The sequence below is a fragment of the Pseudomonas sp. Emmai genome (assembly GCF_055179735.1).
Window position 1 is genome coordinate 1,135,001 of record NZ_CM143685.1, and the last position, 461,373, is coordinate 1,596,373.

Annotated in this window: 399 protein-coding genes, 3 tRNA genes, 2 rRNA genes, 1 other RNA gene and 5 pseudogenes (1 of these 410 running past the window's edge); 239 read left to right on the forward strand and 171 right to left on the reverse strand. The window is 60.1% G+C overall.

The genetic code is table 11. The features are described from left to right. From ACY4LX_RS04980 to ACY4LX_RS05015, 8 genes are all read left to right on the forward strand, one after another. Positions 1 to 2,070 (forward strand): 23S ribosomal RNA (locus ACY4LX_RS04980); it begins 822 nt to the left of the window's first position. Between the two features lie 153 nt (positions 2,071 to 2,223). Next, positions 2,224 to 2,339: ribosomal RNA gene (gene rrf, locus ACY4LX_RS04985) — 5S ribosomal RNA — on the forward strand. A gap of 157 nt (positions 2,340 to 2,496) precedes the next feature. Next, positions 2,497 to 5,949, forward strand: coding sequence for an exodeoxyribonuclease V subunit gamma (recC, locus tag ACY4LX_RS04990; protein ID WP_463259332.1), 3,453 nt, complete (start codon positions 2,497 to 2,499; stop codon positions 5,947 to 5,949). Beyond that, on the forward strand, positions 5,946 to 9,635 hold the full coding sequence (gene recB, locus ACY4LX_RS04995; RefSeq protein WP_463259333.1) for an exodeoxyribonuclease V subunit beta: 3,690 nt from the start codon (positions 5,946 to 5,948) through the stop codon (positions 9,633 to 9,635). Before recC ends, recB begins: the two co-directional genes overlap by 4 nt. After that, complete coding sequence (recD, locus tag ACY4LX_RS05000) at positions 9,632 to 11,740, forward strand: exodeoxyribonuclease V subunit alpha (protein ID WP_463259334.1); 2,109 nt, start codon at positions 9,632 to 9,634, stop codon at positions 11,738 to 11,740. Before recB ends, recD begins: the two co-directional genes overlap by 4 nt. A gap of 120 nt (positions 11,741 to 11,860) precedes the next feature. After that, positions 11,861 to 12,436 (forward strand): regulatory sequestration protein YfiR, encoded by a 576-nt coding sequence (locus ACY4LX_RS05005; protein WP_149657719.1) that lies wholly within the window; start codon positions 11,861 to 11,863, stop codon positions 12,434 to 12,436. After that, entirely contained in the window at positions 12,433 to 13,701 is a 1,269-nt protein-coding gene (locus ACY4LX_RS05010) for a diguanylate cyclase domain-containing protein (protein ID WP_463259335.1), read from the forward strand. Before ACY4LX_RS05005 ends, ACY4LX_RS05010 begins: the two co-directional genes overlap by 4 nt. Before the next feature lie 56 nt (positions 13,702 to 13,757). Further along, a complete protein-coding gene (locus tag ACY4LX_RS05015) occupies positions 13,758 to 14,210 on the forward strand; it encodes an OmpA family protein (protein WP_463260564.1) in 453 nt (150 codons plus the stop codon). Here ACY4LX_RS05015 and ACY4LX_RS05020 read toward each other — a convergent pair. Next, positions 14,207 to 15,154, reverse strand: a complete 948-nt coding sequence (locus ACY4LX_RS05020) for a LysR family transcriptional regulator (RefSeq protein WP_133838422.1) — start codon at positions 15,152 to 15,154, stop codon at positions 14,207 to 14,209. The genes ACY4LX_RS05015 and ACY4LX_RS05020 overlap by 4 nt on opposite strands. A 149-nt stretch (positions 15,155 to 15,303) precedes the next feature. Here ACY4LX_RS05020 and ACY4LX_RS05025 point away from each other — a divergent pair, with 149 nt between their 5' ends. Then, on the forward strand, positions 15,304 to 16,830 hold the full coding sequence (locus tag ACY4LX_RS05025; RefSeq protein ID WP_149657716.1) for a CoA-acylating methylmalonate-semialdehyde dehydrogenase: 1,527 nt from the start codon (positions 15,304 to 15,306) through the stop codon (positions 16,828 to 16,830). A 10-nt stretch (positions 16,831 to 16,840) separates the two neighbouring features. Then, complete coding sequence (gene mmsB / locus ACY4LX_RS05030; protein WP_463259336.1) at positions 16,841 to 17,728, forward strand: 3-hydroxyisobutyrate dehydrogenase; 888 nt, start codon at positions 16,841 to 16,843, stop codon at positions 17,726 to 17,728. A gap of 140 nt (positions 17,729 to 17,868) precedes the next feature. Here mmsB and ACY4LX_RS05035 read toward each other — a convergent pair whose 3' ends face one another. After that, entirely contained in the window at positions 17,869 to 18,213 is a 345-nt protein-coding gene (locus ACY4LX_RS05035) for a cupin domain-containing protein (RefSeq protein WP_008024653.1), read from the reverse strand. 568 nt (positions 18,214 to 18,781) lie between these two features. Here ACY4LX_RS05035 and ACY4LX_RS05040 point away from each other — a divergent pair. The 5 genes from ACY4LX_RS05040 to rfbA are packed head-to-tail and all read left to right on the forward strand — an operon-like array spanning position 18,782 to position 25,295. Continuing rightward, positions 18,782 to 19,753, forward strand: coding sequence for an acyltransferase (locus tag ACY4LX_RS05040; RefSeq protein ID WP_463259337.1), 972 nt, complete (start codon positions 18,782 to 18,784; stop codon positions 19,751 to 19,753). Continuing rightward, positions 19,750 to 20,997, forward strand: a complete 1,248-nt coding sequence (locus ACY4LX_RS05045; protein ID WP_463259338.1) for a glycosyltransferase family protein — start codon at positions 19,750 to 19,752, stop codon at positions 20,995 to 20,997. The genes ACY4LX_RS05040 and ACY4LX_RS05045 overlap by 4 nt, the downstream gene beginning before the upstream one ends. 22 nt (positions 20,998 to 21,019) lie before the next feature. Then, a complete protein-coding gene (locus tag ACY4LX_RS05050) occupies positions 21,020 to 23,197 on the forward strand; it encodes a prenyltransferase/squalene oxidase repeat-containing protein (RefSeq protein ID WP_463259339.1) in 2,178 nt (725 codons plus the stop codon). 49 nt (positions 23,198 to 23,246) lie between these two features. After that, complete coding sequence (gene rfbB / locus ACY4LX_RS05055) at positions 23,247 to 24,329, forward strand: dTDP-glucose 4,6-dehydratase (protein ID WP_463259340.1); 1,083 nt, start codon at positions 23,247 to 23,249, stop codon at positions 24,327 to 24,329. A 42-nt stretch (positions 24,330 to 24,371) separates the two neighbouring features. Continuing rightward, entirely contained in the window at positions 24,372 to 25,295 is a 924-nt protein-coding gene (rfbA, locus tag ACY4LX_RS05060; protein ID WP_463259341.1) for a glucose-1-phosphate thymidylyltransferase RfbA, read from the forward strand. 47 nt (positions 25,296 to 25,342) lie between these two features. On the opposite strand, the gene ACY4LX_RS05065 is transcribed toward rfbA, so the two are convergent. Then, positions 25,343 to 26,488: an LLM class flavin-dependent oxidoreductase gene (locus ACY4LX_RS05065; protein WP_463259342.1), complete on the reverse strand. Its 1,146-nt coding sequence runs from the start codon at positions 26,486 to 26,488 to the stop codon at positions 25,343 to 25,345. Between the two features lie 157 nt (positions 26,489 to 26,645). On the opposite strand from ACY4LX_RS05065, the gene ACY4LX_RS05070 reads away from it, so the two are divergent. The 7 genes from ACY4LX_RS05070 (at position 26,646) to ACY4LX_RS05100 (ending at position 35,771) form a co-directional block, all read left to right on the forward strand. Continuing rightward, positions 26,646 to 27,521 carry an NAD(P)-dependent oxidoreductase gene (locus ACY4LX_RS05070; RefSeq protein WP_463259343.1) on the forward strand — a complete coding sequence of 292 codons (876 nt, stop codon included), beginning with the start codon at positions 26,646 to 26,648 and terminating at the stop codon, positions 27,519 to 27,521. A gap of 230 nt (positions 27,522 to 27,751) precedes the next feature. Continuing rightward, the gene (locus ACY4LX_RS05075) at positions 27,752 to 28,897 is read left to right on the forward strand and encodes an acyl-CoA dehydrogenase family protein (RefSeq protein ID WP_463260565.1); all 1,146 of its coding nucleotides are present in this window, start codon (positions 27,752 to 27,754) and stop codon (positions 28,895 to 28,897) included. 133 nt (positions 28,898 to 29,030) lie between these two features. Then, positions 29,031 to 30,134: an efflux RND transporter periplasmic adaptor subunit gene (locus ACY4LX_RS05080; RefSeq protein ID WP_149657706.1), complete on the forward strand. Its 1,104-nt coding sequence runs from the start codon at positions 29,031 to 29,033 to the stop codon at positions 30,132 to 30,134. After that, on the forward strand, positions 30,131 to 33,205 hold the full coding sequence (locus ACY4LX_RS05085) for a MexW/MexI family multidrug efflux RND transporter permease subunit (RefSeq protein WP_149657705.1): 3,075 nt from the start codon (positions 30,131 to 30,133) through the stop codon (positions 33,203 to 33,205). The genes ACY4LX_RS05080 and ACY4LX_RS05085 overlap by 4 nt, the downstream gene beginning before the upstream one ends. Before the next feature lie 9 nt (positions 33,206 to 33,214). Continuing rightward, a complete protein-coding gene (locus tag ACY4LX_RS05090) occupies positions 33,215 to 34,666 on the forward strand; it encodes an efflux transporter outer membrane subunit (RefSeq protein ID WP_463259344.1) in 1,452 nt (483 codons plus the stop codon). 129 nt (positions 34,667 to 34,795) lie between these two features. Then, positions 34,796 to 35,158: an ArsR/SmtB family transcription factor gene (locus ACY4LX_RS05095; RefSeq protein ID WP_133838436.1), complete on the forward strand. Its 363-nt coding sequence runs from the start codon at positions 34,796 to 34,798 to the stop codon at positions 35,156 to 35,158. 82 nt (positions 35,159 to 35,240) lie between these two features. Beyond that, entirely contained in the window at positions 35,241 to 35,771 is a 531-nt protein-coding gene (locus tag ACY4LX_RS05100) for a chorismate--pyruvate lyase family protein (protein ID WP_149657703.1), read from the forward strand. Between the two features lie 136 nt (positions 35,772 to 35,907). Here the strand turns inward: ACY4LX_RS05100 and ACY4LX_RS05105 are convergent, their stop codons facing one another. The 5 genes from ACY4LX_RS05105 to ACY4LX_RS05125 form a co-directional block, all read right to left on the reverse strand. Beyond that, positions 35,908 to 36,183, reverse strand: a complete 276-nt coding sequence (locus ACY4LX_RS05105) for a helix-turn-helix domain-containing protein (RefSeq protein ID WP_149657702.1) — start codon at positions 36,181 to 36,183, stop codon at positions 35,908 to 35,910. A gap of 82 nt (positions 36,184 to 36,265) precedes the next feature. Then, the gene (locus ACY4LX_RS05110; RefSeq protein ID WP_149657701.1) at positions 36,266 to 36,772 is read right to left on the reverse strand and encodes a flavin reductase; all 507 of its coding nucleotides are present in this window, start codon (positions 36,770 to 36,772) and stop codon (positions 36,266 to 36,268) included. Positions 36,773 to 36,953: 181 nt separating this feature from the next. Next, positions 36,954 to 37,325 carry a MerR family transcriptional regulator gene (locus ACY4LX_RS05115; RefSeq protein ID WP_463259345.1) on the reverse strand — a complete coding sequence of 124 codons (372 nt, stop codon included), beginning with the start codon at positions 37,323 to 37,325 and terminating at the stop codon, positions 36,954 to 36,956. A gap of 48 nt (positions 37,326 to 37,373) precedes the next feature. Then, the gene (locus tag ACY4LX_RS05120; RefSeq protein WP_149657699.1) at positions 37,374 to 37,949 is read right to left on the reverse strand and encodes an NAD(P)H-dependent oxidoreductase; all 576 of its coding nucleotides are present in this window, start codon (positions 37,947 to 37,949) and stop codon (positions 37,374 to 37,376) included. A gap of 45 nt (positions 37,950 to 37,994) precedes the next feature. Then, complete coding sequence (locus ACY4LX_RS05125; RefSeq protein WP_463259346.1) at positions 37,995 to 38,879, reverse strand: LysR substrate-binding domain-containing protein; 885 nt, start codon at positions 38,877 to 38,879, stop codon at positions 37,995 to 37,997. Positions 38,880 to 39,079: 200 nt separating this feature from the next. Here ACY4LX_RS05125 and ACY4LX_RS05130 point away from each other — a divergent pair, with 200 nt between their 5' ends. After that, positions 39,080 to 39,844, forward strand: coding sequence for a sulfite exporter TauE/SafE family protein (locus ACY4LX_RS05130; protein WP_463259347.1), 765 nt, complete (start codon positions 39,080 to 39,082; stop codon positions 39,842 to 39,844). On the opposite strand, the gene ACY4LX_RS05135 is transcribed toward ACY4LX_RS05130, so the two are convergent. Then, complete coding sequence (locus ACY4LX_RS05135) at positions 39,834 to 40,145, reverse strand: putative quinol monooxygenase (RefSeq protein WP_149657697.1); 312 nt, start codon at positions 40,143 to 40,145, stop codon at positions 39,834 to 39,836. The two genes, ACY4LX_RS05130 and ACY4LX_RS05135, sit on opposite strands and share 11 nt — an antisense overlap. A 163-nt stretch (positions 40,146 to 40,308) precedes the next feature. On the opposite strand from ACY4LX_RS05135, the gene mdaB reads away from it, so the two are divergent. The 9 genes from mdaB to ACY4LX_RS05180 all read left to right on the forward strand — a co-directional run bounded on the left by mdaB (position 40,309) and on the right by ACY4LX_RS05180 (position 49,654). Next, a complete protein-coding gene (mdaB, locus tag ACY4LX_RS05140) occupies positions 40,309 to 40,899 on the forward strand; it encodes an NADPH:quinone oxidoreductase MdaB (RefSeq protein ID WP_149657696.1) in 591 nt (196 codons plus the stop codon). A 98-nt stretch (positions 40,900 to 40,997) separates the two neighbouring features. Next, on the forward strand, positions 40,998 to 41,909 hold the full coding sequence (locus tag ACY4LX_RS05145) for a LysR substrate-binding domain-containing protein (RefSeq protein ID WP_463259348.1): 912 nt from the start codon (positions 40,998 to 41,000) through the stop codon (positions 41,907 to 41,909). Between the two features lie 103 nt (positions 41,910 to 42,012). After that, positions 42,013 to 42,906 (forward strand): NAD-dependent epimerase/dehydratase family protein, encoded by an 894-nt coding sequence (locus tag ACY4LX_RS05150; protein WP_463259349.1) that lies wholly within the window; start codon positions 42,013 to 42,015, stop codon positions 42,904 to 42,906. A gap of 519 nt (positions 42,907 to 43,425) precedes the next feature. Next, on the forward strand, positions 43,426 to 45,147 hold the full coding sequence (locus ACY4LX_RS05155) for a carbamoyltransferase family protein (RefSeq protein ID WP_463259350.1): 1,722 nt from the start codon (positions 43,426 to 43,428) through the stop codon (positions 45,145 to 45,147). A 61-nt stretch (positions 45,148 to 45,208) separates the two neighbouring features. Then, positions 45,209 to 46,384, forward strand: a complete 1,176-nt coding sequence (locus tag ACY4LX_RS05160) for an MFS transporter (protein ID WP_463259351.1) — start codon at positions 45,209 to 45,211, stop codon at positions 46,382 to 46,384. 1 nt (position 46,385) lies between these two features. Further along, on the forward strand, positions 46,386 to 47,060 hold the full coding sequence (locus tag ACY4LX_RS05165) for an HAD family hydrolase (RefSeq protein ID WP_463259352.1): 675 nt from the start codon (positions 46,386 to 46,388) through the stop codon (positions 47,058 to 47,060). Next, the gene (locus ACY4LX_RS05170) at positions 47,057 to 47,695 is read left to right on the forward strand and encodes a YdcF family protein (RefSeq protein ID WP_463259353.1); all 639 of its coding nucleotides are present in this window, start codon (positions 47,057 to 47,059) and stop codon (positions 47,693 to 47,695) included. Before ACY4LX_RS05165 ends, ACY4LX_RS05170 begins: the two co-directional genes overlap by 4 nt. Positions 47,696 to 47,710: 15 nt before the next feature. Further along, on the forward strand, positions 47,711 to 49,168 hold the full coding sequence (locus ACY4LX_RS05175; protein ID WP_463259354.1) for a D-aminoacylase: 1,458 nt from the start codon (positions 47,711 to 47,713) through the stop codon (positions 49,166 to 49,168). Between the two features lie 117 nt (positions 49,169 to 49,285). Further along, positions 49,286 to 49,654 carry a glyoxalase superfamily protein gene (locus ACY4LX_RS05180; protein WP_149657688.1) on the forward strand — a complete coding sequence of 123 codons (369 nt, stop codon included), beginning with the start codon at positions 49,286 to 49,288 and terminating at the stop codon, positions 49,652 to 49,654. A 3-nt stretch (positions 49,655 to 49,657) separates the two neighbouring features. Here the strand turns inward: ACY4LX_RS05180 and gliR are convergent, their stop codons facing one another. Further along, the gene (gliR, locus tag ACY4LX_RS05185; protein ID WP_463259355.1) at positions 49,658 to 50,686 is read right to left on the reverse strand and encodes an AraC family transcriptional regulator GliR; all 1,029 of its coding nucleotides are present in this window, start codon (positions 50,684 to 50,686) and stop codon (positions 49,658 to 49,660) included. Positions 50,687 to 50,895: 209 nt separating this feature from the next. Between gliR and ACY4LX_RS05190 the strand changes: the two genes are divergently transcribed. From ACY4LX_RS05190 to ACY4LX_RS05215, 6 genes are all read left to right on the forward strand, one after another. Then, entirely contained in the window at positions 50,896 to 52,491 is a 1,596-nt protein-coding gene (locus tag ACY4LX_RS05190; protein ID WP_149657686.1) for an FAD-binding oxidoreductase, read from the forward strand. 5 nt (positions 52,492 to 52,496) lie between these two features. Then, positions 52,497 to 54,101 carry a glycerol-3-phosphate dehydrogenase/oxidase gene (locus ACY4LX_RS05195; protein ID WP_463259356.1) on the forward strand — a complete coding sequence of 535 codons (1,605 nt, stop codon included), beginning with the start codon at positions 52,497 to 52,499 and terminating at the stop codon, positions 54,099 to 54,101. 10 nt (positions 54,102 to 54,111) lie between these two features. Continuing rightward, positions 54,112 to 55,680 (forward strand): FGGY-family carbohydrate kinase, encoded by a 1,569-nt coding sequence (locus ACY4LX_RS05200; protein ID WP_463259357.1) that lies wholly within the window; start codon positions 54,112 to 54,114, stop codon positions 55,678 to 55,680. A 138-nt stretch (positions 55,681 to 55,818) separates the two neighbouring features. Beyond that, positions 55,819 to 57,108 carry a phospholipase gene (locus tag ACY4LX_RS05205; protein WP_463259358.1) on the forward strand — a complete coding sequence of 430 codons (1,290 nt, stop codon included), beginning with the start codon at positions 55,819 to 55,821 and terminating at the stop codon, positions 57,106 to 57,108. Between the two features lie 59 nt (positions 57,109 to 57,167). Then, positions 57,168 to 59,123, forward strand: a complete 1,956-nt coding sequence (locus ACY4LX_RS05210; protein ID WP_463259359.1) for a DUF1302 domain-containing protein — start codon at positions 57,168 to 57,170, stop codon at positions 59,121 to 59,123. Positions 59,124 to 59,158: 35 nt separating this feature from the next. Then, positions 59,159 to 60,529 carry a DUF1329 domain-containing protein gene (locus tag ACY4LX_RS05215; protein ID WP_149657682.1) on the forward strand — a complete coding sequence of 457 codons (1,371 nt, stop codon included), beginning with the start codon at positions 59,159 to 59,161 and terminating at the stop codon, positions 60,527 to 60,529. Between the two features lie 22 nt (positions 60,530 to 60,551). Here ACY4LX_RS05215 and ACY4LX_RS05220 read toward each other — a convergent pair whose 3' ends face one another. From ACY4LX_RS05220 to ACY4LX_RS05230, 3 genes and pseudogenes are all read right to left on the reverse strand, one after another. Beyond that, the gene (locus ACY4LX_RS05220) at positions 60,552 to 60,980 is read right to left on the reverse strand and encodes a hypothetical protein (RefSeq protein WP_463259360.1); all 429 of its coding nucleotides are present in this window, start codon (positions 60,978 to 60,980) and stop codon (positions 60,552 to 60,554) included. 433 nt (positions 60,981 to 61,413) lie between these two features. Further along, entirely contained in the window at positions 61,414 to 62,277 is an 864-nt protein-coding gene (locus tag ACY4LX_RS05225) for a methyl-accepting chemotaxis protein (RefSeq protein ID WP_463260566.1), read from the reverse strand. A gap of 42 nt (positions 62,278 to 62,319) precedes the next feature. Then, positions 62,320 to 63,333, reverse strand: a pseudogene (locus tag ACY4LX_RS05230) (methyl-accepting chemotaxis protein); the annotation flags it as partial. A 262-nt stretch (positions 63,334 to 63,595) separates the two neighbouring features. Here ACY4LX_RS05230 and pmrG point away from each other — a divergent pair. Together pmrG and ACY4LX_RS05240 are read left to right on the forward strand one after the other, a co-directional pair. Continuing rightward, positions 63,596 to 64,267 (forward strand): lipopolysaccharide core heptose(II)-phosphate phosphatase PmrG, encoded by a 672-nt coding sequence (gene pmrG, locus ACY4LX_RS05235; RefSeq protein WP_149657679.1) that lies wholly within the window; start codon positions 63,596 to 63,598, stop codon positions 64,265 to 64,267. A 22-nt stretch (positions 64,268 to 64,289) separates the two neighbouring features. Next, on the forward strand, positions 64,290 to 65,123 hold the full coding sequence (locus ACY4LX_RS05240; RefSeq protein ID WP_149657678.1) for a phosphatase PAP2 family protein: 834 nt from the start codon (positions 64,290 to 64,292) through the stop codon (positions 65,121 to 65,123). Positions 65,124 to 65,339: 216 nt separating this feature from the next. On the opposite strand, the gene ACY4LX_RS05245 is transcribed toward ACY4LX_RS05240, so the two are convergent. After that, positions 65,340 to 66,779, reverse strand: a complete 1,440-nt coding sequence (locus ACY4LX_RS05245) for an ArnT family glycosyltransferase (protein ID WP_463259361.1) — start codon at positions 66,777 to 66,779, stop codon at positions 65,340 to 65,342. 241 nt (positions 66,780 to 67,020) lie between these two features. Between ACY4LX_RS05245 and ACY4LX_RS05250 the strand changes: the two genes are divergently transcribed. Further along, positions 67,021 to 67,995, forward strand: a complete 975-nt coding sequence (locus ACY4LX_RS05250; RefSeq protein ID WP_463259362.1) for a metallophosphoesterase — start codon at positions 67,021 to 67,023, stop codon at positions 67,993 to 67,995. A 12-nt stretch (positions 67,996 to 68,007) separates the two neighbouring features. On the opposite strand, the gene rimJ is transcribed toward ACY4LX_RS05250, so the two are convergent. From rimJ to ACY4LX_RS05275, 5 genes are all read right to left on the reverse strand, one after another. Further along, positions 68,008 to 68,574, reverse strand: a complete 567-nt coding sequence (rimJ, locus tag ACY4LX_RS05255; protein WP_149657676.1) for a ribosomal protein S5-alanine N-acetyltransferase — start codon at positions 68,572 to 68,574, stop codon at positions 68,008 to 68,010. A 57-nt stretch (positions 68,575 to 68,631) separates the two neighbouring features. Next, on the reverse strand, positions 68,632 to 69,654 hold the full coding sequence (locus ACY4LX_RS05260; RefSeq protein WP_463259363.1) for a sensor histidine kinase: 1,023 nt from the start codon (positions 69,652 to 69,654) through the stop codon (positions 68,632 to 68,634). Positions 69,655 to 69,663: 9 nt separating this feature from the next. Continuing rightward, positions 69,664 to 71,124: an ATPase domain-containing protein gene (locus tag ACY4LX_RS05265; protein WP_149657674.1), complete on the reverse strand. Its 1,461-nt coding sequence runs from the start codon at positions 71,122 to 71,124 to the stop codon at positions 69,664 to 69,666. Continuing rightward, a complete protein-coding gene (locus ACY4LX_RS05270; protein WP_463259364.1) occupies positions 71,121 to 71,555 on the reverse strand; it encodes a hypothetical protein in 435 nt (144 codons plus the stop codon). Before ACY4LX_RS05270 ends, ACY4LX_RS05265 begins: the two co-directional genes overlap by 4 nt. A 248-nt stretch (positions 71,556 to 71,803) precedes the next feature. After that, positions 71,804 to 73,210: a DUF2252 domain-containing protein gene (locus ACY4LX_RS05275; RefSeq protein ID WP_463259365.1), complete on the reverse strand. Its 1,407-nt coding sequence runs from the start codon at positions 73,208 to 73,210 to the stop codon at positions 71,804 to 71,806. Between the two features lie 32 nt (positions 73,211 to 73,242). Here ACY4LX_RS05275 and ACY4LX_RS05280 point away from each other — a divergent pair. After that, positions 73,243 to 74,346, forward strand: a pseudogene (locus ACY4LX_RS05280) (type II toxin-antitoxin system HipA family toxin); the annotation flags it as partial. Positions 74,347 to 74,415: 69 nt separating this feature from the next. Here the strand turns inward: ACY4LX_RS05280 and ACY4LX_RS05285 are convergent. Continuing rightward, positions 74,416 to 74,784 (reverse strand): DUF6124 family protein, encoded by a 369-nt coding sequence (locus ACY4LX_RS05285; RefSeq protein ID WP_463259366.1) that lies wholly within the window; start codon positions 74,782 to 74,784, stop codon positions 74,416 to 74,418. Positions 74,785 to 75,302: 518 nt separating this feature from the next. Here ACY4LX_RS05285 and ACY4LX_RS05290 point away from each other — a divergent pair. After that, positions 75,303 to 76,001, forward strand: a complete 699-nt coding sequence (locus tag ACY4LX_RS05290; protein WP_463259367.1) for an NYN domain-containing protein — start codon at positions 75,303 to 75,305, stop codon at positions 75,999 to 76,001. A 53-nt stretch (positions 76,002 to 76,054) separates the two neighbouring features. Here the strand turns inward: ACY4LX_RS05290 and ACY4LX_RS05295 are convergent, their stop codons facing one another. The 8 genes from ACY4LX_RS05295 to ACY4LX_RS05330 all read right to left on the reverse strand — a co-directional run bounded on the left by ACY4LX_RS05295 (position 76,055) and on the right by ACY4LX_RS05330 (position 85,180). Beyond that, positions 76,055 to 76,516: an isochorismatase family protein gene (locus ACY4LX_RS05295; RefSeq protein WP_463259368.1), complete on the reverse strand. Its 462-nt coding sequence runs from the start codon at positions 76,514 to 76,516 to the stop codon at positions 76,055 to 76,057. An 84-nt stretch (positions 76,517 to 76,600) separates the two neighbouring features. Further along, positions 76,601 to 76,998, reverse strand: a transfer-messenger RNA (tmRNA) gene (gene ssrA, locus ACY4LX_RS05300). 95 nt (positions 76,999 to 77,093) lie between these two features. Then, the gene (locus tag ACY4LX_RS05305; protein WP_133838462.1) at positions 77,094 to 77,372 is read right to left on the reverse strand and encodes a hypothetical protein; all 279 of its coding nucleotides are present in this window, start codon (positions 77,370 to 77,372) and stop codon (positions 77,094 to 77,096) included. Between the two features lie 212 nt (positions 77,373 to 77,584). Then, positions 77,585 to 80,395 carry an FAD-binding and (Fe-S)-binding domain-containing protein gene (locus ACY4LX_RS05310; protein ID WP_463259369.1) on the reverse strand — a complete coding sequence of 937 codons (2,811 nt, stop codon included), beginning with the start codon at positions 80,393 to 80,395 and terminating at the stop codon, positions 77,585 to 77,587. Beyond that, positions 80,392 to 81,063: a LutC/YkgG family protein gene (locus ACY4LX_RS05315; RefSeq protein WP_149657655.1), complete on the reverse strand. Its 672-nt coding sequence runs from the start codon at positions 81,061 to 81,063 to the stop codon at positions 80,392 to 80,394. The genes ACY4LX_RS05310 and ACY4LX_RS05315 overlap by 4 nt, the downstream gene beginning before the upstream one ends. Beyond that, a complete protein-coding gene (locus ACY4LX_RS05320) occupies positions 81,063 to 82,517 on the reverse strand; it encodes a LutB/LldF family L-lactate oxidation iron-sulfur protein (protein ID WP_149657654.1) in 1,455 nt (484 codons plus the stop codon). The genes ACY4LX_RS05315 and ACY4LX_RS05320 overlap by 1 nt, the downstream gene beginning before the upstream one ends. Continuing rightward, positions 82,514 to 83,338, reverse strand: coding sequence for a (Fe-S)-binding protein (locus ACY4LX_RS05325; RefSeq protein WP_463259370.1), 825 nt, complete (start codon positions 83,336 to 83,338; stop codon positions 82,514 to 82,516). The genes ACY4LX_RS05320 and ACY4LX_RS05325 overlap by 4 nt, the downstream gene beginning before the upstream one ends. A 147-nt stretch (positions 83,339 to 83,485) precedes the next feature. Next, on the reverse strand, positions 83,486 to 85,180 hold the full coding sequence (locus ACY4LX_RS05330; RefSeq protein ID WP_463259371.1) for a lactate permease LctP family transporter: 1,695 nt from the start codon (positions 85,178 to 85,180) through the stop codon (positions 83,486 to 83,488). Between the two features lie 261 nt (positions 85,181 to 85,441). On the opposite strand from ACY4LX_RS05330, the gene ACY4LX_RS05335 reads away from it, so the two are divergent. Then, positions 85,442 to 86,209: an FCD domain-containing protein gene (locus tag ACY4LX_RS05335; RefSeq protein ID WP_149657651.1), complete on the forward strand. Its 768-nt coding sequence runs from the start codon at positions 85,442 to 85,444 to the stop codon at positions 86,207 to 86,209. Positions 86,210 to 86,344: 135 nt separating this feature from the next. Here the strand turns inward: ACY4LX_RS05335 and smpB are convergent, their stop codons facing one another. Beyond that, positions 86,345 to 86,827, reverse strand: a complete 483-nt coding sequence (gene smpB, locus ACY4LX_RS05340; protein WP_008149046.1) for an SsrA-binding protein SmpB — start codon at positions 86,825 to 86,827, stop codon at positions 86,345 to 86,347. A 118-nt stretch (positions 86,828 to 86,945) separates the two neighbouring features. Between smpB and ACY4LX_RS05345 the strand changes: the two genes are divergently transcribed. The 3 genes from ACY4LX_RS05345 to ACY4LX_RS05355 are packed head-to-tail and all read left to right on the forward strand — an operon-like array spanning position 86,946 to position 89,098. Further along, positions 86,946 to 88,349: a sodium-dependent transporter gene (locus ACY4LX_RS05345; protein ID WP_463259372.1), complete on the forward strand. Its 1,404-nt coding sequence runs from the start codon at positions 86,946 to 86,948 to the stop codon at positions 88,347 to 88,349. A 7-nt stretch (positions 88,350 to 88,356) separates the two neighbouring features. After that, positions 88,357 to 88,791, forward strand: a complete 435-nt coding sequence (locus ACY4LX_RS05350; RefSeq protein WP_054050071.1) for a type II toxin-antitoxin system RatA family toxin — start codon at positions 88,357 to 88,359, stop codon at positions 88,789 to 88,791. After that, positions 88,784 to 89,098 (forward strand): RnfH family protein, encoded by a 315-nt coding sequence (locus ACY4LX_RS05355; RefSeq protein WP_463259373.1) that lies wholly within the window; start codon positions 88,784 to 88,786, stop codon positions 89,096 to 89,098. The genes ACY4LX_RS05350 and ACY4LX_RS05355 overlap by 8 nt, the downstream gene beginning before the upstream one ends. Before the next feature lie 60 nt (positions 89,099 to 89,158). Here the strand turns inward: ACY4LX_RS05355 and ACY4LX_RS05360 are convergent, their stop codons facing one another. After that, a complete protein-coding gene (locus ACY4LX_RS05360; protein ID WP_054050068.1) occupies positions 89,159 to 89,686 on the reverse strand; it encodes an outer membrane protein assembly factor BamE in 528 nt (175 codons plus the stop codon). Between the two features lie 97 nt (positions 89,687 to 89,783). On the opposite strand from ACY4LX_RS05360, the gene fur reads away from it, so the two are divergent. Further along, positions 89,784 to 90,188 carry a ferric iron uptake transcriptional regulator gene (gene fur / locus ACY4LX_RS05365; protein WP_045060056.1) on the forward strand — a complete coding sequence of 135 codons (405 nt, stop codon included), beginning with the start codon at positions 89,784 to 89,786 and terminating at the stop codon, positions 90,186 to 90,188. Between the two features lie 75 nt (positions 90,189 to 90,263). On the opposite strand, the gene recN is transcribed toward fur, so the two are convergent. Next, positions 90,264 to 91,937 (reverse strand): DNA repair protein RecN, encoded by a 1,674-nt coding sequence (gene recN / locus ACY4LX_RS05370; protein ID WP_149657648.1) that lies wholly within the window; start codon positions 91,935 to 91,937, stop codon positions 90,264 to 90,266. Positions 91,938 to 92,178: 241 nt separating this feature from the next. Here recN and grpE point away from each other — a divergent pair, with 241 nt between their 5' ends. The 8 genes from grpE (at position 92,179) to ACY4LX_RS05410 (ending at position 102,643) form a co-directional block, all read left to right on the forward strand. After that, a complete protein-coding gene (gene grpE / locus ACY4LX_RS05375) occupies positions 92,179 to 92,745 on the forward strand; it encodes a nucleotide exchange factor GrpE (protein ID WP_149657647.1) in 567 nt (188 codons plus the stop codon). Between the two features lie 102 nt (positions 92,746 to 92,847). Continuing rightward, entirely contained in the window at positions 92,848 to 94,764 is a 1,917-nt protein-coding gene (dnaK, locus tag ACY4LX_RS05380) for a molecular chaperone DnaK (protein ID WP_054050062.1), read from the forward strand. A 296-nt stretch (positions 94,765 to 95,060) separates the two neighbouring features. After that, a complete protein-coding gene (gene dnaJ / locus ACY4LX_RS05385; RefSeq protein WP_095055180.1) occupies positions 95,061 to 96,185 on the forward strand; it encodes a molecular chaperone DnaJ in 1,125 nt (374 codons plus the stop codon). Between the two features lie 9 nt (positions 96,186 to 96,194). Further along, entirely contained in the window at positions 96,195 to 97,001 is an 807-nt protein-coding gene (gene dapB / locus ACY4LX_RS05390; RefSeq protein ID WP_133838474.1) for a 4-hydroxy-tetrahydrodipicolinate reductase, read from the forward strand. A gap of 259 nt (positions 97,002 to 97,260) precedes the next feature. Next, a complete protein-coding gene (carA, locus tag ACY4LX_RS05395; RefSeq protein WP_463259374.1) occupies positions 97,261 to 98,397 on the forward strand; it encodes a glutamine-hydrolyzing carbamoyl-phosphate synthase small subunit in 1,137 nt (378 codons plus the stop codon). A gap of 118 nt (positions 98,398 to 98,515) precedes the next feature. After that, positions 98,516 to 101,737, forward strand: coding sequence for a carbamoyl-phosphate synthase large subunit (gene carB / locus ACY4LX_RS05400; protein WP_123516477.1), 3,222 nt, complete (start codon positions 98,516 to 98,518; stop codon positions 101,735 to 101,737). After that, positions 101,734 to 102,210: a transcription elongation factor GreA gene (greA, locus tag ACY4LX_RS05405; RefSeq protein WP_054050053.1), complete on the forward strand. Its 477-nt coding sequence runs from the start codon at positions 101,734 to 101,736 to the stop codon at positions 102,208 to 102,210. Before carB ends, greA begins: the two co-directional genes overlap by 4 nt. Before the next feature lie 28 nt (positions 102,211 to 102,238). After that, entirely contained in the window at positions 102,239 to 102,643 is a 405-nt protein-coding gene (locus tag ACY4LX_RS05410) for an MFS transporter (protein ID WP_463259375.1), read from the forward strand. 9 nt (positions 102,644 to 102,652) lie between these two features. On the opposite strand, the gene ACY4LX_RS05415 is transcribed toward ACY4LX_RS05410, so the two are convergent. Beyond that, entirely contained in the window at positions 102,653 to 102,961 is a 309-nt protein-coding gene (locus tag ACY4LX_RS05415; RefSeq protein ID WP_008005472.1) for a YhbY family RNA-binding protein, read from the reverse strand. Positions 102,962 to 103,066: 105 nt separating this feature from the next. Here ACY4LX_RS05415 and rlmE point away from each other — a divergent pair, with 105 nt between their 5' ends. The 16 genes from rlmE to ACY4LX_RS05495 all read left to right on the forward strand — a co-directional run bounded on the left by rlmE (position 103,067) and on the right by ACY4LX_RS05495 (position 118,620). Beyond that, entirely contained in the window at positions 103,067 to 103,696 is a 630-nt protein-coding gene (gene rlmE, locus ACY4LX_RS05420; protein WP_020299918.1) for a 23S rRNA (uridine(2552)-2'-O)-methyltransferase RlmE, read from the forward strand. 202 nt (positions 103,697 to 103,898) lie between these two features. Further along, a complete protein-coding gene (gene ftsH / locus ACY4LX_RS05425) occupies positions 103,899 to 105,812 on the forward strand; it encodes an ATP-dependent zinc metalloprotease FtsH (RefSeq protein ID WP_149657643.1) in 1,914 nt (637 codons plus the stop codon). 8 nt (positions 105,813 to 105,820) lie between these two features. After that, entirely contained in the window at positions 105,821 to 106,672 is an 852-nt protein-coding gene (gene folP / locus ACY4LX_RS05430; protein WP_463259376.1) for a dihydropteroate synthase, read from the forward strand. A gap of 16 nt (positions 106,673 to 106,688) precedes the next feature. Further along, a complete protein-coding gene (gene glmM, locus ACY4LX_RS05435; protein WP_149657641.1) occupies positions 106,689 to 108,026 on the forward strand; it encodes a phosphoglucosamine mutase in 1,338 nt (445 codons plus the stop codon). Between the two features lie 66 nt (positions 108,027 to 108,092). Continuing rightward, entirely contained in the window at positions 108,093 to 108,848 is a 756-nt protein-coding gene (tpiA, locus tag ACY4LX_RS05440; RefSeq protein ID WP_149657640.1) for a triose-phosphate isomerase, read from the forward strand. Between the two features lie 4 nt (positions 108,849 to 108,852). Continuing rightward, positions 108,853 to 109,236: a preprotein translocase subunit SecG gene (gene secG / locus ACY4LX_RS05445; protein WP_017336473.1), complete on the forward strand. Its 384-nt coding sequence runs from the start codon at positions 108,853 to 108,855 to the stop codon at positions 109,234 to 109,236. Between the two features lie 22 nt (positions 109,237 to 109,258). Then, positions 109,259 to 109,344, forward strand: a tRNA-Leu gene (locus ACY4LX_RS05450). Between the two features lie 96 nt (positions 109,345 to 109,440). Beyond that, a tRNA-Met gene (locus ACY4LX_RS05455) sits at positions 109,441 to 109,517 on the forward strand. Positions 109,518 to 109,655: 138 nt separating this feature from the next. Further along, a complete protein-coding gene (gene rimP / locus ACY4LX_RS05460; protein WP_149657639.1) occupies positions 109,656 to 110,114 on the forward strand; it encodes a ribosome maturation factor RimP in 459 nt (152 codons plus the stop codon). 47 nt (positions 110,115 to 110,161) lie between these two features. Then, positions 110,162 to 111,643: a transcription termination factor NusA gene (nusA, locus tag ACY4LX_RS05465; RefSeq protein WP_008024459.1), complete on the forward strand. Its 1,482-nt coding sequence runs from the start codon at positions 110,162 to 110,164 to the stop codon at positions 111,641 to 111,643. 27 nt (positions 111,644 to 111,670) lie between these two features. Beyond that, on the forward strand, positions 111,671 to 114,196 hold the full coding sequence (gene infB / locus ACY4LX_RS05470; RefSeq protein WP_463259377.1) for a translation initiation factor IF-2: 2,526 nt from the start codon (positions 111,671 to 111,673) through the stop codon (positions 114,194 to 114,196). A gap of 159 nt (positions 114,197 to 114,355) precedes the next feature. Further along, the gene (gene rbfA, locus ACY4LX_RS05475; protein ID WP_008149016.1) at positions 114,356 to 114,757 is read left to right on the forward strand and encodes a 30S ribosome-binding factor RbfA; all 402 of its coding nucleotides are present in this window, start codon (positions 114,356 to 114,358) and stop codon (positions 114,755 to 114,757) included. A gap of 3 nt (positions 114,758 to 114,760) precedes the next feature. Then, the gene (gene truB / locus ACY4LX_RS05480) at positions 114,761 to 115,678 is read left to right on the forward strand and encodes a tRNA pseudouridine(55) synthase TruB (RefSeq protein ID WP_123405159.1); all 918 of its coding nucleotides are present in this window, start codon (positions 114,761 to 114,763) and stop codon (positions 115,676 to 115,678) included. 161 nt (positions 115,679 to 115,839) lie between these two features. Next, entirely contained in the window at positions 115,840 to 116,109 is a 270-nt protein-coding gene (rpsO, locus tag ACY4LX_RS05485) for a 30S ribosomal protein S15 (protein ID WP_003176135.1), read from the forward strand. Positions 116,110 to 116,303: 194 nt separating this feature from the next. Then, entirely contained in the window at positions 116,304 to 118,409 is a 2,106-nt protein-coding gene (gene pnp, locus ACY4LX_RS05490; RefSeq protein WP_046045794.1) for a polyribonucleotide nucleotidyltransferase, read from the forward strand. Positions 118,410 to 118,544: 135 nt separating this feature from the next. Then, positions 118,545 to 118,620, forward strand: a tRNA-Thr gene (locus ACY4LX_RS05495). A 9-nt stretch (positions 118,621 to 118,629) separates the two neighbouring features. Here ACY4LX_RS05495 and ACY4LX_RS05500 read toward each other — a convergent pair. Then, a complete protein-coding gene (locus tag ACY4LX_RS05500; protein ID WP_463259378.1) occupies positions 118,630 to 119,472 on the reverse strand; it encodes a hypothetical protein in 843 nt (280 codons plus the stop codon). A 138-nt stretch (positions 119,473 to 119,610) separates the two neighbouring features. On the opposite strand from ACY4LX_RS05500, the gene ACY4LX_RS05505 reads away from it, so the two are divergent. Continuing rightward, positions 119,611 to 119,916, forward strand: a complete 306-nt coding sequence (locus tag ACY4LX_RS05505; RefSeq protein ID WP_463259379.1) for a DUF6388 family protein — start codon at positions 119,611 to 119,613, stop codon at positions 119,914 to 119,916. An 80-nt stretch (positions 119,917 to 119,996) separates the two neighbouring features. On the opposite strand, the gene nadC is transcribed toward ACY4LX_RS05505, so the two are convergent. Continuing rightward, on the reverse strand, positions 119,997 to 120,845 hold the full coding sequence (nadC, locus tag ACY4LX_RS05510; RefSeq protein WP_149657637.1) for a carboxylating nicotinate-nucleotide diphosphorylase: 849 nt from the start codon (positions 120,843 to 120,845) through the stop codon (positions 119,997 to 119,999). A 360-nt stretch (positions 120,846 to 121,205) separates the two neighbouring features. Between nadC and ACY4LX_RS05515 the strand changes: the two genes are divergently transcribed. The 5 genes from ACY4LX_RS05515 to ACY4LX_RS05535 all read left to right on the forward strand — a co-directional run bounded on the left by ACY4LX_RS05515 (position 121,206) and on the right by ACY4LX_RS05535 (position 127,840). After that, positions 121,206 to 123,416: a DUF1631 domain-containing protein gene (locus tag ACY4LX_RS05515; protein WP_463259380.1), complete on the forward strand. Its 2,211-nt coding sequence runs from the start codon at positions 121,206 to 121,208 to the stop codon at positions 123,414 to 123,416. A 64-nt stretch (positions 123,417 to 123,480) separates the two neighbouring features. Next, positions 123,481 to 124,041: a 1,6-anhydro-N-acetylmuramyl-L-alanine amidase AmpD gene (gene ampD / locus ACY4LX_RS05520; RefSeq protein ID WP_463259381.1), complete on the forward strand. Its 561-nt coding sequence runs from the start codon at positions 123,481 to 123,483 to the stop codon at positions 124,039 to 124,041. Beyond that, a complete protein-coding gene (gene ampE / locus ACY4LX_RS05525; protein ID WP_149657634.1) occupies positions 124,038 to 124,874 on the forward strand; it encodes a regulatory signaling modulator protein AmpE in 837 nt (278 codons plus the stop codon). The genes ampD and ampE overlap by 4 nt, the downstream gene beginning before the upstream one ends. 296 nt (positions 124,875 to 125,170) lie before the next feature. After that, a complete protein-coding gene (locus tag ACY4LX_RS05530) occupies positions 125,171 to 127,201 on the forward strand; it encodes a methyl-accepting chemotaxis protein (RefSeq protein ID WP_463259382.1) in 2,031 nt (676 codons plus the stop codon). A 249-nt stretch (positions 127,202 to 127,450) separates the two neighbouring features. Next, positions 127,451 to 127,840 (forward strand): hypothetical protein, encoded by a 390-nt coding sequence (locus ACY4LX_RS05535; protein ID WP_463259383.1) that lies wholly within the window; start codon positions 127,451 to 127,453, stop codon positions 127,838 to 127,840. Here the strand turns inward: ACY4LX_RS05535 and ACY4LX_RS05540 are convergent, their stop codons facing one another. Both ACY4LX_RS05540 and cra read right to left on the reverse strand, forming a co-directional pair. After that, positions 127,841 to 128,617, reverse strand: a complete 777-nt coding sequence (locus ACY4LX_RS05540; RefSeq protein ID WP_463259384.1) for a TatD family hydrolase — start codon at positions 128,615 to 128,617, stop codon at positions 127,841 to 127,843. 3 nt (positions 128,618 to 128,620) lie between these two features. Then, a complete protein-coding gene (gene cra, locus ACY4LX_RS05545; protein ID WP_149657630.1) occupies positions 128,621 to 129,616 on the reverse strand; it encodes a catabolite repressor/activator in 996 nt (331 codons plus the stop codon). Between the two features lie 290 nt (positions 129,617 to 129,906). On the opposite strand from cra, the gene ptsP (ACY4LX_RS05550) reads away from it, so the two are divergent. The 4 genes from ptsP (ACY4LX_RS05550) (at position 129,907) to ACY4LX_RS05565 (ending at position 137,191) form a co-directional block, all read left to right on the forward strand. Continuing rightward, entirely contained in the window at positions 129,907 to 132,768 is a 2,862-nt protein-coding gene (ptsP, locus tag ACY4LX_RS05550) for a phosphoenolpyruvate--protein phosphotransferase (RefSeq protein ID WP_149657629.1), read from the forward strand. Then, positions 132,768 to 133,709: a 1-phosphofructokinase gene (pfkB, locus tag ACY4LX_RS05555; RefSeq protein WP_463259385.1), complete on the forward strand. Its 942-nt coding sequence runs from the start codon at positions 132,768 to 132,770 to the stop codon at positions 133,707 to 133,709. Before ptsP (ACY4LX_RS05550) ends, pfkB begins: the two co-directional genes overlap by 1 nt. A gap of 11 nt (positions 133,710 to 133,720) precedes the next feature. Continuing rightward, on the forward strand, positions 133,721 to 135,460 hold the full coding sequence (locus tag ACY4LX_RS05560; RefSeq protein ID WP_463259386.1) for a PTS fructose-like transporter subunit IIB: 1,740 nt from the start codon (positions 133,721 to 133,723) through the stop codon (positions 135,458 to 135,460). 189 nt (positions 135,461 to 135,649) lie between these two features. Then, positions 135,650 to 137,191 carry an alkaline phosphatase D family protein gene (locus ACY4LX_RS05565; protein WP_463259387.1) on the forward strand — a complete coding sequence of 514 codons (1,542 nt, stop codon included), beginning with the start codon at positions 135,650 to 135,652 and terminating at the stop codon, positions 137,189 to 137,191. 134 nt (positions 137,192 to 137,325) lie between these two features. Here the strand turns inward: ACY4LX_RS05565 and ACY4LX_RS05570 are convergent, their stop codons facing one another. Both ACY4LX_RS05570 and ACY4LX_RS05575 read right to left on the reverse strand, forming a co-directional pair. Next, positions 137,326 to 139,851, reverse strand: coding sequence for a PepSY domain-containing protein (locus ACY4LX_RS05570; RefSeq protein ID WP_463259388.1), 2,526 nt, complete (start codon positions 139,849 to 139,851; stop codon positions 137,326 to 137,328). A gap of 293 nt (positions 139,852 to 140,144) precedes the next feature. After that, positions 140,145 to 142,403: a TonB-dependent receptor gene (locus ACY4LX_RS05575; RefSeq protein ID WP_463259389.1), complete on the reverse strand. Its 2,259-nt coding sequence runs from the start codon at positions 142,401 to 142,403 to the stop codon at positions 140,145 to 140,147. A 207-nt stretch (positions 142,404 to 142,610) separates the two neighbouring features. Between ACY4LX_RS05575 and ACY4LX_RS05580 the strand changes: the two genes are divergently transcribed. Together ACY4LX_RS05580 and ACY4LX_RS05585 are read left to right on the forward strand one after the other, a co-directional pair. After that, positions 142,611 to 143,291, forward strand: a complete 681-nt coding sequence (locus tag ACY4LX_RS05580) for a Fe2+-dependent dioxygenase (RefSeq protein ID WP_463259390.1) — start codon at positions 142,611 to 142,613, stop codon at positions 143,289 to 143,291. After that, a complete protein-coding gene (locus tag ACY4LX_RS05585) occupies positions 143,288 to 144,043 on the forward strand; it encodes a tetratricopeptide repeat protein (protein WP_463259391.1) in 756 nt (251 codons plus the stop codon). The genes ACY4LX_RS05580 and ACY4LX_RS05585 overlap by 4 nt, the downstream gene beginning before the upstream one ends. A 101-nt stretch (positions 144,044 to 144,144) precedes the next feature. Here the strand turns inward: ACY4LX_RS05585 and ACY4LX_RS05590 are convergent, their stop codons facing one another. The 5 genes from ACY4LX_RS05590 to ACY4LX_RS05610 all read right to left on the reverse strand — a co-directional run bounded on the left by ACY4LX_RS05590 (position 144,145) and on the right by ACY4LX_RS05610 (position 149,327). Next, positions 144,145 to 145,308: a type III PLP-dependent enzyme gene (locus ACY4LX_RS05590; RefSeq protein ID WP_123405201.1), complete on the reverse strand. Its 1,164-nt coding sequence runs from the start codon at positions 145,306 to 145,308 to the stop codon at positions 144,145 to 144,147. A gap of 568 nt (positions 145,309 to 145,876) precedes the next feature. Then, on the reverse strand, positions 145,877 to 147,034 hold the full coding sequence (locus ACY4LX_RS05595; protein ID WP_149657621.1) for an osmoprotectant ABC transporter ATP-binding protein OsmV: 1,158 nt from the start codon (positions 147,032 to 147,034) through the stop codon (positions 145,877 to 145,879). Then, positions 147,031 to 147,684 carry an ABC transporter permease gene (locus ACY4LX_RS05600; protein ID WP_149657620.1) on the reverse strand — a complete coding sequence of 218 codons (654 nt, stop codon included), beginning with the start codon at positions 147,682 to 147,684 and terminating at the stop codon, positions 147,031 to 147,033. The genes ACY4LX_RS05595 and ACY4LX_RS05600 overlap by 4 nt, the downstream gene beginning before the upstream one ends. Positions 147,685 to 147,696: 12 nt before the next feature. Then, complete coding sequence (locus ACY4LX_RS05605) at positions 147,697 to 148,590, reverse strand: glycine betaine ABC transporter substrate-binding protein (RefSeq protein ID WP_463259392.1); 894 nt, start codon at positions 148,588 to 148,590, stop codon at positions 147,697 to 147,699. Positions 148,591 to 148,610: 20 nt separating this feature from the next. Further along, positions 148,611 to 149,327, reverse strand: coding sequence for an ABC transporter permease (locus ACY4LX_RS05610; RefSeq protein WP_463259393.1), 717 nt, complete (start codon positions 149,325 to 149,327; stop codon positions 148,611 to 148,613). 366 nt (positions 149,328 to 149,693) lie between these two features. Between ACY4LX_RS05610 and ACY4LX_RS05615 the strand changes: the two genes are divergently transcribed. Together ACY4LX_RS05615 and ACY4LX_RS05620 are read left to right on the forward strand one after the other, a co-directional pair. Continuing rightward, positions 149,694 to 151,277: a peptide chain release factor 3 gene (locus tag ACY4LX_RS05615; RefSeq protein ID WP_149657618.1), complete on the forward strand. Its 1,584-nt coding sequence runs from the start codon at positions 149,694 to 149,696 to the stop codon at positions 151,275 to 151,277. A gap of 514 nt (positions 151,278 to 151,791) precedes the next feature. Continuing rightward, entirely contained in the window at positions 151,792 to 152,049 is a 258-nt protein-coding gene (locus ACY4LX_RS05620) for a hypothetical protein (protein WP_149657617.1), read from the forward strand. 106 nt (positions 152,050 to 152,155) lie between these two features. On the opposite strand, the gene ACY4LX_RS05625 is transcribed toward ACY4LX_RS05620, so the two are convergent. The 10 genes from ACY4LX_RS05625 to ACY4LX_RS05670 all read right to left on the reverse strand — a co-directional run bounded on the left by ACY4LX_RS05625 (position 152,156) and on the right by ACY4LX_RS05670 (position 165,839). After that, positions 152,156 to 153,136, reverse strand: coding sequence for a peptide ABC transporter ATP-binding protein (locus ACY4LX_RS05625; RefSeq protein WP_149657616.1), 981 nt, complete (start codon positions 153,134 to 153,136; stop codon positions 152,156 to 152,158). Next, positions 153,136 to 154,104: an ABC transporter ATP-binding protein gene (locus ACY4LX_RS05630; protein WP_123598728.1), complete on the reverse strand. Its 969-nt coding sequence runs from the start codon at positions 154,102 to 154,104 to the stop codon at positions 153,136 to 153,138. Before ACY4LX_RS05630 ends, ACY4LX_RS05625 begins: the two co-directional genes overlap by 1 nt. 10 nt (positions 154,105 to 154,114) lie before the next feature. Beyond that, entirely contained in the window at positions 154,115 to 155,026 is a 912-nt protein-coding gene (locus tag ACY4LX_RS05635) for an ABC transporter permease subunit (RefSeq protein WP_149657744.1), read from the reverse strand. Between the two features lie 13 nt (positions 155,027 to 155,039). Further along, positions 155,040 to 156,050 carry an ABC transporter permease subunit gene (locus tag ACY4LX_RS05640; protein WP_288110469.1) on the reverse strand — a complete coding sequence of 337 codons (1,011 nt, stop codon included), beginning with the start codon at positions 156,048 to 156,050 and terminating at the stop codon, positions 155,040 to 155,042. A 74-nt stretch (positions 156,051 to 156,124) separates the two neighbouring features. Continuing rightward, positions 156,125 to 157,720 (reverse strand): ABC transporter substrate-binding protein, encoded by a 1,596-nt coding sequence (locus ACY4LX_RS05645; RefSeq protein ID WP_463259394.1) that lies wholly within the window; start codon positions 157,718 to 157,720, stop codon positions 156,125 to 156,127. 78 nt (positions 157,721 to 157,798) lie between these two features. After that, on the reverse strand, positions 157,799 to 159,217 hold the full coding sequence (locus tag ACY4LX_RS05650; protein WP_149657614.1) for an OprD family porin: 1,419 nt from the start codon (positions 159,215 to 159,217) through the stop codon (positions 157,799 to 157,801). Between the two features lie 171 nt (positions 159,218 to 159,388). Continuing rightward, positions 159,389 to 160,990, reverse strand: a complete 1,602-nt coding sequence (locus ACY4LX_RS05655; protein WP_149657613.1) for an ABC transporter substrate-binding protein — start codon at positions 160,988 to 160,990, stop codon at positions 159,389 to 159,391. A 297-nt stretch (positions 160,991 to 161,287) separates the two neighbouring features. Then, positions 161,288 to 162,913: an ABC transporter substrate-binding protein gene (locus tag ACY4LX_RS05660; protein ID WP_149657612.1), complete on the reverse strand. Its 1,626-nt coding sequence runs from the start codon at positions 162,911 to 162,913 to the stop codon at positions 161,288 to 161,290. A 259-nt stretch (positions 162,914 to 163,172) separates the two neighbouring features. Continuing rightward, positions 163,173 to 164,774 carry an ABC transporter substrate-binding protein gene (locus tag ACY4LX_RS05665; protein ID WP_463259395.1) on the reverse strand — a complete coding sequence of 534 codons (1,602 nt, stop codon included), beginning with the start codon at positions 164,772 to 164,774 and terminating at the stop codon, positions 163,173 to 163,175. A 345-nt stretch (positions 164,775 to 165,119) separates the two neighbouring features. Next, complete coding sequence (locus ACY4LX_RS05670; protein WP_463259396.1) at positions 165,120 to 165,839, reverse strand: SIMPL domain-containing protein; 720 nt, start codon at positions 165,837 to 165,839, stop codon at positions 165,120 to 165,122. A 231-nt stretch (positions 165,840 to 166,070) separates the two neighbouring features. Between ACY4LX_RS05670 and ACY4LX_RS05675 the strand changes: the two genes are divergently transcribed. From ACY4LX_RS05675 to ACY4LX_RS05690, 4 genes are all read left to right on the forward strand, one after another. Further along, complete coding sequence (locus tag ACY4LX_RS05675; protein ID WP_149657610.1) at positions 166,071 to 167,333, forward strand: ATP-binding protein; 1,263 nt, start codon at positions 166,071 to 166,073, stop codon at positions 167,331 to 167,333. Continuing rightward, positions 167,326 to 167,886 carry a response regulator transcription factor gene (locus ACY4LX_RS05680; RefSeq protein ID WP_007942792.1) on the forward strand — a complete coding sequence of 187 codons (561 nt, stop codon included), beginning with the start codon at positions 167,326 to 167,328 and terminating at the stop codon, positions 167,884 to 167,886. The genes ACY4LX_RS05675 and ACY4LX_RS05680 overlap by 8 nt, the downstream gene beginning before the upstream one ends. Positions 167,887 to 167,983: 97 nt before the next feature. Beyond that, on the forward strand, positions 167,984 to 169,711 hold the full coding sequence (locus ACY4LX_RS05685) for an ABC transporter ATP-binding protein/permease (RefSeq protein WP_463259397.1): 1,728 nt from the start codon (positions 167,984 to 167,986) through the stop codon (positions 169,709 to 169,711). A 238-nt stretch (positions 169,712 to 169,949) separates the two neighbouring features. Then, a complete protein-coding gene (locus ACY4LX_RS05690) occupies positions 169,950 to 170,699 on the forward strand; it encodes a FadR/GntR family transcriptional regulator (RefSeq protein WP_054616145.1) in 750 nt (249 codons plus the stop codon). A gap of 666 nt (positions 170,700 to 171,365) precedes the next feature. On the opposite strand, the gene ACY4LX_RS05695 is transcribed toward ACY4LX_RS05690, so the two are convergent. Together ACY4LX_RS05695 and ACY4LX_RS05700 are read right to left on the reverse strand one after the other, a co-directional pair. Beyond that, complete coding sequence (locus ACY4LX_RS05695; RefSeq protein WP_149657607.1) at positions 171,366 to 171,554, reverse strand: hypothetical protein; 189 nt, start codon at positions 171,552 to 171,554, stop codon at positions 171,366 to 171,368. A 15-nt stretch (positions 171,555 to 171,569) separates the two neighbouring features. After that, positions 171,570 to 172,868, reverse strand: a complete 1,299-nt coding sequence (locus ACY4LX_RS05700; RefSeq protein WP_463259398.1) for a phospholipase — start codon at positions 172,866 to 172,868, stop codon at positions 171,570 to 171,572. Positions 172,869 to 173,105: 237 nt separating this feature from the next. Between ACY4LX_RS05700 and kdgD the strand changes: the two genes are divergently transcribed. The 5 genes from kdgD to ACY4LX_RS05725 all read left to right on the forward strand — a co-directional run bounded on the left by kdgD (position 173,106) and on the right by ACY4LX_RS05725 (position 179,665). Next, entirely contained in the window at positions 173,106 to 174,017 is a 912-nt protein-coding gene (kdgD, locus tag ACY4LX_RS05705) for a 5-dehydro-4-deoxyglucarate dehydratase (RefSeq protein ID WP_149657605.1), read from the forward strand. A gap of 61 nt (positions 174,018 to 174,078) precedes the next feature. Next, positions 174,079 to 175,524 (forward strand): aldehyde dehydrogenase family protein, encoded by a 1,446-nt coding sequence (locus ACY4LX_RS05710; protein ID WP_463259399.1) that lies wholly within the window; start codon positions 174,079 to 174,081, stop codon positions 175,522 to 175,524. Between the two features lie 99 nt (positions 175,525 to 175,623). Next, positions 175,624 to 176,988, forward strand: a complete 1,365-nt coding sequence (locus tag ACY4LX_RS05715; protein WP_123516374.1) for an MFS transporter — start codon at positions 175,624 to 175,626, stop codon at positions 176,986 to 176,988. 11 nt (positions 176,989 to 176,999) lie between these two features. Continuing rightward, positions 177,000 to 178,553 (forward strand): galactarate dehydratase, encoded by a 1,554-nt coding sequence (gene garD, locus ACY4LX_RS05720; RefSeq protein WP_149657602.1) that lies wholly within the window; start codon positions 177,000 to 177,002, stop codon positions 178,551 to 178,553. A gap of 170 nt (positions 178,554 to 178,723) precedes the next feature. Continuing rightward, a complete protein-coding gene (locus ACY4LX_RS05725; RefSeq protein WP_133838521.1) occupies positions 178,724 to 179,665 on the forward strand; it encodes an AEC family transporter in 942 nt (313 codons plus the stop codon). Here the strand turns inward: ACY4LX_RS05725 and ACY4LX_RS05730 are convergent. The 7 genes from ACY4LX_RS05730 to gatC all read right to left on the reverse strand — a co-directional run bounded on the left by ACY4LX_RS05730 (position 179,662) and on the right by gatC (position 186,657). Continuing rightward, positions 179,662 to 181,251, reverse strand: a complete 1,590-nt coding sequence (locus ACY4LX_RS05730; protein WP_463259400.1) for a S8 family serine peptidase — start codon at positions 181,249 to 181,251, stop codon at positions 179,662 to 179,664. The genes ACY4LX_RS05725 and ACY4LX_RS05730 overlap by 4 nt on opposite strands. A gap of 188 nt (positions 181,252 to 181,439) precedes the next feature. After that, positions 181,440 to 181,820 carry a carboxymuconolactone decarboxylase family protein gene (locus tag ACY4LX_RS05735; RefSeq protein WP_149657600.1) on the reverse strand — a complete coding sequence of 127 codons (381 nt, stop codon included), beginning with the start codon at positions 181,818 to 181,820 and terminating at the stop codon, positions 181,440 to 181,442. Next, positions 181,817 to 182,878, reverse strand: coding sequence for a calcium/sodium antiporter (locus ACY4LX_RS05740; protein ID WP_463260567.1), 1,062 nt, complete (start codon positions 182,876 to 182,878; stop codon positions 181,817 to 181,819). Before ACY4LX_RS05740 ends, ACY4LX_RS05735 begins: the two co-directional genes overlap by 4 nt. Before the next feature lie 46 nt (positions 182,879 to 182,924). Beyond that, positions 182,925 to 183,299: a septal ring lytic transglycosylase RlpA family protein gene (locus tag ACY4LX_RS05745; protein ID WP_149657598.1), complete on the reverse strand. Its 375-nt coding sequence runs from the start codon at positions 183,297 to 183,299 to the stop codon at positions 182,925 to 182,927. 146 nt (positions 183,300 to 183,445) lie between these two features. Continuing rightward, a complete protein-coding gene (gene gatB / locus ACY4LX_RS05750; RefSeq protein ID WP_463259401.1) occupies positions 183,446 to 184,891 on the reverse strand; it encodes an Asp-tRNA(Asn)/Glu-tRNA(Gln) amidotransferase subunit GatB in 1,446 nt (481 codons plus the stop codon). Between the two features lie 10 nt (positions 184,892 to 184,901). After that, on the reverse strand, positions 184,902 to 186,353 hold the full coding sequence (gatA, locus tag ACY4LX_RS05755) for an Asp-tRNA(Asn)/Glu-tRNA(Gln) amidotransferase subunit GatA (RefSeq protein ID WP_123516360.1): 1,452 nt from the start codon (positions 186,351 to 186,353) through the stop codon (positions 184,902 to 184,904). A gap of 16 nt (positions 186,354 to 186,369) precedes the next feature. After that, on the reverse strand, positions 186,370 to 186,657 hold the full coding sequence (gene gatC / locus ACY4LX_RS05760) for an Asp-tRNA(Asn)/Glu-tRNA(Gln) amidotransferase subunit GatC (RefSeq protein ID WP_007901429.1): 288 nt from the start codon (positions 186,655 to 186,657) through the stop codon (positions 186,370 to 186,372). A 211-nt stretch (positions 186,658 to 186,868) separates the two neighbouring features. Here gatC and mreB point away from each other — a divergent pair, with 211 nt between their 5' ends. From mreB to tldD, 8 genes are all read left to right on the forward strand, one after another. After that, a complete protein-coding gene (gene mreB, locus ACY4LX_RS05765; protein ID WP_002555108.1) occupies positions 186,869 to 187,906 on the forward strand; it encodes a rod shape-determining protein MreB in 1,038 nt (345 codons plus the stop codon). A 189-nt stretch (positions 187,907 to 188,095) separates the two neighbouring features. Further along, positions 188,096 to 189,160, forward strand: a complete 1,065-nt coding sequence (gene mreC / locus ACY4LX_RS05770; RefSeq protein WP_463260568.1) for a rod shape-determining protein MreC — start codon at positions 188,096 to 188,098, stop codon at positions 189,158 to 189,160. Then, entirely contained in the window at positions 189,160 to 189,651 is a 492-nt protein-coding gene (gene mreD / locus ACY4LX_RS05775) for a rod shape-determining protein MreD (RefSeq protein WP_133838528.1), read from the forward strand. Before mreC ends, mreD begins: the two co-directional genes overlap by 1 nt. A gap of 44 nt (positions 189,652 to 189,695) precedes the next feature. Continuing rightward, complete coding sequence (locus ACY4LX_RS05780; RefSeq protein WP_463259402.1) at positions 189,696 to 190,292, forward strand: Maf family protein; 597 nt, start codon at positions 189,696 to 189,698, stop codon at positions 190,290 to 190,292. Positions 190,293 to 190,349: 57 nt separating this feature from the next. Beyond that, positions 190,350 to 191,807 (forward strand): ribonuclease G, encoded by a 1,458-nt coding sequence (rng, locus tag ACY4LX_RS05785; RefSeq protein WP_149657594.1) that lies wholly within the window; start codon positions 190,350 to 190,352, stop codon positions 191,805 to 191,807. A gap of 75 nt (positions 191,808 to 191,882) precedes the next feature. Then, on the forward strand, positions 191,883 to 195,686 hold the full coding sequence (locus ACY4LX_RS05790) for a YhdP family protein (protein WP_463259403.1): 3,804 nt from the start codon (positions 191,883 to 191,885) through the stop codon (positions 195,684 to 195,686). Between the two features lie 169 nt (positions 195,687 to 195,855). Then, positions 195,856 to 196,704 carry a carbon-nitrogen hydrolase family protein gene (locus ACY4LX_RS05795; RefSeq protein ID WP_463259404.1) on the forward strand — a complete coding sequence of 283 codons (849 nt, stop codon included), beginning with the start codon at positions 195,856 to 195,858 and terminating at the stop codon, positions 196,702 to 196,704. Positions 196,705 to 196,722: 18 nt separating this feature from the next. Then, the gene (gene tldD, locus ACY4LX_RS05800; protein ID WP_123405271.1) at positions 196,723 to 198,165 is read left to right on the forward strand and encodes a metalloprotease TldD; all 1,443 of its coding nucleotides are present in this window, start codon (positions 196,723 to 196,725) and stop codon (positions 198,163 to 198,165) included. Between the two features lie 48 nt (positions 198,166 to 198,213). Here the strand turns inward: tldD and yjgA are convergent, their stop codons facing one another. Then, a complete protein-coding gene (yjgA, locus tag ACY4LX_RS05805) occupies positions 198,214 to 198,738 on the reverse strand; it encodes a ribosome biogenesis factor YjgA (protein WP_149657591.1) in 525 nt (174 codons plus the stop codon). A gap of 107 nt (positions 198,739 to 198,845) precedes the next feature. On the opposite strand from yjgA, the gene pmbA reads away from it, so the two are divergent. Beyond that, a complete protein-coding gene (gene pmbA / locus ACY4LX_RS05810; protein WP_463259405.1) occupies positions 198,846 to 200,192 on the forward strand; it encodes a metalloprotease PmbA in 1,347 nt (448 codons plus the stop codon). A 114-nt stretch (positions 200,193 to 200,306) separates the two neighbouring features. On the opposite strand, the gene ACY4LX_RS05815 is transcribed toward pmbA, so the two are convergent. Then, entirely contained in the window at positions 200,307 to 200,558 is a 252-nt protein-coding gene (locus ACY4LX_RS05815; protein WP_463259406.1) for a hypothetical protein, read from the reverse strand. 296 nt (positions 200,559 to 200,854) lie between these two features. Here ACY4LX_RS05815 and ACY4LX_RS05820 point away from each other — a divergent pair, with 296 nt between their 5' ends. From ACY4LX_RS05820 to ACY4LX_RS05840, 5 genes are read left to right on the forward strand one after another with little or no spacing between them, the layout of a single operon-like run. After that, positions 200,855 to 201,250, forward strand: a complete 396-nt coding sequence (locus ACY4LX_RS05820; RefSeq protein ID WP_463259407.1) for a FagA protein — start codon at positions 200,855 to 200,857, stop codon at positions 201,248 to 201,250. Beyond that, positions 201,243 to 202,619 (forward strand): class II fumarate hydratase, encoded by a 1,377-nt coding sequence (locus ACY4LX_RS05825; RefSeq protein ID WP_463259408.1) that lies wholly within the window; start codon positions 201,243 to 201,245, stop codon positions 202,617 to 202,619. The genes ACY4LX_RS05820 and ACY4LX_RS05825 overlap by 8 nt, the downstream gene beginning before the upstream one ends. A 27-nt stretch (positions 202,620 to 202,646) precedes the next feature. Then, positions 202,647 to 203,087, forward strand: coding sequence for a hypothetical protein (locus tag ACY4LX_RS05830; protein WP_463259409.1), 441 nt, complete (start codon positions 202,647 to 202,649; stop codon positions 203,085 to 203,087). 1 nt (position 203,088) lies between these two features. Continuing rightward, positions 203,089 to 203,700, forward strand: coding sequence for a superoxide dismutase (locus ACY4LX_RS05835; protein WP_463259410.1), 612 nt, complete (start codon positions 203,089 to 203,091; stop codon positions 203,698 to 203,700). A 30-nt stretch (positions 203,701 to 203,730) separates the two neighbouring features. Next, entirely contained in the window at positions 203,731 to 204,624 is an 894-nt protein-coding gene (locus ACY4LX_RS05840) for a ZIP family metal transporter (RefSeq protein ID WP_463259411.1), read from the forward strand. Positions 204,625 to 204,692: 68 nt separating this feature from the next. Here ACY4LX_RS05840 and ACY4LX_RS05845 read toward each other — a convergent pair whose 3' ends face one another. The 10 genes from ACY4LX_RS05845 to ACY4LX_RS05890 all read right to left on the reverse strand — a co-directional run bounded on the left by ACY4LX_RS05845 (position 204,693) and on the right by ACY4LX_RS05890 (position 211,725). After that, positions 204,693 to 204,968, reverse strand: coding sequence for an HPr family phosphocarrier protein (locus ACY4LX_RS05845; protein ID WP_149657584.1), 276 nt, complete (start codon positions 204,966 to 204,968; stop codon positions 204,693 to 204,695). Between the two features lie 15 nt (positions 204,969 to 204,983). Further along, complete coding sequence (rapZ, locus tag ACY4LX_RS05850) at positions 204,984 to 205,841, reverse strand: RNase adapter RapZ (RefSeq protein ID WP_149657583.1); 858 nt, start codon at positions 205,839 to 205,841, stop codon at positions 204,984 to 204,986. A 2-nt stretch (positions 205,842 to 205,843) separates the two neighbouring features. After that, complete coding sequence (ptsN, locus tag ACY4LX_RS05855) at positions 205,844 to 206,308, reverse strand: PTS IIA-like nitrogen regulatory protein PtsN (RefSeq protein ID WP_149657582.1); 465 nt, start codon at positions 206,306 to 206,308, stop codon at positions 205,844 to 205,846. Positions 206,309 to 206,320: 12 nt separating this feature from the next. After that, on the reverse strand, positions 206,321 to 206,629 hold the full coding sequence (gene hpf, locus ACY4LX_RS05860) for a ribosome hibernation-promoting factor, HPF/YfiA family (protein ID WP_149657581.1): 309 nt from the start codon (positions 206,627 to 206,629) through the stop codon (positions 206,321 to 206,323). Positions 206,630 to 206,702: 73 nt separating this feature from the next. Next, on the reverse strand, positions 206,703 to 208,196 hold the full coding sequence (locus ACY4LX_RS05865) for an RNA polymerase factor sigma-54 (RefSeq protein WP_149657580.1): 1,494 nt from the start codon (positions 208,194 to 208,196) through the stop codon (positions 206,703 to 206,705). A gap of 184 nt (positions 208,197 to 208,380) precedes the next feature. Beyond that, positions 208,381 to 209,106 carry an LPS export ABC transporter ATP-binding protein gene (gene lptB / locus ACY4LX_RS05870; RefSeq protein ID WP_054049904.1) on the reverse strand — a complete coding sequence of 242 codons (726 nt, stop codon included), beginning with the start codon at positions 209,104 to 209,106 and terminating at the stop codon, positions 208,381 to 208,383. Beyond that, positions 209,106 to 209,654: a lipopolysaccharide transport periplasmic protein LptA gene (gene lptA / locus ACY4LX_RS05875; protein ID WP_463259412.1), complete on the reverse strand. Its 549-nt coding sequence runs from the start codon at positions 209,652 to 209,654 to the stop codon at positions 209,106 to 209,108. Before lptA ends, lptB begins: the two co-directional genes overlap by 1 nt. Beyond that, positions 209,641 to 210,213 (reverse strand): LPS export ABC transporter periplasmic protein LptC, encoded by a 573-nt coding sequence (lptC, locus tag ACY4LX_RS05880; protein ID WP_149657742.1) that lies wholly within the window; start codon positions 210,211 to 210,213, stop codon positions 209,641 to 209,643. Before lptC ends, lptA begins: the two co-directional genes overlap by 14 nt. Positions 210,214 to 210,226: 13 nt before the next feature. After that, on the reverse strand, positions 210,227 to 210,751 hold the full coding sequence (locus ACY4LX_RS05885) for a KdsC family phosphatase (protein WP_149657578.1): 525 nt from the start codon (positions 210,749 to 210,751) through the stop codon (positions 210,227 to 210,229). Beyond that, positions 210,751 to 211,725: a KpsF/GutQ family sugar-phosphate isomerase gene (locus tag ACY4LX_RS05890; RefSeq protein WP_149657577.1), complete on the reverse strand. Its 975-nt coding sequence runs from the start codon at positions 211,723 to 211,725 to the stop codon at positions 210,751 to 210,753. The genes ACY4LX_RS05885 and ACY4LX_RS05890 overlap by 1 nt, the downstream gene beginning before the upstream one ends. A 275-nt stretch (positions 211,726 to 212,000) precedes the next feature. On the opposite strand from ACY4LX_RS05890, the gene ACY4LX_RS05895 reads away from it, so the two are divergent. The 10 genes from ACY4LX_RS05895 (at position 212,001) to hisC (ending at position 220,025) form a co-directional block, all read left to right on the forward strand. Next, entirely contained in the window at positions 212,001 to 212,810 is an 810-nt protein-coding gene (locus ACY4LX_RS05895) for an ATP-binding cassette domain-containing protein (protein WP_054049897.1), read from the forward strand. Beyond that, on the forward strand, positions 212,810 to 213,607 hold the full coding sequence (gene mlaE / locus ACY4LX_RS05900; RefSeq protein WP_133838548.1) for a lipid asymmetry maintenance ABC transporter permease subunit MlaE: 798 nt from the start codon (positions 212,810 to 212,812) through the stop codon (positions 213,605 to 213,607). Before ACY4LX_RS05895 ends, mlaE begins: the two co-directional genes overlap by 1 nt. Next, a complete protein-coding gene (gene mlaD / locus ACY4LX_RS05905; RefSeq protein ID WP_463259413.1) occupies positions 213,607 to 214,074 on the forward strand; it encodes an outer membrane lipid asymmetry maintenance protein MlaD in 468 nt (155 codons plus the stop codon). The genes mlaE and mlaD overlap by 1 nt, the downstream gene beginning before the upstream one ends. 11 nt (positions 214,075 to 214,085) lie before the next feature. Continuing rightward, the gene (locus ACY4LX_RS05910) at positions 214,086 to 214,727 is read left to right on the forward strand and encodes an MlaC/ttg2D family ABC transporter substrate-binding protein (RefSeq protein ID WP_149657576.1); all 642 of its coding nucleotides are present in this window, start codon (positions 214,086 to 214,088) and stop codon (positions 214,725 to 214,727) included. Next, the gene (locus ACY4LX_RS05915; protein WP_149657575.1) at positions 214,724 to 215,029 is read left to right on the forward strand and encodes an STAS domain-containing protein; all 306 of its coding nucleotides are present in this window, start codon (positions 214,724 to 214,726) and stop codon (positions 215,027 to 215,029) included. The genes ACY4LX_RS05910 and ACY4LX_RS05915 overlap by 4 nt, the downstream gene beginning before the upstream one ends. Before the next feature lie 115 nt (positions 215,030 to 215,144). After that, positions 215,145 to 215,384, forward strand: coding sequence for a BolA family protein (locus ACY4LX_RS05920; RefSeq protein WP_007912386.1), 240 nt, complete (start codon positions 215,145 to 215,147; stop codon positions 215,382 to 215,384). Between the two features lie 22 nt (positions 215,385 to 215,406). Next, complete coding sequence (gene murA / locus ACY4LX_RS05925) at positions 215,407 to 216,672, forward strand: UDP-N-acetylglucosamine 1-carboxyvinyltransferase (RefSeq protein ID WP_133838552.1); 1,266 nt, start codon at positions 215,407 to 215,409, stop codon at positions 216,670 to 216,672. A 211-nt stretch (positions 216,673 to 216,883) separates the two neighbouring features. Then, the gene (gene hisG, locus ACY4LX_RS05930) at positions 216,884 to 217,519 is read left to right on the forward strand and encodes an ATP phosphoribosyltransferase (RefSeq protein ID WP_092273233.1); all 636 of its coding nucleotides are present in this window, start codon (positions 216,884 to 216,886) and stop codon (positions 217,517 to 217,519) included. 125 nt (positions 217,520 to 217,644) lie between these two features. Next, on the forward strand, positions 217,645 to 218,970 hold the full coding sequence (gene hisD / locus ACY4LX_RS05935; protein ID WP_463259414.1) for a histidinol dehydrogenase: 1,326 nt from the start codon (positions 217,645 to 217,647) through the stop codon (positions 218,968 to 218,970). Between the two features lie 2 nt (positions 218,971 to 218,972). Beyond that, a complete protein-coding gene (hisC, locus tag ACY4LX_RS05940) occupies positions 218,973 to 220,025 on the forward strand; it encodes a histidinol-phosphate transaminase (protein WP_149657573.1) in 1,053 nt (350 codons plus the stop codon). A 158-nt stretch (positions 220,026 to 220,183) separates the two neighbouring features. Here hisC and algW read toward each other — a convergent pair whose 3' ends face one another. Continuing rightward, a complete protein-coding gene (algW, locus tag ACY4LX_RS05945) occupies positions 220,184 to 221,338 on the reverse strand; it encodes a Do family serine endopeptidase AlgW (RefSeq protein ID WP_149657572.1) in 1,155 nt (384 codons plus the stop codon). A gap of 102 nt (positions 221,339 to 221,440) precedes the next feature. Between algW and ACY4LX_RS05950 the strand changes: the two genes are divergently transcribed. The 4 genes from ACY4LX_RS05950 (at position 221,441) to cysN (ending at position 225,761) form a co-directional block, all read left to right on the forward strand. Further along, positions 221,441 to 222,199, forward strand: a complete 759-nt coding sequence (locus ACY4LX_RS05950; protein ID WP_149657571.1) for a Nif3-like dinuclear metal center hexameric protein — start codon at positions 221,441 to 221,443, stop codon at positions 222,197 to 222,199. A gap of 246 nt (positions 222,200 to 222,445) precedes the next feature. Further along, a complete protein-coding gene (cysD, locus tag ACY4LX_RS05955) occupies positions 222,446 to 223,363 on the forward strand; it encodes a sulfate adenylyltransferase subunit CysD (RefSeq protein ID WP_090175435.1) in 918 nt (305 codons plus the stop codon). Positions 223,364 to 223,467: 104 nt separating this feature from the next. Further along, positions 223,468 to 223,809, forward strand: coding sequence for a four helix bundle protein (locus ACY4LX_RS05960; protein ID WP_463259415.1), 342 nt, complete (start codon positions 223,468 to 223,470; stop codon positions 223,807 to 223,809). 53 nt (positions 223,810 to 223,862) lie between these two features. Then, entirely contained in the window at positions 223,863 to 225,761 is a 1,899-nt protein-coding gene (gene cysN / locus ACY4LX_RS05965; protein ID WP_463259416.1) for a sulfate adenylyltransferase subunit CysN, read from the forward strand. A 203-nt stretch (positions 225,762 to 225,964) separates the two neighbouring features. Here cysN and ACY4LX_RS05970 read toward each other — a convergent pair whose 3' ends face one another. The 3 genes from ACY4LX_RS05970 to ACY4LX_RS05980 are packed head-to-tail and all read right to left on the reverse strand — an operon-like array spanning position 225,965 to position 229,369. Next, positions 225,965 to 226,870, reverse strand: coding sequence for an acyltransferase (locus tag ACY4LX_RS05970; RefSeq protein ID WP_463259417.1), 906 nt, complete (start codon positions 226,868 to 226,870; stop codon positions 225,965 to 225,967). Continuing rightward, complete coding sequence (gene pta / locus ACY4LX_RS05975) at positions 226,871 to 228,970, reverse strand: phosphate acetyltransferase (RefSeq protein WP_149657566.1); 2,100 nt, start codon at positions 228,968 to 228,970, stop codon at positions 226,871 to 226,873. A gap of 60 nt (positions 228,971 to 229,030) precedes the next feature. Next, the gene (locus ACY4LX_RS05980; protein WP_123406318.1) at positions 229,031 to 229,369 is read right to left on the reverse strand and encodes a DUF3565 domain-containing protein; all 339 of its coding nucleotides are present in this window, start codon (positions 229,367 to 229,369) and stop codon (positions 229,031 to 229,033) included. On the opposite strand from ACY4LX_RS05980, the gene ACY4LX_RS05985 reads away from it, so the two are divergent. The 3 genes from ACY4LX_RS05985 to ACY4LX_RS05995 all read left to right on the forward strand — a co-directional run bounded on the left by ACY4LX_RS05985 (position 229,338) and on the right by ACY4LX_RS05995 (position 231,748). Beyond that, positions 229,338 to 229,823 (forward strand): FKBP-type peptidyl-prolyl cis-trans isomerase, encoded by a 486-nt coding sequence (locus ACY4LX_RS05985; RefSeq protein WP_008150718.1) that lies wholly within the window; start codon positions 229,338 to 229,340, stop codon positions 229,821 to 229,823. The two genes, ACY4LX_RS05980 and ACY4LX_RS05985, sit on opposite strands and share 32 nt — an antisense overlap. Before the next feature lie 123 nt (positions 229,824 to 229,946). Then, complete coding sequence (locus ACY4LX_RS05990) at positions 229,947 to 230,429, forward strand: glutathione peroxidase (RefSeq protein ID WP_463259418.1); 483 nt, start codon at positions 229,947 to 229,949, stop codon at positions 230,427 to 230,429. Positions 230,430 to 230,644: 215 nt separating this feature from the next. Beyond that, positions 230,645 to 231,748 carry an NADH:flavin oxidoreductase gene (locus tag ACY4LX_RS05995; protein WP_149657564.1) on the forward strand — a complete coding sequence of 368 codons (1,104 nt, stop codon included), beginning with the start codon at positions 230,645 to 230,647 and terminating at the stop codon, positions 231,746 to 231,748. 91 nt (positions 231,749 to 231,839) lie between these two features. Here the strand turns inward: ACY4LX_RS05995 and ACY4LX_RS06000 are convergent, their stop codons facing one another. Beyond that, positions 231,840 to 233,039 carry a glycosyltransferase family 4 protein gene (locus ACY4LX_RS06000; RefSeq protein WP_463259419.1) on the reverse strand — a complete coding sequence of 400 codons (1,200 nt, stop codon included), beginning with the start codon at positions 233,037 to 233,039 and terminating at the stop codon, positions 231,840 to 231,842. A 29-nt stretch (positions 233,040 to 233,068) separates the two neighbouring features. Then, positions 233,069 to 233,830 (reverse strand): sulfate transporter CysZ, encoded by a 762-nt coding sequence (gene cysZ, locus ACY4LX_RS06005; RefSeq protein ID WP_149657562.1) that lies wholly within the window; start codon positions 233,828 to 233,830, stop codon positions 233,069 to 233,071. Between the two features lie 316 nt (positions 233,831 to 234,146). Between cysZ and trxB the strand changes: the two genes are divergently transcribed. Beyond that, a complete protein-coding gene (gene trxB, locus ACY4LX_RS06010; protein ID WP_149657561.1) occupies positions 234,147 to 235,109 on the forward strand; it encodes a thioredoxin-disulfide reductase in 963 nt (320 codons plus the stop codon). Between the two features lie 58 nt (positions 235,110 to 235,167). Here trxB and ACY4LX_RS06015 read toward each other — a convergent pair whose 3' ends face one another. From ACY4LX_RS06015 to ACY4LX_RS06065, 11 genes are all read right to left on the reverse strand, one after another. Further along, the gene (locus ACY4LX_RS06015; RefSeq protein WP_463259420.1) at positions 235,168 to 236,451 is read right to left on the reverse strand and encodes an NAD(P)/FAD-dependent oxidoreductase; all 1,284 of its coding nucleotides are present in this window, start codon (positions 236,449 to 236,451) and stop codon (positions 235,168 to 235,170) included. A 64-nt stretch (positions 236,452 to 236,515) separates the two neighbouring features. Then, on the reverse strand, positions 236,516 to 237,349 hold the full coding sequence (locus ACY4LX_RS06020) for a transporter substrate-binding domain-containing protein (RefSeq protein ID WP_149657559.1): 834 nt from the start codon (positions 237,347 to 237,349) through the stop codon (positions 236,516 to 236,518). Between the two features lie 45 nt (positions 237,350 to 237,394). Then, positions 237,395 to 238,123: an amino acid ABC transporter ATP-binding protein gene (locus ACY4LX_RS06025; RefSeq protein WP_463260569.1), complete on the reverse strand. Its 729-nt coding sequence runs from the start codon at positions 238,121 to 238,123 to the stop codon at positions 237,395 to 237,397. Positions 238,124 to 238,183: 60 nt separating this feature from the next. Continuing rightward, entirely contained in the window at positions 238,184 to 239,158 is a 975-nt protein-coding gene (locus ACY4LX_RS06030) for an amino acid ABC transporter permease (protein WP_463259421.1), read from the reverse strand. Positions 239,159 to 239,368: 210 nt separating this feature from the next. Further along, positions 239,369 to 240,619 (reverse strand): 2-aminoadipate transaminase, encoded by a 1,251-nt coding sequence (locus tag ACY4LX_RS06035; RefSeq protein WP_463259422.1) that lies wholly within the window; start codon positions 240,617 to 240,619, stop codon positions 239,369 to 239,371. A 204-nt stretch (positions 240,620 to 240,823) separates the two neighbouring features. After that, a complete protein-coding gene (locus ACY4LX_RS06040; RefSeq protein WP_008037347.1) occupies positions 240,824 to 241,162 on the reverse strand; it encodes a HopJ type III effector protein in 339 nt (112 codons plus the stop codon). Next, entirely contained in the window at positions 241,155 to 241,451 is a 297-nt protein-coding gene (locus ACY4LX_RS06045; RefSeq protein ID WP_149657557.1) for a DUF1244 domain-containing protein, read from the reverse strand. Before ACY4LX_RS06045 ends, ACY4LX_RS06040 begins: the two co-directional genes overlap by 8 nt. Positions 241,452 to 241,548: 97 nt before the next feature. Beyond that, positions 241,549 to 241,920 carry a dihydroneopterin triphosphate 2'-epimerase gene (gene folX / locus ACY4LX_RS06050; RefSeq protein ID WP_149657556.1) on the reverse strand — a complete coding sequence of 124 codons (372 nt, stop codon included), beginning with the start codon at positions 241,918 to 241,920 and terminating at the stop codon, positions 241,549 to 241,551. 2 nt (positions 241,921 to 241,922) lie between these two features. Then, positions 241,923 to 242,498, reverse strand: coding sequence for a GTP cyclohydrolase I FolE (gene folE / locus ACY4LX_RS06055; RefSeq protein WP_149657555.1), 576 nt, complete (start codon positions 242,496 to 242,498; stop codon positions 241,923 to 241,925). Between the two features lie 21 nt (positions 242,499 to 242,519). After that, positions 242,520 to 243,230 carry a dihydromonapterin reductase gene (folM, locus tag ACY4LX_RS06060; RefSeq protein ID WP_149657554.1) on the reverse strand — a complete coding sequence of 237 codons (711 nt, stop codon included), beginning with the start codon at positions 243,228 to 243,230 and terminating at the stop codon, positions 242,520 to 242,522. A 157-nt stretch (positions 243,231 to 243,387) separates the two neighbouring features. Next, positions 243,388 to 243,957: an antibiotic biosynthesis monooxygenase gene (locus ACY4LX_RS06065; RefSeq protein ID WP_463259423.1), complete on the reverse strand. Its 570-nt coding sequence runs from the start codon at positions 243,955 to 243,957 to the stop codon at positions 243,388 to 243,390. A gap of 211 nt (positions 243,958 to 244,168) precedes the next feature. On the opposite strand from ACY4LX_RS06065, the gene ACY4LX_RS06070 reads away from it, so the two are divergent. Further along, entirely contained in the window at positions 244,169 to 245,128 is a 960-nt protein-coding gene (locus ACY4LX_RS06070; RefSeq protein ID WP_463259424.1) for a MerR family transcriptional regulator, read from the forward strand. Positions 245,129 to 245,131: 3 nt separating this feature from the next. Here ACY4LX_RS06070 and ACY4LX_RS06075 read toward each other — a convergent pair whose 3' ends face one another. After that, positions 245,132 to 245,737, reverse strand: a complete 606-nt coding sequence (locus ACY4LX_RS06075; RefSeq protein WP_054616118.1) for a hypothetical protein — start codon at positions 245,735 to 245,737, stop codon at positions 245,132 to 245,134. A 54-nt stretch (positions 245,738 to 245,791) separates the two neighbouring features. Beyond that, entirely contained in the window at positions 245,792 to 246,268 is a 477-nt protein-coding gene (locus tag ACY4LX_RS06080; RefSeq protein WP_463259425.1) for a PAS domain-containing protein, read from the reverse strand. A 150-nt stretch (positions 246,269 to 246,418) separates the two neighbouring features. Here ACY4LX_RS06080 and ACY4LX_RS06085 point away from each other — a divergent pair, with 150 nt between their 5' ends. After that, a complete protein-coding gene (locus ACY4LX_RS06085) occupies positions 246,419 to 246,874 on the forward strand; it encodes a flavodoxin (protein ID WP_463259426.1) in 456 nt (151 codons plus the stop codon). Here the strand turns inward: ACY4LX_RS06085 and ACY4LX_RS06090 are convergent. After that, entirely contained in the window at positions 246,855 to 247,751 is an 897-nt protein-coding gene (locus tag ACY4LX_RS06090) for a LysR family transcriptional regulator (RefSeq protein ID WP_149657549.1), read from the reverse strand. The two genes, ACY4LX_RS06085 and ACY4LX_RS06090, sit on opposite strands and share 20 nt — an antisense overlap. 96 nt (positions 247,752 to 247,847) lie before the next feature. On the opposite strand from ACY4LX_RS06090, the gene ACY4LX_RS06095 reads away from it, so the two are divergent. The 9 genes from ACY4LX_RS06095 (at position 247,848) to ACY4LX_RS06135 (ending at position 261,336) form a co-directional block, all read left to right on the forward strand. Next, positions 247,848 to 248,234: a CidA/LrgA family protein gene (locus tag ACY4LX_RS06095; RefSeq protein ID WP_463259427.1), complete on the forward strand. Its 387-nt coding sequence runs from the start codon at positions 247,848 to 247,850 to the stop codon at positions 248,232 to 248,234. Further along, on the forward strand, positions 248,224 to 248,910 hold the full coding sequence (locus tag ACY4LX_RS06100) for an LrgB family protein (protein ID WP_463259428.1): 687 nt from the start codon (positions 248,224 to 248,226) through the stop codon (positions 248,908 to 248,910). Before ACY4LX_RS06095 ends, ACY4LX_RS06100 begins: the two co-directional genes overlap by 11 nt. A gap of 133 nt (positions 248,911 to 249,043) precedes the next feature. Further along, complete coding sequence (locus ACY4LX_RS06105; protein WP_463259429.1) at positions 249,044 to 249,826, forward strand: class II aldolase/adducin family protein; 783 nt, start codon at positions 249,044 to 249,046, stop codon at positions 249,824 to 249,826. After that, entirely contained in the window at positions 249,826 to 250,728 is a 903-nt protein-coding gene (locus tag ACY4LX_RS06110) for an alpha/beta fold hydrolase (RefSeq protein ID WP_149657545.1), read from the forward strand. The genes ACY4LX_RS06105 and ACY4LX_RS06110 overlap by 1 nt, the downstream gene beginning before the upstream one ends. A gap of 233 nt (positions 250,729 to 250,961) precedes the next feature. Then, a complete protein-coding gene (locus ACY4LX_RS06115; RefSeq protein ID WP_149657544.1) occupies positions 250,962 to 251,873 on the forward strand; it encodes an SDR family oxidoreductase in 912 nt (303 codons plus the stop codon). A 528-nt stretch (positions 251,874 to 252,401) separates the two neighbouring features. Beyond that, positions 252,402 to 254,195 carry a DUF1302 domain-containing protein gene (locus ACY4LX_RS06120; RefSeq protein ID WP_149657542.1) on the forward strand — a complete coding sequence of 598 codons (1,794 nt, stop codon included), beginning with the start codon at positions 252,402 to 252,404 and terminating at the stop codon, positions 254,193 to 254,195. A 23-nt stretch (positions 254,196 to 254,218) separates the two neighbouring features. Beyond that, entirely contained in the window at positions 254,219 to 255,586 is a 1,368-nt protein-coding gene (locus tag ACY4LX_RS06125; RefSeq protein WP_149657541.1) for a DUF1329 domain-containing protein, read from the forward strand. Between the two features lie 596 nt (positions 255,587 to 256,182). Next, positions 256,183 to 258,732 (forward strand): helix-turn-helix transcriptional regulator, encoded by a 2,550-nt coding sequence (locus tag ACY4LX_RS06130; RefSeq protein WP_149657540.1) that lies wholly within the window; start codon positions 256,183 to 256,185, stop codon positions 258,730 to 258,732. A 198-nt stretch (positions 258,733 to 258,930) separates the two neighbouring features. Beyond that, positions 258,931 to 261,336 carry a dermonecrotic toxin domain-containing protein gene (locus ACY4LX_RS06135; RefSeq protein WP_463259430.1) on the forward strand — a complete coding sequence of 802 codons (2,406 nt, stop codon included), beginning with the start codon at positions 258,931 to 258,933 and terminating at the stop codon, positions 261,334 to 261,336. 3 nt (positions 261,337 to 261,339) lie between these two features. Here ACY4LX_RS06135 and ACY4LX_RS06140 read toward each other — a convergent pair whose 3' ends face one another. Beyond that, positions 261,340 to 262,119: an IclR family transcriptional regulator gene (locus ACY4LX_RS06140; protein WP_463259431.1), complete on the reverse strand. Its 780-nt coding sequence runs from the start codon at positions 262,117 to 262,119 to the stop codon at positions 261,340 to 261,342. Between the two features lie 166 nt (positions 262,120 to 262,285). Between ACY4LX_RS06140 and hmgA the strand changes: the two genes are divergently transcribed. From hmgA to ACY4LX_RS06160, 4 genes are all read left to right on the forward strand, one after another. Then, a complete protein-coding gene (hmgA, locus tag ACY4LX_RS06145; protein ID WP_463259432.1) occupies positions 262,286 to 263,590 on the forward strand; it encodes a homogentisate 1,2-dioxygenase in 1,305 nt (434 codons plus the stop codon). A gap of 3 nt (positions 263,591 to 263,593) precedes the next feature. Then, complete coding sequence (fahA, locus tag ACY4LX_RS06150) at positions 263,594 to 264,898, forward strand: fumarylacetoacetase (protein WP_463259433.1); 1,305 nt, start codon at positions 263,594 to 263,596, stop codon at positions 264,896 to 264,898. A 12-nt stretch (positions 264,899 to 264,910) separates the two neighbouring features. Beyond that, entirely contained in the window at positions 264,911 to 265,549 is a 639-nt protein-coding gene (gene maiA, locus ACY4LX_RS06155) for a maleylacetoacetate isomerase (RefSeq protein ID WP_149657535.1), read from the forward strand. Between the two features lie 142 nt (positions 265,550 to 265,691). Then, the gene (locus tag ACY4LX_RS06160) at positions 265,692 to 267,077 is read left to right on the forward strand and encodes an MFS transporter (protein ID WP_463259434.1); all 1,386 of its coding nucleotides are present in this window, start codon (positions 265,692 to 265,694) and stop codon (positions 267,075 to 267,077) included. 39 nt (positions 267,078 to 267,116) lie between these two features. Here the strand turns inward: ACY4LX_RS06160 and ACY4LX_RS06165 are convergent, their stop codons facing one another. Continuing rightward, a complete protein-coding gene (locus tag ACY4LX_RS06165) occupies positions 267,117 to 267,920 on the reverse strand; it encodes a SirB1 family protein (RefSeq protein WP_149657740.1) in 804 nt (267 codons plus the stop codon). A gap of 183 nt (positions 267,921 to 268,103) precedes the next feature. Between ACY4LX_RS06165 and ACY4LX_RS06170 the strand changes: the two genes are divergently transcribed. After that, the gene (locus ACY4LX_RS06170; protein ID WP_133838598.1) at positions 268,104 to 269,123 is read left to right on the forward strand and encodes a Glu/Leu/Phe/Val dehydrogenase family protein; all 1,020 of its coding nucleotides are present in this window, start codon (positions 268,104 to 268,106) and stop codon (positions 269,121 to 269,123) included. Positions 269,124 to 269,301: 178 nt separating this feature from the next. Here the strand turns inward: ACY4LX_RS06170 and ACY4LX_RS06175 are convergent. Continuing rightward, positions 269,302 to 269,556 (reverse strand): annotated as a pseudogene (locus ACY4LX_RS06175) (YebG family protein); the annotation flags it as partial. A gap of 285 nt (positions 269,557 to 269,841) precedes the next feature. Here ACY4LX_RS06175 and ACY4LX_RS06180 point away from each other — a divergent pair. The 5 genes and pseudogenes from ACY4LX_RS06180 to ACY4LX_RS06200 form a co-directional block, all read left to right on the forward strand. Next, a pseudogene (locus tag ACY4LX_RS06180) lies at positions 269,842 to 270,087 on the forward strand (phosphate-starvation-inducible PsiE family protein); the annotation flags it as partial. Positions 270,088 to 270,208: 121 nt separating this feature from the next. Continuing rightward, positions 270,209 to 270,658, forward strand: a complete 450-nt coding sequence (locus tag ACY4LX_RS06185; protein ID WP_463259435.1) for a phosphate-starvation-inducible protein PsiE — start codon at positions 270,209 to 270,211, stop codon at positions 270,656 to 270,658. A 124-nt stretch (positions 270,659 to 270,782) separates the two neighbouring features. Then, complete coding sequence (locus ACY4LX_RS06190) at positions 270,783 to 272,372, forward strand: hypothetical protein (RefSeq protein WP_463259436.1); 1,590 nt, start codon at positions 270,783 to 270,785, stop codon at positions 272,370 to 272,372. 131 nt (positions 272,373 to 272,503) lie between these two features. Beyond that, the gene (locus tag ACY4LX_RS06195) at positions 272,504 to 273,634 is read left to right on the forward strand and encodes a GTPase (protein WP_463259437.1); all 1,131 of its coding nucleotides are present in this window, start codon (positions 272,504 to 272,506) and stop codon (positions 273,632 to 273,634) included. A 110-nt stretch (positions 273,635 to 273,744) separates the two neighbouring features. Further along, positions 273,745 to 274,026, forward strand: a pseudogene (locus ACY4LX_RS06200) (phosphate-starvation-inducible PsiE family protein); the annotation flags it as partial. On the opposite strand, the gene ACY4LX_RS06205 reads toward ACY4LX_RS06200, so the two are convergent. After that, on the reverse strand, positions 274,023 to 274,340 hold the full coding sequence (locus tag ACY4LX_RS06205) for a DUF3509 domain-containing protein (RefSeq protein WP_149657531.1): 318 nt from the start codon (positions 274,338 to 274,340) through the stop codon (positions 274,023 to 274,025). The pseudogene ACY4LX_RS06200 and the gene ACY4LX_RS06205 overlap by 4 nt on opposite strands. A 267-nt stretch (positions 274,341 to 274,607) precedes the next feature. Next, the gene (locus ACY4LX_RS06210) at positions 274,608 to 275,984 is read right to left on the reverse strand and encodes an L-serine ammonia-lyase (protein WP_463259438.1); all 1,377 of its coding nucleotides are present in this window, start codon (positions 275,982 to 275,984) and stop codon (positions 274,608 to 274,610) included. Positions 275,985 to 276,119: 135 nt separating this feature from the next. Here ACY4LX_RS06210 and ACY4LX_RS06215 point away from each other — a divergent pair, with 135 nt between their 5' ends. From ACY4LX_RS06215 to ACY4LX_RS06250, 8 genes are all read left to right on the forward strand, one after another. Beyond that, a complete protein-coding gene (locus ACY4LX_RS06215) occupies positions 276,120 to 277,067 on the forward strand; it encodes a LysR substrate-binding domain-containing protein (RefSeq protein WP_149657529.1) in 948 nt (315 codons plus the stop codon). Between the two features lie 213 nt (positions 277,068 to 277,280). Continuing rightward, on the forward strand, positions 277,281 to 277,688 hold the full coding sequence (locus tag ACY4LX_RS06220; RefSeq protein ID WP_149657528.1) for an HPF/RaiA family ribosome-associated protein: 408 nt from the start codon (positions 277,281 to 277,283) through the stop codon (positions 277,686 to 277,688). A gap of 201 nt (positions 277,689 to 277,889) precedes the next feature. Continuing rightward, positions 277,890 to 278,195: a DUF3649 domain-containing protein gene (locus ACY4LX_RS06225; protein WP_463259439.1), complete on the forward strand. Its 306-nt coding sequence runs from the start codon at positions 277,890 to 277,892 to the stop codon at positions 278,193 to 278,195. Beyond that, a complete protein-coding gene (locus ACY4LX_RS06230; protein WP_463259440.1) occupies positions 278,192 to 279,763 on the forward strand; it encodes a PepSY-associated TM helix domain-containing protein in 1,572 nt (523 codons plus the stop codon). Before ACY4LX_RS06225 ends, ACY4LX_RS06230 begins: the two co-directional genes overlap by 4 nt. After that, positions 279,764 to 280,087, forward strand: a complete 324-nt coding sequence (locus tag ACY4LX_RS06235) for a DUF3325 domain-containing protein (RefSeq protein ID WP_463259441.1) — start codon at positions 279,764 to 279,766, stop codon at positions 280,085 to 280,087. Further along, positions 280,087 to 280,650 carry an RNA polymerase sigma factor gene (locus tag ACY4LX_RS06240; RefSeq protein WP_149657524.1) on the forward strand — a complete coding sequence of 188 codons (564 nt, stop codon included), beginning with the start codon at positions 280,087 to 280,089 and terminating at the stop codon, positions 280,648 to 280,650. The genes ACY4LX_RS06235 and ACY4LX_RS06240 overlap by 1 nt, the downstream gene beginning before the upstream one ends. After that, positions 280,647 to 281,636, forward strand: a complete 990-nt coding sequence (locus ACY4LX_RS06245) for a FecR family protein (RefSeq protein WP_463259442.1) — start codon at positions 280,647 to 280,649, stop codon at positions 281,634 to 281,636. The genes ACY4LX_RS06240 and ACY4LX_RS06245 overlap by 4 nt, the downstream gene beginning before the upstream one ends. Before the next feature lie 241 nt (positions 281,637 to 281,877). Next, positions 281,878 to 284,307, forward strand: a complete 2,430-nt coding sequence (locus ACY4LX_RS06250; RefSeq protein WP_463259443.1) for a TonB-dependent siderophore receptor — start codon at positions 281,878 to 281,880, stop codon at positions 284,305 to 284,307. A 137-nt stretch (positions 284,308 to 284,444) separates the two neighbouring features. On the opposite strand, the gene ACY4LX_RS06255 is transcribed toward ACY4LX_RS06250, so the two are convergent. Beyond that, a complete protein-coding gene (locus ACY4LX_RS06255; protein ID WP_463259444.1) occupies positions 284,445 to 285,320 on the reverse strand; it encodes a helix-turn-helix transcriptional regulator in 876 nt (291 codons plus the stop codon). Between the two features lie 120 nt (positions 285,321 to 285,440). Beyond that, positions 285,441 to 285,659: a hypothetical protein gene (locus ACY4LX_RS06260; protein WP_463259445.1), complete on the reverse strand. Its 219-nt coding sequence runs from the start codon at positions 285,657 to 285,659 to the stop codon at positions 285,441 to 285,443. Here ACY4LX_RS06260 and ACY4LX_RS06265 point away from each other — a divergent pair. Beyond that, positions 285,658 to 286,575 carry a DMT family transporter gene (locus ACY4LX_RS06265; RefSeq protein ID WP_463259446.1) on the forward strand — a complete coding sequence of 306 codons (918 nt, stop codon included), beginning with the start codon at positions 285,658 to 285,660 and terminating at the stop codon, positions 286,573 to 286,575. The genes ACY4LX_RS06260 and ACY4LX_RS06265 overlap by 2 nt on opposite strands. Here ACY4LX_RS06265 and ACY4LX_RS06270 read toward each other — a convergent pair. The 3 genes from ACY4LX_RS06270 to ACY4LX_RS06280 all read right to left on the reverse strand — a co-directional run bounded on the left by ACY4LX_RS06270 (position 286,529) and on the right by ACY4LX_RS06280 (position 289,362). Further along, on the reverse strand, positions 286,529 to 287,038 hold the full coding sequence (locus tag ACY4LX_RS06270; RefSeq protein WP_149657518.1) for a DUF2165 domain-containing protein: 510 nt from the start codon (positions 287,036 to 287,038) through the stop codon (positions 286,529 to 286,531). The genes ACY4LX_RS06265 and ACY4LX_RS06270 overlap by 47 nt on opposite strands. A gap of 156 nt (positions 287,039 to 287,194) precedes the next feature. Continuing rightward, positions 287,195 to 288,169: a 2-hydroxyacid dehydrogenase gene (locus ACY4LX_RS06275; RefSeq protein ID WP_149657517.1), complete on the reverse strand. Its 975-nt coding sequence runs from the start codon at positions 288,167 to 288,169 to the stop codon at positions 287,195 to 287,197. A 224-nt stretch (positions 288,170 to 288,393) separates the two neighbouring features. Further along, on the reverse strand, positions 288,394 to 289,362 hold the full coding sequence (locus ACY4LX_RS06280; RefSeq protein WP_149657516.1) for a LysR family transcriptional regulator: 969 nt from the start codon (positions 289,360 to 289,362) through the stop codon (positions 288,394 to 288,396). Between the two features lie 272 nt (positions 289,363 to 289,634). Between ACY4LX_RS06280 and ACY4LX_RS06285 the strand changes: the two genes are divergently transcribed. From ACY4LX_RS06285 to ACY4LX_RS06300, 4 genes are all read left to right on the forward strand, one after another. Continuing rightward, positions 289,635 to 291,146 carry an efflux transporter outer membrane subunit gene (locus ACY4LX_RS06285; protein WP_463259447.1) on the forward strand — a complete coding sequence of 504 codons (1,512 nt, stop codon included), beginning with the start codon at positions 289,635 to 289,637 and terminating at the stop codon, positions 291,144 to 291,146. 207 nt (positions 291,147 to 291,353) lie between these two features. Beyond that, positions 291,354 to 293,549 (forward strand): FUSC family protein, encoded by a 2,196-nt coding sequence (locus tag ACY4LX_RS06290; protein ID WP_149657513.1) that lies wholly within the window; start codon positions 291,354 to 291,356, stop codon positions 293,547 to 293,549. Then, complete coding sequence (locus ACY4LX_RS06295) at positions 293,539 to 293,739, forward strand: DUF1656 domain-containing protein (RefSeq protein WP_007896379.1); 201 nt, start codon at positions 293,539 to 293,541, stop codon at positions 293,737 to 293,739. The genes ACY4LX_RS06290 and ACY4LX_RS06295 overlap by 11 nt, the downstream gene beginning before the upstream one ends. A 10-nt stretch (positions 293,740 to 293,749) precedes the next feature. Further along, entirely contained in the window at positions 293,750 to 294,616 is an 867-nt protein-coding gene (locus ACY4LX_RS06300; protein WP_463259448.1) for an efflux RND transporter periplasmic adaptor subunit, read from the forward strand. A gap of 115 nt (positions 294,617 to 294,731) precedes the next feature. On the opposite strand, the gene ACY4LX_RS06305 is transcribed toward ACY4LX_RS06300, so the two are convergent. Further along, the gene (locus ACY4LX_RS06305) at positions 294,732 to 295,133 is read right to left on the reverse strand and encodes a DUF4440 domain-containing protein (RefSeq protein WP_463259449.1); all 402 of its coding nucleotides are present in this window, start codon (positions 295,131 to 295,133) and stop codon (positions 294,732 to 294,734) included. Continuing rightward, positions 295,130 to 296,500, reverse strand: coding sequence for an MFS transporter (locus tag ACY4LX_RS06310; protein ID WP_463259450.1), 1,371 nt, complete (start codon positions 296,498 to 296,500; stop codon positions 295,130 to 295,132). Before ACY4LX_RS06310 ends, ACY4LX_RS06305 begins: the two co-directional genes overlap by 4 nt. 110 nt (positions 296,501 to 296,610) lie before the next feature. Between ACY4LX_RS06310 and ACY4LX_RS06315 the strand changes: the two genes are divergently transcribed. Then, the gene (locus ACY4LX_RS06315; RefSeq protein ID WP_463259451.1) at positions 296,611 to 297,492 is read left to right on the forward strand and encodes a LysR family transcriptional regulator; all 882 of its coding nucleotides are present in this window, start codon (positions 296,611 to 296,613) and stop codon (positions 297,490 to 297,492) included. Positions 297,493 to 297,627: 135 nt separating this feature from the next. Here the strand turns inward: ACY4LX_RS06315 and ACY4LX_RS06320 are convergent, their stop codons facing one another. The 15 genes from ACY4LX_RS06320 to yaaA all read right to left on the reverse strand — a co-directional run bounded on the left by ACY4LX_RS06320 (position 297,628) and on the right by yaaA (position 317,318). Continuing rightward, on the reverse strand, positions 297,628 to 298,452 hold the full coding sequence (locus tag ACY4LX_RS06320) for an SDR family oxidoreductase (protein WP_463259452.1): 825 nt from the start codon (positions 298,450 to 298,452) through the stop codon (positions 297,628 to 297,630). Positions 298,453 to 298,483: 31 nt separating this feature from the next. Then, positions 298,484 to 298,948, reverse strand: coding sequence for a multidrug transporter (locus ACY4LX_RS06325; RefSeq protein WP_149657507.1), 465 nt, complete (start codon positions 298,946 to 298,948; stop codon positions 298,484 to 298,486). Positions 298,949 to 299,229: 281 nt separating this feature from the next. Beyond that, positions 299,230 to 300,681 carry a mannose-1-phosphate guanylyltransferase/mannose-6-phosphate isomerase gene (locus tag ACY4LX_RS06330; RefSeq protein WP_123596984.1) on the reverse strand — a complete coding sequence of 484 codons (1,452 nt, stop codon included), beginning with the start codon at positions 300,679 to 300,681 and terminating at the stop codon, positions 299,230 to 299,232. A 190-nt stretch (positions 300,682 to 300,871) separates the two neighbouring features. After that, positions 300,872 to 301,525, reverse strand: a complete 654-nt coding sequence (locus ACY4LX_RS06335; RefSeq protein ID WP_149657506.1) for an alginate O-acetyltransferase AlgF — start codon at positions 301,523 to 301,525, stop codon at positions 300,872 to 300,874. A 17-nt stretch (positions 301,526 to 301,542) separates the two neighbouring features. Further along, complete coding sequence (locus ACY4LX_RS06340; RefSeq protein ID WP_149657505.1) at positions 301,543 to 302,718, reverse strand: alginate O-acetyltransferase; 1,176 nt, start codon at positions 302,716 to 302,718, stop codon at positions 301,543 to 301,545. Positions 302,719 to 302,729: 11 nt separating this feature from the next. After that, a complete protein-coding gene (locus ACY4LX_RS06345) occupies positions 302,730 to 304,295 on the reverse strand; it encodes an MBOAT family O-acyltransferase (protein WP_149657504.1) in 1,566 nt (521 codons plus the stop codon). 212 nt (positions 304,296 to 304,507) lie between these two features. Beyond that, positions 304,508 to 305,641: a mannuronate-specific alginate lyase gene (locus tag ACY4LX_RS06350; RefSeq protein ID WP_463259453.1), complete on the reverse strand. Its 1,134-nt coding sequence runs from the start codon at positions 305,639 to 305,641 to the stop codon at positions 304,508 to 304,510. 11 nt (positions 305,642 to 305,652) lie between these two features. Next, the gene (locus tag ACY4LX_RS06355) at positions 305,653 to 307,113 is read right to left on the reverse strand and encodes an alginate O-acetyltransferase (RefSeq protein ID WP_463259454.1); all 1,461 of its coding nucleotides are present in this window, start codon (positions 307,111 to 307,113) and stop codon (positions 305,653 to 305,655) included. 10 nt (positions 307,114 to 307,123) lie between these two features. Beyond that, positions 307,124 to 308,710: a mannuronan 5-epimerase AlgG gene (gene algG, locus ACY4LX_RS06360; protein WP_463259455.1), complete on the reverse strand. Its 1,587-nt coding sequence runs from the start codon at positions 308,708 to 308,710 to the stop codon at positions 307,124 to 307,126. 26 nt (positions 308,711 to 308,736) lie between these two features. Further along, positions 308,737 to 310,221, reverse strand: coding sequence for an alginate export family protein (locus ACY4LX_RS06365; RefSeq protein ID WP_149657500.1), 1,485 nt, complete (start codon positions 310,219 to 310,221; stop codon positions 308,737 to 308,739). After that, positions 310,218 to 311,624, reverse strand: a complete 1,407-nt coding sequence (algK, locus tag ACY4LX_RS06370) for an alginate biosynthesis TPR repeat lipoprotein AlgK (protein ID WP_149657499.1) — start codon at positions 311,622 to 311,624, stop codon at positions 310,218 to 310,220. Before algK ends, ACY4LX_RS06365 begins: the two co-directional genes overlap by 4 nt. Positions 311,625 to 311,633: 9 nt before the next feature. Further along, positions 311,634 to 312,803, reverse strand: coding sequence for an alginate biosynthesis protein Alg44 (locus ACY4LX_RS06375; RefSeq protein WP_149657498.1), 1,170 nt, complete (start codon positions 312,801 to 312,803; stop codon positions 311,634 to 311,636). 36 nt (positions 312,804 to 312,839) lie between these two features. After that, on the reverse strand, positions 312,840 to 314,321 hold the full coding sequence (alg8, locus tag ACY4LX_RS06380; protein WP_149657497.1) for a mannuronan synthase: 1,482 nt from the start codon (positions 314,319 to 314,321) through the stop codon (positions 312,840 to 312,842). 95 nt (positions 314,322 to 314,416) lie between these two features. Then, positions 314,417 to 315,733, reverse strand: coding sequence for a nucleotide sugar dehydrogenase (locus ACY4LX_RS06385; RefSeq protein WP_149657496.1), 1,317 nt, complete (start codon positions 315,731 to 315,733; stop codon positions 314,417 to 314,419). An 805-nt stretch (positions 315,734 to 316,538) separates the two neighbouring features. Next, positions 316,539 to 317,318, reverse strand: a complete 780-nt coding sequence (yaaA, locus tag ACY4LX_RS06390; protein ID WP_149657495.1) for a peroxide stress protein YaaA — start codon at positions 317,316 to 317,318, stop codon at positions 316,539 to 316,541. 311 nt (positions 317,319 to 317,629) lie between these two features. Here yaaA and ACY4LX_RS06395 point away from each other — a divergent pair, with 311 nt between their 5' ends. From ACY4LX_RS06395 to ACY4LX_RS06420, 6 genes are all read left to right on the forward strand, one after another. Further along, entirely contained in the window at positions 317,630 to 318,772 is a 1,143-nt protein-coding gene (locus tag ACY4LX_RS06395) for a polysaccharide deacetylase family protein (protein ID WP_463259456.1), read from the forward strand. Positions 318,773 to 319,118: 346 nt separating this feature from the next. Continuing rightward, positions 319,119 to 320,513, forward strand: a complete 1,395-nt coding sequence (locus ACY4LX_RS06400) for a PhoH family protein (RefSeq protein WP_054049712.1) — start codon at positions 319,119 to 319,121, stop codon at positions 320,511 to 320,513. A 173-nt stretch (positions 320,514 to 320,686) separates the two neighbouring features. After that, positions 320,687 to 321,160 (forward strand): cyclic pyranopterin monophosphate synthase MoaC, encoded by a 474-nt coding sequence (moaC, locus tag ACY4LX_RS06405; protein ID WP_149657492.1) that lies wholly within the window; start codon positions 320,687 to 320,689, stop codon positions 321,158 to 321,160. Further along, on the forward strand, positions 321,157 to 321,399 hold the full coding sequence (locus tag ACY4LX_RS06410; RefSeq protein WP_149657491.1) for a MoaD/ThiS family protein: 243 nt from the start codon (positions 321,157 to 321,159) through the stop codon (positions 321,397 to 321,399). The genes moaC and ACY4LX_RS06410 overlap by 4 nt, the downstream gene beginning before the upstream one ends. A gap of 2 nt (positions 321,400 to 321,401) precedes the next feature. After that, positions 321,402 to 321,854 carry a molybdopterin synthase catalytic subunit MoaE gene (moaE, locus tag ACY4LX_RS06415; protein ID WP_149657490.1) on the forward strand — a complete coding sequence of 151 codons (453 nt, stop codon included), beginning with the start codon at positions 321,402 to 321,404 and terminating at the stop codon, positions 321,852 to 321,854. A 298-nt stretch (positions 321,855 to 322,152) separates the two neighbouring features. Beyond that, complete coding sequence (locus ACY4LX_RS06420; protein ID WP_149657489.1) at positions 322,153 to 322,929, forward strand: ABC transporter substrate-binding protein; 777 nt, start codon at positions 322,153 to 322,155, stop codon at positions 322,927 to 322,929. A 108-nt stretch (positions 322,930 to 323,037) separates the two neighbouring features. Here the strand turns inward: ACY4LX_RS06420 and ACY4LX_RS06425 are convergent, their stop codons facing one another. The 5 genes from ACY4LX_RS06425 to ACY4LX_RS06445 form a co-directional block, all read right to left on the reverse strand. Beyond that, positions 323,038 to 323,664 (reverse strand): helix-turn-helix transcriptional regulator, encoded by a 627-nt coding sequence (locus tag ACY4LX_RS06425; RefSeq protein WP_149657488.1) that lies wholly within the window; start codon positions 323,662 to 323,664, stop codon positions 323,038 to 323,040. 86 nt (positions 323,665 to 323,750) lie between these two features. After that, positions 323,751 to 324,878, reverse strand: a complete 1,128-nt coding sequence (locus ACY4LX_RS06430) for an NAD(P)/FAD-dependent oxidoreductase (protein WP_149657487.1) — start codon at positions 324,876 to 324,878, stop codon at positions 323,751 to 323,753. 136 nt (positions 324,879 to 325,014) lie between these two features. After that, a complete protein-coding gene (locus ACY4LX_RS06435) occupies positions 325,015 to 325,962 on the reverse strand; it encodes an ornithine cyclodeaminase family protein (RefSeq protein ID WP_463259457.1) in 948 nt (315 codons plus the stop codon). A 138-nt stretch (positions 325,963 to 326,100) separates the two neighbouring features. Then, positions 326,101 to 327,588: an ATP-dependent RNA helicase RhlB gene (rhlB, locus tag ACY4LX_RS06440; RefSeq protein WP_463259458.1), complete on the reverse strand. Its 1,488-nt coding sequence runs from the start codon at positions 327,586 to 327,588 to the stop codon at positions 326,101 to 326,103. A 108-nt stretch (positions 327,589 to 327,696) separates the two neighbouring features. Further along, positions 327,697 to 328,353, reverse strand: coding sequence for an alpha/beta hydrolase (locus ACY4LX_RS06445; protein ID WP_463259459.1), 657 nt, complete (start codon positions 328,351 to 328,353; stop codon positions 327,697 to 327,699). 468 nt (positions 328,354 to 328,821) lie between these two features. On the opposite strand from ACY4LX_RS06445, the gene ACY4LX_RS06450 reads away from it, so the two are divergent. The 4 genes from ACY4LX_RS06450 (at position 328,822) to ACY4LX_RS06465 (ending at position 332,983) form a co-directional block, all read left to right on the forward strand. Then, positions 328,822 to 329,853, forward strand: a complete 1,032-nt coding sequence (locus tag ACY4LX_RS06450) for an amino acid ABC transporter substrate-binding protein (protein WP_463259460.1) — start codon at positions 328,822 to 328,824, stop codon at positions 329,851 to 329,853. Between the two features lie 65 nt (positions 329,854 to 329,918). Then, the gene (locus ACY4LX_RS06455) at positions 329,919 to 331,100 is read left to right on the forward strand and encodes an amino acid ABC transporter permease (protein ID WP_463259461.1); all 1,182 of its coding nucleotides are present in this window, start codon (positions 329,919 to 329,921) and stop codon (positions 331,098 to 331,100) included. A 10-nt stretch (positions 331,101 to 331,110) separates the two neighbouring features. Then, entirely contained in the window at positions 331,111 to 332,208 is a 1,098-nt protein-coding gene (locus ACY4LX_RS06460) for an amino acid ABC transporter permease (RefSeq protein WP_149657481.1), read from the forward strand. A 10-nt stretch (positions 332,209 to 332,218) separates the two neighbouring features. Beyond that, entirely contained in the window at positions 332,219 to 332,983 is a 765-nt protein-coding gene (locus ACY4LX_RS06465; RefSeq protein WP_003171943.1) for an amino acid ABC transporter ATP-binding protein, read from the forward strand. A gap of 64 nt (positions 332,984 to 333,047) precedes the next feature. On the opposite strand, the gene ACY4LX_RS06470 is transcribed toward ACY4LX_RS06465, so the two are convergent. Both ACY4LX_RS06470 and ACY4LX_RS06475 read right to left on the reverse strand, forming a co-directional pair. After that, on the reverse strand, positions 333,048 to 333,530 hold the full coding sequence (locus tag ACY4LX_RS06470) for a type II toxin-antitoxin system MqsA family antitoxin (RefSeq protein ID WP_463259462.1): 483 nt from the start codon (positions 333,528 to 333,530) through the stop codon (positions 333,048 to 333,050). Beyond that, on the reverse strand, positions 333,527 to 333,838 hold the full coding sequence (locus tag ACY4LX_RS06475) for a type II toxin-antitoxin system MqsR family toxin (RefSeq protein WP_463259463.1): 312 nt from the start codon (positions 333,836 to 333,838) through the stop codon (positions 333,527 to 333,529). The genes ACY4LX_RS06470 and ACY4LX_RS06475 overlap by 4 nt, the downstream gene beginning before the upstream one ends. 167 nt (positions 333,839 to 334,005) lie before the next feature. Between ACY4LX_RS06475 and ACY4LX_RS06480 the strand changes: the two genes are divergently transcribed. From ACY4LX_RS06480 to ACY4LX_RS06500, 5 genes are all read left to right on the forward strand, one after another. Beyond that, on the forward strand, positions 334,006 to 334,665 hold the full coding sequence (locus ACY4LX_RS06480) for a FadR/GntR family transcriptional regulator (RefSeq protein ID WP_463259464.1): 660 nt from the start codon (positions 334,006 to 334,008) through the stop codon (positions 334,663 to 334,665). Next, positions 334,655 to 335,962, forward strand: coding sequence for a CynX/NimT family MFS transporter (locus ACY4LX_RS06485; protein ID WP_463259465.1), 1,308 nt, complete (start codon positions 334,655 to 334,657; stop codon positions 335,960 to 335,962). The genes ACY4LX_RS06480 and ACY4LX_RS06485 overlap by 11 nt, the downstream gene beginning before the upstream one ends. 99 nt (positions 335,963 to 336,061) lie before the next feature. Further along, positions 336,062 to 336,532, forward strand: a complete 471-nt coding sequence (locus ACY4LX_RS06490; RefSeq protein WP_133837139.1) for a nuclear transport factor 2 family protein — start codon at positions 336,062 to 336,064, stop codon at positions 336,530 to 336,532. 40 nt (positions 336,533 to 336,572) lie between these two features. Beyond that, on the forward strand, positions 336,573 to 336,881 hold the full coding sequence (locus ACY4LX_RS06495; protein WP_463259466.1) for a GIY-YIG nuclease family protein: 309 nt from the start codon (positions 336,573 to 336,575) through the stop codon (positions 336,879 to 336,881). Positions 336,882 to 336,965: 84 nt separating this feature from the next. Next, positions 336,966 to 337,901 (forward strand): glutathione S-transferase family protein, encoded by a 936-nt coding sequence (locus ACY4LX_RS06500; protein ID WP_463259467.1) that lies wholly within the window; start codon positions 336,966 to 336,968, stop codon positions 337,899 to 337,901. A gap of 108 nt (positions 337,902 to 338,009) precedes the next feature. On the opposite strand, the gene ACY4LX_RS06505 is transcribed toward ACY4LX_RS06500, so the two are convergent. Together ACY4LX_RS06505 and yejK are read right to left on the reverse strand one after the other, a co-directional pair. Continuing rightward, positions 338,010 to 338,360, reverse strand: a complete 351-nt coding sequence (locus ACY4LX_RS06505) for a glutaredoxin family protein (protein WP_463259468.1) — start codon at positions 338,358 to 338,360, stop codon at positions 338,010 to 338,012. After that, a complete protein-coding gene (yejK, locus tag ACY4LX_RS06510) occupies positions 338,360 to 339,364 on the reverse strand; it encodes a nucleoid-associated protein YejK (protein WP_149657473.1) in 1,005 nt (334 codons plus the stop codon). The genes ACY4LX_RS06505 and yejK overlap by 1 nt, the downstream gene beginning before the upstream one ends. 395 nt (positions 339,365 to 339,759) lie before the next feature. Here yejK and ACY4LX_RS06515 point away from each other — a divergent pair, with 395 nt between their 5' ends. After that, positions 339,760 to 340,041, forward strand: coding sequence for an HU family DNA-binding protein (locus ACY4LX_RS06515; RefSeq protein WP_007905514.1), 282 nt, complete (start codon positions 339,760 to 339,762; stop codon positions 340,039 to 340,041). A 99-nt stretch (positions 340,042 to 340,140) separates the two neighbouring features. Here the strand turns inward: ACY4LX_RS06515 and rlmF are convergent, their stop codons facing one another. The 5 genes from rlmF to ACY4LX_RS06540 all read right to left on the reverse strand — a co-directional run bounded on the left by rlmF (position 340,141) and on the right by ACY4LX_RS06540 (position 346,815). Next, positions 340,141 to 341,160 carry a 23S rRNA (adenine(1618)-N(6))-methyltransferase RlmF gene (gene rlmF / locus ACY4LX_RS06520; protein WP_149657472.1) on the reverse strand — a complete coding sequence of 340 codons (1,020 nt, stop codon included), beginning with the start codon at positions 341,158 to 341,160 and terminating at the stop codon, positions 340,141 to 340,143. A 300-nt stretch (positions 341,161 to 341,460) separates the two neighbouring features. Then, a complete protein-coding gene (locus tag ACY4LX_RS06525; RefSeq protein ID WP_149657471.1) occupies positions 341,461 to 344,307 on the reverse strand; it encodes a valine--tRNA ligase in 2,847 nt (948 codons plus the stop codon). Between the two features lie 127 nt (positions 344,308 to 344,434). Further along, on the reverse strand, positions 344,435 to 344,827 hold the full coding sequence (locus ACY4LX_RS06530) for a DNA polymerase III subunit chi (RefSeq protein ID WP_463259469.1): 393 nt from the start codon (positions 344,825 to 344,827) through the stop codon (positions 344,435 to 344,437). Between the two features lie 8 nt (positions 344,828 to 344,835). After that, positions 344,836 to 345,264, reverse strand: a complete 429-nt coding sequence (locus ACY4LX_RS06535) for a DNA polymerase III subunit chi (RefSeq protein ID WP_463259470.1) — start codon at positions 345,262 to 345,264, stop codon at positions 344,836 to 344,838. Positions 345,265 to 345,324: 60 nt separating this feature from the next. Beyond that, the gene (locus ACY4LX_RS06540) at positions 345,325 to 346,815 is read right to left on the reverse strand and encodes a leucyl aminopeptidase (protein ID WP_149657468.1); all 1,491 of its coding nucleotides are present in this window, start codon (positions 346,813 to 346,815) and stop codon (positions 345,325 to 345,327) included. Between the two features lie 308 nt (positions 346,816 to 347,123). Here ACY4LX_RS06540 and lptF point away from each other — a divergent pair, with 308 nt between their 5' ends. From lptF to pdxJ, 8 genes are all read left to right on the forward strand, one after another. Continuing rightward, positions 347,124 to 348,242, forward strand: coding sequence for an LPS export ABC transporter permease LptF (gene lptF, locus ACY4LX_RS06545; RefSeq protein ID WP_463259471.1), 1,119 nt, complete (start codon positions 347,124 to 347,126; stop codon positions 348,240 to 348,242). Beyond that, a complete protein-coding gene (lptG, locus tag ACY4LX_RS06550; protein WP_149657466.1) occupies positions 348,235 to 349,296 on the forward strand; it encodes an LPS export ABC transporter permease LptG in 1,062 nt (353 codons plus the stop codon). Before lptF ends, lptG begins: the two co-directional genes overlap by 8 nt. A gap of 171 nt (positions 349,297 to 349,467) precedes the next feature. Beyond that, the gene (gene lepA, locus ACY4LX_RS06555; RefSeq protein WP_059403403.1) at positions 349,468 to 351,267 is read left to right on the forward strand and encodes a translation elongation factor 4; all 1,800 of its coding nucleotides are present in this window, start codon (positions 349,468 to 349,470) and stop codon (positions 351,265 to 351,267) included. A 5-nt stretch (positions 351,268 to 351,272) separates the two neighbouring features. Further along, complete coding sequence (gene lepB / locus ACY4LX_RS06560) at positions 351,273 to 352,127, forward strand: signal peptidase I (protein ID WP_149657465.1); 855 nt, start codon at positions 351,273 to 351,275, stop codon at positions 352,125 to 352,127. Between the two features lie 184 nt (positions 352,128 to 352,311). Continuing rightward, positions 352,312 to 353,001, forward strand: coding sequence for a ribonuclease III (rnc, locus tag ACY4LX_RS06565; protein ID WP_054054779.1), 690 nt, complete (start codon positions 352,312 to 352,314; stop codon positions 352,999 to 353,001). Continuing rightward, positions 352,994 to 353,896 (forward strand): GTPase Era, encoded by a 903-nt coding sequence (gene era, locus ACY4LX_RS06570; RefSeq protein WP_054054777.1) that lies wholly within the window; start codon positions 352,994 to 352,996, stop codon positions 353,894 to 353,896. Before rnc ends, era begins: the two co-directional genes overlap by 8 nt. A 104-nt stretch (positions 353,897 to 354,000) precedes the next feature. Continuing rightward, a complete protein-coding gene (gene recO / locus ACY4LX_RS06575) occupies positions 354,001 to 354,690 on the forward strand; it encodes a DNA repair protein RecO (protein WP_463259472.1) in 690 nt (229 codons plus the stop codon). Positions 354,691 to 354,737: 47 nt separating this feature from the next. Then, positions 354,738 to 355,484: a pyridoxine 5'-phosphate synthase gene (gene pdxJ, locus ACY4LX_RS06580; protein ID WP_463259473.1), complete on the forward strand. Its 747-nt coding sequence runs from the start codon at positions 354,738 to 354,740 to the stop codon at positions 355,482 to 355,484. A gap of 194 nt (positions 355,485 to 355,678) precedes the next feature. On the opposite strand, the gene mltF is transcribed toward pdxJ, so the two are convergent. Beyond that, the gene (gene mltF / locus ACY4LX_RS06585) at positions 355,679 to 357,139 is read right to left on the reverse strand and encodes a membrane-bound lytic murein transglycosylase MltF (RefSeq protein WP_463259474.1); all 1,461 of its coding nucleotides are present in this window, start codon (positions 357,137 to 357,139) and stop codon (positions 355,679 to 355,681) included. A 274-nt stretch (positions 357,140 to 357,413) separates the two neighbouring features. Here mltF and purL point away from each other — a divergent pair, with 274 nt between their 5' ends. Together purL and ACY4LX_RS06595 are read left to right on the forward strand one after the other, a co-directional pair. Next, positions 357,414 to 361,310, forward strand: a complete 3,897-nt coding sequence (gene purL, locus ACY4LX_RS06590) for a phosphoribosylformylglycinamidine synthase (protein WP_463259475.1) — start codon at positions 357,414 to 357,416, stop codon at positions 361,308 to 361,310. A 20-nt stretch (positions 361,311 to 361,330) separates the two neighbouring features. Continuing rightward, a complete protein-coding gene (locus tag ACY4LX_RS06595) occupies positions 361,331 to 361,642 on the forward strand; it encodes an NGG1p interacting factor NIF3 (RefSeq protein ID WP_463259476.1) in 312 nt (103 codons plus the stop codon). Between the two features lie 86 nt (positions 361,643 to 361,728). Here the strand turns inward: ACY4LX_RS06595 and ACY4LX_RS06600 are convergent, their stop codons facing one another. After that, on the reverse strand, positions 361,729 to 367,476 hold the full coding sequence (locus tag ACY4LX_RS06600) for a membrane-targeted effector domain-containing toxin (protein WP_463259477.1): 5,748 nt from the start codon (positions 367,474 to 367,476) through the stop codon (positions 361,729 to 361,731). Positions 367,477 to 367,937: 461 nt separating this feature from the next. Between ACY4LX_RS06600 and ACY4LX_RS06605 the strand changes: the two genes are divergently transcribed. After that, positions 367,938 to 368,267 carry a DUF6124 family protein gene (locus tag ACY4LX_RS06605; RefSeq protein WP_463259478.1) on the forward strand — a complete coding sequence of 110 codons (330 nt, stop codon included), beginning with the start codon at positions 367,938 to 367,940 and terminating at the stop codon, positions 368,265 to 368,267. 101 nt (positions 368,268 to 368,368) lie between these two features. Here the strand turns inward: ACY4LX_RS06605 and nagE are convergent, their stop codons facing one another. From nagE to ACY4LX_RS06640, 7 genes are all read right to left on the reverse strand, one after another. Continuing rightward, positions 368,369 to 370,078, reverse strand: a complete 1,710-nt coding sequence (gene nagE, locus ACY4LX_RS06610; RefSeq protein ID WP_149657457.1) for an N-acetylglucosamine-specific PTS transporter subunit IIBC — start codon at positions 370,076 to 370,078, stop codon at positions 368,369 to 368,371. A gap of 32 nt (positions 370,079 to 370,110) precedes the next feature. Beyond that, positions 370,111 to 372,627, reverse strand: a complete 2,517-nt coding sequence (gene ptsP, locus ACY4LX_RS06615; RefSeq protein ID WP_463259479.1) for a phosphoenolpyruvate--protein phosphotransferase — start codon at positions 372,625 to 372,627, stop codon at positions 370,111 to 370,113. Between the two features lie 53 nt (positions 372,628 to 372,680). Then, positions 372,681 to 373,703, reverse strand: a complete 1,023-nt coding sequence (locus ACY4LX_RS06620; RefSeq protein WP_149657455.1) for an SIS domain-containing protein — start codon at positions 373,701 to 373,703, stop codon at positions 372,681 to 372,683. Continuing rightward, positions 373,684 to 374,790: an N-acetylglucosamine-6-phosphate deacetylase gene (gene nagA, locus ACY4LX_RS06625; protein ID WP_463259480.1), complete on the reverse strand. Its 1,107-nt coding sequence runs from the start codon at positions 374,788 to 374,790 to the stop codon at positions 373,684 to 373,686. Before nagA ends, ACY4LX_RS06620 begins: the two co-directional genes overlap by 20 nt. A 33-nt stretch (positions 374,791 to 374,823) precedes the next feature. Then, positions 374,824 to 375,555 carry a GntR family transcriptional regulator gene (locus ACY4LX_RS06630; RefSeq protein WP_123597016.1) on the reverse strand — a complete coding sequence of 244 codons (732 nt, stop codon included), beginning with the start codon at positions 375,553 to 375,555 and terminating at the stop codon, positions 374,824 to 374,826. 434 nt (positions 375,556 to 375,989) lie between these two features. After that, on the reverse strand, positions 375,990 to 376,493 hold the full coding sequence (locus ACY4LX_RS06635) for a L,D-transpeptidase family protein (RefSeq protein ID WP_133837164.1): 504 nt from the start codon (positions 376,491 to 376,493) through the stop codon (positions 375,990 to 375,992). A gap of 57 nt (positions 376,494 to 376,550) precedes the next feature. Then, positions 376,551 to 377,102 carry an NUDIX hydrolase gene (locus tag ACY4LX_RS06640; protein ID WP_149657453.1) on the reverse strand — a complete coding sequence of 184 codons (552 nt, stop codon included), beginning with the start codon at positions 377,100 to 377,102 and terminating at the stop codon, positions 376,551 to 376,553. Positions 377,103 to 377,248: 146 nt separating this feature from the next. On the opposite strand from ACY4LX_RS06640, the gene ACY4LX_RS06645 reads away from it, so the two are divergent. From ACY4LX_RS06645 to purT, 5 genes are all read left to right on the forward strand, one after another. Continuing rightward, positions 377,249 to 377,848 (forward strand): CoA pyrophosphatase, encoded by a 600-nt coding sequence (locus tag ACY4LX_RS06645; protein WP_149657452.1) that lies wholly within the window; start codon positions 377,249 to 377,251, stop codon positions 377,846 to 377,848. A gap of 39 nt (positions 377,849 to 377,887) precedes the next feature. Beyond that, positions 377,888 to 378,412, forward strand: a complete 525-nt coding sequence (locus tag ACY4LX_RS06650) for a gamma carbonic anhydrase family protein (protein WP_027924900.1) — start codon at positions 377,888 to 377,890, stop codon at positions 378,410 to 378,412. Continuing rightward, positions 378,409 to 378,624 carry a DUF1289 domain-containing protein gene (locus tag ACY4LX_RS06655; protein WP_149657451.1) on the forward strand — a complete coding sequence of 72 codons (216 nt, stop codon included), beginning with the start codon at positions 378,409 to 378,411 and terminating at the stop codon, positions 378,622 to 378,624. Before ACY4LX_RS06650 ends, ACY4LX_RS06655 begins: the two co-directional genes overlap by 4 nt. 182 nt (positions 378,625 to 378,806) lie before the next feature. After that, a complete protein-coding gene (locus ACY4LX_RS06660; protein WP_133837168.1) occupies positions 378,807 to 379,274 on the forward strand; it encodes a 7-cyano-7-deazaguanine/7-aminomethyl-7-deazaguanine transporter in 468 nt (155 codons plus the stop codon). Between the two features lie 101 nt (positions 379,275 to 379,375). Next, entirely contained in the window at positions 379,376 to 380,557 is a 1,182-nt protein-coding gene (gene purT, locus ACY4LX_RS06665) for a formate-dependent phosphoribosylglycinamide formyltransferase (protein ID WP_149657450.1), read from the forward strand. Positions 380,558 to 380,675: 118 nt separating this feature from the next. On the opposite strand, the gene ACY4LX_RS06670 is transcribed toward purT, so the two are convergent. The 3 genes from ACY4LX_RS06670 to ACY4LX_RS06680 form a co-directional block, all read right to left on the reverse strand. Then, positions 380,676 to 381,992, reverse strand: coding sequence for an MFS transporter (locus ACY4LX_RS06670; RefSeq protein WP_429528691.1), 1,317 nt, complete (start codon positions 381,990 to 381,992; stop codon positions 380,676 to 380,678). A gap of 337 nt (positions 381,993 to 382,329) precedes the next feature. After that, a complete protein-coding gene (locus ACY4LX_RS06675) occupies positions 382,330 to 383,571 on the reverse strand; it encodes an HlyC/CorC family transporter (protein WP_149657448.1) in 1,242 nt (413 codons plus the stop codon). Positions 383,572 to 383,583: 12 nt separating this feature from the next. After that, the gene (locus ACY4LX_RS06680) at positions 383,584 to 384,396 is read right to left on the reverse strand and encodes a cytochrome C assembly family protein (RefSeq protein WP_133837172.1); all 813 of its coding nucleotides are present in this window, start codon (positions 384,394 to 384,396) and stop codon (positions 383,584 to 383,586) included. Positions 384,397 to 384,591: 195 nt separating this feature from the next. Here ACY4LX_RS06680 and ffh point away from each other — a divergent pair, with 195 nt between their 5' ends. The 12 genes from ffh (at position 384,592) to ACY4LX_RS06740 (ending at position 395,686) form a co-directional block, all read left to right on the forward strand. After that, positions 384,592 to 385,968: a signal recognition particle protein gene (gene ffh / locus ACY4LX_RS06685; RefSeq protein ID WP_149657447.1), complete on the forward strand. Its 1,377-nt coding sequence runs from the start codon at positions 384,592 to 384,594 to the stop codon at positions 385,966 to 385,968. 250 nt (positions 385,969 to 386,218) lie between these two features. Beyond that, a complete protein-coding gene (rpsP, locus tag ACY4LX_RS06690; RefSeq protein ID WP_007944872.1) occupies positions 386,219 to 386,470 on the forward strand; it encodes a 30S ribosomal protein S16 in 252 nt (83 codons plus the stop codon). A gap of 5 nt (positions 386,471 to 386,475) precedes the next feature. Continuing rightward, on the forward strand, positions 386,476 to 387,012 hold the full coding sequence (gene rimM, locus ACY4LX_RS06695) for a ribosome maturation factor RimM (RefSeq protein WP_149657446.1): 537 nt from the start codon (positions 386,476 to 386,478) through the stop codon (positions 387,010 to 387,012). Beyond that, the gene (gene trmD, locus ACY4LX_RS06700; protein WP_154503229.1) at positions 386,994 to 387,767 is read left to right on the forward strand and encodes a tRNA (guanosine(37)-N1)-methyltransferase TrmD; all 774 of its coding nucleotides are present in this window, start codon (positions 386,994 to 386,996) and stop codon (positions 387,765 to 387,767) included. The genes rimM and trmD overlap by 19 nt, the downstream gene beginning before the upstream one ends. 45 nt (positions 387,768 to 387,812) lie before the next feature. After that, a complete protein-coding gene (gene rplS / locus ACY4LX_RS06705) occupies positions 387,813 to 388,163 on the forward strand; it encodes a 50S ribosomal protein L19 (RefSeq protein WP_063322826.1) in 351 nt (116 codons plus the stop codon). A 266-nt stretch (positions 388,164 to 388,429) separates the two neighbouring features. After that, positions 388,430 to 389,326 (forward strand): site-specific tyrosine recombinase XerD, encoded by an 897-nt coding sequence (gene xerD / locus ACY4LX_RS06710; protein ID WP_123405600.1) that lies wholly within the window; start codon positions 388,430 to 388,432, stop codon positions 389,324 to 389,326. Between the two features lie 195 nt (positions 389,327 to 389,521). Then, positions 389,522 to 390,253: a bifunctional protein-disulfide isomerase/oxidoreductase DsbC gene (dsbC, locus tag ACY4LX_RS06715; RefSeq protein WP_133837175.1), complete on the forward strand. Its 732-nt coding sequence runs from the start codon at positions 389,522 to 389,524 to the stop codon at positions 390,251 to 390,253. A gap of 133 nt (positions 390,254 to 390,386) precedes the next feature. Next, positions 390,387 to 391,691 (forward strand): homoserine dehydrogenase, encoded by a 1,305-nt coding sequence (locus ACY4LX_RS06720; protein WP_463259481.1) that lies wholly within the window; start codon positions 390,387 to 390,389, stop codon positions 391,689 to 391,691. A 109-nt stretch (positions 391,692 to 391,800) separates the two neighbouring features. Further along, entirely contained in the window at positions 391,801 to 393,210 is a 1,410-nt protein-coding gene (gene thrC, locus ACY4LX_RS06725) for a threonine synthase (RefSeq protein WP_123405607.1), read from the forward strand. A gap of 119 nt (positions 393,211 to 393,329) precedes the next feature. After that, complete coding sequence (locus ACY4LX_RS06730) at positions 393,330 to 394,709, forward strand: transporter substrate-binding domain-containing protein (protein ID WP_463259482.1); 1,380 nt, start codon at positions 393,330 to 393,332, stop codon at positions 394,707 to 394,709. Positions 394,710 to 394,820: 111 nt separating this feature from the next. Then, positions 394,821 to 395,228: a response regulator gene (locus ACY4LX_RS06735; protein WP_149657443.1), complete on the forward strand. Its 408-nt coding sequence runs from the start codon at positions 394,821 to 394,823 to the stop codon at positions 395,226 to 395,228. Between the two features lie 170 nt (positions 395,229 to 395,398). Further along, positions 395,399 to 395,686 carry a DUF3509 domain-containing protein gene (locus ACY4LX_RS06740; protein ID WP_149657442.1) on the forward strand — a complete coding sequence of 96 codons (288 nt, stop codon included), beginning with the start codon at positions 395,399 to 395,401 and terminating at the stop codon, positions 395,684 to 395,686. A gap of 170 nt (positions 395,687 to 395,856) precedes the next feature. Here ACY4LX_RS06740 and ACY4LX_RS06745 read toward each other — a convergent pair whose 3' ends face one another. Both ACY4LX_RS06745 and ACY4LX_RS06750 read right to left on the reverse strand, forming a co-directional pair. Then, complete coding sequence (locus ACY4LX_RS06745) at positions 395,857 to 396,774, reverse strand: TIGR02285 family protein (RefSeq protein WP_463259483.1); 918 nt, start codon at positions 396,772 to 396,774, stop codon at positions 395,857 to 395,859. Beyond that, positions 396,755 to 397,954, reverse strand: a complete 1,200-nt coding sequence (locus ACY4LX_RS06750; RefSeq protein ID WP_149657440.1) for a CaiB/BaiF CoA transferase family protein — start codon at positions 397,952 to 397,954, stop codon at positions 396,755 to 396,757. The genes ACY4LX_RS06745 and ACY4LX_RS06750 overlap by 20 nt, the downstream gene beginning before the upstream one ends. Before the next feature lie 146 nt (positions 397,955 to 398,100). On the opposite strand from ACY4LX_RS06750, the gene ACY4LX_RS06755 reads away from it, so the two are divergent. From ACY4LX_RS06755 to ACY4LX_RS06765, 3 genes are all read left to right on the forward strand, one after another. Next, positions 398,101 to 398,643 carry a YaeQ family protein gene (locus tag ACY4LX_RS06755; protein WP_010462971.1) on the forward strand — a complete coding sequence of 181 codons (543 nt, stop codon included), beginning with the start codon at positions 398,101 to 398,103 and terminating at the stop codon, positions 398,641 to 398,643. Between the two features lie 66 nt (positions 398,644 to 398,709). Beyond that, complete coding sequence (gene recJ, locus ACY4LX_RS06760; protein ID WP_463259484.1) at positions 398,710 to 400,419, forward strand: single-stranded-DNA-specific exonuclease RecJ; 1,710 nt, start codon at positions 398,710 to 398,712, stop codon at positions 400,417 to 400,419. A 290-nt stretch (positions 400,420 to 400,709) separates the two neighbouring features. Then, positions 400,710 to 401,816, forward strand: coding sequence for an NADH:flavin oxidoreductase/NADH oxidase (locus tag ACY4LX_RS06765; protein ID WP_149657438.1), 1,107 nt, complete (start codon positions 400,710 to 400,712; stop codon positions 401,814 to 401,816). 205 nt (positions 401,817 to 402,021) lie between these two features. Here the strand turns inward: ACY4LX_RS06765 and ACY4LX_RS06770 are convergent, their stop codons facing one another. Then, positions 402,022 to 403,647, reverse strand: a complete 1,626-nt coding sequence (locus ACY4LX_RS06770) for a glucan biosynthesis protein D (RefSeq protein ID WP_149657437.1) — start codon at positions 403,645 to 403,647, stop codon at positions 402,022 to 402,024. A 417-nt stretch (positions 403,648 to 404,064) separates the two neighbouring features. Here ACY4LX_RS06770 and ACY4LX_RS06775 point away from each other — a divergent pair, with 417 nt between their 5' ends. The 3 genes from ACY4LX_RS06775 to ACY4LX_RS06785 all read left to right on the forward strand — a co-directional run bounded on the left by ACY4LX_RS06775 (position 404,065) and on the right by ACY4LX_RS06785 (position 405,037). Next, positions 404,065 to 404,250 (forward strand): hypothetical protein, encoded by a 186-nt coding sequence (locus ACY4LX_RS06775; protein ID WP_213939850.1) that lies wholly within the window; start codon positions 404,065 to 404,067, stop codon positions 404,248 to 404,250. Positions 404,251 to 404,390: 140 nt separating this feature from the next. Next, entirely contained in the window at positions 404,391 to 404,636 is a 246-nt protein-coding gene (locus ACY4LX_RS06780) for an AbrB/MazE/SpoVT family DNA-binding domain-containing protein (protein WP_463259485.1), read from the forward strand. After that, positions 404,636 to 405,037 carry a type II toxin-antitoxin system VapC family toxin gene (locus ACY4LX_RS06785; protein WP_463259486.1) on the forward strand — a complete coding sequence of 134 codons (402 nt, stop codon included), beginning with the start codon at positions 404,636 to 404,638 and terminating at the stop codon, positions 405,035 to 405,037. Before ACY4LX_RS06780 ends, ACY4LX_RS06785 begins: the two co-directional genes overlap by 1 nt. Positions 405,038 to 405,156: 119 nt before the next feature. Here ACY4LX_RS06785 and ACY4LX_RS06790 read toward each other — a convergent pair whose 3' ends face one another. After that, positions 405,157 to 405,657 carry a BRO-N domain-containing protein gene (locus ACY4LX_RS06790; RefSeq protein WP_463259487.1) on the reverse strand — a complete coding sequence of 167 codons (501 nt, stop codon included), beginning with the start codon at positions 405,655 to 405,657 and terminating at the stop codon, positions 405,157 to 405,159. Positions 405,658 to 406,120: 463 nt separating this feature from the next. Between ACY4LX_RS06790 and ACY4LX_RS06795 the strand changes: the two genes are divergently transcribed. Both ACY4LX_RS06795 and ACY4LX_RS06800 read left to right on the forward strand, forming a co-directional pair. After that, positions 406,121 to 406,714, forward strand: a complete 594-nt coding sequence (locus tag ACY4LX_RS06795; RefSeq protein ID WP_463259488.1) for a ComF family protein — start codon at positions 406,121 to 406,123, stop codon at positions 406,712 to 406,714. A 5-nt stretch (positions 406,715 to 406,719) separates the two neighbouring features. After that, entirely contained in the window at positions 406,720 to 407,277 is a 558-nt protein-coding gene (locus ACY4LX_RS06800) for a hypothetical protein (protein WP_463259489.1), read from the forward strand. A 108-nt stretch (positions 407,278 to 407,385) separates the two neighbouring features. Here the strand turns inward: ACY4LX_RS06800 and ACY4LX_RS06805 are convergent, their stop codons facing one another. From ACY4LX_RS06805 to ACY4LX_RS06840, 8 genes are all read right to left on the reverse strand, one after another. Next, a complete protein-coding gene (locus tag ACY4LX_RS06805) occupies positions 407,386 to 408,870 on the reverse strand; it encodes an APC family permease (protein ID WP_149657434.1) in 1,485 nt (494 codons plus the stop codon). Positions 408,871 to 409,123: 253 nt separating this feature from the next. Then, the gene (locus ACY4LX_RS06810; protein ID WP_463259490.1) at positions 409,124 to 410,548 is read right to left on the reverse strand and encodes a gamma-aminobutyraldehyde dehydrogenase; all 1,425 of its coding nucleotides are present in this window, start codon (positions 410,546 to 410,548) and stop codon (positions 409,124 to 409,126) included. 162 nt (positions 410,549 to 410,710) lie between these two features. Then, positions 410,711 to 411,520 carry an ABC transporter permease gene (locus tag ACY4LX_RS06815; protein WP_133837191.1) on the reverse strand — a complete coding sequence of 270 codons (810 nt, stop codon included), beginning with the start codon at positions 411,518 to 411,520 and terminating at the stop codon, positions 410,711 to 410,713. Further along, on the reverse strand, positions 411,510 to 412,457 hold the full coding sequence (locus ACY4LX_RS06820; protein WP_133837192.1) for an ABC transporter permease: 948 nt from the start codon (positions 412,455 to 412,457) through the stop codon (positions 411,510 to 411,512). The genes ACY4LX_RS06815 and ACY4LX_RS06820 overlap by 11 nt, the downstream gene beginning before the upstream one ends. A 1-nt stretch (position 412,458) precedes the next feature. Beyond that, complete coding sequence (locus tag ACY4LX_RS06825) at positions 412,459 to 413,496, reverse strand: ABC transporter ATP-binding protein (protein ID WP_463259491.1); 1,038 nt, start codon at positions 413,494 to 413,496, stop codon at positions 412,459 to 412,461. Between the two features lie 190 nt (positions 413,497 to 413,686). Further along, positions 413,687 to 414,838 (reverse strand): putative ABC transporter substrate-binding protein YdcS, encoded by a 1,152-nt coding sequence (ydcS, locus tag ACY4LX_RS06830; RefSeq protein ID WP_463259492.1) that lies wholly within the window; start codon positions 414,836 to 414,838, stop codon positions 413,687 to 413,689. A gap of 110 nt (positions 414,839 to 414,948) precedes the next feature. Further along, a complete protein-coding gene (locus ACY4LX_RS06835; RefSeq protein WP_149657429.1) occupies positions 414,949 to 416,436 on the reverse strand; it encodes a gamma-aminobutyraldehyde dehydrogenase in 1,488 nt (495 codons plus the stop codon). 102 nt (positions 416,437 to 416,538) lie between these two features. Further along, positions 416,539 to 417,453, reverse strand: a complete 915-nt coding sequence (locus ACY4LX_RS06840; protein ID WP_149657428.1) for a LysR family transcriptional regulator — start codon at positions 417,451 to 417,453, stop codon at positions 416,539 to 416,541. A gap of 208 nt (positions 417,454 to 417,661) precedes the next feature. On the opposite strand from ACY4LX_RS06840, the gene ACY4LX_RS06845 reads away from it, so the two are divergent. The 8 genes from ACY4LX_RS06845 (at position 417,662) to ACY4LX_RS06880 (ending at position 427,195) form a co-directional block, all read left to right on the forward strand. Then, positions 417,662 to 418,384 (forward strand): tellurite resistance TerB family protein, encoded by a 723-nt coding sequence (locus ACY4LX_RS06845; RefSeq protein ID WP_463259493.1) that lies wholly within the window; start codon positions 417,662 to 417,664, stop codon positions 418,382 to 418,384. Between the two features lie 356 nt (positions 418,385 to 418,740). Continuing rightward, a complete protein-coding gene (locus ACY4LX_RS06850; RefSeq protein ID WP_463259494.1) occupies positions 418,741 to 420,363 on the forward strand; it encodes a methyl-accepting chemotaxis protein in 1,623 nt (540 codons plus the stop codon). Then, entirely contained in the window at positions 420,363 to 420,899 is a 537-nt protein-coding gene (locus tag ACY4LX_RS06855) for a chemotaxis protein CheW (protein ID WP_463259495.1), read from the forward strand. Before ACY4LX_RS06850 ends, ACY4LX_RS06855 begins: the two co-directional genes overlap by 1 nt. Next, entirely contained in the window at positions 420,896 to 422,170 is a 1,275-nt protein-coding gene (locus ACY4LX_RS06860) for a CheR family methyltransferase (RefSeq protein ID WP_463259496.1), read from the forward strand. The genes ACY4LX_RS06855 and ACY4LX_RS06860 overlap by 4 nt, the downstream gene beginning before the upstream one ends. Further along, the gene (locus ACY4LX_RS06865) at positions 422,167 to 422,850 is read left to right on the forward strand and encodes a chemotaxis protein CheW (protein WP_463259497.1); all 684 of its coding nucleotides are present in this window, start codon (positions 422,167 to 422,169) and stop codon (positions 422,848 to 422,850) included. The genes ACY4LX_RS06860 and ACY4LX_RS06865 overlap by 4 nt, the downstream gene beginning before the upstream one ends. After that, a complete protein-coding gene (locus ACY4LX_RS06870) occupies positions 422,847 to 425,138 on the forward strand; it encodes a response regulator (RefSeq protein ID WP_463259498.1) in 2,292 nt (763 codons plus the stop codon). The genes ACY4LX_RS06865 and ACY4LX_RS06870 overlap by 4 nt, the downstream gene beginning before the upstream one ends. Beyond that, a complete protein-coding gene (gene cheB, locus ACY4LX_RS06875; protein ID WP_149657421.1) occupies positions 425,135 to 426,145 on the forward strand; it encodes a chemotaxis response regulator protein-glutamate methylesterase in 1,011 nt (336 codons plus the stop codon). Before ACY4LX_RS06870 ends, cheB begins: the two co-directional genes overlap by 4 nt. Positions 426,146 to 426,193: 48 nt before the next feature. Further along, positions 426,194 to 427,195, forward strand: a complete 1,002-nt coding sequence (locus ACY4LX_RS06880) for a diguanylate cyclase domain-containing protein (RefSeq protein WP_463259499.1) — start codon at positions 426,194 to 426,196, stop codon at positions 427,193 to 427,195. Positions 427,196 to 427,376: 181 nt separating this feature from the next. Here the strand turns inward: ACY4LX_RS06880 and ACY4LX_RS06885 are convergent, their stop codons facing one another. From ACY4LX_RS06885 to ACY4LX_RS06915, 7 genes are all read right to left on the reverse strand, one after another. Next, entirely contained in the window at positions 427,377 to 427,943 is a 567-nt protein-coding gene (locus ACY4LX_RS06885) for an AP2/ERF family transcription factor (protein WP_463259500.1), read from the reverse strand. Then, complete coding sequence (locus tag ACY4LX_RS06890; RefSeq protein WP_463259501.1) at positions 427,933 to 428,994, reverse strand: hypothetical protein; 1,062 nt, start codon at positions 428,992 to 428,994, stop codon at positions 427,933 to 427,935. Before ACY4LX_RS06890 ends, ACY4LX_RS06885 begins: the two co-directional genes overlap by 11 nt. A gap of 126 nt (positions 428,995 to 429,120) precedes the next feature. Further along, positions 429,121 to 430,185, reverse strand: coding sequence for a hypothetical protein (locus tag ACY4LX_RS06895; RefSeq protein WP_463259502.1), 1,065 nt, complete (start codon positions 430,183 to 430,185; stop codon positions 429,121 to 429,123). Positions 430,186 to 430,311: 126 nt separating this feature from the next. Then, positions 430,312 to 431,376 (reverse strand): hypothetical protein, encoded by a 1,065-nt coding sequence (locus ACY4LX_RS06900; RefSeq protein ID WP_463259503.1) that lies wholly within the window; start codon positions 431,374 to 431,376, stop codon positions 430,312 to 430,314. Continuing rightward, on the reverse strand, positions 431,376 to 435,083 hold the full coding sequence (locus ACY4LX_RS06905; protein ID WP_463259504.1) for a toxin VasX: 3,708 nt from the start codon (positions 435,081 to 435,083) through the stop codon (positions 431,376 to 431,378). Before ACY4LX_RS06905 ends, ACY4LX_RS06900 begins: the two co-directional genes overlap by 1 nt. A 14-nt stretch (positions 435,084 to 435,097) precedes the next feature. Then, complete coding sequence (locus ACY4LX_RS06910) at positions 435,098 to 435,793, reverse strand: DUF4123 domain-containing protein (protein WP_463259505.1); 696 nt, start codon at positions 435,791 to 435,793, stop codon at positions 435,098 to 435,100. Beyond that, positions 435,790 to 437,856, reverse strand: a complete 2,067-nt coding sequence (locus ACY4LX_RS06915; protein WP_463259506.1) for a type VI secretion system Vgr family protein — start codon at positions 437,854 to 437,856, stop codon at positions 435,790 to 435,792. Before ACY4LX_RS06915 ends, ACY4LX_RS06910 begins: the two co-directional genes overlap by 4 nt. Positions 437,857 to 438,108: 252 nt before the next feature. On the opposite strand from ACY4LX_RS06915, the gene prfB reads away from it, so the two are divergent. The 7 genes from prfB to ACY4LX_RS06950 all read left to right on the forward strand — a co-directional run bounded on the left by prfB (position 438,109) and on the right by ACY4LX_RS06950 (position 445,028). After that, a protein-coding gene (gene prfB / locus ACY4LX_RS06920; protein ID WP_149657415.1) for a peptide chain release factor 2 occupies positions 438,109 to 439,204 on the forward strand; the annotation gives its coding sequence in 2 pieces (ribosomal slippage) (positions 438,109 to 438,180 and positions 438,182 to 439,204; 1,095 coding nt in all). A gap of 94 nt (positions 439,205 to 439,298) precedes the next feature. Beyond that, positions 439,299 to 440,801 (forward strand): lysine--tRNA ligase, encoded by a 1,503-nt coding sequence (lysS, locus tag ACY4LX_RS06925; protein WP_149657414.1) that lies wholly within the window; start codon positions 439,299 to 439,301, stop codon positions 440,799 to 440,801. A gap of 102 nt (positions 440,802 to 440,903) precedes the next feature. Beyond that, a complete protein-coding gene (locus tag ACY4LX_RS06930; protein ID WP_178128995.1) occupies positions 440,904 to 441,620 on the forward strand; it encodes a TetR/AcrR family transcriptional regulator in 717 nt (238 codons plus the stop codon). 144 nt (positions 441,621 to 441,764) lie between these two features. Continuing rightward, positions 441,765 to 442,325, forward strand: coding sequence for a hypothetical protein (locus tag ACY4LX_RS06935; protein WP_149657413.1), 561 nt, complete (start codon positions 441,765 to 441,767; stop codon positions 442,323 to 442,325). Positions 442,326 to 442,361: 36 nt separating this feature from the next. Next, positions 442,362 to 443,639: a flavohemoglobin expression-modulating QEGLA motif protein gene (locus ACY4LX_RS06940; protein ID WP_149657412.1), complete on the forward strand. Its 1,278-nt coding sequence runs from the start codon at positions 442,362 to 442,364 to the stop codon at positions 443,637 to 443,639. Positions 443,640 to 443,787: 148 nt separating this feature from the next. Further along, positions 443,788 to 444,702, forward strand: a complete 915-nt coding sequence (locus ACY4LX_RS06945; protein ID WP_463259507.1) for an alpha/beta hydrolase — start codon at positions 443,788 to 443,790, stop codon at positions 444,700 to 444,702. Next, positions 444,699 to 445,028 (forward strand): hypothetical protein, encoded by a 330-nt coding sequence (locus ACY4LX_RS06950; protein ID WP_123405677.1) that lies wholly within the window; start codon positions 444,699 to 444,701, stop codon positions 445,026 to 445,028. Before ACY4LX_RS06945 ends, ACY4LX_RS06950 begins: the two co-directional genes overlap by 4 nt. 162 nt (positions 445,029 to 445,190) lie before the next feature. Here the strand turns inward: ACY4LX_RS06950 and ACY4LX_RS06955 are convergent, their stop codons facing one another. The 3 genes from ACY4LX_RS06955 to ACY4LX_RS06965 form a co-directional block, all read right to left on the reverse strand. Continuing rightward, the gene (locus ACY4LX_RS06955) at positions 445,191 to 445,979 is read right to left on the reverse strand and encodes a lipotoxin F family OmpA-related protein LptF (protein WP_149657410.1); all 789 of its coding nucleotides are present in this window, start codon (positions 445,977 to 445,979) and stop codon (positions 445,191 to 445,193) included. 55 nt (positions 445,980 to 446,034) lie between these two features. Next, complete coding sequence (locus ACY4LX_RS06960) at positions 446,035 to 446,448, reverse strand: DUF4398 domain-containing protein (RefSeq protein ID WP_149657409.1); 414 nt, start codon at positions 446,446 to 446,448, stop codon at positions 446,035 to 446,037. 390 nt (positions 446,449 to 446,838) lie between these two features. Beyond that, complete coding sequence (locus ACY4LX_RS06965) at positions 446,839 to 447,183, reverse strand: pilin assembly protein (RefSeq protein WP_149657408.1); 345 nt, start codon at positions 447,181 to 447,183, stop codon at positions 446,839 to 446,841. Positions 447,184 to 447,386: 203 nt separating this feature from the next. On the opposite strand from ACY4LX_RS06965, the gene ppc reads away from it, so the two are divergent. The 7 genes from ppc to ACY4LX_RS07000 all read left to right on the forward strand — a co-directional run bounded on the left by ppc (position 447,387) and on the right by ACY4LX_RS07000 (position 454,678). Next, positions 447,387 to 450,017 carry a phosphoenolpyruvate carboxylase gene (gene ppc, locus ACY4LX_RS06970; protein ID WP_149657407.1) on the forward strand — a complete coding sequence of 877 codons (2,631 nt, stop codon included), beginning with the start codon at positions 447,387 to 447,389 and terminating at the stop codon, positions 450,015 to 450,017. Between the two features lie 288 nt (positions 450,018 to 450,305). Continuing rightward, complete coding sequence (gene adk / locus ACY4LX_RS06975) at positions 450,306 to 450,953, forward strand: adenylate kinase (protein ID WP_149657406.1); 648 nt, start codon at positions 450,306 to 450,308, stop codon at positions 450,951 to 450,953. Between the two features lie 93 nt (positions 450,954 to 451,046). Beyond that, positions 451,047 to 451,721: a tRNA (adenosine(37)-N6)-threonylcarbamoyltransferase complex dimerization subunit type 1 TsaB gene (gene tsaB, locus ACY4LX_RS06980; protein ID WP_149657405.1), complete on the forward strand. Its 675-nt coding sequence runs from the start codon at positions 451,047 to 451,049 to the stop codon at positions 451,719 to 451,721. 235 nt (positions 451,722 to 451,956) lie between these two features. Further along, entirely contained in the window at positions 451,957 to 452,265 is a 309-nt protein-coding gene (locus ACY4LX_RS06985) for a hypothetical protein (RefSeq protein WP_149657404.1), read from the forward strand. Then, positions 452,265 to 453,125 carry a DUF72 domain-containing protein gene (locus ACY4LX_RS06990; RefSeq protein ID WP_463259508.1) on the forward strand — a complete coding sequence of 287 codons (861 nt, stop codon included), beginning with the start codon at positions 452,265 to 452,267 and terminating at the stop codon, positions 453,123 to 453,125. Before ACY4LX_RS06985 ends, ACY4LX_RS06990 begins: the two co-directional genes overlap by 1 nt. Positions 453,126 to 453,158: 33 nt before the next feature. Then, entirely contained in the window at positions 453,159 to 453,980 is an 822-nt protein-coding gene (locus ACY4LX_RS06995; RefSeq protein WP_463259509.1) for an isocitrate lyase/PEP mutase family protein, read from the forward strand. A gap of 2 nt (positions 453,981 to 453,982) precedes the next feature. Next, on the forward strand, positions 453,983 to 454,678 hold the full coding sequence (locus tag ACY4LX_RS07000; RefSeq protein ID WP_463259510.1) for an extensin-like domain-containing protein: 696 nt from the start codon (positions 453,983 to 453,985) through the stop codon (positions 454,676 to 454,678). A 15-nt stretch (positions 454,679 to 454,693) separates the two neighbouring features. Here the strand turns inward: ACY4LX_RS07000 and ACY4LX_RS07005 are convergent, their stop codons facing one another. After that, positions 454,694 to 455,314, reverse strand: a complete 621-nt coding sequence (locus tag ACY4LX_RS07005; protein WP_427630256.1) for an energy transducer TonB — start codon at positions 455,312 to 455,314, stop codon at positions 454,694 to 454,696. A gap of 94 nt (positions 455,315 to 455,408) precedes the next feature. Between ACY4LX_RS07005 and ACY4LX_RS07010 the strand changes: the two genes are divergently transcribed. Further along, entirely contained in the window at positions 455,409 to 456,191 is a 783-nt protein-coding gene (locus ACY4LX_RS07010; RefSeq protein ID WP_431978613.1) for a class I SAM-dependent methyltransferase, read from the forward strand. Between the two features lie 90 nt (positions 456,192 to 456,281). On the opposite strand, the gene ACY4LX_RS07015 is transcribed toward ACY4LX_RS07010, so the two are convergent. After that, positions 456,282 to 456,932: a TetR/AcrR family transcriptional regulator gene (locus ACY4LX_RS07015; protein WP_149657399.1), complete on the reverse strand. Its 651-nt coding sequence runs from the start codon at positions 456,930 to 456,932 to the stop codon at positions 456,282 to 456,284. A gap of 94 nt (positions 456,933 to 457,026) precedes the next feature. Here ACY4LX_RS07015 and ACY4LX_RS07020 point away from each other — a divergent pair, with 94 nt between their 5' ends. After that, entirely contained in the window at positions 457,027 to 458,127 is a 1,101-nt protein-coding gene (locus tag ACY4LX_RS07020; RefSeq protein WP_149657398.1) for an efflux RND transporter periplasmic adaptor subunit, read from the forward strand. A 6-nt stretch (positions 458,128 to 458,133) separates the two neighbouring features. Next, positions 458,134 to 461,205, forward strand: coding sequence for an efflux RND transporter permease subunit (locus tag ACY4LX_RS07025; protein WP_463259511.1), 3,072 nt, complete (start codon positions 458,134 to 458,136; stop codon positions 461,203 to 461,205). Positions 461,206 to 461,373: the final 168 nt, after the last annotated feature.

A 461,373-nucleotide genomic window follows, 5' to 3' on the forward strand; every position in this document is an offset into this window, starting at 1 on the left:
TAGCGCCTCATGTATCACTGTAGGGGGTAGAGCACTGTTTCGGCTAGGGGGTCATCCCGACTTACCAAACCGATGCAAACTCCGAATACCTACAAGTGCCGAGCATGGGAGACACACGGCGGGTGCTAACGTCCGTCGTGAAAAGGGAAACAACCCAGACCGTCAGCTAAGGTCCCAAAGTTATGGTTAAGTGGGAAACGATGTGGGAAGGCTTAGACAGCTAGGAGGTTGGCTTAGAAGCAGCCACCCTTTAAAGAAAGCGTAATAGCTCACTAGTCGAGTCGGCCTGCGCGGAAGATGTAACGGGGCTCAAACCATACACCGAAGCTACGGGTATCACTTAGGTGATGCGGTAGAGGAGCGTTCTGTAAGCCTGTGAAGGTGAGTTGAGAAGCTTGCTGGAGGTATCAGAAGTGCGAATGCTGACATGAGTAACGACAATGGGTGTGAAAAACACCCACGCCGAAAGACCAAGGTTTCCTGCGCAACGTTAATCGACGCAGGGTTAGTCGGTCCCTAAGGCGAGGCTGAAAAGCGTAGTCGATGGAAAACAGGTTAATATTCCTGTACTTCTGGTTATTGCGATGGAGGGACGGAGAAGGCTAGGCCAGCTTGGCGTTGGTTGTCCAAGTTTAAGGTGGTAGGCTGGAATCTTAGGTAAATCCGGGATTCTAAGGCCGAGAGCTGATGACGAGTGTTCTTTTAGAACACGAAGTGGTTGATGCCATGCTTCCAAGAAAAGCTTCTAAGCTTCAGGTAACCAGGAACCGTACCCCAAACCGACACAGGTGGTTGGGTAGAGAATACCAAGGCGCTTGAGAGAACTCGGGTGAAGGAACTAGGCAAAATGGCACCGTAACTTCGGGAGAAGGTGCGCCGGTGAGGGTGAAGCATTTACTGCGTAAGCCCATGCCGGTCGAAGATACCAGGCCGCTGCGACTGTTTATTAAAAACACAGCACTCTGCAAACACGAAAGTGGACGTATAGGGTGTGACGCCTGCCCGGTGCCGGAAGGTTAATTGATGGGGTTAGCTAACGCGAAGCTCTTGATCGAAGCCCCGGTAAACGGCGGCCGTAACTATAACGGTCCTAAGGTAGCGAAATTCCTTGTCGGGTAAGTTCCGACCTGCACGAATGGCGTAACGATGGCGGCGCTGTCTCCACCCGAGACTCAGTGAAATTGAAATCGCTGTGAAGATGCAGTGTATCCGCGGCTAGACGGAAAGACCCCGTGAACCTTTACTATAGCTTTGCACTGGACTTTGAATTTGCTTGTGTAGGATAGGTGGGAGGCTTTGAAGCGTGGACGCCAGTTCGCGTGGAGCCAACCTTGAAATACCACCCTGGCAACTTTGAGGTTCTAACTCAGGTCCGTTATCCGGATCGAGGACAGTGTATGGTGGGTAGTTTGACTGGGGCGGTCTCCTCCTAAAGAGTAACGGAGGAGTACGAAGGTGCGCTCAGACCGGTCGGAAATCGGTCGTAGAGTATAAAGGCAAAAGCGCGCTTGACTGCGAGACAGACACGTCGAGCAGGTACGAAAGTAGGTCTTAGTGATCCGGTGGTTCTGTATGGAAGGGCCATCGCTCAACGGATAAAAGGTACTCCGGGGATAACAGGCTGATACCGCCCAAGAGTTCATATCGACGGCGGTGTTTGGCACCTCGATGTCGGCTCATCACATCCTGGGGCTGAAGCCGGTCCCAAGGGTATGGCTGTTCGCCATTTAAAGTGGTACGCGAGCTGGGTTTAGAACGTCGTGAGACAGTTCGGTCCCTATCTGCCGTGGACGTTTGAGATTTGAGAGGGGCTGCTCCTAGTACGAGAGGACCGGAGTGGACGAACCTCTGGTGTTCCGGTTGTCACGCCAGTGGCATTGCCGGGTAGCTATGTTCGGAATAGATAACCGCTGAAAGCATCTAAGCGGGAAACTAGCCTCAAGATGAGATCTCACTGGGACCTTGAGTCCCCTGAAGGGCCGTCGAAGACTACGACGTTGATAGGTTGGGTGTGTAAGCGCTGTGAGGCGTTGAGCTAACCAATACTAATTGCCCGTGAGGCTTGACCATATAACACCCAAGCAATTTGCGTCGAAAGAGCAGATTGCGGTGTGTGAAGACGAAACGAACCGAAAGTTCGAAACACTCACAAAACACCGAAAGCTATCACATACCCAATTTGCTGAAGCGAGGCCAGCTGGCCGCGACTCAGTACCCGAATTTCTTGACGACCATAGAGCATTGGAACCACCTGATCCCATCCCGAACTCAGCAGTGAAACGATGCATCGCCGATGGTAGTGTGGGGTTTCCCCATGTGAGAGTAGGTCATCGTCAAGATTAAATTCCGAAACCCCTATCTGCGTATGCAGGTAGGGGTTTTGTTTTTGCCTGCGAGAAAGTTCGTACAGCATTCTCGGACAGCTCCCGGCTGTCACAGTGTCTCGACAGTGCTAAGGTTCGGCCCTAGCTTTTCTATTTTTCCAAGGAAGCCTTTATGTCGGACGCCGCGTCCCTCAATGCCGGTTTTATGGTGGTTCAAAGCAACAGTCTGGATGAACTGCGTAGCCTGGTGATCAGCGTCATGCGGCACTACCCGCTGGCTCCCCTGGAAAATGAAATAGCCTTGGTACAGAGCAACGGCATTGCTCAATGGCTGAAACTTGCACTGGCCGAAGACCCTGAAGACGACGATATGGGTGGCTGCGGCATCGCGGCTGCTATCGATGTTCAACTGCCGGGTAGCTTCATGTGGCAGCTCTATCGGATGGTCCTGGGGCGTGATGAAATTCCGGTCAAATCCCTGCTCGATAAGGCGCCGTTGACCTGGCGTCTGATGCGCCTGCTGCCGCAGTTAATCGACCAACCCCATTTCGAACCTTTGCAACGCTTCCTGACCCACGACGCCGATTTGCGCAAACGCTATCAATTGTCTGAGCGTCTGGCGGATCTGTTCGACCAATACCAGGTGTACCGCGCCGATTGGCTTGAGGACTGGGCTGAAGGTCGACATCAACTACGCAATGGTCGAGGCGAAGCCAAGGCCCTGACCCCGGCCAATTGCTGGCAGGCAGAACTATGGCGTGCGCTGCTACTGGATGTTGGGGAGCAAGGCATGGCGCAAAGTCGTGCCGGTGTTCACCAACGGTTTATCGAACGCATCAACAGTCTCGACGTGGCACCTGCCGGATTACCTTCCCGAGTGATCGTTTTCGGGATTTCTTCACTGCCCGCTCAAGCACTGGAAGCGCTCGCCGGTCTGGCTCGATTCAGCCAGGTGCTGCTTTGTGTTCACAACCCGTGTCGTCACCATTGGGCGGACATCGTCGCCGATAAAGACCTTCTACGGCATCAATACAAGCGCCAAGCCCGCAAAAGCGGTATGCCGGTTGTCCTCGATCCGCAAACCCTTCACCAGCATGCACATCCCCTGTTGGCTGCATGGGGCAAGCAGGGACGGGACTACATCAACCTGCTCGACAGCTACGACGATCCCGGCAGCTATCGCTCGGCATTTCGCGACGGTCGCATCGACCTGTTCAGCGATAGCCAGCCACAAAATATGCTTAATCAGTTGCAGGACGACATCCTGGAGCTACGTCCCCTAAGCGAGACCCGTGAGCATTGGCCTGCCGTCGATCTGCAGAACGACAAGTCGATCCGTTTTCACATCGCCCACAGCGCCCAGCGGGAAGTGGAAATCCTTCACGACCAACTGCTCGAACGCTTCAGCGCCAGTCCGGATCTGAGGCCTCGCGACGTGATCGTGATGGTCCCGGATATTGACAGTTACGCTCCGCATATCCGCGCGGTATTTGGTCAACTGGAACGCAACGACCCGCGCTTTATTCCTTTCACCCTCGCGGATCAGGGCCAGCGCGGTCGTGACCCGCTGCTGATCGCTGTCGAACACCTGCTCAAACTGCCGGACAGTCGCTTCCCGGTCAGCGAGATCCTCGATCTGCTGGACGTACCCGCACTGCGTGCCCGCTTCGGTGTGGAAGAGCCCGACCTGCCAACCTTGCACCGCTGGATTGAAGGCGCCGGCATCCGCTGGGGAATGAATGCCGAACAACGAGCCGCCCTCGGTCTGCCGCAAGAGCTGGAGCAAAACAGTTGGCGTTTCGGCCTGCGTCGGATGCTGCTCGGTTATGCAGTCGGCAGCGCCAGTGCCTGCGAAGGCATCGAACCCTATGATGAGATCGGCGGGTTGGATGCCGCGCTCATCGGTCCTTTGGTTGCGCTGCTGGACGCGCTGGAGATCGCGCATCAGGAACTCACACAGCCGGCTCCGCCGAAACAGTGGGGAGTGCGCTTGCAAGGGCTGGTCCAGCTGTTTTTCAAGGCCAGCAACGAACATGACGACTATTTGCTGGCTCAACTCGAAGAGCTGCGCGAAACCTGGCTCGATACCTGCGAGTCAGTGGGGCTACAGGACGAGTTGCCATTGACGGTCGTCCGCGAGGCGTGGCTGGCCGGTCTTGATCAGGGGCGTTTGTCCCAGCGTTTTCTGGCCGGCGCAGTCAACTTCTGCACCTTGATGCCGATGCGGGCGATCCCGTTCAAACTGGTTTGCCTGCTTGGGATGAATGACGGGGATTACCCTCGTGCACAACCGCCGCTGGATTTTGACCTGATGGGCAGTGACTACCGCCCCGGTGATCGGTCTCGGCGTGAAGATGATCGTTATCTGCTGCTGGAAGCGCTGCTGTCCGCCCGCAATCAACTCTATATCAGCTGGGTAGGCCGTAGCATTCGGGATAACAGCGAGCGACCGGCGTCGGTATTGATCGGGCAGTTACGCGATCACCTCGCCAGCGGTTGGCGAATCGATGAAGAACACGAACACCTGCTCGAAGAAATGACCCAGGAACACCCCCTGCAACCGTTCAGTGCCCGCTATTTCCACGAAGGCGATGCATTGTTCAGCTACGCCAGCGAATGGCAGGTGCTTCATCAAGCCAACAAGCAAACCGCTGATATCGAGATTCTGGAACCCTACATTCAGGATGAACCACTGGGACTGGGACAATTGCAGGACTTCCTGCGCAATCCCGTACGACATTTCTTCAGCCAGCGACTCAAGGTGTTCTTTGAAGCGGCCGAAGTCCCTTTGGCTGATGAAGAACCTTTCGTGCTCGACGCACTGCAACGCTACAGCCTCAGCGACAGTTTGCTTGAGGCGGCACTGAGTCAACTGGATCACTCTGATCAGGCGTTGGAAGCTCACGCCATACGCCTGCAAAACAGCGGCCTGCTGCCCATGGCCGGTTTTGGTGAATGTCTGCAGCGAGAGTTGATCGAGCCGCTGCCGGATTTGCTGCAACGTTATCAACAGCTCCTGGCGCTGTGGCCGACGCCCCTGACCAGTGCTTTGCCGGTGAGTCTGGAATTACACGACTTGCGCCTTGAAGGTTGGCTCAGTGGCCTGCATCAACGCGCCGATGGGGGAATGTTGTCGGTCACCACAATTCCCAACAGTATCGGCTCGATCAAGACCCGCAAGTGGCATCGACTGACGCGGCCCTGGGTCAATCACCTGGTGGCGTGCGCCAGCGGTCTGGCGATGACCACAGCGCTGGTAGCCAGTGATGACAGTCTGCTGCTGGAGCCTCTGGAGAAAGGGGTCGCGTTACAGATCCTTAGTAACCTGCTGCTGGCCTGGCAAACGGGCATGCGCCAACCACTGCCGATCGCAGTGAAAACCGCGTTCGCCTGGCTCGGTCAAACCGACCCGGTCAAAGCCGAAGCCGCTGCGCGAAAAGCCTATGAAGGCGATGGCCAGACCACCGATGGCGAGCGACGCGAAAGTCCGGCACTGGCCCGGCAATTCGCCGACTACGACAGCCTGGTTACCGATGAAACCTTCCCCGGTTGGTGCGACGCTTTGTACCGGCCATTGCTTGAAGCGCCTTGGCGTTCACTGACCAGCGAAGGCGCACGCTCATGACTACCAAAACACCGCTGGCCCTGGCCTTTCCTCTGCGCGGCAGCCAACTGATCGAAGCCAGCGCCGGGACCGGCAAGACCTTTACCATCTCTGCACTTTATTTGCGTCTGGTGCTTGGGCACGGTGGCGAGTCGACGGGGTTTGGCCGTGAGTTGTTGCCGCCGCAAATCCTCGTCGTGACCTTTACCGATGCCGCCACCAAAGAACTGCGCGAACGTATTCGCACACGCCTGGCCGAAGCGGCAAGGTTCTTCCGGGATGAGATTCCGGCGCCCGATGGCCTGATAGCCGAGTTGCGGGACGAGTTCCTTCCCGAGCAATGGTCCGGCTGCGCAAACCGTCTGGACATCGCCGCTCAATGGATGGACGAAGCGGCAGTCTCAACCATCCACAGTTGGTGCCAGCGCATGTTGCGTGAGCACGCGTTCGACAGTGGCAGCCTGTTTACCCAGACCCTGGAAACCGATCACAGCGATCTGCTGGGCGAAGTCCTGCGCGATTATTGGCGGCTGTTCTGTTACCCGATGCAAGGCGACGCGCTGAACTGGGTGCGTGGTAATTGGGGCGGTCCCGCCGCGTTGCTGCCGCGAGTGCGAGGGTTGTTCGCCAGCGAGCGCGACAGTGTCGAGGGAAAAGAGCCTGCTGAGCTGATTGCCGAGTGTCTGCTCGAACGACGCACAGCGCTGCTCGAACTCAAGATGCCCTGGCGCCAATGGGCGGACGAATTACTGGCGATCTGTCACCAGGGCGTGGCGAGCAAAAGCGTCGACGGGCGCAAGATGCAGGCACGCTACTTCGAACCATGGTTTGAAAAGATCAAAGCCTGGGCTGAAGACGAGGCCCTTGAACAACTGGACATCGGCACCGGCTTCACCCGCCTGACTCCCGATGGCATGGCTGAAGCCTGGAAGGGTGAAGCACCGCGTCATCCCGGTTTGGAGGCGATGCCTGGCCTCAAAGTCAGTCTCGATGGTTTGCCGACCCCGGATGCTGCGGTGCTGCAACACGCGGCCCAGTGGGTCGGCGCACGGTTCGAAGAGGAAAAGCGTCGCCGCGCGGAAATGGGCTTCGATGACATGTTGCTGCGCCTCGATGCAGCCTTGCAGTCCGACGGCGGCGAACGCCTGGCTACCCTGATCCGCGAACAGTTCCCGGTGGCGTTGATCGACGAATTCCAGGACACCGACCCGGTGCAATACCGCATCTTCGAAAGCATTTATCGCATCGAAGACAACAACCCCGAATGCGGGTTGTTCCTGATCGGCGACCCGAAGCAAGCGATCTATGCCTTTCGCGGCGCCGACATTTACACCTACCTGCGTGCCCGTCAGGCCACCAGCGGCCGCTTGCATACGCTGGGCACCAACTTCCGTTCCAGCCACGGCATGGTCGATGCGGTGAACCATGTTTTCGCGCGTGCCGAGTCGCGGGAAGCCGGGCGCGGTGCATTCCTCTTTCGCGAGAGCAACGGCGACAATCCGGTACCGTTCCTGCCCGTCGAATCCCAAGGTCGTAAAGAGGTTCTGCAGGCTGAAGGCCAGAGTGTGCCGGCGCTGAACATCTGGCACCTGTCCGCGGATCAGCCGCTGTCCGGTGTGGTGTACCGACAACAACTGGCCGCTGCTTGCGCCAGTGAAATCACGGCGTTGCTCAACGGTGGGCAACAAGGTCGCGCTGGGTTTATACAAGACGGCAAAGATTTCCGGGGGCTGCTGCCGGCCGACATCGCGATCCTGGTGCGCGACGGCAAAGAAGCCCAGGCCGTGCGCGGTGAACTCTCTACACGCGGTGTGCGCAGCGTTTATCTGTCGGACAAGGACTCGGTGTTCGCCGCCCAGGAAGCCCACGACCTGCTGACCTGGCTCAAGGCATGCGCCGAGCCGGACGTCGAGCGTCCACTGCGCGCCGCCCTGGCTTGCATCACGCTGAACCTCTCATTGACTGAACTCGAGCAACTGAACCAGGACGAACTGGCCTGGGAAGCGCGGGTCATGCAGTTCCGTCGTTATCGCGAGATCTGGCGCAAACAGGGCGTGCTGCCGATGCTCCGGCGTTTGCTGCATGACTTCCAGTTGCCCCAGGCATTGATCACCCGTAGCGACGGCGAGCGTGTATTGACCAACCTGCTGCACCTGTCCGAGCTGCTGCAACAAGCCGCCGCCGAACTCGACGGCGAACAAGCCCTGATCCGGCATTTATCCGAGCACCTGGCGTTGTCCGGGCAGGCGGGTGAAGAACAGATCCTGCGTCTGGAAAGTGACGAGCAACTGGTCAAAGTTGTGACCATCCACAAGTCCAAGGGCCTGGAATATCCCCTGGTGTTTCTGCCTTTCATCTGCTCGGCGAAACCGGTGGATGGCAGTCGCTTACCGCTTCACTACCACGACGCCTCGGGCAAGGCGCAGGTGACTTTGAGGCCGACGCCCGAGTTGATCGCCCAGGCCGACGACGAGCGGCTGGCCGAGGATCTGCGCTTGCTCTATGTTGCGCTGACTCGCGCGCAACATGCTTGCTGGCTCGGGGTGACCGACCTCAAGCGCGGCAATAACAACAGCTCGGTGCTGCACTTGTCGGCCTTGGGCTATCTGTTGGGCGGCGGTGCGATATTGCCCGAGTCCGCCGGTCTGAAGCGTTGGCTGGAAGACCTGCAACAGGATTGTCCTGCGCTGAGCTACGCAGAGATGCCCGAAGCGACTACCGAGCATTACCATCCGCCGCGTAACGAAGCGACGTTGCTCGCACCGTTGGTGCCCAAGCGCAAGGCCAGTGAAAACTGGTGGATTGCCTCCTATAGCGCTCTGCGCATTGGCGACAGCATGAGCGTGGGTACTGACGAGGCGCCGGAAAGCCCGCAAGCGCAAAAGCTCTTCGACGATGAACGTCTCGACCCCGAAGCCCCGCGGGAAGTAATGACCGGCGGCGCGGATATTCACCGATTCCCTCGCGGTCCGAACCCCGGCACCTTTCTCCATGGTTTGTTGGAATGGGCCGGTGACGAAGGCTTCAGTGCAACGCCAAAAGCGGTGGAAGACGCCGTCGCCCGTCGCTGCAATCGTCGTGGCTGGGAGGGCTGGATCGTCACGCTGAGCGACTGGCTGCAGCACCTGCTCAAATCCCCGTTGCACATTGGCGGCGGTCAGCCACCGGTCGTGTTCGAGCAACTGGTCCAATACCGGGTCGAGATGGAATTCTGGTTCGCCAGCCATAAAGTCGATGTGCTCAAACTCGATGAACTGGTGCGCCAATACACCCACAACGGTGTTGCCCGAGTGGCCGCCGAGCCGGTGATGCTCAATGGCATGTTCAAGGGTTTTATCGACTTGACCTTCGAACACGATGGTCGCTATTACGTCGCCGACTATAAATCCAACTGGCTTGGCATCGACGACGCGGCCTACACCGAGCAAGCCATGGAGCAGTCGATTCTCGACAATCGCTACGACCTGCAATACGTGTTGTACCTGCTGGCATTGCATCGTCAGCTCAAGGCGCGACTGCCTGACTACGATTACGACCGGCATATCGGTGGCGCCCTTTACCTGTTCCTGCGCGGTACGCGAGCGGCCAGCCAGGGCGTGTATTTTGCCCGTCCGCCACGGGAGTTGATCGAGCGTCTGGATCGACTGTTCCAGGGCAAGCCGGAACCCAAGGCCGAACCCGCCTGGGAACAGGGAGTACTGCTATGAGCCGCACCTTTGCCGATTTGCTGCCCACGCCACTGGCGGATGAAAGCCTGACGGACCTGGCGCCGCTGACCCGCGCTGATGATCTTTTGCTGCTACTCACCCGGTGGGTCGAACGGGGTTGGCTGCGTGCCCTGGACAAGGCCTTCGTCGCCTTTCTCCACGAACTCGCCCCCGATGATGATCCGCTGGTCTTGCTGGCGGCGGCGTTGACCAGTCACCAGCTCGGCCACGGTCATGTGTGTCTGGATCTGTTCGAGACACTCAAGGCGCCGGACTTTGCCCTGTCACTGCCGCCAGAAGGTGATGTGCAAGGTGGCGCGATGTTGCTGCCGTCGCAGTTGCTTGAAGCGCTGGACGGCGCTCACTGGTGCAAAGTGCTGGCCTCCAGCAGTCTGGTGGCGTTGGCGGTCGATGGTCGTGAGGCCGCGCGGCATCGGCCACTGGTGTTGTCCGGAAAGCGCCTGTATCTGCGCCGCTATTGGGCTTACGAGCGCCGCATCGATAATGCGTTGCGCCAACGCCTGTCGGAGCACGAGGCAACACCCGGCGATTTGTTCCAGCGCCTGACCGGTTTGTTCGGCCCTGCCAGGCCTGGCGAGGTGATCGACTGGCAAAAACTCGCCTGTGCCCTGGCCACCCGCGGTGCGTTCAGCATCGTGACTGGCGGGCCGGGGACCGGCAAGACCACCACGGTCGTGCGCTTGCTGGCACTGCTTCAGGCGCCAGCCGTGGAGGCGGGAAAACCGCTACGTATTCGCCTGGCCGCGCCCACCGGCAAGGCCGCGGCAAGGCTGACGGAGTCCATCAGCCAGCAAGTCCAGACCTTGACCGTTGCCGAAGCGGTGCGGGCAAAAATTCCGTCCGACGTCACCACCGTGCACCGTCTGCTGGGCAGCCGCCCCGGCACCCGACATTTCCGTCACCACGCCGGTAACCGCTTGCCGCTGGATGTGTTGGTGGTCGACGAAGCCTCGATGATCGACCTGGAGATGATGGCCAATCTGCTCGACGCATTGCCCGCGCATGCGCGGTTGGTGCTGCTCGGTGACAAGGACCAGTTGGCCTCCGTGGAAGCGGGGGCCGTGCTGGGGGATTTGTGTCGCGACGCCGAGGCCGGTTGGTACAGTCCGCAGACTCGCCAGTGGCTGGAGGCCGTCAGCGGCGAAAGCCTTGAAGCCAGCGGTTTGCACGAGGATACCGAGGGCACTCATCCGTTGGCCCAACAAGTGGTGATGCTGCGTCACTCGCGTCGATTCGGCGAAGGCAGCGGCATTGGCCAGTTGGCCCGATGGGTCAATCAACAACACCCCGAAGAAGCGCGCAAGCTGCTGGCCGAACGCAGCTTTAAGGACGTATTTTCCTTGTCCCTCAAAGGTGAGCAGGACAAAGCGCTGGAGCGTTTACTGCTCGACGGTCACGACGACGGCCCACAAGGTTATCGACATTACCTGAGCCTGCTGCGCACGCAGCGACCACCCCTCGGCAGCAGCCTCGATGAGCCTTGCTGGACCGAGTGGGCACGGCAGGTGCTGAATGCTTTCGATACCTTCCAGTTATTGTGCGCCGTACGCAAAGGGCCTTGGGGCGTCGAGGGTTTGAATCAGCGCGTGACCGAGGCCTTGCTCAAGGCCCGGTTGATCGACAGCGATCAGCAGTGGTACGAAGGCCGGCCGGTGTTGATGACCCGCAACGATTACGGCCTGGGCTTGATGAACGGCGACATCGGTATTGCGCTCAAGCTACCGGAGCGCGACGGGCCCGAGGCTGGCAAGCCGGTGCTGCGTGTCGCCTTCCCGCGTAACGACGGTCAGGGCGGCGTGCGATTTGTGCTGCCGAGTCGCCTCAATGATGTCGAGACGGTCTACGCGATGACCGTACATAAGTCCCAGGGCTCGGAATTTGCCCACACGGCGTTGATCCTGCCGGACGCCCTGAATCCGGTCCTGACCAAGGAATTGATCTACACCGGAATCACCCGGGCCAAGGACTGGTTCACCCTGATCGAACCCCGTGCCGGGGTGTTTGAAGAGGCGGTGCAACGCAAGGTGAAACGCCTGAGCGGGTTGATGCTGGAGCTGGAGGAGGGCATTGAGTTTAGCCCTTAATATGCCAATCGGTTGACGGCGTAAATCTGTCCGAAGCGCCGTGTTCTGCGGCCTCGCGGGCATTTCGGTGCTGTGCTATCGTTGCGGCATCATTTCGTTGTAATCGAAGAGAATCCCTGCATGAAGTTGGCTGTCCGGGCGACAGAGAGCGTTACTGGCTGCAAGCGATTTTTGCTTGTTGGCCTGCTCTGTTTGCTGACCGGCATTGCGTTCGCACAACCTGAAGCCGCCGTCAGCATGGCCGATCAACGGGCTAAAGCGGTGACCCAGGTGGTGCTCGGGATCCTCAGTTATGCGCGCTGGCCGGTGGAACCTGCGCAGTTGCGCCTGTGCGTGGTCGGCCCGACCGAATACACCGACAATCTGGTCAAGGGCTCGACCCAGGCCACCGGGCGTCCGGTCACCGTACGACGCCTGCTGGCCGACAACCCGGCGATTGTCAGTGAGTGCGATGCGGTGTACATCGGCAAGTTGACCGCCGATGAGCGCAGCCGTCTGTTCGCCTCGTTGATTGGCCAACCGGTGTTGAGCATCAGCGAAAGCAGCGATCAGTGCACCGTCGGCAGCCTGTTCTGCCTGCGGGTCAGCGACGATCAAGTGTCGTTCGAGGTCAATCTCGACTCCGTCGCCCGCAGTGGCGTGCGCATTCACCCCAGCGTGCTGCAACTGTCGCGCCGTAAGCCGGCGGCGCCATGAGCCTCTTCAAATCGAAAAGTCGTCTTACGTTACGTTCGGTCATCGGTCGCGGCCACCTGATCGTCGCATTGGTGGGCGTGACCATGGCCAGCGTGTCCCTGACCCTGCTCGGGGTCCTGGCGTTGCGGGTCTATGCCGACCATAACCTGCACCTGATCGCACGCTCGATCAACTACACCGTGGAAGCTGCGGTGGTGTTCAACGACAAGTCTGCGGCCACCGAAGCGCTGGCGTTGATCGCCTCCACCGAAGAAGTCGCGGATGCCCAGGTGCTCAACGCCCGGGGCGTGTTGCTCGCTCGTTGGCAGCGACCGGAAACCGGATTGTTTTCCGATCTGGAAGCGCAGATCGCCAAGGCCTTTCTCGAAAAACCCATCAACATGCCTATCGTCCACCAGGGCCTGGAAATCGGCAGCATCCAGCTCACCGGACATGGTGGCAGCCTGATGCGGTTTTTGCTCAGCGGTCTGATGGGCATTGTGTTGTGTACCGCCATCAGTGCCTGGGTTGCGCTGTATCTGGCGCGCCGCCAGCTTCGCGGAATCACCGGGCCACTGCGCAGTCTGGCCGCCGTAGCCCACGCCGCGCGCAGAGACCGAGCCTTCGACCAGCGCGTGCCGCCCGCCGACATCGCCGAACTGGACGACTTCGGCAATGACTTCAATGCCCTGCTTGATGAACTGGAGTCCTGGCAAACCCACCTGCAAAGCGAGAACGAAACCCTGGCCCACCTAGCCAGCCATGACAGCCTCACCGGGCTGCCGAACCGGGCGTTTTTCGAAGGTCGACTGATTCGTGCGCTGCGCAATGCCCACAAGCTCAACGAGCGGGTGGCGGTGCTGTTCCTCGACAGCGACCGGTTCAAGGAAATCAACGACAGCTTCGGCCATGCCGCCGGCGATGCGGTGCTGGTCGCGGTGGCCACGCGGGTACGTGCGCAATTGCGCGAAGAGGATCTGGTGGCGCGTTTGGGCGGCGATGAGTTTGCCGTGCTGCTGACGCCGCTGCACAAGACCGAAGACGCCGAGCGGATCGCCGACAAAATCATTGCCAGCATGGAAGTGCCGATCACCTTGCCGGGCAACACCACGGTGTTGACCTCCCTCAGCATCGGCATCGCCGTCTATCCCGATCACGGCGCTACGCCCGGCGCTCTGCTCAACGCTGCCGACGCGGCGATGTACCAGGCCAAACGCTTGTCCCGAGGCGCACAGCATACGGCCGGGTCGGAGCTCCCGGTCGCCCACATTCAAACCAGGAGCTAATTTCTGTGTTCTCAATTCCCCAGCGTTACCTGCGATTGTTCTCCATCACCCTGTTCATGGCTTTATTGGCTTTGACCGGATGCCAAACCACGCCGCAAAAAGGCCTGACCCCGGCGCAAATCTCTGTGCTCAAGCAACAAGGCTTCGAACTGACCGACGAGGGCTGGGCGTTTGGCCTGTCCGGCAAAGTGTTGTTTGGCAGCGATGTCGAAAACCTGAATGCGCAAAGCACCGAGATCGTCCAACGCATCGGCAAGGCCCTGCTGGGCGTCGGGATTGAGCGGGTGCGGGTCGATGGTCACACCGACGCTTCGGGTAAAGAAACCTACAACCAGCAACTGTCCCTGCGGCGGGCGAAAAGTGTCGGCAAAGTCCTGAGCGAGGTCGGGATGAAAGAGCAGGACATCAAGTTGCAGGGGCTCGGCAGCAAAGAGCCGGTGGCGTCCAACGACACACCGGCTGGCCGTACCGAAAATCGTCGAGTCTCGATTGTGGTGAGCGCCGACTAATCGGCAAACACCATCTCCCGGCTGTCCCCCATCAACAGACGCTGATTCTGCTCAGTCACTTCCCTGATGTAATCCCACAACAGGGTGATCCGCTTGAGCTTGCGCAGATCCTCCCGGCAGTACATCCAGAACTGTCGGGTGATGTTGATCTCAGCCGGCAATACCGGCAGCAACCTCGGATCCTGCGCCGCCAGAAAGCACGGCAGAATCGCCAGCGACCGCCCTTGCTGCGCCGCCACGAACTGCGCGATCACGCTGGTGCTGCGCAGGTTGGCGCTGGCGCCGGGCAGTACGTTCGCCAGGTACAGCAGCTCCGAGCTGAACGCCAGGTCATCGACATAACTAATGAATGAATGTTTGGCCAAGTCGGCCGGGCGGCGGATCGGTGGGTGTTTGTCCAGATAGTCCTGGGTCGCGTAGAGCTGCAGTTTGTAGTCGCAGAGTTTGCAGCAGACGTACGGCCCGTGTTCCGGGCGTTCCAGGGCGATGACGATGTCCGCTTCGCGTTTGGACAGGCTGATGAAGTGCGGCAGCGGCAGGATGTCTACCGAGATGGCCGGGTAGGCGTCGACGAAGTGGCTCAGCTGCGGGGTGATGAAAAAACTGCCGAAACCTTCGGTGCAGCCCATGCGCACATGCCCGGACAGCGCCACGCCGGAGCCGGAAACCTGTTCGCAAGCCATGTGCAGCGTGCTTTCAATCGACTCCGCGTACCCCAGCAGGCGCTGGCCTTCGGCGGTCAGCACGAAACCGCTGGTCCGGGACTTTTCGAACAGCAATGTGCCCAATGCCGCTTCCAGCGAACTGATGCGCCTAGACACGGTGGTGTAATCCACAGACAGGCGCTTGGCCGCGGTGCTGGCCTTGCGGGTGCGGGCGACTTCGAGGAAAAACTTGAGGTCATCCCAGTTCAGCGAACCTAAAGACGTGATGTTTTTTTGCATGTTGGACCGGCTTTTATGTGCGTTCTTATTAGAAGTTTGCACATCTATACTCCAAAAACAGTCCGACAACCAATTCGCGACACACGCCTCATCTCAAGGCGACTTACCCGCCTTGGCTCCCTGCATAACAATAAGTATTGGAGACCAGCATGAACGCATCGCTCACGCCCAACGAAACCACCGTCCAGACCGTCAAGCTGTTGATCAACGGCGAGTGGGTCGAGTCCCAGACCACCGAGTGGCACGACATCGTCAACCCGGCGACCCAGCAAGTGCTGGCCAAGGTTCCCTTCGCTACCGCGCAAGAAGTCGACGCCGCCATCAGCGCTGCCCATCGCGCCTTCCAGACCTGGAAGCTGACGCCGATCGGCGCGCGGATGCGCATCATGCTCAAGCTCCAGGCGTTGATCCGCGAGCATTCCAAACGCATCGCCGTGGTCCTGAGCGCCGAGCAGGGCAAAACCATCGCCGACGCTGAAGGCGATATTTTCCGTGGCCTGGAAGTGGTCGAGCACGCGTGCTCCATCGGCACGCTGCAGATGGGTGAGTTCGCCGAGAACGTCGCCGGCGGCGTTGACACTTACACCCTGCGCCAGCCCATCGGCGTCTGCGCCGGCATCACCCCGTTCAACTTCCCGGCGATGATTCCGTTGTGGATGTTCCCGATGGCCATCGCCTGCGGTAACACCTTCGTGCTCAAGCCCTCCGAACAGGATCCGCTGTCGACCATGCTGCTGGTGGAACTGGCGATCGAGGCCGGCGTTCCGGCGGGCGTGCTCAACGTCGTTCACGGTGGCAAGGACGTGGTGGACGCACTGTGCACCCACAAAGACATCAAGGCTGTTTCCTTCGTCGGTTCGACCGCCGTCGGCACCCACGTCTACGATCTGGCTGGCAAACACGGCAAGCGCGTGCAATCGATGATGGGCGCCAAGAACCACGCTGTGGTGCTGCCGGATGCCAATCGCGAACAAACCCTCAATGCGCTGGTTGGCGCCGGTTTCGGTGCGGCCGGTCAGCGTTGCATGGCCACTTCCGTGGTGGTGCTGGTGGGCGCGGCCAAGCAATGGCTGCCGGACCTGAAAGCGCTGGCGCAGAAGCTCAAGGTGAACGCGGGCAGCGAGGCGGGCACTGACGTTGGACCGGTGATTTCGAAAAAGGCCAAGGCGCGGATTCTTGATCTGATCGAAAGCGGCATCAAGGAAGGCGCCAAGCTCGAACTGGATGGTCGCGAGATCAGTGTGCCGGGCTTCGAGAAAGGCAACTTTGTCGGCCCGACCCTGTTCTCCGGCGTAACCACCGAGATGCAGATCTACACCCAGGAAATCTTCGGCCCGGTGCTGGTGGTGCTGGAAGTCGACACCCTCGATCAGGCGATTGCCCTGGTCAACGCCAACCCGTTCGGCAACGGCACTGGCCTGTTCACCCAGAGCGGTGCGGCGGCGCGCAAGTTCCAGAGCGAAATCGATGTCGGCCAGGTCGGCATCAACATCCCGATCCCGGTGCCGGTCCCGTTCTTCAGCTTCACCGGTTCCCGTGGTTCGAAACTCGGCGACCTCGGTCCGTATGGCAAGCAAGTGGTGCAGTTCTACACTCAGACCAAGACGGTCACCAGCCGCTGGTTCGATGACGACAGCGTCAATGACGGTGTGAACACCACCATCAACTTGCGTTAAGGAGCCAGGCATGAAAATCGCTTTTATCGGTCTCGGCAACATGGGCGCGCCGATGGCGCGCAACCTGATCAAGGCTGGCCATGCGCTGAGCCTGGTCGATCTGAACAAAACCGTACTGGCGGAGCTGGAGCAACTGGGCGGCAGCATCAGCGCTACGGCGCGGGAAGCGGCGCAGGGTGCAGAACTGGTGATCACGATGCTCCCAGCCGCTGTGCATGTGCGCAGCGTCTGGCTCGGTGAGGACGGCGTGCTCGCCGGTATCGGCAAGGGTGTGCCGGCGGTGGATTGCAGCACCATTGATCCGCAGACGGCCCGCGATGTGGCGGCCGCTGCTGCCAAACAAGGCGTGGCCATGGCCGATGCGCCGGTGTCCGGTGGCACTGGCGGTGCAGCGGCGGGGACGTTGACCTTTATGGTCGGCGCCACCCCTGAGTTGTTCGCCACCCTGCAACCCGTGCTGGCGCAAATGGGCCGCAACATCGTCCATTGCGGCGAAGTCGGCACCGGGCAAATCGCCAAGATCTGCAACAACCTGTTGTTGGCGATCTCGATGGTCGGCGTCAGTGAAGCCATGGCGTTGGGCGATGCGTTGGGGATCGACACCGGTGTGTTGGCCGGGATCATCAACAGCTCGACCGGGCGTTGCTGGAGTTCGGAAATGTACAACCCGTGGCCGGGCATCGTCGAAACGGCGCCGGCCTCGCGCGGTTATACCGGCGGTTTCGGTGCCGAACTGATGCTCAAGGATCTGGGGCTGGCCACGGAAGCGGCCCGTCAGGCGCACCAACCGGTGGTGCTTGGCGCGGTGGCCCAGCAGTTGTATCAGGCGATGAGCCAGCGCGGGGAGGGTGGCAAGGACTTCTCGGCGATCATCAATAGCTATCGCAAACCTCAATAAGAGGTTTTTCCGGGGGCTGCGTCGGGCAGATCCCCGGCTTTTTATTCAGGGGAAAAGAAAAGATCGCAGCCTTCGGCAGCTACTACGGGATGTTCACATTCCCATGTAGGCGCTGCCGAAGGCTGCGATCTTTTGCTTTGTCAGGCAAACACAAAATACTTACGTACTGTCTCCACCACTTCCCACGTGCCTTTCATCCCTGGCTCGATGACGAAGATATCCCCGGCGCGCAGGTGGATCGGCTCTTTGCCCTCGGGGGTGATGATGCAGTAGCCCTCGCGGAAATCGCAGTATTCCCACTTCACGTATTCCACATACCACTTGCCCGGCGTGCAGATCCAGGTACCCATGATCTTGCTGCCGTCTTCGCTGGTGTAGGCGTTAAGGTTGACGGTGTGCGGGTCGCCTTCGAGCTTTTCCCATTTGCAGGCGTCGAGGACGGGCAACGGGTGGGTATCGCGAAGGACGGTGATAGGTGCGGACATGACAGCTCCAGGCGAATGACAGGTTTGAACAGCCACCCTATCGTTCGGCGGCAGTGGCCGGATGTCTGGCTTCGACATCCAGTTACCTGTTAGCGCTGGGGACATTCACTGCGCAGGAATAACGAGTTGCACCGATTTTGTGCAGATATGACGGAACTACTACAGTAATGCACCATAAAAGTTCAGTATTTTTTTAGACTTAAACGAGATAACCAGCCGGACACCTATTGCAAAACAAAATTGTCTGTACTATAACATTCGTACTAAAGGACATTCCCCTCAATGGAGTTACATCGTAGTCACGGACGGACTTAATTCAGCAAGCTCTCTCGTTAATATCTGACTTGGCCCCGGCACAAGCGTGGACATTTATCTGTCATTTATGGAAGGCGATCAGATAATGGAACAGTCAGTTAATTAAGTGGCGCAGACGCAACGTCAGGCGTGCTTAGAGAAGTTTGGTTTATCACTAATTAGTTAACAGTTGCGCATCGGCTGACTCAGTCAGCGAAGTTTTGTGCGCGCTGAATTTATTATGTTCCCGGCATCAATGGAATGAGGCTTTATTGTGGACGATATTAATCTGATCGAAGTTTTAACGACGATTGATTCCGCCAGCGACCTGGGTCGACATGTCTGGATTCGGGCGGCCTGTCGCCTGGAAAGTGCGGAATTGGGCGATGACATTTTTGTCGGCTTCAAGTCGGATTTGCGCCATGTCAGCCTCGGCAAGTCGAGCATGCTGGCGACCGGTGTGCAGTGCCTGGGCACCCCGGAGGCACCGATTCGGGTCGGCGAAAATGCCTGGCTCGGCGCCAAAGTCACGGTGCGTGCCGGTGTCACCATCGGTGCCGGGGCCGTGATTGCGGCGGGTGCCCTGGTGACCTCGGATATTGCGCCGGACGCCATTGCCGTGGGCCGCCCGGCTCGGGTGATCAGTTATCGCAAAGTGATCGAGGATGGTACGCCGAGCCCGGCTCATGTGTTGGCCAAAGTGCGGGACAGAGCCCGCCAGGGCTTGCCTTCGCTGATCGACAAAGCGTCGCTGTCCGTGGCCCGGCTCAAGAAGTTGAACCCCGACACCATCACCTGGGACATCAGCGAAGACGCGTTGATTGATGCCGAATTGCGTGGCGGTGCGTCGGTGGAAATCGCCCGGGACTGCATCCTGATCGGGCGCAGTCAGCGCCAGGGTGGCCTGTCCCAGCAAGGCGGCATTGAACTGGGCACCGGCGCCACGCTGGGTGAAGGCGTGGTGATCGAGGCCGCCGGTGGTGTCGCGATCGGCGACTTCACCGAGGTCGGCGCCGGGGTCACGATTGTGGCTTCAACTCATGATTATTCGTTTCGTTCACTGCCTTGGGAGGAAGCTCCGATAAGGATCGGAAGTCGTTGCGTTATTGGCGAAGGTGCCATCTTGGTAGGTCCACTGAATATTGGTGAAGGTGCCGTTATAAAGCCCTATTCCGTGGTTATAAGGGATGTATTGGAAAACACTGTGGTTCATGGCGTTGTTCAACTAATGGAGATTCAAGAATGATTTTATTTGCCCCTAATCCAACCGGTTCCGGTCATAACATGCGCGCGCTGTCCATCGCCCAGGCGATTAAAAAGCAAACGCCGGACATGCCGCTGACTGTCGCGCTGGCGTCCTTGCAACCCACGTTTACACCGTTGTTTGAAAAGGCCGGTGTCGAGGTCGTGGATATTGCCGGGCGGTTGGTCGACTACTCGAAAAAGAGCAACTTGTCGAAAGAACTGGACTGGGCCAATTACATTGGCGGTTATATCGCCAATACGTTCTTGTCCGGCGAGCGAATTCTGTCTTACCTGGCGCTGATCACCGAGTACAAACCTTCGGTGCTGGTCTCGGACTACAACATGGCCGCTTGCCTGGCCGCCATTTTCAGTGGCACGCCGCTGGTGTTTGTCACCGAACGCTATGACTTCACCCTCTGCCAACTGGAAGACCATGACCTGGCCGACGGTGGCTTCGAGGTCAATGCACTGGAAATGGCCCGTGCTCGAGCGGCATTGCACAGCCAGTTCAGCTGGATGATCAACCAGAGCCAATTGGTCTTGACCGATAAGCCGTTTGTGGCAGCGCTTGATCAGGGCACGCCGGTCGCCGAAGCCCTGAGCAACGGCAAGGCGCACTTTGTCGGGCCGATGATTCGCGAATACGTGCAAAGCGGTCTGGATGTGCGCGCCGAACTGAACATCGGCGATTCGCCGTTTATCGTCGCGTCCATCAGCGGCACCACGATGTTCTCGCAAAACAAGGATGCGCTGCTCGCCGCCTACCTGGACAGTTTCAAGACCCTGCGCGAACGCAATCCCGACCTGAAAATGGTGTTGCTGGGACGTCAGGACATCGCGGCCCAGGACGGCGTGATCTGCGTGCCGTACTACCCGGACTGGATGGGCTTGCTGCATGAAGCCAGCCTGCTGATTTCCGCGCCGGGCTGGATCACCGTGACAGAAATTGCCGCGTTGAAGATCCCGACCTTGTTCGTGTTGCCGTCCAAATCGGAATACCACGAACTGGAAGCCTTGCGTCGCCTGGAACTGCTCGGTTTTGCAACGCACCTGGGCCACGACCAGCACCGCATCGTTGAATTGGTCCAGGCCGAACTCGACAAAGACACCCAGGCCCTGAACTATTTTGCGCCGCATCAACAGGTCGCCTCCCCGGACGGCGACGGTGCCGCCCGCGCCGCCACCCGCATCATCGAGTTGTGCCAGGGCGTCGTGATGCCGCTGGCTGAAAGCCAGGCCGCTTAACCTCAAGGAAGAGGGATTCACCATGTCGCTTCATCCGCAGTTCTTTTTTGATCAAGGCCTCGCCGACCCCGAGCACGGTGGCTATTTTGCAATCACCGATGCCAGTGGGCAGGTCGCCATTTCCAGTGACAAGCAGTTGCAGGATCAGGTTGAGGCGACGCTCTACCAGGCCGAGCATGGCGAAGAAGCGCAATTGCGCTTCGCCCATGACGGGTTGATGGGTTTGTACGATGCCCAGAACGCGGGGTTCCATGAACTGGCCGATCAGTTCTGGACGCCCCACGGTTCGGGGCGCTGCCGGACCCTGGCGCTGCAACTGGATGCGCTGAATGCCTTGATGGCCTATCAGCGCCGGGTGCCACAGAGCGCGGCGAACCGCGAGATCATCAGCGCGATGCTGGAAAAGATCGAAGCGCTCTACGCCCGGTCCACCGTCGCCGGCGTCTACAGCAGCGATTGGTCGACGCCCCTGGAAGTGGCGACGTCCATTGAGCTGGATATCAGCGCGGCCAACCTGCTCACCCGGATCGGCAACGATCCGCTGGGCCAGGGACTGGTCGGGCACCTGCAGGTACATACCGAAAACCTGATCGCACGCATCGCCGGCGGTGACAGTGACTCGTGCGTCGACGTGGACTTGAGCCGCTGCGCCGTGCGCGCCCACATCAGCCTTGCACTGGCGCGACTGGCGAATGTTCGCGACGACAATGCACTGTCGAATCTGGCGCGCTCGTTTCTGCTGCAAACCCTGGCGCTGTTTCGCGATCCGGCCTATGGCGGGTATTGGGACCGGGTGTGCATCAACGGCAAAGTGCGGGTCGACTGGCACACCTCGTACAAAAAACACGAGTCGCCGTTCCCGATCAAAACCGCCTACGACGTCGCGTTACTGTTGCAGGCGATGCGGGCATTCCCGGGCGGTTTCGAAGGGCCGGATCGCACGTCGGTGACTGCTGCGTTGCTGGAGTTTCATGACCGCTGCAACGGCGGGCTGTTCCTGGGCAAGGGCTACTTCTGGTCCACCCCCGACGACCCGACCGTGCCGTTTATCCGGCAGTTTTGGGCGCCGCCGCGTCAGCCGGGGATCTTCAGCATCGGCAACCTGACTTACTTGCCGCTGCACTTGAAGAGCCTGAAAACCCAGTTGGCCGCCGCCCACGCCCTGCAAAACCTGGCGCCACCGGCCACCGTGCATCATCACGACGATGCGGCGTTGGTGGCGCAGGAACTGATCGCGATCGATGGCAGCTGCGATGTGCAAGACATCCATCCTGCGGCCGTGCCCGCCATCAACGTGGATCTGAAACGCTACCTGGCCTGGCTGTCCAAGGCCCGCGCCTCCAGCGATACGCCGTACGGGCTGACCGCCGAAACCGCGCCGCTGGGCTTTCGGGCGGACAAGACCTGGCAGGTGTTTTCCGGCTTGCACGTGATCTCGGACCTGCACGCGCTGGGCATCCAGATTGAAAACAAGGCGAGCCTGATCGATTGCATCAAGTCTTCGCAAAACATCGATGGCGGTTTCGCCGAGCAGCCGGGGCACCTGAGCGATGTGTTCGCCAGTTACTGCGCGGTGTTGTCGTTGCGGGTGCTGGGCGCTCTGCCGAACGATATCGACGGTTGCGTGCGTTACTTGCAGGCAAGCCAGAACCCGGACGGTGGTTTCGGCGATGTGCCGGGTTTTGCCTCCGATATCTGGCACACCAACCTGGCGGTGCTATCGCTGCATGCGCTGGGCGCCAAGGCCTCGGACGAGCAAGCGGTCCTCGCGTTCGCGTTGCGCTGCCGCACCGCAGACGGCGGGTTTGCCAACAAACCGGGTTATCCGCCGGACGCGTTTTCGGTGTACCGCGTGGTGTCGACGCTGTTCATTCTCAACAAGCGCATCGTCGACGCCGGGCACACCGTGGCCTGGCTGCAAAAACTGCAATTGGCCAATGGTTCGTTCCATTACCGGCCGGGCAAAGCCGTGAGCCTAGTGGGCACTTACATGGCCATTGCGGCGATGTACTTGCTTGATGCCCAACCGGTTTATCTGCAGGAATCGAAGGACTGGATTGCCGCGCATCAAAAACAGGACGGCGGATTCGGCCCGCTCAACTCGACGTCGGCCACCACCGATGAAAGCTTTGTCTGCATCCAGACGCTGCTGATTCTGGAGCAGGGCTTGAGCCAGTACTGGGTGGCTTTGCTCAACTGAGCGAACGTTCAAGGATTGTTCAATCATCAATTGGCCAAGGGAGGCGCTGATGAAAATTTTAGTGACTGGGGGCGCGGGTTTTATCGGCTCGGCCGTCGTGCGGTATCTGATCAATGAAACCGACTGCGAAGTCATCAACGTGGACAAGTTGACCTACGCCGGCAACCTGGATTCGTTGGCCGACGTCGCCGACTCACCGCGCTACTCGTTTTACCAGGTGGATATCCGCAGCAAGAATGCGCTGGACGAGATCTTCGCTGCCCAGCAACCCGATGCTGTGATGCACCTGGCCGCCGAGTCCCACGTGGACCGCTCGATCGAAGGCCCGCAGGCGTTCATCGAAACCAATATCGTCGGCACCTACACCTTGCTCGAAGCGGCGCGCAGCTACTGGAACCGACTGGATGCGCCGCGCCAGGCCGCGTTTCGCTTCCACCACATTTCCACCGATGAAGTGTATGGCGACCTTGAACCCCAGGACCCGGCCTTCACCGAAACCACGGCTTACGCGCCGAGTTCGCCGTATTCCGCGAGCAAGGCCAGTTCCGATCACTTGGTGCGTTCCTGGCACCGCACCTTCGGTTTGCCGGTGGTGCTGAGCAATTGTTCGAACAATTACGGGCCGTTCCATTTCCCGGAAAAACTGATTCCCCACGTCATTCTCAATGCGCTGCAAGGCCAGCCGTTGCCGGTGTACGGCGATGGCGCGCAGATCCGCGACTGGCTGTTTGTCGAGGATCACGCCCGGGCCCTGTATGCCGTGGTCAGTCGTGGCGAGGTCGGGCAGACCTACAACATCGGCGGTCACAACGAGAAGACCAACCTGCAAGTGGTGCACACCTTGTGCGATTTGCTGGAGGAGCGCGGCGCGCTCAAACCGGAAGGCGTCGCGCACTTTCGCGACCTGATCACCTTCGTCAAGGATCGCCCGGGCCACGACAAACGCTACGCGGTCGACGCCGGGAAAATCCACGCCCACCTGGGCTGGACGCCGCAGGAAACCTTCGAGACCGGCATGCGTAAAACCGTCGACTGGTACCTGGAAAACAGCCCTTGGTGGGCGCGGGTCCTGTCGGGCGACTACGCCCTGGAACGCCTCGGCGAACACGCCACCGAATCGGTTGAAGCCTGAACATTACCCCCTTCAAACCTCTCTGCTTAAAAGGAAAAAAGCATGGCCAAGTACAAAGGAATTCTGTTGGCGGGCGGCGCCGGTTCGCGTCTGCACCCGATCACCCTGGGCGTGTCCAAACAGTCGCTGCCGGTGTATGACAAACCGATGATCTACTACCCGCTGTCGGTGTTGATGCTGGCGGACATTCGCGAAATCCTGATCATTTCGACCCCGGAAGATTTGCCCGGTTTCCAGCGCATGCTCGGCGACGGCAGCCAGTTGGGTTTGAACCTGAGCTATGCCGTGCAGCCAAGCCCGGATGGCCTGGCGCAGGCCTTCATCATCGGCCGCGAATTTGTTGGCGAAGACAATGTGTGCCTGGTGCTGGGCGACAACATTTTCTACGGCGCCGGCTTCGGCGAAACCCTGCTGCAAGCGGCCAGCCGCGACGAAGGCGCGACGGTGTTTGGCTACTACGTGGCCGACCCCGAGCGCTTTGGCGTGGTCGAGTTCGATGCCACCGGCAAGGCCTTGAGCATCTGCGAAAAACCGACCGATCCGAAATCCAATTTCGCCGTCACCGGTCTGTATTTCTACGACAACGAAGTGCTGCAGATCGCGGCGGATATCAAGCCGTCGCCTCGGGGCGAGCTGGAGATTACCGACGTCAACAACGTCTACCTGCAACGGGGCAAATTGAATGTCTCAGTGATGGGGCGCGGCATGGCCTGGCTCGACACCGGCACCCATGATGCGTTGCTGGAAGCAGGCAATTTCGTGCACGCCATCGAGAAGCGCCAGGGCTTGAAAATCGCCTGCCTGGAAGAGATTGCCTACAACAAGGGCTGGATCGACGACGCGCAGTTGCTGGTGCTGGCCGGCGCCATGAGCAAGACCGGTTACGGTCAATACCTCGCCCGGCTGATTACCGATGATGTGTTGACGGTGATGGGCGCGCATCCGCCATTGCGGGGCGCGGCCTGATCCTCAGCAAGGGCCCTCGATGGATCGAGGGCGCTTGCCGGGTGGTTTTATCGACCGGTGACGGTGTCGTGAGACGTGGTTTTCAAACCGGTTCGCGGGTCGATTTCAAGCCTCTGTGTGGAATGCAAATGGGCCAGGCGATTGGCGTGGGTGGGGGCTTCGGCCGCCAGCGGCGAACGGCGTTTGCGGGTTTCTTCGCGCAGCACCGGCAGCACTTCGGCGCCGAACATGTCCAGTTGTTCCAGCACGGTTTTCAACGGAATGCCGCCATGGTCGAACAGGAACAATTGGCGCTGGTAGTCGCCGAAATGCTCACGAAAGGTCAGGGTCTTGTCGATGATTTCCTGGGGACTGCCCACCGACAACGGGGTCATCTCCATGAACTCTTCGAGTGACGGTCCATGGCCGTACACCGGGGCATTGTCGAAGTAGGGACGAAACTCGCGTCGCGCATCCTGGGAGTTGCGGCGCATGAAGATATGCCCACCCAGGCCGACGATGGCTTGCTCACGCGTGCCATGGCCGTAGTAGGCAAAGCGTTCCCGGTAAAACTCGACCAGGGCAATGAAGTGTTCGCGGGGCCAGAGGATATGGCTGGCGAAAAAACCGTCGCCGTAATACGCCGCTTGTTCGGCGATTTCCGGGGTGCGGATCGAACCGTGCCAGACGAAGGGCGGCAAGTCGTCCAGGGGCCGGGGAATCGAGGTGAAGTTCTGCAACGGGGTGCGAAAACGACCGCTCCAGTTGAGGTCTTCTTCGCGCCACAACTGGTGCAGCAGCCGATAGTTTTCCATCGCCAACGGCAGGCCATCGGTGATGTTTTTGCCGAACCAGGGGTAGACCGGCGCGGTGTTGCCGCGACCCAGCATCAGGTCCATGCGCCCGCCACAGAGGTTTTGCAGCAGCGAGTACTCTTCGGCCAGGCGCACCGGATCGTTGGTGCTGATGAGGGTCGTGGAGGTCGAGAGGATGATGCGTTGGGTCTTCGCCGCGATGTAGGCCAGCAGGGTGGTCGGGGAAGAGGTAATGAACGGCGGATTGTGGTGCTCGCCGGTCGCGAACACATCAAGACCGATGTCCTCGGCTTTTTGCGCGATTTGCAGGGTGGCCTGAATGCGCTGAGATTCACTTGGGGTACTGGCGTTGGTCGGGTCTTGCGTGACGTCGCCAACGGTGTAGATCCCGAATTGCATAAAGCCTCCTTGCCTTGCGTATAGGTATGTTTGAAACCGGTGCTCCGAAGGTTAAATAATCGAGGCACTTGAAATGTACGCCTGTACACGTACAATCGCAATTCTGATTCGCCGTGCAACGGACATTCCGGGCACCTGACACCGACAGGAGCAAGACATGGAACTGGGTTTTATTGGTTTGGGCACGATGGGCGCGCCGATGGTGCTGAACCTGCTGAAGGCCGGTCATCAGGTCCGCGTGTGGAATCGCTCGCCGGCGCCGCTGGAAGCATTGGTGCAGGCCGGCGCTCAAGCGGTCGACCGTCCGGCCCTGGCGGCGAACGCCGAAGTGTTGATCTCGATGCTGGGCGACGATGCCGCGATCCGCTCCGTGTTCATCGACGCCAAGGCGCTGGACGGCCTGGCGCCGGGCAGCGTGCATGTGAACATGTCCACGGTGTCGGTGGCGCTGGCTAAGGAAATGGCGGCGCTGCACGCCGAGCGCGGGGTGGCTTATGTGTCGGCACCGGTGCTGGGGCGGGTGGATGTCGCGGCGGCCGGCAATCTGAATATTCTGGTGTCCGGACCTGCCGATGCGTTGGCGCGGGTCCAGCCATTGTTCGATGTGCTGGGTCGCAAGACCTGGCCGTTCGGCGAGTGTGCAGAACTGGCGTGCGTCGCCAAGCTGTCGGCCAACCTGATGATTGCCGCGGCGATCGAATCAACGGCCGAGGCCTCGACCCTGGCCAGCGGCTACGGCATCAGCCGTGCAGCCTTCATCGAGATGATCACCTCGACGCTGTTTGCGGTGCCGGTCTATCAGGGCTACGGAAAACTGATGGTCGACAAGCAGTTCGAGCCGGCGGGGTTCAAATTATCCCTGGGCTTAAAAGACATTCGCCTGGCGCTGGAGGCGGGTGAAGCGGCGCAGGTGCCGTTGCCGTTTGCCAGTGTCTTGAAGGACAACCTGCTGGATGGCATGGCCCACGGCCAAGGCGATCAGGATTGGGCATCGCTGTCGGAGGTGAGCGCACGACGCGCCGGCGCACGTTAATTCCTTAGTGTTTAAACGCCGTAACTTCGTTGCAAGTTCGGATGTTTCTTTTCGCCTTTAATTATTATCAGTGCCTTCTAAAAAATAGGTATTGCTCCTGATAATAACGCTTGCCAATGTACGACTGTAGACGTACATTTTTCACGGGGTTTAATAACAATAAAACGTTGTCTGTTTTTCGTCTGCTGAACGTTAATAAATAATAGCTAGGAGCCGTTATGAAAAATCTAATGCAATGGAATAACCTTCCCACCGAATCCAATGAATGGCTTGAGAAGGTACGTGCACTGAATCCTTTGATCCTTAAACACCGGGATTACAGCGAGCAGACGAATGCGACTCACAAGGATGTGATGTCTGAGCTTTTCAAGGAAGGCTTTGCCCGGACCTCCGTGTCCAGGGCGTTTGGCGGTTCCCAGGTCGATATCCAGACCACCTCCGCCATGCTGCTGGAATTCGCCCGGCATGACGCTTCCGTCTCCTGGCAATTGGCCGTACAAGTGGCGATGGGGCGCCTCTCCGACTATTTGCCGGAGCACACTTCCGAAGCGATCTACAGCACCTGCAACGGTTTCGTGATCGGGGCGATCCACTCCGGCGGCGAAGCGTTGCCCGTGGGCGACGACTACCTGTTGAGCGGCAAATGGGCCTTCGCCAGCGGCTCGGCCCACGCCGACTGGCTGGTGTGCACCGCCACCGTCAAAGGCCCGGCCAACGGCTCGGCGCCTGAGGTGCGGATGTTTTTCGTCCCGGCCAGCCAGTGCAAGATCAACCATACCTGGGACACCCTGGGCATGCGCGGCACCGGCAGCAACCACTTTGAATGTTCACAGGTGCTGGTCAACAAGGCGTTCTCCCTGGACGTCGAAACCCTGAAAAAATCCCCGGAAATTCGCAGCTCCCGCGCTTATGCCACGGGGTACTACGAGTTCGGCACGCTGGCGGCGATGTCCACCGTACTGGGCGTGGCCCGGGCCGCGGTCGATCACTTTCGCAATGACCGCGCGGTGAATACCGATCCGGGGCTGGAAGGGGTGATTTTCGAGAAGACCGGCCGCGCCATTTCTTCGGTGCACACCGCGCAATTGTTGCTCGAAGACGCCATCTGCCAAGTGATCAACCGCGGTGAAACCATCGGTGAACCGGTGAGCGCACGGGTCGGCCTGGCCGCTTCGGTCCTCACGGAAAACTCGGTGAATGCGGTCAATCAGATCTATGCACTGGCCGGTTCCAAGGCGGTTTACAAAACCAGCTTCCTGGAACGTTGCTTCCGCGATATTCATACCGGTTCAAAGCACTTCACCTTGTCGCCTTTGAACTTGCACGGTATTGGCAAACTGTATTTGGATAAAACCAACGTACTGATTGCGGCGTAATACGCTAATAAACAAGTTCGGCGAGTTATGAGTGATTGATCACAGGGATTAGTAACTCGCCGGGTTTGTGTCGCCTCTTTTTTCTTAATTCTTAAACTTTTGTGCTCGCAGTAAAGAGTCAAGGGAGTGCCACATGCTTGCTCGAAATATAGTTAAAACACTGGTCTTTATTATCTTCGTCGTGATCATTTCCAGCGCATTGGGCTGGCGTTTCTGGTCACCGGCCCCGGCGGCTGCCGAACAACGAATCCCCAGCACCCGGGTCGGTCTGGCCCAGGTCAAGAAGCAACCGTACACCTACTACCTCGAAGCGATCGGCAAGCTCGAAGCGCAGCGTCAGGTCTTGGTCTCGGCTGAAGTCAGCGGCAAGGTGGTTGATATCGATTTCGAGTCCGGCGATGAAGTGAAGGCCGGGCAAGTGCTGCTGACCCTTAACGATGCGCCCGAACAGGGTGAGTTGGTACGCCTCAAGGGCGAGTTCGAATCCGCCAGGGCGCAATTCGCTCGGGTGCAGGAACTGGCCAAGACCGGTGCCGAAAGCCGCCGTGCCTTCGACAGTGCCCGCGCTCAACTGGATGCCGCCAAAGGTGATATGGAGCGCATGCAGGCGCAGATTGCCCAGCGGCATATCCGTGCACCGTTCGCCGGCACCCTGGGCATTCGCCAGGCGCATCTGGGCCAATACCTCGAAGCCGGCGGCGCTGTCGCGACGCTGACCGATCCGGGTGTGCTGCGGGTCAACTTCACTCTGGCCGAGCGCGATGGTTCCCGCGTGGAACTGGGCCAGACCGTGCAGGCCAAGGTCGATGCCTGGGCCGATGTGAAGTTTCTGGGAAAGATCGTGGCGGTCGATCCACAGATCAACCAGTCCCACACCATTAACGTCCAGGCGGTGATTACCGATACCAAAAAACTGCTGCGCCCAGGCATGTATGCGCGGGTTTCGGTGACGCTGCCGCAAACCGCGGAACTGCTCATCCCGGAAACCGCCATCACCTACAACGCTTATGGCGAAAGCGTGTTCTCGGTGTACCTCGACGAGGCCGGCGTGACCAAAGTCAAACGTGAAAGCATCAAGGTCGGTGAGCGTCGCGATGGCTGGGCGGTGGTCAACAAAGGCCTGACCGAAGGCGTGCAAGTGGTGACTTCCGGGCAGTTGAAACTCCATGACGGCGTGGCGGTGGAAGGTGTTCCGGACACGATTGGTCTTAACCTCGCAACCGGGTCGAAACAATGAAATTTACCGACATCTTTCTCCGCCGCCCCGTGCTGGCAGTGGTGGTCAGTACGCTGATCCTGCTGTTCGGTGTGCGTGCGTTGCTGAACTTGCCGATCCGCCAGTACCCGATGCTGGAGACGTCGACCATCACGGTCACCACCCAGTACCCCGGAGCCTCGTCGGAACTGATGCAAGGCTTTGTCACCCAGCCGATCAGCCAGGCCGTGGCCTCGGTCGAGGGCATTGACTACCTGTCGTCGTCATCGACCCAGGGCCGCAGCCTGGTCACGATCCGCATGGCCCTCAACAGTGACTCGATCTCGGCGTTGACCGAGGTGATGGCCAAGGTCAACCAGATCAAGTATCGCTTGCCCAAGGATGCCTATGACCCGGTGGTGGAACGCACCTCGGGCGGCTTCACCAGCGTGGCCTACGTGGCGTTTGCCAGTTCCAACCTGACCATCCCGGAGATGTCCGATTACATCTCCCGCGTCGTCGAGCCGATGTTCGCCGGGATCGAAGGTGTGGCGAAAATCAACATCATGGGCGAGCAGAAACTCTCCATGCGCCTGTGGCTGGACCCGCAACGCCTGGCCGGTTACGGCATGACCGGGCAAGACGTGTCGAAAGCCATCGAAGGCAATAACTTCCAGGCCGCACCGGGTCAGGTCAAAGGCCTGTACGTGGTCAGCAACCTGCGGGTCAACACCGACCTCAACAGCGTCGAAGACTTCCGCGACATGGTGCTGCGCAACGACAACGGTCGGATCATTCGAGTGCGCGACGTGGGCACGGTCGAGCTGAATGCGGCCGCGACCGACACCAGTGGTTCGATGAGCGATGTCCCGGCGCTGTTCCTCGGCCTCGATGCCGCGCCGACCGGCAACCCACTGGTGATCGTCAAGCGTGTGCGGGAACTGATCCCGCAGATCCAGGAAACCCTGCCGCCGGGTGTGACCGTACAAATCCCGTTCGAAGTGGCGCACTTCATTCAGTCCTCGATTGACGAAGTGTCGTACACGCTGCTCGAAGCGCTGGTGATTGTGGTGCTGGTGATTTACCTGTGCCTGGGCACCTTCCGCACCGTGCTGATTCCGTTGGTGACCATTCCGCTGTCGATGCTCGGCGCGGCGATGTTGATGCAGATGTTCGGCTTCAGCCTCAACCTGCTGACCTTGCTGGCGATGGTGTTGGCCATCGGATTGGTGGTGGACGATGCGATCGTGGTGGTGGAGAACGTCCACCGGCACATCGAGGAGGGCAAGACGCCGTTCGATGCGGCGTTGATCGGTGCCCGTGAAGTGGCGGGGCCGGTGGTGGCGATGACGTTTACCCTGGCGGCGGTGTACGCGCCGATCGGCTTGATGGGCGGCCTCACTGGTACGCTGTTCAAGGAATTTGCGCTGACCCTGGCCGGTGCGGTGGTGATTTCCGGGATCGTCGCGCTGACGTTGTCGCCGATCATGAGTACCCGCCTGCTGGATGCCAAAAGCAGCGAAGGCTTCATGGCGGTCAAGGCCGACCGCTTCTTCCAGTACCTGGCCCGGCGCTACGGCGCATTGCTCGGCGGTTCGCTGGCTCGACGCTGGATCAGCCTGAGCGTGGCCCTGGTGATCTTTTTCAGCCTGCCGTTCCTGTACCGCTCGGCCCAGACCGAACTGGCGCCGCTGGAAGACCAGAACATCCTGCTGACCGCCATCAAGGCACCGCAGCATGCCAACCTCAACTACCTGGAAGCCTACGCCCACAAGCTCTACGAAACGTTCAACGAGATTCCCGAGGGTTACAGCAACTGGGTGGCCAACGGTTCCGACGGGCTGTCCAACAGCGTCGGCGGGATCAACCTGGTGGACTGGGAAAAACGCGGGCGCGACGCCAACACCATCCAGCCCGACTTGCAGGCGAAGGTGAACCAGATCGAAGGCACCAGCATCTTTGTGTTCCAGATGCCGCCATTGCCGGGCTCGACCGGCGGGTTGCCGGTGCAAATGGTGATTCGCAGCGATCAGGAATACCTGGCGTTGTTCAACGTGATGGACCAACTCAAGCAGGCGGCCCAGGCCAGTGGTTTGTTTGCGGTGGTGGACAGCGACCTGGACTTCAACAACCCGGTGGTCGAAATCCAGATCGACCGCGCCAAGGCCAACGCCCTGGGCATTCGCATGCAGGACATCGGCGAGACCCTCAACAGCCTGATCGGCGAGAAGTACGTCAACCGGTTCTCCTTCCACGGGCGTTCCTATGACGTGATTCCGCAGTCGATTTCCGCCGACCGCCTGACCCCGGAAACCCTCAAGCTGTATTACGTGAAAGACCAGAAGGGCAACCCGGTGCCGCTGTCGACGCTGGCCACCCTGAGCATGAAGGTCGAGCCTAACCGCATGACCCAGTTCAACCAGCAGAACTCCGCCACGTTCCAGGCCATTCCGGCCCCGGGCGTGACCCTGGGCGATGCCGTGGGCTTCCTGCAAAAACAATCGGAAAACTTCCCGGCCGGCTTCAGTTTTGACTGGCAGTCCGATGCGCGTCAGTACGTGCAGGAAGGCAACAGCCTGGTGTTCACCTTCGGCCTGGCCCTGGTGATCATTTACCTGGTGCTGAGCGTGCAATACGAGAGCTTCCGCGACCCGTTCATCATTCTGATCAGCGTACCGCTGTCGATCTGCGGTGCCCTGGTGCCGCTGGCGCTGGGCATGACGTCGTTGAACATCTACACCCAGATCGGCCTGATTACCTTGATCGGATTGATCAGTAAGCACGGGATCCTGATGGTCGCGTTCGCCAATGAACTGCAACGCAAGCAAGGCATGGACCGCGTGCAAGCGATTCAACATGCCGCGCAAGTGCGTCTGCGGCCGATTCTGATGACCACCGCCGCGATGGTGGTGGGCCTGGCGCCGCTGTTGTTCGCCAGCGGCGCGGGTGCCAACAGCCGCTTCGGGCTGGGGCTGGTGATTGTGGTGGGGATGCTGATCGGCACGCTGTTCACGCTGTTCATCCTGCCGTCGGTCTACACCTTGCTGAGCTCGATCAAGCAGCCGGCTCGCGCCGCTGAAACTCACTCGGTCAGTGCGCCGCAACCCATCTGAGGAAGTTGTATGTATCGGATTACACGCTTCATGCTGGCGCCGCTGGCCGCTTCGATCCTGTTGACGGCCGGCTGTGTGAACTACGCCGGGATCGATCATCAGGGCCAATTGCTGAGCATTGACCAGGCGTCCTCGAACAGCCTGAAAGACACGCTGCCACCGGCCAATTGGCCCCGTGCCGATTGGTGGTCGTCCCTCGGCGATCCACGCCTGGGGGCCTTGATCGAAGAGGCTTACGCGAGCAACCCGGACTTGCAGGAAGTCTCGGCGCGGGTCGCCAAGGCCAATGCGTTCCTGGACTTGCGCGATGCCGAGCGTTACCCGGAAATGGACGCCTCGGCGGGGGTCAGCCGTGGGCGTCTGTCGAAGTTCGAGGACTACAGTGGCGAAGGCCACAAGTACTTCACGGCGCGTAACCTGGCGGTCAATTTCAACTACACCTTTGACCTGTGGGGCGGCCAGCGCGCGGCCTGGGAATCGGCGCTCAACAGCGCCATGGCGGCGGAAGTCGACCTGCAATCGTCAAAGCTGATTCTCACGGTCAACGTGGTCAAGGCTTACAACCAATTGGCGTATGCCTGGCAGGTCTCGGAACTCAATCGCCGGGATCTGGAGCGCTTGAGCAAACTGGTGGAATTGTCGGACTCGCGCTACAACTCGGGGCTGGACAACCTGTCGCAGTTGAAGCAGGTGCAAAGCCTCAAGGCCCGCTCGGAATCGACCCTGATCGGTGCGCTGGACGACATCGAAATTGCGCGGCTGCAATTGTCCGTCCTGGTGGGCAAGGGCGTTGATCGGGCGCAGGGCATCGAGCGGCCTTCGACCTTGCAAGCCAGCGCGGTGGCGCTGCCCGCACAACTGCCGGCGCAGCTGCTCGGGCGCCGGCCGGACATCGTCGCGGCGCGTTGGCGGGTGGAGGCCGAGAACAGGAATGTCGACGCGGTCAAAACCACGTTTTATCCCAACATCAACCTGGTCGCTGCGGCGGGCACGCATGCCTTGTCCGGTGACGCGATTTTCGCCAGCGTCAGCAAGTTCTGGAACATCGCGCCGACCATTTCCTTGCCGATTTTCGATGCCGGGCGCTTGCGCTCCGACCTCAAGGCCGGGAATGCCGAGCTGGATGTTTCCATTGCGCACTACAACCAGGTGCTGACGTCGGCGCTGCACGAAGTCGCGATCTCGGTGACGCAGCTGCGTTCCTTCGAACAGCAGATCGTGGTGCAACAGGATGCGTGTGCGATTGCCCAGTCGTCCTATGAGCTTTCGCAGTCGCGCTACAAGGCCGGGGAAGATACGTTCCTCGACGCGCTAAACATCGAGCAACAATTGATTCAGGACGAGATGCGCCTGGCTTACCTCAACAGCAAGCACGTCGACAGTTCGATTTCATTGATGGCGGCGTTGGGCGGCGGCTTCCAGGAGCCTGAATCGCCGTTAGCGAAGAACACCGAACAGTAGCGTTCAGCGGGCAGTAGCGCCCGGGGCGTTGATCGCGGGAAAAGGGATCTTTGTGTATAGTCTTACTGTTCTCGTATAGACGAATTCACGCATGACTTTTCCCGCCTATATCCTCAAAGGTACCTACCTATGAACGTCCCGAATCACCCCAACCAGGATCAGATCTTGTTAGAGAATGTTCTGTCCGCGCTGGGGAGCCCGTTGCGCCTGACCGTGTTGAAGGTGTTGGCCGATGGCCAGGAACACCCCTGTGGCCGGATTCTCAAGGGCGCATCGAAGTCGACCATGACCCATCACTGGCGGGTTTTGCGCGACAGCGGCCTGATTTGGCAACGGCCGTACGGTCGGGAAAACCTCTTGTCCTTGCGCCGCGAGGACATGGACCTGCGGTTTCCCGGGCTGCTCGATTCGCTGCTCACCGCGGTCAAGTTCGATGAACAGACTGTTGATGTCATCAGCAAGCATGAAGTCACCGAAGACGCCGACGCTTGAATGCAGTTGTTCCACCGCAGGTGAAGGGCAGTGCCCTTCACGGCAACCAACCGATTCACGATCACCAGGGAGGTGTGTGAGCATGGGAACGAATCATTATTGGTCATCCGGGCCGTTGTCGGAGTTGACCGCTCCCGAGCACCATTGGCTGTTTTTGCCCGGCGCGTTGACCCCGCGCCTCAAAGCCATGGGCGACTATTCCATCGAAGTCATCGAGCAGTCGCATACGCTGCTCAATCATGACGAAGCCGAAGCGCTTGATGTCCCGCCGGCATCCACCGGCTGGGTGCGCGAAGTGGTGATGAAGATCGACGGCGAGGCCTGCGTCACGGCGCGCAGCCTGACCAGTGTGCCGGCCCTGAGCGCCGATTGGGCCGAGTTGAACGGGTACGGTGGCCGGCCGCTGGCGGAGATTCTCTACCGCTCGGAACAGACCCTGCGCGAACCGTTCCAGTGTGCCTTGCTGAGCCCCGGCGCGCCGTTGGCGGCGCTGTCCTATCGTTACGCGCCACACGCCAAACGGCTGCTGGCCCGGCGCTCGCGCTTTACGCGCAACGGCTCGGCCTTGTTGGTCAGCGAGTGCTTTCTACCGGCGTTCTGGGCGCGGGTCTAGTTCGACATCAGGCTCGGCAATCGAGCTTGAAAAAACACCCAGACATCATCCCCCAAAGATCATTTCCCCAGCCGCTATTATCGGGCGGCGAACCCTTGGCCGTTGGCCGGCCAAAGGGCTGTCTGTCTGATGCGTCTCAGAGGTTGATCACGGCTTCAATCTGGCTGATGGCCGGGGTGAGGGCCAGGGCCAGTTTTTCCGCTTTCGACGTCGGGCGCATCGTGTTGCACGAGCGCAGGAACAGCGGGTCATCAAACTTCTTGCGCAAGCGCGCCAACGAACCACTGATTGCCGGCTGTTTGACGTGCAGGCGTTCGGCCGTGCGCGAAACACTTCGCTCGCGAAACAACACCAGGAAAATGATGATCAGGTTCAGGTCCAGATCCGCGAAGTTGTCTTCATTGAATAACATGGTTTCATCCCTGTCATGACCCGTTGCGCACGAGCTGCCGGTCAGCAAAAACCGGCGGCGGTCACGCAGTTCGGGGCATCGATTACTGATCGGGGGCCAAGCGCATTTCGTCATTGAGACGGTAGTAATTGCGATTGAAATAGACCAGGCCTTCCTTGGCTTCGCTGTGTTTGAGCTCAAGGATTTCACAGTAAAAAATGCTGTGGGTACCGACCTCGTCAATCTTGCTGACACGGCAGTCGAGATTGACCAGCGCTTCTTCGATGGCCGGCGAGCCGGTCACCAGGGTCTGGCAGTTAACGCTGGAGAAGCGTTCCTGCATGGTCAACTGACGATTGGCGAAGGCGCCGGAGGTGGATTGGTGGCCCCCGGTCAGCACGTTCACACAGAGCACGCCGTTGGTTTTGAAATGCTCGTGGTTGGCCGAGGCGCGATTGACGCACACCAGCAGCGTCGGCGGCGAATCCGTCACGCTGCACACGGCAGAAGCGGTGAAGCCGAAACGGCCTGCGGGGCCATCCGTTGTGACGATGGTGACGGCGCTGCCCAGCATCGCCATTGCGTTACGAAACTCCGATGAATCAACCATAGCGTCCCCTTCATTCCTTGTAGGTTATTGGAGCTGATCCGTTCTTCCTTGACCGCTGTCGCTGTGCGAAAACGGCTCTCGGACAACACGTTCGCTCCGGAGCTATAGTACGTATGTAGCCGTACCTTGCAAGTTATTCCTTGGGCTTATTTTGCGTTGATTAACGTACGGACAATGGCGTTCAAGTTCGCTCTAAAGGGCAGTGTTTCCAGGCGTTTTGCAGGCTGTCTTCAAACTCGACCAATTGCGCGTGCCGTTGGGTCAGCGCAGCGATCTGGTCGTGGACCTCGCGCTTCTTGTCCGTGATCGCCTGCTGCGCGTCGCTCCATGCCAGTGGCTGGCCGGTGTGGCCGGCGAAAATCGCCTGCAACTCCTTGAGCTTGAAACCCAGTTGCTGGGCGCACTTGATGATGCTCAGCAGATCGACGCTCTGTTGGTCATAAACCCGGTAGTTGCCCTGGCGCCTGGCGGGTGGCAACAGGCCGATGGCCTCGTAGTGACGGATGCTCTTGACTGTGGTTCCTGAACGCTGCGCAGCCTGGCCGATGTACATGGAAAGTCCTTTTTTGCCGTGGGTAAACCGGGCCCATTATCGGCAGACTTATCGGCCGGCGATAGCCTGGGCTCGCAGCAGCCAGGCTTCGCGCTGACCCGCGCTGGAGCCCAGGATCGGGCCGAAGGTGAGGGTGCGCCGGGGTTCTATGCCACAAAACGCCAGGGTGGTTTTGCGGATCTGGTGCAGCCCCGGCATGCGATAGACCCAGCGGTAGTACCAGGGCGGTGTGTCCATGGTCACCAGCAAATGCGCGGTGCGACCATGCAGGAGTTTGTCGGGAAACGCCTTGCCTTCGCGGTACTTGAAGGCAAATCCGGGCAGGAACACCCGGTCGAAAAAGCCCTTGAGCAACGCCGGAATCCCGCCCCACCAGATCGGATAAACCAGTGTCAGATGCTCGGCCCACAGAACGTCGGCCTGAGCCTGGCGCAGATCGGCTTCCAGCGGTTGGATCTGTTGATAGCCTTCACGCAGCACCGGGTCGAAATCCAGCTGGCCGAGAAACAACTGCCGCACTTCGTGCCCGGCGCGTAACGCCGATTGCGCATACCGCTCGGCCAGCGCGCCGCAAAAACTGTTGCTGGAAGGATGACCGAGAATCACCAGAATTTTCTTGCCCATCGTCTGCGTCCTTGATGATGAAACCTCAAGGGTAAAGTCTGCCCCTCAGGGGAGAGTCAAGGCGGGCAGCAAGGCGTTGGCGTAACCGGGCAGTGCGGCGAAGTCCCGGGCGCACAGCAGCAGTTTGCGTCGGGCCCAGGGCTCTTGCAGGGCGCGGCTCTGGAAAGGCTTTTCGCCTGGCCAGCGTTCGACGGCGGCCAAGGGCACGATCGCCAGCCCGGCGCCCCGGGCGACCATGCGCATCACGCCATCGAAGCCGTCGGCGCGGATGCGGATTTGCATCCTCGAACCGATATGCAGGGCTTGTTCTTCCAGGTACACCGCCAGTGCGCTGTCGGCACTCAGTCCTACGTAGTCATGGTGCAAGGTGTCGCTGAAACTGACGTCGCCGGCGTCGGCCAACGGGTGATCGCGGGGCAGGATCAAGACCAGCGGGTCGTCGCGGAAAGGCCGGGTTTGCAGGTCGTCGGTGTCGATAGCGTCGGAAACGATACCCAGGTCCGCCGCCCCTTGGCGCAGGGCATGGGTGATGCGCGCGCTGGGCAGTTCTTGCAGGTCGATGTCGAGGTTGGGATGCTCGCGCAGGAAGTCCGCAAGTAGCTCCGGCAGGTATTCCGTGATCGCCGTGGTGTTGCACAGCAACCGCACCTGGCCTTTGACCCCTTTGGCGTAGTCGGCGAGATCCTGCTGCATGCGCTCGGCCTGTTGCAGCAGCACCCGGGCGTGTTGCGCCAGCGCCTTGCCGGCGGGCGTGGGCGTGACGCCGCGGCGATTCCTTTGTAGAAACTCGATACCCAGCGACGCCTCCATGGCGCGGATGCGTGCACTGGCGGCGGCCAGGGACAGATGCGTGCGGCCGGCGCCGGCGGTGATGTTGCCGGTGTCGAGGATGTTCAGATAGAGGCGCAGGTCGGTGAGGTCGAAGTGCATAAGTTTCCACAGGATCGTTCCCACGCTCTGCGTGGGAATGCCTCATTGGACGCTCCGCATCCGCTTCGGCAAGTGACGCTGAGCGTCACGGGCTGCATTCCCACGCAGAGCGTGGGAACGATCGTGCCTCTGTCATATCAAGAGGCACCCTCAGTATATGACAGATTTTCAACCCGGCCGCCGGGGCGCAGGATAGCCCCATGAATACACTCGCCGCGTTCTACCAAAACCTCGGTCTGGCCCTGTCTGTATTGGTCATCGCCACCTTCCTGCTGGCCGGCATGATCAAGGGCGTGATCGGCCTCGGCCTGCCCACCATCGCCATGGGCCTGCTCGGCCTGGCTATGGCGCCGTCGCAGGCTGCCGCGTTGTTGATCATCCCGGCGACCCTGACCAACGTCTGGCAACTGGCCTTCGGCGGGCATCTGCAAGGGCTGATCAAACGCTTGTGGCGGATGCTGCTGGCGATCTTCATCGGCACCGGCGCCGGTACGCTGTGGATCGGCATGGCCGGCGGGCATTGGGTGGTGCGGGGATTGGGGGCGGCGTTATTGGTGTACGCCTTGAGCGGATTGTTTCTGCCAGCGTTGCGAGTCGGCAGTCGCACCGAGCGTTGGCTCGGCCCGATCTGCGGTGTGCTAACCGGCGTTATCACTTCAGCCACCGGCGTGTTCGTGATTCCGGCAGTGCCTTATCTGCAAGCACTGGGCTTGAACAAGGATGACCTGGTGCAGGCGCTGGGGTTGTCCTTCACCGTCTCGACCCTGGCCCTGGCCGCCGGCCTGTTCTGGCGCGGTGCCTTGGGCGGTGGCGAGTTGAGCGCCTCGCTGTTGGCGCTGATCCCGGCGGTGCTCGGCATGTTGCTCGGGCAGTGGTTGCGTCAGCGGATCAGCGCCGTGCTGTTCAAGCGGGTGTTCTTCATCGGCCTTGGTGTACTCGGCGGCCACTTGCTGATCAGCGGCTAGACGACGGGCTGAGCATCTCGATGGCGCGAATGTCGAAATCCCGCTCAAGGAAGTTCATGCGCTGCTCGCGGAACTGCTTCATGTGCGGCAGGTTCGAGTGCACATCCAGATGCGCCTGGGATTCCCAGATCTCGTAAAAGATAAACAGCGTCGGGTCCTGCTGGTCGCGCAGCATGTGGTACTCGATGCAACCGGGTTCGGCGCGGCTTGGCGCGACATAGGCGCGAAACAGCGCTTCAAAGGCCTCGGCTTTTTCCGGGCGGGTCTTGGCGTGCAGGATGAAGCCTTGTACATCACTCATCGAAAAAATCCCTCGAAAATAAGAATCGGCGAAAGTCTATGGCAACAATCGCCTATCGATTCGTGCGTTTTGGTCAAATGAATTTTGTGAATTCGTGGCTTATTCCGCGCGAGGCGCATCGCTACTCTGCCGCCATCGAATTCCCAACCTTCTGAGATCCTTCATGAAAAAAGTCCTCTTGCTCAACGGCGGCAAAAAGTTCGCCCACTCCGATGGCCGCTACAACACCACCCTGCATGACACCGCGCTCAGCGTGCTGGATCGTGGGGGCCTGGACGTGAAGACCACGTTCATCGACGAGGGCTATGACCTCGCCGAAGAAGTCGCCAAGTTTGTCTGGGCCGACGTGATCATTTACCAGATGCCAGGCTGGTGGATGGGCGCGCCGTGGACCGTGAAGAAGTACATCGACGAAGTCTTCACCGAAGGTCACGGCAGCCTCTACGCCAGCGACGGCCGCACCCGTTCCGATGCGTCGCAAAAGTACGGCAGTGGTGGTTTGTTGCAGGGCAAGCAATACATGTTGTCCCTGACCTGGAACGCGCCGCAGCAAGCCTTTGACGATCCGACCGACTTCTTCGAAGCCAAAGGCGTGGACGCGGTGTACTTCCCGTTCCACAAGGCCAACACCTTCCTCGGCATGACCGGTTTGCCGACTTTCCTGTGCGTGGACGTGATGAAACGCCCGGACATTGAAGGTGATGTGAAGCGCTATGAGCAGCATTTGACTGAGGTGTTTGGGCTCAAGGCCTGACAGTCAGCTACTATCGACAGTCGGAATCTGTGACCAGAGCCACAGTGAACCCTTCATCTCCAGGGATTTGCCGCAGCAATATCGATAAGAGGAATTCAGTGAAAGCCAGATCCGATGAATTGCAGATTTTCGTCTGCGTGATTGAATGCGGGTCGATTTCCGCTGCGGCCGAGCAAGTCGGGCAAACGCCGTCGGCGGTCAGCCGCACGTTGTCGCGCCTGGAAGCCAAGCTCGATACCACGCTGATCAACCGCACCACCCGGCGCATGGACCTGACCGAGGAAGGCAAGTATTTCTTCGAACACGCCAAGCGGATCCTCGATCAGATGGACGAACTCGAAGAACGCCTCAACTCCCGCCAGCAAACCCCGTCCGGACGCCTTCGCATCAATGCCGCATCACCGTTCATGCTGCACGCCATCGTGCCGTACATCGATGAGTTCCGCGGTCTCTACCCTGACATCCAGCTCGAACTCAACAGCAACGACCTGATCATTGACCTGCTGGAACAAAGCACCGACATCGCCATCCGTATCGGCACCCTGGCCGACTCGACCTTGCATGCGCGCTCCCTGGGTTGCAGCCCGCTGCACATCGTCGCCAGCCCGGCTTACCTTGAGCAACACGGCACACCCACTGCCGTCGCCGACCTCAACGATCACACGCTGATCGGCTTCACCCAGAACGAAGGCCTCAACCAATGGCCGTTGCGTCATGTGCACGGTGATCGCTGGCCGATCAACGCGGCGATCAACGCTTCCAGCGGCGAGACGGTGCGGCACTTGGCGCTGGAAAACCAGGGCATCGCCTGCCTGTCGGATTTCATGACCCACGACGACATCCGCGCCGGACGCCTGAAAGAGGTGTTGTCGGCATTCAACAGCGGTTATCGCCAACCGATCAACGCGGTGTACTACCGCAACTCGCAACTGGCCCTGCGCATCCAGTGCTTCCTGGACTTCATCCAGGGCAAATTGGCGGTGTACGCGAATTCCGATTTCAAAGGCTGATTCGTGATCCCTGCGCAAGAGTGAATTGGGCCACCGGGGATTTTTCGACAGGGATCGGTCGTTGATACTCGTTGCATCACTTATTCACGCAGGGAGTTTCTCCATGAACGTATTCGTTACCGGCGCTGCCGGTTTTATCGGCGGTTCCATCGCCACGGGTCTGGTCCAGGCCGGCCATCACGTCACCGGTCTGGTGCGCAGCGCCGAACAAGCCAATGAACTGACCGCTCTGGGCATCACGCCGGTGATCGGCACCCTCGATGACAGCGCATTGCTGGCCGAGCAGGCCCGCGCCGCCGACGCCGTGATCAACGCCGCCAGCAGCGACCATCGCGCCGCTGTAGAAGCCTTGCTCGATGCGTTGCGCGGTTCCAACAAAGTGTTCCTGCACACCAGCGGTTCGAGCATCGTCGGCGATGCGTCGGGCGGTAAATCCAGCGACGTCATCTACTACGAAGACAACCTGCCGGCACCCACCGTCGACAAAGCTGCCCGAGTGGCCATCGACGACCTGATCCTCGCCGCCGCGAAGGACGGGGTGAACTCGGCCGTCATCTGCAACACCCTGATCTACGGCCACAGCCTGGGCGTCAAGCGCGACAGCGTGCAGTTGCCGCGCCTGCTCAAACAGGCCCGTAAAAGCGGTGTGGTGCGCCACGTCGGCACTGGCCAGAACATCTGGTCCAACGTGCACATCGAAGACGTCGTCGCCCTGTACCTGCTGGCGCTGACCAAAAACGTCCCGGGCACGTTCTACTTTGTCGAAAGCGGCGAGTCGTCGTTTATCGACATGACCACCGCCATGGCCAAGGCCCTGAACCTCGGCGCGCCGCAAGACTGGCCGCTAAAAGACGCCGAAGCCGAGTGGGGTTATGAAATGGCCAACTATGGCCTGGGTTCGAACAGCCGGGTGCGCGGCAAACATGCCCGTGAACAGCTGGGCTGGGCGCCGAAACGAACGTCGGTGACCGAGTGGATCCTGCACGAAATGGTCTGAGGCAAATGCCGACTGATCCTGTCTGAAGTTACAAGCAATGGCCTGCCGACGAGCAAAATGCTCTTCGGCGGGCCTTTTTTATGCCGGGTGAATCTAACTGTTTATTTTGCCCGCTGAAGTCCCCGGAAACAGGGGAGGTCAGTGTGGTATTTAATTTTTAGTGGAGGGTGCAAGAGATTCTTCGCAAGTTTGCTACTAGGCTGTTGCCTGCACCGACATAGCCAACTCTGATGGCAAGAATAAGAAGTATCGACATCCACTTGTTACCCCGGCATGAAGCCGGGCACACAGGTAAATGCCCGTGGACTTTTTTTGCAAAAGGACTTTGCGATGGCAATACACACTCTTGATGTCTTCCCGTAAGGCATATCTCAGGCGAGCCGTTTGACTCCGCCACTTCACCTTTTATGACGTTCGGCGATAGACGCCGCAAATTCGCTCATAAACCCAGGCTAGAGCGCTGCGCTTATCAAGCGTAGGCACAGTCATCACTGGAATTGGCAAGAACAAGGAGCAGTTATGATCATTTTAGGCATTACTAATAATGATTTGTCGGGTGCCTGCCTGGTACGTGATGGTCAGATTCTTTCAGCGGTCAGCGAAGAGCGCTTTACTCGTATAAAAGATCACAAGATCTGGCCGGAACAGTCCATTGAGTTTGTACTGAGCCAAGCGGGGTTATCACTCGAAGATGTCAATTATGTTGCGTATGGATGGAATGCCGGTTTCAGTGCCGATAAACACCTTGAGTTGTACTTTGATCGCATCGTTGAAGAAGTCCGGAATAATCCGCAAGGGCTGACACAATTCCGACAACGTATAACGGATGAAGTCAAAAACGATAAAGAGAAACGAACCGAGTTTGAAGCATTCATTACGGCCAATGAGTTGACCGGCAAGGCTTATTACATTGACCACCATGAATGCCATGCCCTCGGCGCCTATGTCTGCTCACCGTTTGACGAGGCATTGACCCTGACCTGCGACGGCCGCGGTGATTTCCAGTCCTTGACCGTGACCTGGTACAGCCCCACCGAAACCACGGTGTTGCAGCGCGAAACCAGCGTCGACAGCTTGGGTTATTTCTACGGTCGGATCACCCACTTGCTCGGTTACAAACCCAATCGACATGAAGGCAAAGTCACTGGCCTGGCCGCGTTTGGCGATCCACAAAAGCTGCTCGGGGTGATGCAGCAAATGATCCGTTTCGAAGACGGGCGCATCAAGGCCTGCTGCGGTGATCTGTTCCTGCCGTCCTACCACCACTACAGCGAACCGCTGGAAACCCTCTTCGCCCGGCAAACCCCCGAAGACATCGCCGCTGCCGTGCAACGCCACACCGAAGACCTGCTGGTGGCGACGGTCACGCATCACCTGGCGCAACGGGGCAGCACCAACCTGTGCCTGGCTGGCGGCGTGTTTGGCAACGTAAAACTCAATCAGCGCCTGCGCGAGATTCCAGGGGTGAAAAACGTCTACGTGTTGCCGTGCATGGGCGATGGTGGCCTGGCCTTGGCGGCGGCGGTCGGGGCGGCGTACCTGGAAAACGGCACCCGTTTCAAGAACCCGGCGATGGCCCTCGGGCCGCAAGCGCGCAGCGTGTCGCAGAACATCAACCTGATCACACGTGACTACCCCGAACTCGGTTACCACACGCCGTCGAACATCATCGACGTCCTGACCGAGGCGCTGCTGGAGAATCAGGTGCTGGGCATGTTCAAGGGCAAGATGGAATTCGGCCCGCGTTCGCTGTGCAACCGCAGCATCGTCTATCACGCCCAGGATGCCGAGGTGAACGACTGGCTCAACAAGCGCATGCACCGCACCGAGTTCATGCCGTTCGGCCCGGTCACGGCCATTGAGCAGGCCGCCGCGTGCTACGTCGGCTGGGATGAGGATCAGGTCGCGGCAGACACCATGACCATGACCTACGATTGTCACCCGCAGTTTCGCGAGGCCAGCCCGGCGGTGGTGCACATCGACGGCACCGCGCGGCCGCAGGTCATCCGCCCGCAAGGCGACCCATTCATGCATCGCCTGTTGAACGCCTGGCACGACAAGACCGGCCAGGCAGCGTTGATCAACACCTCGTTCAACCGGCATGAAGAGCCGATCGTCTGTTCGTCCCAGGACGCGCTGGATGCGTTGAAAGAAGGCATGGTCGATCTGGTGGTGATGGGTGAATCGCTGATCGTCTGGCGCAAGGGCAAGAACAGCTTCACCCAACAACGCTTCGAATAAGGGATCGTTTTCAGGGCTCCCGTGGAGCCCTGCTTTGGAGCATTGAGCGTATGGTTGACGAATGTATTTGATCTTTTTCGGGTTCTTTGCGGCCGAGGGGATTATTTATCCGTTCTGGCCGACCTGGCTGGATTCGCTGGGGTTCAGCGCCAGCCAGATCGGCCTGCTGATAGCAGCGGCTTATTGGCCCCAGGTGTTTACCGGGGTGTTTATCACGTACGTGGCCGACTGGCGCGTGGACCAACTGCGTCTCGCCGCTTTTCTCGGGTTCTCGGCGTCATTCTGTACGTTGCTGTTCTACTTCATGCCGGCGCACCTGTGGATCTTCGTGTGCCTGAGCGTGCTGTTTGGCGGACTGTGGATGGTGGTGTTGCCATTGTCCGAGTCCTATCTGCTCAAGCGTGACAAACAGGCGTTGCAGAACTACGGCTGGGTGCGGGCGGTGGGCTCGTCGGCGTTTATCCTGACCTCGACCCTCGGCGGTTTGTTGTTCGCGCACTCCAGCCAATCCTGGGTGCCGATCGTGATTGCGGCGAGCATGTTGTTCACCGCGCTGGCCTGTCTGCGCTTGAAGCGCCAAGTGTCCCGGGCACATTTGCAGCCGGTCAGCCGCACGATTAAACGACCGGACTGGAAGGCGCTGTTTGCGCACAAAAGTCTGTTGATCGCGATTGCCGCCGCCAGTTTTATTCAGCTGAGCCACACCCTGTACTTTTCCACGGCGTCGATTGGCTGGGGCGTGAAGGGCTACTCTTCGGCCTATATCGGCGCGTTCTGGTCGGTGGCGGTGTTGGCGGAAATCACTTACTTCGCGCTCTCCAATAAGGTCCTGTCGTTCTGTTCGCCCTTGTCCATCGTGATCTTTTCCAGCGTCTGTGCAGCGTTGCGCTGGGCGGTGTTTTCCAACAGTGATGCGGTGTCGGTGATTCTGCTGGGGCAGTGCCTGCATGCCCTGAGTTTTGCCGCGTACCACTCGGCGATCATGCGGTTTATTCGCGACCATGCGCCGCAAGACATTCAGGTCTTTACTCAGGGCGTCTATTACTCCCTGGCGGTGGCGCTGCCCATGGGCCTGGCCACGCCTTTTGCCGGGTACTTGTACGAAACGCAGCCGCAGTGGTCCTACTACGTAATGGCGCTGTTTGCCCTGATCGGCACAGTGCTGGCGTTTATTGCTCATCAGAAGATGCGAAGTTCAACCCATGACACAACGAACGTTTACAGCCGTCTGCTTTGATATGGATGGCGTGCTAATCCAGTCCCGCGACGTCATCGAATTCGCCTGGACCAGCGTCGCCCGGCGCTACGGCGTGGCCGTGGATCAGGCCTTTATCACCGAGCACATTCACGGCCGCCCGGGCGGTCATACGATGCAGGCGCTGTTCGGTCAGTTTGACGAGCCGCAGCGCGTGGCGATCAAGCAGCAAGTCGATGCGGTCGAGCAGGTCTCGACTTGTGCGCTGGTGCCGGGGGTGGCCGCGTTTATCGCGCAACTCAAGGCGAGCGCGGTGCCCATGGCGCTGGTCACCAGCAGTTGGCGAGCGCGGGTCGAACATGTCCTGCAGCAACATAATCTGACATCGGTGTTCGACAGCATCATTTGCCGCGACGACGTGCGCAGTGGCAAACCGGCGCCGGATGCCTATCGACTGGCGGCGGCGCAACTGGAGCGCCAGAGCGATGAATGCCTGGTGTTCGAAGACTCGGTCAGCGGCGTGCAGTCGGCGATCAGCAGCGGCGCGCTGTGTGTCGGCATCGGCGAAGACCTGACGTTGACCGATCACGGCGCGGCGCGGGTGTATGCGGATTTCACCGCGCTGCCGGTCTCGCTGACCGATCTGGGGCCTCACGTCTTTGGCAATAGCGGTCTGTTCATCAGTGGGCGGGTTGCCCAGAGGTTCGCCCGCTCATGACGCCGACCCTGCAACACGCCACCGTCCTGTGGGACTTCCTCGGGGCAGGGCGCCAGCACCAGGCTTGCGAGCTGATCGTCGTCTGTGGCTCCTACGATTTGCGGGTCTGCGATTACGCCTGCGAACTGCTGAAAAACGGCGTCGCCCCGCACCTGCTGTTCACCGGCAATACCGGTAACTGGACGAAGCATTTGTGGGAACGCACCGAAGCCGATATTTTTGCGCAACGAGCCCTGGCGCTGGGGGTGACGGCGGATCAATTCACCCTGGAACCGCGCGCCACCAACTTTGCCGAGAACATCGCGTTTGCCAAGGCGCTGTTCCCACAGGTGCATCGAGCGACGTTCCTGACCAAACCGAACTCCATCCGCCGTGTGGCCTTGACCTTGCCCGTGCAGTGGCCCGAACTGGAGGCGTGTGTGGATGCGCCGTCGTTCGCTTTTCCGGGAGGGATCAGCAACCTGATCGGGGTCCTGGGATTGATCGACGAGATGGTCGGGGATGTGCACCGCATCATGGTTTACCCTGCGCAGGGCTTCCAGGCGGAACAGGTGATTCCCGACGAGGTTCAGGTCGCCTGGCGCTACCTGGTGGAGCAAGGGTTCGATCACCATTTGATCAAGGGCAGGCGCTGAGGCCTGGAGACTGACATGTTGTACGACACACTGATTCGCAACGCCCTGGTCATCGACGGCAGCAACGCGCCCGGTTATTCCGCTGACGTGGCCATTTTGAACGGCCGCATCGCGTTTATCGGCGACCTGCACGACGCTCGCGCCACGGATGAAATTGACGCCGCCGGCCGGGTGCTCGCGCCGGGTTTTATCGACGTGCACACCCACGATGACACCGTGGTCATCCGCCAACCGCAAATGCTGCCCAAACTCAGCCAGGGTGTAACCACCGTGATTGTCGGCAACTGCGGGATCAGTGCCTCGCCGGTCAGTCTGCGCGGCGATCCACCGGACCCGATGAACCTGCTCGGCACCCGTGCGGCGTTTGTGTATCCGAGGTTCAGCGATTACCGCGCCGCCGTCGAAGCGGCGAACACCACGTTGAATGTGGCGGCGCTGGTCGGCCATACCGCGTTGCGCAGCAATCACCTCGACGATCTGTTTCGCACGGCCACCGCCGACGAAATCGCCGCAATGCGCGAGCAACTGCGCACAAGTCTGGAGGCCGGCGCGCTCGGGTTATCCACAGGGCTGGCCTATGCCAGTGCGTTCTCGGCGTCCACTGATGAAGTGATGCAACTGACCGAAGAGCTGAGCGCTTTCGGCGCGGTCTACACCACCCATTTGCGCAGCGAATTCGAACCGGTGCTGGAGGCCATGGACGAAGCCTTCCAGATCGGCCGTCATGCCAACGCCCCGGTGATCGTTTCCCACCTCAAGTGTGCCGGCGTCGGCAACTGGGGCCGCAGTCCGCAGTTGTTGGCGTCCCTTGAACACGCGGCGAAAACCCACCCGGTGGGCTGTGATTGTTATCCCTATGCGGCGAGTTCCTCGACCCTGGACCTCAAGCAAGTCACCGATGCCCATCGCATCACCATCACGTGGTCCACGCCCCATCCTGAAGTGAGTGGCCGCGACTTGATCGACATCGCTGCCGAATGGAGCATGCCGCTGCTCGACGCCGCCCGGCGCCTGCAACCGGCCGGTGCGGTGTATTACGGGATGGACGAGGCGGACGTGCGGCGGATCCTCGCGCATCCGTTGTCGATGGTCGGCTCCGACGGGTTGCCGGAAGACCCGTTTCCCCATCCGCGTTTGTGGGGCGCGTTCCCGCGGGTGCTCGGGCATTTCAGTCGTGATGTCGGGCTGTTTGCGCTGCACACCGCCGTGCACAAGATGACCGGGTTGTCGGCGGCGCGCTTTGGCTTGAAAGAGCGCGGTGAAATTCGTGAAGGGCATTGGGCGGATCTGGTGTTGTTTGATCCGTTGACCGTTCGCGACGTGGCGGATTTCCATGACCCGCAGCGGGCGGCGGAAGGGATTGATGGGGTGTGGGTCAATGGTGTGTTGAGTTACATCGATGGCCAGGCGAACGGCAAAAGGGAGGGGCGGTTTCTGGCGCGGGAAGGGGATTTGCGCGACGGGTTCCGGTAAACATTCCGAGAGCTGCATCACAGTGGTGGCACTCTGCAATTAAAGAAAGCCATCGCCAAGCCGAAGCGCTGACATCCAGCCCAGCTACACTGGGCCTTTCCAACCAGGGAGCAACCCATGAGCTTCGGCAAAACCACCCCGATCCTGCGGATTTTCGATGAAGCCAAGGCAGTGGCGTTCTACGTCGACTTCCTGGGCTTCAACATCGATTGGCAGCATCGCTTCGAAGCCAATTTCCCGTTGTACCTGCAAGTCTCCCGGGGCGAATGCGTGCTGCACCTGTCCGAACACCATGGCGACGCCACGCCGGGTTCGGCATTGCGCATCGAGACCGATGAACTGGAAGCCTTCCAGCAACAACTGAGCGCCAAGGATTACACCTACGCCAAACCGCAGATCCAGGCCACGCCATGGGGCAGTCAGGACCTGACCGTGATCGACCCGTTCGGCAATCGGTTGGTGTTTACCAATGCGATTTGTGTCTGAGTTTCAGCCTTCGTCCGGCGCGCGGTGGGTCTGGCGAAACTCGCCGGGCGGCATCCCGCGCCGGCTCTTGAACGTACGGTGAAACGAGCGCGGTTCGGTGAAACCCAGGTACTGGGCGATGTCCTGGATCGGCAAGGTGCTGTTGAGCAAATAATGCTCGGCCAGCTCCTGGCGCAGGTCATCGAGAATCTGCTGGTACGACGTGCCCGCCTGATGCAACTGGCGTTGCAGGGTGCGCACCGACACGGCGCATTGCTCGGCCACCTGCTCTTTGCGCGGCAGCCCTTCCTTGAGCAACTGGCGCAGGATGCTTTTGACCCGCTGCTCCAGTGACGCGTCCTCCAGCGTGGCCATGAGTCCCAGGGCATGTTCTTCCAGGGTGCGCAGCAATTGTGGATCGGCCTGGCGCAACGGCAACTGCAAATACGGCAACGGCACAATCAGGGCCGAATAGGGCTGGTCGAACAACACCGGGCAGTCGAAGAACTGTTCGTACTGCGCTTGCGTCGTGTCGGCCGGTCGTGGATGTTCGAGCCAGACGGCGGCCGGTGACAGTTGGGTATCGGCGATCCAGCGCGCGTATTGCAGCCAGGAACCGAGCACGTTTTCCACCAGATGCCGGCGGATGCGCGGCCGTTGATGACGGCAGGTCCAGATCAAGTGCACATGACTGTCCCGCACCTCGGCGCGGCTGACCCCCATGTCCCCCACCAGCTTCTCGAACGGCATGATGCGGCTCATGGCATCGCCCAGGGTCGCGCAGTTCATGGTGATGTAACCCAGCACGCTCCAGGAGTTGGGCAACACAAAACGCGCGGCGTTGAGGCCGAACAACGGATCGCCCGAATGTTCGCAGAAATAATCGAGCAACCGTTCATGCACTTCGCCCGGCAAGCGCAGGCTGTTGTCGCTCAACTGCTGCGCCTGCAACCCGGCCGCCGCCAACGCCGGCTCGATGGCCACGCCCAGTTGTTCGGCATGGCGCACGTATTTGAGCAGCGGAGGGACCGAAGTGAAGCCCAGGGATTGCATGATCGTAGTCCTTTGATCAAAGCCCGCGTGCGCGGATCAATGCGCTGAAAGGTAAGTTGAAACCACAGCTAAAGTAAATGGCTGAGGTTTACGCGACGTTTGACTCAATTGGCTACTCGAACTGGCCGGATGCGACCGTGACACTTTTCGGCAGCTGACTAGTATGGGCTCCTGAAATATCACTATCAGAACCGCAAAAGGACACACGCATGCGACGCTGGAACGGCTGGGGAGATGCAACCACGGTGGTCGAACTGCCGGCCCAGGGCGCGGGATTTCTCAATGAGCGGCTCGGTGTCGGTCGAACGTTGCCCGATGCAACGCTCGAGACGGCATTGGCCCGCGTGCCGGCCTCACGGTTGGCGGAACATCCCTTGTACAGCGTGACGGCGCAGGATCGTCTGCTGCATGCGCGGGGTCAGAGCCTGCCGGACTGGCTGGCGCTGCGCGAAGGAGCGCCGGGGCTTTATCCCGACGCCGTGGCCTTCCCCGAAAGCGCCGAGCAGATTCGTCAATTACTGGCGCTGGCCCAGGCGCAGGACCTGTGCCTGATTCCCTATGGCGGCGGCACCTCGGTGGCAGGGCACATCAATCCGCCGCGTTCCACACGGCCGGTGGTGACGGTGTCCCTGGCGCGGATGAATCGCCTGACGGACCTCGACGAACAGAGCCTGCTGGCAACCTTCGGCCCCGGCGCGACGGGGCCGCAAGTGGAAAGTCAGTTGCGCGCCCGGGGTTACACGTTGGGACATTTCCCGCAGTCGTGGGAACTGTCGACCCTGGGCGGTTGGGTCGCCAGCCGCTCCAGTGGCCAGCAATCATTGCGCTATGGGCGCATCGAGCAGTTGTTCGCCGGCGGCACCCTGGAAACCTTTGCCGGTCCTCTGGAAATTGCCACGTTCCCGGCCTCGGCCGCCGGTCCCGATCTGCGCGAAGTGGTACTGGGCAGTGAAGGCCGTTTCGGGATCATTTCCGAGGTCAAGGTGCGGGTCAGTGCGCTGCCGGCCGATGAGCGTTTCTATGGGGTGTTCCTGCCCGACTGGCCGCAGGCGTTGCGAGCCATCCGTCAGTTGGCCCAGGCCCGCGTGCCGCTGTCGATGCTGCGCTTGTCCAACGCGGTGGAAACCGAAACCCAGTTGGCGCTGGCCGGTCATCCACAGCAGATCGCCTGGCTGGAAAAGTACCTGGCCCTGCGCGGCGCCGGTGCGGGCAAGTGCCTGCTGACGTTCGGCGTGACCGGCAATCGCCGGCAAAATGCGCTGTCCCTGAGCCAGGCCCGGCAGCACCTGAAAGCCTTCGGCGGCGTGTTCACCGGCACCTTGCTTGGCAAGAAATGGTCGCAGAACCGTTTCCGTTTTCCCTACCTGCGCGAGAACCTGTGGAACGCCGGTTACGTGGTCGACACCCTGGAAACCGCCACCGACTGGAGCAACGTCGACAACCTGCTCGGCCGGGTCGAAAACAGCCTGCGCGACGCCTTGGCCGCTGAAGGCGAGCAGGTGCATGTGTTCACGCACCTGTCCCATGTCTATGGCGAAGGGTCGAGCATCTACACCACTTACGTGTTCCGTCCGGCAGCGGACTACGCCGCCACCCTGGCGCGCTGGCAGGCGCTCAAGCAGGCCGCGAGCCAGACCATCGTCGACCACCACGGCACCATCAGTCACCAGCATGGCGTGGGCAAGGACCATGCGCCGTACCTGCTGCGGGAGAAGGGCGCACTGGCGATGGACACCTTGCAGGCGCTGAGTCGGCATTTCGATCCGGCCGGGCGCCTGAACCCCGGCACGCTGTTGCAGGAGTGACGGCCATGAGCCTCGACTGGAACGCGGCGTGGCGCCAACAGGTGCTGTCAACGCTGGCGGATGAAACCTGGGACCTGATCGTCATCGGCGGCGGTATCAGCGGCGCCGGCATCCTGCGCGAAGCCGCACGGCGTGGCTGGCGTTGCCTGTTGCTGGAGCAGCGGGATTTCGCCTGGGGCACGTCCAGCCGTTCCTCGAAAATGGTCCATGGTGGTTTGCGTTACATCGCCAAGGGCCAGTGGCGCCTGACCCGCGATTCGGTCCGCGAACGCCAGCGCCTGCTCGACGAAGCGCCGGGGCTGGTGGAACCGATGAGTTTCCTGATGCCGCATTACCGTGGCGGCTTTCCCGGCCCACGGGTATTGGGCGGTTTGTTGAGTGTTTATGACGCACTGGCCGGGCGGCGCAGTCATCACTTCCATGATCCGCAGCAGCTGGGTTATCTCGCGCCAGGCGTGAAGCAAAAAGACCTGCTGGGCGGCACCTGTTTTGTCGATGCCCTGACCGATGACGCGCGCCTGGTGATGCGGGTTTTGGGCGAGGCCCGGGCCGACGGCGCCGTGGTCATCAACGGCATGCGCGTGCAGCAATTGCTGCGTGAAGAGGGGCGGGTGTGCGGGGTTGAGGTCGAGGACGGCGAGGGCGGTGCATCGCTGCGATTGCGCTGTGCGGTGTTGGCCGTGGCCACCGGCGCCTGGGCTGAACGCTTGCGGCCATCCGACGCTCCGCGTCAGTTGCGCCCGTTGCGCGGCAGTCATGTGTTGCTGCCGGGCTGGCGCCTGCCCGTGGCGCAGGCCTTCACCTTCCTGCATGAGCGCGACCGTCGACCGGTGTTTGTTTTCCCTTGGGAAGGCGCCACGGTGGTCGGCACCACGGACCTCGATCATCAGGACGATCTGGACCAGAGCGCGAGCATCAGCGCCGAGGAACTCGACTATCTGCTGGCCGCCTGCGCTCAACAGTTTCCCGATGCCGGCGTGGTCGCCGCCGATGTGTTGTCGACCTGGTCGGGCGTGCGCCCGGTGGTCGGCAGTGCGGCGGGTGAGCACCAGGGCAAACCGTCGAGTGAAACCCGCGAGCATGTGCTGTGGCTGGAGCCCGGCTGCGTGACCCTGGCCGGTGGCAAGCTGACGACCTTTCGCCCGCAGGCCATCGAAGTGCTCAAGGCCTGCGCGACGATGCTCGGGCGCGCCTTCAGTGATGACAGCGGCCCGGTGTTTGCCGCCGTGCCGCCGCTGCCGATTGCCGGGCTCAGTGGCAGTCAATGGCGGCGCCTGGCCGGACGCCATGGCCGTGACCTGCCGAGGCTGGCGCACCTGATCGCCGAACTGGGCCATGCCTGCGTCGGCGCCACGGACACCTTGTGGGCGGAACTGGCCTTTGCCTGCGACACGGAAATGGTCCTGCACCTGGATGACCTGTTGCTGCGGCGCACCCGTCTGGGGTTGTTACTGCCAAGTGGCGGCGAGGATTACTTTGCCGCCATTCGCCGACTCTGCCAGCCGCGACTGGGCTGGGACGATGAACATTGGCAGCAGGAACAACAGCGTTACCAAGCGTTGTGGCAACGTCATCATGGTTTGCCGGATGCCTCGCAAAATGCCCATTGAAGAGAGCTCCATGGATAACCACCCGAACAAGCGTTACCTGCTGGCGATCGACAATGGCACCCAGAGCGTGCGCGCGCTGCTCTTCGACTTGCAGGGCAATCTGCTGGGCAAAGGCAAGGTCGAGTTGCAGGCCTATTACTCGACACAACCTGGCTGGGCCGAGCAGGACCCGGACTATTACTGGGCAAAACTGGGGGAGGCCTGCCAGCAGTTATGGCAGCAAACCGGCATCGACCGCGCGCAGATTGCCGGCGTGTCCCTGACCACCCAGCGCGGCACCGTGATCAACGTCGATGCCCAGGGCAAAGCGCTACGCCCGGCGATCCTGTGGCTCGATCAACGTCAGGCCGAAGTCGAAGGCCGGCTGAAGGGACCGTGGGGCTGGCTGTTCAAACTGGTCGGCGCGCAAGCCACCGTGGATTATTTTCGTGCGCAAGCCGAGGCTAATTGGATCGCGCGCCATCAGCCTGACGTGTGGGCGGCGACCGACAAGTTTTTGCTGCTGTCGGGGTTTCTCACTCATCGCTTGTGCGGGCGTTTTGTCGACTCGGTGGGTTGTTGCGTCGGCTACCTGCCGTTCGACTTCAAGCGTCTGCGCTGGGCCGCTCCCCGCGACTGGAAATGGCAGGCGCTGGCGGTGCGTCCCGAGCAACTGCCCACGCTGCACAAACCCGGTGAAACCCTGGGCCACATCAGCGCCGAAGCCAGCCGCCACACCGGTATACCCGAGGGCTTGCCGCTGATTGCCGCCGGTGCCGACAAGGCCTGCGAAGTGGTGGGTTCCGGCGTGGTCGATGCGGACACGGTGTGCCTGTCCTACGGCACCACGGCGACGATCACCAGCACCCGCTCGCGCTACCTGGAAATTGTCCCGTTGATCCCGCCTTACCCGTCGGCGGTGCCGGATCAGTACAACTGCGAGGTGATGATTTATCGCGGCTATTGGATGGTCAGCTGGTTCAAGAACGAGTTCGGCCTGCGAGAAATGCAGCAGGCCAAAGCGCAAGGCATTGAGCCCGAGCAATTGTTCGACGCGCTGGTCAACGCCGTACCGCCGGGCTCCATGGGCCTGATGCTGCAACCCTACTGGTCGCCCGGCATTCGCGAACCGGGGGTGGAAGCCAAAGGCGCGATGATCGGCTTCGGCGACGTGCATACCCGCGCGCATATTTACCGGGCGATCCTCGAAGGTCTGGCGTATGCCCTGCGCCAGGGTTTGCAGAGCATCGAACAACGTTCGAAGGTCTCGATCAAGCGCTTGCGCGTCGCCGGCGGTGGTTCCCAGAGCGATGCCGCGATGCAGCTCACGGCGGACATTTTCGGCCTGCCGGCCGAGCGTCCGCACGTGTACGAAGCGTCCGGTCTGGGCGCGGCCATTTGCTGCGCGGTGGGGCTTGGCTTGTACGCGGATTTCCCCACGGCGATGGCGGCCATGACCCGGGTCGGCGCGGTCTTCATGCCGCAACCCGAGGCGCAGCAGGTCTATGAACGACTGTACAAGGAGGTCTACCTGCACATGTACCGCCAGCTCAAGCCGCTGTACCAAAGCATTCGCAACATCACCGGGTACCCGGCCTGACGTGTGTTTTGCACCCGGCGTAGACCGTGGGTGAACGTGGCGCTATCGGAGAACTTTTCTGGTGAGATTGGACAGTGTCAGCGGCGGGGTCGGTTGTTAGGCTCACCCCCACTGCATATCCAATAAGAACTAAAAGCAATGAAGCTGACATTCCTCCTGCTGCTGTTGTGTGGAACGGTCCCGACAGCCTGGGGCTGGTCCAACCATACGGTGGGCAGCTACCTGGCCTTGCAGGATCTGCCGGTTTTGCGCGACGCCTCCCTGGTCGACGTCGAACCGCTGGAGCCGTTCCTCGCGCAGCAATACGACGCCGTGCGCGCCTTGCTGGATGAGCAGGAAACCTACGCCCGTCAGCACTTCGCCCAGTACCCGCCGCGCCCCGACAACCTGCAACTGCCCGCCCTGCCGGGGGACAATCTGCGCCACGATTTCCTCACCGCGTTACGCATCAATCCCCTGATTCATCTGGCCATGGTCATCCAGCCGCTACCGGGCAAGGATTTGCCCGAGCGTGAACACCTCAAGGCCGAGCAGGTGATGGTCGAACAAACCCTCTCGCCGTGGAATCGCCAGCGCTTTATCCGTGTGGTCGATGGCGAACAAGTCGCGCCCCTGGCCGTGCTCGCCAGCGCCGCCGATGAACCCGATTACGGCCACGACATCAACCTGTTCAGCGACAACCCAGGCGAGGTCGGCGCGGTGTACGGCTTCGGTCCGCAGCCGTTCGGCGATGCGCGGTTTCAGTACAGCTCCCAGGCGCCGTTCCACATGGGCTTCTTCCATGAAAGCGCGGTGGTGTATGCCGCGGCCGGGTTTCTCCAGCGCAGTTGGCCGGACTGGCGCGCTTACCAGTACATGGGCCTGGCGCGACTGGCGTTTGCCAGTGGTCATCCTTACTGGGGCTATCGTTTTCTCGGCTGGGGCCTGCACCACATCCAGGACCTGACCCAGCCTTATCACGCCAAACCGCTGCCCGGCGTCGAGCTGTCGAGCCTGCTGCTGCTCGAAGGCAAGGCACTGGCCGGGTATGAGGCCGACAAACACGCGGCCATCGAACGGGTCGCCACCCGGCACATGGAAGTGGAGAAATATCAGTCGACCTGGCTGCGTCGCCTGCTGCGCGCCGGCCAGCCACATCCGATGCTCCAGGCGTACGCCGACTTTGCCCAAGACGCCCGTTACCCGCCGTACTCGGTGGATGACCTGCGCGACGTTGTAAGTGTCGAATCCGCCGACGCATCCGCCGCCTTCGATGAAGCGATCGGCCGATGGCTGGAGACGGCGCCGATCACCAGCGATTTCAGCGCCGGCAATCAGGTGCAGCACGAAGACTACGACCATCCGGCGTTGAACCAGCAGCTGTTCAAGTTGCTGGGGCATTTCGGCGCGCACAGCCGGATTTATGTCAGTGCGGGCCTGGCGCCCTAGCCATTGCGACAACGTTGACCGGACACAAAAACAAAAAAACAGACAAGGAGGAACAGACCATGAGGATTCGATTGCGCCTGTCTGGCGCGGCGCTACCCGGCGTCGGCCTGGCCGGGCTGCTGCAACTGTGCGTGGTCGACGGGGTGCAGGCCGTGGAGTTCAGCGTGCTGGACAAACAGGTCACCGGCTCGTTCGACAGTACCTTGTCCTATGGCCGCTTGTGGCGGGTTCAGGGCCGGGACAAGAGCAATGATGACGTCAACACCAACGACGGCAATCGCAACTTCGACACCGGGCTGGTTTCCGAGGTGTACAAAATCACCTCGGAGCTTGAAGCCAACTATCAGAACTACGGGCTGTTCATGCGCGGCACCGCGTTCTATGACACCCAGTTGATGGACAAACGCAACGATTACTACCGCAACAACAGCCCGTCGCAACCGAGCCAGAGTTACCCGCAGGACGACCGTTTTACCGACCAGACCCGCGACATCGCCGGCAGCCGGATCGAGATGCTCGACGCCTATGTCCACGGGAGCTGGGACGTGGCCCAGATGCCGGTCACGGCCCGCCTCGGGCGTCAGGTGTTCAACTGGGGCGAGGGGATTTTCTACCGTGGCGGGATCAACACCACCAACCCGGTGGACGCCGCCAAGTACCGTTTGCCCGGCGCCGAGGTCAAGGAAGTACTGGTGCCGGTGGAAGCGCTCAGCTTCAACATCGGCCTGACCGACACGTTGACCATGGAAAGTTTCTACCAGACGAACTGGAAGGAAACCCGCATCGATCCGGTCGGCACGTTCTACTCGCAAACCGACCTGTTCGCCGACGGGGGCAACACCGCCTACAACGACTTCACCGGCACCGCGCTGGACACCCCGGTGCCCGGCTTCGGCAACGTGATCGATCTGTACAGCGCGCTGGGCAACAACCCGCTGCTCAAACAGGCCCTCGGCAGCACCGGCCTGTACGCCAACGGCGTGACCCCGGCCTTCGGCAACACCCTCAAAGTGGCCTCGGTCGGCAAGGATTACAACGCGCGCAACGACGGCCAGTTCGGCTTCGCCTTTCGATACATTGCCGAAGCACTCAACAGCACCGAGTTCGGGCTGTACATGGTCAATTACCACGCCAAGGAGCCGACCGTTTCCGCCGATCTCGGGGGTTACAAGGGCATCGACATGAACGCCCTGACCAACCTGTTGGCTGGTGTCGCCGGCAGCCAGGCGGGGCAACTGGCCAATGGTTTGGCGACCGCGGATGTGCTGGGTAATATTCAGGCGCACCGGCGCTACGCCGAAGACATCCGCATGTACGGCTTCAGCTTCAACACCACCCTGGGCCAGGCGTCGGTGTTCGGTGAAGTCGCCTATCGGCCGAACCTGCCCATCGGCGTCGCCGCCACCAACGACTTGATCGGCGACCTGGCCAACGGCGCTGCCGCTGCGGCGGCCGGCAAGACCATCAACATCGGCGGGCAGAGCGTCACCCTCGACAGCCAGATCAACAACGGCGAGCGGGTGGAAGCGTTCAACACGTCCCTGGGCAGCATCTACAACTTTGGCCCGAGCCTGTCGTTCGACTCGATGTTCGGCGTGTTCGAACTGGCGTCCGAGCACCTGCGCGGCAGCAGCCTGCATTACACCGCGTATGACGGCAGCACCCGTTATTACGCCGGCACCGGTAACTATTCCTATGTGTCCGGCGGCGAACGCAGCGACCAGGTCGACCGCAATTCCTACAGCTACACCGCGATGTTCAATGGCACCTGGAACGACGTGTATGCCGGGGTCAACGTCTCGCCCTACGTCGTCTACAAGGACGACTTCAAGGGCAACAGCTACCAGGCCGGCAACACCATCGAGGGGCGCAAGGCCTACACCCTGGGGGTCAAGGCCAATTACCAGAACAAGCTGGAGGCCGAGCTGCAATACACCAATTTCTACGGCGGCGGGCAGGACAACGGCCTTCGCGATCGGGACAACGTCGGCTTCAACCTCAAGTACTTCTTGTGAGTGCCCCTAACCGCGAGTTATTTCGGAGAACCTCCATGTTCACACCTCGACTGACCAAGACCACGCTGGCGCTGGTCCTGAGCCTGGCGGCCGGCAGCGCCCTGGCCGCCATCACGCCCCAGCAAGCCCAGCAACTGAAAACCACACTGACGCCGCTGGGCGCCGAACGCGCCGGTAACGCGGCCGGCACCATTCCGGCGTGGGACGGCGGCATCACCCAGGCTCCGGCGGGCTACAAGCCAGGTCAGCATCACCCGGACCCGTACGCGGCGGACAAGCCGCAGTTCACCATCACCAAGGCCAACCTTGAACAGTACAAGGCCCACCTCAGCCCGGGCCAGATGGCGCTGTTCAACAGCTATCCCGACACGTTCCAGATGCCGGTCTATCCGTCTCGCCGCTCGGGCTCGGCGCCGCAATGGCTGTATGACAACACCTTCAAAAACGCGACCTCGGCCAAGCTGCTCGACGGCGGCACCGGGTTTGCCGATGCCTATGGCGGCGTGCCATTCCCGGTGCCCAAGGACGGGATCGAGGCGCTGTGGAACCACATCACCCGTTATCGCGGCACCTACGTGGTTCGTCGTGCTTCCGAAGCACCGGTGCAGCGCAACGGCAGCTTCGCGCTGGTGACTTCGCAGCAGGAAGGGCTCTTCAACTATTACCGGCCGGGCGGGCAGTTCGCCGACCTGAAAAACATCCTGTTCTACTACTTGGCCTTCGTGAAAAGCCCGGCCCGGCTGGCCGGCGGTGCAGCGTTGATCCACGAGACCCTCGACCAGCTCAAGGACCCGCGCCAGGCCTGGGTCTACGACGCCGGCCAACGCCGGGTGCGTCGCGCGCCGAACCTGGCGTATGACACGCCCATCGCCTCGTCCGACGGCCTGCGCACGGCGGACGATACCGACCTGTTCAACGGCTCGCCGGACCGCTACGACTGGAAGCTCAAGGGCAAGCAGGAAATTTACATTCCTTACAACAGCTACAAAGTCGGCAGCCCCGACGTGAAGTACGCGCAATTACTCACACCCGGCCACCTCAACCCGCAATACACCCGTTATGAGCTGCATCGGGTCTGGGTAGTCGAAGGCACGCTCAAACCCGGTTCGCGGCATATCTATTCCAAGCGCGTGCTGTTTCTGGACGAGGACAGCTGGGGCGCCGCACTGGTCGATCAATACGATGGGCGAGGGGAGTTGTGGCGGGTGTCGATGGCCTACCTGAAAAACTTCTACGACCTGCCCACCACCTGGAGCGCGCTGGACGTCTTCCACGACTTGCAGGCGCGCCGCTACTACGTGCAAAACCTGGACAACGAAGAACCCGCCACCGTGGACTTCACCCAACCGGTGCCGGAGGACGCGTACTTCATGCCGTCGGCATTGCGTCAGCGCGGGACGCGGTGAATGGGGGGGAGCGTAAGCTGAGTTACTCCGGCATCGAGCGGAGGATGTCCGCCAAATCGTCCCGGGTGATTTGATTGGCCTTTATGGCGGCGGCGACATCTTCCTTGGACAGGGGGAAGCGTTTGAACAGGTCCTTCAGCGTATCGGCGTCGATGTTCGATAGCCAAAGCGGATCAATCAAAGCGCCGCCGTATTTCGGCTGCATCGGCACTTCTTCGTGGGCGATGACGCCTTTGTGGTTCAAGTAAACCCAATAACGATCGAATCCTTCGGGGTAGCTTTTATCGTAATAAAGCGTGGTTCCGAGGGGCAGCACGTAGTCATGTTCATCGCCGTTGCGCCCTTCGATCAGAAGAGGTTCTGTGGTTTTGATCATGTGCCGGCCATAGGCGCTTGAGACGTTGCTCAGCACGACGGCTGCCAGCACGGCGATATTCACCAGCACCAACACGGCCAGGCCTAGGTAGATTCGCTTCTTGGTAGACATTGTCATGACACGCCTTGGGATTTCTTCGAGCTTAGCGGGTGCCGGGCTGGGGAGGGTAGTCGTCGGGTTTGATGTTGGCTATCAGGGCCTCTTCGCGGGCAAGCCTCGCTCCTACAGGATTTACGTCGACCACGTTGATCGTTCCCACGCTCCGCGTGGGAATGCAGCCCGTGACGCTCTGCGTCACATGCCGAAGCGGACGCGGAGCGTCCATTGAGGCATTCCCACGCGGGAGCGTGGGAACGATCAGACAGGATTTGCGTCGACCACATTGATCGTTCCCACGCTCTGCGTAGGAATGCAGCCCGTGACGCTCTGCGTCACATGCCGAAGCGGACGCGGAGCGTCCATTGAGGCATTCCCACGCGGGAGCGTGGGAACGATCAGACGGTGAATGTCAGACCCGGAAGTGGCTGACCATCTGCTGCAACTGACCACCCAGGCGTGCCAGTTCAACACTGGACGCGGCGGTTTCGTCGCTGGCGGCGGCGGTTTGTTCGGAGACGTCGCGCACGTTGATGATGCTGCGGCTGATCTCTTCGGCCACGGCGCTTTGCTGTTCGGCAGCGGCGGCGATCTGCTGGTTCATCGACTGGATGTTGGACACCGTGCGGGTGATGTTTTCCAGGGACACGCCAGCCTTGCGAGTCAGGGCGACGCTGCTGTCGGTCAGGGCGCGGCTGTTGTTCATCACCGCCGACACTTGTTGCGTGCCGTTCTGCAAACCGGCCACCAGGCCTTCGATTTCTTCGGTGGATTTCTGCGTACGTTGGGCCAGGCCACGGACTTCGTCGGCCACCACGGCAAAACCACGACCGGCTTCACCGGCACGGGCCGCTTCAATCGCCGCGTTAAGCGCCAGCAGGTTGGTCTGTTCGGCCACAGCCTTGATCACGTCCATGACGCTGCCGATCTTGTCGCTTTCCTGTTGCAGCACGCTCATGGCTTCGGTGGAACGCGCCACTTCAGTGGCCAGGCGTTCGATCTGGGCGATGGCTTCGTTGACCACTTTGTCGCCGGCGCGGGCTTCGCCGTCAGCGGCGGCGGCCGCCTGGGAGGCTTCTTCGGCGTTACGCGCGACTTCCTGCACCGTGGCCGTCATCTCGTGCATCGCGGTGGCCACCTGATCGGTCTCGATCTTCTGGCTGTTGACCCCGGCGCTGGTTTGTTCGGTCACGGCGGACAACTCTTCGGCGGCGCTGGCGATCTGGGTGACGCCGTCGCGGATGCCGCTGATCAAGTCGCGCAGGGTCACGCCCATGCGGCCGATGCCTTGTTGCAACACGCCGAGTTCGTCGCGGCGGGTGACTTTGACGTCCTGGGACAGGTCGCCGCTGGCGATGCGGTCGACCACGGTCATGGTTTCACGCAGCGGGCCGGTGATCTGACGGGTGATGACCACGGCGGCAATCACGCCCACCAGCAACGCCAGCAAGGTGCTGATCAGTTGCAGGGTGCGGGCCTGGGCGCTTTCGATGTCACGACGGTCGATCTGGAATTGATAGAGCTTGTCGCTCAGGTCGACGATGGCGGTGCCCTGGTCGGTCATGTCCTTGCGCACGCGCACGGCGTCGGCAGTGGCGGTTTTGAACGCCAGCAAGGCGCTGCGGTAATTGGTCAGCGCGGTGTCCAACTGACGCAAGGCGTCTTGCTGGGTGTCGGCGAAATGCACGTTCAGGGGCTTGAGGCTGGCGATGGCCGCGTCCAGTTGACCGACGGCTTTTTGCTCGGTCTCGGCGTTGGTGGTGGCGGTGTAGCCGCGCACTTCGTAGCGGGCCAGCATGAACGCTTCCTTGGCTGCCGTAACGGCCTGGAACTGTTCGAAACGCTGATCGCTCAGGGGCATTTCCTGGACCCGCTTGCCGATCGTATTGATCAGCGTGTTGGCGGCTTCGGCATTCGCGCCCATGGCGTCGCGGGCGCTGTTACCGGTGCGGTAAGCGCTGCGCATTTCCTTGAGCGAGGCCTGATAAGCGGCGATGACGCCGGCCTGCTCCTTGAGCATTTTCAGGTTGTCGACATTTTTGAAACTGCCCAGCAGCGCGGTTTGTTGCGCGGCAAAACTGTCGAGCGTGGTTTGTACGTTCTGTGCGGCGGTTTCGTCGCCGTTGGTCAGCATGTATTGCAGGCGCACCACACGCAGCTTGGTCAGGCCGGCATTGAGCTGGGTGATGTCGCTCATCCAGTTGCTGCGGTCGATCAACCCGCCCAGGCTCGTCCAGCCGGTGAGGGCCAGGACGCAGGTCAGGGCCAGGACCAGGCCGAATCCCAGGCCCAGTTTCATATTCACGCTGATGTTGCCGAACCAGCTATTCATCACAATTCCTCCAGGAACGTTGCATTTCTCTATCGTCAGTTGGCTGGAAGATTGTTGTTTTTAGGTGCCAGCAAGGTGTGTCGCAGACCTGTATCGGCAGCATTGCCGAGAGCTGAAAGGATTTTGTCGGACAGAACCTGTAACAAGGTATTGGGTCGGTTTTCAGCTTTTTTTCACATGGGTTTCACTTGCCGGGGACGCTTGCCTCTCTACCCTCGCGGCATTTAGTGACAGGTGCGACATGTCGGCGAGGCGGCTTGATGTGGAAGTGAGACTGAGTCTGTTCGGGATAAAACGCTCGATTGATCTGAGCCGTTTGGCCCGTTATCGCAACACCTTGGTGGTGCTCGCCTCGGCGCTGTTGGTCATTCCGTTGACCTTCTGGCTGCTGGCGCCCGCCGCTGTGCCGGACCTGGCCCATGGCAACGTGGCCGGGGCCAAGGCGTTGATGTCCGGCTGGGCCAAGGGCGACATGATTGTGCTGGTACGCCACGTCGAGCGCTGCGATCACTCCACGGCGGCATGCCTGAGCGGCAACGATGGCATCACCGATCGCTCCCGTGGCGTCGCCGTGGAGGTGGGCTCGCATTTCGAACGCCTGGGCCTGGCCAAAGCTGATATTTATAACAGCCCGATGGTGCGCACGGCGCAGACCGCCGGCTACATGTTCAACTCGGTCAGTGCCGGTGAAGACTGGTTGATCAGTTGCAAGGGCACCATGCTGCGTGACGCCCTGGCGCATAAAGTGCCGGGCCGCAACCTGATTCTGGTGACCCACAGCGAGTGCATGACGGCGCTGGAAAAAAGCATGAACGTGTCGACGTCTACCTTGGGTTACGGCGCCTCGCTGTTCGTGTCGACCGAAACACCGCAAGCGCCCACCATTCTCGGTTACATCGAGGCCTCTGACTGGCGCTCGGTGACGACCCGATAATTTCCCTGACTCAGGATTTCCGATGCAGACGGCTTCTTCTAAGCGCTTTTATTGGGTGAACTTCGGCATTCCACTGGCCTGCGCGGCGGTGGTGTTCCTGATGTTCGATATGACCAACATCGACATTGCCTTCAGCAATCTGCTGTTTGACCCGGTCGCCCAGATCTTCCCGCTCGACAAGGTTCACTTCTTCGAGAAGCTGACCCACAAATGGGCGCGGATCATTCCGAACTGGACCGGTGAAGTTGCCGTGATCGGCGCGATCCTGTCGTTTGTCTGGCCACTGATCAATCCGCAGAAACACCCGCGACTCGGCGGTTTTCTGCAGCGCACTAAAGCGTTACCGGTGCTGCGCTTTGCCCGTGATCATCGGCGGGATTTTCTGTTCGTGGTGGTCGCGTTTGCCATTTGCACGGGCGTGATCCATTTCCTCAAGGCCCACACCAGTGTGTATTGCCCGATTGAGACGACCCTCTACGGCGGCAAACTCGCCCACGTGGAGTGGTACAACAACTTCCAGCTGTTCAAGGAGGCGGGCGAGGGGCGCTGCTGGCCAGGCGGGCACGCTTCGGGTGGCTTCACCATGCTCGCGCTGTACTTCGTGGCGCGCCGCTACCGCTGGCGCTATTCGAAAGCCGTGATGTGGGGCTCGTTATTGCTCGGGTTCATCTACGGCACCGCCCGGGTCCTGCAGGGCTGGCACTACATGTCCCACACCTTCTGGGCCGGGATCTTTGTGTGGCTGGCGTGTTTGCTGACGGCGCTGGCGTTTTATGGCCGGGCGCGGCTGGAGGTGCCGGTGTTGCAGCGACATGAGCGGGTGGGGCAGATGGCTGAGGCGCAGACTGTCGGCTGAACACGGTCCTGAATGACAAAAACCCGCCAGCCTCTGATCGAGGGTGGCGGGTTTTTTGTTGTCTGGATTGGGGGATGGTGGTGGCAGGGAGATTGCTTTCGCGGGCAAGCCTCGCTCCTACAGGGTTTGTGTCGCACACAACTTTTGTGATCGACCTCTCCCCTGTAGGAGCAAGGCTTGCCCGCGAAGAACGATAACGCGGCCTACCTGAAGGAATCACTCCCCGACAAAATAATACGGCTGCCGTCCTACCATCATGACCTTCAGCACCTTCAATGGCGCGACGGGCTCGCTTTCGCCAGACATCACCGCGACGTTGGTCGGCGATGCTTTCAGAAACTCATGCAACTGAGCCTCGGTGTCCAAGCCCTTGAGCACTTTCCGGGTGTAGAACACGGTCGCGCCGCCGACCCGTTCATTGGCCTGGAACAGGGCGACTTGTTGCCCATTGGCCTGTAGCGTTTGAATCTGCTCGGTCAGCGGCAGGAAGGACAGCGCGACATCGGCCCGTGGCATTGCCCATTGTGCGGCAGCCAGGTAGCTGGCGATCACCACGGTGAGCAAGCCGGCGGCCAAGCCCTGCCGGTGCCGGGCGATACGACCGATCAGGGTCGAGGCACCTTCGCGGGCCTTCAGCCTTTCAAACAGGACACGGGCATATTCCGCTGCAATCACCGCCGCGGCAGGCGTCATTGACATCAGGTACACCGTGCGTTTGCTCGACGCCAACGACAGCATGACGAACTGTGCCAGGATCCACAGGGTGAAAAACAGCAAGTAACGATTGGCCATCAGGCTTCTGCGAAAGTGCCACAACCCCAGGTACACCAGGATATTCCAGGGCAGGAAGGCTTCCGGCAGTTTGGCGAGGTAGTAGTAGAACGGTTCGTAATGCCCGGCTTCTACAAAGGAGCCGCTGAAACGGCCGACGCTGTTGGTCAGCAACACTTCGCTCACTGCATGTGTACCGCCGCGCTGATAGAGCACGGCGAGCCAGATCAGCAGGGGGATCAGCCCCACTAGCGTCAACAGGCCGGGGCGCAGCCAGTCAGTGATTTTCAGGCGTTTATCCATCAGGCTCTCGGCCAGCAGGAACGCGAAGATCACCACACCTGGCATCGCCAGGCCCAGCACGCCTTTGCTCAGGGTCGCAATGGCAATCCCGAGAGCGAACAGCAAGGCATTGCCGACCGTGGCATGTCGCTGTCCCTGGAAAAACGCCAACAGCGCCATGGTCACACCGAGGGCGAGCAAGGCGTCTTCACCGACACCCCGCACGTTGCTCCAGTAACTGGCCATGGTCGCCAGCAGGATCCCGGCGGTCCAGGCAATGGCTTTCGGCCGGCCGAACCGACGCAGCATCGCGTACAACAGCATCACGCTGAACAACCCGGCAAACGCCGATGCCAGTCGAACCGCCCACGGTGTGCCGCCGAATGCACGAATTGCCCCGGCGTCGAGCCACAGGCTCAGGGGCGGTTTCTCCAGAAAGGGTTCACCGAACAGGCGCGGCGTCACCCAGTCGTCATCCAGGTGCATTTCCATAGCGATTCCGGCAACCCGGGCTTCGGTGGAGCCTTGTAGCTGATGATTGCCAAGTGCGAAGAAAAACAGCAGACAGCCAAGCAGAAACAGCAACGGGGCAGGACGCGACATAAGGTTCTGGCTACCGGAGAAAAGGGGCCGAAAAGAACGGGCTGAAAAAAGTATACGGGGTGAATTCTTAACAAAGTGTGAACAAACGATGTGATCTATTACTGGCAGACGCCGAACCTGTTTTTCCCTTATGCCTGACTGGCCCTGCCAAGTGAGCTCTTGATTGAAACACACCCCAACTCCATTGCCGGCTGCAAGACGTGCCGCTCTTGGAAAAGCTGTTCGCAGGTCCGGTATTGCCTTGATCATCCTGCTGATCGCCGCAGCGATTGTGGGTTACTGGATGTTCACACCACCGGCGCCGTACGTGCCGTTGATTGACCTGGACCCTGCAGTCGTGTCGATGATTGCCTTGGGCGACCAGGGCAGCGGCGATCTGCAACAGTGGCGAGTGGGGCAGGCCATGGAGCGTGTCGCGGCCAGGGACGGGCGGCTGGACATGGTCGTGTTGTTGGGCGACAACTTTTATGGCAAATCGCTGACCGGCATTCACGACCTGAGCTGGCAGATGAAATTCGAGCGCGTTTATTGGGGCAAATGGCTCAGCCACGTGCCGTTCTACGCCGTGCTGGGCAATCACGATTACCCGGTGTCGCAAAAGGTCGAAGTCGAGTACGGTCGGCGGCACGAGGGCTCGGGCCGCTGGCAGATGCCGAGCACGTTCTACGTCAAGGATTTCGGCAACGTCGATGGACGCCCATTGGTGCGCATGGTGTTCCTCGACACGGCGGCGCCACGGGAATCCTTCCAGCAGCAGATCGATTTGCTTGACCAGGCCTTCCAACAACCGGGACCAGCGCCTGTATGGCGCATCGCGGCAGCCCATCACCCGGTGCGCAATCATGGCGAGCACGGTGAGGACGGCGAACTGGTCACCCTGTTGTTGCCCGCCCTGGAGCGCAACAAGGTCGACGTGTTCCTGGCCGGGCACGATCACAATCAGCAACTGTTGTTACGCGCCGCTGAGCCCGCCTGGGTGGTGTCCGGGGCTGGCGGCCAAAAACTCTACGCCGTTGGCGCCACTGCGCTGGACACCTCGTTTGCCAATGCGCACGCAGGTTTTGCCAAACTTGACTTCAATGCGAGCCAACTACGGCTGAACTACTACGACGACCGAGGCAATCTTGAAACCGGTTTTCTTTGGGCCAGGGATTGTCAGTGGATGGCCAAAGGGTGCTTGTTGCCCGATGTCGCGCAACAGATCGTCGCGCAATAACACGCTCAGTGTTTAACGGAATTGGGCATGTGGTGCCGAGTTGATCAACGCCGTCAGTACATGATCCTGCCAGCGCCCGGCGATGCTCAGGTACGCCTTGGCGTAGCCCTCACGCTCAAATCCCAGGCGCTCCAACAGCCGCGCACTGCGTTCATTGCCCGGGATGTAATTGGCCATGATCCGGTGCAGTTGCTGTTCTTCGAACATGTAGCGGATCCCCGCCTCCAGCGCTTCCTGCATCAAGCCGCGGCCCTGATGGGCTTCGTCGATGTGGTAGCCGAGATAGCAGGCCTGGAATGCGCCGCGCGTGATGCCGCTGAAATTGCAGGCGCCGATCATCTGGCCGTTGTCCGGGTCGAGCAGCGCGAAGTGCACCGCCAGGCCGGCGGCAAAAGCGCTGGCCTGCACTTCAAGGCGCGGGCGGGTGCGTTCAGGGCTGTGGTAATCGGCGGGACGAATCGGTGACCAGCGGGCGAGGTGTCTTTGATTGCGCCGGTAGAAGTCGCTTTCCAGCGACGCCTGTTCAGGGTCGAGCACCGCCAGCGTCAGGCGTTTGCAGGGCAGGGACAACAGCGGCATACAGCGCTCCGGTACGCGGGGATCGTCGCGCAAGCATTACGCGGTCAGCGGAAAAACTCAAACCACCAGCGGCAATGTCACGATAAAAGTACTGCCCTGGCCATCGCCGTCGCTCATGCCGACCACCTTGCCGCCGTGGGCTTCCACCAGCTCGCGCACCACCGTCAGGCCGATGCCCAGGCCGGCGCCATTGAAGCCGATGGCATGCACGTCTTGCACAAACGGCTCGAAGATAAACGGCAAGGCCTGGGCGGAAATACCAATGCCGTCATCGCAAATGCTCATTTCCAGCACGTCATCCTTGGCGGTGACGGACAGCGTGACATTGCCCCCGGCCGGTGTGTACTTGGCCGCGTTACCCAGCAGGTTGCCGAGGATTTGCGTGAGGCGTACCGGGTCGCCGTCCACCGACAGCGCGCACGCGGGCAGTTGGGCGTTGAAGTGCAAGTGACGGGTGTTCATCACCGGGCTGCACACTTCGATGGCGCCCTGGATGATTTCCACCATGTCGACGATCTGGCGATCAAGGCGCAGCTTGCCGGTGCTGGCGCGGGACACGTCGAGCAAGTCGTCCACCAGCCGCGACATGTGCTGCACCTGGCCTTCGATCAGCGCCTGCATGCGCGGCAGTTCTTCGGCGGGCACTCGTACCAGGCGACCGGCGATCATGCTGATGGGCGTCAGCGGGTTGCGCAGTTCATGGGCCACCAGGGTCAGGATGTTGCGTTGCTGCGCCAGCGTGTGTTCGGCCGAGGCTTGCAGGTTTTGCGCGCTGAGGGCGGCGATCACCAATTGTGCATTGGCCTCGCGCATCTCCAGGAACAGCCGTTGCTCTTCTTTCGAGCGCTGGGGTTTTTCCGCATCGGTTTGCGCCAACAGCACCGCCAGCACCAATTGCTGATTGGCTTCGACCAGGTGCTCGATTTGCTGGGCATCCACCAGTCGATTGTTGGTGTCGTTCAGTTCTTTTTGCAGCGCCGTCAGCACCGCACGTGCTTCCACGGTTTTCTGGCCGAGCAGGAACAACTCAAGCGCGGCGGTCGCCATCGCTTGTGCGTTCGTGCCAGTGGCCTCAGTCATGGTCCTTGTTTACACCTTGTCCTGGAGGGTGGGCCGACGGGTTGGCCGGCCACCGAGCAAACCTTCCTGATCCGGCAGCATCTCGCCGATCTGCAAGCCGTCATCGTCGATGCGGTACAGGCGCAGCTCATCGGAGTGCGCGCTGGCGCGGACCTTGACCACGGCCATGATGCGCAGCAAGCGGCTCTGCACTTCGATGTAGCGCTGGACGATGATCGCGTCGGTGAGGAACGCCGTGCCGTAAGGGCTGAAACGCAGGTCGGTGTAACGGTCTTCCAGCTCCGAGGTCATCAATACGCTGACCCCGGCACTGGTCAGCGCGGTGACCATGCGCGACAGCGACTCGCGAAAGTCCTCGCGGAAGGTCGGCGCCAGCGCCAGTTCGAAGCCCGACAGCGAATCGATCACCACGCGGGTGGCTTTGAGTCGGTCAATCTCGCTGAGCAGCAACTGGACGATTTCATCGATGGACAGGTCCGGCGCGCGGCTGTCGACTAAACCGACCTGGCCGCTCTGGATCAACCCGGCCAGCGTAGCGTTTTGCGAGTGATTGGGCCGTTGCTCGAACACCGCGATTACACCGGTTTCGCCGTTACGCGCGCCTTCGGCGAGGAAGGTCGCGGCCAGAATGCTTTTGCCCGAACCCGACGGCCCGGCCACCAGCAACGAATAACCCCGGGGCAAACCGCCGCCGAGCATGTCATCGAGCTGCGGCACGCCCATTTTCAGGCGTTTGATCGGGAACTCCAGCGGCGCTTCAACCGGGTTGAGCGGGGCGGGGGCGAAGACCTTGATACCCGACGAGTCAATGCGGAAGGTGTGCAGCCCCGGCAAGGTCGGCTGGCCGCGCATCTTCATGATTTCCATCTTGCGCACCATCGAGTTGCGCTGAACGCTCTGGCGCAGCCAGATCAGGCCATCGGCCACGGTGAAAATCGGGTTGGTGTCGGTTTCGGTGAAATATTCGCCAATCAGGAAGGTCGTCGCCTGCCAGGTGGTCATCAACATGCCCAGTTGCTGAACGAACTGCGGCAGGTTGTTATTGGGGTTGTCCTGGGTCTGGCTGGCCAGCACCACGGAGCGGAACGAGTCGACAAACACCAGTGACGGAGAGTGGGCCTCGACCTCACTGACGATGCGCCGCAGCACCTCGTCCAGATTCCCGGCCAGGGTATCGTCGGCCAGGTTGATGTAGCGGATCGACTGGTTGATCGCTTCGGCATCGAAAAAGTCGAATTGCTGCTGGTAGCGCAGCATCTTCAGCGGCGGCTCGCCGAGTACGGTAAAGAACAACGCCGGGCGTTCAGGCGTTGCCAGGGCAAACATCATCTGATGCGCCAGGGTGGTTTTGCCACAGCCTGGAGGACCCGCAATCATGTTGAACGAAAATTCCGGCAAACCTCCGCCCAGCACCTCGTCCAGGCCTGGCACGCCGGTGGCCAGACGGTTGATAGTTACTTTGGTGCTCATGGCGAATTTTCCTGCGAAGGGGTGTCGCTCAAAGAAGGTTTCCACACGCCACGAAGCAAACGTGCGGTGAGCGAGGGCCCGATCAGCGTGGTCAGCAATTCATAGAACGTGGTCAGCAGCACTTCACCGAAAAACAGTGCATCGACTTCGCTTTGCTCGACAAGTACGGAGTTGAGGGCAATCAGATCCAGCGCGGCCTGCACACTGTCATAGGTGCCGGCCAGACGCGGATGAGTGGAGGCGCAGAGGTGGAGGCTGCGACGATAGAGCGCGACAACCCCTTGCTGGCCGATGATGGGCGTGAGGGCTGCGTTCATATCCTGCAAGGTGGAAATGATCGCCTGGGCGATGCTTGCAGTGTCAGCGTTGGGACCAACACGGTGCGCCAGAGAAGCTACGATCTGGCGGCTCTCTTCGCTTAGCGTGGACATGGCTAACTGATATCTGATTGACAGGTGCCGATGGTACACCGAATACGGGGGTTGGAAGTGATTTGCATCAACGATATTAAGCGCCCGGAAACAGGGCGTTTCGTGGCTTGCCAGTCAATTGCCAGGCAAAAAAAAGCCCGCGGGAGGGCGGGCAAACCGTAGTTTCTTGAATGAGCGAGGGCACTGTACCGGTTGGTGCGGGGCGAATGGGTGAAGAAAAATTCATCTGCGTGGGCCCATCGCAAGGATTAGGGCAAATGGTCTGCCGCAAAATCCGCCTCCGAACGCGCCTGCAAGCGGCCCTTGCGACAGGCCTTCTGAAACAGCTCGAAGTCCTGCTCGTTCTGCCTGGCATAGCCTTTGGCGTACTTGAACAGCGCATCGGCCAGCGCTTCGCTTTTGCCGATGTAACCGCTGACCTGCGCGGCGTGGCCTGACGATTTGGCGTGGGCCCGGGCCAGGGCGCGGCCACAGGTCCTGGCGTAGGCGGCGAAGGTTGGTGCATCAAACGTCTCGATTTCCGCCGAGACTTTCATGTCCCGCAGCTGACGCACATAAAAGTACCGGCCACTAGGCCCGGTGGTCCAGCCGAGAAACAGATCGCTGGCCGATTGCATCAAGCGCTGGCCATTCACCACGCGCTGTCCCTCGTGCTGCACTCGCGGCTTGGTCTTGACGTAACCGGCGAGCACCGAGCGTCGCGCTTCCTTGAATTGCAGGAACAGCGGGTTCTCCTGTTCGTCGGTCAGCAGCGCCACCAGGCAACGCGTGCCGACACTGCCCACGCCCACCACTTTGAACGCCATGTCGTGGGCATGAAAACGCGACAACAGTTCACGTCGATCCGCTTGCAGCGTTGCCCGATAGTCGCCCATGAACGTCTCGTAAAGCGGCTTCCAGTCCGACAGACGCAGCCAGTCATCATCGGCATCCAGCAGCGTGGTGTTTTTATGCAGGTGGAAGATTTCCGGCAAGTCATCGCGAATCGTCAGACGGCCATTGGCGTCACGTTCGCAGATTTTCGGCAGCAACTCCGCGTGGGAGCGTCGTTCGGCTTTCTCGATGGCCCGCTCCACGTGTTCCAGGGTGGCTTTGCTGGCTTGCTCCAGCAAGTCGTCATAGCTGATGGACTCGTACCAGGTTTCCATCGCGCTCTGTTCGGCGCACTCGACCATGGTTTTCTGATAGGCCGCGACCACCTCGCGGCACACCGCTTCCTCAACCGTTTCGCCGTGCCGCAGGTCCTTCGCGGCGATCAGGAAACTCGCCACCAACCGTTTAAGGTCCCACTCCCAAGGCCCGGGGTGCGCTTCGTCGAAGTCATTGAGGCTGAACAGCAGATTGCGCTCGGGCGTGGCGAAACCGCCGAAGTTCATCAAGTGACTGTCACCGCAGATCGGCGAGATCAGCCCCATGCTGGAGGTGCCCGCCAGGTCATGGGCCTGGAGCAGGGCGTTGCCGCGATAGAAGGTGAACGGGGAGACCAACATGCGGCCGTAGCGCAACTCGACCAGCGATTTGATGCGGCCCTCGCTTGACGCCTTGATCAGCGGCAGCGGATCGCGATCGACGTGGCCGAGGGACGACTGGGTGTTGCGGGGGCAGGTTCTACGCGCGTCCTTGCCTTGCTTGAGGCGGTCTTTGAGGGTGGTCATGGGGGCTCGGTCGGTGAGTTTTTGGAGGAAGCGCATCTCCCAACATGGCCATCAGCCTGTCGATGCCCGTTCGAGCTGACGAGTTTCGTCGCCGAGACCTGCACCCGATCTTTCAGATGAATCTGCCGGAAGGGTATGTGCTGGAACAATTGCGTAATCGTCTGGCTAAAACCGTAAACGTCGATCCGATGTTGCTGCTGGCTCTTTCCGGTAGCAGTTCGCCTATTGGCAGGGTTCAGGTGCGTTCCGAAGCGGTCGATGTTTTGCTTGGCGGACAGCAATTTCCAGGTGAAAAACTCGAAGAGATCCTGAGCTGGGATGGGACGGAAGATATCTTCGCCGGCCTTCTTGATCGCTACATCCTGCGGGCTGGTATTTCGGGTGTTCAGCCCAAGGTGCTGGTGCCGGAGCAGCAGCAAACCGAGTTGCCAAGGGTGACCTCGAAAACCTCGGACTTGATCATCAAAAGTGGTCGGGACGAGTTTCCCGGACTGGCGATCAATGAATTCCTGTGCATGTCCATCGCCAAGGACGCCGGCATTCCCGTGCCAGAGTTTTACCTCTCTGATAACGCCAGGCTGTTTGTCATGCGCCGCTTTGACCGAGACGAGCAGCTCAATCCAATTGGCTTTGAAGACATGGCGGCGCTGATGGGGCTTTCGGCTGATCAGAAGTACAGCAAAAGTTATGCGGCAATTGCTAAAGCAATCCGGTTGTTTTGTCCGGCGCAGCATCATCGATCCTCGCTTGATCAACTCTTCGATAGCGTGGCCTTAAGTTGCATCGTTGGAAACGGTGACGCTCACTTGAAGAATTTCGGCTTGCTCTACTCAGACCCTACGCAACGCGATGCGCGGCTGGCGCCGGCATACGACATCGTCAACACAACCGCTTACATCCCCGAGGATGTTTTGGCGCTGGATCTTATAGGTAACAAGTCAATGTTGGCCTCGCGGCAAGGACTGCTGGAGTTCGCGCAGAATTGTGAGATTGAACGCCCCAAAGAACGTATTCAGCGGTTGCTTGCTTCTGTTGAACGCGTGCTTGAGCGTTATCCTCAGCATAAGGAAAAGGCGCCCCACGTGGTGAGCGCCATCCAACAGTCTGCGGCGCCCTTTTCTTTGACCTTTGGGTAGTGTTGATCTCAAAAGCGACGGAGGCGTCAGCATTAAAAGGGCGACTTCAATGAAGTCGCCTACTCAGTATCAGACCGGTTCAATCCTGGACTCGCGCGAGCGGATGTTTTCCAGCGCCTGCTTGACCAACAGCTCAACCAAGGCAGTCAGCCGCTGAATCGTAAGTAACACGTTGCGATCGGGCCTTTCGGACTGGGCTGCCAATTTGGCGGACATGAACGTCAACACGGCGAGGTTCTGACTGGCGTGAGTGAGCAGGGTATGCGTGTCGATGTCCGGGTTGACGGCGAAAATATTCTGCGCCGGAACAGATCGTGTCGGGTTGCTCTGGCGAGCGCTGACGCGGCGCTGGATTTCTTCGGATATTTGGGTCAGGTCGAGCGCATTGGATTCTGGAAAGTTCGGATTTTTAATCAAGGTCAGGCGGGGCTTTTTCATGGAAGAACTCCGGAAGGTTGGGGATCCCACGCTTTACGGCTTTGCAAAACCGTTCGCCGGGTTACAACACGAATGGGAAGTTATCTTCTCGGGCCTCCGCTCGATACTTCATGGAGTTCGACAGACCTTGAGGGAAATGTCCTAGGACGTGGTGAGTGGGTCCTTGTTAATACGGGAAATTGCTTCGCCAGCAGTTAATTGAGTGAAATGAAAAAAGGTGCATGCCCTTTTTCGCGAGTTTCGCCAAGCGTGGTGTTTCAGATGTGGATTTGTAGACCCTAACTACAGGCATTGGGCCTGATTCCTACAGGGTTTGTCGGTTGACGGAGAAGAGGCGCACGACCTAAAGTTCTCCCAACAGCTCAGCACAGCGTGCAGTCAATTGTTAGATCTGCCCAGCAGTCCTGGGCTTTTTTTCGCCCGTAGAAATCTGTGAAACGAACAGCAATCCTTATAGATGGGGATTTTTCTTTCAGAGAGTGATGTTTTTTACTCGGAAATATTTTGATCGGAGTCTGATGCTGACTGCTGAGCAGGTCGTTCAGATCATCAAAAAAATGGTGAATTATCACCTCGAAGATGATCAATCGGCTGGCAGGGAGCTTTATAGAATCTACTTTTACGATTGCCCTCCTCCTTCAAATCAGGTCCGTCTACCGATTATTCCCCAGGGGCATAAAACATCGGGTTACATGAATTTCAATATCCATGCCCCGTATCAGCTTCGACGTCAGCTGCATGCTCAACTCCGAATCAATCGTAAGACTGCGCTTCGGTTAGGGGAGTTAGCCAAAAATGGGGAATGGCAACTCAACACGCACTCGCTGAAAGCACTGCTTAATGGCGAAAGAGCTTGGAAAAATCTTACGAATGCTGATTTCCACTACAGGATCGAACAGAAGACTGTAGATACCAAGCTAGGAATGGATATCACCACTCTGGCGTTGGATAAGTTGGTCGATGTGATTGTCTTGGTGGCGGGCGATTCAGACTTCGTTCCCGCCGCCAAGCTTGCCAGGATGAAAGGCATCGATTTCGTGCTTGACCCCATATGGGCTAATACCACCGCAAGCCTCAGTGAGCACGTAGACGGTATCCGCTCCTTCGATTTGGTGCGGATTATTCAGCACGTGGTCAATACCGCGCCGGTCCATCAGCCACAGTGGTGGAACAGCAGCCAGATGTCGGCTAGGCCATCAGCGCCTTCAGATTCATAACTGCGTTTTTTATAGATAGTGTTGAGCGCTGGATCATTCGAGCGCAACGTCAATTAGAACTCACTCACCCTCACCGTGTGCCCAAAATGATGCTCCCAAAGCCGCACCCCCAACCCACCCGTCCGATCCAGCGATGAACCCACCGTCAAATCCGTAATCAACGTCGGCCGCAATCCCGCATCGAACAACGCAAACCCCGCCGCCAGGCAACAAGTCTCGGTCTGTAGCCCGCAGACCAGCACCCGATCCACCTTCAGGCTTTTCAAATACTCGATGGTTTCCGGTGACGGCGCATAACCGTGCTTGATGAAGATGCGATCAGCCTGGATCAGGCTGTCGTCGTCCGGCGCAGGGTGCCAGCCGAGTTGCTTCTGGAACGGGGTTTTGGATTCGTCGTGGCGTTCGACGGTGGCGACGCTGGGCAAGGTGCCGATGAGCGCCTGAATGCCGTCGATGAGCCATTGCGGTGGGGCGAAGCTGGGTTGGACGTCGATGATGAGGAGGGCTTGGCGCATTGGCTTCTCCAGGGAGGCGGCGATGGTTTGTCATACCCCAGATGCAACAAAACCCGCACTTGGCGGGTTTTGTTTTGCTTCGTTTGGTGGAGCCGGGGGGATTTGAACCCCCGTCCGCCAGTACTCCGCTGTCGGTACTACATGCGTAGCCGTATCTATTAAGTTAACCCTCAGCGACCCGAAGGGCAGGGTGCTTTGGGCGAGTTGTGTAAGTTTTAGCCGCTTCGTCCACAACGTACTGCACGGCGATTCTGTTCTATATGACAATCACTTTGGGTTTACAGACATCCCCTGGTGATTGCTGGACCCGAAGGTACCAGAAGCTCAGGATCTAAAGCTGCTTACGCAGCGAGAGAGAATTCCTGGCCGTAGGTTTCGTCATTGGCAACTATAAGAAGTTGCAACAGTGGATTTACGAGTTCTGTTACCAACTCGGCATGCACCTAAAGTTTCGCGACCGGCGTCGAATCCTAAACGGCCCCGTGCCTGTTGCTCGGTGAATCTTATTGAGCAACAGACGTGCGCAGTGTACGCCAACGCAGCTCAGAAGGCCAACCCGAAGGTTGGCCTCGACTGATTATGGGTTCGGTTCGTTGGACAGTTTGTCCGCACGGGACAGCGCCTGGGTGGCTTCGGTGACGCATTTCTTGTCATCGCCGGCGGCTTTTGATGCCTGGGCGCTGGCGAGCAATCGGTTGAGTTCCATCTTGGTGTTTTCGGACGTTGCCGGCAGTGACGTCACTTTGTCTTTGAGCTCTTGCACCTTGACGGTACAGAGGTCGTTGTCCGCAGCGAATACGGGAGAGGCCAACATTGCAGCGGAAATGAACAGACCAGCGAGTGCGGTACGTTTCATGGGTATCTCCTGAACGTTTGGTCTCGATGCTGAGGCGCTTAATGGCCGCCACGTCGAGTCAGTGATAAGCCTTGTTCTACCGGGCTTATACAAATGACTACGGAGACGTACAGGAATTCGGTTTTTTTAAAAAAGGCTATGAAAAACCGGTCATTCGGAGAAAAGAGCACTAAAAAGGGGCGCAATTGCCCCTTCTGCTTAGTGAAAATGCTTCACGCTGACTTGGCCTGGGTCACCCGATCCACCAGATAGACCAGCCCGTGGTAGTCAATGCCGCCGTGTTGCGTCAGCCCGATCTCACACGTCCGACTGGTGGAAATCCCCTCGCTGCAGTGCTGGACCGCGTCCTTGAGCGAGCGCAGCGAATGCGCGTTCAGCTCCGGCGTGGTAAAGCCCTTGTCACCGGCAAACCCACAACAATGAATGCCTTCGGGAATGACCACATTGTTGCTGCATTTACGTGCCAGATCGATCAGCGCCTGGCTCTCCCCAAGATGCTGGGTGCTGCACGTGAGGTGCACCGCGATGGGCGCATCCTGCGGGGTGAAGTCCAGTCGATCCATCAAATGCGTACGGATGAAGCGCACCGGGTCGTACAGATCCAGACGCACTTCGCCGAGGTCCTGAACCAGGCGCAAGGTGCAGGGGCTGGTGTCGCAGTAGATCGGATCGAGCCCGCCGCGGCTGGCGTGCAGCAGCGCGCCGATCAGTTCCTGGCGTTTGTGCTCGGCCTGTTCGGCGTAACCTTTGGAGGCAAATGGCTGGCCGCAGCAAAGGTTGTCCTGATTGTCTGGAAAGACCACTTGGTAACCGGCCTTTTCCAGCAGCCCACGGGTTTTGTCGTACAGCGACATCTGCTCTTTATCTCCCGCCGCCGGGCCCATTGCCCGTGAGACGCAAGCCGCCAGGTACACCACCCGCGGGCGTTCGTCCGACACGATCGGGCTGAAGCGAATGGCTTTTTCCGGTTGCGGCATCGCGTTGGTCCATTGTGGGACCTGGCCTTTGGATAACCGTGTCAATGTCGCCGACAGCTTGGCCAGCCGTGGCGCCCCCAACAGCATCCGCGCGCCATTGGCCACGTGCAGGGTGAAGCGCGCGCCTTGCAGTGCGGTGGCGAAATTTCCTTCCAGCCAATTGGCGGTTTTCGTGTGCGTCGCCTTACGGCTGCGCAGCTTTTTCACCAGGTCGCCGGTGTTGATTCCTACAGGACAACGTTGCGCACACAACCCGGTCGCGGCGCAGGTGTCGATGCCTTGGTATTCGTAAGCGGCTTCAAGTTCGCGGGTGTCGACACCGGCACGTTTCTTCGCCTGAATGTCACGCCAGATAACGATGCGCTGACGCGGGCTCAGGGTCAGTCCTTTCGACGGACAGACCGGCTCGCAAAACCCGCACTCGATGCACTTATCCACAATCTCGTCAGCGGCGGGCAGCGGCTTCAGGTGTTTGAGGTGGATTTGCGGGTCGTCGCTGAGCACCACGTCCGGGTTGAGAATGCCGTTGGGGTCGAGCAATCGCTTGAGTTGCCACATCAACTGATAGGCATCGCTGCCCCATTCCAGCTCAACGAAGGGTGCCATGTTACGACCGGTGCCGTGCTCAGCCTTCAGCGAACCACCGAACTCCACGGCCACCAGTTGCGCCACGTCATCCATGAACGCCTGATAGCGTGCGACTTCTTCCGGGTTGTTGAAGCCTTGGGTGAAGACGAAGTGCAGATTGCCTTCCAGGGCGTGTCCGAAAAGGATCGCTTCGTCGTAGTGATGTTTGTCGAACAACTCGATCAAGCGGTTCACGCCGATCGCCAGTTGTTCCACCGGGAAGGTCACGTCTTCGATGATCACCGTGGTCCCGGTTTTGCGCACCGCGCCGACTGCCGGGAAGGTGTCCTTGCGGATCGCCCAGAGCCGGGCGTTTTCCAGCGGGTCTTCGGTGAAGTCGACTTGTTTTTCCACCGGGAACGAAGCCACGGACGCCATGATCTGCGCCAGTTGTTCGCGCAACAACGTGGACGAGGCAGCGCGGGATTCAATCAGCAGGGCGCAGGCATTGTTCGACAGCTGCTGTACGAAAGCGGGCATGCCGGGTTTGTCCTGCACCGAGCGCAGGCTGCGGCGGTCCAGCAACTCCACGGCCGACACCGGTTGGCTTTTCAGCACGGTGACGGCGTTGCAGCAGGTTTCCACGTCCGGGAACACGATCAGCGCCGAGGCTTTGTTCGGGTGGTCGATCACTGTGTCGTACGTCACCGCGCTGATGAAGCCGAGCGTGCCTTCGGAGCCCACCAGCAAATGGCTCAAGATATCCACAGGCTCGTCGAAATCCACCAGGGCGTTGAGTGACAGGCCGGTGGTATTTTTCAGACGGTATTTGTGGCGGATTCTGGCAGCCAGTTCGGCATTGGCGCGGGTCTCGCGGCCCAACGTCGCCAGACGCTCCAGCAGTTCGGCATGGCTCTGGCGAAACGCCTCGACACTGTCGGCATCTTCGGTATCGAGTCGGCTGCCATCGGCCAGCACCAGACGAATGCCGGCCAGGGTGTGATAGGTATTTTGCGCCGTACCGCAGCACATGCCACTGGCATTGTTGGCGACGATACCGCCGATCTTGCAGGCGTTGATCGAGGCCGGGTCCGGGCCGATCTTGCGCCCGAACGGCGCCAACCACGCATTGGCCTGGGCGCCGATCACGCCGGGTTGCAGGCGGATTTGCGTGCCTTGGCCACGGATCTCGCGACCGTTCCAGTTATCTCCCAGCACGATCAATACCGAATCGCTGATGGCCTGCCCGGACAGGCTGGTGCCCGCCGCGCGAAAGGTCACCGGGACCTGATCCCGTTGCGCCAGTTTCAGCAGCGCGACCACTTCGTCTTCGGACTCGACACGAATCACCAGTTGCGGAATCAGCCGATAGAAACTGGCGTCGGTGCCGAATGCCAGCGTCGATAGCGGGTCGTCGAAACGTCGGTCCTGGGGTATCAGTTGCTGCGCATCACGCAGAAAAGTCGAGGGTAACGTCATTGATCCTCCAGGATCAGCACCACCAGGTCCTTTGGACCGTGGGCGCCGTAAGCCAGGACTTGCTCGATGTCGGCAGTCTTCGACGGACCAGACACCAGCAAGGCGTTGGTCGGCATGCCCTGGGCCCATTCGAATTCCTGCTGCACTTGATAGAAGTTGTCGCGGATTTCACTGGCCTTGAGCAGGGCGAAATGCACCGGCGGCACCAGGCTCATCAAACGCGGTTCTTCCCGCGTCGGCCAAAGAATCAGGCTACCCGTCGCGGCGATTGCGCCGAGTGTAGTCGTGAGGCTGGCCGGGGTGTCGTTAAACAGTTCGGCTTTCCAGTCTTCTATCGGGCGGTCGTAGGATTTGAGCGTCGGCAGGCCGGGATTGTTCGACCAGTGTTGAGTGACACGTTGCCCATGCGCTGTCGTCGGCGCGATCAACAGGCTCGGCAACTGACGATCTCGCAACAGTTGGGCTAACAACTCAGGCCAATCTTCGCCCGAGGTCAGATGGATTTCGGTGTGCACCGCTTCCATCAGTTTGCGCAATTGCGGGATGCGTTGTTCGGGCGTGTAGGTGTAAGGGGCGGTCAGTAGTTCGACGTCGAACTCGTCAGGCACCGGTGTCGTGCCGGTCAGACTTTTCCGCAATTTGCCGAGGATATTTTGCTTGGCGCTCATCAACGATCTCCCTGTTTGGCCAAGTGCTCGCGGGCCAGGTCATGCAGCGAGCGGGCAGCGGGTTTTGGTGCGCTGTGGTTTTGCGTCCACGGGCCGACATTGCTCGGTGCAAGCGCACGCAGGCGCGTGGCGAAGAAGCCGAACAAACGATAGAGCGTCGGCGAGCTGTTGAGTCGCGCCCAGGCGTTCCAGATAAAGCGTTCCTTGCGTGAATACTTGCTGCCCTGGCCGCGCATGACTTGATGCGGGCTGTCCGGGGCCTTGACGTTTTCTTCCCGCAGGCGCCGCAGCAGTGCCGGAATCGGAATTTTTACCGGGCAGACTTCACCGCAGGCGCCGCACAACGACGATGCACTCGGGTGATCCGGGACTTTCGCCAGGCCAACCATGTGCGGGGTGATGATTTTTCCGATAGGCCCAGGGTAAACCTCCCCATAGGCGTGGCCGCCGATTCGGGTGTAGACCGGGCAATGATTCATACAGGCGCCGCAGCGGATGCAGTTCAGGGTCTGGCGCAATTCGCTGTCGGCGAAGGCCTGGCTGCGACCGTTGTCGAGCAATACCAGGTGCACTTCTTGCGGGCCGTCAAGTTCATGCGCCTTGCGCGGGCCGGAGATCATGTTGACGTAGGTGGTGATGGGTTGGCCGAGGGCCGAACGAGTCAGCAGCGATAGCAGCGGGACGACGTCGCGCAGGTTTTCAACGACTTTTTCGATGCCGGTGACGGCTATGTGCACCGGCGGGACCGTGGTGGTCATGCGCCCGTTGCCTTCGTTTTCCACCAGCAGCAGGGTGCCGGTTTCCGCCACGGCGAAGTTGACACCGGAGACGCCGATGTCTGCTTCGAAGAATTTCTGTCGCAAGACTTTGCGACCGATCTGAATGAGTTGGTCAACGTCCTTGGTGTATTCCACGCCAAGTTTGTCGTGGAACAAGGACGCGACCTGACCGGCGTTCTTGTGGATCGCCGGCATAATGATGTGTGAAGGCTTCTCGTGGTCGAGCTGGACGATGTACTCGCCCATGTCCGATTCCAGGCATTCAATGCCTTGATCAGCGAGGAAATGATTCATCTCCATCTCTTCGCTGACCATCGATTTGCCCTTGATCACTTGCCGCCCCTCGTGAGCGCGGATGATCGATAAGACGATGCCGTTGGCCTCGTCCACCGTTTCCGCCCAGTGCACTGTCACACCGTTGCGGATCAGGTTTTGTTCAAGCAGCTCGAGCAGGTCGGGCAACTTGGATAACGCACGGGCGCGGACAGCATTGCCCAGCACTCGCAAATGTTCTCTTTCATGGGCATCGCTGAAAGACGCGGCCCGTTTTGTCATCAGTGAATCCATCGCGCTGCGAAAGTTATTTCGCAGTTGCGTGTCAGCCAAAGCCTCATGAGCCCGGCCGCGAAAATCTTCTTCCACGGCAACCGTAGGAATAATCGCGGAAGCGTTCATCGAACACCCCCGGTGCGTTGCCAAAGGAAACTGGCCAGATGTTGGCCGCGCAACGCTTCCTTTTGTTTCTCCAGAGAGCCGTTGATGTTCATCAGGCAACCGCAATCGGCACTGAGTACCTGATGCGCGCCGGATTCCTTCAGCGACCGGGTCTTGTCCGCCACCATAGCGCCGGAAATGTCTGGCATACGGACGCTGAAAGTCCCGCCAAAGCCACAGCATTCACTTTCGTGGCTGTGATCGACCCGCTCCACGTTGCCCAGTTGCGCCAGCAACTCGCGACCGTGCAGGTGAGTGTTCATCTCCCGGCGGGCTGAACACGAGGTGTGCAGCGCCACTTTTACCGGTGCGCCGCTGTCCTTGAGCTGCACCTTGCAGACAAACAGCAAGAACTCCGCCAATTCATAAGTCCGGGCTGCAAGCGCCTGAACCTGTTTCAACGTGTCCGGCTCGTCCTTGAACAAGTCGGCATAGTGCTCGCGCAACATGCCCGCGCAAGAACCCGACGGCACCACCACCGGGTAATCCCCGGCAAACAGCGCCAGTTGCGAGCGCGCCACGGTCCGGGCCTGTTCGGTGTAACCCGAGGTGTAGGCCGGTTGCCCGCAGCAGCTTTGCCCTTGCGGATACTCGACACGAATGCCTTCGCGCTCCAGCAGGTGAATCGCGTCCATCCCGGCTTCGGGGTAGAACAAATCCACCACGCAGGTCCCGAACAGGTACACCCGTGACGGTTTTTCGCCAGGGTATTGCCGAGGCTTGGGCAGTGGCGGGGCGACGCGGGTCGCGTTTGGCACCGCGTTGTAAAAAAGCTCGCTCATCAGGCGTGTCTCCGGGTGGTCCCGGTTATCCGTCTGAGGCTGCTGAATATAGAGAGAGAAGCTTTCAGCAGCCTTACAGACCGGGTTGTGAATAGCTGACGCCGGAATCGTGGTCCGGCGTCGGTTTTTTCCGAGTTACTTGTAGGCTTAGTGCACCAGCATGCCGGTGAGCCAATAGGCCTGGATGTAGGTGATCACGCCCACGATTGTTGCGAAGAACAGGCTGTGCTTGAGGGTGAAGCGGAACAGGTCCGACTCCTTGCCCACCAGCCCGGTCGCGGCGCAGGCCACGGCAATGGATTGTGGCGAAATCATCTTGCCGGTCACGCCGCCGCTGGTGTTCGCCGCCACCAGCAACACATCGCTGACGCCGATCTGGTGTGCGGTGGTGGCTTGCAACGAACTGAACAGCGCATTGGACGAAGTATCGGAACCGGTCAGGAACACGCCCAGCCAACCAAGGAACGGCGAGAAGAACGGGAATGCCGCGCCGGTTGCGGCCAGGACCAGGGCCATGGTCGACGACATGCCCGAGTAGTTGGTAACGAAGGCAAACGCCAACACCATGCCGATGGACAGAATCGGCCAGCGCAGTTCGTAGAAGGTCTCTTTCAAAGTGGTAAGACCAATTTTGAAATTGATCTTCAGCACCAGCATCGAGATCAGCGCCGAAAAGAAAATCGCCGTGCCGGTCGCGGAAATCGGGTCAAGTTTGAATACGGCTGGAAGGGCGGTCGGAGCCGTCACGATCGGCGCGACCTTGATCACCATTTGGTCCAGGTGCGGGATGGCGAAGTTGAACACCCAGCTGTACATCGAACCGCCCGCGGCAAACATGGCCTTGAACGGTTTCAGGGTCCAGATCGTGACCAGCACGGTGAGGATCAGGAACGGCGACCAGGCCTTGAAAATTTCCAGCAGGCTGTAGGGCGAAGCCACGGTGGTGCGCTTCTGGCCGAATCCTCCGACGCTGGCGGTGACCACGGACGCCGAGACGGCGCCGGCGACGTGTTGGCCGGCGGCGCGTTTCGGCTGCCAGACTTTCAGGAACAGGGTCAGCGACACCAGGCTGACCAGCGCCGAGGTGATGTCCGGCAGCTCCGGGCCGATGAAGTTCGACGTGAAGTATTGGGTCACGGCAAAGCTCAAACCCGCCACCAGTGCGGCCGGCCAGGTTTCGCGAACGCCGCGCAGGCCATCCATCATGAACACCAGCCAGAACGGCACGAACAGCGACAGCAGCGGCAGTTGGCGACCGGCCATGGCGCCGATCTTGAACGCGTCGATGCCGGTGACTTGCCCGGCGACGATGATCGGAATCCCCAGGGCGCCGAACGCGACGGGCGCGGTGTTGGCAATCAGGCACAGGCCGGCGGCGTACAGCGGGTTAAAACCCAGTCCTACCAGCAGCGCGGCGGTAATCGCTACCGGCGCACCGAAACCGGCGGCACCTTCCAGGAACGCGCCGAAGCAGAAGCCGATCAGCAGAACCTGCAAGCGCTGGTCGTCGGTGATCGACAGCACTGAGCTGCGGATCACTTCGAACTGCCCGCTCTTGACCGTCAGTTTGTAAAGGAACACCGCCGCGACGATGATCCAGGCAATCGGCCACAAGCCGTAGGCGAAGCCATACCCGGCGGCGGCGAAGGCCATATCGACCGGCATCTGGAAGGCGAAGATCGCCACCGCAATCGATAACGCCAGGGTGATGCTGCCGGCCACATGGCCTTTGAGGCGAAACACGGCCAAGGCCAGGAAGAAAAATACGATGGGGATGACGGCCGCGAGCGCGGACACGCCGAGACTGCCGAGCGGGCTGTAGAGCTGTTGCCAGGTTTGCATATGGGGTGGCCCCTAATTGTTGTTGGTCAGGCACTGTCAGCGTTCTTGGTTAATTGGTAATACCAATTTACAATCGCTGTTGGCTAGGGTAAAAGCCTTGAAGGCGGTGTGTCAATTTGTCGCCCTAAAACTTTTGTCGAATAAGCGGTGCAGAACGCATCTGAGCTGTTCGCTCAGGCGTCGTCTGGTAGGTGCTGCCGCAGCGCTGATAGGCCAGAATAGAGAGCCCGGCGAGCTGCCGGGATCGTGGAGAATTGAGTTATGGGGTTTGATCAGATTCGTCAGCGCCGTTTGTCTGACGATATTGTCGAGCGGCTCGAGGGGATGATTCTCGAGGGCACGCTGAAGTCCGGCGAGCGCTTGCCGGCCGAACGCGCGTTGGCCGAGCAGTTCGGCGTATCACGCCCTTCGTTGCGCGAAGCGATTCAGAAACTGGCGGCCAAGGGCTTGCTGGTCAGTCGCCAGGGCGGTGGCAATTATGTGGTGGATTCCCTGGGCTCGACGTTCAGCGATCCGCTGCTGCATCTGCTGGAAAGTAACCCCGAGGCCCAGCGCGACCTGCTGGAGTTTCGTCATACGCTGGAAGCGTCCTGCGCTTATTACGCGGCGTTGCGTGCTACGGATGTTGATCGCGAACGGCTGACGGCGGCGTTCGACGAATTGCAGGATTGCTACACCCGTCACGATGAGGTGAGCCGGATAGAAGAGGGCGCGGCGGATGCAAAATTCCACCTGGCCATCGCCGAAGCCAGCCACAACGCCGTGTTGTTGCACACCATTCGCGGGCTGTTCGACCTGCTCAAGCGCAACGTGGTGACCAACATTGGCGGCATGTACAAACAACGCACCGAGACGCGGGACATGCTGATCAGTCAGCACCGCGAGTTGTACCTGGCGATTATCGAAGGGCGGGCGGAGCAGGCGCGGGAAGTCTCCAGCCGTCACATTTTGTATGTGCAGGAAGTGCTGGAAGAAGTGCGTCAGGAAGTGCAGCGCATGGCTCGGGCGGAGCGGCGCAAGGGGATGTGATTTGGTCGATGGGTTTCAATGTGGCGAGGGAGCTTGCTCCCGCTGGGGTGCGAAGCTGCCCTCGCTTGGGCGACGGCTTCGCAGCCGAACGGGAGCAAGCTCCCTCGCCACAGGAGCCGGGATCAGGCCAGAAGACTAATCTTCCTTGCCCTTGTTCCGCACCGCACGCTGCAACTCGCGACCGGCGTCGCGTTCGCGCTCGGTATCACGCTTGTCGTATTCCTTCTTGCCCTTGCCCAGAGCGATCTCGCACTTGACCATGTGCTTGCTCCAGTACCAGGACAGGCATACGCAGGCGTAACCTTTTTGCTGCACGGCCGTGGCGAGCTTTTCCAGCTCGCGGCGGTTGAGCAGCAATTTGCGGGTGCGGGTCGGATCTGCGATGACGTGGGTGCTGGCCGTCATCAGCGGCGTAATGTGGCTGCCGAGCAGCCAGGCTTCGCCATCCTTGAGCAGGACATAACTGTCAACCAGTTGCAGCTTGCTTGCCCGCAGACTTTTTACTTCCCAGCCGGCCAGGACCAGACCAGCCTCGAACTTATGCTCGATGAAGTAATCGTGTCGCGCCTTTTTATTTTGCGCGATGGTCCCTGTTGGGTGTTTCTTCTGTTTAGCCATAGGGGCGGCATTATAGGGAGTTGCACGCAAGTCGGCTACGGTATCGCTACGTGCTTGAGCAGGTTGATTGAATCCCGGACAATGCGGCCTCTTTTTTGAACGCTTGGGCGTGATAACGATGTCGACAGACAAGGTTTCTGTCCACGGCAGTTGGGCTAGCCGCTGGGTCTTCATACTCGCCGCGACCGGTTCGGCCGTGGGCCTGGGTAGCATCTGGAAATTCCCGTACATGGTCGGCGTCTACGGCGGCGGTGCGTTCGTGCTCATGTTTCTGGCCTGCATCGCGTTGATCGGTGTGCCGGTCATGCTGGCCGAAACCCTGATTGGCCGCCGCGCCCGGCAAAGTCCGGCCAACGCCTTGAAGGTATTGGCGCTGGAGGCGGGGCATTCCGGGAGATGGTCCTGGGGCGCGTTCGCGGGGATGATCACGGCGTTGCTGATCCTGTCTTTCTATAGTGTGGTCGGCGGCTGGTCGCTGGATTACATCATCGACATGGGCCGTGGCGACTTTCAGGGCGTGACGGCGGATCAGGTTGGCGCGTATTTCGGCAATGTGATCGCCGATCCATGGCGCCTGACACTTTGGCACACGATTTTCATGCTGCTGTCCGCCGTGGTGATCGCCAAAGGCGTGGTCGCCGGGCTTGAGCGCAGCCTGCGCATCATGATGCCGCTGCTGTTCGTGATGGTGATTGTGCTGCTGGGTTACAGCATGACCACCGGCCACTTCATGGAAGGCGTGCATTTCATGTTCGACTTCCACCCGGAAAAAGTCCTCGACGGCTTGTTGCCCGCCATGGGGCACGCGTTCTTCTCCCTGAGCGTGGGCGTTGGTTCGATCATGATCTACGGCGCTTATATGCCGAAGAACTCGTCGATTTCCGGCACAGTGGTTGGCGTGGCGCTGCTCGATACCTTTGTATCGCTGGTGGCCGGTCTGGCATTGTTTCCGATTGTGTTCGCAGCGGGCCTGAACCCGAGCGAAGGCCCTGGCTTGATGTTCGTCAGCCTGCCATTTGCCTTTGGTAACGTAGCGTTCGGTCAGTTGATGGGCGTAGTGTTCTTCGTACTGGTGGCGGTTGCGGCCTGGAGTTCGGCGATTTCATTGCTCGAACCGATGGTGGCGTATCTGGTTGAGCGCACCAAAATCAGCCGTGCCTGGGTGACTTTCTGGCTGGCATTCATCTGCTGGTTCGTCGGTCTGGGCACGGTGTTTTCCTTCAATATCTGGAAGGAAGCCAAATTTTTCGTGAACGAAGGCGGGATGTTCCATCTCTACCAATGGGGAGCTGCTGGCGGTCTGGACTTCTTTGGTGTGATCGATTTCTTCACCTCACGGATCATGTTGCCACTCGGTGGTTTGTGTTTCGTGGTGTTTGCAGGCTGGATCATGGGGCGTGAAGCGGTGCGCGACGAGTTGTCGATCCGCAGCCCGGTTCTGTTTGCCCTGTCTTTGTTCTTGATGCGCTATGTGGCGCCCATCGGCATTCTCGTAGTGTTTGCCGCCCAGCTGTGGAAGTGACGCTGACATGACGACACATATTCAACGTTCGGCCCTGTTGCCGTACCCGGCGCAAGCCCTCTATGACCTGGTCAACGACGTGGCGCGTTATCCGGAATTCCTGCCGTGGTGCTCCGCGGCGGAGGTTCTGGAGAGCTCCCCTGAACACATGCGTGCCAGTGTCGGCGTGGCCAAGGGTGGGCTGAGCCAGCATTTCGTGACGCGCAACACCCTGGTGCCCGGGCATTCGATCGAGATGAACCTCGAGGAAGGCCCGTTCAACCAGTTGCATGGCGTCTGGGTGTTCAAGCCTTTGGGTGAGAAGGCCTGCAAGATCAGCCTGGACCTGTCGTTCGACTACGCCGGGCCAATCGTGCGGGCGACGCTGGGGCCGCTATTCAATCAGGCCGCCAATACGCTGGTGGACGCGTTCTGTCAGCGCGCCAAGCAGATGCATGGTTGAGTCGGTGATTGAGGTTGAAGTGGTGTATGCCGCCGTCGATCGTCAGGTGTTGCTGAGCGTGACGGTGCCGGCGGGTGCGACGGTTCGGGATGCGTTACGCAAATCCGGCGTAGGTGCCGAGTTTCCTGAACTGGACTTGGCCAGTTGTCCGGTCGGGATCTTCGGCAAGGCGATTGCGGATCCTGACGCTCGCGTGGTTCTGGCGGGCGAGCGCATCGAGATTTACCGCCCGTTGCTCGCCGATCCAAAAGAAGTTCGCCGCTCGCGCGCTGCCAAGGCCGCCGAGGCCAAAGCGCGAAATCAGTGATCCACTAATCGCCAGACAATAAAAAACCCGGACATGCCGGGTTTTTTATTGCGTCGCAAATTATTGCGGCGTGGTGTCCAGCGGTTCCGGACTTGGGACGGGAACGGTTTCTACGCCGTCGACGTCCTTCTGGATCTGGTCCAGCAGCGAACCTGGCTTCACCGGTTTTTCCGGTTTTGGCTTCTCGGTGTTTTCTGCAGGAGCGGTCACGGTAGTGCCGGGTTCCTTGCCGAGAATGGCTTCGTCGCGGCTCACGCCAGGCATGAAGTCGCCTGACAGGCTGACGAGCTGGTCATTAGGGTTGAAGATAACGCTTATGCGTTCCTGTTGGCGTTCACCACCACCCGGTTGCAGGCTATACAGGTAATCCCAGCGATCGGCATGGAACGTGTCGGTCAGCAGAGGGTTGCCCATGATAAACCGTACTTGCCGACGGGTCATTCCCGGGCGTAACTGGTCTATCATGTCCTGCGTGACGACATTGCCCTGCTGGATGTCGATTTTGTAAACCCCGGGGAATGAACAACCGGCGAGTGCGAGCAGTCCCACGAAGGTGAAACTGGTTAGCAAGAGCTTGGTGTTTTGCATCGGTGGGCGACTTCCACTATCTTGGCTGGGACAACGTAAACGCCGATCATACCCGCATTAAGAGAAGCTGCGAAGCAGCATCGCGAGAAAGCTGACCATGGTTGAAAATAGCGAACTACGAAAAGCCGGCCTCAAAGTGACCCTGCCACGGGTCAAAATTCTGCAAATGCTCGATTCCGCCGAGCAACGCCACATGAGTGCCGAGGATGTCTACAAGGCCCTGATGGAGGCTGGTGAGGACGTCGGTCTGGCCACGGTTTACCGTGTACTGACTCAGTTCGAGGCAGCTGGCCTTGTGGTGCGACACAACTTCGACGGCGGTCACGCGGTCTTCGAACTGGACGACGGCAAGCATCACGACCATATGGTCGACGTCGAAACCAGTGAAGTGATCGAATTCTTCGACGAAGAAATCGAGCGTCTTCAGAAGGCGATCGTCGATAAGTACGGTTTCGAGATGGTGGATCACAATCTCGTGCTGTACGTACGCAAGAAAAAGTAAGTATGTCGCGCGAACAGGATGTTCGCGAAACGAGCGAAGGCGACCCCAGGGTCGCCTTCGTGCTTTCTGCCGCGCTTAAATTTTCGCGGTGATGACCATTTTCTTCGCGTGAGCCAGGGATTCCTTCGTGAGATCGATGCCCCCGAGCATGCGCGCGACTTCTTCGACACGATGGGTTTTGCTCAACTTGGACACCGCCGTGTGGGTGGCATCTTCGCCGCGCACTTTGTGCACGAATAAATGCTGGTGACCTTGCGCCGCCACTTGCGGCAGGTGAGTGACCGTTAATACCTGCCCGCGCTCCCCGAGTCGTCTCAGCAACTGGCCGACGATCTCGGCAGTCGGCCCGCCGATGCCCACGTCCACTTCGTCGAACACCAGAGTTGGAACCCGGGAGGTCTGTGCGGTGATGACCTGGATCGCAAGGCTGATTCGGGACAGTTCGCCGCCCGACGCCACTTTCGCCAAGGCTTTCATCGGTTGTCCGGGGTTGGCGCTGACCAACAGTTCTACCTGTTCAAGTCCATTGGGCAGCAATTCGTTGCTGGTATTGGGGCGTAACTCGATGGTGAAGCGCCCGCCGGGCATGCCCAGACGCTGGATTTCCTGTTCCACCGCGCTGGCCAGACTGCCTGAGGCTTGATGGCGCAGGTCGCTCAGGTCGCGCGCCTTCGCTTGATAATGACGGGCATAGGACGCCAGTTCATCGCTCAGGCGTTCGATGGATTCGTCGTTGGCATTGAGAGTTTCGATTTCATCCAGCAGCTTTTGCTGCATCTCGGCGACTTCGGTTGGCTGGATGCGGTGTTTGCGCGCCAGGGTGTAGATCGCGTCGAGACGTTCTTCCAGGTATTGCAGGCGTGCCGGGTCGGCGTCGAAGTTATCGAGGAAGCGGTTCAGTTCGCCGACGGCTTCTTCAACCTGGATCTGCGCACTGGTCAGCAGGCTGCTGGCCTCCCCCAGGGCGCTGATCGAGTTGTTCACGCTCGACAGCCGGTTGAGGCTGGCGGTCAGTGCGTTGAGTACATTGCCGGAATCACTTTCGCTGCATTGCTCGACCACTTGTCGGCAGATGCCTAGCAGCGTTTCCGCATTGGTCAGGTTCTTGTGTTCCTGTTCCAGTTGCTCCAGTTCGTTTTCGCCGAGGCCGAGGTTTTCCAGCTCTTCAAGTTGATAGCTCAGCAATTGGTGGCGAGCACGCTGCTCGTCGCCGGAGTTGGAGAGGCGTTCCAGCTCCTGACGAGTCTGGCGCCAGCGCTGGGCCGCCAGCTGAACCTGGCGGGCAAGGTCCGTGGCGCCGGCGTACTCGTCGAGCAAGCGGCGGTGGGTATCGGTCTTGAGCAGGGATTGGTGTTCGTGCTGGCTGTGGATATCGATCAGCAATTCGCCCAGAGCCTTGAGATCGCCAAGCGGGCAGGGCGTGCCGTTGATATAGCCGCGTGAACGGCCTTCAGCGGTGATCACCCGGCGCAGGATGCACGGGCCGTCGCTTTCCAGGTCGCGTTCGGCCAGCCAGGCACTGGCTTCCGGGATATCGATCAGGTCAAAGGTCGCCAGGATATCGGCCTTGTCGGCGCCGGGGCGAACCACGCCGCTGTCGGCGCGATCGCCCAGGGTCAGGCCCAGGGCATCGAGCATGATCGACTTGCCGGCGCCGGTTTCCCCTGTGATCACGCTCATCCCGCGATCGAGTTCGAGATCGAGATGTTCAACGATGGCGTAGTTGTGTACGGACAGGTGCACCAGCATAAAGGCCGCTCCCAGGCTTTAGGTCTGGTTATTTATACAGTGTTTTATTTGTGGCTGACAATGCCCTCGCTTAGCTCGTTTTGCTTGATCCGACGAAATCGTTAGCGCATCAGGGAATGACAATGCAGTGCTTTTTGTAGGGTTAATCACCGCAAACCCCTTGAAGCTGAATTTTGCGACCCCATATAGCTGGGCAGAAGCGCGAGTTGAGCTCGCGGACGTTATTGAAAGGAGAAATTCTATGGCTGACGAACAGACAGTGGATACGCAAAATCTCGACGCCGATCAGGCCGCCCAGGTTTCGGGTGATGAACTGGCGGCGCGTGTACAAGTGCTCGAAGAGCAACTGGCGGGTGCTCATGATCAGGCTTTGCGTGTAGCGGCTGATCTGCAGAACGTCCGCCGTCGCGCCGAGCAGGATGTCGAAAAGGCTCACAAATTCGCGCTGGAAAAATTCGCCGGCGACCTGCTGCCGATCATCGACAGCCTGGAGCGTGGCCTGGAGTTGTCCAATCCGGATGACGAAAGCATCCGCCCAATGCGCGAAGGCATCGAGCTGACCCTGAAAATGTTCCAGGACACCCTGAAGCGTTATCAGTTGGAAGCAATCGATCCGCATGGCGAACCGTTCAACGCCGTTCATCATCAGGCAATGGCCATGCAAGAAAGCGCCGATGTCGAGCCGAACAGCGTGCTCAAGGTGTTTCAGAAGGGCTATCAGCTTAACGGTCGTTTGCTGCGCCCGGCCATGGTTGTGGTCAGCAAGGCACCTGCGCCGGTTTCGCCTTCGATTGATGAGCAGGCTTGAAATCAGCCGCAAGGCCCCCATTTATAAGTCAAGCGTTTAAGTGCTACCGCAGTTAGCCACCACTGCTGCGGCAACCAAATCCAAAGTTTCGGGAGAGTTAACATGGGCAAAATTATCGGTATCGACCTGGGGACCACCAACTCCTGCGTCTCCGTGCTGGAAAACGGCGTAGCCAAAGTCATTGAAAACGCTGAAGGCGCGCGTACCACGCCGTCGATCATCGCTTACGCCAACGATGGTGAGATCCTCGTTGGTCAATCGGCCAAGCGTCAGGCTGTGACCAATCCGCACAACACCCTGTATGCGGTGAAGCGTCTGATCGGTCGTAAGTTCGACGAAGAAGTCGTACAGAAAGACATCAAGATGGTCCCGTACAAAATCGCCAAGGCTGACAACGGCGACGCATGGGTTGAAGTGAACGGCCAGAAAATGTCGCCGCCACAGATCTCGGCTGAAATCCTGAAGAAAATGAAGAAGACCGCCGAAGACTACCTCGGCGAGCCAGTGACCGAAGCGGTGATCACCGTTCCGGCCTACTTCAACGACAGCCAGCGTCAGGCCACCAAAGACGCCGGCCGCATCGCGGGCCTGGACGTTAAACGTATCATCAACGAACCCACCGCAGCCGCTCTGGCTTACGGTATGGACAAGGCGAAGGGCGATCACACCGTGATCGTTTACGACTTGGGCGGCGGTACTTTCGACGTTTCCGTAATCGAAATCGCTGAAGTCGATGGCGAGCATCAGTTCGAAGTGTTGGCCACCAACGGTGACACGTTCCTGGGTGGTGAAGACTTTGACATCCGTCTGATCGACTACCTCGTCGACGAATTCAAGAAAGAAAGCGGCATGAACCTCAAAGGTGACCCGCTGGCCATGCAGCGCCTGAAAGAAGCCGCTGAAAAAGCCAAGATCGAACTGTCTTCGAGCAATTCGACCGACGTGAACCTGCCGTACATCACTGCAGACGCCACCGGTCCTAAGCACTTGAACGTGAAAATCTCCCGCGCCAAGCTTGAAGCGCTGGTGGAAGACCTGGTTCAACGCACCATCGAACCTTGCCGCATCGCTCTGAAAGACTCCGGTATCGACGTTGGCGCAATCAACGACGTGATCCTGGTCGGCGGTCAGACCCGTATGCCACTGGTTCAGAAGCTGGTGACCGAGTTCTTCGGTAAAGAAGCGCGTAAAGACGTGAACCCGGACGAAGCCGTTGCCATGGGTGCTGCTATCCAGGGCGCGGTATTGGCCGGCGACGTGAAAGACGTTCTGCTGCTGGACGTCAGCCCACTGACCCTGGGTATCGAAACCATGGGCGGCGTGATGACCGCGCTGATCGAGAAAAACACCACGATTCCTACCAAGAAATCGCAAGTGTTCTCGACTGCCGACGACAACCAGGGCGCTGTGACTATTCACGTGCTGCAAGGTGAGCGTAAGCAAGCGGCTCAGAACAAGTCCCTGGGCAAGTTCGACCTGGCCGAGATTCCACCAGCGCCACGTGGCGTGCCACAAATTGAAGTGACCTTCGACATCGACGCCAACGGCATCCTGCACGTAGGCGCCAAAGACAAGGCCACCGGCAAGACTCAGTCGATCGTGATCAAGGCTAACTCGGGTCTGTCCGAGGAAGAAATTCAGCAGATGATTCGCGATGCTGAAGCCAACGTCGACGCCGATCGTCAGTTCGAAGAGCTGGCCGCTGCCCGTAACCAGGGCGATGCACTGGTTCACTCGACGCGCAAAATGGTCGCTGACGCTGGCGACAAAGTAAGCGCTGAAGAGAAGACTGCAATCGAAGCAGCCGTTGTTGCCCTGGAAGCCGCCGTCAAAGGCGACGACAAGGCTGCAATCGACGCCAAGGTTGAAGAACTGTCGAAAGTCTCCGCGCCAGTGGCTCAGAAAATGTACGCCGAACAGGCCCAGCCTGCTGAAGGCGCTGCACCGCAAGGCGAATCGGCTGAGAAGGCTGACGACGTCGTCGACGCTGAGTTCGAAGAAGTCAAAGACCACAAGTAAGTTGTTGGTCGGCCGGTTGACTGCCTTTGGGCGGTGACTGGTAGGATGTCGCCGCGCGGGAGCTTGCTCCCGCGTTGGCGTGTCTGGAGTTAGCGATTTTTTACAGCATGCGACAACGCTCGGGTGCTGGCGGTATGGCCGGGAATGCTCCTGCTTTTCGCGCCGAAAGTACCGCAATGAACAAAGACCAGGATCGTTGAATTGACGTGAGTTGGGTCCGGGCCTGTATTGGGGCTCAACGAGTTTGGCGAAGCTCAGGAGGGGTTTGCCGAACGTCCTTAAGAGTGCAAAGACTTATGGCAAAGCGTGACTATTACGAAGTATTGGGTGTTGAGCGCGGCTCAAGCGAAGCAGACCTGAAAAAGGCCTACCGTCGCCTGGCGATGAAGCATCACCCGGACCGTAATCCCGATGACAAAGCATCGGAAGACATGTTCAAGGAGGCCAACGAGGCCTACGAAGTGCTGTCCGATTCCAGCAAGCGCGCGGCTTACGACCAGTACGGTCATGCCGGTGTCGACCCGAGCATGGGTGGCGGCGGTGCCGGTTTTGGCGGTCAGAACTTCTCCGATATCTTTGGCGATGTCTTCAGTGACTTCTTCGGTGGTGGTCGCGGTGGTTCTCGTGGCGGCGCTCAGCGCGGCAGCGACCTGCGTTACACCCTGGAGCTGAACCTGGAAGAAGCGGTGCGTGGCACGACCGTGAATATCCGCGTTCCGACACTGGTCAACTGCAAGCCTTGCGACGGTTCGGGGGCCAAGAAAGGCTCCTCGCCGATCACCTGCCCGACGTGCGGCGGTATCGGTCAGGTCCGTATGCAACAAGGCTTCTTCTCGGTGCAGCAGACCTGCCCGCGCTGCCATGGCCAGGGCAAGATCATTTCCGATCCGTGCGACTCCTGCCACGGCGAAGGTCGCGTCGAAGAGTACAAAACCCTTTCCGTCAAAGTGCCGGCCGGTGTTGATACCGGTGACCGCATTCGCCTGTCTGGCGAAGGCGAGGCGGGCGCCCAGGGTGGTCCAACTGGCGACCTGTACGTGGTGATCAACGTGCGCGAGCACGCGATCTTCCAGCGCGACGGCAAGCATCTGTTCTGCGAAGTGCCGATCAGTTTCGTCGACGCGGCATTGGGCGGCGAGCTGGAGATTCCGACCCTCGATGGTCGGGTCAAACTGAAAATCCCGGAAGGGACCCAGACCGGCAAACAGTTCCGTGTTCGCGGCAAAGGCGTTGCGCCGGTGCGTGGCGGCGGTGCGGGTGACTTGATGTGTCGCGTGGCGGTGGAAACCCCGGTCAACCTGGGTCGTCGTCAGCGTGAATTGCTCGAAGAGTTCCGCAGCTCCCTGGCGGACGACAACAGCCATTCGCCGAAAACCACCGGTTGGTTCGAAGGCGTGAAGCGCTTCTTCGGCGATTTGTAAGGAGTGAACATGCGACGTATTGCGGTGATGGGCGCTGCCGGGCGCATGGGCAAAATCCTGGTCGAAGCGGTGCAGCAACGCGCACCGTTGACCGGCCTGACGGCGGCCATCGTGCGTCCTGGCAGTACGCTGATTGGCGTGGATGCCGGGGAGCTGGCTTCCTTGGGGCGTATTGGTGTGCCGTTGTCCGGGCATGTAGAAGCGGTGGCTGAAGAGTTCGATGTGTTGATCGACTTCACGTTGCCGGAAGTCATGCTGAAAAACCTGGCGTTCTGCCGCAAGGCGGGCAAAGCCATGGTGATTGGTACGACCGGGCTGGACGCGGCGCAGAAGCAGCTGCTGGCCGAGGCGGGCAAGGATATTCCGATCGTGTTCGCGGCTAACTTCAGTGTGGGTGTGAACCTGTCATTGAAGCTGCTCGACATGGCGGCTCGTGTGCTGGGCGATGAGGCGGATATCGAAATCATCGAAGCGCATCATCGGCACAAGATCGATGCACCTTCCGGCACGGCGCTGCGCATGGGTGAAGTCATCGCCAGCGCGCTGGATCGTGATCTGCAGAAGGTTGCGGTTTATGGTCGTGAAGGCCATACCGGCGCTCGCGAGCGCGAAACCATCGGCTTTGCCACGGTTCGCGGTGGTGATGTGGTGGGGGATCATACGGTGCTGTTCGCCTGCGAGGGTGAGCGCCTTGAGATCACGCACAAGGCATCAAGCCGCATGACCTTCGCCAAGGGCGCGGTGCGTGCTGCATTGTGGCTGGACGGGCGTGAGCCTGGCCTCTACGACATGCAAGACGTACTCGACCTGCGTTAAGATGCGCCCGAAATCGGGTTCAAACCTTGCGTTTGAGCCCGGTTTTACACTGCCAAGCGACGTCCTGTCGCATTCCCCGGCCTTTAAGGCTCATTGGCGGTAGACCAAAAAAGCCTTTTTCTGTAAGCTACAGCTTTAGTGTGTCCACTAAAAGCGCGCAGAATTATTCGGTGAAGAAGCGGGGTGACGTGTCCATACGTCACTCCGCTTTTTTACAACCTGCGATCGCCCTTTCAGGCTTTATTTACGGGAGGTCTTCTTGACTAAGCCAGCCATACTCGCCCTTGCTGATGGCAGCATTTTTCGCGGCGAAGCCATTGGAGCCGACGGTCAGACCGTTGGAGAGGTGGTGTTCAACACCGCCATGACCGGCTATCAGGAAATCCTTACCGATCCTTCCTACGCCCAACAGATCGTTACCCTGACTTACCCGCACATCGGCAACACCGGTACTACACCGGAAGACGCCGAGTCCGACCGCGTCTGGTCCGCTGGTCTGGTCATCCGTGACTTGCCACTGGTTGCGAGCAACTGGCGTAACACGATGTCCTTGTCCGATTACCTGAAAGCCAACAACGTTGTGGCTATCGCTGGTATCGACACCCGCCGCCTGACACGCATCCTGCGTGAGAAAGGCGCGCAGAATGGCTGCATCATGGCCGGCGACAACATCTCCGAAGAAGCCGCCATCGCCGCTGCCCAGGGCTTCCCTGGCCTCAAGGGCATGGACCTGGCGAAAGTCGTCAGCACCAAAGAGAAGTACGAGTGGCGCTCGACTGTCTGGGACTTGAAAACCGACAGCCACGCGACCATCGACGCCTCCGAGCTGCCTTACCACGTGGTGGCCTACGACTACGGCGTCAAGCTGAACATCCTGCGCATGCTGGTCGCGCGCGGTTGCCGTGTGACCGTGGTGCCAGCCCAGACTCCTGCTGCTGACGTTCTGGCGCTGAAGCCGGACGGCGTGTTCCTGTCCAACGGCCCTGGTGACCCGGAGCCTTGCGACTACGCAATCCAGGCGATCAAGGACGTGCTCGAAACCGAGATTCCGGTGTTCGGCATCTGCCTCGGTCACCAACTGCTGGCCCTGGCCTCCGGCGCCAAGACCCTGAAAATGGGCCACGGCCACCACGGCGCCAACCACCCGGTCCAGGACCTGGACACCGGCGTTGTGATGATCACCAGCCAGAACCACGGTTTTGCGGTAGACGATGCGACCCTGCCAGCCAACGTCCGGGCGATCCACAAATCGCTGTTCGACGGCACCCTGCAAGGCATCGAGCGTACCGACAAGAGCGCCTTCAGCTTCCAGGGTCACCCTGAAGCCAGCCCTGGCCCGAACGACGTAGCGCCTCTGTTTGATCGCTTCATCAACGAAATGGCCAAGCGACGCTAATCGCTGGCACTGATGCAGCAAAGCTTGAGGGAGGTCCTGACACCAGCGACCCCCTCAAGGCTTAACAGATTGAACAAGACGGCTTGCCGACTGACCTGCGGATTTGAGTGACAAACCCATGCCAAAACGTACAGACATAAAAAGCATCCTGATTCTCGGCGCTGGCCCGATCGTTATCGGCCAGGCTTGCGAATTCGACTACTCCGGCGCCCAGGCCTGCAAAGCCCTGCGCGAGGAGGGTTACCGCGTCATCCTGGTGAACTCCAACCCAGCGACCATCATGACCGACCCGGACATGGCCGACGCCACGTACATTGAGCCGATCAAGTGGCAGACCGTTGCCAAGATCATCGAGAAAGAGCGTCCGGACGCGCTGCTGCCGACCATGGGTGGCCAGACTGCCCTGAACTGCGCACTGGACCTGGAGCGCGAAGGCGTTCTGGAGAAGTTCGGCGTAGAGATGATCGGCGCCAACGCTGACACCATCGACAAGGCTGAAGATCGCTCGCGCTTCGACAAGGCGATGAAATCCATCGGCCTGGACTGCCCGCGCTCGGGTATCGCCCACAGCATGGAAGAGGCCAACGCAGTGCTCGAGAAGCTTGGCTTCCCGTGCATCATCCGTCCGTCCTTCACCATGGGCGGCACCGGCGGCGGCATCGCTTACAACCGCGAAGAGTTCGAAGAAATCTGCGCCCGTGGTCTGGACCTGTCGCCGACCAAAGAGCTGCTGATCGACGAATCCCTGATCGGCTGGAAAGAGTACGAGATGGAGGTTGTCCGCGATAAGAAGGACAACTGCATCATCGTCTGCTCCATCGAAAACTTCGACCCGATGGGCGTGCACACCGGTGACTCGATCACTGTTGCGCCAGCACAGACCCTGACGGACAAGGAATACCAGATCATGCGTAACGCCTCGTTGGCGGTACTGCGTGAAATCGGCGTGGAAACCGGCGGTTCCAACGTCCAGTTCGGCATATGCCCGGACACTGGTCGTATGGTCGTGATCGAGATGAACCCGCGTGTATCCCGCTCTTCGGCGCTGGCCTCGAAAGCCACTGGTTTCCCGATCGCGCGTATCGCTGCCAAGCTGGCGATCGGCTACACCCTGGACGAGTTGCAGAACGAAATCACCGGCGGCGCTACGCCTGCGTCCTTCGAGCCGTCGATCGACTACGTCGTCACCAAGCTGCCGCGCTTCGCCTTCGAAAAATTCCCGAAAGCCGACGCACGCCTGACCACTCAAATGAAGTCGGTCGGTGAGGTCATGGCCATCGGCCGGACTTTCCAGGAATCCCTGCAGAAAGCCCTTCGCGGTCTGGAAGTGGGCGTTTGCGGCCTGGACGAGAAGCTCGACCTGAGCAACCCGGAAAGCATGAGCGTGCTCAAGCGCGAACTGACCGTGCCAGGCGCCGAGCGTATCTGGTACGTGGCTGACGCCTTCCGCGCCGGCCTGTCGGTCGAAGACATCTTCGGCATGAACATGATCGATCCATGGTTCCTGGTGCAGATCGAAGATCTGATCAAGGAAGAAGAGAAGGTCAAGACCCTGGGTCTGGCCAGCATCGACCGCGACATGATGTTCAAGCTCAAGCGCAAGGGCTTCTCCGACATGCGTCTGGCCAAGCTGCTGGGTGTGACCGAGAAAAACCTGCGTCGCCATCGTCACAAGCTCGAAGTGTTCCCGGTCTACAAGCGCGTTGACACCTGCGCGGCCGAGTTCGCCACCGACACTGCCTACATGTACTCGACCTACGAGGAAGAGTGCGAAGCCGCGCCGACGGGCCGCGACAAGATCATGATCCTCGGCGGCGGTCCTAACCGTATCGGCCAAGGCATCGAGTTCGACTACTGCTGCGTACACGCGGCACTGGCCCTGCGCGCCGACGGTTACGAGACCATCATGGTCAACTGCAACCCGGAAACCGTATCCACTGATTACGACACCTCCGATCGCCTGTACTTCGAGCCAGTGACCCTGGAAGACGTGCTGGAAATCTGCCGCGTCGAGAAGCCAAAAGGCGTGATCGTCCAGTACGGCGGCCAGACCCCGCTAAAACTGGCGCGAGCCCTTGAAGAAGCCGGTGTACCGATCATCGGCACCAGCCCTGACGCCATCGATCGCGCCGAAGACCGCGAGCGCTTCCAGCAAATGGTTGAGCGCCTGAACCTGCGTCAGCCGCCAAACGCCACCGTGCGCAGCGAAGACGAAGCGATTCGTGCCGCTGCCAAGATCGGTTACCCGCTGGTGGTTCGTCCGTCCTACGTACTGGGCGGCCGCGCGATGGAAATCGTCTACGAAGAAGAAGAGCTCAAGCGCTACCTGCGTGACGCGGTGAAAGTGTCCAACGACAGCCCGGTGCTGCTCGACCACTTCCTCAATTGCGCCATCGAAATGGACGTGGATGCAGTTTGCGACGGCACCGATGTGGTGATCGGCGCGATCATGCAACACATCGAGCAGGCGGGCGTTCACTCCGGTGACTCTGCGTGCTCCCTGCCACCGTACTCGCTGCCTGGCCACATCCAGGACGAGATGCGCGAACAGGTCAAGAAAATGGCTCTGGAGTTGGGCGTTGTCGGCCTGATGAACGTGCAATTGGCGCTGCAAGGCGAAGACATCTACGTCATCGAAGTCAACCCGCGCGCTTCTCGTACCGTACCGTTCGTGTCCAAGTGCATCGGTGTTTCCCTGGCCATGATCGCGGCTCGCGTGATGGCTGGTAAAACCTTGAAAGAAATTGGCTTCACCAAGGAAATCATTCCGAACTTCTACAGCGTGAAAGAGGCGGTGTTCCCATTCGCCAAATTCCCTGGTGTGGACCCGATCCTGGGCCCAGAGATGAAATCCACCGGTGAAGTGATGGGCGTGGGCGACACCTTCGGCGAAGCGTTCGCCAAGGCCCAGATGGGTGCCAGCGAAGTGCTGCCGACCGGCGGTACCGCGTTCATCAGCGTGCGTGACGACGACAAGCCACTGGTTGCAGGCGTGGCGCGTGATCTGATCAACTTGGGTTTCGAAGTGGTTGCCACTGCCGGCACTGCCAAGCTGATCGAAGCCGCAGGTCTGAAAGTGCGTCGTGTGAACAAGGTGACCGAAGGTCGTCCGCACGTGGTCGACATGATCAAGAATGACGAAGTCACCCTGATCATCAACACCACTGAAGGTCGTCAGTCGATCGCTGATTCCTACTCCATTCGTCGTAATGCCTTGCAGCACAAGATCTACTGCACCACCACCATTGCTGCTGGCGAAGCTATCTGCGAAGCGTTGAAGTTCGGTCCCGAGAAGACCGTGCGCCGCTTGCAGGACCTACACGCAGGATTGAAGGCATGATCAAATACCCAATGACCGTCCAGGGCGCCAAAGCCCTGGAAGAAGAACACGCTCACCTGACCAAGGTCGTCCGTCCGAAGCTCAGCCAGGACATCGGCACCGCTCGCGAGTTGGGCGACCTGAAGGAAAACGCCGAATACCACGCTGCTCGCGAGCAGCAGGGTATGGTTGAGGCGCGGATCCGTGACATCGAAGGCCGCATGCAGAACGCGGTGATCATCGATGTCACGACCATTCCTCACACCGGTAAAGTGATTTTCGGCACCACCGTTGAAATCGCCAATGTCGAGACCGACGAAACCGTTACTTACCACATCGTGGGTGAGGACGAGGCTGACTTCAAACTGGGCAAGATCTCGGTGGGTTCGCCTCTGGCTCGCGCCTTGATCGCCAAGGAAGAGGGTGACGTGGTTGCCGTGAAAACGCCGAGCGGCGTTATCGAGTACGAGATTGTCGAAGTCCGCCACATCTGAAAGAAGGCGCCCGCTGCGTGCGGGCGTCATGCTTTGGCAGTTGGCTCAGATGCTGTGGGTCGGCGGCTTGTGGTTGTTGCACATCGGTTTGCTGCCGGTGCTGGGGAAAATTGGCCTGGCACCGCTGCTGATCGACGAAATTACAGGCATGCTGGATGCGCTGATGGTCGGTTTCGCCACAGCGTGTGTGATTTTTCAGGCTTTGGTGCTGATTCAGGCCGAGGGCCTTGTCAGTCTATGGCGGGATATTCGCGGGCAACTGCTGTTGATGGCGTTGTATGCGTGCGGGATGTTTTTCATCGTGCGCATGGGCTGGCCGGAGGCGGTGCGCTGGGAAACGTTCAGCTATCTTGTTCTGGGGTTTTCCGGGCTGGTGCTGGTGTTGCAACCGGTGCCTGGATGGAGTGGCAGGGTGCGCGAAGCACACCCTTGACCCTTGCCATCACTTGAAGCGATGGACGTTCGACAGCTGCTTGTTGACGCTGAAGTTCTTGCGGTAAATCAGTGCCATCTTGCCGATGACCTGAACCAGGTCCGCTTTGCCGACCTTGCACAGTTCTGCAATGTTGGCCAAGCGCGATTCGCGATCGAGGATGTTGAGCTTGATTTTAATCAGCTCGTGATCCGCCAACGCGCGTTCAAGTTCGGCTAACACACCTTCAGTCAAACCGTTATCAGCCACAGTCAAAACTGGTTTCAGATGGTGGCCAATGGATTTGTACTGTTTCTTCTGCTCTTGAGTGAGCGGCATAATCTGACCCCTGCGTCTGATCTTGTAAAAAGCGGCGGCCAGTTTACCCGAGCGAGTCCGGGACCGCCCAGTTAATCACGACCCGTTTTATTTTCGAGGTGGCCCGTGGCCCGTTCCAAGACAAGCCTTAAGTGGCTGCAAAGACATGTCAATGATCCCTATGTGAAGCAGGCGCAGAAGGATGGTTACCGTTCGCGTGCGAGTTACAAGCTTCTGGAGGTCCAGGAGAAATACAAACTGATCCGTCCAGGTATGAGTGTTGTCGACCTGGGAGCGGCGCCCGGCGGCTGGTCGCAGGTCACTAGTCGGCTGATCGGTGGTCAGGGGCGTCTGATCGCCTCGGACATCCTGGAGATGGACAGCATTCCGGACGTGACTTTCATCCAGGGTGACTTCACCCGGGACGACGTGCTCGCTCAGATCCTTGAAGCCGTTGGTAATTCGCAGGTGGACCTTGTGATTTCCGATATGGCCCCCAATATGAGTGGTACGCCTGAAGTGGACATGCCGAAAGCCATGTTTCTCTGTGAGCTGGCTCTTGATCTGGCGGCTCGGATACTCAAACCGGGTGGTAATTTCGTGATCAAGGTGTTTCAGGGCGAAGGGTTTGATGCTTACGTGAAGGACGCTCGTCAGAAATTCGACAAGGTCCAGATGATCAAGCCGGACTCTTCCCGTGGCAGTTCCCGCGAGCAATACATGCTGGCTTGGGGCTACCGCGGCCGTAGTGAGTAAATCGAGGTTTTTTCGCGGGTCGATAGGATTTTCGTATTTCGCCCCGTGAGCATTAGCGAATATTGTGTAGAAAGTGTTTCACAAAGGGTTACAGACGGCGCCTGCCAGAGTCGTAGGTAATGTAGTAAGTTAGGCCGGTGAATATCATGCGAAGCGCGCGCCAGTAGCGGAGCTTGCTTCAGAGGGTAGTTAATTGAACGATATGGCAAAGAATCTGATCCTGTGGTTGATCATCGCGGCTGTCCTGGTGACGGTGATGAACAACTTCTCCAGCCCTAACGAGCCGCAGACCCTTAACTATTCCGACTTCATCCAGCAGGTCAAGGATGGCAAGGTCGAGCGCGTAGCCGTGGATGGCTATGTGATTACCGGCAAGCGCAACGATGGCGACAGCTTCAAGACCATTCGTCCGGCAATCCAGGATAATGGCCTGATCGGCGATCTTGTGGACAACCACGTTGTGGTCGAAGGCAAGCAGCCTGAGCAGCAAAGCATCTGGACTCAACTCCTGGTCGCAAGCTTCCCGATCCTGGTGATCATCGCCGTGTTCATGTTTTTCATGCGGCAGATGCAGGGCGGTGCCGGTGGCAAGGGCGGGCCGATGAGCTTCGGCAAGAGCAAGGCGCGTCTGCTTTCCGAAGATCAGGTAAAAACCACCCTGGGTGACGTTGCCGGTTGCGACGAAGCCAAGGAAGAAGTCGGCGAGTTGGTCGAGTTCCTGCGCGATCCGGGCAAGTTCCAGCGCCTCGGCGGCCGCATTCCTCGCGGCGTGCTGATGGTCGGTCCTCCGGGTACCGGTAAGACCTTGCTCGCCAAGGCAATTGCCGGCGAAGCCAAGGTGCCGTTCTTCACCATTTCCGGTTCCGATTTTGTTGAAATGTTTGTGGGTGTCGGCGCAAGCCGTGTTCGCGACATGTTCGAACAAGCCAAGAAACACGCGCCGTGCATCATCTTCATCGATGAAATCGACGCCGTCGGTCGCCACCGTGGTGCCGGCATGGGCGGCGGTCACGATGAGCGTGAGCAGACGCTCAACCAGTTGCTGGTTGAGATGGACGGCTTCGAAATGAATGACGGCATCATCGTCATTGCCGCCACCAACCGTCCGGATGTCCTCGACCCTGCATTGCTGCGTCCCGGCCGTTTCGACCGTCAGGTTGTGGTCGGCCTGCCGGACATTCGTGGTCGTGAGCAGATTCTCAAGGTCCACATGCGCAAAGTGCCAATGGGTGACGACGTCGCTCCAGCCGTGATCGCTCGTGGCACTCCTGGCTTCTCCGGTGCTGACTTGGCCAACCTGGTGAACGAAGCGTCGTTGTTCGCAGCCCGTACCGGCAAGCGCATCGTCGAGATGAAAGAGTTCGAACTGGCCAAAGACAAGATCATGATGGGCGCCGAGCGCAAATCGATGGTCATGTCCGAGAAAGAGAAGCAGAACACCGCTTACCACGAAGCTGGCCACGCAATCGTCGGTCGCGTCGTGCCTGAGCATGATCCGGTCTACAAGGTGTCGATCATTCCGCGCGGTCGTGCGCTGGGTGTGACCATGTTCCTGCCGGAAGAAGATCGCTACAGCCTGTCCAAGCGTGCACTGATCAGTCAGATCTGCTCGTTGTACGGTGGCCGTATCGCCGAAGAGATGACCCTGGGCTTTGACGGCGTTACAACGGGTGCTTCCAACGACATCATGCGTGCCAGCCAGATTGCACGGAACATGGTGACCAAGTGGGGTCTATCGGAAAAACTCGGTCCGTTGATGTACGCCGAAGAAGAGGGCGAAGTGTTCCTCGGTCGTGGCGGTGGCGGTCAGAGCGCAAGCTTCTCCGGTGAGACAGCCAAGCTGATTGACTCCGAAGTGCGCAGCATCATTGATCAGTGCTACGGCACGGCCAAGCAGATTCTCACGGATAACCGTGACAAGCTCGATGCTATGGCTGATGCCTTGATGAAGTACGAGACGATCGATGCTGACCAGATCGACGACATCATGGCCGGCCGTACGCCTCGCGAGCCACGCGATTGGTCGGGTGGTGGGGCAGGTTCCTCCGGAACACCTCCGGTGGCGCAGGATCCTCGTCCGGAAACACCGATCGGCGGTCCGGCTGCTGACGTTTAAGGTTTGAAATGACTTCTGTTCAGTCCCTGACCCGGTTGCCTTGCGGCAACCGGGTTCTTGATTTGGCCCATACGCATGTCATGGGCATTCTCAATGTCACTCCCGATTCCTTTTCCGACGGCGGCCGATACAGCCAGCTCGATGCGGCGCTGCGCCACGCTGAAGCGATGGTGGCGGCTGGCGCGACGCTGATTGATGTAGGTGGCGAATCGACTCGACCGGGCGCCAGGGCGGTATCGCCGCTTGAAGAGCTCGAACGTGTTGCGCCGATTGTCGAGCGCATCAATCGCGAGCTGGATGTGATTATCTCGGTCGATACTTCCACGCCGGCAGTCATGCGCGAAACCGCGCGACTGGGGGCAGGGTTGATCAATGACGTGCGCGCCTTGCGGCGTGATGGCGCCCTGGACGCAGCGGCGGCCACCGGTCTCCCGGTGTGTCTGATGCACATGCTCGGCGAGCCGGGCGATATGCAGGACAACCCGCAGTATCAGGACGTGACCAGAGAGGTTGGCGAGTTTCTCGTCGAGCGCATGGCGCAATGTGCGTCAGTGGGGATTCCGGCCGAGCGGATCATTCTTGATCCGGGTTTCGGTTTCGCAAAAAACCTGCAGCACAATCTAAGCTTGTTTAAACATATGGAGGCTCTCCATGCCTTGGGGCGGCCCCTGTTGGTCGGGGTTTCGCGAAAGAGCATGATTGGTCTGGCGTTGAATCGTCCGGTCGGAGAGCGCCTTTTTGGTGGTCTGGCGCTCGCAGCGCTGGCTTCGGTCAAGGGCGCGCGTATATTGCGCGTCCATGATGTGGCCGAAACAGTCGATGTGGTGCGAATGATCGCCGCAGTAGAATCAGCCGAATAAGAATGATGGGGCACTTATGACTAGGAAATACTTTGGTACCGACGGCATTCGTGGTCGGGTCGGGCAATATCCGATTACTCCAGACTTCATGCTCAAGCTCGGCTGGGCGGCTGGCATGGCGTTTCGCAAAATGGGCGCCTGCAAGGTGCTGGTAGGCAAGGACACGCGTATCTCCGGATACATGTTCGAGTCGGCGCTGGAAGCAGGGCTTACCTCCGCAGGCGCTGACGTAATGCTGCTGGGACCGATGCCGACGCCGGCCATCGCCTATCTGACGCGCACGTTCCATGCCGAAGCAGGCATCGTGATCAGTGCTTCGCACAATCCTCACGATGACAATGGCATCAAGTTTTTCTCCGGGAAAGGCACCAAGCTTCCGGACGAAGTCGAATTGATGATCGAGGAATTGCTCGACACCCCAATGACCGTGGTCGAGTCGAGCAAGATCGGCAAAGTGTCGCGCATCAACGACGCTTCGGGTCGTTACATTGAATTCTGCAAAAGCAGCGTCCCGACCGGCACCAGCTTCGCGGGCCTGAAGATCGTGATCGACTGCGCCCATGGCGCGGTCTACAAAGTGGCGCCTAGTGTGTTTCGTGAGCTGGGTGCCGATGTTGTCGTGCTGTCTGCCCAGCCAAACGGGCTGAACATCAACGACAATTGTGGTTCGACCCATATGGGACAGCTCCAGGCCGCCGTACTGGCCGAGCATGCCGATCTGGGTATCGCCTTCGACGGTGATGGCGATCGGGTCCTGATGGTCGATCACACGGGCGCTATCGTCGATGGTGACGAGTTGCTGTTCATCATTGCCCGCGATCTGCATGAGCGTGGCAAGTTGCAGGGCGGTGTGGTCGGCACATTGATGAGTAACCTGGGGCTGGAACTGGCCCTGGCGGATCTGGCGATTCCTTTCGTGCGTGCCAACGTTGGCGACCGTTACGTGATTGCAGACCTGCTTGAGCGCAATTGGTTGGTCGGTGGCGAAAACTCCGGGCACATCGTCTGCTTCAACCACACCACGACCGGTGACGCGATCATCGCTGCGTTGCAGGTGTTGATGGCGCTGAGAACGCGTTCCGAAGGGCTGGCTCAGGCGCGCCAGGCGTTGCGCAAGTGCCCGCAGGTGCTGATCAACGTCCGTTTCGGTGGTGGTGCGAGCCCTCTCGATCATCCGTCGGTCAAGGAGGCCAGTGAGCGTGTTACGCAAGCCATGGCGGGTCGCGGGCGCGTGCTGTTGCGCAAGTCAGGGACAGAGCCTCTGGTGCGGGTCATGGTCGAAGGCGAGGACGAAACACTGGTTCGTGGTTATGCCGAAGAGCTGGCAAAACTGGTTACTGAAGTTTCTGCCTGAATTCGGCTTGCCAGCCATGATTGTGTTGGGTAACATCTGCGCCCACTTTGACCGACGAGGTACAGCATGCGTCGCCCTATGGTAGCTGGTAACTGGAAGATGCACGGTACCCGCGCCAGCGTCGCTGAGCTGATCAAGGATCTGGGTAACCTGACCTTGCCGAGCGGTGTTGATGTAGCGGTATTCCCGTCTTTCTTGCATATCAATCAAGTGATTGATGGTCTGGAAGGCAAGTCGATCAAGGTCGGCGCGCAGAACGCTGCGGTGGAGCCCAAACAAGGTGCGTTGACCGGTGAAGTTGCGCCGAGTCAGCTGGCTGAAGAAGGTTGCTCACTGGTGCTAGTGGGCCACTCCGAACGTCGCCAGATTGTCGGCGAGAATGATGAAACACTCATTCGCAAGTTCGCAGCAGCGCAGGCATGCGGCTTGATTCCGGTGTTGTGCATAGGGGAAACCCTTGAGCAGCGCGAAGCCGGTAAAACTCTTGAGGTTGTCGGGCATCAGCTGGGCAGCGTCATCGAGAAGCTGGGTGTCGAAGTTTTTGCAAAGGCAGTAATCGCTTACGAGCCGGTCTGGGCCATTGGGACCGGGCTGACTGCTTCGCCGCAACAGGCGCAGGATGTGCATGCAGCCATTCGCGCTCAGTTGGCGGCAAAGAATTCTGAGGTCGCACAAGGTGTGCGGCTTCTATACGGCGGCAGCGTGAAGGCGGCCAATGCGGTCGAACTGTTCGGCATGCCGGATATCGATGGGGGGCTCATTGGTGGAGCTTCCCTGAATGCAGATGAGTTCGGTGCGATCTGTCGCGCCGCGGGAAACTGAAAAAATGCTGGAAACAGTCGTAGTCGTTTTTCATCTGCTGGGTGCATTGGGCGTAGTTGCTCTCGTATTGCTGCAGCAGGGTAAAGGTGCGGATGCTGGCGCGTCTTTCGGTGCAGGTGCTTCAAATACTGTGTTCGGAAGCCAAGGTTCCTCTACCTTTCTTAGTAAGTTTACTGCTATACTTGCCGCAGGTTTCTTCATAACCAGCTTAGGGTTAGGTTACTTTGCTAAAGAGAAAGCTCACCAGCTGACTCAAGTAGGTTTGCCAAACCCAGCAGTGTTGGAAGTTCCAAAGCAACAACCGGCTTCTGATGATGTCCCGGTGCTTCAAGAGCAAAAGTCGGCTACTCCAGCGACTGACGTGCCTCCAGCTCAAGAGCAAAAGTAAGAAGGGTTTCAAACGTAGTATTGCCGAGGTGGTGGAATTGGTAGACACGCAACCTTGAGGTGGTTGTGCCCATAGGGTGTAGGGGTTCGAGTCCCCTTCTCGGTACCAATTATCAGGAGAGCCCGCTGTTGCGGGCTTTCTTGTAGGTGGAAGGTTACATTGACCCTGTCAAGGATCGGTCGTATACTTCCGCCCCAGCTTTGTCGCGGGGTGGAGCAGTCTGGTAGCTCGTCGGGCTCATAACCCGAAGGTCGTCGGTTCAAATCCGGCCCCCGCAACCAGTTTAAGGAGCCCCTTTTAAGGGGCTTTTTGTTAGCTGGACACTTTCAACGCCGCTGTTCGACGGCGTTTCAAGGATGGGCGTTTCGCCCATTTTTTTATTTTGCATAGCATGCACATACATGCACGAGGGGGTTCAGGTGTCGAGCAAGCTAGAAGAGTTGCAGGCCTTGCTGGCCCCGGTGGTCGTGGCCCTAGGCTATGAATGCTGGGGTATTGAGTTTTCGGCTCAAGGTCGCCACTCAATGTTGCGCGTTTATATCGATAAAGAAGGCGGCGTGCTGGTGGACGACTGTGCCATCGTCAGCCGCCAAATCAGCGGTGTCCTGGATGTTGAAGATCCGATCGCCGTTGAGTACACCCTTGAAGTTTCCTCGCCTGGCATGGAACGCCCACTGTTCACTCTTGAGCAGTTTGCAAAATTTGCCGGTGAACAAGTGAAGATCAAGCTGCGCTCGCCTTTCGAAGGCCGACGCAACTTTCAGGGCCTTCTGCGCGGTGTAGAAGAGCAGGACGTCGTGGTGCAGGTGGAAGACCATGAGTTTCTGTTGCCGATCGATATGGTCGACAAGGCCAACATTATTCCCAGTTTTGACTGAGACGCGGATCCCGCGGATCCAATGGCTTGCGAAAGGCGAGGCGTACGATGAGCAAAGAAGTACTGCTGGTTGTTGAGTCGGTATCCAATGAAAAGGGCGTACCGGCAAACGTAATTTTTGAAGCGCTGGAGCTGGCTCTGGCCACTGCTACCAAGAAACGTTTCGAGGACGAAGTCGATCTGCGTGTGGAAATCAATCGCCACACCGGTGCTTACGAGACATTCCGTCGCTGGACGGTCGTCGAAGAAGCTGACCTGGATGATCCGGCCATCGAAACCTGGCCAAGCAAGGTTGCAGAAACGCATCCGGGTGCCCAGGTTGGTGATGTAGTCGAAGAAAAGATCGAATCCATCGAGTTCGGCCGTATCGCTGCACAGACTGCCAAGCAAGTCATCGTGCAGAAAGTTCGTGAAGCCGAGCGCGCACAGGTTGTTGACGCATATCGCGAGCGCCTGGGTGAAATCATCTCCGGCACCGTGAAGAAAGTGACCCGCGACAACGTGATCGTCGATCTGGGAAACAACGCTGAAGCGTTGCTGGCCCGTGAAGACATCATTTCTCGCGAAACCTTCCGGGTTGGCGTGCGTTTGCGTGCGCTGCTCAAGGAAATCCGTACCGAGAATCGCGGCCCGCAACTGATCCTGTCGCGTACCGCACCGGAAATGCTGATCGAGTTGTTCCGCATCGAAGTGCCGGAAATCGCTGAAGGCCTGATCGAAGTAATGGCTGCGTCCCGCGACCCGGGTTCGCGCGCCAAGATCGCGGTCCGCTCCAAGGACAAACGTATTGATCCGCAAGGCGCTTGCATCGGTATGCGCGGTTCGCGCGTCCAGGCAGTGTCGGGCGAGTTGGGCGGCGAGCGTGTGGACATCGTCCTGTGGGACGATAACCCGGCGCAGTTCGTGATCAATGCAATGTCGCCAGCTGAAGTGGCGGCAATTATCGTTGACGAAGATGCCCATGCAATGGACATCGCCGTTGGCGCAGACAATCTGGCTCAGGCCATCGGTCGCGGTGGTCAGAACGTACGTTTGGCTAGCCAGTTGACTGGCTGGACCCTGAACGTGATGACCGAATCGGACATCCAGGCTAAGCAGCAAGCAGAAACCGGCGACATCCTGCGCAACTTCATCGACGAGCTGGAAGTCGACGAAGACCTGGCGCAAGTGCTGGTAGATGAAGGCTTCACCAGCCTGGAAGAGATTGCCTACGTACCGTTGGAAGAAATGCTCAACATCGACGGCTTTGACGAAGAAACCGTCAACGAGCTTCGCGCTCGCGCCAAGGATCGTTTGTTGACCAAAGCCATCGCTACTGAGGAAAAGCTGGCAGACGCCCATCCGGCCGAAGACCTGCTCTCGCTTGAGGGTATGGACAAGGATTTGGCGATGGAACTGGCGGTGCGCGGCGTAATTACCCGCGAAGACCTGGCCGAGCAGTCTATTGACGACCTGCTCGACATCGACGGCATTGACGATGATCGTGCCGGCAAGTTGATCATGGCCGCCCGAGCCCACTGGTTCGAGTAATTAGGCGCGGCCTGAGGAGAGAAGTGCATGACGCAAGTCACGGTGAAACAACTGGCCGATGAGGTCAAAACACCGGTAGAGCGCCTGTTGCAGCAGATGCGTGAGGCAGGTCTGCCGCACACCGCCGCCGAAGAACATGTGACTGACAGTGAGAAGCAATCTTTGCTGACTCACTTGAAAAGCAGCCACAAGGCGAAAGTGGAAGAACCACGCAAGATCACGCTGCAGCGTAAAACCACCAGCACCCTGCGTGTTGCTGGCAGCAAAAGCATCAGCGTTGAAGTCCGTAAAAAGAAAGTTTTCGTACAGCGCAGCCCGGAAGAAATCGAAGCCGAGCGCAAACGCGAACTGGATGAACGTCGCGCAGTAGAAAATGCTGCCCGTCAGAAGGCTGAAGAAGAAGCCAAGCGTCGCGCCGAAGAAGAAGCACGCCGCCAGCCTGCTACCGCGCAAAACGCTACTAACGATGCTGTCGGAGCGCCTGCTGCGGTTGCCGAGCCAGTTCGCGAAAGCGCACCGGTTGTGGCGGCTGCACCGGCTCCTTCGGCCGATCGCAAGCCGAACGATCAGCGTCGTCCGGACAAACCACGTGCCGACGATAACAATCGTCGTAGCGGCGGTGGCGATGGCGAGCGCAAAAACGCTCCGCATCGTGCTTCGGTCAAAGAGAAAGCGCCTGCTCCACGTGTTGCGCCACGTACTACCGACGAAGAAAGCGATGGCTTCCGTCGTGGTGGTCGCGGTAAGGCCAAGCTGAAGAAACGCAACGCCCACGGTTTCCAGAGCCCAACCGGCCCTGTCGTGCGTGATGTGCAAATCGGCGAGACCATCACTGTTGGCGATCTCGCGAATCAGATGTCGGTCAAGGCTGCTGAAATCATCAAGTTCATGTTCAAACTGGGTACTCCAGCGACGATCAACCAGGTACTGGATCAGGAAACTGCCCAACTGGTTGCCGAAGAGCTGGGCCACAAAGTGACCCTGGTCAGCGACACCGCCCTGGAAGATTCCCTGGCCGAGTCCCTGAAGTTTGAAGGTGAGACGTTCTCCCGTGCACCGGTTGTGACCGTAATGGGCCACGTCGACCACGGTAAGACCTCGCTGCTCGACTACATCCGTCGTGCCAAGGTAGCTGCTGGCGAAGCCGGCGGTATCACCCAGCACATCGGTGCGTACCACGTTGAAACTGATCGCGGCATGGTCACTTTCCTCGATACCCCGGGTCACGCTGCGTTTACCGCAATGCGTGCTCGTGGTGCCAAGGCGACTGACATCGTGATCCTGGTCGTTGCAGCGGACGACGGCGTAATGCCGCAGACCATTGAAGCGGTCCAGCACGCCAAGGCTGCCGGTGTTCCTCTGGTAGTGGCTGTGAACAAAATCGACAAGCCGGGCGCCGATCTCGATCGCATCCGTAGCGAACTGTCGGTTCACGGCGTGACTTCGGAAGAGTGGGGCGGCGACACCCCGTTCGTATCGGTTTCGGCGAAAGTCGGTACTGGCGTGGACGAGTTGCTCGAAGCTGTTCTGCTGCAAGCCGAAGTTCTGGAACTGAAGGCAACACCTTCGGCTCCTGGCCGTGGTGTTGTGGTTGAATCGCGTCTCGACAAGGGCCGTGGCCCGGTGGCTACCGTGCTGGTTCAAGACGGTACCCTGCGCCAAGGCGACATGGTCCTGGTCGGTTCGAACTACGGCCGTGTACGTGCCATGCTCGACGAGAACGGCAAGCCAATCAAAGAAGCCGGTCCTTCCATCCCTGTCGAGATCCTCGGCCTGGACGGTACCCCGGACGCTGGCGACGAGATGAGCGTGCTGTCGGACGAGAAGAAAGCCCGTGAAGTGGCTCTGTTCCGTCAAGGCAAGTTCCGCGAAGTCAAACTGGCTCGTGCTCACGCTGGCAAGCTGGAAAACATCTTCGAAAACATGGGCCAGGCAGAGAAGAAGACGCTTAACATCGTCCTCAAATCTGACGTTCGTGGTTCGCTGGAAGCGTTGAACGGTGCCTTGAACGGCCTGGGTAACGACGAAGTGCAAGTGCGTGTTGTGGGTGGCGGCGTCGGTGGTATCACCGAGTCCGACGCTAACCTGGCACTGGCCTCCAACGCTGTACTGTTCGGCTTCAACGTGCGTGCCGATGCTGGCGCTCGCAAGATCGTCGAGCAGGAAGGCCTGGATATGCGTTACTACAACGTGATCTACGACATCATCGAAGACGTCAAGAAAGCCCTCACCGGTATGCTGGGCAGCGATGTTCGCGAGAACATCCTGGGTACCGCTGAAGTGCGTGACGTGTTCCGTTCGCCGAAGTTTGGCGCGATCGCCGGTTGCATGGTTATCGAAGGTGTTGTTCACCGTAACCGTCCAATCCGTGTACTGCGTGAAGACATCGTTATCTTCGAAGGCGAGCTGGAATCCCTGCGCCGCTTCAAGGATGACGCTTCCGAAGTACGTGCCGGCATGGAATGCGGTATTGGCGTCAAGAGCTACAACGACGTCAAAGCTGGCGACAAGATCGAAGTTTACGAGAAGGTTCAGGTTGCTCGCAGCCTCTAACTCGCGCACTTCAAGGGCCACGGCGAGCCGCCGCATGCAAGTGCGCGGCACGGCGTCAGGACTCTAAACGCAACGCCCGGTCTGGCTTTTGTCAGGCCGGGCGTTTGCCGCTTTCAGACCCCACGGGTTTCACCGTGTGGCAGTAACAGGTAACAAGACATGGCAAAAGAATACAGCCGTACCCAACGTATCGGCGATCAGATGCAGCGTGAGCTGGCACAGCTGATCCGTCGTGAAGTCAAAGACCCGCGCGTCGGCCTGGTCACCATTACCGCTGTTGAAGTCAGCCGTGACGTCGGTCACGCCAAGATCTTCATCACCGTGATGGGCCAGGACAACGCCGAAGACATCGCACAAAGCATCAAAGTGCTCAACTCCGCCGCCGGCTTCCTGCGCATGCAGTTGGCTCGCGAAATGAAGTTGCGCAGCGTTCCGCAGTTGCACTTCCACTACGACGAAAGCGTCGTGCGTGGCGCGCACCTGTCGGCCCTGATCGAACGTGCGGTGGCTGAAGACAATCAGCACCCGGTTGCGGCTGAAGCCGAAGACACCAAGGAGTAATCGGTGGCTCAGGTCAAACGTATCCGTCGTAACGTCAGCGGCATCATCCTGCTCGACAAGCCGCTGGGGTTTACCTCCAACGCGGCGTTGCAGAAGGTTCGCTGGTTGCTGAACGCCGAGAAAGCCGGGCACACCGGCAGTCTCGATCCGCTGGCCACCGGCGTGTTGCCGTTGTGCTTCGGTGAAGCCACCAAGTTCTCGCAGTATCTGCTCGATTCCGACAAGGCTTATGAAACCCTGGCGCAACTGGGCAAGACCACCACCACGGCGGATGCCGAGGGTGAGGTTTTGCAGGAGCGCCCGGTGACCGTTGGTCGCGCCGATGTCGAAGCTGTTTTACCCGGTTTTCGCGGGCAAATCAGTCAGATACCGCCGATGTACTCGGCGCTCAAGCGTGATGGCCAGCCGCTGTACAAGCTGGCCCGTGCAGGCGAAGTAGTGGAGCGCGAACCGCGTTCTGTTACTATTGCGCGCTTGGAATTGCTGGCCTTTGAGGGTGATACTGCGCGCCTTGCAGTGGATTGCAGCAAAGGCACCTATATCCGCACCCTGGTGGAGGATATCGGTGAGCAACTCGGTTGTGGCGCTTACGTTGCTGAATTGCGACGTACCCAGGCCGGGCCTTTCACGCTGGCGCAGACGGTCACGCTTGAAGAGTTGGAAGCGGTACATGCCGAAGGCGGCAACGAAGCGGTCGACCGTTTCCTGATGCCATCGGACAGCGGCTTGCTGGATTGGCCGCTGTTGCAGTTCTCGGAGCACAGCTCGTTCTACTGGCTCAACGGCCAACCGGTACGAGCCCCGGATGCACCGAAATTCGGCATGGTACGGGTACAGGATCACAACGGTCGCTTCATCGGTATCGGTGAAGTGAGCGAAGACGGGCGCATCGCGCCGCGTCGACTGATTCGGTCAGAATGACCGGAACCAGTTTGGTGTAAAAGCGCAGTAGCTTTTGCACAAACTGGGACGAGGGTGGCTGTTAGCAGGCACGGTCACTACTCATTTTTAGATACAGGGATTTGTCCCTGGCCTGTTGAAGCTGTTTCTCTGAAACAGTTTCCTGATAAAAGGATTGCCTCATGGCTCTCGACGTTCAAGAAAAAGCTCAAATCGTAGCTGACTACCAGCAAGCTGTTGGTGACACTGGTTCGCCAGAAGTGCAAGTTGCACTGCTGACCCACAACATCAACAAGCTGCAAGGTCACTTCAAGGCCAACGGTAAAGATCACCACTCCCGTCGTGGTCTGATCCGCATGGTAAACCAGCGTCGTAAGCTGCTGGACTACCTGAAAGGCAAGGATCTGGGTCGTTATCAGGCTCTGATCGGTCGCCTGGGTCTGCGTCGCTAATAAGCGATTGCGCTAGAGGTTGGTTGTCTGCCGTGTGCCAGTGGGTTTCCCGCGGGTGCATGGCAGGCTCCCAGCCTCAAGTTTTATCTGGATACACGTTTTACCCTGGACAGGCGTTGGGCCGATTCCCGACATTGCCCAAGAATTTCGCAAGAAGACAAGTTCCCCAAGAGCCACAAAGAAGGTAGGACACCGTGAACCCGGTAATCAAAAAATTCCAGTTCGGTCAGTCGACCGTTACCCTCGAGACTGGCCGTATCGCCCGTCAGGCCTCCGGCGCAGTATTGGTCACCGTTGACGACGACGTCAGCGTGTTGGTGACTGTCGTTGGTGCCAAGCAAGCCGATCCAGGCAAGGGCTTCTTCCCTCTGTCCGTTCACTACCAGGAAAAGACTTACGCTGCCGGTAAGATCCCTGGCGGTTTCTTCAAGCGCGAAGGCCGTCCTTCCGAGAAAGAAACCCTGACTTCCCGACTGATCGACCGTCCGATCCGTCCGCTGTTCCCAGAAGGCTTCATGAACGAAGTGCAGGTTGTCTGCACCGTCGTTTCCACCAGCAAGAAGACCGATCCGGACATCGCTGCGATGATCGGTACCTCGGCTGCCCTGGCGATCTCCGGCATTCCTTTCGATGGCCCGATCGGCTGTGCACGCGTTGCGTTCCACGAAAGCACTGGCTACCTGCTGAACCCGACTTACGAACAACAGAAAGCTTCGAGCCTGGACATGGTCGTTGCCGGTACGTCGGAAGCCGTGTTGATGGTTGAATCGGAAGCCAAAGAGCTGACCGAAGACCAGATGCTGGGCGCGGTACTGTTTGCTCACGACGAGTTCCAGGTTGTGATCAACGCCGTTAAAGAACTGGCCGCTGAAGCTGCCAAGCCAACCTGGACCTGGACTCCACAGCCTGAAGCCACCGCTCTGCTGGGCGCGATCCGTGCCGAGTTCGGCGACGCGATCTCCCAGGCTTACACCATCACCATCAAGGCCGACCGTTACGCTCGCCTGGGTGAGCTGAAAGACCAGGTCGTTGCCAAGCTGTCCGGTGAAGAAGGCCAGCCTTCTTCCAGCGAAGTGAAAGCAGCGTTTGGCGAAATCGAATACCGCACCGTTCGCGAAAACATCGTCAACGGCAAGCCACGTATCGACGGCCGCGACACCAAGACCGTACGTCCTCTGAACATCGAAGTCGGTGTTCTGCCCAAGACCCACGGTTCGGCGCTGTTCACCCGTGGCGAAACCCAGGCTCTGGTCGTTGCAACACTGGGCACCGCCCGTGACGCGCAACTGCTGGACACCCTGGAAGGCGAGAAAAAAGACCCGTTCATGCTGCACTACAACTTCCCTCCGTTCTCGGTAGGTGAGTGTGGCCGCATGGGTGGCGCTGGTCGTCGCGAAATCGGTCACGGCCGTCTGGCCCGTCGTTCGATTGCAGCCATGCTGCCTGCTGCCGACGTGTTCCCATACACCATTCGTGTTGTGTCGGAAATCACCGAGTCCAACGGTTCGAGCTCCATGGCTTCGGTCTGCGGCGCTTCCCTGGCCCTGATGGACGCTGGTGTTCCGATGAAGGCACCGGTTGCCGGTATCGCCATGGGTCTGGTTAAAGAAGGCGAGAAGTTCGCCATCCTGACCGACATCCTGGGTGACGAAGACCACCTCGGCGACATGGACTTCAAAGTAGCGGGTACTGCCAAAGGTGTTACCGCGCTGCAGATGGACATCAAGATCAAAGGCATCACCGAAGAGATCATGGAAATCGCTCTGGGCCAAGCCCTGGAAGCGCGCCTGAACATCCTCGGTCAGATGAACCAGATCATTGGTCAGTCCCGCACCGAGCTGTCGGAAAATGCTCCGACCATGATCGCGATGAAAATCGACACCGACAAAATCCGTGATGTCATCGGTAAAGGCGGCGCGACCATTCGTGCGATCTGTGAAGAGACCAAGGCTTCGATCGACATCGAAGACGACGGCTCGATCAAGATCTTCGGCGAAACCAAGGAAGCGGCTGAAGCAGCACGTCAGCGCGTTCTGGGCATCACCGCAGAAGCTGAAATCGGCAAGATCTACGTCGGTAAGGTTGAGCGCATCGTCGACTTCGGCGCATTCGTCAACATCCTGCCGGGCAAGGACGGTCTGGTTCACATCTCCATGTTGAGCGACGCTCGCGTTGAGAAAGTGACCGACATCCTGAAAGAAGGCCAGGAAGTGGAAGTACTGGTACTGGACGTGGACAACCGCGGCCGTATCAAGCTGTCCATCAAAGACGTAGCAGCAGCCAAGGCGTCGGGCGTTTAATCACCCCCGCCTGACCGCTTCAACGTTATAAAAAAGGCCCCGCAGTGAAAACTGCGGGGCCTTTTTTTGTCTGCGATAAACCGAGGTGGAGCTTGCGGTTGCGACTCGCGAAAGCTGTGCTAGGTTTAGCTCACCGCCCGTGTAGCTCAGCCGGTAGAGCAGCGCACTCGTAACGCGAAGGTCGCAGGTTCGATTCCTGTCTCGGGCACCATTGCCGCTGTTATTTCACTTTTCGGCTCAGGTCTTCGACCGTGCGTTTGAGCTGATCCAGTTGATTGTCCTGATCGCTGACTTCCCGCTTCAGGTTGGACAGGTCGCTGGAGCTTGAGCTGGAACTCGAGCCGGCGCTGCGCTTGAGGTCTTCCACCTGGCTGGCGAGCTTCTTCAGGTCGTTGTCCTGATCGCTGACAGTGCGCTTGAGGTTGGACACCTCGCTTGAGCTGGAACTGGAGCTTGAACCGGTGTTGCGCTTGAACTCCTCCATCTGACTGGCGAGTTTCTTCAGGTCTTTATCCTGTTCCTCGACAGTGCGCTTGAGGTTGGATATTTCATTGCTGCTCGAGCCGGTGCTGGTGCCGGTGTTGCGTCTGAGTTCTTCGATGAGGCGCGCTTGTTCGCTGACGGTGGTCTTCAGTTTGTCGATTTCAGCCGTATTGGTTTTAACTGTGCCTTGTAACTTTTCCACCTCGCTGATTTCCAGATTGGTTTTGACCAGTACGGTCTTGCCATAGGAAGTGTGGGTGGCAGTGAGCGTGTCGTTAAACGATGGGTTGTCGGAGCTGAGCTCGATAGCTTGAGCCGTACTGGCCAGTGCCAGGTTGCCGAGCAGCAGGGCAGCCATGCCGGTTGCAAACAGGGTAGACGAAAGCTTTGGGAAATTGCGCATCACCTGAGTTCCTTGTGAAGTGCCTATATGGCACATCGCTATGACTTCGATTTTCGAAACATGTTCCTGAGGGGGCGCAAAAATGACGTGGCCGGGGAGGGCATCCGGTTTTTTGTAGATTTGATGTAAACATGCATATAAATCGTCAGCCAAAGGTCCTATATTCGGAACTTGCATGAGCACCACCGAGCTGTTTTCAGATGATCCCGAATGGTTCTGAAGGCCAGACAAACCGGGCTTTACGCGGTTTTTTGCGTCAGAGAGATCCTTGATGATCCAGATCCATCTTCCATTCCTAAGATCAGCGAGAACCCCATGACCGTTAAAGAATTGACCCAAGAAGCCAGACACGAAGAAGCGCTGAAGAAGTACTTGCTGGAATCGCCCCAGCTCGCCCAAGAGATCAAGGACTTGCCCGCCGACGATCAGAAAGACCAGATCCAGTGGGCGTTCGAGGATGAAGCGGAATCCCAGGGCTTGCAGCCGTGGGAACTGACGCTCAAGTACACCTCGAGCCCGGAAGAATTCGAGGCGGCGCGCCTGGTGCTGCACAAGGAGGCGGCCGAAGTGTTGGGCGTCGAATGGGAAGAGTACTGCGAGATGAATAATCTGGTGGTTTAAAGGCAGCTTCAAGTTTCAAGCGGCGAGCTACAAGTAAAAGCAGAACTGCTTGAAGCTTGTAACTTGCCGCTTGGAGCTGCTCAGAGGCTGAGCCGCATCGACAGGTCGACAGCCTTCACATCCTTGGTCATCGCACCAATCGAAATGTAATCCACACCGGTTTCGGCAATCGGTAGCAAGGTGCTTTCGTTGATCCCGCCGCTGGCCTCCAGTTTGGCCTGGCCGTTGTTCAGGCGTACTGCTTCACGCATGTCATCCAGGCTCAGTTCGTCGAGCATGATGATGTCGGCACCGGCCGCCAGGGCCTCTTTGAGCTCATCCAGGCTTTCCACTTCGATTTCCACGGGCTTGCCCGGGGCAATCTTGTGCGCGGCCTTGATGGCTTCAGCGACACCGCCGCAGGCTGCGATATGGTTTTCCTTGATCAGGAACGCGTCATACAGGCCGATGCGGTGGTTATGGCAGCCGCCGCAGGTCACGGCGTACTTCTGCGCCAGGCGCAGCCCCGGCAGGGTTTTGCGGGTGTCGAGCAGCTTCACCTGAGTTTCGGCGACGAAATCCGCCAGAAACTGCGCGCGAGTCGCCACGCCGGACAGCAGTTGCAGGAAGTTCAGCGCGCAGCGCTCGCCCGTCAGCAGCGAGCGCGCCGGGCCTTCGAGGTGGAACAGCGCCTGATTGGGTTTCACCCGTTCGCCATCGCGCACTTGCCAGTGCACCGCCACCCGCGGGTCCAATTGCCGAAAGACGGCATCCACCCACGCGGTGCCGGCAATGACGGCCGCGTCGCGGGTGATGATGGTGGCTTTGGCCAGGCGTTCGGCCGGGATCAGTTGCGCGGTGATGTCGCCGCTGCCGATGTCTTCGAGCAGCGCGCGACGCACGTTGGCTTCGATTTCGGCGGTCAAATCGGCGAGGCGTAGATTCGGCATAACGGGCTCCACAAACAAAGTGGCCCGATTATAGGGCCATGGCGCAGGCCAACCCAAGGCATGCCGAGTGCCCGGATCGCTCTGAAACCTGCATTTGGTCGATTCGCGTGAGCATAGGCGGCAAAACCGGGGTCTGTCCTGTACGTCTATTTCGTTGTGAAGCAAAGAGTCTGCTGGCACAAGCGGCGTGTTTTGCCGATAATCCGCCTTGCATTTGACGTCATAGCTTTGACGTCTCGTTGGGTCCCCGATTATTGAATGACAGCGGGTGGGCAGTGTTCCCCGTTGAGCGCCGGCTGTGAGGCCGGCGCAGTCGATCTTTCTTACCGAACCGAAGACTCACCGTTTCAGGAGGCTTGGATGCACAACGACGGGAATGTAGTGCCTTTGCACAAGGCGGCTACCGACCAGGCGACTCACTCGCCGCTCGCCCGCCTGCCTGTGATTCTGCTTCAGGTTCGCGACAAGGCTGCGCAACAGCTCAGGCATGGTTTGCAGGCGCTGTTCGATAACGCCGACGACACCCTGTTCGAAATGGCCGATCGGGCCCGCAATGACGTCGAACAGAACATCTTCTTCGAAGCCATGCGCGACTTGCGCCTCAAGCGCAAAAGCATCGAGCGCGGGTTTCTTGAGCAATTCTTCGAGGCATTCATCAGCCTCACCCAATACGACGTCACGCAGTCCACCCTGTCCCAGGCCATGGCGTTCGATGCCAGCGCAACGCTGCCCCAGGATGACCTGGAGCGCAACGTGGCGGTCGAGGCGATGGTCAGCAAAGTGCTGAGCCGCGAAGGTTTTGCCCTCGATCAACTGACCACCCGGCTCAGCGTGTTGTTGGGCAAGGAATTGCTCGAACAGCACAACCCGCTGGGCCCGGCGATGCTATGCGAGTATTTCCTCCAGGCCGGGCGCAACCTGGGCGTGGAGATCAAGGTCAAGTTGATCATCCTCAAGCTATTCGAGCGCTACGTGCTCAGCGGCGCCGATCAGCTCTACAGCGAAGCCAATCAACTGTTGATCGCCACTGGCGTGCTGCCCGAACTCAAGCCAGCCCCGGCCAGACGTGCCGCTGATCGCGCGGCGGCCAGTGTGCAGGCCGAACCCGTCGAGACGGTTGCCAGATCCGGCAGCACGCACATTGATGACAGCGTGCAAGAAGTCTTCGCCGCGTTGCAGGAGCTGTTGTTTCACGTGCGCGGCAGTGTCGCGCCAACCCTCGAAGCCAGCACCCCGGCCCAGCCGATCTCCACCCGCGACCTGCTGCGCCTGCTCTCGCATTTGCAGCAATACGTCCCGACCCTGGCGGCTCAGGACGACTTCGACCTGCGCAACCAGCTCGAACAACTGCTGACCCGGGTCAGCGTCAAGAGCGGCAAGTCGCGGGTGGTCGGTGTCGCCGATGAAGACGTGATCAACCTGATCGCGATGCTCTTCGAATGCATCCTCGATGACCGCAACCTGCCGGATTCCCTCAAGGCGCTGATCGGGCGCTTGCAGATTCCGATGCTGAAAATCGCCGTGCTCGACAAGAGCTTCTTCAGCCGCAGCAGCCATCCGGCGCGGCGCCTGCTCAATGAAATCGCCGCCGCAGCCATGGGCTGGGGCGAGTGCGACGATCATGCGCGGGACACGCTGTACTTGCGCATCGAACAAGTGGTGCAGCGGTTGTTGAACGATTTTGTCGATGACCCGGCGATTTTCTCCGAGTTGCTGGCGGACTTTCTGGCGTTTACCAGTGACGAGCGCCGCCGTAGTGAGTTGCTGGAGCAACGCACCCGCGATGCCGAGGAAGGTCGGGCCAAGACCGAACTGGCGCGTCAGCGGGTCGAGCAAGCATTGAATGACGCGCTGTTGGGCAAGCTGCTGCCCCAAGGGGTAGTGGCGTTCGTGCAAGAGGCCTGGAGCAAGGTACTGTTGCTGACCTGCCTCAAGCACGGCGATCAGTCCGCCGAATGGCATGCCGACGTGCAGACCATGGCGCAGTTGATCTGGAGCGTGCAGCGCCACGACGAAGCCGATGCCAGCCTGCGCCTGCTGTCGCTGGTGCCGGGGTTGCTCAAGTCGCTGCGCGATGGTTTGAGCAGCTCGGCGTTCGATCCGTTTGCCACCAGCGAATTCTTCGCTGAACTGGAAGCCTTGCACGTGCAACTGTTCGAGCGGCCGTCCCAGGAGCCGGCGTCTTCGAGCGATACGCCGGTGATGGTCGAAGTGGTCGAGGAAATCGTCTTGCGCAATGCCGATGAAGGTCCGGTCGAAACGGCTTCGGTGCGTTTACCGGCGGACGATGTCGGGCTGCTCCAGGTCGATCAATTGCGCGTGGGCAGTTGGGTGGAATTTCAGGAAGACGAAGAAAACACCCTGCGCTGCAAACTGGCGGCGATCATCGATGCCACCGGCAAATACATCTTCGTCAACCGCACCGGCATGAAGGTGCTGGAGCGCAGCCGCACCGGGCTGGCCCTGGAGTTTCACCGGGGCGCGGTGCGTGCGCTGGACGATACGCTGCTGTTCGATCGGGCCCTGGAATCGGTGATTGGCAACTTGCGGCGCCTCAATCACGCCAAGTGATCGCGTACCGAGGGTCTATCGCGGCATACTGGGCGCCAACACGGTCGTCGTTGAAGGAACCTGTATGCAGTTGGACCCCGCGAGCGGTTGGTGCCAGGGCGTAAATATTTGCCCCTCGCCCAACTTCAATGCGCGCCCCTCGGATGAAATCTCCCTGCTGGTGATTCACAACATCAGCCTGCCGCCGGCGCAGTTCGCCACCGGCAAGGTGCAGGAATTTTTCCAGAATCGTCTGGATGTCACGGAGCATCCCTACTTTGAAGGGATCGCTGACCTGCGGGTGTCTGCGCACTTTCTGATCGAGCGTGACGGCACGGTTACTCAGTTTGTCTCCTGTCTTGAGCGCGCCTGGCATGCCGGCATCTCGAATTTCGAAGGGCGAGAAGTCTGTAACGACTTTTCCGTGGGCATCGAACTTGAAGGCACAGATGATCTGCCGTTCACCGATGCGCAATACCAGGCCTTGACGGCCCTGACCCGACAGCTGCAAAACGCTTTTACCGGCATCACTGCACAGCGTATTTGCGGGCATAGCGACATCGCCCCCGGGCGCAAGACCGATCCGGGACTGGCGTTCGACTGGGCACGCTATCGCGCCGCTTTGGCTAAAGAGGAACAACAATGAGTTTTCTGGTGTTGCTGCTGGCGGTCTGGATCGAGAAGTTCTCGGCCCTGCGCCATCGGGTTCAACGTGATGGCGGTTGGGTGCGCGAGCTGCACAAGCTGGAAGCCAGCCCGCGCCTGAAGGACCGTTCGTGGCTGGTGTTGGTGCTGTTGGTGTTGTTGCCGGTGGCGCTGCTCGGTTTGCTGCTGGTGGTGCTGGAACCCGTGGCCTATGGCTTGCTGGCCCTGCCGGTGCACCTGTTGGTGGTGATTTACAGTTTGGGTCGCGGCGATCTGCTGGGCGAACTCGGGCCGTTTCGCGACGCCTGGCGCCGGGAAGACCTGCAAGCCGCCGCGCATGTGGCCAATCGCGATCTGAATATCTGCGCCGACAGTGGCGAGCAACTTCTGGAGCGCGTGCAGGCCCATCTGCTGTGGCAGGCCTACCAGAGCTTTTTTGCGGTGATTTTCTGGTACTTCCTGCTGGGCCCGGTGGCGGCGCTGAGTTATCGCTTGCTGGCGCTGGCTGAAGAACATGGGCAGAACCCGGCGGTGGTCGAGCGCGCCGCACAACTGCGCCACGCCTTCGATTGGGTGCCGGTGCGGCTGCTGGCGGCAAGTTTTGCCCTGGTCGGCAACTTTGTCGCGGTCGGTCGGGTGATGCTGCACGAACTGCTGAACTGGAACATCACGGCCGCGCAATTGATCGAAAAGGTCGGACTGGTAGCGGGTGAGATTCCGGCGCCGGTGGTTGGGCCAGATGGCATCAACAGTCTGGATCGTATCTGGGAACTGCTGCTGCGTGCGGCGGTGCTTTGGTATGCCGGGTTTGCGTTGTGGACGGTGTTGCCTTAGGCCTCCAAAGATCATTGTGGCGAGGGAGCTTGCTCCCGCTGGGGTGCGAAGCACCCCCAATACCTGCCAAGGTGATTGATCAGGAAAATCTTGCCCGATTGCTTTGCGACTGCTTCGCAGCCGCGCGGGAGCAAGCTCCCTCGTCACAAAGTCCTCATCAGGCCCATCCTGCCGTTAACCTTAAGTTACAAAACCCCCCTCCGATTTGAGCTATACAGAGATAGCGCCCAATAGTGGCTATCTGCTGTATCTGTGCGCCTGCCAATAAAAATAAGAAATCCAAGGGAGACTTCACAGTGAAGAGCTTGCTCTATCCCGCTGTCGCGCTGATGAACCGCCTGAGTTTCGGCATGAAGTTCAGCCTGATCAGCGTGCTGTTCCTGGTGCCGATGCTGGTGACCAACTTCTACCTGGTGCGCGATTCCTATCGCGAATTCCAGGGCACCCGCGTCGAACTGCAAAGCCTCGACCTGCTGGGCAGCAGCCTGACCCTGCGCCGGGATCTGGAAACCCTGAACAACCTGGTGCAGATCAACGTCACCCTCGGTCAGTCCGGCAAGGCCGGCGATGTCGAGACCAAGATCAGCGCCCTGGAGCAAAGCGTGCTCGCCCGCTTGCAAGGGCTGACGGCGATGAGCACCGACCCGGAACAGGTCACGGTCTTCGAGGGCAAACGCGATGAAATGATTGCCGCGTTCAAGGTCCAGCAAGCGGAAAACTCCCTGCAAAGCAAAAGTGCGCTGATCGGCAAGTTGCTGGGCAATGCGCAGATTTTCAGCCAGATCATCACCAGTCAGGCCGGCCTGAGTCGCGACAACCAGAGCGACATGCGCCAGCTCAGCGAACTGATCACCAACGTCACCCCGCCGGTCACGCAGATTCTCGGCGAAGGCCGGGCCATGGGCTCGCTGTCCCTGGGGCAGGGCTTTCTCAATTCGGCATCGAGTACGCGCTTCGACGAGCTGCTGGCGCAGATCGAAAAGCTTCAGGCTGAATACGGGCTGAAGCTGCACGACGCGTTGGGCTCCAGCAAAGCCGCTAACGAATCCCTGGCCGCCCAGGCCGAGAGCAGCAAGGCGTCGCTGAAAAAGGCCAGCGAGCTGTTCGAAGAACAAGTGGTGATGGCCGACACCCTCGATGCACCGTGGCAGGGTTTTTACGATCAGGTCACCGGCCTGATGGACCACACCTACCAGCTCAATGAAGCGACCCTGAAGTTTCTCGGCACTCAGTTGCAACAGCGCCTGGAGCAGAACCGCACGCACATGGTGATGCAGGCCGTGGCGCTGTCGGTGGTGTTTGTCTTGATCTTCTACCTCTACGGCGGTTTCTACGCCTCGACCCGCACCACCCTCAAGCGCCTGGGCGCGATGATGGACCGAGTGGCGGCCGGCGACATGACCATCACCTTCAGCGCCAACAGCCGCGATGAACTGGGCGAGTTGGGTGAGGTGTTCAACGGCACGGTGAAGAAAATCCATGACTTGATCGAGCGGGTCGGCCAGACCGTCGGCGAAGTCGAGCGCCAGGCCGGGCAAGTGGAAAGCGTTTCCGCCCAGAGCAACCAGGCCGTGGCCGGGCAGCGCAGCCAGATCGAACAGGTCGCCACGGCCATGAACCAGATGTCGGCCACCTCCCTGGAAGTGGCGCGCAGTGCCGCGGCGGCGGTCAGCAGCGCCCACAGTGTCAACGACGAAACCCTCAGCGGTCGCGGGTTGGTGGAGTCCCAGCAGGGCAGCATTGCGGCGCTGGCCACTGAGATCGATCAATCGGTGCTGGTGATCAATCAACTGGCCATCGACAGCCAGTCCATCAGTCGGGTGCTGGACGTGATCAAAAGCATCGCCGAGCAGACCAACCTGTTGGCGCTCAACGCGGCCATTGAAGCGGCGCGGGCGGGGGAGCAGGGCCGTGGTTTCGCGGTGGTGGCGGACGAGGTCCGGACCTTGGCCAAGCGCACCCAGCAATCGACCGAAGAAATCGAACAGATGATCGCCAAGCTTCACGGCGGGGTCGGCGCGGCGGTGAAGGCCATGGGCGTCAGCCATCAAATGGCTAACGGCACGGTGGGACAATCGGAAAAGGTCCAACAGGCCCTGGAAAATATCCTCGGCGCTGTGGGAATGATCGTCGACCAGAACCAGCAGATCGCCGCCGCCGTGGAACAACAAACCGCCGTGGCCCACGACATCGACCAGAACATCGTCGAAATCAACCGCGCCGGCGAGCGCACGGCCGAAGGTGCGCATCAGACCGAGCATGCCAGCCGGGCGTTGTCGGCGCAGGTGGTGGAGTTGAAACAATTGATCAGCGCGTTCCGGGTCTGATCAACACCACCAATCCCCTGTCGGAGCAAAGCTTGCTCGCGAAAGCGGCCGTACAGTCAACGTTGATGTTGGCTGACACACCGCCTTCGCGAGCAAGCTTTGCTCCTACAGGGGTTGGTGTTGTGTGAGCAGTCTGTAGGACGTATTACCTTTCCCGGTGCGGTGTTTCCTGATTTCCCGCGGGTGCTGGTTTTTGGTCTTCAATAGAGGAAGATCCATGTCTCTAACCTGCCCTGAGGAAGCCCGGTTATGTCCGCCGCCACGCTTGGAATCCTGGGCCGCTGCGCCCATTGCCAGCGCACCCTGTTGCTTGAACCCTGGCAACTCAACGCCATCGCGATCGACGAAACGTTTACCTGTTCTCACTGCGAGAAGGCCCTGCAACTGCGCGACCCCAAGCAGATCAAGCGCTTCAAGTCGCTCGATTCCCTGGCCTGGTTGCGGGCGAGCACGCTGATCATGGTCTGCACTGCGTTGTTGGTGGCGCTGGTGATGGAGTGGGTCGGGTTGCTCAGCGTCGTGGAACAGCTGAATTTTTCGCTGTTGGCGATTCTCGTCTACTTCGGCGTCGTCCGGTTTGCCCGGCATCGGCAACACATCACGCTGACGCTGGAGGCTGCCAAGGCCCACGTCGACTGACTACCAGTTGAACAACTCGCAGGCATTCGCCGTACTGGCGGCCGCCAGGTGTTCGGGGCTGATCGCCATGATCTGCGCCAGCGCCGTACAGATCGCCGGCAAGTGCGCCGGGCTGTTGCGCTGGCCGGGGAACATGGCGGGCGCCATGTCCGGGGAGTCGGTTTCCAGCACCACTGAATCCAGCGGCAGTTGGGCCAATACGCGGTGCATACGCAAGGCCTGCGGCCAGGTCGCGGCGCCACCCAGGCCGAGTTTGAAACCGAGCTTGATGTATTCCCGCGCTTCTTCCTGACTGCCAGCGAAGGCGTGGATGATCCCCGCGCGCTTCAGGCGAAAGCGTTTGAGCGTGGCAATCACGGCGGCATGGCTGCGGCGCACGTGGATCAGCGCCGGCAGATTGAAATCCACCGCCAGTTGCAACTGCGCGTCGAACAGCGCCTGCTGCCGTTCGCGATCGAGGGTTTCGATGAAATAATCCAGGCCGATTTCGCCCACCGCGCACAGCTGTCGATGGCCGGCCAACCGCGTCAGCCAGTCGCCAAGCGCCGTCAAATCCTCGGGGCGGTGATCGTCCAGATACACCGGATGCAGCCCGAACGCCGCGTGCAGATCGGGATCGCTCTGCACCAGATCCCAGACCCGCTGCCAATTGCCCTGAAAAACCCCCAACACCACCATCCGCCGCACCCCCAGGGCACGGCTTTCGGCCAGCAACGCCGTGCGGTCGGCGTCGAAGTCCGGGAAGTCCAGATGAGTGTGGCTGTCGATCAGCTCCACGGCTCAGTCCTGCAGAATGCGCTGCTTGAAGGTCCGCGCGATGGCCAGCACGCCGGGTTGGTAATCCGACTGTTCGATGGCGGCCAGGGCCAGCTCCAGGGCTTTGTCGGCGATCAACTGATGTTGCTGGGCCATGGCGTTGACCGGCAACGGCAGGAAATCCAGCAATTGGGTGTCACCGAAGGTGCCGAGGCGCAGCGGGCGGGTTTTCAACGGGAAGTCATGCAAGGCATCGAACACGCCTTGCAGCAGTACGTAGGACGTCGTCACCAGGGCATCCGGCAAATGGCCCAGGCGCTGCAGGAGTTCTTCCATCAACTGCTTGCCACACTCGCGGCTGAACGACTCGCCGTGTTCGATCAGGATTTCGCCTTTGAACCCGGCCAACGCCTCTTTGAATCCGGCCGCACGCTCCTGGCTGATGCTCAGTTCAGGGCGGGCGCCGATCAGGGCGATCTGCTTGGGCACCGGCTCGAGCAGGCTGCGGGTCAGTTGCAGGCTGGCTTCGCGGTCGTCACTGATCACCGAGCAGAAATGCTCGGGTTCCATGACCCGGTCGATGGCGATGATCGGAATGCCCTTGGCCTGCAACTGGCGATAGCTGTCGTCGTCAGTCGGCAGGCAACTGGCGACAATCAAGGCATCACAACGCCGGGCGCGGAACAGTTTGAGCAATTGCCGTTCACTTTCCGGCGCATCATCAGAACTGGCGATCAGCAGTTGATAACCCCGCGCCCGGGCGCCTTGCTCCAGCAGCTTGGCGATCCGTGCGTAACTGGGGTTTTCCAGGTCCGGCAGGATGAAGCCCAAGGTGCGGGTATGCCGACTGCGCAGCCCGGCGGCCTGAGGGTTGGGCGTAAAGCCATGTTGCTCGACCACGGCGCGAACACGCTCCACAGTCGCGGCGCTGATGCGTTGCTGCGCGGCCTTGCCATTGATGACATAACTGGCGGTGGTAACGGACACACCGGCCAACTGTGCGATATCACTGAGTTTCAACTCGGGATTTCCTTGTTTTTTCGAGCTTGCCCCGACATTTTCGCCAATCCTACCCGATTCGGGCAGGCGACTATTGTCGCAACGCATCCGACAAGTTGGACTTCAAGGATGGGACATTATCGAGTAACGTGCCAAACATTCTAGATTAATCGTTTCAGCAAGCGTATTTTCTGCGTTATAGGGTCCTTTGGCCGGTTCTGCCGCGAAACCGCCAAAAGTCATCATCAAGGGCCTAAGCTGAAACATTCAAAACAATACCTGGCGTCTCAAGGCGCCAAAAAGGAGAAAGCATGCTCGAGCTCACCATAGAGCAGATATCCATGGGCCAGTCGGCTGTGGATAAGTCAGCCGCGTTGCACCTGCTGGCCCAGCATCTGGTTGCCGATGGTCTGGTAGCAGAGGGTTATCTCGCCGGTTTGCAGGCGCGGGAAGCCCAGGGCTCGACCTTTCTCGGCCAAGGTATTGCCATCCCCCACGGTACGCCGGAAACCCGCGACCAGGTGTTTTCCACCGGCGTGCGGTTGATGCAATTTCCTGAAGGCGTCGATTGGGGCGATGGCCAGATCGTCTACCTTGCGATCGGCATCGCCGCCAAATCCGATGAACACCTGCGTTTGCTGCAACTGCTGACCCGCGCCCTCGGCGAGACCGATCTGGGCCAGGCCCTGCGGCGCGCCAGTTCCGCCGAAGCGCTGCTGAAGCTGTTGCAAGGCGCGCCGCAAGAACTGGCGCTGGATGCACAGATGATTGGCCTCGGTGTCTCCGCTGATGATTTCGAAGAATTGGTCTGGCGTGGCGCACGTTTGCTGCGTCAGGCCGATTGCGTGAGCAACGGTTTCTCCGCCGTGCTGCAACAGGTCGAAGCGCTGCCCCTGGGCGATGGCCTGTGGTGGCTGCACAGCGAACAAACCGTGAAGCGTCCGGGCCTGGCCTTCGTCACGCCGGACAAACCGATGCGTTACCTCGGCCAGCCATTGAGCGGTCTGTTCTGCCTGGCCAGCCTCGGCGAAGCGCATCAAGCTTTGCTCGAACGCCTCTGCGCCTTGCTGATCGAAGGCCGCGGCCACGAATTGGGCCGCGCCACCAGCAGCCGCAAAGTCCTCGAAGTGCTGGGCGGTGAAGTGCCCGCCGACTGGCCAAGCGCGCGCATTGCCCTGGCCAACGCCCACGGTTTGCATGCGCGCCCGGCGAAGATCCTCGCGCAATTGGCGAAAAGCTTTGAAGGCGAGATCCGCGTGCGCATCGTCGATGGCCAGGACAGCGCGGTGTCGGTCAAGAGCCTGAGCAAGCTGCTGAGCCTCGGCGCCCGTCGCGGTCAGGTGCTGGAATTCATCGCCGAACCGAGCATCGCCGCCGACGCCTTGCCGGCCTTGCTTGCGGCTATTGAAGAAGGCCTCGGTGAAGAAGTTGAGCCGTTGCCCGCCGTGAGTCAGCAGCGGGAAGTGTTTGCCGACGTCGCCGAAGTACTCCTCGCCCCAGCTTCGGGCAGCCTGATCCAGGCCATCGCCGCCGCGCCCGGCATCGCCATCGGCCCGGCGCATATTCAAGTGCTGCAAGCCATCGATTATCCGCTGCGCGGTGAGTCCGCCGTCGTTGAGCGCGAGCGCCTGAAACAAGCGCTGACCGATGTCCGTCGCGACATCGAAGGGTTGATCGAGCGCAGCAAGTCCAAGGCGATTCGCGAGATTTTCATCACCCACCAGGAAATGCTCGACGACCCGGAATTGACCGATGAAGTCGACACCCGCCTCAAGCAGGGCGAAAGCGCCGAAGCGGCGTGGATGGCGGTGATCGAAGCGGCGGCCAAACAGCAGGAATCCTTGCAGGACGCGCTGCTCGCCGAACGCGCCGCCGACTTGCGCGACATCGGCCGCCGGGTGCTCTCGCAGTTGTGTGGTGTCGAAACCCCGAGCGAACCGGAGCAACCGTACATTCTGGTGATGGACGAGGTCGGTCCGTCCGACGTGGCCCGTCTCGACCCGGCGCGGGTCGCCGGTATTCTCACCGCCCGTGGCGGCGCCACCGCCCACAGCGCCATCGTTGCCCGCGCATTGGGGATTCCGGCGCTGGTCGGTGCTGGCGCGGCCGTGTTGCTGCTGGCACCGGGCACGCCATTGCTGATCGATGGGCAACGCGGTCGCCTGCATGTGGACGCCGATGCCGCGACCTTGCAGCGCGCCACCGAAGAACGCGACACCCGCGATCTGCGGTTGAAAGCCGCTGCCGAACAACGCCATCAACCGGCGCTGACCACCGACGGCCACGCCGTGGAAGTGTTCGCCAATATCGGCGAAAGCGCGGGCGTCACCAGCGCGGTGGAGCAGGGCGCCGAAGGCATTGGCCTGCTGCGCACCGAACTGATTTTCATGGCGCATTCGCAAGCCCCGGACGAAGCCACCCAGGAAGTCGAATACCGTCGTGTCCTCGATGGCCTCGCCGGGCGGCCGTTGGTGGTGCGCACCCTCGATGTCGGCGGCGACAAACCGCTGCCGTATTGGCCGATCGCCAAGGAAGAAAACCCGTTCCTCGGCGTGCGTGGTATTCGTCTGACCTTGCAACGTCCGCAGATCATGGAAGCGCAATTGCGCGCCTTGCTCCGTGCGGCGGACAACCGCCCATTGCGCATTATGTTTCCCATGGTCGGCAGCGTTGATGAATGGCGTCAGGCCCGGGACATGACCGAACGTCTGCGTCTGGAAATTCCGGTGGCGGATTTGCAACTGGGGATCATGATTGAAGTGCCGTCGGCGGCGTTGCTCGCACCGGTGCTGGCCAAGGAAGTCGATTTCTTCAGCGTCGGCACCAACGACCTGACCCAATACACCCTGGCCATCGACCGCGGTCACCCGACCTTGTCGGCCCAGGCTGACGGCTTGCACCCGGCGGTGCTGCAACTGATCGACATCACCGTGCGTGCGGCCCATGCCCATGGCAAATGGGTCGGCGTGTGCGGCGAGTTGGCGGCGGATCCGTTGGCGGTGCCGGTGTTGGTCGGCCTCGGTGTGGATGAACTCAGCGTGTCGGGCCGCAGCATCGCCGAGGTTAAGGCGCGCATCCGCGAACTTAGCCTGGCCCAGACCCAAACCCTCGCCCAACAGGCTTTAGCCGTGGGCAGCGCCAATGAAGTGCGCGCACTAGTGGAGGCCCTGTAATGGCCAAGATCCTAACCCTGACCCTCAACCCGGCGCTGGACCTCACGGTCCAGTTGCCGGTGCTGACACCCGGTCAGGTCAACCGCAGCGATGAAATGCACACCCACGCCGCCGGCAAAGGCGTGAACGTGGCGCAAGTGCTGGCGGACCTCGGGCATCAACTGACGGTCAGCGGCTTTCTCGGCGAAGACAATCTGCAAGCCTTCGAAACCCTGTTCGCCAAGCGCGGTTTTGTCGACGCGTTCATTCGTGTGCCGGGCGAAACCCGCAGCAACATCAAACTGGCGGAAAGCAGCGGGCGTATCACCGATATCAACGGTCCGGGACCACAGGTCAGTGAAGCGGCGCAGCAAGCGTTGCTCGATCGACTGGATCAGATCGCGCCGGGGCACGACGCCGTCGTGGTCGCCGGTAGCCTGCCGCGCGGCGTCAGCCCGCAGTGGTTGCAAGCGCTGATCGAGCGTCTGAAAAACCTCGGATTGAACGTAGCCCTGGACACCAGCGGCGAAGCCTTGCGCGCAGGGCTAGCGGCCGGCCCGTGGCTGATCAAACCCAACACTGAAGAACTCGCCGATGCGCTGGGTTGCGACGTGGTTTCAGTGACGGCCCAGGCCGAAGCCGCTAGCCGCTTGCATGCGCAAGGCATCGAGCACGTGGTGATTTCCCACGGCGCTGACGGCGTGAACTGGTTCAGCGTGGGCGCGGCGATGCATGCCACGCCGCCAAGGGTCAGTGTGGTCAGCACCGTGGGCGCCGGCGATTCATTGTTGGCGGGGATGCTCCACGGTTTGCTCAGTGCCGACACGCCAGAACAGACCCTGCGCACCGCCACGGCGATTGCCGCGATGGCGGTCACGCAAATCGGTTTCGGCATCAGTGATGTCGCGCAATTGACGCAGCTCGAACAGGGCGTGCGCGTGCGCCTCCTGACAGAACAATAAGAGGGGTTGTCATGAAGTTAGCCATTGTTACGGCCTGCCCGAACGGCATGGTCACCAGTGTGCTGTGCGCGCGGCTGCTCGACGCCGCGGCCCAGCGTCAGGGCTGGAGCACTTGCGTCGAAGTCAACGATGCAGCACACCCGGAACGTCAGTTGTCGGCGGCGACGATTGAGTCCGCCGAGTGGGTGTTGCTGGTGACCAGCACGCCGGTGGACATGTCGCGATTTGTCGGCAAGCGGGTGTTTCGCAGCACCCCGGCCCAGGCCCTGCAAGATGTTGAAGCGGTGTTGCGTCGGGGCGCTGAAGAGGCCGAGATTTACATCGCCGCCGAAGCGGTCGAAGAACCTGTCGTGGCCGCCAAAAACGCACCACGCCTGGTCGCAATCACCGCGTGCCCAACTGGCGTTGCCCATACCTTCATGGCCGCCGAAGCCTTGCAGCAAGCGGCCAAGCGTCTGGGTTACGACCTGCAAGTGGAAACCCAGGGCTCGGTCGGCGCGCGCAATCCCCTGAGCGCAACGGCAATTGCCGAGGCCGACGTGGTGCTGCTGGCCTGCGATATCGAAGTTGCCACCGAGCGTTTTGCCGGCAAGAAGATTTACCGTTGCGGCACTGGGATCGCGTTGAAACAGGCCGAAGCCACGCTTAACAAAGCCTTGGCCGAAGGCAAGCAGGAAAGCGCTGCGACGGGGGCCAAGGGGCCGGCCAAGCAAGAGAAAACCGGCGTCTACAAACACCTGCTGACCGGGGTGTCGTTCATGCTGCCGATGGTGGTGGCGGGCGGTTTGATGATCGCGCTGTCGTTCGTGTTCGGCATCACCGCGTTCAAGGAACCGGGCACGCTCGCCGCCGCACTGATGCAAATCGGCGGCGAGACCGCGTTCAAGTTGATGGTGCCGTTGCTGGCGGGGTACATCGCCTACTCCATCGCCGACCGTCCGGGCCTGGCGCCAGGGATGATCGGTGGTTTGCTCGCGAGTACCTTGGGCGCCGGTTTTATCGGCGGGATCCTTGCCGGTTTTATCGCCGGTTACGCGGCCCAGGCGATCAATCGTTATGCGCGGTTGCCGCAAAGTCTTGAGGCGCTGAAACCGATCCTGATCATCCCGTTGTTCGCGAGTCTGTTCACCGGTCTGGTGATGATTTATGTGGTCGGCAAACCGGTGGCGGGGATGCTCGAAGCGCTCACGCACTTCCTCGACAGCATGGGCACCACCAACGCGATCCTGCTCGGTGTGCTGCTCGGCGGCATGATGTGCGTCGACCTCGGCGGGCCGATCAACAAGGCGGCTTATGCGTTCTCCGTGGGGCTGCTGGCGTCGCAGAGTTACGCGCCGATGGCAGCGACCATGGCCGCCGGCATGGTGCCGCCGATTGGCCTGGGCATCGCGACGTTTATTGCCCGGCGCAAGTTCGCCCAGACTGAACGCGAGGCCGGTAAAGCGGCATTGGTGTTGGGGCTGTGCTTTATCTCTGAAGGGGCGATTCCGTTTGCGGCGAAAGACCCGTTGCGGGTGATCCCGGCGAGCATTGCCGGTGGTGCGCTGACCGGTGCGTTGTCGATGTATTTCGGCTGCAAACTGATGGCACCGCACGGTGGGTTGTTTGTGCTGATGATCCCGAATGCGATCAATCATGCGTTGCTGTATCTGCTCGCCATCGTGGCCGGGAGTTTGCTGACGGCGGTGGCGTATGCACTGCTCAAGCGGCCGGAAGGGGTGGAGTTGGCGCTGGAACCCGCGAAGGCCTGACACCCTGCCACTTACCCCTGACACCCACCCCTTGTAGGAGCGAGGCTTGCCCGCGAAGAGGCCGTCACATTCAACATCTATGTTGAATGACACACCGCCTTCGCGGGCAAGCCTCGCTCCTACAGGGGGCGCGTTTCACACGGGCGTCATGCGCACATGCTTTAGTTTCCCTTTTCCAGGGAGAACACCATGAGCGAATTCAACCTCGGTCGCCGGCGTGTCATGCAAGCGGTCGGCGCCGGATTGTTGCTGCCCGGCCTGGCCCCGGCGGTGATCGCCTCGGTCAAGGATCGGCCGCAACTCACCGACGGCGTGCAGTCCGGCGACTTGCTGGGCGACCGGGCGATGGTCTGGAGTCGCAGCGACCGCCCCGCTCGCATGGTGGTGGAATGGGACACCCGCAGCCTGTTCACCAATCCCCGCCGTTTCGTCTCGCCTTTGGCTGACGCCCGCACCGATTTCACCGCCCGGGTCGAACTCACCGGCCTGCCCGCCGATCAGGCGATTTTCTACCGCGTGCACTTCGAAGACGCCCAGAACGGCACAAGCAGCGAACCCTGGTTCGGCCACTTGCGCAGCGTGCCGACGGCCCGGCGCGACATTCGTTTTGTGTGGAGCGGCGACACCGTCGGCCAGGGCTTCGGCATCAACCCGGACATCGGCGGCATGCGCATCTACGAAGCCATGCGCCTGCGCCTGCCGGATTTCTTTATCCACAGCGGCGACACCATCTACGCCGACGGCCCGGTGCCGGCACAACTCACCACCGAGAGCGGTCGGGTGTGGCGCAACATCACCAGCGAAGCCAAGAGCAAAGTCGCGGAAACCCTCGACGAATATCGCGGCAACTATCGCTATAACCTGATGGACGAAAACATCCGCCGCTTCAACGCCGAGGTGCCGCAAATCTGGCAATGGGACGACCACGAAGTGGTGAACAACTGGTCGCCGGGTAAACAACTCGACGAGCGCTACAAGAGCAAAGATATCCACAGCCTGGTGGGCCGCGCGCGCCAGGCCTGGCTCGAATACGCACCGATGCGTTTGCAGAGCGCCGACAACGGCGGGCGGATTTATCGCCAGCTGAGCTATGGGCCGATGCTTGATGTGTTCGTGCTCGATATGCGCAGTTATCGCGGGGCGAATGACGCCAACCTCGGCGGGGAAAAACCGTTTCTCGGCCGCGAGCAACTGGACTGGCTGAAGGCTTCATTGAAAGCCTCAACGGCGCAATGGAAAGTCATCGCCGCCGACATGCCGATTGGTCTCGGCGTGCCGGATGGTGAAGTCAGCCCGGGCGTCGCGCGCTGGGAAGCGGTGGCCAACGGTGATCCGGGACCGGCCCAGGGACGCGAGCTGGAAATCGCTGAATTGCTGGGTTTTCTGCGCCAGCAACAGGTACGCAATTTCGTGTTCCTGACGGCGGATGTGCACTACTGCGCGGCGCATCACTACCACCCGGATCGCGCCGCGTTCCAGGATTTCGAACCGTTCTGGGAATTTGTCGCCGGACCGTTGAATGCCGGGAGTTTCGGGCCAAATCCGCTGGATAAAACCTTTGGCCCGGAAGTGGTGTTCGAGAAAGCACCGCCAGCGCAAAACACCTCGCCGTTTGCGGGTTTTCAGTTTTTTGGTGAGGTGAATATTGAAGGGCAGACGGGGGAGATGAGTGTGGTGTTGCGGGATCTGGATGGGGTGAGTGTGTTTGAGCAGAAGTTGCAGCCGGTTTGAGGTGAGGGGGAGATCGTTCCCACGCTCTGCGTGGGAATGCCTCAACGGACACTCTGCGTTCGGCTCTTGATGGGACGCGGTGCGTCCCGGGCGGCATTCCCACGCGGAGCGTGGGAACGATCTGGCTTGAGGTGTCAGTAAACGTCGCGGCGGTAGCGGCCTTGTTCGATCAACCGGTCAACCTCTTCAATCCCCAACACTTCGTTAAGCACGTGATCCACCCCCGATGCCATCCCCTGCAAGCTGCCGCAGATGTAGATCACGGCACCCTCGGCCAGCCACTTCTTCAGCTCGACGGCCGATTCGCGCAGGCGATCCTGGACGTAGATCTTCTCGGCCTGATCCCGTGAAAACGCCAGGTCCAGTCGTTCCAGATCACCTTCAATCAACCAGCCTTCCAACTCATCGCGACACAGGAAGTCATGCCGGCGATTGCGTTCGCCAAACAACAGCCAATGCCGCTGCTGCCCGTCGGCAATCCGCGCTTTAAGCAAACTGCGCAGCCCGGCCAGGCCCGTTCCGTTGCCCAGCAGGATCATCGGCACCGGTTCCACCGGCAGATGGAAACCGCTGTTACGCCGCACTCGCAGGCTGATGCTGCCGCCCACTGGCGCATGTTCGGTCAGCCAGCCGGAGCCGATGCCGAGGCTGCCGTCGGGGTGCAGTTCCTGGCGCACGATCAGTTCCAGTACGCCGTCGGCGGCGATCGAGGCGATGGAGTATTCGCGCATTGCCAATGGCACCAACGCCTGCACCAGCGCCTGGGCATGCAGGCCGACCAGATGCGTGCGGTTCTCGGGGAGCTGCCGACTGGCCAGCGCCTGGTCTAGCGGTTGCGAGAGGCCATCGAGTTCAACACTGGCCCGACCATCAATCCCCAGGCCATCGAGGAAATGCTCGATCGCCCATGGGCAGTTGCGCGGCATGACTTCCACCAGGTCGCCGGCCAGCCAACTGCTGGTGGTTGGGGCGATGAGGCCGAGCAGGTACACCGGCGCACCGCTGCTGTCAGGGTTCATCAGCTCGCGGCGGGCCAGGGTCCAGTTGTCGTAGTGGGGCGCTTGCCAGGTGTCCACGGGGGCCTGTCCGGTCAGCAGGCCGAGTTGCTGCTGCCAGTGGCGCAAGGCGTAAGGGTCGCCGCTGTCGACTTCCACCGGGGCAAACAGGGTCTTGCCGCCGTGTTCGCCGAGCCAGGTGTGCAAGCGCCGGGCGAAGCCGCAGAAGTGCTGATACTGGCGGTCACCGAGACCGAGTACCGCGTAATTCAAACTGTCCAGGCTCAACGCCCGCCCCAGCACTTTGCGTTCGAAACCCCGGGCGCTGTCCGGCGCTTCGCCGTCGCCGAAGGTGCTGACCACGAACAACGCGTTGTCCGAGTCCTGCAAATCCTGCTCGCTGACACTCGCCAGCGGCTGCACCTTCACCGGTAACCCGGCGGCCTGTAATTGCCCCGCGGTCTGCCACGCCAGTTGCTCGGCAAAACCGCTCTGGCTGGCGAAGCCGATCAGCCACGCCGGTGCATCGCTGCAGGGTTGCACAAGGCCTTTGCGCGCATCCTTGATCTGACGTTTTTTGCGTCGACGATCCAGGTACAGCAGCCAGCCCGTGATGAAAAACAACGGCATGGTCAGCGCGGTGACGGTCAGGATGATCCGTCCGACGATGCCAAAGTAGCTGCCGGTGTGCAGCGCATAAATACTGGTCAGCAGTTGCGCCTTGAAGCTCTTGTCGCTGTAGCGATCGTGACGTTTGACGATGCCGGTCGCCGGATCGAGGCTGATCTCGTTCAGCGCGCGGTCATGGGGCGAGGTATTCAACAGGTAAAACACGGTCGCCGGTTGGCCGGCCAGCGGTGGCATGCGGATGTTGTAGGCAGACAGGTTCGGGCCGGCGGCGCTGTAGATGCTGCTCCACATCGCCGCGTAATCGGCGCTCGGCGCCGGACCGCTGGGCGCCGGGCCACGGTTGCGCACCCGCTCGTTCTGCGGCGCGTCGGAGAGCAATTGCGTCAGGCCCTTGTTGTACCACTCGTAGGACCAGGACAACCCGGTCAGCGCGGCCAACAGGTAAAACAGCATGCACCAGGTGCCGGCCACCGAGTGCAGATCCCAATTAAAGCTGCGGCCTTTTTTCTTCCAGTCGAGAGTGAGCCAGGCACGCCATTTATTCCATTGGCGCGGCCAGCGCAGGTAGAGGCCGGACAGGCAGAAGAACACCAGAATCAGCGTGCAGGCGCCGGTGATCTGCCGACCGGTGTCGCCCATCGCGAGGAAGCGGTGCAACTGCAACATGAAGCCAAAGAAGTCCTGGCCGGTGGCGTCGCCCAGGAACTCGGCGGTGTACGGGTCGAAGTAACGCATCTCGCCGCGACGTTCGCCCGGTGGCGGGGTGAAGATCACCCGCGCGGCGTTGCCGCTGTCGGTTTCGACCCAGAGCATCGAGACTTTCTTGCCGGAGGCGGCTTCGATGTGTTCAACCAGTTCGGCGGGCGGCAGCACACCGACGACCTGTTTCTCCACCTGCAACACAGATGGATTCAGCGCCCGCAGGATTTCATCCTGAAACGAATAGGCCGCACCGGTGATGCCCATCAGGGCCAGGACCAGCCCGGCACTGATGCCAAAGAACCAGTGCAACTGGAACAGGGTTTTCTTCAACACGTCACTCGCCTTGTTCGTTCGAAAGTAATCATCACGGCGCGCATTATGCCGTGGGTTGTCGAGAAACATTCTTTATTACGCACAAAAGCCCCGTTCAATTCAATGAACGGGGCGTTAAGACCGAATGTTGCCTTTGTGGCGAGGGAGCTTGCTCCCGCTGGAGGCCGAAGGACTCCCCAAAAGGGCAATACGGTTTAAGGGGAAAACCGCAGTGCCTGGTTTTGGGGCGGCTTCGCCACCCAGCGGGAGCAAGCTCCCTCGCCACAGTTATGCATTCGACGACCGACTCCCTGTCAGAAGTGGAAGTTCGCGCTCAGCAAGGCGGTACGACCCGCCGCCACGTGGGCATAGTGCGTCTGGAACACCTGGTCGAAGTAACGCTTGTCAGTCAGGTTTTGCACGTTGAGTTGCAGGTCGACGTTCTTGGTCAGCGCGTAGCTGGCCATGGCGTCGTAGCGCCAGTAGGACGGGATCTCCACCGAGTTGGCGACGTTGCCGAACTGCGAGTCGACGAAGGTCGCGCCGCCGCCGATGGTCAACTTCTCCGGGATCAGGTCATACGTCGACCACAGAGTGAAATTGTTCCGTGGCGTGCTCGGCATGTGGTTGCCTTTGTCGGCGGCGAGGGTGGTCTTGACCACTTCGCTTTCCATATAGGTGTAGCCGCCGAAGACTTTCCAGTTACGGGTCAGCTTGCCGGTGTAGGTCAGTTCCAGGCCGTTGACGGTTTGTTCGCCGTCGAGCACTTGGGTGGTGGCGCCGTCCGGATCGTCGATACGCGCGTTGGTTTTCTCGGTGCGGAACAGCGCGGCGGTCAGCGACAGGTCGTCACCGAAGAAGTCCCACTTGGTGCCGATCTCGTAGTTACGGTTCTTTTCCGGGTCCAGATCGCTGTTGTTCGCCGCCAGTTCCAGGCCGCCGTTACCGCTGGTTTCGCCGGCCGGGTTGCTGGAGGTGGAATAGGCCGCGTACACGCTGCCGTTCGGCAACGGGTTGTAGACCACGCCGATCTGGTAGTTGACCAGGTCACTGGTGTTCTCGCGGGAGAAACTGCCCGCAGGTGTGCTACGCCCCGCATTGGCGTAGCCGCTGGATTCGGTCTGGTAGTTGTCGTAGCGCAGGCCCAGGTTCAGGGACCATTGCTCGTTGAACTTCAGGGTATCGAACACATAGGCCGCAGCGGTCTTGGTGTCGGTGTCGGTGAAGGCGTTGCTGTCTTTGATCGTGCCCGACCAGTTATCCCCAGGCGTCGGCTTGTACAGGTTGGTGCAGTCGCCAGAATTGAACAGCGCGCGGTTGCAAGTGGTGCCGGCAGCCGTCGAGGTCAGGATGTACGGGCGGTTGTGGGTGTCCTGATAGGAAAACTCCAGACCGGTGACCAGGCTGTGTTCGATAGCGCCGGTGTTGAACTTGGCGCTCAGGTCGGTCTGGTTGACCCAGCCGCTGGACGTCGAGTTACGGCTTTTCGAGCCACGGTACACGCTGCCATTGGCCACGTTGCCCTTGCTGTCATCCGGGTTGGTGACGATGTAGTCGAGGGTCGAGCGGGACATGCGGAAGCTGTTGGAAACGGTCAGGTCGTCGTTCAGATCGTGTTCGATCTTGATCGTGCCGCTGTCGTTTTCGGTCTGGCGATAGTCGCGGCCGGTGAGGCCGTAGAAGTTGTCTTTATTGACGTTGGCCGGCTTGTCGACGTGGTACTTGCTGCGATTCGGGCTCAAGGTCAGCGGCACGCCGTAGTCCGGCATGTCATCGGTTTCGACGTGGTAGTAACCGACGGTCACACGGGTGTCGGTGCCCAGGCCGAAGGAGAAGGTCGGCGCCACGCCCCAGCGGCTGACGTCCACGGCATCGCGGCCGGCGACGTTGGCTTCGTGCTTCATCAGGTTCAGGCGAAAGGCCGAGGTGTCGTTGATCTGCTGGTTCAGGTCCAGGGTGGTGCGCTTGGTCTGGTCCGAGCCCCAGGTGAAGCCGCCGTTGTAGAAGTTGCCGAGTTTGGCGGTCTTGCTCACCAGATTCAGGCTGCCACCGGTGGAACCAGCGCCGGTGAAGGCCGAGCCTGGGCCCTTGCTGATTTCGATCGATTCGACGTTGAAAATCTCGCGGCTCTGGGACGCCGGGTCGCGCATGCCGTCGACGAAGGTGTCGCTTTCAGCGTTGAAGCCACGAATGATCGGACGGTCGCCTGCCGGGTTGCCGCCTTCACCGGCACCGAAGGTGATGCCCGGCGTGGTGCGCAAGGCGTCGACCAGGCTAGTAGCGCCGGTATCGCGGATGACTTGCTGCGGGATCACGGTGACGCTTTTCGGCGTTTCACGCAGGGGGGCGGTGTATTTCTTGGAGGCCGACGTATCGGTTTTGTAGGAGGTGTCTTGCTGCTCGCCAACAACGCTGGTGGCGTCGAGGGAAATCGCATTGCCTGGGGCTTTTTCGTCAGTCTTCTCGGCAGCGAAAACCATGTGGCCCGCGGAGCCCGCAGTGATCGCCATACCGATGGCAGACGCGAGCAAACGTGGTGAACTGACCGGCAATTGTGGTTGTTGGCGTGACATGTGAATTCCCCTCCCCAAGGATTTGAGGCCGCGGAATATAGGGTAAACAGGTATTTGTATCAATTGCGAAACGTTGCTATTCGCGACAAATTTACATTCTTTACAATTTGACCTTACGGTTTTTGTTGGCTCATTCGTCTGCGGGGTTTTACACGGGCAATAAGAATCAATACCATTGGCGCCTCTTTGAAATCAGGTCTCGTCCTCATGTTGCTGCACATTCCCGGCGTGTTCGCGAAAGAAGAAGTGCAGCGCATCCGCGAGGTGCTGGAACAGGCTGATTGGGCGGACGGCAAGATCACCGCCGGCTTCCAGTCAGCCAAGGCCAAGCACAATCTGCAACTGCCTGAAGGTCATCCGCTGGCCAAGGAGATCGGCGCGGCCATGCTTGAGCGGCTGTGGAAAAATCCGCAGTTCATGTCGGCGGCGCTGCCGCACAAAGTCTTCCCGCCGTTACTGAACTGTTACACGGCGGGCGGCAGCTTCGACTTCCATATCGATAACGCGGTGCGCCAGCCCCAGGGCAGTATCGAGCGGGTACGCACTGACCTGTCGGCGACACTGTTCTTCAGCGAACCGGAGGACTACGACGGCGGCGAACTGGAAATCCAGGACACCTTCGGCACCCAACGGGTCAAGTTGCCCGCCGGCGACCTGGTGCTGTACCCCGGCAGCAGCCTGCACAAGGTCAACGCCGTCACGCGCGGAACGCGTTATGCGTCGTTCTTCTGGACCCAAAGCCTGGTCCGCGAGGACAGCCAGCGCGCCTTGCTGTTCGAGATGGACGGGGCGATCCAGCAACTGACCCAGGACCTGCCCGACCACCCGTCGCTGATCCGCCTCACCGGCACTTATCACAACCTGCTGCGCCGCTGGGTCGAGGTATGAGTTATCAACTGCGCCGCGAAGAAGTGCTCGACGGTGATCGCCTCAAAGCCATGCTCGAAGAAAGTCCGGCGCGCGCGGCCCAGGCGATTCTGATCGCGGCCGGCGAAGGCGTGGTGGAGGCCCAGGCCTTGCTGGGGCAGATCCTGCTGGACGGGCAGGGCATCGAACAGGATCAGCCGCTGGCCGTGCGCTGGTTCGGGATCGCCGCTCAGGGCGGGCACCTGATGGCGCGCAACATGCTCGGTCGTTGTCATGAGCATGGCTGGGGGTGTGCGGCGGATGCTGCGGTGGCGGCGGGGCATTATCGACTCGCGGCTGAGAAGGGGCTGGATTGGGCGATGTACAACTACGCCAACCTGCTGGCCACCGGGCGCGGTGTCGCTGAAGACCAGGCGCAAGCGCTGAGTCTTTATCGCAATGCCGCTGAACTGGGCCACGCGAAATCGATGAACCTGCTCGGGCGTTATCTGGAAGACGGGCGGGTGTACCCGGCGGACCCGCAGGCTGCACGCGACTGGTATCGACGCTCGGCGCTCGGTGGGGATTTTCGAGGGCAATTCAGCTACGCCGCGGTACTCGCGGATGAAGGCAATATCGAAGACGCGCAGGACTGGTTGCGCAAGGCGCTGGCTGGCGGGAATCTGAATTTCCTGAAGGTGGCGAGTCAGACGCTATTGAACGCAGCGCATCCACGCATTCGCGAGCTGGCCGCTGACTACGCCAAACGCTGCGCCGAACTAACACAGCCCTGACTAAACACACACTCCCCGGAGATGCCGAAGGCTGCGATCAGATCGCAGGAACAAAAAAGCCCATGAATCGTCATGGGCTTTTTGATTTGCGCGTGCAGTACTTACACGTAGAAGGATTTCAACGGCGGGAAGCCATTGAATTCAACCGCGCTGTAACTGGTGGTGTAGGCACCGGTGGACAACCAGTACAAACGATCACCAATGGCCAGGTTCAGCGGCAAACCGTACTTGTAGTTTTCATACATGATGTCGGCGCTGTCGCAGGTGGGACCGGCGATGACCACTTCTTCCATCTCGCCTTTCTTCTCGGTCCAGATCGGGAACTTGATGGCTTCGTCCATGGTTTCGATCAGGCCGGAGAACTTGCCCACATCCGTGTACACCCAACGCTCGACGGCGGTACGGGATTTACGCGCGACCAATACCACTTCACTGACCAGGATCCCGGCGTTGGCGATCAACGAACGGCCTGGCTCGAGGATGATTTCTGGCAGGTCGTCGCCGAAGTCTTCCTTGAGGAAACGGATGATTTCTTCTGCGTAGGTTTCCAGGCTGTTGGTGCGGGTGATGTAGTTGGCCGGGAAGCCACCGCCCATGTTGATCAGCTTCAGGTGGATGCCGTCTTCTTCTTTCAGGCGTTCGAAGATCACTTTGACCTTGGCAATCGCAGCGTCCCAGACGCTGATGTCGCGCTGTTGCGAGCCAACGTGGAACGAGATGCCGTACGGCACCAGGCCCAGGTCGCGGGCGAGGATCAGCAGGTCCATGGCCATGTCGGTCTGGCAGCCGAATTTGCGCGACAGAGGCCAGTCGGCGGTGGTCGAGCCTTCGGTGAGGATGCGCACGTAGACTTTCGAACCCGGCGCAGCCTTGGCGATGTTGCGCAGGTCGGCTTCGGAGTCGGTGGCATACAGACGCACGCCCTTCTCGTAGAAGTAGCGGATGTCCTTGGATTTCTTGATGGTGTTGCCGTAGCTGATGCGATCCGGGCCAACGCCCTGGTTCATCACTTTGTCGAGCTCGTAGATCGAGGCGATGTCGAAGTTCGAGCCTTTCTCTTTGAGCAGGTCGATGATTTCGACGGCCGGGTTGGCCTTGACCGCGTAGTAGACCTTGGCGAAATCGAAACCGGCGCGCAGGTCGTCATAGGCCTGGCTGATCATCGCGGTGTCGATCACCACGAACGGGGTTTCTTGTTTGTCGGCAAATGCCTTCATTTTGTTGAAGGTATCGCGCGCGAAATAGTCTTCGACGTTGATCGACATGCTTGGGACTCCTACTGGCAAACTGAGTAAATAAATGGGTGCAAATGAACGTCCTCCGTATCCCCACTTTGGTTCGCCTACTTCCCAAGGCATGTCGCCGAAAGCAAAAAGGCCACGGGAGGCGGTGCTGCCCTTGGCCTTGCTGTCTCGTCGTCAGTACTTGAGCCGGATGGATCGTTTCCAGCATGGACGTTCGGCGCGAACTTTAGGGCGTGAGGGGCTTGAGATCAACTAAAAATGTCGCGTTTTTGCACGCTTCCGTCGTGCGGTCCCGGACATCTACTGATGTAACCGACCTGCATGACAGTGTGATGTTCCCTCGAATGATCGTTCCCACGCTCTGCGTGGGAATGCATCCGGAGACGCTCCGCGTCTCAAAGGGCGGACGCAGAGCGTCCCGGGCGGCATTCCCACGCAGAGCGTGGGAATGATCAATTTGAGGTGTTTCAAGGGGATTTGTGGTGCCCCATTCGCGGGCAAGCCTCGCTCCTGCAGGTTTTCGGTATGCCGTGATGTTGCGTACGACACCGCACCTGTAGGAGCGAGGCTTGTCCGCGAAGACGTCAGATCAGGCGACCGCAGCCTCAGCCGGCGAAACAATGCTGGTCTTGCCGCCACGGGACTTGCCGGAGCTCAGGTACTCGGCAATCGACTCCTGGGTCACTTCTCCCAGGAACACCCGCTCGGCATCCATCACCGGCAACCACGAGCGGTTGAACTCGTACATGCGCGACAGCAGGATGCGCAAATGCTCGTCGAACGCGGCGGTGGCGTTGAACTCGCGCAGGTATTGCGCGCACGTACCGGCCTGACGGTGCAGGTCGCGACGTCGTACATAACCCAGCGCCTTGTTCTCGCCATCGGTGACCACCACATAACGACGGTCCAGTTCGTCCATCAGCTCCAGGGCCTCGGCCACCGGGGTTTCCGGGCTCACCGACGGCGCGTTGTCCGCCGCGTCTTCGGCTTTTACCAGCAACAGACGCTTGAGGGTGCTGTCCTGGCCGACGAAGTTGCTCACAAAGTCGTCCGCCGGGTGCGCCAGCAGGGTGTCCGGGTGGTCGATCTGCAACAGCTTGCCGGCGCGGAAGATCGCAATCTTGTCGCCCAGCTTGATCGCTTCGTCGATGTCGTGGCTGACCATGATCACGGTCTTGTTCAGAGCGCGCTGCATCTCGAAGAACTCGTTCTGGATCATCTCGCGGTTGATCGGGTCGACCGCGCCGAACGGCTCATCCATCAACAACAGCGGCGCATCCGCCGCCAGTGCCCGGATCACGCCGATCCGCTGTTGCTGGCCACCGGACAACTCACGCGGATAGCGATTCAGGTACTGCTTGGGTTCGAGCTTGATCATGCTCATCAACTCGCGGGCGCGGTCGTGGCATTTCTGTTTGTCCCAGCCCAGCAGGCGCGGAACGATGGTGATGTTTTCCTCGATGGTCATGTTCGGGAACAGACCGATCTGCTGGATCACATAACCGATGTTGCGACGCAGGGTCACGGCGTCGAGGTCGGTGGTGTCTTCGCCGTTGATCAGGATCTTGCCGGAGGTCGGCTTGATCAGGCGGTTGATCATCTTCAGCGTGGTGCTTTTGCCGCAGCCCGATGGCCCGAGGAACACACAGATTTCGCCTTCATTGACGGTCAGACTTACCGAGTCCACGGCTTTCACATCTTTGCCGTTGCTTTGGAAGGTCTTGCTGAGGTTTTGAAGTTCGATCATTTGAGCAGTCCTTTAGGAGTCAGCGTGCGTTGCAGCCATTGCAGAAGCAGGTCGGCGAAGATGGCCAGGAGACTGACCAGCACGGCGCCGACGATCAGCATCGACATGTCGCTGCGGCTGATTGAAGCGAGAATAAGTACACCGAGGCCACCGGCACCGATGGTCGCGGCGATGGTCATGACACCAATGTTCATGACCACGGCGGTGCGCACACCGGCGAGGATCACCGGCACGGCAATCGGCAGTTCAACCATGCGCAGGCGCTGGCCGAAGGTCATGCCGATGCCGCGGGCGGCTTCGCGAATGCCCGGTTCGACGCCGGTCAGGGCGAGGTAGGTGTTACGCATGATCGGCAGCAGCGAGTACAGAAACACGGCGGTGATCGCCGGCATCGGGCCCAGGCCCTGGCCGAACTTGGAGTAGAACGGCAGCAACAGGCCGAACAGCGCAATCGACGGCACGGTCAGCAGCACCGTGGCGCTGGCTTGCAAGGGACCGGCGAGCGACGGGAAGCGCGTCATCACGATGCCCAGGGGCACGCCGACGAGGATCGCCAAGGTCACGGCGATGCCAACCAGGGTGATGTGCTGCCAGGTCAGGTGCAGGACCTGCGGCCAGTCGAGATGGGAAAAGGCGTTCAAAAATTCCATGTCTTCTCCTCCTCAGTTGATCGGATGCTGACGCAGGAAATCTGCGGCAACCGATGAAGGGCTTTCGTGATCGACATCGACCCGCGCATTCAGCGCACGCATGGTGGCGTCGTCGAACAGTTCAGCCAGTGGCTTGAGTTCTTCGGCAAGCTTCGGGTGAGCGTCGAGGTAAACCTGACGCACCACCGGCGCGGCGGTGTAGTCCGGGAAGTAGTGCTTGTCGTCTTCGAGCAGTTTCAGCTTGAAGGCGTTCAAGCGACCGTCCGTGGTGTAGACCAGACCTGCAAACACCTGGCCATTACGCAGGGCGGTGTAGACCAGACCGGCGTCCATCTGCCGGATGTTCTTGCGGGTCAGGTTCATGCCGTAGAGGTCGACCATGCCGTCCAGACCGTCGGAACGGTTGGCAAACTCGGTGTCCAGGGCCACGAGGTGATTGGTCTTCGCCTCAGCCTGCAGCACCGTGTTCAGCTCGCTGATGGTGTTGATCTGCGGATAGGCCTGCGCGGTTTTCTCCGGCAGGGCCAGGGCGTAGGTGTTGCTGAACTTCGACGGTGTCAGCCAGACCAGGCCTTTTTTCGCGTCGAGTTCTTTCACCTTGGCGTAGGACTGAGCGCTGTCGAGCTTGTCAGTGATGTGGTTGTAAGCCACCAGCGACACGCCGGTGTATTCCCACATCAAATCCAGCTGGCCACTTTCTTGAGCGCTGCGGGCCAGGTTGCTGCCCAGACCGCCGGTCACCTGGGTGTCGTAACCCTTGGTGCGCAGGTATTGGGAGGTGATTTCCGCCAGCAGGGTTTGTTCGGTGAACACCCGGGCGCCGATGCGGATCACGGGTTTTTCAGCGGCTTGTGCAAATCCTGCAAACAGCAGGGCGCAGCCTATTAGAAAGCTTAATTTCTTCATAAAAATTCCTTTGCCGAGGCTTAAGACGGGCGTAGGCCGCGTTCGAGCCAGAGGCGGCTGGCGAGTGTCACCAGGCCGTCGAGCAGCAAGGCCAGCAGGGCGGTGCAAGCCGCGCCGAGCAGCAGTTGCGGCTGATTGTTCAGGGCGATGCCGGGGAAAATCAGGCTGCCCAGGCTGTTGGCGCCAATCAGGAATGCCAACGGTGCGGTACCGACGTTGATCGCCAGGGCCACACGCACGCCACCGATGATGATCGGTACCGCGTTCGGCAGTTCGACCCGCCACAGCACTTGCGTTGGCGTCATGCCGATGCCGACGGCCGCTTCTTTCAGCGAACCCTGGACGTTTTTCAGGCCTTCATAGGTGTTGCGCACGATCGGCAACAGCGAGGCGAGGAACAGGGCGAAGATCGCGGGGCCGCTGCCGATGCCCAGAATCCCCAGGGCGATGGCCAGTACGGCGAGAGGCGGCACGGTGTTGCCGATGTTGAAGATCTGCATGAAGCGTTCAGCGCGGCCCACCATGGTCGGGCGGCTGAGGAGGATACCGGCGGGGATGCCCACAACGAGGGCGGCCAGCATGGAAACAAGGACGAGAATCAAGTGAGCTTGCAGGTAAAACAACAAATCGTCGCGGTAATGTTCGATCGTGTTGATGCCAATCCAATGGACCAGCAGGGCCAGGAGTGCGACGACAACCGCACCTCCTATAAGCCCTTTGCCATAGCGAATCGCCACAGGCGGACTCCTTTTTTTTCTTGGTCGGCGAACGCAGTCCTTTGTGGCAATGCCATCACTGGCTGCCGGGATATCGACGTTCGCGAGAAGCAGCTCTTCATGCTGGTAAAACCGCATGAGATCGAGCCATAAGCGCAGCCTCGTCAGGCTAACTTGCTGATTTATCAGCCCCTGATACGAGTGCCGTAACAGGGGAGTGGACGTCTGCACCTTTTAAAAGGTTCCATAATTAGCAGCAATTAGCCACCCTTGATGTCCCAACGGTCCCGTTAATCGCCATGGGCGAATGGGCGAGCGGTGGTCCGTGACGCTCGGTTTGCGCTATACTCGCCGCCCTTTTTTGAATCACCTGCCAGGCGATTTCCCATGACCAAACAGGCCGCCGAAGTCGCGAAACGCCGCACTTTCGCCATTATTTCCCACCCCGATGCCGGTAAAACCACCATCACCGAGAAGCTCTTGCTGATGGGCAAGGCGATTGCGATTGCGGGCACGGTGAAATCACGTAAATCCGACCGCCATGCAACGTCCGACTGGATGGAAATGGAAAAGCAGCGTGGTATCTCGATTACCACGTCGGTCATGCAGTTCCCGTATCGCGACCACATGATCAACCTGCTCGATACCCCGGGCCACGAAGACTTCTCCGAAGATACTTACCGCACCCTGACGGCAGTGGACTCGGCGCTGATGGTCCTCGACGGCGGTAAAGGTGTTGAGCCTCGGACCATCGCGCTGATGGACGTCTGCCGTCTGCGGGACACGCCGATTGTCAGCTTCATCAACAAACTCGACCGTGACATCCGCGACCCGATCGAACTGCTCGACGAAATCGAAGCAGTCCTGAAGATCAAGGCTGCACCGATCACCTGGCCGATCGGTTGCTACCGCGACTTCAAGGGTGTCTATCACCTCGCCGATGACTACATCATCGTGTACACCGCCGGTCACGGCCACGAGCGCACCGATGTGAAAATCATCGAGAAGCTCGACTCCGACGAAGCCCGCGCGCACTTGGGCGACGAATACGATCGCTTCGTCGATCAACTGGAACTGGTGCAGGGCGCCTGTCACGAATTCAATCAACAGGAATTCCTCGACGGCCAACTGACACCGGTGTTCTTCGGGACTGCATTGGGCAACTTCGGTGTCGATCACGTGCTCGACGCCGTGGTCAACTGGGCGCCGAAACCCCTGGCCCGTGTCGCCAACGAGCGCACCGTGGAACCGGTTGAAGAGAAATTCGCCGGTTTCGTGTTCAAGATCCAGGCGAACATGGACCCCAAACACCGCGACCGCATCGCCTTTATGCGTATCTGCTCCGGCAAATACGAAAAAGGCATGAAGATGCGCCACGTGCGCACCGGCAAAGACGTGCGGATCGGCGACGCGCTGACCTTCTTCTCCTCCGAACGTGAGCAACTGGAAGAAGCCTTCGCCGGCGACATCATCGGTTTGCACAACCACGGCACCATCCAGATCGGCGACACCTTCACCGAAGGCGAAGCCCTGAGCTTCACCGGCATCCCGCACTTCGCCCCGGAACTGTTCCGCCGCGTGCGCCTGCGCGATCCGCTGAAATCCAAGCAACTGCGCCAGGGCCTGCAGCAATTGGCCGAAGAAGGCGCGACCCAGGTGTTCTTCCCGGAGCGCAGCAACGACATCATCCTCGGCGCCGTCGGTGTGCTGCAGTTCGACGTGGTCGCCAGCCGCTTGAAAGAGGAATACAAGGTCGAGTGCTCCTACGAGCCGATCACCGTGTACTCCGCGCGCTGGATCGATTGCGACGATAAGAAGAAGATGGAAGAGTTCAAGGTCAAGGCCGTGGAAAACCTCGCCATCGACGGCGGCGGTCACCTGACCTACCTCGCGCCGACCCGGGTCAACCTGGCGCTGATGGAAGAGCGCTGGCCAGACGTGAAATTCCGTGCGACCCGTGAGCATCATTAAGGTCTGATGGCTGTACCCAAAACCCCGTTGCGAAAGCTGCGGGGTTTTTTATTACGCAAAGGAAAAATCCCCCCTATGTTGATCGTTCCCACGCTCTGCGTGGGAATGCAGCCCGGGACGCTCCGCGTTCCAAGAGCGGACGCAGAGCGTCCATTGAGGCATTCCCACGCGGAGCGTAGGAACGATCAAAATATCGAACTCTGAAATGATCGTTCCCACGCTCTGCGTGGGAATGCAGCCCGTGACGCTCCGCGTCCCAAGAGCGGACGCAGAGCGTCCATTGAGGCATTCCCACGCGGAGCGTAGGAACGATCAAAGTATCGAGCTCTGAAATTGCTGTTCGGCATAGTCCCTATTCCAAACCAATCTGCCCATTAACGGCAATTCCCGCCTTCCGTCAGCGTCCTATCTGGAGAACCCGGCCGATCGGAACTAGATTTCATTCAGCGCCACGGCACTCGGGTCATGCGCCGTCAGGCACTTATGCTGCATCTCAGAAAGGATGGAATCGGCTATGAGCATTTTTCAACGCATTGTGTTGCTGCTGAAGGTTTTGGTGATGCTGTCTGTGGGCATGTCGGCGGCGTGGGCGGATTGCCCGGCCCATGGTGAGCAGGCTTCAAGCGGGCAGGTGGTGCACACGGGCATGATGATCGCTGCGGACGACTCCGAGGGCGGTGATAAAGGGCAGGGTGGCAGCGCCGGTGATGACGACTCGACCACCGATGAGCCGGATACCGACGATGACGAAGAAGGCGATAGCCAGACCTAAACCGCAGGCAAAAGAAAACCCCTTCCACCGGACTGATGCGCAATCCGGGTAGAAGGGGTTTGGTCAACTCATCAAAAGCGCGCCCCGTTGAAAGAGGCGCGTTTTTTTATGCCGCGCCGTCGAGGAACTGCTCGGCGTAGTGGCAAGCCACCTGGCGACTGTCGAGCAGGCGCAAGGCCGGCTCTTCAGTGCTGCAACGCTCGGTCGCGTACGGGCAACGCTTGTGAAACGCGCAGCCGGACGGTGGGTTCAGCGGGTTGGGCAGTTCGCCGACGATCTTGATCTTCGGCTTGTTCGGGTCCGGGTGAATGGTCGGGGTGGCCGACAGCAACGCCTGGGTGTACGGGTGCAGCGGACGCTCGTAGATGTCGCTCTTCGGGCCCATTTCCACCGGGCGACCGAGGTACATCACCATCACGTCATCGGCCACGTGCTGGACGACGGCCAGGTTGTGGGAGATGAACACGTAGGCGGTGTTGAACTCTTGCTGCAAATCCATGAACAGGTTCAGCACCTGGGCCTGGATCGACACGTCCAGCGCCGAGGTCGGTTCGTCCGCCACCAGCACTTTCGGTTGCAGCATCATCGCGCGAGCCAGGGCGATCCGCTGGCGCTGACCGCCGGAGAACATGTGCGGATAACGCTGGTAGTGCTCAGGACGCAAGCCCACCTGCTTCATCATCGCCTGGACTTTTTCGCGACGTTCGGCGGCGGAGAGGTTGGTGTTGATCAGCAGCGGTTCGCCGAGTTGGTCACCGACTTTCTGCCGTGGATTCAACGAGGCGTACGGGCTCTGGAACACCATCTGCACGTCTTTGCGCAGTTGCTTGCGTTGCGCTTTGTCGGCGCCGGTCACTTCTTGTCCGGCGATTTTCAAGGAACCGGAGGACGGCTCTTCGATCAGCGTCAGGGCCCGGGCCAAAGTGGATTTGCCGCAACCCGATTCGCCCACGACCGCGAGGGTCTTGCCGGCTTCCAGTTCAAACGACACACCGTTCAGGGCGCGCACGGTCGCATGGCCCTTGAACAGGCCACGGGACACTTCGTAATGACGGGTCAGGTCGCGGGCGGTAAGTACGACGGCCATTACGCCACCTCCTGATTCAGCGGGTAGAAGCAGCGGGCGAGGCTGTTGCTTTTCGGGTCAAGGCCAGGACGTTGCTGGCGGCAGGAGTCCTGCACGTACGGGCAACGCGGCGACAGCAGGCAACCCTGCGGACGGTCATAACGACCGGGAACGATACCCGGCAGCGTGGCCAGGCGCGTGGCGCCGAGGCTGTGTTCCGGAATCGCCTTGAGCAGCGCTTCGCTGTACGGGTGCGCCGGAATGTCGAACAGTTGTGGCACCTGACCGACTTCCACCGCTTGACCGGCGTACATCACGCACACGCGCTGAGCGGTTTCGGCTACGACCGCGAGGTCGTGAGTGATCAGCACCAGGCCCATGTTCTGCTCTTTCTGCAAGGCCAGCAGCAGGTCCATGATCTGGGCCTGAATGGTCACGTCCAACGCGGTGGTCGGTTCGTCGGCGATCAGCAATTTCGGTTCGCCGGCAATCGCCATGGCGATCGCGACACGCTGGCTCATACCGCCGGACAGTTGATGCGGGTAGGCCTCCATACGGCTGGCGGCGCCCGGGATTTCCACTTTTTCCAGCAGCTCGATGGCACGCTTGCGCGCTTGCTTGCCGGACATTTTCAGGTGCAGGCGCAGCACTTCTTCGATCTGGAAGCCGACGGTGTAGCTCGGGTTCAGCGCGGTCATCGGGTCCTGGAACACCATGGCCAGGTCTTTGCCGACAATCTGCCGACGCTGACGGTTGCTGAGCTTGAGCATGTTCTTGCCGTCGAAATTCAGGGCGTCGGCGGTGACGATCCCTGGATGTTCGATCAGGCCCATCAGCGCCATCATGGTCACGGATTTACCGGAACCCGACTCGCCAACGATGGCCAGGACTTCGCCCTTGTCCACGGTAATGTCGAGCCCGTCGACCACCGGAACGGCGTTCTTGTCGCCAAAGCGAACGTTGAGATTCTTGATTTCTAACAGTGACATTTGAATCTCCTCAGGCGGCGTTCTTGAGTTTCGGGTCCAGCGCATCGCGCAGACCGTCGCCCATCAAGTTGATTGCCAGCACGCTGAGCAAAATGGTCAGACCAGGCAGGCTTACCACCCACCAGGCGCGTTCGATGTAGTCGCGAGCCGAAGCCAGCATGGTGCCCCACTCAGGGGTTGGCGGTTGTACGCCAAGGCCCAGGAAGCCCAGGGCGGCGGCATCGAGAATCGCCGAGGAGAAGCTCAGGGTCGCTTGAACGATCAACGGCGCCATGCAGTTGGGCAGCACGGTGACGAACATCAGGCGTGGCAGGCCGGCACCGGCGAGGCGCGCGGCGGTTACGTAGTCGCGGTTCAGTTCGCCCATCACCGCGGCGCGGGTCAGACGGACATAGGACGGCAACGAAACCACGGCGATGGCGATGATGGTGTTGATCAGGCCAGGGCCGAGGATGGCGACAATCGCCACGGCCAGCAGCAGGGACGGCAGGGCCAGCATGATGTCCATCAGGCGCATGATGGTTGGACCAAGCACCTTCGGGAAGAACCCGGCGAACAGACCCAGCAGGATCCCCGGAATCAGCGACATCACCACCGACGACAAGCCGATCAGCAGGGACAGGCGCGAACCGTTGATCAGCCGCGACAGCAGGTCACGACCCAGTTCATCGGTGCCGAGCAGGAACTGGATTTGCCCGCCTTCCAGCCAGGACGGCGGGGTCAGCAGGAAGTCACGGTATTGCTCGCTCGGGTTATGTGGGGCAACCCACGGCGCGAAGATCGCGCAGAAAATCACCAGCAGCATGAACAGCAGGCCGGCAACGGCGCCTTTGTTCTTGGAGAAGGCTTGCCAGAATTCTTTGTACGGAGACGGGTACAGCAGGCTTTGATCGACTGCTGCCGCTGGAATTTGAGTGGTCATGGTCATGAGGATCTCAGCGCTGGTGACGAATGCGTGGGTTGGCAAAGCCGTAGAGGATGTCCACTACGAAGTTGACCAGAATCACCAGGCAGGCGATTAACAGGATGCCGTTCTGCACCACGGGATAGTCCCGTGCGCCAATGGCTTCGATCAGCCATTTGCCGATGCCGGGCCAGGAGAAAATGGTTTCGGTCAGGACCGCACCCGCCAACAGCGTGCCGACTTGCAGGCCGACCACGGTCAGTACCGGGATCAGCGCGTTGCGCAGGCCGTGCACGAACACCACGCGCGCCGGCGACAGGCCTTTGGCGCGGGCGGTACGGATGTAGTCTTCACGCAGCACTTCGAGCATCGACGAACGGGTCATCCGCGCGATAACGGCCAGCGGGATGGTGCCAAGCACGATGGCCGGCAGGATCAGGTGATGCAGGGCATCGAAGAACGCACCGACCTCATCGGCCAGCAAGGTGTCGATGAGCATGAAACCGGTGCGCGGCTCGATGTCGTACAGCAGGTCGATCCGCCCGGACACCGGGGTCCAGCCCAGGGACACCGAGAAGAACATGATCAGGATCAGGCCCCACCAGAAGATCGGCATCGAATATCCCGCCAGGGAGATGCCCATCACCCCATGGTCGAACAGGGATCCTCGCTTGAGTGCCGCGATCACCCCGGCCAGAAGGCCCAGGATGCCGGCGAACAGCAGCGCGGCCATGGACAGTTCCAGGGTCGCAGGGAATAGAGAGCTGAACTCGGTCCAGACGCTTTCACGGGTACGCAGGGATTCGCCAAGGTCGCCGTGGGCCAACTTGCCGATGTAATCCAGGTATTGGGCATACAGGGGTTTGTTCAGACCAAGGCGTTCCATTGCCTGGGCGTGCATTTCGGGGTCGACCCGACGTTCGCCCATCATTACTTCCACGGGGTCGCCCGGAATCATGCGAATCAACGCGAAAGTCAGCAGGGTGATGCCGAAAAACGTGGGGATCAACAACCCCAGTCGGCGGGCAATAAAACTAAACATCTTGTGTGCTACCTCATCAGCCGGTTAGGCGTGCCCGGTGTTTCTGGGATCAGAGACACCGGGCGTTTTCTTATTTACTTCACCTGAGTGGTGGCGAAGTTATTCGTGGTGAGGGGGCTAATGTGGTAGCCCTCTACGTTGTTGCGCATTGCGGTAAACATACGGGTGTGGGCCATGCTGATCCACGGTTGGTCCTGGTTAAAGACCACCTGGGCTTGTTCGTACAGCTTGGCGCGTTCGGCCGGATCTACTTTAGCGCGGGCTTCGTCGATCAGCGCCTGGAATTTCTCGCTGCACCAGCGCGCGTAGTTTTCGCCGTTTTTGGCTGCCTCGCAACTGAGCATAGGCGTCAGGAAGTTATCCGGGTCGCCGTTGTCGCCCGCCCATCCGGCGGAAACCATGTCGTGCTCGCCGTTTTTGGCGCGCTTGAGCATTTCGCCCCATTCCATGACGCGAATGTCGATCTTGATCCCGACCTTGGCCAGGTCAGCCTGCATCATCTGCGCGCCGAGCATCGGGTTCGGGTTGGTCGGACCGCCGCCGTTGCGGGTGAACAGGGTGAAGGTGGTGCCTTCCGGAACGCCGGCTTCCTTGAGCAGGGCGCGCGCCTTGTCGAGGTCACGTGGCGGGTTCTTCAGGTCGTGGTTGTAACCCAGCAGGGTGTCCGGGTACGGGTTGACCGCGACCGTCGCATTGCCTTTGCCAAACAGCGCATTGACGTAAGCGGCCTTGTCGAACGCGATGTCGATGGCTTTGCGCACCCGCACGTCGCTCATGTACTTGTGGGTGGTGTTCATGGCGATGTACGACACCGTCATCGCGTTCAGTTCATCGACTTTCAGGTTGGTGTCTTTCTTGATGCTCGGGATGTCATCCGGTTTCGGATACAGCGCGATCTGGCACTCGTTGGCCTTGAGCTTTTGCAGGCGCACGTTGTTGTCGGTGGCGATGGCAAGGATCAGCGCTTCTGCCGGCGGCTTGCCACGGAAGTACTCCGGGTTGGCCTTGAAGCGGACTTGAGCGTCCTTGGCGTAACGCTGGAAGATGAACGGGCCGGTGCCGACGGGCTTGTTGTTGAGGTCGGCGGTTTTGTTCGCTTTCAACAACTGGTCGGCGTACTCGGCGGAGTAGATCGAGGAGAAGGCCATGGCGATGTCGGCCAGGAACGGCGCTTCGCGACGGGTCAACGTGAACTTGACCGTGTTGTCGTCGACTTTCTCGACGCTTTTGAGCAGTTCCTTGAAGCCCATGCTTTCAAAGTACGGGAAGCCCACGCTCGACAGTTTGTGCCACGGGTGATTCGGGTCCAGCTGACGCTGGAAGCTCCAGACCACGTCGTCGGCGTTCATGTCGCGGGTCGGCTTGAAGTATTCGGTGGTGTGGAACTTGACGCCTTTGCGCAGGTGGAACGTGTAGCTCAGACCGTCTTCGCTGATGTCCCAGGAATCGGCCAGTGCCGGAACCACTTCGGTGGTGCCGGGCTTGAAGTCCGCCAGGCGATTGAAGATGGTTTCGGCCACCGCATCGGCTGTGACTGCAGTCGTGTACTGGACCATGTCGAAGCCTTCCGGACTGGCTTCGGTGCAGACCACCAAGGGTTTGGCCGAGACGCCAACAGCGACACTCAGCAACGCGGCAGCGATGGCCGCACGTAGGGGAAGCATTTTCATCAAGAACCCTCTGCAATCGGTTGAACAGATAAAAGCCGAACGGCCGACTCATCTTGAGTCAGCCGTTGGCGTGCGTTTTTACAGAATGTTGAATGGGATGGTGGTCACGAGACGGAACTCGTTGAGGCTGCCATCGGCCTGGTTTTCGCTGGCGCGGTGGGCGGTGTAGGTCGCGCGGATGGTGGTCGCTTTAAGCGGGCCGCTCTGCACGGCGTACGAAGTACCGATGCCATATTCGTAATGGTGTTCGCCGTCCATCGCCCGCACGCTGTCGTACTCGCCACCTTTATAGTGAGTACCGTCGATGCCCCAGCCGCGAGCCTGGTAGATGTTGAACTTCAGGCCAGGAACGCCGTATTCGGCCATGTTCAGGCCGTAGGCGATCTGGAAGGATTTTTCGTTCGGGCCGTTGAAGTCGGACAGCAGGGAGTTGGCCAGGTAGATGCCGTTGGTTTCGTGCAGGTAGTCGAAGTATTCGTTACCGTTCACTTCCTGGTACGAGAAGGTCAGGCTGTGGGCCTGGTGGGTCAGGCCCAGCGACAGCGAGTAAGTGTCGTTGTCGATCTGGCCGAGCTTGGCTTTGCCTTCGTCAACGGTCTTGTAGTAGTTCAGGCCGGTGGTCAGGCTCAGCACCGAGCTGTCACCCAATACGTGGCTGGCGCCGAAGTAGTACTGGTTCCACATGTCTTCGGCCTGGGTGCCCCACAGGCTGGTGGTCAGGCTGGCGAACGGCTGGTAGGTGATACCGCCGGTGTATACGTGATCGACCTCAACGAGGTGGTCGGCGTATTCCGCACGGAATTTACGCTGGCTCTCTTCTGTACGCGGTGAGTTGCGATCAAAGGCGGCCAGGTCAAACGACAGGTTTTCCAGTTCTTCACTCTTGATCGCCACACCTTCAAAGCTTGAAGGCAGTGGACGGTTACCGATGACATCGACCATCGGGCTGCTGAAGTTCATGCGGCCGGCGGTCAGCGTGGTGTTGGAGAAACGGGCCTTGACGTTGGCCAGGCCGAGCTTGCTCCACTGCCCCTCGGCGTCGCCGCCATTTTTAGTCAGGGTACGGTTATTGCCGAGACCGCCAACACCGGGAATGGGTGCGCCGCCATTGGCAGATGCCAGATCCTTGCGGTCACGATCCAGGGCGATAGCGTTGTAAGCCGCGACTTCAGTACTGAAGCCGACAGTACCCTCAGTGAAACCCGAGTTGTACTTGATGATCGTGCCCTGGACCCAGTTGATACGACGATCCGTTTCCTTCAGTACGCCGTCTTCCTTGTAACGGAGCTTGGCGCCACGCTTGAACTGTTCGTTGGCGTACCAGTTACGCGTGGTGCCGCTGATCGATTGACCTTCGACAAAGCCCGTGGCTTCGCTTTGGGCACTTTTCTCTTTCACGGTAACCGGGGTGAACGCCTGGCTCTGGGTTTCTGCGTAAGCCGTGGCGGTTACGCTGCTGATGGCCAAGGCCAAAATCGCGGTGCTGCTCAGTTTCATGGGTGAAGCTCCTTTCTTTCTTTTTTTTAATGCCGGTCTTTTTTGGTGATCCGACTATTTGGTTGAACTCATTCAAGGCATCGCAAACGTTTGCTCCAGGCCTGTTTGGCGAATTACGGCAATACGCTTGCGTGAGGACGGAATCCGTCCTCAGCGTTTCAGGCTTATCGGTTATTGATCGATGCTGACACCCGAGAACACGTTGCGACCAAAGGGGCTTACCTTGAACCCTTCGATTTTGGCGCTTAACGGTTGGTTGACCGTCGAGTGAGCAATAGGCGTGATCGGCACTTGCTGCTTAAGCAATTGCTGCGCCTGTTTGTAAAGCACGGTGCGTTGGTCACGATCGGTGACGACCTTGGCCTGCTTGACCAATTTGTCGTAAGCCGGATCGCACCACATGGAGTAGTTGTTGCCGCCGATGGCGTCACAGCTGTACAGCGTGCCGAGCCAGTTGTCCGGGTCCCCGTTGTCACCGGTCCAGCCGATCAGGCTGACGTCGTGCTCGCCATTCTTGGTGCGTTTGATGTACTCGCCCCATTCGTAGCTGACGATGTTGACCTTGAGGCCGATCTTCGCCCAGTCCGCCTGGAGCATTTCGGCCATCAACTTGGCGTTGGGGTTGTACGGGCGCTGGACCGGCATGGCCCAGAGGGTGATTTCGGTGCCTTCCTTCACGCCGGCAGCCTTGAGCAATTCCCTGGCTTTTTCCGGGTTGTAGGCGGCGTCCTTGATGGTGTCGTCGTAGGACCACTGGGTCGGCGGCATGGCGTTGACCGCCAACTGCCCGGCGCCCTGGTACACGGCGTTGAGAATGCTTTGCTTGTTCACCGCCATGTCCAGCGCCTGACGCACTTCGAGCTGGTCGAACGGTTTGTGCCGCACGTTGTAGGCGATGTAGCCAAGGTTGAAACCCGGCTTCTCGATCAGCTTGAGTTTCGGGTCGTTCTTCAGGGCGGTCACATCGGCAGGGCGCGGATGCAGGGTGATCTGGCACTCGTTGGCCTTGAGCTTCTGCACCCGCACCGAGGCGTCGGTGTTGATGGCGAAAATCAGGTTGTCGAGCTTGACCCGGCTCGGGTCCCAGTACTGCTTGTTGCCGCTGTAGCGGATGTTGGAATCTTTCTGGTAGCTCTTGAACACGAACGGCCCGGTGCCGATCGGCTTCTGGTTGATGTCGCTGGGCTTGCCGTCGGCCAACAGTTTGTCGGCGTATTCGGCCGACAGGATGGCGGCGAAGCTCATGGCGAGGTTCTGGATGAACGCGGCGTCCACGCTGTTGAGCGTCATGACCACGGTCAGCGGCCCGGTCTTTTCGACCTTGGCGATGTTCTTGTTCAGGCTCATCCCGTTGAAATACGGGAACTCGGTGGGGTAAGCCTTACGGAAAGGTTGCTGCGGATCGAGCATGCGATTGAACGTGAACAGCACGTCATCGGCATTGAAATCACGGGTTGGCGTGAAGTAGGGCGTGGTGTGGAACTTCACCCCTTCGCGCAGGTGGAAGGTGTACGTGAGGCCGTCTTCGGAAATATCCCAGCGAGTGGCCAGGCCCGGTACGACGTTGGTGGCGCCTTTTTCAAACTCTGCCAGTCGGTTGTACAGCGGCTCGGCGGCGTCGTTGTCGGTCGCAGTGGTGTACTGCGCCGTGTCGAAACCGGCGGGGCTGCCTTCAGAGCAGAACACCAGGCTGTTGTTGGCGGCCTGGCTGATGGAAGTGGCGGCCAACAGGCCGGTGCCCAGCAATGCGGATAAAACCAAGGTATGGCGCATGACGCTCCCTCTTTTAGTGTTTAACAATGAGCCGCCGTCCCGTCCGGGGACGTGGAGACTTCATTGATCTCAAACCATGTGCAGCAAACCGAGGGCCCACGCATGAACTGGTCAGAACCCGACGGTAGGGGCCGTGGGTCTGGCAGTAAATGCGGAAAGGCCTGAAAAACGCGTAGGAAAAGCCGACACGTCCTTAACCTCTGCTGTGGTACGCAGCGGATTTGGCTGTCAGTAAATTCCTACTTTCCCGGCAGATAAAAGCAGCGGCGACGTTAAACACGTCGCCGCTGCCAAATCTTATTTGCTAACGCTGACGCCGTAGAAGGAGTTCAAGCCGAATGGGCTGATCTTGAAGTCCTGCACGGTTGTGCGCATGGGTTGATACACCGTCGAGTGTGCGATAGGTGTCATTGGAACTGCATCTTTGAGGACGTGTTGCGCCTCTTTGTACAGTTCGGTGCGCTTGCCCTGGTCGGTCGTGCGCTTGGCTTCTTTGACGAGGCCGTCGAACTTCTTGTCGCACCACTTGGAGAAGTTGTTGCCGCTCAGCGAGTCGCAGCCGAACAGAACGTTGAGCCAGTTATCCGGATCACCATTGTCACCGCTCCAGCCAATGATCATGGCCTGGTTCTCGCCGCCTTTGGAACGCTTGATGTACTCGCCCCACTCGTAGCTGGTGATCTTCACGTTGAGGCCGATTTTCTTCCAGTCGGACTGCAGCATTTCAGCCATCAGCTTGGCGTTCGGGTTGTACGGACGCTGTACCGGCATCGCCCACAGGACGATCTCGGTGCCTTCCTTGACGCCGGCTTCCTTGAGCAGCTCTTTGGCTTTCTCAGGGTCGTACTTGGCGTCCTTGATGGTGGTGTCATAGGACCACTGGGTCGGCGGCATGGCGTTGACGGCCAGTTGGCCCGCGCCCTGATAAACCGAATCAATGATCTGCGGCTTGTTGACAGCCATGTCCAGCGCCTGACGGACGCGCAGGTCAGCCAGCGGGTTCGGCTCGTTGCTGCCCTTGACCTTGTCCATCACGTTGTAGGCGATGTAGCCCAGGTTGAAACCAGCCTGGTCAGGCATTTTCAGGGTTTTGTCTTCTTTCAGCGCTTTCAGGTCGGCTGGACGAGGGAACAGGGTGATCTGGCACTCGTTCTTCTTCAGCTTCTGGATGCGCACCGACGGGTCGGTGGTGATGGCGAAGATCAGGTTGTCGATCTTGACGTCGTCAGGCTTCCAGTAGTCCTTGTTCCCGGTGTAGCGGATGTTGGAGTCTTTCTGGTAGCTCTTGAACACGAACGGGCCAGTGCCGATCGGCTTCTGGTTGATGTCCGCAGCCTTGCCTTCCTTGAGCAGCTGGGCAGCGTACTCGGCGGATTGCAGGGAAGCGAAGCTCATGGCCATGTTCTGGATGAACGCGGCATCCACTTCTTTCAAAGTGAACTTGACGGTGTGGTCGTCGACTTTGTCGATCTTGGTGATGTTGGTGTCCATCCCCATGTCAGTGAAGTACGGGAATTCGGTCGGGTACGCTTTGCGGAACGGATCATCCTTGTTAATCATGCGATTAAAGGTGAACAGCACGTCGTCGGCGTTGAACTCACGAGTGGGCTTGAAGTACGGGGTGGTGTGGAACTTGACGCCTTCACGCAGGTGGAAGGTGTACGTCAGGCCGTCCGGGGTAATGTCCCAGCTGGTCGCCAGACCAGGAATGACAGCGGTGCCGCCACGTTCGAACTGAGTCAAACGGTTGAACATGGTTTCTGCAGAGGCGTCGAAGTCGGTTCCGGTGGTGTACTGACCAGGATCAAAACCGGCCGGGCTCCCTTCGGAGCAAAACACCAGGTTAGTCGCCGCTTGGGCGAAAGGTGCGGCAGCTAACAAGCTGGCGCCGACTAAAAACGGAATGACCGCGTGTTTAAGCATGGTGGCCTCATGATTTGTTGTCATTTTTGGAATTAGAGGACGACCTCGTGAGTCGTGCCTGCGGATACTTATGCAGGGGCCATACCCATTGCAAGATCCAGAACGGCCACAAGTCTTAAACAGTGGCACGAACGTACCTTAATGTCGCATATGTATAAATATTGACGCATTTGACCGTTTGCGCACGTTTTTTACGGTGCAAACGGCGCCCCACGAGGGGGCGGCGGGTGCGTATGGCGCACCCGCCTGGGGCGCGGTGTTACTTATTTATACCCACGCCATAGAAGGGCGTGAGGCCAAACGGGCTGATCTTGAAGTCGGTTACTTCCTTGCGCAAAGGCTGGAACACCGTCGAATTGGCGATCGGGGTAATCGGCACCTGTTGCTTGAGGATTTTCTGCGCCTGCTGGTAGAGCTTGACCCGTTCGTCACGGTCGGTGGACACCTTGGCCTGCTGGACCAGTTTGTCGTACGCCGGGTCGCACCACTTGGCGTAGTTGCTACCTTTCACCGCAGCGCAGCTGTAGAGCACGCCGAGCCAGTTGTCCGGGTCGCCGTTGTCGCCGGTCCAGCCGTAGATCATCGCGTCGTGCTCGCCGTTCTTGGCGCGCTTGATGTACTCGCCCCACTCATAGCTGACGATGTTGGCCTTGATCCCGACCTTCTCCCAATCCTGCTGGATCATCTGTGCCGACATCCGCGCATTCGGATTGGACGCGCGCTGCACGGTCATGGCCCACAAATTAATGGTCGTACCGGGTGCAACCCCCGCTTCTTTCAGTAGCGCCTTGGCCTTGGCCGGATCGTGGGGCGCGTCCTTGATAGTCGGATCAAATGACCATTGCGCCGGCGGCAGGGCGTTTTGCGCGAGTTGCCCGGCGCTCTGGTACACGGCTTTGATGATCGCGGGTTTGTCGATGGCCATGTCCAGCGCCTGGCGCACCTTGAGCTGGTCCAGCGGCGGATGGGTCACGTTGTAGGCCAGGAAGCCAAGGTTGAAACCGGCCTGCTTGAGCACCGTCAGGTTCGGGTCCTTTTCCATCACTTCGATATCGGCCGGGCGCGGGTAGCCGCTGACCTGGCATTCGCCAGTCTTGAGCTTCTGCAAGCGCACGGCGGCGTCGGGGGTGATCGAGAACACCAGGTTGTCGATTTTCACATCCTCGGGTTTCCAGTACGCCTTGTTGCCGGCGTAACGGATCTGCGAGTCCTTCTGATAACGCTTGAACACGAACGGCCCGGTGCCGACTGGCTTCTGGTTGATGTCTGCCGCTTTGCCTTCCTTTAATAGCTGCGCGCCGTACTCGGCGGACTGCACCGAGGCGAAGCTCATGGCCAGGTTCTGGATGAACGCGGCGTCGATGTTGTTCAGGCTCAAGCGCACGGTGTGCTCGTCGATCTTGTCGACACTCTTGATCGTCTTGTTCAGGTCCATGTCGGTGAAGTACGGCGACTCGGCGGGATAAGCCTTGCGGAACGCATTCTCCGGGTCGAGCAGGCGCTGGAAAGTGAACAACACGTCGTCGGCGTTGAAGTCCCGGGTCGGGGTGAAGTAGTCGGTGGTGTGGAATTTCACGCCGTGGCGTAGGTGGAAGGTGTAGCTCAAGCCGTCCTGGCTCACGTCCCAGCTGGTCGCCAGCCCCGGTTCGACTTCGGTGCCGCCTCGCTTGAATTGGGTGAGCCGATTGAAAACCGTCTCGGCTGAAGCATCGAAGTCGGTACCGCTGGTGTACTGGCTCGGGTCGAAACCGGCGGGACTGGCTTCGGAGCAATAGACCAGGGTCGTAGCGGCTTGGGCGAACGGCGCGGAGGTGGCTAAAGCGAGGGCGAGCAGCAGCGGTTTGACGGTGGTTCTTTCCATGGAGTCCCCGGGGGATTTGGGTAGCGGTATACCCCTGAGAGTAGCTGTGTTGACGGGTCGGGCGGAAATATCGTTTTTTGAGGGGGACTGCTCTATCCGGGCATAGTTGAGGAGGGCGCGGGTCGATTACGGCATGAACGCGATGGCGTCCGGCGGATTATCGCAGGCAATAAAAAACGGCGGTCACGCCAGGTGATCGCCGTTTGATTGATCGTTCCCACGCTCTGCGTGGGAATGCCTCCCCGGACGCTCTGCGTCCGCTCTTGGGACGCAGAGCGTCCCTTGCTGCATTCCCACGCGGAGCGTGGGAACGATCAGGCGCTCTGGTGTGTACGGGCTACTGAATCAAGGCGTCATCAACACTTCAATCGAGCCATCCGCCGTCATGCTGACCTGGCTGGTGCCAGCCTCAACTTCAGGCGTCACCGGCGCGGAGTCCATGCCCGCCGCTTTCATCATCATCGGCGCGCGCATGTAGGGTTGTGGATAACCGTTGCTGTTCAGGTTCAGGTTGACGATTTTGTAACCCTTGCCGCCCAGCGCATCGGTCGCCAGTTGCGCGCGGGCCTTGAACGCGGTGACGGCGTCTTTGAGCAGTGCGTCTTCGCTGGCCTTGCGGGTTGGCGTGGCGATGGCGAAGTCCATGCCGCCCATTTTCAGGTCGGTGAGCAGTTCGCCGGTCAGTTTCGACAGGGCGGCGAAGTCCGAGCTTTCCAGGCGCAGTTCGGCGCGTTCACGCCAGCCGGTGATTTTCTGGCCTTTGGTGTCGTAGATCGGGTAGCTGTTGCGGCTGCCCTGGCGCAGGGTGATGTCTTTGACTTGCTTGGCCTGGGCCAATGCCTTGTTCATGGTGGTGCTGACGTCGGCGGCGAGCTTGGCCGGGTCGGTGTTTTGTTCTTCGGTGTAGAGGGTCACGATCATCAGGTCGCGGGCCACTTCCTGGCTGACTTCGGCGCGCAGGGCAATCTGGTTGTAGTGAAGTTCGTCGGCGGCCAGGGCCGGGAGACTGGCGACGGTGCCCACGCTGAGGGCGAGAAGGGCGGCGCTGCGGCGCAATGTGTGCATGAAAAGCTCCTTGGAAGGGCGCAGGGGTTAAGGTCCGAGCCTGCGTGAAACCATCAGACTCTATGGGGCAGCTGCAAGTTTCAAGCTACAAGCCACAAGCTTTTAACTTACAGCTTGCCGCTTAAAACTTGCCGCTGCTTCTATGTGTCCATTTGCCGCACTTTTGCCTGCCAGCCCCCGTGCTTGGTTATACTCCGTGCGATCCGCCTGGAGCGCTCATCAGGAGAGCTCATGCTCGCCCCCGTTCAAATCACTTCCGCGACTCGCCAGAATCTCTGGCGGCTGACGTTCATCCGCACTTTGGTACTCGCCGCCCAGGCCGGCTCCGTCGGGCTGGCCTACTGGTTCGATTTGCTGCCCTTGCCCTGGTTTCAACTGGCATTGACCCTCGGCTGTTCGATGCTGCTGTGTGCATTCACCGCCATTCGCCTGCGCACCTCGTGGCCGGTCACCGAACTCGAATATGCCGTGCAATTGGCCTGCGACCTGTTTATCCACAGTGCCTTGCTGTATTTCTCCGGCGGTTCGACCAACCCGTTCGTCTCTTATTACCTGGTGCCGCTGACCATCGCCGCCGTGACGTTGCCGTGGCGTTTTTCGCTGATTCTGTCCGGCATCGCCCTGGCCATGTACACCTTGCTGCTGGCGCGGTTCTACCCGCTGCAAACGTTCCCGATTGCCCGGGAAAACCTGCAGGTGTACGGGATGTGGCTGAGCTTCGCCCTCGCTGCGGCAGTGATCACGTTTTTCGCCGCACGCATGGCCGAAGAGCTGCGGCGTCAGGATGAATTGCGCGCCATCCGCCGCGAAGAAGGCTTGCGCGATCAGCAATTGCTGGCCGTGGCCACGCAAGCCGCCGGCGCTGCGCATGAACTGGGCACGCCGCTGGCGACCATGAGCGTGCTGCTCAAAGAGATGCAGCAGGATCATCCCGACCCGCTGTTGCAGGATGATCTGAAGGTGCTGCAGGATCAGGTCAAACTCTGCAAAGAGACTTTGCAACAACTGGTGCGCGCCGCCGAAGCCAATCGCCGTCTGGCGGTGGAGATGCAGGACGTTACCGATTGGCTCGACGAAGCCCTGAACCGCTGGCACCTGATGCGCCCGGAAGCCAGTTACCGCTTCCAGCGTCTCGGCCAGGGCACGGTGCCGCGCATGGCACCGCCGCCGGATTTGACCCAGGCGCTGCTGAATTTGCTGAACAACGCCGCCGATGCCTGCCCCGAAGGGCTGCAAGTGACGCTGGACTGGAACGCCGAAGACTTGACCATCAGCATCCGCGATCACGGCGCCGGTGTGCCGCTGGCCATCGCCGAGCAGATCGGCAAACCGTTTTTTACCACCAAGGGCAAAGGTTTCGGCCTGGGCCTGTTTTTGAGCAAGGCCAGCGTGACACGCGCGGGCGGCTCAGTGAAACTCTACAGTCATGAGGAAGGTGGCACGCTTACCGAGCTGCGCCTGCCCCGTGTCGCCCGAGGAGACGAACATGAGTGACGAGATCCAAGTAGAAGGCGAAGAACTGCCGCATTTGCTGCTGGTAGACGATGACGCCACCTTCACCCGCGTGATGGCCCGTGCCATGGCCCGCCGTGGTTTTCGTGTCAGCACCGCCGGTTCCGCCGAAGAAGGCCTGACCATCGCCCAGGCCGACCTGCCGGACTACGCCGCGCTCGACCTGAAAATGGACGGCGATTCCGGCCTGGTATTGCTGCCGAAACTGCTCGAACTCGACCCGGAAATGCGCGTGGTGATCCTCACCGGTTATTCGAGCATCGCCACCGCTGTCGAGGCGATCAAGCGCGGCGCCTGCAATTACCTGTGCAAACCGGCGGACGCCGATGACGTGCTGGCAGCGTTGCTGTCCGAGCACGCCGACCTCGACACCCTGGTGCCGGAAAACCCGATGTCCGTGGATCGCCTGCAATGGGAGCACATCCAGCGGGTGTTGACCGAGCACGAAGGCAACATCTCCGCCACGGCCCGCGCCCTGGGCATGCACCGCCGCACGCTGCAGCGCAAACTGCAGAAGCGTCCCGTTCGTCGCTGAACCTGCGCTGAATGAAGGCAGGCCGCTCCTCGCGGGGAACCGAACCGATCATCTATGATCGGTTCGTGTGTGTTCTTTTCTCTATCGAGCCTTATCCATGAATCAGAACGCTGAATATTCCGCGGTCAATGATGCGGTGCGCGGGCAGTTTTTCCGCAGGGTCTGGGCGATGATCACGCCGTATTGGTCCAGCGAAGAGAAGGTCAAGGCCTGGACGCTGTTGATCGCGGTGATTGCGTTGTCGCTGCTCAGCGTGGGGATCTCGGTGTGGTTCAACACCTGGTACAAGGATTTCTACAACGCCCTGCAAAAGAAGGATGAAGCAGCGTTCTGGCGGCTGATCCTGTATTTCTGCGGGATTGCGGCGGTGGCGATTGTCGGCGCGGTGTATCGCCTTTACCTGACGCAGATGCTGACCATTCGCTGGCGTGCGTGGCTCACCGAAAAGCATTTCGCCCGCTGGCTCGCCAACAAGAATTACTACCAGCTGGAGCAGGGCGGTTACACCGATAACCCGGACCAGCGGATTTCCGAAGACCTCAACAACTTCACCTCCAACACCCTGGAACTGGGCATTGGTTTGCTGCGCAACATTGTCAGCCTGGTGTCGTTCTCGATCATTCTGTGGGGCGTGTCGGGCAGTATTGAAGTGCTCGGTTTCGCCATTCCCGGCTATATGTTCTGGTGTGTGCTGGTCTACGCCGTGATCGGCAGCTGGCTGACTCATTTGATCGGTCGTCGCTTGATCGGCCTCAATAACCAACAACAACGCTTCGAAGCCGACCTGCGTTTCTCCATGGTCCGGGTGCGTGAAAACGCTGAAAGCATTGCGTTGTACAACGGCGAGCCGAATGAAAACCGACGCTTGAGCAGCCGTTTCGGTCTGGTCTGGCACAATTTCTGGGACATCATGAAAGTGTCCAAGCGCCTGACATTCTTCACTGCCGGTTACAGCCAGGCCGCCATCATCTTTCCGTTCATGGTGGCTGCGCCGCGTTATTTCGCGGGCAAGATCGAACTCGGTGAGCTGATGCAAATCAGTTCGGCGTTCGGCAATGTGCAGGAGAGTTTCAGCTGGTTTATCAGTGCGTACCAGAACCTCGCGGCGTGGCGTGCCACCTGCGATCGTCTGCTGAGTTTCCATCAGGCCATGCGCGATAACGAAGAGCGTGCACCGGCCATCGACGTGCAGAACCAGGGTTCGGACTTGAAAATCCACAACCTGGGCCTGGACCTGGCGGATGGCCGTCACTTGCTGACCAACGCCGACATGACCGTGGAGGAGGGCGAGCGCGTCATGCTCAGCGGGCGTTCCGGCAGCGGCAAATCCACCTTGCTGCGGGCGATGGGGCATTTGTGGCCGGCGGGCCACGGCAACATTCGGTTGCCGGCGGCGCGTTACCTGTTCCTGCCGCAGAAACCGTATCTGCCGATTGGCACCTTGCGTGAAGCCTTGAGTTATCCACAGCCCGGCGACACCTACACGCCTGAGCGTTATGCCGAAGTGCTGGAAACCTGCCGCTTGCCGCATCTGGTGGCGCGTCTGGACGAAGCCAATCACTGGCAGCGCATGTTGTCGCCGGGTGAACAGCAACGTCTGGCCTTCGCCCGGGCGCTGCTTTACGCGCCGCAATGGCTATACATGGACGAAGCCACCTCGGCGATGGATGAAGAGGACGAAGCGTCGCTGTACCAGGCGTTGATCGATGAAATACCGGGGTTGAGCATTGTCAGCGTCGGCCATCGCAGCAGCCTGAAGCGTTTCCACCCAAGACATATCCGAATAGACAACGGCCATCTGGTGGATCAAGCCGTAACCGCCTGATCCCCACACATCCCTTGATGGGACGGGCCTTTGTGGCGAGGGGGCTTGCCTCCGTTGGACTGCGCAGCAGTCCCCTTCTTTTGCTGAAGAGGAGGGGGCCGCTTCGCGACCCAACGGGGGCAAGCCCCCTCGCCACACAAGCCTCGCTCCTACAGGGGCCGTGTTCTTCAACGGTGATCGTACAACCCGCTTGCGCTATGATGCGCTTTCAGCCGAATTCTCGAGACAGACGTTCACCATGGAAAACCCGATCGACGCACCTCGTCTCCCTCGCAAGCGCCGCAGCCTCGCTCAGGAACTGGTGACGGTGCTGTCCGAGCAGATCCGCGACGGTCAACTCAAGCGGGGCGACAAGTTGCCCACCGAGTCGGCGATCATGGACGCCCATGGCGTCAGCCGCACCGTGGTGCGTGAGGCGATTTCCCGTTTGCAGGCCGCCGGGCAGGTGGAAACCCGCCATGGTATCGGCACCTTCGTCCTCGACACGCCGAGCCCGAGTGGTTTCCGCATCGACCCGGCCACCGTGGTCACCCTGCGTGACGTGCTGGCGATCCTGGAGCTGCGCATCAGTCTGGAAGTGGAGTCCGCGGGCCTCGCCGCGCAACGTCGCAGCGCCGAACAACTTGGCCTGATGCGTGCGGCATTGGATGCGTTGAATGAAAGCGCCTCCCACGCAAGCGATGCCGTGGCGTCGGACTTCCAGTTCCACCTGCAAATCGCCCTGGCCACCGGCAACCGCTACTTCACCGACATCATGACCCACCTGGGCACCAGCATTATTCCGCGCACGCGGCTTAACTCTGCGCGCCTGGCCCATGACGACCAGCAGCACTACATGAATCGTCTGAGTCGTGAGCACGAAGAGATTTACGACGCCATCGCGCGGCAGGATTCCGATGCGGCGCGGGCAGCGATGCGACTGCATTTGACCAACAGCCGTGAGCGGCTGCGCCATGCCCATGAAGAGGCAGAAGCCCAACGCGGTTAAAAGATCGTTCCCACGCTCCGCGTGGGAATGCAGCCCGGGACGCTCCGCGTCCCATCAGCAGCCGAACGCGGAGCGTCCGTGGAGGCGTTCCCACGCGGGAGCGTGGGAACGATCAGGTCTGCGGGGGTTACGGAGCCAGGATGTTGAGCGGTTTGAAGATCGTTCCCACGCTCCGCGTGGGAATGCAGCCCGGGACGCTCCGCGTCCCATCAACAGCCGAACGCGGAGCGTCCGTGGAGGCATTCCCACGCGGGAGCGTGGGAACGATCAGGTCTGCGGGGGGTTACGGAGCCGGGATGTTGAGCGGTTTGAAGATCGTTCCCACGCTCCGCGTGGGAAAGCAGCCCGGGACGCTCCGCGTTCCATCCAGCGCCGAACGCAGAGCGTCCGTGGAGGCATTCCCACGCGGGAGCGTGGGAACGATCAGGTCTGCGGGGTGCCGGGGCCGGGATGTTGAGCGGTTTGAAGATCGTTCCCACGCTCCGCGTGGGAAAGCAGCCCGGGACGCTCCGCGTCCCATCAGCAGCCGAACGCGGAGCGTCCGTGGAGGCATTCCCACGCGGGAGCGTGGGAACGATCAGGTCTGCGGGGGTTACGGAGCCAGGATGTTGAGCGGTTTGAAGATCGTTCCCACGCGGGAGCGTGGGAACGATCGAGCGATCGGGGTCAGGCCTTCAAGATTCCCCGATCCACTCGCACCGCTAAGTCCCCAGCCCCAGGCTTGGCATCAAACGCCACCACCCCCTGAGCATCCACAACGCCCCGCGCAATCGGCAGCCCCTTGGACAACAATTCCAGCGGCGCACCTTTCAATGACTGGCCCGAAGCCAATTCCAGTTTCACTTTAATCGTCATGTTCAGATCTCCTTATCAGGCCACGTTGCCGGTTGGGTGGTAGTCCTTGAGCAGCAGGTACGTGCTCCAGCCCCACCAGTCATCGACGGTGGCGGTGTCGTTGAGGTTGTTCACATCCTTGCGCCGCAGCACCTTGCCACCCTCAAGCCGAAACAGCGGCGCGAAATTGCTCGCCAGGTTCAGCACCGCTTGCAGGTCCGGCAGCTGTTTCAACGCCGCGAAGCTGGTGAAGGCCGGAACGGTCCCGTTGAGGTAAGCCGCGAACACTTCATCCGCTGACACCTGGACCGCTTGATTAACGTGCAGGCGATTGGCGTTGTCGATGGCGTCGAAGTAGCGCTTGTCGCCATAAGCGCGCCATTGCTCGCCGTTGCCGTTACGCACATTGAGGCCGAACTTGCTGTCTTCGTCGTGCATGAAACGGGTGATCAGCGAGCCCAGGTCGCTCGGTGTCACCGCCGCCGCCATGGCTTTGCGCGGCACACGCAAGTGGCCAGCGGAAAACAGGTCGGTGAGGTAGTGATCGGCAAAGGCATTCATCGCGTAGGCGATTTCCAGCTGTTTTTCATCACGGCTGGTGTGAGCCGCCGCCGCGTGTTGAAGCGCGGCGGTGTGGCCGGCGATATAAGCCTGCTGCGCCCACTCGCCAAAGTGGTCGGCGTTGTTCGCCGCCAGTTTCAGATAACGCCCCAGTGGAAACAGCGCCGAGACGAAACTGCCGCCGCCGGTGATCTTGTTCCACTCTTCCGACAACGTATCACCCAGGGCGTCATAGGCTTCGTGGGGTTGTTTGCCGTCCTTGATCGCCTGTTTAACGGCGTCGATTTCTTTCTGCATCACCGCGAGGATTTTCACCGCCTCGACTTTGGACGCGGACACCACCGCCAGGGTGTCGAACGCGGCAATAAAGCGGTTCAGGCGATCCACCGGCGTGGCGCCGTCGCTCACGGGGCGATCAGCAATACCGTAGAAGTCACCGCCCAACGCCAGTATCTGGCCGTAGGTTGGCGCGAGCCCGTTGGTCAGGTGCAATTGCACGTTTTGGGCGAGGACCGGCTCGGCGTTTTCGACGAAACGCAGCAGGGTGTTGTCGCCAATGGCGGTGTGTTCGCCGCCCTCGAACTTCAGCGCCGGCTTGCCTTTCAAGGCTTTGGCGGGGGCAGGCGTCGGTTGATGGCTGTGATGCTCGGCGATGTGCAGCACCAGGTGATCGTTATCCCCGGCAATGGCGATGCCGTGCCCGGTAAAAAGATCATCGAAACGGGCGATGACCTGCTTGGGCTGTTCCTTCGGTTGCAAGTGTAGACCTGACATTTCTAGCTCCTTGATATGTCGTAGGTGGTTTCAGATTTAACTGTATGTATATACAGTTAAAACGATCTTAGTCGAGAATCTTCCTACGTCAAGAAATCACTTTGTCCGACTCCAATTTTGCGGTCGGCGATGAAATGCAGTTGACGGTTGTATTTTAAGTTGTACGATGACTTACAACTTCGGCCAAGGCTGAACGGTTTTCTCACACATCACGTCGCTACCCAGGGTGTTCGAATAATGAATCCACAAGAACTGAAGTCCATCCTCTCTTCCGGTCTGCTGTCCTTCCCGGTCACCGACTTCAATGCCCAGGGCGATTTCCATCGCGCAGGCTATATCAAACGTCTCGAATGGCTGGCCCCATACGGCGCCTCGGCACTGTTCGCCGCAGGCGGCACCGGTGAGTTCTTCTCTCTGGCGGCCAGCGAATATTCGGAAATCATCAAGACTGCCGTCGACACCTGCGAAACCAGCGTGCCAATCCTGGCCGGCGTGGGCGGTTCGACTCGCCAGGCCATCGAATACGCACAGGAAGCCGAGCGTCTGGGCGCCAAAGGCCTGTTGCTGCTGCCGCACTACCTGACCGAAGCGAGCCAGGACGGCGTTGCCGCCCACGTTGAAGCCGTGTGCAAATCGGTGAAAATCGGCGTGGTGGTCTACAACCGCAACGTCTGCCGCTTGACCGCGCCGCTGCTGGAACGCCTGGCCGAGCGCTGCCCGAACCTGATCGGCTACAAGGATGGCCTGGGCGATATCGAGTTGATGGTGTCGATCCGTCGCCGCCTCGGTGATCGCTTCAGCTACCTGGGTGGCTTGCCGACCGCCGAAGTCTACGCCGCTGCCTATAAGGCACTGGGCGTACCGGTTTACTCCTCGGCGGTGTTCAACTTCATCCCGAAAACCGCGATGGATTTCTACCACGCCATTGCCCGCGAAGATCACGCCACCGTCGGCAAGATCATCGACGACTTCTTCCTGCCGTACCTGGACATCCGTAACCGCAAAGCCGGTTACGCGGTGAGCATCGTCAAGGCCGGGGCAAAAATTGTCGGCTATGACGCAGGTCCTGTGCGTGCACCGCTGACCGATCTGACGGCCGAAGAGTACGAAATGCTCGCGGCGCTGATCGACAAGCAAGGTGCTCAGTAACACACCCGATTAAACAAGGCCGCTGAGTAATCAGCGGCCTTTTGCTTGAGGAGATTTTCAGATGGCTGATTCAAAGCGTTTTGATAACTACATCAACGGTGAGTGGGTGGCCGGCAGCGAATACTGCGCCAACATCAACCCGTCCGAACTGACTGACACCATCGGTGAATACGCCAAGGCTGACCTGGCCCAGGTTCACGCCGCCATCGACGCCGCTCGCGCTGCGTTCCCGGCCTGGTCGACCTCGGGCATTCAGGCGCGCCACGATTCGCTGGATAAAGTCGGTACTGAGATCCTCGCCCGCCGCGAAGAACTCGGCACCTTGCTGGCCAGGGAAGAGGGCAAGACCCTGCCCGAAGCCATCGGCGAAGTGACCCGCGCCGGTAACATCTTCAAATTCTTCGCCGGTGAAACCCTGCGCCTGTCCGGCGACTACCTGCCGTCGGTGCGTCCGGGCGTCAACGTTGAAGTCACTCGCGAAGCGTTGGGCGTGGTCGGGCTGATCACCCCGTGGAACTTCCCGATTGCGATCCCGGCGTGGAAAATCGCCCCGGCCCTGGCCTACGGCAACTGCGTGGTGCTCAAGCCTGCGGATCTGGTGCCGGGTTGCGCCTGGGCCTTGGCCGAAATCATCTCCCGCGCAGGCTTCCCGGCTGGCGTGTTCAACCTGGTGATGGGCAGTGGTCGTGTGGTTGGCGATGCGCTGGTGCAGAGCCCGAAAGTTGATGGCATCAGCTTCACCGGCTCCGTCGGTGTCGGTCGCCAGATCGCCGTCAGCTGCGTGTCGCGCCAAGCGAAAGTGCAGCTGGAAATGGGCGGCAAGAACCCGCAGATCATTCTCGACGACGCCGACCTCAAGCAAGCGGTCGAGCTGTCGGTACAGAGCGCGTTCTACTCCACCGGCCAGCGTTGCACCGCTTCCAGCCGCTTCATCGTCACCGCCGGGATTCACGACAAGTTCGTTGACGCCGTGGCCGAGCGCATGAAGTCGATCAAGGTCGGCCACGCGCTGAAAACCGGTACCGACATTGGTCCAGTGGTGTCCCAGGCGCAGCTTGAGCAAGACTTGAAGTACATCGACATCGGCCAGTCCGAAGGTGCGCGTCTGGTCAGCGGCGGTGGTCTGGTGACCTGCGATACCGAAGGCTACTACCTCGCCCCGACGCTGTTTGCCGACAGCGAAGCCGCGATGCGCATCAGCCGCGAAGAGATCTTCGGCCCGGTGGCCAACGTGGTTCGCGTGGCGGATTACGAAGCGGCCCTGGCCATGGCCAACGACACCGAGTTCGGTCTGTCGGCGGGCATCGCCACCACGTCGCTGAAGTACGCCAACCACTTCAAACGCCACTCCCAGGCCGGGATGGTGATGGTCAACCTGCCGACCGCTGGCGTGGATTACCACGTGCCGTTCGGCGGGCGTAAAGGTTCATCCTATGGTTCCCGCGAGCAAGGTCGCTACGCGCAAGAGTTCTACACGGTCGTAAAAACTTCCTACATCGGATCGTAACCCGCTGCACCCGCGCGAGGCCTTTGCCTGAGGCCTCGCGTGGCACAAGACCAAAGAATGTTTTACCCGCATAAAAATAATCAGTGGGAGTACATCTACATGCAAGCGACCAAGCCGACCCACGTCCGCTATTTGATTTTGCTCATGCTGTTCCTGGTGACCACGATCAACTACGCCGACCGGGCCACTATCGCCATCGCCGGCTCCAGCCTGCAAAAAGACCTCGGCATCGACGCGGTCACCCTCGGCTATATCTTCTCTGCATTCGGTTGGGCCTACGTGGCCGGGCAAATTCCCGGTGGCTGGTTGCTCGATCGTTTTGGCTCGAAAAAAATCTACGCGCTGAGCATCTTCACCTGGTCGCTGTTCACCGTGTTGCAGGGCTATGTCGGTGAGTTCGGCATGTCCACGGCCATTGTTGCGCTGTTCATGCTGCGCTTCCTGGTGGGCCTGGCCGAAGCGCCATCCTTCCCCGGCAACGCACGCATCGTCGCGGCCTGGTTCCCAACCGCTGAACGCGGCACCGCTTCGGCGATCTTCAACTCGGCGCAGTACTTCGCCACCGTGTTGTTTGCGCCGCTGATGGGCTGGATCGTCTACACCTTCGGCTGGCAGCACGTGTTCGTGGTGATGGGCGGCATCGGCATCGTGTTCTCGCTGATCTGGCTGAAAGTTATCCACAGCCCGCGCCAGCACCCGATGATCAACGACGCCGAGTTCAAGCACATCGCCGACAACGGCGGCATGGTCGACATGGACCAGGACAAGGGCAAAGGTAAAAAGGTCGACGGTCCGAAGTGGGACTACATCCGCCAGTTGCTGACCAACCGCATGATGCTCGGCGTGTACCTGGGCCAGTACTGCATCAATGGCATCACCTACTTCTTCCTGACCTGGTTCCCGGTGTACCTGGTGCAAGAGCGCGGCATGACCATTCTCAAGGCCGGTTTCATTGCTTCGTTGCCGGCGATCTGTGGCTTTATTGGTGGGGTGCTCGGCGGGGTGATTTCCGATTACCTGCTGCGCAAGGGCCATTCCCTGACCTTCGCCCGCAAGGCGCCGATCATTGCCGGATTGCTGGTCTCCAGCAGCATCGTCGCGTGCAACTACGTGGACATCGAATGGATGGTCGTCGGCTTCATGGCCCTGGCGTTCTTCGGTAAAGGCGTGGGCGCGCTGGGCTGGGCCGTGGTGTCCGACACCTCGCCAAAACAGATCGCCGGTTTGAGTGGCGGCCTGTTCAACATGTTCGGCAACATCGCGTCGATCACCACCCCGATCGTGATTGGCTACATCATCAGCGCCACCGGTTCGTTCAAATGGGCGCTGGTGTTTGTCGGTTGCAACGCCCTGGTCGCGGTGTTCAGCTACCTGGTGATCGTTGGTCCGATCAAACGCGTGGTGCTCAAAGAGCCGCCAAGCACCGGTCCTGAGCTGACCAAATTATCTGAAGCGCATTCCTGAGGAGCGGCGTCATGCAGTTGATTGAACATTCCGACTCGCCGCGCTACATCCGCCTGCACGAGCGGGACAACGTAGTGATTGTGGTCAACGACCAGGGCGTGCCGGCCGGCACCGAATTTCCCGATGGCCTGGTCACGGTGGATTTCGTGCCCCAGAGCCACAAGGTCACCCTCGAGGACATTCCCGAGGGCGGTCAGGTGATTCGCTACGGCCAGACCATTGGCTACGCCTTGCAGCCGATCCCACGCGGCAGTTGGGTCAAGGAAGATCAACTGCGCATGCCCACCGCGCCACCGCTGGACAGCCTTCCGCTGTCCACCGATGTGCCGGCGACCCAGGCACCGCTGGAAGGCTTCACCTTCGAGGGGTATCGCAACGCTGACGGCACCGTCGGTACGCGCAATATTCTTGGCATCACCACCACCGTGCAGTGCGTCACCGGCGTGCTCGATCATGCGGTCAAGCGCATCAAGGACGAGTTGCTGCCGCTGTACCCGCACGTCGATGACGTGGTGGCGCTGACCCACAGTTACGGCTGCGGCGTTGCGATCACGGCGACCGACGCATACATCCCGATCCGCACCGTGCGTAACCTCGCACGCAACCCGAACCTGGGTGGCGAAGCGCTGGTGATCAGCCTCGGCTGCGAAAAATTGCAGGCCGGGCAGGTGATGCACGACAACGACAGCTCGGTGGATTTGAGCGAGCCGTGGCTGTATCGCTTGCAGGATTCGAGTCACGGTTTCACCGAGATGATCGAGCAGATCATGGCGCTGGCCGAAATCCGTTTGAAGAAGCTTGATCAACGCCGCCGGGAAACCGTGCCGGCGTCCGAGCTGATCCTCGGCATGCAGTGCGGCGGCAGCGATGCGTTTTCCGGGATCACCGCCAATCCGGCGTTGGGTTATGCCTCGGACTTGCTGTTGCGGGCGGGTGCGACGGTGATGTTTTCCGAAGTCACTGAAGTGCGCGATGCGATTTACCTGCTGACCTCCCGCGCCGAAACCAAGGAAGTCGCCGAGGAACTGGTGCGGGAAATGGACTGGTACGACCGTTACCTGGCCAAGGGCGAAGCGGACCGCAGCGCCAACACCACGCCAGGGAACAAGAAGGGCGGGTTGTCGAACATTGTCGAGAAGTCCTTGGGCTCGATCGTCAAATCCGGCAGCAGCGCGATCAACGGCGTACTTGGCCCTGGCGAGCGCTTCAAGCGCAAAGGCCTGATCTTCTGCGCGACCCCGGCCAGTGATTTTGTCTGCGGCACGTTGCAACTGGCGGCGGGGATGAACCTGCATGTGTTCACCACCGGGCGTGGCACGCCGTATGGTTTGGCGATGGCGCCGGTGGTCAAGGTCTCGACCCGGACTGAACTGGCGCAGCGCTGGCCGGACCTGATCGACATCGATGCCGGGCGGATTGCCACCGGGCGCGCTTCGATTGAAGACCTCGGCTGGGAGTTGTTCCATTACTACCTGGACGTGGCCAGCGGCAAGAAACAGACCTGGGCCGAGCAGCACAAACTGCATAACGACATCACCTTGTTCAACCCGGCGCCGATCACTTAAGACCGCGTTATCGTTCTTCGCGGGCAAGTCGAATCGTCGCACCGCTCGCTCCTACAGACCACCGAACCTGTAGGAGCGAGGCTTGCCCGCGAAGGCGTTCTCCCAGACGCCGATGTCTTCCGTGGCATATCATTCGCCCTTAATGACGCCCACCCAAGGTCCCCTCCGGCATGCTGGCAATCTTCCTCGAAACCCTGAACATCACCGCGCCGGTGTTTGCCATGCTGTTTCTGGGTGTGCTGCTCAAGCGCATCGACTGGATCAACGACAACTTCATCCACACCGCCTCGGCCCTGGTGTTCAATGTCACCATGCCGGCGTTGCTGTTCCTCGGCATCCTGCATGCCGACCTGCACGCTGCATTGCAGCCGGCGCTACTGATCTACTTTTCGGTGGCGACCCTGGCGAGTTTCGCCATCGCCTGGGGCTGGGCGATCTGGAAGTGTCCGCGGGAAGACCGGGGCATCTACACCCAAGGCGCGTTTCGCGGCAACAACGGGGTGATTGGCCTGGCGCTGGCCGCGAGCATGTACGGCGACTACGGGATTTCCCTCGGGGCAATTCTCGCGGCGTTGGTGATCCTGTTTTACAACACCCTCTCGACCATCGTGTTGGCGGTGTACAGCCCGGTGATCAAGTCCGATCCGTGGAGCATCTGCAAAAGCGTGTTCAGCAACCCGCTGATCATCAGCGTGTTTGCGGCGGCGCCATTTGCCTATTTCAAGCTCAGTTTGCCGGGCTGGCTGGAGACTTCAGGCCAGTACCTGGCGCAAACCACCTTGCCATTGGCGCTGATCTGCATCGGCGGCACCTTGTCCCTGGCGGCGTTGCGCAAAAGCGGCAACATGGCGCTGAGCTCAAGCCTGGTGAAGATGATCGGCCTGCCGGTGCTGGCGACCGTAGGCGCATGGCTGTGGGGCTTTCGTGGGGCGGAGTTGGGGATCTTGTTTCTGTACTTCGGCAGCCCGACGGCGGCGGCGAGTTTTGTCATGGCGCGTCAGGCCAACGGCAACCATGAATTGGCGGCGGCGATTATTGTGATTACGACATTGATGGCCGCGGTGACCACCAATATCGGGATCTTTGTGTTGCAGTGGGGTGGGTGGATTTAGCGTTTCGCTTCCAGGTCGCTCAGCCAGCGGGCGACATTCGGTCGATAGCCGACCCCGTCGACTGCGCCCTCATCATAGCCGTAGTACATGGCGGCTTCCCTGAAGACTAGCGGTGGATAGTATTCGCGCCTTTCCGACAGCGCATAACCTTGCACGATCGCCAGGGCTGCCGCACACAGTGGGGTTGCACTCGAGGTTCCTGAATAGGAAGAGGTGTAGCTTGCGTTGATGCCTCGGTTTTGCAGATGTCCATAACCGGTAGTCGTCACTGAGTCACCCCATGAATTGAGCCACAGAGAGTAGTGGTTGTAATTGGACGTTGATCTACGGCGACCGGTGCTGGGTGTGCAAGCACCCACCAGTGTGCCGCCGCTGTCACCCCAATCATTCATAGCGCTTTCGCTCAGATTCATTGCACCGTTGGCGGCGGCGAGCAGAACGGTGACATGGCGCTGGGTCAGCGCGTGAATTTTGTCCCACCATGACTTACTGTCGATCACGGGCAGACGGCCACGGATGCTGTCATTGAATTCGATGTCCAGGGCCACAATGTCGGCCAACTCGGCGTTCTGAACAATTAAATCAAGATCCCCCGTGTCGTAGAAAAGAAAGCGGCAGCCGTGCGCTATGCCCTTGACCCCAAAGCTGTTGTCGGTTCCAACCACACAGCCACAGGAGGCTGTCCCGTGGTTGCAATCTTCGGTTTCCAAACGACTAGTGATCACCTGAACATTGGCCAGGTCTTCATGGTTTTTATACACACCGAAATCAAGATGGTGCACGGTTGCACCGGCGCCATGCCGTTCATCCCAGATGCTGCGGATGTTCATCCCACGAGGGGCATCAACGTAAGTTTGCAGTTGGGTAAAGTCCGGCGTGGGGGTGTCTGTGCTTGTCAGTTGTTCTTGTTCCTCAATGCCCTCAGCCGCCAGCGCGGGAAGTTCCGGCGCTTTCATCGATTTAGTGTCCGGTGTGACGGAACAGTAAATAACATAGTCCAGGGTTTCCAACTCCGTTGCGATCGGGATCAAGTCCTCTTTTGGGATAACGCCGTCAATCCGGTAGAAATCGGAAAATGCCTCAAGACCCTTTTTACGCGTGGTCACCGCCGAAAAAACCAGCCTGAAGCGGAGCGTATGCTTGATGCCGTTGAAGATGGACAGCACTTTGGCAGACTCGTGTTCAAGCTTCGCCAGACCGCCAGGTTGAAACTTGACCTCAAGGAAATGATGTTCGATACCTTCATAGAGCCAGTGACCACCTTTAAGAGATTTGCTGGGCCGTTGGTTCACGGCAGGCGCAACGGGATAGGGCTGAGACATCGGGGATATATTGATTTCCATCGATTCGCCATTCGCCAGTGTTCCATCATCCAGCGTCAGTCGGCAGGTAGCCTTATAAGTACCGGCTGGCTGATTATCAAAGCTCAGGGTTTCATCTTTTGTTAGTGAGTCAATCTGCGCGACCGTCTTACCCGCTCGTTGCAGGTGATACCGAATGTGCTTGAAGGCTTTTACGCCGATGTATCTAACGTGGATTTTTCCATCAAATTCAACGCTACTGAATATCATCAGGTCGGGTTTCATGGCTCTTGTCCCTGTCATTTGATAGGCGTGGGGGAACTCGCTGCAGACAGGCAGATTGTTGAATAGGGGTGGAGGATTTACGACTGTCAGAAATACCAGTTTCGACGAATGGCTATCTGGCGGGCAAACTTGTGAGTCAGGACAAACCAGAAGACTGGATCGTCTCCCGGTTCGAGTGGCAGAACGCCTTACTGTACCGGCTTGTAGGTTTCGATCACTTCCTGCGCCGCGCGAAACGCATCAATCGCCGCCGGCACCCCGGCATACACCGCGCAATGCAGCAGCGCTTCACGAATCTCTTCCACGGTGCAGCCATTGTTCAGCGCGCCACGCACGTGACCTTTCAACTCCTGCGGGCACTTCAACGCGGTCAGCGCGGCGAGGGTGATCAGGCTGCGGGTTTTCAGCGGCAAACCTTCACGGTTCCAGACGCTGCCCCAGGCGTGTTCGTTGACGAAATCCTGCAGCGGCTGGCTGAACTCGGTGGCATTGCCCAGTGCGCGGTCGACGAACGCATCGCCCATCACTTGGCGGCGTACTTCAACGCCGGGCTTCTTGTTGTCGGTCATGGCACATCCCTCTTGTGGTGTTGGCGGCGCCAGGCGCGCAGAGACGTGAACAGCAGGAACGCCACCAGCGCCGGCAGGACGAAAATCAGCATCAAATGTTCAAGCTTGCCGGCCAGGGGCATGCCGGTGGTGAACGACACCACGTGCAACCCGTAGGCCAGGTACAAACCCAGAAACAGCAGGCCCTCGGCCCGGGTCACCCGATAACCGGAATAGAACACCGGCAGGCACAGCGCGGCGACGCCGAGCATCACCGGCAGATCGAAATCCAGGGCATTGGGCGACACCGACAGCGGCGACGGTGCCACCAAGGCGGTAAAGCCCAGCACGCCCAACAGGTTGAACAAGTTGCTGCCGATCACATTGCCCACGGCAATCTCCCGCTGACCGCGCAGGGCGGCGATCAGCGAGGTGGCCAGTTCCGGCAGGGAGGTGCTGATGGCGACGATGGTCAGGCCGATGACGCGCTCTGACAGCCCCAGATCGGTAGCGACCGACACCGCAGCGCCCAGCAGCAAATGACCGGCATACACCAGCATCGCCAGGCCGGCGACGATCATCAGCAGGCTGGTGATCCACGGGGCTTGTGCGGTGGCTTCGTGAGTCGATTGTGGCCGGGTCGAGTGTCGCGACTGGCGCAACAGCAAACCCAGGTAAACCACCAACGCGGTCAGCAGGATGACACCGTCGGTGCGGGTCAGTTCTTCGTTCCAGGCCAATACACAGACCAACAGGCTGGCGCCGATCATCAGCGGAATGTCCAGCCGAACGAGCTGGCGCGAGACCCGCAACGGAATGATCAGCGCCGACAGACCGAGGGTGACGAGGATGTTGAAGATGCTGCTGCCGATCACGCTGCCGACGGCGATGTCAGGGTTTTGCGCCAGCATGGCCTGCAGGCTGACCGCCATTTGCGGGGCGCTGCTGCCGAGGGCGACGATGGTCAGGCCGATGATCAGCGGCCGCACATGCAGGCGCGCGGCCAGGCGCACGGCGGCGCGCACCATCAGCTCGGCGCCGGCGATCAATAGAAACAGGCCGCTGAGCAGTTCGATCAGGCTCAGCAGAGGGATGTCTTCTAATCCGTAAATGGTCTCGGCTCCGTCAATCGTCGAGGGCTTGCACGCGAACCCGTGCGGTACCGGCGCGCAGCATGCCCAGCCGCTCGGCGGCTTCGTGAGACAGATCGATCAGGCGCCCACGGGTATGCGGCCCGCGATCATTGATGCGCACCACGCAGGATTTGTCGTTATTCAGATTGGTGACCTTCACCCGCGTGCCGAAGGGCAACTGGCGATGGGCGGCGGTCAGGGAATTCTTGTCGAAACGCTCACCGCTGGCGGTGCGTTTACCTTGGTGTCTGGCGCCGTAATAGGACGCGGTGCCGGTCTTGTCGTAACCGTGTGGGTCGATGATGTCGTTGCTGGCGCAACCGGCCAGCAGAGAGAGCAGGGCGCAGGCGCCCAGTAGACGCTTCATTCAAAAGCTCCCAAGTGATCGTTCCCACGCTCCCGCGTGGGAACGCATCCCGTGACGCTCTGCGTCACATTGCGATGGACGCGGAGCGTCCGGGGCAGCATTCCCACGCACAGCGTGGGAACGATCCTCGGGCCCAAGACCACGGTTTAGCCTTCGAGCTTGCTTTTCAGCAGTTCGTTGACCTGTTGCGGGTTGGCCTTGCCTTTGGAGGCTTTCATGGCCTGGCCGACGAAGAAGCCGAACATCTTGCCGCGTTTGGCTTCGTCTGCCGCGCGGTACTGTTCAACCTGTTCGGCGTTGGCCGCGAGCATCTCGTCCAGCACCGCCGAGATGGCGCCGCTGTCGGTCACTTGCTTGAGGCCGCGCTTGTCGATGATCTCGTCCGCGCTGCCTTCGCCGTTGGCCATCGCTTCGAACACAACCTTGGCGATCTTGCCGGAGATGGTGTTGTCGGTGATGCGCAGCAGCATGCCGCCCAGTTGCTCGGCCGAGACCGGGGACTGTTCGATGTCCAGGCCCTGTTTGTTCAACAGGCTGCCCAGCTCGACCATGACCCAGTTGGCCGCGAGTTTGGCGTCGCCGCCGATGCTTACGACTTTCTCGAAGTAATCGGCTTGCTCGCGGCTGGTGGCCAGGACGCTGGCGTCATACACCGACAGACCGAACTGCGCCTGGAAGCGCTCACGTTTCTGCGGTGGCAATTCCGGCAGGGTGGCGCGCACGTCCTTGAGGAATGAGTCCTCGATCACCACTGGCAGCAGGTCCGGATCGGGGAAGTAACGGTAGTCGTTGGCTTCCTCTTTGCTGCGCATCGGACGGGTTTCGTCCTTGTTCGGATCGTACAGGCGGGTCTGCTGGATCACTTTGCCGCCGTCTTCGATCAGCTCGATCTGACGGCGCACTTCGCTGTTGATCGCCTTCTCGATAAAGCGGAACGAGTTGACGTTCTTGATCTCGCAGCGGGTGCCGAATTCAACCTGGCCTTTCGGACGGATTGACACGTTGCAGTCGCAACGCAGCGAACCTTCGGCCATGTTGCCGTCGCAGATGCCCAGGTAACGCACCAGCGCGTGGACGGTCTTGACGTAGGCCACGGCTTCCTTGGCGCTGCGCATGTCCGGCTCGGAGACGATTTCCAGCAGCGGCGTGCCGGCACGGTTCAGGTCGATGCCGGTGGCGCCGTTGAACTCTTCGTGCAGGCTTTTACCGGCGTCTTCTTCAAGGTGCGCACGGGTCACGCCGACACGTTTGATCGTGCCGTCTTCCATGGCGATGTCCAGGTGGCCCTTGCCGACGATCGGCAATTCCATCTGGCTGATCTGGTAGCCCTTGGGCAGGTCCGGGTAGAAGTAGTTTTTGCGGGCGAACACGTTGTGCTGACCGATTTCGGCATCGATGGCCAGGCCGAACATCACCGCCATGCGTACCGCTTCCTGGTTCAGCACCGGCAGCACGCCGGGCATGCCCAGGTCTACCAGGCTGGCCTGGGTGTTCGGCTCGGAACCGAAGGTGGTGGAACTACCGGAAAAAATTTTCGACCGGGTGGTGAGCTGGGTATGAATCTCCAGCCCGATCACGACTTCCCATTGCATGTGTTTCTCCTCAGAAGCCGGTTGGGGTGCGGGTGTGCCAGTCAGTGTTGAGCTGATACTGGTGGGCAACGTTCAACAGGCGACCTTCCTGGAAATACGGGGCGAGCAATTGCACGCCGACCGGCAGACCGTCGACAAAACCGGCCGGCATGGACAAGCCCGGCAGGCCCGCGAGGTTGGCGGTAATGGTGTAGACGTCTTCCAGATAGGCAGCGACCGGGTCGCTGTTCTTGGCGCCGAGCTTCCAGGCCGGGTTCGGCGTGGTTGGGCCGAGGATGATGTCGACCTCATTGAAGGCGGCCATGAAGTCGTTTTTCACCAGGCGACGGATCTTCTGCGCCTTCAGGTAGTAGGCGTCGTAGTAACCGGCCGACAGCGCGTAGGCACCGACCATGATCCGGCGCTGTACTTCGGCGCCAAAACCTTCGCCACGGGAACGCTTGTACAGGTCTTCCAGGTTTTTCGGGTCTTCGCAGCGATAGCCGAAACGCACGCCGTCGAAACGCGACAGGTTGGAGGACGCTTCTGCCGGGGCGATTACGTAGTACGCAGGAATCGCGTGCTGCATGTTCGGCAGGCTGATTTCCTTGATCACGGCACCGAGCTTTTCCAGCTCTTTAATGCTGGTGTGGATCAGCTCGGCAATGCGCGGGTCGAGACCGGCGCTGAAGTATTCCTTCGGCACGCCGATGCGCAGGCCTTGCAACGAGGTGTTGAGGCTGGCGCTGTAATCCGGCACCGGTTCGTCGATGCTGGTGGAATCATTGGCATCAAAACCGGCCATGCCTTGCAGCAGAATCGCGCAGTCTTCGGCAGTGCGTGCCAACGGGCCGCCCTGATCGAGGCTGGAGGCGTAGGCGATCATGCCCCAGCGCGAAACGCGACCGTACGTCGGTTTCAGGCCGGTGAGGTTGGTGAACGCAGCGGGTTGGCGGATCGAGCCGCCGGTGTCGGTGGCGGTCGCGGCTGGCAGCAGGCGCGCGGCAACGGCAGCGGCCGAACCACCGGACGAACCGCCCGGCACGTGTTCCAGGTTCCACGGGTTTTTCACCGCGCCGTAGTAGCTCGACTCGTTGGCCGAACCCATGGCGAATTCGTCCATGTTGGTCTTGCCAAGGGTCACAGCGCCGGCAGCGGCCAGTTTGGCGACCACGGTGGCGTCGTACGGTGCTTTAAAGTTGTCGAGCATCTTCGAGCCGCAGCTGGTGCGGATGCCCTGGGTGCAGAACAGGTCTTTATGGGCGATCGGCGCGCCGAGCAGGGCGCCGCTCTCACCATTGGCGCGGCGTGCGTCAGCAGCTTTCGCCTGCTGGAGCGCCAGGTCTTCGGTGAGGCTGATGAAACTGTTGAGCTGTGGATCGAGCTGGGCGATGCGCGCCAGCAGGACTTTGGTCAGCTCTTCGGAAGAAAACTTTTTATCGGCGAGACCGCGGGCGATCTCGGCCAGAGTCATTTGATGCATTGCAGGCTCTTTCCCTTTAGTCGATGACTTTCGGAACCAGGTACAGGCCGTTTTCGACCGCTGGTGCGATGGACTGATAGGCCTCGCGATGATTGGTCTCGGTCACAACGTCGGCACGCAGGCGCTGGCTGGCTTCCAGTGGGTGGGCCAGCGGCTCGATACCGTCGGTATTGACCGCCTGCATTTCGTCGACCAGCCCAAGAATGCTGTTCAGGGCCGAAGTGATGTGTGGAAGATCGGCATCATTCAGGCCAAGGCAGGCCAGATGAGCGATTTTTTCCACGTCGGAGCGTTCAAGCGCCATTGCGATTCTCCAGTGGAAAACAGAACGGACGGCGTCCGTGTGTTAGATTGTCGGAACACTACCGCATTTCTACGGTCATAAGGCCGCGATTGTGGGGGTTGGTGCACAGAAAAGCGGCCAATTTAACATATTGGCGCCTTGCCCAAAATCCCTGTCGTTGTTAGAGTTTGCCGCACTTTTTTACCCACGCGTTGCCTAGGGTCCCTTTCCCATGTTCAAGAAACTGCGTGGCATGTTTTCCAGCGATCTTTCCATTGACCTGGGCACTGCCAACACCCTTATTTACGTGCGCGAGCGCGGAATCGTCCTGAATGAGCCCTCCGTTGTGGCTATTCGGACACACGGTAACCAGAAAAGTGTCGTTGCTGTCGGCACCGAGGCCAAGCGCATGCTCGGCCGTACGCCGGGCAACATTGCCGCCATTCGTCCGATGAAAGACGGCGTGATCGCCGACTTCAGCGTCTGCGAAAAGATGCTGCAGTACTTTATCAACAAGGTTCACGAAAACAGCTTCCTGCAGCCTAGCCCTCGCGTGCTGATCTGCGTTCCATGCAAATCGACCCAGGTCGAGCGTCGTGCCATCCGTGAGTCGGCCCTTGGTGCCGGTGCCCGTGAAGTGTTCCTGATCGAAGAGCCGATGGCTGCTGCGATCGGCGCCGGCCTGCCGGTTGAAGAAGCGCGCGGTTCGATGGTGGTCGATATCGGTGGTGGTACCACTGAAATCGCGCTGATCTCCCTGAACGGTGTGGTTTACGCCGAGTCCGTACGGGTTGGCGGCGACCGCTTCGACGAAGCGATCATCACCTACGTGCGTCGCAACTACGGCAGCCTGATCGGCGAATCCACCGCCGAGCGCATCAAGCAGGAAATCGGTACCGCCTACCCGGGCGGCGAAGTTCGCGAAGTCGACGTTCGTGGCCGTAACCTGGCTGAAGGCGTTCCACGCGCATTCACCCTGAACTCCAATGAAGTGCTGGAAGCTCTGCAAGAGTCCCTGGCCACCATCGTTCAGGCTGTGAAAAGTGCCCTGGAGCAATCGCCGCCGGAATTGGCTTCCGACATCGCCGAGCGTGGCCTGGTGCTGACCGGTGGTGGCGCCTTGCTGCGCGACCTCGACAAGTTGCTGGCCCAGGAAACCGGTCTGCCGGTGATCGTTGCCGAAGATCCGCTGACCTGCGTGGCTCGCGGCGGTGGTCGTGCCCTGGAAATGATGGATAAACACACCATGGATCTGCTGTCGAGCGAGTGATCTCGTCCGACACCTCTATGCTGTGAGCGCGCAGGCAGCACTTTGCAGTGCTGCCTGTTGCGTTTATCTTCTGTCAGTCTGCATCCAGGCCGGTTTGATGCCGTATGAATAAAGAGAACATTTGCCTGGGAGGAGCGGCTTATTAAACCGCTTTTCGCCAAAGGCCCCTCACTGGGCGTGCGCTTATTGGTGCTGGTCGTGCTTTCGGTCGCGCTGATGGTGGTCGATGCCCGCTTCACACTGCTCAAGCCAGTGCGTAGCCAGATGTCGCTGGTGCTGATGCAGTCCTACTGGATCACCGACCTGCCACAGCGGCTATGGCAAGGTGTGGCCAGCCAATTCGGCAGCCGTACCGAACTGGTTGCCGAGAACGAAAAACTCAAGACCGAAAACCTGCTGTTGCAGGGCCGTATGCAGAAGCTTGCCGCCCTCACCGAGCAGAACGTTCGGCTGCGCGAGTTGCTCAATTCCTCCGCGCTGGTCAACGAGAAGGTCGAAGTGGCCGAGTTGATCGGCATGGACCCCAACCCCTTCACCCATCGCATCATCATCAACAAAGGTGAACGCGACGGTGTGGTCCTCGGCCAGCCGGTGCTCGACGCCCGTGGCTTGATGGGCCAGGTGGTGGAGTTGATGCCCTACACCTCCCGAGTGCTGCTGTTGACCGACACGACCCACAGCATCCCGGTGCAAGTGAATCGCAACGGCCTGCGGGCGATTGCCAGCGGTACCGGCAACCCGGAGCGCCTGGAACTGCGTCACGTCGCCGACACCGCCGACATTAAAGAAGGCGATCTGCTGGTCAGCTCCGGCCTCGGCCAGCGCTTCCCGGCGGGTTACCCGGTGGCGACAGTCAAGGAAGTGATCCACGATTCCGGCCAGCCGTTTGCCATCGTCCGCGCCGTACCGACTGCGGCCTTGAACCGCAGCCGTTATCTGTTGCTGGTATTCAGCGATGGTCGCACCGCCGAAGAACGCGCCAACGAAGCCGCCCAGGCCCAGGAAGCGCTGGATCAGCACGGCGGCGGGCCGATCATTCCGGCCACGGTGCTGAAACCGATTCCAGCCGTCGTGCCAGTTCCGGCCGTTGCCGCGCCAGTCACCGCACCAGCGGTCACAACGCCCACTGCAACGACACCGGCCAAGCCTGCGGCCAGCACCCGTGCGGCCAAACCTGTCGCCAAACCGGCTGCCCCGAAACCTGCTGCCAAACCGCCAGTCACTGCACCGGCCACCACTGGGGGACGAGAATAATGGCGGGCGCTACTTCATCGCGTAACGGCTGGATCGTCTGGCTGACCTTCGCCATCGGCCTGCTGCTCAGCGTTTCGCCGCTGCCGCAGTTCATGGAAATCCTGCGCCCCTTGTGGCTGGCCTTGCTGCTGGCGTTCTGGGCGCTGGCCTTGCCGCAAACCGTCGGCATGGTCACCGCGTTTTGCCTGGGGCTGGCCGAAGACGTGCTCTACGGCACCTTGCTGGGCCAGAATGCGTTGATCCTGACGCTCATCACCTTCCTCGTGCTGTCGCTGCAACAACGTCTGCGCATGTTCCCGATGTGGCAGCAGTGCCTGGTGATCCTGGTGATTTTCGGCCTCGCGCAATTGGTGCAGCTGTGGCTCAGCGCCCTGACCGGCAACCGTCAGCCAACCTTGGCGCTGGTACTTCCGGCACTGGTGAGTGCGCTGCTCTGGCCGTGGATCAGCTTCGGTTTGCGTGGACTGCGTCGGCGCTACAAGATCAATTAATTCGGTCAGGCATTTGCCCGCACCTCGACAAGGGAGATGTCTGGATGAAATTGCTTTACCTCGCCTCAGGCTCGCCGCGTCGGCGTGAACTGCTCACGCAGATCGGCGTGCCGTTCTCCGCCATCAGTGCGGACATCGACGAAACCCCTTTGCACAACGAAACCCCATCGGCCTATGTCGAGCGCCTGGCGCGCGGCAAGGCCGAGGCCGGGCGCGGCACTGTCGTGTCCGACGCAGCGTTCTGTGTATTGGGCGCGGACACCGCCGTGGTGCTGGACGGGAAAATTCTCGGCAAGCCGGTGGACGAAGCCGACGCTTGCGCCATGCTTATGCTGTTGGCAGGGCATGAACACGAAGTGCTGACGGCGATTGCCGTGCTCGAAGGCGAGCGTTGCGAGTCGCGGGTGGTGCGCAGCCGGGTGCGGTTTCGTGACATCAGCCGCGAGGAAGCAGCGGCCTACTGGGCCAGCGGCGAACCCCGGGACAAGGCCGGCGGCTATGGGATTCAAGGACTTGGCGCGGTGTTTGTCGCCGGGCTCGATGGCAGCTATTCGGCGGTGGTCGGATTGCCGCTGTGCGAAACCGCAGAACTCCTCGGCCATTTCGGCATACCCTGTTGGCAAACCCTAAACGCGCGCTAAGCGTCGTACTGACTAGATGCGGCCATTTTCGTGAACATGCCTGAACGAGACCCTGCCATGAGTGAAGAGATTCTGATCAACATCACGCCGATGGAATCGCGCGTGGCGGTGGTCGAAAACGGTGTTCTGCAAGAGGTTCATGTCGAACGCACGCAAAAGCGCGGGATCGTCGGCAACATCTATAAAGGCAAGGTCGTGCGGGTGCTGCCGGGCATGCAGGCGGCGTTCGTCGACATCGGCCTGGACCGCGCCGCCTTTATTCATGCCTCGGAAATCTCCCTGCGCGAAGGCCCGGCGGTCGAAAGCATCAGCAGCCTGGTGCACGAAGGCCAGAGCCTGGTAGTGCAAGTCACCAAGGACCCGATCGGCTCCAAAGGCGCGCGCCTGACCACCCAACTGTCGATCCCGTCGCGTTATCTGGTGTACATGCCGCGCACGGCCCACGTCGGCATTTCCCTGAAGATCGAAGACGAAGCCGAACGCGAACGCCTCAAGCAAGTGGTTACCGATTGCGTGGCCAAGGAAGGTATCAAGGAAGCTGGCGGTTTCATCCTGCGCACCGCCGCCGAAGGGGCCGGGGCCGATGAAATCCTCATGGACATCCGCTACCTGCGCCGGCTGTGGGACCAGATCAACGCCCAGATCAAAACCATCGGCGCGCCAAGTGTGATCTACGAAGACCTCGGCCTGGCTCTGCGTACCTTGCGTGACCTGGTGAGCCCGAAGATCGAGAAGATCCGCATCGACTCCCGGGAAACCTTCCAGAAAACCACGCTATTTGTCGCCGAACTGATGCCGGAAATCGCGGATCGCCTTGAGCACTACCCCGGCGAGCGGCCGATTTTTGACCTGTACGGCGTCGAAGACGAAATCCAGAAAGCCCTGGAGCGCAAAGTGCCGCTCAAGTCCGGCGGTTATCTGGTGGTGGACCCGGCAGAAGCCATGAGCACCATCGACGTCAACACCGGGGCGTTCGTCGGTCATCGCAATCTCGAAGAAACCATCTTCAAGACCAACCTCGAAGCCGCCACCGCCATCGCCCGCCAACTGCGCCTGCGTAACCTCGGTGGGATCATCATCATCGACTTCATCGACATGGAAGATGAAGAGCACCAGCGCCAGGTGCTGCGCACCCTTGAGAAGCAGTTGGAACGCGATCACGCCAAGACCAACATCATCGGCATCACCGAGTTGGGCCTGGTGCAGATGACCCGCAAACGCACCCGCGAAAGTCTCGAACAGGTGCTGTGCGAACCGTGCAGCAGTTGCCAGGGCCGCGGCAAGTTGAAGACACCGGAAACGGTCTGCTACGAAATTTTCCGCGAAATCCTCCGCGAAGCCCGCGCCTATCAGGCCGAAGGCTATCGTGTATTGGCGAATCAGAAAGTGGTGGACCGTTTGCTCGATGAAGAGTCGGGCAACGTCGCCGAGCTGGAAGGGTTTATCGGCCGCACCATTCGGTTCCAGGTCGAAACCATGTATTCCCAGGAACAATACGACGTGGTGCTGCTCTGAATCTCCAGGTTTCACCGCGACTAGAACGGCTGGCCTCAGCTTTTTGCAGTATTTTTGCCATGGGAGCCACCTGACATGGACCGTCTGACACGCATTTTGGCTGCACTGACCCGCTGGGGGCTGGGCCTGTGTGCGTTGGTTCTGGTGCTGATGGCGTTGTACGTCAGTCTCGGCCGAGAACTGGCGCCGCTGGTGGCCGAATACCGCGCCGACATCGAGACCAAAGGCACTGAAGCGCTGGGCATGCCGCTGCAAATCGGCAAGCTGGAAGGCAGGTGGAGCGGTTTTGCGCCGATCCTGCTGGCGCACGACGTGACGGTCGGCGCGGGCACCAATGCCCTGCGCCTGGACAACGTGCGGGCCGTGCCGGATCTGTGGGCCAGCCTGTTGGCGCGCGAAGTGCGCATTGCCCACCTGGAACTCAATGGCCTGAAGATCAGCCTCAAGGAAGGTGAGGACGGCCAGTGGGCGCTGGAAGGTTTGCCGGTGCAGCAAGACCAGCCCATGGACCCGGCGCAACTGCTCAATCGCATGCAGATGGTCCAACAGCTGTCGGTGCTCGACAGCCAGATCACTTTGCAGCCGCTGGACCATGAGCCGCTGACCTTGACTTACGTCGGCCTGAATCTGCAAACCGGCGCTTCCCGTCAGCGACTCGACGCGCGCCTGACCCTGCCTGATGGCCAGCCTGTGGCCATGAGCCTGCGCACCCGTGTGCGCGCCAGTGCATGGAAGGACGGTGCAGCCGAGGCTTACCTGAGCCTGCCGCAAAGCGACTGGTCGAAATGGTTGCCCGCACGCCTGACCCGGCAGTGGAATTTCTCCGAGATCAAGGCCGGCGGCGAGCTGTGGCTGACCTGGGGCGAGGGCGCGGTGCAAAGCGCGGCGATTCGTCTCAACGCCCCGCAACTCAAGGGCGCCTACGCCGAGCGCAAGCCAATCCAGATCAACAATTTTGCCCTCAACGGCTACTTCCAGCGCAGTGACGAAGGCGCCTTGGTGACCCTTGATTCCTTGTCGATGAACTTTGGCGACACGCGCTGGGAAACCCATCTGCAACTCAAGCAAAGCGTCGCCACGGACAAGACCGCGGAGCTCTGGCACCTGCAAGCCGACCGTCTCGACCTGACCCCGCTGACGCCGCTGCTCAATGCGCTGGGGCCGTTGCCGGAAGGCGTGGCCACCGCCGTCGAGAAGCTCAAGGTTACCGGCGCCCTGCGTAACGTGTTGATGGATTTTCGGCCCAACGCCACCGACGACAGCAAATTCGGTTTCGCCGCCAACCTGGAGCGCGTCGGCTTCGACGCCTATCACGGCGCTCCGGCGGCGCGAAATGTCAGCGGCAGCATCAGCGGCGACCTCGGTCACGGCGAGCTGCGCATGGACAGTAAGGACTTTTCCCTGCACCTGGACCCGATTTTCGCCAAGCCATGGCAATACATCCAGGCCAATGCCCGGCTGACCTGGAAACTCGATAAAGACGGCTTCACCCTGATCGCGCCGTACCTGAAAGTATTGGGCGAAGAGGGCAAGATTGCCGGCGACTTCCTGATCCGCCTGCATTTCGACCGCACCCAGGAAGACTACATGGACCTGCGGGTCGGCCTGGTGGACGGCGACGGCAAATACACCGCCAAGTACCTGCCCACCGTGCTCAGCCCGGCACTGGACGAATGGCTGCGCACCGCGATCCTCAAGGGCGCGGTGGACCAGGGGTTCTTCCAGTACCAGGGCTCGCTCAATCATGGCGCCGAAGACACGGCGCGCAGCATCAGCCTGTTCTTCAAGGTGCATGACGCCGAACTGGCGTTCCAGCCAGGTTGGCCGCACGTGAGCAAGGTCAGTGGCGATGTCTTCATCGAAGACAGCGGTGTGCGGATCCTGGCCAGCAAGGGGCAATTGCTCGACACCCAGGTCAGCGACATCTACGTCAACATCCCCCACGTGCCGGCCGGGCAAAACGTCCACCTGTTCCTCGACGGCGGGTTTGCCGGCGGCTTGGGCGATGGCCTGAAGATTCTGCAGCAAGCGCCGATCGGCACTGCTGACACTTTTGCCGGTTGGGAAGGCGAGGGCGACCTGCAGGGCATGCTCAAACTGGATATTCCGTTGGCCAAGGGCGAGCTGCCGAAAATCCTGGTCGACTTCAAGACTGCCAAGGCGAGGCTGAAACTGGCCGAACCGACGTTGGAACTGACGCAGCTCAAAGGCGATTTCCGTTTCGACAGCACCAAGGGCTTGAGCGGGCAGAACATCACTGCGCGGGCTTTCGACAAACCGGTGAGCGCGCAGATTTTTGCCGATGGCAGCCCGGGCAAGCTCAATACCCGGGTCACGGCGTCCGGTCAGGTCGAGGTGAAGAAACTCACCGACTGGCTGAACGTGACCCAGCCGTTGCCTGTGTCCGGCGTCGTCCCGTATCAGTTGCAACTGAACCTCAATGGCGCCGACAGCCAATTGGTCGTCAGCTCGAATCTCAAAGGGGTTGCCATCGATCTGCCCGCGCCGTTCGGCATGGCCGCCGATGTGGGGCGTGACACGGTGTTCCGCATGTCCCTGCAAGGGCCGGAGCGGCGTTACGGCGTCACGTATGGCGACCTGGCGAACTTCACGTTCGCGTCACCCCCCGGCAATTTTGCCGACGGTCGCGGAGAATTGTTCCTCGGTAACGGCACCGCCGTCTTGCCGAACGCCAAGGGCCTGCGTATCAGCGGTGTGCTGTCGGAGCTGGATGTCGGCCCGTGGAAAGAGCTGGCGGACAAGTACGCCGGCCAGGACCCGGGTGGCAGCGCCAAGCAGTTGCTCAGCGGCGCGGATTTCAAGGTCGGCAAGCTCAGTGGCATAGGGCCAACCCTCGATCAGGTGTCGGTGCAGTTGAACCGCAAACCGTCGGCTTGGGCGTTGCAGCTCGACAGTCAGCAGGCCAAGGGCAGCGCGACGATCCCCGACGCGAAAGCCGCACCGATTGCGATCAATCTGCAATACGTACGGTTGCCGGCGCCGGATCCGACCGTGCTGGCCGACGAAAACTCGCCGGACCCGCTGGTCTCGGTGGACCCGACCAAGATCCCGGCGCTGGATATCACCATCAATCAGCTGTTCCAGGGCAATGACCTGGTCGGCGCCTGGTCACTGAAAATCCGCCCGACCGCCAAGGGCATCGCCCTCAATACCCTGGACATGGGTCTCAAGGGCATCCTGTTGCAGGGCAGCGGTGGCTGGGAAGGCACGCCGGGCGCGACCAACAGTTGGTACAAGGGCCGGATCAGCGGCAAGAACCTGGCCGATGTGCTCAAGGGCTGGGGCTTTGCGCCGAGCGTGACCAGTGAAGAGTTTCATATGGATGTCGACGGTCGCTGGCCCGGTTCGCCGGCGTGGCTGGCCACCAAACGCTTCTCCGGCAGCCTCGATGCGTCGCTGAATAAAGGTCAGTTTGTCGAAGTCGAAGGCAGCGCCCAGGCGTTGCGAGTGTTCGGCCTGCTCAATTTCAACTCCATCGGCCGCCGTCTGCGCCTGGACTTCTCCGACCTGTTCGGCAAAGGCCTGAGCTACGACCGGGTCAAGGGCCTGCTGGTGGCGAGCAACGGCGTGTACGTGACCCGCGAGCCGATCCTGTTGACCGGTCCGTCGAGCAACCTGGAACTCAAGGGCACCCTGGATCTGGTCGGCGATCAGGTCGATGCCAAGTTGCTGGTGACCTTGCCCCTGACCAACAACCTGCCGATTGCCGCGCTGATTGTCGGCGCGCCGGCCATTGGCGGTGCGTTGTTCCTGATCGACAAACTGATTGGCGACCGCGTGGCGCGTTTTGCCAGCGTGAAGTACAGCGTCAAGGGGCCGTGGAAAGAGCCGAAGATCACCCTGGACAAGCCGTTTTGAAAAAACACGCTCTGGGTTGATGGAGTAGCATGGCGCTAATCCTTGTAGGAGCGAGCGGTGCGGCGATCCGACTTGCCCGCGAAGGCGTGTTTCCTGACACCCTGCGGTGTATCGGTTCGCGGGCAAGCCTCGCCTACGGGTCATGTGTTGTTTTGAATAAGGAATGGCCATGTCTGTAGCGGTGATTCAAATGGTCAGCCAGAGCGATGTGCTGGCTAATCTGGCCCAGGCCCGGCGCCTGCTTGAACAAGCGGCAAACGCCGGCGCACGGCTCGCGGTGCTGCCGGAAAACTTCGCGGCCATGGGCCGTCGCGACATCGCCGACATCGGCCGCGCCGAAGCCATGGGCGAAGGCCCGATCCTGCCGTGGTTGAAACAGACCGCACGCGCCCTCAAGTTATGGATAGTCGCCGGCACCTTGCCATTGCCGCCGGTGGATCAGCCGACGGCGAAAGTGCATGCCTGCTCGCTGCTGGTGGATGACCAGGGCGAAACCGTCGCGCGGTACGACAAGTTGCACCTGTTCGACGTCGATGTGGCGGACAATCGCGGGCGTTACCGTGAATCCGATGACTATGCTTATGGCAGTGGCGTCGTGGTGGCGGACACACCCGTCGGTCGAGTCGGCCTGAGCGTGTGTTACGACCTGCGTTTCCCGGAGCTGTACAGCGAATTGCGCGCTGCCGGTGCGGAGTTGATCACCGCACCCTCGGCCTTTACCGCCGTGACCGGCGCGGCCCACTGGGATGTGCTGATCCGTGCACGGGCCATCGAAACCCAGTGTTATGTGCTCGCGGCCGCCCAGGGTGGCGCCCATCCGGGGCCGCGAGAGACTTACGGACATGCCGCCATCGTCGACCCGTGGGGCCGCGTGCTGGCGCAACAGGATCAAGGCGAGGCCGTGCTGCTGGCCGAACGCGACAGCAGCGAACAGGCGTCCATCCGGGCGCGGATGCCGGTGTCCAGTCACCGGCGCTTTTTCTCGCAGGGCGCCCAGCGACCTGCCTCAGAACGATGAATTTAAGGCGTAAAGCATATGAGCGAGTTGTTGTCCTCAGTCAGTGACCACCTGTTAGCGCCCGGCGGCGTGACGATCGAGAGCCTGCAAAGTGTGCTCGGCGATCTGGCCGGCCCGGGCATCGATGCTGCCGATCTGTATTTCCAGGGCCAGATTTCCGAGTCCTGGGCGCTGGAAGACGGGATCGTCAAGGAAGGCAGCTTCAACCTCGACCAGGGTGTCGGCGTGCGTGCGCAATCCGGTGAGAAGACCGGTTTTGCCTACAGCAATGCCATCACCCTCGAAGCCCTCGGCGCAGCGGCCCGTGCTGCCCGTTCGATCTCCCGCGCCGGGCAGAACGGCACGGTGCAAGCGTTCACCACCCAGGATGTCGCCCAGTTGTACGGGCCGGACAACCCGTTGGAAGTGCTGACCCGCGCCGAGAAAGTCGACCTGCTCAAGCGCATCGATGTCGCGACTCGCGCCCTCGACCCGCGTATCCAGCAAGTCACCGTGAGCATGGCCGGGGTTTGGGAGCGCATTCTTGTCGCGTCCACCGACGGCAGCCTGGCGGCGGATGTGCGGCCGTTGGTGCGCTTCAACGTCAGCGTGATCGTCGAGCAGAACGGGCGCCGCGAACGCGGTGGCCATGGCGGCGGCGGTCGCACTGATTACCGTTATTTCCTCAGCGACGACCGCGCCATGGGTTATGCCCGTGAAGCCTTGCGTCAGGCGCTGGTGAACCTGGAAGCGATTCCGGCACCCGCCGGTACGTTGCCGGTGGTGCTGGGTTCGGGCTGGTCCGGCGTGCTGCTGCACGAAGCGGTCGGCCATGGTCTGGAAGGCGACTTCAACCGTAAAGGCAGTTCTGCTTACAGCGGGCGCATGGGCGAGATGGTTGCGTCCAAGCTGTGCACCATCGTCGATGACGGCACGTTGGCCGGGCGTCGTGGTTCGTTGAGCGTCGATGACGAAGGCACCCCGACCGAGTGCACCACGCTGATCGAAAACGGTGTGCTCAAGGGCTATATGCAGGACAAGCTCAACGCACGGCTGATGGGCGTTGCCCGTACCGGTAACGGTCGTCGCGAATCCTACGCGCACCTGCCGATGCCACGGATGACCAACACCTACATGCTGGCGGGTGAAAGCGACCCGGAAGAAATCATCAAATCGGTCAAGCGCGGCATCTATTGCGCCAACCTCGGCGGCGGCCAGGTGGACATCACCAGCGGCAAATTCGTGTTCTCCACCAGCGAGGCGTATCTGATCGAAGACGGCAAGATCACGGCCCCGGTCAAAGGCGCGACGTTGATCGGCAACGGCCCGGAAGCCATGAGCAAAGTGTCGATGGTCGGTAACGACCTGGCGCTGGACAGTGGTGTGGGGACGTGCGGGAAGGATGGGCAGTCGGTGCCGGTGGGTGTCGGCCAGCCAACGCTGAAAATCGATGCGATCACTGTGGGTGGCACAGGATCCTGATGGATGGAGCTTCGGGTGAACCGCTTGGCGGTTCACCCGATTCGGGACTTAACGCAGACCGCGTTGAGTCTCGTCCAGCTCACGGATGTACTTGAAGACTTTACGGCTCGATGCCGGTGGCTTGTTGGTCGCCAGTTCGTGCTGGGCCTGACGGATCAGGGAGCGCAACTGTTGACGATCAGCCTCCGGGTAGTCGAGCACGAACTTCTCCAGGACTGCATCGTCGCCCGTGATCAAGCGATCGCGCCAGCGTTCCAGGCCGTGGAAACGTTCGTTGTACTGCCGGGTGGAGGCATCGAGTTGATCGAGCAGCTTGAAAATGGCGTCAGTGTCCTGATCGCGCATCAATTTGCCGATGAACATCAGGTGCCGTTTACGCGCGATATTCGCGGTGTGCTTGGGCGCATCGGCCAGGGCCCGGCGCATGGCGTCGGTCAACGGCAGTTTTGCCAGCAGGTCAGGCTTGAGCGTTGTAAGGCGTTCGCCGAGGTCAACCAGAGCATGCAGCTCGCGTTTAACCTGGGATTTGCTTTTTTCTCCCGTATCGAGGGAGTCGTCGTAAGAATCAACCATGGTGGCCGTCCGCAAAGAAACGCCGCCATGATAACCAGTCGGGGGCCGCTTGTCCGGCCCGGTCGCTCGAAGGCCTTACCGAAAGCAGAATTTGAGTGGAGAACAGCATGAGTGCAGTTGAAAGCGTCGGCCCACAAGCGTTGCCGGCACTGCAAGAGCAAGTCGAGCAGATCATCGCTGAAGCCAAGCGCCAGGGTGCCAGTGCCTGTGAAGTGGCGGTGTCGCTGGAGCAGGGACTGTCCACGTCGGTGCGTCAGCGGGAAGTCGAAACCGTCGAATTCAATCGTGATCAGGGCTTTGGCATCACCTTGTACGTCGGCCAGCGCAAAGGCTCGGCCAGCACCTCGGCCAGCGGCCCGGAAGCGATCCGCGAAACCGTCGCCGCCGCGCTGGCCATTGCCAAGCACACCTCGGAAGACGAAGCCTCGGGCCTGGCGGATGCCGCGCTGATGGCCAAGGATCTGCAGGATTTCGACCTGTTCCACGAGTGGGACATCACCCCCGAGCAAGCCATCGAAATGGCCCTGAGCTGTGAAGCGGCGGCGTTTGCCACCGACAACCGGATCAAGAATGCCGATGGCACCACCCTTAGCACGCACCAGGGCTGCCGCGTCTACGGCAACAGCCACGGTTTTATCGGCGGCTACGCGTCGACCCGGCACAGCTTGAGCTGCGTGATGATCGCCGAGGCCGACGGCCAGATGCAGCGCGATTACTGGTACGACGTGAACCGTCAGGGCAACTTGCTGGCCGACCCGGTGAGCATCGGCCAGCGCGCCGCGCAACGGGCTGCGAGCCGCTTGGGCGCACGTCCGGTGCCGACCTGTGAAGTGCCAGTGCTGTTTTCGGCGGAACTGGCCGGCGGTTTGTTCGGCAGCTTCCTGTCGGCGGTGTCCGGCGGCAGCCTGTACCGCAAATCGTCGTTCCTCGAAGGCACTCTGGGGCAGAAGCTGTTCCCGGAATGGCTGACCCTCGACGAGCGTCCACACCTGATGCGGGCCATGGGCAGTTCGGCGTTCGATGGCGATGGTTTGGCGACCTATGCCAAACCGTTCGTCGAAAATGGCGTCCTGGTGTCGTACATCCTCGGCACGTATTCCGGTCGCAAACTGGGCATGCCGAGCACCGCCAACGCGGGCGGCGTGCACAACCTGTTCGTCACCCATGGCGACGAAGACCAGGCCGCGCTGTTGCGTCGCATGGGCCGTGGCTTGCTGGTTACCGAGCTGATGGGCCATGGCCTGAACATGGTCACCGGCGATTATTCCCGTGGTGCGGCGGGTTTCTGGGTCGAGAACGGCGAAATCCAGTTCGCGGTCCAGGAAGTGACCATCGCCGGCAACATGCGCGACATGTTCAAACAGATTGTCGCGGTGGGTAATGACCTGGAACTGCGCAGCAACATTCGCACGGGTTCGGTGTTGATCGAGCGGATGACGGTGGCGGGTAGCTGATAAAGATAGAAGCGCCTAACAATACGATTAGTTGTTAGGCGCGAATTAGCGTTGTTTAGATTTGTTATTTAAAGGGTGCGGGTAGTATTGGGCAAGTAATCACTATTACTTGATTCATTCTTTTATGTCGGCAAGGAATGTCCTGTTTCTTTCGATGATGCCCAAGGCCTGCAGCGTGTCGTTAATGGCGTCGAGAAAGCCTGTATCTGCAGGGGTTGCCTTTAAATTCAGGGCTCTGCGCAGGGAAAGATAGAATCCAATCTTCGCGTGGGCAATTTCATCACTGACGTTTTTTTTGTCGATAATTCGTTGGGCAAGCAAGTTCAGCTCGGTTTCGATAAATACATTAAGTTCGATGTTTGTCATGTTTTCTCAAGATCCTTCATGGGAAAAATATGGGTGTTCGCCTGAGATAATAGATTCGTTTTTTTTAGAGAGGGTATGTGAATGTGTTGCAGCGTTTATATAAGTTGATATTTTCCTGCGTTGTTTTGAAGTCTTGCGACGACTTTTCCCTGCTTGTCGTACTTTTTCCGAAGCTCTTGGGTGTCGGTACTTAAGCGCCCGACCTTCGACCGCGTCGTGCGCGGGGGATGATCCAAGCTTGTTTTGGTTCTCATTATCATCTAATAATAAATCTCATTACCGAATGAGCCCGGATTATGAGTTCTGCCTTGCACGAGCAGCCTTACCTCGAAAGCTGGCGTTGGATGAGTCGCCAGATTCGTTGCGCGATGGATCCCGATGAGCCTCGCCTGATCGAACATTACCTGGCCGAAGGCCGGTATCTGGCCTGTTGCACGGCCACCTCGCCCTGGACCATCGCCGAAACCTCTTTCCGTTTATTGCTCGACACCGCCGCCGATGTCGCGCTGCCGTGGCACTGGCGAACCTTCTGTCTCGACCAGGCCTGGCGCCCATTGCGCGAACTGGAACGCCTCTCCCTGTGCAAATGCCGCCTCAAGCGCTGGCAGAGCTACACCTGGCAACTGGCGACCTGCGAGTTGCAGCCTTCGATTCCCCTCTTAGAACTGGTGCAAGGATTTCCTGATGAGTAATACGCGTATCGAACGCGACAGCATGGGCGAGCTTCAAGTCCCGGAAGCCGCCCTCTACGGCGCACAAACCCAGCGTGCAGTGGATAACTTCCCGATCAGTGGCCAACCGATGCCGGTGCAGTTCATCCGCGCGTTGATCCTGGCCAAAGCTGCCGCCGCCCGGGCCAACGTCGAGCTCAAGCAGATCAGCGAATCCCAGGGCAAAGCCATCGTCGATGCGGCCCAAGGCCTGCTCGAAGGCGATTTCATGCAGCACTTCCCGGTGGATATTTTCCAGACCGGTTCCGGCACCAGCTCCAACATGAACGCCAATGAAGTGATTGCCACCCTGGCCAGCCGTTTGCTGGGCGAACCGGTGAATCCTAATGATCACGTCAACTGCGGCCAGAGTAGCAACGACATCATCCCGACCACCATTCACGTCAGCGCCGCATTGGCGTTGCACGAGCAATTGCTGCCGGCGCTGCTGCACCTGGTGCAAGTGATCGAGCACAAGGCCGAGCAGGTTCATCACCACGTCAAAACCGGGCGCACGCACCTGATGGACGCCATGCCGGTGCGCATGAGCCAGGTGCTCAACGGTTGGGCGCAACAGCTCAAGGCCAATATCGGCCACCTGCAAGACCTGCTGCCGAGCCTGCAATCCCTGGCCCAGGGCGGCACGGCGGTGGGCACGGGGATCAATGCCCATCCGCAGTTCGCGGCGCTGTTCAGTCAGCAATTGAGCAAATTGACCCAAGTGCAATTCCAGCCTGGCAAGGACCTGTTTGCGCTGATTGGCTCCCAGGACACCGCGGTCGCAGTCTCCGGGCAGCTCAAGGTCACCGCCGTGTCGCTGATGAAAATTGCCAACGACCTGCGCTGGATGAACTCCGGCCCGCTCGCTGGCCTCGGTGAAATCGAACTCGAAGCCTTGCAGCCGGGCTCGTCGATCATGCCGGGCAAGGTCAATCCGGTGATCCCGGAAGCCACGGCGATGGTCGCCGCTCAAGTGATCGGCAACGACACGGTGATCACCATCGCCGGCCAGTCGGGCAATTTCGAATTGAACGTGATGCTGCCGATCATCGCCCAGAACCTGCTGAGCAGCATCGAGTTGCTGGCCAATTCCAGCCGTTTGTTGGGCGACAAGGCCATCGCCAGCTTCAAGGTCAACGAGGCCCGGCTCAAGGAAGCGCTGTCGCGCAACCCGATCCTGGTCACTGCACTCAACCCGATCATCGGTTACCAAAAAGCCGCGGAGATCGCCAAGAAGGCGTATCAGCAGGGCCGTCCGGTGATTGATGTCGCCCTGGAACACACCGACCTGACGCGCAGCCAACTGGAAGAGTTGCTCAATCCAGAAAAGCTCACCGCTGGCGGCGTGTAACTCACGCTACTGCTTTGGAGGCACACCATGGAGCACTGGAAACGCACGATCGAAAGGGCTAATCGCCATTTCATGCTGGGCGAGTTCGTCGATGCCCGCGAGGCTTACTTGCAGGCACTGGCGCTGGCCCAGGTGTTGTTCGAGCGCTGGGCGGATGCCGACGAAGCGGTGGCCGCTTGCGTGATTTCCCACCACAACCTGGCCGACCTGCATTTGCGCCTGAACCAGCCGGAGGAGAGCGCCGAGTACCTGTGCGCGATCCATCAGCGCTTATTGCAGACCATGCAGGACTCGCGACTGGCCCCGGCCCTGCGCGAAGCCGCGTTGCGCCAGAGCAGCAAGACCTACGTCGAACTACTGAATTTCATCAGCGAACACGGCGAATACCCACGCACCCATCGTTTGCTGCACATGGAGGCGGTGTCGCCGCGGCATCAGTCTGTCCCTCTTCACCATGGAGTCCATTGAAATGGCTTTTACCTTGCCTGCCTTGCCGTACGCCTACGATGCCCTGGAACCGCATATCGATGCGCAGACCATGGAAATCCACTACACCAAACACCACCAGACCTACATCAACAACCTCAATGCGGCCGTTGAAGGCACCGAGTTTGCCGAGTGGTCGGTGGAAAAACTGGTGGCCGGCGTCCAGCAACTCCCGGAAAAACTGCGCGCTGCGGTGATCAACCAGGGCGGTGGCCACGCCAACCATTCGCTGTTCTGGGAAGTCATGGCGCCCAATGCCGGCGGCAAACCGGACGGTGCGCTGGCCACGGCCATCGATGAGCAGTTGGGCGGCCTCGACAGCTTCAAGGAAGCTTTCACCAAAGCCGCGCTGACCCGCTTCGGCAGTGGTTGGGCGTGGTTGAGTGTCACGCCGCAAAAGACCCTGGTCGTGGAAAGCAGCGGCAACCAGGACAGCCCGTTGATGAACGGCAACACGCCGATCCTCGGCCTCGACGTCTGGGAACACGCCTATTACCTGCGTTATCAGAATCGTCGTCCGGAATACATCAGCGCGTTCTACAACGTGATCAATTGGCCCGAAGTCGCGGCGCGCTATCAGGCCGCGCTGGTTTAAGTCCTCTATAAAAACAATCCAAGGCTGACTATGGGCACTGAAACACTGGCGATCGGCGGCGGACGAATGTTCCGTTACGCGTTGGGATCGCTGTTGCTGCTGGCGGGAATGACGTTGTTGGTTGCCCAGGGATTGGCGTGGCTGGACCTTGAGCCGAGGTTGCTGCGTGCCCTGCAAGGTGGGGCAATTTGCGCCTTAGGCACGGCGCTCGGGGCGGTGCCGGTGCTGGTGATTCGGCGCATGCCCCAGGCGCTCAGCGATACTTTGCTGGGTTTCGGTGCCGGGGTGATGCTCGCGGCGACCGCGTTTTCGCTGATTGTCCCGGGCATCTCTGCGGCCGAAAGCCTGGGGCTGACGCCTTGGGTGGCCAGCGGCCTGATCAGTTTCGGCATCATGCTCGGCGCATTCGGATTGTTTCTGGTGGATCGCAAGGTCTCCGGGGCCAGTCCGGAAATGCTCGTTGGCACCTTGGAACGCCCGGTGATTGCGCCGCGAATCTGGCTGTTCGTGTTCGCCATCATTGCCCACAACATTCCGGAAGGCATGGCGGTCGGGGTTTCGGCCGGTGGCGGCATGCCTGACGCCGACAGCCTGGCCATGGGCATCGCCTTGCAGGATGTGCCCGAGGGACTGGTGATTGCGTTGGTGTTGGCCGGGGCGGGGATGTCGCGGTTCAAGGCGTTCCTGATCGGTGCGGCATCAGGCTTGGTGGAGCCGGTTTTCGCATTGTTGTGCGCGTGGCTGGTGAGCCTGGCGGAATTGCTGTTGCCGTTGGGACTGGCGCTGGCGGCTGGGGCGATGCTGCTGGTGGTGACCCATGAGGTGATTCCGGAGTCGCGGCGCAATGGTCACGACAAACTGGCTAGCCTGGGGTTGTTGCTGGGGTTTTGCTTGATGATGGTGATGGATACGGCGTTGGCGTAAAAAAGATCGCAGCCTTCGGCAGCTCCAGGATCGGCAAGGAGCTGCCGAAGGCTGCGATCTTTTGATGTTCAACCACCTTCGCCGAAGTAGTCGTTGATCAGGGCCACCAATGCCTGCAAGGCTTCGTCGGCCTGTTCACCTTCGGTACTCAGGTGAATGATGGTGCCCTTGCCGGCAGCGAGCATCATCATGGCCATGATGCTTTTACCGTCGACCATGGACTCGGGATTGCGTCCGACCCGGATCGTGCAATCCTTGAACTCACCGGCAACACCAACGAATTTCGCAGAAGCGCGGGCATGCAGGCCCAGCTTGTTGATGATTTCAATTTCCAGAGCAGGCATCGCGTAGTGAATCCTTTAGCTGAGGTCGCGGTGGCGAACCTGGACATTCTTCAGGGATTGTTGCAGGGCCTGGCCCAGACGTTCGGTCAGGTACACGGAGCGGTGATGACCGCCGGTACAGCCAATGGCAATGGTGACGTAGGCGCGGTTGCTGGCGGCGAAACGGGGTAGCCACTTGAACAAGTAGTTGTAGATGTCCTGGAACATCTCCTCGACGTCCGGCTGTGCCGCCAGATAGTCGGCCACCGGTTGATCGAGCCCGGACTGCGCTCGCAGTTCCGGCTTCCAATAAGGATTGGGCAGGCAGCGCACGTCGAACACCACGTCGGCGTCCACTGGCATGCCACGCTTGAACCCGAAAGACTCCACCAGGAACGCAGTGCCGGGCTCCGGCTGGTTCAGCAGGCGCAACTTGATGGTGTCGCGCAACTGGTACAGGTTCAGGTTGGTGGTATTGATCTTGAGGTCGGCGAGGTCCGCAATCGGCCCGAGCAGTTGGGACTCGTCGTTGATCGCCTCGGCCAGTGAACGGTTGGCGTTGCTCAGCGGGTGCCGGCGGCGGGTTTCCGAGAAACGTTTGAGCAGGGTTTCTTCATCGGCATCCAGATACAACACATCGCACTGGATATGCCGGCTGCGCACTTCTTCGAGCAGTTCGGGAAAGCGCGACAGATGGCTGGGCAGGTTGCGGGCGTCGATGGACACGGCGACCAGCGGCTGTGCCAGTTCGGTATGAATCAGGGCGCGTTCGGCCAGTTCCGGCAGCAGGCCGGCGGGCAGGTTGTCGATGCAGTAGTAGCCGTTGTCCTCAAGGACATTGAGCGCCGTACTTTTACCTGAGCCGGAGCGGCCACTGACGATGATCAAGCGCATGATTAGTGACCGTTTTGCTCGCTCAGGACGACCTGATACAAGGCTTCGTTGCTCGGGGCACTGCGCAGTTTCTCGCGGACTTCCTTGCGGTCAAGCATGCTGGCGATCTGGCGCAGCAACTCCAGGTGCGCATCGGTGGCGGCTTCCGGGACCAGCAGTACAAACAGCAGGTCCACCGGGGCGCCGTCGATGGCGTCGAAATCGATAGGTGCGTCAAGGTGCATCAGGGCGCTGATGGGCGAGGTACAGCCCTTCAGGCGACAGTGGGGGATAGCGATGCCGTTGCCAAAACCGGTGGAACCGAGTTTTTCACGGGCAATCAGAGCCTCGAAGACATCTTGCATCTCCAGATCCGGCACTTCCCGGGCGATCAGGTTGGCAATTTGCTCGAGGGCTTTCTTTTTACTGCCGCCCGGCACGTTCACGAGGGAACGGCCGGGGGTCAGGATGTTTTCAAGTCGGATCATGGGTTGGGGATGTTAACGACCGGTCGCGCCCTGGAGGAGGCTCTGGGTCTTTTCCTTATGCTTTTTGAGTTGTTTATCCAGCTTGTCGGTCAATGCGTCGATCGCCGCGTACATATCGGTATGTTCCGCGTTGGCGACTACTTCATTGCCGGGAATATGCAGGGTGGCTTCGATTTTCTGCTTCAGCTTCTCGACCGTCATCGTGACCTGCACGTTGGTGATCTTGTCGAAATGCCGCTCTAATCGTTCGAGCTTTTCGCCGATGTAGGCGCGCAGGGGTTCGGTCACTTCCAGTTGGTGTCCACTGATGTTGACTTGCATACAGCTTCTCCTTCGTTGCCAGTGCATAAAGCGGCAGATCAGATGATCTACCACTGGAACGCTGTGCTGTGGCTTACATCAACCGCTTGCGTTCGCTCGAAGGCGCGATTCCCAGGGATTCGCGGTACTTGGCGACGGTGCGGCGAGCCACCTGAATGCCTTGTGCCTCCAGTAAACCAGCGATCTTGCTGTCACTCAACGGCTTTTTCTGATTTTCCGCGGCAACCAGTTTTTTGATGATCGCGCGGATCGCTGTGGACGAGCATTCACCGCCTTCGGAGGTGCTGACATGGCTGGAGAAAAAGTATTTCAGCTCATATATGCCCCGTGGGGTATGCATGAACTTTTGGGTGGTCACCCGTGAAATCGTCGACTCGTGCATGCCCACCGCTTCGGCGATGTCATGCAGGACCAGCGGTTTCATGGCTTCGTCGCCGTACTCCAGGAAGCCGCGCTGGTGCTCGACGATCTGGGTGGCCACTTTCATCAGGGTTTCGTTGCGGCTTTGCAGGCTCTTGATGAACCAGCGGGCTTCCTGCAACTGGTTGCGCATGAAGGTGTTGTCGGCGCTGGTGTCGGCGCGGCGTACGAAACCGGCGTACTGAGCGTTGACCCGCAGCCGCGGCACCGATTCCTGGTTCAGCTCCACCAGCCAGCGCTCGTTGTCCTTGCGCACGATCACGTCGGGCACGACGTATTCGGCTTCGCTGGACTCGATCTGCGATCCTGGGCGCGGGTTCAGGCTCTGGACCAGTTCGATCACCTGGCGCAGTTCATCTTCCTTGAGCTTCATGCGGCGCATCAACTGGCTGTAGTCGCGGCTGCCGAGCAGGTCGATGTAATCGCTGACCAGGCGCTTGGCCTCGGCCAGCCAAGGGGTCTTGGCGGACAGCTGGCGCAATTGCAGCAGCAGGCATTCGCCCAGGTTGCGCGCGCCGATGCCAGCCGGTTCGAATTGCTGGATGCGGTGCAGGACGGCTTCGATTTCGTCCAGTTCGATGTCCAGTTCCGGATCGAAAGCTTCGAGGATTTCCTCGAGGGTTTCGTCCAGGTAACCCTGATTGTTGATGCAATCGATCAGGGTCACGGCAATCAGGCGATCGGTGTCGGACATCGGCGCCAGGTTCAGTTGCCAGAGCAGGTGGCTTTGCAGGCTTTCGCCGACCGATGTGCGAGTGGTGAAATCCCATTCGTCGTCATCGTTGCTGGGCAGGCTGCTGGCGCTGGTCTGGTAGACGTCTTCCCACGCGGTGTCGACGGGCAGTTCGTTGGGAATGCGCTCGTTCCAGTCACCTTCCTCGAGGTTGTCCACCGTCGGGGCGGTTTCCTGGTAGGAGGGTTCTGAAACATCGGCATTGGGTTGCTGTTCGGCTTTGTCGGCCAAGGGATCGGCGTTATCGAAGTCGTCGCCTTCTTCCTGGCGTTCGAGCATCGGATTGGACTCCAGGGCCTCCTGGATTTCCTGTTGCAGGTCCAGGGTCGACAATTGGAGCAGGCGGATGGCCTGTTGCAGCTGAGGTGTCATCGTCAGCTGCTGGCCCATTCTCAAGACTAGCGATGGTTTCATGGCAGGGGCTTAACACCTTATTCGCCGGCGCGCATGCGCCATCCACTACAGGGCGCCGGAGCGCCAAACTTAAGCAAATTATATGCCCGAAACTGCATCGTTTGCCTAGAGCGCTGTAACAATAAAAACTTATTGATTTTTTATCGAGACAAGCGCTCGGACAATCAGCCAGACACCTCAGTGCTTAAAGGCGGAACTCATGACCCAGATACACTTCCTTGACCAGTTCGTTGGCCAGGATGGTGGCGGAGTCACCTTCGGCGATCAGTTGGCCATCGTTGACGATGTAGGCGGTTTCGCAGATATCCAGGGTTTCACGGACGTTGTGGTCGGTGATCAGCACGCCAATGCCCTTGGCCTTGAGGTGATGGATGATCTGTTTGATGTCGCCCACCGAAATCGGGTCCACGCCGGCGAAAGGTTCGTCGAGCAGGATGAATTTCGGGTTGGTGGCCAAAGCCCGGGCAATTTCCACCCGGCGGCGTTCACCTCCGGACAGGCTCATGCCGAGGTTGTCACGGATGTGGCTGATGTGGAATTCCTGCAGCAGGCTTTCCAGCTCCTTGCGACGACCCGCCTTGTCGAGTTCCTTGCGGGTCTCGAGGATGGCCATGATGTTGTCGGCTACCGACAGCTTGCGGAAGATCGACGCTTCTTGCGGAAGATAGCCGATACCGGCCTTCGCACGACCGTGCATCGGCTGGTGGCTGACGTCCAGGTCGTCGATCAGTACGCGACCCTGATCGGCCTGCACCAGGCCGACGATCATGTAGAAGCACGTGGTCTTGCCGGCGCCGTTCGGGCCCAGCAGGCCGACGATCTGACCGCTGTCGATGGACAGGCTGACGTCGCGCACGACCTGGCGGCTCTTGTAGCTCTTGGCCAGATGCTGAGCTTTCAGAGTTGCCATTACTGGGCCTTTTTCTCGTCGGTTTTCGGCTTCGGCTGGATCACCATGTCGATGCGCGGACGCGCCTCGGTGACCTTGCTGCCCGTGGCACGGCCGGCGCTCGCCAGTTTCTTGACCGTGTCGTAGACGATTTTCTCGCCCTGGGTGGTGTTGTTGTCCTTGTCGACGACTTTGGCCTTGTCGATCAGTACAACGCGGTTTTGCGCGGCATGGTACTGGATGGTCACGCCCCAGCCCTGAACAGGCTTGGTGTCACCAGCGGTCTGCAGTTGCTCGAAGTAAGCAAGATTGCCCACCGAGGTCACCACATCGATGTCGCCGGTCGGGGTGCGGGTGATGGTCACGGTATTGCCTTTGACCTTCATCGAACCCTGGGTAATGATCACGTCACCTTTATAGGTGGCAACGCCATTCTTGTCGTCCAGTTGGGCATCGTCGGCCTGAATACGGATAGGCTGCTCTTGATCGTTCGGCAGAGCCCAGGCGCTCACGCTTCCCAGTGCTGCGCCCAGACTGAGCAAAATAGGGAGGGTTTTAACGAGCCTCATACTGTCCTCTTACGTTCGATAGCAGATGTATTCTGCTTTCTTTCAAATACGCTTTCATTCCGTTGCCAGTCGACACACCACCAGCGCCGTCGATTCTAACGGGTTGATCGGTCTGCGCATATTGCTGCTGCGGGAACACGGTCATCCGGGTGCTGGTAACGATCAAATTACGGTTCTTTTCATCGGTGCGTGCAATACGCACCGAATCGATCAGTTCTACCTGGGTGCCGTCCGCGTTCACTTCACCGCGCAAACTGGTGACGTGCCATGGAAAATCGGTGCCGCGGTACATGTTCAGGTCCGGATTGGTCAGCAACGACACGTCGGTCGCCTTGAGGTGCTCGACCTTGTCGGACGTCAAGTCGTACTGCAGGCCACCGTCGGGCAGGTACTGCACGCTGTGGGCGTTAATGGCGTAATAGTCGATTGCACTTTCATCGACCGCGACGACCGGCTTGTCAAGGAAGCGTTCCGGGCTGATGTTCCAGTAGCCGACCGCCGCAAATATCGCAGCGATACAACCGAACAGCATAAATCTGCGAAACTTTTTGCTCAAAATAAACATAAATGGCTCACAGGTACGCGGCGTTGGCCGCATCGAGGCGGCCCTGGGCGCGCAGGATCAATTCGCAGAATTCGCGGGCGGCACCTTCGCCGCCACGGGCCAGGGTGATGCCGTGGGCGTGTTCGCGCACGAAGCTGGCGGCATTGGCCACCGCCATGCCCAGGCCGACGCGACGAATCACCGGCAGGTCTGGCAGGTCGTCACCGAGGTAGGCAACCTGTTCATAGCTTAGATTGAGTTGGGCAAGCAGCTCGTCGAGCACCACCAGTTTGTCTTCGCGACCCTGATACAGATGTGGAATGCCGAGGTTTTTCGCTCGACGTTCGACCACCGGGGTCTTGCGGCCGCTGATGATAGCGGTCTGTACGCCGGCTGCCATCAACATCTTGATGCCTTGGCCATCGAGGGTGCTGAAAGTCTTGAATTCGCTGCCGTCTTCGAGGAAGTACAGGCGTCCGTCGGTGAGGACGCCGTCGACGTCAAAGACCGCCAGTTTGATGTTCTTGCCGCGTTGCAGCAGATCGTCGCTCATCACATTACTCCGGCACGCAGCAGGTCGGACAGGTTGAAGGCGCCCACCGGGCGGTCTTCCTTGTCGACGACTACCAGTGCGTTGATTCGATGGTCTTCCATGATTTTCAGGGCTTCGGCTGCCAGCATATCGGCCCGGGCGGTCTTGCCATGAAGGGTCATGACTTCATCAATGGTCGTGTGGTGGATGTCGATGGTGCGGTCGAGGGTGCGGCGCAAGTCGCCGTCAGTGAAGATCCCGGCCAGTTTGCCATTGGGTTCCACGATCGCGGTCATGCCCAGGCCTTTGCGGGTCATTTCCATCAGCGCGTCCTTGAGCAGCGTGCCGCGTTGCACCTGGGGCAATTCTGCGCCGGCGTGCATGACGGTTTCCACTTTCAGCAGCAGGCGGCGGCCAAGCGCGCCACCTGGATGGGAAAAGGCGAAGTCTTCCGCGGTAAAGCCGCGCGCTTCCAGCAGCGCCACGGCCAGGGCGTCGCCCATGACCAGGGCGGCGGTGGTGGAGGAGGTCGGCGCCAGGTTCAGCGGGCAGGCTTCATGCTCCACGTGTACGTTGAGATTGATCTCGGCGGCCTTGGCCAGCGGCGAATCCGGGTTGCCGGTCATGCTGATCAACTGGATGCCCTGGCGCTTGATCAGCGGCAGCAGGGTGACGATTTCATTGGTGGAGCCGGAGTTCGACAGCGCCAGGATGATGTCGTCGCGGGTGATCATGCCCATGTCGCCGTGGCTGGCTTCAGCCGGGTGCACGAAGAACGCCGTGGTGCCGGTGCTGGCCAGGGTGGCGGCAATCTTGTTGCCGATGTGCCCGGATTTGCCCATGCCCAGCACGACCACACGGCCTTTGCTGGCCAGAATCATCTCGCAAGCGCGTACGAAATCCGCGTCGATATGGGGCAACAAGCCTTGTACGGCTTCCACTTCGAGACGGATGGTGCGTTGTGCCGATTGAATCAGGTCGCTGGATTGGCTCATGTCAGAATCGTATAGCCCGATGAAAAGGCGGCGATTATAGCGGTAATGATCGAAACCCTCACGCTAGTTCGTCATGCTTTGTAAATAGCTGTAACCGAATCCTTCTAAATCAACGGATTTGCCTGTCCTGTTGCTGAACATGCCCCGGCTTGGGCCTTGGGCGCTTGGCCTTTGCAGTGATATAGTTCGCCGCCAGTTCGGCCTGCCCGGGGAGGTATGTGCTTTCGACAGAAAGCCAGGCGTCCGAGTGAGAGGCTGCATCGCAAGGAGTTTAGATGAGTGCCGATAACGCCTACGCGGTCGAGCTGAAGGGACTGACCTTCAAGCGCGGTACGCGCAGCATTTTCAATAACGTCGATATCCGTATCCCGCGCGGCAAGGTCACCGGCATCATGGGACCTTCCGGGTGTGGCAAGACCACGCTATTACGGCTGATGGGCGCGCAGTTGCGACCTACCAGCGGCGAAGTCTGGGTCAACGGCCAGAATTTACCCAAATTGTCTCGCAGCGATCTGTTCGATGCGCGCAAGCACATGGGCGTGCTGTTCCAGAGCGGCGCACTGTTTACCGATCTCGATGTATTCGAGAACGTTGCTTTTCCGCTGCGCGTCCATACCGAGCTGCCGGAAGAAATGATCCGTGACATCGTCCTGCTCAAATTGCAGGCCGTGGGCTTGCGTGGCGCCATCGACCTGATGCCTGACGAATTGTCCGGCGGCATGAAGCGTCGCGTCGCGCTGGCGCGGGCCATTGCGCTTGATCCGCAGATCCTCATGTATGACGAGCCCTTTGTCGGGCAGGACCCGATCGCCATGGGTGTGCTGGTGCGCCTGATCCGCCTGCTCAACGATGCGCTGGGCATCACCAGCATCGTGGTTTCCCACGATCTGGCCGAAACCGCGAGCATTGCCGATTACATTTATGTGGTGGGCGAAGGGCAAGTCCTGGGGCAGGGCACGCCTGAAGAACTGATGAACTCGCAGGAGCCGCGTATCCGTCAATTCATGACGGGCGAGCCGGACGGTCCGGTCGCCTATCACTTTCCAGCGACGGATTACCGCGCAGATCTTCTGGGGAAGCGCTGATGCGCAAGATTTCACTAATAGAAAGAGTGCGCCGGTTCGGCCGCGCGGCCATCGATGCCGTGGGGGTGTTCGGGCGGGCGGCGATTTTCCTGTTCCACGCGTTGCTGGGTCGCGGTGGCATTGGTGGCGGTTTCGGCTTGCTGATCAAGCAGCTGCATTCGATCGGCGTGATGTCTCTGGTGATCATCGTGGTCTCCGGGGTGTTTATCGGCATGGTGCTGGCGCTGCAAGGCTTCAATATCCTGTCCAGCTACGGTTCGGAGCAGGCCGTCGGGCAGATGGTTGCCCTGACGCTGCTGCGTGAACTGGGGCCGGTGGTGACAGCATTGCTGTTCGCCGGGCGTGCCGGTTCGGCCCTGACGGCGGAAATCGGCAACATGAAGTCCACTGAGCAGTTGTCCAGTCTGGAAATGATTGGCGTCGACCCGCTCAAGTACATCGTTGCCCCGCGCCTGTGGGCCGGTTTCATTTCCCTGCCGGTGCTGGCGATGATTTTCAGCGTCGTCGGGATCTGGGGCGGTTCGTGGGTTGCAGTCGACTGGCTGGGCGTCTATGACGGCTCCTACTGGGCGAACATGCAAAACAGCGTGACGTTCAATGGCGACGTGCTCAACGGCATCATCAAAAGCATCGTTTTCGGGTTTGTCGTGACCTGGATTGCCGTATTCCAAGGGTATGACTGCGAGCCCACTTCCGAGGGGATCAGTCGTGCCACAACCAAGACCGTGGTGTATGCCTCTTTGGCAGTGCTCGGCCTGGACTTTATTCTGACCGCCTTGATGTTTGGAGATTTCTGATGCAAAACCGCACCCTGGAAATCGGTGTCGGCCTTTTCCTGCTGGCTGGCATCCTGGCTTTGCTGCTGCTTGCGTTGCGGGTCAGTGGCCTGTCCCCGAGCGCGACCACCGAGTCATATAAACTTTATGCTTATTTCGACAATATCGCCGGTTTGACGGTCAGAGCTAAAGTGACCTTGGCCGGTGTGACCATCGGCAAGGTCACGGCAATCGATCTGGACCGCGACAGTTTCACCGGTCGGGTGACCATGCAGCTGGAAAAGCGCGTAGATAATCTGCCGACTGACTCCACTGCATCTATCCTGACCGCTGGCCTGTTGGGCGAGAAGTACATTGGTATCAGCGTGGGCGGGGAACAAGCCTTGCTCAAGGATGGCGGGACCATCCATGACACCCAGTCGTCGCTGGTGCTCGAGGACCTGATCGGTAAATTCCTGCTCAATACCGTTAGCAAAGACGCCAAATGAGGAGCTTTTGAATGATCTCTACCTTGCGACGTGGCCTGTTGGTATTACTCGCGGCCCTGCCGTTGATGGCTAACGCCGTGGCGGCACAGTCGGCGCACGATCTGGTTCAGGACACCACGACCCGGATGCTCGCAGACCTGTCGGCCAATAAAGAGAAGTACAAGACGGATCCACAGGACTTCTACACGGCGCTGAACACCATTGTCGGCCCTGTGGTGGATGCCGAAGGCATTTCCAAAAGCATCATGACGGTCAAGTATTCGCGCAAAGCCACGCCCGCGCAGATGCAGACCTTCCAGGAAAACTTCAAGAAAGGCCTGTTCCAGTTCTATGGCAACGCCTTGCTCGAATACAACAACCAGGGCATCACCGTTGACCCTGCCAAGGATGAGTCGGGCGACCGCACCAGCGTTGGCATGACGGTCAAGGGCACCAACGGCGCGGTTTATCCCGTGCAGTACACCCTGGAGAAGATCAACGGCGAGTGGAAGCTGCGCAACGTGATCATCAACGGCATCAATATCGGCAAGCTGTTCCGCGATCAGTTCGCTGACGCGATGCAGCGCAATGGCAACGACCTGGACAAGACCATCAACAATTGGGCCGGGGAAGTCGCTAAAGCCAAGGAAGCCACAGAGAAGAAGACTCAATGAGTGAGTCAGCCGTTCGCATGAGCGAAACCGGCGAGTTGCTGCTCAGTGGCGTGCTGGATTACCGCACCGGCCCTGACTTGCGCAAGCAAGGTCAGGCGCTGATCAAGGCCAGTAAGGCCGCCGCCGTGGTGGTTGATTGTTCGGCGGTGACGAAGTCCAGCAGTGTCGGCTTGTCGCTGCTGCTGTGCTTCATGCGTGATGCAGAGGCGGGCGGCAAGGCCGTCAGCATCCGCGCCATGCCCGAAGACATGCGCGAAATCGCTCAGGTCAGCGAATTGACCGAGCTGTTGGCGCACCCCTAACCGGCATCTATAAAGAAGCCCCCCGTCAGAGTCCTGTGAATGCGGGGTTCGCAGGCGCGGGGCTTTTTTGTATGATGTCCGACCCGCGCGCACAGGGCGCCGATTGAGGTTGAGCATGCAGGCCGTAGAAGTGAAGAGCTTCCTTGAAGGAAAGCTGCCCGGAACGCTGGTAGAAGTTGAGGGCGAAGGCTGCAACTTTCAGCTGAACGTGATTAGCGATGAACTGGCGGCGTTGAGCCCGGTGAAGCGTCAGCAGCAGATCTATGCCCATTTGAACCCATGGATCACCGATGGCAGCATCCATGCGGTCACTATGAAATTTTTCAGCAGCGCGGCCTGGGCCGAGCGCACCTGAGCCCAAGGGCGTCGAGATTCTTATGGATAAATTGATAATTACTGGTGGCGTTCGTCTTGATGGCGAAATCCGCATTTCCGGGGCAAAGAACTCTGCCCTGCCGATCCTGGCCGCCACCTTGCTGTGCGATGGCCCGGTCACCGTCGCCAACCTGCCGCACCTGCACGACATCACCACCATGATCGAGCTGTTCGGTCGCATGGGCATCGAGCCGGTGATCGACGAGAAACTCAGCGTCGAAATCGACCCACGCACCATCAAGACCCTGATCGCGCCGTACGAACTGGTGAAAACCATGCGTGCCTCGATCCTGGTATTGGGCCCGATGGTTGCGCGTTTCGGTGAAGCCGAAGTTGCACTGCCTGGCGGTTGCGCCATCGGTTCGCGTCCGGTCGACCTGCACATCCGTGGTCTCGAAGCCATGGGCGCAGTCATTGATGTCGAAGGCGGCTACATCAAGGCCAAGGCGCCAGAAGGCGGCTTGCGCGGTGCGCACTTCTTCTTCGATACCGTCAGTGTGACCGGTACCGAAAACATCATGATGGCCGCTGCCCTGGCCAAGGGCCGTAGCGTCCTGGCTAACGCCGCACGCGAGCCTGAAGTCATCGACCTGGCGAACTTCCTGATCGCCATGGGCGCCAAGATCACTGGCGCCGGCACCGACACCATCACCATCGATGGCGTTGAGCGTCTGCACCCGGCCACTTACAAGGTGATGCCGGACCGGATTGAGACCGGCACCTACCTGGTCGCCGCTGCCGTGACTGGCGGTCGCGTGAAGGTCAAGGACACCGATCCGACCATCCTCGAAGCCGTCCTGGAAAAGCTCCGTGAGTCGGGTGCCGAAATCACCTGCGGCGAAGACTGGATCGAGCTGAACATGCACGGCAAGCGGCCAAAAGCCGTCAACGTGCGGACCGCTCCGTACCCGGCGTTCCCGACCGACATGCAGGCGCAGTTCATCTCCCTCAACGCCATTGCCGAAGGCACCGGTGCCGTGATCGAGACGATCTTCGAAAACCGCTTCATGCACGTGTACGAGTTGCACCGCATGGGCGCCAAGATCCAGGTCGAAGGCAACACTGCCATCGTCACCGGCACCGAGAAGCTCAAGGGCGCGCCAGTCATGGCCACCGACCTGCGTGCGTCGGCCAGCCTGGTGATCTCGGCACTGATCGCCGAAGGCGACACCCTGATCGATCGCATCTACCACATCGACCGTGGTTACGAGTGCATCGAAGAGAAACTGCAGATGCTCGGCGCCAAGATCCGCCGCGTACCGGGCTAGTTCCGGCTGCAATTGTGGCGAGGGAGCTTGCTCCCGTTGGACTGCGCAGCAGTCCCGCTGTTGGGGCCGCTTCGCGACCCAGCGGGAGCAGGCTCCCTCGCCACAGTTTGCTGTTAACTGATTTGCTTCATCGAGGCTGTAATGGCCTCGATGTATGTCCGGCGCCGATTGCGACCGGGCATGAGTACCTTGATAAGGACTGACGTTTCCCATGTTGACCATCGCACTGTCCAAGGGCCGTATCCTTGACGACACCCTGCCGCTTCTGGCTGAAGCGGGCATCGTGCCGACCGAGAATCCGGACAAGAGCCGCAAGCTGATCATCCCCACGACCCAGCCTGACGTACGTCTGCTGATCGTGCGCGCCACCGACGTGCCGACTTATGTCGAGCACGGTGCCGCGGACCTGGGCGTCGCCGGTAAAGATGTGCTGATGGAATACGGCGGCCAGGGTCTCTACGAGCCCCTGGACCTGCGGATTGCCCTGTGCAAGCTGATGACGGCCGGCAAGGTCGGCGCCATCGAACCCAAGGGTCGTCTGCGCGTCGCCACCAAGTTTGTCAACGTTGCCAAGCGTTACTACGCCGAGCAGGGTCGTCAGGTCGACATCATCAAGCTCTATGGCTCGATGGAACTGGCGCCGCTGATCGGCCTGGCCGACAAGATCATCGACGTGGTCGACACCGGCAACACGCTGCGGGCCAATGGCCTGGAGCCACAGGATTTCATCGCTGATATCAGCTCCCGGCTGATCGTCAACAAGGCTTCGATGAAAATGCAGCACGCCCGTATCCAGGCGTTGATCGACACCTTGCGCAAGGCAGTGGAGTCTCGACACCGCGGCTGATTCACCTGCGCGACCTTGAGTCGCGCCCGTCTATCCGCCTCATAGCCAGAATCTCAGGTGCCCAAGCGGAAACGACTGCTAAGTTAGGGCGCCTGAGTTTTTGCCATTCCTATGAGGCTCTCGCTATGACCGCACCGACTGCAATTCGCCGACTCAACGCTGCTGACCCGGATTTCGCGCATCATCTGGATCATCTGCTGAGCTGGGAAAGTGTGTCTGACGACTCGGTCAATCAGCGGGTGCTGGACATCATCAAGGCTGTGCGTGAGCGTGGCGATGCGGCGCTGGTGGAATTCACCCAGAAGTTCGATGGCTTGCAAGTCGCCTCCATGGCCGACCTGATCCTGCCGCGCGAACGCCTGGAACTGGCCCTGACCCGGATCACCGTACCCCAGCGCGAAGCGTTGGAAAAAGCCGCGGCCCGGGTGCGCAGCTACCACGAAAAACAGAAGCAGGATTCCTGGAGTTACACCGAAGCCGACGGCACGGTGCTGGGCCAGAAGGTCACGCCGCTGGATCGCGCCGGCCTGTACGTGCCGGGTGGCAAGGCGTCGTACCCGTCCTCCGTGCTGATGAACGCGATTCCAGCCAAGGTGGCCGGTGTGACCGAAGTGGTCATGGTCGTGCCAACCCCGCGCGGTGAACTCAATGAACTGGTACTGGCCGCGGCCTGCATCGCTGGCGTCGACCGCGTGTTCACTATCGGCGGCGCCCAAGCGGTTGCCGCGCTGGCTTACGGCACCGAAAGCGTGCCGAAGGTCGACAAAGTGGTTGGCCCGGGCAACATCTATGTCGCCACTGCCAAGCGCCACGTGTTTGGTCAGGTCGGTATCGACATGATCGCCGGCCCGTCCGAGATTCTCGTGGTGTGCGACGGCCAGACCGATCCGGACTGGATCGCCATGGACCTGTTCTCCCAGGCCGAGCACGACGAAGACGCCCAGGCGATTCTGGTCAGCCCGGACGCCGAGTTCCTCGACAAGGTGGCTGCCAGCATCAGCAAGCTGCTGCCAACCATGGAGCGCGCCGAGATCATCGAAACCTCGATCAACGGCCGTGGCGCGCTGATCCTGGTCCGTGACATGGAACAAGCCATCGAAGTGGCCAACCGCATCGCGCCGGAGCACCTGGAGTTGTCGGTCGCCGATCCGCAAGCCTGGCTGCCGCTGATCCGCCACGCTGGGGCGATCTTCATGGGGCGCCACACCTCTGAAGCCCTGGGCGATTACTGCGCCGGCCCGAACCACGTGTTGCCGACCTCAGGCACCGCGCGGTTCTCCTCGCCGCTGGGTGTGTACGACTTCCAGAAACGCTCGTCGATCATTTTCTGCTCCGAGCAGGGGGCGTCCGAACTGGGCAAGACCGCGTCCGTGCTGGCCCGTGGCGAGTCGCTGACCGCCCACGCCCGCAGCGCCGAATACCGCATCGTTGATGACAAGAAGGGGAACTGAAGATGAGTAAATTCTGGAGCCCGTTCGTCAAGGATCTGGTGCCTTACGTGCCGGGCGAGCAGCCGAAACTGGCGAAACTGGTGAAGCTCAACACCAACGAAAACCCCTACGGTCCGTCGCCAAAAGCCCTGGCGGCGATGCAGACCGAACTGAACGACAACCTGCGCCTGTACCCGGACCCGAACAGCGATTTGCTGAAGAATGCCGTGGCCAAGTACTACGGCGTTCAGAGCAACCAGGTGTTCCTCGGCAACGGTTCCGACGAAGTCCTGGCGCACATCTTTCACGGCTTGCTGCAACACGACAATCCGGTGCTGTTCCCGGACATCAGCTACAGCTTCTACCCGGTGTACTGCGGGTTGTACGGCATTGCCTTTGACGCAGTGCCGCTGGACGCCCAGTTCCAGATCAACCCGGCCGACTACGCCAAGCCCAACGGCGGGATCATTTTCCCCAACCCGAACGCGCCGACCGGGTGCCTGCTGGCGCTGGACGCCGTGGAGCAGATCCTCAAGGCCAGCCCGGATTCGGTGGTGGTGGTCGATGAAGCCTATATCGACTTCGGCGGCGAAACCGCGATCAGCCTGGTGGACCGCTACCCGAACCTGCTGGTGACCCAGACCTTGTCCAAGTCCCGCTCGTTGGCGGGGCTGCGGGTTGGTCTGGCGGTAGGGCACCCGGACCTGATCGAGGCCCTGGAGCGGATCAAGAACAGCTTCAACTCGTATCCGCTGGATCGCCTGGCGAATGTCGGGGCAGCGGCGGCGTTCGAGGATCGTGAGTACTTCGACAAGACGTGCCGATTGGTCATCGAGAACCGCGAGAAGGTTGTCGCTCAGCTGGAAGCGAAGGGCTTTGAAGTGCTGCCATCGGCCGCCAACTTCATCTTCGCGCGGCACCCGCAACATGATGCGGCCGGTCTGGCGGCGAAGTTGCGTGAGCAAGGGGTGATCGTTCGGCACTTCAAGCAGGAGCGGATTGCCCAGTTCCTGCGGATCTCCATCGGCACGCCAGAGCAGAACCAGGCGTTGATCGACGGCCTCGGCGATCTCTAACCAGTACCACCCCCTGTAGGAGCGAGGCTTGCCCGCGAAGGCGTCATATCAGTCGACATCATCGCTGACTGACCTGACGCCTTCGCGGGCAAGCCTCGCTCCTACATGATCGTTCCCACGGGTCGCGTGGGAACGATCAGGTCAGGCGGCGGGGTGGCTTACTCTTCTTCTTTGACCGGCGCCGGCGGCGGACGCAAACCAATCTCTGCGCTCAGCTTCAGTTCCTTGCCGTTACGCATCACCTGGATCGTTACCTTGTCGGTCGGTTTGATCCGCGCCACCTGGTTCATCGAACGGCGGCCATCGCCGGCCGGTTCGCCGTCGATGCTGAGGATCACGTCACCGAGTTGCAGGCCGGCCTTCTGCGCCGGACCGTCACGGAAAATCCCCGCCACCACGATGCCTGGACGCCCGGACAGGCCGAACGATTCCGCCAGTTCCTGGGTCAACGGTTGCACTTCAATCCCAAGCCAGCCGCGAATTACCTGCCCGTGTTCGATGATTGACTTCATCACTTCCATGGCCAGTTTGACCGGGATCGCAAAACCGATGCCTTGGGAGCCCCCGGACTTGGAGAAGATCGCGGTGTTGATGCCGGTCAGGTTGCCGTTGGCGTCCACCAGCGCACCGCCGGAGTTGCCGGGGTTGATCGCGGCGTCGGTCTGGATGAAGTCTTCGTAGTTGTTCAGGCCCAACTGGTTACGCCCGGTGGCGCTGATGATGCCCATGGTCACCGTCTGGCCGACGCCGAACGGGTTGCCGATGGCCAGCGCGACGTCGCCGATGCGGATGTTGTCGGAACGGCCGATGGTGATCGCCGGCAGGTTTTTCAGATCGATCTTCAATACCGCCAGGTCGGTTTCCGGGTCGCTGCCGATCACTCGGGCCAGGGTTTCGCGGCCATCCTTGAGCGCCACGACAATCTGGTCGGCACCGGTGGTCACGTGATTGTTGGTCAAAATGTAGCCTTCCGGGCTCATGATCACGCCGGAGCCCAGGCTCGACTCCATGCGCTTCTGCTTCGGCGAGTTGTCGCCGAAGAAGCGGCGGAACTGCGGATCTTCGAACAGCGGGTGATTCGGCTTATTGATGACTTTGGTCGTGTAGAGGTTGACCACCGCTGGTGCGGCAATCACCACGGCATCGGCGTAGGACACTGGCCCTTGTTGCACGCTGGTGGTTTGCGGGGCTTGCTGCAGGTTGACGTCCAGGCTCGGAAGCCCGACCCACTGTGGGTAACGCTGGATTATCAACAGAGCAATAAGCACGCCGGCCAACAGCGGCCAGCCGGAAAAACGCAGCGCCTTAAGCATTAAGCAAGTCCTGGAAAGGTTGCAGGTGGTATGAGACCGCCCATAATGTCGCGCATTATACGAGGCGAGCGCGCCTCTGAACGGGATATTTAGGAGTCTTTTATGGCCGTCGCCCTGAGCACCCTGGTCGAAGAAGCCGACCGTTACCTTAACAGTTCAAAGATCGCCGACTACTGCCCGAATGGCTTGCAGGTCGAAGGTCGTCCGCAAGTGATGCGCATCGTCAGCGGCGTCACTGCCAGCCAGGCGCTGCTGGACGCGGCGGTCGAGGCCAAGGCCGATCTGGTGCTGGTGCATCATGGCTACTTCTGGAAGGGCGAGAACCCGTGCATCACCGGCATGAAGCAGCGCCGCTTGAAGACCTTGCTCAAGCACGACATCAGTTTGCTGTCTTATCACTTGCCGCTGGATTTGCATCCGGACGTCGGTAACAACGTGCAGCTGGCCCGTCAGTTGGACATCACCGTCGAAGGGCCGCTGGATCCGGATAACCTGAAAGTCGTCGGCCTGGTCGGCTCGCTGAGTGAACCGCTGAGCCCTCGCGACTTTGCGCGCCGGGTGCAGGAAGTGATGGGCCGCGAGCCGTTGCTGATTGAAGGCAGCCAGATGATTCGTCGGGTCGGCTGGTGCACCGGGGGTGGCCAGGGCTACATTGATCAGGCGGTGCTGGCGGGTGTCGATCTGTACCTGAGCGGCGAAGCCTCCGAGCAAACTTTCCACAGCGCACGGGAAAACGACATCAGCTTCATCGCCGCCGGTCATCACGCCACCGAGCGTTATGGCGTTCAAGCGCTGGGGGACTACCTGGCGCGACGGTTTGCCCTGGAACACATCTTCATTGATTGCCCCAACCCCATCTAACACCGCCATACCCTGCAGGAGCGAGGCTTGCCCGCGAAGAACGATTACGCGATGCGTCAGGTAGACCGCGTTATCGTTCTTCGCGGGCAAGCCTTGCTCCTACAAGGGCTGTAGCCCAAACGAGCAGGTATATTCATATACCCTTTCGATCTAGCCCACGTCCTGATTAGAAGAGGTCGCTGTGCTAGGATTCCCCGCTCGAACACGGCCCGCTGGCCGTCCATAAGATCGTTTTCGTGAGTAGCCATGGTCGACAAACTGACGCATCTGAAACAGCTGGAGGCCGAAAGCATCCACATCATCCGCGAGGTCGCCGCCGAGTTCGATAACCCGGTGATGCTGTACTCCGTCGGTAAAGACTCCGCCGTGATGCTGCACCTTGCGCGCAAGGCATTCTTCCCGGGCAAGCTGCCGTTCCCGGTGATGCACGTCGACACCCGGTGGAAGTTCAAGGAAATGTACGCGTTCCGCGACCGCATGGTCGAAGAACTGGGCCTGGACCTGATCGTCCACGTCAACCCCGATGGCGTCGCGCAGGGCATCAACCCACTGACCCACGGCAGCGCCAAGCACACCGACATCATGAAAACCGAAGGCCTGAAACAAGCCCTCGACAAGTATGGTTTCGACGCCGCTTTCGGCGGTGCCCGTCGTGATGAAGAGAAGTCCCGCGCCAAAGAGCGCGTGTATTCCTTCCGCGACACCAAGCACCGCTGGGACCCGAAAAACCAGCGCCCCGAGCTGTGGAACGTCTACAACGGCAACGTCAACAAGGGCGAATCCATTCGTGTGTTCCCGTTGTCGAACTGGACCGAGCTGGATATCTGGCAGTACATCTACCTTGAAGGCATCCCGATCGTGCCGCTGTATTTCGCCGCCGAGCGCGACGTCATCGAGATGAATGGCACCTGGATCATGATCGACGACGAACGCCTGCTCAATCACCTGAGCGACGAAGACAAGGCGCGCATCGTCAAGAAAAAGGTGCGCTTCCGCACACTCGGCGACTACCCGTTGACCGGTGCGGTCGAATCCGAGGCCACCAGCCTGACCGACATCATTCAGGAAATGCTCCTGACGCGAACTTCCGAACGCCAGGGCCGGGTCATCGATCACGATGGCGCAGGTTCGATGGAAGAAAAGAAACGGCAGGGTTACTTTTAAGTTTCGAGTTACAAGCGGCAAGCTGCAAGTTAAAGGCGGTATGCGTAACGTTGTGGTTTGGTGCTTGTGGCCGGTTGCTGCGAGCCGTGATTGAGTTACTCGTTATGGATTTCGAGAGACTGGTTGTTTGGCAGCGTAGCAAGTGTTTGGCGGTGGGCATTTACAGAGAGTTCGCGCGTTGCAGGGATTTTGGTTTCAAGGACCAAATCACCCGCTCCGCGCTTTCGATGCCTTCCAATATTGCTGAAGGCATGGAACGGCGCAGTGCCAAGGAAAAAGTGCGTTTTCTTTGGATCGCCAAGGCTTCCTGTGGGGAGTTACGCACCCAACTCCTCATTGCCCGTGAAATTGCTTATATCGCCGATCCACTGGCTGAAAATTGGATTACAGAAACCCGCGAGCTTTCAAGAATGCTATGCGGCTTGATTAACAAAATTTCTGACTAGCTGTACGCCGACAAGCTTGCCGCTTGAAGCTTACAGCTCGGAGCTTAACCCCAATGAGCCATCAATCCGATTTGATCAGTGAGGACATCCTCGCCTACCTGGGCCAGCACGAACGCAAGGAAATGCTGCGCTTCCTGACCTGTGGCAACGTCGACGACGGCAAGAGCACCCTGATCGGGCGCCTGCTGCACGACTCCAAGATGATCTACGAAGATCACCTGGAAGCCATCACCCGTGACTCGAAGAAAGTCGGCACCACGGGCGAAGACATCGACCTGGCGTTGCTGGTCGACGGCTTGCAAGCCGAGCGTGAGCAGGGCATCACCATTGATGTTGCCTACCGCTATTTCTCCACCGCCAAGCGCAAATTCATCATCGCCGATACCCCGGGCCATGAGCAGTACACCCGCAACATGGCCACCGGTGCGTCCACCTGTGACCTGGCGATCATCCTGGTCGATGCCCGTTACGGCGTGCAGACCCAGACTCGTCGCCACAGCTTCATCGCCTCGTTGCTCGGCATCAAGCACATCGTGGTCGCTATCAACAAGATGGACCTCAACGGCTTCGACGAAAGCGTGTTCGAGTCGATCAAGGCCGATTACCTGAAGTTTGCCGAAGGCATCGCGTTCAAGCCGACCACCATGGCCTTCGTGCCGATGTCGGCCCTGAAGGGCGACAACGTGGTGAACAAGTCCGAGCGCTCGCCGTGGTACACCGGCCAGTCGCTGATGGAAATTCTCGAGACCGTCGAGATCGCCAACGACCGCAACTACACCGACCTGCGTTTCCCGGTGCAGTACGTCAACCGTCCGAACCTGAACTTCCGTGGTTTCGCCGGTACCCTGGCCAGCGGCATCGTGCACAAGGGCGACGAAGTCGTGGTGCTGCCGTCGGGCAAGAGCAGCCGTGTGAAATCCATCGTCACCTTCGAAGGTGAACTGGAACACGCCGGTCCTGGCCAAGCGGTCACGCTGACCATGGAAGACGAGATCGACATCTCTCGCGGCGACCTGCTGGTACACGCCGACAACCTGCCGCAAGTGACCGACGCCTTCGACGCCATGCTGGTGTGGATGGCCGAAGAACCGATGCTGCCGGGCAAGAAATACGACATCAAACGCGCTACGTCTTACGTGCCGGGTTCGATCACCAGCATCGTCAACCGCGTTGACGTGAACACCCTGGAAGAAGGGCCGGCCAGTTCGCTGAACCTGAACGAGATCGGCCGGGTCAAGGTCAGCCTCGACGCCGCCATCGCCCTGGACGGTTACGCGAGCAACCGCACCACCGGTTCGTTCATCGTTATCGATCGTTTAACCAACGGCACCGTTGCCGCCGGGATGATCATCGCCCAGCCGTCGACCCATGGTGGTAGCACGCACCACGGCAAACTGGCGCACGTGGCGACTGAAGAACGCGCCCAGCGCTTCGGCCAGCAACCGGCCACCGTGTTGTTCAGCGGCTTGTCCGGCGCGGGTAAAAGCACCCTGGCTTATGCGGTTGAACGCAAGCTGTTCGACATGGGCCGCGCGGTGTTCGTTCTGGATGGCCAGAACCTGCGTCATGACCTGAACAAAGGCCTGCCGCAGGACCGTGCCGGGCGTACCGAGAACTGGCGTCGTGCCGCGCATGTGGCGCGTCAGTTCAACGAGGCGGGCCTGCTGACCCTGGCGGCCTTCGTGGCGCCGAGTGCTGAAGGTCGCGAGCAAGCCAAGGACCTGATCGGCAAGGAGCGTTTGCTGACGGTATACGTCCAGGCCTCGCCGACGGTGTGTGCCGAGCGTGATCCGCAAGGGCTGTACGCCGCCGCTGGCGACAACATCCCGGGCGACTCCTTCCCGTACGACGTGCCGCTGGACGCCGACCTCGTGGTCGACACCCAGTCGCTGTCGCTGGAAGAAAGCGTCAAGCAAGTGTTGGATCTGCTGCGTAGCCGCGGCGCGATCTAAGATGGGAGCAGTGACAAGCTTTTAGCTTCAAGCTGCAAGAAAAAACCCGCCGATGAGTGATCATCCGGCGGGTTTTTTTGTGGCTGGGAGGACGCCTTCGCGGGCAAGCCTCGCTCCTACGGATTGCGGGTGGTCGCACGTTCTACACACGACGCTAACCTGTAGGAGCGAGGCTTGCCCGCGAAGAGGCCAGTACAGCCGCCTCAAGACCTGGCGGGATACTCACGATGCATCTGCGTCAGCAACGCATCCTTGTCTTCCCAAAGCTGATTGATCCAGCCCTGAAACTGCAAGCGGTACTCGCCATCCTGGTCGTAATTCTTGCCAATGAACTGCGGCGGAATCTTCAACTCCTGAAAATGCACCACCACGTCTTTCACGTTCCCACACAGCAGATCCCAGTAGCCGGGCCGGCCAGCGGGGTAGTGAATGGTCACGTTGACGATGGACTCAAGCTGCTCGCCCATTGCGTCCAGCACAAACGCAATGCCGCCCGCCTTGGGCTTGAGCAGGTACTTGAACGGCGATTTTTGCTGCGCATGCTTACCCTCGGTAAACCGCGTGCCTTCGACAAAGTTGAAAATCCCCACCGGGTTATTGCGGAACTTGTCACAGGTCTTGCGCGTGGTTTCCAGGTCTTTGCCTTTCTTCTCCGGGTGCTTTTCCAGATAGGCCTTGGAGTAACGCTTCATGAACGGAAAACCGAGCGCCCACCAGGCCAGGCCAATCACCGGGACCCAGATCAGCTCTTGCTTGAGAAAGAACTTCAGCGGCTGAATGCGGCGGTTGAGCACGTATTGCAGCACCATGATGTCGACCCAGCTCTGGTGGTTGCTGGTGATCAGGTACGAGTGCTGATAGTCCAGCCCTTCAAGGCCGCTGAGGTGCCAGCGAGTGCGGCAAACCAGGTTCATCCAGGCCTTGTTGTTACTGATCCAGGCTTCATGGGTGTGGCTCATCAGCCAGCGGGTGAAGCGCTGGGTCATGGCGAAGGGCAGCACTTTGAACAGCGCCACGATGAACAGGAACGAGCACAGCAAAATGGTGTTCAGTGCCAACAGCAACGAGGCGATGACGCCGCGTACGGGGGCAGGAAGGAAAGCCAGCATTTAAAGATCCATAGGTCGGTTGGCAGCTTGAATCGCGGTCAGCGCGATGGTGTAGACGATGTCATCGACTTGCGCACCGCGCGGCAGGTCGTTCACCGGTTTGCGCAGGCCTTGCAGCATCGGGCCGAGGCTGACGCAATCGGCGCTGCGCTGCACGGCTTTGTGGGTGGTATTGCCGGTGTTCAGGTCGGGGAACACGAACACCGTGGCGCGACCGGCCACCTGGCTGTTCGGCGCCAGTTGCCGGGCCACGGTTTCGTTGGCGGCGGCGTCATATTGCAGGGGGCCGTCGATCAGCAGCGAGTTCTGTTGTTCATGGGCGAGCAACGTGGCTTCGCGGACCTTCTCGACTTCTTCGCCGCTGGCGGATTCACCGCTGGAGTAGCTGATCATCGCTACGCGTGGCGTGATGCCGAACGCGGCAGCCGAGTCGGCGCTTTGCAAGGCAATCTCGGCCAGTTCGCTGGCGCTCGGGTGCGGGTTCATCACGCAGTCGCCGTAGACCAGCACTTCCTCGGGGAAGAGCATGAAGAACACCGACGACACCAGGGTGCAACCCGGTGCGGTTTTAATCAGCTGCAGGGCCGGGCGGATGGTGTTGGCGGTGGAGTGAATGACCCCGGACACCAGTCCATCGACTTCATCCAGCGCCAGCATCATGGTGCCGATCACCACGGTGTCTTCCAGTTGCTGCTCGGCCATCGGCGCGTTGAGGCTTTTGCTTTTGCGCAGGGCGACCATCGGTTCGATGTAATTACCGCGAATCAAATCGGGATCAAGAATCTCCAAACCAGGAGGCAACTCGATACCTTGGGCGCGAGCCACGGCTTCGACGTCCGCCGGTTTGGCCAGCAACACGCAACGGGCGATGCCCCGGGCCTGGCAAATCGCGGCGGCTTGCACGGTCAGCGGCTCGCTGCCTTCGGGCAGGACGATGCGCTTGTTGGCGGCCTGGGCGCGCTGGATCAGTTGATAGCGGAACACCGCCGGCGACAGGCGCATTTCCCGTGGCGTACCGCAACGCTGGTGCAGCCATTTGGCGTCGAGGTGGCTGGCGACGAAGTCCGTGATGATCTCCGCACGCTCGCGGTCGTCGATCGGGATTTCCTTGTTCAGGCCGTTCAACTGGTTGGCGGTTTCGTAGGAACCGGTGCTCACCGACAACACCGGCAAGCCGGCCTGCAAGGCGCCACGGCACAGGTCCATGATCCGTGGGTCGGGCAGGGTGTCGCTGGTCAGCAACAGGCCGGCCAGGGGCACGCCGTTCATGGCGGCGAGGCTGACGGCGAGGATGATGTCGTCGCGATCGCCTGGCGTTACGACCAGCACGCCGGGCTTGAGCAGTTCCACGGTGTTGCGCATGGTGCGGGCGCAGATGATGATTTTGGTCATGCGCCGGGTTTCGTAATCACCGGCGTTGAGAATCTGCGCGCCCATCAGGTCCGCCACGTCGCGGGTGCGCGGGGCGTTGAGTTCCGGTTGGAACGGAATGCAGCCGAGCAGGCGGAAATCGCCCGTACGCAGCAGCGGCGAATGTTCCTTCAGGCGCGAGGCGAAGGCCTCCATGCTTTCGTCAGTCTTGACCTTGTTGAGGATCACGCCGAGCACTTTCGGATCTTTCGGCCCGCCGAACAATTGCGCCTGCAATTCCACTCGGCCGGACAGTTCGGTCAGGGCTTCGCTCTCCGGCGCCGACACTAGGATCACGTCGGCATCCAGGCTTTTGGCCAAGTGCAAATTGACCCGCGCGGCATAACTGGCGCTGCGGGTCGGGACCATGCCTTCGACGACCAGCACGTCTTTGCCGATAGCCGCTTGCTGATAGAGGGTGATGATTTCTTCGAGCAATTCATCCAGCTGACCGTCGCCGAGCATGCGCTCCACGTGGGCCAGGCCCAGGGGTTGCGGCGGCTTGAGGCCGTGGGTGCGCGCCACCAGTTCGGTGGACCGCTCTGGGCCGGTGTCGCCCGGATGCGGCTGGGCAATCGGTTTGAAAAAGCCGACTTTGAGGCCGGCTCGCTCAAGGGTGCGCACCAGCCCGAGGCTGATGGAGGTCAGACCCACACCAAAATCGGTGGGTGCGATAAAAAAAGTTTGCATGCGGATTCTCTGGAGGTGCATGGCAGTGGTGATCATCTATAACTGACGATCTACCGAAATTCAGTCGCCAAGGTTATCGCTAACCGAGCCTTGTGCGCACCAACCGCAATCAAAGGGCTGGCCTATTTTTTCAATACGTTGCGCAGGGTCCACGACCCAGGCCCGGGATTGCCATGGCGGCTGATGGCGCAGGTGTTGGGTGTGGCCACAGGAAAGCTCGGCGACCCAATGGCCGTCCTCGTCCTGATGGAAGCCTGTGACCGTTGAGGGTTTCATGGCAATCCGTCCGTCCGGGTTGTGTTCGCTTTCGGGCGATTGCTTCGCTAAACTCGCTCTTTCTATATTCTTCTGCAAAAGGTCTCGCCCCATGCTGATCGCCGCCAATAAGGCTGTCTCCATCGACTATACCCTGACCAACGACGCTGGTGAGGTCATCGACAGCTCCGCCGGCGGCGCGCCGCTGGTTTACCTGCAAGGCGCAGGTAACATTATCCCGGGCCTGGAAAAAGCCCTGGAAGGCAAAACCGTCGGTGATGAACTGACCGTTGCCGTTGAACCTGAAGACGCCTACGGCGAATACGCTGCCGAACTGGTCAGCACCCTGAGCCGCAGCATGTTCGAAGGCGTCGATGAACTGGAAGTGGGCATGCAGTTCCACGCTTCCGCGCCGGACGGCCAGATGCAAATTGTCACCATCCGTGACCTGGACGGCGACGATGTCACCGTCGACGGCAACCACCCGTTGGCTGGTCAGCGCCTGAATTTCCAGGTCAAGATCATCGACATCCGTGATGCCAGCCAGGAAGAAATCGCTCATGGTCACGTCCATGGCGAAGGTGGCCATCACCACTGATTTTCTGCGCTAAGCTTTCGAGAACTGGAGAGGCGCCCGAGGGCGCCTTTTTAGTCCGCGGCTGTCCCTGGCGGCGCCGCCAGGTGGCTGTTTCGAGAAGAACACGGGAATTTGGAGTTCGTCATGAGTGCTTTCCACGACCTTAAATTGACAGCCCTGGATGGTCAGGAGCTCCCTCTGGCGCCCTTCAAGGGGCAAGTCGTGCTGGTGGTCAACGTGGCCTCCAAATGTGGATTGACCCCACAGTACGCGGCGCTGGAAAACCTCTATCAGCAATTCAAGGGAAAGGGCTTCAGCGTGCTGGGCTTGCCGTGCAACCAGTTTGCTGGCCAGGAACCGGGCACCGAGCAAGAGATCCAGGAGTTCTGCAGCCTCAACTATGGCGTGACCTTTCCGTTGTCCAGCAAGCTGGAAGTCAACGGTCACGATCGTCATCAGCTGTACCGTTTGCTGGCGGGCGAGGGCGCGGAGTTTCCGGGTGATATCACCTGGAATTTCGAGAAATTCCTGCTCGGTAAAGACGGCCGTGTACTGGCGCGGTTTTCGCCGCGGACAGCGCCGGATGATCCGACGGTGATCCACGCCATCGAAAAAGCGCTGGGCTGAATCTCTCCCTGTACCTGTGGGAGCGAAGCTTGCTCGCGAAGGCGTCATGTCAGTCGACTTAGTTGTCGGCGGACACACCGCCATCGCGGGCAAGCCATGCTCCTACAATGTTTCCTACCTTTTAGACCTTAATCACCGCAATCAATAGTGCTGTTCAAGGCTTGCGACTCTCCATATTATCCCCGTCATAAAGTCATTTCCCCGTGGAGCGTCCCATGCCCGTTAAAGCCCTGTTCAAACCGTTCCACCTCGGCACCCTCGAACTGCCGACCCGCGTCGTCATGGCGCCGATGACCCGCTCCTTCTCCCCGGGCGGCGTACCCAATACCAAAGTGATCGAGTACTACCGCCGCCGCGCTGCTGCCGGCGTGGGCCTGATCATCACCGAAGGCACCACCGTCGGCCACAAGGCCTCCAACGGCTACCCGAACGTGCCGCATTTCTACGGTGAAGCCGCGCTGGCTGGCTGGAAGAAAGTCGTCGACGCCGTGCACGCCGAAGGCGGCAAAATCGTTCCGCAACTGTGGCACGTGGGCAGCGTGCGTCGCATCGGCACCGAGCCGGACGCCAGCGTGCCGGGTTACGGCCCGTCGGAGAAACTGAAGGACGGTCAGGTCGTGGTTCACGGCATGACTAAACAGGATATCCAGGACGTCATCGCCGCATTCGCCCAGTCGGCCAAAGATGCCCAGAGCATCGGCATGGACGGCGTGGAAATCCACGGCGCCCACGGCTATCTGGTGGACCAGTTCTTCTGGGAAGGCACCAACCAGCGCACCGACGAATACGGCGGAAGCCTGGCCAACCGTTCGCGTTTCGCCATCGAATTGATCCAGGCCGTGCGTGCGGCCGTGGGCGAAGGTTTCCCGATCATCTTCCGTTTCTCCCAGTGGAAGCAGCAGGATTACACCGCGCGCCTGGTGCAAACTCCGCAAGCCCTGGGTGAATTCCTCAAGCCGTTGTCCGACGCCGGCGTGGACATTTTCCACTGCTCGACGCGGCGTTTCTGGGAGCCGGAGTTCGACGGTTCCGAGCTGAACCTGGCCGGCTGGACCCGCAAGCTCACTGGCAAGCCGACCATCACCGTGGGCAGCGTTGGTCTGGATGGCGAGTTTCTGCAGTTCATGGTCAACACCGACAAGATCGCGCAGCCGGCCAGCCTGGAGAAATTGCTGGAGCGGTTGAATAACGAAGAGTTCGATCTGGTGGCTGTAGGTCGTGCGCTGCTGGTGGACCCGGATTGGGCGCAGAAAGTGCGCGAGGGGCGTGAGGAAGACATCCTGCCGTTCAGCCGTGAGGCGTTGATGACGCTGGTTTAAGCGGCGATTGGAATGGCCTCTTCGCGGGCAAGCCTCGCTCCTACAAGGGAATCACCGTCCTCTGTAGGAGCGAGGCTTGCCCGCGAAGCTTTTAAGGCAACAACGCGCCATTCGGCAGCGATTGCCCCTGCACACAAGCCCCGCGCAACTGCCCCTCAAACTGCTCGATAATCGCCGCCCACCCCTGGCGACTCGCATGCTGGCGCGCATTCAGCCGCACGCAACGCAGTGTTTCCCGCTCTTCCAGCAACCAGCGCGCCGCCTCGCAGAACGCTTCCTCATCGCCCGGCATCGCCAGTACGCCGTTGTAGCCGTGGCGAATGTGCTGACCCGCTGCCGCCATATCGTAGGCCACCACGCCCAGCCCCGACGCCAGCGCCTCCAGCACCACATTGCCGAAGGTCTCGGTCAGGCTCGGAAACAGAAATACATCCCCCGACGCATAGTGACTGGCCAGGGCTTCGCCGCGCTGTGAGCCGCAGAAAATCGCCTCGGGCAAATCCTTCTCCAGCGCCATTCGCAACGGACCGTCGCCGACCACGATCAACTTCAGGTTTCGCTGTGGATAGGTGCTTTTCAATGCCTCGAAGCTGCGCTTGAGCAAGCCCAGGTTCTTCTCCGGGGCCAGGCGTCCGACATGGATCACGGCAATGTCATCGTCCGCCAGGCCCCATTGTTCACGCAGCGCGTCGAGACGTTTGGTGGGGTGAAACAGTTGGCTATCGACCCCCCGGGACAACAGGGCCAGGCGTTCGAACTGCCGGCGTTCCAGCTCCAGTCGCTGGCTGATGCTGGGCACCAATGTCAGTGTCGAGCGGTTGTGAAACCAGCGCAGGTAGTGGGTCAACAGGCGCGTCAGCAGGCCGAACCCATACTGGCTCGAGTACTGTTGGAAGTTGGTGTGAAAGCCGCTGACCACCGAAATCCCCAGGCGCCGCGCCGCACGCAAGGCCGACAGACCCAACGGCCCTTCAGTGGCGATGTACAACACGTCGGGGCGATGGCGTTTCCAGCGCCGCAGCAACTTGTGCATCGACGACTGGCCCCACTGCAACCCCGGATAACCCGGCAGCGGCCAGCCGCGACACAGCAGCAGTGCATCGTCACTGCCCAACTGCCGATCACAGCCCTGACGCGGGCGAACCAGCTCGACCTGATGCCCGCGCGCGCGCAAACCGTCGCACAAGCGGCCAAGGGTATGGGCCACGCCATTGATTTCCGGGGGGAAGGTTTCGGTGATCAGGGTGATATGCAGAGCTGTCGTCATGACCTCAGTGTCGGCTGAGGCCATGTCGTCATTGTGTCAGTGCGATGATGGATTTATGACGCCGCGCGCTGAGGCACCAGGTTCTCCGCCCCACGTTCACGCACCCAGAACAACGTCGCCCCGGCCACGGCGGCCGGCATCATCAGGATGTTGACCACGGGAATCAGCAGCGCCAGGTACACGATCCCGCCAAAGCTCATGCTCTGCCAGCGCTTTTCGCGCAGCCAGGCGAGCATTTCGTTCCAGCCGAGTTTGTGGTTGTCCGCCGGGTAGTCGATGTACTGGATCGCCATCATCCATACGCCGAACAGCAGCCACAACGGCGCGGCGATGATGTTGACCACCGGGATGAACGAGAGAATGAACAGGCCCAGCGCCCGGGGCAGGAAGTAGCCGAGTTTGCGCATTTCCCGGGCCAGGGTGCGGGGGATCATTTCGATCAGCTCGCCCCAACTGAAGGTCGGGAAGTCGTCGGTGCCGCGCACCACCACTTCGACTTTTTCCGCGAGGAAGCCGTTGAACGGTGCGGCGATGACGTTGGCGAGCATGGTGAAGGTGAAGAACACCATGAATCCCACCAGCACCACGAAAATCGGCCAGAGGACGTAGCTGAGGAAACTCAGCCAGTCGGGCAGGGACGGCATCAGGGTGTCGACCCATAAGCTGAATTGATGGCCGGCCAGGTAAATCAATCCGACGAACAGCACCAGGTTGATTGCCAGCGGCAACAAGACGAACAAACGCAGGCCCGGGCTCAAGACCAGCTTGAGGCCTTCGCGCAGGTATTGCGGGCCGGACAGAACAGGGGCGGGCATAGCGTGCTCCGAGCAAGGGGTAAACGCGCCGACCTTACCGGCTTTGCCTCACGGGCGAAAGCGCGGTCGCAGCGTCGACATTCACTGTAACAAAGGCGTCTATAAAATCACCGTATCGGGATAGAGACCGCCTATGAGCTGGATTGTTAAACCGTATTTCCTTAATCTTCGCCCCCTCGATACGCTGCACCCATTCTTTTTACAGGACTGTCGAGCTCAAGCCTTCCCCAAGTGCTTTCAACAGTCCTTTTTTATTCCCGCCGGCAAACCCGGCGTTCCGCGCCAGGTTATTCGGGCCGGTTAACAGGAGCAGGTCATGTCTGAAGTCCGTCATTCGCGAGTGATTATTCTCGGTTCCGGCCCTGCCGGTTACAGCGCCGCGGTGTATGCCGCCCGTGCCAACCTCAAGCCACTGCTGATCACCGGCATGCAGGCTGGCGGTCAACTGACCACCACCACCGAAGTCGACAACTGGCCGGGCGACGTCCACGGCCTGACCGGCCCGGCGCTGATGGAGCGGATGAAAGAGCACGCCGAACGCTTTGAAACCGAGATCGTCTTCGACCACATCAATGCCGTGGACTTCGCCGCCAAGCCGTACACCCTGACCGGCGACAGCGCGACCTACACCTGCGACGCCCTGATCATCGCCACCGGCGCCAGCGCGCGTTACCTGGGCCTGCCGTCGGAAGAAGCGTTCATGGGCAAAGGCGTGTCGGCCTGCGCGACCTGCGACGGTTTCTTCTACCGCAACAAGCCAGTGGCTGTGGTCGGTGGCGGTAACACTGCCGTTGAAGAAGCGCTGTACCTGGCCAACATCGCCAGCACCGTGACCCTGATCCACCGTCGCGAAACCTTCCGCGCCGAGAAGATCCTGATCGACAAGCTCAACGCCCGCGTTGCCGAAGGCAAGATCATCCTCAAGTTGAACTCGAACCTGGACGAAGTCCTGGGCGACAACATGGGCGTGACCGGTGCTCGCCTGAAGAACAACGACGGCAGCTTCGACGAACTGACCGTGGACGGCGTGTTCATCGCCATCGGCCACACCCCGAACACTTCGCTGTTCGAAGGCCAGCTGACGTTGAAAGACGGCTATCTGGTGGTGCACGGCGGCCGTGAAGGCAATGCCACTGCCACCAACCTGGAAGGCATCTTCGCCGCCGGTGACGTGGCTGACCACGTTTACCGCCAGGCGATCACCTCGGCCGGCGCCGGCTGCATGGCGGCACTGGACGCCGAGCGCTACCTCGACGACCTGCAGAACGCCAAACTCTGATTGCGTTGAAATGAAAAAACCGGCCTCGGCCGGTTTTTTTGTGCCCACAAAAAATGCGTTAGCCGCGCAATCGTTCCTGAACAAAATCCATGACCTTCAACGACTGATAGATCGCATTGGCCGCAATCTTCCCGAACGGCCCACCGTTCCAGTCCAGCAGATACGGCTTGAACAGCTGATAGCGCGCACTGTCCCCGCACAGCGCTTCAGCGATCACCCGGCCGCCGATGGAGCCGGTGTTCAAGCCATGGCCGCCAAACGAAGTGCAGGCCCAGACACCCGGTTCCAGCAGCCCCAGGTTGGGCATTTTGTTGGTGGAGTAGCCCATCAGGCCGGACCAGGCCAGGTCGATCTTGACCGCAGCCAATTGCGGATACACCGAGACCATATCGGCCTTGAGCATCGCCGCCAGGGCTTTTTCGTCCTGTTCGTTGCGGGTGGTAATGCGTCCGCCCCAGAGCAGGCGGTCGCCTTCGACCACGCGGTAATAGTCCGATGCGCGGCGGTCATCGGAGAACGCGGCGCCGGAGTCGAGGACGTTCTTGATCCCGTCGCCCAGGTGTTCGGTCAGCACCACGTACGTGGCGATCGGTAGATAGGCGCGGCTGAGCTTCTGCAATTCCGGGCCGCCGTAGCCGCCGGCGCAGAACACCAGATCCTGGCAGCACACGGTGCCGTGAGCAGTGCGGACGATTTTGTCGGCGCCCTGGTGCTGCCAGGCGAGCATTTTCGAGTGTTCGAAAATCCGTCCTCCCGCCGCTTCGATGGCGAGGGCCAGGCCCAGGCAATAATTCAAGGGGTGGAAATGCAGGGCATTGGGGTCTTCGACACCCTGGAAATAACGCGAGGTGTGCGCCCGTTCGCGCACCTGGGCGGTGTCGAGAAAGTTGAGTTCATAGCCGAAGTCCCGGCGCATGGTTTCGATGTGGTTTTTCACTTCGGCGCCGTCGTCGTAACGCTTGACGCGAATGGTGCCGGCGGACGGCGCGCACCCGGTCAGGGCCAGTTCACGGATGTTGTCGCGGACGATCTCCACCCCCTCGGCCGACATCTGGAACAACGCCCTGGCCTGTTCCAGACCGAGTTTTTTGCGGATCGCCCCAGAGCCTTCCGCCCAGCCCGGCGAGACCACGCCGCCATTACGACCGGACGCGCCCCAGGCGACTTGATGGGCTTCAAGGATGATCACGCGCTTGCCGCGCCGGGTCAGCTCGAGGGCGGCCGTGAGGCCGGCGATACCGGCGCCGATGATGCACACGTCGCAGGTTTGATCGCCGTTCAGTGCGGGCCGGGCCGCGCGCGGCAGCGAGGTTTGGGAATACCAGGTGGTTGGAAAGGACATGATCAATCCTTGAAGAAGGGTGTTTGCGGGAGCGAGCCGGCTTGCTCCCACAGGGCCAGTGCGCTTACTTGATGGTCGAGTAGTCGACGCCGTACCACTTGTCCGAGAGCTTGGTCAGCGTGCCGTCCTTGTGCATCGCGCCCACGATTTCACTGAGTTTGGCGGTCAGCTCCGGGTCACCCTTGTCGGTGGCGATGGCCAGCGGTTCGTAGAACGCCACGGCATTGTCCACGGCACGCAGCGGGTAGCCTTTCTTGACGGCCGCGTCCAGGGTGCTGCGTTGCGTGAGGATCGCATCCAGGCGTGTGCCATCGCCCAGGCGCAAATCGTCCAGCGGGCCGACAGAGCCGGAGTAGGTCTTCATTTTTTCGGTTTTGACGTCATACACCACGGGCGGCACGTCGGTGGTTTCAATGGCCAGCGCCTGGCTGAAATAGTCCTCGGACGTGGTGCCGCCTTCGACGCCGATGGTCTTGCCGTTCAGCGCTTTGTGGTCGGTGACTTTGGAGGTGCCGTGCACTGCAAACACGTAGGGCACGTAGTAATAGGTGCCGGGGAAATCGAGGATGCGCGAGCGACTTTTAGTCGCGGTCATCGAGCCCACGGACACGTCCCAGCGCCCGTTCCATTTGCCGGCGGTGATCACGTCCCAGTCCGGCGTGATGAACTTGACCGCGACCCCGAGGCGCTTGGCGATCTCCTTGGAGACGTCGATGTCGAAACCGTCGATCTCATTCTTGTCGTTGATGAATCCCTGGGGTGGCCAGGTCGCCGAGGTCGCGACGGTCAGGGTCTTGCTGCTCTCGATCTTGTCCAGGACCGCGCCGGCATTGGCGGCGCCGACGAACAACAGCGACAGGGTGGCAGCGAGGGTCAGCGCATGTTTTTTACTGAGCATGTTTATCTCCACTTTTCGTTTTTGTTATGCGGGGTAAAGCCGTTCTCAGTGACCGATGATTTGCGAGAGAAACTTCTGCGCGCGTTCGGTCTGGGGGTTGTTGAAAAACTCGGCCGGGGTGGCTTGTTCGATGACCTGGCCCTGGTCCATGAACAGCACGCGATCGGCGACCTTGCTGGCAAAACCCATCTCGTGGGTCACGCAAATCATGGTCATGCCGTCGGTGGCCAACTCGCCCATGACATCGAGCACTTCGTGGACCATTTCCGGGTCCAGCGCCGAGGTTGGCTCATCGAACAGCATCACTTTGGGATTCATGCACAGCGCCCGGGCAATCGCCACGCGTTGCTGCTGGCCGCCGGACAGTTGCGACGGATACTTGTGCGCGTGCTCGGCAATCCGCACTCGCTCCAGGTACACCTGCGCACGTTTTTTCGCTTCGGTGGACGACACGCCTTGTACCAACTGCGGGGCCAGGGTCAGGTTGTCCATCACGCTCAGATGCGGGAACAGGTTGAAGCTCTGGAACACCATGCCGATTTCCCGGCGCACCGCGCTGACACTTTCCGCCTCGCTGGTGAGGGTGATGCCGTTGACCTGGATGTGGCCTTTCTGGAAATTTTCCAGGTGATTGATGCAGCGAATCATCGTCGACTTGCCCGACCCCGACGGCCCGCACACCACCAGGATTTCCCCGGCGGCCACGTTCAGATTGACGTCACGCAAGGCGTGAAAATTGCCGTACCACTTGTTCAGGCCAGTGATTGAAATCATGGATGGGCCGGTCTGCGTAGCAGGGGCCAGGTCGAGTCGCTCGGCGGTAGTCATCATGGATCAACCTCTGGCAGTGGATCGGTTGACCCGTTTTTCGATTCGCGCCTGCACCCGTTCGAGAATGAACGACAGCGCCCAGTAAATCATCGCGGCGGTGATCAGCATTTCCAGGTGACGGAAGTCCGCGCGGCCCTGGGTCTTGGCCAGGTACATCAGCTCCCAGACACCGATCACTGACACCAGCGAACTGTCCTTGAGCATGGCGATGAACTGGTTGCCGGTGGGCGGGATGATCACCCGCAAGGCTTGCGGCATGATCACCCGGCTCAGGGTTTTGAACGGGCTGATGCCCAGCGCCCGCGAGGCTTCCCACTGGCCGACCGGAATGCTCTGGATCCCCGCGCGGAAGATCTCGGTCATGTACGCGCCGTAGCACAGCGACAGGGCGAGGATGCCGGCCGGCACTGCGTCGACCACGTAACCGAGTTGCGGCAGGCCGAGGTAAATCAGGTAGATCTGGATCAGCAGCGGCACACCGCGAAAGAACGAGGTGTAGAACGAGGCGATGGCATTCGCCAGACCGTTGTTCGACAGCTTGGCCACCGCGCCGATCAGCGCCAGCACAAAGGCAATCACGATGGCGACGGCGGAGATATACAGCGTGGTCGCGGCGCCCTGGATGATCAGGAAACCGATCTTGTCGAGGATGAAGCTGTAGGAGAGGTTGAAGGTGTCGAAGAAGGCGAGGAACAGGATCAGCAGTTCGATCCACACTACGGTGGTTTGCACTTTGAACTTCAGGCGCCCGAGGACATGGAAGTTCAGTGTGCCGAGCACGGCGATCAGCAAACCGATGGCGATATTGCGGGCGGTCAGGCTGTCGGGGGCGTCGCTAAGCAGTGGATGCAGAAAGTGACTGAGGGCGCTGTTGCCCAGGTTCATCAGGTACGCGCCGAGGAACAACACCACAGCGACGCCAAGCAGGAATTGAGGATCATTGGACTTTTTTTTATAAATTATATTGTCGTGATACATGAATGCCTCGGCTTGTAGGTGGTTACGGTCTCGCTCGATAAAAGAAGTTATTTGCAGGAGCCTGGCTTGCCGGCGAAGGCGATTGGCGGGGCGCCCTCGCCGGCAAGCCTGGCTCCTGCAGGTCGGTTATTGGGCAGTATTGCGACGCAAAATCCGGGACTACAAGCGAACATAATTCGCTATGTCAGTCCCGGATCGCAGTTTGCGTTTTCAGGAAAGCTTGGCCAGGCAGGCCTCTAAGATGTCCAGACCTTCCTCCAGCACCGCTGCCTCGGTGGTCAGCGGTGCCAGCAGCCGAATGATGTTGCGCGACTTGCCGCTGGGCATCAGCAGCAAACCCGCGTCCCGGGCCAGGGCCAGAAGCTGGGTCAGTTGCGCTGAGGCCGGTGTGCCGTCGGCGTTGACCAACTCGATACCGCGCATCGCGCCGACACCGTTCAAACGCCCCAAAAACGGTGAGAGTTTGCTGGCGCGCCAAGCCTCGTAGCGGCTGACAATCGCTTCTTCCTGTTGCGAACCCCAGGCGTGCAGGTTCGCATCGGTCATCTCATCCAGGGTCGCCAGCGCCGCCGCGCAGGCGATCGGGTTGCCTGAATAAGTGCCGCCGAGTCCGCCCTTGGGCAGCGTGTCGAGCAGCGCTTTGCGCCCGACCACCGCGCCCAGCGGCACACCGCCGGCAATACTCTTGGCGAGCAGGATCAGGTCCGGCTCGATTCCCAATCGCGAGAAGGCAAAACGCTCCCCGGTACGGCCGAAACCGGACTGGATTTCATCGGCGATCAGCAGGATGTTTTTCTCGTCACAGAAGCGCCGCAACGCCTGGGCGAATTCCACGTCCATCGCCAGGAAACCCGCTTCGCCCTGCACCGGTTCGACGATAAAACACGCCACGTCATTCACATCGATCTCGACGCTGAACAGCCGATCCATCGCCTTCAACGCTTCGGCGCAGGTCACGCCGTTGTCCTTGCTCGGGAAAGGCAGGTGATACACCGGACCGGGCAGCACCCCGACTTTCTGTTTGTAGGGCGCGACTTTGCCGTTGAGGTTGAGGGTGGCGAGGGTGCGGCCGTGGAAGGCGCCGTCGAAAGCGATCACGGCGGTGCGGCCGGTGGCTCCGCGAACGATCTTCAAGGCGTTTTCCGCTGCTTCTGCGCCGCTGTTGGTGAGCATGCCGCTGACTGGGTAGCTGACCGGGATAAACGCCGTCAGGCGCTCCATCAAGTCGAGGTAAGGCACATGCGGCGCAGCGTTGAACGCGTAGTGGGTCAGCCGGGTGGCTTGTTCGCGAATGGCTTCGACGATGCGCGGGTGGCAATGGCCGAGGTTGAGCACGCCGATGCCGCCGACGAAATCGATGTAGCGTTTGCCCTCGGTATCCCAGACTTCGGCATTCTTGCCGTGGCTGAGGGTGACGGGATGCACGACGTTGATCGACTGGCTGATGGTTTCGCTGCTCATGGATACCTGACTCAGAAGAAGGGTTGCTTCTTTTTATCTAAGCCGTGAGCAGGGGGGCCGGGCAAACGAAATAAAGTCGCCGGGTCAATCTTAAAAGTCGGGATGTGCCGCAGGAGCATGGCTTGCCCGCGATGGCGTTCTTGAGATCGCCTTCGCGGGCAAGCCTCGCTCCTACGGGACGGTGGTGTTCGTGGGAACGCGGTTTTAGCGGCGGGTCAGGGGCTGTTGGGTGAACTTCACGCCGGCCAGACCATGAGCAATCAACGCGCGGATATTGCCGTGATCGCTGCCTTCAGGCGTCGCCACCACCGAACGGTAATGCTCGCCAAACGCCAACAGCGCCTCTTCATCGCTCAGACCTTCCAGCAGCGCCAGACCGAGGGTCTTGCACGAACCTTCGTTCTGCCCGGCGGCGTTTTCCACGCCACCGTTGTTGAACGCTTGCGGCTGGTAATCGTAACCGGCGGCGATGAAGGCCAGGGTGTCGGCAAAAACGTGTTCGCCGCTTTTGAGGCTGGCGCGCAGGGTGTTCAAATCACTCATTGGGTTTTCCTTTGGCGAACGCCGCTTGTTGTTCGGCGCTGGCTTCTTGCTGGTATTGGGCTTTCCAATCGGCGTACGGCATGCCGTAGACCACTTCGCGAGCGTCGTCGAGGCTGACCTCGATCTGACGTTCGTCAGCGGCGGCCTTGTACCACTTCGACAGGCAGTTGCGGCAGAAACCCGAGAGGTTCATCAGGTCGATGTTCTGCACGTCCTTGCGGCTGTCCAGGTGCGCAACCAGCCGGCGGAAGGCGGCGGCTTCAAGTTCCAGGCGTTGTTGATCGGTCATGGGAGTCTCTGCGAGACAGCGTTGAGCGGCAAGCCTCAAGCTGCAAGTTGGATTTCGGTGGCCGTTAGCTTACCGCTTGAAGCTTAAAGCTTGAAGCTTAGCGGCTCGCCGCTAGCGTTATCGACACCGATTCGGCAAAACGCAGGGCGTGGGGTTTGTCGACTTCCACTTCGGCATACAGCACCGACGCGTTGACCATGACCAAATCGAGGATTTCCTGGGTCAGGCGTTCGAGCAGGGCAAAGCGATTGCCCTCCACGTGGGCGATGATCGCCTTGGTGATGGTGCGGTAGTTCAGCGCGTGATCAATGTCGTTGTCGCGCACCGCGTCTTGCGCCGCGTAGAGGATGGTCAGGTTGATCAACACATCCTGCTTGTTGAGGATTTCGTCCTCGTTGATGCCGATGAAGGTGCGCAGGCACAGGTCCTTGACCCGGATGCGCGCCATTCCTGGTTGAAGTTGTGGCATTGCTACTTGCTCCGTCCAATCAATTGCAGGAACTCCTGGCGGGTGTTGCTCGACTCGCGGAAGGCGCCGAGCATCACCGAGGTGTTCATGGTCGAATTCTGTTTCTCGACACCGCGCATCATCATGCACATGTGTTTGGCTTCGATCACCACGGCGACCCCGGCGGCATCCGTCACGTGCTGCACCGCGTCGGCGATCTGCCGGGTGAGGTTCTCCTGAATTTGCAGGCGCCGGGCGAACATGTCCACCAGGCGTGCAATCTTCGACAGGCCCAACACTTTGCCCGTCGGAATATAAGCCACATGCGCCTTGCCGATGAAGGGCAGCAGGTGGTGCTCGCACAGCGAATAGAGCTCGATGTCGGCGACGATGATCATCTCGTCGGTGTCCGAGGAAAACAGCGCGCCGTTAACGATTTCCTCGACACTTTGCTCGTAGCCATGACACAGGTACTGCATGGCTTTGGCGGCGCGCATCGGGGTGTCTTGCAGGCCTTCGCGGTCGGGGTTTTCACCGAGGCCGATGAGGATCTCGCGATAGCTCTGGGATAAGGCGTTCTGAGGCAGGGATAACGTCATGAAATATCCTCGCGGGGCGGCTTATTTGACGTGCCGTCCGCCGTTGACGGTCAGGGTCGTGCCGGTGACATAAGGGTTGTCGAGCAGATAGCGCAGGCTCTGGTAGATCACTTCGCTGCCGGGTTCGATGCCCAGCGCGGATTTGGCCAGGGCCTTGGCGCGGTACGCCGCGTCGTCGTCGGGATTGAACAATAGCAGGGCTGGGGCAATGCCGTTGACCTTGATCGTCGGCGCATATTTTGCGGCGAAGGACAGGGTCAGGCTGTCGAGCCCGGCTTTACTGGCGCAATAGCCGATATGTTGACTGCTGCCCTTGCGGGTGACGTCGTCGCTGATGTGCACGATGTCGGCCGGGCTCGAGCGTTCGAGCAAGTCGGCGCAGTGCAGGTTGATCAGGTAGGGCGCGAGCATGTGCACACTGAACATCCGGGTGAAGGCCTGGGCCTCGGTGTCCGGGGTTTCGGCCAGCCATTCGGACGCGTTATGCACGATCGCCCGCAGGCTGTCGGTGTGGGTCTTGAGTTCGCTGATGAACGCGAGGATGCCGGTTTCGCTGGAGAAGTCCGCGAACAGCGCCGTCGCGCCCAGGTCGCGCAACATTTGAACGCCGGGGCGTTCGCTGCGGTAGCTGAAGATCACCGGGTGGCCGTCTTCGAGCAGACGCTGCGCACAATGCAGGCCGACACGCTGGCCGGCACCGGTGATGAGGAGGGGGGCTGCGGAAGAGGTCATGAACGGCTCGCGTCGCGGTTAGAGCAAAACTATACCAGCGACGGCGAGCGATCACCTACGACCTGTAGGAGCGAGGCTTGCCCGCGAAGAGGACGCCTCGGTCTATCTGTCAGACCGCGTTATCGTTCTTCGCGGGCAAGCCTCGCTCCTACAGGGGTTACGGATTTTGGGTGGTGGGCGCGACGGGCAACGGCCGCGCCGGCGTGCTGTGCAGCCAGTTGGCCAACACTCGGGTCGACAGCGGAATAAAGAAGTAGACCATCAAGGGCGTCAGGCACAGCGTGCTGATGAACACCCGGGGCAGCAGGCTCATTTCGCCGAGCAACGGGCCCAGGACAAAGTTGAACAGCAGCGATACCGGGAAGAACGCCAGCCAGATCGCCACCGCCTGTTTCCAGCGCGGCGGGCGATTACCGGCAGCGCCGAACCAGCCTTCGATGCCGCTGACCCGATGTTCGGTCGGATGGGCGAACAAGTCGCTGCCCCGTGCCAGCCAGGCGGTGCGCGAGGCGGAGTGCTCCCAGGCGTGCAGGGTCTGCTCGTCGGCGAAGCGGAAAATGATCTGGAATTCGTCATCGTCGGGCGGCGGAGCGAGCACGCCAGAGCCGAGATAACCGGGAAAGTCGGTGGCCAGTTGTTCGCCTTCACGCAACCAGGCGATCAGGTCCTGATAACGTCCATCGGCAACGCGGCGCGCCACCATCAGCGTGACGGGTGAGGTAGACATTTTGTATCTCCATATTACAAACGCGTTGCTCCGGGTAGGAGTTTCGCCAGTCACAGCGCCGGGGTAGTGGGCTGCGTCTTTGGACAAGCAAGGATTATTCCCTAATCTGATATTTACACCAGAGACTTTCGTCACCCATCAATAACTTGAATGATTGCTGGGGATAGGCGTTAAATGGGATCCAATTTATCCAATGAACGATCGTCGCCCCATGCCTGTACTGTCTGATGTTGTCCCTGGCTTGTTGCCAGCTGCTTCCCTGGAACGGGAAGAGCTTTTTCCGATTCGAGAGGTGGCACGCCTGACGGGCATCAACCCGGTCACCTTGCGGGCATGGGAACGTCGTTATGGCCTGATCCAGCCGACCCGCACCGAAAGCGGGCATCGGCTGTACTCGATGACCGATATCGAGACGGTGCGCAACATCCTCGGCTGGATTGATCGCGGTGTGGCGGTGAGCAAGGTCGGCAAGATCCTGGCAAAGACCGAGCCGCTCAAAGCGCTCTCGCACATCATCCCCAATGAACTCGTGCTGGCCGACTACGCCCAATGGCAGCAACAGGTCCAGGCCGCTGTCAGCGGGTTTGACGACGTCCAGCTGGAGCGGGTCTACGGGCAGATCTTTTCCAGTTATTCGCTGCCTGTGGTGTTCCAGGACATTCTGATGCCGCTCTGGAAGCAACTGTTGCAGCGCCAGGAGGGCTTCGGCCAGACCAGCGAATGGTTGTTCTTCGATGCGTTTCTGCGCTCGCGCGTGGCGCAGCGCCTGTTGATGGTCCGTGATACCTCAAAGCGCCGGATCGTGGTCAGCGCCCTGGCCGGTCAGTGTCATGAACTCGAATTGCTGGTCGCCGCGTTGTATTTGAGCGGGATGGATTCGGGCGTGCGGGTGCTCACGATCGGCCAGCCCTTCGATGAGTTGACCCTGGTTTGCGAAAGAATCCAGCCGCTGGCGCTGGTGCTGTTTTCCAATCACGTACCGACTGCCGAGCTGCCGCGACGCTTGAATCGCCTGGCCTTGAGCCTGGATTGCCGGCTGATGCTCGCCGGTGATGCGTCCGACCTGGCACAGGACAGCCTCGCCGGTACGTCGATTGGTTGTCTGGGTAACGAGGGCTTGTTGATGCGACAACGTCTGAAGCAGTTCCTGGCGGGCAGCCTGGATACTTGAGGCTCAGACGTGCAGGGCGGGATGGGTCAGGCGATGTTGCTGGAGAATGAACTGACGCAGACGTTCGGTCTCGTCCTTGTCGCTCTGGCTCAACTGATAGGCGAAGAAACCTTGCTCGGTTTCCCGTTCGAACGTGCCGCGCAAGGCGATCCGCTCATAACCTGACGGGCTGAACCACAACGCGAAATGCTTCGGTGGCTTGGTCTTGTTGCGAACTTCCAGCAAAACCCCTTTGAACGACACTTCGTGCACCCACATCGTGCCCGGCTGGCCCTTGGCATTCTCCAGCGCGACCGGCTCTTCGAGTGTCAGGCGCCATGGCCGGACCATCGGCCCGTCTTCAAAAATACTCGGCACGCCCAGGCGCAAATGCAGCGCATGGAACTCGTCTTCCACCAGGTGCAGCGGGAAGGTCATTTGCTGATTTTCGAAGTTGGCCTGGATGGTGACCTGCTCATGCGCGGCAAGGCGTGTGAGCAGGTCACGGATCTGCGATCCACCATTAACGAGCAGGCTCGACGTTGCATCCCGCACATTGAGCTGCGGGTTGTGCTGCATGGTCTGGATAAAATCCAGCTCATCCTGGGTCAGGAGTGCGTCGCGTTGCATGGCTTGCTCGTAAATAAAAGTTACAAAGTCATCGGTGATTGTAGTTAATGACAATTAATTCGTTGTTTTGTTTTCGCCGTTCGTCGTTTTGAGCGCAGCCAGCTCGGCCTGCAATTCAGCGACTTGCATTTCGAGTAGCGCTACCCGCTGCTGTGCCTTGACTTGGACGGTCACATCTTTTTGTACACCGACAATATACGTTTGTCCGTCACTTTCGTTTTTAACCGTCGAAAGGGACAGCTCATTCCAGAACGGCGTGCCGTCCTTGCGGTAGTTGTGCAGCACTTCACGGCACGAGCCACCGTTCTCCAGCGCGGCACGAATCACCCCCAGCGCCTCTTGATCACGGTCGCCGGCTTGCAGGAAGCGGCAATCCTGGTAGAGGATTTCTTCGCTGGTGTAACCGGTCATGCGTTCGAAGGCCGGGTTGACGTAAATCAGGATGTTGTCTTGCTCGCCTTCCTTTTCGGCAATCACGATGCCGTCATTGGAAGCGTTGACCACCATTTGCAGCAATTGAGCGTTGATCATCAGAGAGTCCTTTCTGAATGTTTGGGGGCTGCATTCTAGAAGAACAAAATGAGCTGTCTACTGGCCACCAGCACGAATTGAGCGGCCATCGCCGGGTTTTTTGCCGGTGCTGTTAATATCCCCGTCTTTTACAGCATCAGGAACAGATTGATGAAAGTCGCCATCCTTTCCGGCTCGGTGTACGGCACGGCCGAAGAAGTCGCCCGGCACGCTGCGAATATTTTGAAAGAAGCCGGTTTCGAGACCTGGCACAACCCCCGCGCGAGCCTGGCGGACATTCAGGCCTTCGGCCCCGACGCCTTCCTGGCCGTGACCTCGACCACGGGCATGGGCGAACTGCCGGACAACCTGCAACCGCTGTACTCGACGATTCGTGATCAGTTGCCTGCCGCCTGGCGCGGTTTGCCCGGTGCGGTGATCGGTCTGGGCGATGCGAGCTATGGCGACACCTTCTGTGGCGGCGGTGAGCAGATACGCGAATTGTTCGGTGAGCTGGGCCTGCGCGAGGTGTTGCCGATGCTGCGCCTGGATGCCAGCGAAAGCGTCACGCCGGAAACCGACGCCGAGCCTTGGCTGGCGGAGCTGATTACGGCTCTGCGCGGCTGACCGGATGCTCACGCAGCAGCGCGAGCCAGGCCTGGGCGGCTTTTGACAGGTACGCACCCTGGCGCCAGATAAAGGCAATGTCCCAGCGTAGATAGGCCGGCGCGTTCAGGGTCAGGCGCACCACGCCTGGCCGCACCAGCCCCCGCGCCACCACGCTGGGCAACAGCACCACGCCTTGCCCGGCGGCCACCAGCGCCGCGAGAAAATCCGCCTGGCCGCTGCGCCCGCCTTCCCTGGGCGTGAATCCCATCTGTTGGCAGGCTTGCAGCAAACGGTCATTGAGCACAAAGCTGCGCTGATACAGCAGGAACGGCGTGTCAGCCAGTTCCTCCAGCCCAATCGCGGTCTTGGTGGCCAGCGGATGATCGGCTGGCAGCAGCGCGTCCAACGGTTCATCGCAGAACGGTTGAAAAGCGAATTGCGGATCCTTCGGCAGCAGACTGCCGCCCAGTTCCAGTTCGCCGCTCAGCACCGCTTGTTCGATGTTCCGGCTGCCGCCTTCAAGCAGATGAATGTTGATGTTCGGGTAGCGCCGCCGGTACTCGGCGAACAATCCGGCGAACAACGCGTCACTGCCCAGCAGCGGCAACCCCAGGCGCAATTCCCCACGGGCCAGTTGGCTCAAGTCATCCAGCTCGCTGAGCAACTCATTGCGCAGTCTCAGCATGCCTTCGGCCCGTTGCAGCACCACGCTGCCGGCGGCGGTCAGGCGTAACTGCGAGCCGAGGCGTTCGAGCAGCGGGGTGCCGAGGCTTTGCTCAAGCTGTGCGACTTGCTTGCTCACCGCCGACTGGCTGATGTGCAAGGTCTTGGCGGCCTGGGTGAAACCACCCTGGCGCATCACTTCGATGAAGCTGCGTAGCTGCTTGAATTCCATGGTGCGGATTCCGTTTTGGAATGGCTTCGAGTCTAACAATTCGCTTCGGGGATAGCAGCCCGCTCCGTAAAATGAGCGCCTGTGAGGACCGAAACCATGAAATCAACCACCGTTAAATACCTGTCGCGACTGATCGCCGAGCTGGCCGTGTTGCTGGCGATCTACCTGCTCGGCTGTCAATTGGCCGCCTGGTTTTCCTGGCCGATCCCCGGGGGTGTGATCGGCATGGCGTTGCTGCTGCTGGCGTTCGCGTTCGGTTGGGTCAAACCGGCGGCGTTGCAACTGGGCGCCGGGTTGTTGATGGCGGAGATGCTGTTGTTCTTTATTCCCGCGTTGATGAGCCTGCTCGATTACGGTGACCTCATGCGCGATGACGGCTGGCGGATTCTGTTGGTGATTGGAGTCAGCACGCTGACGGTGATGCTGGTGACGGCGTTTACCGTGGAGTGGGCGGTACGCATGCGGAGGTCCCATGAAGCTTGAATGGATGCCGATGTTCTGGCTGGCCTTCACGTTGCTGGCGTATTTGTTCAGTCGCTGGATCTACCGGCGGACGGGGCGTTACGTGCTGTCGCCGCTGATTCTGGTCCCGGCGCTGTTGCTGGCCCTCGCCGTGCCGCTGCACACCGCTTATGCCGAATATTCGAGCAACACCCATTGGCTGATGCGGGTGCTGGGCCCGGTCACTGTGGCCTTCGCGGTGCCGATCTGGCAGCAGCGGCAGATGTTGGCGCGGCATTGGTCGGCGTTGTCGCTCGGGATGCTGGCGGGCAGCGTGGCGTCCATCGGCAGTTCGTTCGGATTGGCCAAGGTGCTGGCGCTGGACAGCTCGGTGACGATGTCGCTGGTGCCGCGTTCGATCACCACGCCCTTTGCCATGCCACTGGCCCACGACCTCGGCGGCGTACCGGAACTGACCGCGGTGTTTGTGATGTTTACCGGGGTCATCGGGGCGATGCTCGGCGGGATCCTGCTCAAGTGGTTGCCCCTGCGCAGTGCCCTGGCGCGGGGTGCCTTGTTTGGCGTCGGGGCTCACGGTGCCGGGGTCAGCCGGGCCCATGAAGTCGGCGGTGAGGAAGGCTCTGTCGCGGGGTTGGTCATGGTTCTGACGGGGTTGCTGAATCTGTTCGCGGCCCCCTTGTTGGCGTCGGTGCTTTGACATGGATCCAAGGTCCTGGCGTCTCTGACTCGCTCGGCCATCAAGCTGGCTGCGAATGCAACTACACGATCCCCGAGGGCTGACTAGACTGCTGACACGTGAGCAAAATAATAAAAACCAGGAGGTTCTTGCCGTGAGTGTTGCCCCCGTCCAATCGCCCTACAGTGTCAAAGACCAGGTCAGTGCCGCCGAGTGGCAGACCCGCGTCGACCTCGCCGCCTGTTATCGCCTGGTCGCCTCCCATGGCTGGGATGATCTGATCTTCACCCATATTTCGGCCAAGGTGCCCGGCACCGAAGACTTTCTGATCAACCCGTTCGGGCTGATGTTCCACGAGATCACCGCATCGAGCCTGGTCAAGGTCGATCAGGCCGGCAACAAGCTGATGGACAGCCCTTACGAGATCAATCCGGCGGGCTACACCATCCACAGCGCCGTGCATGAAGTGCGTCACGACGTGGTCTGCGTGCTGCATACCCACACCGCTGCCGGCGTAGCAGTGTCGGCGCAGAAGCAGGGCATCCTGCCGATCAGCCAGCAGTCGTTGTTCGTGCTCTCGAGCCTGGCGTATCACGCCTACGAAGGGGTGGCGCTGAACCACGAAGAGAAAGCGCGGCTGCAAGCCGACCTCGGTGAAAACAATTTCCTGATGCTGCACAACCACGGGCTGCTGACCTGTGGCAGCACCATCGCCGACACCTTTTTGATGATGTTCACCTTCCAGCGCGCCTGCGATATCCAGGTGCTGGCGCAGAACGGCGGCGCCGAGCTGATCGCCATCGAACCGCAGATTCTGGCGGGCGCCAAGGCGATGATCGCCGGCGTCACCAAAAGCGCACAAGGGATGGGTGGCGCGCTGGCCTGGCCGGCGCTGCTGCGCAAACTCGATAAACAAGACCCGGGTTATAAACTCTGATGCCACTCGCCGAGATCCCGCTGTGTGTCTGGCGCAAGCGCGGCCAGACGTTCGTATTCCGTGGCCAGGCCATCCGTTACTGGACGGCCGGGCAGGGCGAGCCGCTCCTGCTGATCCACGGTTTTCCAACCGCCAGTTGGGACTGGCATTACCTCTGGCAGCCGCTTACCCAGCGCTATCGAGTGATCGCTTGCGACATGCTCGGCTTCGGCGACTCCGCCAAACCGGTGAACCACGAATACAGCCTGCTGGAGCAAGCCGATTTGCAACAGGCCTTGTTGGCGCATCTGGAAATCGAGCAGCCGGTGCACCTGCTGGCCCACGATTACGGCGACAGCGTGGCCCAGGAGTTGCTGGCCCGGCACCATGAGGCGCAGGTAAATATCGCCAGTTGCGTGTTCCTCAACGGGGGCTTGTTTCCCGAAACCCATCGCCCGTTGCTGACGCAGAAACTCCTGCTCAGCCCATTGGGCTGGATGATCGGTCGTGCCTTTACCCGTGACGCACTGGTGAAAAGTTTCCGCCAGATCTTCGGTCCCCAGACCTGGCCCACGGAAAGCGAAATGGATGATTTCTGGAGCCTGATCGACAGCAATCGCGGGCCGCGGATCATGCATAAATTGATCGGTTATATCCCGGAGCGACGGGTGCAGCGTGATCGCTGGGTCAGCGCCATGCAGCGCGGCGAAGTGCCGTTGCGGGTGATTGATGGCGAGGTCGATCCGATCTCCGGCGCGCACATGGTCGAGCGTTATCGGGAGCTGATCCCCAACCCTGATACGGTGCTGCTGCCGGGCATTGGTCACTACCCGCAGACTGAAGCGCCGGGGCAGGTGCTCAAGCACTACCTTGAGTTTCGGGATCGGCAGGTGTCGGCGCCGCTCAAGCGGGCGTGTTCCTGACCCCAATCCCTGTAGGAGCAAAGCTTGCTCGCGAAGACGGCGGCACATCCAACGATGATGTTGGCTGACACGACGCTTTCGCGAGCAAGCTTTGCTCCTACAGGTTTCGCAGCATTCACTTCATCATCCCCCAGCCTTATCGCACACCATTCAGCCACCTCGTCTTGATTGTGACCCGCCGCCCCGTGCCTGACACTCGAGGTCATCGTCCCTTAGGCCTGCTGGAGTCCCCCATGAATGAGTCTGTGCGCTTCGAAGATAAAGTCGTGATCATCACTGGCGCTGGCGGCGGTCTCGGGCGGGCGCATGCGTTGCTGTTCGCCAAACAGGGCGCGAAAGTGTTGGTCAACGATCTCGGCGGCACGGCTCAGGGAGAAGGTGCCAACGCGTCGGCGGCGGACCGTGTGGTCGCCGAAATCCGCGAGGCCGGCGGCACGGCCGAGGCCAACCACGACTCCGTCACCGACGGCGACAAACTCGTACAAAACGCCCTCGACGTCTTCGGCCGTGTCGATGTCGTGGTCAACAACGCCGGGATCCTGCGGGACAAGACCTTCCACAAAATGGACGACGCCGACTGGGACCTGGTTTACCGCGTCCACGTCGAAGGCGCCTATAAAGTCACCCGCGCGGCATGGCCGCATATGCGCGAGCAAAACTACGGCCGCGTGATCTTCACGGCCTCGACCTCCGGCATCTACGGCAACTTCGGCCAGTCCAACTACGGCATGGCCAAACTCGGGCTCTACGGCCTGACCCGCACCCTGGCCATCGAAGGCCGCAAGAACAACATCCTGGTCAACGCCATCGCCCCCACCGGCGGCACGCGCATGACCGAAGGCCTGATCCCGCCGCAGGTGTTCGAACAACTCAAGCCGGAACTGGTCAGCCCGCTGGTGGTGTATTTGGCCAGTGAGCATTGCCAGGAAACGTCGGGGTTGTTTGAAGTGGGTGGCGGCTGGATGGGCAAGGTCCGTTGGGAGCGCAGCCTCGGTGCCGGGTTTGATCCGCGTGTGGGTTTTTCGCCGGAAGACGTGGCGGCGCATTGGCAGCAGATTTGTGATTTCGAAGGCGCGGCGCATCCGAAGGACAACATTGAAGCGTTGAAGGAGATGATGGGGAATTTGCAGAAGTACGCCCTCTGATCAGCGCCATCCGGCAGGGCTTGCCTGAGCCCTGCTGATCCCTTCACCCCATCCCCGCTGAAAAACCATCGCCCATAAAAAAGGCCGCTGCAAACGCAGCGGCCGAAGTAAGACGTAGATCAAGGAGCAATAAATCAACGTCAGTGAACACGGGGCGATGACTCGAAACACTTCAACTCATCTGAAATCTTGCGCGAGAGACCTGGGGTTCAACACACGTCTTCGCGTCGTGCTTTGCGGCGGTTGCCCGTGAAAGCCCGGCAAGAGTAAGGGTTTGAAGGCAAAGGAAAAATAGCGATTCCAGACATGCACTGTTACGGGGCATGTAACAGTCGCCTGCACCTCGCCAATGCGTCCATCCATTCCCCTGATAACCCGCCATCCAGCCCGTCCATACCTCGCGCAAAACCCCGCGCCATGCGGGCATTCATCCTTTGGAGGTACAGCGCGAATACCTCCTTGGTGCGCTTATCGCTCCTGGCGTGCGGCAGTAGGGTGGGGCCTTCTGTCACTCACCGGGGAAGACGCATGACAAAAACAACAATGCGCGCCATCTTCACACCGCAGGCGCTCGCCGCTGCGGTGGCCTTGGGTTGCTGCGCCCAGGCGCACGCCGTTGCATTCAACATCGGAGAAATCGAGGGCACGTTCGATTCGTCGCTCTCCGTCGGCGCGAGCTGGGGCATGCGCGATGCGGACAAGTCGTTGGTCGGTACGGTCAACGGTGGCACCGGCCAGTCCTCCACTGGTGATGACGGGCGGCTGAACTTCAAGAAGGGCGAAACCTTCTCCAAGATCGTCAAGGGCATCCACGACCTGGAGCTCAAATACGGCGACACCGGCGTGTTCGTGCGTGGCAAGTACTGGTACGACTTTGAGCTCAAGGACGAGGACCGCGAGTTCAAGCAGATCAGCGACAGCGGCCGCAAGGAAGGCGCCAAATCCTCCGGGGCGCAGATCCTCGATGCCTTCGTCTATCACAACTATTCCATTGGCGATTTGCCGGGCACCGTGCGCGCCGGCAAGCAGGTCGTGAGCTGGGGTGAAAGTACCTTCATCGGTAACTCGATCAACAGCATCAACCCGATCGACGTGTCCGCATTTCGTCGTCCCGGTGCGGAGATCAAGGAAGGCTTGATCCCGGTGAACATGCTGTTCGGCTCCCAGGGTCTGACCGATCAACTGACCGTCGAAGGTTTCTATCAACTGGAATGGGACCAGACCGTTCTCGACAACTGCGGCACCTACTTCGGTGTCGACGTGGCGGCGGACGGTTGCAACAACAACTACAGCGTCGGCAGCCCGGCGATTGCGCCGTTGGCGCCGCTGGCATCGGCCTTTGGCCAGCCGATCCAGGTCACCCGCGAAGGCGTGATCGTACCCCGTGGCGGCGACCGCGATGCGCGGGATTCGGGGCAGTGGGGCACGGCGTTGCGCTGGCTCGGTGACGATACCGAGTACGGTCTGTACTTCATGAACTACCACAGCCGCACGCCAACCGTCGGCACGGTGACGGCCGGTGCATCGACCCTGGCCAGCCTGCCGGGCATGATTGGCATTGCCAACCGACTGGCGCCGGGCAGCGGTTCGGGGCTGGCGCAAAGCGTGATGCTCGGTCGCGGCCAGTATTACCTCGAATACCCGGAAGACATCCGCCTGTACGGCGCGAGTTTCTCCACCACCTTGCCTACCGGCACCGCGTGGACCGGCGAGATCAGCTACCGGCCCAACGCCCCGGTGCAGGTCAACACCAACGACTTGACCCTGGCCTTGCTCAACCCGATTGCCGGCGGTGTCGCTTCGCCGATTGCCACCTCGCCTGGCGCTGACAACAAAGGCTACCGGCGCAAGGAAGTGACCCAGATCCAGAGCACCCTCACGCACTTCGTCGACCAGGTGTGGGGCGCCGAGCGCTTGACCCTGGTCGGTGAAGCGGCAGTGGTGCGGGTCGGTGGCCTGGAGTCGCGGACCAAGCTGCGTTATGGCCGCGATTCGGTCTACGGCCAATACGGTTTCGGTGGCGACACCGACGGCTTCGTCACCTCGACCTCCTGGGGCTATCGCGCCCGGGCGATCCTCGACTACGCCAACGTGATCGGCGGGATCAACCTCAAGCCCAACCTGTCCTGGTCCCATGACGTCAGCGGCTACGGCCCCAACGGCCTGTTCAACGAAGGCGCCAAGGCGATTAGCGTCGGCGTCGATGCGGACTACCGCAACACCTATACCGCGAGCCTGAGTTACACCGACTTTTTTGGCGGGGACTACAACACCCTGACCGACCGCGACTTCCTGGCGCTGAGCTTCGGCGTGAACTTCTGATCTGGCTGAGAAGGATGATTTAGATGCGCAAAATGATTCTGCAATGCGGCGCCCTGGCCCTGAGCCTGCTGGCTGCCAACGTGATGGCGGCGGTGTCGCCGCAAGAGGCCGAAAAACTCGGCACCACGCTCACGCCACTGGGCGCGGAGAAGGCCGGCAACGCCGACGGCTCGATCCCGGCCTGGACCGGCGGCATCCCGAAAAACGCCGGGGCGGTGGACAGCAAGGGCTTTCTGGCTGACCCGTTCGCCAACGAAAAACCGCTGTTCGTGATCACCCCGGCCACCGTCGACAAGTACAAGGACAAACTCTCCGAAGGCCAGGTGGCGATGTTCAAGCGCTACCCGGAAACCTACAAGATCCCGGTCTACCCGACCCACCGCACCGTGGCCGTGCCGCCGGAAATCTACGAGTCGGCCAAGCGCAGCGCGCTGAACGTGACCAGCATCAACGACGGTAACGGCCTGGCCAATTTCACCGGCAATCGCTACTACGCGTTCCCGATTCCGAAGAACGGCGTGGAGGTGTTGTGGAACCACATCACCCGTTACCACGGCGGCAACCTGCGGCGCATCATCACCCAGGTGACACCGCAAACGAATGGCAGCTACACGCCGATCCGCTTCGAAGAAGAGATTGCCGTGCCGCAATTGATGAAGGACCTGGACCCGGAAAAAGCCGCCAACGTGCTGACCTTCTTCAAGCAATCCGTCACCGCCCCCGCGCGTCTGGCCGGTAACGTGCTGCTGGTGCACGAGACGCTCGATCAGGTGAAGGAACCGCGCCTGGCGTGGATTTACAACGCCGGCCAGCGCCGCGTAAGGCGTGCGCCGCAAGTGGCGTATGACGGGCCGGGTACTGCCGCCGATGGCCTGCGCACTTCCGACAACTTCGACATGTTCTCCGGTGCACCGGATCGCTACGACTGGAAACTGATCGGCAAGAAGGAAATGTACATCCCGTACAACAGCTACAAACTCGATTCGCCGAGCCTCAAGTACGACGACATCATCAAGGCCGGGCACATCAACCAGGACCTGACCCGCTATGAGCTGCACCGGGTGTGGGAAGTGGTCGGCACGGTCAAGCCGAGCGAGCGGCACATCTACGCCAAGCGCCACATGTACATCGACGAAGACAGCTGGCAAGTGGCGCTGGTGGATCACTACGACGGTCGCGGTCAACTGTGGCGCGTGGCCGAAGGTCACGCCCAGTACTACTACGATCACCAGGCCCAGGCCTACACCCTCGAAGCGCTCTACGACATCATCGCCGGGCGCTACATTGCCCTGGGCATGAAGAACGAAGAGAAGCACAGCTTTGAATTCGGCTTCGAGGCCAAGGCGGCGGACTACACGCCATCGGCGCTGCGTGCGGAGGGCGTTCGCTAAGGAACCCCCCAATCCCCTGTAGGACCGAAGCTTGCTCGCGAAAGCGGCTGCCCATCCAACGATGATGTTGGCTGACACGACGCCTTCGCGGGCAAGCCTCGCTCCTACGGGGGAAGGCGTTCCGTCAGCCAGCATCATCGTTGGATGTACTGACGCCTTCGCGGGCAAGCCTCGCTCCTACGGGGGAAGGCGTTCCGTCAGCCAGCATCATCGTTGGATGTACTGACGCCTTCGCGGGCAAGCCTCGCTCCTACGGGGGAAGGCGTTCCGTCAGCCAGCATCATCGTTGGATGTGCTGACGCCTTCGCGGGCAAGCCTCGCTCCTACGGGGGAAGGCGTTCCGTCAGCCAGCATCATCGTTGGATGTGCTGACGCCTTCGCGAGCAAGCCTCGCTCCTACGGGGGGAAGGCGTTCCGTCAGCCAGCATCATCGTTGGATGTGCTGACGCCTTCGCGAGCAAGCTTCGCTCCTGCAGGGTTGTGCGTGACTGGTGGGTCGCGTGCTTTATGAGGGGCAATCAGCGTTCTGAATACTTCTCAACAAGTGCGTTGCACAGGGCTAGGGTTGCGGCACAACTATAAAAAGGCACGCCGCAATGACCGCCATGACCCCGTGTCTGGATCGTCCTGGATTCCTTCCTCGCCTGTCGTCCCATCACCTGCCCAGGGCTCGGTTGAGCGAACCGTTGCTGACGTCGCCAGCCCGGGTAAAACTGCTGTGTGCCCCTGCCGGGAGTGGCAAGAGCGCGCTGCTGGCCGAGTGTTTGTTGCAGGCACCACCATCGTGTCGGGTGGTGTGGCTGGCGTTGAGCGGTGCGGTGTTGAGCCGAGACGATTTCTGTCAGCGCCTGGCCGAGGTCCTGGAGTTGCCCTCGGCGCAGGAGTCCACCGTGCTGGCGTACCTGGCCCGGGTGCAGACCCCCATCTGGTTGTTTCTCGACGATTACTGCCGCGTGCCGGCGCCCGAACTGGATGGCCTGCTCGATCAGCTCCTGGCCGTCAGCAATCCCTTGATTACCTGGTGGCTGAGCGGTCGGCGGCGGCCGCACTGCAACTGGCCGCGCCTGTTGCTGGATGACGAGTTGCATGAATCCGAAGGGGGGACACTCGCGTTCACCCTGGCCGAGATCGAGCACCTGCTGCGACATGTCGAGGCACCCGTGGCCGCCAAAGCCGCCCGCCGGATTTTCCAGCGCAGCGGTGGCTGGTGCGCCGCCGTGCGCATTGCCTTGCTCGATAGTTGCCAGTGGGCGCGGGATCATCATTCCCCCGGCCGCTCGACCCTGCTCGATTATTTGCAGCACGAACTGTTCGCCAGCCTGCCCGCCGAACTGGCCGAAGCCTGGCGGGTGCTGGCCCATCTGCCGCGTTTCAATGCCAGCCTGTGCGAGCACCTGTTCGGAGCCGGGGAGGGCGCGCGCTGGATGCAGGCACTGCAAGTGCGCGGTTGTTTTATCGAAGCCTGGCAGGATTCGCCGGACTGGCTGCAAGTGTTCGCGCCGTTACGCCAGTTAATGCGCGACGAACCTTGGCCGGCCGGACGTTCCTGGCATCGTCGTGCCTGTCAGTGGTTTTGTGCCGAGGAGGACTGGCAAGCGGCGTTCGAACAGGCGTTGCTCGCCGAAGCCTTCGAAGTGGCGGTCAGCCTGTTGCAGCACTTCAGTCTTGAGCACGTGTTCCTTGGCCAGAATGTGGTGTTGTTGCTGCGCCTGCATGAGCAGCAGGGCGATGAGCTAATGCTCGGTACGCCGCATTTGGTCGGGTTGGTTACGGCGGCGTTGCTGTTCGCCGGTCGCTTCGAGCAGGCGGCCAATTGCATTGCGCAATTGGAGCGTTTTGCCCCGCAGCCGACGGCGATACAACAGCGTCAATTGTTGGCGCGCTGGCAGGCCCAGATGGGCTGGTTGTTGCATCTTCAGGGGCGCATGGCACCGGCGCGCGAGCATTTTCTCGACGCGTTGCAAGCGCTGGGCGCCAATGCCTGGCCCGTGCGTTTGTTGTGCCTGTCCGGGCTGACCCAGCAAGCCTTGCTCAACGCCGAGCTGGAGGTCGCCCAGGCCCTTAATCGCGAAGCGTTGTGCCTGGCGCGGGCGCAGGATTCGTTGCTGTTTGAAGGCTTGCTGGAACTCGATCACGCGCAGTTGCTGGAACAGCGCGGCGCGGCCGAGCGCGCCGAAAGCCTGCTGGCCAACATCCATGAACTGTTGAGTCAGCAGCCCGATCCGGCCACGCCGTTATTGGGGCGTATCGCCCTGCGCCGAGGTCGCCTGGCCCTGAGTCAGGGATTGGATGAGCGAGCGGCCGGCTTCTTTGATTCGGGGCTGTACGATTGCTTGCGCAGCCAGGACAAGCGCGTGTTGTACGGCTTCCTTGGGCAGGCGCAACTGGCGGCGAATCAAGGGGACTACGCCCAGGCCTTTATCCGCTTGCGCGACGCCGAACGCCTGATGCAGCAGCGGCAGATTCCCGACACGGTGTATCGCGGCGTGTTGTTGCAGGTGAGCAGCCAATTCTGGTTGCAACAAGGACGGCCGGAATTGGCCCGAGAGGCGCTGAGCCGGGTGTTGCGTCATTACTGCGGACCGAATGCCCGGCAGGCGCCGCCAGCGACGCTGGAGTTGATTGCGCGTATTGAATACCTGTTGGTGTTGGCGCAGGTGTATTTGCATCGCTGCCCGGATCCGATCCTGCAACTGAACCGGCTGCTGGAGCACGCTCGGCGTAGTGGCTCGGTGAATCTGGAGACCGAACTGTTATTCGCCCTGGCTGAAGTCTCATGGCTTATTGGTGATGAAACGGGCGCCCGTGAATCTTGGCGCGAGGCTCAAGAGCGGGTTGACCGCTGCCATTTTCAGCAAGCGAGGCGAGATATCTGCTCGCGCTTGCCAGAACAGATCAAGCAACTGGTCAATCATGAGGAGCACTTGTCGGTGGCACACTGCAAGGCTGATCACCCGCTAAGTCAGCGAGAACTTGAAGTGCTGGAGTTGATTGCTCGAGGGAATTCCAATCAACAGATTGCAGAACAATTGTTCATCTCGTTACATACGGTTAAAACCCATGCGCGGCGCATTCACGGGAAGTTGGGAGTGGAGCGTAGAACCCAGGCAGTCGCCAAGGCCAAGGGGCTGGGGTTATTGATCTGAATATTGTTTTATGAAGCCTGTAATGTCAGTTTGTTTTGGTTGAGGTTGTATCATTTGCAAAGTTTGTATTCTGTAATCAGGCCGATTGCACTACATAAGTGGCAATGGGTCGGCGCTGTTATTTTTACGGTGTGCTGATTAGCTTTGTTGTTGAAAGGGGAGTCATCAGGCTTTCCGAATAACACAAGGTGAGTAGAAGTGGATATCAAGACAGTAGAAGATCGCAGTTCCATACTTTCTTATTGGCGCGAAAACTTTGGCGAACATACGATGCGCCGCTTTGACATTCTTCAAACGGCGATGCTGGAAGCTGAAGCTGCACTGAAAAAAGTCATGGGCCCCCGCGCTTCGCTCAGGGCATACGCTCGACTCCGCGCGCTGGAATGGCTGCGCAGTGCAACCCATACGTCGATTGATCCGGATCTCTGCATTATCAGAACACGTTATCGATATAAGTTGGGTAATCGGGAAGTGATTCAGGAAGATCGTCGCTCGTTAACCGACTATGCGATTTTTGGTCAGCAAGACAAAGACCGGATCACGCTTTCGTTCGAAGGGCAGACGTCTTCCGCGATCTCGTATTTTTCGCTGGAGAACTGGCTGTCCCAAGTGGACATCCGCTCTGATTATGCGCAAATGCTTATTAACGAACCGTCGCAGGCTGTGCATGACGCCTCTCAGGAATACCTGGCTCGGCAGATGGAGTTCACTGCGTTTTGCGATCGGTTTGAGCGCCCGGACAATGCAATAAGCGAGGACTGGCTGAAAAGGTTGCTGCAGGGTGATCCATCGATGTTAGTCCGCGGTGTTGTTTTACAAGGCACCGGTGCTCCACTGCGAAATCTCTTCCTCATCAGCGAGCGAAGCCAGCCCGAGGGTCAGGGCGTGTACTTTACGCCGGGCGATCCCGACGGTGGTGTTTGGCATCGGGTCGCCAATAGTGACGAAGCAAGAGCGCATATTCATAACTTGACGGTCAGGCATCCGGACTTTCTATCTCAACAAGTAGGCAGTCGATATCAGTTGAGCTTTGGTCATTTTCTTCGCGAACTTAGTCGGAATGTTCGAGCCTGGACACTTGAATCGGTGAGGTTTGTGGATGTTGCACAGTCGCTGCGCGAGCCGCCATTAGCGGGTGTAGTCTCCGGGCAAGTAGGATGGGACCGATTTGAAAGTATTGAATTGGCGCCGCCTAATTATCGAACGGCATCGTTTGATGAACGTCAGGAATTTGCCAGCCTGAATACACAACTCAAAGCGTTGTATACCGTTGAAGGACGCGAGGCCGCACTTGTATCCTACGAGAAGTTCGCCTACTCCCTCATCAAGGAGCGGGTGGAGGGCGTACTGAAAGAGCGTGGCGAAGTCGTCACCGTCAATCCTGATCTGATCAATATCGAGTTCGGACCACAGGAGAAAATGTCACTCACCTCGGTGATTACCCGAGAGAAAGCGTTCTACGCCGTGGAGAATGATCGTCTGCCAGTCGATAGTTACCCCAGGTTCCGCGTCGGGGCAGATCATCCTTCGATAAATAAACTCAATATTCTCGACCTGGCCGGTTGGTCCCGGACGTTGCGCCCCGGCGAAAAATACATCGAGATGCTGCATTCGGTTTATTTGAATCCCGGCGATCCGGCCTACACATTCCGGCGTGACGTGCACTTCGAGCGCCAACAGGCCGAAATGAATCGAGCCGCGTTGTCTTCTTACTTTCAGGGGCGGATTTCCCGTGAAGTCTTCCACGACTTCAAACAAGCCATTGCGTCACTGCGTACACCAGATATCAACGGCGCGCCGGTCATAGGCGACATGCCGGTCAACCAAAACAGTGTTTATCAGTTCCACCTCGGTCGCCGCCGGCCCGTGGAAGGTGTCTATGTGTTTCGCTTCATGAAAGGGCGCGAAGTGAAAGACTACCTGTACACCCCGCAAGCGCCGGATGGAATCTGGTTCCGTCCGCTGGAGAATTTCGACACTTCTGTCCGCATCAATGATCTGCGCCAGTACTACATTGACCGGGTTCACTACCTGAATCGCACTTTCGCCGGTGAATATTTCGATGCGCTGCTCGCTTCCAAGAGCACCGTCAAGGCGCCGGATCTCGAGGTGGGCAGCCGTGTGCGCGACTTTTCCGGGTCTTACGAGCAAATGATCCGGCGGGTCATTGACGATGTGGATGCGGTAACCACCAGCCTTGCAGAGATTATTGCCAAGGTGACCTACGACACGGTGATGCTGGCGGCACAAGTCCTCAGTCTGGCGATCCCGCCGGTTGGTCTCGCCGTCAGCGCGGTGCAAATCACCAAAAATGTGATTGAGGGCATTGAGGCGTATCACTACCGAGACAGGGCAAAGGCTGCCGATCGGGTGAAGACTGCACTGATCGAACTGGCCACGCTGGGTTATGGCAAGTACAAGGAACTGGGCAAGCCGGCCGTCTCCAGCCTGCAGAAAACCTTGATTGATCTCGCGGGTGATGCGAAGACCCTGGCTGATCTGGTGTCGAAGGCCGCAGGTCTTAAGGTGCCACACGAAGTGCTGCTGGAAATTGTCCAGGACACCTTAAAAACCGAGTCGCACAGTAAAGCCTGGGTACGCTGACGCCTAGGATTCATACCCCATCCGCCAACTCACGGCCCGGGTCGCCGCCAGCAAGCGCTGCGCCGCCGGGCCGTCTTCATCGGCGTGGAACAACGACGTCGGGCCGACGATGGTCAGCACGGCGGCGACATTGCCGACCGCGTTGAACACCGGCGCCGACAACGCATCCACGCCCGGCATCAACAGTCCGTGAACATGGTGCAAGCCGCGTTCGCGGATCTGTTCGCGCAATGCCGCGTACACCTGCTCATCAGTCAGGGCATGGGCTTCGCTGGCCTGGATTTCCAGTTCGCGCAATTCAACGGTTTCCCGATCCGGCAGGAAGGCACTGAACACCAGCCCCGTCGAAGAACTGAGCAACGGCAATACCGAACCCAATTGCGTCACCACCGTCACCGCGCGCACCGCCGGTTCGATGTGCACCACGGTTGCGCCTTGATTGCCCCATACCGCCAGAAAGCAGGTTTCATTCAGATCGTCGCGCAACTCGGCCAGGGGCAGGGCGGCGACTTTCAGCACGTCCATACTGTTGAGTGCAGCGAGGCCCACACGCAGGGCTTCACGGCCCAGGCCATAGTGGTTGGTGGTGGTGTTCTGCTCGGCAAAGCCACTGGCGATCAGCGCCTGCAAATAGCGATGAACCTTGCTCGCGGGCATCTGCACGTGTTCGGCCAGGCGCGACAATGAGGTCGAGGGCGACAGTTCGGCCAGGGCCTTGAGAATGTCGGTGCCGACCTCGGCCGAGCGGACTTTCTGTTTATCGTTGGTGCGCGGCTTTTCCATGGAGGCGGTCTGAATCCCGGGACGAATGGGCGTCTTTATAGCTTGACGGTCAATACCAATCAAATTACGTTATGCGTAATTCGATTACGATAAAAACAACCCAGGCGTGCCGAGACCTCTGCAACAGAGCGACAGGCCATTGCCAACTCCCTGTTCAGGAGGCTCCATGAACCCCGATTCAACCGCGCCAGCGCTGGCTTATCAGTCAGGCTTCGGCAACGAATTCAGCAGCGAAGCACTGCCCGGTGCCTTGCCTGTCGGCCGCAATTCCCCGCAAAAAGTCCCGTACGGCCTCTACACCGAGCTGTTCTCCGGCACTGCGTTCACCATGGTCCGCAGCGAAGCCCGGCGCACCTGGATGTACCGCATTCAGCCATCGGCCAATCACCCGGCATTCGTCAAACTTGAGCGGCAACTGGCCGGTGGCCCTTTGGGTGAAGTAACCCCCAATCGCCTACGCTGGAATCCGCTGGACATCCCGAGCGAGCCCACCGATTTCATCGACGGCCTGGTGAGCATGGCCGCTAACTCCGGCGCGGAAAAACCGTCCGGGATCAGCATCTACAGCTACCGCGCCAACCGTTCCATGGAGCGCGTGTTCTTCAATGCCGACGGTGAACTGCTGCTGGTGCCGGAACAGGGCCGCTTGCGCATCGCCACTGAACTGGGCGTGCTGGAACTCGAACCCCTGGAAATCGCCGTGTTGCCCCGCGGTCTGAAATTCCGCGTCGAGCTGCTCGACCCCCAAGCCCGGGGCTACATCGCCGAAAACCACGGCGCGCCATTGCGCCTGCCGGACCTGGGGCCAATCGGCAGCAACGGCCTGGCCAACCCACGGGACTTCCTGACTCCGGTGGCCCATTACGAAGACCTGCGACAACCGACCACGCTGGTGCAGAAATTCCTCGGCCAGTTGTGGGGCTGCGAGCTCGATCACTCGCCGCTGAACGTGGTGGCCTGGCACGGCAATAACGTGCCGTACAAATATGATCTGCGCCGTTTCAACACCATCGGCACCGTGAGTTTCGATCACCCGGATCCATCGATTTTCACCGTCCTGACGTCGCCAACCAGCGTCCACGGTCTGGCGAATCTGGATTTCGTGATCTTCCCGCCGCGCTGGATGGTGGCCGAGAACACCTTCCGTCCACCGTGGTTCCACCGCAACCTGATGAACGAATTCATGGGCCTGATCAAGGGCGAATACGACGCCAAGGCTGAAGGCTTCGTGCCCGGCGGCGCGTCGCTGCATAGCTGCATGAGCGCCCACGGCCCAGACGGCGAGAGCTGCACCAAAGCGATCAACGCCGAACTGGCCCCGGCGAAAATCGACAACACCATGGCCTTCATGTTCGAGACCAGCCAGGTGCTGCGCCCGAGCCAGTTCGCCCTCGAATGCCCGCAACTGCAATCCAACTACGATGCCTGCTGGGCCACGCTGCCCGTCACTTTCGACCCGACCCGGAGATAACCCATGACTCAGACTTCCACCCCTCGTAGCTGGGTTGCCTCCGCCAACGGCCATGCGGATTTCCCGCTGCAAAACCTGCCGCTGGGTGTGTTCAGCGTGAACGGCTCGGCACCGCGCAGTGGCGTCGCTATCGGCGAGCATATTTTCGATCTGGAAGCAGCGCTGGACGCCGGCCTGTTTGACGGCGCGGCGCGCACAGCGGTCGAAGCGACCCGTGGCGGTCAGCTCAATGCCTTCTTCGAACTCGGTCGCGAAGCCCGGGTGGCCCTGCGCGAACGCTTGATGGAGCTGTTCAGCGAAGGCAGTACGCTGCATGGCAAGATCGAAGCCCAGGGCAAAAAACTGCTGCCTCTGGCCGCCGATTGCGTGATGCACCTGCCGGCGAAAATCAACGACTACACCGACTTCTACGTCGGCATCGAGCACGCGCAAAACGTCGGCAAACTGTTCCGCCCCGACAACCCGTTGCTGCCGAACTACAAATACGTGCCGATCGGCTACCACGGCCGCGCCTCGACCATTCGCCCGTCCGGCACCGACGTGCGTCGTCCAAAGGGCCAGACCCTGCCGGCCGGCCAGACCGAGCCAACGTTCGGTCCGTGCGCACGCCTGGATTACGAACTGGAGCTGGGGATCTGGATCGGCCAGGGCAACGACATGGGCGACTCGATTGCCATCGGCGATGCGGCAGATCACATCGCTGGTTTCTGCCTGCTCAACGACTGGTCGGCGCGAGACATCCAGGCCTGGGAATACCAGCCGCTGGGGCCGTTCCTGTCGAAGAGTTTTATCACCAGCATCTCGCCGTGGGTCGTCACCGCCGAAGCGCTGGAGCCATTCCGCCGCGCCCAACCGGCACGCCCGGAAGGTGATCCGCTGCCACTGCCGTACCTCACCGACAAACGCGATCAGGAGGGCGGTGCTTTCGATATCGAGCTGGAAGTGTTGCTGCTCACCGAAACCATGCGCGAGCAAAACCTGCCGGCCCATCGCCTGACCCTGAGCAACACCAAACACATGTACTGGACCGTGGCGCAAATGGTCGCGCACCACAGCGTCAACGGCTGCCAATTGCAGGCCGGTGATTTGTTCGGGTCGGGCACTTTGTCGGGGCCGGAAAATGGTCAGTTCGGCAGCCTGCTGGAAATCACCGAGGGCGGTAAAAAGCCGATCGAACTGGCGTCGGGCGAAGTGCGCAAGTTCCTGGAGGACGGCGACGAAATCATCCTGCGCGCCCGTTGCAGCCGCGAGGGTTTTGCCTCCATCGGCTTCGGCGAATGCCGTGGCAAAGTCGTGCCGGCGCGTTAAGGGGATCGGGTCATGGAACTCTATACCTACTACCGTTCGACCTCGTCGTACCGCGTGCGCATCGCGCTGGCGTTGAAGGGCCTGGACTACCAGGCCCTGCCGATCAACCTGATCGCGCCACCCGGTGGCGAGCACCGGCAGCCGCCGTACCTGGCGATCAACCCGCAAGGTCGGGTGCCGGCCTTGCGCACCGACGATGGTGATCTGCTGATCCAGTCGCCCGCCATCATCGAGTACCTGGAGGAACGTTATCCACAGGTGCCACTGCTGTCCAAAGACCTCGTCGCACGCGCCCGCGAACGTGGCGTGGCGGCGGTGATCGGCTGCGATGTGCACCCGCTGCACAACGTCAGCGTGCTGAACAAGCTGCGTCAGTCGGGCCACGATGAACCGCAAGTGGTGGAGTGGATCGGGCACTGGATCAGCCAGGGGTTGGCGACGGTGGAGCAGTTGATCGGTGATGCCGGTTACTGCTTCGGTGATCAGCCGGGGTTGGCGGATGTGTACCTGATCCCGCAGTTGTATGCGGCGCAGCGCTTCAATATTTCGCTGGAGGCGTATCCGCGGATTCGCCGGGTTGCAGCGTTGGCGGCGACGCATCCGGCCTTTATGAAGGCCCACCCGGCGAACCAGCCCGACACCCCGCAGTAAGCTGATCGTTCCCACGCTCCGTGTGGGAATGCCGCCATGGACGCTCCGCGTCCACTGTGACGCGGAGCGTCACGGGATGCGTTCCCACGCGGAGCGTGGGAACGATCGTTCACAAACATAAAAACAAAACAGGTACCTCGCGATGCACAACCAGATTGCCAGCTTCCGGGCGGCACTCGACGCCCGTCCTGTGTCCCGTTATCAGTGGTTACTCCTTTTGCTGCTGGCATTGCTGCTGGTCACCGACGGCTATGACGCGCAAGTCCTCGGCTACGTCGTGCCGGCCCTGGCCCAGGATTGGGGCCTGGAAAAAGCCGCGTTCGGCCCGGTGTTCAGCGCCAACCTGTTGGGCCTGACCCTGGGTTCACTGGCGGTGACACCTCTGGCGGATCGCTTCGGCGTACGGCGGATTCTGCTCGGCTGTGTGCTGATCTACGCCACCCTCACGGTGCTGATGGTGTTCGCAAACTCCCTGAATACCCTGATGGCCGCGCGATTTATCTGCGGGATCGGCATGGGCGGGGCGATGCCCAGCGCCATGGCATTGATGTCGGAATATTCGCCGCCACGCCTGCGCACCTTGATGGTGACGCTGGCCGCTTGCGGCTTTTCGTTCGGCGGGGCGGCGGGCGGGTTTGTCGCGGCGGGTTTTATCGACAGCTTCGGCTGGCAAGCGGTGTTCCTCGCTGGTGGCATCACGCCTTTGCTGCTGTTCCCGTTCCTGGCCTGGTTTCTGCCTGAGTCCTTGCCGCGCCTGCTGCGCGATGCACCACCTTATGCGCGCTTGCGCAACGTCACGGCGCGGATGCTCCCTGACTGGCAACCACCCGCCGCCTCGATGGCGCAAAACGAGCAGGAACAGGGCAGCAAACTGACGGTGCTGGAGTTGTTCCGCAACGGTTATGCGCGGCCGACCTTGCTGATCTGGGCGACCTTTTTCGTCAGCCTGATCCTGCTGTATTTCATGATCAGCTGGTTGCCGACGCTGTTGCTGGAAAGCGGCTTGAAACTCAATCAAGCCAACCTGGTGACCTCAATGTTTCTGTTCGCCGGCACCGTCGGCGCGATCTGCATGGCCTGGTTCGCCGACCGCCTCAAAAGCAAGGTGCGACTGCTGGCGGGTGTGCTGACGGCGGCGGCGCTGTGCACGATTCTGCTCGGCCTCAATCACGACAACCCGCGTTATCTGGTAGCCAGCGTGATCGCCGCCGGGTTCTGCATCATCGGCGGGCAACTGACCCTCAATGCCTTCGCCAGTAACTTCTACCCGGCGCACGTGCGCGCCACCGGCACCGGTTGGGCGCTGGGCGTGGGGCGTTTCGGTTCGATCCTCGGGCCATTGTTTGGCAGCATGCTGCTGGCGATGCACATCCCGGTGCAGCAGATTTTCTTCTTCTGCGCGATACCGGCGGTGATTGCGGCGTTGTTCATCATTCAGGTGCGTTCGCCCCAGGAAACAACACCACCCCCTGTAGGAGCGAGGCTTGCCCGCGAAGACGGCGGGACATCCAACATTGATGTTGGCTGACCCACCGCTTTCGCGGGCAAGCCTCGCTCCTACAGGGGTTCAGTGAACGACTGAGTTTGGGGGCAGGTGCCCGAGGCGCTCGGTCAGGCGAATCCGCTGGATCGGGTCATCACTGAGCAACAGCGCATGCTCCAGGTCGAAGCGCTCGGCATTCGGGCAGTCGAGCCGTTGGTAGAGACTGGCCCGGGCCAGGTAATCGGAGGCGCTGCCGTTGCCCAGTTCCAGCACTCGCTCGGCGTCCACCAGGGCGCCGATGTAGTCGTCGTTGGTGAGGTGCAACTGGCGCAAGTTGCGCGACAGCCGCTGGAGCATGTGCACCGGGTCGGCCGTCAGCAAATGCTCGGCGCTGAGTTTGAGGTTGGGACCGTACTGACGCTGCAGCAGATCGCGGCAATCGTTGGGGTACAGTCGGCGCCCGCCACAGGGGTCGAGCAGGTGATCGGCGCCCTGCACCCGTAGCAGGAAATGCCCGGGAAAATTCACCCCCACCAGGGGAATCTCCAGCCTTCTGGCCAATTCCAGTGCAATCAGCCCCAGGGCCAGCGGCTGGCCACGGCGACGTTCCAGGACCTTATGGACCAATGCCACTTGCGGACGCAGTGGAGTGAAGTCGTCCTGGGCAAACCCCAGGTCATTCATGCGCCGCAATAACGGCTGGGCCAATTCGCTCACCGGCAGCATCGGCAGGCCTGAACTGACCCGTTGTTGCAGTTCCATGAAGTCCGCCAGCACCGCTTCGAGCTTCATCTGGGCATCGTGTTCGGCCGCAATCCACAGCGCCGCCTCGAACAGGGCGGGCGGTGAACGTTGCAGGCAGTCGAAGAAGCGTTGGCGCGGGGTCATCTGAATCTCCATGGAATGCCTCGTTTTAGCCCCGCCACCGGCTTTCGTCCAGTCCTGCACACAGGCGCCTGCAGGTTATGTCGCAAAGCCCTTAAAGACGCGCGGCTTATTCCGGTGCGCTTCAGCAATTTTCAGGCGCAAGCCTATACTGGCGACTACCAGAAGTGATTCGGGAGCCCAACGATGTTCGCTCTCATGCAAAGCACTCGCCTTGAATCGCTACACCTAAGCGTAGACCCGGTCACCGGGTTGAAGGCGGTGATTGCCATTCATAACAGCCGCCTGGGGCCCGCCCTGGGCGGTTGTCGTTATCTTGCCTACCCCAGCGACGAATCGGCGGTCGAGGACGCGGTGCGCCTGGCCCAGGGCATGAGTTATAAGGCGGCACTGGCCGGCCTGGCCCAGGGCGGCGGTGTGGCGGTGATCATTCGCCCGGTCCACGTGGAAAACCGTGGGGCGCTGTTTGAAGCCTTCGGGCGTTGCATCAATCAGCTCGACGGCCGCTACATCACCGCCATCGACAGCGGCACCTCGGTGGCGGACATGGATTGCATCGCCCAACAAACCCAGCACGTCACCAGCACCACCTCTGCCGGCGACCCCGCGCCCCACGCGGCGATGGGCGTGTTCGCCGGTATCCGCAGCACTGCCATGGCGCGTTTGGGCAGCGACAATCTCGAAGGCTTGCGCGTGGCGATCCAGGGCCTGGGCAATGTCGGTTTCGCCCTGGCCGAGCAACTGCACGCGGCCGGTGCCGAGCTGCTGGTCAGCGACATCGACCACGGCAAGGTGCAACTGGCCATGGAACAACTGGGCGCCCATCCGATTGCCAACGATGCCTTGCTCAGCACCCCCTGCGACATCCTCGCGCCATGTGGCCTGGGCGGTGTGCTCAATAGCCATAGCGTGACGCAACTGCGCTGCTCGGCGGTAGCGGGTTCGGCGAACAATCAACTGACTCACCTGGATGTTGCCGATCAGCTGGAACGGCGGGGGATTCTGTATGCGCCGGATTATGTGATCAATTCCGGGGGCCTGATCTACGTCTCGCTCAAGCATCGGGGCGAGGAGTTGGCGACGATCACGGCGCACCTGTCGAAAATCAGTTCGCGATTGACCGAAGTGTTTGCCCACGCGCAGGCGGAGAAGCGTTCGCCGGCGCGGGTGGCGGACGAGTTGGCGGAAAAGGTTTTGTATCGGTAACGCCCGAGCTGCCGAAGGCTGCGATCTTTTGATCTTGATTTTTGGACATGAAAAAGGCCCTGAGCCATTCGACTCAGGGCCTATTCAATTCGGGCCTTGCTTACTTGACGGCTTTAACCGCTTTCGCTGGTTTCACCGGCTCGGCGTCTTCAACCACCGCCACAGGTTCAACCACTTCAGCAGGCGCGCTCAGCAGTTCAGACAGTGCGTCCGGCTGGCTCTTGAACGCCTTGGCGAACACATCGCGGTTCTTCGCCATGTAGATCCCGGCTTCTTCGACTTGCTGCTCGCTCAGGGACGGAACGGCTTTTTGCAACACTTCGGCCAGCAATTCGGCCAGTTCGAGCATTTTGTCATGACGGTCAGCTTCGGCTTTATCCATGAACAAGCGCTCCAGATCTCGGCTGCTGCGGTATACCACTTCGACGGCCATTCACCACCTCACATGCCTTCACATTAAGTTGTCTTTGCGACTACTGTATCTATATACAGCGAAAAGGATAAGCGAATCCCTGCGCTTTGGGTAGTGGCTTTTTAATGTAGACCGAAATTGGCGTTTGTCAGGTGAATCGTGTTGTCCCCTTCGCGACACCACAACGTGTCTCATGTCATGCGGCCATCATCTCAACTCACAACTCCTGGCCTTTTTTCTGCATGCAGAACAACCGTCACGTCCAACCCGCATCATCCGCTCGAACCGAGCTAAGGAAGAATCATCGTGAAAATCAACTGGGCCGAGAACCTGCGGCAGAACGTGCATCAACTGGCCGAGTCCCTGGGCAACCTGTTCGTCGAGACCTTCCACTACCTGGCGCTGTTCGCCATCGGTGCGGTCACCGCGTGGGCGGCGGTGATGGAGTTCCTGCAGATGATCGAGGCGGGGCACATCAAGATCGATGACATCCTGCTGCTGTTCATCTATTTGGAATTGGGCGCGATGGTCGGGATTTACTTCAAGACGAACCTACCTGAATCTAACATTTTTTCTTATAGGCAAAAAAAGGGTGAAACCCCTATGATTTCTGGTCTTTGGCGCGCTTGAAGGCGGGCTAGGCTGTTTTTTTCTGTGATGGATGGTGTGAGCTATGAGTGAAACTCGTGGGATTGAGAAGCTGCGCAAAAGCTTGCACAGTGGCGCTGATTCGGTAGGAAATTTGGTGGTTGAGGCTTTCCACTACCTGGCTCTGTTCGGCATTGCGGCTATAACGGTATGGGCCGCTATCAGTGCCTTTATAGGTATGCTGGGGCAAGAGAAAATCAGCGTTGATGACATTCTATTGCTATTCATTTATTTAGAATTGTTAGCAATGAGCGGGATTTATTTTAAAACAAATCATATGCCCTTGCGATTTTTGCTGTACATCGGCGTGACTGCATTAATTCGGCTTTTGATTAGCGATGTTTCGCACCATAACGCGCCGGACCTTGGCATTATTTACGTGTGTGGCGGGGTGCTTCTTTTAGCCCTTTCGATTCTCGTTGTTAGGTTTTCGTCTTCTAAATTTCCATCAGTGAAAGAAAAAATAGAAAGCTGATGTGTGTTTGTTAAGGCTTGTAATTTTTTAGTAAGGACTTATGTCTTTTTTGTTGTTTGATTTGTTGATTTGTTAAGGTTTTCAAGGTGAGTTAAGTTTCAGTTTTTATAAAAAGGATTTTTAAGTGAAAAGTAACAAGAGAAATTTTTCAAATAAATACTCTGATGTTCGTAATAGTATTTTGAAGTACTCGCGTGATTCCGTTTTCACTCTCGCTATGAACTATTTGGCTATGGAGAATAGTTCTGGCGGAAAATCGTTTATGATTCAGGATGCCCAGTGGTTGATTTTTATGATGATTAAAATCTCATCATCAAGCACAGGTGTTTTAAAAATGAATGATACTGATTTTGTTAGGCTCTGTAATAAACTGTTTAGATTGCAAGACTATCTTATTGATGCTGACCCTACAAATTTATTATTGAGATTCAGACCGTTGATTTATCAGCAGTCGCTGCTTCGCAAGGATGTACCGGAGTGTATGAGAAGTCTTGCAAGGCAATGCAAGATTTTAGGTGGTAACGAATTTTACGAAAAAACTTTCCATGAGATTACTGGTGTCGGAGTCGCCAGCTATTTCACTATCTGGCTGAATATTTTAGTTCAGGCGACAGGCAAGAAAGGCAGTGGGTATTTTGAACTGAATATCATAGATCTGTTATATCGTGTTCAAAAAGTCGTACCATTATATCAAGTGGTAAATTTTTTCGTTTTTTTCGGAGTTCGTTATAGTGATTTGCCAACTTTTTTCGCCAGATTTAGTGGCAGTGCTGGAACGGTTGATGATTATTATTATGATACGCCTTTAAAGAAAAAACCTTTTTTGGTGTCAGGTAAAAAAATCTATCTATTCTCGGAAAAGCTTTTGCTGTCATGCTTTCCATTACTTTTAATTCAGACAATCAAGGATGCAAGAGTCGAGGACGCAAAAGCCCAGCTAGGACTGGATGTCGAGGCATATGTTGGCGGATTATTAAAAAAGACAGCTTTAAAGGTTTTTGATGAAAAGGCTTTGAAAACTATTTATCGAAAAAATAATATTCCTTCGCTGGGTTCTAAAGTCACTGATTTTGCAATAGATGGTGAGAGTGTTGTTTTGCTCGAAAGTAAGGCGATTGAGCAAACGGATTGGCTCAAAGTTAACACTGACCCGGTAGAGCTAAAAAAGAGGCTGGACCAAGATTTCATCAAGGCTGTTATACAAGCAGAAAAGTGCGCGATGTTTCTTTCTCAAACCGAAGAATTTCGGGGGCGAAACTTTAAGGCTGTTGTCGTGACTTATGATGATTTTGGAATTTCAACTGCTTCCAGTATCAAGCAGCTAATAGGGGTGGATATAGAGGAGGAAGTTAAGAAGCAGTGTGATGGTGAATGCCCTATATCTTTAGATGATATAGTTTTTATTGCTATCTCTGATTTCGAGGCGTTGACATTTGCTATAGAGAATGAAATGGTAAAACTAGACGAATTAATTGAGGAGTGTCTTGGTGAGCAATCCTTTAATGCTGGTATGTCTTTCCGGAAAGCCATAATGGATAGGTGCGAGTTTGATGTTTATAAACAGGCCGGTGATGTTCTTACGTCAGACGATAGTTTTATTCAGCAGCTTGTAAGTTTCAGTAATAGTGGTCAAGCATTAAATGTACAAAGGCCGCAGGAATTAATCGTTATGCACGACGAGGTGATGCGGTCTATAAATTTTAGTTTTTTATAGTTTGTTGTCGATGGTGCTTACGTGTTCGAGCATCGGCTTGCTTTGAATTAATGCAGGTATCCCCATTTTTGCATCGAAGTGGCACAGTGCCATGCTGCAAAATCTAAAGCTGTCATTTTCAGGAGTTGGTTATGAGTGATGGAATATCGAGGGAAGAGTTTGACGATCTGTTCAGCAAAGTTTACGAAGAGCGTAAACCGAATTTTGATGAGCATGTCAATGTTGCTGTAGTTGGCAAGGTTAGCGCCGGTAAAAGTTCTTTGCTAAACGCTGTTCTTGGTTGCACTCGGAAAGACCCTCTCGCAAAAGTTGGTGCTAGCTCGGGCGTCACCACAAAAGTCACTGCTTATAAGCTTGATGAACAGGTTTTAATCATCGACTGTCCGGGGCTCGATGATGTGCGTGAAGAGAATAGCGAAGAGACTGTAGAGTTCTTAAAAAATATTGATCTTGGTCTTTTTGTAGTCACGGGTTCTGCTGACGCTTCGCAGGCGGCGAATTTTGAGGATCTTAAAAAAAGCTCAAGTAAAGTATTCGTTGTTCTAAACAAAATTGATGAATGGGATGATTTGCAAGAGTCGGCTTATGAAGATGTTAAAGAACAGTGGTGTAAAATACTGGGCGTAGATAAGGTTTTCGGAACCTGCACCAAAGGGTTTGATCCGAAAATGCGTGAGTCAGCACCGATGGATATTCGAGGTGTGGATGAGTTGAGGAGAGAGATCTTTGTCTTCTTGAACACCGAAGGCAAAGCCCTGCTCCTTGCGAGGCATCTTCGAAACAAGGAGAGTTATGCCGTCGGAATTATTGGCGCTGCGATTGTTGCAGTTGCAGGCGAGGCGTTCATTCCTGGGAGTGCTGCATACATTACTGCAACGCAAGTGGTAGCTATTACTTCCCTCAATTATTTATACAAAGGCGAGGTTCTTAACAAAACTTCAGCGCTCGCCTTGTTGCCGACATTCGCTGGTGAAACGCTGGGTATGTCGGCATTCTTGATTGCTAAATCCTTCCTTCCTCCAACACTCATTCTTGATGCGGCGGCAGCCGCGATCGCAGTAGTTATTACGTTTGCTATGCTGGCTGCTGTCAAGTGGATGTTAGAGAATGATCACTCGTTGGATGAAAAGGATTTGCTGAAAAAAGTCTTTGGCGATTTCAAAGATATAGCCGGTGAGTTGAAAGCTACCAAACCTAGTGATTTGAGCAACAAGGCTAATGTTATTGCTTTGATAAGTAGATTGCTGAAAAAAGCTATCTAATAATAGGTCGGGGCTATTTTTATGGCCCCTTTTTGATTGGTTATGCCTCCAGCCGCTTAATGGTTTCTGAAAACTGGTGTGAGCGAAAAATATTAAATCTTTATTCAAAAATTTCCGGAAAATTCGTCAAGACCAACCACATGCCGGTGCGCTTCCTGATCTACGTGGCGATCACCGCGCTGACGCGTTTGCTGATCTCCAACGTCTCGCACCACAACCCGCCGGACATCGGCATCATCTACCTGTGTGGCGGGATTCTGCTGCTGGCGTTCTCGATTCTGGTGGTGCGTTACGCGTCCTCACAATTTCCCTCGGTGAAGATCGAACACCCGCAGCGCAAGATCGGCACGGGCTCCGGTGAGCATCCCGAGGTGGAGAAGGGCGAGATCTAAAGCCGCATGGCTGGCCGGCTGTGGCCTTTGATCTGTGGCGGCGGCAGATTGCGATTGTCGCCGTCGGTCATCGCTTCAAGGATGGCCACGGCGCTGTGGCCCTGTTCGATGGCGATGCCGAACTGGATGCTTTGCACCAGGCGCTTGAGGCGTTTGGGGTCGTTGCGTTGTTCGGCGCTGATCATCCGTTTGGCGACCACGCGGCCACTGTTGGAGAGCGTCAGCATGATGCTGCCGTCCAGACCCTGAATGCTCAGGTTGATCTGATAGTCCGGTGCAAAGGCATCGGTAATGAGCTGAAAAGGGTTGTCCATGATGCGTCACCGCCTGATTGAACGTGCAGTTGTTGACCGGCCATGATCGGGTTGGTTCGCAATACCAGACCATCGGCCATTCCATAGCCATATCGCCATCATCGCTTTGTAGGAGCAGTCTTCGGCAGCGCCTACAGGGACGTAGCAAGGGGCATGCCGGGAAAACGGTCGAACAATGAAACGGGCACAAAAAAGGCGAACGGTGATGTTCGCCTTTTCTTGCCTGCCCGTTTCAGGGCAAAAGCAGTGCGGGTGCAACGGAAGCGGTCAACATTCCACCCAGCTCACCGCCAACCCACCCCGTGAAGTCTCTTTGTATTTGTCCTGCATGTCGGCGCCGGTATCGCGCATGGTGCGGATTACCCGGTCCAGGGAAATGAAGTGTTTGCCGTCGCCGCGCAGGGCCATTTGCGTGGCGTTGATCGCCTTCACTGCGGCGATGGCGTTGCGTTCGATGCACGGCACTTGCACCAGGCCGCCGACCGGGTCGCAGGTCAGGCCGAGGTTGTGTTCCAGGCCGATTTCGGCAGCGTTTTCCAATTGCTCCGGGGTGGCGCCGAGCACGTCTGCCAGACCGGCGGCAGCCATGGCACAGGCCGATCCGACTTCGCCCTGGCAACCGACTTCGGCGCCGGAGATCGAGGCGTTTTTCTTACACAGAATGCCGACCGCCGCCGCGCCGAGGAAGAACGCGACCACGTCATCGTCCGACGCGTCCGGGTTGAATTTCATGTAGTAGTGCAGCACCGCCGGAATGATCCCGGCCGCGCCGTTGGTGGGGGCGGTGACCATCCGTCCGCCGGCGGCGTTCTCTTCGTTCACGGCGAGGGCGAACAGGTTGACCCACTCCATGGCCGACAGCGTGGACGTGATGACATTCGGCTTGCCGATTTCCAACAGGCTGCGGTGCAATTTCGCGGCGCGACGCGGAACATTCAGACCGCCGGGAAGAATGCCTTCATGCAGCAAGCCTTGCTCGACGCACTCGCGCATCACCGACCAGATGTGCAGCAAGCCTTGGCGGATTTCGGCTTCGTTGCGCCAGGCCAATTCGTTGGCCATCATCAGCTCGGAAACCCGCAGGCCATGCTGGTTGCACAGCCTGAGCAATTCGGCGGCGCTGGAGAAATCGTACGGCAGCACCACGTCGCTGGCAGGCGCGATGCCGGACTCGGCTTCCGCCGCTTCGATGATGAAACCGCCGCCCACCGAGTAATACGTTTGCTCCCACAACTCGCCGGTTTCGCCGAAGGCTGTCAGGGACATCGCGTTGGGGTGGTAGGGCAGGCTCTCGTCCAGCAGCAGGAGATCGCGCTGCCAGTTGAAGGCAATGGTCGATTGGCCGGCGAGGGACAGTTCGCCGGTTTCCCGCAGATGCTGGATGCGTGAATCGATAGACGTCGGATCGATGCTGTCCGGCCATTCGCCCATCAGGCCCATGACGCAGGCGCGGTCGGTGGCGTGACCGACGCCGGTCGCCGACAACGAGCCGTAGAGGCGGATTTCTACCCGCCGTACGTCGGCCAACAATTGTTGGTCGATCAGGGCCTGGGCAAAGGTCGCGGCGGCGCGCATCGGGCCGACGGTGTGTGAGCTGGATGGACCGATGCCCACTTTGAAGAGATCGAAAACACTGATAGCCATGCTAAAGCCTATACAAGCAATGGAAGAGAAATCGCTGCCATTTTTGTAGGACAAGCGCAATGTCGGCGATACTGCCCGCCTCGGTCCTACGTGACCAACGAAACTTCCTAAGACAGCCTTTAGCAGGACTAAACGATGAGTCGTCAATTGCACGCCCAGACCTACGTCTGGCTGCACGTGTTTTCCTGTGCCGCGCGGCACTTGTCGTTCACCCGTTGCGCCGAAGAGCTGCACATCACGCCGGGTGCGGTCAGCCAGCAAATCCGACAGCTGGAAGAGCGTCTGGGTTTTCGCCTGTTCCACCGTCGCGCTCGCGGCGTGGAATTGAGCGCGGAGGGCCAGCGACTGGCTATTACGGTCAACGAGGCGTACGGCAGCATCGACGCGGAATTGCGACGACTGGACGCCGGGATGATCAGCGGGACTTTGCGCTTGCGCTCTATTCCGTCATTCCTGAGCAAGTGGCTGACCCCGCGCCTGCCACGCTTGCAGCAACGTTTTCCGGACATTCAGTTGCGCCTGGTCGCCGAGGACAGCAGCGTGCCGCTGCACGAAGGCGACTTCGATCTGGCCATTGACCTGAACGACGGCAGCTATCCCGGTTTGTTATCCACCGCCTTGCTCGATGAGCAGATCTTTCCGGTCTGCGCCCCGAGCCTGCTGCGCGGCCGTCCGCCACTGCATGGCCCGGCGGACCTGATGCATTTTGCGCTGCTGCACGACATCACCGCCTGGCGCGGCAGCTACGAGTACGCGGAGTGGGAGTTCTACCTCAACGCCATCGGCTTCGAAGGCGCCGACGTACGGCGCGGGCACACCTTCAATCGCAATCACCTGACCATCGAAGCGGCGATTGCCGGCATGGGCGTGGCGATTGCGCGGCGAACCTTGCTCAACGATGAGCTGGAGCGGGGGACGTTGATTGTGCCGTTTGGCCTGGCGGTGCCGAATCACAAACGCTACATGCTGCTGTATGCGCCGGGGGCGCTGAGCCATCCGGGCGTGCGTGCTGTGCATGATTGGCTGGTAGAGGAAGCGGGGATTTTTCGCAGTCTGCATCCACTGGCGGAGCAGCAGATGTGAGCAATTGTGACAAGGAAGCGTGGTGACCCAACTCCCGACCTTAACAGCGCCTTTGGCCGTTGTCCGGCTTTTTTTGCGAATCCATATTTATCTTTTTTTAGGGGTTGAAATGTTCTGCGCACAGACCGATTGTGTAAGTAAGAGGCCACGGTGATGACGCCCAAGGGCAAGCCGACCGGCCTCTCGCGAGCTAGCTGAAATAAGGGATGAACTATGCAAATCCAAGTCAACAGCGATAACCATATTCAAAGCAGCATCCGACTGGAGGAGTGGGTACGTACTACCATTGAGAGCACGCTCGAACGTTACGAAGAGGACCTGACCCGCGTAGAGGTTCACCTGCGGGACGAAAACGGCGACAAGCCCGGACCGCATGACATGCGCTGCCAGCTGGAAGCGCGGCCTAAAGGCCACCAACCGATCTCGGTGACCCATAAAGCCGATACCCTGGAACAAGCCATCGACGGGGCGGCCGAAAAACTCGAACACGCGCTTGAGCATCTGTTCGGCAAATTGCGGGGCAAACCACGTGCCGCTATCGTTCCGTTCGAGAGAGTTGCAGCCGATGCGCTGCTGGAAGACGAGTTTCTAGAGAACGAACAGGCTGCACAAAACGGCTGAGGCCTGATTCACTTTTTACCTTTCCACTGACAAACGGGTCTGCTTATGCAGGCCCGTTTTTGTTTCCGGTGTTCACCAGCCCAAGTAGCGATAGATGATTCTCATCGGAGTCTTTTGCGTATGAGAATTTTTATCATTAGTATTGCGGCCTTGTTGGTCTCGAGACATTCACGAGGCCTTACCCGGTTTCAAGGTCGAACCATGAAAGGCAAAAGCCGCACGCTCCCCGTTTCCTACCGACTGGCGGTTACCTCGCGGGTGTTGGCTGCCGTGCTGGGCGGTTATGTCGTGGCCGCGTTGGCGAGTGTCAGCCTGAGCCTGCTGCTGCCCATGGCCCGCGCCGAAGCGGTGGTCACCGGGATGATGACTTCGTTTCTGGCGTATCTGGTGGCGGCGCTCTGGTGTTTTGCCTGTCGCAGTGCCTGGCAGGCGTGGTTCGGCATGCTCGTGCCGAGCCTGGTGCTGGGCGCGGTGTCGGGGCTGGCGCACTGGGCGGGCCAGCCATGAAAGAGGGCTTTCGCCAGACCATGGCCTGGCTGCACACCTGGGTCGGCTTGATCTTTGGCTGGTTGCTGTTCGCGATTTTCCTGACCGGCACCCTCGCGTATTTCAAAGCCGAGACCAGCCACTGGATGCAGCCGGAGATTCCTGCGCGTTCGGTGCCTTCTGAAGCCAGCCTGACCCTGGCGCAAGATTATCTTCAACAGCACGCGCCCAACGCCTCCCGCTGGCTCATCGACCTGCCGACCGCCCGCGAGCCCGGCCTGACGGTGCGCTGGCAGCAAGCCCCGGCCGAACCGGGCAAGCGCGGCCAATTCAGCAAAAAGACCCTCGACCCGCAAACCGGTGCCGAAGTGCAGGGCCGGGCCACCATGGGCGGCGACTTCTTTTACCGCTTCCACTTCCAACTGCAAATGCCTTACCCGTGGGGCCGCTGGTTGTCGACCGCCGCCGCGATGCTGATGTTCATCGCGCTGATCACCGGGATCATCACCCACAAGAAAATCTTCAAGGACTTCTTCACCTTCCGCCCGCGCAAGGGCCAGCGTTCCTGGCTCGACGGGCACAACGCGGTGGGCGTTCTGGTGTTGCCGTTTCACCTGATGATCACCTACAGCAGCCTGGTGATTTTCATGTCGATGGTGATGCCGGCGGGCATTCTTGCTGCGTACAAGGGCAATGCCTCGGCGTTTTTCGAGGAGGTATTTCCGGCGGCCAACACGCCGACTGTTGCAGGCCAACCTGCGGCATTGGCGCCGCTGGCACCGTTGCTGGAACGGGCTCATGAGCAATGGGCTGAAGGGCGCGCCGGTCGCCTGGCCGTGAACAATCCAGGCGATGCGAATGCCTCGGTCATCCTGGAACGCGATGGCGCCGACGGCGTGGTCTACGATTTTGGCCGCGCGCTGACGTTCAACGGCGTCACTGGCGAGCTGCTCGGCACGCCACCGGAACAACCGATTCCAATGGCAATCGCCGGCGGTTTCTACGGTTTGCACATGGGCCATTTCGCCGGCCCGGTGTTGCGTTGGCTGTACTTCATCTGCGGGTTGGCCGGCACGGCGATGATCGGCACCGGGCTGGTGATCTGGCTCGCCAAGCGTCAGCTCAAACATGCCAAGAGCGGCGTGATGCCCTTCGAATTGCGGCTGGTGGAAGTGCTGAACATTGCCAGCATGTCGGGGCTGGTGATCGCCGTGGCGGTGTTCTTCTGGGCCAACCGCTTGTTGCCGGTGGCGCTGGCGGAACGGGCGGATTGGGAAGTGAGCAGCTTCTTCATCGCCTGGGGTTTGAGCGTGCTGCATGCGCTGGTCCGCCGTGGTCGCGCGGCGTGGGTCGAGCAACTGGCGTTGGCCGCGGTGCTGTTCTGCGCGGTGCCGTTGCTCAACGGGTTGACCACGCCGTACAACGTGGGTGTGTCCCTGCGCCAAGGCGATTGGGCCATGGCCGGTTTCGATCTGACATGCCTGGGCAGTGGGCTGTTCCTGGCGTGGGCTGCGTGGAAAATGCGGCGCGTCGAGAAAACTGCAGTGGTCGCCCGCCGCCCCATTTCCCTTGAGCGCGAGGCGACCTGAATGCTGCTGGCCCTGTTGCTCTGCTACGGCGGATTTGCCGCGCTCTGTCTGTCGATGGATCGGCATCACGTCGACCTTCTGGGGCGCAAGCCATCGGCCAGGCGCCGACGCAATATGAGACTTGGCGGCTGGTTATTGCTGGCCTTGTCGTTATGGGCGGCAGTGTCCGCGACCGGTTGGGGTTTGGGCCTGGTCGAGTGGTTCGCGGTGTTGATGTCCAGCGCATTGTTGCTGGTGTTATTGCTGCCCTATCGCCCGCGCCTGGCGCTGTCATTAGCGGCGCTGGGCCTGCTCGCCAGCCCCGTTTGCGCAGTGCTGAGCTGATGATCGCCAGCCCTCCGGAGTCCCACGATGACGAACATCGTGGCGCCCGCGCGCATTTTCTCCAGGTGTTTTTGTCCCAGCGTTCGCAGATGGAAGCGCTGGTGAGTCGGCGCGTCGGGTGCCGGGCGACGGCGGCGGACCTGGTGCAGGACTTGTTCCTGCGGTTCTGGCGTCGGCCACTGGTGCAAGTCGAAGAACTCAGCACTTATCTTTTGCGCTGCGCCGGCAACATCGCCATCGACCATTTGCGCAGCGAAGGCACGCGGGTGCGGGTCAACGAGGGCTGGATGCCGGACGCGCCGGACAGCCAGGGCAGCGAACCGCAAGCCGCGTTGGAGGCGGGCAATGATTTGCGCCACGTCGAAGCCGCGTTGCGTGCGTTGCCCGAGCGCACGCGGCAGATTTTCCTGCTCAACCGCATCCACGGCCGCAAGTACGCCGAGATTGCCAAGGCCATGGGGTTGTCCCAAAGCGCCGTGGAAAAACATATGATGCGCGCCCTCGACGCCTGCAAGGCCAGCCTGCGGGAACCCGAACCGCGTACGCCAAGGAAAGCACCGTGAACCACGCCGAACGCGTCACCCCGACGCCCGCCCAGGAACAGGCCGCTTTCGCCTGGCTGAGCCTGTTGCACGATCAGCCGAGCACTGGCGATCAGCTCACGTTCAGTCACTGGTTGCAGGCCGATCCCGCGCATGCCGAGGCCTACGCCCAGGCGCAAGTGGTCTGGGAATTGAGCGAAGTGCCGGCGCGGACATTGGCCGATGAAGAAGCGTTTGCCCTGCAGGGTTATCTGAATGCGATGGACCGTTCGAAGCGCTCCAGCGTGCAGCGCTGGTCCGGGGCGTTGGCGATGGCGGCGTGTCTGTTGCTGATGGTCGGCGTCGGCGCGGGGTGGCAGCCGCTGCGTTGGGCGGATGATCTGGGCGCGGATTATGTGTCGGCGCCGGGGCAAATTCGTACGGTCACCCTGGCTGATCAATCGCAAGTGACGTTGGATGCCGATAGCGCGATTGCCGTGGATTTCAGCCACGGCGAGCGTCACGTCGAACTACGTCGCGGCGCCGGTTTTTTCAGCGTGACCCACACCGGCGAGCCGTTTGTGGTGGAGGCCGAAAAGGGCCAGGCGCGGGTGCTCGGCACTCAGTTTGAAGTGCGCCTGCAACCTCACGGTGCACAGGTGACGGTGTTGTCCGGGCGAGTCGGGGTGACGGCGGATCGCAATGCCGAACAACAAATCCTCACCGCCGGCCAGCAAGTCGCGTATGGCGAAGGCACGGCAGAAAAACTGCACGCCGTGGACAGTGAGGCGCAATTGGCCTGGCGCCAGGGCTGGCTCAATTACTACAAGGCGAGCCTGGCGGAGGTGGTGCAAGACCTGCGGCGCTATTACCCGGGGCGGATTTTGTTGCTCAACGATGAACTGGCGGCGCGGCGGGTCAGCGGGAGTTTTCCGAGCAAGGATCCGCAGGCGGTGTTGAGTTCGTTGCAGGGGGTGTTGGGGTTTGAGCAGCATCACGTTTTGGGGCAGATGATTATTTTGCGTTAGGCGGCTGGCCTCTTCGCGGGCAAGCCTCGCTCCTACAAAGGGGGCGTTCGCATGTTCGGAATAAACACCCATCCCCTGTAGGAGCGAGGCTTGCCCGCGAAAGCGCCAGACCAGACACCACAAAACCCAAGATAAAAAATATTTTCAAAATAATGATGAGGTAAACCCTAACGCCATCCGTGTAGTGACTGAAACTGCGAGTCATTCGCATCCCGCTGCGGTTCTACACAGGTCATGAGCAATGAAGTCCAGGGCAAAATCGGGTTTGGTCAAACAATGGTTCGGTGCCTCGGCGCTGAGTTTTTCGGCAGTGGCATTGCTGCCGCTGAGCGTGGCCATCGCTGCTGAAACCGCCAGCACGCAACAGCGCACGCAATTCAATTTCGCCATCGCCGCCAAACCGTTGCCCCAGGCCCTGAGCGACTTCAGCCGCATCACCGGCACCAGCGTGGTCTACACCGACGAAGCGCCCTACGGCCTCAACGCCCCGGCGCTCAATGGGCAGATGAGCGCGGAACAGGCGATCCAGCGCCTGCTCAGCGGATCGGGCTTCACCTTCCGCCGCACCGACGCCCACACCCTGGCGCTGGAACCCGTGCCCACCGAAGGCACCCTGAACCTGGACGCGACCACCATCACCTCGGTGCTGGACCAAACCCAGAGCTACCAGCCACCGCCGACCAGCAATGTGATGCGCAGCTCGGCGTTGCTCCAGGAAACCCCGCAAACCATCAACGTGATCCCGGCCCAGGTCATTCGCGACCAGGCACCACGCAATCTCGATGACGCCCTGGCCAACGTCAGCGGCATCACCCAGGGCAACACCCTGGCCAGCACCCAGGATTCGGTGATGACCCGGGGTTTCGGCGACAACCGCAACGGCTCGATCATGCGCGACGGCATGCCGATCGTGCAGGGCCGTGGCATGAACGCTACGGTTGATCGCGTGGAAGTGCTCAAGGGCCCGGCGTCCTTGCTCTACGGCATCCAGGACCCGGGTGGCGTGGTCAACATGGTCAGCAAGAAACCCGAACTGACCCAATACAACGCCCTGACCCTGCGCGGCTCGACCTACGGCGACGGCAAGAACGGCAGCGGCGGCGGCCTCGACAGCACCGGCGCGCTGGGCGAGTCCGGGCTGGCCTATCGCATGGTCCTGGACCACGAAGACGAAGATTACTGGCGCAACTTCGGCACCCACCGCGAAACCCTGGTGGCGCCGTCCCTGGCCTGGTTCGGCGAGAGCACCAAGCTGCTGTTCTCCTACGAACACCGGGAATTCCTCACCCCGTTCGACCGGGGCACGATCATCGACCCGCGCACCAACCACCCGCTGGATATCTCGCGCAACGAGCGCCTCGACGAGCCGTTCAACAACATGGAAGGGCGCTCGGACCTGTATCACTTCGAGGCCGATCACGCGCTCAACGACAACTGGAAAGCCCACTTCGGCTACAGCTGGAACCGCGAAACCTACGACGCCAGCCAGGTGCGTGTCACCGCGATCAACACCAGGAACGGCACCCTGACCCGCAACATGGACGGCACGCAGAATGCGATCAGTACTGACCGCTTCACCACCGCCAGCCTCGAAGGCAAAGTGAACGTGTTGGGCCTGCAGCACGACCTGGTGTTCGGCGTCGATGACGAGTACCGCAAGATCTACCGCGAAGACCTGATCCGCCAGAAAAGCCTGAGCACCTTCAGCTACGTCAACCCGGTGTACGGTCGCGAAGTCGCCGGCACCACCGTCAGCCCGGCGGACAGTGCCCAGACCGATCAACTGCGTAGCGATTCGATCTTCGCCCAGGACTCTATTCACCTCACCGACCAGTGGATCGTTGTCGCGGGCGGGCGCTTCCAGGAGTACGACCAGTACGCCGGCAAAGGCGTGCCGTTCAAGGCCAATACCGACAACAACGGTCAGAAGTTCGTGCCGCGCGCCGGGCTGGTGTATCGCTACACCGATGAACTGTCGTTCTACGGCAGCTACACCGAATCGTTCAAACCCAACTCGACCATCGCACCGTTGAGCGGCAGCACCGTGGTGCTCGACGGCAGCATCGCACCGGAAGAAGCCAAGTCCTGGGAAATCGGCGCCCGGCTCGACATGCCGGGGCGCATCACCGGTGATATCGCGCTGTTCGACATCAAGAAACGCAACGTGCTGATCGCCAACGCCGAAGGGCCGACCACGATCTACAGCGCCGCTGGCGAAGTACGTTCCCGTGGTCTGGAAATCGATCTGACCGGCCAGCTCACCGACCGTTGGAGCATGATCGGCAGCTACGCCTACACCGACGCCGAAGTCACCGAAGACCCGGATTACAAAGGCAAGCGCTTGCAGAACGTGGCGAAAAATACGGGCTCGCTGTCGGCAGTCTATGACTTCGGCACCCTCATCGGCGGCGATCAGTTGCGGGTTGGCGCGGGGGCGCGGTATGTCGGCGAGCGAGCGGGGGATGCGCCGAATGATTTCGACCTGCCGGGCTACACCGTGGCCGATGCCTTCGCCACCTACGACACCAAGGTCGAAGGGGAGAAGGTCAAGTTCCAGCTCAACGTGAAGAACCTGTTCGACCGCACCTACTACACCTCGGCGGCGAGCCGGTTCTTTGTGTCGATGGGGGATTCGCGGCAGGTGTCGCTTTCCAGCACGCTAGAGTTCTGATCTCAGACCGCGTCATCGTTCTTCGCGGGCAAGCCTCGCTCCTACAGAGGTACGCGTTCCTTCATGAGAATGCGATCAAATGCAGGAGCGAGGCTTGCCCGCGAAGAGGCCTTGAAGGGCGCCGATAATCTTCGGCCCTAACGCAAAAACGCCAACCGATATTCCCCAGGCGTCCCGCCTAAAACCTGCCGAAACCGATTGGTGAAATGACTCGCACTGGCAAACCCGCACGCCAAGGCAATCTCCCCCAACGGCTGCGCGGTCGAACGTAACAACTCCCGCGCCCGACTCATGCGTCGCGCCAGTACATACTGATGGGGCGGCAAGCCGAAACTCTCGCGGAACATCCGCGCAAAGTGATATTCCGACAGCGCGCACAACCCGGCCAATTGCCCCAGGCTGATCGCTTCGGCCAGTTGATTGTCGATGAACTCCACCAACTGCCGGCGCTGATGCGCCGCCAGTCCACCCTTGAGCCGTAAACCCTGGCGCATGCCGACCTGGCTGAGCAGCGCGTGGCTGAGCATTTCGTGGGCCAGGCTGCTGGTCAGCACGCGTTCGCCCGGTTCTTCCCAATTGAGCATGAGCATCTGCCGAAAGCGCCGGGCTTGTTGTGGGTCGTCGAGGAAGGTGCCTTCACGCAATTGCAATTCGCGCGGTTCGCGGTCCAGCAGCGTGACGCAGCCGAGGGCGAATTGTTCCGGGCTGAAATACAGATGGGCCAGGCGAATGTCGCCATTGATGACCCAACCTGACTGATGCTCGGCCGGCAGGATGCACAGCTTGTCGGGGCCACCCTTGCTGCCGGGCTGATCACGACGAAAGGTCCCGGTGCCGCCGGCGATGTAGCAGGACAGGGTGTGATGGCTCGGCGCTTCGTAGTCTTGAGCGTCGTGATGGTTGCTCCACAAAGCTGCAGCCATGCCGTCACCGAGCTCGGCGCTGTGCTCAAGACGAGCATTGGGCGAGCGGTTGAGGGCTTGAAAGACTTGCAGGGTTTCCAGTGCGGGCATGATCGTTTTCTCTCCAACGCCTTGCATCCTACTCCGTAGACCCTGGCCTGCCAGCCCGCGGGCCGACAAAAGCGCAAGTTTATGCAAGTGCGTGCACGTTTGGCGCAGCACACTGGAGCCCTAATCAAGCAATGCCCTTGTGGCGAGGACGCTTTTGTGGCGAGCGAGCTTGCTCGCGCTTGAGTGCGCAGCACTCACAAAATTGGCAACGGTTGCCGAGATTTTGGGGCCGCTTCGCAGCCCAGCGCGAGCAAGCTCGCTCGCCACAGAAATGTACTCGCCACAAAAGCGTACTCGCCAGAACAGCGTGCCGCGTTGCCCCTCCAGGAATTTTGCCATGAACCTGTCTTTGTACCTGTTGACCGTGCTGATCTGGGGCACCACCTGGATTGCCTTGAAATGGCAACTGGGGGTGGTGGCCATCCCGGTGTCGATCGTCTATCGCTTCGGCCTCGCCGCGCTGGTGCTGTTTGTGATGCTGCTGCTCAGCCGACGCCTGCAAGTGATGAACCGTCGCGGGCACTTGATCTGCCTGGCCCAGGGCCTGTGCCTGTTCTGCGTCAATTTCATGTGCTTCCTGACCGCCAGCCAGTGGATCCCCAGTGGTCTGGTCGCCGTGGTGTTTTCTACTGCCACGCTGTGGAACGCCCTGAATGCGCGGGTGTTTTTCGGTCAGAAAATCGCCCGCAACGTCTTGATGGGCGGTGCGCTGGGCTTGTTGGGGCTTGGCCTGCTGTTCTGGCCGGAACTGGCGGGCCACACTGCCAGCCCGCAAACCTTGCTCGGCCTGGGCCTGGCCCTGTGCGGAACGCTGTGCTTCTCGGCCGGCAACATGCTATCGAGCCTGCAACAGAAGGCCGGGCTCAAACCCCTGACCACCAATGCCTGGGGTATGGCCTACGGCGCGGCGATGCTGACCGTGTGGTGCCTGGTCAAAGGCATCCCGTTCGACATCGAATGGAATGCGCGCTACATCGGCTCGCTGCTGTACCTGGTCATCCCCGGTTCCGTCATCGGCTTCACCGCGTACCTGACGCTGGTCGGACGCATGGGCCCGGAGCGCGCGGCGTACTGCACGGTGTTGTTCCCGGTGGTGGCGCTGAATGTCTCGGCATTTGCCGAAGGCTACCAATGGACCGCGCCGGCGCTGGTGGGCCTGGTGTTGGTGATGCTGGGTAACGTGCTGGTGTTTCGCAAGCCCAAGGCACTTAGTGCTCAACCTTCAATGTCATGTAAATCAATAACGGCAAAATGAAATCGACAATATGCCGCGCCCAATCCTTGGCATTCCACACTTGCGATTCATCCATGTCGAACCATTCGACACCGATCACTTGCATGCACACGTAATAGACGAAGATCGCAATTAACAGGCCGATGATGGATAACTTTTTAGCTTCGTGAAATACGTCGATGGATGCATGCCTGTGTTTAAAGAGTTGATAAGTGCCGAGCAGGCAGTAAGCGGTATACATAACTTCCAGGGTGATGATGAACCAGTAGATGCGGTGATGCAGAATCGGCGAGGTAATCGCCCGGTAGCTGATGTTAAGGTTCTCGCGGGTGGTGTCCATGCTCAGGATATGGCCGATATATTCATAGTTGGTGCTGTAGTCAATGATGTTGCTATATAGCACCAGCAGCCCAAAAAAACTCAAGAACGCCATGAGTGTGATTTTGCTGTATCTGATGAGTTGATCTGTGGTCAGGTAATTCAATGGATGGGCTCTCCGTAGCCAATACTCGTGATAGTCGAGTGAATGACGCGGAGTCTATAGCGTGGATAACTATTTTGGCGCTGGACTGAATTGCAAAGTGTGTATCGGAGTTAATCAATAACGGGCAAGTGTTTGTATAAACCTGCCCGTTTTTATTCAGCCTTTCCAGACCTGCGGGTTCACCAGGTCTTGCGGACGCTCACCGAGCAGCGCGCTGCGCAAGTTGGCCAGGGCGCGGTTGGCCATGGCTTCGCGGGTTTCATCGGTGGCGGAGCCGATGTGCGGCAGGGTGACGGCATTTTTCAACTGGAACAGTGGCGATTCGGCCAGCGGTTCTTTCTCGTAGACATCCAGGCCGGCGCCGCGGATCCGGTTGTTTTGCAGCGCTTCGATCAGCGCCGGTTCGTCCACCACGGGGCCGCGGGCGATGTTGACCAGGATTGCACTTGGCTTCATCAGCGCCAGTTCGCGGTGGCTGATCAGGTGGCGGGTTTTCTCGCTGAGCGGCACCACCAGGCAGACGAAATCCGCTTCGGCCAGTAACTGGTCAAGGCTGCGGAACTGCGCGCCGAGTTCCTGTTCCAGTTCGGTCTTGCGGCTGTTGCCGCTGTAGATGATCGGCATGTTGAAACCCAGCCGACCCCGACGGGCGATGGCCGCGCCGATGTTGCCCATGCCGACGATGCCCAGAGTCTTGCCATGCACATCGCAGCCAAACAACGGGGCGCCGACGGTCGCTTGCCACTGGCCGGCCTTGGTCCAGGCGTCCAGTTCCGCCACGCGGCGGGCGCTGCTCATCAGCAGGGCGAAGGCCAGGTCGGCAGTGCTTTCGGTGAGCACATCGGGCGTGTTGGTCAGCATGATCCCGCGTTCGTTGAAGTAGGCGACGTCATAGTTGTCGTAGCCCACCGAGACGCTGGACACCACTTCCAGTTTGGCGGCGTTCTCCAGCTGCGCGCGGCCGAGTTTACGCCCGACACCGATCAAGCCATGGGCGTGGGGCAGGGCTTCGTTGAACTGGGCATTGATGTCGCCGTTTTTCGGGTTCGGCACGATCACGTCGAAATCCTGTTTCAAACGCTCGATCATTTCGGGGGTGATGCGGCTGAAGGCGAGGACGGTTTTTTTCATGGGAATCGGCTCGGCGGGCGGTGGTGAATGCCAAGCACGCTAACATTCTTTCCGGGCGTTGCGCGAGGTCCCGGACGGCATTGATCGTTCCCACGCGCAGCCAAGGAATGTCTCAACGGACGCTCCGCGTTCGGCTTTGGAGGGGACGCAGAGCGTCCCGGGCTGCATTCCCACGCGGAGCGTGGGAACGATCATCAACGATCAAGAGCCCGCTGGATGAGCGATCAATTCGCCAGCCGCGCCCCGGCCAGGCTCCCGCTCAATTCATACGCCGCCAGTTCCGCCTGATGCGCCGCCAATATCTCCGGCAACGACCCGCGCAGGTATTCGACCCAGGTCTTGATCTTGGCATCCAGGTACTGGCGCGAGGGGTAGATTGCGTACAGATTCAATTCCTGCGAGCGGTAGTTCGGCATCATCCGCACCAGCGTGCCGTTGCGCAGCCCTTCAATCGCCGCATACACCGGCAACACGCCGACGCCCATGCCGCTGGTGATCGCGGTTTTCATCGCGTCGGCGGAGTTCACCAGAAACGGCGAGCTGTTAATGGTGACCATTTCCTGGCCTTCGGGGCCATCGAAGGTCCATTTCTCCAGCGGGATCACCGGGCTCACCAGGCGCAGACAGGCGTGGTTGAGCAAGTCGCTGGGTTTCTGGGCGCAGCCATTGGCTTTTACATAAGCCGGGGAGGCGCAAACGATGCTGTAGGTGATGCCCAAGCGCTGGGAGACGAAGCCCGAATCCGCCAGTTCGCTGGCGAGCACGATGGACACGTCGTAACCCTCGTCCAGCAGGTCCGGCACGCGGTTGGCCATGGTCAGGTCGAAGGTCACGTCCGGGTGGGTCTTGCGGTAGCGGGCGATGGCATCGATCACGAAGTGCTGGCCGATGCCGGTCATGGTGTGCACTTTCAGCTGTCCGGCGGGGCGGGCGTGGGCGTCGCTGGCCTCGGCTTCGGCTTCTTCGACGTAGGCCAGGATCTGCTCGCACCGCAGCAGATAGCGCTTGCCGGCCTCGGTCAGGGCGATGCGGCGGGTGGTTCGGTTAAGCAGACGGGTTTGCAGGTGGGCTTCCAGGGTGGAGACCGCGCGCGAGACGTTAGCGGTGGTGGTGTCCAGTTGCACGGCGGCGGCGGTAAAACTGCCGGCCTGGGCCACGTAACTGAAGGCGCGCATGTTTTGCAAGGTGTCCATGGGGTGCTCTCGGGTTCGATGGCAAATTGTGACACGAAGTTACGGGGTCAGTGACCCCGACCAAGGGATTATCGCGTTAACGGTAACAAAGATTCACAGGAATCCCAGCTTATCGCCAACAAGGCCCACCCCTAGAATTGCGCCGGTCCCATGTAGGAGCGAGGCTTGCCCGCGAAGGGAGCGCCGCGGTGTATCAGTAACACCGCGTTATCGTTCTTCGCGGGCGAGCCTCGCGCCTACAGGACCCCTCTCTATTTCAGGAATTTTCAGCAGTGCCGCGTCGCATCAACAAAGCGCTCAAGACGCTCAGTGTTTTGGCTTTAACCCTGGCAATCAGCGGCTGCATCGGTACCGCAGGCATTGCCCCGCAGGGCAAGGCACTGGAGGCCGATTCCCTGGCCACCGATGAAGCCATCCAGCACGCCGCACAGGACGCTCACTGGCCCACCGCGCAATGGTGGCAGGCCTACGGCGACCCACAACTGAACCGCTGGATCGACCTCGCCGTGCAAGGCAGCCCGACCATGGCCATGGCCACCGCCCGGGTGCGCCAGGCCAAGTCCATGGCCGGCATCGCCGAGGCCGCCGAGTCGTTGCAGATCAATGGCGAATCGACCCTCAAGCGCCACAACTGGCCGACCGATCAGTTCTATGGCCCCGGCGAACTGTCCAACACCACGACCTGGGACAACAACGCCGCGCTCGGCTTCAGCTACGCCCTCGACCTCTGGGGCCGCGAAAGCAACGCCACCGAGCGCGCCGTGGACATGGCGCACATGAGCGCCGCCGAAGCGCGCCTGGCCCAGCTCGAATTGCAGAACAACATCGTGCGCGCCTACATCGAACTCTCGTTGCATTACGCGCAACGGGACATCGTCGCCGCGACGTTGCAGCAGCAACAGCAAATCCTCGATCTGGCGCAAAAGCGTTTGAACGGCGGCATCGGCACTCATTTCGAAGTCAGCCAGGCGGAAACCCCGTTGCCGGAAACCCATCGACAGATCGATGCCCTGGACGAAGAAATCGCCCTGAGCCGTAACCAACTCGCGGCGCTGGCGGGCAAAGGCCCGGGGGAGGGCGCGCAGCTGCAACGGCCGACCCTGGCGTTGGGCGCGCCGCTGAAACTGCCGTCGTCACTGCCTGCGCAATTGCTCGGCCAGCGCCCGGACGTGGTCGCGGCCCGTTGGCAAGTGGCGGCCCAGGCCCGTGGCATCGATGTCGCCCACGCCGGGTTCTACCCCAACGTCGACCTGGTCGGCAGCCTCGGCTACATGGCCACGGGCGGCGGGGCGCTGGAATTCCTGACCGGCAAGAAACTCAACTACAGCGTCGGCCCGGCGATCTCGCTGCCGATTTTTGATGGGGGCCGCTTGCGCTCGGAACTGGGCGAAGCGTCGGCCGGGTATGACATCGCCGTGGCCAAGTACAACCAGACGTTGGTCAATGCGTTGAAGAACATCTCCGATCAACTGATCCGCCGCGAGTCGATGGACAAGCAGCAGATGTTCGCCGCCGAGTCGGTGGCCACGGCGCAGAAGACCTACGACATCGCGATGATCGCCTACCAGCGCGGGCTCACTGATTACCTCAACGTGCTCAATGCCCAGACGTTGTTGTTCAAGCAGCAGCAGGTGCAGCAGCAGGTTCAAGCTGCGCGCCTCAGTGCTCATGCCGAGTTGGTGACGGCGCTGGGTGGTGGGCTGGGTGCCGGCAGTGATGTGCCGACAGACAGCCAGACCGCCGCACCCAAAACCCCGGCCCTGCTTAAGAGCCTCTCGAATTGAACACACTGTTTCTGGCACACCCACATTTGTGGCGAGGGGGCTTGCCCCCGTTGGGCTGCGCAGCAGCCCCAAAACCGGCCAACGCGTTTTTTCAGGCACACCGCATCTACCGGTTTTACGACGGCTACGCCGCCGAACGGGGGCAAGCCCCCTCGCCACAGGTACTCGTAGTTCCACAGGTTTTCGTGTGACTCAGGTTTCTTCTACATGAGCAGGATTTTGCCCACACCCCTGCGCTGGCTGTACTCCCTCGAATGGCGCCGAGGCTTCTACGACTGGGCACGCAGCGATGGCGTGACCTGGGTCTACATTTTCAAGGTGCTGTTCGCCGCGTTCCTGACCCTGTGGCTGGCCATGCGCCTGGAACTGCCGCAACCGCGCACGGCGATGATCACCGTGTTCATCGTCATGCAGCCGCAAAGCGGCCACGTGCTGGCCAAGAGTTTCTATCGCTTCCTCGGCACGCTCACCGGCTCAGCGGTGATGGTTGCGTTGATCGCGCTGTTCGCGCAAAACACCGAACTGTTCCTCGGTTCGCTGGCGATCTGGGTCGGCCTGTGCACCGCCGGTGCCGCGCGTTATCGCAACTTCCGCGCCTACGGTTTTGTGCTCGCCGGCTACACCGCCGCGATGGTCGGTTTGCCGGCATTGGCCCACCCGGACGGCGCGTTCATGGCGGCAGTCTGGCGGGTGCTGGAAATCTCCCTGGGGATTATCTGCTCGACCCTGATCAGCGCCGCGATCCTGCCGCAAACCGCCAGCGCCGCGATGCGCAACGCCTTGTACCAGCGCTTCGGCGTGTTCGCCTTGTTCGTCACCGACGGCTTGCGCGGTCGCAGCCAACGCGAGGCCTTTGAAGCGAGCAACGTGCGCTTCATCGCCGAAGCCGTGGGCCTGGAAGGCTTGCGCAGCGTGACGGTGTTCGAAGACCCGCACATGCGCCGGCGCAACGGTCGGCTCAGTCGCTTGAACAGCGAATTCATGAGCATCACTACCCGCTTCAACGCCTTGCACCAATTGCTCGAGCGCTTGCGCAGCAGCGAGGCGGATCACGTGGTGGCGGCGATCAAACCGGGCTTGCAGGACCTCGCCGAATTGCTCGACGGCTTCAGCGGCCGGGCGCTGACCAACGCCGATGCCGCGCGTCTGGTCACGGCGTTGACCGCGTACAAGGAAGGCTTGCCGGCGCGGGTACGCAGCCTGCGGGCGACCTTCCAGGAGAGCGCGCCAAGCGACGCCGAGCAACTGGATTTCCACACCGCCTACGAATTGCTCTATCGCTTCGTTGACGACCTGCACAGTTATGCACAGACCCACGCGTCCCTGGCCGATCACAGTCACGCCCGCGAACAATGGGACGAGCCGTTCACCCCACAAACCAACTGGATGGCGTCGGCCGCATCGGGGATTCGCGCGGCATTTATCCTGGTGGTGCTCGGCAGTTATTGGGTCGCTACAGCATGGCCGAGCGGGGCGACGATGACGTTGATTGCCGCCGCTACCGTGGGCCTTTCAGCGGCAACGCCGAACCCGAAACGCATGGCCTTTCAAATGGCTTGCGGCACTTTGCTCGGCGCATTGATCGGCTTCGTCGAGATGTTTTTCATCTTCCCCTGGATCGATGGTTTTCCGCTGTTGTGCGTAATGCTCGCACCTGTGATCGTGCTCGGTTCGTTCCTCACGTCACGCCCGCAATACGCCGGGGTGGGCCTCGGGTTGCTGATCTTCTTCAGCACCGGTTCGGTGCCGGACAACCTCACGGTCTACAACCCCTACACCTTTATCAACGACTACATCGCCATGGTCCTGGGCATGCTGGTGTGCGCCGCCGCCGGGGCGATCATCCTGCCACCCAACAGCCGCTGGTTGTGGCGGCGGCTGGAGCAGGATTTGCGCGAGCAAGTGGTGTACGCGATCAGCGGCAAGCTCAAGGGCCTGGGGTCGAGTTTCGAAAGTCGCACCCGGGATTTGCTGCACCAGGCCTATGGCCTGGCGGTCGGTTCGCCGCAGGTGCAACGGGACTTGCTGCGCTGGATGTTCGTGGTACTGGAAGTCGGTCACGCGATCATCGAGTTGCGCAAGGAACAGGCGATTCTGCCGGTGCACCCGGCCTATGCCCAATCCCAGCCGTGGCGCCAGGCGATCCGGGTGATGGGGCGTTCGCTGGTGCGGCTGTTCCTGCAACCGAGCCAGAGCAATCTGGAGCGCGGATTGATTGCCGTGGATCACGCAATCAGCCGGGTGCAAGCCACCGACGAACCCTTCGCCCCGCACTTCGATACCTCGGCGTTGCGCCGGGTGAAGAGTTATCTGCACTTCATCCGCACCTCATTACTGGACCCGCAATCGCCGCTATCCGGCTACATGAAAGTTACGGCCAAAGGAGTTGAACATGCCGCGTGAAATCGCCTTCCACGGCGTGTACATGCCGACCATGACCCTGATGTTTTTCATCGCCGCGGCACTGGCCTGGGCGCTCGACCGCTTCCTCTCGGGGTTCGACTTGTACCGCTTTTTCTGGCACCCGGCGCTGCTGCGCCTGAGTCTGTTTACCTGTCTGTTCGGCGCCTTGGCGCTGACTGTCTACCGTTGAGAACGTTCCGATGAAAAAGCTCTTCAGCCTGCTCGCCACCCTGCTGGTGCTGGCCCTCGCCATATGGATCGGCCGGACGTTGTGGGTGCACTACATGGACACCCCCTGGACCCGCGACGGGCGGGTACGCGCCGACATCATCAACGTCGCCGCCGACGTCACCGGCGAAGTGGTGGATGTGCCGGTGCGCGATAACCAACTGGTGAAGAAAGGCGATTTGCTGATGCAGATCGACCCCGAGCACTACCGCATCGCGGTCAAGCAGGCGCAGTCGATGGTGGCCTCGCGCAAGGCCACGTGGGAGATGCGCAAGGTCAACGCCCATCGCCGCGCCGACATGGATGCGTTGGTGATCTCCAAGGAAAACCGCGACGACGCCAGCAACATCGCCGACTCGGCCCTGGCTGATTACCAACACGCCCAGGCGCAACTGGAAGCAGCGGAACTGAACCTCAAACGCACCGAAGTGCGGGCGGCGGTGGACGGCTACGTCACTAACCTCAACGTCCATCGCGGCGACTATGCGCGCATCGGCGAAGCGAAAATGGCTGTGGTCGATATGAACTCGTTCTGGGTCTATGGCTTCTTCGAAGAAACCAAACTGCCTCATGTGCGGGTCGGCGATAAAGCGGACATGCAACTCATGAGCGGCGAAGTGCTCAAGGGCCATGTGGAGAGTATTTCTCGCGGGATCTACGACCGGGACAACCCGGAAAGCCGGGAGCTGATTGCTGACGTCAACCCGACGTTCAACTGGGTGCGCCTGGCCCAGCGGGTGCCGGTGCGGATTCACATTGATGAAGTGCCGGAGGGGGTGCTGTTGGCGGCGGGGATTACGTGCACGGTGGTGGTGAGGCAGGGCGACGCGGCAGAATGAAGATCGTTCCCACGCGCAGCAAAGGAATGCATCCCGTGACGCTCCGCGTCACAGCTTGGGACGCAGAGCGTCCCGAGCGTCGCACTACCACGGGAGCGCGGGAGCGATCGGGGGCTCACTCGCCGCTACAAAACGTCTCCTGCAAATGCCGCCAGACCACCCGCCCGGATGCGATCTTTTCAAACACCACCGTCGACCTGCGATCCGAGTGCAATCCCGTCGCATCAGTCTGCTTTTCGCGATAACTCACCGTCGCGCCATGCTCGTGCAAGGCAATGCCGTTGAGCTCGCTAAGCTCAATCCTGAACCCGCTCTTCTTGCCGCCCGCCATCCGAAACAACGCGCTCAACGCTTCCAGATCCAGCACCCGCCCGAGCGGCGAGACCATGGAAAACTGCGGCGAGAAACGGCTCAGCAACCGATCCAGTGCGGCGACATCTTCTTCCACGGCGAACCATTGTTCGATCGCCACGTGGGCCTGGATCACTTCGTCAAAGTAGTCGGTGTAGTCAGTCATACGGATTTTTCCTGAAGGGGATTTGAGGTTAGCAGGGCGAGGACGTTCGTCGAGTCGAAGCGCAGGACGGCGGTCATGGGCACCAGTGTCAACAGGGCGGCGGCGAGGAAGCAATAGTTGAAACCTTGAGTGCCCAGCGCGCCGAGCAATGAACTCAACAGCGCCGCGCCGAGGCAGAAACCGAGTTGGCGATTGATGTTCCACAGGGCGCTGGCGTGGCCCATTTTTTCCGGCGTTATGCCGACAAAGGCCAAGGTCTGTGCAGTGACGCTGCACAGGCTGCCACCCAGGCCCATCATGGCGTAGGCAACGATCAGCAGTGGGCCGGCGGGTTGTTCGATGCGCATCAGCAGCACAATGCCAAGGCTTTGCAAGACCATGCCGGCGATCAGCAACGGCTTGGGGCCGATGCGATTGAAACTGCGTTTGCCCAGCAGGATCGCCACCCCCGAGCCGGCCGCCCACGGCAACATCAGCGCGCCGATTTGCGCTGCGCCGAAACCGAGCTCGTGCAGGTACAACACGGCAATCAGGTTTGTCCCGGTAAAAATGCCGGGCACACAGAGGTAGATCAGCATCGCCAGGCGCAGTGATGGATTTTTGATCAGTTGCAGGTCGAGGATCGCCTCGGGTTTGCGCCAGCTGTCGCGCAGGTACAACGCGGCCATTGTGGCGCTGAGGATCAATCCGAGCCAGCCGAACGCACGGGTGTCGGGTTCACTCAACAGGCTCAGGGCGATCAGCAACAGGCTCAGGGCCGAGATCGCCAGCAGCAAGCCACGGGCATCCAGAGTCGGGCGTTCGGTGACGGCTGGATCGGCTTTCAGCCACAGCAGGCCGAGGCCGAAGGTGAGCAGCGCCACCGGCAGGTTGAGGCAGAAAATCCAGCGCCAGGACAACGTCTGCACGATCAACCCGCCGGCCATTGGCGACAAGGCCGGGACCATCAGCGCCACCAGCAACACCACGCCGGTGAAATGCGCACGCTGGGCCGGTGGAAACTGTCGATAAGCCAACGCCTGGCCGACCGGGAGCAATAACCCGCCACCGAGCCCTTGCAGCAGCCGCCAGCCGATCAGGCTTTCAATCGACCCGGCCTGGGCCACCAACGCCGAAGCGATACCGAACAACAGCAAGGATGCGAGGATCAGCCGCCGCTCACCGATCCGCGCCGCCAGCCACACGCTCATCGGAATGATCAGCGTCAGCCCGAGCATGTAGGCGTTGCTGATCCAGGCCAATTCGGTGACCGAGGCATGCAGGTCCCGGGCGATGTCGGGGTAGGCGATGCTGGCGACAAACATGTTCAGCAGGTCGAGGGCGAACCCCAACAGATACACGAGCGCGACTTTCGAGCGATAGGCCATGGCCACTTCCCTGTAATGAGGTGTGCAGGGTAGGGCGCTGGCGAGGTTAGGAAAACGCTGGTTTGGCTGCTAGTTTGTCAAAATTATTTTGACAAAGGAGTGAGGTGTCCATGGTCAGCCTCGATCGATTCGACACCTTCAAGGCCGTGGTCGAGGCCGGATCATTGACCGCTGCCGCCGATTTGCTGGGCCAGACCCGTGCCGTGGTCAGTTTCAACCTCAAGCGCCTGGAGGAAGAACTGGGCGTGACGTTGCTCACGCGCAACACCCGGCAACTGGCCTTGACCGATGCCGGCGAACGTTTCTATCAGCGTTGCCTGCGCACCCTCGACGAAGCCCGGCTGGCGATCGAGGAGGCCCGGTCCGAGCATTCGCAGCTCAAGGGCGCCTTGCGCATCACCACCACCGTGGAGTTCGCCTTGGCCCAGGTGGTGCCGGCGCTGGAGGTATTTCGTCAGCAACATCCGCAGTTGAACATTCACCTGTCCACGTCCTCGACCCACGCCGACCTGATCTCCGAGCGTTTCGACGTGGCGATTCGGCTGGGCCGCATGCACGACTCCAACCTGCGGGCGGTGCAGTTGTCGACGTTCGAGATTTTTGCCGTGGCGTCGCCGGGGTTGATCGAGCGTTTCGAAGCCGCCGATACGCTGGCGGCCGTGGAATCGTTGCCGACCCTGGGGCATGGGCGAGTGCCGGAATTGACGGTGACCGACCCGGCCGGGACCGAGCATCTGTACCAGCCAAAACCGGGGAGAACCGCGATTGTCGCGGACAACTCGGCAACGTTGCGGGCCTTTGCGTTGACCGGGCAGGGCGTCGCGATCTTGCCGCAGTGGCTGGTTCAGGAGGATCTGGAGGCGGGGCGGCTGGTGCATCTGCTGGCGGATCACCGGTTTGCCCAGCAGGGGGTGTATGCGTTGTACCCGGACACCCGGCACCTGCCGCTGAAGGTGCGGGCGTTTATTGATTTCATGAAGGGGTGGTGCTGAGGATTTTTGGTGATTGGGCTGACGTCTTCGCGGGCAAGCCTTGCTCCTACAGGGTTTGTGTCGTTCGCATGATTGGCGTACGACTCAAAATCCCTGTAGGAGCAAGGCTTGCCCGCGATGAACGGTGACGCGGTCTCAGAGCTGCCCCCGCAATCCAAACCGCTTCATCAGCCCCGACTCCAGCAACCCTTTGGGCAACAACCCCGCCAGCAACGGTAACGCCCGGCTGCCATTGCCGATGCGGATCAGCCGTGGCGGTTTTTCCTGCTGCACGGCCTTCAACAATACAGCGGCAAATTCACTGGCCGGGGTCGGGTTGTCCTGAGAGGCCTTGGTCCGCGCACGAATGCCTTCGCGCAGCGGCCACCACGGTGATTGTTCGGTGATCAGTTGTTCGGCTTCATGGCCGGCATTCTTGGCGAAGCTCGACGCAATGGCCCCGGGCTGGACTTCCATCACGCGGATGCCGAACGGCGCCAGTTCCATGCGCAACGCATCGCTCAAGGCATGCACCGCAGCTTTCGAGGCGCAGTAAGCGCCGGCGAACGGCGTGACCAACACACCGGACACGCTGCCGATATTCACCACCAAACCCTTGGCCCGGCGCAGTACCGGGAACAGCGCGCGGGTGACGCCGACCACGGCAAACACGTTGGTTTCGAACTGGCGCTGCATCGCCGGCACGCCACCATCGAGCAGCGGCCCCATGGCGCCATAACCGGCGTTGTTGATCAGCACATCGAGGCCGCCATGTTGCTGGTTGATGCGCTCGCTCAATTGATCCAGTGCCGCGCCATCGTTGACGTCCAGTTGTACCGCCGTGAAACCGGCCGTCGCTAACGCCGCCACATCTTCAGTCTTGCGGGCGCTGGCCCAGACTTCGTAGCCAGCGTGCTTGAACACATCAGCCAGGGCGCGGCCAATGCCGCTGGAGCAACCGGTAATCAACGCAACGGGCATGGCGCGGTCCTTGTGCAAAAAGAAAGGGGGATCAGTCGGAGAAACTACCCTGCAAATGCTCGGCGCGAAACTCCAGGGTTTGCGGGCGATAGCCGGGGCGCAGCGGTGGCAATGGCAAGCAATCGTCCCAATTGGCACCGGCCTGCAATTCGCCGGGGCCGCGATAGCGCGGGGCGGCGTATTGGTTGTCGGCCAGGTTCACGGTGTCGCCCGGTGCGTAGGCGGCGATGCGCCAGCGCAGTTCGGTCAGCGGCACGTCGTTACCGTTGTTCATGGTCAGTTGCAGCGGGCGATCCGCCGGGCAGTGTTCGGGGGCGTAGGTGATGCGCAACTCAAGACGCGCCAGTTGCTTGACCTCGCGGTTGTCCATCCAGATCACCCAGGTGGCGACCAGGCCCAGACCAACGGCGGCGGCCACCGAGACGGGAAACGCCTTGGCGGGGTAGCGCAGCAACAGGATAAGCCAGGTGATGACCAGCAGGACGCCAATGAACATGTCGCACAACCTCGGGGAAAGAGAAGGTCATCCTACCTAAGCGCAGGTGCGGTTGGCGATGGGCGTGATCGTTCCCACGCGCAGCAAAGGAATGCAGCCCGGGACGCTCCGCGTCCCATTGGAACGCGGAGCGTCCCTTGAGGCATTCCCACGCAGAGCGTGGGAACGATCATCAATTCCCACGCAGAGCGTAGGAACGATCAAAAAAAGCCCCCGACCAACCCACTGCGGATAGGGAAAACGCAGTGGGCTCGACGAAGGCTTTTTATTTCGCTAAACGCTTACTGCGCGATGGTTTTCACCGACACGCCGCGTTCAATCGGGGTGGAGCGACCGTAGATATCTTCGAATCGCTCGATATCGTCTTCACCCAGGTAGCTGCCCGATTGCACTTCGATGATCTCGAGTGGAATCTTGCCCGGGTTGCGCAGACGGTGGACCGAGGCGATCGGGATGTAGGTCGACTGGTTTTCGCAGAGCAGGAACACGTTCTCGTCGCAGGTCACTTCGGCAGTGCCGCTGACCACGATCCAGTGTTCGGCGCGGTGGTGGTGCATTTGCAGCGACAGGCACGCGCCCGGTTTCACCGAGATGTGCTTGACCTGGAAGCGGCCACCCATGTCCACCGAGTCGTAGGAACCCCACGGACGATAGACCTCGCAATGGTTCTGGGTTTCGCTGCGGCCCTGTTCGTTGAGGGTGTTGACCATCTGTTTCACGCCTTGGACCGAGTCCTTGTGGGCGATCATCATGGCGTCCTTGGTTTCGACGACCACGATGTTTTCCAGGCCGATCACCGACACCAGTTTGCCGTTGCCGTGGATCATGCAGTTCTTGCTGTCCTGAATGACCACATCGCCTTTGGACACGTTGCCATTGGCGTCTTTTTCGTTCACTTCCCACAGCGACGCCCAGCAACCGACATCGCTCCAGCCGGCGGTCAACGGTACGACGCAGGCGCGCTGGGTTTTTTCCATCACGGCGTAGTCGATGGAGTTGTCCGGGCAGCAGGCGAAGGTGGCTTCGTCGAAGGTGATGGTGTCGTTGTCTTGCTCGCTGCGCTCGAGGGTCAGCAGGCAGGTGTCGTAGATGTCCGGGTCATGCTTTTTCAGCTCTTCGAGGAAGCGGCTGGCGCGGAACAGGAACATGCCGCTGTTCCAGAAATAACCGCCGGATTCGACGTATTCGGTGGCGCGCTTGACGTCCGGTTTCTCGACAAAATGCGAGACGCGGCTGACGCCTTCGGGCAATAGCGAATCGTTGGTGGATTTGATGTAGCCATAACCGGTTTCCGGTTTGGTCGCCGGTACGCCGAACAGCACCATTTCGCCGTTTTCCGCAGCGACGGTGGCCAGGGCCAGGGCGCGTTGCAGGGCTTTCTGGTCTTCCAGCACGTGGTCGGCCGGCAGCACCAGCATCAACTCGTCGCGACCTTCATTGACCAGCATCATCGCGGTCAGGGCCACGGCCGGCGCAGTGTTGCGACCGAACGGTTCCATCAGGATGCGTTGCACTTCCAGTTTTCGGGTGCTCAGCTGCTCGTTGACGATGAAGCGGTGGTCCTTGTTGCAGACCACGATCGGGGAGTCCATGCCTTCGAACACCAGGCGTTCCAGGGTTTGCTGGAACAGGGTGTGCTCGCCGGTCAAGGCCAGGAACTGTTTAGGAAACTGTTTACGCGAAAGCGGCCAAAGACGTGAGCCGCTACCACCTGACAAGATTACCGGAATCATGTTGTTACTCCTTAAAATCGATTTGGTTAGAGCTACGAACGTTCTGTCGTTTCACTCTTGTTCTTATTCCGTATCTCGATTGCCACCCGATCCCCTGTAGGCGCGTGGCTTGCCCGCGATGGCGGTCTTGAGGGCCTCATCGCGGGCAAGCCTTGCTCCTACACAGGAGCGCGGCAATCCAGAAAAATAGTTAGCGCGTCGAAACCGGGCGTTTTACCCACACTGGCGACAGGCTGCTGCCTTTACCGGTGACGTACAGCACAGCCGCTTCACCGCGTTCCAGGGCAACCGGTTTCACGTCGCCGACTTTGGTCGCGCCGTCGTACAGGGCCAGGCTGACTTTCACCGGGTTGATTTCACGCTCGCCACGGCCCTTGGCCGCGACCGACGGGATCACTTCGGTCTTGCCGTCAGCGGTTTTCAGGGTAAGGGCCTTGTCGCTCAGGTTCTGCACGCGGACCAGGGACTTCTGCTTGTTCTTGAACGGCGGCTCTTCGATCAGTTGCGGCGCGCCGCTGGCGTTGTTGACCAGGGTGTAATAGTGGTCACCGGCGAGTTTGACCGGCAGGGTCTGGCTGCCGACCTTGGCGCTGTAGTCGCCGCCCGGCATGAAGCTGAAGTCGCTGCTGGCCAGTGGCGCAACATCGCTCAGGTTGGTGGTGCCGACGGTGGCGCTGACTTCAGCATTACCGGCGTTGTAGACCCGCACGAAGGACGAGCCTTTCGGTGCGGTCGGGCCATAGAGTGCGGCGTCGCCAGCGAAGGCGGACATCGACAGGACGCTCATGCCAGCAACAAGAGCAAAAGTCTTCGCGAGACGGCGAGGAGTTGTAGTGAAAGTCATGGTAGTACCTCTCTCTTTCAGTTTTGCGCCCGGTCGGGCGTCTCGGATTTGGTGTTTGCGGCTACGTTTTGTTGGCGCACGCCAGCTTCTTTGAGCTCTGCGACCCACTGCGGGTCGGCGTCACCGATTTCGTTGTTCACAGGCAGATAACGTTCAGGAAACTCCCAGATCAGCACCTGTGGCGGGCTGTTCTTGAAAGCATCGCTTTTGAGGTAGCTGAGCATCGGCAGAATCGGGCCGTGGCCGTCTTCGGCGTAATTGACTACGTCGCTTTTCAGCGCTTGCTTCAGCGCGCCGACGAAGTTCCAGTTCGGGTTGGCGCTGTAGCTGGTGCCGATCAGGGCCACCGGCACTTCGTTGTTGGCGAACAAAGCGTCGTCAGCGGCAGGCTGGTCGTCAGCCGCCACGGTGTTGCGTTTCTGCAGCGGCTCGGTGGCCGGCATCAGGTTTTCGAACAGCGGATCCAGCGGCAGGAACAGTCGCAGATCGCCTTTGTGGGTGACTTTTTCCGCCGGTGTCGTGACGAAGTTTTGCGGTTCGCCGCTGAGCGGGGTTTTCGCGGCAATGGTCTTGGCCAGGGTTTCGGCGGCGATTTGCGCGCCTTCCGGGGTCCAGTGGGTGTCGGTGCGCAGGAACACTTGCTCACCCGCAAGCTTGGCCTGATTGAACGGGCCGAGCAGGTCGGGAGCGAGGATCTTGTCCGCCGCTACACGAGCGTGGAAGTCCTGGTACAGATTGGCGTGGATGCTGGCCGGTTTCACTTCACCCAGGTGTTCCGGGTACAGGCGAACCTTGGCCGGCACGATCGCCATCACCAGCTTCACGCCTTTGGCTTTCAACTGTTGGCGCACGCCTTCGACCAGCGCGTAGTTGCCTTGCAGGTTCAGCTCTTCGTTGACGATCGGGTTGAATTCTTCATCGCTGTACAACCATTGATCGCGACCGAGCACCACGCCCGGACGGCCTTCGTTGAACAGTTTGAAATCCAGCGCGGCCCAGAGGTTGGTGCCCAGGCGCTTGATCGGGAACTCGGCGTCGTAGTGCGTCTCCACGGCTTTGGTCCAGCGGCCGTTGAGCACCGTGGTTTCGGCACTGGTGCTGAACCCGAAGAAGCTGCGCGTGGACCACAGGCCCAGAACCAACAGGGTCACCAGGAACAGGGCGATGTAGAGGATGCGTAATGAGCGGGTCATGGTCAGATCCCTCAGAACTGGAAGTAAAGGAACGGCGAGAAGCTTTGCGCCGAGAGTTTGAAAATCGAGGCGATGAACAACACCAGCACCAGCGTGCGCATCACGTAACGCGACCAGTCCGCCGTCCAGTAAGCCGGTTGCACAGTGGCTTCAACGCCAACGGTGTAGCCCGGTTCGTGGATGCTGCCCGGGTTGTCGCCCGGTACGGCTTTGATCATTCCAGGGGTCGCGGTGGCCGGGCCATCGGCCTCGACGTTCACGACTGGCTTGGTTTTTTCTGGCGGCAGGTTGGTGTAGAAGTCACGAATGCCGAAGAACGCCAGGGTCATGTAAGCCACCACCAGGGTCGCCACTTGCAGGCCGGTGAGGCTGGCCTGGTTGAGTTCCGACAACGACCATTCACCGAAGCTGAACATCGCGCCGTACATGCGACCGGCCACGTGCAGGTTTTCCGAGCGGAAGATCACCCAGCCCATCACCACCAGCAGGAAGGTCAGCGCCCAGCGGATCGGGTTGATGCTGCGTGGCGAGGTGTTCAGGCCCAACGCTTTTTCAATCGCCAGCCACATGCCGTGCCACGCACCCCAGACGATGTAGGTGATGTTCGCGCCGTGCCACAGACCACCGAGCAGCATGGTCAGGAACAGGTTGCGATAGGTCATCAACGTGCCTTTGCGGTTACCGCCGAGGGTGATGTACAGGTAGTCACGCAGCCAGGTGGACAGGCTGATGTGCCAGCGACGCCAGAACTCGGTGATCGACTGGCTGATGTACGGCTGCTTGAAGTTTTCCATGAAGCGGAAACCCATCATCAAGCCCAGGCCGATGGCCATGTCGCTGTAACCGGAGAAGTCGAAATACAGTTGCGCGGTGTAGGCCAGGGCGCCGAGCCAGGCATCGCCGGTTGTTGGCGCTTGCAAGGCGAAGCAATGGTCAGCCACCACCGCGAGGGTGTCGGCGATGAAGACCTTCTTGATGAAACCCTGCATGAACCGCGTGGCACCTTCGGAGAACTTGTCGAGGGTGTGGGTGCGGTTGTTGAACTGGTCGGCGAGGTCGCGGAAACGCAACACCGGGCCGGCAATCAAGTGCGGGAAGATCGCGACGAATGCAGCGAAGTCGATCAGGTTGCGGGTCGCCGGGGTGTCACCGCGATAGACGTCGATGATGTAGCTGATGGACTCGAAGATGTAGAACGAGATCCCGATCGGCAACAGCACGTGGGTCAGGATGAACGGCGACAGACCGACCGACGTCATCATCGCGTTGATGCTGTCGACGCCGAAGTTGGCGTACTTGAAGTAGCCCAGAATGCACAGGTCGACGGCCACGCCCAGGAGTAACCAGCGTTGGGCCGGTTTGGTCCGAACGCCCGCCGCACCGACTTTGAGGCCGATCCAGTAGTTCCACAGCGTGACAGCGGCGAACAGCGCAAGGAAGTCCACGCGCCACCAGGCATAGAACACGTAACTGGCGATCAGCAGCAGCAGGTTGCGATAGCGAATCCCGCTCAAGTAATACATGCCGAGAAAGATCGGCAAGAACAAAAACAGGAACACATTGGACGAAAATACCATCCCGATCTCTCCATGTTTAACCAACAGTCAAGGGCCGCAGCCCCCCCAAACCCCCCACCGAAAAACGGGGGAATAACACTCAACTCAAATCTTGCGCTGACCCTGTAGGAGCGAGGCTTGCCCGCGAAGGCGGTGTGTCAGTCGACATCATTGGTGAATGTCAGACCGAATTCGCGGGCAAGCCTCGCTCCTACAGGGTTTTGCGTTTGGCTCTAGGAGCCTTTGTTGCCTTTTTCATTCGCCGGGTCGTAGACCTTGGTCAAGTCACCACCGAGGCGGAAGGTCTTGAACGGCTGCATCTCGTGCTTCTTCTCAAGCACATCCGGCGAGCAGGTGTAGAGCGAGCAGAACGGTTCGAGCCAGGCGAATTTCGAATCGACCTTGAGGTCGGTCATGTCCTGTTCCTTGCCGTTCTTCTTCTCGAACTCTTCCGGATCTTTCACCCCGGACAGCACGCGATCACCCAGGCGTTTCAGCGCGCCGTTGTTTTCCTGACGCAAATCCACACCGTTGACCAGGGCGAAACTGGCGATCATCGACAGTGGCGGCAGGGCGTAGTTGTGATAGGACAGGGCGCGTTGCTGGCGCTTGAGCTCGTTCGGCAGGAAGCCCTCGGCGTCAATCTGATTGGCGCCGACTTTGTATTCCTTCACCGACCAATCAAACAGGTCGCGACGGTTGGTGGCGATGGACGTTGCCATCACCGACCAGGCGGACCAGTACGAGTGGTTGTTGGTTTTATCGAGCGGCAGGTTGTCCCAATCGCTGACCACCTGGTCGGCCATTTTGCTGAACCAGGCTTCGATCAACTGCGACTCTTGCTGGTGGTTGGCCAACGGATGCGAGTCGGAGAACTTCAGGCGAATGTACGACGACGCCATGCTGCCCAAGGCCCATTTGCGCATCGACTTGCCGGTGTGGTTGAAGTCCTTGGACATCAACGCATCGGCCTTGGCCCACGCGGTCAGCCAGTTGAGCGTGCATTCGAGTTGTTCCGGGCGACCGTCACGCATGTACTGCATTACGCGCTTGCTGGTGCCGCGTTCCAGTTTGGTGATGTCGGCGGTGGTGTCGCGGAAGGCTTTTTCCGACGCCACGTTCAGGGTCGAACGGGCCTTGTCGGAGCCTTCGTATTTGCTGCGAAATTGCAGGGCGCCGGTGTAGGGCGTCGGCATCGCGTCACAGCCTTCGCTCTTGTCGCCGGTCTTCACTTTTTCAATCGGCGCGAAGTAGCCCTGGGGCGGACGCAATGGCGCGGCGGCCTGGGTGGCGCCGGCGAACATCGCCAACGTCAGCAGGGAGGGCGCGAGTAATCTTTTCAAAGTTCGGGTTTGCATGCAGGTCATAAGAGGGAGCCTCATTGCCCGGCCTGAGCGGTACGTTGCTCAGCACCAGAGAACACGTTGCGTTTGCAGATTTTCGCTTCGACTTTTTGTGGCGCGGCACCTGCTTCAGGGCCCTGGACTTCGACGGCCAGCAGATTCTGCGTGGCCCAGTCTTCGTCCGTGCGCAACTCAAAGGCGAAACGCCCGTCAGTGTCGGAGGTTTCCGGTTTTTCGATCTTGATGTCCTCGTGGCGACCGTTCATGTACCAGAGGGTGGCTTGCAGGACTTTCACCGACGTATCGGCGAACTGGATGTCGACCTGGTGACTGCCGTTTTGCAGGTTCAGGTTTTTGCTGTTGACCATTAATTCGTTTTTGCCCGGTTTCAATGTGGCGCTACCGGACATCTGTGCTTCCTTACCTTCGCAACCGTTGTCCAACAACGCCATCATCTGGCGGTAGATGGTTTCCTGGTCGAGGCGATAGAGCGGCGAGAATTCCCAGATGAGGATTTTCGGCGGCTTCTTCTGGAACTCGTCGCTGCCCAGGTACTGCAGCATCGAACCTTCCAGGCCACCGCCAGGGAATGCCACGTTGAGGATGTCGGCGCCGATGGCCTCTTCGAGGAAACCGGCGAAGTTGTAGTTCTTGCCACTGTGGCTGGTGCCGACCAGGGTGATCTCCGGATTGCCGGAGTCACTGAACAGATCGCCATCGGCCGCTTCGCCTTTTGGCTCCGTGGTGAACTGATCCATGTACTGGATCGCGTAGCTCGTGCCACAGAGTTGACCGGCCATGTTGTGTAATGTTCCGGTCTTGCCCATGCGACCCGACTTATGGCTCTCGAATTCGCGTTTCGGCACGTCGGCGAAGGCCGGCATTTGCTTGATTTGCTCACCGACGATTTTCGCCGTGCGCTGGGCGCCGTACGGCGTCCAGTGTTGGTCGCCGCGGAAGTAGAAGTCGTGGGCGGGCAGGGTGTCGGGCAGCGACTCGTTGGTCAGCGGCGACAGGTCCGGCACGGTGTAGCCCATGGCGGCGAAACGGCCGAGCATGGTTTTGTAATTGCGCAGGGCCTTGTCGAAATCGTACTTGGCCTTGTCTTCCGGGTTGAGCTTGTTGCGGTTCACCAGGCCTCGGGTCGGCTGGTAGACGACGACCAGTTCCACGCCTTTACTCTTGAACGCATCGTGCAGTTCTTTCATGCGTTTGTAGCCGGCCGGGGAGGTGTCGAACTCGGTGCGCAAGTCTTCTTGCGTACGGAACAACCAGTCGCCCTGGGCCTGCACCAGCGTGGTGAAGTTCTGCTGATACCGGGTGGTGTAATTCTTCGCGTCGTGGGCTTCCGGGCACAGGTTGCAGCACGGGTCGGCGGTGAACTTCGGCGCGGTTGCGCTAGCGGCGGCATCGTCGGCACGGGCCCCGGCGCTGGCCGCGAGAATGCCGGCGGTCAGGGCCGACAGGCTGAGTAATTTGATCAAGTGTGGGTGCATAAAATTATCCTCAGTCCTGCATTTCGGTCTGGCGTTCGACAGGGTCGATCAGCACGGCTTTCTGCTGGCGCACCAGCAGGTCGAGAATTTCATCCTGGCGCTCGCCAAGAATCCCGTTGAAGCTGATGCCACTGGATTTGGTCGGCGCGAGCATGGACACGCGGTACAACTCGACGCTCAGCGGCGAGTCGATGGCCAGCGGTCCGCTGCCATTGCCGGCCAGTTCACCGCCGACCACGATCAGCGACACCTGGGCGTCGAACGGGTCGAGCTTGATGTCTCGGTCGGTGTCGCTCAGGTCCTTGATGTGGCCGTAAACGCCGGTCAGGCCGTTGGCCATGGCGAGGTTTTCGTAGAGGCGAATGTTCACGCTGTTACGAATCCGGATGCCGTGGCGCTTGTTGCCCATCACCTTGTTGCCGTAGATCAGGTTGTCGGCACTCTCGTAGAGGGTGATGCCGTCGGTGTGGTTCTTGTAGATCTCGTTGTAGGCGATCAGGTTGTTCACGCTGTTACGGTCGATGACCAGCCCCGAGAGGTGGTTGTCGTAGCTGCGGTTGTTGAAGATGAAGCTGTCGTTGACCTCACGGGAAATGATGATCCCGTGCTTCTTCTTGGTCCCGTAGACGGTGTTGTCGGCGATGATCAGGCCATGCGACCGGTCATGCGGGTCAATGCCGTAGACGATGTTGTCTTTGTAGGTGTTGCCCTTGACCACGAAGTCGCGGGTTTCGTAGCAGTAGAAGCCGTACCACATGTCCGAGAACTCGGAGCCGACGATCCAGCCGGTCGGTTCAGGGCGCTTGAGCACCTTGGCCATGTTCGGCGTGTACTGGGAAATACTCACGCCGTAGGACTTACTGTTGGCGTAGCCGAAACTGGCGATCTTGCTGTTCGCGATGTAGGTTTCGGTGCCGCCCCAGGACAGCAGGAACGGACGAAATTCTTTCGGCGTCTTGAACAGCGCCGGGCCGTTGTTCTTCTCGCTCCACCCAGTGATCTTGGTGTCGCGCACAAACAACTGGCCGTCGTTGACCAGGAACGAACCGGCCTCTTGGGACAGGCGCAGTTCCTGGGTCTGTTTGTCGATTTCGAGGATGCCCTTGCGACCGACCACGATCGGCAACTTCGCCAGGTACACGCCCGGCGAGGTTTCGCTGATGTACTTGGGTTCTTTCTTCGCCAGGTCCTTGAGGTTCATGTAGCCGTCGTCGACGAAGATCGCTTGCGGGATGCCGTGCTGACGCACCACCCACTCGGCCATCTTGTTGTCGCCGCCGATGAAGTCCTTCAAGGCGTCTTCCTGCATCATCCGGCGCACGCTGGCCTTGCCCGGTTTGCTGCGCACGATTTTCGCCGCGATGGCTTCGGCGGTGTAGCCGGACGTGTCCGGCAGCGTGGGCTTGGCCAACTCCAGCGGCTCGGTCGGTGCGCTGCTGACGGTGTAGGTCTTGGCTTGTTGCAGCCCCTTGGCCAGGGTGGTCGGCTGGCCTTTTTGCGCAGGCGCCGTCGGCTCTGCACTGGCGAAGGCGACCGAGCTGGCCAGCAGCATCGCGCCGGCCAGCAAAGAGATCGAACCTCTCTTCGGATAGGTCATGTCGGGCACTCCTTTCGCGGCTCGCATCAGAAGCGCCAGATCACGTCGATGAACGCGCGGTGCATGTACGAATCGACTTCTTTGCCGTAGGCATCGCCGGGCTTGAACACACCGCCACGGAAACGCACCAGGGCCGAAGGCTCATCGATCGACTGGCTCAAAGCGGCAGGCAACAGCCCTTGCTTGAAGTACTTGGTGACCACCAGGTCCATTTCCTGACCGAGGTCTTTGTTGCCATCTTGCAGCGGCAGGGACGTGCTGGAGAGGATCGCGCCGGTGGCGTCGTCGGTGTTGTTCTCGACGGCGTTGATCCCGTTGCTGCCCACCGGCTTGCTGCCGTCCACGCGCCAGAACTTGTGGTACACGAGGCTGGCGTCGTATTCGTCGTTGAGCATCCACGAACCAAACAGGGTCGCGGTTTGCATGTTGTTCATTTCGCCACGGAAGGCTTCGCCGAAACGGTGAACCCGCGAGCGAGTACCGGTGTAGTTCGAGCGGTTGCTTTCCAGGCCGTTCTGTTGGTAATCGGCGCTGGCGCGGGCATAGGCTGCACCGACTTGCCATTGCGGATCGAGGCGCAGACGCAAGCCGACGTCGGTGGCCCAGCCGTTGAGGTCTTCACCGGTCTTGGCTTCGGTCGGGCGAGTGCCGTCGGCATTCAGCGCGTTGACCGTATCGGTGTCGCCGCTCATACCGGTGATGCTGCCCCAGTAGTTGACGGTGTTGGTGTTGCGCCAGTTGTAGGCGTCGCTGTCGGCGGTGAGGCCGAGCCAGCTGATGTCACCGTTCTGTTTCTTGTCCAGCGAGTCGCCGGCCACACCCGGTTCCGGGTAGTCGAGCTTGCCGTCATCGTGGGTGTGATGACCACGGATGCCGACCCAATTGCCCGGGGTCCACTGATACGCAGCGTCGGCGTAGGCGTGCAGGCGATCCTTGTCTTTTGGCGCCAGCTCTTTCAAGTCGGTGCGGTATTCGCTGAAGCGTTCGGCGACACCGGCGTTGGCGCGCAACAGGGTGGTGTCGAAGGTCCAGTTCAGGGCTTCGATGTTGGTGTCGCGGAACTGGCCGTCGTCATTGCGCAGGCGCTGGCGACCGAGCTTGAGCATCTCGCCCGGGTAAGGTGTGAGGCCGCTGTAGCCGACCCAGAACTCACGCATGGCCAGGTAGTTTTTCTTCGACTTGCGATCACCGTTGTCGGTGGCCTGGGTGGTGTCGTCGGCTTGTTGCAGGGTGTCGGTTTCGATGATGTCGGTGGACGTCACCGCCTGACCCATCGCATAGGCGCTCCACGCGCCACGTTCGCCGTAGACCCATGGTCGCAGGTCGAGGCCCAGGCCGTTGACGTCGCCGCCCTTGGCGGTGCCGAGGTCGGCGTCGTCTTCGGACTGGCCGGTGATTTTCACTTCCAGACCGTAGTTCTTCGCATCGGTCATCGCGGCCAGGGTCGGGCACGACCACAGCAGGGCGAAGGTCAGGCCAATACCGGCCTGCACAAAGGGATTCAATTTCATAATTTTTCCTCGCCGTCTTCTTCTTGCAGGGCTTGCAGATCCAGCTTGTTCTGGCTCGAGGCGCCACGAACGGCCTGTTCTTGTTTCAACAGGCGTTGGGCCTCGGCGAGCTGGGCAGGCGGCAGTTGGGCTTCGAGTGTTGTCGCAAGCTCAGTGGCTTGCGGGGTGTCCTGAGCCTTGGCCAGCTGGCTGAAGACGTAAGCGTTGACCGGGTTGGGCTTGGTGCCCTTGCCTTGGGAAAACAGTTGCGCGATGGCGAAGTCGGCGCTGTTCTGGCCGTTGCGCGCAGCGGTCAGCAGGTGATCCAGAGCCTTCTGGGAATAGACCTTGCCCAGGTAACCACGGCGGTAGATCTGGCCAAGGTAGTAATCGGCGGCCACTTCACGGCCCACGGCTTTCTGGAAGTGTTCTTCGGCGACCTTGGCGTCGGCCGGCACCCATTTGCCTTCGTAGTAGAGCTTGCCCAGCAGCAGTTCGGCGCGGGGTTGGTCCGCGGCGCGACCGTTGTCCAGGTACTGCATCATTTTGTCGACGTCACCCAGTTCCGGGAAGTCGTAGAGCAGTTGCGCCAGGCTGACCCAGGAAGCGGGGTAGCCAGGGGCGATGTCTTCGAGCAGCGACTGCGCGGTTTTCTCGTCGGTCTTGCCCAGGGTTGCATCGCCCAAAACGCGAGCGACGCTGTCGACGCGTTGAGCGCTAACGGTGCCGCGAGTGTGAGCGGCTTGCATCTGTTTGATCAGCTCGGCGGTTTGCTCTGGCTTGGCTTGTTTTTGGTAAACCGTGGCCAGTTCGACGTAGCAGATGTCGGTGGTGTTCAGCGCCGCCTTGCAGATGCTTTCCACTTCGTCCAGGTGCTGGTCGTAAGTGCCCTGGGTGCGATAGAGCAGCACTTGGGCCAGACCCGCTTCCGGCTTGCCTTCGGCGCGCCATTTACTGATCTGCTGCTGGGCGTTGACGTTCGGGAAACTGTGCGGGTATTGCAGGTACAGCATGGCCAGCGGGATCAGGGTGTTGCCTTCGCCATTGGCCCCGGCTTTTTTCAACAGGCCTTCGGCTTCGTGCTGTTCGGCTTCGGTGGAACCGGGCTTGGCCACCAGCAGGCGACCGAGGCGAGCCTGGGCTCGGGGCGAGACGTCGACCGCGGCGCGGTAAGTCGCCTCGGCCTGTTTCATCTGCGCCGGGTCACGGCTGTCGACCTGGATATCGGCGAGGCCAACCTGTGCTTCGCTGTAGCCCAGGTCTGCCAGTTGCTGGTAGTTCTGCTGAGCCAGCGCGGTGTCGCCGCGCTTGAGCGCTTCGTTCGCCAGGCGTTGGTCGGGCAGGCCGGCGCAACCGGCCAGGGCAATTGCCATGGCCAGGGTCAGCGGGACCGGCAGGATTCTGAGTGGGCTCGTCACAGGCATGTCCTCTGCTTAAATACCGGCGGCCATGGCTTTGTCGATCAGCCAGTTCAGGTTCGGGCCACGATCGCTGTTCACTTCCACCGGGCGACCGGCGAAGGTGCTGCTCAGCGGCTCGTCAGGCTTGATCTGTACGCGGATGTCGGAAGACAGGTCGGCACTTTTCAGGCTGGTGCTGCTGACGATCTTGCCGGTGCGGATCTTGTCTTCGCCGGCGATTTCGAAGGTCACCGGTGCACCTGGACGCACGTCGGCGAACTGGCGATAGGTGAAGCGCGCATCGATGTTGGCTTCGCTGTTACGCGGCACCAGGGTGAAGATCACGTCGCCCTTGCTGGCGTACTGACCGTTGGCGACCAGTTGCTGGGCCACGGTGCAATCGCACGGGGAAGTCAGGGTGCCGGTCATTTGTTTGCCGAACAGTTCTTCAACCTTGGCCGGTTGCAACTGGTCTTCGTCCAGATGGCCCTTGAGCACGTCGAGCATGCTGGTGCTGAAGGTCGCCAGCGGCGCGCCTTTGGCGGCGATGCCGTCGTCTTTGATCAGGCTCTGCACGGTGCCATCGCGAGGCATGGTGATGTTCATGCCCGGGACGCTGACGATGCCGGCCTGGGCATGGCTGACGAAGTACATGCCGTACACCGACTTGAAGATGAAACCGAAGGCGGCGAGGCCGACGAGGAAGATCGCGAAGCTGAAGGTCACCGCACGCAGACGACCGAATGGGGTCATGCCGTGGCCGCCATCCTTGACCTTGCGTGCCTTGGTGAAGTTGTCGCGCTGCAGGGTCGCCAGTACTTCACCCATGCTGACGATGTCGCCGGACAGGTGGGAGGTGATCAAGTGGCGCAGGGTCGAGATGTCTTGGGATTCCAGGTTCTGGAACTGGCAGCCGACACGCCCGGTCGGGCGATCGAAGGAGCGGATCTGCAACTCCACGTCCATGGCCAGGCCAAGGTTATCGATGACGAATTGCAGACGAGCCTTGTACACCTCGCCGATTTTCAGCGGCATTTGACCGGCGTTGAACGCCAGGCCGCCAGCGGACAGGTCGAGGACCCGGGCATCGACCGGAGTCCGGTCAGGGCCGAAGAACCGCAGCTTGGCCGGGATTTTCACTCGGGCATGTTGGCGCTGGGCTTCAGATTCGTGCACTACGTTGGCGTTGACGGCGGTATTCATAGGGGCAATGTCCTGGTTAATTCAATAAGGGGGCGGTCAGACCATCATCAACAGCACGGCGACGAAAATGCTGCCGGCGGAGAAGGTCATGGTCCGAGACGACCAGGTGTTGAACCAACGTTGAAAGCTGGCGAGATCACGGGTCAATTTGGTGTCCTGGCGAGTCCAGGATTGTTGGTCGAGGCGGAAGAACACGTAGATCTTCACCAGCGCGCCGACGATCTGGTTGTAATAGAGAATCATCGGGTAGGCCGGGCCGATCCGGTGACCGGAGCACGACAGCAGCAGGGTCAGGATCAGGCGGGTGATGCCGATCCACAGCAGGTACGCGAGGATGAACGCGGCGCCGTACTTGAAGCTGGCGATGATCGCCACCGTCAGGCCGAGCAGGGAGGTCCACATCGACACACGCTGGTCGAACAGCACCACCGAGGTGAACAGACCAAGGCGTTTCATCCCCAGGCCCAGGGCGCGGGAGTTCTGGCGCAGGTTGTTGCCGTACCAGCGGAACATCAGTTTGCGGCTGGCTTTGATGAAGCTTTTTTCCGGCGGGTGTTCCACGGTGTGGATCGCCGCGTCGGGCACGTAGAAGGTGTCGTAGCCCAGGCGCATCAGGCTGAACCAGCTCGACTTGTCGTCACCGGTCAGGAACTTGAAGCGGCCCAGGCGCCAGTGTTGCAGCGAGTCGCTTTCCACGTCGGCGATGAAGTCCGGGTCGGTCACGACCGTGGCGCGGAACACCGACATCCGCCCGGTCATGGTCAGCACGCGCTTGGACAAAGCCATCGAGCACATGTTGATGTGGCGTTGGGCGAAACGCAGTTTGTGCCACTCGGCCATGACGTAGCCGCCGCGCACTTCGCAGAACTCGTTGGTGGTCAGGCCGCCGACGTTGCCGAACAGCTGGAACCACGGCACGGTCTTGAGCACGACGCCCGGAGCAAGCACGGTGTCGCCATCGATCACTGCAACCACGGCGCGGTCGTCCGGCAAGTGGCGGGAGATGGCGCGGAAGCCGTAGGCCAGGCCGTCGCGTTTGCCGGTGCCGGGAATGCGCACGAAGTCGAGCTTGACCCGGTCCGGCGGATTCATCCGGGACCAGAGGCTCTTGACCAGCTTCTCATCGGACATTTCCACGATGGAGCAGACCATGGTGGCCGGCAGGCCGCAGTCGATCGCTTCGCGAATCACCGAGGCGTAGACCTGGGCGGTGGTCAGCGCGTCGATACGGAAGCTGGTGACCATCAGGAACACGTGGGACGGGTCTGCCGCTTTACCCAGCTTGCGCACTTTGCGCCGCAGGTGCGGGTAGACCACGTACAGGAACAGCATGCCGCGCAGAAAGTGCGTGGCACCCATCGAGTAACGCCAGATCCCGATGAAACCGATCAGGAAAATGAAGTCCTTCGACTCGGAGTCGAACGTGGACGAAGGCAACGCCATGGCGATGCCCATCAATAAACTTAGGTAAAACAGCCAACCGGCGGCCTGAAGTAGGCCGTGTTTTAGCCTGTGCATAATCGGAATCCTAAAGTCAGTTGAAAGCTTCAAGCCTCAAGCTGCAAGTGAAGAGCGCTTAACTTGCCGCTTGAAGCTTGTCGCTTATTGCTGCTTTACCAGCAGATCCCTTCGGTACGACCGGTGACGCTGGTGGCTTGGGACATGAAGCCGACCAGGTCGATCACTTGCTTGCCGTGTGGAGCCTGTTCCGCCAGGGCGCGGAATTTCTCGTCACGGTTGCCAAGGATGATCACGTCGGAGTTGTTGATCACTTCGTCGAAGTCGGAGTTGAGCAGCGACGAAACGTGCGGGATCTTCGACTCGATGTAGTCCTTGTTCGCACCGTGGACACGGGCGTACTCGACGTTGCTGTCGTAGATGCTCAGGTCGTAACCCTTGCCGATCAGCATTTCCGCCAGGTCGACCAGCGGGCTTTCGCGCAGGTCATCGGTGCCGGCCTTGAAGCTCAGACCGAGCAGGGCGACTTTGCGTTTGTCGTGGCTGGAAACGATGTCGAAAGCGTTCTGCACTTGCGACACGTTGCTGCGCATCAGCGAGTTGAGCAGCGGCGCATCGACGTCCAGGGAACCGGCGCGGAAGGTCAGGGCACGCACGTCTTTCGGCAGGCAGGAACCGCCGAACGCGAAGCCTGGACGCATGTAGTACTGCGACAGGTTCAGGGTTTTGTCCTGGCAGACCACTTCCATCACTTCGCGACCGTCGACGCCGACCGCCTTGGCGATGTTGCCGATCTCGTTGGCGAAGGTCACTTTGGTGGCGTGCCACACGTTGCAGGTGTACTTGATCATCTCGGCAACGGCGATGTCCTTGCGGATGATCGGTGCGTCGAGTTCTTCGTACAGGGCTTGCAGCACGTCGCCGCTGGCCTTGTCGAATTCGCCGATGACGGTCATCGGTGGCAGGTCGTAGTCGGCGATCGCGGTGCTTTCACGCAGGAACTCAGGGTTGACCGCCACGCCGAAGTCGACGCCGGCTTTCTTGCCGGAGCAGTCTTCGAGAATCGGGATGACAACGTTTGCGACGGTGCCCGGCAATACGGTGCTGCGAACTACGATGGTGTGGCGGGTGGTCTTGTCGCGCAGGACAAAACCGATCTCGCGGCACACCGCTTCGATGTAGTTCAGTTCCAGGTCGCCGTTCTTCTTGCTCGGCGTACCGACGCAGATCATCGACAGGTCGGTGTCGCGAATCGCCTCGGCGAAGTTGGTCGTGCCGCGCAGTTTGCCCGTCTCGATGCCCTTCTGCAGAAGCTCGCCCAGACCCGGTTCAACGATCGGCGATTTGCCGGCGTTGATCATATCGATCTTGTCTTTGGCAACATCAACGCCAATGACGTCATGGCCACGTGCAGACAGGCAACCGGCACATACTGCACCGACGTAACCCAAACCAAATATGCTGATGCGCATCGCATTTACCTCTGTAATTATTAAGCCATTAGATGGCCGGAGTTAATGGTGTTCAGCGGTCGTAGTGCACTCGCAAGTGCAGCCTTACAGGCGCCACAATGCAGCGTGCAGGCATACTAAGTTCCGAGTGACTAAATAAGTGCACTCAAGATGTGCGCAACTAGGCCTTGTTATTGTGATGTGCCCTGTTATGCATCCTGTGCCCTGTTAGCAGGGCCGTGGTGCAAAGGTTTTGCGCGCTCAATGCCAGGCGTGAGGCCCGTAAATCAAGCGGTTGGGTGCTCGGGTGGAGCACGTTTATAGGGGCGCTGCCTTGGCCGTATAGGGGATAGTAATGGTGCGTATCTCCTGTCCTATATGTGTTGTCCAAATAAGAGGTCATTAAGCGGAAGTTAGTGTGACAACTTGGCTACATGGTTCTCGTCTCTGCGTAAGTTATCTCCTACACGTTCAGGGAGAATCGTTACCGGTGGTATGAGCGACGCATTTGGACATAGTTCCTGTCCGCCCATCGCGAATTCTGAAATTTCTTGAAATATTGAGAAAGATGGCACTGCTTTCAAACTGATAGCACTTACCGTTTGGCCCTTTATATATAGGGTAATTATCGAATCAGATGGGTAAGTGCCACCATTGTTAAAAAATGTCAGTGCCACTACTGAAAAAAATCATGATTGTCGAGTGAAACAAAAGTTAGAAATTGGGGTGATGTATTTTTGGCGCCAGTGAACTGACGAAACAGGCGGGGAATTGTTGGACGATCAGACGGCGTGCACGACCAGCGGTCGTGCGCCGAAAGTGTGCGTTACTCGGGAGCGTGGTCGCGCAGGAATACCAGATTGTCCGGTTTCGACTGCTCGGCACTGTAGCGATAACCCTGAACATCAAACTGCTTGAGGTCGGCCGGGTCGTTGATGCGCTCTTCGATGACGAAACGGCTCATCATCCCGCGAGCCTTCTTCGCGTAGAAGCTGATGATTTTGTACTGGCCGTTCTTCATGTCCTTGAAATCGGTATTGATGATGCGCGCGTTCAGGGCGTTGCGTTTGACCGCCGAGAAGTACTCGTTGGAGGCCAGGTTCAGCAGCACATCGTCGCCCTGATCGGCCAGCGCTTCGTTCAGCCATTCGCTGATTCGCGTGCCCCAGAAGGCGTACAGGTCCTTGCCACGGGCATTGGCCAGTTTGGTGCCCATTTCCAGCCGATAAGGCTGCATCAGGTCCAGCGGGCGCAGCAGGCCGTAGAGGCCAGAGAGCATGCGCAAATGCTGCTGGGCGTAATCGAAGTCGGCTTCGCTGAAGGTTTGCGCGTTCAGGCCGGTGTACACGTCGCCCTTGAAGGCCAGCAGTGCCTGCTTGGCGTTTTCCGGGGTGAACGCCGGGGTCCAGCTGCCGAAACGCGCGGCGTTGAGCCCGCCGATCTTGTCGGAGACGTGCATCAACTCGCTGATTTGCGCCGGCGTGAGGTCGCGCAGCTGCATGATCAGCTCCTGGGAATGGTCCAGGTATTGCGGCTGGGTGAAGCGCTGGGTGGCCGGCGGTGTTTCGTAATCGAGGGTCTTGGCGGGGGAAATCACCATCAGCATGAAGTCGTCTCCTTTAATCGTGCGGCGATTCTAGGGGGTTGCGCTTGATGACTCCAGCTATCAAGTCCATAGGTGATCGGTGGTTTGACTGGACGGGCTTTTGTGGCGAGGGAGCTTGCTCCCGCTGGAGCGCGAAGCGGTCGCATGATTGCTGCACAGGTTTCACCTGAAGGAATGAGGTCGCGGGCTTTGGGTCTGCTTCGCAGCCCAGCGGGAGCAAGCTCCCTCGCCACAATGGGTTCAGTGCTGCTGCGGGAATGTCGGCGGGATCAGCTATAGTGCCGCGCGGGTTTTGTTATGGAGACATCCCATTGCGTATCGTTCTTTTATTCTCGGCCTGGCTCTTGAGCTTTGGCGCCCTGGCGACGCCTGGCGACGTGGCGACGCCTGGCGACGTGGCGACGCTGGATCGTAGCACCTGGCCGGAACAACTCACCAGCCCGACCCTGTTCGACGTCGCCTCCCGGGCCGAAATCCTCATGTTTGCCCGGGTGCTGCTGGCCAGCGAGTCCCTGAATGAAGCGAGCCTGGCCCAGCGCCTGGGCCTGCGCACGATCAATCTGGACTCGATCAACGCCCTACGCGAGCGTATGTGGCAGCGCTTGCTGACCAACTACAACTTCGCCCAGCAGAGCTGCGACCAGGATGCGTCGTTCTGTTTCCTGGTCGAAGACCTGCCGACCCTGCGCGAGCAAGCGGCCAAGTTCGTGGTCAGCGACGACAGCTTCTATATCAAGTGGTCCGAGCCGAGCCGGTTATTCCACGCCCAGTACCTCGACGAGCAGTTGCGCAAGGCCGCGCTGTTTCCGCAAACCAGCAGTGAAGTCGATCGTTTTGGCGACTATGAGCGCAATGGCGACGAGATGCATGACCGGCTGTTTCTGCTGACCTTCGACAGCGCCGCCAATGCCGTGCCGGACAACACCGGGTGGGTGACCGAGTACCTGCGCAAGTCCAACATGAACGGCACGTTCTTCGTCCTCGGCAAGGACATCCAGGCGCGGCTGGCCGATCGTTCGGTGGCGAGCCTGCAAGCCATGTATTCACAGCAATGCCTCGGCGTGCAGGGCTGGGAGTTCCGCTCCCACAGCCATTGGCAGGACTGGCAGGACTCGGTGCGGCGCAGCGCCGACCTGGTCAAGAGCAAGCTCCCGGAGAACTACGTGCCGCTGTTCCGCCCGCCCGATGGTCAACGGCGTTCCGATGCCCAGGGCTTCTTCGAGTCCCAGGGTTTGCAGGTGGCTTTGTGGGACATCGATCCCCAGGACGGCGCCGGCAAGCTCAAGGGCCCACAAAGCGCACAACGGGTGCTGACCCTGATGCTGTTGTGGCGCCACGGCGTGATCAATTTCAATGTGAAGCAGGACGCGGTGAAAACGTCGATGCCCTGGCTGATCGCGCAAACGGCGCAAAGCGGGATCGGTTGGCAGGACTGTCAGGTGGCGTTTCGCTGAAAGCGGGAAAAGCCCGAAAACGTTGAGGCAGAGGGCAGGGCGGGGTGATTTTGGAAGGAATTTCGATGCAGGCGGACTTCCGACTTTAACGGCACAATGCCTGCACGCCAAGGGCTATTCGTCACTCTGAAAAATAAACTTCAAAAAAACGTCAAAGTGCTTTTTTCTGTCATGGGTTTTGGAGTATTACGAAGACAGACCGCCGAAACCTGCAACACAGGTGGCGTCTTCCAAGACCCATTTGTGAGCAGTTCACTTGAGTCCCAACAGGTGAATTCGGTGGCCACTTCGAGGCGCAGCACTGTCACGGTATTGCGTCGAATGGCTCCCACAAAGGTGACCGAGTATGGATGATCACGGACGTAGTTCTTCCTCCAACCAGCCAATCCTTTATGTACTCGATACCAACGTATTGATTCACGATCCAAACGCCCTGCTTAACTTCGAAGAACACCACGTTGCGATCCCGATGACCGTGCTTGAGGAGCTGGATAAGCTCAAGAGCGGGCATCACAGCGTTGCGGCCGAATGCCGTCAGGCGATCCGCCTGATCGACAAGACCCTGGGCGATGCCAGCCCGGAAGATGTCGAACTCGGTGTGCCGATCCAGCGCGGCAAGAGTGGGCCCAAGGGTTTGCTGTCAATTCTGATGAGCAAGCGCGCCGAGCCGAACATCATCTTGCCCGAGCACCTGAACGACAACATCATCATCAACCAGTTGATCGACCTGCACGCGCGCGAACCCAAACTGCCCGTGGTGCTGGTCACCAAAGACATCAACATGCGCCTCAAGGCCCGAGCGTGCGGGATCGCGGCCGAGGACTACAGCACCGACCAACTGGTCGACGACGTTTCGCTGCTGCCTAACGGCTACCACAACATGACCGGCTCCTTCTGGGACCTCGTGAGCAAGGTCGAAACCCGTCAGGACCACGGCCGCACCTGGCATCAGGTGAAGCTGATCGACAACCTGCCGGCAGTGCACATCAACGAATTCATCATCGACGAACAAGGGTTTGTCGGCTGGATCAAGGAAATCGAAGAGGACCGCCTGCTGATTCTCGACCTGCATCAGGAACCCCTGTTGCACCAGGAAGCCTGGGGCCTGAAACCGCGTGACATCTATCAGAGCCTGGCGCTCTACGCCTTACTCGATCCAGACATTCATTTGGTCAACCTGTCCGGCGCCGCCGGTTCCGGTAAAACCATCCTGGCCCTGGCCGCTGCCATCGAGCAGACCATGGTCAGCAAACGCTATCGCCGGATCATCGCGACGCGTAGCGTGCAGGGCCTGGACCAGGAGATCGGCTTCCTGCCCGGCACCGAAGCGGAAAAAATGGAGCCTTGGCTGGGCGCCATCACCGACAACCTCGAAGCCTTGCACATGGATGACGAAAACACCCATGGCAGCGTGGACTACATCCTCAGCAAAGTGCCGTTGCAGTTCAAATCCCTCAACTACATCCGGGGTCGCAGCTTCCAGCAGAGCCTGATTTTGATCGACGAATGCCAGAACCTCACGCCGCACCAGATGAAAACCATCATCACCCGTGCCGGCGCCGGTTCGAAAGTGGTGTGCCTGGGCAACCTGGCACAGATCGACACCCCTTACCTGTCCGCGACCAGCTCCGGGCTGACCTACCTGACTGAACGCTTCAAGGATTTCCCTAACGGTGTACACATCACCCTGCAAGGGGTGCCACGTTCGATTCTGGCCGAATACGCAGAGACTCATCTCTAAGCTGCAAGCTTTAAGCTGCAAGCCGCAAGTTTCAGGCGAACCAAGTGAACCTCACTTAGCGCTTGAAGCTTGCGGCTTTTGGCTGCTTAAATGCTTTCCTCCATACCTGCAGCTACTGCGCTTTTCACTTGCCGCTCGTAGCTTGCCGCTTGTAGCTGCCTCAAGGAGGCCTCGTGCTGACTCATCTCGATTCCCAAGGTCGCGCCAACATGGTCGACGTCACTGAAAAAGCCGTGACGTTCCGTGAAGCGACCGCCCAGGCGCTGGTGCGCATGCAGCCCGAAACCCTGCAGATGATCGTCAGCGGCGATCACCCCAAGGGTGATGTGTTCGCCGTGGCGCGCATTGCCGGCATTCAAGCGGCGAAGAAAACCAGCGATCTGATTCCCCTGTGCCACCCGTTGATGCTCACCGGCGTCAAGGTCGAACTCAGTGCCGAAGGCGACGATACCGTGCGCATCGTCGCGCGTTGCAAGTTGTCCGGGCAGACCGGCGTCGAAATGGAAGCCCTGACCGCCGCCAGTGTCGCCGCGCTGACCATCTATGACATGTGCAAGGCCGTTGACCGGGGCATGACCATTGAAAGCGTGCGGCTGCTGGAGAAACTCGGCGGCAAGAGCGGGCACTTCCAGGCAGATCCGTCATGAAGGTCACGGTGAAGTTTTTTGCCCGTTACCGCGAAGCCCTGGGCGTGGACTCGGTCAAGGTTGAAGGCGACTTCGCCACGGTCGATGACGTGCGGGCGCTGCTGGCGCAACGCGACGGTGCCGACGTGTTGAGCGAACAAAACCTGATGTGCGCCCGCAACGAAGACCTTTGCCAGCTCGATGAGCCGGTGGTCGACGGCGATGAAGTGGCGTTCTTTCCGACCGTGACCGGGGGCTGAGCATGGCGATTCGCGTGCAAGCCACGGCGTTCGATCCGGGGTCTGAAGTCAACGCCATGCACGCCGCCAATGTCGGCGTCGGCGCGGTGGTGAGTTTTGTCGGCTACGTGCGCGACTTCAATGACGGGCTCGATGTTGCCGGGATGTTCCTCGAACACTATCCAGGCATGACCGAAAAGGCCCTGGGCAAGATTGCACTGGAGGCCGAACAGCGCTGGCCGCTGCTCAAGCTGGAAGTGCTGCACCGCATCGGCGCTCTGGAACCGGGCGAGCCGATCGTCTTCGTCGGCGCCGCCAGCGCCCACCGCCAGGCCGCGTTCGATGCCTGCGCCTTCGTCATGGATTACCTGAAAACCCGCGCGCCGTTCTGGAAGAAAGAAAACACCAGCGACGGACCGCGCTGGGTGGAAGGGCGCGACAGTGATCATGCGGCGGCGGATCGTTGGAAGAAATAATTTTGCAGCGCGCTTAAGTACGCCTTCGCGGGCAAGCCTCGCTCCTACACGGTTGTTGTCGATCACAAATGTTGTGGACGACACAAAACCTGTAGGAGCGAGGCTTGCCCGCGAAGAGGCCCTCCGCACCACCAAAAATCCCCCCTGACTCACCACCCGACCAGAAGCGCAGCAGATCCACGCACGCGATTGACGATTTGTACGTAAAAGTCCAGTATGGAATTACAAGTACAAAAAGTACCCGTTCCAGCTCTTCTTCTCTCTTGCCAAACCAACAACAACCCGCGAGAAAACGAACATGAAGAAATTCCCACTCATTACCGGTCTGGCCCTGAGCCTGTTGGCGTGCAGCAGCGTGTTCGCCGCCGAGAAAACCCTGCGCATCGGCATCGAAGCGGCGTATCCACCGTTCGCCTCCAAGACCGACAAAGGCGAGATCGTCGGTTTCGACTACGACATCGGCAACGCCTTGTGCGCGCAGATGAAGGTCAAGTGCACCTGGGTCGAAGGTGAATTCGACGGTCTGATTCCTTCCCTGAAAGTGAAGAAAATCGACATGGCGCTGTCGTCCATGACCATCAACGAAGACCGCAAGAAGTCGGTGGATTTCACCCACAAGTACTACTTCACCTCCTCGCGGCTGGTGATGAAGGAAGGCGCGACGGTGGATGATCAGTACGCCAGCCTCAAGGGCAAGACCATTGGCGTGCAGCGCGCGACCACCACCGACCGTTACGCCACTGAGGTGTTCGAACCCAAGGGCATCAACGTCAAGCGCTACGGCAACAACGAAGAAATCTACATGGACCTGGCCGCCGGTCGCCTCGATGCGATTTTTGCCGACACCATTCCGCTCAGTGACTTTCTGTCGATGCCTCGCGGCAAGGGCTACGCGTTTGTCGGGCCGGAGCTGAAAGACCCGAAATACGTGGGCGAGGGCGCCGGGATTGCCGTGCGCAAGGGCAATACCGAATTGGTCAGCGAGCTGAATGCGGCGATTGATGGCATTCGTGCGAGTGGCGAATATCAGAAGATTTCCGACAAGTATTTCAAGTCTGATATCTACGGCGATTGATTAACCGCCTTCGCGGGCAAGCCTCGCGCCTACAGGTATACGCATTCCACCTGTAGGCGCGAGGCTTGCCCGCGAAGAGGCCCGCTCAAACAACACACCTCAAAATGCCTAACCCTTCAATTCCTTCAAATGCTTGTACACCGTCGCCCGCCCCATGTTCAGCACATTGGCCACATAGTTCGACGCACTTTTGCCCTTGAACGCCCCTTCAGCGTGCAGCGCTAGCACCAGCTCGCGCTTGTGATCGCGGGTCAGCACATTCAGGCTCAATTGACGTTCGCGCAGCCAGGCATGCAGGAAGGTGTTGATCCGCTCCTGCCAGTCATCGCGAAACAGGGCGTCCGGTTGCGGGATCAACTTGGTCGGCGACAGGAACAGATCCAGCGCCGCCTTGGCATTTTCGAACAGCGAAATATTCAGGTTGATGCACAGCACCGCCAGCGGGTGGCCGTCACTGTCACGCAGCACGCTGCTGAGGCTGCGAATCTTCTGACCGTCCCAATTGAGCTTTTCGTACGGCCCGATGTTTCGTTCGCTGACCTCTTCGCTGAGCATGTCCTCCAGCGCCGAGTCGTCACCGATTTCCCGTTTCGACAGGTTGTTGGCGATGTAATCGACTTTTTGCGTGCGCAAATCGTGCAGCACCACCTCGGCGTGAGGAAAGAACAGCGTGGCGATGGCGTCGGCGATCGCCCGGAAGTTGTCCAGGGCCAGGTCTTGTTCAGGTGCATTCATACAGGGAGCTCCAGGCAACGTCAGCGCCCCATCAAACAGGGCGCTGGAAGTTTGCCGCAATCGGGTCGGCACGTCACTCACGCGGCTCAGCCCAGGCGTGCCGGGGAGAGCATTGCGGCGTCCAGGCCGAATTGGCGCAGCTGTTGCGGCAAGGCTTCGCCGCGCACCAGCGCCGCGCTGGCCTGGCCCATGGCCGGTGAGGTCTGGATGCCGTAGCCCCCTTGCGCCGCAACCCAGAACAGTCCTGGCACCTGCGTGTCGAAACCGGACAGCAAATCACCGTCAGCCACGAAACTGCGCAGCCCGGCCCAGGTGCGGGTCGGGCGGCGGATGGTCAAGGTGGTGGCTTCTTCGATTTGGTAGATGCCCATGGCGATGTCCAGTTCTTCGGGCTGGACGTCGTGGGGTTCCACCGGGTCGGCGTTGGCGGGCGAACCGAGGAACATGCCGGCATCAGGCTTCATATAGAAGGATTCGTCGAGCGCCACCAGCATTGGCCAGTGGTGGATGTCCACGCCCTCGGGGCCGGCGAAGATGAACGCTGCGCGGCGTTTCGGTTGCAGGCCCAGTGATGCGGCGCCGGCCAGCGCACCGACCTTGTCGGCCCAGGCGCCGGCGGCGTTGATGATGATCGGTGCGGTGAAGGTCTGGCCGTTGGTCTGCACGTGCCATACACCGTCGGCGTCACGGGCCAGGCCCAGGACTTCGCTGTCGGTGTGGACTTCACCTTTATTGCGCTTGATCCCGCGCAGATAACCCTGGTGCAAGGCATCGGTATCGATGTCGCTGGCGGTCGGGTCGTAGATCGCGCCGTGGACTTTTTCCCGGCGCAGGATCGGCAGGCGTGCACAGGCTTCTTCGGCGCTGAGCAGTTGCATCTGCGGCACCGTGGCTTTGGCGCTCAGGTATTGATTGTTCAGCTCGGCCGGATCACCGGTGAAATCCACGGTCATCTCGCCACGTGGGGTCAGCAGCGGGTGATCGCAGAAACCGGCGGGCGGGGCGTCGAAGAAGTCGCGGCTGGCCTGGGTCAGCGCGCGCACTTGCGGTGTGCCATAAGCGGCGGTGTACAGCGCCGCCGAACGTCCGGTGGAGTGATAGGCCGGATGGGTTTCGCGCTCCAGCACGATGACGCGTGCGTGCTGCGACAGCCAGTACCCGGTGGAAGCGCCGGCAATCCCGCCGCCGATAATGATGAAGTCTGCCTGGCTCATGAACGTCTCCTGAAAAGGCGCTAATAATGTGTGTGCGTAGGAGCGAGGCTTGCCCGCGAAGGCGGTGTGTCAGTAGACAAATATGGAGACTGACACACTGCCTTCGCGGGCAAGCCTCACTCCTACAGGGGCGTGGTTAGTGCTGGAGGTGGTAAAGGGCATTGGCCAGCGCAATGTCTTCCAGGCCCAGGCCTATGGAGCGGAAGAACACATGACGGTCGTAGCCCGGACGCTGCACTTTCTCGCTGAGCAGATCCGGCAAGTCACCGACAATCGAATCTTTGTCCCAGCCATGCTGTTCACCGGCAATCAGCATTTCACCCGCCGAGCCCGGGGTGGTCTGACGATAGTCGCAGAACACCTGCATGTCGTTGAGGCTCTGGGGTGGCACTTCGTGGGCCCGTGGGGCGTTGGTGCTGATCGAGGTGATCAGGGCGGGTTTGCTCAGGGTGGCCGGATCGATCACCGGGCCGGCGGACGAGGTGCAGAGCATGATCACGTCGGCGTCGTGAATCGCCGCTTCGCGACTGTCGACGAGGCTCAGCCGTGAGTCGAGGCTTTGCAGGTGTGCCCGAGCCTCGGCATCCAGTTCGCTCAAGCCTGGCGAGAACAGGCTGATGCTCTGCCAGTCCCGCAGGTCCTTGACGTAGTGCAAATGCGCCTGGGCCACTTTGCCACTGCCGATAATCGCCAAACGTCGGGCGTTCAGCGGGGCGAGGGCGTCGACTGCTACGGCGGTGGTCGCGGCGGTGCGGGCGGTGGTCAGTTCCCCTGCATCGCACAGCAACAGCGGCTGGCCGGTTTGCATCGACATGAGCAACGTCCACGCGGTCACCAGCGGACCTTGTTCACGCACGATATAGGGCGAAGTCTTGATCCCGTAGACGCCATCTTCGGCCAACACGCCCAGATAGTTGATGAAGTCGCCTGCGCCCTGGGGGAATTCCACCAGTTGCTGCGCCGGTTGCACGGCTTGCCCGGCGGCCAGGTCGCGGAACAGTTTGCGCAGGATCTGCGGCACATCGACCTGGGCCAGCAGCTCGCGGGCCTGATGTTGGTGGATAACGTAGGGCGTACTGGACATGCTCGGCTCCGGGCGCTGAAAGTAAACTTATTTGTCCATTATGGACTTTTAGTGTTCTTGAGCAAGCCCTGTTAAAAAGCCGAGGCGAAAAAAAAGCGCAGTCCGTTGCCGGCTGCGCCTCCCTTCAGTGCGCCTGGGTTACGGGCGCTTGCGCTCAACCGCCCGCAGTAGATGCGTCGGTGGCGTTTCACAGCTGATTTTCTTGCCCAGCAGCGCCTCGATGGACGGTAGCTGGTAGGAGTCATCTTCCCCGGCGAAGCTGATGGACACGCCATCAGCGCCCGCACGCCCCGTCCGACCGATGCGGTGCACATAGTCGTCCGGCACTTCCGGCAGGGTGAAGTTAATCACGTGGCTGATGCCGTCGATGTGGATGCCGCGACCGGCAACATCGGTGGCCACCAGCACGCGGATCTTGCCTTCGCGGAAACCTTCCAGGGTCTTGATCCGCTTGTGCTGCGGCACATCGCCGGACAGCTGCGCAGCGTTGACGCCATCGCGCACCAGGCGTTCTTCGATGCGCCGCACTTCATCCTTGCGGTTGGCGAAGACCATCACCCGCTCCCAACCGTTGTCGGTGACCAGGTTGTAGAGCAGTTTGTATTTGTCGGCACCGGCCACGGCGTAGATATGTTGCTCGACGTTTTCGCTGGCCACGTTCTGCGCTTCGATCTCGACGATCGATGGCTCGGTGGTCCATTGCTTGGCCAGGTTCATCACGTCTTCGGTAAAGGTCGCGGAGAACAGCAGCGTCTGGCGCTCGTTCTTCGGCGGGGTCTGGCGAATGATCTGACGCACTTGCGGGATGAAACCCATGTCGAGCATGCGGTCGGCTTCGTCCAGGACCATCACTTCGACCATGTCCAGGTGCACGTCGCCGCGCTGGTTGAAGTCCAGCAGGCGGCCCGGGGTGGCGACGAGGATGTCGCAGTGACGGGCTTCGAGGTGCTTGAGCTGCTTGTCGAAGTCCATGCCGCCGACGAACGTCATGACGTTGAGGCCGGTGTACTTGGTCAGGTCGGCTGCGTCCTTGGCGATCTGCACCACCAGTTCGCGGGTCGGCGCAATGATCAGCGCCCGCGGTTCACCCATGTAACGCTCTTTCGGCGGCGGGGTTTCCAGCAACTGGGTGATGATCGAAATCAGGAACGCGGCGGTTTTGCCGGTGCCGGTCTGGGCGCGACCGATGGCGTCTTTGCCGGCCAGGGTGAAGCCCAGGACTTGCGCCTGGATCGGCGTGCAATACGGAAAGCCCAGGTCCTGGATGGCGTGCATCAGTTCCGGGGCGAGCTTGAAATCGTGGAAACGGGTCTTGCCTTCCATGGGCTCGACGGCGAAGTCTTCGAGTTTCCAGGGAATGACCGGGGCTTTTGGCTTGGGTTCGCGACGCGGTTTTGCAGGTTTCGGGGTTTCGCTGAGCGGTTGTTCGGCAGCGATTGCCTCGACAGGTGGGGCGGCCGGTGTGGTCACGGGCTCTTGTTTCGGTGCCGCTGCGGCTGCGGTCCGGCCAGGCTGACGACCGTCGGTGCGGTGGCTGGGGGTGTGAGACGGAGCGCTGGCGACTGGCGCGAGCTGCTCAGTCTCGCTTTTACCGAACATTTTTTTGAGTGCTTTGAGCACGGTCATCTCATCAATTGGTTAAGGAATGTACGCCGGCCAGTGTAATGCAAGAAACGGGCGCGGCGTAGCGGGATGATCAAAGGAAGCTAAAGGACGTTCTGTACATATAAAGAGTTAACGCAAGCGCTCGGCGAGCCAGACACCGATATCGCGAATTTCTTCGGGTAACACTTCGTGGCCCATTGGGTATTCCTGCCATGTCACGGTGACACCACGCTGCTTTAAATGCTCATAAGCGCTACGGCCCATGGCGTTTTGCACAACGTCATCGTACTGGCCGTGCAGGCTTAGCACCGGAATGCGTTGCTGGCTGGCGGACAGCTCCAGTTCATCGCTGAAGGTCGGTGCATAAGTCGACAGGGCAAGTACGCCGCCCAGCGGGCCCTGCCATTTCAGGAAAGCGCTGTGCAACACCACCGCGCCACCCTGGGAAAACCCGGCGAGAAAGATGCGCGAGGCGTCTATTCCGCTGGCCTTCTGCTCTTCGATCAACGCGATGACCATGTCCGCTGACTCATCCAGTTGCTCGCGGCTGATCGCACGCGCCGGGTTCATGGCCAATATGTCGTACCAGCTCGGCATCTCGTAGCCACCATTAATGGTGACAGCCCGGGTCGGCGCCTGGGGCAGAACGAAACGGGTGGTCAGCAAGCTTTCTTGAAGCGTTTCCGCCACCGGGAGAAAGTCGTAGCGGTCGGCGCCCAGGCCGTGCAGCCAGATAACGCAGGCGTTTACTGGCTTGCCGGGCTGAAGAATCAAGGGCTGGGTCATGTCTGCTCCAATTTTGTGCGTGCGCTCTCATTGAGTGCGAGATGTGAGTGCGCGTCTGGTTGATCAGTTAAGAAGATGTCGCAAGGCTACAAGTTTTGCTATTGACCTGTCGCTGAATCGCTTGAGCGAGCGGTGTGGTACGGCCTTTGCTATGGGGAAACCTGTGCAACCAATCTCGCGCCTGGCGGTAACACTATCAGTGTACTGCCGAGGACGGGATAGCAAAGAATCCGGTGATGGATGTTCGCCAGCGGCCGTTACGGGCTTAGCGAACGTGAAAGGGCTACAGCCCGTTCGGCCGATTGGTGAGAAGCGAGTGATCCATGATGTGGATTTTCTCCTAATAGACTCATAGCGACGGTCCTGACGTCGGTTGACCCCAAAAAAAGCCAACACGGGTCAACAATGCCTCAAAAGGGTGCGACGGGACTCAGCTCCGACACAACAAGAGCAAAACTGGAGGTTTGAATGAAAATGTTGAAATCCACCCTGGCTATCGTGACTGCAGCCGCAGTGCTCGGTGTCAGCGGGTTCGCTCAGGCGGGTGCAACCCTGGATGCAGTGCAGAAGAAAGGTTTCGTACAGTGCGGCGTGAGTGACGGCCTGCCGGGTTTCTCGGTTCCGGACTCCACCGGCAAGATCCTCGGGATCGACGCTGACGTCTGCCGTGCTGTGGCCGCTGCCATATTCGGCGACGCCAACAAGGTCAAGTTCAGCCAGTTGAACGCCAAGGAGCGCTTCACCGCGTTGCAGTCCGGCGAGATCGACATTCTCTCCCGTAACACCACCATGACCAGTTCCCGCGATGCGGGCATGGGCCTGAAATTCCCTGGCTTCATCACTTATTACGACGGCGTGGGCTTCCTGGCCAACAGCAAGCTGGGCGTGAAAAGTGCCAAGGAACTGGACGGTGCAACCATCTGCATCCAGGCCGGTACCACCACCGAGCTGAACGTTTCCGACTACTTCCGTGCCAACAACCTGAAGTACACCCCGATCACCTTCGATACCTCCGATGAAAGCGCCAAGTCGCTGGAATCCGGTCGTTGCGACGTGCTGACCTCCGACAAGTCGCAGCTCTACGCACAGCGCAGCAAACTGGCTTCGCCAAAAGACTACGTGGTACTGCCGGAAACCATCTCCAAAGAACCACTGGGTCCAGTCGTGCGTAACGGCGACGACGAGTGGCTGGCGATCGTTCGCTGGGTTGGCTACGCGCTGTTGAACACCGAAGAAGCCGGTGTTACCTCGAAAAACGTACTGGAACAAGCCAAGTCCACCAAGAACCCTGACGTTGCCCGTATGTTGGGTGCCGACGGTGAATACGGTAAGGACCTGAAACTGCCGAAGGACTGGGTCGTCAAGATCGTTTCCCAAGTCGGTAACTACGGCGAAATCTTTGAGAAAAACCTCGGCAAGAGCACCCCGCTGGAAATCGACCGTGGCCTGAACGCCCTGTGGACCAACGGCGGCATTCAATACGCACCACCAGTGCGCTGATGGTTCTATCACCCGGTGGGCCAACCACCGGGTGATGTTCTGTTCCATTATTTCCGGGGCACTCCATGCAAAAATCAATCGGCGCACCAAAGCAGAGGCTCAGCCTCAGCGATCCAAAAGTGCGTGCGTGGCTATTTCAGATCATCACCATCGTCGCGGTCGTCGCGATGGGCTGGTATCTGTTCGACAATACGCAAACCAACCTGCAACACCGGGGCATTACCTCCGGCTTCAGTTTTCTGGATCGCAGTGCCGGGTTCGGCATCGCTCAACACCTGATCGACTACACCGAATCGGACACGTATGCCCGGGTGTTTGTCATCGGCCTGCTCAACACCTTGCTGGTGACAGTGATCGGCGTGGTCCTGGCGACCCTGCTCGGTTTCATCATCGGCGTGGCACGGCTGTCGCCGAACTGGATCATCAGCAAACTGGCGACGGTTTACGTGGAAGTCTTCCGTAACATTCCGCCGCTGCTGCAAATCCTGTTCTGGTACTTCGCGGTGTTCCTGACCATGCCGGGCCCGCGGGCCAGTCATAACTTCGGCGACACCTTCTTCGTCAGCAGCCGTGGCCTGAACATGCCGGCCGCGCAAATGGCGGACGGGTTCTGGGCGTTCTTCGTCAGTGTCGTTATCGCTATCGTCGCCATCGTGCTGATGTGCCGTTGGGCCAACAAGCGCTTTGAAGCCACCGGCGTACCGTTCCACAAGTTCTGGGTCGGCCTGGCGCTGTTCCTGGTGATCCCGGCGCTGTGCGCGCTGATCTTCGGCGCCCCGTTGCACTGGGAACTGCCGAAGCTGCAAGGCTTCAACTTTGTCGGTGGCTGGGTCCTGATCCCGGAACTGCTGGCCTTGACCCTGGCCCTGACTGTGTACACCGCGGCGTTTATCGCCGAGATCGTGCGTTCGGGCATCAAGTCGGTCAGCCACGGCCAGACCGAAGCCGCGCGTTCCCTTGGGCTGCGCAACGGTCCGACCCTGCGCAAGGTGATCATCCCGCAAGCCCTGCGCGTGATCATCCCGCCGCTGACCAGCCAATACCTGAACCTGGCGAAGAACTCCTCGCTGGCGGCCGGTATCGGTTATCCGGAGATGGTGTCGTTGTTTGCCGGTACGGTGCTGAACCAGACCGGACAGGCGATCGAGGTGATTGCGATCACCATGAGCGTGTACCTGGCGATCAGTATCAGCATTTCCCTGCTGATGAACTGGTACAACAAGCGCATTGCGCTGATCGAGCGGTAAGGAAAAGCGCATGAGTACTCATACTTTCAAGCCTGACATGCCACCACCGAGCAGCAGCATCGGCGTGGTGGCGTGGATGCGCGCCAACATGTTCTCCAGCTGGATCAACACCCTGCTGACCCTGTTCGCGTTCTACCTGATCTACCTGATCGTCCCACCGATCCTGGACTGGGCCATCCTCGACGCCAACTGGGTCGGCACCACCCGCGCCGACTGCACCAAGGAAGGCGCCTGCTGGGTGTTCATCCAGCAGCGTTTCGGCCAGTTCATGTACGGCTACTACCCGGTAGACCTGCGCTGGCGCGTGGACCTGACCGTGTGGCTGGCGGTCATCGGCGTGGCACCGTTGTTCATCTCGCGCTTTCACCGTAAAGCGGTGTACGGGCTGAGCTTCCTGGTGGCGTACCCGATCATTGCCTTCTTCCTGTTGCATGGCGGCCTGTTCGGCATGACCAACGTGGCGACCAGCCAGTGGGGCGGCCTGATGCTGACCCTGGTGATTGCTACCGTCGGTATCGCCGGTGCGTTGCCGCTGGGGATCGTCCTGGCGCTGGGTCGACGTTCGAACATGCCGGCGATTCGGGTGGTCTGCGTGACCTTCATCGAATTCTGGCGCGGCGTGCCGTTGATCACGGTGCTGTTCATGTCTTCGGTGATGCTGCCGCTGTTCCTGCCCGAAGGCATGAACTTCGACAAACTGCTGCGGGCCCTGATCGGCGTGATCCTGTTCCAGTCGGCCTACGTGGCCGAAGTGGTGCGCGGCGGTCTGCAAGCGATCCCCAAAGGTCAGTACGAAGCGGCCGCAGCGATGGGCCTCGGTTACTGGCGCAGCATGGGCCTGGTGATTCTGCCGCAAGCCTTGAAGCTGGTAATCCCAGGCATCGTCAACACCTTCATTGCGCTGTTCAAGGACACAAGCCTGGTGATCATCATCGGCCTGTTCGACCTGCTCAACAGCGTCAAGCAAGCCGCCGCCGACCCGAAATGGTTGGGCATGGCCACTGAAGGCTATGTGTTCGCGGCCCTGGTGTTCTGGATTTTCTGTTTTGGTATGTCCCGCTACTCCATGCATTTGGAACGTAAGCTGGACACTGGCCACAAGCGTTAGGAGTTTTGTCATGAGTGAAGCGATCAAACAGCCTGTGAGCCCTGAAGGCATTATTCAGATGCAGGGCGTGAACAAGTGGTACGGCCAGTTCCACGTGTTGAAAGACATCAACCTGAACGTCAAGCAGGGCGAGCGTATCGTCCTGTGCGGCCCGTCGGGTTCCGGCAAATCCACCACCATCCGTTGCCTCAATCGCCTGGAAGAACACCAGCAGGGCCGCATCGTGGTCGATGGCGTGGAACTGACCAACGACCTCAAGCAGATCGAAGCGATCCGCCGTGAAGTCGGCATGGTGTTCCAGCACTTCAACCTGTTTCCGCACCTGACCATCCTGCAGAACTGCACCCTGGCCCCGATGTGGGTGCGCAAGATGCCGAAACGCAAGGCCGAAGAAATCGCCATGCATTATCTGGAGCGCGTACGCATTCCAGAGCAGGCGCATAAATTCCCGGGTCAACTGTCCGGCGGTCAGCAACAGCGTGTGGCGATTGCCCGTGCCCTGTGCATGAAACCGAAAATCATGCTGTTCGATGAACCGACTTCGGCACTCGATCCTGAGATGGTGAAAGAGGTTCTGGACACCATGATCGGCCTGGCTGAAGACGGCATGACCATGCTCTGCGTAACCCACGAAATGGGCTTCGCCCGCACCGTGGCCAACCGCGTGATCTTCATGGACAAGGGCGAGATCGTTGAACAGGCGGCGCCGAATGACTTCTTCGATAATCCGCAGAATGATCGGACCAAGTTGTTCCTGAGTCAGATTCTGCATTGATCGATGTCAGGCATTGAAATAAACCCGGACCTGTTCCGGGTTTATTTTTGTCTGGCGTTCACGTTCAGGAAGCGGTGATCGTCTCGTGCTCTTTGTGCACGATTTCTCTGAAGCCCCGTAAATCCGCGCCCTCACCCAAGACATGCGCATCGGCGAGCAGATAGGGATACCGGTCCAGCAAGCGCATCAACAGTACCAACGCTTTTGGCGGAAGTACCTCGCCACGCTCATACCGGGAAAACGCGTTGTGCCCGCCACCGGACAACAGCAGCACCGCGTCTTTTTGTGAGAGGTGCAGCTTGCGGCGGATGCGCTTCATCTCCGCGCCGATCATTTGCCTGCCAGCAATGACCAGTTCGTCACCTGCGTTTGAATGACGCTCCGCGCAGTTGGGGTCAAATTCGACTTCGCCGCACATCTGGCATTCCCAACCGGATAAATCATCAATCCGGCGCTCCATGCCTTTGACACTCAAGGTTTCGCCGCGACCTTGGAAATGGGTCATTCCTTCAGGGGCGCCACAGCTGAAACACTGCTGGGTTTTCATAGGTTTTTCTCCTTGAAGGAGATTGCCGGAGGGCCACCGCCGGGGCGGTAAGTCACCTTGATGTAAATCTCCAGGTCATGTGAATTGATGTGGTAAACGTCTTGCCAGACTCGGTGGTTGGCACAGGTGGTCATCGATTTGTACAACATATTGCGCTGCAGCTTGAGGATGACCTCCTGCATCTCTGTAAAGCTCAAGCCCAACCTCCTGGCGCTTGTTTTTGCCGCGCTCGTAAAGGCAGATACCCTAAGCCGCAGCACGTCCGACTTGATCACCGCCAAGTCGTAATGGGGTGTGTTCTTCTCCATAAGAAACCGTAAACCCTATCCCTGAAATTACCCTTAAAGGGTAATTTTGACTAATCGAAAATCCCGCTCCATTTCCCTCCCTCTGACCGTAGGCGGTTGCCGTCCTACACGGAGCTGACTAACATGTCGGAAAATTCATCCTATGATTGGATGAAAGGGCGAATCCTATGTCAGACATTTCTCCACTCGTTAAGCGATCCCTGGTCGATCAGGCCCTGGATCAATTACGCCTGCGCATTACCCAAGGCATCTGGACCGTCGGCCAGCGTCTGCCCACTGAACCTGAGCTGTCCGCCGAGCTGGGCATCAGCCGCAACACCGTGCGCGAAGCCATGCGCGTGTTGGCGTTTTCCGGGTTGATCGAGATCCGCCAGGGTGACGGCAGTTACCTGCGAGCGGTGATCGATCCGATGGACACCATGAAGGCGTTGTCGCAATGCACCCACGAACAGGCGCGGGAAACCCGGCACATTCTGGAAGTCGAGGCCATTGGCCTGGCGGCGTTGCGCCGCACTGACGAAGATCTGGCGGCACTGCACGAAGCATTGGGCGTCAGCGGCAGTCACTATCACGGCGATCTCGACAGCTACATCGCCTGCGACCTGGTGTTCCACCGCCGCTTGGTGGACGCCGCGCACAACCCCACCCTCAGCGAGTTGTATCGCTACTTCTCCAGCATCGTCGGCGACCAACTGCGCAAGACCCTGAACATTTCCCCGCGACGCCAAGAGGTGTTCGATCTGCATATCGAACTGCTGGAGGCCGTCGAACAACGTGACCCGGAGCGGGCCAAAGCCCTGTCGAGGCAGTTGATCAATGAACCTTGAAACCGAGAACCCCATGTCTGCCAATCACAGCAACATCCCGCAACCCAAGCGCACGGCGGAGCTCGAAGAGCTGTTGATCGATGCCGAGGCCGATGACGAGCAGGTCCAGCAAAGCCACCCGATCCTGCGACGGCCGTGGCTGTTGCTGCTGGGGCTGATCCTGGTGGCGCTGAACTTGCGTCCGGCGCTGTCGAGCATGGCGCCGATGCTCAGCGAGGTGTCGAAGACCCTCGGCTTATCCGCGGCCGAAGCCGGTTTGCTGACCACGTTGCCGGTGCTTTGCCTCGGCCTGTTCGCACCGCTGGCGCCGATCCTGGCCCGGCGTTTCGGTGCCGAGCGCGTGGTGCTGGGGATTCTGTTGGTGCTGGCTGGCGGGATCATCCTGCGTAGCTCCTTCGGTGAAATCGGCCTGTTCGCCGGCAGTGTGCTGGCCGGGGCCAGCATCGGCGTGATTGGCGTGTTGCTGCCGGGGATCGTCAAGCGCGACTTCCCGAAACAAGCCGGCACCATGACCGGCGTCTACACCATGGCCCTGTGCCTGGGCGCGGCGATGGCGGCGGGGGCGACCGTGCCGTTGAGCGAGCATTTCGACAAGAGCTGGGCCCTGGGCCTGGGCTTCTGGGTGGTGCCGGCGCTGGTGGCGGCGATTTTCTGGTTGCCGCAAGTCGGGCAGAAGCACGGTTCGCATAACGTCGCCTATCGCGTTCGCGGTCTGCTGCGCGACCCATTGGCCTGGCAAGTGACCTTGTACATGGGCCTGCAATCGTCCCTGGCCTACATCGTGTTCGGCTGGTTGCCGTCGATCCTGATCGGCCGTGGGCTGACGCCGACCCAGGCCGGTCTCGTGCTTTCAGGGTCGGTGATTGTCCAATTGGCCAGCTCCCTGGCCGCGCCTTGGCTGGCCACGCGCGGCAAGGATCAGCGCCTGGCGATTGTTATCGTGATGTTGCTGACCCTCGGCGGCTTGTTCGGCTGCCTGTATGCGCCGATCGAGGGCCTGTGGGGCTGGGCGATCCTGCTGGGCCTGGGGCAGGGCGGGACGTTCAGCCTGGCGCTGACCCTGATCGTGCTGCGCTCGCGGGATTCCCACGTCGCCGCCAACCTGTCGAGCATGGCCCAAGGGATCGGTTACACCCTGGCGTCCATGGGGCCATTCGCGGTCGGCATCGTCCACGACTGGACCGGTGGCTGGAATGCGTTGGGCTGGATCTTCGGCATCATCGGCCTGGGCGCGATCATCGCCGGCCTTGGTGCCGGGCGTTCGCTGTACGTTCAGGTGAACAGCGAAAAAGTGTGAATCCCCGCACTACTGGCATTCGGCCCACGAATGCCGGTGGTCTTGCGGGCATTTGCAGACTATCGTGCTGGCAATCTTTCGACGGTTCGGAGCCAGCCCATGAGTGACGCCCATAACGCCCTGATCACCCGCTTCTACCAGGCTTTTCAGCGGCTGGATGCCGAAGCCATGGCGGCCTGCTACACCGACGACGTGGTGTTCAGCGATCCAGCGTTCGGCGAGTTGCGCGGCCGTGATGCCGGCGACATGTGGCGCATGCTCACGACCCGGGCCAAGGACTTTTCCCTGACCTTCGACAACGTGCGCAGCGACGAGCGCACCGGCGGCGCCCATTGGGTCGCGACCTACCTGTTCAGCCAGACCGGCAACGTTGTGATCAACGACATCCAGGCGCGTTTCGTGTTTCGCGACGGCAAGATCTGCGAACATCACGACAGCTTCGACTTGTGGCGTTGGTCCCGCCAGGCGCTGGGCACCAAAGGCCTGTTACTGGGCTGGACGCCGTTGGTGCGCAACGCCGTGCGCGCCCAGGCGTTGAAGGGGCTGAAGGCATTCCAGGCCAGTCGCTGATAAGATCGCGGCTTGTTTCCCTGCAAGCCATGATCGCCACGTGAGCACCCTCAGCGAATCCCCCGTCATTGCCGTCGAACCGGTGCCCGCCAGCAAGCCCTGGTTCGTTTACCTCGTGCGCGCGGCCAATGGCTCGTTGTATTGCGGGATCAGCGACGACCCGGTGCGCCGCTTTGCCAAGCACCAGAGCGGCAAGGGCGCGCGGTTCTTCCTGTCCAGCCCGGCCATGGCGTTGGTTTATACCGAAATCTGCCGCGACAAAAGCGAAGCGCTGCGTCAGGAACGGTTGATCAAAAAACTCAAGAAAAGCGCCAAGGAATGCCTGGTGCTGACTTATCAATCTGACTGATAAGTTCCCATCAGGCGGATCTGTAGGCCGCTTCCCGATTGCGCGCTAAGCTGCGAGCTCCTTATCCGAGCGGCGGAGCCGAGCATGTCAGAGTTGATCCTTCACAATTACCCGACGTCCCCCTTCGCCGAAAAGGCCCGTCTTCTGCTGGGCTTCAAAGGGTTGTCGTGGCGTTCGGTGAAGATCTCGCCGGTGATGCCAAAACCTGAATTGACCGCGCTGACGGGCGGCTACCGCAAGACCCCGGTGTTGCAGATCGGCGCCGATATTTATTGCGACACCGCACTGATCGCCCGTCGCCTGGAGCAGGAAAAAGCCCTGCCGGCGTTTTTCCCGGAAGGTCAGGAAATGATCGTCGCGAGCTTCGCGGCCTGGGTCGATTCGGTGGTGTTCCAGCACGCGGTGAGCCTGGTGTTCCAGCCAGAATCGGTGGCGGTGCGCTTTGGCAAATTGCCGCCGGAAGCGATCAAGGCGTTCCTGGCCGATCGCGCCGGGTTGTTCAGCGGCGGCAGCTCGACGAAATTGTCGGCGGAACAGGCGCGGCATCAGTGGCCGACGATTATGGGGCGTCTCGAGTTGCAGCTTCAGCGCGAGGAGGGCGACTTCCTGTTCGGCGAGCCTTCGATCGCCGATTTTTCCCTGGCTCATTGCCTGTGGTTCCTCAAGGCAACGCCGGTCACTTCACCGTTGGTCGATGCTTATCCGGCGGTTTTGGCGTGGTTTGGTCGGGTGATGGGGTTCGGTCATGGCGCGTTCAGCGAGATGACGGCCGAGGAGGCGCTGGAGGTGTCGCGCAATGCCACGCCCGCTGCGTTGCCGGATGAGGCGTTCGAGGAGCCTAACGACTTTGAGGCGGGCCAGCAGGTGGTGATTGCCGCCACGGACTACGGTTGTGATCCGGTGACGGGTGAGCTGGTGTTTGCGGGGCGTGAGGAATTGATTGTGCGTCGGGAAGACGAGCGGGCGGGTGTGGTGCATGTGCACTTTCCGCGGTTTGGCTTCCGCATCGAAAAACCCTGAACCCTGAACCCTGTAGGAGCGAGGCTTGCCCGCGAAGCTTTTAGCGTCAGTGAGGACGCCTTCGCGGGCAAGCCTCGCTCCTACACGGGTTTTGTGTGAGGCAATCGGTTATTTCAGGGCAGCGAGGATCTCATCCGGGTCATACCCGCGAATCAACGTCCCGTTCACATCGATCAACGGTATCCCGCGCCCACCCAACGCTTCATACGCCTTGCGCGCCTCGGCGTCCTTCTCGATATCGAATTCCTTGTACGGAATGCCTTTCTGATCCAGAAAGCGTCGAGTCAGTTTGCAGTAGCCGCACCAGTCGGTGGCGTAGAGCACGACGTTGGCCTTGGCCTGGGTCTGCTCGGACACCACCTGTGACGGGTGGATGTAGCGCTCGATCTTGCCCCAGTTCTGGTAAACCACGACCACCAGCAGGATCAGCAGGAATTTCTTCAGGATGCCGTTGAGCATCAGTTGCGTCGCTTCAACTGATCAGTCAGCTGGGTCGGCAAGCCCTTGATGATCAGCGTGCCGGCTTCTTCGTCGTATTCGATCTTCGAGCCCAGCAGGTGCGCTTCGAAGCTGATGGACAAGCCTTCAGCGCGCCCGGTGAAGCGGCGGAACTGGTTCAGGGTACGTTTATCCGCCGGAATCTCCGGGGACAAACCGTAGTCCTTGTTGCGGATGTGATCGTAGAAGGCTTTCGGGCGTTCTTCGTCGATCAGCTCCGAGAGTTCTTCCAGGCCCATCGGCTCGCCGAGCTTGGCCTGGCTGCTGGCGTAATCCACCAGGGTTTTGGTTTTCTCGCGGGCGGATTCTTCCGGCAGATCTTCGCTTTCAACGAAGTCGCTGAAGGCTTTGAGCAGGGTGCGGGTTTCGCCCGGGCCGTCGACGCCTTCCTGGCAGCCGATAAAGTCGCGGAAATACTCCGAAACCTTTTTCCCGTTCTTGCCTTTGATGAACGAAATGTATTGCTTGGACTGCTTGTTGTTCTGCCACTCGGAGATGTTGATTCGCGCCGCGAGGTGCAACTGGCCCAGGTCCAGGTGACGAGACGCGGTCACGTCCAGCTCTTCCGTCACCGCCACGCCTTCACTGTGGTGCAGCAGGGCGATGGCCAGGTAGTCGGTCATGCCTTGCTGGTAGTGCGCAAACAGCACGTGGCCGCCCACTGACAGGTTCGATTCTTCCATCAGCTTTTGCAGGTGTTCCACCGCCACCCGGCTGAACGCCGTGAAATCCTTGCCGCCGTCGAGGTACTCCTTCAGCCAGCCGCTGAACGGATGCGCCCCGGACTCGGCATGGAAGAAACCCCAGGCCTTGCCTTGTTTGGCGTTGTAGCTCTCGTTGAGGTCGGCGAGCATGTTCTCGATGGCCGTGGACTCCGCCAGTTCGGAGTCGCGAGCGTGAAGAACTGCGGGGGTGCCGTCGGGTTTTTTGTCGATCAGGTGGACGATGCAATGGCGGATCGGCATGGGCTTCTCGGCTGATTGAAGAGAGGAGGGCGTGCTCCCCCAAAAAGTGCCAAGTGTACCGCAACCACTGGTTTTGGCGCGGCTCGAAGGGGAAATCCCGAACGTAGAGCGGCCCTTATGCGTTTTTTTAACGGTTTAGAGCAATAAAGCTGACCAAATGGGTAGCTAGAGGCGGATATTTCCCCGTCTCTGTGCTAGTTTTGCCCGGTCTTACGCGAAGTCACTGCGTTAAGCGTGCATTCAGCATTTGTCAGGTCGAACCAAACCCTGATTTCGGTATCTATTACCCCGACTCGTCGCGGTTATGGCCGAGGGTGCCAGATCCAGAAGATCGGGCTCGATGGCTGACACTGCACTCTGCAATCCATATGAATTTGATAGGGAAGGAACACTACATGGCTCTTACTAAAGACCAACTGATCGCCGACATCGCTGAAGCTATCGACGCGCCAAAAACCACCGCGCGTAACGCTCTGGACCAACTGGGCCAAATCGTTGCCGATCAGCTGGAAAACGGCGGCGAAATCACTCTGCCAGGTATCGGCAAACTGAAAGTGACCGAGCGTCCTGCCCGTACCGGCCGTAACCCTTCGACTGGCGCTGCCATCGAAATCGCTGCCAAGAAAGTTATCAAGCTGGTTGTGGCCAAAGGCCTGACCGACGCTGTTAACAAGTAAGACGCAGTAAAAAAAGCCGCGCTCCGGAGTGATCCGGGCGCGGCTTTTTTGTGCCTGCGATTCAGCGATTGACCCCAGGCCAATCGCTGTTTCAGGTGTTTACTTGCGGGCCCAGCGCTCGCGCCAGACCTGTTGCTCGGACTGGGTCTGGAAGGTCCAGGCCACAAAGCGGCTTTGCTTCTGGCCCTGGGACATTTCCACGACCTGGCTTTCCAGCACGCCAGCTTTTTTCAGAGCGGTCTGGATGGCGGGCAGGTTCGAGGCTTTCGATACCAGGGTGCTGAACCACAGCACTTTGTGCTGGAAGCTCGCGCTCTCGGCGATCAGTTGCGTCACAAAACGTGCCTCGCCCCCTTCACACCACAATTCCGCCGATTGCCCGCCGAAGTTCAGCACCGGCAGTTTGCGTTTCGGGTCGGCACGGCCCAGGGCGCGCCATTTGCGTTCGCTGCCCTTGGTCGCTTCGTCCATCGAGGCGTGGAACGGCGGGTTGCACATGGTCAGGTCAAAACGTTCGCCGGGCTCCAGCAAGCCGAGCAGGATGTGCTTGGGATTGCTTTGCAAACGCAGTTGAATGGCTTTGTTCAGCCCGTTGGACTGGACGATGGCTTTGGCGGCGGCCACGGCAGTCGGGTCGATTTCCGAACCGAGGAAGTGCCAGCGGTAGTCGCTGTAGCCGATCAGCGGATAGACGCAGTTGGCACCCATGCCGATATCGAGCACTTTGACCGGTGCGCCGCGCGGGATTTCACCGTCGTTGACGCTGGCCAGCAGGTCGGCCAGGAAGTGCACGTAGTCGGCACGCCCCGGAACCGGCGGGCACAGGTAATCGGCCGGGATGTCCCAGTGGGCCACGCCGTAGAACGACTTGAGCAGTGCCCGGTTGAACACCCGCACCGCGTCGGGGCTGGCGAAGTCGATGCTTTCCTTGCCGTACGGGTTGAGGATCACGAACTTCGCCAGTTCCGGCGTGCTCTTGATCAGCTCCGGGAAGTCATAGCGACCCTGGTGGCGATTGCGCGGGTGCAGGCTGGCCTTCGGACGGGGTTCCACGGCGTTGGCCGGGGTGGCGGAGTCAGGCTTCTTGCGCGCAGGGCGGGGTGTGCGGGGGGCGTTCATGGGTGTGGTCGATTCGGGTATGGCTGAAAGTGGGGGGCATTGTCCCACAGACGATGGTCGCGCGGGGATCCTGTAGGAGCTAGGCTTGCCCGCGATGGCCGCGACACGGTTTAACAGGCACACCGCGTTACCGTTCCTGTAGGAGCAAGGCTTGCCCGCGAAGAGGCCGTCACATCCGACATCAATGGCGACAGGCAGATCGCTTTCGCGGGCAAGCCTCGCTCCTACAGATAGCAAAAAAGTCGGGAGCACAAAAAAGGGAGGCCGTTGCGGGCCTCCCTCTTTCATTGCGAGTTGCCGTTACAGGCTGGCAATCCGCGCATGTTGCTCGGCCAATTTGCCCAAAGCCTGTTCAGCTTCGGCCAGTTTGGCCCGTTCTTTCTCGATGACTTCGGCCGGGGCCTTGTCGACGAAGCCGGCGTTGGACAGCTTGCCGCCGACGCGCTGGACTTCGCCCTGCAAACGCAGAATTTCTTTATCCAGGCGTGCCAGTTCGGCGTCCTTGTCGATCAGGCCGGCCATCGGCACCAGCACTTCCATCTCGCCCACCAGTGCAGTGGCGGACAGCGGTGCTTCTTCGCCGGCAGCCAACACCGTGATCGATTCGAGGCGGGCCAGCTTCTTCAGCAAGGCTTCGTTCTCGGTGAGACGACGCTGGTCTTCGGCGCTGACGTTCTTCAGGAACAGGTTCAGCGGCTTGCCCGGCCCGATGTTCATCTCGGCGCGAATGTTGCGCGTGCCGAGCATCAGCGTTTTCAGCCACTCGATATCGTCTTCGGCGCCCTGATCGATGCGCGCTTCATTGGCCACGGGCCAAGGTTGCAGCATGATCGTCTTGCCTTCGATACCGGCCAGCGGCGCAATGCGCTGCCAGATTTCTTCGGTGATGAACGGCATGAACGGGTGCGCCAGGCGCAACGCGACTTCCAGCACCCGAACCAGGGTGCGACGGGTGCCGCGCTGGCGTTCAACCGGAGCGTTTTCGTCCCACAGCACAGGCTTGGACAGTTCCAGGTACCAGTCGCAATACTGGTTCCAGATGAACTCGTACAAGGCTTGTGCCGCCAGGTCGAAGCGGAACTGATCGAGTTGACGGGTCACTTCGGCTTCGGTGCGTTGCAGCTGCGAGATGATCCAGCGATCCGCCAGGGACAGTTCGTAGGCCTCGCCGTTCTGGCCGCAGTCTTCGCCCTTGTCCAGAACATAACGCGCGGCGTTCCAGATCTTGTTGCAGAAGTTGCGATAGCCTTCGACGCGGCCCATGTCGAACTTGATGTCGCGACCGGTGGACGCCAGCGAGCAGAAGGTAAAGCGCAGGGCGTCGGTGCCGTAGCTGGCGATGCCATCGGCGAACTCGTCGCGGGTCTGCTTCTCGATCTTCTTCGCCAGTTTCGGCTGCATCATGCCGGAGGTGCGTTTCTGCACCAGCTCTTCCAGCTCGATACCGTCGATGATGTCCAGCGGGTCCAGGACGTTGCCCTTGGACTTGGACATTTTCTGTCCCTGGCCATCGCGCACCAGGCCGTGCACGTACACGGTCTTGAACGGTACTTGCGGCGTGCCGTCTTCGTTCTTCACCAAATGCATGGTGAGCATGATCATCCGGGCAACCCAGAAGAAAATGATGTCGAAACCGGTGACCAGCACGTCGGTGGAGTGGAATTTCTTCAGGAATTCGGTCTGCTCAGGCCAGCCCAGCGTGGAGAAGGTCCACAGGCCGGAACTGAACCAGGTGTCCAGAACATCGTTGTCCTGTTGCAGCGCAACGTCCGGGCCGAGGTTGTGCTTGGCACGCACTTCGGCTTCGTCGCGACCGACGTAGACTTTGCCCGACTCGTCGTACCAGGCCGGAATCCGGTGACCCCACCACAGCTGACGGCTGATGCACCAATCCTGGATGTCGCGCATCCACGAGAAGTACATGTTTTCGTATTGCTTGGGCACGAACTGGATACGACCGTCTTCAACGGCAGCAATCGCAGGCTCGGCCAATGGTTTGGTCGACACGTACCACTGGTCGGTCAGCCACGGCTCGATGATGGTGCCGGAGCGGTCGCCTTTCGGCACTTTCAGGCCGTGGTCGTCAACGCTGACCAGCAGGCCGGCGGCGTCGAAGGCGGCAACGATCTGCTTACGGGCTTCGAAACGGTCGAGACCGGCGTATTCGGCCGGGATCTTGCCGTCGATGCTTTCGTTCAGCGTGCCGTCGAGGTTGAACACCTGGCAGGCCGGCAGGACGGCGGCGTTCTTGTCGAAGATGTTCAGCAGCGGCAGGTTGTGGCGCTTGCCGACTTCGTAGTCGTTGAAATCGTGGGCCGGGGTGATTTTCACGCAGCCGGTGCCGAATTCAGGGTCGCAGTAATCGTCGGCGATGATCGGGATGCGGCGGCCGACCAGCGGCAGCTCGACAAATTTGCCGATCAGGGCTTTGTAGCGTTCGTCGTTCGGGTTGACCGCGACGGCGGCGTCGCCGAGCATGGTTTCCGGGCGAGTGGTCGCGACGATCAGGTAATCATTGCCTTCAGCGGTCTTGGCGCCATCGGCCAGCGGGTATTTCAGGTTCCACAGGAAACCTTTCTCGTCGTGGTTTTCCACTTCAAGGTCGGAAATCGCCGTGTGCAACTTGGTGTCCCAGTTGACCAGGCGCTTGCCGCGATAGATCAGGCCGTCTTCATGCAGGCGCACGAAGGCTTCTTTTACGGACTCGGAGAGACCGTCGTCCATCGTGAAGCGCTCGCGGCTCCAGTCCACGGACGAACCGAGACGGCGGATCTGACGGCTGATGTTGCCGCCGGACTGATCCTTCCATTCCCAGATCTTCTCGAGGAATTTCTCGCGACCGAGGTCGTGACGGCTCTGGCCCTGGGCTTCGAGTTGACGTTCCACCAGCATTTGCGTGGCGATACCGGCGTGGTCGGTGCCCGGCTGCCACAGGGTGTTGCGACCCTGCATGCGACGGAAACGGATCAGGGCGTCCATGATCGCGTTGTTGAAGCCGTGACCCATGTGCAGGCTGCCGGTGACGTTCGGCGGCGGGATCATGATGGTGTAGGACTCGCCCGCGCCTTGCGGGGCGAAGTAGTTCTCGGACTCCCAGGTGTTGTACCAGGAAGTTTCAATGGCGTGCGGCTGGTAGGTCTTATCCATGCGCGGCGGGACCCTATTGGCATCAATTCAGGAAAAGCCGACGAGTATAGCCTCGGGGACAGCGGCAAGCTACAAGCCACAAGCTGCAAGAAGGGTGTGCCGGCTTGGCTTTTGCTTTGCTTGCAGCTTAAAGCTTGCCGCTTGTAGCTGCGGCGAGCAGCCGCTCCATCCGCGCATCCAGCCGACGCTTGATCTCGGTTTCGATATGCGGGGCGAAGTCGTCGATCACGTCTTGCATGATCAATTGCGCGGCGGCGCGCAGTTCGCTGTCCAGGTGCAGCAGGGCGTCAGGGCCTTTGCTCGCAGCGGCTGCCGGTTGGACGGCAGCGGGGGGCGGTTCGACGGCTTCAGGCTTGGAGCCTACGGCCTCGAACAGCATCGGAATCTGTTCCTGTTCGTCTTCATTGACCGTGTCGGTCAGCAAGGGCGGTTGCAGGTTGTCATCGCCGAGCAGTTGGCGGATCGACTCAAGGTCATCCAGCAGGTGCACGGACTTTTGCTGCGGTTTTGGAGTGTCCATCGGAATGCTCAGAGTCGCTGTAAACGGTGATCTTGCAGAGGATAGCCCTGTTCGCGGTAGAAACGGAAACTCTCCCGCGCAGCCGCGCGAATCGTCGGATCTTCCACCACCACTTCCGCCACCCGGGCGAATTTGTTGGCGAAGGCCGGGACTTTCAGGTCGAGATTGACCAGCAAATCCTGATGCGCACCGCAGTCATCACCAAGGCCGAGGACAATCAAACTGTCCGGTTCGCTTTCGGCGGGGCCGTGGGGCACGAAGGCTTCACCTTTGAACGCCCACAGACGCGCATCGAGATCTTCACGTTGGGCGGCATCGCTGCAATGCAGGTAGATGCGGTGACCCATGCGCCAGGCTTTTTCGGTGAGCTTGCAGGCAAAGTCCAGCCGCGCTGAAGGATCGGCGCTGGGCAGGATATAGAAGTCGACTTTGGTCATTGCGGTTCCTGAGCCATGAGCGGCGTTGTCCGAAAACAACGCCGCCCAGGGTCATCGGTTTCAGGCTTTGGCGCGGTCCAGCAGGTATTGGGTCAGCAATGGAACCGGACGGCCAGTGGCGCCCTTGTCCTTGCCGCCGCTGGTCCATGCGGTGCCGGCGATGTCCAGGTGCGCCCAGTTCAGGTTCTTGGTGAAGCGCGACAGGAAGCAGGCAGCGGTGATGGTGCCGGCTTTCGGGCCGCCGATGTTGGCGATGTCGGCGAACGGGCTGTCCAGCTGTTCTTGGTACTCATCGAACAACGGCAGTTGCCAGGCGCGATCATCAGCAGTCTTGCCAGCGCTCAGCAATTGGCCGATCAGCTCGTCGTTGTTGCCCAGCAGGCCCGAAGTGTGGGCGCCCAGTGCAACCACGCAAGCGCCGGTCAGGGTCGCGATGTCGATCACGGCCTGCGGCTTGAAGCGCTCGGAGTAGGTCAGGGCATCGCACAGCACCAGACGGCCTTCGGCGTCGGTGTTGAGGATTTCCACGGTCTGGCCGCTCATGGTGGTGACGATGTCGCCCGGGCGCGAAGCATTGCCGCTTGGCATGTTCTCGGCGCACGCCAGGATGCACACCAGGTTGATCGGCAGTTTCAGTTCGAGCACGGCACGCAGGGTGCCGAACACGCTGGCCGCGCCGCCCATGTCGTATTTCATCTCATCCATGCCCAAGCCAGGCTTGAGGCTGATGCCGCCGGTGTCGAACGTGATGCCTTTGCCGACCAGGGCGTACGGCTTCTCGGATTTCTTGCCGCCGTTGTATTGCATCACGATCAGGCGCGGCGGCTGGGCGCTGCCCTGGCCGACGGCGTAGAACGAGCCCATGCCCAGGTCCTTGATCTTCTTCTCATCGAGGACTTCGACTTTCAGGCTTTTGAATTCTTTGCCCAGGTTCTTGGCTTGTTCGCCGAGGAACGTCGGGTGGCAGATGTTCGGCGGCAAGTTGCCCAGGGTGCGGGTGAACGCCATGCCGTTGGCGATCGCGGTAGCGTGGGCCACGGCGCGCTCGACTTCAGCCTGAGCGGCCTTGATGGTCACCAGGGTGATTTTTTTCAGGGCGCGGGGTTCGGCTTTCTGGCTCTTGAACTGGTCGAAGGTGTATTCGCCGTCCACCAGGGTTTCCGCCAGCAGGCGGGTCTTGCCGTAGCTGTCGCGGCCCTTGACCACGACTTCGTCCAGTGCCAGCACGGCATCGCTGCCGCCCAGGCCTTTGAGGGTGTTGAGGATGCCGGCGATGGTTTTGCGGAACGGGCGATCGCCCAGTTCTTCGTCCTTGCCTACGCCCACCAGCAAAACACGCTCGGCCTTGAGGTTCGGCAGGCTGTGCAGCAACAGGCTCTGGCCGACTTTACCGGCCAGGTCGCCGCGCTTGAGTACGGCGCTGATGGCGCCACCGCTCAGTTCGTCGAGCTGCTTGGCGACGGCACCGAGTTTACGGCCTTCGCCGACGGCGACCACCAGAGTGGCGGTTTTCAACGTTTCTGGGCTAACGCTTTTTACAACCAGTTCCATGTCCGGGTCCCTGAATTAATGGTCAACACGCAGCGTTCGACGGTGTGCGCAAACGCCTGCTTATATAAATAGAAAGACGCAGGTCACGGCCCGCGACAAAGGCCGCAGTTTGAACCTCGCTACCGGCGCCTGACAACCCTCGGTTGTACGATCTTCGGTGCTTTGCGCACGTGCTTGAGTATGCGCAGTGACAGGCGCACCCAATCACAGGATAATGCGCCATCTTTTTTCGGCGGCTCTGCCCTGCGGGCCGTCTGATACGTTTGCTTGTTTGGCCGCCTTAGCCTGACAACCCTGGAGTGTCTGGTTTGATCGTCTTCCGTTATCTATCCCGCGAAGTCCTGTTGACCTTGAGCGCCGTCAGCGCCGTGCTGCTGGTCATCATCATGAGCGGTCGCTTCATCAAATACCTCGCGCAGGCGGCTTCGGGCCAACTGGACCCGGGTTCACTGTTCCTGATCATGGGCTTTCGTCTGCCGGGCTTCCTGCAGCTGATCCTGCCATTGGGGCTGTTCCTCGGGATCCTGTTGTCGTATGGCCGGCTGTATCTGGAAAGCGAAATGACCGTGCTGTCGGCCACCGGCATGAGTCAGCAGCGCTTGTTTCGTATCACCCTGTTTCCGGCGACCCTGGTGGCACTGGTGGTTGCATGGCTGAGCCTGAGCCTGGCGCCGCAAGGGGCCAACCAGTTCCAGTTGCTGCTGAACAAGCAGGACGCGCTGACCGAGTTCGATACGCTGGAACCGGGTCGCTTCCAGGCGCTGCGTGACGGTACGCGGGTGACCTACACCGAAACGCTGACCGACGATCGTATCCACCTGGGAGGCGTATTCATTTCCCAGAAGAACGTTTCTTCGGATCAGAAAGATCGCGGGATTTCCGTACTGGTGGCCGAAAAGGGCCGTCAGGAAATCCGCCCTGACGGCAACCGCTACCTGATTCTCGACAACGGCTACCGCTACGACGGTAACCCGGGGCAGGCCGACTACCGCAAGATCAAGTACGACGAGTACGGTGTTTTGCTGCCCAAGCCGGACGTCAGCGACGAGGTGACCGACCGTGACGCCATGACCACCAGTTCCTTGCTGGGCAGCGAAGACATTCGCTCGCGCACCGAACTTCAATGGCGCCTGTCCCTGCCGTTGCTGGTCTTCATCGTGACCCTGATGGCGGTGCCGCTGTCGCGCGTCAACCCGCGCCAGGGCCGTTTCCTCAAGCTGCTGCCGGCGATTCTTCTTTATATGGCTTACCTGACCATCCTGATTGCCGCTCGCGGCGCCCTCGAAAAGGGCAAGATTGCGCCGGCGCTGGGCTTGTGGTGGGTGCACGGGATCTTCCTGGCCATCGGCCTGGTCTTGCTCTACTGGGAGCCGATGCGCTTGAAACTGGCGAGTCGCCGCGATGCGCTGGAGGTGGCTCGTGGTTAAGCTCGATCGCTACATTGGTAGCAGCGTTTTCGTGGCGATCCTGGCCGTGCTGGGGATTATTCTCGGCCTGGCGACCCTGTTCGCCTTCATCGATGAAATGAGCGACGCCACTGACACCTACACCTTGTTGGACGTCCTGAGCTACGTGTTGCTCACCGCGCCACGGCGTCTGTACGACATGTTGCCGATGGCGGCGCTGATCGGTTGCCTGATCGGCCTCGGCAGTCTGGCCAGCAACAGCGAACTGACCATCATGCGCGCCGCTGGCGTGTCGATCGGGCGGATCGTGTGGGCGGTCATGAAGCCGATGCTGGTCCTGATGGTGGTGGGCGTGTTGATTGGCGAATACGTCGCGCCGGCCACCGAGGTCACCGCCCAGGCCAACCGTTCCCTGGCCCAGGGCAGTGGTGATGCGCAAAGCGCCAAGCACGGCCTGTGGCATCGCCAGGGTGACGAGTTCATTCATGTCAACTCCGTGCAGCCCAATGGCCTGCTGTATGGCGTGACCCGTTATCACTTCGACAAAGAGCGCCACATGTTGTCGGCGAGCTTCGCCAAGCGTGCGGAGTTCGACAAGGACCATTGGCAACTGAGCGAAGTGACGACCACGCTATTCCATGAAAAGAATACTGAAGTGGTCAGCACGCCGGTCGAGCGCTGGGAAGTGGCCCTGAGCCCGCAATTGCTCAGCACCGTGGTCATGGCGCCCGAGTCGCTGTCGATCAGCGGTTTGTGGGGTTACATCCACTACCTGGCTGACCAGGGCCTGGCCAACGGTCGTTACTGGCTGGCATTTTGGGTCAAGGTGTTGCAGCCGCTGGTCACCGCCGCGCTGGTGCTGATGGCGATTTCCTTCATCTTCGGTCCGCTGCGTTCGGTGACCCTTGGTCAGCGGGTGTTTACCGGTGTGCTGGTGGGCTTCACCTTCCGTATCGTCCAGGACCTGCTCGGGCCTTCGAGCCTGGTGTTCGGTTTCTCGCCGCTGTTTGCGGTGCTGGTGCCGGCCGGAGTCTGTGGTTTGGCCGGGGTCTGGTTGTTGCGTCGGGCCGGTTGATTCAGGGGGTTTCCTGATTTTGCCGTTCACTGAAAACGCCCCTGTCGCAAGACCGGGGCGTTTTTGTATTCGCCGTCTGACCTGCGAACGTGACGCTTGCGCCGTGGATCAGGTACAATTCCCGGCTATTTTTCGGCGGGCTATGCCTGCAGCCTTTTTGAGTGTTGATCCGTGAGTGATTTGAGTCATATCCGCAATTTCTCCATCATCGCCCACATTGACCATGGCAAGTCGACGCTGGCCGACCGCTTCATCCAGATGTGCGGCGGCCTTGCCGAGCGCGAAATGGAAGCCCAGGTCCTGGACTCCATGGACCTGGAACGTGAACGCGGGATCACCATCAAGGCCCATAGCGTCACCCTGTATTACACCGCCAAAGATGGTATCAAGTACCAGCTGAACTTCATTGACACCCCGGGCCACGTCGACTTCACCTATGAAGTCAGCCGGTCGCTGGCGGCCTGTGAAGGTGCGTTGCTGGTGGTCGATGCCGGTCAGGGCGTTGAAGCGCAGTCGGTTGCCAACTGCTACACGGCGATCGAGCAGGGCCTGGAGGTGATGCCGGTCCTGAACAAGATCGACCTGCCACAGGCTGATCCGGACCGCGTCAAAGAAGAAATCGAAAAAATCATCGGCATCGATGCTACCGATGCAGTCGAGTGCAGCGCCAAGACTGGCCTGGGCGTCGACGAGGTGCTCGAGCGTCTGGTCAAGACCATTCCTGCGCCGACCGGCAACTACGAAGATCCGCTGCAAGCGTTGATCATCGATTCCTGGTTCGACAACTACCTGGGCGTTGTTTCCCTGGTTCGCGTGCGCCACGGTCGTGTGAAGAAGGGCGACAAGATCCTGGTCAAATCCACCGGCAAGATCCACCTGGTGGACAGCGTCGGTGTCTTCAACCCGAAACACACCGCCACCGTTGACCTGAAGGCCGGCGAAGTGGGCTTCATCATCGCCGGTATCAAGGACATTCACGGTGCACCGGTCGGTGACACCCTGACCCTGAGCTCGACCCCCGACGTTGACGTGCTGCCCGGCTTCAAACGCATTCAGCCGCAGGTTTACGCCGGTCTGTTCCCGGTCAGCTCCGACGACTTTGAAGATTTCCGTGAAGCCCTGCAAAAGCTCACGCTCAACGACTCGTCCCTGCAGTACACCCCGGAAAGCTCCGACGCCCTGGGCTTCGGCTTCCGTTGCGGGTTCCTCGGCATGCTGCACATGGAAATCATCCAGGAGCGCCTCGAGCGCGAGTACGACCTGGACCTGATCACCACGGCGCCGACGGTGATTTTCGAGCTGTTGCTGAAAACCGGTGAAACGATTTACGTCGACAACCCGTCCAAGCTTCCAGACCTGTCCTCGATCGAAGACATGCGTGAGCCGATCGTGCGGGCCAATATTCTTGTGCCGCAAGAGCACCTGGGCAACGTCATTACCCTGTGTATCGAAAAGCGTGGCGTCCAGCACGACATGCTGTTCCTCGGCACCCAGGTCCAGGTGACCTACGATTTGCCGATGAACGAAGTGGTCCTGGACTTCTTCGACCGTCTGAAATCCACCAGTCGCGGCTATGCTTCGCTGGATTACCATTTCGATCGTTATCAATCAGCTAATCTGGTGAAACTGGATGTGCTGATCAACGGTGACAAGGTCGACGCCCTGGCGCTGATCGTGCACAAGGATAACGCGCACTACAAAGGTCGCCAGTTGACCGAGAAGATGAAAGAACTGATTCCGCGCCAGATGTTCGACGTCGCGATCCAGGCCGCCATTGGCGGGCAGATCATTGCGCGGACTTCCGTCAAGGCACTCAGAAAGAACGTATTGGCCAAATGCTACGGCGGTGACGTTAGCCGTAAGAAAAAACTGCTTGAAAAGCAAAAGGCCGGTAAGAAACGCATGAAGCAAGTGGGCAACGTGGAAATTCCACAAGAAGCCTTCCTTGCAGTGCTCAGGTTGGATAGTTAGGTCCTATGTCACTAAATTTCCCGCTGTTGCTGGTCATCGCCGTGTTCGTCTGCGGCCTGTTGGCGTTGCTCGATCTGGTTTTCCTGGCACCGCGTCGGCGTGCTGCCATCACCTCCTATCAGGGCAGCGTCAGCCAGCCTGACGGGGTGGTGATCGAGAAGCTGAACAAAGAGCCGCTGCTGGTCGAATACGGCAAGTCGTTCTTCCCGGTGTTGTTCATCGTGCTGGTGCTGCGTTCGTTCCTGGTGGAACCGTTCCAGATTCCTTCCGGCTCGATGAAACCGACCCTGGACGTGGGTGACTTCATCCTGGTGAGCAAGTTTTCCTACGGGATCCGCTTGCCGGTGGTCGACCAGAAAGTCATCGATGTCGGTGATCCACAGCGTGGCGATGTGATGGTGTTCCGCTATCCGAGCGATCCGAACGTCAACTACATCAAGCGTGTAGTCGGCCTGCCGGGCGACCAGATTCGGTACACCGCCGACAAGCGCTTGTTCGTCAACGGTGAGTCGATCGCCGAGCAACTGGTCGGCTCCGAGCCGGGCACGCTGGGCAGTGCCGAGCTCTACAAGGAAAAACTCGGCGAAGCCGAGCACCTGATCCGCAAGGAAATGAGCCGCTACCGCGCAACGCCGGACCATACCTGGACCGTGCCTGCCGGGCACTACTTCATGATGGGCGACAACCGCGACAACTCCAACGACAGTCGCTACTGGGATGATCCGAACATTCCCAAGGATCTGCTGGGCATGGTTCCCGACAAGAATATCGTCGGCAAGGCCTTCGCAGTCTGGATGAGCTGGCCGGAACCCAAACTCAGTCACCTGCCGAATTTCTCGCGGGTTGGCCTGATCAAGTAATCACACACGGCGCTGTTGAACACAGCGCCGAATGCATTTCTGGAACCGCCACAATCGGCGCCAGAAGCATGAAAACAATGATATTCAGGACGTAATTTTTGAACACAGCGTTAAGTGTCCCAAGCCTGCGCCGCATCATGGCGATGGCGGTGGAATCCAACCACGAACTCAGCGTGGGTAAACCGTGAGCGTCTCCTTAAGCCGTCTAGAGCGTCAGCTCGGCTACACCTTCAAGGATCAGGAACTGATGGTCCTGGCCCTGACTCACCGCAGTTTTGCCGGGCGTAACAACGAACGCCTGGAATTCCTCGGTGATGCCATCCTCAACTTCGTCGCTGGCGAGGCGCTGTTCGATCGCTTCCCGCTGGCCCGCGAAGGCCAGTTGTCGCGTTTGCGCGCACGCCTGGTGAAAGGTGAGACCCTGGCCGTACTGGCCCGTGGTTTCGATCTGGGCGATTACCTGCGCCTGGGCTCCGGTGAATTGAAGAGCGGCGGTTTCCGTCGCGAGTCGATTCTGGCCGATGCCCTGGAAGCGCTGATTGGTGCGATCTACCTGGACGCCGGCATGGACATGGCGCGCGAACGCGTGCTGGCCTGGCTGACCGGTGAGTTCGAGGGCTTGACCCTGGTCGACACCAACAAGGATCCGAAAACCCGCCTGCAGGAATTCCTGCAATCGCGGGGCTGTGAGCTGCCACGTTACGAAGTGGTGGATATCCAGGGTGAGCCGCATTGCCGAGTCTTCTTCGTCGAATGCGAAATCACCTTACTGAATGAAAAAAGCCGAGGTCAGGGTGTGAGTCGTCGTATTGCCGAACAGGTAGCGGCCGCCGCAGCACTGATTGCCCTGGGTGTGGAGAATGGCAATGACTGATACAACCGCAACACGCTGTGGCTATGTTGCCATCGTCGGCCGTCCCAACGTGGGCAAGTCCACGCTGCTGAACCACATCCTGGGTCAGAAACTGGCGATCACCTCGCGCAAGCCGCAGACCACCCGTCATAACATGCTGGGCATCAAGACCGAAGGCGCGATCCAGGCTGTCTACGTCGACACCCCAGGCATGCACAAGGGCGGCGAAAAGGCCCTGAACCGCTACATGAACAAGACCGCTTCGGCGGCGTTGAAAGACGTCGACGTGGTGATCTTCGTGGTTGACCGCACCAAGTGGACCGACGAAGACCAGATGGTCCTCGAGCGCGTCCAATACGTGACCGGCCCGCTGATCGTGGCGCTGAACAAGACTGACCGCATCGAAGACAAAGCCGAGCTGATGCCGCACCTGAGCTGGTTGCAGGAACAGCTGCCGAACGCGCAGATCATGCCGATCTCGGCCCAGCACGGGCACAACCTCGAAGCGCTGGAGCGTGTGATCGCCGGCTACCTGCCGGAAAACGAGCACTTCTTCCCGGAAGACCAGATCACCGACCGCAGCAGCCGCTTCCTCGCTGCCGAACTGGTACGCGAAAAAATCATGCGCCAGATGGGCGCCGAGCTGCCGTACCAGATCACCGTCGAAATCGAAGAGTTCAAGCAGCAGGGCAAGACCCTGCACATCCATGCCTTGATCCTCGTTGAACGTGACGGCCAGAAGAAGATCATCATTGGCGACAAGGGCGAGCGCATCAAACGCATCGGCACCGAGGCGCGCAAGGACATGGAGCTGCTGTTCGACTCCAAGATCATGCTCAACCTCTGGGTGAAAGTGAAAGGTGGCTGGTCCGACGACGAGCGCGCCTTGCGTTCGCTGGGTTACGGCGACCTGTAACACGCTTCAACGATCAAAAGATCGCAGCCTTCGGCAACTCCTTGTAGGAGCTGCCGAAGTCTGCGATCTTTTTTTGCAATCCCTGACCGGGACACAAGACCACCATGTCGACCACCGCGCCCATCGGCCAACTCGCCTACGTGCTCCACAGCCGCGCCTACCGCGAAAGCAGTGCGCTGGTGGACTTCCTCACGCCGCAAGGTCGGCTGCGGGCGGTGTTGCGCAGTGCGCGAGGTAAGGCCGGGACGTTGGCACGGCCATTCGTGCCGCTGGAAGTCGAGTTTCGTGGTCGGGGCGAGCTGAAGAATGTCGGGCGCATGGAGAGTGCGGGGACTTCGACCTGGCTCGTTGGCGAGGCGCTGTTCAGTGGCCTCTACCTGAATGAACTGCTGATTCGCCTGCTGCCGGCCGAAGATCCGCATCCCGGTGTGTTCGATCACTACGCTGCGACGTTGCTTGCCCTGGCTGAAGGTCGACCGCTGGAACCGTTGCTGCGTTCGTTTGAATGGCGATTGCTGGATGATCTTGGCTACGGTTTTGCGCTGAATACCGACATCCACGGCGATTCCGTCGCGGCGGATGGTCTCTATCGTTTGCAGGTGGATGCAGGGTTGGAGCGGGTCTACCTGTTGCAACCCGGTTTGTTCAACGGCACTGAGCTGCTGGCCATGGCCGAAGCCGACTGGACCGCGCCCGGTGCGTTGTCCGCCGCCAAGCGTCTGATGCGTCAGGCGCTGGCTGTTCACTTGGGCGGTCGTCCGCTGGTCAGTCGCGAACTGTTTCGCAAGCCCTGATCACCCCGTATGCTGTGCGCCGAATCTTTCAATTCAGGAGCGCTTCCGTGACCATCAGCAATCGCATTCTTCTTGGCGTGAACATCGACCACGTTGCCACTTTGCGTCAGGCCCGGGGCACGCGCTACCCGGATCCGGTCAAGGCCGCACTGGACGCGGAAGAGGCGGGCGCCGATGGCATCACCGTGCACTTGCGCGAAGACCGCCGGCACATCCAGGAGCGCGACGTGCTGCTGCTCAAGGACGTGCTGCAAACCCGCATGAACTTTGAAATGGGCGTCACCGAAGAAATGATGGCGTTCGCCGAACGCATCCGCCCGGCGCACATTTGCCTGGTGCCGGAAACCCGTCAGGAACTGACCACCGAAGGTGGCCTGGACGTGGCCGGGCAGGAAGCGCGGATCAAGGCTGCGGTGGATCGCTTGTCGAAGATCGGTTGCGAAGTGTCGTTGTTCATCGACGCTGATGAGCGGCAGATCGCGGCGTCCAAGCGTGTTGGCGCCCCCGCCATCGAGCTGCATACCGGCCGTTATGCCGATGCCGAGACGCCGACTGATGTGGCGCAAGAACTCAAGCGTGTGGCCGATGGCGTGGCGTTTGGTTTGACCCAGGGCTTGATCGTGAATGCCGGCCATGGCCTGCACTATCACAACGTTGAAGCGGTGGCGGCGATCAAGGGCATCAACGAACTGAACATCGGCCATGCGCTGGTGGCCCATGCGTTGTTTGTCGGGTTCAAGTCGGCGGTTTCGGAGATGAAGGCGCTGATTCTGGCGGCTGCGCTCAAGGGTTGAGACAGGCGGCGCTACCTTCGCGGGCAAGCCTCGCTCCTACAGGTCGGTGAGCCTGATCGTTCCCACGCGGAGCGCTGATCGTTCCCACGCTCCGCGTGGGAATGCCGCCGGGGACGCTCCGCGTTCCGCTTCACCAACTGACGCAGAGCGTCAGGAGATGCATTCCCACGTTCCGCGTGGGAACGATCAAAGATCTAAAGCGGCGGCGTTTCCTGATTCGGCTTGGACTTGTCGATCCCCGGCACGTGCAGGTTGCCCTCAGCCACTTGATCACCTTCAAGCTGTGGCTGCGTGACCCAGGTCAGGATGTCGTAGTAGCGACGGATGTTCGCCACGAAGTGCACCGGCTCGCCGCCCCGGGCGTAGCCGTAACGGGTTTTACTGAACCATTTCTTCTCTGAAAGCCGCGGCAGGATCTTCTTCACATCCAGCCATTTGTCCGGGTTCAACCCTTCCTTGGCCGCCAGTTTGCGCGCGTCATCCAGGTGACCGCTGCCGACGTTGTAGGCCGCCAATGCAAACCAGGTGCGATCCGGCTCTTGGATCGACTCGTCCAGCTGATCCTTCATGTAGGCCAGGTACTTGGCGCCGCCCATGATGCTCTGCTTGGGGTCGAGGCGATTGGACACGCCCATGGCCTGTGCGGTGTTCTGGGTCAACATCATCAGGCCGCGCACGCCGGTCTTGGACGTGACCGCCGGTTGCCACAGCGATTCCTGATAGCCCACGGCCGCCAGCAGGCGCCAGTCGACTTTCTCTTTCTTCGCGTAATTCTTGAAGTGCTGTTCGTACTTGGGCAGGCGCTGCTGCAAGTGCTGGGCGAAGGTGGTGGCGCCCATGTAGCCGAGGACATCGACGTGGCCGTAATAACGGTCTTTCAGGCGTTGCAGCGTGCCGTTCTTCTTCACCTTGTCGAGGTAGGCATTGATCTCGTTGAGCAGGCTGTTGTCTTCGCCGGCGGCCACCGCCCAGCTCTGGTTGCTGGCATCACCAAGGTCGAAGGCGACCTGGATGTTGGGGAAGTAGACCTGGTTCATCGCCACTTCATTGGAGTCGACCAGGGTCAGGTCGATCTGCCCCTCATCCACCATCCGCAACAGGTCGACGACTTCAACCGCGTCGGACTCTTCGTATTCAATGCCGGGGTATTTCTTTTTCAGCTCCGCCAGTTGCTCGGCGTGGGTGCTGCCCTTGAGCACCATGATCTTCTTGCCGACCAGATCACCGGCATCGGTAGGCCGGGACTGGCCATTGCGGTAGATGATCTGTGGGGTGACTTCCAGGTAGGAATGGGAAAACCGTACCTGCTTCTTGCGTTGCTCGCTGCTGACCAGACCGGCAGCAGCCAGCACCGGGCCGTTAGGCTTGCCCACCTGGTTGAACAGGTCGTCGAGGTTGTCAGCCGTCTCGATTTTGAGCTCGACCCCCAGATCTTCGGCAAAGCGCTTCACCAGCTCGTATTCGAAGCCGGTCTCGCCGTTACGATCCTGAAAGTAGGTGGCGGGGCTGTTCCGGGTGATCACCCGCAGCACACCATCCTCCTTTACGCGCTCCAGCGTGTTGGGTTTATCAACACAGCCACTGAGCATCAGGAAGAGTCCGGTTGCGATCAGCCATTTGGCGTACCGCGGACGCAAAGCCGTTGGGGAAAACATCTGCGCAGTATACGCAAAGGACCACGACCGCCATATCTCGACAGCGAAGGCCTTGTCTGCTAGGCAACGCAAAACTGCCCGGGAGCCCGCAGGAATGGGCCCGAACAGCAATTTGTGACAGAAAAAATAACCCGCCAAATGCAACGATTTTCGGTACGGATGCCCGGCCCGACGTTCGGGTACGGCCGCGCGCACCGTTTCGGGTGATGTCGCGGGCGGTTTAGGCTAGAATGCACGGCCTCAAAGCACACCCCTTCCCGAGGCTGTCCCGAAGATGTTGATCCTGCGCGGCGCTCCTGCCCTTTCTGCCTTTCGCCACAGCAAACTCCTTGAGCAACTGAGCCAGAAGGTCCCGGCTGTCAGCGGCTTGTATGCTGAATTCGCTCACTTCGCCGAAGTCACCGGCGTCCTGACCGGCGACGAACAGCAGGTGCTCGCGCGCCTTCTGAAGTACGGCCCAAGTGTCCCGGTGCAAGAACCGACCGGTCGTCTGTTCCTGGTGTTGCCGCGTTTCGGCACCATTTCGCCGTGGTCCAGTAAAGCCAGCGACATCGCTCGCAACTGCGGCCTGAGCAAAATCCAGCGCCTGGAACGCGGTATCGCGTTCTACGTGGCCGGCCAGTTCAGCGACGCCGAAGCGCAGCTGATTGCTGACGTACTGCACGACCGCATGACGCAAATCGTGTTGGGCAACCTCGAACAGGCCGCCGGCCTGTTCAGCCACGCCGAACCCAAGCCCCTGACCGCGATCGACGTGTTGGGTGGCGGCCGCGCCGCGCTGGAAAAAGCCAACACCGAGCTGGGCCTGGCCCTGGCCGAAGACGAGATCGACTATCTGGTCAACGCCTTCATCGGCTTGAAGCGCAACCCGCACGACATCGAACTGATGATGTTCGCCCAGGCGAACTCCGAGCACTGCCGTCACAAGATCTTCAACGCCAGTTGGGACATCGACGGCCAGAGCCAGGAAAAAAGCCTGTTCGGCATGATCAAGAACACCTACGTGATGCACAGCGAAGGCGTTCTGTCGGCTTATAAGGACAACGCTTCGGTGATCGTCGGCAACGTTGCCGGTCGCTTCTTCCCGGACCCTGAAACCCGCCAGTACGGCGCGGTGCAGGAGCCGGTGCACATCCTGATGAAAGTCGAGACCCACAACCACCCGACCGCGATTGCCCCGTTCCCGGGCGCGTCCACCGGTAGCGGTGGCGAGATTCGCGACGAAGGCGCCACCGGTCGTGGTGCCAAGCCAAAGGCCGGCCTGACCGGTTTCACCGTGTCCAACCTGCAAATTCCGGGCTTCGAACAGCCGTGGGAAGTGCCGTACGGCAAGCCTGAGCGCATCGTTACCGCGCTGGACATCATGATCGAAGGCCCACTGGGTGGCGCCGCGTTCAACAACGAATTCGGCCGTCCAGCCCTGACCGGTTACTTCCGTACCTTCGAACAGTCGATCACCACCCCCCGTGGCGACGAAGTTCGCGGTTACCACAAGCCGATCATGCTGGCCGGCGGCATGGGTAACATCCGTGCCGAACACGTACAGAAAGCCGAAATCACCGTCGGCTCCAAGCTGATCGTCCTCGGCGGCCCGGCGATGCTGATCGGTCTGGGTGGCGGCGCGGCTTCCTCCATGGCCACCGGCACCAGCTCGGCGGACCTGGACTTCGCTTCGGTACAGCGCGAAAACCCTGAGATGGAACGCCGCTGCCAGGAAGTCATCGACCGTTGCTGGCAACTGGGCGACAAAAACCCGATCAGCTTCATCCACGACGTGGGCGCGGGCGGTCTGTCCAACGCCTTCCCGGAACTGGTCAACGACGGCAACCGCGGTGGCCGCTTCGAACTGCGCAACATTCCAAACGACGAGCCGGGCATGGCCCCGCACGAAATCTGGAGTAACGAATCCCAGGAGCGCTACGTTCTGGCGGTCGGCCCGGCTGACTTCGAACGCTTCCAGGCGATCTGCGAACGTGAGCGTTGCCCGTTTGCCGTCGTCGGCGAAGCCACTGCCGAACCGCAACTGACGGTCACCGACAGTCACTTCGGCAACAGCCCAGTGGACATGCCACTGGAAGTGCTGCTGGGCAAAGCCCCACGCATGCACCGTTCCGCTGTTCGTGAAAACGAACTGGGCGACGACTTCGATCCGTCGACGCTCGAGATTGCCGACTGCGTTGAACGCGTCCTGCATCACCCGGCCGTGGCCAGCAAAAGCTTCCTGATCACCATCGGCGACCGCACCATCACCGGTCTTGTGGCCCGTGACCAAATGGTCGGCCCGTGGCAGGTTCCGGTGGCCGACGTTGCCGTCACCGCCACCAGTTTCGACGTCTACACCGGTGAAGCCATGGCCATGGGCGAGCGTACTCCGCTGGCGCTGCTGGACGCTCCGGCGTCGGGCCGCATGGCCATCGGCGAAACCCTGACCAACATCGCGGCTTCGCGCATCAACAAGATCTCCGACATCAAGTTGTCGGCGAACTGGATGTCCGCCGCCGGTCACCCGGGTGAAGACGCGCGTCTGTACGACACCGTGAAAGCAGTCGGCATGGAATTGTGCCCGGACCTGGGCATTACCATTCCGGTGGGCAAGGACTCCATGTCCATGGCCACGCGCTGGAACGACGAAGGCGTCGACAAGACCGTCACTTCGCCAATGTCCCTGATCGTGACCGGTTTCGCGCCAGTGGCTGACATCCGTCAGACCCTGACCCCGGAACTGCGCATGGACAAGGGCACCACCGACCTGATCCTGATCGATCTGGGCCGTGGCCAGAACCGCATGGGCGCCTCGATCCTGGCCCAGGTGCACGGCAAGCTCGGCTCGCAAGCGCCGGACGTCGATGATGCCGAAGACCTCAAAGCCTTCTTCGCCGTGATCCAGGGCCTCAATGCCGACGGGCACCTGCTGGCGTACCACGACCGTTCCGACGGTGGTCTGCTGACCAGCGTCGTGGAAATGGCCTTCGCCGGTCACTGCGGTTTGAGCCTGAACCTCGACGGTCTGGCGGAAACGTCCGCCGACATCGCCGCGATCCTGTTCAACGAAGAACTGGGCGCCGTGATCCAGGTTCGCCAGGACGCGACGCCAGACATCCTCGCGCAGTTCAGCGCGGCCGGTCTGGGTGACTGCGTGTCGGTAATCGGTCAGCCGATGAACAACGGCCAGATCAACATCACCTTCAACGGCGAAACCGTGTTCGAAGGGCAGCGTCGTCTGCTGCAACGTACCTGGGCTGAAACCAGCTACCAGATCCAGCGTCTGCGTGACAACGCCGACTGCGCCGAGCAAGAGTTCGACGTGTTGCTGGAGGAAGACAATCCGGGCCTGAGCGTCAAGCTGAGCTACGACGTCAACCAGGACGTCGCCGCGCCTTACATCAAGAAAAACATTCGCCCACAAGTTGCCGTACTGCGTGAGCAGGGCGTCAACGGTCAGGTGGAAATGGCCGCAGCCTTCGACCGCGCCGGTTTCAACGCGATCGACGTGCACATGAGCGATATCCTGGCTGGCCGTGTTGACCTGAACGAGTTCAAAGGTCTGGTCGCTTGCGGCGGTTTCTCCTACGGCGACGTATTGGGTGCCGGCGAAGGCTGGGCCAAGTCCGCGCTGTTCAACAGCCGCGCTCGCGATGCGTTCCAGGGTTTCTTCGAACGTAACGACAGCTTCACCCTCGGCGTGTGCAACGGTTGCCAGATGATGTCCAACCTGCACGAGCTGATCCCGGGCAGCGAGTTCTGGCCGCACTTCGTGCGTAACCGTTCCGAGCAGTTCGAAGCCCGCGTGGCGATGGTCCAGGTCCAGGAGTCGAACTCGATCTTCCTGCAAGGCATGGCCGGTTCGCGCATGCCGATCGCCATCGCTCACGGTGAAGGTCATGCCGAGTTCGAAAACGAAGAAGCATTGCTGGAAGCCGATCTGTCCGGTTGCGTGGCGATGCGTTTCGTCGACAACCACGGCAAGGTCACCGAGAAATACCCGGCCAACCCGAACGGCTCGCCGCGCGGGATCACCGGGCTGACCAGCCGCGACGGTCGCGTCACGATCATGATGCCGCACCCGGAACGCGTGTTCCGCGCCGTGCAGAACTCGTGGCGTTCGGAAGACTGGAACGAAGACGCACCTTGGATGCGTATGTTCCGTAATGCGCGCGTCTGGGTGAACTAAGAGCGGGTGAACCAAGCGCTGTGTACAAGCTCAGTTTTTTTGTTCCAACCAGTCACGTCGAAGACGTGAAAAGCGCCGTATTCGCCGCCGGTGGCGGGCGGATCGGTGCTTATGATCACTGCGCGTGGCAGGTGCTCGGTCTGGGCCAGTTTCGTCCACTGGACGGCAGTCAGCCGTTTATTGGCGAAGCGGGGCAGGTCGAACAGGTTGAGGAATGGAAAGTTGAGCTGGTGGTGGCGGATGAGTTGATCGTGGCCGTGGTGGCCGCGTTGAAACTCAGCCATCCCTACGAGACGCCGGCTTACGAAGTGTGGCGGCTGGAAGATTTCTGATCTTCCGGGCTGCTGAAATGAGAAACCCGCTGATGCAAATCAGCGGGTTTTTTATTGGGCGGGATCTTTACGACGTGTTCATTGCTTCATGGCGCAGGCGTCAGGTGCACCTCTTGCCGGAGCATGTTGAGCAGTTCGAGCAGGGATTTGAAACGTCGCGTCTGCTTGACCCAGCGATTGATAAAAAACAGCCCGTTATCGTCGATCTGGATCGGGGTGGAAACGATGTCCCCGTTGCCGGATTTGTGCAGCAAATTGATCTCTGCCGTGGACGGGCGTTCGATCAGGTAGTGCCCGGCCACGGTCAATCTTGATCGGTCGACTGGAACGATGGCCGCCGGTCTTGGCATGCCGGCAATGCCGACGTCCAGTATGAAGTCGCTGCGCAAGGCCCGCGTCGTCAGTGACGTGGGGTCGGTTTCCCAGAAACCACGGTGGATGCTCCTGGCCCGCGCCGGTGCGGTATCCCTGACATGCAGGCTGACTGCACCGAGCATTTCCGCCAGCCCCGGCACCCCAAGGTTATTGTTGGTGTGGGCGCTGCCGACGAAGGCGATCCATTTGTGCGGGCCCTGTGTCGCCTGATCGGCGCGGATGACCTGGGCGGCGAAGTAGCTGAACATCTGGTTTCGCGTAAGGTCCCCGTCCTCCATTCCTTTGATGTGATAGCTGGCGGTGCAGTCGATGGCCCTGACGCGGATGCCGTACTTGCCAGCAGCCTGGATCACTTCCGAGTAGGTATCGGCGCCGGTGTAGAAGGGCCCCATGTGGCCCACGTCCTGGTTTTTGAGGTAGGTCTTGAGGCGGTTGGGCATTCGCTGGGTCAAGTGGAAGGCATCCAGGTGGGCCTGGTGCAGGTCGGTCAGCAGGTGCTCGACGTAGAGGGTCTTGAATCCCAGCTTCTTGATGTTTTTCATCTGCTTTCTGAGCAACGCCTTGCTCGACTCGTGGGTATGGCCCTCACCGATCACCAGCCCCGCCAGTGGGCTGTCGGCCACCTGTTTCAGAAACGATTCCGGCGTCGTGCTTGCGGTGATCTCAGGCAGTGCCGGCCTGCCGGGGGGCACGTAGTCGGCAAAAAACTGCTTGGCGGTGGTGTTCAGGCTGGAGCGCCGTTCGAGAAAGGCCATGAACGGGCCTTGCCTGCTCTGACTCGCTGGTGCGTAGCGGCTGTCCAGACCATGGGGCTGACGGGATAGGCGGGCAACGTCCTCGCGCAAGGCTGGGGCGATGTCGAAAGCGCTGAAATGCTGAACGCCGGGTTCGGGGGCAATCGCTGCCGCCGGTGTGCTCGGCGCGGGTGCCTTGTAGGCAGTGGGCACTGCCATTCGGTAGTCGGCTTTGGCCAGTGCATCCCCGGGCATGGCGCCTGCGGTATCGGCCCAGATGCCCGCCGGTTGATCCAGCCCGACGTCTTCGACGCGCAGCGCCACGGCATTTTGCAGGTCCGCCAGGCCGGGGGTGTCGTTGAATGTCCGCAGGCGTGACTGTTCGACCAGGGCGATCCAGCGCTCGTGCGGGGCGTCGACGACATCGCCGGCAATGACTTTGTGGGAATAGAAATTCCTCACGGCGTTATCCCGTGGCGTGGTCGGCGAGGTCTCGCCCATGAGCAGGGCATCCTCCAGTTGATAACAGGTCGAGGCATCCAGGGCGCGTATTTGCAGACCCTTGTCCCTGGCTTTGCGCACCAGGGCGAGGTAGCAATACTCCGCGTCCGGCGCGTGACCGAGGGCTGTGTCCATGGCCTTGAGGTGCTTCTCGATGTGCCGCCAGGATTTGCCTGTGTTGAGCTTTTCCAGTTTGATCGGGAAGACGTCACCCGGCAGGTATTCCACGTACAGGCGCTTGAAGCCTTTTTCAATCAGCTCATCCATATGAGCGATCAACAGTTGTTTGCTGGCGAGGGAGCCCGGTACGGCACCGATGATTAGGCTCTTGTTACCGGCAAAGGTGTCGCTGGCTAGCCACTGCGTTATGGACAGGTCGGTCTGGACCGGAAGGATCCGGGGCGCGGCGGGCAGCGGGCCGAGCCCCCTGAAAAAGGCCTGCGCGTCCGTGGTCAACCGCCCGACCTGTTGCAGGTAGGCGGTGCGCGCATTGCCCAACTGCTTGACGGCTTTGTCCAGCACCGGCTGCGCGGAGTTGAACATCAATTCGCCCATGTTGACCATTTCGGTCCTGCATTGCGGGTCCAGGATGCCTTCGAGCCGATCCCGGTGTTTCGCCGGTATCCCGTAGTCTTTGTGCGGCCCGGGGGTTTCCTGCACCGGTTGATATTTTGGTCCGCCGCCGGACACACCGCTGCGTACCAGGACGCCGTCGGCATCTGGCGTGACCAGGCGTCCGGTCGAGGCCCATTGGCCGTGCGGGTCCAGGCGATACAGCAAGTAGCGGCCGATCGCATCCGGGGTGTTCGTCGTCCAAAGGGTCCGCCCTTCGAACACCACCGCGCGCATGTCCGTCGGGGGCAGCGCGGCGGGTTCCAGTTGCCGGATCAGTTGCATCGCGCGGCTTTGCTCGGCACCGGCGCTGCTCAGGCGCAACGAGCGCCCCACGGGTTTGAGTGCGCGCAGGGCGGGGCGCAAGTCGGTGAACAAGGCGCCGGCACTGTTGAGCAGGTAACCGGCGAAATGCTCAAGCGCCGCCGTGGTATCGCCCTGATTGTAGGCGTGCAGCGCGAGCATGGCGTCCTTGAACGCCAGCAGCAGGCCGGCGCTCAGGCTCAGGATCGGGTACGGCGCGGTGGCGATCGCGGCCACCCATTCGACGCAGGTCCAGACGAGGTCGCTGATCATCCGGGTGCGGTTGACCGTGGTGGCGTTGACGTCGTCGATCTTGCGCTGCAACTGCATGTTGTACAGGGCATGGCGCATGTCGGACGTGGCCGCCACGGAACGGGTCGAGTCGTAGCGCGCCGGGCTGACGCTGGTGGTGTCCAGTTGATCGGGCAGTTGTTGCCTGACCTCTTCGAGGAAGGCGCGGACGCGGGTGCGGGATGGAACGCCGACCCGTTGGGTCAGGTAAGCGATCATGCCGGGCTGTTTTTTCAGCAGGTAGTTGAACAACCGCGCTTCGCGAAAGCTGATGCCGTCGGGGGCTTGCGGGGTGTAGAGCAGAACCGGGCGGTCGCCGTGGCTGAACAGCCAGGCGCCGATCACCCAGTCGCCGTCGATCATCAAAGGGTGCAAGGCGTATTGGCTGCGCGTCGACGCCGAGCTGTCGCCCAGGTTGGCAATGCTCGCTTCCAGCCATTGCAGATCGACGCCGGTGAGGTGCCCTTGCAGGTGGCACTCTAGCGCGGCGCTTTGCATCTGCCGCTGGGTGATGGCCAGGGTGGTGTTGCGCCGCAGCGCATAGCCGAGGCTCTCGGGGCTTTGCAGTTCGGTCCTGACCTTGTCGATGTAACGCTGGCCGATCCACACCCCGGTGACCGAGCGTGCGACGTTTTGCGCCGTCAGGCGGCTCAGGTCCACACCTTGCGGGCCTTTGAAGCGCGCCGAATGGGAGAACTTTTCATCGAGAAAACCCACGCCGTCGGCATAGCCGTCGCGGTACAGCTGGGTATAGCTCAGCGGTGGCGGTGTGGTGCCGGCAAGGACAGGGGGCGAATACGCCCACACGGTGTCCGGATCGACGTCGTTGGCGCTGCGTCCCAGCAGTTCGTTCAAGCGTGCCTGGGCCTGCTCATGCAGGTAGGTATCGAAGTCCGGAAACCGGCTTTCCGAGGCCGGATGATCGTTGAAAGTGCGCAAGGCGCCTTCGGCGTCTTCGGCCAGGGACGAGAGCTTTTGCCTGTCTTGGGCGCTGGCTGAGCGATACCAGCCCGGCGTGGTGAACTCATAGTCGTCGACCCGCGTGGCCAGCACATGCTCGGCCATCGACCTCAGGCAATCGCGATGGCTAACGGCGACCGTGAACCGGACTTCCTGGTATTCCCGGTCCTGGGGTTTGAAGCTCAGGCCGGCCAGCACCTGGCGCAGGCTGGGGCGAAAACGCAGGGGCGCCCGGGTGATCAAGTACTCGGTCATGCGGGCGGCAGCGGCGTCACCGTTGTTCAGGGCCCAGCCGAGGATGTGTTGTTGGCAAGCGGCCTCGCTGTCGAACGCCTGGAATTGCTGGTCTCGCGGCGCTTCGGGGGTGCAGAGCAGCAAGCGTTTGATCGTTCCGTGGTCGTCCGCCTGGCGCAGCACCCACACATCCTGCAGTTGCGCGCCATGCAGCGACAGGGTGCCGGCCCCCAGGGTTGCGGCGCTCAGTCGCGTATCGCTGCCGGCGCGCAGGCGCTGGATCAATTGCAGGTCGTCGTCGCGCAGATGACCTTGCAGATACGCGGTGTAGGCCAGTGCGTCGATCCGCTGATCGAGCATCTGCTCGATGGCCCGCCTGATTTCGGGGCGGGCATGCATCCGGGTTTGCACCTCGGCAAAATCCACACGCGGGTGCAGGGTGTCCAGTTGCTGAATCAGCCACGCCGGGGTCAGGTCCATGTGCGATTCGTGCAGGGGCGCGCCGTGGTAGGTGAGGGTGGTTTTTTCCAGGAAGTCCGAGCCGGGCAACGCGTCTCCGGTATGGGCGCCGCGCAAGGCCAGCTCGATCAGGTCTCGCGAATGTTCATAGACACCAAAACCGGCGACGTAACGGCGGGTGCGCAGGTGCAGGTGTTGTGGTTCCAGGTCATGGATTTCCAGCTCATCGCCGAGCCGTTCAAGCCAGGCGTCACGGGCCAGGGCTTGCGGACTGGCGGCGGGGCCCAGCAGGTCCAGCAAACGTTGCCGCGCCTGGTTGTAATGACGCAGACGCAACGCCAGTTCTGCCCGGCGGTCTTCACTGGCGCTGCGATACCAGTCCGGTGCGCTGTAACGCAGGCTGCGTTCAAGCAGGGCTTGGGCGTGAAGTTCGAGGCGGGGCGTGAGGTCCGGCAGGGCGGCGTCGATGGCGCGGTCGAGGGCGCGGAGCAATTGGCCGCTGTCGTGCTCGGGGTTGTCGGCAAAACTCAAGGCCCGCTCGATATCCCGGGTGCGTTTGTCGATCAGCGCGTCGTAGAGGTGTTCAAACAAGGGGGTGCTGTCGATGGGCGACAACTGCAATGGCCAGATGCCGGATTCGCTCAAGGCGTGATAGCGCGTCGGCAGCATCTGCATGAAGTCACTGCGCCCGGCGGCGTGCTGCATGTGCTGCGACAAATGACTGTTGAGCGCGGCCAGCGAGTCGAAGGACTCGACCCCTCGCGAGGGCGTGAACAGCAGGACCTGGCCGACGTTTTGCAGCGTCAGTAAATCGTTGGTCACGGGGCTGTTTTTTTCCGTGGCGACAAAAGCCCCGGCCAGTTCGACAGTGTGTTCCTGATAGCTGAACTGCAAGGCATACAAGCCTGGGCGCAGGGCTGGCCCCAGTGCCAGGCTTTCCAGCATCTTGCCGGCCTGCGGATGCAGCAAGCGATCCTGGACCGCCCACCGGGCTTCGTGTTCGATGGCGGTGAACCCGGCCTCAAAGGTCATGAAGGACTTGGCAGGCTTGCCGTCGATCAAGTCCCGCAGGTCCATGTCCGCCAAATGCGCGATGAGCGTGGCCCTGAGTGTCGCGAGCAGCGTTTGCCCGGCCTGGCTGTGCAAATCACTGTCCGCCAGCGCCTGGTAGTGCGCGCGGCAGCGGCGCAGAAACGGCTCGCGGTAGTTTTTCAGAAGGCCGTTCAGGCGTGTCAGGTAGACCTGCTCGGCCGAGGTTTTTTGTTCGGGCAGCAAAGGGGTTTGGGTCTTGAACAGATGATGACCGATCTGGTTGAGATAGCCTTTGATCTCTTCAAAGGGCGGCGCGGCGGTGGGTGTGCTCATCGGCACGGTCTCCAGGCTGATGGGAATAACCTTCAGCTTGGAGTGGGGCGCGTGGGCGGTGGCGGTACATAGTTACCACCTTTCGCCGCGTGGGATGTGCGTGTCAGGCGTTTAAACACGGCTTGTTTAAAACCACTTCTGAGTTACTTCCCGAGACCTACAAAATCTTGCGCCGTTGCCTACGGCTACGCCAGAATCCGCCGGCTTGTGTGCCTTGGGGCTGGCCTCTATCGTTTCCGCACCGCTGCCCATCAGTGGTCGGGTTTAGCAGCCCAGGACAATTAACAAGATGCACAAGCTCCGTCAGTCAGGCATTTCCATGCCAGCACTCGATGGTAGCTGTGTGCAGGGCGTCTTCGGGCGCGCCGGTTTTGTTAGTTCCCCGGTCTGCTAACCTGCGCACAGCTGCCTCCCCCTCGTTTAGCAGCAGAAGGGTTGGCGCCCGATCTGAGAACTGACTTATGACTAAAGTGACGCCCGATCCGCCAGAAACCGACCCAACATCCCCGCAACAACCCGAATCACAACTACGCGACATCCCCTCATCCGCCGACATCAAAGCCACACCGCGCAAACCCTGCACCCTGTTTGCCGTTAATCCAAACGCCAGCAGCGAAACCCTGATGACCTACCTGGTCGAGACCCTGGCCTCGGTCGACGTGCTGGTCCACAACCTGGTGGACCTGCTGGACGGCAGCTCACGCAACGCCCTGCTGGGCATCTCCAACAGCGTGATGCTGGCGGAAATCACAGCGAACCGGGTGCTGGATCAGATCGACCCGCGTGAATAGACCCGGCCCCTTCGCGGGCAAGCCTCGCTCCTACAGGGGAATGCAATCAACCTGTAGGAGCGTGGCTTGCCCGCGAAGACGGCAGGTCAGGCGCCAAAGATCTAAACCTTGGCACTCACCTCACTGCGATTAACCAACGCCTCCAACGCCCCACTCAAACTCGGCGCCTTGTCGCCAATCAGCAGGTGCCAAATGCCACCTTCAAGCTGGCTGACACCCTGGCAGCCCAATTCCTTCAACTGACACTCCGACAACGCCTTGCCATCCGCCAGTTGCAGGCGAATCCGGGTCATGGCGATGCAGTCCATTTGCAGCACATTGTCGCCACCGCCCAAGGCATTCAGCCACTGCTGCGCTTCCGGTGTCGCTACGGGTTTCACCACGTCGACCACAGGGGCAGGGGCAGCGATAACCCCACGACCCAGAGCGGGCATCGCCAGGCGAATCTCATCGGCGATGCTGTCGGCCATCGGCCCGACCACCACCTGCAAACTCCCGCCCTTGCCCGGACGCACCACGGCCATTGCGCCCAGGGCTTTGAGCTCGACATCGTTGGCCTTGTTGCGATCCACCATGTCCAGTCGCAGGCGCGTGGTGCAGGCGCCGACGGTGATCAGGTTGTCCGCGCCGCCCAACGCCTTGATATAGGCCCCGGCACGCTCGTTCGCCGCGACCACCACTTTCTCGCCTGAAAAAACATCTTCACGCCCCGGCGTCTTCAGGTTGAAGCGGCGAATGCAGAAATCAAACACCAGGTAGTAGATCGCCGCGTAGGCCAAACCGACCGGGATCACCAGCCAGCCGTTGGTGGATTTGCCCCAGCCCAGGACCATGTCGATGAAGCCGCCGGAGAAGGTAAACCCGAGGTGGATGTTCAGCATGTTGGTGATGGCCATCGACAGGCCGGTCAGCACGGCGTGCACCAGATACAGCATCGGCGCGAGGAACATGAAGGCAAACTCAATCGGCTCGGTTACACCAGTCAAAAACGACGTCAGCGCCATCGACAGGAAGATCCCGCCCATGACCTTGCGCCGCTCCGGCAAGGCGTTGCGGTACATCGCCAGGCACGCGGCGGGCAGGCCGAAGATCATCATCGGGAACATGCCGGTCATGAACTGGCCGCCCTTCGGATCGCCGGCAAAGTAGCGCGACAGATCGCCGGTGACGATGGCGCCGGTGGTCGGGTCGGTGAAGTTGCCGAACACAAACCACGCCATGTTGTTGAGGATGTGGTGCAGGCCCGTGACGATCAGCAGGCGGTTGAACACGCCGAAAACGAACGCGCCGAAGCTGCCGCTTTCCATCATCAATGCGCCGAAACTGTTGATGCCTTGCTGGATCGGCGGCCAGACCAGGCCGAAGATCAACCCCAGGCCGACGGCGGCGAAACCGGTGACGATGGGCACGAAACGCCGGCCGCCGAAGAACGCCAGGTACTCCGGCAACTTGATGTCCTTGAAGCGGTTGTACAGCGCGCCGGCCATCAAGCCACTGACGATCCCGGCGAGCATGCCCATGTTGATGCTGGCGTCGAGCACCTTGAGGGTCGACACCATCACCAGGTACCCAATGACCCCGGCCAGCCCGGCAGTGCCGTTGTTGTCCTTGGCGAAACCGACCGCGATGCCGATGGCGAAGATCATCGCCAGGTTGGCGAAGATCACCTGGCCGGCGTCGTGGATGATCGCGATGTTCAGCAGATCGGTGTCGCCCAGGCGCAGCAACAGGCCGGCGATGGGCAGGATCGCGATCGGCAGCATCAGCGCGCGGCCGAGGCGCTGCAAGCCTTCGATGAAGTATTGGTACATGGCGTATCTCCCTGGATTCTTGTTTTAGTTGTTCAGCTCAGAGGCCAATGTTGATGACAGGCGTGACGCACCGCGCCGGCGCTGCTCAACTTGAGCAAGCCCTGGCTGAGGCGCCGGCATTCGCTGGCGTCGAGATGGCGGACGCGATCCTTGATTTCGCCGATCTGTACCGGGCTCACCGACAACTCGCTGACCCCCAAACCAATCAGTACTGGCGTGGCCAACGGATCCGACGCGAGCGCCCCACAAACCCCGACCCAACGGTTATGCACCGCCGCACCGGCGCAGGTCTGCGCGATCAAACGCAGCAGCGCCGGGTGCAACGCATCGACCCGGGAGGCGAGGCCGGCATGGTCGCGGTCCATGGCCAGGGTGTATTGGGACAAGTCGTTGGTGCCGATGGACAGGAAGTCCGCGTGCTCGGCCAGTTGTTCGGCCAACAGCGCGGCGGCCGGGACTTCGATCATCACGCCAAGCTCCGGGCGTTGAGTCAGCTCCAGCTCGGTGCACAAGGCGTCGAGGCGTTGGCGGATGTGCAGCAGCTCGTCGACTTCAGTGACCATCGGCAACAGGATCCGGCAGCGCGATAACGGGCTGACGTGCAGCAGCGCGCGCAGTTGCTGATCGAGCAGTTCCGGGCGCACCTGAGCCAGGCGAATCCCGCGCAGGCCGAGCACCGGGTTGGCTTCGGCGGGCAGTGGCAGGTAGTCGAGTTGTTTGTCGCCGCCGACGTCGATAGTGCGGATGATCACCGACTTGTCGCCCATGGCATCGAGCACGGCTTGGTAGGCGAGGCGTTGTTCCTGTTCGTCCGGCGCGGTGTTGCGATCGACGAACAGAAACTCGGTACGCAGCAGGCCGACGCCGTCGGCGCCATTGGCCAGGGCATCCGCCGCTTCGGCACTGGACGCCACATTGGCCGCGACTTCAATGTGCGAGCCATCGAGGGTCAACGCCGGGGTGTGCGCTTGCGCCTGTTGCTGGGCGCGACGTTGCTGATGATCGATTTGCGCCTGACGCACCTCGGCCAGGCGTTCGGCGCTCGGCGTCAGTTCGAGGCGACCGCCATCGGCATCCAGTACCACCGCTTGGCCTTGCGCCTGATCCAGCAATGTCGAACCCAACGCCACCAGGCACGGCAGGCCTTTGCCCCGGGCGAGAATCGCCACATGAGAGGTCGCGCCACCCGCTGCCATGCACAGGCCCGCAACGCCATGCTGACTCAGTTGCAGCAGATCGGACGGCGTCAGTTCATGGGCCGCCACGATGGCGCCAGCGGGAATGTCGTAATGCCAGGTTTCCCCCAGCAGGGCGCGCAGTACTCGTTGCTTGAGGTCACGCAAATCATTGGCGCGTTCGGCCAGCAACGGGCTGCCGAGTTGCTGCAGGACCTCGCACTGAACGTCGATGGCCTGGCTCCAGGCGTGGGTCGCGGCGCTGCCGTTGTCGATGGAGTGCGCCGCTGCGTCCAGCAACGCCGGGTCTTCCAGCAGCGCGAGGTGCGCGGCGAAGATCGCTTCCTCGTCGGTGTGCTTGTGCTTGCGGGCCTGGGTCAGCGTGTGATCGATTTCGCTGCGCACCACGACCAACGCGGCATCAAGGGCTTGCCGTTGTTGCTCAGGATCGTGGCTGCCGGCGTCCACTGGCAGGCTGATCGCGTTCAAGCGAAACAGCGGCCCGGCGACCAGACCGGGCGCGGCGCAAACGCCATGCAACACACCCGCTTCGGCCGGGCGATTGCGTTGAGCAATCGGCGCTGGCGCAGCGGTGTGACTGTCTTGCGCCAACGCGGTGGATAACGCAGTCAACAACGCCTGCAACGCCGCTTCAGCGTCCGGGCCCTGACTGCTGACCTGAACGTCTTCCTGCTCGCCGATGGCTAGGCTCATCAGCCCGATCAAGCTGTCACAGGGCGCCGATTTGCCGGCGAAATGCAGCCGCGACTGGCTCTTGAAGCCTTGCGCCGTCTGCCGAATCAGCGCCGCCGGCCGAGCGTGCAAACCACCGCGATGGGCGATGCGGACATGACCGTGAACTTCGATGCCGCAAACGTCGACTTCGACCGGCACGCCATTGGCCAACCGCCGCACGATATGCAGCAGCGGATCGCCGACCTTCACCGGTTTCAGGGTGATCGGTCGCGCCTGGAAGTCCTGGCTGTTGGTCAGGATCATCAGGCTGACCAGGCTTTTGCACTGCTGCGCGACCTTGTCCAGGTCATAGCGCAACAGCGGCTGGCCGTTAGAAACCCGCGCACCTTCCTTGACCAGCATCGAAAAGCCTTCACCCTGCAACTCGACGGTGTCGAGGCCCAGGTGCAGCAGCAACTCGGCACCGTTGTCGGCGCGCAAGGTCACGGCGTGGCCGGTACGGGCGACATGCACCACCACGCCGGCGCAAGGCGCGTGAAGGGTGTCATTCAATGGATCGATAGCAATCCCGTCACCCATGGCGCCACTGGCGAACACCGGGTCCGGGACTCTGGCGAGCGTGAGCACCGGGCCGCTGAGCGGGGCGCTGAGGGTCAGCTCTTTATTATTGTTGTGCATGGCTCGGTACTCATCAGTAAACAATTCGGTTCGGATCGATCGCACCCTTCGACTCAATGGGTGCGCGTCACTTTGCTCAAGTGCCGTGGCTGGTCCGGGTCCATGCCTCGGGCGACGGCCAAACCAGCCGCCATCACATAGAAACTCTGGATCGCCAGAATCGGATCAAGGGCCGGGTGTTCGGCGCGGGTCAGGGTCAGGTCGCGTTCACTGACGTCATCCGGTGCGGCCAGCAATACACGGGCGCCGCGCTGGCGCATGTCGGCGGCCAGGCTGAGCAAACCGGCCTGTTCGGCACCGCGCGGGGCGAACACCAGCAATGGGTATTGCTCGCCGATCAAGGCCATCGGGCCGTGCCGGACTTCGGCACTGCTGAAGGCTTCGGCCTGGATCGCCGAGGTTTCCTTGAACTTCAGTGCGGCTTCCTGGGCGATGGCGAAACCGGCGCCACGGCCGATCACCATCAGGCGTTCGCAATCGCGCAGGGCGTCGATGGCCAGGCTCCAGTCCTGTTGCGCCGCCTCGCGCAGGCCTTCCGGCAGGGCGTTGCCGGCCTCCAGCAATTCCACATCTTCTTTCCAGTGGGCGATCAAGCGTGCGCTGGCGCTGAGGGTGGCGATAAAACTCTTGGTGGCCGCGACGCTGCTTTCGGTGCCGGCCAACAGTGGCAGGCTGAATTCACACGCGGCTTCCAGCGGCGAGTCCGCCGCGTTGACCATCGAAATGCTCAAGGCGCCACGCTTGCGCAACAGACGCAGGCTGTTCACCAAATCCGGACTTTGCCCCGATTGCGAGAAGGCGAACGCCACCTGGCCGCTGACCTTCAACGGCGCTTGCTGCATGGTCACCACCGACATCGGCAACGACGCCACCGGAATCCCCAGTTGCTGCATGGTCAGGTAGGCGAAGTAACTCGCCGCGTGGTCGGAGCTGCCCCGGGCCACGGTCATCGCCACTTGCGGCGGCTGACGGCGCAGGCGCCCGGCGATCTCGATCATCTGCGGGTCCAGTTGCTGCAATTGGGCTTGCACGGCCTCGAACGAGGACAGCGCCTCTTCAAGCATTTTTGAAGTCAATGTCTTCTCCTTCGACCATGACGGCGGTCAGTGTGAGTGAGCGATCCAGCCGCACGCAGTCGGCCCAGGCACCGGGTTCCAGGCGCCCGCGTTCGTTAATACCGAGGTAGTCGGCGGGGAATTGCGAAAGGCGTTGTGAGGCTTCGGCAATCGGCAAACCGATCTTCACCAGGTTGCGCAGGGCCTGATCCATGGTCAGGGTGCTGCCTGCCAAAGTGCCGTCGGCCAGGCGCACGCCGCCCAGGCACTTGGTCACGGTGTGGCTGCCGAGCTTGTATTCACCGTCGGGCATGCCGGCGGCGGCGGTGGAATCGGTGACGCAATACAGGCACGGGATCGAGCGCAGGGCCACGCGCATGGCGCCGGGATGCACGTGCAGCAGATCCGGAATCAGCTCGGCGTATTTGGCGTGTGCCAGAGCCGCGCCGACGATGCCGGGCTCGCGGTGATGCAGCGGGCTCATGGCGTTATAGAGGTGGGTGAAACTGCTGGCGCCGGCCTCCAGCGCCGCCACGCCTTCCTCGTAACTGCCGAGGGTGTGGCCGATTTGCATGCGCACGCCACGGGCGCTGAGGGCGCGGATCAAGGCGTCGTGGCCGGCGATTTCCGGGGCGATGGTGATGACGCGGATTGGCGCGAGTGCCAGGTACGCCTCGACTTCGGCCATCAACGCGGTGTGGGCGAAGTTCGGTTGGGCCCCGAGTTTGCCGGGGTTGATGTACGGGCCTTCGAGGTGCACGCCGAGGACCCGGGCGCTGCCGGTCGGGCGCTGCTCGCAGAACTCGCCGACGGCTTTGAGCACGCTGGAAATCTCTTCGCTCGGCGCGGTCATGGTGGTGGCCAGCAGCGAGGTGGTGCCGAAACGCACGTGGGTTTTGGTGATGGTTTCGAAGGCGCTCGCGCCTTCCATGATGTCTTTGCCACCGCCGCCATGAACGTGCAGGTCGATGAAACCCGGCAGCAGGTAAGGCAGGTCGTTGTCGGCCGGGTCGCAAGGCACGCCTTCGATGGACACGACTTTGCCGTGTTGGTGAATCAGCCGGCCGCGAACCCAGCCGTGGGCGGTGAGGATGTTGTCTTCGGACATTTCGGTTCTCGCTGTTTGGCGACTTCGCCCGGTTTAGCGGCGAAGCTCTGCGACAAAGTCGTAGTAGTCGTTGCGGCAATAGGTGTCGGTGACTTCGATGGGCGTGTTGTCTTCCAGGTAGCCAACCCGGGTCATCAGCAACATGGCGGTGCCGGGGGCGATGCCCACCAGCGCGGCGAATTCGTCCGAGGCGTTGATCGCCTGGATGTGTTGCAAGGCGCGGACAATCGGTTTGCCGATACCGTCGAGGTATTCGTAGAGGGAATCGCCCACCGCTTGCGGCTTGGGGATGATCGAAGCGGGCAGGGTGCTCATCTCGATGGCCATCACCGTGTCGTCGGCTTTGCGCAGGCGTTTGAGCCGCGCGACCTTGTCGTTGGGCGAGAGGCCGAGGCGGATCAGTTCTTCATGGGTCGGCGGGGTGATTTCCCGTTCCAGCCACTGCGAACCGGGGACGAAGCCTTTGAGGCGGAGCATTTCGCTGAAACCGGAGAGGCGCGACAGCGGTTGTTCCAGGCGCGGGGTGATGAAGGTGCCGGAACCCTGATTGCGCCGGATCAGGCCTTGTTCGAACAACACCTCCAGTGCCTTGCGTGCGGTGACGCGGGAAATGCCCAGCAATTCGCTGAGACTGCGCTCCGACGGCATGGCCTGCTCGGCTTTCCACTGGCCGGCGTGGATCGCCGCTTCCAGATTGCGCGCCAGTTGCAGGTACAGCGGCGTCGGCTGGGTGTCGTCAGGACGTAGGGCCTGGATGTCATTCATGTAGGTCTTTTCCGATGCGGATATTGGATTGTTGTCGCCCGGTTGTAGGACGGAAGCTAATACCACTTAAATACCATGTCAATCAGACCACTTTGCTTGAGACGCAGCAAAACCGGGGCTTATGGGCTTGTTTGGAGGGGGATGGTTTGAAGTGGTATTAGCGGTGGGGGTTTTGGAAGCAAAGATCGCAGCCTTCGGCAGCGCCTACAAAGAGAATTGGTATCAACCCTGTAGGCGCTGCCGAAGGCTGCGATCTTTTGATTTATTTTTTCGAAGGGCGACGGAAGGTAGCGGGCAGACCACAGATTTGATCGTTCCCACGCTCTGCGTGGGAATGCCTCAAGGGACGCTCTGCGTTCCAGCTTTCGAATGGGACGCGGAGCGTCCCGGGCTGCATTCCCACGCGGAGCGTGGGAACGATCATGCGAAGGGGATTACGGCCGAATCTCAATCATCGTGCCATCCGGCACCAATCCCCACACCTCGCGCATGTCCATGTTGCGCATGGCGATGCAGCCGTCGGTCCAGTCCAGGGTGTGGAACAGGTTTTCCGGGTAGTCATAGGTGTCGGGGGTGCCGTGGATCATGATCATGCCGCCCGGGTTGACCCCTTCGCGCCGGGAGCGGTCGGCATCGTCACGGTTGGGATAAGAGATGTGCATCGCCAGGTTGAAACGGTCGCTGACCTTGCGCCAGTCCACCCAGTAAAAACCCTCGGGTGTGCGCTTGTCGCCTTCCATCAGCTTCGTGCCCCGTGGGTTTTTGCCCAGGGAAATGCGGTAGGTGCGCAGCGGTTTGCCGTCGGCGATCAATTGCAGTTGATGGGCGGATTTGAGCACCAGCACTTTTTCGATGGGTTTGCCGTCCAGAGTGACCACGGTGGAGGCCTGGGACACCACAACGAACGACAGGCAAAACAAGGCAAGCAACCAGCGCATTGAAACGATATCCCTAGAGGTGTCGCGACTATTTATAAGTTGGAATTCAGTAAGAGCTTAGATGATGGCGGGTTGCGCAAGCGGTGGAATCGACTCGGAACGCACCGGGTAGACCTCCGTCTGCCGGTCAGCGAAGAAGCATTCTAAGGTACGGCCCACCGTGCGGAAAGCCAGCTCTGACCAAGGGATGTCGGCTTCATCGAACAGCATGACTTCCAGGCTCTCGGGGCCGGCAGCAAAGTCCAGGTCCACCAGTTCGGCGCGGAAGAATACGTGCACCTGACTGATGTGCGGCACGTCGATCAGCGTATAGATGCTCAGGTTACGCACTCGGGCGCAGGCTTCTTCGGCGGTCTCGCGCACGGCGGCCTGCTCGATGGTCTCGCCGTTTTCCATGAAACCGGCGGGCAGGGTCCAGTAACCGAGGCGCGGCTCGATGGCGCGGCGGCACAACAACACCTTCGAGCCCCAGGTCGCCACGCAACCGGCGACGATATTGGGGTTCTGGTAGTGAATGGTCTGACAGCTGTCACAGACAAAACGCAGGCGCGAATCGCCTTCGGGAATGCGCTGGGTGACCGGGTTACCGCACTGACTGCAAAATTTCATGCTTGGGTTCCTGGAGGCTGCGCCTATCTTGGCGTGCGGCGGTGTCAGTCGGCAAGTTGTCGTTTCGCGACATGGCGCAGTTCGGGGGTTGGGCGGTCGGTTCTATTGGTGCATGATGCGAGGTAGCCAACAGATCGAGAGCACTCATGCTGGACGAGCTACTTCACCGGGTAAGCAACCACACGCCGAAAACGCTGGAAACCGATAAACGTTTCCCCGAAGCCGCGGTACTGGTGCCGATCACTCGCAGCGATGAACCGGAACTGGTGCTGACCCTGCGCGCCAGCGGGCTCTCGACCCATGGCGGCGAAGTCGCCTTCCCCGGCGGACGGCGCGACCCCGAAGACCCCGACCTGATCTTCACCGCCCTGCGCGAAGCCGAAGAAGAAATCGGCCTGCCACCGGGCCTGGTCGAAGTGATCGGCCCGCTCAGCCCGCTGATTTCCCTGCATGGCATCAAGGTCACGCCTTATGTCGGTGTCATTCCTGATTACGTCGAATACCTGGCCAACGATGCCGAAATCGCGGCGGTGTTCAGCGTGCCCCTGGAGTTCTTCCGCAAGGACCCGCGGGAACACACGCACCGCATCGATTACCAGGGCCGCAGTTGGTACGTGCCGAGCTATCGCTACGGCGAATACAAGATCTGGGGTTTGACGGCGATCATGATCGTCGAGTTGATCAACCTGCTGTATGACGCCGACATCAGCCTGCACCGTCCCCCGAAAAGCTTTATCAATACCTGAATCCGAACCCGCGGCTGCCTGAGCCTTGAGGACTACACGATGAAATATCGCCTGGGCGATGCCCGCGTCGAAACCCATCCGCAGAGTTGGGTCGCCCCCAACGCCGTGCTGGTGGGCAAGGTCAAACTGGAAGAGGGCGCCAACGTCTGGTTCAACGCCGTGCTGCGCGGCGACAACGAACTGATCCTGATCGGCAAGAACAGCAACGTCCAGGACGGCACCGTGATGCACACCGACATGGGCTACCCACTGACCATCGGCACCGGCGTGACCATCGGCCACAACGCCATGCTCCACGGCTGCACCGTGGGCGACTACAGCCTGATCGGCATCAACGCCGTGATCCTCAACGGCGCGAAAATCGGCAAGAACTGCATCATCGGCGCCAACTCGCTGATCGGCGAAGGCAAGGAGATCCCGGACGGTTCGCTGGTCATGGGCTCGCCGGGCAAGGTGGTGCGCGAACTCACCGAGCCGCAGAAGAAAATGCTCGAAGCCAGCGCCGCCCACTACGTGCACAACTCGCAGCGCTATGCCCGCGACCTGGCCGAGCAGGAAGAATGAACGCCCCCGAACGACCGGTGCTATCGCCCTGCGTGAACATCTGCGCACTGGACGACGACGATATCTGCACCGGATGCCAGCGCACGGTGGAAGAGATCACCCGTTGGAGCCGGATGGACAACGAAGAGCGGCGCAAGGTGTTGGGTTTGTGTCATGAGCGGGCCAAATCCAGTGGGCTGCTTTGGATGATCGGGGCCAAATCGGATAAATGAGGTGCGGCCTTCGCGGGCAAGCCTCGCTCCTACAGAACCGGGGCGTTCCGCAAGTGACCGCCACAATACCGTAGGAGCGAGGCTTGCCCGCGAAGAGGCCCTCACGACCACCCCATCTCTTGGCCCAACCTCATTCCCTGAAGTACCCTGTGCGCCAAACTGACAGGTATTCCCAAGCCCCCATGCTCTTCCTGATTTCTTACATCAGCAGCGTCGTGCTGATCAACTACGCCTTTTCCACCGCCCCGCACCTGGACATCATCTGGTCGGCCTGGGGCGGGTTGGTGTTTGTGCTGCGCGACATGGTGCAAACCCGCTTCGGCCATGGCGCCATCGCCGCGATGCTGGCGGCGCTGGTGTTGTCCTACGTCACGTCCGATCCGTCCATCGCCCTGGCCAGCGCCACGGCGTTCGCGGTGTCCGAGTGCATCGACTGGCTGGTGTTCAGCATCACCAAGCGCCCGTTGCACGATCGCCTGTGGATAAGTTCGGCCCTGAGCATTCCCCTCGACACCTTCATCTTCTTCGGCATGATCGACGCCTTCACCCCGGCCGTGATCCTCACCGCCATGGGCTCGAAGTTCGCCGGTGTGACGGTCGTGTGGCTGATCATGGCCTGGCGCTTGCGCAAACAGGCCGTCGCCGGCTGAAGCCAAACCTCGCAGTTCATGTAAAATGCCGCGCTTTCTCCCCATGGGAAGCGCGCCTGGCGCTGCGACCCTCGATGATCCGCTTCTTTGAGGACCTTCAGATGACCCGTATCGGAACTCCATTGTCGCCAACCGCGACCCGCGTATTGCTGTGTGGCTGTGGCGAGTTGGGCAAGGAAGTGGTGATCGAGCTGCAACGCCTGGGTGTTGAAGTGATTGCCGTGGACCGCTACGCCAACGCGCCGGCCATGCAAGTCGCCCATCGCAGCCATGTGATCAACATGCTCGATGGCGCCGCCCTGCGGGCCGTGATCGAAGCCGAGAAGCCGCACTTCATCGTGCCGGAAATCGAAGCCATCGCCACCGCGACCCTGGTCGAACTGGAAGCCGAAGGCTTCACCGTGATCCCGACCGCGCGCGCCGCGCAGTTGACCATGAACCGCGAAGGCATCCGTCGCCTGGCCGCCGAAGAGCTGGACCTGCCGACTTCGCCGTACCACTTCGCCGACACTTTCGAGGACTACAGCAAGGCCGTTGAAGACCTGGGCTTCCCCTGCGTCGTCAAACCCGTGATGAGTTCGTCGGGCAAAGGCCAGAGCCTGCTGCGCAGCACCGCAGACGTGAAAACCGCCTGGGATTACGCCCAGGAAGGCGGCCGCGCCGGCAAAGGTCGGGTAATCGTCGAGGGTTTTATCGATTTCGACTACGAAATCACCCTCCTGACCGTGCGCCACATCGGTGGCACCACGTTCTGCGCACCGGTCGGCCACCGTCAGGAGAAGGGCGACTACCAGGAATCCTGGCAGCCACAAGCCATGAGCCCGATTGCCCTGGCCGAATCCGAGCGCGTCGCCAAAGCCGTGACCGAGGCCTTGGGTGGCCGTGGTCTGTTTGGCGTCGAGCTGTTCATCAAAGGTGATCAGGTGTGGTTCAGCGAAGTGTCGCCGCGCCCGCATGACACTGGCCTGGTGACCCTGATTTCCCAGGACCTGTCGCAATTTGCGCTGCACGCACGGGCGATTCTGGGCCTGCCGATTCCATTGATCCGGCAGTTCGGTCCATCGGCGTCGGCGGTGATCCTGGTGGAAGGGCAGTCGACCCAGACCGCTTTCTCCAATCTGGGTGCTGCGCTGAGCGAGCCGGATACGGCGTTGCGTCTGTTCGGCAAGCCTGAAGTGAACGGCCAGCGCCGGATGGGCGTGGCGTTGGCGCGGGATGAGTCGATTGAAGCGGCGCGCGCCAAGGCAACTCGTGCTTCGCAGGCTGTTGTAGTCGAGTTGTAAGGCTACAAAGATCGTTCCCACGCTCTGCGTGGGAATGCCTCAACGGACGCTCCGCGTCCGCTTTGGGGACGCGGAGCGTCCCTGGCTGCATTCCCACGCGGAGCGTGGGGAACGATCCTTATGAGACCCGATTCAAATCGTTATGCCGCGTTTCTTTCAGGCACAACACCGCAATCAAACTCAGCACCGCCGCCCCCGACACATACCCGCCGACATAACTCAAACCGCCCATCGCCACCAGTTTCTGCGCAAAGAACGGCGCCGCCGAGGCCCCGACAATGCCGCCCAGGTTGTACGCCGCTGACGCTCCGGTGTACCGCACGTGGGTCGGAAACAGCTCTGGCAACAACGCGCCCATCGGCGCAAATGTCACGCCCATCAGAAACAGCTCAATGCACAGGAACAGTGCCACGCCCCAGGTCGTGCCGTGGGTCAGCAGCGGTTCCATCAGAAAACCGGACAAAATCGCCAGCACGCCACCAATGATCAACACCGGTTTGCGCCCGTAACGGTCACTGGCCCAGGCGGACAAAGGCGTGGCGGCGGCCATGAACAGCACCGCAAAACACAGCAGCGCGAGGAAGGTTTCCCGGGTGTAGCCGAGGGTCGACACCCCGTAGCTCAGGGAAAACACGGTCGAGATGTAGAACAGCGCGTAGCAGACCACCATCGACCCGGCACCCAGCAACATCGGCGCCCAGTACTGGCTGAACAGCTCGACCAGCGGAATCTTCACCCGCTCCTGGCGCGCCATCGCGTTGGCGAACACTGGGGTTTCGTGGAGTTTGAGGCGCACATACAGGCCGACCATCACCAGCACCGCGCTCAACAGAAACGGAATCCGCCAGCCCCACGAGCGGAACTGATCGTCGCTCAGCGTCATCGCAAGCGTCAGGAACAACCCATTAGCCGCGAGGAAACCGATCGACGGGCCCAACTGCGGGAACATGCCGAACCAGGCACGTTTGCCCTTGGGGGCGTTCTCCGTCGCCAGCAGCGCCGCGCCGCCCCATTCGCCACCCAACCCCAGCCCTTGGCCGAAGCGCAACACGCACAGCAGAATCGGCGCCCAGGCTCCGATGCTGTCGTAGCCCGGCAACACGCCGATCAACGTCGTGCAGACACCCATCAACAGCAGGGAAGCGACCAACGTCGACTTACGCCCGATACGGTCACCGAAGTGGCCAAACAGCGCCGAACCCAGTGGCCGCGCCAGGAACGCGATGCCAAAGGTGAGAAACGCCGAAAGCATCTGCGCGGTGCCGGAGGTCTGCGGAAAGAACACCGGCCCGATCACCAGCGCGGCGGCGGTGGCATAGACGTAGAAATCGTAGAACTCGATGGCGGTGCCGATGAAACTCGCCGTGGCCACGCGGGTGGCGGAGTTCGTCGGCTGGGCAGGCGTGGTATCGCTATAAGCGGTGCTGGTCGTCATGCGGTGATCCCTGACAGTCATGCTCCAGTGGAGCGAATTATTATGGTCGAACACCCAGGGATGTGGGTTTAACGCGGCGTGCGGGTAGCACGGGGGTAGGGCGGCGCTTGGGTAAGCGGCTCGATTATAGGAAGGCGGCTAACGATCAAACAAGGGGGCAAGGGGTGGTGGTGGCTTTTGTGGCGAGGGGGTTTACCCCCGTTCGGCTGCGAAGCAGTCGTAAAGTCGACGGACGCGGTGCATCAGATTAAACACGGTTGCAGGTTTTGGCACTGCTTCGCAGCGCAACGGGGGTAAATCCCCTCTCCACAAAAGCACCTTTCCACAAGAGGCCGTGTCAGGTTTTGGAGAGCACCGGCACCGAACTGGTATGCCAGACCAACACCCGCGTCACCCGATTATCCTCAGTCTCGAGAATCTCCAGTCGATAGCGCCCGATCTTCAGGCACACCGCGCTCTCCGGGATAGTCTCCAGTGCCTCGGTGACCAAGCCGTTAAGGGTTTTCGGGCCATCGCTGGGCAGGTGCCAGCCCAGGCTCTTGTTCAGTTCGCGAATCGACGCCGCGCCCTCGATCACCAGTCGCCCATCGGCCTGTGGATGAATATGCGGGTTGTCCAGGCTGTGCTCGCTTTCGAACTCGCCGACGATTTCTTCGAGGATGTCTTCCAGGGTCACGATGCCGAGCACTTCGCCGTACTCGTCCACCACCATGCCCAGACGCCGCTGTTGCTTGTGGAAGTTCAGCAACTGCAACTGCAGCGGCGTGCTTTCCGGCACGAAGTAGGGTTCGTGGCAGGCCGCGAGCAGCGCTTCCAGGGTCAAGGTGGCATCCGGCAACAGATGACGGATCTGTCGGGTGTTGAGCACCGCTTCGACCTGGTTGATGTCGCTGTGGAACACCGGCAGGCGTGTGCGCCGGTTGTTGCGCAACTGCTCGATGATTTCTTCGAGCGAATCGTCGAGGTTGATCCCGTCGACGTCACTGCGTGGCACCAGGATGTCGTTGACCGTGATGTTGTCCAGCGCGTGGATGCCCGACAGCGCATGGGGGCGGATGGGCGCGTGTTCATGTTCGTCGTGGCGATCCACCGGCGCCTCGTCTTCGCTCTGTTGCACCACTTTGACCTTGCGGGCGAAGGGGCGTGTCAGCAACTGGCTGATGCCATTGAGCAGCCAGGCGGCGGGGTAGATGATTTTCAGCGGCACGCCGAGCAGGGTGTTGCCCAGGCTCAGGATCGTGTCCGGATAGCGCACGGCGAGGGTGCGCGGCAGGTAGTCGGCGAACACCAGCAGGATCACACCGGCGCCGATGCCAGCGACCCACGGACCGTTCTCTGCCCAGGTGAAAATCGCCAGCAAGGTGCTGATGACCATCGCCAGCGCACGGCACAGGGTGTTGCAGAGAATCAGGCTGTTGAGCGGGAAGCTCAGCTTCGCCACCGGCTTATCGCTGGAGCGCGACGCGGTGCGTTGGGCCAACAAATGTTGTTGCGCGACTTCGATGGCGGTAAACAGCCCCGACCACAAAATCAGCAGGGCGATCACTGCAAGCATCGGCCCTATGGGCAAGTCGTCCATTTTTGCCGCCCGTCAGATGTGCAGAATGTATTCACGAACCAGCTTGCTGCCGAAATAGGCCAGCATCAGCAGGCAGAAACCGGCGAGGGTCCAGCGGATCGCCTTGTGCCCGCGCCAGCCGAGGCGATTACGGCCCCACAGCAACACGCTGAACACGATCCAGGCCAGGCAGGCCAGCAGGGTCTTGTGCACCAGGTGCTGGGCAAACAGGTTCTCGACGAACAGCCAGCCAGAAATCAGCGACAGCGACAGCAGGGTCCAGCCGGCCCAGAGAAAGCCGAACAACAGGCTTTCCATGGTTTGCAGCGGCGGGAAGTTCTTGATCAGCCCGGACGGGTGCTTGTGCTTGAGCTGGTGATCCTGCACCAACAGCAGCAACGCCTGGAACACCGCAATGGTGAACATGCCGTAGGCCAGGATCGACAAGAGAATGTGGGCGAGAATGCCCGGTTCTTCGTCGATGATCTGCACGGTGCCGGCGGGAGCGAACTGCGCCAGCAGCACCGTTGCCAGCCCCAGCGGGAACAGCAGGATCAGCAGGTTCTCCACCGGGATCCGAGAGCAGGCGATCAGGGTCAGGGCGATGACCGCCGCAGCAATCAGACTGGCAGCACTGAAGAAGTCCAGGCCCAGGCCGATCGGCGTCAGCAAGTGGGTAAACAGGCTGGCGCTGTGAGCCAGCACGGCCAGTACGCCGAGCGTGACCAGCAGGCGTTTGTTCGCCTTGGCACCGGAAGCCAGGCGAGTGCCCTGATAGAGAGTCGCAGCGGCATATAAGCAGGCGGCGGCGAGAGTGGTAAGCAAACTGGGTGACAAGGGGAGCATAAATCCTGTTAGGCAAGCCCGAAAGGCGCTGAGTTTGGCATAGAACCCACATCACACGAAAGTGCGAGGTGTCCGCCAGACGCAGTCTTCGCTATAATCCGCGACCTGCCCACGCCGCAGGCTCGCCGAGCACATGTTTATTCCGGTCTGGGCCGCCATTATCCCGGTCTACACAGGGCCTGAAAGGATCGCGCAATGTTTGAAAACTTAACCGACCGTCTCTCGCAGACGCTGCGCCATGTCACCGGCAAGGCCAAGCTGACCGAAGACAACATCAAAGACACCCTGCGCGAAGTGCGCATGGCGTTGCTCGAAGCCGACGTCGCCCTGCCGGTGGTCAAGGACTTCGTCAATTCGGTCAAGGAACGCGCCGTCGGCACCGAGGTGTCGCGCAGCCTGACGCCGGGCCAGGCCTTCGTGAAGATCGTCCAGGCCGAACTCGAAAGCCTGATGGGCGCGGCCAACGAAGACTTGAACCTGAGCGCCGTTCCGCCAGCCGTCGTACTGATGGCCGGTTTGCAGGGCGCGGGTAAAACCACCACCGCCGGTAAACTTGCGCGCTTCCTTAAAGAGCGCAAGAAGAAGACCGTCATGGTCGTGTCTGCGGACGTATACCGTCCGGCGGCGATCAAGCAGCTGGAAATGCTCGCCGGTGAAGTGGGCGTTACCTTCTTCCCGTCCGACCTGAGCCAGAAGCCGGTCGACATCGCGCAAGCCGCTATTAAAGAAGCGCGGCTGAAATTCATCGACGTGGTCATCGTCGATACCGCCGGTCGTCTGCACATCGACGAAGAGATGATGGGCGAGATCAAGGCGCTGCATGCCGCGATCAACCCGGTCGAAACCCTGTTCGTGGTCGATGCCATGACCGGCCAGGATGCCGCCAACACGGCCAAGGCCTTCGGCGACGCACTGCCACTGACCGGTGTGATCCTGACCAAGGTCGACGGCGACGCCCGTGGCGGTGCCGCGCTGTCGGTGCGTGCCATCACCGGCAAGCCGATCAAGTTCATCGGTATGGGCGAGAAGAGCGAAGCGCTCGAACCGTTCCACCCTGAGCGTATTGCTTCGCGCATCCTCGGCATGGGCGACGTACTCAGCCTGATCGAACAGGCCGAGCAGACCCTCGACAAGGACAAGGCCGACAAACTGGCCAAGAAGCTGAAGAAGGGCAAGGGCTTCGACCTCGAAGACTTCCGCGATCAACTGCAACAGATGAAGAACATGGGCGGCCTCGGCGGCCTCATGGACAAACTGCCGAACATCGGCGGTGTGAACCTGGCGCAAATGGGTAATGCCCAAGGCGCGGCAGAGAAACAATTCAAGCAGATGGAAGCCATCATCAATTCCATGACCCCGGCCGAGCGCCGCGACCCTGAACTGATCAGCGGTTCGCGCAAACGTCGGATCGCCATGGGTTCCGGCACCCAGGTGCAGGACATCGGCCGCTTGATCAAGCAGCACAAGCAGATGCAGAAGATGATGAAGAAATTCTCCGCAAAAGGCGGAATGGCCAAAATGATGCGCGGCATGGGCGGTATGTTGCCCGGCGGCGGCATGCCCAAGATGTAAAGATTCCGCGCCGGCAGTCATGTCGGCGCAGACCCGCAGCGATGCGGGAACTCCAGCAAACCCGCACTTGGCGGGAGCTGACTGGCCGTTTTCAACGACGGCTCTATAGCAAATCTTGATGGCGACCGGAAGGCCGCCGGAAAAAGACATTTGCAAAAGTCCGGATATTCCTTAGAATATGCGGCCTTTCGGGCACCTATGCCCGCTGTGCCTTTAGATTTGCAGCACCGACTACAGGAACGATGTTCACATGCTAACAATCCGTCTTGCCCTTGGCGGCTCCAAAAAGCGCCCGTTTTACCACTTGACCGTAACCGACAGCCGCAACCCGCGCGACGGTTCGCACAAGGAACAGGTTGGTTTCTTCAACCCTGTTGCTCGTGGTCAAGAAGTCCGTCTGTCCGTGAACCAAGAGCGCGTAGCCTACTGGCTGAGCGTTGGTGCACAACCTTCTGAGCGTGTTGCTCAGTTGTTGAAGGACGCTGCTAAGGCTGCGGCCTGAGCAATATGAACGCGACGCCTGCTGTTGCTGATGATTTGATCGTTATCGGCAAAATCTATTCTGTTCATGGCGTTCGCGGCGAAGTGAAGGTGTATTCCTTTACTGATCCAACAGAAAACCTCTTGCAATACAAAACCTGGACGCTCAAGCGCGAAGGCAGCGTAAAGCAGGTTGAGCTGGTCAGCGGACGCGGGAACGACAAGTTCCTGGTCGCAAAGCTCAAGGGTCTCGATGATCGTGAAGAAGCTCGTCTTCTGGCCGGTTATGAGATCTGCGTGCCGCGCAACCTGTTCCCTGATTTGACCGACGGCGAGTACTACTGGTACCAGCTCGAAGGTCTGAAGGTCATTGACCAACTCGGGCAATTGCTCGGGAAGATCGATCATCTTCTGGAAACCGGCGCCAATGATGTAATGGTGGTCAAGCCTTGCGCTGGCAGCCTGGACGATCGAGAACGCCTGTTGCCCTATACGGAGCAATGCGTGTTGGTAGTCGACCTTGCCGCAGGCGAGATGAAGGTGGAATGGGATGCGGACTTCTAAGCGTGGCTAACTTGCGCGTGGAAGTGATCAGTTTGTTTCCCGAGATGTTCTCCGCCATCAGCGAGTACGGCATCACCAGTCGTGCGGTGAAACAGGGGCTGTTGCAGCTCACCTGTTGGAATCCGCGAGACTACACGACGGATCGACATCACACTGTGGACGATCGCCCATTTGGCGGTGGCCCGGGCATGGTGATGAAGATCAAGCCCCTGGAAGATGCTCTGGTTCAGGCCAAGGCAGCAGCCGGGGAGGCGGCGAAGGTTATTTACCTGTCCCCCCAAGGCCGTCAACTGACTCAGTCGGCGGTGCGCGAGTTGGCGAATCTGGATGCATTGATCCTGATTGCCGGCCGCTATGAAGGCATTGACGAGCGTTTTATTGAAGCTCATGTCGATGAAGAGTGGTCGATTGGCGACTATGTACTGTCTGGCGGCGAGCTGCCGGCGATGGTCCTGATCGATGCGGTTACACGACTGCTGCCTGGAGCTTTAGGGCATGCGGACTCCGCCGAGGAAGATTCCTTTACGGATGGTCTGCTGGATTGCCCGCATTACACCCGACCGGAGGTGTATGCGGATCAGCGTGTTCCCGACGTGTTGCTTAGTGGCAATCACGCGCATATCCGGCGTTGGCGTTTACAGCAGTCCCTTGGTAGGACCTTTGAACGACGCGCCGATCTTCTGGAAAGCCGCTCGCTTTCTGGAGAAGAGAAGAAGCTGCTCGAGGAATACATCCGCGAGCGGGACGATAGTTAACAACGTATCGATGGTAAATCCGACGATTTACCTTAGGAGCACAGCATGACTAACAAAATCATTCTTGCACTCGAAGCAGAGCAGATGACCAAAGAGATCCCTACCTTTGCCCCGGGCGACACTGTTGTCGTTCAGGTGAAAGTAAAGGAAGGCGACCGTTCGCGTCTGCAAGCGTTCGAAGGTGTTGTTATCGCCAAGCGTAACCGCGGCGTAAACAGTGCATTCACCGTTCGCAAAATCTCCAACGGTGTTGGCGTAGAGCGTACTTTCCAGACCTACAGCCCGCAAATCGACAGCATGGCCGTTAAACGTCGCGGTGACGTACGTAAAGCCAAGCTGTACTACCTGCGTGACCTGTCCGGTAAAGCAGCTCGCATCAAGGAAAAACTGGCTTAAGTCCAGCTTCCGATGCAGAAAAAAGCAGCCTTCGGGCTGCTTTTTTGTTGCCTGCGATTTACCCGATACAACCCTTACCCGTAGGAGCGAGGCTTGCCCGCGAAGGCGTCATATCAGCCAACATCAATGTTGAATGTAAGTCCGTCTTCGCGGGCAAGCCTCGCTCCTACAGGTGATCATGCCGTCACCGCAATTGCATCTGGCACTGTGAAGGCCTGTCCGGCTATGAAAGACTTGCCCCCAGTTTTCCCGTGACCTGAGCCTCTATGCCCGCCATCGACCACCCCCTGATAGACCAATTCCTCGACGCCCTGTGGCTGGAAAAAGGCCTCTCCGATAACACCCGCGATGCCTATCGCAGTGACCTGGCCCTGTTCAACGGCTGGCTACAGGAAAAGAATCTGGAGCTGATCAACGCCGGACGCGAATTGATCCTCGATCACCTGGCCTGGCGCCTCGAGCAAAACTACAAACCCCGCTCCACCGCCCGATTTCTCTCCGGCGTGCGTGGCTTTTATCGCTATTTGCTGCGGGAAAAGCTGATCGCCGTCGATCCGACGTTGCGCGTCGATATGCCGCAACTCGGTAGGCCGTTGCCCAAATCCCTGTCGGAAGCCGATGTCGAAGCGTTGCTGAATGCCCCGGACCTGAGCGAAGCCATCGGCCAGCGTGATCGCGCCATGCTGGAAGTGCTTTACGCCTGCGGCTTGCGGGTCACCGAGCTGATCAGCCTGACCCTGGAACAGGTCAACCTGCGCCAAGGCGTGTTGCGCGTGATGGGCAAGGGCAGCAAGGAACGGCTGGTGCCGATGGGCGAGGAGGCGATTGTCTGGGTCGAGCGCTATCTGCGTGACGGCCGTGGCGAACTGCTCGGCGGGCGGCCCAGTGACGTGATGTTCCCGAGCCAGCGCGGCGAGCAAATGACCCGTCAGACCTTCTGGCACCGCATCAAGCACCAGGCCAAGGTCGCCGGGATCGGCAAGTCGCTGTCGCCGCACACCCTGCGCCACGCGTTCGCCACGCACCTGCTCAACCACGGCGCGGACCTGCGGGTGGTGCAAATGCTGCTCGGCCACAGCGACCTGTCGACCACCCAGATCTACACCCACGTCGCCCGCGCCCGTTTGCAGGATTTGCACGCCAAACACCACCCGCGCGGCTAGTGGATCCTTTTTTGATCGACTGTGGCTCCCTCGCCACAATGAATGTTGCCAGTCGTATGTTGCCTGGTATCAGGTGCATTCGGCCCCACCAGCCTTATGTGGTAGGCTTTGCCGGTTTGCACGATGGGCGATTGTGACCCGGTGTTTCGGCACGGGCGTTCTGATCGTCCCATTTGTCCGCCTTCAGGAGTTCTCATGCGTCTGACCCCTATTTTCGCCGCCGCAGCCATTGCGTTGGTCAGCACCTTTGCCGTCGCCGATGATGCGGCCGACAAAGCCATTCGTAAAAGCCTGGAAAGCCTCCAGCTGGAAACCCCGATCGACAGCATCAGCGCCAGCCCGCTGGCCGGCCTGTACGAAGTCAAACTCAAGGGCAGTCGCGTGCTCTACGCCAGCGCCGACGGTCAGTACGTGATGCAGGGCTACATGTTCCAGCTCAAGGACGGCAAGCCAGTCAACCTGACCGAGAAAACCGAGCGCCTGGGCGTTTCCAAACTGGTCAACGACATCCCGGTCGCAGAAACCGTGGTCTACCCGGCGATCGGCGAAACCAAGTCGCACATCACCGTGTTCACCGACACCACCTGCCCGTACTGCCACAAGCTGCACGCCGAAGTGCCGGAGCTGAACAAGCGCGGCATCGAAGTGCGTTACGTCGCGTTCCCGCGCCAGGGCCTGGGTTCGCCGGGTGACGAACAGCTGCAAGCGGTCTGGTGCTCCAAGGACAAGAAAGCGGCCATGGACAAGATGGTCGATGGCAAGGAAATCAAGGCCGCCAAGTGCGATAACCCGGTTTCCAAGCAGTTCGCCCTCGGTCAGTCGATCGGCGTGAACGGCACGCCGGCCATCGTTTTGGCCGACGGCCAGGTCATTCCGGGCTACCAGCCTGCGCCACAAGTCGCCAAACTGGCGCTGGGCGCGAAATAATTCGCATCGTCACGGTCAGCCTTTGACGATCATGGTCTGGCGGCACTGTCCGCCGGGCCATTAATAGAGAGCCGCGAGCATGCGGTTGTTTTCACGGCCGGCCTTGCGTCGGCCGTTTTATGGGGAGTTCACAGTGAAACCGGTCAAAGTAGGCATCTGTGGGTTAGGGACCGTCGGTGGCGGTACCTTCAACGTACTTCAGCGCAACGCCGAGGAAATTGCTCGTCGTGCCGGGCGTGGAATCGAAGTGGCACAAATTGCCACGCGCACGCCAAAGCCTCAGTTCCAGACGACCGGTATTGCGATTACCAACGATGTGTTCGAAGTGGCCACGAACCCTGAGATCGACATCGTTATAGAGCTGGTGGGCGGCTACACCGTTGCCCGTGAGCTGGTACTCAAGGCCATCGAGAATGGCAAGCATGTGGTCACCGCGAACAAGGCACTGATCGCCGTTCACGGTAATGAAATTTTCGCCAAGGCGCGCGAGAAGGGCGTGATCGTGGCGTTCGAAGCGGCCGTGGCCGGTGGCATTCCGGTGATCAAGGCGATCCGTGAAGGCTTGTCCGCCAACCGTATCAACTGGGTCGCCGGCATCATCAACGGCACCGGCAACTTCATCCTCACCGAAATGCGTGAGAAGGGTCGCACCTTCGAAGACGTACTCGCCGAGGCGCAAGCCCTGGGTTACGCCGAAGCCGATCCGACCTTCGACGTCGAAGGCATCGACGCCGCCCACAAGCTGACGATCCTGGCGTCCATCGCGTTCGGCGTCCCGCTGCAATTCGACAAGGCCTACACCGAAGGCATCACTAAGCTGACTACCGCTGACGTGAACTACGCCGAAGCGCTGGGCTACCGCATCAAGCACCTGGGCGTGGCACGCAGCACCGCCGCCGGTATTGAATTGCGTGTACACCCGACGCTGATTCCGGCCGATCGTCTGATCGCCAACGTCAACGGCGTGATGAACGCGGTGATGGTCAACGGTGATGCGGCCGGTTCGACCCTGTTCTACGGCGCTGGCGCCGGCATGGAGCCGACGGCTTCGTCGGTGATCGCCGACCTGGTCGACGTGGTTCGCGCCATGACCTCCGACCCGGAAAACCGCGTACCGCACCTGGCCTTCCAGCCGGATTCGCTGTCGGCCCACCCGATCCTGCCGATCGAAGCCTGCGAAAGCGCGTACTACCTGCGGATCCAGGCCAAGGACCATCCAGGCGTGCTGGCCCAGGTGGCGAGCATCCTGTCGGAGCGCGGCATCAACATCGAATCGATCATGCAGAAGGAAGTCGAAGAACACGACGGCCTGGTGCCGATGATCCTGCTGACCCACCGTGTGCTGGAACAGCACATGAACGATGCGATCACCGCCCTGGAAGCCCTGGCGGGTGTCGTCGGTCCGGTTGTACGGATCCGTGTCGAACATCTGAATTGAATTGAAGCAGCGGCAAGTGGCAAGCTTCAAGCTGTAAGTAAAAGCCAATCTGCTTTTGTCTTGCCGCTTGTAGCTTGCAACTTGTCGCTCAAACCGAAGGTTTGCCCCTATGCGCTATATCAGTACCCGCGGCCAGGCACCGGCCCTGAATTTCGAAGACGTTCTGCTGGCCGGTCTGGCCACGGACGGCGGCCTGTATGTGCCGGAATGCCTGCCACGTTTCACCCAGGAAGAAATCGCCTCCTGGGCCGGCCTGCCGTATCACGAACTGGCCTTCCGGGTGATGCGCCCATTCGTGGCCGGCAGCATTCCCGATGCCGATTTCAAAAAGATCCTTGAAGAGACTTACGGCGTGTTCGCCCACAGCGCCGTGGCCCCGTTGCGTCAGTTGAACGGCAACGAATGGGTGCTTGAGCTGTTCCACGGCCCGACCCTGGCATTCAAGGACTTCGCCCTGCAACTGCTCGGTCGCCTGCTCGACTACACGCTGGAAAAACGCGGCGAGCGCGTGGTGATCGTTGGCGCCACCTCCGGTGATACCGGCTCGGCCGCCATCGAAGGCTGCAAGCACTGCGAAAACGTCGACATCTTCATCCTGCACCCGCACAACCGCGTGTCCGAAGTGCAGCGTCGCCAGATGACCACCATCTTCGGCGAGAACATCCACAACATCGCCATCGAAGGCAACTTCGATGACTGCCAGGAAATGGTCAAGAACAGCTTCGCCGACCAGAGCTTCCTCAAGGGCACGCGCCTGGTGGCGGTGAACTCGATCAACTGGGCGCGGATCATGGCCCAGATCGTTTACTACTTCCACGCAGCCCTGCAGTTGGGTGGCCCGGCGCGTTCGGTGTCGTTCTCGGTGCCCACCGGCAACTTCGGCGACATCTTCGCCGGTTACCTGGCGCGCAACATGGGCCTGCCGATCAACCAGTTGATCGTCGCCACCAACCGCAACGACATCCTGCACCGCTTCATGAGCGGCAATCAGTACGTCAAGGAAACCCTGCACGCCACGCTGTCGCCGTCGATGGACATCATGGTGTCGTCGAACTTCGAACGCCTGCTGTTCGACCTGCACGGTCGCAACGGCGCGGCGATTGCCGGCCTGATGGACAACTTCAAGCAGGGCGGTGGCTTCAGCGTCGAGCAAGAGCGCTGGACCGAAGCGCGCAAGCTGTTCGATTCCCTGGCCGTGGATGACGCACAAACCTGCGAAACCATCGCCGAGGTCTACGAGCAGACCGGCGAGGTGCTGGACCCGCACACCGCCATCGGCGTCAAGGCTGCCCGCGAATGCCGTCGTAGCCTGGACATCCCGATGGTGATCCTCGGCACGGCCCATCCGGTCAAATTCCCGGACGCCGTGGAAAAAGCCGGTGTAGGAAAAGCTCTCGAACTACCTGCACATCTTTCTGATTTGTTTGAGAGAGATGAGCGTTGCACCGTGTTGCCAAATGACCTGAAGGCCGTGCAAGCCTTTGTCAGTCAGCATGGCAACCGCGGCAAGCCGCTTTAAGCCCGCAAAACTGTCACATTTTGAAGCCCGTCTCCTGACGGGCTTTTTTGTTTCTGCGTGCACACTTGTCGTGTTTTCGCCCCCGAAGGACGGGCGAGTTGATCACGAAGGAAGTGGCAATGTTGTTTTCAATAGGGTTGAAACCAGCCGCGTGCTGGGTTTTTTTGTTGAGCGTTATGGGCTTTGGCTCGTGCACGCTGGCCGCACAGTTGGTGGCCTATGAGGCCACCGAGTCAGTGAGTGTCAACGCCATTGAGCTGGATGCCCAGGAGCGACAATGGCTACGCGCGCATCCAAAGGTCATCGTCGCGTCGACGCAGTACCCGCTGTACCTGTTCAAGGACGAACACGGTCATTGGAGCGGCCTGAACAATGATGTGCTTAACCGCATCAGTGCGATGACGGGGCTGCATTTTGTCCATGAAGAATCGTTTTCCACCGATCAGTTGCTCGGGCGTCTGGAGAGCGGTGCGGCGGACATGAGCACGACGCTGGCGTTCAATGACGAGCGCAAGCAGTTCCTGGATTTCAGCCATGCCTTCGGCGGGTCTGCCTGGGTGTTGGTCGGGCGGGCCGGGGCACCGTTGTTGCAGTCGTTGGAACAGCTGTCGAAAAGGGTCTTGGTGCTGCCGGCCAGGCACGCCATGGAGGAAACCATTCGGCGTGACTATCCGGCCATCGAGCTGCGCACGGTCAAGACCTACGCCGAGGCTCGGGCGCTGGTGGAAAGCGGGGAGGCCTACGCCACCATCGAGAACGAAACCGGCGCGCAGCTCTATCCGATCGGACAGTTGAAGGTAGGCCATACCGTGGAAGGGTCGTGGGAAGCGGACCACTTGGCTGTACGCAAAGGGCAGCCGCAGTTGCTGAGTATTCTCAACAAGGCCCTTGAAGCCTTTCCACCGGCCGAGCTACGGGCCATTCGCCTGAAGTGGCTGGACGGCATTGCCCCCAAACCGGCGCTCACCTTCTGGCAGCGCGTGGCTCAGTTGGGCTGCTGGGGCATGTTTTTCGTCGGCCTGTTCGGTTTGCTTTCCTTGCTCTGGAACCGGCGACTGGCCGCGCTGGTCAAGCAACGCCGGGACGCCGAAAAAGACCTCAGTGATCAACTCGCCTTCCAGCATGCGTTGATCGACGCGATGCCCGACCCGGTGTTCGTGCGTGATCTGCAGGGGCGGCTGATCATGTGCAACAAAAGTTATGAGGAAGGTTTATCGACCCGCTTCGACCAGGTTCAGGGGCGACAGCTGATCGACGTCGACGTCTTGCCCCCGGAGACTGCGCAGATGTTGCATGCCGAGTTCATGGCCCAGCTCAATACGCATAAAACCCGGTTCAGTCAGCGCCAGTTACGGTTCAACAACGGTGTGAGGGATGTCTACCAGTGGACGGTGCCGTTTTACAGTGCCGACGGGCAACTGCGGGGGCTGGTGGGAGGGTGGACTGATATCGATCAGCGCAGGGGGTCGTGTCACTGCCGGGGGGCTTCGCAAGTTTAGGAATTGTCCTATGGGGTGCGACTCCTTTTCCGATGGGACGCTGAAGGAAGCTCTTCTAGAGTGTTCGACAACTGCGGTGAAAGTCCGCGAGTGTCGTTCCAGAGGTCGCCCATGCGCACGCTCAAAATCCTGATTCTTGAACACAATCCTTTCCAGATGATGGCACTGCACCAAATGCTCAACGCCATCGGGGTCTATGACGTGCTCACGGCGCCGTCCATGTCGGCGGCGCTGCGTTCCCTGGGGCGCCGGGGCGCGGTGGACATCGCGTTCTGCGACCCGCAACTCAAGGGGGGGGACGGGCTGGCACTGGTGCAGCATCTGGCGCAGCACCGTGAGGCGCGGGCGCTGATCCTGCTCGGCAACGTGGCGTCGAGCGTCATGTCGGACGTGACGGCCATGCTGGCGGACAACGAGGTGAAACTCCTGGGGCAGCTGCACACCCCCGTGTCCGCGGTGTTGATGCGCAGGCTGCTGGATGTCTATCTCCTGGAGTCGATGCTGCAAGCCAGGGCCTGAAACCGGCTGTTTTTTCCTTGTCATCTTTGCGGTGCATGCTCAATTTCCCCAGAGACGCAGGTACCGCTGCCATGCGGTATTCAGAACTTTCTTCTCGGGCCAGGGGTCATTAACTGTAGACACGCCCTCCCAGGCACTTTGTTTTCGGACTATTGAGTGGTGATCGCGAGATGGAAAGTATCAGCCTATTGCTCGGTGAGGCTCTGAGCCCATATCAAGTTTCGTTGACCCCATCGGGCGCCCATGGCGAATGCCTGGTGACCTTGAAGAATGCGGCCGGCGCCATTGTCGTGGAACGTGCGTTCAATCAGGCGCAGTTGCGCGACAAGTGGCAACTGACGGATGTCGTCGACGGATTGCACCGCGATGTGCTGATTGCCGAAGGTCGTCTGGAGCCCTGCGTCATCGCGGCGTTGCGCAATGCGGCACAGGACAAGATCCTGGCCAATCGAAATTGAATTGCCTTGGCGTGGGAACCTTCCTGCGCCAAGGTCGTCAGACCATGTAACAGCAGGATCAAGCATTGTGCTCCGGTGCTTGTAGCTTGCTGCCACTGGTCTTTATGTAGGCCACGTTTAACCCCGAGTCGTCTCCCCACTTCTCGGGGTTTCTTTTTGCCCGGAATTTGTCATTGGCCGGCCTGCTGTTCGAAAAAGACCTTGGCTTGCTCCAGGTAATCGCGGCGCCGTTCCGGGTCGAGCCAGTCGGCATAAGCCTGGGCCAGGCGCTCGTGGGGCAGGGTGCGCAACAGCTGATTGATCTCGCTGATAGCCTGTCGGCCCTGGGGCGTATTCGAGCAGCCGATGTAGGTGGAAAGGTACCTGCCGGTGCCCTTGACCGGATAAAACACCAGCTCCTTGTCAGCAATATGTTCTTGCCGGGCCAGGTAACGGATCTCCGGCCAGTAACCCAACACGCCCAGCAAACGCCCCAGGCGCTGCATCTGCAACAGGCTGCCGAGTGCGTCGTTTCCATAATGGAATGTCAGGGTATTGGTCGGCGCCTGCTTCAACTGAGCATCGAGGAGTTGACCGTAGCTACGCTCGGCCACGGCTCCGAGTTTCTTGCTGCCGTCGGCCAGCAGCGCCGCCAGATCGATTTCGCCGTTCACCAGGAACGGCTCCAGCACCGATTGATCTTCCTGGCGCACGGCAAGGCCATTGCTCACGACCCGGAACACTGGAATGGAAAACGCGATCCACTGTTCCCGCTCCTTGCTCCAGATCAGCGAGGGATCGCAGGTGAACGATTCTTCACGCAGCATCTGCATGCCACGGGCGCGATTGACCCGCATCAGTGTGTGATCGTATTGCGGCATCCCGGCGATTAGCAGCGGCATCAGTTGATCGACCACCCCCTGGCCTTTTTCCGGGCCTTCGAAGATCGTCAGTGGCGGCAAGTCGCGCAGCAGCCAGATCAACGTGTCTTTCGGTTGTGCCCAGGCAGATGAGCTCAAACCGAGCAACAACACCAATGCAATCCGGCCGCTGGCGCGATGGATGAACACTGAAAGCAGGCGCTTCAGCTTAGATGGCTCCGTCTTCACGCAGCTTTGCGATCCGTTCCTTGTCATAGCCAAGATCGTGAAGTACCTGCGCATTGTGTTCACCCAGCTGCGGTCCGACCCATTCGGATGTGCCGGGTGTCTCAGAGAGTTTCGGCACGATCCCCGGCATCTTGAAGTCCTTGCCGTCCGGCAGCTTGGCGTGCAGGAACATTTCCCGGGCCAGGTACTGCGGATCGCTGAACATGTCTTCGGCGCTGAAGATCCGGCTGGCCGGGACGTCGGCCTGGTTCAATTGCGCAATCACGCTGTCGAGCGGCAGCGAGTTGACCCAGCGATCGATCACCCCGTAAATCTCGTCGCGACGGCTGTCGCGGCCATCGTTGCTAGCGAGCACCGGGTCGTTGGCCAGGTCTTCGCGACCGATGATCAGCATGAAACGCTTGAAGATCGCATCGCCGTTAGCGCCGATCTGCACGTGCTTGCCGTCGGCGCTGGTGTGGATGGAGGAGGGCGTGATGCCGGGCATGATGTTGCCGGTGCGTTCGCGGATAAAACCGAACACATCGAACTCCGGGACCATGCTTTCCATCATCGCGAAGATTGCTTCGTACAGCGCCACGTCCACCACTTGGCCCAGGCCGCCGTTGACTTCGCGATGACGCAGGGCCATCAATGCGCCGATCACGCCCCACAGCGCGGCAATCGAGTCACCGATGGAAATCCCGGTGCGCACCGGTGGCCGATCCTCGAAACCCGTGATGTAACGCAGGCCGCCCATGGATTCACCGACGGCGCCAAACCCCGGCTGATCTTTCATCGGCCCGGTCTGGCCGAAGCCCGAGAGCCGCACCATCACCAGTTTCGGGTTGAGCGCATGTAAAACGTCCCACCCCAGGCCGAGCTTTTCCAACACACCAGGGCGAAAATTCTCGATCAGGATGTCGGCTTCGCTGAGCAGTTTTTTCAGGATCTCCAGGCCATCCGGGTGCTTGAGGTTCAGGGTCAGGGACTTTTTGTTGCGCGCCTGGACGAACCACCACAGGGAGGTGCCTTCATACAACTTGCGCCATTTGCGCAACGGGTCCCCGCCGTCCGGGGATTCGATCTTGATCACTTCAGCGCCGAACTCGCCGCAAATGCGCGAGGCAAACGGCCCGGCAATCAACGTACCCAATTCGATGACTTTCAGACCTGAGAGCGGTTTTCCGGTGAATGGCATGCGCGATCCTGTAGGACAAAGTCGTGTGAGTAGTGCGTTTTAACATAGCCGCGTGTCAGTCGCCCAAAGTTGATGGCCGTCAATTGGTTGATTGCCTACCGCATCGGTTAGACTTGCCGCCTTTCCTCGTATCAAGAAGCCCGTTCATGGCCCAGCCGTCCACGACCTACAAGTTTGAACTGAACCTCACCGACCTCGACCGCAGCGTGTACGAGAGCGTGAAGCAGACCATCGCCCGTCACCCTTCGGAAACCGAAGAGCGCATGACCGTGCGGCTGCTGGCCTACGCCTTCTGGTACAACGAGCAGCTGTCGTTCGGTCGCGGTCTGTCAGACGTGGATGAACCGGCCCTGTGGGAAAAGAGCCTGGATGATCGGGTCCTGCACTGGATCGAAGTCGGCCAGCCGGACGCCGATCGCCTGACCTGGTGCTCGCGCCGTACCGAGCGCACCAGCCTGCTGGCCTATGGCAGCCTGCGTGTCTGGGAAACCAAAGTGATCCCGGCAATCAAGAACCTGAAAAACGTGCACATCGCCGCCGTACCTCAGGACATTCTGGAAACCCTCGCCAAAGACATGCCCCGCGTTATCAAGTGGGACGTGATGATCAGCGAAGGGACGATTTTCGTCACCGACGACCGTGGCCAGCATGAAGTGCAGTTGCAGTGGCTGAGCGGCGAACGCGGCTGATTTTTCGCCGCTTTCCCGTTTCACCCGGTTTTATCCTACGTATTCAAGAGAAGCACCTGTCACCCCATGCACATCGAACCTCGCCTGTTGCCCGACACCCTGCCATTCCTCGGTGATCTGCCGCCGCTGTTGACCCGTCTGTACGCGGCGCGGGGCGTGCTGAACGAGGCTGAACTGGATAAGAGCCTCAAACGCCTGATTCCATTCGAGCAGCTCAAGGGCATCGATGCGGCGGTGGACCTGCTGGTGACGGCGCTGGAGCAGCGTCAGCGAATCCTGATCGTCGGCGACTTCGATGCCGATGGCGCGACCGCCAGCACCGTCGGTGTGCTCGGGTTGCGCTTGCTGGGCGCGGCCCACGTCGATTATCTGGTGCCGAACCGTTTCGAGTATGGCTACGGCCTGACCCCGGAAATCGTCGAAGTCGCGCTGACCCGCACCCCGCAACTGCTGATCACCGTGGACAACGGCATCTCCAGCGTTGAAGGCGTGGCGGCGGCGAAAAAGGCCGGGCTCAAGGTGTTGGTCACCGACCACCACTTGCCCGGTGATGAACTGCCGCTGGCCGACGCCATCGTCAATCCAAACCAGCCAGGGTGCGAGTTCCCGAGCAAGGCGCTGGCCGGTGTCGGCGTGATCTTTTACGTGTTGATGGCCCTGCGCGCCCGCTTGCGCAGCCTCGGTTGGTATGAAAGCAAGCCGCAGCCGAACATCGGCGAATTGCTGGATCTGGTGGCGCTCGGCAGCGTGGCCGACGTGGTGCCGCTGGATGCCAACAACCGCATCCTCGTGCACCAGGGCCTGGAACGGATTCGCGCCGGTCGCGCCCGGCCCGGCATCAAGGCCATCCTTGAAGTCGCCAAGCGTGAGCCGGCGCGCATCACCTCGACCGACCTGGGTTTTATCGTCGGCCCACGCCTGAACGCGGCGGGGCGCCTGGATGACATGAGCCTGGGCATCGAATGCCTGCTGACTGAAGATGCCGGGCTCGCCCGGGAAATGGCCGGCCAGCTCGACGGCATGAACCAGGACCGCAAATCCATCGAACAGGGCATGCAGCGTGAAGCGCTGGCCCAGCTCAAGGATCTGCCGGTGGAATCGATGCCGTTCGGCTTGTGTCTGTTTGATCCCGAGTGGCACCAGGGTGTGATCGGCATCCTCGCCTCGCGGATGAAAGAGCGCTACTTCCGCCCGACCATTGCCTTTGCCGACGCCGGCGATGGCATGCTCAAGGGCTCGGGACGTTCGGTGCAGGGCTTCCATATTCGTGATGCCCTGAGCGTGGTGGCGGCGCAGCATCCGAACCTGATCAGCAAGTACGGCGGCCACGCCATGGCGGCCGGCTTGACCTTGCCGGAAGCGAATTTTCCGCTGTTTGCCGAAGCCTTTGACGCTGAAGTGCGTCGGCAATTGCGCGAAGAAGACCTGACCGGGCGCCTGCTGTCGGACGGCACGTTGGCGGTCGAGGAATTTCACCTGGAACTGGCCCGCGCCCTGCGCCACGCCGGGCCTTGGGGCCAGCACTTCCCGGAGCCGCTGTTCCACGGGGTGTTCCAGTTGGTCGAGCAGCGGGTGGTCGGCGAGCGGCACCTGAAAGTGGTGCTGAAAAGTGAGTGCGGTTCGGTGAAGCTTGATGGCATCGCGTTCGGGATTGACCGCGATATCTGGCCGAACCCGACCATCAAATGGGTGGAATTGGCCTACAAACTCGACCTCAACGAGTTTCGCGGGAATGAGACGGTGCAGTTGATGATTGCCCACATCGAACCGCGTTGACCCCTTCGCGGGCAAGCCTCGCTCCTACAGGACTTGTGGCGTCGCCAATCATTCGGACGCCGCCAAACCCGAGCGAGGCTTGCCCGCGAAAGCGATCTTTCTGACACCGAATCCCTCTGAACCCTCCCTAATCCGCCGTTGTCGACTAGGCTCTAAGCACTGCTTGATTGGCCTTGTGACGTCTTGTCGAATTTTTTACCCGCGGGGGCGGGTGTTGCGCCTTTTTCCTGTCACTCGTCGACTTTTCAAACAGAACCCTGGAGCCTGCCCACTGATTCGAGAGGTGCCCCATGAGTCTGCTGCTTGAACCCTATACCCTTCGCCAATTGACCCTGCTCAACCGCATTGCCGTATCGCCCATGTGCCAATACTCCAGCGTCGATGGGCTGGCCAATGACTGGCACCTGGTCCACCTCGGCAGCCGCGCGGTCGGCGGGGCCGGTCTGATTTTTACTGAAGCCACGGCGGTCACCGCCGATGGCCGCATCACCGCCGAAGATCTCGGCCTGTGGAATGACGAACAGATTGAACCGCTGCAACGCATCACCCGGTTTATCGCCGCCCAAGGCGCGGTGGCCGGTATTCAACTGGCCCACGCCGGGCGCAAGGCCAGCACCCATCGGCCGTGGATCGGCAAGCACGGCAGCGTCAAACCCGAAGACGGCGGCTGGACCCCGGTCGGGCCTTCGCCGATTGCTTTCGATCCACAGCACACCCCGCCCAAGCAACTCGATGAGGCGCAGATTGCCGAAGTGATCCAGGCCTTTGTCGAGTCGGCCAAACGGGCGCTGACCGCCGGTTTCAAAGTGGTTGAGATTCACGCTGCTCACGGTTATCTGCTGCACCAGTTCCTGTCGCCACTGAGCAATCAGCGGCGCGACCAATATGGTGGCTCGTTCGAAAACCGCATTCGCCTGGTGTTGCAAGTCACCGAAGCGGTGCGGGCGGTCTGGCCTGAAGAGTTGCCGCTGTTCGTGCGGGTATCGGCGACGGACTGGGTGGAAGATGGCTGGAACCCGGATGAAACCGTGGAACTGGCACGTCGCCTCAAGGACCTGGGCGTGGATTTGATCGACGTTTCGTCGGGCGGGACGGCGGCCAATGCGGAAATTCCTACAGGGCCGGGTTATCAGACCCGCTTCGCCGAGCGCGTGCGTAAGGAGTCCGGCATTGCCACGGGCACCGTGGGCATGATTACCGAGCCGGCGCAGGCTGAGCACATTCTGCGGACCTGCCAGGCGGACATCATCTTCCTGGCCCGGGAGTTGTTGCGCGATCCGTACTGGCCGTTGCATGCCGATGATGACCTGGGCGGGCGCAAAGCGGTGTGGCCGGCGCAGTATCAGCGGGCGACCCATCGGGACCAGCCGATTCATGAGTCTGATTTGCGGGATTGAATAACGCTGTAAAACAAAAAGCCCCGGCCGTGTTGGTCGGGGCTTTTGTGTTTCTGTGCCGGGGTTTTTTGTTGTCTGTCAGGCCGTCTTCGCGGGCAAGCCTTGCTCCTACAGGGTTGCGTCGCGCCTCAGTTACGCGAACGACACAAAACCTGTAGGAGCGAGGCTTGCCCGCGAAGGGGCCCGCGCAAACAACCACCTGATATCAGGTGTACTTACGCTTCTCCGGCGCCGGCGGGAAATACTGGTACAACCAGGTTTCACTCAGCGTCCGGTCATTGGTGCGGATAAACAATCGCAGCTCCACCGGGGCCACGCTGTCATTGGTCGGGAACCAGTCAAACGTAATCCGGTAACCCTTGATGTCATCCAGCACCAGCACGTTGAAGTCCTTCACCTCGCCATTCGAGCAGGTGACCACCGGCTCGATCGCCGCGCCTGGCGGTAAACGGTCCAGACCACCGCCGGTGAAGTCCACCGCAAAGCGTCGCGCCCAGACCTCCGGGTAATGCTCACCCGGCGCCCAGCCTTCGATAAAGCCGCCCATGCCCGAACGGGTCGCATTGACCCGCGCCAGCGGCGTGCTGACCGGCGGCAATGCGCTCCAGTACAGCTTGTAGCCGTAGTTCAGCGAATCACCGGCGGCTACCGGTTTTTTCGGCGTCCAGAACGCGACGATGTTATCCAGGGTTTCGCCGGTCGTAGGAATTTCCAACAGATCGATAGAGCCTTCGCCCCACGCGGTTGTCGGTTCTACCCACAGGCTCGGGCGCTTGCTGTACCAGTCGACGGTGTCCTGATAACTGGCGAACTCGTGATCGGTCTGCACCAGGCCGAAACCTTTCGGGTCGGTGTCGGCGAAGGCGTTGAATTGCAACGTCGCCGGGTTGTTCAGCGGCCGGCAGATCCACTCGCCATTGCCGCGCCACATGGCCAGGCGATCGGAGTCGTGGATTTGCGGGTGAATGGTGTCGCACATGCGCCGCTCGTGGGTGCCGCAGCTGAACATGCTGGTCATCGGCGAAATGCCCAGTTGTTCAATGGCGGTGCGCGCATTGATGTGGGCGTCGATGGCCATCACCACCTGGCTGGCCTGGCAGTCGATGTCGAAGCGGTAGGCACCGGTGGCGCTCGGCGAATCGAGCAGGGCGTAGACCACGAAACGGGTGCTGTCCTTGTCCGGCGTCTCGAACCAGAACTTGGTGAAGTCCGGGAATTCCTCACGCTTCTTGGCGTAAGTGTCGATCGCCAGCCCTCGGGCGGACAGGCCATATTGGCCAGAGGCATCGACTGCGCGGAAGTAACTCGCGCCGAGGAAAGACAGCACATCGTGCTTGTCCAGTTCCGGGGCCTTGAACAACTTGAACCCGGAAAACCCCAGGTCGCCGGTGAGCTGCTTGGTGTCGACCGTGGTTTTTTCGTAGTTGAACAGCGACGGGCGGAAATGCACTTCCCGGGCCTGACGGGTCTTGGGATCGACGCTGTACATGCGCACGGGCTGCTTGAAACCCATACCGACGTGGAAAAACTGCACGTCCAGCTGACCGTTCAAGTCGTTCCACAGCGAGTGCTTGCCGTCGTACTGGATCGCGTTGAAGTTCTGCGGCGTCATCGTCCCGAGGGTGGGCGGCAACACCTGCTTGGTGTCCTGATAGCGGCTGGCGGCAAGCTGCTTGGCCTGGATCTTCAGCGCTTCGAAGTCGAAGGCCTGGGCGTCACCATCAGCGGCGCCATTCCCGGCCCAGGCCCGTGTGGCCAACAGGCCAGTGGCGGACAGACCGGTATAGGCGGCGATAGCCATGGACGCTTTGAGCAAATTCCTGCGGTGCATAAGTACAACCTGTCGTGAACAATCCCGCGCCGTTCCTGGCACTGCTGGGATCAAAAATAGAGGTTCGGACATGCCTTCGGCCAAACGCAACGGACTCTAAACAGATGCCAAATAGCTTAAACCGTTCGGTCATCGAGAAAAAATGATTGGTAGCACAATGATGTTGCGGCAATGAAACAAGACATGTCCGGTAACGTTTCCCACAGTACTTTCTGTTTTATAGGGCATTTGTGCCTTTCTCGACTAATTACTCTAAAAACCACTTTTCAGCGCCGATTTAATTCCTATCCTATGGGCATAGCCGGTTTCGGCCCTTCAGGCCGGCGGGTTCAGTGCGCACCCAGCGACTGCTGAAAAAAGGAGTAGGGCGATGCGGTTTTCTGAAGTTTTCTTTGACGTATTAAAAGGACATCGTCCATGTCGAAAGTACAAGGCATCACCGAACTGTTAGGAATATTTCCGTGCCTGTCGACCGGAAGGCGTAGGCGTCGGCTCAATTCAGAGGAGATGAAGTTGGTGGAGCGGTATAGGGAGCTGTCCGAGAGTGATCGGATTGCGATGAGGTATCTGGTGGATGCGATGAGGAGTGTTTCGCGGTTTTGAGGAGGAGGGGATTGGCCGTGACGCTGGTGTTGCGGTCATATCCTACGAAGCAGTGGGAAGGAGCCTACGATGAGCGGCGGTTGCAGGTTCACACGCTTAGTATTACGTTTCTCTTCAGAGTAATACTTCAGGAGAACAACATGACGACAACTATGACCAGTAAAGGGCAGGTCACTATTCCCAAGCCTATTCGTGACGCGCTGCATCTGATGCCGGGTTCGGCCATCGAATTCAGCGTCAATGCGCAAGGTGAGGTCGTGCTACACGGCCATAAGGCAAAAACCAAAAAAACAGCCACACCAGATCGGTTCGAAGCTGCGCGTGGTAAAGCGGATATCAAGTGGCGCACTGATGATTTGATGGCGTTGCTGCGAGGTGAGGACTGATGATATTGGTCGACACGAACGTGTTGATTGATGTTCTGGAGGACGATCCCGTCTGGGCCGATTGGTCCATACAACAGCTTCGTGCTCAATCCCAGATTCATGAGTTGGCCATTAATCCGATCATCTACGCCGAGCTTTCTCATACATTTACCACCTTTGAAGCGCTGGATGATGCGGTCATTCAGCTCGGTTTGGAGATGCGGGAACTCCCGCGTCCCGCTTTGTTTTTGGCCGGCAAGGCTTTTGTTCGCTACCGGAAAGTAGGGGGCGGAAAAAGCAACGTATTGGCGGATTTTTTCATCGGCGCGCATGCCGCTGTGAAAAAGCTGCCGTTGCTGACTCGGGATGCCAAGCGTTATCGCAGCTATTTTCCGTCGGTTGAATTGATAGTGCCGACGTGAGCTCCTCGTCCTGCTACGGATAGACTTCCCAAAAGGCAATTCATGGAGGTTTTAAGGAGATGACTAACAAAAGGGGCAGACTGAGAAGTCTGCCCCTTTTGTATTTCTTCACCCTGTCTTCAACTGCAAGTACCCATGATCTTGAACGGCCTCTGGACCTGCATCAGCTCAGGCATGTCCCGCCACTTGATCCAGGCCTGATGCTGCCAGTGCAGCAGCGGTACCGAGATGCCGGCCCATTGCAACGAACTCAGGCTCGGAATGTTATCCACAGATGCCGCGCTCGACTCGCGCAGCATCGGGATGACTTCGTTGCTCAGCCATTGGCGCAGGTTGCGGTTTTCCGGGATGAAATGGTGGATCAGGAGGGCGTACATCCCTGATTCGCTGACCATCAGTGACTCGACGGTGTTGCCGCTTTTCAGCAGCCAGACATTTCGGCGCTGATCGGGATCGAGTTTAAGGGTGAGGCGTTCGTCCATGGGGCGGCCCATCAGACGACCGAGGTCGTGGACGCAGAACCAGGCTTGGTTGTCTTGCATGAGCGTGTGGAGGAAGCGGTTGTGGCGGGTGAAGACGGTTGGGGTGAAGTAAGGCAAATTTTGAGCGTGCTTAGGCATGAAGGTAACTTCCGTTTTGTTTAGGAAAGTCGCCACCAACCCTTCGACAGGTTGGGTGGCGGACCGAGTGGCGTTCGAAGTCGGGATACTTCCTGTCAAAACGGCAAAGCCGGAAGGCCCGCGCCACACGGCCCGCCATAAAGCAGAACTAAAGGCACGAAACAGCCGTAGTTCTATGGAGGGCGCGCAAGCACCGTTTTGACTTTTTCCGGCTTCGACCCCGGGTCGCTGATTTGGCAGCGACGAGGTAAAGCCTATCGTCCAGGCGCTCGCGGTGCCAAGTCTACTCTGGCGTCACGTGTTGTAGGAATTGGAGCTTTTAGCGGAAGGCTCGGTCTGTAGGAATTTCCTGTTTTTGCATGAGGCTCAGCGCCAATCGATGGTCGTCTGGTATCTCTGTTTTTCATTGCCTAGGGTCAGAGAGCGCCAATGAATTTTGGTGCTTAACGGACAGGCTTCAAAAATGGAGAATGCCTTGAAAGTATGTTTGAAACAGATAAACGGCCCTTGGGACCAGGGATGGGTGCTGGACAAGCACATGATAAGTAGTACCTTTCTAGGAGATGACGAGCGAGGAAACCCGCGATTCGATAATCTCCGTACAGAGGTAGGACAAGCGACCTACCAGCTCAAATATCAGAAGGATTGGAGTCAGGTGAGCCCTCTTGCCCAAGCTGTAGCGACCAATGTCTTGCCTAAGCTTGCTCAGGTGGGATTCGTTGTTCCTATGCCGGCCTCAAACGTTCGTGCTAGGCAACCAGTCACTGAGGTGGCCGTGGAGTTACGGCGAATAATAGGACTGCCTGTGTTCTCGGATTTACTCCGGAAGTCTGGTATGGGGCAATCGCTTAAAGATTTGCATACCAAAGCTGAAAAGGTTGCTGCTATTGGAGCAAGCTTTAGCGTCAATGATGAAATTACTAGTACTGGCTGTTGGAATGTTTTGGTCGTTGATGATTTGTTTGACAGTGGGGCATCAATGGATGCTGCTTGCGCTGCTCTGCGTAAGTATCCAAAAGTTGGAAAAATCTACGTTGCCGCATTAACTTGGAAGTGAGATAGATGACAACTGTATTTATTGCGGGCTCTATTAATATCAAGCACCTTGATCCGAAGGTTAAAGAGCGTATCAATAATATCGTTGATTCTGAGTTTGATGTCGTGGTTGGCGATGCAGGCGGAGCCGATACATCTATTCAAGAATATCTGTTAAGCCTGGTTCGATCTAAAACGACCATTTATTGCAGCGGTGCTACCCCGAGAAACAATCTTGGAGAGTGGCCGGCGAGGACAGTGGAAACCAAGCATTCTAAAGGGTCACGAGCATTTTTCACCGCGAAGGACGTTGTCATGGCTGAGGCCGCTGATTACGGCTTGATGATATGGGATGCAAAAAGCACCGGGACGCTCAGTAACGTAATAGAACTGTTGTCTCGAAAGAAGAAGTCGCTCGTTTTTGTCAATAAAGAGAAAGCTTTTAAAGTGGTAGGGAGTGTAAAGCAGCTCGAGGAGCTGATTACATTTATGTCTGATTTTGCTAAGAAAAAAGCGGATGAAAAAATAAAGCTTTTCGATCGCATATCCTTACTGAAGCACGATCAAACTGAGCTGCTGCTTTGATGGATTTCTTTCCAGTCGATATCGTTATTAACTCCCCTTTTCTCAACGCGTGAGAGAAAAGGGGAGTATTTCATCTCGGCACTTTCAACGGGGTCGGAGGCAAAATCCTTACCGACTAACCTTCCAAGCATCCCCCGCAGGCGCAGTCCCGTGGTCATACGGCTTCGCAATCCACATGTAGATCAACCCCAGCCCAATCACAATGGCCGTACTCAACACCATCGCATAGTTGATGTACCAAGCCGCATCCGGCGTACGCGGCCACGCCATGTTGATGATCGCGCCAACGCCATAAACCAGCGCCCCGATGTTTACCGGCAAACCCCACGCGCCAAGGGTGAATTTACCGCTCGGTTTCCAGCCTTTCATCCGTGCATACAACGCGGCCAACACGATCATCTGAAACGCCAGGTAAATCCCGATGGCTGCGAAGCTGACGATGGTCGCCACCGCGTCTTGCAGGAAAAATCCGAGCACGATGATCAACGCCGGCAGGACACCGGACACAAACAACGCTGCCACCGGCACTTGAGTCGTAGGCGAAATCTTCTTCAGCAACTTGCTGCCGATGACCATTTCATCCCGGGCGTAGGAGTACAGCAGACGACTCGCCGCCGCTTGCAGGCTGATGACGCAGGAGATGAAGGAAATCATGACCACGCCCATCACCACTTTCGAGCCCACTGGGCCGAAGGCGTTGTTGAGGATGGTGGTGACCGGGTCTTTGTCGGTGCCGTTGATCACGGCTTGCATGTCCGGTACGGCGAGGATCAGGGCCAGGCAGGCGAACATGGCGGAGATGCCGCCGATGTAGATGGTCATGCGCATCGCAATCGGGATTTGCTTGCTCGGGTTCGGGGTTTCTTCGGCGACGTCGCCGCAGGCTTCGAAGCCGTAGTAGAGGAACATCCCGGCCAGGGAGGCGGTGAGGAAGGCCGGCAGGTAGGAGCCGTCGATGCGGATGTCGAAGGTGTTGAACAGCACGCTGATCGGTTGGTGGCGTTCGAAGATCAGCAGGTACACGCCGACGATGACGGCGCCAATCAGCTCGCAGAGGAAGCCGAACATGGCGATCCGCGCCAGCACTTTGGTGCCACTGAGGTTGACCAGGGTGGCGAACAGCGTCAGGAACAGGGCAATGACGATGTTGGTGTTGTTGCTCGGCTCAAAACCCATCATCGCGGCCAGGTACGGACCGGCGCCGACGGCCACGGCGGCGATGGTCACGCACAGGGCGATGGAGTAGATCCAGCCGACCATCCACGCCCATTTTTTGCCCACCAGGCGCCGGGCCCATGGGTAGACGCCGCCGGAAATCGGGAATTGCGACACCACTTCACCGAAGATCAGGCACACCAGCAACTGGCCGCAACCGACCAGCAAATAGGCCCAGAACATCGGTGGCCCGCCGGCGGCGAGGCACAGGCCGAACAGGGTATAAACCCCGACGACCGGCGAGAGGTAAGTGAAGCCCAGGGCGAAGTTTTCCCACAGGCTCATGCTGCGATTGAAGTTCGAGGTGTAGCCCAGTTTGCGCAGTTGCTCGGCATCGCTGTCGGCTGCGGCGGGGGAGAGTTCGGGTAGTGCACTCATGGTCTGTCAGCTCCGGAAAATCGGCAGATTTCGGATGTCCGAAACCGTGGCGGGGCCGTTAAGGCGCTGCCCGGGTCGGTGGTTATTGTTTTGGTTTGTTTAGGGTGGAACCTGGTGGTGCAGGGTGCCGGTTTCTTCCTTGTGATTTGCGGTGAGGCCTTCGCGGGAAGCCTTGCTCCTACAGGTTTTGTGTCGTTCGCCAAACATGTGAACGACATCAACCCTGTAGGCGCGAGGCTTGCCCGCGAAGCTTTTAATGCTTGAACATCACATGCCGAACAACGGTGTAGTCCTCCAGCCCATACATCGACATGTCCTTCCCGTAACCGGACAATTTCTGACCGCCATGGGGCATTTCGCTGACGAGCATGAAGTGGGTATTCACCCAGGTGCAGCCGTACTGCAAACGCGCGGCCAGGCGATGGGCGCGGCCGACGTCCGAGGTCCAGACCGATGACGCCAGGCCATAATCCGAATCATTGGCCCAGCCCAGCACCTGCGCTTCATCGTTGAACTGGGTCACCGACACCACCGGCCCGAACACTTCGCGGCGAACGATCTCGTCGTCCTGCTGCGCGTCGGCCAACACCGTCGGTTCGAAGAAGAAACCATTGCCTTCCACAGCCTTGCCGCCAGTGATCAGTCGAATGTGCGATTGCGCCACAGCGCGCTCGACAAACCCGGCCACGCGGTCGCGGTGCTGCGCGGTGATCAGCGGCCCCAGCTCGGTCGCCGGGTCATCCTGCAAACCGTACTTGAGGGTGCTGACCGCCGCGCCGAGCTTCTCGACGAACTTTTCGTAGATGCCTGCTTGCGCATAGATGCGGCACGCAGCGGTGCAGTCTTGCCCGGCGTTGTAGAAACCAAAGGTACGAATACCTTCCACGGCGGCGTCGATGTCAGCGTCGTCGAAGATGATCACCGGGGCCTTGCCGCCCAGTTCCATGTGCATGCGTTTGACGTTGTCGGCGGTGCTGGAAATGATGTTCGCGCCAGTGGCGATGGAACCTGTCAGCGACACCATGCGCACTTTCGGGTGCGTGACCAATGGACTGCCAACCGTAGGACCACGGCCGAATACCAGATTGAGTACACCCGCCGGGAAGATTTCCGACGCCAGCTCCACCAGACGCAACGCGGTCAGTGGGGTTTGCTCCGACGGCTTGAGCACCACGGTATTACCGGCGGCCAGGGCCGGGGCGATTTTCCAGGCGACCATCATCAGCGGGTAGTTCCACGGCGCGATGGAGGCGATCACGCCCACTGGGTCGCGGCGAATCATCGAGGTGTGACCGGCCAGGTATTCACCACCGGCCGAGCCGCTCATGCAACGGCTGGCGCCGGCGAAGAAACGGAACACGTCGGCAATCGCCGGGATCTCGTCGTTCAGCGCCGCGCTGTAGGGTTTGCCACAGTTGTCCGACTCCAGTTTCGCCAGTTCTTCGCCGTGGGCTTCGATGGCATCGGCGAGTTTGAGCAGCAGCAGCGAGCGTTCCTTGGGCGGGGTTTGCGACCAGGCTTCGAAGGCGTTGTCGGCGGCCCGCACGGCGGCATCGACCTGGGCTTCGCTGGCTTCGTTGATTTCCACCAGCACACGGCCGAGCGCCGGGTTGAACACCGGTTGGGCGGGGCCTTCGCCGTCGATCAGTTGGCCGTTGATCAAGAGTTTGGTTTGCATGGGGTTGTCCTCATCGAATCTATTATTTTTCTGCCGGAACCGGATCTCTTGTAGGAGCGAGGCTTGCCCGCGAAGAGGCCATCACATTCAACATTGATGTTGGCTGACACACCGCCTTCGCGGGCAAGCCTCGCTCCTACAGGATTCGGTTTGCACATTGGGTTATTTCCCGCCGCTGCCTGCCACGCTTTCACCACCCCGTGTCAGGTAATACGCCCCCAGGATCGGCAACATGGTCACCATCATCACCAGCATCGCGACGACGTTAGTTACCGGCACGTCCCGAGGGCGGCTGAGCTGGTTGAGCAGCCATAACGGCAAGGTGCGTTCATGCCCGGCGGTGAAGGTGGTGACGATGATCTCGTCGAACGACAGGGCAAAGGCGAGCATGCCGCCGGCCAGCAACGCCGAGCCGAGGTTCGGCAGGACGATGTAGCGGAAGGTCTGCCAGCCGTCGGCGCCGAGGTCCATCGACGCCTCGATCAAACTGTGGGAAGTGCGGCGCAAACGGGCGATGACGTTGTTGTAGACGATCACCACGCAGAAGGTCGCGTGGCCGACGATGATGGTGAACATCCCCGGCTCGATGCCAAACGTCTTGAAGGTCGCCAGCAGCGCGATCCCGGTGATGATCCCCGGCAGCGCAATCGGCAGGATCAGCATCAGCGAGATGCCCTGTTTGCCGAAGAACTCCCGCCGATACAACGCCGCCGACGCGAGGGTGCCGAGGACCATGGCGATCAAGGTGGCGATGGCGGCGATTTCCGCCGAGAGCTTGATTGCTTCCAGCACGTCGGGTCGTGAAAACGCCACGCTGAACCACTTCAGGGTGAAGCCCTTGGGCGGAAAGCTGAACGCCGCGTCTTCGGTGTTGAAGGCGTACAAAAAGATGATCAGGATCGGGAAGTGCAAAAACACCAACCCGCCCCAGGCTGCGATGCGCAGACCTATAGAAGCTTTCTCAGAGTGCATCGAAGGCCCCCAGTCGTTTGACGATGGTCAGGTAAATGGCGATCAACACAATCGGCACCAGGGTGAACGCGGCGGCCATTGGCATATTGCCGATCGCGCCTTGCTGGGCGTACACCATGCTGCCCACGAAGTACCCCGGCGGGCCCACCAATTGCGGCACGATGAAGTCGCCCAGGGTCAGGGAAAACGTAAAGATCGAACCGGCGGCAATGCCCGGAATCGACAGCGGCAGAATCACTTGCATAAAGGTCTGGCGCGGCTTGGCTCCAAGGTCCGCCGAGGCTTGCAGCAATGAGGGCGGCAGGCGTTCCAGTGATGCCTGGATCGGCAGGATCATGAACGGCAGCCAGATGTAGACGAATACCATGAACCGTCCCAAATGCGAGGTCGACAAAGTGCTGCCACCCACGCCGGGAATGCCAAGGATGAATTGCAAAACCGGCTCCAGCCCCAAGTGCTGAACAAACCACTGCGCCACGCCACCCTTGGCCAGCAGCAACGTCCAGGCGTAGGCCTTGACGATGTAACTGGCCCACATCGGCAGCATCACCGCGATGTAGAAAAACGCTTTGGTCTTGCCGGTGGTGTAGCGCGCCATGTAGTAGGCGATCGGGAACGCGACGATGGCGCTGGCGATCGACACGACAATCGCCATGCTCAGGGTGCGCAGGATGATGTCGAAGTTCGATGGCTGGAACAGTGCGGCGAAGTTGGCCAGGGTCAGGTCAGGCGTGACCGCCATGGTGAAGTCGTCGAAGGTGTAGAAACCTTGCCACAACAGCACCAGTAGCGAGCCGAGGTAGATCGCGCCAAACCACAGCAGCGGCGGCACCAGCAGCAGCGCCAGGTAAAAGTTCGGCCGCCGATACAGCAGGTTGGAAAACCGCCGCAACGGCGAACCGTTGGCCGGGGTTTGCGAGATTGCCAAGGTGTTCATCTCACACCCCGCCAGCAACGTTGTCGTGCAGCGGGATCATGGCCTCGCGAGCCCAACGGGCGCTGATGCGTTGCCCGGTCTGGTGCTGGGCGCTGGTGTCCAGCCATTGCACGTTGGCCTGGCTGATGTTCAGGACCTGGCCGTTTTCCAGCTTCACTTCATAGCGGGTGGCGCTGCCCTGGTACTGGATGTCGTGGAGCAAACCGCTGACTTCGATTTCATGGCTGGCCAGCGGACCTTCGGCGAAGCGCACGTGCTCTGGGCGAATCGAAAACGGCTGCGGATTGCCGCTCAACTGCCGGGCCAGATCGCCGCGAATCACGTTGGAGGTGCCGACGAATTCCGCGACGAAGGTGGTCGCCGGTTTCATGTACAGATTGCGCGGGGTATCGACCTGTTCGATGCGTCCCTTGTTGAACACCGCCACGCGATCCGACATCGACAGCGCTTCAGTCTGGTCGTGGGTGACGAAGATGAACGTGATGCCGAGCTGGCGTTGCAGCTTCTTCAATTCGCCCTGCATTTGTTCGCGCAGCTTGAGATCGAGAGCGCCCAGCGGCTCATCCAGTAACAGGACGCGAGGGCGATTGACCAACGCGCGGGCCAACGCCACACGCTGGCGCTGGCCGCCGGACAGTTGCACCGGTTTGCGCTCGCCGTAGCCGCCGAGGGCGACCATGTCGAGGGCTTCTTCGGCGCGTTTCAGGCGTTCGGCCTTGCCGACACCTTTGACCTTTAAACCGTAGGCGACGTTGTCACGCACGTTCATGTGCGGGAACAGCGCGTAATCCTGGAACACGGTGTTGACGTCACGCTGATACGGCGGCAGCCCGGCGGCTTCCTCGCCGTGAATGCGGATCGAGCCGGTGCTCGGTTGTTCGAACCCGGCGATCAGGCGCAGGCACGTGGTTTTGCCCGAGCCGGAAGGGCCGAGCATGGAAAAGAACTCGCCGTCCTGGATATCGATGGAAACCCGGTCAACGGCCTTCACTTCGCCGAACTGCCGGGAAACGTTGGTGAACTGGACTGCAAGCGTCATGGTGCGGTGCTCCAAAAAGGCGAGGGTCGTCGCAGCGGCCCTGCCTGACTTTCTGAATTCTTCAGTGATGATCGTTCCCGCGCGCTGCGTGGGAATGCAGCCGGTGACGCTTTGCGTCACGACTGCGCGAATGGACGCGGAGCGTCCAGTGATGCATTCCCACGCGGAGCGTGGGAACGATCAGTTGGTGTTACCTGCCGCCCATAATCGCGATGTAGTCCTGAGTCCAGCGGCTGTACGGCACGAACTTGCCGCCTTCAGCCTGTGGGGTTTTCCAGAAGGCCAGGTTGGCGAATTGGGCGTAACCATTGGCCGCACACCCTTCGGCACCGAGCAGCTCACTGGCCTTGCAGCCTTCAGGGACTGCCGGCAGTGCGCCGAACCACGCCGATACGTCGCCTTGCACTTTCGGTTGCAGCGACCAGTCCATCCACTTGTAGGCGCAGTTGGGGTGCTTGGCATCGACATGCATCATCGTGGTGTCGACCCAGCCTGTGGCCCCTTCTTTGGGAATCACCGAGGCCACCGGCTGCTTGTCGGCCACCAGGCCATTGACCATGTAACCCCAGGTGCTGGATGCCACTACGCCTTCGTTCTTGACGTCGCTCATCTGCACGGTCGCGTCATGCCAGTAACGGTGGATCAACGGTTGTTGCTTGCGCAGCAGGTCGAGCGCGGCTTTGTACTGCGTTTCGTTGAGTTCGTAGGGGTTCTTGATCCCCAGTTCCGGACGGGTCGATTTGAGGTACAGCGCCGCATCGGCGATGTAGATCGGGCCGTCGTACGCCTGGACCCGGCCCTTGTTGGACTTGCCGTCCGGCAAGGTCTGTTCTTCGAACACCACGCTCCAGCTGTCCGGCGCGGTCTTGAATACATTGGTGTTGTACATCAGCACGTTGGGGCCCCATTGATAGGGCGTGCCGTAGGTTTGTTTATTAACGACGTACCAGGGACCGTCCTTGAGGCGCGGGTCAATGTTCTTCCAGTTCGGAATCAACGCCGTGTTGATCGGCTGCACCCGCTTGCCGACGATCAAGCGCAACGAGGCATCGCCCGACGCGGTGACCAGGTCGTAACCGCCCTTGGCCATCAGGCTGACCATTTCATCGGAAGTGGCGGCGGTTTTCACACTGACCTTGCAGCCGGTTTCCTTCTCGAAACCGGTCACCCAGTCGTAGGCCTTGTCGCTCTCGCCACGTTCGATGTAGCCCGGCCAGGCCACGATATCCAGCTGACCTTCGCCGGCACCGACGGCTTTCAGCGGTTCGGCGGCCTGGATACTGGCACTGGCGAGCAATGCAGTGGTGATTGCACTAAGCAGTGCGGTCTTGTGCGCGAACATGGGACACACCTCTTTGTTTTTTAGGTTTTTGTTAAGAGTAAAGAGTAGCTGCAAGGGGCAAGCGTCAAGCTGCAAGAAACAGCGATCTGCTTTGACTTGTAGCTTGCCGCTTAAAGCTCCCGGCCATGCCGGGCCATGATGTGCCGCACCACGCTGTAGTCCTGCAGCGAATCGCTGGATAAGTCTTTGCCGTAGCCCGAACGCTTCAGGCCGCCGTGGGGCATTTCGCTGACCAGCATGAAATGGCTGTTGATCCAGGTGCAGCCGTACTGCAAGCGCGCCGCCACCTGCATGGCTTTGTCGAGGTTCTGGGTCCAGATCGATGAGGCGAGGCCGTATTCCGAATCGTTGGCCCAGTCCACCGCTTGCGCGAGTTCATCGAAACGGGTGACGGTGACCACCGGTCCGAACACTTCGCGCTGCACGATTTCATCGCTCTGTTTGCAGCCGGCGAGCAAGGTCGGCTGGTAATAGAAGCCGGCGCCGGAGTGCACCGCCGCGCCAGTGACCCGCTCGATGTGCGGCTGACCGAGGGCGCGTTCGACGAAACTGGCCACGCGGTCACGCTGGCGGGTGCTGATCAGCGGACCGATTTCATTGTCGGCATCCCGCTTACCGGCGAAGCGCAGGCTGCTGACCGCCGCGCCCAATTCGGCCACCAAACGGTCATGAATCCCGGCCTGTGCATAAATCCGGCACGCCGCCGTGCAGTCTTGGCCGGCGTTGTAATAGCCGTAGGTGCGCACGCCTTCGACCACCGCTTGAATGTCCGCGTCGTTGCACACGATCACCGGGGCTTTGCCGCCGAGTTCGAGGTGCGTGCGCTTGAGGGTTTTTGCGGCGGCTTGCAGGATTTTTTGCCCGGTGACGATATCGCCGGTTAGCGAGACCATGCGTACCTTCGGGTGGCTGACCAAATGGCTGCCAACCCCTTCGCCGCCGCCGCAGATGATGTTGATCACCCCGCGCGGCAGGATCTCGGCCAGGGCTGGCGCCAGGGCCAGGATCGACAGCGGCGTATGTTCGGAAGGCTTGAACACCAGGGTGTTGCCGGCGGCCAGGGCTGGGGCGATTTTCCAGGCGGCCATCATGATCGGGTAGTTCCACGGCGCAATGGACGCGACGACGCCAATCGGATCGCGCCGCACCATGCTGGTGTAGCCCGGCAGGTATTCACCACTGAGCTGGCCGGTCTGGCAGCGCACGGCCCCGGCGAAGAAGCGGAATACATCCACCGTCGCGCTCAAGTCGTCCTGGCGGGCCAGGTGCAACGGCTTGCCACAGTTCAGGGATTCGAGGCGGGCGAGGAGGTCGGCGTTTTTTTCGATGGCGTTGGCGATGTCCAGCAACAGGTTCGAACGTTGCTGCGGGGTGGTGCGGGACCAACTGGCGAAGGCGTGGTGGGCGGCGAGGATCGCGGCTTCGACTTGCTCGGTGCTGGCTTCGGCAATGTGCGTGAGCACTTCGCCGGTGGCGGGGTTGAGGATCGGCTCGACAAAGCCCTGGCCCGCGACCAACTCGCCATCGATCAACAACGCGGTGAACAACGGGGTCTGCGCGCCAGCCATTTTTCGGGTTCTCTTTTCTTGTGTGGCCATGGTGCTCCCAGTGACTGGGGCCCGGCCGTCTTATAAAGATGTAACAAGACTAGTGCGCGAGCCCGAGGTCGACAAATTCTAAATACTGAAGGTGGCGTTCGATTAAATAGATGGCTTGCGCCCGCCATGGGGCTGCTCGCGGGCGACGGTCAGGAACGGATCGACCAGCGCCGGCCGCGCAGTGCCACGGCGCCACGCCAGGCCAACGTCGAGGGTCTGGCTGAGGTCGGCGATGGGTCGGGCTTCGATGATGTCGCCCTCAAGAGACCACGGGCGATAGGTCATGTCGGGCTGAATCGACACGCCCAGACCGGCCGCCACCAGACTTCGTACGGCTTCCGTGGAGGCGGTTCGCAAGGTGATGCGCGGTTGCAGCGACGCCGCCGACCACATGCGCTGGGCGTTGCGGTCCATTTCATCGACATTGAGCTGGATCAGCGGCTCGCGCGTGACATCGGCGAGGTTGATGCTGTCGTGTTCCAGCAACGGGTGCTGGGCCGGCAGCCACAGGCGGTGGGGCGAATGGGTCAGGACCTCGGTTTGCAAGGCGTGGCGGTCTTCGAGGTTGGAAAGGATCAACACCCCGACATCGATCTCGCCGCTGACCAGCAAATGCTCGATGTAGGGGCGTTCGTCCTCCATCACGCGAATTTCGACGTTGGGGTAGGCGCGCTGGAATCGGGTGAGCAGATCCGCGAGGTAGTAACCGGCGACCAGGCTGGTCACGCCGACGATCAACTGCCCGGCGACCTGATCGGTGCTCTGTTGCAGGCTGCGTTTTGCGTTATCGACGGTCGCCAGAATCAAGTGCGCCTGGCGTAGGAATTGATGCCCTTGGTGCGTCAGGGTCATGCCCTTCGCGTGTCGGTTGAACAGGATGACGCCGATTTCCTGCTCCAGTTGCTGGATCGCCAGGGTCAGGGTGGATTGGGAAATGAACGCGGTTTGCGCGGCGGCGGAGATTGAGCCGGTCTCGGCCACGGCGATGAAATGTCGGATCTGACGCAGGGTCATCATCGGAAAGGTACCCGGTGGGCGGTTTTTATAGATTTGTTCGAGTGTATATCTATTTTTTTGAGGTGCTGGCGCAAGCAGTGAGCTTCAAGCGGCAAGTTGAAAAGCGCGGGCAACATCTGGAAGCACTCTCGTCGCCGGTCGCTGGGCACTTTCGATCTAGGCTGATGGCCTTATTGATCCAGTTACCCCGAATTCGTGGAGACAGCAAATGAACACCCGTGGATTGCTCGATCAGCTACTCAAATCCGGCCAGGACCTGTTGCAGAAAAAGTCTGGCGGTCATCAAAACAAGCCTTCTGCCGGCGGCCTGGGCGGCTTGCTAGGCGGCAGCGGTGGCTCGGGCGGCCTCGGTGGCTTGCTCTCGGGGGCGGGTGGTGGTGCGTTGGCGGCGGGGGCGATGGGGCTGCTGATGGGGAACAAGAAGGTGCGCAAGGTGGGCGGCAAAGTCGCCATCTACGGCGGTCTCGCCGCGCTGGGCGTGATTGCCTACAAGGCCTACGGTAATTGGCAGGCCCAGCAGGGCACGGCACCGAAGACCGAGCCGCAAACGGTCGACCGCTTGCCGCCAGCGCAGGTCGAGTTGCACAGCCAGGCGATTCTCAAGGCCCTGGTCGCAGCGGCCAAGGCGGACGGTCATGTCGATGAGCGTGAACGGGCGCTGATTGAAGGTGAATTCACCAGGCTCGATAACGACCAGGAACTGCAACACTGGCTGCACGCCGAACTCAACAAACCCCTCGACCCGAGCGACGTCGCCCGCGCCGCCAGCACCCCGGAAATGGCCGCCGAGATGTACATCGCCAGCGTGATGCTGGTGGATGAGGAGAACTTCATGGAGAAGTCCTACCTCGATGAACTGGCGCGGCAATTGAAGCTTGAACCGGGTTTGAAGGCGGAGCTGGAGAAACAGGTGCGGCAGGCTGCAATGTAAGCGATGCCCGTAACGCCTATGATCTGATCGTTCCCACGCTCCCGCGTGGGAATGCCTCTTTGAACGCTCCGCGTCCATTTGGGACGCAGAGCGTCCCTGGCTGCATTCCCACGCGGAGCGTGGGAACGATCAATTTCGCGCCTTTCAGCTAAACCCATCCCCCCATGACCATTCCACGGCCCCTTTCTGCCAAATCACCACTGGCAACCTTGCCCCCATCTAGCGGAAAGTCCCATTCCAGAGCCCATCCCGGCTATTTACCCACGGGGCGGAGGGCGACGCGCATCCGTCTTATAAATGAAACACCGCCCTCAGCTATACTCCGCAGCATTTGAAAATGGCCCCGAGGACATACTGTGAAGAACTGGACGTTGCGCCAACGCATCTTGGCGAGCTTTGCGGTCATTATTGCCATCATGCTGTTGATGGTCGTCGTCTCGTATTCCCGGCTGCTGAAGATCGAGGCCAGTGAAGAAAGCGTGCGCGATGATGCAGTGCCCGGGGTGTATTACAGCTCGACCATCCGTGGCGCCTGGGTCGACAGTTTTCTCCAGACCCAGGAAATGCTCGGCTTGAAGGAAGGGCAGGGCATCAGTGCCGAAGACGCCGCCGACTTCAAAAGCTTCGAAGCACGCGTGGTCGATGCGATGGACAACTATCGCAAAACCGTCACCACGGCGGAAGACAAGGTCGAATTCGCCGCCTTCGAAAAACTCCATGAGGAGTACAACAAGACCCTCGCCGCGGTGCTTGATTTGCATAAGCGCAATCAGGAAGCCGAGGCCATCAAGATGTTCAACGAGCAACTGACCCCGACCTGGACGGCCGGGCGCATGAAGCTCAACGATATCCTGCGTGAAAACAAAGCCGTGGCCGACCAGGACATGGCCAACATCGATGACGCCGTGCTCACAGCGAAGATCATCATGGGCGTTTCCCTGCTGATCGCGGTGCTGGCCGCCGGCCTCTGCGGCCTGCTGCTGATGCGCGCCATCATGGCGCCGATGAACCGCATCGTGCAGATCCTCGAAATCATGCGCACTGGCGACCTCAGCAGTCGTCTGAACCTGGAGCGTAAAGACGAATTCAACGCGGTGGAAACCGGCTTCAACGACATGATGACCGAGCTCACGGCCCTGGTGTCCCAGGCCCAGCGCTCGTCGGTGCAGGTCACCACCTCGGTGACGGAAATCGCCGCCACCTCCAAGCAACAACAAGCCACCGCTACCGAAACCGCCGCTACCACCACTGAAATCGGCGCGACGTCCCGAGAAATTGCCGCCACGTCCCGTGACCTGGTGCGCACCATGACCGAAGTCTCCACCGCCGCCGATCAGGCCTCGGTGCTGGCCGGTTCCGGGCAGCAAGGCCTGGCGCGCATGGAAGACACCATGCACTCGGTGATGGGCGCGGCGGATCTGGTCAACGCCAAACTGGCGATCCTCAACGAGAAGGCCGGCAACATCAATCAAGTGGTGGTGACCATCGTCAAAGTCGCCGACCAGACCAACCTGTTGTCGCTCAACGCCGCTATCGAGGCCGAGAAGGCCGGTGAATATGGTCGCGGTTTTGCCGTGGTTGCCACCGAAGTGCGACGTCTGGCGGACCAGACCGCCGTGGCCACTTACGACATCGAACAAATGGTGCGTGAGATCCAGTCGGCGGTGTCCGCCGGGGTGATGGGCATGGACAAGTTCTCCGAGGAAGTGCGCCGCGGCATGTCCGAAGTGCAGCAGGTCGGCGAGCAACTGTCGCAGATCATCCACCAAGTCCAGGCGCTGGCGCCGCGGGTGTTGATGGTCAACGAAGGCATGCAGGCCCAGGCCACCGGCGCCGAACAGATCAACCACGCGCTGGTGCAGTTGGGCGATGCCAGCAGCCAGACCGTCGAGTCCTTGCGCCAGGCCAGTTTCGCCATCGACGAACTGAGTCAGGTGGCGGTCGGGCTGCGCAGCGGCGTCTCGCGATTTAAAGTCTGATGAGCGAACTCGCGGCCAAACGCCCTGCCGTGGTGTCGGCGAAGCAGGCGTTGTTCCTGGTGTTCCGCGTCGGTAACGAGCGCTACGCCCTGCAAGCCATCGAGGTGGCGGAAGTGCTGCCGCGCCTGCCGTTGAAGCCGATTGCCCGGGCCCCCGATTGGGTGGCCGGGGTGTTCGCCTATCGCGGCGCGGTGGTGCCGGTGATTGACCTCAGCGCCCTGACGTTCGGCCAACCGGCCCAGGCCCGCACCAGTACGCGCCTGGTGCTGGTGCACTATCAGCCGGACGAGTCGACGCCGGCACAATTGCTCGGGCTGATCCTCGAACAGGCCACCGACACCCTACGCTGCAACCCGGCGGATTTTCAGCCCTATGGCCTGGACAATCCCCAGGCGCCGTACCTCGGCCCGGTGCGCAAGGATGCCCAGGGTTTACTGCAATGGGTGCGGGTTGCCGACCTGCTGGACGATCAGGTGCGGGCGCTGCTGTTCCCATCGCCGCCCCTGGACCTGGCATCGCTTGGGGAGCAGCCATGAGCAGCGACCAGCGCTTTTTTGATTTCCTCAAGGACCGCATCGGCCTCGACGTCGCGTCGGTCGGCCCGGCGATCATCGAGCGCGCCGTGCGCCAGCGCACCACGGCGTCCCAGGCGCTGACCGCCGACGAGTACTGGCACACCTTGCAGGGCTCGCGGGATGAGCAGCAGGCGTTGATCGAAGCCGTGATCGTCCCGGAAACCTGGTTTTTCCGTTACCCGGAATCCTTCGCCACCCTGGCGAAACTGGCGATCAAACGCCTGGCCGACATCAACAACATGCGCGCGCTGCGGATTCTCAGCCTGCCGTGTTCCACCGGCGAAGAGCCGTACTCCATCGCCATGGCCTTGCTCGATGCCGGGCTCAAGCCCCATCAGTTCAAGGTCGAAGGCATGGATGTGAGCCCGCTTTCGGTAGAGAAAGCCAAGCGCGCGCTGTACACCAAAAACTCTTTTCGCGGGCAGGACATCGCCTTTCGCGAACGGCATTTCAGCGCCGAAGAGGACGGTTATCGACTCAGCGAACGGGTGCTGGAACAGGTGCGTTTGCAGGTCGGCAACCTGCTGGATCCGGCCTTGCTGGCGAGTGAACCGCCCTATGACTTCGTGTTCTGTCGCAACTTGCTGATCTATTTCGACCAGCCGACCCAGCAACAAGTGTTCGAAGTGCTCAAACGCCTGACCCACGTCGATGGCGTGCTGTTTATCGGCCCGGCGGAGGGCAGTTTGCTTGGGCGTCTGGGCATGCGTTCGATTGGTATCCCGCAGTCCTTCGCGTTCAGTCGCCAAAGTGCGCCGGAGCCCGAGCCTTATCCGTCTTCATTCGTGCCGACGCCGCTGCCGGTGCGCCAACCGGTGCGCAGCGTGACCCCGCCGCCAGTGCGCAGCCGTCCGTTCGCAACGGTGGTGCCGCTGCCCGTGACGGTGAAAACCGCTAACCCCGACGCCGCCTCACTGCTGGCGAACATTGCCGCGCTGGCCAACGAAGGCAAAAGTGCCGATGCCCGCGCCGCCTGCGAAAGTTACCTGCGCAGCCACGAACCGGTGGCTCAGGTGTTTTATTGGCTGGGATTGCTCAGCGATGTGGCCGGCCGCGCACTGGAAGCCCAAGGGTTTTATCGCAAGGCGTTGTACCTCGAGCCGCAACACCCCGACGCGTTGATGCACCTGGCGGCCTTGCTGCAATCCCAGGGCGACACGGCGGGCGCCAAACGATTGCAGGACCGCGCCGCCCGCAGTGAGCGCGCCGCTGACAGTGAGCGTAAACGATGAGCATCTCCGACACCTTGAGCGTCACCCATGAAGATGCCCAGGCCATCGACGACTGCTGGAACCGCATCGGCATCCACGGCGACAAGTCCTGCCCGTTGCTGACCGAGCACATTCATTGCCGCAATTGTGCGGTGTACTCCGCCGCCGCCACCCGCTTGCTCGACCGCTACGCCTTGCAGCAGGAAGATCACGAGCAAGTGGCGACCGCGGTCGAAACCGACGTCAAAACCCGCTCGCTGCTGATGTTCCGCCTCGGCGAAGAATGGCTGGGCCTGGCCACGCGCAGCCTGGTGGAAGTGGCGCCGCTGCAAACCATCCACTCCTTACCGCACCAGCGTTCCCGGGCCTTGCTCGGTGTGGCGAATGTGCGCGGTGCGTTAGTCGCGTGTTTGTCTTTGGTGGAGTTGCTCGGCCTCGACGCGACCAACAACGCACCGGCCGGTGGGCGGGTGATGCCGCGCATGCTGATCATCGCCGCTCGCGGTGGCCCGGTGGTGGTGCCGGTGGATGAAGTGGACGGGATTCACGCCATCGACGAACGCATCCTCGATGCCGCGTCCCAGTCCGGCGTCCAGGCCAGTGCGAAATACACCCGTGGCGTGTTGCAATTCAAAGGTCGCAGCCTGCGTTGGCTGGATGAAGAACAGTTGCTGTCCGCCGTGACCCGGAGCCTCACATGACCCCCGAGCAAATGCGCGACGCCTCTTTGCTGGAACTGTTCAGCCTTGAAGCCGAGGCCCAGACCCAGGTGCTGAGCGCCGGGTTGTTGGCCCTGGAGCGCGATCCGACCCAGGCCGATCACCTGGAATCGTGCATGCGCGCGGCGCACTCGCTCAAGGGCGCGGCGCGGATTGTTGGCGTGGATGCCGGGGTCAGCGTGGCCCATGTGATGGAGGATTGCCTGGTCAGCGCCCAGGAAGGGCGGCTTTATCTGCGGCCCGAGCACATCGATGCGTTGCTGCAGGGCACCGACCTGTTGATGCGCATCGCCACCCCACACAACGCGCCTTCGGCGGTGGAAATCGACGCCTACGTGGCGCTGATGGGGCGCTTGCTCGATCCGATGGCGCTGGCGCCGCCGATCAGCACACCGATTGCACCGTTCATGGACGAGCAACAGGTGCAGCCGCCCGTGGTCGAAGTGCCGATTCCGGTGGTCGAGTCGCTGCCGGTCGCCCCCGCCGAGCCGCCGCGCAAGACCAAACGCACCACCGAAAACGGTGAGCGGGTGTTGCGGGTCACCGCCGAACGCCTGAACAGCCTGCTCGACCTGTCGAGCAAATCCCTGGTGGAAACCCTGCGCCTCAAACCGCACCTTGCCACCATGCAGCGCCTCAAACGCACGCAAAGCAACGGCTTGCGGGCGCTGGAAAACCTCAACGTCCACCTCAAGGACCAGAACCTGAGCCTGGAAGCCCAGGAAGCGCTGGACGATGCCCGTCGCTTATTGGCCGAATCCCAGCAGTTGCTGGTGGAAAAGAACGCTGAACTGGATGAATTCGCCTGGCACGCCAGTCAGCGTGCCCAGGTGTTGTACGACACGGCGCTGGCCTGTCGCATGCGCCCGTTTGCCGACGTGCTGACCGGGCAGGTGCGGATGGTGCGTGACCTCGGTCGCGATCTGGGCAAACAGGTACGGCTGGAAATCGAAGGCGAAAAGACCCAGGTCGACCGCGATGTGCTGGAAAAACTCGAAGCACCGCTGACCCATCTGCTGCGCAACGCCGTGGACCACGGCATTGAAACTCCGGAACAACGGTTATTGGCCGGCAAGCCGGCTGAAGGTTTGATCCGTCTGCGCGCCTCGCACCAGGCCGGTCTGCTGGTGCTGGAACTGAGCGATGACGGCAATGGCGTTGATCTGGAAAAGGTCCGCCGCAGCATCATCGAGCGGCAACTGTCCCCGGCGGAAACCGCCGCGCAGTTGAGCGAAGAAGAGCTGCTGACCTTCCTGTTCCTGCCGGGTTTCAGCCTGCGGGACAAAGTCACCGAAGTTTCCGGGCGCGGCGTCGGCCTGGATGCGGTTCAGCACATGGTCCGGCAACTGCGCGGCGCGGTGGTGCTGGAGCAGACGGCGGGCGAGGGCAGTCGTTTCCATCTGGAAGTGCCGCTGACCCTGTCGGTGGTGCGCAGCCTGGTGGTGGAAGTCGGCGACGAGGCCTACGCCTTTCCGCTGGCGCACATCGAACGCATGTGCGACCTGGAGCCGGAAGACATCGTCCAGCTCGAAGGCCGCCAGCACTTCTGGTACGAAGGCCGGCACGTCGGATTAGTGGCGGCCAGTCAGTTGTTGCAGCGCCCGGCGAGCCAGAACAGCCAGCAAACCCTCAAGGTCGTGGTGATTCGCGAGCGCGATGCGATCTACGGCGTGGCGGTTGAACGCTTTGTTGGCGAACGGACCTTGGTCGTGTTGCCGCTGGATGAGCGTCTGGGCAAGATTCAGGATATTTCCGCCGGAGCCTTGCTCGACGACGGTTCGGTGGTGTTGATCGTCGATGTCGAAGACATGCTGCGGTCGGTGGACAAACTGCTCAACACCGGGCGTCTGGAGCGCATTGCCCGTCATAGTAACCAGGCGGCGGAAGCGGCGCGCAAGCGGATTCTGGTGGTGGACGATTCCCTGACCGTGCGCGAGTTGCAGCGTAAGTTGCTGCTCAATCGCGGTTACGACGTGGCTGTGGCCGTGGACGGTATGGATGGCTGGAACGCCCTGCGTTCGGAGGATTTTGATCTGCTGATCACTGACATTGACATGCCGCGCATGGACGGCATCGAGCTGGTGTCTTTATTGCGCCGGGACAACCGCCTGCAATCGCTGCCGGTAATGGTGGTGTCCTATAAAGATCGCGAAGAAGACCGTCGTCGTGGACTGGACGCCGGAGCCGACTATTATCTAGCCAAAGCCAGTTTTCATGACGACGCCCTGCTCGATGCAGTGGTCGAGCTCATCGGAGGAGCGCGGGCATGAAAATCGCTATCGTCAACGACATGCCCATGGCGGTAGAGGCCCTGCGCCGCGCCTTGGCATTCGAACCGGCGCACCAGGTGATCTGGGTGGCCAGCAATGGCGCCGAGGCCGTACAACGCTGTGCCGAACAGACGCCGGACCTGATCCTGATGGACTTGATCATGCCGGTGATGGACGGCGTAGAAGCGACCCGACGCATCATGGCCGATACGCCCTGCGCCATTGTGATTGTCACGGTGGACCGCCAGCAGAACGTGCACCGGGTGTTCGAAGCCATGGGCCACGGTGCGCTGGATGTGGTCGACACGCCGGCCATCGGCGCCGGCAACCCGGCGGAAGCGGCGGCGCCGTTGCTGCGCAAGATCATGAACATCGGCTGGCTGATCGGCGACAAGGGCAATCGGGTTCGCTCGGCGCCGAGCCCGCTGCGCAGTTCGGGTTCGCGGCAAAAACTGGTGGCCATCGGCTCGTCTGCGGGCGGACCGGCGGCACTGGAATTATTGCTCAAGGGCCTGCCACGGGATTTTTCGGCAGCCATCGTGCTGGTGCAGCACGTGGACCAGGTATTCGCCGCCGGCATGGCCGAGTGGCTCAGCAGCGCCAGCGGCCTCAACGTGCGCCTGGCCCTGGAAGGCGAACCGCCCCAGGCCGGCACGGTGTTGCTGGCCGGCACCAACCACCATATTCGCTTGTTGAAAAACGGGACGCTGGCCTACACCGCCGAACCGGTCAACGAGATTTACCGGCCCTCGATCGATGTGTTTTTCGAGAGCGTGGCCAGTTACTGGAACGGCGACGCCGTGGGCGTTTTGCTGACCGGCATGGGTCGCGATGGTGCGCAGGGGCTTAAACTCATGCGCCAACAGGGCTACCTGACCATCGCGCAGGACCAGAACAGCAGTGCGGTGTACGGCATGCCGAAGGCGGCTGCGGCCATCGACGCCGCCGTGGAAATTCGCCCACTGGACAAGATAGCGCCACGATTGCTGGAGATTTTCCCCAAATGAAGACTTTTCACAGCAATCCTGGCCCAAGTAGTACTCAGGTGACCGCACATGAATGACTTACAGCTCGACGACTTCAAGACCGATGAAAACGCCGCCATGGTGTTGTTGGTGGACGATCAGGCGATGATCGGCGAGGCGGTTCGGCGCGGTCTGGCGAATCAAGAGAACATCGACTTCCACTTCTGCGCCGATCCGCACCAGGCCATAGCCCAGGCGATTCGGATCAAGCCGACGGTGATCCTGCAGGACCTGGTGATGCCCGGTCTCGACGGTTTGAGCCTGGTGCGTGAATACCGCAACCACCCGGCGACCAAGGACATCCCGATCATCGTGCTCTCGACCAAGGAAGACCCGCTGATCAAAAGCGCGGCGTTCGCCGCCGGGGCCAACGATTACCTGGTCAAACTGCCGGACAACATCGAACTGGTGGCGCGCATCCGCTACCACTCGCGCTCCTACATGACCTTGCTCCAGCGTGATGCCGCTTATCGGGCGTTGCGGGTCAGCCAGCAGCAGTTGCTCGACACCAACCTCGTTCTGCAACGCCTGATGAACTCCGACGGCCTGACCGGCCTGTCGAACCGCCGGCACTTCGACGAATACCTGGAACTGGAGTGGCGACGTTCATTGCGGGACCAGACTCAACTGTCACTGCTGATGATCGACGTGGACTACTTCAAGTCCTACAACGACAGCTTCGGCCACCTGGAAGGTGACGAAGCCCTGCGCAAAGTCGCCACCGCGATCCGCGACGCCAGCGCCCGGCCTTCGGACCTGCCGGCCCGTTATGGCGGTGAAGAGTTTGCGCTGGTGCTGCCCAACACCTCGCCGGGTGGCGCGCGACTGGTGGCGGAGAAACTGCGCCAGACCGTGGCGGCGTTGAAGATTCCCCATGTGTTCCCGACTGAAGGTTCGAACCTGACCATCAGTATTGGCCTGTCGACGATTACCCCGCAGGCGGGTAGCGATTGCCGGCAATTGATCTCGGCGGCGGATAAGGGGCTGTATCTGGCGAAGAACAATGGGCGCAATCAGGTGGGGATTGAGTAGCGGGTCGGCCGGTGTAGAAGTTCTCCAGGCTCGCGCGCACCCTGTGGCGAGGGGGCTTGCCCCCGTTGGGTCGCGAAGCGGCCCCCTGCATTCACACAGTCATACCCGGCAAGCAGGTTTCACGACTGCTTCGCAGCCGAACGAGGTGGTGCGGCATTCCGACAAACTCCCTCGCCACTGTTCATTCATCGTTCGCCGATGTAGCGACCGTCCGCAGCAATTCAGCGTGGAGTTTTTCGCCACCTCGATGACGAAAGGCTCGATGCTCAATAGTCGCTAACTGCTCCTTCCTCGCCTCGATAGCCTTGTGTTTCGCCTGTGCCTCCCCGAACGTTGCCACGTTGAATGACCGGGACAGTTTTTTGCCTTGGCGAGTCGTCGTTTGCGCAATCCAATAGGTGTTCTTGCCGTTCGTTTGTCGTGAAACACCCGCCAGGCCACTGGTGTTAGTGACACGCAACTTTTGCCGGACCATGCAGCTCAGTGGTGGTGGGAAACGCAGCATCTGCTCATTGCGAAACCGCTCGGCAGCGCAACGCGCCTCACGCTCACCACCATGGCGGATGAACGTAAATTCCTTGTGTACCTTCAAGACGCCATCCCGGTACAACGACACCCGCCAAGCCATGGCGCCCGACTTTTTGTGGCGGACTTTGATGATGGCGTAGTCGTTGGTGCTTTCGAGTGCATCCGGGTTATCTGTGAGCGGAAGGGCCCCGTTATCGGGTGGTGTCTTATCAGTCGACATAGGTCACATACCTGGCCATCAAGTTCGGGCGTTGAAACGTGTCGATGCTGGCGACACGCTGATGCATCTCCTTGACCACCTGCTTGAACGTCGCATCGTCCATGTCGATCCAGAAACGCGGGTTACGGCCGGTGAGGCGGTCGTATTCGGCGGTGGTGGGGTCGAGGTGGCGGTATTCCTCGTATTGCGGCAGGTCCGGCAAGGGACGGCTGACGTCCATGTAGTTCTGGATGAAATCCCACAGGGCGCACGCGGGTTGCACCTCGGGACCGGGACAGAGCAGCGCGCCGAAATTGATCATGATGTTGCGGTAGCGATGGGCGAGGTAAAGCACATTCATCGGCATGCCCTGACTGTCCGGGGACGTGGCGATGTAGGCGTCGAACTCGTAGAACGGCGCGGTGAGTTCACCGATGGTGCCGTTCTTTTTATATTCACCGTTGTTTTTGTAGTCGAAGACGGTGACCAGACCGGTGCGGCGGTTGAGTTCCCAGATGGGGCCTCGGGAGGGTTTTAGCCAGAGGCTTGGGATGAACTTAATTACTATTGTGCCGGTCAGCCAACAAGCTAGAGGAGCTCCCAGTAAAAAAATTAGCGTTTCGCTATAGTCGGCTATGATGGTTGTTAGTGTTTTTTTTGTGTCTATAAACTCGGCCGTTATTATAAAGAATGAGAGGGTCAGAAAAATTATAAATAAAACACGGCCCACTCCTAGCATATAAATCCAGAAGTGGGAGCTTGCGGGAAGAAGTGCGTACCTGAAGCACTCGTGGTCGTCCCTTATGTGAAAATCGATAAGTTCATATGGGCTCGGAGCATAGGTGTTTTTGGCTATTTGCTCTTCACGTTCTTTTTTGAATCCTTCATGGAGACGAAGTGCTTTTGGTGAGAATTTTTCGAGATGGTTTACAGACGTTATGTCATCCGTATTGCCCCAAGGCAGTCTGACCTTCGCGAAGCGCATAATCCATGGGCGTTCAGCCGGACGTTCTTGTTGGGGTACCTCATTCCATCCGTAGGCAGTCTGGGCGTACCACGATTGATCAGTCATTAATTGCTATTCCGCGATTTATTTGTAAGTTCATCAGCCCAATGAAATTTCACCCTCACTGCTGGAATTGGGCTTGTTGCCATAGAAGTTGCCGGCGCGGCAAATCCTGGAAACTTTGTGTTTGACTCAGTCGACATAGGTCACATACCTGGCCATCAAGTTCGGGCGTTGAAACGTGTCGATGCTGGCGACGCGTCGATGCATCTCCTTGACCACTTGCTTGAACGTCGCATCGTCCATGTCGATCCAGAAACGCGGGTTACGGCCGGTGAGGCGGTCGTATTCGGCGGTGGTGGGGTCGAGGTGGCGGTATTCCTCGTATTGCGGCAGGTCCGGCAAGGGACGGCTGACGTCCATGTAGTTCTGGATGAAATCCCACAGGGCGCACGCGGGTTGTACCTCGGGACCGGGACAGAGCAGCGCGCCGAAATTGATCATGATGTTGCGGTAGCGATGGGCGAGGTAAAGCACATTCATCGGCATGCCCTGACTGTCCGGGGACGTGGCGATGTAGGCGTCGAACTCGTAGAACGGCGCGGTGAGTTCACCGATGGTGCCGTTCTTTTTATATTCACCGTTGTTTTTGTAGTCGAAGACGGTGACCAGACCGGTGCGGCGGTTGAGTTCCCAGATGGGGCCTCGGGAGGGTTTTAGCCAGAGGCTGGGGAAGTGTTTGATGACGATTGAGCCGATGGCCCAAGATAGGAGTGGTAGGCCGAGAAGCCAGGAAAACACTTGGATAAAGATAGTCTTGGTTGACTCCCATATAGGGTCATTTCCGGTTGTAATACCTAAAAAATAGGCAGGTATGCTGACAATGAAAAGTAGAAAAAACATGAATCGTCCACCTCCGGACATATACATCCAGAAGTGAGAGCTTGCGGGAAGAAGAGCATATCTGAACCGTTCGTTATCATCCCTTATATGAAAATCAATATGTCCGTATGGGGTCGGGTCATAGATGTTTTCGGCTATTTGCTCTTCACGCTCTTTCTTGAAACCCTCATGGAGACGAAGTTCTTTTGGTGGGAATTTTTCGAGAAGGTTTGCGGCCGTGACTTCATCCGTGTTGCCCCACGGCAGTCTGACCTTGGCGAAGCGGATAATCCACTGACGTTTAGCCGGGCGTTCTTGTTGGGGTACCTCATTCCATCCGTAGGCAGTCTGGGCGTACCACGATTGATCAGTCATTAATTGCTATTCCGCGATTTATTGGTAAGTTCATCAGCCCAATGAAGTTTCACCCTCACTGCTGGAATTGGGCTTGTTGCCATAGAAGTTGCCGGCGCGGCAAATCCTGGAAACTTTGTGTTTGACTCAGTCGACATAGGTCACATACCTGGCCATCAAGTTCGGGCGTTGAAACGTGTCGATGCTGGCGACGCGTCGATGCATCTCCTTGACCACCTGCTTGAACGTCGCATCGTCCATGTCGATCCAGAAACGCGGGTTGCGACCGGTGAGGCGGTCGTATTCGGCGGTGGTGGGGTCGAGGTGGCGGTATTCCTCGTATTGCGGCAGGTCCGGCAAGGGACGGCTGACGTCCATGTAGTTCTGGATGAAATCCCACAGGGCGCACGCGGGTTGTACCTCGGGACCGGGACAGAGCAGCGCGCCGAAATTGATCATGATGTTGCGGTAGCGATGGGCGAGGTAAAGCACATTCATCGGCATGCCCTGACTGTCCGGGGACGTGGCGATGTAGGCGTCGAACTCGTAGAACGGCGCGGTGAGTTCACCGATGGTGCCGTTCTTTTTATATTCACCGTTGTTTTTGTAGTCGAAGACGGTGACCAGACCGGTGCGGCGGTTGAGTTCCCAGATGGGGCCTCGGGAGGGTTTTAGCCAGAGGTTTGGGAAGTGTTTTATGACGATTGAGCCGATTGCCCAGGATAGGAGTGGTAGGCCGAGAAGCCAGGAAAATAGTTGGATAAAGATAGTTTTGGTTGACTCCAAAATAGGCTCGTGCCCTGCGCTAACAACTGCGAAATAGGAAGGTATGCTGACAATGAAAAGTAGAAAAAACATGAATCGTCCCCCTCCTGACATATACATCCAGAAGTGAGAGCTTGCGGGAAGAAGAGCATATCTGAACCGTTCGTTATCATCCCTTATATGAAAATCAATATGTCCGTATGGGGTCGGATCATAGATGTTTTCGGCTATTTGCTTTTCACGCTCTTTCTTGAAGCCTTCATGGAGACGAAGTTCTTTTGGTGGGAATTTTTCGAAAAGATTTGTAGCCGTGACTTCATCCGTATTGCCCCACGGCAGTCTGACCTTCGCGAAGCGCAAAATCCATGGGCGTTCAGCCGAGCGTTCTTGTTGGGGTACCTCATTCCATCCATAGGCAGTCTGGGCGTACCACGATTCGTCAGTCATCAGTTACTGTTCCGGGATTTGTTTGTAAATTCGTCAGCCCAATAAAGTTCGCCTACGCTGTCGAAGTTCGGTTTTTTGTGGGGGGCATCAAATGGCGTTGCATCCTTTGGCGGTGGCGCAGGAAAGTGCCAGCGCTGATTTTTTTGCTCCAGTACACATTGCGCTCTAACTTGCCAATGCTGCTCAATGCCAGGTGAGCGTGTCGCTAAGTCAAAGGCATAGCTCGGTGGGGTTGCGAAAAAAAGTTCCAAGCCCTGCGGAAGCAGTCTTTGTGCTTTAGGCGGAGCAAGTTGACTGTTAATCAGTTTTTTGAACGTTACGGTTTCACTTTTGATGCGTCCACCTCTGACTTCGAATGTATTGAGTCGGCAGTGAGCATTGACATTGAGCGTGCCCAAATTTGAAACCAGGCCCGCTAAGTTGCTTTCAATGCGAATGCAAGTGTTGGACGAGATAACCTGAAAAGGCGTCTTTGCGTGAATGTCGTGTTTAGCATTGGGGACGAATTCGGGGTTGGGCCCCACATTGATGCGAATGTCGGCAAACAAACTGATCAGGTAGTAAAAGCTACTCTGCGGATCTAGCAGATGCACATTGTCTGAATGAACTTGCGTGCCGAAAGGGCCATTAACCAGCCATTCTTCAATAGGCTTGTCGCTTAGCCACCAAGCCATTCCGGCGCCAATTACAATCAATATCAGCGCTACCCAACCTGCCGGACCAAGACCAAGAAAGGTGACTGTGGGAACAATCAGGCTACTAATAGCACTAACTGCTCCACCCACGGCCATCATCAGATATCCCCATCCGGCATCATCGCCCCATGTCCACGCATACCAGGCGTCTGCAAGGCAAATAGCTGAAAGAATTAACCCAGAGCCAATTTGGGCAAGTATCCGGCCGGTGAACTCCTTTGCTAAATACGTTGCTGCTCGAGTTCCTAAAGTTTTTTTCACAGCCTCCTCTGAAAAAGTAAAAAGAACCTTACGGCCAACCGCCCAAACAGACTTGGTACCGGCAATTTTTACCGTCAACATCTCTAGCGCAATAACCAGATCAATGCTGGCCCCCGCGAAAGATAAACCTACGCGTAATGAACCTTTCTCTCGTTTTAACTGCTCCCTACCTTCCCACTCCGTCCTAACATTCCAAACCTCCAACATCAAAACCCCCGCCGCAAACGGCAACGAGTTCAACACCCGATAAACCCGGCTATTCGCCAAATCCGCATGCCCATCCACACCCTGCTGCAACGCGCCTTTCACTTTCGCGTTGTCCATCCCCCGAGCCTCCACATCCTCTTTATGCACCGCATTAATCCGCTGATTCAGCGCACTCAGGCTGCGCACTGTCGGGTGATCCACCGGCATCACCACCAGCTTGTAATGACCCATGCGTTGAGTGCTCGGTGTCTCGAAAGCATCAGCGGCACTCCCGACCTTCAAAGGTCGCCCCTGAGCATCCAGATACTCCCCCATCACCCGCCGAGGCCGCTGATCCCCAGTCGGCACATCGGACAAACCAAAGAGGTGATAGCGCTGCGGATCCGCATCCCGGCGATTGATGAAGTGCATTTCACCAAAGGTATTGGGCATCAAACTGCGTAACAGTCCCACGCCCAGTCCATGCAGGTAAGCGCTGGTGGGGGCGTGTGCGACCTGTGCCATCACCGCGCTGCTGGCGGTTTCTAAAGAGCCAGCGAGGTTTTCGTAGATGCTGACCAACGTGCTGGCCGCCGCTTTCGATTGCCCGGTGAGGGTGCTGTTCAGGCTGCCGCTGGCCAGTAACCCTTCCAGCAGATGCCCGTCGAGGTGTTCGACTTGCGGGTAGTAAGGGCCGGGCTCGCTTTCGAATACGGCGAGGTGTTGGGCGCGTAGACATCCGTCGCCCTCGTTGACCGTTTTCTCGGTGGGCGGCACATAAGGTGTAACCAACGCGGCTTCATCAACGGCCGGCCAAAGCATCCGGTGCAGTGGGTGCGCCGGGTCGTGGGCGATGTCATTGAATAACGTCTGGCCGACACTGGCCTGCGGGCTGTAGAGGCTCAACCCGGTCAGCGCATTGGTGACATCGCCATTGCGGGCCAGCGGATCAAGTTGCGCGGGCACGGTGGCGAGGCTGGCGAACACCTGACTCACGGCAAACAACGCCGCCAGGTAATCAAAGCCCTCAAGGCTCAAATGATCGGCGAGGGTTTGCTGGGTCACCGGTTGTTGCAGGCACTCGGCAAGCAGGGCCTGCGCCATGTTTAGTTGTTGCCAGAGCAAGGCGCGTTCGGCGGTGGCGGTGAAACGATTGATGTCGCGACGGCCGGCCTCTTTCACTTTGTCGAAACAGGCATGCAACGGGTTTTTCTGCCCGCCGATCGTCGCCGGCACGATCAGCTGCTGGACCATGACCGCGCTGGCGTGATGCGGGTGCAGGCTGGCGCGCTCGGCATACAACGTCAGCAATTGTTGTTGCTGCTGGACCTGTGAAACGAGATGGCGCACGCGGTAGCGCGGGTCTTCCAGCAGCACGCCGCACACGCGCCGTTGGCGAGCGGTTTCCAGCACATCGGTGACGGTGGGTTGAGGTTGCCAGAGGTCGGCTTCATCGGTGGCGGGGGTTTCTCCTCGCAATTGATCCAGCAACGTGGCGAGGCCATCCGCCCAGGCGCTGCTTTCAAACGTTGCAGGTAACGCGGGTGTGGCGCCTTGTTCCCACTGATCAAGACAGGCCCTGGCTTCGGTTTTGCGTTGCGCCGCGAATTGCCCCGAGAGGTCGCAGACGTAACGCCCCGGATGCTCCAGCACGTATTCGAAACCGCTTTGGCGTGCCCGTTGCGGGGCGATCAGGCTGACCGGAAAGGCTCGCGAAGCCAGGTTGCGCCAGGTAACGCCGGCTTTCGTCGCGGCATCGGACGCTTGTGCATCCCATAGGTTGAAACCACTGAATGCTTCCAGCATCGCCGGCCCATCGGGCTGCTGGTGGAAAAGCCGTTCGAGCGTCCGGCGCTCGCATTTCAACGCCGGGCTCTGACAGCGCTGGGCGCGCAACGCCGGGTCTTCCTCAAGTCGTTTAATGCGTGCGGCGCTGAGCTGGATTTCGCTGAAGCACAGTTGCACGGCTTCGGCGGGTTGGTTGTTCCAGGTCGCGGGCAGCCAGATGTCGCTGAGATCGACACCGTTGGCCTGTCGGTAGTCGAGGCTGAGTGCCGGGTCTTGGCGATACGCCTGCAGATCGATGTCGCGGTAAGTCGTCAATTCGCCGTCCTGCCGCACCTCGAGCTCACGCCAGAGACGATCGCGGTAAAACACATAGACATAGCCACTGCGGCACAGGACCGGCGTGCCGAGGTCATGGCGGCTGCGAGTCCCGGGCAGCGCGACGAAAGGCAGGATCGGTACGATCTGGTTCCACTGGGTTTCCAGTTGCCGCGGGGTGACACGCACGTCCTCCAGCAACGGCAGGCGAATCGGCGGTCCTTGGGTGGTGGCAATTTCGAGCCACAACTGATGCTTGAACTGCGCCGACCAATCCCACACAAAAAGCTCGCTGTGGACGCTGGTCGAACGCTCTGTTTCACACACGGCCTCATCGGTCAGGGCCTGGAGCGGTTCGAAGCCGGACTGATCGACGATCAGCAGTCGCTGGTTTTTTGAATGCCCGGTGCCAATGACCTGGACAATCAGTTTGTCGCGCTCGCAGATGGGGCCATTGGTCATCTTCCCGAGGCGCGTCATAACTGAACCTGCGCGCAGTGGGTGCTCAGGTAATCGCTGATGGCGTCGCTGTCGTCGATGCCTTGAGTCAGGGCTTGCTCCAGCAGTTCATGGGCGTGCGCGAATGAATGCCGGGGATGCTGCTGCCACCAGTGGAAAAGAAACTGCTCGTTGCGCTGGCGCGTCAAGGCTTCTTCCTGGGCGACGCTCAGCACCATTGCCCGGTGTGTCCGTTCAATGCGCCAGTCGTTCGCATGGAAGTTGTTCAACTGCTGCCAGCCAGCTTCGCCTGTCGCTTGAGTGGCCCACGTCGCACCGAACCAGCGCAGACTCTTGATCGGGCCGAGCCACAGGCTGAGGTCTTGCGCGGTACATGCGGCAAAAAAATAACTGGCGACGGTCGGGTTGCTGTAGCGCAGCACGCCTTTGCGTTGCTGGTCGAAGTTGACGAACAGCATCTGGCGCAAGTGCGCGAGTACCGAGGGCGTGTCACAGGTGCTTTCGATCAGCAGGCCGGGCCACTGCGCCGGGGTTTGCTCGATGGCCTGAGTGAGCGTCGGTTGGTTGTTCAGCCTGACCAGCAACGGGCTGTGTTCGGCGAAACCGCCGAGTGACGTGCCAGTGAACAGCTTTTGGGTGTCGGCATGTGTCGCCAGACGATAGAGCGTTTCGAGCTGCGCGGCGGGGCGCTCCAGCAAAATCCATGTATTCATGAGCGATTTCCATAGCCCAGGGCCTTGCGGCATTGGCAGTCGCTCAGCGGGCAGTCCATCGGCGTACCGCCGCTGGGCATCTGGCAGAGTTCAATCAATGCTTCGTTGCCGAGTAGTTGTTTGAGTAGAGCGGTTGAAACCGTTTCGGGGAGGGGCGGTTCGCTTGGCTCGAGTACCACCGGGGCCGCTGCCATGAGTGGCATTGGTGCACCGCCCACCTGGATGGGCACACTGCTGAAAACCCCTGTGGAATTGATCGTGATCCACGCGCTCCCCACCTGGATCGTGGCGCTGGCGCCGCCATCGATGACGATGTTTTGATCGGCGCTGAGGTGGACCTGCTGTTGAGCACTCAGCCGATGGCTGGTGGCGCGAACATGGCGCTCGCCATGCACCGTGAGGCGATCGTCCTGGCGGATTTCCGTGCGCCGGTCACCGTGAGCGATGTGCTGTTCTTCGTCGCGCAGCTCATGTCGAGCGTTTCCCCCGACCACGATGCTGCGCTGGTTGTCGACTTGAATCCGCTCATCGTTCAACACGTGTTGCCGGTAATCACGCTGGGCTCGGACGGAAATTTCCTCGGCTCCCTTGCGATCTTCGATGCGCAGTTCGTTGAACCCTTCGCCGCCCGGGCTGCTTTGGGTCTTGAAGGTGCTGCGGGTGTTCTCGGCGGGGAGGTCGAGCGGGGGGCGATTGGCGCCGTTGGACAGACAGGCAACGACCAACGGCTGGTCCGGGTCGCCCTGATAGAAACCGATGATCACTTCCATGCCCACGCGCGGGATCAGCACGCTGCCATAACGGTCGTGGGCCCAGTTGCTGGCCACGCGCACCCAGCAACTGGAATGGTCATCGTGGTCACCGTCGCGATCCCAGGGAAACTGAATGCGCACTCGACCGTATTCGTCGCAGTGGATTTCTTCGCCGGGCGGGCCGCAGACCACGGCGTGCTGATAGCCGTTGATCGTGGTTTTGGGGTGGACAAGCGCAGGCCTGAACGGCGTGTGACACGGTATGGCGAGAAAGGTGTTGCGGTAGCCTTGAGCAAAGTCGCCGCTTGGGGGGCTGGTGCCTGACTCTTCGAGCACTTGCGGTTGTTGGCCGACATGGATGACTTCGGTCAGCAGCCATAAGTCATTCCATTCCTGGCGCGGGTGGCCGGTCAGGGGGAGGAAGTGGCCACTGAGCAACATGGGCTGATCGCTACGCCCGGTGGCTTGCCGATAATCGCTGCGATGCCGTTCAAGGGCGCGCCTTGCACGGTGTTTGCCCTGTTCACGGTCGGTGAAGCGGCCGGGAAAGCCGTAGTCTTCGAGGTGTGGCGGCGAAGGATCTTTCGCCGCGCTCTCCAGTTGCAGCAAGGGCTTTTCGAAGTCGTAGTCGCGACGGGTCACTGCAGTGGGGCGGGTTTCCATCGCCAGGGTGAAGGCCTTGATCACCGGGTCATCGGCGACCAGTCCGCTGTCCTGCAGGTATGGGGTAGGGCGATGCAGCCTGGGGAATACCGTTTGATCATCCCCGAACACCAGCACATGCCCCTCACGACTGTGCTCGAAGTGGTAATGCAGGCCTTCTTCTTCGCAGAGTCGCTGGATGAAATGCAGACAACTCTCGCCGTACTGGACGCAATAATCCCTTGGGCGGTAATCCGTGCCGAGGGCAAAGCGGTAGGCATCGCCGAGGATGCCCTGGGCCTCCAGGACTTGGGCGATGATCTGCGGCACGCTGCGTTTCTGGAATATTTTCTGGTCGAAACGGTGGCCCAGGTAGGCGAGGCTGGGCATCAAGGAGATTTGGTATTGAGTCAGACGCTTGCCAGCGTCGCCCTGGCCGATGCTGTACACGTGACCATGAATGCCGGCGCCATGGCGATCAAAACCCAGGAATGCCGGGCGATGCAGGAGGCTTTCCAGATCCAGGCCGGGGTGTTCGCTAACCAGTTTCAGATCAAAGCGAAAGGGTTGGCTGATGGCTTCCTTGCCGTTGAACTCAAGGACGTGCAGGTCGTGGGTAAAACCCTCGATGTCCAGGAGGAAAGAGGCTTGATGGGCAGGGCCGAACATCACACATCCCTTGTGCTGATTTAGAAGGGCGGGACTGTGAATGAGTGAATGCGGGGTTGATGCAGGGGGATTCTGTTACTGGTGTGGGAAGAATTTTTTTATCGGGTAGGATTTTTCCTCAGGATTTTTTGCTTGGCAGGAAGTCGTCAAAAAGAACCGGCGCGTATTCAGTCCGCCAGGCGGGCTGCCGTGACAGCTTGATTACGTTATACTCGCCGGCTTTCAAAAGTTCGCCAACGAGTGCTGCCCGCCATGGAAATCAACCCGATCCTTAACAGTATCAAGGACCTGTCCGAGCGCTCCGAAACTATTCGGGGGTATCTTTGACTACGATCAAAAGCATGAGCGTCTGACTGAAGTCAATCGCGAGCTTGAAGATCCGGCAGTCTGGAACAACCCGTCGTACGCCCAGGAACTGGGGCGCGAGCGTTCGCTGCTGGCGCAGATCGTCGAAACCCTCGACGAAATGCACACCGGCCTGGCCGATGCCAAAGAACTGCTGCTGATGTCCGCCGAAGAAGAAGATCAGGGCGCCGTCGATGACGTCGCGACCGAAGTCGAGCGTCTGCGCGAAGCCCTGGAAAAACTCGAATTCCGTCGCATGTTCAGCGGTGAGATGGACGCCAACAATGCCTACCTGGATATCCAGGCCGGCTCTGGCGGTACCGAAGCCCAGGACTGGGCCAACATCCTGCTGCGCATGTACCTGCGCTGGGCTGACAAACGCGGTTTCGACGCGACCATCATGGAACTGTCCGCCGGTGAAGTCGCCGGGATCAAGGGCGCCACGGTCCACATCAAGGGCGAGTACGCCTTTGGCTGGTTGCGTACCGAGATCGGCGTGCACCGTTTGGTGCGCAAGAGCCCGTACGACTCCGGCAACCGCCGCCACACCTCGTTCTCGGCCGTGTTCGTGTCGCCGGAAATCGATGACAACATCGAAATCGACATCAACCCGTCGGACCTGCGCATCGACACCTACCGCTCCTCCGGTGCCGGTGGCCAGCACGTAAACACCACCGACTCGGCCGTACGGATCACCCACGTACCGTCCAATACCGTGGTCAGTTGCCAGAACGAACGCTCCCAGCACGCCAACAAAGACACCGCGATGAAAATGTTGCGGGCGCGCTTGTACGAGCAGGAAGTGCAGAAACGCAACGCCGCCTCCCAGGCCCTGGAAGACACCAAGTCGGACATCGGCTGGGGTCACCAGATTCGCTCCTACGTGCTCGATGCGTCGCGGATCAAGGATTTGCGCACTAACATCGAACGCAGTGACTGCGACAAGGTGCTCGACGGCGATATCGACGAATACCTGGTAGCCAGCTTGAAACAAGGGCTTTAAGGCACGCCCTGCAGGATCATCCTGCAGGCGCGAGGCTTGCCCGCGAACCCCGGCGAACGCCGGGGGCAACGAACCTGATGGAATATCTAAAGACATGAGCGACCTAGAACTCGACCCGCAAGCCCTGCAACAGGAAGAAAACTCCCTGATCGCCCTGCGCAAGGAAAAGCTGGCTGCCGAGCGCGCCAAGGGCAATGCCTTCCCGAACGACTTCCGCCGCGAAAACTACTGCGAAGAACTGCAGAAGAAATACGCGGACAAGACCAAGGAAGAGCTGGCAGAGGCTGCAATCCCGGTCAAGGTTGCCGGTCGCATCATGCTCAACCGTGGCTCGTTCATGGTGATCCAGGACATGACCGGTCGCATCCAGGTTTACGTCAACCGTAAAACCCTGTCTGAAGAAACCCTGGCCTCGGTGAAAACCTGGGACATGGGCGACATCATTGCAGCCGTTGGCACCCTGGCGCGTTCCGGCAAGGGCGACCTGTACGTCGAAATGACCGAAGTGCGCCTGCTGACCAAATCCCTGCGTCCGCTGCCGGACAAGCACCATGGCCTGACCGACACCGAACAGCGCTATCGCCAGCGTTACGTTGACCTGATCGTCAACGAAGAAGTACGCAATACCTTCCGCGTGCGTTCGCAAGTGATTGCGCACATCCGCAGCTTCCTGATGCAGCGTGACTTCCTGGAAGTCGAAACGCCGATGCTGCAAACCATCCCCGGTGGTGCAGCGGCCAAGCCGTTCGAAACGCACCACAACGCGCTGGACCTGGAAATGTTCCTGCGCATCGCGCCTGAGCTTTACCTCAAGCGTCTGGTGGTGGGTGGTTTCGAGAAGGTGTTCGAGATCAACCGCAACTTCCGTAACGAAGGCGTCTCGACCCGTCACAACCCTGAATTCACCATGTTGGAGTTCTACCAGGCGTACGCCGACTACGAAGACAACATGGACCTGACCGAAGAACTGTTCCGCGAACTGGCGCAGTTGGTCCTGGGCAGCACCGACGTGCCTTACGGCGACAAAGTGTTCCACTTCGGCGAGCCGTTCGTGCGTCTGTCGGTGTTCGACTCGATCCTCAAGTACAACCCTGAGCTGACCGCCGACGACCTGACCGACATCGACAAGGCCCGCGCCATCGCCAAGAAGGCCGGCGCCAAGGTGCTGGGCTTCGAAGGCCTGGGCAAGTTGCAGGTGATGATTTTCGAAGAGCTGGTCGAGCACAAGCTGGAACAGCCGCACTTCATTACCCAGTACCCGTTCGAAGTGTCGCCGCTGGCCCGTCGCAACGATGACAACCCGAACGTCACCGACCGTTTTGAACTGTTCATCGGTGGCCGCGAAATCGCCAACGCCTACTCCGAGTTGAACGACGCGGAAGACCAGGCCGAGCGCTTCATGGCCCAGGTGGCCGACAAGGACGCTGGCGACGACGAAGCCATGCACTACGACGCCGACTTCGTTCGCGCGCTGGAGTACGGCATGCCGCCAACGGCTGGTGAAGGGATCGGCATCGACCGACTGGTGATGTTGCTGACCAACTCACCGTCGATCCGCGACGTGATCCTGTTCCCGCACATGCGGCCGCAAGCGTAAACGTTTCAGTTAAAAAGCCGCCTAAAACAGGCGGCTTTTTATTGCCTGTCTGGTACAAACGTATCAATTGGTTACTTTTGGCGTGAGAGAGGAAGACCTGTCGTGAATCGTGCAATGGCTCAAGAAGGTGCAGCGGGTATCGCCACTGCGGTCGCTGAAAGTGTTCAGTACCAGGGCCGCAAGGCCAGCCGACAGGGCAGCGAACAGCGTCGACAGGACATTCTCGATGCGGCCATGCGCATTGTCGTGCGCGATGGCGTACGGGCGGTGCGCCACCGCGCCGTGGCGGCCGAAGCCGGTGTGCCGTTGTCGGCCACCACTTACTACTTCAAGGATATCGATGACCTGCTCACCGATACCTTCGCCCAATACGTGGAACGCAGCGCGGCTTACATGGGCAAGCTGTGGGCCAGCAATGAAGGCCTGTTGCGCGAAATGGTGGTCAGCGGCGACGGTACGCCGGAGTCGCGCTCGCAGTTGGCGGACGATATTGCGCGGTTGATGGCGGACTATGTTCATCGGCAATTGATCAACCGTCGTGAGCATTTGATGGCCGAACAGGCGTTCCGCCAGGAGGCGCTGCTGAACCCGCGACTGGCGGTGTTGGTGCGTTCCCATCAACAGATTCTGTTGCAGGGCACCTGCCAGCTTTTCGAGGTATTGGGTTCGCGCGAGCCACAACAGGATGCCAAAGTGTTGACGGCGATTATCGGACGGATGGAATATCAGGGCCTGCTCAACGACGCCGAGCCTGCGGCCGAAGCCGAAATGCTCGGCATCCTCACGCGCTACATGCATTTGGTCTTGGCGTCGGTGTAACCCCTGATCGTTCCCACGCTCTGCGTGGGAATGCATCCTGTGACGCTCTGCGTCACGCCGGTAAGGGACGCAGAGCGTCCCGGGCGGCATTCCCACGCGGGAGCGTGGGAACGATCATCGTGCTGTATCGATAGGGAGTGTTGAATGAAAGCCTGGCGCGTCGTTGTGATCGCCTTGTCGTTCCTGCTGCTCAGTGGCTGTCTGGTGACCTTCAAGGACCCGCTGCCTTCGAGCGAACCCGCGCCCAAAGGCTTGCTTGGCAAATGGACCAGCACCAACGCCTGGGGAGAGCCGATGAACCTGGAACTGACGCGCCTCGGCGACAACCGCTATCAGGCCGTCAGCTACTTCAAGGCCAAGCCTCGCGAGCGCGAAGCCTATCCCTTCACGGTGTCGCGCCACGGCAGTCGCTGGTACTTGTCGGCGCCAGTACCGGCCAGGTTTGGCGGCCACTTCACAATCGCCGGGTTCGAACTCAACGAAAAGCACGAACTGGTGGTCTACAACCTCGACCTCGAACAGATCAACCAGGCCCTGGGGCAAAAAGTCCTCAGTGGCGAAGGCTTCCAGACTGACGACGGCGATGGCGTGCTGATCAACACCGACATGAACCAAGTCTTCGCTTACCTCGACGACCCGGCCAATTCCGATGTGTTCGTCGAAGCCGTGCGCTACCAGCGCCTGGCCAAAGCCAAAGCCAAATAAATCCAGCACCTCACGGTTTTTCTACAGGAGTTTCGGGTGGACGATTACCAGCAGACGATACGCATTTTGTCCGATCGCATAGTGCTGGCGCAGACGCCGATTCGCGTCCTCGATGCGGTCAAGTGGGACGACAACATCCGCAAGGGCTTCCTCAAGGCCAAGGGCAAGGAAATGCCCGCCGTGGACCGCGACTATTACTTGAACCGGCCGCTGGCCTTTGACTCGAGCAAGGTGAAACTGGAGTTCCAGAACATCGAGCGCGACATCACCCGCCAGCTCGGCCAGTTCAACCCGGTCGGCCAGATCATGCGCCGCATGTGCAAGGAATACCGGATGGTGGTGCGCATGCTCGAAGCGCGCGGCACCGAGGATTTCGGGCTGATTTCCCAGGAACTGTACGGCGCCGCGTCCGACGCGTTCCACGCCGGCGACCCGACCCTGGCCGACCTCGGCCTGATGATGTCCGACTACCTGAACAATATCGACGGTCGTGGCGATCTGAAGGATGAACCGAAAATCCTCACCGCCAAGGACGCTGTCAGCCTGCTGCAACATCGACTCAACAAAGTGTTCGGTGAAGCTGAGGAAACCATCCGGGTGTTCGAGTCTGACGGGATCGTCGCCGATGCGGCGGCGGGTGCCGACTACATCAAGATCCGCGCCGACGCGATGTTCAACGACCGTGACGTGCGCGCCCTGGAAGTCCACGAAGGCCTGGTGCACGTGGGCACCACGCTGAACGGCTTGAACCAGCCGATCTGCACCTTCCTGTCCAAAGGCCCGCCATCGTCGACCGTGACCCAGGAAGGCCTGGCGATTCTGATGGAAATCATCACCTTCGCCTCCTACCCGAGTCGCCTGCGCAAACTGACCAACCGTACTCGCGCCATTCATATGGTGGAGGAGGGCGCGGACTTTTTGCAGGTGTTCGAGTTCTTCCGCGAGCAGGGCTTCGAAATGGCCGAAAGCTACGGCAACGCCAGTCGGGTTTTCCGTGGTTCAGTACCGAATGGTCTGCCATTTACCAAAGACTTGTCCTACCTCAAGGGCTTTATCATGGTTTACAACTACATTCAGTTGGCCGTGCGTAAAGGCAAGCTGGAGCAGATACCGCTGCTGTTTTGCGGCAAGACCACGCTGGAAGACATGCGGACCTTGCGCCAATTGGTGGACGAAGGCCTGGTAGTGCCGCCCAAGTATTTGCCGGACCAGTTTCGCGACTTGAACGCACTGTCGGCGTGGATGTGCTTCTCCAACTTCCTCAATCACCTGAGCCTGGACCGGATCGAAGCCGACTACTCCAACATTTTGTGAGAACCACGCTGATCGTTCCTACGCTCTGCGTGGGAATGCATCCCGTGACGCTCTGCGTCACAGAGGACGCGGAGCGTCCAAAGCGGCATTCCCACGCGGAGCGTAGGAACGATCAGACTTACCAACCATCACTGCGAGGTTTCAACGGATGAGAATCCTCGGCATCCTCTGCCTTCTTCTGACCTTGAGCGGCTGCAGCTCGCTGCTGTTCTACCCCGAACCCGGCCAGCCGTTCACCCCGGACAAGGCCAAACTCGAATTCCGCGACCTCACCCTGACCACCGCCGACGGCCTGAAACTGCACGGTTGGTGGTTGCCGGTACCCAAAGGCGTGGAGGTCAAAGGCACGGTGCTGCACCTGCACGGCAATGGCGGCAACTTGTCTTATCACCTCGGTGGGAGCTGGTGGTTGCCGAAAGAGGGTTACCAGGTGTTGCTGGTGGATTACCGCGGTTATGGCTTGTCCGAGGGCAAACCGAGCCTGCCGGCGATCTATCAGGACATCGACGCCGCGTTCAAATGGCTCGACCAGGCGCCCGAGGTCAAAGGCAAACCGTTGGTCATTCTCGGCCAAAGCCTCGGCGGCTCGATGGCCGTGCATTACCTGGTCCAGCACCCGGAACGCCAGCCTCAGATCAAGGCGCTGGTCCTCGACGGCGCCCCCGCCAGCTACCGCGATGTCGGCCGATTTGCCCTGACCACTTCGTGGCTGACCTGGCCATTCCAGGTACCGTTGTCGTGGCTGGTGCCGGACGGCGACAGCGCGATCAACTCCATGGCGCAGCTCAAAGGCGTGCCGAAACTGATCTACCACAGCATCGACGACAACCTCGTGCCCCTTTCCAACGGCATCCGTCTGTATCAAGCTGCGCCGCCGCCGCGGGTGCTGCAACTGACCCGTGGCGGTCACGTGCAGACCTTTGCCGACCCGGTCTGGCGCCAGGTGATGCTGCGCTATCTCGAAGACCCGCAGCATTTCAACGGTCTGCGCCGCCTGGGCGAAATCCCGAATTACCCGGTGCCCCTGAATTCAAAAGATGAACCACCAGAGAGTCCGCAATGAGTGAAGAACGTAACGCCATCCCGCTGATCATCACCGGTATCTGCACCATCCTCGGCACCGTCGGGGTGCTGTGGTACTACGGCTACCTGCATTTCGCCAAACCCGAGGATGCGTTGCTGCTCAACGAATTCACCATGCTCAAGACCGTGCCCGGCGAAGACTACAAAGTCGCCCTGGAACCGGCCCCGCAAGTCGCCCAGTGCATCGACGGTGTACTGGTGCTGTTCGACACCGAGCAAAAAGGCCTGACCGGCGTGTTGATCAACGGCCAGAAAAAAGCCGTGCGCTGCATGGGCCAGGAAACCCCGCAGAAGCTTGAACAATGATGATTCTGTAGGAGCAAGGCTTGCTCGCGAAGGCGGTTCAACATTCAACAAATGGGTTGACCGACACAACGCCTTCGCGGGCAAGCCTCGCTCCTACAGAAAGCCAAACAAAAAGCCCCGCCTGATCAAATCAGGCGGGGCTTTTGTGTTTCAGCGTGACGCTTAGTTCGAGCTAACCGCCGAACGTGGAATCACTGGCTGGTTGTCGTTGGAAATGGTCACTTCCACCCGACGGTTCATGGCACGGCCCGAAACGCTGGTGTTTTCAGCAACCGGGTATTCCTTGCCATAACCCTGGGCAACGATGCGTGCTGGATCAACACCCATCTTCACCAGCGCCATGCGCACGGAACCAGCGCGACGCTCGGACAGCGACTGGTTATGACCCGCGCTACCGGTGCTGTCGGTATAGCCTTCGACAATCACTTTACGGTCCGGGTTTTCCTGAAGGAACTGCGCCAGTTTGTTGATGTTCACCAGACCGCTGGATTTCAGGTCGGCACGGTCGGTGGCGAACAGCACGTCACCGAAGGTCACCAGCGTACCGCGATCGGTCTGCTTGGCGTTCAGGCTGTCTTGCAGCTGTTTGATCTGCTGGTCGCGAGCGTCCAGACGGGCCTGGGCACGTTGGGCGGCAGCGTTTTTCAGATTGGCTTCAGCGGTGCGCAGGGCGATGGTCTGCTTGGCCACTTCCACACGCTGGTTGGTCAGGTAAGCCAGTTGATCGACCTTGGCCTGGTCCTGTTTGTCCTGGTAAGCCTTGTCGGCCTTGTCCAGGTAATCACTGGCGTCTTTGGTCTCAAGGGCCGCGACTTTGCTGGCTTGCGGGTTGGCTTGCAGGCCGGAGTAGTTCACGCGGGCCTGTTCCAGGTTCGCGTTCGGCTGGGTGGAGCAGGCAGCCAGGGCGACGCTTGCGGCCAGGAGAGCGGGGATCATCAATTGTTTACGCATAATGGTTCGTCCTTTCTATCGATAAGAGCTTCAGGCGTGTGGTCCGGATGCGCGCTTACTGCACAGTGCGCTGGCTTTCCTGACGCAGTTCCTGAACACCTTTCTGGGAATCCTTCACAGCTTGTTCGGCTTTGATCGCCTGGGCCTTGCGTTCAGCGACGCGAGCGTCCCATTCGGCTTGTTCGGCCAGGGTGCGGGCTTCGTCATACTTCTTGTCGTGCATGGCGATTTCAGCTTGTTTGAGCTTGTCCTGGGCGGACTTCATTTCCACGGCTGCGAATTCAGTACCACCGGCGCTGACGGCGCTGTTCACGGCGGATTGGGTCACGGCGTATTGCTCGCTCGGCGGGTTGCCAGCGCAACCGGCGAGGACGAAAGTGCTGCCGATCGCCAGTGCAGCCAGTTTCAGACCGCGCAGGTGGGTGAACGAGGATTTGGCAGTGCTGGTCTTCATGGTCTTCAACTCCATTGGGTATCTCCTGAAAAACATCTAAATCCCTCCTGGTGTGAGGAGCCGTAACCGAATGTTCAAAACGTTTAATGAAACGGCCGTACCAGGTGTGGTTACTGGGTACGACCCGAGCTGTTTTTCAAAAGTTCAGAGAAGATGGCTAATTGCCTAAAAAAACTTTGACCGGGCGGACAAGGCTCTAGGACGGGAACTTTCGCGATGCGCAGGGGTATCGACGGGTTTGGGCGGGGTTGGAAACAGGCATGTTTGGGGAGGCGAGAGGAGGGAGCGGTATTGAGATTTTTGTTGTTTTGACTGACGCCTTCGCGGGCAAGCCTCGCTCCTACAAAGGTCGCGTAACCCTGTAGGAGCGAGGCTTGCCCGCGAAGGCGTTTGACCTGATTCGCCTCAATGTTTTTGCTTGTCGCCATCCGCCGACAAATCATGCAAATGCCGCCGGGACAACGCGAGAAAGCGTGGGGTCGGGCCAACGTCTTCGTACAGCGGATCGCCTTCTTCATCGGTGGCAACCACGGTCTGGCCTTTCACATACGGGAAGCTCGCTTCGAGTTCTTCCAGCGCGGCGCCGATCAGTTCGCCCAGCAGTTCTTCGGGATGCCGTTTGGGGTACATCTCGGTGATCGCTGCCAGCCGGGCGGCGGCTTCCACGTCCAGGTGAATGGTGTAGCCAGTGTCGGTCAGGCGACCCTTGGCGTTTTCTTCCCAATGCTGGGCTAGCTCACGGATTTTCATAGTGACCTCATGACGCTCCTGCTCTTGGCAGGCGGTGTGAGTGTCCGGCGGTGTTCGCCGGTAAGCCGTTGTGCGGCTTACTGTTGAGACTAGCTTTAAGCCACAAGGTTTAAAGTCCCTTTGTCGTGTGGCTTGTAAGAACCGGTCTGGAGCGGCACTCTTGAAGTTCGTAGCCGCCCGGATTTTTTGCTGGAGTACTGCTGATGACCGATATTGATGCACGCTTGCGCGAGGACGTTCACCTGTTGGGTGAGCTGTTGGGCAACACCATTCGTGAACAGTACGGGGACGGTTTTCTCGACAAGATCGAGCAGATCCGCAAGGGCGCCAAGGCTGACCGTCGCGGTTCGATGGACGCCGAGCTGAGCGCCAGCCTCAACCAGTTGAGCGAAGACGAGTTGCTGCCGGTGGCGCGGGCGTTCAATCAGTTTCTCAACCTGGCCAATATCGCCGAGCAATATCAGCTGATTCACCGCCGCGAAGAGTCGCAACCGGCACCGTTCGAGTCTCGCGTTCTACCCGAAATACTGGCCCGCCTGCGCGCCGAAGGCCACAGCGCCGAATCCCTGGCCAGGCAACTCGGACGCCTGGAAATCGAACTGGTGCTGACTGCGCACCCCACCGAAGTCGCGCGCCGTACTCTGATCCAGAAATACGACGCCATCGCCGCGCAACTGGCGGCCCAGGATCACCGCGACCTGACCAGCGCCGAGCGCGAGCAGATCCAGGCCAAATTGCAGCGCCTGATCGCCGAAGCCTGGCACACCGAAGAAATCCGCCGCACCCGCCCCACGCCCGTGGACGAAGCCAAATGGGGCTTTGCGGTGATCGAGCATTCCCTGTGGCAAGCCATCCCCAACTACCTGCGCAAGGCCGATCAAGCGCTACACGCCGCCACCGGTTTGCGTTTACCGCTGGAGGCCGCACCGATCCGCTTCGCCTCATGGATGGGCGGCGACCGCGATGGCAACCCGAATGTCACGGCGGCGGTCACCCGCGAAGTGCTGTTGCTGGCGCGCTGGATGGCAGCGGATTTGTACCTGCGCGATGTCGATCACCTGGCTGCCGAGTTGTCGATGCAGCAGGCCAGCGAAGCCTTGAAAGCCAAGGCCGGCGACAGCGCCGAGCCGTATCGCGCGGTGCTCAAGCAATTGCGTGAACGCCTGCGGGCAACGCGTAACTGGGCGCAAGCCTCGTTGACGAAGACCACGCCGGCCCCGGCCGATGTGCTGCAAAACAATCGAGACCTGCTCGATCCGCTGGAGCTGTGCTTCAACTCGCTGCACGAGTGCGGCATGGGCGTGATCGCTGACGGCCCGCTGCTCGATTGCCTGCGTCGGGCGGTGACCTTCGGGCTGTTTTTGGTGCGCCTCGATGTGCGTCAGGATTCGTCCCGGCACACCGCGGCCATGACCGAAATCACTGATTACCTGGGCTTGGGTCGCTACGAAGACTGGAGCGAGGAAGAGCGCATCGCCTTCCTGATGCGCGAACAGAACAACCGTCGGCCGCTGCTGCCGGCGTACTTCAAGCCGTCCGCCGACACCGCCGAAGTGCTGGCGACCTGTCGGGAAATAGCCGCCGCACCCGGCGCGTCCCTCGGCTCTTATGTGATTTCCATGGCCGGCGCCGCTTCCGACGTGCTTGCCGTGCAACTGCTGCTCAAAGAGGCTGGCGTATTGCGGCCGATGCGTGTGGTGCCGCTGTTTGAAACCCTCGCCGACCTCGACAACGCCGGCCCGGTGATTGAAAAACTGTTGCTGCTGCCGGGCTATCGCGCGCGCCTGCAAGGGCCGCAGGAAGTGATGATCGGCTATTCCGACTCGGCCAAGGACGCCGGCACCACGGCGGCGGCCTGGGCGCAGTATCGGGCCCAGGAACGTTTGGTGGATATCTGCCGCGAGCAACAAGTGGAACTGCTGTTGTTCCACGGTCGCGGCGGCACTGTGGGCCGTGGCGGCGGTCCGGCGCACGCGGCGATTCTGTCGCAGCCGCCGGGGTCGGTGGCGGGGCGTTTCCGTACCACCGAGCAGGGGGAAATGATTCGTTTCAAATTCGGCCTGCCGGACATCGCCGAACAGAATCTCAATCTGTACCTGGCCGCCGTGCTCGAAGCGACGCTGCTGCCGCCGCCACCGCCGGAGCCGGCGTGGCGCCACTTGATGGACGAATTGGCCGCCGATGGCGTCAAGGCTTACCGCGCCGTGGTGCGGGAAAATCCGCAGTTCGTTGAGTACTTTCGCCAGTCGACCCCGGAACAGGAACTCGGCCGTTTACCGTTGGGCAGCCGCCCAGCCAAGCGCCGCGCGGGCGGGATAGAAAGCCTGCGCGCGATTCCGTGGATCTTCGGTTGGACTCAGACGCGCCTGATGCTACCGGCCTGGCTCGGTTGGGAAGCAGCCCTGAGCAAGGCATTGGAGCGTGGTGAAGGTGAACTGCTGGGGCAGATGCGCGAGCAGTGGCCGTTCTTCCGCACCCGCATCGATATGCTGGAAATGGTGCTGGCCAAGGCCGACGCAGACATCGCCCTGTCTTACGATCAGCGCCTGGTCGAGCCCGATCTGCTTCCTTTGGGTGCGCATTTACGCGACCTATTGTCGCAGGCTTGCGCGGTGGTCCTTGGGTTGACCGGGCAGTCTCAGCTACTGGCACATAGCCCAGACACCCTGGAATTCATTCGCCTGCGCAACACCTACCTCGACCCGCTTCATCTATTGCAGGCCGAGCTGTTGGCCCGTTCGCGACAACAGGAAGTGGCGCAGGGCAGCCCGGTAGAGCAAGCGCTGCTGGTGTCTGTGGCGGGGATTGCCGCCGGTTTGCGAAATACCGGCTAAGGTTTTCCTCTTGGGGCCGGGCACTTTGCGCTCGGGCCCGTTGCCTCTGGGCGAAGGGCGCAAAAGGTCTGGCAGGCGACAGTTAATGACGGGGTTGCGACTAGGGATACCTCGTCCAAAGGTCACGACAGGCGCGGGTTTCTCCGACTTTCGGCGGCTTGTGTGGTCAGGGCCTGCTGTGTATCTTGATCAGCCTTTGGCCGTTTGGGCGGCCACGACCCTATTTTTGAGATTGGCCCCACGAGGCGAATCTGACGTTATCTATATAAAAAATTGAGGAGCACATCGATGCGCGTCATTCTGCTGGGAGCTCCCGGGGCCGGTAAAGGTACTCAGGCTAAGTTCATCACCGAGAAATTCGGCATTCCGCAAATCTCCACTGGCGACATGCTGCGTGCAGCGGTCAAGGCCGGCACCGAGCTGGGCCTGGTCGCCAAGAGCGTCATGGACAGCGGTGGTCTGGTCTCCGATGACCTGATCATCAATCTGGTCAAGGAACGTATCAGCCAGGCCGATTGTGCCAACGGTTTCCTGTTCGACGGTTTCCCGCGCACCATTCCCCAGGCTGAAGCCCTGGTGAAAGCCGGCGTCGAGCTGGACCACGTGGTCGAAATCGACGTCAAGGACGAAGACATCGTCCAGCGTATCGCCGGTCGTCGTGTCCACGAGGCCAGCGGCCGCGTGTACCACATCGTCTACAACCCGCCGAAAATTGCCGGTAAAGACGACATCACCGGTGAAGAGCTGGTGCAGCGCAAGGACGACACCGAAGAAACCGTGCGTCATCGCCTGTCGGTCTACCATGCCCAGACCGAGCCACTGGTGAAGTTCTACCAGGAGCTGTCCACCGCTCAAGGCAAGCCGAAGTACAGCCACATCGAAGGTGTTGGCTCGGTTGAAGCGATCACCGGCAAGGTGCTTGAAGCGCTGAACTGAAAAGTCTGAATCGCTTCATCTTCTACGGCCCGCTTGCGGGCCGTAGTTGTTTATACTGGCGCACTTTTACTGACCTCTCTTACGGAAACATCGATGAGCACCTTGCTGGCCCTGGACACCGCGACTGAAGCTTGCTCCGTTGCCTTGCTGCATGACGGCAAGGTGACGAGCCATTACGAGGTGATCCCGCGCCTTCATGCGCAGAAATTGTTGCCGATGATCCAGCAGTTGTTGGCCGACGCCGGTACCACCCTGCAAGCGGTGGACGCCATCGCCTTCGGCCGTGGGCCGGGCGCGTTCACGGGCGTGCGGATCGCCATCGGCGTGGTTCAAGGTTTGGCCTTTGCCCTGGAGCGCCCGGTGTTGCCGGTGTCGAACCTGGCCGTGCTGGCCCAGCGCGCTTATCGCGAACACGGTGTGAGCCAGGTCGCGGCGGCCATCGATGCGCGGATGGATGAAGTGTATTGGGGCTGCTACCGCGAAACGGCGGGGGAGATGCGGCTGGTGGGCAACGAAGCCGTACTGCCGCCGGAAGTGGCGGCGTTGCCGGCGGATGCCAGCGGCGAATGGTTCGGCGCAGGCACCGGTTGGGGTTATGCCGAGCGCATCGGCGTCAGCCTGACCGGGCAGGACGCGGGCATGTTGCCCCATGCCGAAGACCTGTTGACCCTGGCGCGATTTGCCTGGGAGCGCGGTGAGGCGATTGTGGCGGATTTGGCGCAGCCGGTTTATTTGCGCGATAAGGTGGCGACGCCCAAGGCGCGGTGATCCTTCCAGACCGAGTTGGTTTCTTCGCGGGCAAACCTCGTTCCTACAGGTCTACGCCAACGCCTGTAGGAGCGAGGCTTGCCCGCGAAAGCGTTCTGACAAACACCGCCAATCGTCAGTTTCTAACCCCGGGCTTTAAACCTTTTTCCTTTTATGTGTTCTAGTTATCACTCGACAGTTTGCGAAGTGGCTTGCGCGCCACTAAACTGCCATCACTGATACCGAGCATGCACTTATGCGTATAGACGGCTTTTCTTCTCAGTCCTACCCCATCAAGCGCAAGCCTCGTAAAGGCAATGTCGCGCTGGATGAATCCGTCGATGATATCGACGGCGAGCTGGAAATCCCGTCCGAGGAACAAATGGCCGCCCGCGCCGCCAAAGCTTCCGCGCAACGCTTGAGCAATCTCCCCGCCCGTCAGCAAGACATGATCTACCACCGCGCCATGAGCAAGAGCGTCGCGATGGCCCTGGCCAGCTACTTGAGCACCGCCGGTTTTGTCGATTGGGACGCTGATGTGCTGGGCCTCGATCTCTACATCTGATGTTGCTGCCTTACTACCTCGGTTGCCCGTCCTGGAGTGAAAACGCCTGGCGCGACTATCTCTACCCGCAAGACGCCAAACCCGCCGAATTCCTCAATCTGTATTCCCAAGTGTTCAACGCCGTTGAAGGCAATACCACCTTCTACGCGAGCCCGGCTGCCTCCACTGTGCAGCGCTGGGCCGACACCATGCCCGAACACTTTCGCTTCACCGCCAAATTCCCCGGCGACATCAGCCACAGTGGCGACCTGCGTGAACAACTGACCGCCGTCGATACCTTCCTGCAATTGCTCAGCCCGCTGGGCGAACGGGTGTCGCCGCTCTGGTTGCAACTCTCCAAAAGCTTCACCCCGCAACGACTGTCGGAACTGGCCGGTTTTATCGATGCGGTGGACCGACCGCTGGCGGTGGAAGTGCGGCATGACGAATTCTTCGCCAAGGGCGATGCCGAGCGCATGCTCAATCGCCTGTTGCTGGATCGCGGCGTCGAGCGGATCTGCCTCGATCCGCGGGCGCTGTTCAGTTGCATCTCGACCGATCCGTCGGTGCTCCATGCCCAATCGAAAAAGCCCAAGGTGCCGCCGCGCCCCGCAGCGTTCACCCAATTTCCCCAGGTGCGATTCATCGGCCATCCGCAATTGGAAGCCAACGATCCGTTCCTCGTGCCCTGGGTCGAGAAAATCGCCACGTGGATCGAAGAGGGCCGCACGCCTTATGTCTTCCTGCACACCGCCGATAACCTCCTGGCGGCGAAACTGGCGCAACGTTTCCACGGGCAACTGATGCTGCGTTTGCCTGGCTTGCCGCCGCTGCCTGAGCTATACAGAGAGCCCGCCGCCGAGCAACTTGGTTTGCTCTGAGGCGGATTTCTTCCTCTTCTCAGGAGCCTGCCAATGGATGCGCAAACCCTTCGAGCCCAGGCGTTCAAAGCGCTGCATGAACGCGCGGGGGCTTTTGTCATTCCCAATCCGTGGGACGCCGGCTCGGCGAAGATGCTCGCCAGCCTGGGTTTCGAGGCGCTGGCGACCACCAGCGCCGGTTACGCTTTTTCCAATGCGCGCCCCGATGGCGGCTTGTCGCTGGACGACACTCTGGCCAATGTTCGGGCGATTGTCGCGGCGACGGATCTGCCGGTGGCGGTGGATCTGGAAAACGGCTTCGCCGACGACCCGGCCGAATGCGCCCAGAGCATCTTGCGCGCAGCCGAGGCGGGGGCGGTCGGCGGTTCGATTGAAGACGCGACTGGTCGTGAAGACGCGCCGATCTACTGCTTCGAACATGCCGTGGCACGAGTCGAAGCCGCGGTAAAAGCGGCGCGCAGCCTGCCGTTCCCTTTCATGTTGACGGCCCGCGCCGAGAACTTCCTGCACGGCAATCCTGATCTGGATGACACCATTCGCCGCTTGCAGGCATTCGCCGAGGCGGGCGCCGACGTGTTGTATGCGCCGGGCCTGCGCAGCGCCGAAGACGTGTTGGCGGTGGTCCGTGCCGTGGCGCCGAAACCGGTGAATGTGTTGATGTCCGGTGGCCTCAAATTGACGGTCGAGCAGTTGAGCGAGATGGGCGTCAAACGCATCAGCGTCGGTTCGGCCCTAGCCCTGGCGGCGTATGGCGAATTCTTCCGCGCGGCGCAAGAGATCAAAACCTCGGGCACCTTCAGTTTTACCTCGCGCTCCATGCCGTACGCGACGGCCAATCAGTTCTTCAAGGACTGACGATGCGGTTTGCCAAGGGATTGCTGCTGGTGTTGTTGGTGATGGGGGCGGTGGGGATCAGTGTCTGGCGTGGCTGGATTCCCGTGCCCGCGCCGTGGAATCCCTGGGCGCCGCTGGACGTGAACGCCGCGCCGAATTTTCTGACCCGCTACAAACTGATGCGCCTGCGCAACGACCCGCAATTGTGCGATCAGGCGCTGAGCAGTTCCGGTTTGCGCGTTTCGCGCCAGGCCGACAGCCCGGACGCGACATGCCCGTTGACCAATACCTTGCGCGTTCAGGGCGGCGAGGTGGCCCTGAGCAGCAGTTTCCTCGCCAGTTGTCCGTTGGCAGTGGCGTTCGCCCTGTTCGAGCGCCACGCCTTGCAGCCGGCGTCACAGGCGGTTTACGGCCAGGCGGTGACGCGGGTCGATCACCTCGGCAGTTTCGCCTGCCGCAACATGTACAACCGCGAGAATGGTGCCCGCAGCCAGCATGCCGGTGCCAACGCGTTGGACATCGCCGGTTTCCGCCTGGCGGACGGCCGAACCATCAGCGTGCTCAAGGATTGGCCAAAAGATAACCGCGACGCACAATTTCTACGCCAGGTGCGCGACGGCGCGTGCGACATGTTCAGTGTGGTGTTGAGCCCGGACTACAACGCCGCCCATCGCAATCACTTTCATGTGGATGTGGGGCCGTGGTGGGTGTGTCGCTGAAGGGATGCTGAGGGATCAGGCGGCGATGCGCAGGTTTTGCAGGACGATTGGGCGAGCCCAGCCGTTATCGAAATCGAGTTGTTTCTGTTGCTCAACCAGTTCTTCGGGCGAGAACGGCGGGAACGGTTTGTCCAGCAAGTGCAGTTCGAATTCGGCAATCGGCAGATGCAGCGGACGCGGCTGCGGTGCCGGGCCTGCGGCTGGCACCGGTTGGCCGGCGGTGAGGACGATTGGGCGCACCCAGCCACTTTCGAAGTTCTGCTGTTGCTGCTGGGCGACGATTTCTTCCGGCGGGAACGGCGGGAAAGGTTTGTCGGCCAGGTCCATTTCGAACTCGGCAATCGGCAGGAACAGCGGCTCTGGCGGCTTGACCTGGGTTTCTGTCACATCGCATTCGCGCTGGGAAATGATGTGCGCGTAGAGCTCGCTGCCAACGGTCGGCTCCACCGGGCTTTCCAGATCCACCGGTGGAAACGTCCCGCACGCCGGCACCACATCACTCGACTGTTCGGCCAGGGCCTGGGCAAAAAAATCTTGCCACAGGTGACTGACGCCGCTCAGTGCTTGGGAGTTTCGCAGGCCATAATCGCCATGACGCGATAAGTAGCCTACGGATGTGGTTTGAATGTCTGACATTTTTCTCGGTCGACGCTCAGCTCTGGCAAAATGCTCGATAGTTTTGTTATCGGACGTTTTTGGCCGATCATTAATTTTTTGAGCACCTTTTCCCATGATTGAACAACCCGCGGCCTGCCGCATCCATGTCGAGGCCTCGGCCCCGGCGTTTCAGCCACAGGCCGAGCAATGGGCCGAGCGCCTGGGCTTGCCCCTGCAGGTGGATGACGGCGAGTTTGCCTTGCAGGTGGGCGAGCAGGGTTTGCAGCTGCAACAGCTGGGCCCCGATGCGCCGGGGCCGGTGCGGGTGGACTTCGTCGAGGGTGGCGCGGCCCATCGCCGGTTGTTCGGCGGCGGCACCGGGCAGATGATCGCCAAAGCGGTCGGCATCGCCCAAGGCGTGCGCCCACGGGTGCTGGATGCCACGGCGGGGCTGGGCAAGGATGCGTTCGTGCTGGCGAGCCTGGGTTGCGAGATGAGCCTGATCGAACGTCAGCCGCTGATCGGCGCGTTGCTCGAAGATGGCCTGGCCCGTGGCGCGGAAGATTTCGACGTGGCGCCCATCGTGGCGCGGATGCGCTTGCTCAAGGGCAATTCGATTGAAGTGATGCGCAATTGGGAAGGCGAGCCGCCGCAGGTGATCTACCTCGACCCGATGTTCCCGCACCGTGAGAAAACCGCGCTGGTGAAGAAGGAAATGCGCCTGTTCCGCCCGCTGGTAGGGGATGACCCGGATGCGCCGGCGTTGCTTGAAGCGGCGTTGGCCCTGGCCAGCCATCGGGTGGTGGTCAAGCGCCCGCGCAAAGCGCCGTGTATTGAAGGGCCGAAGCCGAGTCATGCGCTGGACGGGAAATCCAGCCGGTATGACATTTATCCGAAGAAGGCGTTGAAGCCCTGATACCGAGTCGCTCCATTCGCGGGCAAGCCTCGCTCCTACAGGATCTGCGCGAACCCTGTAGGAGCGAGGCTTGCCCGCGAAGGCGCCCGACTAGGCGCCAACAATCTCAGGCCTGTAAGCCCGCATAAACAATCCCACCACTTCCCGCACATGGCTCTCCGCCGCGTCGCCAATCAATGGCTCACCGCAGCCATACAACAACCGGAAATTCCCCGCCCCCTTGAGCAGGCAAAAGAAATGCTCGGCGGCATTGCGCGGTTTATCGATGCTCAGCGCGCCAGTCTGATCGATCCGGCTCAGCAAGCGCTCCATGCCATTCAACATGCGCTCCGGCCCGGCTTCGAAGAAGATCAGCGACAGTTTCGGGTCCTGGCTGCCCAGGCTGATCATCAAGCGATGCAAGTTCACGGATTCATCACTGTTGATCAGCTGATGAAAGCCCCGGGCGATGTTCAGCAGCACCGATTCCACCGAAATGCCTTCCGGCAATTCGAAGAACAGCGGCGGCAATTGCTCTTCGCACTTGGCCACCACGGCGGCGGAGAACAGGGTCTCCTTGTCGTTGAAATGGCTGTAGACCGTCAGCTTTGACACCCCGGCCTCGGCCGCCACGGCGTCCATGCTGGTGCTGGCATAACCATTACTCAGGAACAGAATTTTCGCCGCATCGAGGATGGCCTGGCGCTTGGCCAGATCCTTGGGGCGGCCCGGACCACTGGATGCTGAAGGATTGTTCGACATTCTTCGCTTTTAATACTGGACTGGTGAGTTTGCTATTAATAACATACCGGCCAGTATAATTATTCCAAGCACCATTAGCGAAAGGTCCTTCACCATGTTCCGCTATGCCTTGCCCCTCGCGTTGCCAGTCAGTCTGGCTTTTTTATTGTCGGCGTGTGGTCACGACGAGGCACCGCAAGTCAGCGTGCGACCGGCCATGGTGGTGCAGCCCGAGCCTTCGGCCCAGGCGATGGAAAGCTTTCCCGGTGAAGTGCGCGCCCGTTATGAGCCGGACCTCGCATTCCGCATTGGCGGCAAAGTCAGCCGACGACTGGTCGAGGAAGGCCAGCGGGTCAAGGCTGATCAGCCTCTCGCCGAGCTCGATCCCCAGGACGTGCGCCTGCAACTGGAAGCCACCCGCGCCCAGGTCACTGCCGCCGAAGCCAATCTGAACCTGGTCCGCGCCGAGCGGGATCGCTACAAGACCCTGATGGACCGTCAGATGGTCAGTAAATCCGCGTACGACAATTCCGAAAACCTTTACCGATCCGGTGAAGCGCGCCTCAAGCAAATCAAAGCCGAATTCAACGTCTCCACCAATCAGGCCAGCTACGCCGTGCTGCGTGCGCCCCAGGACGGGGTGGTGGCCAAGCGTGCGGTGGAAGTCGGCCAAGTGGTCGCCGCCGGACAAACCGTGTTCACCCTCGCCACCGATGGTGAGCGCGAAGTGTTGATCAGCCTGCCGGAACAAAGCTTCGGCCGTTTCAAGGTTGATCAACCGGTGTCGGTGGAGCTTTGGACTCAGCCCGGTCAACGTTTTACCGGACGCATCCGCGAGCTGTCGCCGGCAGCCGATCCCAAGTCCCGAACCTTCGCCGCGCGCATTGCCTTCAACTCCGGCAAAGTCCCGGCCGAACTCGGCCAGAGTGCCCGGGTGTTTATCCAGACCGCTGCCGTAGTCTCACTGGCCGTGCCGCTGTCGGCGGTCACCGCGGAAAACGGTGCGACCTACGTATGGGTGGTCGGCGCCAACAATAGGTTGAAGAAAGTCCCGGTGCGGGTCGGTGCCTTCGGTGAGAAAACCGTGCCGGTACTGGAAGGCTTGAACGCCAGCGACTGGGTGGTGGCCGCCGGTGTCCATGTGCTTCACGACGGGCAGCAAGTGCGCCCGGTGGATCGCTCCAACCGCGTGGTCAATCTGGCGGACAAGGAGTAATCCCCGATGGGTTTCAATCTTTCTGAATGGGCGCTGCGTAACCGCCAGATCGTACTGTTCCTGATGCTTTTGCTGGCGATCGTCGGCGCACTTTCCTACACCAAGCTCGGCCAGAGTGAAGACCCGCCGTTCACTTTCAAAGCCATGGTGATTCGCACCAATTGGCCGGGGGCCACGGCCCAGGAAGTCTCGCGCCAGGTTACCGAGCGTATTGAAAAGAAGCTGATGGAAACCGGCGAGTACGAGCGCATCGTCTCGTTCTCCCGTCCGGGTGAGTCTCAGGTGACGTTTATCGCCCGGGATTCGATGCACTCGGCGCAGATTCCGGACCTCTGGTATCAGGTCCGCAAGAAGATCAGCGATATCCGCCAGACCCTGCCGCCGGGCATTCAAGGCCCGTTTTTCAACGATGAGTTCGGCACCACCTTCGGCAATATCTACGCCCTGACCGGCGACGGTTTTGACTACGCGGTGCTCAAGGACTACGCCGACCGCATCCAGATTCAGCTGCAACGGGTCAAGGATGTGGGCAAGGTCGACTTGCTCGGCTTGCAGGACGAGAAGATCTGGATCGAACTGTCCAACGTCAAACTGGCGACCCTTGGTCTGCCATTGGCGGCGGTGCAGCAGGCCCTTGAGGAACAGAATGCGGTGTCTACTGCCGGGTTCTTCGAAACCAGCAGCGAGCGATTGCAGCTACGGGTCACGGGGAGTTTTCAGACGGTCGATCAGATAAAAAGCTTCCCGATCCGGGTCGGTGATCGCACGTTCCGCATCGCCGATGTCGCCGACGTGCGTCGCGGTTTCAACGATCCACCGGCGCCGCGCATGCGTTTCATGGCCGAAGATGCGATCGGTCTGGCCGTGGCGATGAAGGATGGCGGCGACATTCTGGTGCTGGGTAAAGCTCTCGAAGTCGAGTTCGACCGCATCCAGAAAAACCTCCCGGCCGGCATGCAACTGCGCAAGGTCTCGGACCAGCCTGCTGCGGTGAAAACCGGGGTCGGCGAGTTCGTCCAGGTGCTGGTCGAAGCCTTGGCCATCGTGTTGCTGGTGAGCTTCTTCTCCCTCGGTGTGCGCACCGGCATGGTCGTCGCGTTGGCCATTCCGCTGGTATTGGCGATGACCTTCGCCTGCATGTATTACCTGGGCATCGGCCTGCACAAGATTTCTCTCGGTGCACTGGTACTGGCCCTGGGGTTGCTGGTGGACGACGCGATCATCGCCGTGGAAATGATGGCGATCAAAATGGAGCAGGGCTTCGACCGCATCAAGGCCGCCAGCTATGCCTGGACCAGCACCGCGTTCCCGATGCTCACCGGCACCTTGATCACGGCGGCCGGGTTTCTGCCGATTGCCACCGCACAATCGGGCACCGGCGAATACACTCGCTCGATTTTCCAGGTGGTGACCATCGCGCTGCTGGCCTCGTGGATTGCCGCCGTGGTGTTTGTGCCGTACCTGGGGGAAAAACTCCTGCCGGACCTGGCGAAAATTCACGCCGCCAAACACGGCACGGCTGACGGCCAAGCCGACCCTTACGGCACACCGTTCTATCAACGGGTCCGGCGCCTGGTGGAGTGGTGCGTGCGCTGGCGCAAGACCGTGATCACGCTGACGGTCATCTTGTTCATCGCTTCCATTGTGCTGTTTCGCTACGTGCCGCAGCAGTTCTTCCCGGCCTCGGGGCGTCTGGAACTGATGATTGATCTGAAACTGGCCGAAGGCGCGTCCCTGAGCAACACTGCCGACGAGGTTAAACGCCTTGAAGGCCTGTTGAAGGATCACGCCGGCATCGACAATTACGTGGCCTACGTCGGCACCGGCTCGCCGCGCTTTTACCTGCCACTGGATCAGCAGTTGCCTGCGGCGAGCTTCGCCCAGTTTGTGGTCCTGGCCAAGACCATCGAGGAGCGCGAAATCCTGCGCACCTGGCTGATCGAAACCCTCAACGAACAATTCCCGGCCCTGCGTTCACGGGTCACGCGCCTGGAAAACGGCCCGCCGGTTGGCTATCCAGTGCAGTTCCGCGTCACCGGCGAACACATCGAAGAAGTCCGCGCCCTGGCCCGTAAAGTGGCGGAGAAGGTTCGCGAGAATCCCCATGTGGTCAACGTCCACCTGGACTGGGAAGAACCGAGCAAAGTCGTGTACCTGAACGTCGATCAGGACCGCGCCCGGGCCCTTGGCGTGAGCACCGCCAGCCTGTCGAAGTTCTTGCAAAGCTCCCTGACCGGTTCCAGCGTCAGCCAGTACCGCGAAGACAACGAGTTGATCGAAATCCTCCTGCGCGGCACGGTGCATGAGCGTACCGAACTGTCGTTGCTGCCGAGCCTGGCGGTGCCCACCGACAACGGCAAAAGCGTCGCGCTGTCGCAGATCGCGACCCTGGAATATGGCTTCGAAGAAGGCATCATCTGGCACCGCAACCGCCTGCCCAACGTGACGATTCGCGCCGACATCTACGGCAAGGAACAACCGGCGACCCTGGTGCAACAGATCATGCCGACCCTCGACCCGATCCGCGCGGAATTGCCTGACGGCTACTTGCTGGAAGTCGGCGGCACGGTCGAGGACTCGGCCCGCGGGCAGAACTCGGTGAAGGCGGGTGTGCCACTTTTCATCGTGGTCGTGCTGACATTGCTGATGCTGCAACTGCGCAGTTTCTCACGCACCGCGATGGTGTTTCTGACAGCGCCACTGGGACTGATCGGCGTGACCCTGTTCCTGATGGTGTTCCGTCAACCGTTCGGCTTCGTCGCCATGCTCGGGACCATCGCGCTGTCCGGGATGATCATGCGCAACTCGGTGATCCTGGTGGACCAGATCGAACAGGACATCGCCGCCGGGCTCAAACCGTGGCAAGCGATCATCGAGGCGACGGTGCGCCGGTTCCGGCCGATTGTGCTGACGGCACTCGCCGCGGTCCTGGCGATGATTCCGCTGTCGCGCAGCGTGTTCTTCGGGCCGATGGCAGTGGCGATCATGGGCGGGTTGATCGTCGCGACGGCGTTGACGTTGCTGTTCCTGCCGGCGCTGTATGCGGCCTGGTTCAGAATCAAGAAAGACCCGGCCTGATTCCCCACGCAGGAGCAGCCTTCGGCAGTTCCTACAGGTATTGATCGTTCCCATGCTCTGCGTGGGAATGCCGCCATTGACGCTCCGCGTCAGCCTTTGATGTGAAGCGGAGCGTCACGGGATGCATTCCTTTGCTGCGCGTGGGAACGATCAAGATCGCGGCCTGCG

Coding starts and splice junctions, on each gene's coding strand:
- ACY4LX_RS06645 (WP_149657452.1), top strand. CDS start 377,249: ATGCTGGACGAGCTACTTCACCGGGTAAGCAACCACACGCCGAAAACG.
- dapB (WP_133838474.1), top strand. CDS start 96,195: ATGCGACGTATTGCGGTGATGGGCGCTGCCGGGCGCATGGGCAAAATC.
- ACY4LX_RS05035 (WP_008024653.1), bottom strand. CDS start 18,213: ATGTCCGCACCTATCACCGTCCTTCGCGATACCCACCCGTTGCCCGTC.
- ACY4LX_RS06025 (WP_463260569.1), bottom strand. CDS start 238,123: ATGATTTCAATCACTGGCCTGAACAAGTGGTACGGCAATTTTCACGCC.
- ACY4LX_RS05910 (WP_149657576.1), top strand. CDS start 214,086: ATGATCTCTACCTTGCGACGTGGCCTGTTGGTATTACTCGCGGCCCTG.
- tsaB (WP_149657405.1), top strand. CDS start 451,047: ATGAGCACCTTGCTGGCCCTGGACACCGCGACTGAAGCTTGCTCCGTT.
- folP (WP_463259376.1), top strand. CDS start 105,821: ATGACTTCTGTTCAGTCCCTGACCCGGTTGCCTTGCGGCAACCGGGTT.
- ACY4LX_RS05710 (WP_463259399.1), top strand. CDS start 174,079: ATGGCTGATTCAAAGCGTTTTGATAACTACATCAACGGTGAGTGGGTG.
- ACY4LX_RS06165 (WP_149657740.1), bottom strand. CDS start 267,920: ATGACCCCGCGCCAACGCTTCTTCGACTGCCTGCAACGTTCACCGCCC.
- cheB (WP_149657421.1), top strand. CDS start 425,135: ATGAAAATCGCTATCGTCAACGACATGCCCATGGCGGTAGAGGCCCTG.
- ACY4LX_RS05125 (WP_463259346.1), bottom strand. CDS start 38,879: ATGCACTTCGACCTCACCGACCTGCGCCTCTATCTGAACATCCTCGAC.
- ACY4LX_RS05090 (WP_463259344.1), top strand. CDS start 33,215: ATGTATCGGATTACACGCTTCATGCTGGCGCCGCTGGCCGCTTCGATC.
- ACY4LX_RS05990 (WP_463259418.1), top strand. CDS start 229,947: ATGAGTGCTTTCCACGACCTTAAATTGACAGCCCTGGATGGTCAGGAG.
- mltF (WP_463259474.1), bottom strand. CDS start 357,139: ATGTTTTCCCCAACGGCTTTGCGTCCGCGGTACGCCAAATGGCTGATC.
- ACY4LX_RS05685 (WP_463259397.1), top strand. CDS start 167,984: ATGAATCAGAACGCTGAATATTCCGCGGTCAATGATGCGGTGCGCGGG.
- ACY4LX_RS05730 (WP_463259400.1), bottom strand. CDS start 181,251: ATGAAACCCGACCTGATGATATTCAGTAGCGTTGAATTTGATGGAAAA.
- ACY4LX_RS05075 (WP_463260565.1), top strand. CDS start 27,752: ATGCAATGGAATAACCTTCCCACCGAATCCAATGAATGGCTTGAGAAG.
- gatA (WP_123516360.1), bottom strand. CDS start 186,353: ATGCATCAAATGACTCTGGCCGAGATCGCCCGCGGTCTCGCCGATAAA.
- ACY4LX_RS06605 (WP_463259478.1), top strand. CDS start 367,938: ATGACTAAAGTGACGCCCGATCCGCCAGAAACCGACCCAACATCCCCG.
- ACY4LX_RS06835 (WP_149657429.1), bottom strand. CDS start 416,436: ATGGCCACACAAGAAAAGAGAACCCGAAAAATGGCTGGCGCGCAGACC.
- ACY4LX_RS05565 (WP_463259387.1), top strand. CDS start 135,650: ATGAGCGAATTCAACCTCGGTCGCCGGCGTGTCATGCAAGCGGTCGGC.
- ACY4LX_RS05920 (WP_007912386.1), top strand. CDS start 215,145: ATGCAGGCCGTAGAAGTGAAGAGCTTCCTTGAAGGAAAGCTGCCCGGA.
- ACY4LX_RS06775 (WP_213939850.1), top strand. CDS start 404,065: ATGTCGAAAGTACAAGGCATCACCGAACTGTTAGGAATATTTCCGTGC.
- ACY4LX_RS05560 (WP_463259386.1), top strand. CDS start 133,721: ATGAAGTTAGCCATTGTTACGGCCTGCCCGAACGGCATGGTCACCAGT.
- ACY4LX_RS05980 (WP_123406318.1), bottom strand. CDS start 229,369: ATGGAGACAGCCTTATTGGCGGCGATCAGCATGGGGCGAGACCTTTTG.
- ydcS (WP_463259492.1), bottom strand. CDS start 414,838: ATGTTCGCGCACAAGACCGCACTGCTTAGTGCAATCACCACTGCATTG.
- recJ (WP_463259484.1), top strand. CDS start 398,710: ATGCACATCGAACCTCGCCTGTTGCCCGACACCCTGCCATTCCTCGGT.
- nadC (WP_149657637.1), bottom strand. CDS start 120,845: ATGCCGAATCTACGCCTCGCCGATTTGACCGCCGAAATCGAAGCCAAC.
- algK (WP_149657499.1), bottom strand. CDS start 311,624: ATGCCTGTGACGAGCCCACTCAGAATCCTGCCGGTCCCGCTGACCCTG.
- ACY4LX_RS06945 (WP_463259507.1), top strand. CDS start 443,788: ATGAGAATCCTCGGCATCCTCTGCCTTCTTCTGACCTTGAGCGGCTGC.
- hisC (WP_149657573.1), top strand. CDS start 218,973: ATGAGTAAATTCTGGAGCCCGTTCGTCAAGGATCTGGTGCCTTACGTG.
- mmsB (WP_463259336.1), top strand. CDS start 16,841: ATGAAAATCGCTTTTATCGGTCTCGGCAACATGGGCGCGCCGATGGCG.
- ACY4LX_RS05500 (WP_463259378.1), bottom strand. CDS start 119,472: ATGCAAGTTCCGAATATAGGACCTTTGGCTGACGATTTATATGCATGT.
- ACY4LX_RS06095 (WP_463259427.1), top strand. CDS start 247,848: ATGAAATCAACCACCGTTAAATACCTGTCGCGACTGATCGCCGAGCTG.
- ACY4LX_RS06425 (WP_149657488.1), bottom strand. CDS start 323,664: ATGAATGCACCTGAACAAGACCTGGCCCTGGACAACTTCCGGGCGATC.
- ACY4LX_RS05970 (WP_463259417.1), bottom strand. CDS start 226,870: ATGCTGGCTTTCCTTCCTGCCCCCGTACGCGGCGTCATCGCCTCGTTG.
- ACY4LX_RS06845 (WP_463259493.1), top strand. CDS start 417,662: ATGAACACCCGTGGATTGCTCGATCAGCTACTCAAATCCGGCCAGGAC.
- cysZ (WP_149657562.1), bottom strand. CDS start 233,830: ATGCCCGCCCCTGTTCTGTCCGGCCCGCAATACCTGCGCGAAGGCCTC.
- ACY4LX_RS05665 (WP_463259395.1), bottom strand. CDS start 164,774: ATGGAAAGAACCACCGTCAAACCGCTGCTGCTCGCCCTCGCTTTAGCC.
- ACY4LX_RS05595 (WP_149657621.1), bottom strand. CDS start 147,034: ATGATCGAACTTCAAAACCTCAGCAAGACCTTCCAAAGCAACGGCAAA.
- ACY4LX_RS06230 (WP_463259440.1), top strand. CDS start 278,192: ATGAAAGAGGGCTTTCGCCAGACCATGGCCTGGCTGCACACCTGGGTC.
- ACY4LX_RS06225 (WP_463259439.1), top strand. CDS start 277,890: ATGAAAGGCAAAAGCCGCACGCTCCCCGTTTCCTACCGACTGGCGGTT.
- ACY4LX_RS06480 (WP_463259464.1), top strand. CDS start 334,006: ATGTCAGACATTTCTCCACTCGTTAAGCGATCCCTGGTCGATCAGGCC.
- dnaK (WP_054050062.1), top strand. CDS start 92,848: ATGGGCAAAATTATCGGTATCGACCTGGGGACCACCAACTCCTGCGTC.
- adk (WP_149657406.1), top strand. CDS start 450,306: ATGCGCGTCATTCTGCTGGGAGCTCCCGGGGCCGGTAAAGGTACTCAG.
- ACY4LX_RS06730 (WP_463259482.1), top strand. CDS start 393,330: ATGTTGTTTTCAATAGGGTTGAAACCAGCCGCGTGCTGGGTTTTTTTG.
- ACY4LX_RS06870 (WP_463259498.1), top strand. CDS start 422,847: ATGACCCCCGAGCAAATGCGCGACGCCTCTTTGCTGGAACTGTTCAGC.
- hisD (WP_463259414.1), top strand. CDS start 217,645: ATGACCGCACCGACTGCAATTCGCCGACTCAACGCTGCTGACCCGGAT.
- ACY4LX_RS05105 (WP_149657702.1), bottom strand. CDS start 36,183: ATGTTATTCAATGAAGACAACTTCGCGGATCTGGACCTGAACCTGATC.
- ACY4LX_RS05735 (WP_149657600.1), bottom strand. CDS start 181,820: ATGACCGACAACAAGAAGCCCGGCGTTGAAGTACGCCGCCAAGTGATG.
- ACY4LX_RS05655 (WP_149657613.1), bottom strand. CDS start 160,990: ATGCGCCATACCTTGGTTTTATCCGCATTGCTGGGCACCGGCCTGTTG.
- hisG (WP_092273233.1), top strand. CDS start 216,884: ATGTTGACCATCGCACTGTCCAAGGGCCGTATCCTTGACGACACCCTG.
- rfbB (WP_463259340.1), top strand. CDS start 23,247: ATGAAAATTTTAGTGACTGGGGGCGCGGGTTTTATCGGCTCGGCCGTC.
- ACY4LX_RS05790 (WP_463259403.1), top strand. CDS start 191,883: ATGGACCGTCTGACACGCATTTTGGCTGCACTGACCCGCTGGGGGCTG.
- rbfA (WP_008149016.1), top strand. CDS start 114,356: ATGGCAAAAGAATACAGCCGTACCCAACGTATCGGCGATCAGATGCAG.
- ACY4LX_RS05815 (WP_463259406.1), bottom strand. CDS start 200,558: ATGACAAACATCGAACTTAATGTATTTATCGAAACCGAGCTGAACTTG.
- ACY4LX_RS05640 (WP_288110469.1), bottom strand. CDS start 156,050: ATGTTTAGTTTTATTGCCCGCCGACTGGGGTTGTTGATCCCCACGTTT.
- ACY4LX_RS05100 (WP_149657703.1), top strand. CDS start 35,241: ATGGGAACGAATCATTATTGGTCATCCGGGCCGTTGTCGGAGTTGACC.
- ACY4LX_RS06300 (WP_463259448.1), top strand. CDS start 293,750: ATGAAAAAGCTCTTCAGCCTGCTCGCCACCCTGCTGGTGCTGGCCCTC.
- hpf (WP_149657581.1), bottom strand. CDS start 206,629: ATGCAAGTCAACATCAGTGGACACCAACTGGAAGTGACCGAACCCCTG.
- xerD (WP_123405600.1), top strand. CDS start 388,430: ATGCCCGCCATCGACCACCCCCTGATAGACCAATTCCTCGACGCCCTG.
- ACY4LX_RS06820 (WP_133837192.1), bottom strand. CDS start 412,457: ATGAACACCTTGGCAATCTCGCAAACCCCGGCCAACGGTTCGCCGTTG.
- ACY4LX_RS06220 (WP_149657528.1), top strand. CDS start 277,281: ATGCAAATCCAAGTCAACAGCGATAACCATATTCAAAGCAGCATCCGA.
- recO (WP_463259472.1), top strand. CDS start 354,001: ATGTCGACCACCGCGCCCATCGGCCAACTCGCCTACGTGCTCCACAGC.
- ACY4LX_RS05690 (WP_054616145.1), top strand. CDS start 169,950: ATGGAAAACCCGATCGACGCACCTCGTCTCCCTCGCAAGCGCCGCAGC.
- ACY4LX_RS06045 (WP_149657557.1), bottom strand. CDS start 241,451: ATGACCGATCAACAACGCCTGGAACTTGAAGCCGCCGCCTTCCGCCGG.
- ACY4LX_RS05985 (WP_008150718.1), top strand. CDS start 229,338: ATGCTGATCGCCGCCAATAAGGCTGTCTCCATCGACTATACCCTGACC.
- ACY4LX_RS06110 (WP_149657545.1), top strand. CDS start 249,826: ATGCCACTCGCCGAGATCCCGCTGTGTGTCTGGCGCAAGCGCGGCCAG.
- ACY4LX_RS05050 (WP_463259339.1), top strand. CDS start 21,020: ATGTCGCTTCATCCGCAGTTCTTTTTTGATCAAGGCCTCGCCGACCCC.
- ACY4LX_RS05350 (WP_054050071.1), top strand. CDS start 88,357: ATGACGACACATATTCAACGTTCGGCCCTGTTGCCGTACCCGGCGCAA.
- ACY4LX_RS05290 (WP_463259367.1), top strand. CDS start 75,303: ATGCTGACTGCTGAGCAGGTCGTTCAGATCATCAAAAAAATGGTGAAT.
- ACY4LX_RS05680 (WP_007942792.1), top strand. CDS start 167,326: ATGAGTGACGAGATCCAAGTAGAAGGCGAAGAACTGCCGCATTTGCTG.
- ACY4LX_RS05645 (WP_463259394.1), bottom strand. CDS start 157,720: ATGAAAATGCTTCCCCTACGTGCGGCCATCGCTGCCGCGTTGCTGAGT.
- ACY4LX_RS06995 (WP_463259509.1), top strand. CDS start 453,159: ATGGATGCGCAAACCCTTCGAGCCCAGGCGTTCAAAGCGCTGCATGAA.
- thrC (WP_123405607.1), top strand. CDS start 391,801: ATGCGCTATATCAGTACCCGCGGCCAGGCACCGGCCCTGAATTTCGAA.
- ACY4LX_RS06655 (WP_149657451.1), top strand. CDS start 378,409: ATGAACGCCCCCGAACGACCGGTGCTATCGCCCTGCGTGAACATCTGC.
- ACY4LX_RS06020 (WP_149657559.1), bottom strand. CDS start 237,349: ATGCTCAGTAAAAAACATGCGCTGACCCTCGCTGCCACCCTGTCGCTG.
- ACY4LX_RS05130 (WP_463259347.1), top strand. CDS start 39,080: ATGAATACACTCGCCGCGTTCTACCAAAACCTCGGTCTGGCCCTGTCT.
- mlaD (WP_463259413.1), top strand. CDS start 213,607: ATGCAAAACCGCACCCTGGAAATCGGTGTCGGCCTTTTCCTGCTGGCT.
- ACY4LX_RS07010 (WP_431978613.1), top strand. CDS start 455,409: ATGATTGAACAACCCGCGGCCTGCCGCATCCATGTCGAGGCCTCGGCC.
- ACY4LX_RS05650 (WP_149657614.1), bottom strand. CDS start 159,217: ATGAAACTGAGCAGCACCGCGATTTTGGCCTTGGCCATCAGCAGCGTA.
- ACY4LX_RS06450 (WP_463259460.1), top strand. CDS start 328,822: ATGAAAATGTTGAAATCCACCCTGGCTATCGTGACTGCAGCCGCAGTG.
- nagE (WP_149657457.1), bottom strand. CDS start 370,078: ATGTACCAATACTTCATCGAAGGCTTGCAGCGCCTCGGCCGCGCGCTG.
- ACY4LX_RS05265 (WP_149657674.1), bottom strand. CDS start 71,124: ATGAGCACCAAAGTAACTATCAACCGTCTGGCCACCGGCGTGCCAGGC.
- ACY4LX_RS06090 (WP_149657549.1), bottom strand. CDS start 247,751: ATGGAATTCAAGCAGCTACGCAGCTTCATCGAAGTGATGCGCCAGGGT.
- ACY4LX_RS05415 (WP_008005472.1), bottom strand. CDS start 102,961: ATGCCGCTCACTCAAGAGCAGAAGAAACAGTACAAATCCATTGGCCAC.
- ACY4LX_RS05335 (WP_149657651.1), top strand. CDS start 85,442: ATGGGGTTTGATCAGATTCGTCAGCGCCGTTTGTCTGACGATATTGTC.
- ACY4LX_RS06000 (WP_463259419.1), bottom strand. CDS start 233,039: ATGGCCTCAGCCGACACTGAGGTCATGACGACAGCTCTGCATATCACC.
- ACY4LX_RS05355 (WP_463259373.1), top strand. CDS start 88,784: ATGGTTGAGTCGGTGATTGAGGTTGAAGTGGTGTATGCCGCCGTCGAT.
- ACY4LX_RS06885 (WP_463259500.1), bottom strand. CDS start 427,943: ATGTCGACTGATAAGACACCACCCGATAACGGGGCCCTTCCGCTCACA.
- recC (WP_463259332.1), top strand. CDS start 2,497: ATGTCGGACGCCGCGTCCCTCAATGCCGGTTTTATGGTGGTTCAAAGC.
- yaaA (WP_149657495.1), bottom strand. CDS start 317,318: ATGCTGATGGTGATTTCCCCCGCCAAGACCCTCGATTACGAAACACCG.
- ACY4LX_RS06115 (WP_149657544.1), top strand. CDS start 250,962: ATGAATGAGTCTGTGCGCTTCGAAGATAAAGTCGTGATCATCACTGGC.
- ACY4LX_RS05165 (WP_463259352.1), top strand. CDS start 46,386: ATGGATGGCGTGCTAATCCAGTCCCGCGACGTCATCGAATTCGCCTGG.
- ACY4LX_RS06250 (WP_463259443.1), top strand. CDS start 281,878: ATGAAGTCCAGGGCAAAATCGGGTTTGGTCAAACAATGGTTCGGTGCC.
- ACY4LX_RS06755 (WP_010462971.1), top strand. CDS start 398,101: ATGGCCCAGCCGTCCACGACCTACAAGTTTGAACTGAACCTCACCGAC.
- ACY4LX_RS05170 (WP_463259353.1), top strand. CDS start 47,057: ATGACGCCGACCCTGCAACACGCCACCGTCCTGTGGGACTTCCTCGGG.
- ACY4LX_RS05960 (WP_463259415.1), top strand. CDS start 223,468: ATGGATTTCGAGAGACTGGTTGTTTGGCAGCGTAGCAAGTGTTTGGCG.
- ACY4LX_RS06905 (WP_463259504.1), bottom strand. CDS start 435,083: ATGACCAATGGCCCCATCTGCGAGCGCGACAAACTGATTGTCCAGGTC.
- ampE (WP_149657634.1), top strand. CDS start 124,038: ATGAGTTTTCTGGTGTTGCTGCTGGCGGTCTGGATCGAGAAGTTCTCG.
- ACY4LX_RS06630 (WP_123597016.1), bottom strand. CDS start 375,555: ATGAATGACATCCAGGCCCTACGTCCTGACGACACCCAGCCGACGCCG.
- trxB (WP_149657561.1), top strand. CDS start 234,147: ATGTCTGAAGTCCGTCATTCGCGAGTGATTATTCTCGGTTCCGGCCCT.
- trmD (WP_154503229.1), top strand. CDS start 386,994: ATGGGATGCGGACTTCTAAGCGTGGCTAACTTGCGCGTGGAAGTGATC.
- ACY4LX_RS06205 (WP_149657531.1), bottom strand. CDS start 274,340: ATGGACAACCCTTTTCAGCTCATTACCGATGCCTTTGCACCGGACTAT.
- ACY4LX_RS05675 (WP_149657610.1), top strand. CDS start 166,071: ATGCTCGCCCCCGTTCAAATCACTTCCGCGACTCGCCAGAATCTCTGG.
- ACY4LX_RS06525 (WP_149657471.1), bottom strand. CDS start 344,307: ATGGATAAGACCTACCAGCCGCACGCCATTGAAACTTCCTGGTACAAC.
- ACY4LX_RS06825 (WP_463259491.1), bottom strand. CDS start 413,496: ATGACGCTTGCAGTCCAGTTCACCAACGTTTCCCGGCAGTTCGGCGAA.
- ACY4LX_RS05270 (WP_463259364.1), bottom strand. CDS start 71,555: ATGTCCACGCTAAGCGAAGAGAGCCGCCAGATCGTAGCTTCTCTGGCG.
- ACY4LX_RS05830 (WP_463259409.1), top strand. CDS start 202,647: ATGGAGCACTGGAAACGCACGATCGAAAGGGCTAATCGCCATTTCATG.
- ACY4LX_RS05845 (WP_149657584.1), bottom strand. CDS start 204,968: ATGCCTGCTCTGGAAATTGAAATCATCAACAAGCTGGGCCTGCATGCC.
- ACY4LX_RS05015 (WP_463260564.1), top strand. CDS start 13,758: ATGGCTTTATTGGCTTTGACCGGATGCCAAACCACGCCGCAAAAAGGC.
- ACY4LX_RS06770 (WP_149657437.1), bottom strand. CDS start 403,647: ATGCACCGCAGGAATTTGCTCAAAGCGTCCATGGCTATCGCCGCCTAT.
- purL (WP_463259475.1), top strand. CDS start 357,414: ATGTTGATCCTGCGCGGCGCTCCTGCCCTTTCTGCCTTTCGCCACAGC.
- nusA (WP_008024459.1), top strand. CDS start 110,162: ATGAGCAAAGAAGTACTGCTGGTTGTTGAGTCGGTATCCAATGAAAAG.
- ACY4LX_RS05205 (WP_463259358.1), top strand. CDS start 55,819: ATGAAGCTGACATTCCTCCTGCTGCTGTTGTGTGGAACGGTCCCGACA.
- ACY4LX_RS06275 (WP_149657517.1), bottom strand. CDS start 288,169: ATGAAAAAAACCGTCCTCGCCTTCAGCCGCATCACCCCCGAAATGATC.
- ACY4LX_RS06500 (WP_463259467.1), top strand. CDS start 336,966: ATGTCAGAGTTGATCCTTCACAATTACCCGACGTCCCCCTTCGCCGAA.
- ACY4LX_RS06125 (WP_149657541.1), top strand. CDS start 254,219: ATGCGCAAAATGATTCTGCAATGCGGCGCCCTGGCCCTGAGCCTGCTG.
- ACY4LX_RS06650 (WP_027924900.1), top strand. CDS start 377,888: ATGAAATATCGCCTGGGCGATGCCCGCGTCGAAACCCATCCGCAGAGT.
- ACY4LX_RS06130 (WP_149657540.1), top strand. CDS start 256,183: ATGACCGCCATGACCCCGTGTCTGGATCGTCCTGGATTCCTTCCTCGC.
- ACY4LX_RS05025 (WP_149657716.1), top strand. CDS start 15,304: ATGAACGCATCGCTCACGCCCAACGAAACCACCGTCCAGACCGTCAAG.
- ACY4LX_RS07025 (WP_463259511.1), top strand. CDS start 458,134: ATGGGTTTCAATCTTTCTGAATGGGCGCTGCGTAACCGCCAGATCGTA.
- ACY4LX_RS06140 (WP_463259431.1), bottom strand. CDS start 262,119: ATGGAAAAGCCGCGCACCAACGATAAACAGAAAGTCCGCTCGGCCGAG.
- ACY4LX_RS06600 (WP_463259477.1), bottom strand. CDS start 367,476: ATGAGCACACCCACCGCCGCGCCGCCCTTTGAAGAGATCAAAGGCTAT.
- ptsP (WP_149657629.1), top strand. CDS start 129,907: ATGCTCGAGCTCACCATAGAGCAGATATCCATGGGCCAGTCGGCTGTG.
- ACY4LX_RS06960 (WP_149657409.1), bottom strand. CDS start 446,448: ATGGAGTTGAAGACCATGAAGACCAGCACTGCCAAATCCTCGTTCACC.
- nagA (WP_463259480.1), bottom strand. CDS start 374,790: ATGTCCGAAGACAACATCCTCACCGCCCACGGCTGGGTTCGCGGCCGG.
- ACY4LX_RS06310 (WP_463259450.1), bottom strand. CDS start 296,500: ATGGCCTATCGCTCGAAAGTCGCGCTCGTGTATCTGTTGGGGTTCGCC.
- ACY4LX_RS05010 (WP_463259335.1), top strand. CDS start 12,433: ATGAGCCTCTTCAAATCGAAAAGTCGTCTTACGTTACGTTCGGTCATC.
- ACY4LX_RS06120 (WP_149657542.1), top strand. CDS start 252,402: ATGACAAAAACAACAATGCGCGCCATCTTCACACCGCAGGCGCTCGCC.
- greA (WP_054050053.1), top strand. CDS start 101,734: ATGATCAAATACCCAATGACCGTCCAGGGCGCCAAAGCCCTGGAAGAA.
- ACY4LX_RS05745 (WP_149657598.1), bottom strand. CDS start 183,299: ATGAAGCGTCTACTGGGCGCCTGCGCCCTGCTCTCTCTGCTGGCCGGT.
- ACY4LX_RS06950 (WP_123405677.1), top strand. CDS start 444,699: ATGAGTGAAGAACGTAACGCCATCCCGCTGATCATCACCGGTATCTGC.
- ACY4LX_RS06035 (WP_463259422.1), bottom strand. CDS start 240,619: ATGAGCAGCGAAACCATCAGCCAGTCGATCAACGTCGTGCATCCCGTC.
- ptsP (WP_463259479.1), bottom strand. CDS start 372,627: ATGCACAACAATAATAAAGAGCTGACCCTCAGCGCCCCGCTCAGCGGC.
- ACY4LX_RS05095 (WP_133838436.1), top strand. CDS start 34,796: ATGAACGTCCCGAATCACCCCAACCAGGATCAGATCTTGTTAGAGAAT.
- smpB (WP_008149046.1), bottom strand. CDS start 86,827: ATGGCTAAACAGAAGAAACACCCAACAGGGACCATCGCGCAAAATAAA.
- ACY4LX_RS06675 (WP_149657448.1), bottom strand. CDS start 383,571: ATGGACGACTTGCCCATAGGGCCGATGCTTGCAGTGATCGCCCTGCTG.
- ACY4LX_RS05660 (WP_149657612.1), bottom strand. CDS start 162,913: ATGCTTAAACACGCGGTCATTCCGTTTTTAGTCGGCGCCAGCTTGTTA.
- ACY4LX_RS05325 (WP_463259370.1), bottom strand. CDS start 83,338: ATGAGCGAGCTTTTTTACAACGCGGTGCCAAACGCGACCCGCGTCGCC.
- ACY4LX_RS06195 (WP_463259437.1), top strand. CDS start 272,504: ATGAGTGATGGAATATCGAGGGAAGAGTTTGACGATCTGTTCAGCAAA.
- fur (WP_045060056.1), top strand. CDS start 89,784: ATGGTTGAAAATAGCGAACTACGAAAAGCCGGCCTCAAAGTGACCCTG.
- lptA (WP_463259412.1), bottom strand. CDS start 209,654: ATGAGGCTCGTTAAAACCCTCCCTATTTTGCTCAGTCTGGGCGCAGCA.
- ACY4LX_RS06465 (WP_003171943.1), top strand. CDS start 332,219: ATGAGTGAAGCGATCAAACAGCCTGTGAGCCCTGAAGGCATTATTCAG.
- ACY4LX_RS05360 (WP_054050068.1), bottom strand. CDS start 89,686: ATGCAAAACACCAAGCTCTTGCTAACCAGTTTCACCTTCGTGGGACTG.
- ACY4LX_RS05625 (WP_149657616.1), bottom strand. CDS start 153,136: ATGGCCGTCGTACTTACCGCCCGCGACCTGACCCGTCATTACGAAGTG.
- ACY4LX_RS06400 (WP_054049712.1), top strand. CDS start 319,119: ATGGATGATCACGGACGTAGTTCTTCCTCCAACCAGCCAATCCTTTAT.
- lepB (WP_149657465.1), top strand. CDS start 351,273: ATGTCACTAAATTTCCCGCTGTTGCTGGTCATCGCCGTGTTCGTCTGC.
- ACY4LX_RS05005 (WP_149657719.1), top strand. CDS start 11,861: ATGAAGTTGGCTGTCCGGGCGACAGAGAGCGTTACTGGCTGCAAGCGA.
- ACY4LX_RS05065 (WP_463259342.1), bottom strand. CDS start 26,488: ATGCAATTCGGGATCTACACCGTTGGCGACGTCACGCAAGACCCGACC.
- ACY4LX_RS06810 (WP_463259490.1), bottom strand. CDS start 410,548: ATGCAAACCAAACTCTTGATCAACGGCCAACTGATCGACGGCGAAGGC.
- dnaJ (WP_095055180.1), top strand. CDS start 95,061: ATGGCAAAGCGTGACTATTACGAAGTATTGGGTGTTGAGCGCGGCTCA.
- folX (WP_149657556.1), bottom strand. CDS start 241,920: ATGCCACAACTTCAACCAGGAATGGCGCGCATCCGGGTCAAGGACCTG.
- ffh (WP_149657447.1), top strand. CDS start 384,592: ATGTTTGAAAACTTAACCGACCGTCTCTCGCAGACGCTGCGCCATGTC.
- recB (WP_463259333.1), top strand. CDS start 5,946: ATGACTACCAAAACACCGCTGGCCCTGGCCTTTCCTCTGCGCGGCAGC.
- rhlB (WP_463259458.1), bottom strand. CDS start 327,588: ATGACCGTGCTCAAAGCACTCAAAAAAATGTTCGGTAAAAGCGAGACT.
- ACY4LX_RS05535 (WP_463259383.1), top strand. CDS start 127,451: ATGTCCGCCGCCACGCTTGGAATCCTGGGCCGCTGCGCCCATTGCCAG.
- maiA (WP_149657535.1), top strand. CDS start 264,911: ATGGAACTCTATACCTACTACCGTTCGACCTCGTCGTACCGCGTGCGC.
- folE (WP_149657555.1), bottom strand. CDS start 242,498: ATGACGTTATCCCTGCCTCAGAACGCCTTATCCCAGAGCTATCGCGAG.
- carB (WP_123516477.1), top strand. CDS start 98,516: ATGCCAAAACGTACAGACATAAAAAGCATCCTGATTCTCGGCGCTGGC.
- ACY4LX_RS06015 (WP_463259420.1), bottom strand. CDS start 236,451: ATGTCCTTTCCAACCACCTGGTATTCCCAAACCTCGCTGCCGCGCGCG.
- ACY4LX_RS05825 (WP_463259408.1), top strand. CDS start 201,243: ATGAGTAATACGCGTATCGAACGCGACAGCATGGGCGAGCTTCAAGTC.
- ACY4LX_RS06420 (WP_149657489.1), top strand. CDS start 322,153: ATGAAGAAATTCCCACTCATTACCGGTCTGGCCCTGAGCCTGTTGGCG.
- alg8 (WP_149657497.1), bottom strand. CDS start 314,321: ATGCACAGGCTAAAACACGGCCTACTTCAGGCCGCCGGTTGGCTGTTT.
- ACY4LX_RS05020 (WP_133838422.1), bottom strand. CDS start 15,154: ATGCAAAAAAACATCACGTCTTTAGGTTCGCTGAACTGGGATGACCTC.
- dsbC (WP_133837175.1), top strand. CDS start 389,522: ATGCGTCTGACCCCTATTTTCGCCGCCGCAGCCATTGCGTTGGTCAGC.
- ACY4LX_RS07020 (WP_149657398.1), top strand. CDS start 457,027: ATGTTCCGCTATGCCTTGCCCCTCGCGTTGCCAGTCAGTCTGGCTTTT.
- ACY4LX_RS06680 (WP_133837172.1), bottom strand. CDS start 384,396: ATGCTCCCCTTGTCACCCAGTTTGCTTACCACTCTCGCCGCCGCCTGC.
- ACY4LX_RS05885 (WP_149657578.1), bottom strand. CDS start 210,751: ATGAGCGACGATCTGCTGCAACGCGGCAAGAACATCAAACTGGCGGTC.
- ACY4LX_RS06765 (WP_149657438.1), top strand. CDS start 400,710: ATGAGTCTGCTGCTTGAACCCTATACCCTTCGCCAATTGACCCTGCTC.
- ACY4LX_RS06900 (WP_463259503.1), bottom strand. CDS start 431,376: ATGACTGACGAATCGTGGTACGCCCAGACTGCCTATGGATGGAATGAG.
- ACY4LX_RS05175 (WP_463259354.1), top strand. CDS start 47,711: ATGTTGTACGACACACTGATTCGCAACGCCCTGGTCATCGACGGCAGC.
- mlaE (WP_133838548.1), top strand. CDS start 212,810: ATGCGCAAGATTTCACTAATAGAAAGAGTGCGCCGGTTCGGCCGCGCG.
- secG (WP_017336473.1), top strand. CDS start 108,853: ATGCTGGAAACAGTCGTAGTCGTTTTTCATCTGCTGGGTGCATTGGGC.
- ampD (WP_463259381.1), top strand. CDS start 123,481: ATGCAGTTGGACCCCGCGAGCGGTTGGTGCCAGGGCGTAAATATTTGC.
- yejK (WP_149657473.1), bottom strand. CDS start 339,364: ATGCCGATCCGCCATTGCATCGTCCACCTGATCGACAAAAAACCCGAC.
- ACY4LX_RS05700 (WP_463259398.1), bottom strand. CDS start 172,868: ATGTCAGGTCTACACTTGCAACCGAAGGAACAGCCCAAGCAGGTCATC.
- ACY4LX_RS05635 (WP_149657744.1), bottom strand. CDS start 155,026: ATGACCACTCAAATTCCAGCGGCAGCAGTCGATCAAAGCCTGCTGTAC.
- ACY4LX_RS06350 (WP_463259453.1), bottom strand. CDS start 305,641: ATGACCTGCATGCAAACCCGAACTTTGAAAAGATTACTCGCGCCCTCC.
- ACY4LX_RS06910 (WP_463259505.1), bottom strand. CDS start 435,793: ATGAATACATGGATTTTGCTGGAGCGCCCCGCCGCGCAGCTCGAAACG.
- ACY4LX_RS06080 (WP_463259425.1), bottom strand. CDS start 246,268: ATGATCAACGCTCAATTGCTGCAAATGGTGGTCAACGCTTCCAATGAC.
- ACY4LX_RS06365 (WP_149657500.1), bottom strand. CDS start 310,221: ATGAAATTGAATCCCTTTGTGCAGGCCGGTATTGGCCTGACCTTCGCC.
- ACY4LX_RS06240 (WP_149657524.1), top strand. CDS start 280,087: ATGATCGCCAGCCCTCCGGAGTCCCACGATGACGAACATCGTGGCGCC.
- ACY4LX_RS06385 (WP_149657496.1), bottom strand. CDS start 315,733: ATGCGCATCAGCATATTTGGTTTGGGTTACGTCGGTGCAGTATGTGCC.
- recD (WP_463259334.1), top strand. CDS start 9,632: ATGAGCCGCACCTTTGCCGATTTGCTGCCCACGCCACTGGCGGATGAA.
- ACY4LX_RS05840 (WP_463259411.1), top strand. CDS start 203,731: ATGGGCACTGAAACACTGGCGATCGGCGGCGGACGAATGTTCCGTTAC.
- ACY4LX_RS06290 (WP_149657513.1), top strand. CDS start 291,354: ATGAGCAGGATTTTGCCCACACCCCTGCGCTGGCTGTACTCCCTCGAA.
- ACY4LX_RS05180 (WP_149657688.1), top strand. CDS start 49,286: ATGAGCTTCGGCAAAACCACCCCGATCCTGCGGATTTTCGATGAAGCC.
- ACY4LX_RS05580 (WP_463259390.1), top strand. CDS start 142,611: ATGTTGCTGCACATTCCCGGCGTGTTCGCGAAAGAAGAAGTGCAGCGC.
- ACY4LX_RS07000 (WP_463259510.1), top strand. CDS start 453,983: ATGCGGTTTGCCAAGGGATTGCTGCTGGTGTTGTTGGTGATGGGGGCG.
- rpsP (WP_007944872.1), top strand. CDS start 386,219: ATGCTAACAATCCGTCTTGCCCTTGGCGGCTCCAAAAAGCGCCCGTTT.
- ACY4LX_RS05070 (WP_463259343.1), top strand. CDS start 26,646: ATGGAACTGGGTTTTATTGGTTTGGGCACGATGGGCGCGCCGATGGTG.
- ACY4LX_RS06435 (WP_463259457.1), bottom strand. CDS start 325,962: ATGTCCAGTACGCCCTACGTTATCCACCAACATCAGGCCCGCGAGCTG.
- ftsH (WP_149657643.1), top strand. CDS start 103,899: ATGGCAAAGAATCTGATCCTGTGGTTGATCATCGCGGCTGTCCTGGTG.
- mreD (WP_133838528.1), top strand. CDS start 189,160: ATGGCGGGCGCTACTTCATCGCGTAACGGCTGGATCGTCTGGCTGACC.
- ACY4LX_RS05995 (WP_149657564.1), top strand. CDS start 230,645: ATGCCCGTTAAAGCCCTGTTCAAACCGTTCCACCTCGGCACCCTCGAA.
- ACY4LX_RS05150 (WP_463259349.1), top strand. CDS start 42,013: ATGAACGTATTCGTTACCGGCGCTGCCGGTTTTATCGGCGGTTCCATC.
- ACY4LX_RS06215 (WP_149657529.1), top strand. CDS start 276,120: ATGAGTCGTCAATTGCACGCCCAGACCTACGTCTGGCTGCACGTGTTT.
- ACY4LX_RS06335 (WP_149657506.1), bottom strand. CDS start 301,525: ATGACTTTCACTACAACTCCTCGCCGTCTCGCGAAGACTTTTGCTCTT.
- ACY4LX_RS05670 (WP_463259396.1), bottom strand. CDS start 165,839: ATGCACACATTGCGCCGCAGCGCCGCCCTTCTCGCCCTCAGCGTGGGC.
- ACY4LX_RS05135 (WP_149657697.1), bottom strand. CDS start 40,145: ATGAGTGATGTACAAGGCTTCATCCTGCACGCCAAGACCCGCCCGGAA.
- ACY4LX_RS06305 (WP_463259449.1), bottom strand. CDS start 295,133: ATGACTGACTACACCGACTACTTTGACGAAGTGATCCAGGCCCACGTG.
- ACY4LX_RS07015 (WP_149657399.1), bottom strand. CDS start 456,932: ATGTCGAACAATCCTTCAGCATCCAGTGGTCCGGGCCGCCCCAAGGAT.
- ACY4LX_RS05315 (WP_149657655.1), bottom strand. CDS start 81,063: ATGAGCGCCAAGCAAAATATCCTCGGCAAATTGCGGAAAAGTCTGACC.
- ACY4LX_RS06815 (WP_133837191.1), bottom strand. CDS start 411,520: ATGCACTCTGAGAAAGCTTCTATAGGTCTGCGCATCGCAGCCTGGGGC.
- ACY4LX_RS06470 (WP_463259462.1), bottom strand. CDS start 333,530: ATGAAAACCCAGCAGTGTTTCAGCTGTGGCGCCCCTGAAGGAATGACC.
- ACY4LX_RS06295 (WP_007896379.1), top strand. CDS start 293,539: ATGCCGCGTGAAATCGCCTTCCACGGCGTGTACATGCCGACCATGACC.
- rplS (WP_063322826.1), top strand. CDS start 387,813: ATGACTAACAAAATCATTCTTGCACTCGAAGCAGAGCAGATGACCAAA.
- ACY4LX_RS06260 (WP_463259445.1), bottom strand. CDS start 285,659: ATGGCAAAATTCCTGGAGGGGCAACGCGGCACGCTGTTCTGGCGAGTA.
- ACY4LX_RS05915 (WP_149657575.1), top strand. CDS start 214,724: ATGAGTGAGTCAGCCGTTCGCATGAGCGAAACCGGCGAGTTGCTGCTC.
- ACY4LX_RS06750 (WP_149657440.1), bottom strand. CDS start 397,954: ATGCCATTCACCGGAAAACCGCTCTCAGGTCTGAAAGTCATCGAATTG.
- ACY4LX_RS06375 (WP_149657498.1), bottom strand. CDS start 312,803: ATGAATACCGCCGTCAACGCCAACGTAGTGCACGAATCTGAAGCCCAG.
- ACY4LX_RS06670 (WP_429528691.1), bottom strand. CDS start 381,992: ATGACGACCAGCACCGCTTATAGCGATACCACGCCTGCCCAGCCGACG.
- ACY4LX_RS06780 (WP_463259485.1), top strand. CDS start 404,391: ATGACGACAACTATGACCAGTAAAGGGCAGGTCACTATTCCCAAGCCT.
- ACY4LX_RS06065 (WP_463259423.1), bottom strand. CDS start 243,957: ATGTCTACCTCACCCGTCACGCTGATGGTGGCGCGCCGCGTTGCCGAT.
- ACY4LX_RS06805 (WP_149657434.1), bottom strand. CDS start 408,870: ATGAGTGCACTACCCGAACTCTCCCCCGCCGCAGCCGACAGCGATGCC.
- ACY4LX_RS06460 (WP_149657481.1), top strand. CDS start 331,111: ATGAGTACTCATACTTTCAAGCCTGACATGCCACCACCGAGCAGCAGC.
- ACY4LX_RS05275 (WP_463259365.1), bottom strand. CDS start 73,210: ATGACCACCCTCAAAGACCGCCTCAAGCAAGGCAAGGACGCGCGTAGA.
- ACY4LX_RS05695 (WP_149657607.1), bottom strand. CDS start 171,554: ATGACGATTAAAGTGAAACTGGAATTGGCTTCGGGCCAGTCATTGAAA.
- ACY4LX_RS06890 (WP_463259501.1), bottom strand. CDS start 428,994: ATGACTGATCAATCGTGGTACGCCCAGACTGCCTACGGATGGAATGAG.
- lptB (WP_054049904.1), bottom strand. CDS start 209,106: ATGGCAACTCTGAAAGCTCAGCATCTGGCCAAGAGCTACAAGAGCCGC.
- ACY4LX_RS06265 (WP_463259446.1), top strand. CDS start 285,658: ATGAACCTGTCTTTGTACCTGTTGACCGTGCTGATCTGGGGCACCACC.
- rng (WP_149657594.1), top strand. CDS start 190,350: ATGAGTGAAGAGATTCTGATCAACATCACGCCGATGGAATCGCGCGTG.
- ppc (WP_149657407.1), top strand. CDS start 447,387: ATGACCGATATTGATGCACGCTTGCGCGAGGACGTTCACCTGTTGGGT.
- ACY4LX_RS06170 (WP_133838598.1), top strand. CDS start 268,104: ATGTTCGCTCTCATGCAAAGCACTCGCCTTGAATCGCTACACCTAAGC.
- ACY4LX_RS06075 (WP_054616118.1), bottom strand. CDS start 245,737: ATGCAACGCGACGCACTCCTGACCCAGGATGAGCTGGATTTTATCCAG.
- ACY4LX_RS05305 (WP_133838462.1), bottom strand. CDS start 77,372: ATGAAACGTACCGCACTCGCTGGTCTGTTCATTTCCGCTGCAATGTTG.
- ACY4LX_RS05895 (WP_054049897.1), top strand. CDS start 212,001: ATGAGTGCCGATAACGCCTACGCGGTCGAGCTGAAGGGACTGACCTTC.
- fahA (WP_463259433.1), top strand. CDS start 263,594: ATGACTCAGACTTCCACCCCTCGTAGCTGGGTTGCCTCCGCCAACGGC.
- ACY4LX_RS05615 (WP_149657618.1), top strand. CDS start 149,694: ATGACCAAACAGGCCGCCGAAGTCGCGAAACGCCGCACTTTCGCCATT.
- tpiA (WP_149657640.1), top strand. CDS start 108,093: ATGCGTCGCCCTATGGTAGCTGGTAACTGGAAGATGCACGGTACCCGC.
- ACY4LX_RS05585 (WP_463259391.1), top strand. CDS start 143,288: ATGAGTTATCAACTGCGCCGCGAAGAAGTGCTCGACGGTGATCGCCTC.
- ACY4LX_RS07005 (WP_427630256.1), bottom strand. CDS start 455,314: ATGTCAGACATTCAAACCACATCCGTAGGCTACTTATCGCGTCATGGC.
- ACY4LX_RS06485 (WP_463259465.1), top strand. CDS start 334,655: ATGAACCTTGAAACCGAGAACCCCATGTCTGCCAATCACAGCAACATC.
- ACY4LX_RS06100 (WP_463259428.1), top strand. CDS start 248,224: ATGAAGCTTGAATGGATGCCGATGTTCTGGCTGGCCTTCACGTTGCTG.
- ACY4LX_RS06795 (WP_463259488.1), top strand. CDS start 406,121: ATGGAGAATGCCTTGAAAGTATGTTTGAAACAGATAAACGGCCCTTGG.
- ACY4LX_RS06185 (WP_463259435.1), top strand. CDS start 270,209: ATGAGTGAAACTCGTGGGATTGAGAAGCTGCGCAAAAGCTTGCACAGT.
- mdaB (WP_149657696.1), top strand. CDS start 40,309: ATGAAAAAAGTCCTCTTGCTCAACGGCGGCAAAAAGTTCGCCCACTCC.
- ACY4LX_RS05780 (WP_463259402.1), top strand. CDS start 189,696: ATGAAATTGCTTTACCTCGCCTCAGGCTCGCCGCGTCGGCGTGAACTG.
- era (WP_054054777.1), top strand. CDS start 352,994: ATGACTGATACAACCGCAACACGCTGTGGCTATGTTGCCATCGTCGGC.
- pmbA (WP_463259405.1), top strand. CDS start 198,846: ATGAGTGCAGTTGAAAGCGTCGGCCCACAAGCGTTGCCGGCACTGCAA.
- ACY4LX_RS06475 (WP_463259463.1), bottom strand. CDS start 333,838: ATGGAGAAGAACACACCCCATTACGACTTGGCGGTGATCAAGTCGGAC.
- ACY4LX_RS05260 (WP_463259363.1), bottom strand. CDS start 69,654: ATGACTGAGGCCACTGGCACGAACGCACAAGCGATGGCGACCGCCGCG.
- ACY4LX_RS06515 (WP_007905514.1), top strand. CDS start 339,760: ATGGCTCTTACTAAAGACCAACTGATCGCCGACATCGCTGAAGCTATC.
- ACY4LX_RS05725 (WP_133838521.1), top strand. CDS start 178,724: ATGCTGGCAATCTTCCTCGAAACCCTGAACATCACCGCGCCGGTGTTT.
- rimM (WP_149657446.1), top strand. CDS start 386,476: ATGAACGCGACGCCTGCTGTTGCTGATGATTTGATCGTTATCGGCAAA.
- pta (WP_149657566.1), bottom strand. CDS start 228,970: ATGCAAACTTTTTTTATCGCACCCACCGATTTTGGTGTGGGTCTGACC.
- grpE (WP_149657647.1), top strand. CDS start 92,179: ATGGCTGACGAACAGACAGTGGATACGCAAAATCTCGACGCCGATCAG.
- ACY4LX_RS05515 (WP_463259380.1), top strand. CDS start 121,206: ATGCACAACGACGGGAATGTAGTGCCTTTGCACAAGGCGGCTACCGAC.
- ACY4LX_RS06490 (WP_133837139.1), top strand. CDS start 336,062: ATGAGTGACGCCCATAACGCCCTGATCACCCGCTTCTACCAGGCTTTT.
- glmM (WP_149657641.1), top strand. CDS start 106,689: ATGACTAGGAAATACTTTGGTACCGACGGCATTCGTGGTCGGGTCGGG.
- ACY4LX_RS05345 (WP_463259372.1), top strand. CDS start 86,946: ATGTCGACAGACAAGGTTTCTGTCCACGGCAGTTGGGCTAGCCGCTGG.
- ACY4LX_RS06430 (WP_149657487.1), bottom strand. CDS start 324,878: ATGAGCCAGGCAGACTTCATCATTATCGGCGGCGGGATTGCCGGCGCT.
- ACY4LX_RS06280 (WP_149657516.1), bottom strand. CDS start 289,362: ATGGACACCTTGCAAAACATGCGCGCCTTCAGTTACGTGGCCCAGGCC.
- ACY4LX_RS06235 (WP_463259441.1), top strand. CDS start 279,764: ATGCTGCTGGCCCTGTTGCTCTGCTACGGCGGATTTGCCGCGCTCTGT.
- ACY4LX_RS05160 (WP_463259351.1), top strand. CDS start 45,209: ATGTATTTGATCTTTTTCGGGTTCTTTGCGGCCGAGGGGATTATTTAT.
- ACY4LX_RS06915 (WP_463259506.1), bottom strand. CDS start 437,856: ATGTTCGGCCCTGCCCATCAAGCCTCTTTCCTCCTGGACATCGAGGGT.
- ACY4LX_RS06455 (WP_463259461.1), top strand. CDS start 329,919: ATGCAAAAATCAATCGGCGCACCAAAGCAGAGGCTCAGCCTCAGCGAT.
- ACY4LX_RS06800 (WP_463259489.1), top strand. CDS start 406,720: ATGACAACTGTATTTATTGCGGGCTCTATTAATATCAAGCACCTTGAT.
- ACY4LX_RS05330 (WP_463259371.1), bottom strand. CDS start 85,180: ATGCAAACCTGGCAACAGCTCTACAGCCCGCTCGGCAGTCTCGGCGTG.
- ACY4LX_RS05320 (WP_149657654.1), bottom strand. CDS start 82,517: ATGAACGCTTCCGCGATTATTCCTACGGTTGCCGTGGAAGAAGATTTT.
- ACY4LX_RS06965 (WP_149657408.1), bottom strand. CDS start 447,183: ATGAAAATCCGTGAGCTAGCCCAGCATTGGGAAGAAAACGCCAAGGGT.
- ACY4LX_RS05410 (WP_463259375.1), top strand. CDS start 102,239: ATGCTTTGGCAGTTGGCTCAGATGCTGTGGGTCGGCGGCTTGTGGTTG.
- ACY4LX_RS06320 (WP_463259452.1), bottom strand. CDS start 298,452: ATGCCCGTTGCGTTGATTACCGGTTGCTCCAGCGGCATTGGCCGCGCC.
- ACY4LX_RS05715 (WP_123516374.1), top strand. CDS start 175,624: ATGCAAGCGACCAAGCCGACCCACGTCCGCTATTTGATTTTGCTCATG.
- mreB (WP_002555108.1), top strand. CDS start 186,869: ATGTTCAAGAAACTGCGTGGCATGTTTTCCAGCGATCTTTCCATTGAC.
- algW (WP_149657572.1), bottom strand. CDS start 221,338: ATGCTTAAGGCGCTGCGTTTTTCCGGCTGGCCGCTGTTGGCCGGCGTG.
- ptsN (WP_149657582.1), bottom strand. CDS start 206,308: ATGATCCGACTTGAAAACATCCTGACCCCCGGCCGTTCCCTCGTGAAC.
- ACY4LX_RS06895 (WP_463259502.1), bottom strand. CDS start 430,185: ATGACTGATCAATCGTGGTACGCCCAGACTGCCTACGGATGGAATGAG.
- ACY4LX_RS05795 (WP_463259404.1), top strand. CDS start 195,856: ATGTCTGTAGCGGTGATTCAAATGGTCAGCCAGAGCGATGTGCTGGCT.
- ACY4LX_RS06540 (WP_149657468.1), bottom strand. CDS start 346,815: ATGGAACTGGTTGTAAAAAGCGTTAGCCCAGAAACGTTGAAAACCGCC.
- ACY4LX_RS06735 (WP_149657443.1), top strand. CDS start 394,821: ATGCGCACGCTCAAAATCCTGATTCTTGAACACAATCCTTTCCAGATG.
- ACY4LX_RS05505 (WP_463259379.1), top strand. CDS start 119,611: ATGACCGTTAAAGAATTGACCCAAGAAGCCAGACACGAAGAAGCGCTG.
- tldD (WP_123405271.1), top strand. CDS start 196,723: ATGAGCGAGTTGTTGTCCTCAGTCAGTGACCACCTGTTAGCGCCCGGC.
- kdgD (WP_149657605.1), top strand. CDS start 173,106: ATGAATCCACAAGAACTGAAGTCCATCCTCTCTTCCGGTCTGCTGTCC.
- ACY4LX_RS05215 (WP_149657682.1), top strand. CDS start 59,159: ATGTTCACACCTCGACTGACCAAGACCACGCTGGCGCTGGTCCTGAGC.
- garD (WP_149657602.1), top strand. CDS start 177,000: ATGCAGTTGATTGAACATTCCGACTCGCCGCGCTACATCCGCCTGCAC.
- ACY4LX_RS06535 (WP_463259470.1), bottom strand. CDS start 345,264: ATGACCAAAGTCGACTTCTATATCCTGCCCAGCGCCGATCCTTCAGCG.
- ACY4LX_RS05200 (WP_463259357.1), top strand. CDS start 54,112: ATGGATAACCACCCGAACAAGCGTTACCTGCTGGCGATCGACAATGGC.
- ACY4LX_RS06330 (WP_123596984.1), bottom strand. CDS start 300,681: ATGATTCCGGTAATCTTGTCAGGTGGTAGCGGCTCACGTCTTTGGCCG.
- ACY4LX_RS05155 (WP_463259350.1), top strand. CDS start 43,426: ATGATCATTTTAGGCATTACTAATAATGATTTGTCGGGTGCCTGCCTG.
- ACY4LX_RS06790 (WP_463259487.1), bottom strand. CDS start 405,657: ATGCCTAAGCACGCTCAAAATTTGCCTTACTTCACCCCAACCGTCTTC.
- ACY4LX_RS06935 (WP_149657413.1), top strand. CDS start 441,765: ATGAAAGCCTGGCGCGTCGTTGTGATCGCCTTGTCGTTCCTGCTGCTC.
- ACY4LX_RS05190 (WP_149657686.1), top strand. CDS start 50,896: ATGCGACGCTGGAACGGCTGGGGAGATGCAACCACGGTGGTCGAACTG.
- rlmF (WP_149657472.1), bottom strand. CDS start 341,160: ATGAACGCCCCCCGCACACCCCGCCCTGCGCGCAAGAAGCCTGACTCC.
- ACY4LX_RS05575 (WP_463259389.1), bottom strand. CDS start 142,403: ATGTCACGCCAACAACCACAATTGCCGGTCAGTTCACCACGTTTGCTC.
- ACY4LX_RS05950 (WP_149657571.1), top strand. CDS start 221,441: ATGGCCGTCGCCCTGAGCACCCTGGTCGAAGAAGCCGACCGTTACCTT.
- ACY4LX_RS06990 (WP_463259508.1), top strand. CDS start 452,265: ATGTTGCTGCCTTACTACCTCGGTTGCCCGTCCTGGAGTGAAAACGCC.
- ACY4LX_RS05115 (WP_463259345.1), bottom strand. CDS start 37,325: ATGTACATCGGCCAGGCTGCGCAGCGTTCAGGAACCACAGTCAAGAGC.
- gliR (WP_463259355.1), bottom strand. CDS start 50,686: ATGCAATCCCTGGGCTTCACTTCGGTCCCTCCGCTGCTCAAATACGTG.
- ACY4LX_RS06880 (WP_463259499.1), top strand. CDS start 426,194: ATGAATGACTTACAGCTCGACGACTTCAAGACCGATGAAAACGCCGCC.
- ACY4LX_RS05245 (WP_463259361.1), bottom strand. CDS start 66,779: ATGTCGCGTCCTGCCCCGTTGCTGTTTCTGCTTGGCTGTCTGCTGTTT.
- ACY4LX_RS05120 (WP_149657699.1), bottom strand. CDS start 37,949: ATGGGCAAGAAAATTCTGGTGATTCTCGGTCATCCTTCCAGCAACAGT.
- ACY4LX_RS05080 (WP_149657706.1), top strand. CDS start 29,031: ATGCTTGCTCGAAATATAGTTAAAACACTGGTCTTTATTATCTTCGTC.
- ACY4LX_RS05835 (WP_463259410.1), top strand. CDS start 203,089: ATGGCTTTTACCTTGCCTGCCTTGCCGTACGCCTACGATGCCCTGGAA.
- ACY4LX_RS06530 (WP_463259469.1), bottom strand. CDS start 344,827: ATGGACACTCCAAAACCGCAGCAAAAGTCCGTGCACCTGCTGGATGAC.
- ACY4LX_RS06445 (WP_463259459.1), bottom strand. CDS start 328,353: ATGACCCAGCCCTTGATTCTTCAGCCCGGCAAGCCAGTAAACGCCTGC.
- ACY4LX_RS06085 (WP_463259426.1), top strand. CDS start 246,419: ATGAAAGTCGCCATCCTTTCCGGCTCGGTGTACGGCACGGCCGAAGAA.
- rimJ (WP_149657676.1), bottom strand. CDS start 68,574: ATGCCGCTGTTGTCCCTGCCCTGCAAACGCCTGACGCTGGCGGTGCTC.
- ACY4LX_RS06840 (WP_149657428.1), bottom strand. CDS start 417,453: ATGATGACCCTGCGTCAGATCCGACATTTCATCGCCGTGGCCGAGACC.
- ACY4LX_RS05110 (WP_149657701.1), bottom strand. CDS start 36,772: ATGGTTGATTCATCGGAGTTTCGTAACGCAATGGCGATGCTGGGCAGC.
- ACY4LX_RS05310 (WP_463259369.1), bottom strand. CDS start 80,395: ATGACGTTACCCTCGACTTTTCTGCGTGATGCGCAGCAACTGATACCC.
- ACY4LX_RS06325 (WP_149657507.1), bottom strand. CDS start 298,948: ATGTTCATTGGCGTCCTGCTGGTCATCACCTGGCTTATCCTGTTGCTG.
- ACY4LX_RS05240 (WP_149657678.1), top strand. CDS start 64,290: ATGCAGACGGCTTCTTCTAAGCGCTTTTATTGGGTGAACTTCGGCATT.
- ACY4LX_RS06740 (WP_149657442.1), top strand. CDS start 395,399: ATGGAAAGTATCAGCCTATTGCTCGGTGAGGCTCTGAGCCCATATCAA.
- ACY4LX_RS06955 (WP_149657410.1), bottom strand. CDS start 445,979: ATGCGTAAACAATTGATGATCCCCGCTCTCCTGGCCGCAAGCGTCGCC.
- gatB (WP_463259401.1), bottom strand. CDS start 184,891: ATGCAATGGGAAGTCGTGATCGGGCTGGAGATTCATACCCAGCTCACC.
- ACY4LX_RS05630 (WP_123598728.1), bottom strand. CDS start 154,104: ATGTCACTGTTAGAAATCAAGAATCTCAACGTTCGCTTTGGCGACAAG.
- ACY4LX_RS06985 (WP_149657404.1), top strand. CDS start 451,957: ATGCGTATAGACGGCTTTTCTTCTCAGTCCTACCCCATCAAGCGCAAG.
- ACY4LX_RS06640 (WP_149657453.1), bottom strand. CDS start 377,102: ATGAAATTTTGCAGTCAGTGCGGTAACCCGGTCACCCAGCGCATTCCC.
- rfbA (WP_463259341.1), top strand. CDS start 24,372: ATGGCCAAGTACAAAGGAATTCTGTTGGCGGGCGGCGCCGGTTCGCGT.
- ACY4LX_RS06785 (WP_463259486.1), top strand. CDS start 404,636: ATGATATTGGTCGACACGAACGTGTTGATTGATGTTCTGGAGGACGAT.
- ACY4LX_RS06210 (WP_463259438.1), bottom strand. CDS start 275,984: ATGGCTATCAGTGTTTTCGATCTCTTCAAAGTGGGCATCGGTCCATCC.
- murA (WP_133838552.1), top strand. CDS start 215,407: ATGGATAAATTGATAATTACTGGTGGCGTTCGTCTTGATGGCGAAATC.
- pfkB (WP_463259385.1), top strand. CDS start 132,768: ATGGCCAAGATCCTAACCCTGACCCTCAACCCGGCGCTGGACCTCACG.
- ACY4LX_RS06315 (WP_463259451.1), top strand. CDS start 296,611: ATGGTCAGCCTCGATCGATTCGACACCTTCAAGGCCGTGGTCGAGGCC.
- ACY4LX_RS06355 (WP_463259454.1), bottom strand. CDS start 307,113: ATGCACCCACACTTGATCAAATTACTCAGCCTGTCGGCCCTGACCGCC.
- ACY4LX_RS06660 (WP_133837168.1), top strand. CDS start 378,807: ATGCTCTTCCTGATTTCTTACATCAGCAGCGTCGTGCTGATCAACTAC.
- cysN (WP_463259416.1), top strand. CDS start 223,863: ATGAGCCATCAATCCGATTTGATCAGTGAGGACATCCTCGCCTACCTG.
- rapZ (WP_149657583.1), bottom strand. CDS start 205,841: ATGCGCTTGATCATCGTCAGTGGCCGCTCCGGCTCAGGTAAAAGTACG.
- infB (WP_463259377.1), top strand. CDS start 111,671: ATGACGCAAGTCACGGTGAAACAACTGGCCGATGAGGTCAAAACACCG.
- ACY4LX_RS06040 (WP_008037347.1), bottom strand. CDS start 241,162: ATGAGTGATTTGAACACCCTGCGCGCCAGCCTCAAAAGCGGCGAACAC.
- ACY4LX_RS05225 (WP_463260566.1), bottom strand. CDS start 62,277: ATGGGCGTGACCCTGCGCGACTTGATCAGCGGCATCCGCGACGGCGTC.
- ACY4LX_RS05295 (WP_463259368.1), bottom strand. CDS start 76,516: ATGCGCCAAGCCCTCCTCATCATCGACGTCCAACCCAGCTTCGCCCCA.
- purT (WP_149657450.1), top strand. CDS start 379,376: ATGACCCGTATCGGAACTCCATTGTCGCCAACCGCGACCCGCGTATTG.
- ACY4LX_RS06865 (WP_463259497.1), top strand. CDS start 422,167: ATGAGCATCTCCGACACCTTGAGCGTCACCCATGAAGATGCCCAGGCC.
- algG (WP_463259455.1), bottom strand. CDS start 308,710: ATGACCTATCCGAAGAGAGGTTCGATCTCTTTGCTGGCCGGCGCGATG.
- moaE (WP_149657490.1), top strand. CDS start 321,402: ATGGCGATTCGCGTGCAAGCCACGGCGTTCGATCCGGGGTCTGAAGTC.
- folM (WP_149657554.1), bottom strand. CDS start 243,230: ATGACCTCTTCCGCAGCCCCCCTCCTCATCACCGGTGCCGGCCAGCGT.
- ACY4LX_RS05085 (WP_149657705.1), top strand. CDS start 30,131: ATGAAATTTACCGACATCTTTCTCCGCCGCCCCGTGCTGGCAGTGGTG.
- yjgA (WP_149657591.1), bottom strand. CDS start 198,738: ATGGTTGATTCTTACGACGACTCCCTCGATACGGGAGAAAAAAGCAAA.
- ACY4LX_RS05600 (WP_149657620.1), bottom strand. CDS start 147,684: ATGGAATTTTTGAACGCCTTTTCCCATCTCGACTGGCCGCAGGTCCTG.
- ACY4LX_RS06505 (WP_463259468.1), bottom strand. CDS start 338,360: ATGCTCAACGGCATCCTGAAGAAATTCCTGCTGATCCTGCTGGTGGTC.
- ACY4LX_RS06855 (WP_463259495.1), top strand. CDS start 420,363: ATGAGCGAACTCGCGGCCAAACGCCCTGCCGTGGTGTCGGCGAAGCAG.
- ACY4LX_RS05195 (WP_463259356.1), top strand. CDS start 52,497: ATGAGCCTCGACTGGAACGCGGCGTGGCGCCAACAGGTGCTGTCAACG.
- ACY4LX_RS06635 (WP_133837164.1), bottom strand. CDS start 376,493: ATGCGCTGGTTGCTTGCCTTGTTTTGCCTGTCGTTCGTTGTGGTGTCC.
- ACY4LX_RS05210 (WP_463259359.1), top strand. CDS start 57,168: ATGAGGATTCGATTGCGCCTGTCTGGCGCGGCGCTACCCGGCGTCGGC.
- ACY4LX_RS06070 (WP_463259424.1), top strand. CDS start 244,169: ATGCCTGTACTGTCTGATGTTGTCCCTGGCTTGTTGCCAGCTGCTTCC.
- ACY4LX_RS05605 (WP_463259392.1), bottom strand. CDS start 148,590: ATGAAGAAATTAAGCTTTCTAATAGGCTGCGCCCTGCTGTTTGCAGGA.
- ACY4LX_RS05820 (WP_463259407.1), top strand. CDS start 200,855: ATGAGTTCTGCCTTGCACGAGCAGCCTTACCTCGAAAGCTGGCGTTGG.
- gatC (WP_007901429.1), bottom strand. CDS start 186,657: ATGGCGCTTGAACGCTCCGACGTGGAAAAAATCGCTCATCTGGCCTGC.
- ACY4LX_RS05890 (WP_149657577.1), bottom strand. CDS start 211,725: ATGAGCCAATCCAGCGACCTGATTCAATCGGCACAACGCACCATCCGT.
- recN (WP_149657648.1), bottom strand. CDS start 91,937: ATGCTGGTGCACCTGTCCGTACACAACTACGCCATCGTTGAACATCTC.
- ACY4LX_RS05590 (WP_123405201.1), bottom strand. CDS start 145,308: ATGTCGATCAACGTCGAAGACTATTTCGCGCGCGATACCTTCAACAAA.
- ACY4LX_RS06345 (WP_149657504.1), bottom strand. CDS start 304,295: ATGGTATTTTCGTCCAATGTGTTCCTGTTTTTGTTCTTGCCGATCTTT.
- ACY4LX_RS06340 (WP_149657505.1), bottom strand. CDS start 302,718: ATGACCCGCTCATTACGCATCCTCTACATCGCCCTGTTCCTGGTGACC.
- ACY4LX_RS05620 (WP_149657617.1), top strand. CDS start 151,792: ATGAGCATTTTTCAACGCATTGTGTTGCTGCTGAAGGTTTTGGTGATG.
- ACY4LX_RS06860 (WP_463259496.1), top strand. CDS start 420,896: ATGAGCAGCGACCAGCGCTTTTTTGATTTCCTCAAGGACCGCATCGGC.
- ACY4LX_RS05865 (WP_149657580.1), bottom strand. CDS start 208,196: ATGAAACCATCGCTAGTCTTGAGAATGGGCCAGCAGCTGACGATGACA.
- ACY4LX_RS06410 (WP_149657491.1), top strand. CDS start 321,157: ATGAAGGTCACGGTGAAGTTTTTTGCCCGTTACCGCGAAGCCCTGGGC.
- cysD (WP_090175435.1), top strand. CDS start 222,446: ATGGTCGACAAACTGACGCATCTGAAACAGCTGGAGGCCGAAAGCATC.
- ACY4LX_RS06160 (WP_463259434.1), top strand. CDS start 265,692: ATGCACAACCAGATTGCCAGCTTCCGGGCGGCACTCGACGCCCGTCCT.
- ACY4LX_RS05045 (WP_463259338.1), top strand. CDS start 19,750: ATGATTTTATTTGCCCCTAATCCAACCGGTTCCGGTCATAACATGCGC.
- hmgA (WP_463259432.1), top strand. CDS start 262,286: ATGAACCCCGATTCAACCGCGCCAGCGCTGGCTTATCAGTCAGGCTTC.
- ACY4LX_RS05285 (WP_463259366.1), bottom strand. CDS start 74,784: ATGAAAAAGCCCCGCCTGACCTTGATTAAAAATCCGAACTTTCCAGAA.
- rpsO (WP_003176135.1), top strand. CDS start 115,840: ATGGCTCTCGACGTTCAAGAAAAAGCTCAAATCGTAGCTGACTACCAG.
- ACY4LX_RS06255 (WP_463259444.1), bottom strand. CDS start 285,320: ATGCCCGCACTGGAAACCCTGCAAGTCTTTCAAGCCCTCAACCGCTCG.
- lysS (WP_149657414.1), top strand. CDS start 439,299: ATGAGCGACCTAGAACTCGACCCGCAAGCCCTGCAACAGGAAGAAAAC.
- ACY4LX_RS06030 (WP_463259421.1), bottom strand. CDS start 239,158: ATGTATCACGACAATATAATTTATAAAAAAAAGTCCAATGATCCTCAA.